Here is a 452,675-nt window from a genome sequence, read left to right as displayed (position 1 = left end):
GGTCTTTTCGATGAGCACAGGGCTCGTGATCTCGCCCTATATCGCCATCGAGGAGGAGGTCCGCGTGGTGCTGCTCGATGATGTTCCCCAAGTCGTCTACAGCAAGCAGCGTGGCTCGGATTGGCGGCACAATCTCGATGCCGGCGCAAAGCCGGTGCTGCTCGCGGACGGCGAGCTTCGCGCGGCTTGCGTGAAGCTCGCGAGCGATGCCGCGCGCGCCATCGGTATTGCTTTCGCGTCGATCGACGTGGTCCATGCCGACGGCAAATGGAAAGTGCTCGAGATCAATTCCGGCGTGATGATGGAGGCGCTGGGCAAACTGCATCCGGAGCTGGTGCAGGCGACGTATGACGCGGCGCTTGATCGGGTGTTTGGGGGAAGCCGCTGAGCGCCACGTGCACGCTGCAATCCCTTCTCCCCTCGTGGGCCGACGAGGGGGAGGGGTGAACCGAGATCACCGCGCGAGCGTTACAACAACATCCCCCTAATTATTGCCGCTGGGCGAATCGTCCATGGCCTTGAAGGCCTCTTCCAGTTGCAGCGAGATCGGCACGTTCAGGCGTTCGCCCGTGGGGAGCCTCGCGGTGAACCATTTGTTGTAGAGCGGGACGAGGTCACGGTTGGAGCCGAGCTTGCGGAAGGCGCGCTCGACCACGGCGGAAAGTTGCGGCTCGCCTTTCCTGAACATGATGCCGTAGGGGTCGTAGGACAGATAGTCCCCGACCACGCGAAAATATTCCTGTGCCTTGTGGCGGGCGATCAGGCCGTAGAGCAGGATGTCGTCGGTCGCGAACGCATCCGCCTTGCCGTCGGCTACCATCCGGAACGACTGCTCGTGATCCGGCGCGGTGACGATGTTGAGGCCGAGCGAGAGCTTCTTGTCGACGGCGTGCATCGCCTGCTCGTTGGTCGTGCCCTTGGTCACCACCACGGTCCTGCCCTTCAAATCTGCGACACCGGAAACAGCCGCTCCCTTCGGCACCATCAGCTTGGTGCCGGCGACGAACATCAGCGGCGAGAAGGCGACGCGCTTGCCGCGCTCGGCATTGGCGGTGGTCGAGCCGCATTCGAGGTCGATCTTGTTCTGGAGCACGGCGTCGATCCGGTCGTCCGAGGTGACCTTGACGTACTCGATTCTGAGATTGGGATCGTCGACCTCGACGCCGATCTCCTCGACGATGGCCTCGCAGAGCTCGAGGCTATAGCCGATCGGACGGCCGGACTGATCGAGGAAGGAGAACGGCGGCGAGCTCTCGCGATAGCCGAGCCGCACGGCGTGCGCTGTCTTGATAGCCGAAAGGGTCGGGCTGAGCCCTTCGCTGCCGCCGGTCTGTGCGGCCGCCGAGGTCGCGAGCAACGATGCTGCTGCGACCCAGAGGACGCCGCCGATCACTGACCTCGCCAGTGCCTGGCCCATGGTTCACCCCTAACCATGGCCGGCCATGGCAGGCACTTCGCCCGGCACCATGTCGTCGGGCACGGCGTCGTCCGGCCCCATCGCATGCTCGGGCCCAAGCTCGCCTTCCCACTTCGCCACGACCGAGGTCGCCAGCGTGTTGCCGATCACGTTGGTGGCGCTGCGACCCATGTCGAGGAAGGTGTCGATGCCCATGATCATCAAGAGGCCCGCCTCGGGGATGTTGAACTGCGCCAGGGTCGAGGCGATCACCACGAGGGAGGCGCGCGGCACGCCGGCGACGCCCTTCGAGGTGATCATCAGCGTCGCCAGCATCGCGAGCTGGGTGCCGAGCGGCATGTCGATGTGATAGCTCTGCGCGATGAAGACGGCCGCGAAAGTGCAGTACATCATCGTGCCGTCGAGATTGAAGGAATAGCCGAGCGGCAGCACGAAGCTCGAGATTCGCGACGAGGCGCCGAAGCGGTTGAGCGCCTCGAGCGTCTTCGGATAGGCTGCCTCGGAGCTCGCGGTCGAGAACGCGATCATCAACGGCTCACGAACCAGCTTCAAGAGATGGCTGTAGCGCGGACCGATGACGATGAAGCCGACGATGACCAGGATGGTCCACAGGATCGCCAGCGAGAGATAGAAGCCGCCCATGAACACGACGAGCTTCCAGAGCACCAGGAGGCCGTTCTTGGCCACTGTTGCGGTGATCGCGGCCCACACCGCGAGCGGGGCGAACAGCATGACGTAGGCTGTCACCTTCAGCATGATGTGGCCGATGTCGTCGATCATCGCCAAGATCGGCTTTGAACGTTCGGGCATGGAGCCCATCGCCACCGAGAAGAACACGGCGAAGATCACGATCTGCAGGATCTCGTTCTGCGCCATCGCATCCGCGATCGAGGTCGGGATCAGATGGGTCAGGAACTTCTCGATGGAGAAGGCCGAGACCGGCAGGCCGGTCGATTGACCCGCCTGCGGCAGCGTGCCGGGGAAGTTGGCGCCGGGCTGCAGCAGATTGACCATGATCAGGCCGAGCAGCAGCGAGATGAAGGAAGCGCTGATGAACCAGCCCATGGTCTTGGCGAAGATGCGGCCGAGCTTGGAGCCCGAGCCCATATGGGCGATGCCGCCGACCAGGGTCGCGAACACCAGGGGCGCGATGATCATCTTGATCAGGCGCAGGAACATCATGGCGATCAGGTTGATGGAGGACGCCCAGTCGGCGCGCGTGTCGGGCAGGAAATTGTAGATCGCCGAACCCATGATGATGCCGAGCACCATCGCCGTCAGAATGTATTGCGTGAACCTGTTGGACATCGCTTACCCCCACATACGCCGACGCTTCATGATGTCGCAGATATCCGAGCGACGCAACACGCTTTGCGTGCGACCGCGTTTTCACGATGTTCCCGTTGTGAAACGGGATGCGGCGATCTAGCCTTCATGCAGCGCACAACACATGCGGCCTGCACGTTTTGTTTGCGGCGACTGCATCAGTGATCGGCAGGACAATCAAAGAGGGAAACGCCATGAGCGGACATATCAATCGCCAGATTCTGCTGGTGGAAAAACCCAGCGGCAAGCTCGGCCCCGAGCATTTCAAGATGCTGGAGAGCACAGTGCCGGAACCGAAGGACGGCGAGGCCCTGCTGCGCGTGCGTTACATCTCGCTCGACGCCGCCAACCGCGCGTGGATGCACGGCGCGACCTATCGCTCCGCCGTCGAGGCCAACAGCGTGATGGCCGGCGGCGCCATCGCGGAGGTCGTGAGCTCGAAGGCCGAGGGGCTGGCGCCCGGCGACATCGTGTTCGGTGACACCGGCTGGCAGGAATTTGCCGCGGTGCCGGCAAAGCATCTCACCAAGATGCCGAAGCTCGAGCCGATGACCCATCTGCTCAGCGTGTTCGGCATCGCCGGCCTCACCGCCTATTTCGGTCTCCTGGAGATCGGCAAGCCCACGGAAGGCGAGACGGTCGTGGTTTCTGCGGCCGCGGGTTCGGTCGGCTCGATCGTCGGGCAGATCGCGAAGATCAAGGGATGTCGCGTGGTCGGCATCGCCGGTGGCACTGATAAGTGCAACTGGCTGACCTCCGAGCTCGGCTTCGATGCTGCCGTGGACTATAAGGACGGCGCGGTGTTCAAGGCGCTGCGCGGCGCCGCCCCCGACGGCATCGACATCTATTTCGACAATGTCGGCGGCGACATTCTGGAAGCCTGCCTGCCGCAGATGAACAATTACGGCCGCATCGCCTGCTGCGGCGCGATCTCGCAATATGACGGCACGCCCGCCGCGCACGGCCCGCGCGGCGTGCCCGGGCTGATCGTGGTGAAGCGGCTCGTCATGCAGGGCTTCATCGTGATGGATTACATGAAGGAGAGCCAGCGCGCGCTCGCCGACCTGCAAGCCTGGGTCAAGTCCGGCAAGCTGAAGGTGCAGGAGGACATCATCGACGGGCTCGAGAATGCGCCGAAAGCGCTGATCGGGCTCCTCGCGGGCGAGAACCGCGGCAAGCGCATGGTGAAACTGTAGCGTCGCCCCACAGCGCCGTCCTTCGACACAATCTGCTTGCGGTCGCGGACAAAGCGGCCAATGATGCCATGCATCGCATGGCTCCCGACGATTGCAATCGCATCACTTTTTTTTAGAGCGCCGAACGGTCATTAGAGCGCTCCAGCTATAGGGCAGGAACTCATACCGATGTTCGGGAAATTGAAGCATGGCTCCACGCGCAGCGCATTGCTGGCAGCAGCAGTGCTGTTCGCAACTGCAACGGTCGCCGTCGCGCAAGCGCCGACCGAAGCCCAGAAGAGCGCTATCCGCTCGGCATGCCGGTCGGACTTCATGGCACGTTGTTCGAGCGTGACGCCGGGCGGCGCGGAAGCGTTTCAATGCCTGCAGAAGAACATGTCCAGCCTGTCATCGGGATGCCAGACCGCCGTTCGCGCGCTCGAGCCCCCAGCGGCACCGAAGGCTGAAGCCGCTCCGGCCGCGCCGAAGACTGAAGCTGCGCCGGCGGCCCCCGCCGCACCGAAGGCCCAGGCGGCGCCTAGCACGCCGCCCGCTGAACCGGCCAGGCCGGCCGCGCCAGCGGCGGCGGCAAAGGCTGCCCCCGCCAAGCAGCCGAGCAGCGCGCAGGTCGCCGCCATCAAGAGCGCCTGCCGGTCCGACTATCCAAAAGTCTGCGCGAGCGTGACGCCGGGCGGCGCGGCTGCGCTCGAATGCCTGGAGAAGAACAAGGCAAGAGTCTCACCCTCCTGCCAAGGCGCGCTGAGCGCGGCATCCGGTCCAGCGGCTACGGCGGCACCTGCAGGTGCGGCTCCCGCGACTGGGCCCGCCGCGGCGCCGGCCACGATCGTGCTGCGGCCATTGCTGCCGCGCGAGGAGCTGTTCATCGCCAGATCGGCCTGCGGCGCCGATATCCGCACGCTCTGCGCCGGCGTGGCGCCCGGCGGCGGCCGGATCATACAATGCATTTCCAATCGGGCGGCATCGCTCTCGCCGGCCTGCAGAGAGGTACTCGCACCTTTCGCCGCGAGATAAGACGAAGCGGACTATGCACCTCCGCAGCACTGAATTGCGGCGGGTGGAGACTCAGTTTCGATCACGACAAGACCGGGAGGACAACATGCGTTCATTGCTGCTCGTTGCTTCTGCTCTGTTCGCCTTCGCCGCAACCATGACGTTCGGGACCACCGATGCCAATGCGGTGGTGTGCGCCCGCGGCGTCTATCGCGCCGGCTGCGCCGGTCCGAACGCAGCCGTCGCGGTCCGCAAGCCGGTGCCCGCGGTCCGTTGCACCAGGGTGCTGGTGAACGGGGTCTATGTGAGGCGCTGCGTCTGACGCGCCCGGGTGGCCAATCCGGCCCGGTTTGGCTATGATTCGCATCTGACGTTTTCGGGCACCCGCAAACGTGGGCCTGAAGGCGAGCTATGGCGTGCCGGCCACGCCGATAATTCCGCTGGCGCCGGGCGCTGGAGCACATTAGTCTATCCCTAGATAGTAAGTATACTGTCAATTAGGGAGGCAGACGTTGCGGATCGCCGTGATCGGCGGGGGGCCCGGTGGGCTCTACTTCGCCTATCTCTGGAAGAAGCGCCACCCCGAGGATCAGGTCGACCTGTTCGAACAGAACCCGGCCGACGCGACCTGGGGCTTTGGCGTCGTGTTCTCTGACCAGGCCCTTGAGTTCCTGCGCGCCGACGACCCCGAGACGGTCGATGCGATCGCCCCGCATATGGAGAGCTGGGAGAACATCACGCTGAACCTGCACGGCGACAGCGTCGCCATCGACGGCGTCGGCTTCTCCTCGATCGGACGGCTCGAGCTCCTCAAGTTCCTGCAACAGCGCGCGCTCGACGCCGGCATCACGCCGCGGTTTGACACGCAGATTCAGGCCATCGACCAGCTCAATGGCCACGACCTGATCGTCGCCGCCGACGGGCTGAACTCGCTGGTGCGCCGGGCCTATGAGGGCGATTTCGGCACCTCATTGTCCTACTCCTCCAACAAGTTCGTCTGGTACGGCACCTCGAAACGTTTCGACACGCTGTCGCAGACCTTCGTGAAGACCGACCGCGGCACCTTCAACGCCCATCACTACCGCTATTCGCCGACCATGAGCACCTTCCTGGTCGAATGCGATCACGCGACATGGCAGGCCTATGGCTTCGCCTACAAGGACGTCGAGCAGTCCAAGGGCATCTGCGAGGAGGTGTTTGCCGACACGCTCGGCGGTCATTGCCTCGTCTCCAACAAATCAGTCTGGCGCAACTTTCCCTGGGTCTGGAACGAGCACTGGTCGTTCAAGAACATGGTGCTGCTCGGCGACGCGCTGCATTCCGCACATTTCTCGATCGGCTCGGGCACGCGGCTCGCGATCGAGGACGCCATCGCGCTGGTCAAGGCGCTGGAGTCGGATGTGCATCTTGCGACCGCGTTGCATCGCTATCAGGCTACGCGCAAGCCGATCGTGCAGAAGCTCGTCGATGCCGCGCGCACGAGTGCGTCCTGGTACGAACACTTCGCCGAACACATGAAGCTTCCCCTCATGGACTTTGCCTATAGCTATATCACCCGCTCCGGCCGCATCGACGATTCCCGGCTGCGCGCGATGTCGCCGGCCTTCATGGCCCGCTACGAGGCGGCCAAGAACGGCGGAGATGCGCCATGAGCAACGAGATCAGAGACCAGGTGCCCGCAGACAGCCCCGGCGCGCGCGAGATCGGCTTTGCCATTCCTGAGATTTACAATGCCAGCCGCGTGCTGTTCGACAATCTCGGCAAAGGCCGCGGCGACGAGCTCGCGCTGGTGGGTCCGGCAGGCACGCGGACCTATGGCGAGCTCTGCGGCGAAGCCTGCCGCTGGGGCAACGGTTTCGCCTCGCTTGGGCTGAAGCGCGGCGACCGCGTGCTCTTGTTCCTCGACGACACGCCGGCCTATCCGGCCGCGTTCTTCGGCGCCGTGCGTGCCGGCTTCGTGCCGCTCCTGATCAACACGCTGACGCCGCCGGATCTCCTCCAATTCTATCTTGCCGATTCCGGCGCGACTGTCGCGGTCGTCGAGTCCGAATTCTGCGCGCGCTTCAATGCAGAGGCCTGCAAGGACACGGGCCTGCGGACGCTGATCGTCACCAATGGCGGGGTGGGCGATCACGCGGCGCCGCGGGCAGCCGCCGCGGCAAGCTGGCTCGCGCAGTTCCCGACTGAGCTGGCGGAAGCGCCGACTCATCGCAACGAAATGGCGTTCTGGATGTACTCGTCCGGCTCGACCGGGCGCCCCAAGGGCATCGTGCATCTGCAGCACGACATGGCCTACAGCGAAGCCGCCTTTGCGCGGAACGTGCTGAGACTGACGCCCGATGACGTCTGCTTCTCGGTGCCGAAGATCTTCTTCGCCTACGGCTTCGGCAATTCCGTCACCTTCCCGTTCTCGGCCGGCGCCGCGACGCTGCTGCTGCCGGGCCAGCCGAAGCCTGCGTCGATCTTCGCGGCGATCGAGCAATACAAGCCGACGGTCTTCTTCGGCCTGCCGACGCTCTACACGTCGCTGACAAAAGCCGAAGGCGCGGACAAAACCGACTTCTCGTCGCTGCGACTGTCGCTCTCCGCCGCCGAGGTGCTCTCGGCCGAGGTCTTCAACGGCTGGAAGACACTCACCGGCCTCGAGATCGTCGAAGGTCTCGGCTCGACCGAGGTGCTGCACATCTATCTCTCCAACCGCCCCGAGCAGAAGAAGCTCGGTGCCGCCGGCTTGCGCGTGCCCGGCTACGAGGTCGCGCTGCGCGACACGGATGGAAACGAGGTCGGCGACAACGAGGAAGGCATCTTGTGGGTCCGCGGCGATTCCAACACGCCGCTGTACTGGAATCGGCCGGACAAATCGGCCGAAACCATTCGCAAGGGCGGCTGGATTTACACCGGCGACCGCTTCGTCCGCGATGCCGACGGCTTTCACTTCTTCCGCGGCCGCGCGGACGATCTCATCAAGATCTCCGGCCAGTGGGTCTATCCGCTCGAAGTCGAGCTCTGTCTCGCCGACCACCCCGACATCCGCGAATGCGCGGTGTTCGCCGCCGAGTTACCGGATCGTCGCATGACGCTGAAGGCGGTGGTGGTGATGAACGACCGCGCTGCCGATCAGGTCGAAGCGACGCGCAGGCTGCAGGATTACGTGAAGGGCAGGCTAATGCCCTACAAATACCCGCGCGAGGTGATTTTCATCGACGAGCTGCCGAAGACGGGCACGGGGAAGATCGACCGGCAGGCGTTGCTGCGGATGTGAGGGCGAGGACAGTCAGGAGCGCACTCGCGCCGCTACACAACCGCTGTCATCGCCCGCGCAGACGGGCGATCCAGTATTCCAGAGACGGCGCGGCTAGAATGGAGAAGCCGCGGCGTACTGGATTCCCCGCCTGCGCGGGGAATGACAGCGGAGTTAGAGCATGATCCCGAAAAGTGTGCTTTTCCGAAAAGATCATGCTCAAGCAATAACCTAAAGCGCGATGGTGATTCATCCTGATCCCATCGCGCTTTAGAGGCTGCAGCAGGGCCTCACCCGCCCTTCCCCAGATGTTCCAGAGCATCCTCGGCCCGCAGCGGGACGCGCGAGGCCTCGTTGTTGAGATCCACCAGTTGCGCCAAGAGCCCCATCAGCGTCTTGCGGTCTGCGGGCTTCAGCGGCTCCAGCATCCGCGCCTGGGCCCGCTCGACGGCGGGGATGATCTCGCGCAGGATCGCCGCGCCTGACTTCGTCAGATACAGCAGCTTGATCCGCTTGTCCTCGGGTGCCGGCTTGCGCTCGATAAAATCCTTGGCCAGCAGCCGCTCGATCACGCTGCCGAGCGTGGAGCGGTCGAAGGCGATCACGGCCGAGAGCCGCGTCGCGTCGATGCCAGGATGAGTATGGATCGCGACCAACGCGGCATATTGCACCGGCGTGAGATCGAACGCCTTGCACTCCTCCATGAAGATCGAGACCGCGATCTGCTGCATGCGCCGGAACAGGTAGCCCGGCGCGGCATAGACGGCGTCCATCGTGATCGGAGCGGCAGGCTTATTCGGCATCGGGCTGCTTCTCCGGTGCGGCATCGGCAAACGCCGGCAGCGCCTTGGCGGCGGCCTCGGCCTTGAGCAGGCGCGGATAGGCCGAGACATCGACGCCGAAGCGGCGGGCATTGGCGAGCTGCGGCACCAGGCAGAGGTCGGCGAGCGTCGGCGCATCGCCGAAGCAGAACGGGACCGGCTCGTCCTTGATCAGCGTCTCGCAAGCCGCAAGGCCCTCGCGATTGACCCAGGCGGCCCAGTCCTGGACCTTCTCCTCGGGCAGGCCGAGCTCGCGCAACCGCGCCAGCACTTTCAGGTTCTGCACCGGATGGGTGTCGCAAGCGATCGCGAGCGCGAACGCGCGCACCTTGGCGCGCCGCAGCGGATCTTTCGGCAGCAGCGGCGGATTAGGGTGAGTCTCGTCGAGCCACTCGATAATCGCGACCGATTGGGTCAGCACTGCACCTGCATCGTTCTCCAGGGCCGGCACCAGGCCCTGCGGGTTGATGGCAAGATAAGCGGGCGCACATTGCTCGCCCTTGCGAAGGTGATGCGGCAAATGCTCGGCGCCAAGTCCCTTCAGGTTCAGCGCGATCCGCACGCGGTAAGCGGCGCTGGAGCGGAAATAGCCGTGCAGCTTCATTGGAACCCCTCCCGTTTGTCATTCCGGGGCGATGCGTCAGCATAGAACCCGGAATCTCGAGATTCCGGGTTCACGCTTCGCGTGCCCCGGAATGACTGTCTTGTAGTTCACTCGTCGCATTGACGCTACCTAGATCGTAAGTATACTGTCAATTTAGAAAACGAACAGGAGGCGCGCCATGGAAGCCGTGACCAAGACGCCGGAACGCGAGGCGTTTTACAAGAAGATCGACGGCGAGAATCTCACCGCGCTCTGGACGGTGATGAGCGACCTGATCACGCCGGAGCCGAAGAGCGCGTGCCGCCCTCACCTCTGGAAGTTCGACGTCATCCGCGACTACATGACGGAGGCCGGCAAGCTGATCACCGCCAAGGAGGCCGAACGGCGCGTTCTGGTGCTGGAGAATCCCGGCCTGCGCGGGCAATCCAAGATCACAACCTCGCTCTATGCCGGCGTGCAGATGGTGGTGCCCGGCGACGTCGCGCCTGCGCACCGTCACAGCCAGTCGGCGCTGCGCTTCGTGCTCGAAGGCAAGGGGGCCCACACCGCCGTCGACGGCGAACGTACCGCGATGGAGCCCGGCGACTTCATCATCACGCCGTCGATGACCTGGCACGATCATTCCAACGAGACGAATGAGCCGATGTTCTGGCTGGATGGCCTCGATATTCCTTTGGTGCAGTTCTTCGACTGCTCCTTCGCGGAAGGTTCGAAAGAGGACCAGCAGAAAATTACAAAACCGGCCGGCGACAGCTTTGCCCGCTACGGCCACAACCTCTTGCCGGTCGACGTCAAGCGGAGCTCGAAGACATCGCCCATCTTCAGCTATCCCTACGCTTATACCCGAGAGGCCCTGGAGAAGGCCCGCGCGAGCCAGGAGTGGGACGCATGTCACGGACTGAAGCTGAAGTTCAGCAACCCCGAGACCGGCGACTTCGCGATGCCGACGATCGGCACGTTCATTCAATTGCTGCCGAAGGGTTTTGGCACCGCGCGCTATCGTTCGACCGATGCGACGGTGTTCTGCCCGATCGAGGGCAAGGGACGCAGCCGCATTGGCGACACCGTTTTCGAGTGGGGCCCGCGCGACCTGTTCGTCGTCCCGAGCTGGCACTGGGTGACGCACGAGGCGGATGAGGACGCCGTGCTATTCAGCTTCTCGGATCGGCCCGTGCAGCAGAAGCTGGATTTGTTCAGGGAAGATCGCGGGAACGCGTGAGGCACTGGGGCTAACCACCCCGTCATTGCCCTGTCGATGTTCAATAATTCGCTGATTGGATCGCGGTGGTCTTGGAAGCGGCGAAAGCCTTGGGAGTTTGTCCTGCCAAGGCCTGATGGGGTCTGTGGTTGTTGTAGTAGACGAGGTACTCGAACAGTTCATTGGCGAAGTGGTCCAGGTTGTCGAAGGTCGTACCCTCGATGACGTCGTCATCGAGGGTACGCCAGAAGCGTTCGACCTTGCCGTTGGTCTGCGGCCGATAGGGCCTGGTGTAGCGGTGCTTGATGCCGAGCTCGAGCAGCATGGCCTCGAATGGATGCTCGGCCGGCTTGGTGCGGGCGGCGAACTCGGCGCCGTTGTCGGACAGGATTTCCTGGAAGACGAGCCCATAGGTGACGTTGAGGGTGTTGATCATCTTCAGGGTCTTGAACATGACCGGCAGCGCCTTCTTGGATGTCAGGACCTCGGCCCAGGCCAGACGCGAGCAGCTGTCGATCAGGCTGATGATGTAGGCCGTGACCGGGGGTGGCGCGAGGAACATATCGCGCGGCAATTGATGCAGATCGACGTGGCCCAGCTCCCCGAGCTTGTCCTTGATAATACGGCGTTTCTCCTCGCGCATCGCCGGCGTGCGGCGGTTCAGGCGGTGGCGCTTCAGCACCCGGTAGATCGTGATCGGCGAAGGTACCGTGTCGCGCGTTTCGCGCAAGGCGGCATGAATCTCATAACGGTTCATCCCCCGCTTGCGATGGGCGACGATCTCAGCCTCGATCCCTTCCGGCTCGCGCCGTTCCCGCCACTTCGGGCCGCGCCGCCGCGGCAGCAGATCCGCGTCCTCGCCGCTCTGCAGATAGCGATTGTAATACTTGCGGAACGTCTGCGAGCAGGTCCCGTGGTGCCGGTAGAAGTCGCCGACCCGCTTGAACAGCGGCGATCGGCCAGCCTTCACCGCCTCATACTCCGAAATCAGAAAACGCCACTTCTGCAGATAGTTGCGTTCAACCGTTCGGTCATAGCTGTTGTCTCGCATCGGATCGTTCCTCCGCTGGAGCGATCCAATCAGCGAATTAGTGAACATGCACAGCAATGACGGACGTGGCTACCGCCAGTGCAACAGCCGCATCTCCAGCCAGCCGATCACCTTTCCCACCGCCAGCCCGAATACCGAAAGGATCACCACGCCGGCGAGCAGCTGATCGGTCTGCATCAGATTGCCGGCCTGCAGCACGAAGGCGCCGATGCCGTATTGCGCGCCGATCATCTCGGCGCTGACGACGAGCAGCAGGGCCACCGAAGCCGTAATGCGGAAGCCGGCGAGGATGCCGGGCAGCGCGCCCGGCCAGATCACCTTGCGCACGATGGTGACGAAGGGCACGTTGAAACTCTGCGCCATCCGGATCAGGTTGCGCGGCACCGCATCGACGCCGCTATAGACCGAGATCGCGGTCGAGAAGAACACCCCGAGCGCAATGGTCGCGATCTTCGGCTCTTCGCCGATCCCGAGCCAGAGGATCAACAGCGGCAGCAGCGCGATCTTCGGGATCGGAAATAGCGCCGAGATGAAAGTGATGCCGACGCTGCGCGCGAGCCGCGACAGGCCGATGGCAAAGCCGACGGCGACGCCGGCCGCTGTCCCAAGCAGCCAGCCGATGCCGATGCGCAAGAGCGAAGCGGACACATGCTGCCAGAGCGCGCCTGAGACCGCGAGCTGGTAGATCGCGCGCGCGATCGCCGAGGGCGCCGGCAGGAACAGCGGGTTGACGAGCTTGGTGCTGCCCGCCGCCTGCCATATCGCGATGACCAGCGCGAGCGCAATCCAGCCGCCGAAACGGCTCGAGGCAGGCACGAAGCCGGCGCCGCGGAAGTGGACGCGGCGCGTCGTCTCATCCTTCGCAGGCAGGCCGGCGCGATCAAGCATGCTGAACCTCGCGCTCGGCGTCGATGGCTTCGTTGCGGATCAGCGACCAGATCTGGTTCTGCAAGTCCAGCAGCTTTTCACGCGCAGTGATCTCGCCGCGCGCCGCCCGCGTCATCGGCACAGGCACGACTTCGCGGATGCGCCCCGGTCGCCGCGACAGCACAACGATGCGGTCGGCGAGCCGCGCGGCCTCTTCGAGATTATGGGTGACGTAGACCGCTCCCATGCCGCCATCGGCGAGCAGACGGACGAAATCCTCCATCAGGAGCTCGCGCGTCTGCGAATCCAGCGCCGACAGCGGCTCGTCCATCAGCAGGATGGCGGGCTTCACCGCAAGCGCGCGCGAGATGCCGACGCGCTGGCGCATGCCGCCGGACAGCTGCTTTGGATAAGTCTGGCGGAAATCGGTCAGGCCGGTGCGGCGCAGGGCGTCCTCGACCAGCGCGCGGCGCTGGGCTGCCGAGAGCTGGGTGTGCAGCAACGGAAATTCGACGTTCTCCTCCACAGTTGCCCAGGGCAGCAGCGCAAAATCCTGGAACACGAAGGTCAGCGGATTGAGGCTGTCCGCCGGCGGCGCGCCGCGCAGCTCGGGCGCGCCGGAGGTCGGCTGCAGCAGGCCGCCGAGAATCGACAGCAGCGTGCTCTTGCCGCAGCCGGAGGGCCCCACGATTGCCACCACCTCGCCCGCGCTAACGGTGAAAGAGATGTCGTCGAGCACGGCGAGATCGCCGAAGCGATGGGTGATGTGGCTGGCGATCAGGTCCATGCGGCACCTTCGATTCGCGCCGCGTCATCCCGAGGTGCGAGCATTGCGGTGCAAATGCACGGCGATGGGAGCCTCGAAGGATGACGGGTTTGGAATGGCGCTCGCCGCATCAATCCGCCTTCACATAGTCTTTGGCGATGATCCCGTTCGCGTCAAAACCCTTGTCCGCGAATCCCTGCTCCTGCAGCCATTTGATCTGGTTGTCGACGTTCTTCACATCCAGCTTGCCCTCGGGATCGATATAGGCGCAATTGCCGACGACCTGCTCGACCGGCAGATTGGTGTACTTGGCGATGATCTCCAGCAGCGGCTTTGTCTGCTCATTGATCGGCGCAACGCCGTCTTTCATCGCGGCGAGGATGACGTCGTGGTACTCGCGGTCGGCCTTCGTCAAAGCGCCGAGCAGCTTGGCCACCAGCGCCTTGTTGGTCAGCGTCTTCGGCGAGGCGAACACCGCCCCTAACTGCCACGGCGTCTCGTCGCCGACCCAGCCCAGAAACTTCGCGCCGCCCTCGTCCATCAGCTTTCGCGCAGTGGAGACGGGTAGAAGCGCGGCATCGACGGTTTCGCCTTTCAGCGCGGCGGCCGCATTCGACAGCGATTGCAGCGGCACGATCTTCACATCCGCGAGCTTGAAGCCGTATTTGTCGGCGAGCAGGCCGAGCGAATAGTGAAAGCTCGATCCGACCTGCGTGACCGCAACGCGCTTGCCCGCGAGATCCTTCGGCGTCTTCAAGCCCGCGGCGAAGGCATTGTTGCTGGCGAAATAGCCGATCAGGGGATAGCCGGGCTTCTCGCGGCTCATGCCGCCGATCACCTTCAGCACGCCCTTGCCGGCGAGATTGTAGAGGCCCGCAGTGAAGGCGGTGACGCCGAAATCAACGTCGCCGGAGGTGGTGGCCACCGCGATCGGCTGCGCCGCGTCGAAGAATTTCAGCTCGACCTCCAAGCCGACGTCGCGGAAGTAGCCCTTGTCCTGCGCGATGAAGACCGGCGCGGAGGATGACAGGCGGAGCACGCCGATCTTGGCCTTCAGCGCGTCCTCGGCCCGCGCGGTGCCGATCGCCATGATCGCCACCAGGCCTGCCAGCGCAAGCCGCACTATCCCGATCATCCCGTTCCCTCCACCGTCGTTGTCTTGCAGTCCGTTAAAGGCCTTCGGGCACAGCCTGATCTCGCCCGACGAAAGCGCCCTGTTGTTTCAACGTTTCCTGCAATTTTTCAACGGGGATGTCACGCGGGATCCTGTTTCCGGACAACGCCAGCGCCGCCGCGGAACCGGCGGCCTCACCCATCACGAAACAGGCACCGGAGACCCGCGCCGCCGACTGACCCTCATGGGTCATCGAGGCACAGCGGCCGGCGACCAGGAGATTGTCGACGCGGTCAGGCACCAGCATCCGGTAAGGCAGCTCGTTGTAGCCGCGGGATTCCGGGATCGGCGCGAAGGTGAAGACGACGTCGCCGGGAACATGGGCTTCGATCGGCCAGCCGTTGACGCCGATGGAATCCGCGAAAGAGGCGCAGCCGAGCACGTCCTCGCCGCTGAGCTGATAGCCGCCCTTGATGCGGCGGGTCTCGCGGATGCCGAGCTGCGGCGGCAGATCGACGATGTAGGATTTTTCAAAGCCCGGCACCGTGCGCAGGAATTCGAACGCGGCGAGCGCCTGCTTGCGGCCTTCGATTTCGCCGCGGGTGAGATCGTCGGGCTCAATACCGTTGATGGCGTGGCCGTCCTCGCGTGCGACTTGCGTGAAGTTCACCCGCCACTCGATGCCGGACTTTTGCGGCCGCACGATCGCGCTCTTGCGCGGGAATGCGTGGGTGCCGGCGGCCGCGGCCTTTTCCATCAATTGCGGAATGGTGCGCCAGGCCTCGCCGGCCTTTGCGGGATCGATGCCGTTGAGGCGGAGCATCATCGAGGGATAGAGCGGATGGCCGTGCGCGTCGCCGATTTCGAATGGCGCACCGGCCCAGACCGCGAGATCGCCGTCGCCGGAGCAGTCGATGAATATCTCCGCGCGCACGGCCTGCCGACCTGCCTTGGTCTCGACCAGCAACGCGTCGATGCGGCGCTCATCAGCCATGACGACGCCGGCGCCGAGCGCGTGGAAGAGGATATTCACCTTGTGGCTGGCGAGCAGCTCGTCGGCCGCGATCTTGTAGGCCGCGGTGTCGTAAGCTTGCGCGAAGACCTTGCCGAGGATCAGATGCGGCGCATTGAGGCCGTTGAGATGATCGATCCGCGCCAGCAGCTCCGACGCCATGCCCTGCACCAGCCGCCGGTGCTCACCATGGACGTTGCCGTGCAGGCCGCAAAAGTTGGTGACACCGGCTGCGGTGCCCATGCCGCCCAGAAAGCCGTAGCGTTCGATCAGTAAGGTCCGCCGTCCGGCCCGCGCCGCGGACGCCGCCGCCATGATGCCGGCCGGACCACCGCCGAGGACGACGACTTCATATTCGCCATAGAGCGGCACTCGTCGTGCCGGTTCTTCGATCATCGTGGCCCGCATGGCGCGTCCGCTCCCGGAATCTCTTGCTTGGGGCGACTATGAATTAACGCGAGCAAGCGTACAATCCACCAAAATACGCGATCAGCTTTCGCGAATCGAGAAAGATCGACATGGATATCCTGGTGAACCTTCAGGCCTTCCTCGCCACCGCGGATGCCACCGGCTTCTCTGCCGCCGCGCGAAAGCTCAACGTCTCGACGTCGGTGGTCGCCAAGCGCGTCACGCAGCTGGAGACACGAATCGGCACGCCGCTGTTTCACCGCTCGACCCGGCAATTGCGGCTCACCGAAGCCGGGCAGCGCTATGTGCATCGCGCGCGCGGCGTCGTGGCCGATGCGACCGATCTGCTCTCGCGCATGGGCGAGAAGGGCCACGATCTCGTCGATCACTTGCGCATCAAGGCGCCGACCTCGCTGACCGTGGCACGGCTCGCCGACGCCTTCAGCGCCTTCCAGACCCAGAATCCGCGACTGAAGCTCGAGATCGTGCTGATCGATCGTCCCGTCGATCCCGTCACCGAAGGTTTTGACATCGCCATCGGCGCCTTCCCGCATTCGTTCGGCGGTGTGATCGACGAGCCGCTGTGTCCGCTGAAGCGGCTGCTCTGCGCCTCGCCGGCTTACTTGAAGAAACATGGCACACCAAGACATCCGCGCGATCTGGTCGAGCATCGCTGCCTCAGCTTCATGCCGACCGGACCGGAATGGGTCTTCGACGGACCGCGCGGCCGCATCAGCATCCAGGTCAGCCCACTGCTGTCCTCCAACGAAGGACACGTGCTGGCACGCAGCGCGATCGCCGGCAACGGCATCGCACTGATCTCGCATTATCTCGTCGCGGATGCGTTGCGCGAGGGCAGGCTGAAGCCCGTGCTGCGCGACTTTCCGATTCCGGAACTGTGGGTGAAAGCTGCAATTCCCGAGCGGCGCCGCAACGCGGCCGCGGTGCAGGCGCTGCTGACGCTGCTGAAAACGTCACTGGCGCCGTCGCTGTGAGCAGCATCGGGTGGACAAAATGGCGATTGCCCTCAGACGACGGACCTGAGAGAAGAGCCGTCGCGCCCCACTGTCATCGCGATCCAGTATTCCAGAGGCGTCAAACGTGTACGGAGAGGCGGCGGCGTACTGGGCCGCCCGGTCAAGCCGGGCGACGACCAGCACCTTGGTTCACAGATGGATTCGACGCTTTTGAAATTCGCCCTGCCCGGCCTGGTCGTTCTCGCGATCTCAACCTGCCCCGCCGTGGCCGTGGAGCAGAACTGCCGCTTCATCCAGGCCAAGCCCGAGCGCGAAGCCTGCTACAAGCGGCAGGAGGACGAGCTCGCGGCGAAGCGCAAGCGGGCGCCAGCAATCGCCGAGAGCAACACGCTCGAAACGCTGCGCCAGATGCGGCAGGACGACGACGCGGTCCACCGCAGCATCAACAACATCTGCCGCGGCTGCTGACGTTCAGGCTATTCCGCCGCCCCACTTCGCCGCCCGCTTCTCGGCAAATGACGCCAGCCCCTCCGCCGCCTCCGTGCTCTGGCGCTTGAGCGAATGCAGCTGCACCAGCCGCTTGTAGACCGCATCGTCCACCGCCATGCCGCCGAACGAGCTCTCCAGCGCGAGCTTCTTGGTCTCGGCCATCGCCTCGGGTCCGTTGGCGAGCAGCTGCTCGACCACCTTGGCGCCTGCGGTTTCGAGATCTGCGAGCGCCACCACCTCGTGCACGAGGCCGATGCGGCGGGCGTCCTCTGCGCCGAAGCGTTCGCCGGTCAGCGCGTAGCGGCGCACTTGTCGGACACCGATCGCATCGCAGAGCTGCGGGATGATGATGGCCGCCGTCAGGCCCCATCGCACCTCGGCGATCGAGAACAGCGCGTTGTCCGCGGCAATCACGACATCGCAAGCCGCGATCACGCCGGTGCCGCCGCCGAAACAGCCGCCCTGCACCAACGCGACCGTCGGGACGGCCACGGTGTTGAGCCGCTGCACGGCCTCGAAGGTCGCCCGCGAGGCCGCCTCGTTGGCCTCGGCCGATTGCGGCCGCACGCCATTGATCCATTTGAGGTCCGCGCCGGCCTGGAAATGCTTGCCGTTGCCCCTGAGAACGACCACCCGCAGGTTCGGCTTCTTAGCCAGCTCGTCCATGGCCGCGAGCACGCCCGATATCAGCGCGCCGTCATAGGCGTTGTTCACCTCCGGCCGGTTCAACGTGACGGTCGCAACCCCACGCTGATCGAGGCTCCACAGGACGGGGCTGGCAGTCATCGGCGATCCTCCGGTCGTTTATTTGCCCTGCACTATGGCCGAGGCTGCATGTCCCGATCCATATCTTTCCGGCGTAGGGCGGCCGCGTCCATCGCATGGCGGCTTGTGTCATGCTGCTGCCGGACGGCACCAAGGGATAGGTTCGGGATATCATCATGCGCATCTGCATTTTCGGCGCGGGCGCCGTCGGCAGCCACATTGCGGTACGGCTGGCGCGCGCCGGCCACGAGGTCTCGTGCGTGATGCGCGGGGCGCATCTGGAGGCGGCGCGCGCCAATGGACTCAAGCTGCGCGTCGGCGATTCAGAGGCCGGGGCCAAGGTGAACGCATCAGGCGATCCTGCCCAGCTCGGCCCGCAGGACGTCGTGATCTCCACGCTGAAGGCAACCGCGCTGCCGGGACTGGTGTCCAGCATCAAACCGTTGCTGCAAGACGATACCGCGATCGTGTTCGCCCAGAACGGCATTCCCTGGTGGTACGGCATCGGCCTGCCGCCGCGGCACCCGACGCCGCCGGACATTTCCTTCCTCGATCCCGGCGGGCGCCTGCGCGCCTGCATCCCGAAGGAGCGGATCATCGGCGGCGTAATCTTCTCCTCCAACGAGGTCATCGCGCCCGGGGTGGTGCAGAACCTGACGCCGGACCGCAATCGCCTTCTGATCGGCGAGTGCGACGACCGCAATTGCGAGCGCATCACCAGGCTGCGCGGGGTCTTCAACGACGCGCGGCTGGAATCGCCGCCGGTGGCCGAGATCCGCGAGGCGATCTGGTCAAAGCTGCTGACCAACATGTCGCTCTCGGTGCTGTGCCTGCTCACCGGCCAGACCGCGCGCGGCGTGCGCGACGACCCCGCCTTCGCGGAGGTGATCCCGCGCATGCTGAACGAAGCCAACGAGATCGCCCAGCATTTCATTCCCGAGGTCAAGCGCGTCACCCGCAGCGGCCCCGCCCCCAATCACAAGCCGTCGCTGCTGCAGGACTTCGAGCTCGGCCGCGCCATGGAGATCGACGTGCTGGTGAAGGCGCCCCAAGCCTTCGCACGCACCGCCGGCCTGTCGACACCGACGCTCGACCTGATCGCTGCGCTGGCGATCCAGAAGGCGCGCGACAAGGGACTTTATTCGGCGTGAGGCTCAGGCGAGCACATCGATCCAGGCCGCGAGCGTATCCAGCACCTCGGTGAGCGCCTCGTCACTGCTACGGCCGGACTTCTTCAGCACCGCAAACGAATGATCGCCGCCTTCGACCTGATGCAGCATCGCCTTCGGGCCGAGCTTCTCGACGACAGGCTTGAAATAGCTCAGATCGGCAAGCGCATCGCGCGTGCCCTGCAGGAACAGCATGGGGATGGCGATGTCGGAGAGGTGCTCGGCGCGCTCCGACGACGGCTTCTTCGCGGCATGCAGAGGAAAGCCGAGGAAGGCGAGGCCTTTGACGTCAGGCAAAGGTGCCTTCGCCTGCGCCTGCGAGGTCATGCGTCCGCCGAAGGATTTGCCACCCGCAATGAGCTTCACGCCGGGACACAGCCGCGCCGCCTCCCCGACCGCCGCGCGGATGGCGGCGTGCGCGACCGCCGGCTGGTCTGGACGCCCCTTCTTCTCTTCCATGTAAGGGAAATTGAAGCGGAACGTCGCGATGCCGCGCTCCGCGAGTCCCGCCGCGACCTTCTCCATGAAGGAATGCCGCATATCGGCGCCCGCGCCGTGCGCCAGCACGTAGCAGGCGCGCGCATGATCCGGCCGCGTCAGCATCGCCGAGACCGTGCCGATGCGCTCGATTTCGAGCTTGAGCTCCGTCGTCTTGCTCGTCATGACGTCATCCAGGCCTCGCTCAACGGCGCGCGCCACTCGCCGGCCATAGATAGTTCAGGACCTGATCAAGCGTCATCATGATCTCGCGGCGTCCGCCCTCGTTCCTCACAGAGCCGAATTTCTCTTCGAGTGCAAGCTTGGCAAAGCCGTGAACGGTCGACCAGGCCGCCGCAGCCGCCGTCTTCGCCTCCTTCGCGGTGCCGCCGACCAGCTCGGCCACGACGGTCTCGAAGGCGTGGCCGGCGGCCCGGCTCGCTTGCTTCAAGCGTGCATCGTCAGCAACGAGTCGCTTGTTCGCAAACATCATCTGGAAGCGGCCGGGATGTCTCAGCGCAAAATCGACATAGGCAAGTCCCTGGGCCCGGAGTTTTTCGCGCGCGCCCTGCTTGCCGGAGGCCGCCGCGCGCAAGGCTTCGGCCAGCGCGTCGTAACCGCGGATCGCGACCTCGGTCAGAAGGCCCTGCGCATTGCCGAAATGGTGCGACGGGGCAGCCGGCGAGACCCCGGCGCGGCGGGCGGCCTCGCGCAGCGTGAAACCCTCGGCACCCTGCTCGGCCAGAATGGCTTCGCTGGCGGCGATCAGCGCCTCCTGCAATTCGCCGTGATGATAGCCGGGCTCCGGCTTCGATCGGGTCAAACCGGCGCTGCGTTTGCCTGAGGAGGCCTGCTTCTTCATGTAACTTGACACTGTTTAGATCGCGGTCTACCAATCTTAACGCTGTTCAGATTGAGCGACCGGAGTTCGAAATGACCGAAATGCAGGATATCACCCAAAGCAGCCCGGTAAAGCGCCGTCATCTGGTCGGGGGCGCGGTCCTGGGTGTGCTCGCCGGGGCCGCCGGCGGCCTCGCCGGCGGCGTGGCGCTCGGCCAGGCCGCGACGCTGCCTCAGCAGAAGCCGAGCGGCAAGCGCCGATTCGAGGGCAAGGTCATCATCGTCACGGGGGGCACCTCCGGCATCGGTCGCGCCGCGACGCTGATGTTCGCGGCCGAAGGCGGCCGGGTCGCCTTCTGCGGCCGCAACGTCGAGCGCGGCAAGCAGGTAGAGAACGAGGTGCGCGAGATCGGCGGCGAGGCCGTTTTCATTCGCGCCGATCTCCGCAACGAGGCCGAGGTGAAGGCGCTGGTCGACAAGACCATCGAACGCTACGTCCGGCTCGACGTCGCCTTCAACAATGCCGGCATCTCGGTCGAGAAACCCCTGCACGAGTACAGCGCGGCCGAGTTCGACGACGTGCTGGGCACCGACCTGCGCGGCGTGTTCCTGTCGATGAAATATCAGATCCCGCACATGTTACAGAAGGGCGGATCGATCGTCGTCACCTCATCATCCAACGCCATCGCGACCACGGCCAACCGCTCCGCCTATTCGGCGGCCAAGCGCGGGCTGGTCGGCCTGGTTCAGGCCGCCGCGCTCGACTACGCAAGATACGGCATCCGCATCAACACGCTGATCCCGGGCACGACGGATACGCCCTTCATCCGCCGCCTGTCGGGCATGGAGAATCTGCCTGACGCCGCCTGGCATGTCGCCATCGCGCAATGGGCCAAGTCGCATGTTCCAGGCCTGCAACGCGTGGCAACACCGGAGGAGATCGCAGCTTTCGCCCTGGTGCTGGCCTCGGACGATCATCCCTACACGACCGGCGGTCAGTTCGTCATCGATGGCGGCAAGACGGCGCAGGCCGGATAACGCCTGGCGGCGACACTGCGCCGGCAGCCTGAAAACACAATCATCCCTACTCTTGGTTGGCCTACCAGAAGCGGGCAGGCTTGCGTCGGCCCCGACTGCTGTGGCACGCGTGATGCGCACGCGCCGTCCACGCCAAGATGAGGTAATCATGTCCTATCGCTCCTCCTGGATGACCGAAGAGCTCGACGTCTTCCGCGACCAGTTCCGGAAATATCTCGCCAAGGACCTGGCGCCGCACGCCGAAAAAATGGCGCGAGCAGAAGATGGTCGACCGCTTCGCCTGGCGCGGGCTCGGCGAGATGGGCGCGCTGCTGGCGAGCGTGCCCGAGGAATATGGCGGCTTAGGTGCGACCTTCGCTTATGATGCTGCCGTGTTGGACGATCTCGAAAGCACAGTGCCGGAGCTGACGACCGGCGTCTCCGTGCACAGCGCCATCGTCGCGCACTACATCCTCAATTACGGCTCGGAGGAGCAGAAGAAGCGCTGGCTGCCGAAGATGGCCTCCGGCGAGATGGTCGGCGCCATCGCCATGACCGAGCCCGGCACCGGGTCTGATCTTCAAGCCGTCAAGACCACGGCGAAGAAGCAGGGCAATTCCTATGTCATCAACGGCCAGAAGACGTTCATCACCAACGGCCAGGCCGCCGATCTCGTCATCGTGGTCGCGCGCACCGGCGAAGCGGGCGCCAAAGGCATCTCGCTGATCGTGGTCGAGACCGAGGGCGCGGACGGCTACAAGCGCGGGCGCAACCTCGACAAGATCGGCCTGCACGCCTCCGACACCTCGGAGCTGTTTTTCGACAACGTGACGGTGCCGCCGGAAAACCTGCTCGGCAATGAGGAAGGCCAGGGTTTTGTCCAGCTGATGCAGCAATTGCCGCAGGAGCGGCTTGCGCTCGCGGTCGGCGCCGTCGCCTCGATGGAGCGCGCCGTCAAGCTCACCACTGAGTACACCAAGGAGCGGAAGGCGTTCGGCAAGCCGCTGCTGGACTTCCAGAACACCGCGTTCACGCTCGCCGAGCGCAAGACCGAGGCGATGATCGCGCGCGTCTTCGTCGATTGGTGCATCGAGCGCTTGATCGCAAAAGACCTCGACACCGTCACGGCATCGATGGCGAAATATTGGTGCTCGGAGAAGCAGGTCGAGACCGCCGACGAATGCCTGCAGCTGTTCGGCGGCTACGGCTACATGCAGGAATACCCGATCTCGCGCATCTTCATCGACTCCCGCATCCAGAAGATCTACGGCGGCACCAACGAGATCATGAAGCTCTTGATCGCGAGGTCGCTGTAGGGGCCGCCGTCTCAATTCGGATGCCACCAGCGGCCGCCGATGACGACCCCCTCCGAGACGATCTTGCTGTTACCGATCAGGTGCTCGCCGACGACGTCTTCATAGTCGAACTGGCCTTGCCTGACCGTAACAAGCGTGGCGTCGCCGACGCTGCCCGGTTTGAGGCTGCCGAGTTCGGGGCGGCGCAGCGCCATCGCCGCGTTCACCGTCGAGGCCGCGATGACGTCGGAGAGCTCCATGCCCATGCACAGGAACTTCGACATGGTCGTGACCTGATCGTAGGCCGGGCCGTCGATGCAGAGCTGATGGATGTCGGAGGAGATGGTGTCGGGATAGAAGCCGTTGGCGAGCATGGCGCGCGCGGTCTTGAACGCGAACGAGCCCTTGCCGTGGCCGATATCGAACAGCACGCCGCGCTCGCGCGCCTCCAGCACCGCCTTCTTCACCGTGCCTTGCGCGGTCGCGGACGTGTTGGGAAAGGGGCGGAACGCATGGGTGAGAACGTCGCCGGGACGCAGACGGGCGAGCACGTCCTCGTAGCTTGGCGGCGGATGGTCGATATGCGCCATCAGGGGCATGCCGACCTCGTTCGCGACCTCGAGCGCGATGTCGAGCGGCACGGCCCCCGAGGTGCCCGAGGAGTGCAATCCGACGCGCACCTTGATGCCGACGATGAGATCGCGGTTGGCATCCGCCACCTCGGCTGCCTCGATCGGATTCATCAGCCGCAGCTCCTCGCTCTCTCCGACCATGATCCGGTGCGAGAAGCCGAAGATGCCGGCATGCGAGACGTGCAGGTAGGCGAGGATGCGAACCTGGCTCGGCTCGATCACATGCTTGCGGAAGCCGGCGAAATTGCCGGGCCCGGCGCTGCCGGTATCGACCGCGGTGGTGACGCCGGAGGTGCGGCAGAATTCCTCGGCATCGATGCCGAGCGAGGTGCCGCCCCAGTAAACGTGGGTGTGCAGATCGATCAGCCCCGGCGTGACGATGAACCGCGAGACGTCGCGTACCTCTGTCGCAGGGTTCGCCTTGAGCCCGCTGCCGATCGCGGCGACCTTGCCGCCGGCAAAGGCGACATCGGTCACGGCATCGAGCTTCTGGGACGGGTCGATCACCCGCCCCCCGCGCAGGATCAAGTCGAAAGGCATCGTTGTCTCCGGATGTGTGGCAGTGAGGCGACTGGCGGCAGTCAGCCGAGGAAGGAAGTCTCCTGCCTTTAGCAATTTTCGCGCCGGAGAGCTTGTCGAGCGGGGCCGACGAGCCATGCCGAATTGGCGATCCCGGGAAGACTCGAACTTCCGACCTACGGTTTAGGAAACCGTTTTGAGGCACATGAAATCAGTCACTCAGCCGCCTGATGTTGCACATCTGTTGCGGCCATAAAAGGGGCGTAGCGCCAGCGCCGATGGCGAACGCGGCGGGAAGCGGCGCGGGCTGCTCCCGTTTAAGGTCTGGTTCCTGGGAAGAGGTCAACACGCGCGGCTCGGCAAACGAGCGGAGGGCGGCTAGACGGGAGCCAGCAACTCGATCTGGAGGTCATCAAGCGCAAGCCTGGATCCATTTCGAGCGAGAAGCCACGATATCCTGATCTGCAAGGTGACCGCCATTCGCAAGAGCTTTGACGGACGCGGTCTCGTCTACGTCGACAGGAAATACGTCGCTACTCCTTCACCGCAAAGGACCTGCACCTTCCATCTCCTGCCGGTCTCCCGGCGCACCGTTCCCATCCATCATGGCGTACCAGCGATGAGCGACGGCTACTAGCGCGCGGCTTCGAATCCGCCGAGCACCGCGGTCAGATTGGCGCCGAGGATGTCGGAAAGATAGCCGCCTTCCTGCACCAGCACCGTCGGCAGTCCAAACCGGGCCAGCCCCTCGCCGATCCGGCGGAAGCCATCGGTGGTGACGGCGAGACCGGCGAGCGGATCCTTCTCGGAGGCGTCGAGGCCGAGCGCGACCACGAGCGCGGTCGGCGCGAAGGAGCGGATCGCCCTCTCCGCCGCCGCGAGCGCCTTCATGTAGTCGTCGTCGCCGGTACCCTTGGCCAGGGGAATGTTGAGATTGGCGCCGAGGCCGGGTCCGGCGCCGCGCTCATGCGCGTAGCCCCAGACGAACGGATAGAAGAACGACGGGTCGGCGTGGATCGAGACGGTGAACACATCCTGCCGCTCGTAGAAGATGCCCTGCGTGCCGTTGCCGTGATGCACGTCGACGTCGAGGATGACGACGCGCTCATGCTTCTGGCGCAGATGCTCGGCCGCGATCGCGCTGTTGTTGAGGAAGCAGAAACCGCCGGCCATATCGCGATAGGCATGGTGGCCGGGCGGACGGCACAGCGCATAAACCGCATCCTCACCGTCAAGCACCATCTGCGCAGCGGTGACCGCCACGTCGCTCGAGGCGCAGGCGCCGGCCCAGGTGCCCGCGCCGATCGGGGCCGCAGTGTCCGCCGTGTGCCAGCCGAGCTTGCCTACGATATGAGTCGGATAGGTGGCGGCGTTGCGCACCGGGTGGATGTTCGCGATCATCTCCGGCCCGGCATCGCCGAGCGCGGACCATGCATCCCAAGCCTCGGCGAGAAAGCTCAGATATTCCGGACTGTGCACGCGCGCCCGCGGCCCCTGCCCGAATTTGGTCGGCTCGATCAGCGTGTGCTTGCCCGCCTTCAGGCCTGCCAGCAGGCGATCGGCACGCTCGGGCTGCTCGGTGGTGCGCTGGACCACGCCGCGGACCAGAAAGAACTGCGGATCATGGCTGCGGTGTAGATCACTATAGACGGCCTTCACGGGACACTCCTGTCGGATGAATAAGTGAGATGGATCGCACGACATTGCGCCTGAGCAAGATCACGCGCGTCTATTTCGCCGCAAGCGGCAAAGGAGGAATCTCGCGCACCAGCCGTCCGACTTCGCGCCAGGCAACACCGATGTGGTAGTCGATAAGCGCGACGATACGTTCGGGATGACCGGCTTCGATCGCAGCGAGCACCGGCTCATGCGTACGCGCGACCTCGTGCGGATCGTCATAGAGGCGGCCGATCAGGCCGATCACCATGCGCAGCTCCGAGGCGAGATCGTCGAACACCCGCAGCATCCGCCGGTTACCGCCGATCTCGCAGATCAGGCGATGGAAGCGGTAGTCCTCTTCGACCTGCCGCGCCGGATCGTCGAGATCGGCGGTCTCGTGCAGCACGTCGATTTGCCGGCGCAGCTTGTCGCGCGTCTCCGGCGTCAGGTTGCGCGCGGCAAGCACCGCGGCATGACGCTCGACGCAGAGACGCAAGTCGTAGATCTCGTCGATATCATCGGCGGCAAACTGCCGGACGAAGAAGCCGCGGCGCGGATTGGCGACGAGCAAGCCCTGTTGCTCGAGCAGCCGCGCGGCCTCGCGCACCGGCGCCCGGCTCACCCCCAGTTCGCGCGCGATTCCGGCCTCGACGACCTTTGATCCCGGCGGCAGCCGCCCTTGGACGATGGCTTCAGTCAGGCGGCGGGCGACCTGGCGGACAAGGTCGGTCTCGTTGAGGGCCGGCAAGCCGACCGGAGGGGAAATCGTGCGCATTAAAGGTCCATTTTCGACCCTTGTATATTATTTAATCGCCGATTGTCGACAGTTTAGTCTTGATCGAACCTTAGATTGTCGACAGTTTAGTGACGCGGGCATTGCAACTCAACAGAACGGCCCGCGGAGAGGAACAAGCAGCAACGATGACGACGCATGTGCGGCCCGACGGTGTGAAGGACCAGAACCAGCAATTCCGCATCGACCTCGCCGCGGCCTACCGACTGATCCACCGGCTCGGGCTCGATGACAGCATCTATACCCACATCTCGGCGCGACTTCCGGGCCAGCACGACCGCTTCCTGATCAATCCCTACGGCATGCGCTTCGAGGAGGTGACGGCATCGAACCTCGTCACTGTCGATCTCGACGGCAACATCATCGACGACCCGCTTGGTCTTGGCATCAATCCGGCCGGCTTCACCATCCACAGCGCAGTGCACGCCGCGCGTCATGACGCAATATGCGTGCTGCACACCCACACCGTTGCCGGCGTCGCAGTGTCCTGCCAGAAGCAGGGCCTGCTGCCGCTCAATCAATGGTCGATGCAGTTCACCGGTTGCCTCGCCTACCACGACTATGAGGGCATCGCCCTCGACCTCGACGAGCGGCTACGCCTGGTCGCCGATCTCGGCGACAAGTATGTGATGATCCTGCGCAATCACGGCATGCTGACCTGCGGCCGCTCGATCGCAGAGGCCTTCAAGCTAATGCACAATCTGGAACGTTCCTGCCGCGCGCAGCTCGCGATCCAGGCCGCAGGCGCCGAGATCGCACCGCTCTCCGATGCCGTCGCACACAAGACCGCGGGCCAATACGCCACCTTCTACGACAGCATCGAACTGAACGGCATGCCCGACACGGAATGGGCCGCCTTCAAGCGCATGCTGGAGCGGACCGATCCTGATTTCGTGAGCTAGTCGTAAGTCCTTGTCCCGGAGCCGCGCCCGGGAACATCCAACCAGAAGAGAGATTGGACATGTTGAAGCGAGTATTGCTGAGCCTGATGGTAGCGAGTGCGCTGAGCACTGCGGCGTACGCGCAAGAGCCGAAAACCGGTGGCGTGATCAACGCGGTGATCCAGCCCGAACCGCCGGGCCTGATGATGGGCCTGGTACAGAACGGCCCGACCCAGATGGTCTCCGGCAATATCTATGAAGGCCTGCTCCGCTACAGCCCGAAACTCGAGCCGCTGCCGGGCCTCGCCGAGAGCTGGAATGTCAGCGAGGACGGCAAGACCTACACCTTCAAGCTCCGCAAGGGCGTCACCTGGCATGACGGCAAGCCCTTCACCTCTGCCGACGTCGTGTTCTCGATCGAGTTCCTCAAACAGACCCATCCCCGCGCGCGCAGCAATTTCGCGCAGGTCGACAAGATCGAGACGCCTGACGACAGCACCGTGATCTTCAACCTTAAGGAGCCGTTCGGGCCGTTCCTCGGAGTCTTCGAGGTCGGCTCGCTGCCGATGATCCCGAAGCACCTCTATGAGGGCACTGATTTCAAGACCAATCCGGCCAACAACACGCCTGTTGGCACCGGCCCCTTCATGTTCAAGGAATGGCAGAAGGGTTCGTTCATTCGCCTGGTCAAGAACCCGAACTACTACATCAAGGGCAAGCCGAACCTCGACGAGATCTACTGGCACGTGATCCCGGATGCGGCCGCGCGCGCGGTGGCGTTCGAGACCGGCAAGGTCGACGTGCTGCCGGGCGGCTCGGTCGAGAATTTCGACGTGCCGCGCCTCTCCAAGCTGAAGAATGTCTGCGTCACCGGCGCCGGCTGGGAATTCTTCAGCCCGCATTCCTGGCTGTGGCTGAACAATCGCCAGGGCCCGACCGCGAACAAGAAATTCCGCCAGGCCGTGATGTACGCGCTCGATCGCAATTTCGCGAAAGACGTGATCTGGAACGGCCTCGGCAACGTCGCAACCGGTCCGTCGGGCTCATCGATCAAGTACTACAGCAGCGACGTGCCGAAATATGACTACGACCCGGCCAAGGCCAAGGCTCTGCTGAAGGAAGCCGGCTACAACGGCGAGAAGGTCCGCCTGCTGCCGTTGCCCTATGGCGAAACCTGGCAGCGTTGGGCCGAGGCGGTGCGGCAGAACCTGCAGGATGTCGGCATCAATGTCGACATGGTCGCGACCGATGTCGCCGGGTGGAATCAGCGGACCTCGGAATGGGACTACGATATCGCCTTCACCTATGTCTATCAGTACGGCGATCCCGCGCTCGGCGTCGGCCGCACCTATGTCTCCAGCCAGATCCTCAAGGGCAATCCGTTCAACAACGTCGAAGGTTATTCGAACCCGGAAATCGACAAGTTGTTTGCCGACGGCGCGGTCGCCTTCTCCGACTCGGCACGCAAACCATTTTACGACAAGGCGCAGAAGATCCTTGTCGACGATGTGCCGGTGGCCTGGCTGCTTGAACTGCAGTTCCCGACCATCACACGCTGCAACGTCAAGAACCTCATCACCACCGCGATCGGCGTCAACGACGGCTTCCGCGACGCCTGGCTCGACAAGTAGACGATCCCACGAAGCCGCCGCGCTTTCAAGGCGCCGCGGCTTCCTCCTGTCCCCTCTCGAACGCAACCGAGATCACCGATGCTCGCATTCATTGCCCAGAGACTTGCAAAGGCCATTGTCGTTCTGTTCGCGATCGTGGTGCTCAATTTCATGCTGATCCGCATGGCACCGGGCGATCCGGCTGTCGTGATGGCGGGCGAAGCCGGCGCCAGCGACCAGATGTTCGTCAATCAGTTGCGGGAAAAATTCGGCCTGGACAAGCCGCTGCCTGAGCAGCTCTTCATCTATGTCAAGGGCATCGCGACCCTCGACCTCGGCTTCTCCTTCCGGCAGCAGGCGCCGGTGTCGCAACTGATCGTGGAGCGGCTACCGGCGACGCTGTTGCTGACACTGACGGCGTTTGCGATATCGCTTCTGCTCGGCATCCTCTTCGGCACGCTCGCCGCACGCTTCGCCGGCACCTGGCTCGATACCGCCGTCACGATATTCTCGCTGATCTTCTACGCAACGCCGCTGTTCTGGGTGGCACTGATGGCGATCCTGCTGTTCTCGGTCGCGGTGGATTGGCTGCCCAGCTTTGGCTACGAAACGGTCGGCGCAAACTACACTGGTCTTGCCCACGTGCTCGACGTCGGCGCCCATCTGATCCTGCCGGCGACGACGATCGGTCTGTTCTTCATGGCGACCTATTCCCGCATGACCCGCGCCTCGATGCTCGAGGTGCAGCGGCATGACTTCGTCAAGACCGCGCGGGCCAAGGGCCTGCGCAATGCCGTGATCCAGCGCCGCCACGTGCTGCGCAACGCGCTGTTGCCGGTGGTGACGCTTGCCGGCTTGCAAGCCGGAACGCTGGTCGGCGGCGCCGTGCTGACGGAGACGGTGTTCGCGTGGCCCGGCATCGGCAGACTGATGTACGAGGCGCTCTTGCAGCGCGACTACAATCTCCTGCTCGGCGTCTTCGTCGTCTGCTCGGCGATGGTGCTTGCCTTCAACCTGATCACCGACCTGATCTACCGCTCGGTCGATCCGCGCATCGAGTTCGCGTCATGATGAATTTCTGGCGCACGATGCTGCGCAATCCAGGCGGCGTGATTGGCCTCATGATCCTCATCCTGGCGGTCGCTGTTGCGGTCTTCGGTCCCCTGCTGTTTCCGACCTCGCCCTGGCGCATGGTGCAGCGTCCCTTCTTGCCGCCGTTCACGGCGCCGGGCCTGCCGCTCGGCACCGACGCGCTCGGCCGCGACGTGCTGGCCGGCATCGTCCATGGCGCCCGCGTCTCGCTGCTGGTCGGCCTGGTCTCGACCATGGCCGCGCTGGCGGTCGGCATTCCCGTCGGCGCCATGGCCGGCTATTTCGGCGGCCGGATCGGCGACGCCCTGATGCGCTTCACGGAGTTCTTCCAGACCGTGCCGAGCTTCGCACTCGCGATCGTGCTGGTCGCGATCCTGCAGCCCTCGATCGTCTCGATCGTGCTGGCGATCGCGATCGTGAGCTGGCCGCCGGTGGCGCGCCTCGTCCGCGGCGAGGTGCTGTCGCTCCGCACCCGCGAATATGTCCAGGCCGCCGTGGTCACCGGTCAGAGCCACAGCTGGATCATCTGGCGCGAGATCCTGCCCAACGCGCTGTCGCCGGTCATCGTGCTGGCCTCACTGATGGTCGCAACGGCGATCCTGCTGGAATCCTCGCTCTCCTTCCTCGGCCTCGGCGATCCCAATTTGATGTCCTGGGGCTACATGGTCGGCGCCGGGCGCACGGTGATCCGACAAGCCTGGTGGATCACGGTGTTTCCCGGCATCGCGATCCTGATTTCGGTGCTCGCGCTGAACCTGATCGGCGAAGGTCTCAACGACGCGCTCAATCCGCGCCTCAACAAGGAGGGACGCTGACATGTCCGCCGCAACGGCCGTCGTCTCGATCAAGAACCTGAAGCTCGCGCTGCCGCCCGGCGCGGACCGCCGCTACGCCGTCGACGACGTCTCCCTCGATCTCACACCCGGGAAAATCCTTTGCGTGGTCGGCGAGTCCGGCTCCGGCAAATCGATGTGCGCGCACGCGCTGATGGGACTGTTGCCCGACACGATCGGCCGCGAGGCCGGCGAGATCGTCTATGACGGCCACAACCTGCTCGCCCTCGACGAGACCGGCTGGCTCGCGCTGCGGGGCCGCCACATCGCGATGGTGTTCCAGGAGCCGATGACCGCGCTCAATCCGTTGATGCGGATCGGCGAGCAGATCGCCGAAATGTTCGAGGCGCACAATTTGCTGACGCCGAAGGAACGGACGCAGAAGGCGCTGCAGCTGCTGCGCGAGGTCGGCCTGCCCGACCCCGAACGTTCGATGCGCGCCTATCCGCACCAGCTTTCCGGCGGCCAGCGCCAACGCGCCATGATCGCGATGGCGCTTGCGCTGGAGCCGGCCGTGCTGGTCGCGGATGAGCCGACCACGGCGCTCGACGTCACCACGCAGGCGCAGATCCTCAAGATCATCCGCGACCTTCAGCGCAGCCGCAACATGGCGGTCATGTTCATCACCCATGATTTCGGCGTCGTCGCCGATATCGCGGACCGTGTCATCGTGCTCCAGCACGGCAAGGTGGTCGAGCAAGGCGCGGCCGACGATGTGCTGCTGCGCCCGCAGCACAGCTATACTCGCGCGCTTCTTGCGGCTGTGCCATCGATGCAGCCGCCGCAGCGCGCGCCGCTCGCGGGCCGTGCCAAGGCGGTCGAAGTCGTCGGCCTCGACAAGACCTATGTCTCCGGCGGTGGCTGGTTTCAGCCGGAGCGCCGCGTGCGCGCCGCCAACGAGGTCAATTTCGATATCCTCAAGGGCGAGACGCTCGGACTGGTCGGCGAATCCGGCTCCGGCAAATCCTCGGTGGCGCGGCTGGTAATGCGGCTGATCGAGCCGGACCAGGGCACGGTCCGTCTCGGCGATATCGACTTCACCCGGATCGGCGGCAAGGAGCTCCGCAAGGCGCGCAGCCGCATCCAGATGATCTTCCAGGATCCGTTCGCCTCGCTCAATCCGCGCCGCAAGGTCGGCAATATCATCGCCGACGGACCGATCGCGCATGGCACCGATGCCGCAACGGCCCATAAGCGCGCCGGCGAACTGCTCGGCCTCGTCGGCCTCAATGCCAGCGCGCTGGAGCGTTATCCGCATGAATTCTCCGGCGGCCAGCGCCAGCGCATCGGGATTGCGCGCGCACTCGCGCTGGAGCCCGAGATCATCGTCGCCGATGAGGCTGTCTCCGCGCTCGACGTCTCCGTTCAGGCGCAGGTGCTCAATCTCTTGGAAGACCTCAAGAAACGCCTCGGCCTGTCGATGCTGTTCATCACGCATGATCTGCGCGTCGCCGCGCAGATCTGCGACCGCATCGCAGTGATGCAGCGCGGCGCCATCGTCGAGCTGAAGCCGACGGCCGCCTTGTTCTCGGCACCGGAGCACGCCTACACGCGCGAGCTGCTCGCCGCCGTTCCCGGCCAGACTTCCTCGTCACGTGCGGCCTGATCGATGCGTTGCGTGCCGATCAGCAAGAGCCTCGATCTTCGCAGCTGCTTGAGGAACCGCGGATTGTCCAGCCCATAGTTTGCGAGCAACGGCCCCGGTGCCTGCCGGCGGACGCGCCGGTTAGGAATCGACATTAGCGATAACCGAACCCGCTCCTGTCTTGTCGAATTTCGATCGCGCCGTCTTGACATCGGCATGGGTGTTCTGCGCCCAGGTGAGGAGCGCCGCGAGCGGATCGAGCCGTGACCGTCCGAGCGGCGTTAGCCGGTCCCTATCCATCTGGCTATTGAGCTTCGCAGAACAGTCGCCATCGTAGCCCCGCGCGGGGCTGCCCTTCTTGCAACCTTTCATTGATCAAGATCAAAGAAGCGCGTGACCGGCTAGCCGAACCTGAGATCACTGCGGTCAGTGTGAGTTGATTTCAGGAAAGGAAATGCGATGAAGTTCACCCGTCGATCCGTGGCATTTGGTGGAATAGGACTGCTGGCAGGAGCAACTGCGGCACGGTCGGCCTTGGCCCAGGATGCGTTCCTTGGCGTAGGCGAAGGTTTGGAGGATCTCTGGCTCGCAAGCGACGCCTATGTATTCGGCTATCCGCTGGTCACGATGGAGATGACCCGGCGGATCATAACCAACGTCGCCGAAACCCGTGGGCACGCGTGGGCCGATGGGCCACATCATCAAGTTGCGCCACTATCCCGACGCCTCGTTCAAGGACGTCACGGCACCGAACGCGGACACCCTCTACACGACTTCATTTTTCGACGTCGGGAAAGAACCATGGGTCCTCAGCATCCCAGACATGAACGGACGCTATTTCCTGATGCCGATGCTGGACGGTTGGACGACGGTTTTCCAGGTGCCCGGCAAACGCACCACCGGCACCGGGGCCCAGGCCTACGCGATCACCGGCCCTGGATGGAAAGGCATGCTGCCGGAAGGCGTGAAGGAGTACAAGTCGCAGACAAACATCGTGTGGCTGCTTGGCCGCATCTATTGTACCGGCACGCCGGAGGACTATGCAGCCGTGCACAAGCTGCAGGACGAGTGCAAGCTCGTTCCGCTCAGTGCCTATGGCAAGCCGTACACACCGCCTCCGGGAAAGATCGATCCCTTGATCGACATGAAGACGGCCGTGCGCGAACAGGTCAACCGCATGGATGCAGGAGCGTATTTCAAGCTGCTCTGTGAGCTCATGAAAGCCAATCCGCCTTACGCCGCCGACGCGCCCCAGCTTGCCAAGTTCGCGCGCATCGGCATCGTCCCCGGACAGGAGTTTGACGAGAGCAAGCTGAAGGCGGATTTCCTGAAGCGCGTACCGGAATTGTCGTTCGACAGGATTATGCTTCAATTCAAGATCAACAAGGCCATCAGGGACGAGAATGGCTTTGCCTTCACGACGAAAACCGGCATCTACGGCACCGATTATCTGATGCGAGCCTTGGTCACCGCGATTGGCCTCGGCGCCAACCGCCCGCAGGATGCGGTTTATCCGACCTCGCAGAAGGATGCAGATGGTCAAAAATACAATGGCGCGAACAAGTACGTGATGCGTTTTCCCAAGGGCCACCTGCCTCCCGCCGAAGGATTCTGGTCGCTCACGATGTACGACAGCAGCTACTTCTTTGTGAACAATCCGCTCAACCGCTACTCGATCAGCGCGCGCCAGGACCTAAAGGAAAACCCGGACGGCTCAACCGATCTTTACATCCAGAAGGACTCGCCGGGTAAAGACAAGGAGGCAAACTGGCTTCCCGCGCCTGAAGGAGATTTCATCCTCATGCTGCGCATGTACTGGCCGCAGGAAACAGACCCGTCGATCATCAACGGCACATGGACAGTTCCTACCGCCAAGAAGATCGGCGCTTGAGGATTTGCATGATGCCGGCCCATCGTGGTGGGCCGGCATCATCGCTAATGTCGATCCTGACCTAAATCAGCTCTTACGCGGCGTCTTTTGAGGCACCCCCGGAAGGACTGGAATGTTTGACGAGCCGATGTTGACGTCCAGAACTAAAACGGGTCGAGCAGGGCAATGCCGCCATTTCGGCTTCTGGCCCGAAAGCGAAGTGCGGCCCGAGCCTGCTCCTCGTCGGGGTAAACCGGACGCGAGAGAACGGCGGTTCGAACAGGTGCTCATGACCCTGGCTTTGTAAAAACGCAAAGATCGATACGACTAGAATTGCATTCTTCAATTCGTCCCTTAACGTTGAAGGCGCTTGAGAGCTTGAGGGCTACATCGGTGTTGGACGAACAACTTCTTCTCTCGCGGTCAAGCGTCATGGTGTTTTCACACAACCAAGACCCGAAGCGGAAATCCGTTGTCCAATAGCTCTTGCCATTTTTGGCAATAGCGCCACACTTCTTCGTGGATTGGCCATAGGATTGGGTTGGCCACGGGAGGCAAAAATGCGGCGATCAATCGCGTTGTCGGCGTCGCTAATAATTGTGTTCTTAGCTGGAAGCACTGGAACGGGGAGTGCCGTAGTTTACTGCCAAGACGCTGGTTATCCTGCCAATTGCGTCGTAAGACCCGGGGTCGTAGTCACACGAAGCCATGAGCTTCGCAGAATTGAATCCGCAATTGATCCTCGCCCGAGCGGCCTTATTAGGCAGGACTTATTCGATCGAAATAACCCGAACAATCTGCGATCGGATTGGCCCAGCCCACCTGCTCAACCGGGCCAGTGAGCAGACCGCCTGTCTCCGAACCTTTTGTCTGAGTTTGGCCCGGACCGCCTGTGGGGGCCTGACGGGTCGATTCCGTTAGTTCAAATTTGACTGGTCGACCGGTCTTCTGTCGGACGATCGCGCGATCGGCCGTATACCCGCCTGGCGCAATGTCATCGACTTTCAATGCGACTACATCGCAGCCGCGCAGCTTGCTGTCGATGGCGACATTGAAAAGCGCCAGATCACGCGTTCGACCTTCGACCTGGAGCTTGGTTCGGATTGACCAGACGCGCTTGGGACGGAGCGGCGGCTTTGCGCCGACGGGCACCGCTTGGTTTCTTTCGCCGAGCACGATCGTGACGGCGGAGCACGTCGCGACAGCGATGAATCTCTCGCATCAGGACTGGACGCCGATTGACGGCGAGGACGGTGGCCAGTCCGTCCCCGCACGTATCCACCGGTTAGCGGGTAGTCAGATGGAAAGGCTGGCCGTGATCGAACTACAACGGGCCGCCTCATCGTCGCGAACCGCCATCATCCGCAAGGAGCCGCTCGCTCCGGAAGAACCGGTTTGGACGGTTGCCTTCAGCCGGGCGCCCTCAGCTCGTTGGAGGTCGGTTCGTTCGGTTCGGAGACGACGAGAAGTTGGCCGGCATGGCACTTCTGGAAATGTATGACGGAACCAATCGCCTCATCATCGATCACGGCTCCTCCGGAGCGCCCGTTGTCGATTGTGAGGGGCCGGTCGCTGCTGTCGTGAGCGATATCTTCACACATGAATTGGGCATCCCGGGTCATGCGGGTCTCGACCCCGTGGCGTTCGCCAAACGTCGTCTCGGTCCCGGTCCGGGCGCTGGGCGTCTCTCAGCTTCCGTGAATTGCGGGAATTCAGCGGCGCCGGTAGCAGCGTCACGGCGTCCTTATTTTGTGAACCTCGGCCTTGTGGACGTCGGCGGCGTTGGCGCCGCGGGCTGAAGATTGAACGTCAGCCAAACGTTCCAGCCTGCTGGCCGATTTTCGTTGGCGAATTCGCCGTAGCCCTTCAGGTTCAGATATCCCTGCATGTCTCCGACCGGGAAAATGTAGCCGACCTGCGGGCCGACGCCGGCCACGCGCGACCGGAAGCAGCCGACGCGATCGCCGGAGCCACTGTCGCAGCCGAGCTGCTGATAGAGGTAGCCGACGAGGCCGACCTGCCACTGCTTGGTCAGGAATTGCGATGCGCCCCAGTCGAGATGCATGTCGACGCCGCTTTGATATTGAGTGGAGGGGTTGACGAAGTTGTAGGTGAATCCCAGCACCGCCGAAAATTCATGCCCGGTCTTTGGATCGAAATAGGTGTAGCCGCCGCCCGCGTCGATCGCCCAGTGTCCGATCCCCAAATTCGCCAAGCGGGTCGACTGGTAGGCGCCGACCGGGAGGTCAGCGGTAACGTACGTCATGTAATTGTTGACTCCGGCATTCCAGCGCAGCGCGAACTGCGGGATCAGGTCGCCGAATGCAATGAGCGAGCTGTCGATGCTGTCGAAGCGCGAGAACGGGAGCGTGCCGCCGCCCGGTCCCGTCAATGTCCCAACGAGCGATCCGGCCAGCGACGTGGAGTTGGAGCCGTAGGACGCCAACAGGGTGGCAGAAGCCTGACCACCCAGCACGGGTGTCGCAAAGGTGTAAGTTCCGGCCACAAGGCCAAGATCCACGTTCGCGTTGACGTTCGCGTTCACGGTGGCCGTTAGATTCGCGGGAAAGCGACCAAGCGTGATTTCGCGCGACCGCGCCACGTCGCCGCCGGCGGAAACAGAGGTGTGATAATAAATCGAGGTCACCGACCAGCCCGGTGCCTGCTGCGGAACGGCCGCGAGGCTGCCAAAAAATCCGGGTACCCAAAAGCTGATGCCATTTTCATCGGCGCGAGCCGCCTGGTTGGACAGCACCAGCAGAGCGGCAATCGCCCCAACACTCGAATGCCGCCGCGAAAATCTACGTCCTAAGCCCAATCCAAGGTACCGCATCGCCGATCCCCCGACTCTCGCGATCGTGCCATTGCCGGCTCCGGCCAGCGCGAACTCGGAAACAGTATGCTGGCGCACGTCCATGCGAAATCGGCAAACTTGCATTCATCTGGAGTTTTGTTGAAAGGTTGTGTCCTAGATGCCACAGCCCCGCCGTTCTTGCATCACCATCAGGGCGCTCTCGACAAGGCATCAGCCACTGGCGTGATTGATCTAGATCAATAAAAGCAGAACGCGTTGCTGGAAGCATCTCGTGCTGCCCAGTTCGCAGACAGTTGTGACTTGGCCACCTCTTTTTCCTTTCTAACGACCATCGTTTCGGACGTCGCCCAAGATTGGTTTTCTCTTGAAAGAAGGGCCAGTCGTTATGGCGACGTTGGAGCCGAAGCCATATTCCCGCGAAGCGAGCCTTTGATCGGAGGACGCAATGGGTACTTCGTCATCCGTGAAGAGCGGCTAAGCGATTGAGCTGGAATCGCATTTGTGGTTGCGGGGTGTTTTAGGATTGCAGGGTTTTGATGCTTCGGGCATCGGAACCTTGCAATTTCATTTTCAGGATTCCGTCGAATCGCCAGACATGATTCGGTGGCCGCATCGGAGGTGGCGATGCGACCGAAGAAGCACAGGACGACGGGATCGGGCGATCTGTTCCGGGCCAGGCTGGACCAGATCATCAACATGAAGCACGAGCTGGTTCAGCTCGCTGGCAAGGTCGATTGGGACTGGATCGACGGCGAGATCGCGCCGCTCTACAGCGAGAACGGCCGGCCCGGCATCGCGACCCGCTTCGTGATCGGGCTGCTGCTGCTCAAGCACATTTACGGCCTGTCCGATGAGGGGGTCTGCGAGCGCTGGGTCCACGACCCATATTTCCAGTACTTCACCGGCGAAGAGTTCTTCCAGCACGCCTTCCCGCACGAGCGCTCGGACCTGAGCCACTGGCGCAAGCGGCTCGGCGACAAGCTGGAACTGCTGCTGGCCGAGAGCCTGCGGGTGGCGCACGAGGCCGGCGCGTTACGCGGCCAAGACCTCAAGCGGGTCACAGTCGATACCACGGTGCAGCCAAAGGCCATCACCTTCCCGACCGATGCCAAGCTGCTGCACGCGGCGATCAAGGGGCTCAACCGTCTGGCGAGGAAGCACGGGATCAGGCTGCGGCAGTCCTATCTTCGCATTGCCAAGACCGCGGCCATGATGGCTTCCCGCTACGCCCATGCCAAGCAATTCAAACGGCATCAGCGGCAGTTGCGCATCCTGCGCAGCCGGTTGGGCCGGATCATCCGCGATATCCGCCGCAAGATCGAAGCTCAGGCCGTGCTCGAGAACGCCTTCGCCCTGCCGCTCAGCCGGGCCGCGCAGATCCGCTCGCAGCAGCAGCGCCAGCGCGGCTGGAAGCTGTATTCCTTCCATGCTCCGGAGGTCGAGTGCATCGGCAAGGGCAAAGCAGCCGCGCCTTACGAGTTCGGTGTCAAAGCCTCCATCGTCACCAACAACCGCCGTGCTCCCGGCGGCCTGTTCGTGCTGCACGCCAGGGCGCTACCCGATAACCCGTACGACGGTCACACCCTGCGGGACGTCATCGACCGCACCGAGACACTCACCGGCTGTCCGATCGAGCGGGCCTATGTCGACAAGGGATACCGCGGCCATGACGCGCAGAACCCGCGCCGTGTCTTCATCTCCGGCCAGAAGCGCGGCGTCTTCGGTATCATCAAGCGCGAGCTGCGCCGCCGCTCCGCCATCGAACCCGTCATCGGACACCTGAAGGCCGATGGTCACCTCGGCCGCTGCTACCTCAAAGGCCGCGCCGGCGATGCCGCCAACGTCATCCTCTCTGCCGTCGGTCACAACTTCCGCCGCATCCTCGCCTGGCTGAGGGTTCTTTGGTGCCTCTTCCTGGCCACCCTCATCGCAGCCATCAGCGACCGCTCACCGCTGCAATCGGCTTCTTAACGGACGACTACTTCTCACAAATCGTTATGCGACTTGGCGGCATCGCTCGTGCCTGTTTGTTTTTTGTGAAGGAAAGGATATCCGATGCACCCCGCAATCATGGCCATGGCGGCGGCTACTCAATTGTTGACGCCCATTTCCGATGCTATCCCAAAATTCAACGTCGAGGCTACTTGCAGAGCATCGGTAGAAGCCGACAAGGCGATGAGTTTGAGCCTACCGCAGAGTTTCGACAAGTGTTTGAGCGATGAGAACTCAGCGCGTGAACAGCTGGGCCCGATTTGGTCTTCGTACTCCCCGGCTGTCAGGTCCCAGTGTGAGGGAGAGGCGACGATAGGCGAAGCGAGCTATGTCGATCTCTTGACCTGTCTTCAAATGACCGATGGATCAGTCACGACCTCGGCAGCAGCCTTGAAGGGCGCGAGCAAAAAGAAGAAGGGTCCAAACTAGCCCGTATTGTCGCCATGATGTCTGCTGCCAGGGCATGATCGGGAAAAGATAAGCCCACACCGTCGCTGTTGGTCCATGCGAAATCGGCATACTCGAGTTCAGCCGGAGGTCTATTGAACGGCTGAGTTCATGACGCCACAGCCTTCTGTCTTGCATAGTCGTCAGGGGGCCTCGACAAGGAAGGCGAGCTGGCTGGATTGATCTAGATCAATAAAAGAAGGTTGTGTGGCTGCGAATTTGCCACCGGTTCAGATGTTCGATTGTCATGTTGACTGACTAATGGTTGAGCCGCGCTCCTCCCCCGCAGAACCGATGCTGGAAAGCTGTCGGAAAGATTTTTGAAATGCTCGGGGCGGCGCTCGTAACTTCTCGTTCACTGCGAGTAGCCCATGCACGACGTTGGCGTTGCGGCAGGCGTACCTTTGTCGGATGAGCCCAGCCAAGGTGGCATGAACTGGATTCCGGGCGGCACGTTCCGCATGGGCTCCGACAGGCACTACGCCGAAGAGGCACCCGTCCATCGCGTCTCGGTGAGCGGCTTCTGGATGGACCGGACGCCGGTCACCAATCGCGATTTTCGCAAGTTCGTCAACGCAACAGGCTACGTGACGTCAGCGGAGACGCGGCCCGAGGCAAAGGACTATCCAGGCGCGCTGCCGCACATGCTCAAGGCAGGCTCGCTGGTGTTCACACCACCGAAGCGTCCGGTCGATTTGCGCGACTGGTCGCAATGGTGGAGTTTCAAGTTTGGCGCCAACTGGCGCCGGCCATACGGCCCCCGCAGTTCGATCAGCGGCCTCGACGATCATCCCGTGGTCCACATTGCCTATCGCGATGCCGAGGCCTACGCGATATGGGCTGGCAAGGACTTGCCGACCGAAGCCGAATGGGAGTTTGCCGCGCGCGGCGGCCTCGACGGAGCCGAGTTCGCCTGGGGCGACGAGTTCATGCCCGGCGGCAGGTCAATGGCGAACACCTGGCAAGGCGCGTTTCCGTACGAAAATCTCAACGGCGATGGTCACGCCCGCACCTCGCCGATAACGGCGTTCCCGCCGAATGGCTACGGTCTCCATGACATGATCGGTAACGTCTGGGAGTGGACCACGGATTGGTGGTCTACCAGACATGAGCCCGACGCCCCCAAAGCCTGCTGTGTTCCGCATAATCCGCGCGGCGGACAAGAGCAAGACAGCCACGATCCGTCTCTGCCCAGGATCAAAATTCCCCGCAAGGTTCTCAAAGGCGGCTCGCATCTCTGCGCGCCGAGCTACTGCCGTCGCTACCGCCCGGCTGCGCGTCATGCGGAAGCGGTGGATACGTCCACGAGCCACGTTGGTTTTCGATGCATCATAAGGAAGGGAGCAAATGATGAGCGAGGACAAGGATAACACCTCACGCGATATGAGCCGTCGCCACGTTTTGCTCGCGACGACAAGCCTGGCGGCAGCGTCCGCATTGGGCGCTGCCGCATCGGTTGAAAAGGCACTGGCCCAGGCGCAGCAGGCACCGAGCGGCCAGCGGCCCAACATCGTCGTCATCATGGGCGATGACATCGGCATCTGGAACATCGGTGCCTACCACCGCGGCATGATGGCTGGACGAACGCCGAACCTCGACAAGCTCGCGGCCGAAGGAATGCTGTTTACCGATTACTATGCCGAGGCAAGCTGCACCGCCGGCCGCGCCGCCTTCATCACCGGCGAGTTGCCGATCCGCACCGGCATGACGACGGTTGGTCAGGCCGGCGCGCCGATCGGGATTCCGGCGGAGGCCGTGACAATCGCCCATGTGCTCAAGTCAATGGGCTACGCCACCGGCCAGTTCGGCAAGAACCACCTGGGCGACAAGAACGAGTTTCTGCCGACCGTGCACGGTTTCGACGAGTTCTTCGGCTATCTGTACCATCTCGACGCCATGGAAGACCCCGCGCACCCCGGCTACCCGCAAGAGCTGCTGAACGTGGTGGGTCCGCGCAACATGGTTCACTCCTGGGCGACCGACAGCGACGATGCAACCGTCGACCCGCGTTGGGGCAAGATCGGCAAGCAGAGGATCGAGGATGCCGGCACGCTCTATCCCAAGCGCATGGAGACGGTGGACGACGAAATTCGCGATTTTTCTTTCAAGTTCATCGAGAAGGCCAAGGCCGACAACAAGCCATTCTTCCTCTGGCTCAACCCAACGCGCATGCACATCGTCACTCACCTGTCGCAGAAGTATGAGGCGATGCGCAACTCGAGGAACGGCTGGACCATTCATGAAGCAGGCATGGCGCAGCTCGACGATATCGTCGGCGAGGTGATGAAGAAGCTCAAGGACATGGGTGTCGACGACAACACCATCGTCGTCTTCACCACCGACAACGGCACTGAGGTTTTCACGTGGCCAGATGGCGGACAGACGCCGTTTGCGCAATCAAAGGGCACGGTCATGGAAGGCGGTTATCGTGCCCCGGCCATGATTCGCTGGCCAGGCCGCGTGCCGGCCGGCAAGGTCGAGAACGGCATCATGTCGGGGCTAGACTGGTTTCCGACTCTGGTGGCGGCCGCAGGAAATCCGAACATTGCCGAGGAGCTGAAGAAGGGCAAGCAGGTTGGGGACCGCACTTACAAGGTCTATCTCGACGGCTACAACCAGATGGACATGATCACCGGCAAGGCGCCGTCGAACAGGCATGAGATCTGGTATTTTGGCGAGAGCACGCTAGGTGCCATACGCATCGACGACTACAAGTACCGCTTCATCGACCAGCCCGCGGGTTGGCTGGGTGAAAAGGGCAAGGTCGATGTGCCTTACATTACCAATCTGCGCCTCGATCCGTTCGAGCGAACGGGTTGGCCGGAAAATGGCACCAAGAACGGTGCGCAGCATTACTTCGGTTGGTTCCAGTACGAATTCTGGCGCTTCGTGTTCATACAGCAGAAAGTGGAGGAGTTGGCCAAGACGGCCATCGAATTCCCGCCGATGCAGAGGGGAGCGAGCTTCAATCTCGAAGCGGTAAAAGCCCAGATCGAGGCGGCGAGGCATGCCGTGGCAAAGTGACAAGACCGCGATTGGCTGCTTGCCGATCGAGACCATGGAGTCGCATGCCGGCAAGTAGAATGCGCGATGGCGGGTGCCGGCCCCGGGCACCCGTCGGACAACATCATGTAGCGACGGGGACAAGCTCGCACCTCCGCTGTTCTTCGCGCCGCGCGGGGAAACGCGGGAACGGGCTTTGGCGCGAGCTGACGCGGGAGAAACAGTTCGTTCGATTGCCGAGGCGCTCCAGATCAGCGCCTCCTGCGTGACGAAGTGGAAGAATCTGAGACGCTCCCCTCCCGGCGATGATCTCTGTGCGGCCGCCGGACACCAGGTCGAGCGAAGCATATTCCTCGAAGACGCGGACCGGGTCTGCGGCTCCCAGGATGGTGATTGCGCTGGTGAGACGTATCTGCCGTGTACGCGCCGCGGCGGCCCGAGCAGTATCGCGGGAGCCGAATCGAGAAACTCGTCGGTGTGGTGTTCGCCGATTCCGTAGATGTGGATGCCGAGCTCGTCGGCGAGCTGGATCTCCTCCAGCACATCGTTGACGACCGTCTTCCGAATAGGGTCGCGTCATCCATGCCGGCCTCCGCCCTCCAGCATGGATGTTGAATCAGAAATCGCTCCCGGTGGGAATCCCGATTCCAGTCAAAAACAACATGCTCTAGGCTGCGCTCGGATATTCGGCGCAATACGCGTCGAGATTATACCTTCCTAGCAAATCAGAGCAGGAGGATGAGCATCGAGGCAACCATGGGGTGCCAAAAGCGGCAGGCACGCTTTGTTCGGCTAACGGTGTAGGTCTCGGACTCCGCCATCTTCAATTTTACACCCAGGCCTTCACTTCTCGCGGGGAACTCACGATGCATCGTGCTAGTTGCCGTCCCTCTCTAGTCCCATCGTCCAGCTATGGCCCGAAAATCAACCCTGCCTCGCCGCCTGCAGCCCATGCTGGCCACGCTGACCGATTCACCGTTCGACGATCCCAATTGGGTCTTCGAGGACAAGTTCGATGGTTTCCGCATGGTCGCGGAAATCCGGGGCGGTAAGGTCGCGCTCTACAGCCGAAACGGGAAAATCATCAGCCGCTCCTACGTGGAGGTCGCGAAAGCCCTTGAAGGCGTGAAGGCCGATGCCGTGATCGATGGCGAGCTCGTCGCGATTGGAACTGATGGCGTATCCCATTTCCAGTTGCTTCAAAACGCCCTGCGCCATGAGGCTAAGCTCTTGTACTGCGCGTTCGATCTCATGTTCGCAGACGGCGAGGACCTGCGTGCGCTGCCGCTCCTCGAGCGCAAGAAGCGGCTCAAGGCCATCCTGCCCTGCCATAAGCTGATCGCGTTCAGCAAGCACCGCAAAGGCAGCGGAACGAAGTTCTTCGCAGAAGCTGAGCAGAGACATCTCGAAGGGATCATGGCCAAGCGCGCCGACAGCCCATACGCGTCCGGATGCCGGACCCCCGACTGGCTGAAAGTGAAGACCGCGCAGCGTCAGGAGGTTGTAATCGCCGGTTTCACGGCACCCAGGCGAACCCGGCCCTTCTTCGGCGCTCTCGTGCTGGCGGTACGCGAAGACGGTGCATGGCGGTACATTGGCCACGTCGGCACCGGCTTCAGCCACCAAGCTCTCGAAGAGCTTCACGGCAAGCTCGTGAAGCTCAAGACCGCCAAGTCGCCCTTCCCTGCTAAGGTGAAGGATGAGCAGGTCACGACCTGGGTGCGCCCTTCATTGGTTGCGGAAGTGAAGTTCGCGGAATGGACCAGCAAGGGCGAGCTGCGCCAGCCGGTCTATCTCGGTCTGCGGTCAGACAAACAGGCCAAGGATGTCGTTCGCGAAAAGAGCCGGTCGCGAAAATAATGCCCTTCAGACGAAGCGTACGACTTGGAGTTCAGCCGACTGATCGCTCGGATGCCGAAGGCCAGGGCGGCAGGGGCGGTAGCCCGAGAGCCTTGCGGACGGGTCCGAACGACCTCCGGTGAGCTGCGCATGCACCAAGCCTGGCGAGCGCCTCATAGTGAGCCGGCACCGGGTAACCCTTGTGGTCCGCGAATCCGTAGCCGGGGTGACGCACGTCGATCGCTCGCATGACGGTGTCGCGCTCGACTTTCGCGAGGATGGAGGCGGCGGCGATGCTGGCTGACTTGGCATCGCCTTTGATGATGGCCTGCTGCGGGATGTCGATTTGCTTCAACCGCTTCGCATCGATCAGCAAGTGCTGCGGCGTCAACCCCAGCCCCTGGACGGCACGCTGCATAGCCTGGATGCCTGCCCAATAGATATTGATCGCGTCGATCTCCTCGACCTCGACGAACGCTACAGACCAACTCACTGCTTTTTCCTTGATCTCCTTCGCGAGTTCTTCGCGAGCCGCGGCGTCGAGTTTTTTCGAGTCGTCGATCCCGACTATCCGCGTGCCAGGTTTCAGGATCACGGCACCGGCGGAGACCGGCCCGGCGAGAGGGCTCATTCCGGCCTCATCCACGCCTGCCACGGCATGATGGCCGCTCTCCCAGAGAGAGGTCTCGAAGCGGAGCATCTTGCGGAGGCGTTGGCCTTCGGACCTATTTTCGAAGCGGCGTTTATCGATTGCAGCCAAGATGGCACGCGCTCCCGCGCGGCCGTCGGCCCGTAAGATCTGCTCCACGCTGGTCTCGAGCGGTCTTTTCTCGACGACATAGCGCTGACGCAACACATCGAGTGAATACTGGGACATGGCGGTCTTGTGGAGACTGACTGTAAGGCGCGTGTCGGTTAACTTTGTGGCGATCCAGCTTGGTGAGAGTCCTTGGCGATCACCACCAATTCGGCTCCCCCACGCCAGCGGGTATGCGCATCTCCTCATGACAAGGCGGATCGGGGCAATCGCCGTCGTGCAGCATTTTTCCGTTCACTTGCACAGTGATGCGGGTGGTGCCGATACCGCCCGAGATCGTGAATCGAAAATTTGTGCCTTCGACGGGCGGCTTTGCGTCCAATTCCATATCGGAAGCCAATCGTTCGATGTGAGGGCTGTCGGCACAACTTAGCAGACATTTCCCCAAAGACAGCAACTCCGCTCTGCGAAGCCGCGCCGAGTTTCGAGTAGCCGAATCGCCACCGCGCGCGCTTCGTCGGCGGCACCCTCGGCGGGGTCATGCTACAGCTCGTGCGGAAGTCTCGAAGCCGCCTCCGATCTCATTCCAACACAGGCCATTTGTCGGACTGGAATGTCCAGAAAACGAGCTTCGAATTGTCTATTGGAAAGGAAACGAATTACGAACACGACACCTCGTCCGTGTTGCATCCGTGTTGCACGGAACAGACGGTACTGGGGCGTAACCCGTTGAAATCAATGGTACTGAGCGTAATCGACGATAACATCGTTTTGGCGCGAGTTTTTCACCGGAACGGAGCGCGTACGAAGCACAAATCCCTTTGTTTATAGGGTTTCTTGCGGTCGGAGGCTGGCGATCCCGGGAAGACTCGAACTTCCGACCTACGGTTTAGGAAACCGCCGCTCTATCCGGCTGAGCTACGGGACCGCGGAACCCGATAGCTGCGGGTTCGGCCTCCTCATAGCAGAGCAGGATGCGGTTCGCCAGCCGCAAGGCGGGCCAGATCATCTGCAAGCTGAGCAAGGCGGCCGTACAATGCGCCGAGATCCCTCTTGGCGGAGCAGCCCACATGATCGAGAGTATCAGCGCCATCACGCTCGGCACCCACGACATGGCGCGTGCCGTGCATTTCTATCGCTCGCTCGGATTCGAGCTGCTGTATGGCGGTGAAGCCGCCGCATTCACGAGCTTTCGCGCCGGCACCGGCTATCTCAACCTGACTGCGCAGCCGGAAGACAAGCGCTGGTCCTGGTGGGGCCGGGTCATCTTCTACGTGGCCGATGTCGACGAGACCTACGCACAGGCGCGTGCTGCCGGGTGGCAGCCGTCCACCACGCCGCGCGATGCCGAATGGGGTGAGCGCTACTTCCATCTTACCGACCCCGACGGCCATGAGCTCAGTTTCGCTCGGCCGTTGTCCTGACCGAATAAGTCGCATCTGCTGACGTTCCAACGCGCAAGTGGCGCCGTCTCAGCCGCCGTGGCAAGCTCGGCGCGGTTTCCTCAAGTTCTAACCAGGGAGGACGACCATGGTAACCTATGTTGTGCTGGGCAACTTCACGGATCAGGGAGTCCGCAACGTCAAGGACTCGCCGAAGCGGGCCGAAGCCTTCAAGGAGATGGCCAAAACGTTCGGCGTGACTGTGAAAGAGATCGTCTGGACGCAGGGACGATATGACGTTGTGACCGTTCTCGAGGCTCCAGATGAGGCTGCAGCGATGTCGCTCAGCCTTAGTCTCAGCGCACTCGGCAATGTCCGCACCGAAACGCTGCGCGCGTTTTCGGCAGCGGATATGACGAAGATCGTTGGCAAGATGCTCTGACGCTCAGCGCGAGCGCACCGGACCTGCCACCGGACCCGGGATGGCAATCCCGGGCTGAGGCCTCTTACGCCCTGATGTTGTTGTCCTTGACCACCTTGCCCCAATAGGCGACCTGCTTGTCGAAGAAGGTCTTGAAGGCGGGGCCGTCCTGGAGTAGCAGCGTCATGTGCTGGGTCTCCTTGAGCTGGGCGGCAGTCGCGGGCTCGCTCAGGATCTCCCGGGACGCGGTCGCCATGGCCAAGACGATGTGGGGCGGCGTGCCCGCGGGCGCGAAGATGCCCCACCAGGCCAGCGTCTCGAAATCGGGAAAGCCGGCCTCGATCGCGGTCGGCGTATCCGGCAGGGCCTGCAGCCGCTCGCGGCCGAGCTGCAGGATCGGGCGCAGCATGTTGGTGCCGAGCTGGGCTGCGACCAGCGCCGCCGATCCCGCGATCAGATCGACATGGCCGCCGAGCACGTCGTTCATGGCCGGGCCGCCGCCGCGATAGGGCACGTGCATGATCTCGACGCCGGCCTTGCTGCCGAGCACGGTCATGGCGAGATGGCCGAGCGTGCCGATGCCGACGGAGGCGTATTTCACCGCGCCGGGCGTCATCTTGCAGGCGGCCACCACGTCGGCAAAACTCTTGTAGGGACGGCCGGCGCCGGCCGCGATCACGTAGGGCGCGGTGCCGATCAGCAACACCGGCATCAGCTCGCGCTCGACATCGACGGGCGGCTTGTCGAGGATCGACGGGATCACCGCATGCGAATCGAACGTCACCAGGAACGTCGCACCATCCGCCGGGCTCTTGGCGACCTGCGCTGCGCCGAGCGCGCCGGCGGCGCCCGACTTGTTCTCGACCACGACGATACGGTTGAGCTTTGTCTGCAGGTTGCTCTGCAGCAGCCGCGCCATGGCATCGGTCGAGCCGCCCGGCGGGAACGGCACGACCAGCGTGATTTTCGAGGCTTGCGCGCTTGCCGGTGCCATCGCGAGGATGGCGGGCGCGGCCAGCAGGGCCCGCCGTGTGATCGTCATGGTCCCCTCCCTTTTGTTTCGCGCTTTTTCTACTTTTGAGCGCTAAAGCGCGATGAGATTTGGATGAATCGTCATCGCGCTTTAGCTTGTTGTTTACGCATGATCTTTCCGGAAAACCGCTTCGCACTTTTCCGGATCATGCTTTAGGTCGTGCCGAAGCCCGACCCTGCTTTTTTGTATTCTGGCCGCGGCGGGCTGAAGATGTCCAGCACGCGGGCGCCGTCGGGGCCGGCCCGCATGGTGTGCGGCACGTTGCCGGGCGTGCGCCAGAAATCGCCCTTCTTCACCGGGACTTCCTCATCGCCCTGAACGCGGATCGCCGAGCCGTCGAGCAGCACGCCCCATTGCTCCTCGGGGTGATGATGCAGCGCGCCTTGCGCATGCGGCGCCAGCGTCACCACCGACAGCATCGCCTGCTCGCCGGAGAAGATGCGCGTGGTCACTCCGGCTGCAAGCTCGCGAAACAGCCCGTCGCCGGGATTGTCGATGTTGTGGAATTCGTCCTTCTGGCTCAAGTCATCCTCCCCTCGTTCTTCTGCGATCAGGCTTTGCCATAGGAGCCCTGGTAGCGGCCCTCGCGGATCGCCTTCATGGTCTCCTCCTCGCGCGCGACCTGGGCGCGCACCGCGTCCAGCAGCGCGGCAGCACCGGCGGCCGGAAACGACACCACGCCGTCCTCGTCGCCGACCACGATGTCGCCGGGCGAAATGACGCTGCCGCCGACCGTGACAGGCACGTTGATCTCGCCGGGACCGTTCTTGTAGGGGCCGCGATGGATCACCGCGCGCGCATAGCAGGGGAAGTCGTCCGCTGCGAAGGCCGCGACATCGCGGATCGCGCCGTCGATGACGTAGCCTTCGGCTTTGCGCCATTGCGCGATGTTCTTCATGATCTCGCCGACCAGCGCGCGCGTCTCGTCGCCGCCGCCATCGACCACGATGACGTCGCCGGGCCCGACCAGTTCGAGCGCACGGTGAATGGCGAGATTGTCGCCGGGACGGGTGCGCACGGTGAAGGCCGTCCCCACCAGCTTGCCGCCGCGGTGATAGGGCCTTAGCCCCACTGCGCCCGGCAGCCGGGCGAGATTGTCCGAGATCACCGAGGTCGGCGCGTGCCTGAAACCTTCGATGATATCGGCCGGCGGCTTCGGCACGCTGCTCGCTGCGATGGTGATCGTCATGTCAATCCTTCCGTGTTTGTCTCATTCGGCGTGCGCCCGCGCCTTCGCCGGTAAAATCCGGAAAGCGCGCCCTTCCTTCATCCATGCTGCGCGCTCATCGCGCAACAGCGTGCGGCGAACTTTTCCGGAATCATCGCGCGGCGGGGCGCTGACGAATTCGAAGCTTTCAGGGTGCTTGTAGCGGCTGAGCCGGTCCTTGAGGAAATCTGCCATGCCATCAGCAATGGCCTGGCCGTCGGCATCGGGCTCCGGCTCGATGATCGCATGCACGCGCTGGCCCAATTCCGGATCGGGCAAGCCGACCACCACGCAGGAGCGCACGCCGGGACAGGCGGAGACGGCAGCCTCGACCTCGGCCGGATAGATGTTGGCGCCGCCGCGCAGCACCATGTCGGCGAGGCGGTCGCCGAGATAGAGATAGCCTTCTGCATCCAGCCGGCCGATATCGCCGAGCGATTCCCAGCCATCGGCGCGGCGTTTCGGCTCGGCCCCGAGATAGTGATAAGTGGCGTCCTTGCCGTCATTGTTGAGGAAGTAGATCTCGCCGGTCTCGCCCCGCGCGACATCGTTGCCGTCCTCGCCAATGATGCGAAGCTTCGCCATATCGCCGATCTTGCCGACCGAGCCCTTGTGCGCCAGCCACTCGGTGCCTGATATGATGCAGGCGCCCTGGCGCTCGGTGCCGCCATAGAGCTCCCAGATCCGCTCCGGTCCGAGCCAGGCGATCCAGTTCTCCTTCAGCCACGGCGGCATCGGCGCCGCCATATGGAAGACCGTCTGCAGGCTCGATAGGTCGTACGAGTTGCGCACGCTCTCCGGCAGCGCCCAGATCCGGTGCATCATGGTCGGCACGAAATTGACCCATTGCACGCGCTCACGCTCCATCTGGCGCAACGTCTCCTCGGCATCGAATTTGGTGAGGCCGGTGAGCTTGCCGCCGGCGAACAGCGCATAGTGCGACACGATGAACGGCGCATTGTGGTAGAGCGGGCCGGGATTGAGCAGCGAGACGCCGAAAGGAATGTTGAGCGGCGGCGCCGCGACGGTGTCGGTCACCGCCGGATGGTGATCGAGGATCACCTTGGGACGGCCGGTCGAGCCGCCTGACGTCATCGCCTTCCAGTAGCGCGCCACCGGCGGATTGAGCGGCTCGTCCGAAACACCTTCCGGCACGAAATCCGCAGGCAGGCGGTTCGGCGCATTCCAGTCGGCCTCGCCGCCGACCACCAGCGCGGGCTTGAGGATGTCGAGCACGGCGGCGGCCTCGCCGCGCGGCAGCCGCCATGACAGCGAGGTCGGCGTCGCCCCGCACTTCCATACCGCAAAGGAGGTCTCGAAGAACGAGTTGCCGTTGGGCAAACCGATCGCGACGAAATCGCCAGGCTTGACGCCCTTGGCCGCGAACGCCCGCGCGCGCCGATTGGCGCAACGCTCGAGCTCGTCCCATGTCAGCGTGTCCTGCCCATGACGGATAGCGATCGTGCCTTGCGGTTTGCGCTCGGCGTACCAGCGCGGCACATCGGACAGGGGGAGCAGCATCAGGCGTTTCCACTTCGTGTTCTTGGCGTTGCCGCGGGGAGTGAGGCGCTCGCAACATAAGTGTAACAGCCTGCCGGCGCGACGCTGTGACTCCCACGCCACGTCAAGCACAAAATGTCAGCATCCCGGCCATGAAATTCCCGGGTTCCATGTGAGTTCCATGGGTGACAAGGCGGCGATAAAGGGGCAAAAATCCGACCCGACTCAGTTCGGGTTGAGTCTGATAGGGAATGCTCTCGTAGAATGTCGGCCGTCGTTACATCGCATCGTGCAGCGCTGCTTGTCGTTGCCGCAACAGGGTTTTACCTGCTGATGCATGCGCATGCCGAGGCGCAATGGTGGAAACGTGCGCCGGTCGATTTCGAGGAATGCGCCGACGCCGCCGAGAAGGCCGCAACCAAGACCGAGAAGACAGCCGCGCTTGCCGATTGCAACGCCAAGTTTGCCGGCCGCCGCAAGCCGGGCGGCGGCTATTCCTATTACGACTTCCTCCAGGATCGCACCTTCGACATCGCCGGCCCCAATCCGACGCCGGAGGAGCAGAAGAAGATCGACGAAGCCTACACCGCCTATCTCGCCCATCAGCGCCGCAGCAATGAAGCGGCCCAAGCCACCGCGCGCCAGCAGCGCGAGCAGCAGGAGCAACAGGTGCGGCAGCTTCAGCAGGTCGCGCTGCAGACCGAAGTCGAGCGCGTGCCGATCCCGGTCGAGCGGCCGAAGGTTCAGCAGGCCGTGGGCACGAGACCAAAGAGCGCGCCCTGCACCAAGGGCTCGTTCAGCTGCGAATGGCCGCGGCTATCGGAAAGCCTGAACGACCTGAAGAAGCTGTTCAACCCGACGCCGAGCAAACCCGCGAAAAAGGGGTAAGCTTCTCGGCTTTCGTTCCGCGGCGGCCGCAAACTCCGCTGTCCTCCCGGAGAAGCGTCAGCCCCGATCCGGGACGCCGGCGGAGGCTGAGGCTTCAGTTTGGATGCTTCTTCTTGCTGCGCTTGGACGTGGGCACCGTTGGATTCGCGGGCGCCATTACCGTCGGCGAACCACCCAACTGCGACCTGCTCTCCTGCAATCGCCTGTCATAGCCCGGAGAGTTCACGACCGTCGGCGGCCTCGCAAGGGCGAGCGTCGATGCGCCGCAGAGCGCGGCCAGCGCGACCCCGATCATCAGACAACGCTTCATGGCGTACCTCCTTCGCACTCACGCCGACCCGCGGATCTGCTGCGGCGTCAGCCGCGGCGGGCCGTTGCCGGCCGCCTCGGCTTCCTTGATCAGCGCAACAATGCGGCGCATCAGCGGCACGTTCACGCCGTTTTGCTCGGCGAGCGCGATGACCGCACCCTGGAGATAGTCGATCTCGGTTTTACGGCCCTGCTTCAGATCCTGCCACATCGAGGAGCGCGCCTCGGGATCGATCTTCATGGTCCGCCCGAGGATCGCGTCGAAGATCATGTCAGGCAGCCGCAGCAATGCCGGAGACCATTTCATCGGGATCGGCGTCGACGAGACCGGCGCGATGCCGGCGGCCTTCAGCGCAGCCAGCCCTTCCGCCATCTGGTCGGCGAACAATCTTCGCCACTCGCGATTCGCCAGTTGTGCGGCGAGCGGCATGTCGGATAGCGCGCTGAGCGCGTTGTTCAGATTGATGATCAGCTTGCCCCATTGCACGCCGGTGATGTCACCTCTCGCACGCACCTCAAGTCCAGGCACCGAAAGCGCCCCGGCGGTGTTCGCCTCGTCGTCTCCGACATGGATGTCACCGGAGCTCGAGCGGTGGAAGCGGCCCTCGCCCATCGCGACCACGTTGAACGGCACCATGCCGGCGAGCACGCGCCTAAAATGGTCGCCAAGTCGTTCGCGCAACACTGCGACGTTGCCGATGCCGTTCTGGAGTGAGACGACGACCGCATCCTGCGGCGCATGCTGCGCGATCTGATCGGCGACAGCGGCGGTGTCGGCGCTCTTCACCGTCACCAGCACGATGCCGGCGCCGTGGAAGATCGCAGGATCCTCGGACAACGCAAGCTGACCCGCGCCAAGCCTCTTCTCGGAGCCGTCGAAATCGGTCAGCCGCAGACCGAACCGCTCGATCTCGGTCTTCACCCGCGGCCGCACCAGCAGCGCGACACGCCGGCCTGACGCGGCCAGCATGCCGCCGACGAAACGGCCGATGGCGCCGGCGCCGGCCACCACGATCGGTCGATCCGTAACCATTGAACTCGCTCCCTGAAGGACCGGCCTTCGATAGCAGAGGCAACGCCGCCTGCCCATTGGTTGCGTCGCAGCCGCCTTGTAACCGTCATGAGTGCCCCATATGATTTCGCCCGGGGAGCAGTCAGCGGCGAGCGCTCGCCGAACGAGACGAAGGAGAGCATCATGGGTCTACTCGACGTCCTCAACGGCATGCAGAAAGGCCCGCGCGGCCCAAGCACACCCAGCTCCGAGCAATCATCCTCCGGCGGCATGTCGCCGATGACCATGGCGCTGCTCGGCCTGCTCGCCTGGAAGGCATTCAAGCATCTCACCGCCAATCAGTCGGGCTCGGCGCCGCAACCGTCGCCCGCGCCTCCGCCGGTGAACGCGGGTGCGGGTGGCGGTCTGAGCGATATACTGAAGGGCGGCCTCGGCGGCCTGCTTGCGGGCGGCGCGGCCGGCACAGTGCTCAGCGGCGGGCTTGGCGATCTCCTCAACCAGCTGCAGCAGAGCGGTCACGGCGACACCGCGAATTCCTGGGTCGGCAAGGGCGAGAACAAGCCGATCGCGCCGGGCGATCTCGCCAGCGCACTCGGCGCCGACCAGATCGACAGCCTGTCCGCCCAGAGCGGCCTGTCACGCGAGGAGCTGCTCTCTGGTCTCAGCCAATACCTACCGCAGGTGATCGATCATCTGACGCCGGACGGACGGCTGCCGACTGAGAACGAACTCTCGGCGCGAATCTGATGGCGGTCTCGGGAAGGGGAGCACACTCATGAGCATGGGCGGCCTGTTGTGGATCATCGTCGTCGGCTTCGTCGCCGGCCTCATCGCGCGCTGGCTTGCGCCGGGACCGAACAATCCGAGCGGCTTCATCCTCACCACCATCCTCGGCATCGCCGGCGCCTTTCTGGCAACCTTCGTCGGCCAGGCCATCGGCCATTACAGCCCTGACCAGGGTGCCGGCTTCATCACGGCGACGATCGGCGCCGTAGTGGTGCTGTTCATCTGGCATCGCCTCGTGGCGAGCGGCGTGATCAAGGGGTAGCCAGCGAGGGGCGGCACACCGCCTCCACATCGTCATGCCCGTGCCTGACCCGGGCATCCACGTCTTTTGATCTGCGTGACAACACGTGGATGGCCGGGTCAAGCCCGGCCATGACGGGGAGAGAGCGGCGAGACACCCAATCACGTAACCAAATGCATCCCCGCATCCATGCGCACGACCTCGCCGGTCATGTTGCTGGAGGCCGGCATTGCCAGGAAGCAGACGAGCTGGGCGATATCTTCGGCGGATGAGGCAACCTTGAGCGGCACCTTCGCCACGACGCTGTCGCGCACCTGCTTGGCGCCGGCCTCGCCGCGTCCCTTGGTGAACCAGGGCGTATCGATATAGCCGGGGCAGACCGTGTTGACGCGGATCAGCGGCGCGAGCGCGCGCGACAGCGACAGCGTCATCGTATTCAGCGCGCCCTTGCTCGCGGCATACGCGATCGACGAGCCGACGCCACTGATGCCGGCAACCGAGGAGACGTTCACGACCGCCGACGGACGCCCCGAAGCCTTCGCAGCGGCTTCCAGCAGACTGCGCGCCGCGCGCACCATCTGGAACGGGCCGATGGTGTTGACGCCGTAGACCCGCTGGAAATCTTCAGCCGACAACCCATCGAGATCGGCGTGAGCCACGTGCTTGGTGGTGCCGGCATTGTTGACGAGGATATCGAGCCGGCCCCAAGGCGCAGCGGCAGCGACGATCTTGCGGCAATCCTCATCCTTCGAGACGTCGCCCTGCGCAACCAGCACCTCCGCCGCGCCGGCCTTGCGGCAGAGCTCAGCCGTAGCCTCGGCCTCCTTCTGGCTCGACGAATAGTTGATGACGAGCCGCGCCCCGCTCCGCGCCAGAATTTCCGCGGTTGCTGCGCCAAGGCCGGAAGCAGACCCCGTCACGATTGCGCACAAGCTGTCCTTTGCCATCCCGATCTCCTTCCCCTGTCTTTGATCGCGGCGCCCTGTTTAGCGAGTTTGCCGCGCCCTGCAAATCGAGCAAACTCCGCTAAGCGGAATTAGCCTCCAATTGGTCCTTGCGCCCATGCCCGCACCGCAGGTTGACCTGCGATCAACGCTTGTCAGGGCCATGGCTTTTTCCGATCATCGGGCGCAAGAAGAACGTGCGCGCCGCCCCACGGAGGCGGGACGCGCCAATGGCAAGACACGGGGAACGCTGTGGCGGAGAGTGACAATATCGTCGTCGAGACCGCGGAGAAAATCTTCGCCGATCTCGCCGATCCGCAAGAAATCAACAACGACAAGAAGAATACCTGGCAGGCGCAGCTGTGGCAGGCGCTGAGCGAAGCCGGCCTGCCGCTCTCCTGGGTACCGGACGATCTCGGCGGCTCCGGCGCAAGCCTCGCCGACGGCTTTGCGCTGTTGAACGCCGCCGGCCGTTTCGCCGTCGCAGTTCCGCTGGCCGAGACCATGCTGGCCGGCTGGCTGCTGGCGCAGGCCAGGATCACCTCGCCCGACGGCGAGATGACGGTGCTGCCGGCGTCTCCGAAGGACCGCGTCGGCCTCGATGCCGACGGCTTGCTCTCCGGCCGCGCCCGCGGCGTGCCTTTCGCAAAATCGGCGAAGCATTTTGCGGTGCTGGCGCACGGCAAGGACGGCGCCGCGATTGCGCTGGTGGATGCGACCAAGGCGCGGATCGAGGCCGGCCTCAATGTCGGCTACGACCACAGCGACACCGTGACGCTCGACAAAGTGCAGCCCGTTGCGATTAAGCCCGCACCGAAGGACTTTGAGCAGACCAATCTGATGCTGATGGGCGGCGTCGCACGCAGCCTCCAGATCGCCGGCGCGCTGGAATCCATGCTCGACATCTCCGTGCGCTATTCCAACGAACGCGTCGCCTTCGAGAAGAAGATCTCGAAATTCCAGGCGGTGCAGCACAATCTCGCGCGGCTTGCCGGCGAATCCGCCGCAGCGCTCGCGGCCGCAACCTCGGCGGCCGACGCCATCGCGAATGCGAAATCGCTCAACGACGAGGTCTATCTCGAGGCCGCCTCCGCGAAAATCCGCTGCGCGGAAGCGGCCGAGAAAGGCGGCGGTATCGCGCATCAAGTCCATGGCGCGATCGGCTTCACTATGGAGCATATCCTGCACCGCTACTCACTGCGCGCGCTGGCCTGGCGCGACGATTTCGGCTCGGAGAGCTACTGGGCCGTCGAGCTCGGCAAGCTCATAGCAAACCGCGGCGCGGACGAATTGTGGCCGCTCGTGGCTTCGCGCTGATCAGGGGACGAGACAACAATGACCGCTGCCCTCCGTTTCGATCCGATCCGCCTGCCCGAGAAGTGCGAGCAGCTGCGCAAGGAAGTCCGCGCCTTCCTCGCCGAGGAAATCGCCGCCGGCACTTTTGATCCGCACAAGCCCAACCGCGAAGACACCGACGCGCCGGAGTTCTCCCGCCGGGTCGGCGCCAAGGGCTGGCTGGGCATGACTTGGCCGAAGAAATATGGCGGCCAGGAGCGCTCGTTCCTCGAACGTTACGTGGTGACCGAGGAGATGCGCGTCGCCAACGCGCCGACGCGCCGCTTCTTCGTCGCAGACCGCCAGAGCGGCCCGGTGCTCCTGAAATATGCGCCCGAGCACATCAAGATGGACATCCTGCCGCGCATCTGCCGCGGCGAGATCTGCTTTGCCATCGGCATGAGCGAGCCGAACTCCGGCTCCGACCTGTTCGCGGCGAAGACCCGCGCGACCAAGACCGACGGCGGCTATCTCATCAACGGCACCAAGATCTGGACCTCGTCGGCACACATCGCCGACTACATGATCGCAATCTTCCGGACCTCGCCGCCGACCAAGGAAAACCGCCGTCACGGCCTGACCCAGTTCCTGGTCAAGATGAAGCAGCCGGGCATCAAGGTGAACCCGATCGGCCAGATCACCGGCCAGTACGAGTTCAACGAGGTCGTCTTCACCGATCACTTCATCCCCGACGACCACGTGCTCGGCGAGGTCGACGGCGCCTGGAAGCAGGCGACGAGCGAGCTCGCCTATGAGCGCTCGGGCCCCGAGCGCTTCCTCGAAACCTATTACGTGCTGACTGAGCTGGTGCGCGCAGTCGGGCCCAATCCCGATACGCGCAGCGCCGAAGGCATCGGGCGCCTGGTCGCGCAGCTCCACACCATGCGGCGCATGTCGGTCTCGGTCGCCGGCATGCTCGAAGCCGGCAAGGAGCCCGTGGTCGAGGCGTCCATCGTCAAGGACATCGGCACGGTCTGGGAGCAGCAGCTGCCGCATCGCGTGCGCGATCTCGCCGCCTTCGTCGAGGAGACCGCGACCAACCGCGAGACCTTGGAGCGGCAGCTCGACTTCGCCATCAAGACCGCACCGAAACTCACCATCCAGGGCGGCACAACCGAGGTGCTGCGCGGCATCATCGCCCGCGGACTTGGCTTGCGGTAACGCTCGTGGCGACCTGCCAGCCTCGCGCTCCGATCACCTCTCCCGTAGGGAGAGGTGGTTCTTCGCCACGGACGTATCGAGACGTTTGGAGACAATCTATGAGCACGTATAAAGATATCGGTGTCGAGAAGGTCGGGCATGTCGGCACCATCGAGATCCGCCGGCCGCCACTCAACTTCTTCGACATCTCGCTGATCAACCAGATCGCGGATGCGCTCGACGAGTTCGACCGCGATATCGAGATCCGCGCCTCCGTTCTGTCGGCGCAGGGCAAGGCGTTCTGCGCCGGCGCCAATTTCGGCGACCCGGCGCGGCAGGCGCAGGAAGCGCGCGAGGCCGAGCAAGCCAAGAAGGGCGATCCGGCCGACAATCTCGGGCCGATCAGCCACCTCTACATCCAGGCCGTGCGCATCTTCCGCGCCAAGAAGCCAATCGTTGCCGCCGTGCAGGGCGCAGCCATCGGCGGCGGCCTTGGTCTCGCGGTGTCGGCCGACTTTCGCGTCACCTGCCCCGAAGCGCGCTTTTCCGCGAATTTCACCAAACTCGGCTTCCATCCTGGCTTCGGCCTGACCGTGACGCTGCCCGAGCTGATCGGCAAGAACAACGCTGAGCTGATGTTCTACACCAGCCGCCGGGTCACCGGCGAAGAGGCCTACAAATGGGGCCTGGCCAACGAGCTGGTGCCGCAGGACCAGGTGAAGGCGGCCGCGATGAAGCTCGCCGGCGAGATCGCCGAATGCTCCCCTCTCGGCCTGCTCTCGACCCGCGCCACGATGCGCGCCGGCCTCGCCGACCGCGTCATGGCCGCGACCAATCACGAGCTCGCCGAGCAGACAAGGCTGCGCGCGACTGAAGATTTCAAGGAAGGCGTGAAGGCGACGGAAGAGCGCCGGGTAGCGAATTTTAAGGGAAGGTGAGCGTCGCGATGAACGTTCTCTTCTTCCTTCTCCCCTTGCGGGAGAAGGTGGCGCGAAGCGCCGGATCAGGGGTTCTTTCTGTGCGCAAAACTGTTCATGGGGATAGAAACCCCTCACCCGGCTTCGCTCTCGCGAAGCCACCCTCTCCCACAAGGCCCACAAGGGGAGAGGGTGCAGCGTGATCAACTCACGCGAAACGTCACCCCGCCGAGCAGAAACTCATTCCCGGCAACGGCGAGCCCCTTCGCCTTCGCGGCATGCAGCACCTGCGCTGCGTCAGTCACCCGAAACTCCAGCGCGCTCATGATCTCGCTGGCGCCCTTCACGAAGCGAAAGGTTGCGTTCGGTAGTCTCAATTCGGCATCGCGTGGCGCAACCCCGATGATCTTGCCCCAATGCTCCGCGAGGCCCTGCGGGTCCGGGCTCTGCATCTCCACCGCCGTCAGCGCCTGCGTCACATCCTTGCGAATGAACTTCTGCCAGTCCGGTCCCGCCGGCGGATAGGCGCCCAGACTATCGTCGCTGCCTTCGGTGTGGTTGAACTCGATGAAGGCGGCGCGGCAGTCGCGGGGGTGGAGCTGCACACCATGATAAGGTGCATGGTCGATGACGTTGGCCGTGCGCACGCCGAGCGCGTTGGCGTTGCGGCCGCGCTCGTCCGGATCATCGCAGCAGAAGATCGCCATGTAGCCGCCGCGGCCGCCGGTCTTCTCGATGAAGCGGCCGGCCGTGGTGCCGTCCCTGAAGGGCGCCACGACTTCAAGCAGGATCGTGTCGACCGGGAGCAGTGCGTTCTCCAGGCCGTATTTTGCGACATTGCCGTCGCGATAGCAGATGGCCAATCCCATGATCCGGGCGATGTCCGTGATCACCGGCTCGAGCTGCGGCGCGACCAGGCAGATCTGCCGCAAGCGCATGTAGGACGACATCGTCACTCGCCCCTGAAGGCGGGCTTGCGCTTCTCGACGAAGGCTTTTGCGGCCTCCTTGTGATCGGCGGTGTCACCACAGCGGGTGTGGTGGATCGCCTCGCCGTCGAAGCAATCCTCCAGCGCCAGATGCTCGGCATTATTGATGTTGCGCTTGATGTAGCCGAGCGCGATCGAGGGCCCTTGCGCCAGCGACAGCGCGAGCTCGTGCGCGGCGGTGTCGATCTCGGCGTCGGGCACGACCTTGGTCACCAGGCCGATGGCGTGAGCTTCCCTCGCCGTGAGCACCGGCGACATCAGATAGAGCTCGCGCGCCCGCGCGCTGCCGAGCAGTTGGGTCAGGAAATAGGTCCCGCCGTAATCGCCGGAGAAGCCGACCTTGGCAAAGGCCGTCGTGATCTTGCAGGATTCGGAGGCGATGCGCAGGTCGCAGGACAGCGCCATCGAAAGCCCCGCGCCGGCCGCCGCGCCATCGAGCTGCGCCACGACAGGCTTCGGCATCTGATGCAGGATGCGCGAGACTTCCATGCCACGGCGCAAATTCGCGAGCTTCTGCTCGAACGGCAGCGGCGCGCGGCCCTCCGCCATCGACTTGACGTCGCCGCCGACGCAGAACGAACCGCCGGCGCCCTTGAACAGCACTGCACGTACCTCCGGATCGTCAGCCGCGCGCCGCGCCGCCTCGACCAGCCCGCGCACCATGTCGGGATTGAGCGCGTTCTTCCGCTCCGGGCGGTTCATGGTGATGGTGAGCAGCCCGCCTTCGAGCTTTTGCAGGACCATGTCGTTCATCGGGCGTCTCCCTTGTTTGACCGAGCTCTCACCACACCGTCATTGCGAGCGAAGCGAAGCAATCCAGAGATGTCTCCGCGGATGCGGTCTGGATTGCTTCACCGCAAGAGCTCCTCGCAATGACGTCGTGACTTACGTCACGCCGTCACTTCTTCACCAGCGGGCAGCGCGACTGCTCCAGCGACTGGAACGCCTCGTTGCCGGGCACGGTGGCGAGCAGCTTGTAATCGTCCCAGCGGCCCTTCGACTCCGAGGGCTTCTTCACCTCGAACAAGTACATGTCATGGATCATGCGGCCATCCTCGCGGATCTTGCCATTCTTGGCGAAGAAGTCGTTGATCGGCGTCTCCTTCATCACCTTGATCACCGCCGCGGCATCGGTGGTGCCGGCCGCCTTCACGGCTTTGAGGTAATGCGTGACGGAGGAATAGACGCCAGCCTGCGCCGAGGTCGGCATCCGCTTGGTGCGTTCCATGAAGCGCTTCGAGAATGCACGCGTGTCGTCGTTGAGGTCCCAATAGAATGCCTCGGCAAGCAGCAAGCCCTGCGCGGTCTCCAGCCCGATCGAGTCGATATCGGTGACGAAGGCGAGCAGCGGCGAGACCTTCTGGCCACCCTTGGTGATGCCGAACTCCGCCGCCTGCTTGATGGCGTTGATGGTGTCGCCGCCGGCATTTGCCAGTCCGATCACCTTGGCCTTGGAGGCCTGGGCCTGGAGCAGGAAGGACGAGAAATCCGACGTGTTGAGCGGATGGCGCACGCTGCCAAGCACCTTGCCGCCGGTCTTGGTCACGACGGCGCTGGTGTCCTTCTCCAGATCCTGGCCGAAGGCGTAATCCGCGGTGAGAAAGAACCAGCTGTCGAGGCCGGACTTCACGGCCGCAAGACCGGTCACATTGGCCTGGCCGTAGGTGTCGAACACATAGTGGATGGTGTAGGGACCGCAGGCTTCGTTGGTGAGACGGATCGAGCCCGGGCCGTTGAACATGATGATCTTGTTGCGTGCTTTCGCGATCTCGCCGGCGGCAAGCGCGGTTGCGGAGGCCGCGACGTCGTAGATCATTTCGACGCCTTGATTGTCGAGCATGTCGCGGGCGATGTTGGCGGAGAGATCGGCCTTGTTGAGATGATCGGCCGCCAGCACCTGGATCTTGCGCCCCAGCACCTCGCCGCCAAAATCCTCGACGGCCATCTTGGCCGCGGTCTCGCTGCCGGGGCCCGTGATATCTGCATAGAGGCTGGACATGTCGAGGATGCCGCCGATCTTCAGCGGCGGCTTGTCCTGGGCCTGCGCGGCGCTCGCATTGAGGGCAAGCGCGGCGGCAAAAATGCCGGACAAAATAGTCTTCATCGAAAACGACCTCCCTCTATCGCCCGTCTCTGATGGCGGCTTGGTTGTTGCTCTTGCCGCAATCATGCCGCATGCGCGAGAGGGCAGCAAGCGCGGGGACGAAGCGAATGCGTGATTGCCTCGCATGTTTTCCGCAAAGCGGAATGGTGAGAAGACGCAAGACGTTCCACGTCGTCATTGCGAGCGCAGCGAAGCATTCCAGAAATGCATCCGCGGGAAAGATTCTGGATTGCTTCGTCGCGAAGGCCTCCTCGCAATGACGGCGTGTGAGGAAGACCCTTCGCGTCTCACCGCGCATGAGTTAAAGTCCGGCCGCAATGCAACCTGTCCGGGTCACGTGACGCAACTGCTCCATCTCATCGTCGCATTTCTTCTCGTCGCGGCTCACGGCGCGTTCGCGACACCGTGCCAGTTCGAGTCACAAGGCGAGGGCCGCGTCGCCGCGATCGTGGATGCGCGCAGCGTACGTCTCGATGACGGGCGCGAGATCCGCCTCACCGGGATCGAGCAGACGGCGACCACGAAGCAGGCGCTGACCTCACTGCTCTCCGGCCGCGACGTGACGCTGCGCAGCGCCGACGACACGCCCGACCGCTACGGCCGCCAGGGTGCGCTGGTCTTCATCGGCGAAAACGACACCTCGGTGCAGGCCATGCTGCTCGCCCAGGGCGACGCCGTCGTCTCCGCCGAGATTGTGGACAAGGACTGCGCGACCGCGCTGATGGCGTCCGAGGCGGCGGCACGGCGGCAAAAAATGGGCAGCTGGGCTGACCCGTCGGCCATAAAAAACGCGGAAAGTCCGGACGATATTTTGGCGGAGATCGGGCGCTTTACGGTAGTCGAGGGCAAAGTCCTGTCGGTCCGGCAAGCTGGGGCAACGACCTACCTCAACTTCGGACGGAACTGGACACGTGGCTTTGCGGTGACTATTTCAAAGCGCACGCTAGCGGCGTTCGAAAGCGCTGGCATCGCCCTTAAGTCCCTGGAAAATAGGCGTATTCGAGTTCGGGGCTGGGTTGAGGGGAATACGGGGCCGCGCATCGATGTGCGCCTTGTGGGACAGGTCGAGTTGCTGGGCGCAAGCGAGCCGACAGGGGTAAGGCCTTAGATCAGGCCAGGCACGGGTTAAGCGACGTGGATGGGGTGCTAGAACGGCACGTACGGAGTGAACGCCGCCGGCTGCGGGCGGCGCCGGCTGCGCTGTGCCTTGTCCTGGGCACGGCTCTCGCCGGTTGTGGCGATATGGGCCGGTTCCAGACGGCGGCGCCCCCGCCGACCGTGGTGATGCCGAAGCCGAAGCCCGCCGTGGCGCAAACCCCCGCCACCGAGAAGGAGCACGAGCGCATCCTGGCGAGCTATGGCGGCACCTATGACGACCCCAAGCTCGAGGCGCTCGTCAGCAAGACCGTCGACCGGCTGGTCGCGGCCTCCGACCGTCCCGACCAGGGCTACAAGGTCACCATCCTCAATTCCGGCGCAGTGAACGCCTTCGCCCTGCCGAACGGCCAGCTCTACGTCACGCGTGGCCTGCTCGCGCTTGCCAGCGATACGTCGGAATTGTCCTCCGTGCTCAGCCACGAGATGGCGCATGTGCTGTCCAAGCACGCCGCGATGCGCGAGGACCAGGCTCGCCAGGCCGCGATCGTCACCCGCGTCGTCACCGACATGAGCAACGATCCCGATCTCACCGCGCTGGCGCTCGCCAAGACCAAGCTCACCATGGCGAGCTTCTCGCGCAAGCAGGAGTTCGAGGCCGACGGCATCGGTGTCGGCATCTCCGCCAAGGCCCATTTCGACCCTTATGGCGCTGCTCGCTTTCTGTCGGCGATGGAGCGTAATGCCGAGCTGAAGGCCGGCAAGAGCTCGCTCGATCCGCGCGCCCAGGATTTCACCTCGTCGCATCCGGCAACCCCGGAGCGGGTGCAGAACGCGCAGAACATCGCGCGGCAATACACTGCGCCTGAAGGCGCCGAGCGCGACCGCGAAAGCTATCTCGCCGCGATCGACAACCTCGTCTATGGCGAAGACCCCAGCGAAGGATTTGTCCGCGGCCGGCGCTTCCTGCATCCGAAGCTCGGCTTCACCTTCCAGGCGCCGGACAATTTCACGCTCGACAACACCGCGCAGGCCGTGATCGGCGTGCGCGAGGGCGGCGCACAGGCGATGCGCTTCGACGTCGTGCGCGTGCCGGCCGAACAATCGCTCGGCGACTACCTCAATTCGGGCTGGATGGAAGGCGTCGAGAAGGCCTCGACCGAGGATCTCACCATCAACGGTTTTCCGGCGGCATCCGCCACCGCCAAGGGCGATCAGTGGCAGTTCAAGGTCTATGCGCTGCGCTTCGGTAGCGACGTCTACCGCTTCATCTTCGCGACACGGCAGAAATCGACCGAGAGCGAGCGCAACGCGCGCGAGACCGTCAACTCATTCCGCCGCCTGACGCTCGACGAGATCCAGGCCGCGCGCCCGCTGCGCATCAAGGTCATCACCGTGCAGCCCGGTGATACCGTTGAGTCGCTCTCCCACCGCATGGCCGGCGTCGACCATCCCGCCGAGCGCTTCCGCGTGCTCAATGGCCTCGATCGCACCGCGCAGGTGAAGGTGCGCGATCGCGTGAAGATCGTGGCGGATTGACACTCGCCCGACTGCCTTAGGGTGGGCAAAGCGCAAGCGTCCCCACCACTTCTCTTTTGCGATCTCCGAAAGATGGTGGGCGCGGCGCAAAGCGCTTTGCCACCCGTCACGCGCTATAGCTAACGCCCCGCGTCCATATCCCCCGCCTCACGCTGGCCGCTGAGCCAGAGCGCGAGCAGGGTCCAGAACGCGCCTGACAGCAGATACGCGCCCGAAGCGATGACGCCGAGATTGGTGGCGAGCAGCAGCGCGACCAGTGGAGCAAAACCAGCGCCGAACAGCCAGGCCATGTCGGAGGTCAACGCGGACGCCGTGTAGCGGTACGCCTGCCTGAAGTTCGAGGCGATCGCGCCGGAGGACTGGCCGAAGGACAGGCCGAGCAGGATGAAGCCGATCACCATGTAGATGGTCTCGCCGAACGCGCCGGCATCGAGCAGTTGCGGCGCGAAGCCGCTGTAGATCGCGATTGCGATCGCCGATCCCATCAGCAGCGACTTGCGCCCGACACGGTCGGCGATGATGCCGGAGACAACGATCGCGGCGACGCCGAACACGGCGGCGACGATCTCGATGATCAAGAAGCGCACCGGGCTTTCGCGGGTGAACAGGAACACCCAGGACAGCGGAAACACCGTGACCATGTGGAACAGCGCGAAGCTCGCCAGCGGCGCGAATGCGCCGAGCATGATGTTGTGGCCTTCGCGCGCGACGGTCTCGGAAATGCGCGCGGGCTGGAGTTCGCGGGTCTCGAATAGCGTCGCGTATTCTTCCGTCGTCACCATGCGCAGGCGGGCGAACAGGGCCACGACGTTGATGGCGAAGGCGACGAAGAACGGATAGCGCCAGCCCCAATCGAAGAAATCATCGGCCGAGAGGTTGCCGGCGAAATAGGCGAACAGCGCGCTCGCCACGATCAGTCCGAGCGGGGCGCCGAGCTGCGGCACCATCGCGTACCAGCCGCGCTTCGAGGCCGGCGCGTTCAACGCCAGCAGCGAAGCCATGCCGTCCCAGGCGCCGCCCCAGGCCAGACCTTGTGCGATGCGCGCCAGCGCCAGCAGCCAGATCGCGGCAACGCCGATGTCGTGATAGCCGGGCAGGAACGCGAGCGCCACGGTGGCGGTGCCGAGCAGGAACAGCGCCGAGATCAGCTTGGCCGTTTTGCCGTAGGCATGATCGATCGTCATGAAAATGACGGTGCCGATCGGCCGGGCCATGAAGGCCAGCGCAAAGATCATGAAGGAATAGAGGGTGCCGGTCAGTTCGCTCGCGAACGGGAACACCAGGCGCGGGAACACGATCACCGAAGCGATCGCGAAGACGAAGAAGTCGAAGAATTCGGAGGTGCGGCCGATGATGACGCCGATGGCGATCTCGCCGGGACTGGCCTGATCGTGGCCGTGTTCGCCCGTGTGGAGGTCTGCCATTGCGGGGGTCTGTGCCGTCGCCATTCGTGCGCCCTTAACGTCCTGAAAACCAAAGCCGAACGCCCGGCCGGACGCCAGGCAATCTGCCCTTGTCTGACCCAACCTCCCGCACTGCAACATTGGACAAATTGTCCAATGTCCGGATTGTTGCGCCGCAGCTACCCGTTGGCCCCGCAAAGGAAACTCATTCTCAAAGGCTCGGCCCGTGTCTCGTCTCAAGATCCTGGCGCTACTACCTCTGGCTGCCGCACTCAGCGGCTGCGACTATGTCGTGCTGGCGCCAGCCGGCGACATCGCTGCCCAGCAGCGCGACCTCGTCATCATCTCCACCGTCCTGATGCTCCTGATCGTCCTTCCCGTGATGGCGCTGACGGTGCTGTTCGCCTGGCGCTATCGCCAATCCAACACGGCCGCTCGCTACGAGCCGGAATGGGACCACTCGACCAAGCTCGAGCTGGTGATCTGGTCGGCGCCGCTCTTGATCATCGTCTGCCTGGGCGCCCTGACCTGGATGGGTACGCATCTGCTCGACCCCTATCGCACCCTCGGCCGCATCCATGCCGACCGCGCCGTGGACCAGTCCAAAGCCCCGCTCGAGGTCGATGTCGTCGCGCTCGACTGGAAGTGGCTCTTCATCTATCCGGACTACGGCATCGCCACCGTCAACGAGCTCGCCGCGCCGGTTGATCGCCCGATCAACTTCCGCATCACCGCCTCCTCGGTGATGAACTCCTTCTACATCCCCGCGCTCGCCGGCCAGATCTATGCGATGCCGGGCATGGAGACCAAGCTCCATGCCGTCGTGAACCACGCCGGCACATATAAGGGTTTCTCGGCGAACTACAGCGGCGCCGGCTTCTCCGGTATGCACTTCAACTTCCAGGGCCTCGACGACAAGGGCTTTGATGCCTGGATCGCCAGCGCCAAGTCCGCCGGCGGATCGCTCGGCCGGGCCGAATATCTCCAGTTGGAGAAGCCCAGCCAGAACGAGCCGGTGCGGCGCTGGGGCAGCGTCGATGCCGATCTCTACCGCCTGATCCTCAACATGTGCGTCGAGACCGGCAAGATGTGCCAGAGCGAGATGATGGCCATCGACGCCAAGGGCGGCAACGGCCATGAGGGCCTGAACAACACCCTGCCGCTCACCTACGACAAGTATGCCCGGCGCGGCACGGTGCTCGGACCGGAGCCGACCTTCGTCGCCGGCACCTGCACACCGGATGCGCCGCAAGGCCAGACCACCGCGTCGATCAAGGCGCCCACCGACACAATGCCGCTCATCGGCGCCGGCCTGAAGCGGCCGTCGTTCACGCCGCTGAAGTCCTCGTCCTTCTTCCTCGGACAGCGTCCGAAGTCAGACTCCTAAAGAGAACGCGCATGTCTCCTGATCTTCTCAAGCTCATCTTCGGCCGGCTCGGTTTCGAGTCACTGCCGCTGCACGAGCCGATCGTCGTCGGCACTTTCGTGGTGGTCGCCCTCGGCGGCGCCGCGCTGCTTGGCGGCCTCACCTATTTCCGTCTCTGGGGCTATCTCTGGCGCGAATGGTTCACCACGGTGGACCACAAGCGCATCGGCATCATGTACATGATCCTCGGTATCGTGATGCTGCTGCGCGGCTTCGCCGACGCACTGATGATGCGCGGCCAGCAGATGCTCGCCTTTGGCGGCTCGGAAGGCTACCTCAATGCCCATCACTACGACCAGGTCTTCACCGCCCACGGCGTGATCATGATCTTCTTCGTGGCGATGCCACTGGTCACCGGCCTGATGAACTACGTGGTGCCGCTCCAGATCGGCGCACGCGACGTGTCGTTCCCGTTCCTGAACAATTTCAGCTTCTGGATGACGCTCGGCGGTGCGGTGCTGGTGATGGCCTCGCTGTTCATCGGCGAATTCGCCCGCACCGGCTGGCTGGCTTATCCGCCGCTCTCGAACATCGGCTACAGTCCCGATGTCGGCGTCGACTACTACATCTGGGCACTGCAGGTCGCCGGCGTCGGAACGACATTATCCGGCATCAACCTGATCTGTACCATCGTCAAGCTGCGCTGCCCCGGCATGACCATGATGAAGATGCCGGTGTTCACCTGGACCTCGCTCTGCACCAACGTGCTGATCGTCGCCTCCTTCCCGGTCCTGACCGTCGTGCTCGCGCTGCTGTCGCTCGATCGCTACGTCGGCACCAACTTCTTCACGAACGATTTCGGCGGCAGCCCGATGATGTACGTGAACCTGATCTGGATCTGGGGCCACCCCGAAGTCTACATCCTGGTTCTCCCGGCGTTCGGCATCTTCTCGGAGGTCACCTCGACCTTCTCGGGCAAGCGGCTGTTCGGCTACACCTCGATGGTCTACGCCACGGTCGTCATCACCATCCTGTCGTACCTGGTGTGGCTGCACCACTTCTTCACGATGGGCTCCGGAGCCAGCGTCAATTCGTTCTTCGGCATCACCACGATGATCATCTCGATCCCGACGGGCGCGAAGATGTTCAACTGGCTGTTCACGATGTACCGCGGCCGCATCCGCTACGAATTGCCGATGATGTGGACGATCGCCTTCATGCTGACCTTCGTGATCGGCGGCATGACCGGCGTGCTGCTCGCGGTGCCGCCGGCCGACTTCGTGCTGCACAACAGCCTGTTCCTGATCGCGCACTTCCACAACGTGATCATCGGCGGCGTGGTGTTCGGCGCCTTCGCCGGCATCAACTACTGGTTCCCGAAGGCGTTCGGCTTCAAGCTCGATCCGTTCTGGGGCAAGATGTCGTTCTGGTTCTGGGTCACCGGCTTCTACCTGGCCTTCATGCCCCTCTACGTGCTCGGCCTGATGGGCGTGACCCGCCGCCTGCGCGTGTTCGACGATCCCAGCTTGCAGATCTGGTTCGTCATCGCCGCGATCGGGGCGCTCTTCGTCTTCATCGGCATCCTCTCGATGCTGATGCAGTTCGCAGTGAGCCTGCTCAAGCGCGAGCAGCTCAAGGACGTCACCGGCGATCCCTGGGACGCGCGCACGCTGGAATGGGCGACGTCCTCGCCGCCGCCGGACTACAACTTCGCCTTCACCCCCGTCGTGCACGACAATGACGCGTGGTGGGACATGAAGAAGCGCGGCTACCAGCGTCCGCTCACCGGGTTCAAGCCGATCCGCATGCCTGCGAGCACCGGCACCGGCATCATCCTCGCCGGCTTCGCCACCGCGATGGGTTTCGGCCTGATCTGGTACATGTGGTGGCTGGCGGCCGTGAGCTTCGTTGCGATGCTCGCCGTCGGTATCGGTCACACCTTCAACTACCACCGCGACTTCGACATTCCGGCTGAAGACGTCATCCGGACCGAGGACGCGCGCACCAAACTGCTCGCCGGAGCCAAGTAAATGACTGTCTCTGTAAATCCCTCGCAAACCGGCGAGCCGCTGTTCTATCTCGCCAACGAACATCCCCATCCGGAAGGCTACAGCACCTCGCTCGGCTTCTGGATCTACCTGATGAGCGACTGCCTCATCTTCGCGATCCTGTTCGCCACCTTCGGCGTGCTCGGCGGCAACTACGCCGCCGGGCCGGCGCCGAAGGACCTGTTCGACCTGAACCTGGTCGCGGTGAACACGTCCATGCTGCTGCTGTCGTCGATCACCTACGGCTTTGCCATGCTGACGATGCAGCAAAATAAGATCGCCCAGACCCAGATGTGGCTGGCGATCACCGGCCTGTTCGGCGCCGCTTTCATCGGCATCGAGCTCACCGAGTTCGCCCACATGATCCACGAGGGCGCCACGCCGCAGCGCAGCGCCTTCCTGTCCGCCTTCTTCACCCTGGTCGGCACCCACGGCCTGCACGTCACCTGCGGCCTGATCTGGCTGGTGACGCTGATGGTACAGGTGCAAAAGTTCGGCCTGATCGAGGCCAACCGCCGCCGTCTGATGTGCCTGTCGATGTTCTGGCATTTCCTCGACGTGGTCTGGATCGGCGTCTTCACCTTCGTCTATCTCCTGGGAGTTCTGCGATGAGCACCGATACCCACGCCGCCCATGCGGACGACCATCACCATGGCGATGGCCACGCCCATGGCACGTTCTCGAGCTACATGCTCGGCTTCGTGCTCTCGGTGGTGCTCACCGCGATCCCGTTCTGGCTGGTGATGAGCGGTACGCTGCCGAGCAAGCAGATCACCGCGCTGGTGATCATGGCCTTCGCGGTCGTGCAGATCGTGGTGCACATGATCTACTTCCTGCACATGAACACGACATCGGAGAACGGCTGGAGCATGATGGCGCTGATCTTCACCATCGTCATGGTGGTGATCGCACTGTCCGGTTCGCTGTGGGTGATGGGCCACCTCAACAGCAACATGATGCCGGTCCACCAGATGACGGGAATGAATTGAGCGAGGCTCCAGATTGAGCAAGGCTCGGACCGTGACGCGCAGGACAGGAGGGACGCACAGCGAGGCTGTGCGCGCCCCCTCGCCGTGGCTCACGGTCCTCTCGCTTGCCGCCTTTGTACTTCTGATCGCGCTCGGCGTCTGGCAGATCGAGCGACGGGCCTGGAAGCTGGCTCTGATCGACCGCGTCGAGCAGCGCGTCCACGCTCCGGCCCAACCGATCCCCTCGCCCGCTTCATGGCCCGCCATCAGCGCAGCAAACGACGAATACCGGCACGTCAGCGTCAGCGGCCGCTTCCTGCATGACCGCGAGACGCTGGTTCAGGCCGTCACCGAGGAAGGCCCGGGCTATTGGGTGCTGACGCCGCTCGAGCGCGATGATGGCACGCTGGTGCTGATCAACCGCGGCTTCGTGCCGTCCGAGCGGCGCGACGTATCGACGCGCAGGGGCGGCAATCCCGATGGTCAGGTCGAGATCACCGGCCTGCTCCGCGTGACGGAGCCGAAGGGCGGTTTTCTCCGGAACAACGTGCCCCAGCACAACCGCTGGTATTCGCGGGACGTGGCCGCCATCGCGGCGGCACGCGGTCTTCATGACGTCGCGCCCTTCTTCGTGGATGCCGACGCCGGATCACAAGTTCCCGCCGGTCCAATCGGCGGATTGACCGTGATCCGCTTTCCCAATAACCACCTGATCTACGCGCTGACGTGGTTTGCCCTGGCTTTCATGCTGGCCGGCAGGTTTTTCGTCACATTCGGCGGCGGGCTGTTCCGGCGCAAGCGCTTCGTCCAGGAACCGGCTGGCGGCTTGGATGCCGCCGCCCGCAGGACGGGATCAGATGCTGGAACGATCGTCGAGCCGACCTGACGACGGGAAAACGCTTCCCCAAACGCTTGCCCATGGCGGCGGGCCCGTCACGCTGCAATCGCAGGCGGACGCGCGCAGCGAGCTGATCGGCCCGGCTCCCACCGACGACGAGACCAATCGCAAGAACATGGCGCTGCTGATCCAGCTGCGCTGGACCGCGGTGGTCGGCCAGATCGTGACCATCGGTGCCGTGCATTTCGGCCTCGGCATTCGCCTGCCGCTGGAGCGGATGGGCGCGGTGATCGGCGCGCTGGTGCTGCTCAACGTCTCCAGCCTGGTCTGGGTGCGCCATCGCGCCGCGATCACCAATAACGAGCTGCTGGTCGCCTTGATGCTGGACGTCGCTGCGCTGACCGCACAGCTCTATCTCTCCGGCGGCGCCACCAATCCCTTCACCTCGCTGTTCCTGCTCCAGGTGACGCTCGGCGCAGTGCTGCTCGATGCCCGCTCGACCTGGTCGTTGGTCGCGCTGACCTGCGCGAGCTTCATCTGGCTGACATTGGCCTACCGGCCGCTCGATCTGCCGCCGAACCCGATCAGTGAGACCTACAGTCTCACAGTTACCGGCATGCTCCTGGGCTTCGTGCTCAATGCCGTTCTGCTGGTGGTGTTCGTCACCCGCATCAACCGGAATCTGCGCGAGCGCGACGCGCATCTTGCGGCGCTGCGCCAGCATGCCGCCGAGCAGGACCACATCGTGCGCATGGGCCTGCTCGCCTCCGGCGCCGCACATGAGCTCGGCACACCGCTCGCTTCGCTCTCGGTGATCCTCAGCGACTGGCGCCGCATGCCGGATCTCGCCGCAGATCAAGAGCTGGCCGAGGATCTCGCGGAGATGGAGACTTCGCTGCAGCGCTGCAAATCGATCGTGACCGGCATCCTGGTGTCGGCGGGCGAAGCGCGCGGCGAAGGCTCCTCGCCGACGACGGTGACCGCCTTCGTCACCGCGCTGGTCGACGAATGGCGCAACGCGCGCTCGGCCCGCACGCTCTATTTCGTCAACACGTTCGGCGAGGACGTCGCGATCGTCTCCGACGTCGCGCTGAAGCAGGTGATCTTCAACGTGCTCGACAATGCCTATGAGGTCTCGCGCGACTGGGTCGAGCTCGTGGCCGAGCGCGAAGGCGACAATCTCGTGCTGTCAATCTCCGACCGCGGCCCGGGCTTTGCGCCGGAGATGCTGGCGCAGCTCGGCAAGCCCTATCAGTCGAGCAAGGGGCGCGCCGGCGGCGGGCTCGGCCTGTTCCTGGTGGTGAACGTCGTACGCAAGCTGGGAGGCAGCGTGACCGCCGAGAACCACAGGAAGCGCGGCGCCACCGTGCGCTTGACGCTGCCGCTCGCAACGCTCGCGATCGGAGGGAATTTTGACGCCTGACCGTTCACTCATCGTCGTCGAGGACGATTCCGGCTTCGCGCGCACGCTGAAGCGCTCGTTCGAGCGCCGCGGCTACGAGGTCGTGGTGGCCGACTCGATCGAGGAGATGCGGAAGGTGCTGGAGGAGCGTACTTTCGGCCATGCCGTGGTCGACCTCAAGCTCGGCGGCGCCTCGGGCCTCGCCTGCGTCGAGCTCTTGCACACGCATGATCCGGACATGCTGATCGTGGTGCTGACCGGATTTGCCAGCATCTCCACCGCCGTCGAGGCGATCAAGCTGGGCGCCTGCCACTATTTGGCAAAGCCGTCGAACACCGACGACATCGAAGCCGCCTTCCACAAGGCCGAAGGCAACGCCGAGGTCGCGCTCGATGCACGGCCGACCTCGATCAAGACGCTGGAATGGGAGCGCATCCACCAGACCCTGATCGAGACGGAGTTCAACATCTCGGAGGCGGCCCGCCGGCTGGGCATGCACCGGCGGACGCTGGCAAGGAAGCTCGAAAAGCGGCCGGTGAAGTAGCGTCGCGCGTCGTTTGATGAATGCTCTCTCCTCTCGTCGTCCCGGCGAAGGCCGGGAGCCATACCGCGGAATCTATCGTTGCGATCGGTAGGAGTGCCGAACAACCAATCTTCGCCGAACTTCTCCCTGGGATATGGGTCCCGGCCTCTGGCGGGACGACACCGAATTTGTTGAGGCGACGTTCGCGAAGACCCGTCATCACTTCACGCCCCAAATAAAAAGCCCGGCCGAGCGGCCGGGCTTTTGAACTCTTGCAATCGGCGTGGCGCTTACGCGGCCTCGTCGGCGACGGTGGTGTCGTCGCCATCGGTATCGTCGGTATCGCCCTCGGCGTCCGTATCGGCTTCGCCGTCGGCGGCTTCCGCCTTGGCGCTGGCGCGGCGCGGGCTCTTGGCGAGCTGAGCCTCGATCTCCTTGACCGCTTCGGTCTCGGTCGAGTGCTGCACCACCGCGATCTCACGGGAGAGACGGTCGAGCGCCGCTTCATAGAGCTGGCGTTCCGAATACGACTGCTCCGGCTGCGACTCCGAGCGATAGAGGTCGCGCACAACTTCCGCGATCGCGACGATGTCACCCGAATTGATCTTCGCTTCGTATTCCTGGGCGCGGCGCGACCACATCGTGCGCTTGACGCGCGCACGGCCCTTGAGTGTCTCCAGCGCCTTCTTGACCAGGGCCGGATCGGACAGCTTGCGCATGCCGACATTGGCGACCTTGGCGGTCGGCACGCGCAGCGTCATCTTGTCCTTGATGAAGTTGATGACGAACAGCTCGAGCTTGGCACCGGCGATCTCCTGCTCCTCGATGGCCAGGATCTGGCCGACGCCGTGAGCGGGATAGACGACGAATTCGTTGGCCTTGAAGCCCTGACGCTGGGTCACGACCTTCTTTTCCTCGACCTTCGGCGCAGCAGCGGGCTTGGCAGCCGGCTTGGCGGCGGCGGGAGCCTTGGCAGGCGCAGCAGCAACAGGGGCCTTCGGCGCGGGCTTGGCAGCGGGAGCCTTGGCAGTCACTGGCTTGGCAATCACAGGCTTGGCAGCAGCAGGCTTGGCAGCGGTCGCTTTCGCGGCCGGTTTGGCAGTCTTGTTAGGCATTGCGCTTCTTTTGTTCTTCGAGGACTTTGCAGCCGGCGCCTTCGTCGCGGTCCGACCCTTGGATGCGCTACGGCTGGCCGCGGCGACTTTTTTGGCCTCCTTATGGGAAGCCCTCGCTGAAGTACTCTTTTTACGCGTTTTCTGTGACACAGCCTGCGCGCGGAAACTGCCACGCCCCTGTTCGACATTTGGTTTCACGGGAACCCAGAGGGGCCAACGGGGCTGACGGGGTTCGGCTTAATGTGCCCAATATAGCACATTTCCCGCAAAAATCAATGATTTAGGGGTCTTGAGGGCTGGTTTTCGGCGGCAGCGCCGCTATTAGGGTTAAGTTTGGGCGCGAATTAGTCTCCCGAGCCGGGGTTCGGAGAAAAATATTTCTCGAACTTGCCTTCCATGCCGTCGAATTCCTTGGCGTCGGCCGGTGATTCTTTCTTCTGGGTGATGTTGGGCCAGCTCTTGGCGTATTCGGCGTTGACCTCGAGCCACTTTTCCAGGCCCGGTTCCGTGTCCGGCTTGATGGCGTCGGCGGGGCATTCCGGCTCGCACACACCGCAATCGATGCACTCGTCGGGGTGAATGACGAGCATGTTGTCACCCTCGTAGAAGCAGTCGACCGGGCAGACCTCGACGCAGTCGGTGTACTTGCACTTGATGCAGTTTTCAGTGACGACGTAAGTCATCCAACGCTCCGAAAAGCTCTTTCAAAAGTCGCGGCTTGCCTAGCGCGGATGGCCCGGCGCCGCAAGGTCGGGAAGGCCCGATCATGACGGCTTTGTGTGTTTGATCGACCAAGAAATGAATAACAAGCGCAATTAATTGCGCGTCCCGAGCTCCTCGTAGAGCACCCGAGCCGAGGCGGCATCGCCGCGGCGTTCGTTGAAGGCGATCACCTTCAGAACGCGCACGGTGCGATCGAGCGCGATGGTGAGCACGTCGCCGGCCTTGATCGCATGCCCCGGCGATGTCTCGCGCGTGCCGTTGACGCGAACATGGCCGGTGACGACCAGCTCAGCGGCGGAGGTGCGCGCCTTCACCACACGGGCGTGCCACAGCCATTTGTCGATGCGCTGGCGCTCGGTCGTGGGGCTACTCCTTCCGCCCCGACAGCTGCTCCTTCAGCGCGGCGAGCTTGGCGAAGGGCGAATTCGGATCAATGGGACGATCGCGCTCGCGCGGACTGGCGCTCGAAGCGTAGGGACGCAGCGAGGGGCCGGACTCACGATCGCGACGATCGCGCCCCTTGTCGCGGTCGCGGCCACGATGCTCGCGGCCGCCATCGCGATCGCCTGGCTTGCCCTTGCCGCGATCACGCTCCTTGCCTTCGAAGCGGCGGTTGTTGTCGCTGCGCTGCTCGCGGCGATCGCCACCTTCTTCGCGGCCCTTGCGGAAATCCTTCCGATGTCCGCCGTGGCGATGGCTCGGCTTCGCGCCTTCAGCAGCTTCACCGGGTGCAGCGCCAGCTTCGGCAGCCGCCTGCGGACGCGGCTGATGGTGGTGGCGCTGGTGGCGATGGCGCTCGTGGCGCGGCTTGCGATCCTCGTGACGGCCGGCCGGGCGCCAGACCTCGACGAGCGCGGGTTCTGTGGGCGCGGCCGCCCCCTCAGGCGCGGCAGCGTCGGGCGATGCGGCAGCTTCCGTCGCGGCCGTCTCGGCAGCAGCGGCTTCGAGGCCGGCAGCCTCGGTGAACGCCGCAGCTTCCTCGGCGGGCGGCACAATGCCGGGGGCGTCCTCGGGCGTGACGGGCGCTTCTGGTGACGCTTCGAGCGCCGGCTCCTCATGGACGGGCTCGTCGTGCGGCTCCATGCCGGGCGCGTCTTCGACCGTGACGGATTCGGCCGCGGCTTCGGTGGATGCAGCCGGCTCCACCGGCAGGCCGGCGACGGCCTCCGCCGCGGTCTCGGTCGAGGTCTCCGCGCTGCCCTCGGCGGGCGGTGTCTCGGCCGCAACCGTCTCGACGGCGACAGGCTTCTGTGGCAACGGCGGACGCTTCTCCATGCGATAGCCGAGTGCGCGCAGCACGGAGGCGAAGTCTTCGCCGGCCGAGCCCGTGAGCGAGGTCATCGCCTGCGTCACCACGAAGCTGCGGCCGTCGAACGCGCCGGCGGGCTTTTCGCCGGGCGAATTCTCGCGCCAGGCCAGCGCCGGGCGGATCAGATCGGCCAGCCGCTCCAGGATATCGACGCGCACGGCGCGCTCGCCGGCCTGCTTGTAGCCGAGCACGCGATAGGCATCGCGCGGCAGCTGCTTGTCGACCGGGAACGAGGTGCGCCCCGACGATGCCAGATGCTGCGCGCCCGACAACGCGGAGAGATCGACATTGTCCTGCTTCAGCGCCCAGAGCAGCGCGGCGAGCGCACGCGCGGCGGGCTTGAGCAGGCCGGGGAAATAGATGTGGTAGGCGCCGAAGCGGACGCCGTATTTCCGCAAGACGGCGCGCCAGGGTTGATCGAGATCCTTCAGCTCGCTCGCAATCTTCGGACGCTCGAGCACGCCGAGCGCCTCGACCAGCTGATAGGCGATGCCGCGGGCAATGCCGGTGACGTCCTCGGCCTTGGACAGCTCGAACATCGGCCCGAGCAGCTTTTCGATATGGGTCTTGAGCCAGAGCTCGAGCCGCGCCTGCACCTTGTCGCGCGGGCCGCCGGTCAGGCGCTCGTCGGAGATGATGCGGATGCGCGGATGCAGCGCGTCGTCTGCGGCGGCGAGGCGCGCCACGGCATCGCCGGTCCAGCGGATGATGCCTTCGGAGGTGAGCACGAACTGCTCGTCCGGCGCATTGCCGAGCTTCTCGGCGCGCGCATTGATCTCGCCGGCGAGCACGGCTTGCGCTGCGGCCTGCAAGGCTTTCGCATCGGAGCCGGCCTCCGCCGCATCCGGTGCAAAGGTGAAGCCGTCGAGGCGGCCGATGACATGGCCTTCGACGATGACTTCGCCGGTCTTGCCGATTTCAGTATTCAAGCTCGTGTTCTCCCGCAGGCGGCGCATCAATACACTGGTCCGACGATCAACGAAACGCTCAGTCAAGCGTTCATGGAGCGCATCCGATAATTTATTTTCGACCTCCCGCGTGATCCCCTGCCAGCGTTCGGGGTCTCTCAGCCAGTCCGGGCGGTTGGCGACGAAGGTCCAGGTGCGGATCTGGGCGATTCGGGCCGACAACGTGTCGATGTCGCCGTCGATGCGGTCGGCCTGGGTGACCTGGGCCTCGAACCAGGAATCGGGAATGCAGCCCTTCTGCATCAGGAAGCCATACAGCGTCGTCACCAGCTCGGCATGGGCGGCCGGCGACAGCTTGCGGTAATCGGGGACCTGGCAGACGTCCCAGAGGCGCTCCACCGCCGCCTTGCCATGCGCGATATCGCGCACCTCGCCGTCACGGGCGGCATGGTCGAGCACGCGCATGTCCTCGGCGATCGGCGCGCGCGTCAAGGTCTCGTGGCCGGGGGCGAGATTCAGCGACACCTGCAGGGCGCCGAGCGAAGAGAAATCCAGCCTGGAGTTGCGCCATTGCAGCACCTTCACCGCATCGAAGGTGTGGTTCTGCAGCGCGTTGACGAGCTCGGGCTCGAACGGCGCGCAGCGGCCCGTGGTGCCGAAGGTGCCGTTGCGGGTGGCGCGACCGGCGCGGCCGGCTACTTGCGCGAATTCGGCCGGCGTCAGACGGCGGAACTGGTAACCATCGAACTTGCGGTCGGAGGCGAAGGCGACGTGGTCGACGTCGAGATTGAGGCCCATGCCGACGGCATCGGTGGCGACGAGATAATCGACATCGCCGTTCTGAAACATCGCCACCTGCGCATTGCGTGTGCGCGGCGAGAGCGAGCCCAGCACCACGGCGGCGCCGCCGTGCTGGCGGCGGATCAGCTCGGCGATGGCGTAGACTTCATCCGCCGAGAACGCGACGATGGCGGTGCGGCGCGGCTGGCGCGTGATCTTGCGGTCGCCGGCGAATTCGAGGCTGGACAGGCGCGGCCGCGTGATCATGGAGACGCCCGGCAGCAGCCGCTCGATGATCGGGCGCATGGTGGCGGCCCCTAGCAGCAGCGTCTCGTCGCGGCCGCGGCGGTTGAGCAGCCGATCGGTGAAGACGTGGCCGCGTTCGAGATCGGCGGCGATCTGGACCTCGTCGACGGCGAGGAAGGAGACGTCGATATCGCGCGGCATCGCCTCGACGGTCGACACCCAATAGCGTGGGTTCTTCGGCTTGATCTTCTCCTCGCCGGTGACGAGCGCGACGCTGGCCGCGCCGGCGCGATCGGCGATCTTGTTGTAGACCTCGCGCGCGAGCAGGCGCAGCGGCAGGCCGATCATGCCGGAGGGATGCGCGAGCATCCGCTCGATGGCGAGATGGGTCTTGCCGGTGTTGGTCGGTCCGAGCACCGCAGTGACGCCCGCGCCAGGCACTCGATCGGAAAGTGCGCGCTCGGAGGCAAAGGGGGAGGAAGAAAAAGCCATGTCTGAGGGATTAGGTAGTGGCGATTTGGGCGAATGTCAGTGCTGGATGAGGCGGTGAGGGGGCTGGGCCCTGTCAGCCACGTCTCCGAACGCTACGCGGCGACCACGCACTCCGCTGTCATGCCCCGTGCAGCCTTTGCTGAAGCTTCGGCAGGCCGAGCCCCCCAGTGGGCCCCGGCGTAGCCTAGGCGGAGCCGGGACCGGGGCATCCAGTACGCCGCGGCCTCTCGGCTCGACCACAACGGCCGCGGCGTACTGGATCGCCCCGTCAAGCCGGGCGACGACACCGTGGGTGTGGGAACGCTCTCCCCAAATCCCGCGCAACTGTCTCACTTTGCGACGCTTTTCCCGTTGGCTTTAATCTTCGGAACGACTCTAGAACGAATCGCGGCCGAATCGCTGACTCCCCTGTGAGTCCTGTTCCGTTCACGCAACATGTCGCGGGACTCGTATTGGTTGCGCACTAGATGGAGTTTTGCGCGGCGGCACAAGCGATCGGGTTCGTTAAAGCTGGGGACGGCGCCGAGTCGAATCAGAATCGGGGTGGAGTCAAATGGATTCGCGGATCCGGGGCGCCAAACAAAAACTGCGAAAACAACCCCATGCACAGTAGGTAAGTGATTGAAATATCACAACTTCTTTTTACCCTCTCCTGGAGGGGGAGGGTCGGCTCACATGGTGCACTGCGGAATGTGAGACGGGGTGGGGTGATCTCTCCCCACGGGCACCGTTCGGGCGGAGAGATCACCCCACCCGCTCGCGCTGCGCGCGATCGACCCTCCCCCTCCAGGGGAGGGTAAGGTCACTGCGTCTTCGCGACCCGCGGGGGCTGGGGAGAGGTGACGAAGCTGGTGGCTTCCAGCATGGCCGGCCCGAGCGGCGTCGGCACTTTCAGCCAGAACGGGACCAGGATGCGCGTGCCCGCCACCGGCGCAAACGCGATCTCGATGTTGCGCTGGGCGGCGAGGTATTTGATCACGGGGCGATCGGGGATGTAGCCGGCCACAGGCACGAAATAGAGCGCGCAGACCACGACCGGGCCCCGGTACCCCTTCTCCGCCTTCACGGTCTCCATGCGCTTGAAATCGAGCTTGAGATCGTAGCGCATGCGGCCGTCGAACACGGGCGCGGCGTTGTGGCAGGCCTCGGGCGCCACGGGATCGCCGGTGCCGGGCACGCGCAGGAGCGAGGCCGTCATGGGGTCCCAGACGCCACGGCGATGCGCCTCGGTGACGACGATGCGGTCGGGATCGACCGGCGGCTCCGGCAGGATGGCAAAGTCCTTCACATTGCCCTTGTCGAGGGTGATGCGGATCTCTTCGGTCTTCTTCTGGGTGGTGGTGGAGGCCTGGTAGCCGGTCGCCACCAGCGCGCCATTGACGATGCGCCCCTGGCTGGCGCCGGTGCCGGACCCGCCCGTGAACGACTTCAGCAGCCCCGTGGTGCCGCCGGAGGCCGCCGCCGAGAACACGTCGTCCTGGATATCGATGTTCCAGGCGCCCTTGCCGACGGGAATGCCCGATAGCGTCGCCTCATATTGCGCCTCGAGCTTGCCTTGCGCGGCGGCCGGCGCCACGCCCCACGCCAGGACCAGGGCCAAGACCAGCGCGCAAAAGACAGCCAGCCAGCCGGCCAGGCCTGGGCGGACCGGGCGCAGGTCTCGCGCAAAATGAGGCGTTGTAGTCACGAAACAATCCAATCGGAGCGCGATGCGCTGTTACTTAAGCCAAAAACGGCGGCAAACAATGTGGGGGCGTCTCGCCCTGGGAACTCCACCTGAGTCTTCGGCGGCGAATACGCCCTTTATGTGATGGTAAGGTGCGACAATCATTGCCGTTTTGGTGATCGGAAGGTAACCGCGGGCTCCCTTGCCTCTCGCGCTTGCGCGAGAGGTCGCGCGAAGCGCGGGTGAGCGCTTTCTCCTCTGGGGGGACACCATCCGTCATGACGTCTGGCCTCGCAGAGGAGAGAGCCCTCCCCCGCGCGCGGGGGAGGGGGCGCACCACCCGGGCGGCCGAATCCGCGCCCAAAACCTTGACGTCCCGCCCCTTCCCCCCTATACGTCCGCCCGCTCCCTGCAAGGACAGAGAATTTGCCCCCGTGGCGCCCAAAAATGGCGGCCGCAGATCGTTGGGGGTTCACGGATAAGGATTTTGCCATGTCTCGCCGCTGCGAACTGACGGCCAAGGGCCCCCTCGTCGGCCACAAGGTCAGCCACTCCAACATCAAGACCAAGCGCCGCTTCCTGCCGAACCTCGTCAACGTGACGTTCATGTCGGAAGCCCTGGGCCGCAACGTGCGCCTGCGCGTCTCCACCAACGCGGTCAAGAGCGTCGACCACAATGGCGGCCTCGATGCCTTCCTGCTCAAGGCCAACCCCGACGCGCTCTCCCCGCGCGCGGTCGAGCTGAAGCGCGCCATCCAGAAGAAGGTCGGTGACGCGCAGCCGGCGAAGCAGGCGAGCTGAGATTTTCGGAAATTGGGCGGGGGCTAAGTTGCGTCGCGTGGCGTAGGCTTAGCCAGTTGAGTTTGAGTAGCGGCCGGATCGGGAGATCCGGCCGTTTTTTGTTTGTGGGGGCATGCCTCATTATTCCTCTGCCTATCTTGCCCTGACTCGATTGCCCGCTATGATCGCAGAAAGCGATTATTCAACTTGGGGGTAATCTGTTGGGGCTCAGCATCAGCCAGCTGCGGGCTATAGCGCAGCAGCGCGATAGATATCAAACGCAACTGTCTCGCCTAAAAGCAGCAGGCAAACAGACGTCGTGCATCGAGGCGGCCGTTACCAGCGCTTGCGAGACCCTTAGCAGCAAGACAACATCGTTCGTGATCTACGGTGAGCCGCAGAGCGGCAAGACCGAGATGATGATCTGCTTGACCGCGAAGCTCCTGGATGATGGGCATCGAGTTGTGGTGCACCTTCTGAACGACAGCGTACAGCTTCTCCAACAAAACCTAGATCGCTTTCAACGGTCAAAGCTTTCACCTGCAGCTCGCAACTTCTCGGAGGTTATCGACCCAGAGTATTCCCTATCGACAGGGTATACGGTCAGTGAGTTGGGCAACATTCGCACCGAAAGCGTAGGCACAGAATGCGGCGATCAAGATGCACGCGAGAATGAAGGCATTCGAAAGATTATTTCAGAATTGCGGCTAACACCTAAGCTTTCTGCTCGTCACGAAGGAGTACTGGCGCATTATATCGACGATATGATGCGAGCCGTGAGCGAGGCCGCGCGTGTTCTTTCGCCGGGCGGGAAGGCCGTCTACGTTGTCGGTGAAAATACTGTTCGGGGCACGTTCATTCCGAACGCCAAGATTGTAGCCGCGGTGGCCGAAAGGTCGGGGCTCAGCACTGACCGAAGGCGTGCACGAACCCTTCCGGCTAACCGACGCTATCTTCCTCCTCCTCCGGCTAAGCACCTCACTGCCGACTCGTTGGACACAAGGATGCGCCGAGAAGTTATCCTATCCTTCTCTAAGGGTTAGAGCGGTACGGCCTTGCGGTAAACCACCGTTACCAGCGGTGCTTGCCGAGCATCGAAAGCGTGTTCATCTGATTGGAAAGCAGCGTTCATTCGGTCGCCTTTGGCGTTCGCTTTCCGCTATACTCGCCCCGGTAGCATCATCCGGAGGCACATCATGGAGCTCGCGCACACCGAGCCCAGACCCGAGCCGACAAGTCTCATAGCTGGCTATGACGGCACCAGGAACGAGATCAGCGAGAACATCTGCAACGTCCTGAAGCTCTATCGTTGCCTGCCCACGACGCCGCGGCCCGCATGTTGACATCTGTTAACACTCACTCTATCATCTGTCACCAACATGGCTGATCGGCCGCGGCATCCGCACAAGGAGATCGAGGCTGTCGTCGCCGATGCCGAACGGAAGGGCTGGCGCTGGCGCAAGATGGGGCATTGGGGACGTCTGTTCTGCCCGCATGCCGGCCGCGACGGCTGCCAGATCGGCGTGAACGGGACACCGAAGAACCCGGAAGACCACGCCCGGCAAGTGATGCGGGCCATCGCGCGCTGCCCGCACGGAATGGAGGACGGCTCGTGAAGAAGTTCGAGTTCAGCATCGTCGCATCCGGCCTCGATCCCGAGGCCGAGGATTTCGAGCAACGCTTCTACGATGCCGGCTGCGACGATGCGGCCATTGCGTTCCAGAAGGGCCACATCATCGTCGACTTCACGCGCGAGGCGAAATCCATCAGCGAGGCCATCGTCACGGCGGTGCGCAACGTGCAGGCCGCCGGCGCTCATGTCGATCGCGTCGAGCCCGACCCGCTCGTCAGCCTCTCCGACATCGCCGCGCGAAGCGGAATGACGCGCGCGGCGATGACGCAATATTCCAAGGGGCAGCGCAGCCGGGGTTTCCCGGCGCCGGTCGCCCGCGTGACGTCCGACAGCCCGCTCTGGGATTGGGCCACGGTGGCAAAATGGCTGTTTCAGCACGACAAGCTCAGCCGCGACGATGCGATCGCGGCGGCCGCCGTGCGGGCAGCCAACGAAGCGATCAGATCGCGCGCAACGCGGCTGGAAGAGACCCTCAAGGGAAGCCTGACGGCCTACGAGAAGGAGCTCGACCGGGCGGCGTGAGCGGGGCCGGCCGGGTCGCGCATGCGATCGCCCCGGCATAAATGCTTCGGCGCGGCGTCGATCGTCACGGCTTCTTCTCGCATTTTCCGCTATACTCGCCCCGGTAGCATCACCCGCAGGCGCATCCCATGGAGCACGCAGGCAACACCGACCACAAGCCCGGCGGCAAAAACCTCGTCATCTGGTGTGACGGGACCGGCAACGAGATCAGCGAGAACATCTCCAACGTCCTGAAGCTCTATCGCCGCCTGCGCAAGTCGGACAAGACGAAGCCGCGGCAGATGGGCTCTCTCCGATCCCGGGGATCGGCACGGTGACGCTATCCGTAAACACCCCCCTCGCATGTTAACCGTCCATTAACCAACGCACCCTAGCCTGCGGTAATCGTCCAGCCATCATTAGCTCGAAATGCCTTCCCGGTTCGCTCCAGGAGAAGCGCCGATGTGCGTTGAGTTGTTGACGTATGCCGATCTCGGTGCCCGCCTCGATATCTCGCGCGAGGCCGCGCGGTCGCTGGCGAGACGTCGCCGGCTGCCACGCTTGCGCTCGGGCGACGGCAAAGCCCTGGTGAGCGTTGATCTCGCCACGCTCCGGTACACGCCCCGCCCACGAAAGGACCGCCGGGCAGATCCCGTCGATGCCTCCATGGCAAAGATCGAGGCCATCAAGATCGGGGCCTTCAAGGCGGAGATCGCGCGGCTCGAAGAAGTCGCGACCGCCTACAGGGCCGTGTTCGAGCGCGAGCGGGACCGCGCCGATCGCCTCGCCGTCGAGCTGCAGCAGGCGATCGCCGAGACCACGGCAGCCAATGCGTGGGCGGCACGACTGGACGACGAAGTGACGGCGCTGCGGACCGATCGCCGGGGCGGCTCGATCGCGGGACACGCCGCGCGTCGATTGGGACATCTTGCCGCCGCCATCGTCAAAGCAGACCGCGCGGCTTGCAGGTAGCACTCGAGACTTTCTTTAACCCCCGGCTTGCCGGAGCAATCGCGAGGGAAGAATGACTGGCAATACCGATATCCATGAAATGAAGGCCCGCATCGTCGTCTTCGGCGTCGGCGGCGCCGGCGGCAATGCCGTCAACAACATGATCACGGCCGGACTGCAAGGGGTCGAGTTCGTGGTCGCCAACACGGACGCGCAGGCGCTGGCGATGTCGAAGGCGAAGCGCCTCATCCAGCTCGGCACAAGGGTGACCGCAGGCCTCGGCGCCGGCTCGCAGCCGGAACTGGGACGCGCCGCAGCCGAAGAGGCGATCGACACGATCCGCGAGCAATTGAACGGTGCGCACATGGTGTTCGTGACGGCCGGCATGGGCGGCGGCACCGGCACCGGGGCTGCACCCATCGTCGCCAGGATCGCGCGCGAACTCGGCATCCTCACCATCGGCGTGGTCACCAAGCCGTTCTACTTCGAGGGCCAGCGCCGCATGCGCTTTGCCGAAGCCGGCATCGAGGAGCTGCTGAAGACGGTCGACACCCTCTTGATCATCCCGAACCAGAACCTGTTCCGGGTGGCCAGCGAGAAGACCACGTTCGCCGATGCCTTCGCCCTTGCCGACCAGGTGCTTTATTCGGGCGTGGCCTGCATCAGCGACCTCATCGTCAAGGAAGGCCTGATCAATCTCGATTTTGCCGACGTCCTCTCCGTCATGAAGGAGAAGGGCAAGGCCATGATGGGACGGGGCGAGGCTTCCGGCGAGAAGCGCGTGCTGGCCGCCGCCGTGGCCGCGATCTCCAATCCGCTGATCGAGAATCCCTCGATCAAGCGTGCCAGTGGCCTCATCATCTCCATCACCGGCGGCAAGGATCTGATGCTGTACGAGGTCGACGAAGCCGCGACCCGCATTCGCGACGAGGCCGACCCGGACGCCAACATCATCGTCGGTGCGTCGTTCGACGAAAGCCTCGAAGGCATCGTCCGCGTCTCGGTGGTGGCGACCGGAATCGATAATCTCGATCCGGCGCAGGCGCTACCGGTGGAAACCGCCCTCACCCAGCTCGCCGGCAGGCTGCGCAACGACGGCCGTCGCATCGCCGATCGCATCGAGCGCAGTGCCCCCCTTCCGCAAGCGGGAAGCCCGCCGCTCCGCCCGCACCACCCCGTGGGGCCACCGGCAAGGCCGGGCCTGGACTATGCGCGGCAGGCGGCGCTTCAGCCGCTCGATCCTTACGGCCGCGCCCCTGCGCGCAATGCGCCCGACGAGGCCGTTCTCGATATCCCGGCCTTCCTGCGCCGCGCCGCCAACTGAGGGGTGGCGAAGGAGGTGCGCTCCCTCTCCCGCGAGCGGGAGAGGTTCGAACGAGCCCGCGGCCAGTCGATTCGACTTGAAGCCATTCCGCTTTGGGCTAGTCCAGGGTGCGATGAGATCAGGTTCGGCCGCCCGGTTCACCCTCTCCCAGCAGGGAGAGGTGGTCTAATTCTCAACGCGCTCCGAACGTCAGATATGCAGACGAGCTTTTGAGCTGCACAGCGTGCCGATGCGTCACGCCGCCGTGCTGCGCGGGCTCTCGGCGGTGTCCTTCCTGTCCGTCTCCTTGTCGCGGGACAGCCACGCCGGAAAACGAAGCAGGCGTTCGTTGGTGTCTTTCGGCAGCTCGATGGGCGGGGCTTCAATGGCCGAACTCGGCAGGTCCAGCGCTGCGTGTCCGGTTCGCACCGCATCCGCGCGCTGATCCAGTTCGCGGAGCAGGGGATCGAGCACGCTGTCGATCTCGGTCGCCACCGATACCAGGAAACTATTGAGCTCGCGCGCCTCGGGCACAACCGCCGCAGCCTGCTCGATCGCCCTCGAGAGACCATCGACGACAGGCGCAAACGCGCCGGCGGCTTGCTTGATTCGCGTCCTGATCGCTTCGACCTCGCTCAAGACGCGCTCACGCTCACGCCTTTTCTTTTCCTCCGAAAGACGGGCTTCAATTTCGGCGATCTGGGCCGCCAGAGCCGTGGCTTCGGATGCGAGCGCATCTCGTCTTCCGCGCGCGCGATCGAGATCGCGGCTGAGATTGTCCACTAAGTCGTCCTTTCCGAACATGGCTTTGCTCCGTAGGACAGGCGCTTTGCCCTGTAGGACGGCCTTGGCGCGAACAGCCAGCCTCGCCACCGACCGGATGGCCGGATCGGCCGAAACAGGCATCAACCTCGGTCGCGTCACATGGGCCGACATGGTGATCCCCCCATCGTCAACATTAGGCAACCGCATGGTTAACAACAGGTTAATGTCAACAGACGATGTGGCCATGGGGCTGGGTGCCGGCGACGTTGCCTCCCCGCTGTCATCCATTTCCGCTATACTCGCCCCGGTAGCATCACCCGGAGGCGCATCCCATGGAGCACGCAGCCAGCACCGACCACAAGCCCACCGGCAAGAACCTCGTCATCTGCTGTGACGGGACCGGCAACGAGATTTCGGAGAACATCTCCAACGTCCTGAAGCTCTATCGCTGCCTGCGCAAGACGGACAAGACGTCGCCGCGGCAGCTGGTGTTTTACGATCCCGGGGTCGGCACGGTGACGCAGCCGACGACGTGGCACCGCTGGAAGGCCAATATCAACCTGGTGCTGGGGCTCGCCACCGGCTATGGGCTCGATGACAACGTGCTCTCGGCCTATTGCTTCCTGGTTCAGCATTACGCGCCGGGCGACAAGATCTGCCTGTTCGGGTTTTCGCGCGGGGCCTACACGGTTCGGGTGCTGGCGGGGCTGATCCACAAGATCGGGCTGATCTCGCCGGAGCAGGCGAACCTCGCTGGGAGCGGGCTCGTCGCCTACAAGCAATATTCCGGCACCGGGCGCGGCAACGATATCGAGGATCTCAAGGATATCGCGACCGACGAGAGCGGGCCGCTGCCGAAGGATACCTTCGACCTCGCCGCCCAATTCGCGCGCATCACCTCGACGCGCTGGCCGACCATCCACTTCATCGGCGTCTGGGACACGGTGGCGAGCGTGATCGTGCCGCGGCGCGACAATTTCTTCTTCCTGTTCAGCCTGGAGGAGCTCGCCTTCACGCTGCGCAACCCGAGCGTCAAGATCTTCCGGCAGGCGATCGCGATCGACGAGCGGCGCTGCATGTTCCGCCTGAAGCAGTATGAAGAGCCGCAGGAGTTCTGGAGCAACCGCTACGTACCCGACGAGAAGAAAGTGCCGCAGGACATCCTGCAGGTGTGGTTTGCCGGCGTGCATTGCGACGTCGGCGGCGGCTATCCGGAAGCGGAGAGCGGGCAATCCAAATATCCGCTGCTCTGGATGATCGCGGAGGCCGAGAAGGCCGGGCTGAAGTTCAACCCGCGCACGGTGAACCAGCTCGCCTGGGGAGTCCCTCGCAAGAACTCGCCGTTCAAATACGTGGAGCCCGCTTACACCGGGAAGACGGGCGAGTTGCACAATTCGATGACGGCCGCCTGGCGCGTGCTGGAGTACGTGCCGAAGCGTGCGACGTACAAGGAATGGCCGGAGCGGAAGGTCTATTTCGGCTTCTACATCCCCGATTGCGAGCCGCGCGTCATCCCCGAAGGCGCGCATGTGCATGAGAGCGTGTTGAAGCGAATGGCGGTGGAGCCGGGGTATCGGCCGGTGAACCTGCCGAAGGACTACGTGACGGTGCCGATGCCGGTGGAGCCGGGGGTGGACGTGGCGGCGGATGGGATGGAGGAGGGCGTGACGGGGTGAGGTGGCGGCGACCTCTCCGCCCGTCATTGCGAGGAGCCCTTGCGACGAAGATTCCATGGGGAGTGGATAGCGACCAGGTCTGAGGCCAGACTGAGGGTTGCTGAATCCATTCAACCTGGAGACGACGATGTTGCTCGATCATCCTTCCGACGGACTGGCCGCTATCCGCACGCAGTTTGGCGCAATTTTTGTGTCATTGGAACTGAGCCGTTCGACATGGCTGGTCACTTCGCTGTCGCCCTGCAAGGGCGAGAAGATGTCCAAACGCAGCATGAAGGCCGGCGACCTTTCGGAACTGTTGAAGCTGTTTGCGGAGCTGAAGCGCAAGGCGCAGGCGCGAACGGGTGAGAGCTATCCGCTCATCACGATCCAGGAGGCGGGGCTGGACGGGTTCTGGCTTCACCGCGCCCTGCAGCAGGAAGGCATCGAGAGCCACGTAGTCGATCCGGCCTCGATTGCGACGCCGCGCCGGCGCCGGCGGGCCAAGACGGACCGGCTGGATGGCGAGACGCTGTTGCGGACGCTGCTGGCCTACAAGCGCGGCGAGGTACGGGTCTGCGCCATGGTCGTTGCGCCCTCTCCGGCAGAGGAGGACCGCCGTAGGCTGTGCCGCGAGCGAGAGACCTTGATCGCGGAGCGGATCGAGCATGTGAACCGGATCAAGGGTCTTCTGTTCGCGCAAGGGATCTTCGACTACGCGCCGCTGCGGCGAGACCGGCGGAAGCGGCTGGAGGCCTTGCGGACGGGCGACGGGCGCGCCTTGCTGGCGCATCTGAAGGCGCAGATCAGCCGCGAACTCGACCGGCTCGAACTGCTGCTCGACCAGATCACGGCGGTGGAGCGCGAGCAGGATGCGTTGCTGGCCGCGAGCAAGGCGGCGGGGGAGAAGACCGTATCGAACCCGGTGGCAATGCTGCTCGAACTGAAGAGCCTGGGCCCGAACTTCACGGCCGTTCTCTGGTCGGAGGCCTTTTACCGGCAGTTCGCCAACCGCCGCCAGATTGCATCCTATGCCGGCCTTGCAGCCACGCCATGGCGCAGTGGCGGCATCGAGCGCGAGCAAGGCGTGTCGAAGGCTGGCAATCCGCGCCTGAGAACCACGATGATCCAGCTCGCCTGGCTCTGGGTACGCCACCAGCCTCAATCGGCTTTGACCCAGTGGTTCAAGGTGCACAGCCAACGCGGCCGCAAGCGCGCGATCGTGGCGCTCGCGCGCAAGCTGCTCGTGGCCCTCTGGAAGTACGTGACCGCGGGCGTGGTGATCGAGGGAGCCGAGATAAAGGCCGCCGCCTGACACCACGCTCCTCAGCCTCAAAGCCAATCCGCCGAGATTGATCAGCCTCGGCCGATCCGGGTGGACGAACCGATGGATTGCATGGCTTCAAACGCCGTAACGAAGAATGGTCTCGTCCTCTCGAGCCTGCCCGCCGCAAGCGGAATGTTGGTGCAGCCGCCGCCGCGCGGCGACCGAATGTGAGTTTGATCTGGCAAGCAAACCAGATTGCAAAAACCGGCTCGACCCTTGGATCGCCTGACGAAAAGGAGTTATCCGCCCGCTGCCCCGACTGCCAAAGCCTGATGGCGTGCTCGCTCGAGTCAAGGCCAAGTCGCTTCGCGACGGCCCTACGGGCCGACCTTGACTCGATCTGCGCTCGCCATCCTACGTGCTCCACGGTCGGGACGAAGAGCTGGCCTGCAATCGAACAAAGAGCTGAACAAACCGCCTTGACACACCAAATCCCCATGTGAGCAATCCAGGGTCCCTCCGCGGAAAGATTCTGGATTGCGTCGCGGAGCCTGTCATCGGGCCGCGCTTCGCGCGGACCCGTTGGCTCGCAATGACGGTGGTGGGCAGGGTCGCGCAACGACAGGGCGGATTGACGCGAGACGTCCCACCCCGCTACCGCCGCTTTCTGCTCTCGCCGACACTTTTCATTAAAATTCTCCCGGCAACCTTAGTCTGATCGCATCATCTCTTTTCCATCATGGGACAAACCACCCGCCGCGATACCTGCGGAATTGGAGGAGACGTGCCAATGCATCCGCGCAAGTATGTCCGTGTGAAGCCCGCCGGGCTGGTGTCGCGACAGGCCAAGATCATCACCGACCCGCGCGCGCCGGTGATCCCGTGCACGCTGATCGACTATTCGCCCGGCGGCGCCTGCGTCGATCTCGGCGGCCAGGTCAAGATTCCCGATCGTTTCGAGCTGCTCCACGTCAACACCAGGAAGCGCTGCCGCATCGCCTGGAAGCGCGGCACGCGCGTGGGCGTGGTGTTCTAGGCATCTTCCTTAGCCTCCCCTGGAGGGGTCCTGGAGGGGTAAGAGAAAGCTACTTCCGCATCCTCGCCTTGGCGCCGGCGACGATCTGCATGGCGACGCCGGCGATCCAGCCGGCGAAGACGAGCCAGGTCCAGGCCAGGTGCGGATCGAGCCGCAGCACGATCACGGCGACCGAGACGAACGCGGTCAGCGTGGCGCAGAGCGTGCCGGCCGAGCTGAGAAATTCCGCGGCGTCGATCGCGCTGTGCGCGTCGTCGAAAGGCATTTGCGGCGTGTCGATGCCTAGATAGAAGCCGACCGCGCCCAAGGCCATCATCAGCAGCAGGAATCCCTGCGTGGTCAGCGTGGGGATCGCAGATCCCACATAGGCGCCGACGAACAGGCCGCACGCGGCTCCCGCCATCGCAAGAGCCACGCGCTCGAACACATGGGCAGTTTTGCGGATACCAAAACGCATGGCCGGCCTCCGTGAGGCGTTGAGGGACGGAGGTTAGGCCAGTTTTGGGGAGCGTGGAAGGCGAAGGGGATTATAGCAGGCGGCTTAGCTCTCTCTCCCAGCAAGCGGGGCCGCGAGGAGCCTCGTTTGCGCTGAAGGTGAAGAAATCACCTCGCCCCGAACGTGGTCTTGCCGAACAGCGCCTTTTGCGCCTGTGGCTGCGAGCGCCAATATTGCGGCGGGACCTCGACCACGCCGCCGAGCTCGGCGGCGGCGTGCCAGCCCCAGCGCGGGTCGTAGAGCATGCCGCGAGCGAGCGCGACCATGTCGGCCTTGCCGGATGCGACGATCTCCTCGGCATGCTTGGCATCGCTGATCAGGCCGACGGCGATGGTGGGCAAGCCGGTCTCGCGCTTGATGCTATCGGCAAACTGCACCTGATAGCCGGGGCCGAGCGGGATCTTCTGCAGCGGCGAGACGCCGCCGGAGGAGGCATCGATCCAGTCGACGCCGCGCGCCTTCAGCGCTCTCGCAAATTCTATTGTTTGCGCCAGATCCCAGCCGCCCTCGACCCAGTCGGTCGACGACACCCGCATGCCGACCGGCTTGTCAGCGGGGAACGCGGCGCGCACCGCGTCGAACACTTCGAGCGGAAAGCGCATGCGGTTGGCGAGGCTGCCGCCATATTCGTCGGTGCGCTTGTTGGAGATCGGCGAGAGGAATTGATGCAGGAGATAGCCGTGCGCGCCATGCACCTCGATGGCGTCGATGCCAAGGCGCGCGGCGCGTTTGGTGCAGTCGACGAAGGCCTCGCGAATGCGCTTCAGGCCTGCCGCATCCAGCGCCAGCGGAGCGGCCTCGCCCTCCTTGTGCGGCACCGCCGATGGCGCCACCGTCTGCCAGCCGCCATGCTCGACCGGAATCAGCTGGCCGCCCTCCCACGGCCGCGCGCTGCTGGCTTTGCGGCCTGCATGGGCGAGCTGCATCCCGATCGCCGCGGAGGAATATTTCCGCACCGAATTGAGGATCGGCCTCAAGGCGGCCTCGCAGGCATCGCTGTAGAGCCCGAGGCAGCCCGCCGTGATGCGGCCGATCGCCTCGACATGCGTCGCCTCGATGCAGAACATCGCGGCACCCGACAGGCTGAGATTGTTGATGTGGGTGAAGTGCCAATCGGTGGCGACGCCGTCCTCGGCCGAATATTGGCACATCGGCGACACCACGATGCGGTTGTTCAAGGTGAGGCCGCGCAGCTTGATCGGGTTAAACAGGGCGCTCATGCGGGGAGTTCCGGGAGATGGAGGAACAATGCAGGGAGTGTAGTGAGCAAAGCGCGGATTGCTAGGCGCGCGGGGGGAATGGCGGGCGCGACGGAATGCATTGCCGCACGATGGGAAGCGAATGCCTCCGCAATGACGGGGGTGCGACCGCCCTACTCGACCAGCGTGAACTGCAGCAGCAGCGTCCGCTGCAGCATCGAGAAATTGTCGTCCGACACCAGGGTCAGCACGGTCTCGCCGTCGGGCGTGACATGGGCGTCGATGCCTTCCATGTTGTCGATCTCGTGGCCGAGATCGGCGGCGAACAGCGCGGGGCCGTCGACCAGCGCGCCCGGCGCGATTCCCTTCAGGGGGATCGCGCGAATGCGGATGTTGATGCCGGTGAACCAGGAGAATTTGCGTTCGAGGATCAAGAGCTCGCCGGAGGGCAGCAGCACGGCATCGCTGATGTCGTATTTCTCGGTGCGGCGGACGCTGAACTGGCCGGGCGTGGGGCCGCCGATCAGGAAGGCGACGAGATTGCCGTCGGCGTCGAGCCCGCGCTCTGAGAACGCGATCAAAGTGCCCGCGAGCGGCTGGCCCTTCGGGATGAACACAAGCGCTTCAATGCCCTTGTTGGAGGGTAGCTTGCGCAAGGCCGGCGGAACGGCGATCACCTCGCCGCGGGCACGCGTGCCGCCCTTGGCGAAATCGTAGCGCAGGATCTGGTTGACGCGCTCGAGCCCGACATAGACGAGGTTGCCGTCGCGCGCGATCGATTCCGAATCCCACCAGAGGTGCTTTTCCGTGATCGGCCGACCCTCGGCGCCGAGCAGCGGCGCGGCCTCGACGTCGGTGAGCCCGACCATCTCGCGGCCGGAATAGCGGATGGTGCCGGTGAACCAGCCGCCCTGGTCGGAGATCGCGACGAAGCGCTCGCCCTTGCCGTCGAGGAAGCGGATGCCGGACAAGCCGCCGAAGCCGCGATAGGGCGAGGTCAGCACCAGGCCGCTGCGATAATCCAGCGAGCCGAAGCGCGTGCGCGCGCGGTCGCGCGGTTCGAAATGGGGAATCGGACGCGCGTTGACCTCGATGCTGACAGGCGCGGCGACGGCGTGCTCGACCTGGAGCTCGCGTGGCTCGGTCGCCGCTTGCGCCTGCGCGAGACGCGAGAGCGCGAGAGTGGAGAATCCTGCCGCAGCAAAGCCAAGAAAGCTGCGGCGGGATGGCGGCGTGCTCACGAATGCAATTTGCGTCGCGGGCGACCGGGTGCTTGCGTGGGCGCCGCGTTGGTCTCGCTGAACAGCTCGGCGAGTTTTTCGGTGATGGCGCCGCCGAGCTCCTCGGCATCCACGATCGTCACCGCGCGGCGGTAGTAGCGCGTCACGTCATGGCCGATGCCGATCGCGATCAGCTCGACCGGCGAGCGGGTCTCGATCTCCTCGATGATGTGGCGCAGATGCCGCTCGAGGTAGTTGCCGGGGTTGACCGACAGGGTGGAATCGTCGACCGGCGCGCCGTCCGAGATCATCATCAGGATCTTGCGCTGCTCGGGCCGGCCCAAGAGCCGCTTGTGCGCCCAGTCCAACGCCTCGCCGTCGATGTTCTCCTTCAAGAGACCCTCGCGCATCATCAAACCGAGATTCTTGCGCGCACGGCGCCAGGGCGCATCCGCCGACTTGTAGATGATGTGGCGGAGATCGTTGAGGCGGCCGGGATTGGCCGGCTTGCCGGCGGCAAGCCAGGCTTCGCGCGATTGCCCGCCCTTCCAGGCGCGCGTGGTGAAGCCCAGGATCTCGACCTTGACGCCGCAACGCTCCAGCGTGCGCGCGAGGATGTCGGCGCAGGTGGCGGCGACCGTGATGGGGCGTCCGCGCATCGAGCCGGAATTGTCGAGCAGCAGCGTCACCACGGTGTCGCGGAACGTCGCCTCCTTCTCGTGCATGAAGGACAGCGGGTGATAGGGATCGGTGACGACGCGCGACAGCCGCGCGGGGTCGAGGATGCCCTCTTCGAGATCGAACTCCCAGGCGCGGTTCTGTTGCGCCATCAGGCGGCGCTGCAGGCGGTTGGCCAGGCGCGCGACGATGCCTTGCAGATGCGCGAGCTGCTTGTCGAGATAGGCGCGCAGCCGCTCCAGCTCGTCATGGTCGCAGAGGTCTTCGGCGGCGATGACCTCGTCGAACTTGGGCGCGAAGGCGTGGTATTCCGGCCCGCGCGGCTCGTTCCTGCCGTGCTGGTTCGGACGCGTCGCCTCGCCCGGGGTCTCGTCGTCGCCGAGCTCGCCGTCGTCGAAGGTGTCGGAGGTCGAGGCCTGCGCGCTTTCCATCGCGCTCTCGCTCATCTCCTCGCTCGTCGCCTGCGCCTGGTCGGCGCTCATCTCCTGCGCGGCGTCGGAATCGGGCGAGCCTTCGGCGCCGGACTGATCGTTGTCGCCGTCCTGGTTCTCGTCGTTCTCGTCATTGTCCTCGCTGTCGGCGTTGCGCTCGTCGCCGAGCTCGAGCGCCGAGAGCAGATCGTGCACGGCATCGCCGAACCTGGTCTGGTCCTCGAGCACGCCGTCGAGCCGGTCGAGCCGCTTGCCGATCTTGTCTTCGAGAATGGGACGCCAGAGGTCGACCATCTTCTTGGCCGCCGTCGGCGGCGCCAGGCCGGTGAGGCGCTCGCGCACCAGCATCGCCAGCGCGTCCGCCAGCGGCGCGTCGGCGCGGTCGGTGATCTCGTCGAACTTGCCGCGGTGGAAATGGTCGTCGAGCATCGCGGTGAGGTTCTTGGCAACGCCCGCCATGCGGCGCGCGCCGATCGCCTCGACGCGGGCCTGCTCGACCGCCTCGAACACGCCGCGCGCCTGCGGATTGCCGGGCATCAGCTTGCGATGAACCTTGGGATCGTGACAGGCGAGCTTGAGCGCGATGGAATCGGCATGGCCGCGCACGATCGCGGCGTCGCGCCTGGTCATCTTGCGCGCCGGCTCGGGCAAGCGGGCTTTGCCCGGCGCGAGCCCAGGCCGCTCGGCCGCGAAGGAGATGTCGAGCTCGGGCGTCTTGGCGATCGCCTTGAGGCAGGAGGCGACCGAGCGCTTGAACGGCTCGGTCGGCGCTTCCTTGTTGTTGCGGAATTTGGAGTTGGAGGTGGTCATCTCGCCCTGTCCGTCGTCCCGAAGGGCGGGACGACATCTCAAACCTCAGCTGAGCGCGACGTTCACCGCCGATTCCGGCAGCTCCGCGTTGAAGCAGCGCTGGTAGAACTCGGCGACCAGGGGGCGTTCGAGCTCGTCGCACTTGTTGAGGAAGGTGACGCGGAACGCAAAGCCGATATCGCCGAAGATGTCGGAGTTTTCCGCCCAGGTGATCACCGTGCGCGGGCTCATCACCGTCGACAGGTCGCCATTGGCGAAGGCGTTGCGGGTGAGGTCGGCAAGGCGCACCATCTTGTTGACGATGTCGCGGCCCTCCTGGGTGCGATAATGCTTGGCCTTGGCCAGCACGATCTCCACTTCTTCGTCATGGCTGAGATAGTTCAGCGTGGTGACGATCGACCAGCGGTCCATCTGGCCCTGGTTGATCTGCTGGGTGCCGTGATAGAGGCCCGAGGTGTCGCCGAGGCCGACCGTATTCGCCGTGGCGAACAGTCGGAATGCCGGGTGCGGCTTGATCACCTTGTTCTGGTCCAAGAGCGTCAGGCGGCCCGAGACTTCCAGCACGCGCTGGATCACGAACATCACGTCGGGACGGCCGGCGTCGTATTCGTCGAACACCAGCGCGACGTTGTTCTGCAGCGCCCAAGGCAGGATGCCGTCGCGGAATTCGGTGACCTGCTTGCCGTCGCGGACCACGATGGAGTCCTTGCCGACGAGGTCGATGCGGCTGATGTGGCTGTCGAGGTTGACGCGCACGCAGGGCCAGTTCAGGCGGGCGGCGACCTGCTCGATATGGGTGGATTTGCCGGTGCCGTGATAGCCCGTCACCATCACGCGGCGGTTCTTGGCGAATCCGGCGAGAATGGCGAGCGTGGTGGCGCGGTCGAAGCGGTAGTCGGAATCGACTTCGGGCACATGAGGATCGACTTCGGAATAGGCAGGGACTTCGAGATCACTATCGATCCCGAACACCTGGCGCACCGACACTTTCATGTCGGGCAGACCGGAAACTTCCTCAACTTTGGACAGGGCGGCGGTCGTCATCAATCCTCCGAGGTCCCGGGCGGTCCCGAAACCGGTTATTCGCACGTTGGCTGCGGCTGGGTGCTGGACAGCAACCTATCAGAGACACGGGACGGGCAGAAGCCCGCCCTCCAATCAAAGTTCCATTGTCTTTTCATTTAGATAGGCAAGGAACGCAGATTTTGGAGGGCTGCGTTGCGAATCACGCCCGCATTTCGCACCCGGGAGGACCGGCCCAACCTATGCGAATGGCAAATTTCGCCGGTTCTCCTTATGTAGGGTCCACTGCCCCGCGCGCCAGCCCGCCACAGAGACGACGTGACGTCCTTCCTCGATCCTCTCATCTCCTTCGTCTCGGCCCATGCGTGGCTGGGCTATCTGACCCTGTTCCTGGCGGCGCTGCTCGAAGCCGTTCCGGTGGTGGGATCGGTGATCCCCGGCTCGACCATCATCCTGGCGCTGAGCGCCCTCGTGCCGGGCGGCGAGCTGCAGCTGCCGTGGGTGCTGCTGGCGGCGGCGCTTGGCGCGGTGCTGGGTGACGGGTCGGCCTATTGGATCGGGCACCGGCGGCAACGCGAGATCCTCAACACCTGGCCGCTGACCAATTATCCGCGCGTGGTCGCGGAGAGCGAAAGCTTCTTCAACCGCTTCGGCACCTGGGCCGTGTTCTTCGCCCGCTTCGTGCCGCCGATCCGCGCCTTCGTGCCCGTGACCGCCGGCGCGCTGGGCATGGCCCCCACGAAATTCTACGCAGTGAACGTTCCCGCGATCCTGCTCTGGGCGCCGGCGCATGTGCTGCCGGGCGTGCTCGCGGTGTCGGCCTTCCACCAATATTTCGGGGTGCCGCACGCGGGGCATCCGTTCAAGCATGTCTGGATTCTAACCGTCGTTGGGGTTGCAATCATTGTCGGCGCTGCAATCTGGACCATCCGCCGCCGGCACGGCAGCGCAGTCGCGGAAGCCAAACCACGGGCTTGATGGCGCGACGCCCGGCGTCCGCTCGCGGCCGCGACCTTGCTCCTCTCGAGCACGACTGCCGAATAGCTGAGGACCGCGGGCCGGACAGCACGCCGCACAAGAGGCGGGCAAACAGAGCTTTCCGCTGCCCAAATTGCGATCCGCTACGGCTCCGCGATGCGCAAATGTTCGTCAGCGGAACACGTTGTCGATTAATTGCTTCACGGCGCATCGCCTTCGGATGACCCTCCTCCAATCACAGGCTGGCCGTTGCGGCCGCCGACATGACCGGAGGTGGTTGCATGCGCACGAAAACAGCTCTTCGCATGGTCTCGTTTGCGATCTCGGCCTGTGCGGGCATCTTGAATCCGGCTTGCCAGGCCGCGGCCGAGGAGGTGCTGAAGGCACGGCTTGCGCAGAACCTCGCACCGATCTCGGCCCTCGCGATCGTCGCCAAGGCGAACGGCCTCTTCGGCAAGCAGGGACTCGATATCTCGGTCTCGAATTTCACCAGCGGAAAACAGTGTCTCGACACGGTGATGGGAGGAGGCGCGGACATCGCGACGACCGCCGAAGCTCCGGTCACCGCGGCCGCGATGGCGCAGCAGCCGATCGCCTTCGTCGCCGGCATGGAGTACTCGGATCTGAAGACGATGACGGCGGCGGCCGCCGCAATCAGGACCAAAGCGGATCTGCGCGGCAAACGCATCGGCTTCACGGCCGGCACAGGGAGCGAGGTCTACACTTCGGCTCTGCTGAAGGCGGCGGGATTGACCGCCAAGGATGTCACGCTCGTCAACCTTCGCCCCCAGGAGATGCTTCCCGCTCTGGCGGCGGGGAGCATCGACGCGTTCGACACCTGGGAGCCGCACCTGGCGAATGCAAAGAAGGCGCTCGGCGAGGGCGCCGTCCTGCTCGATACCAAGGGGCTCTACTCGGAGACCTTCAACATCGTCGTGACGCGGCCCTATCTGGAGGCAAACCCGGCAATCGTCAGCAAATTCCTGGCGGCTCTCATTGAAGCGGAAGGCTGGATGAAGTCCCATCCGGACGAAGCGATCGACATTGTCGCCGCCGCAAGTGGAATGAAGCGCGACGAGCTGGCGCCGATCTGGTCGGATTACGTCTATCGCGTGCGCCTCGACGACAAGCTGCTCGAGACGCTGAAGACGCACGCGGCCTGGCGGCTCGAGACCGGCAATCACCCGCCGGGGGCGGGGATGCCTGATTTCTCGAAGGTCATTGTGGCGGCGCCGCTGAAGGCGCTTGATCCCGCACGTGTGACACTGTCGGCCAATCCATGAGCACCGGCGGGCACAACCGCGCGACGGCGGCCGGACGTCTGAGCATGCTTCTCGGCGCGCTTTCCGTGCCAGCCTTCGTCGGCGTCTGGGAATTGATCGCGCGCTCCCGGATCGTCAACGCGGTGCTGTTCCCGCCGCCGTCGACGGTCGCTGTCGCCATCCTTGACTGGATCCACAGCGGGCAGTTTGTCGGCGACCTTTCCGCGAGCCTATTCCGCGTCACCATGGGCTTCCTGATCGGGACGACGGGCGGGATCATGCTCGGCGTGCTGACGGGCCGGTTCCGGCTGGTCTCGAGCCTGCTCTCGCCGCTGTTTCATATCCTCCGCCCGATCCCCCCGATCGCCTTCGTGCCGATCGTGATCCTCTGGTTCGGCTTGTCCGAGGCCGGCAAGCTCTTTCTGGTCGTCTGGGGCGTGTTCTTCACCGTATGGCTCGCGACCCATATCGGCGTTCAGAAGGTCGATCGCGGCCTCATTCGCGCCGCGCTGATGCTCGGCACGCCACGTCGGCAGATGCTCACGGAGATCGTCCTGCTGGGGGCGCTTCCCTACATCGTTGTCGGTCTGCGCACCGCCGTCAGCATCTCCTTTTACACGCTCGTCGCCGCCGAGCTGGCGGGTGCGTTCGCCGGCATCGTCTACCGGATCGAGATTGCGCAACAGAACATGCAGACCGGACAGGTCATGGGAGGGCTGGCGGCGCTCGGACTGCTCTCCTTCGTTGCCGATCGGTCCTTCGCGGCCATTGCCGAGCGCGCCGTATGGTGGCGATGATGCACACCCCGCTTCGCCCGACATCACCGCTCCGGCTCGTGGATGCTCAGCCGGAGCCTTCATCGACGGCGCCGGAAGCAATCATCCGGGTCGAGGATTTGAGCATCGTGTTCGATGTGCCGCGCGGCGAGGTCATTGCCGTGGACCGGGTGTCCCTGGCCGTGATGCCGGGTGAATTCGTCTCGCTGGTTGGTCCGTCGGGCTGCGGCAAGTCTACGCTCTTGAACGCGATGGCGGGCCTCGAACGGCCGTTCGAAGGCGAGATCACGGTCGCCGGCAAGCCGATGCTGGCACCTCGACCGGATATCGGGATGGTCTTTCAGCAGCCGCATCTGTTCCCCTGGAAATCGGTACGCCGTAACATCGCTCACGGACCGCGCGCGCTCGGCAAGTCGAAAACGGAGGCGCTTCGGATCGCCGACGACCTGATCGACATGATCGGGCTGACAAAATTCGCCAGCGCCTATCCGCATACGCTTTCGGGCGGCATGCAGCAGCGGGTGGCGATTGCTCGCGCCCTCGCGAACCAGCCGCGTGTGCTGCTCATGGACGAACCCTTCGGTGCGTTGGACGCGCAGACCCGGGCCGTGATGCAGGACAACCTGCTCGAGCTGCGCGACCGGATCAACGCCACGATCGTTTTCGTCACGCATGACATCGACGAAGCCATTCTCCTGTCGGATCGCGTGCTGATCATGAGCGCCGGCCCGGGCCGCATCCTGCGGGATCTTTCGGTGGCCCTGCCGCGCCCGCGCTCCAGCACTATCCTGACAGAGCCCGCCTATCTCGCGCTCAAGCGGGATTGCCTTGACCTGATCCGGACCGAAGGCCGCAAGGCGTTCGAGCAAATGGAAGCAGTGACTTGAAGCGCGATGAGGTCGCTTCAATTTAGCCGCAGCGAGGGCTGGCATAGCTCTTGAATGGATCTGCTCCAGCTACGATGGAGCGGGCAGATGTCAGCGGCAACTCTCAAGGCGACGGCCGGGATCATGCTGGCGGAGTCGGATGCTCTGGTCAGATCGCTGCCAGGCTTGCTCGACCATCTGAGCGAGGCTGACCGGCGCCGTGTGCTGGCAATCGGTCGCCACCAGGTTCTGGACACCGGCAAGCATATCTGGCGCCAGGGAGAGACCCAGAACGGCATATATCTGATCGAGTCCGGTCGGATCCGCAGCTATTACGCAGCACCTTCGGGGCGTGAGGTGACGCTCGCCTACTGGTTCGGCGGCAATTTCGTCGGCGGGCCCGACCTCTTCGGCTCCGGAGCGCATATGTGGTCTTCGGTTGCGATCGAGCGCAGCCGGCTCCTCTTTCTGCCTGGCCCCGCGCTGCGCGAGCTTGCGCTTCAGTCGGCGACCATCGCGGTAGCGCTGCTGGATGCGCTGGCCTTCAAGGCAAGGTGTTACTCGGCCATGGCGCAAATGCTCGGCACACGATCGGTGACCGAGCGGTTGCAGCGTCTACTGATCTTTCTCTCGAATATCTACGGCTCGCAGCACGGCCGCGAGATCGTGCTCGGCATTCCCTTCACCCATGGCGATCTCGCCAACCTGATCGGAGCGACACGACAATGGGTGACGGTGCAGCTCTCTCGCATGCAGGCGAGAGGCATCATCCGCTACGACAGAGGTCTGATCGTCATTCTGAATTTGCGCGCGCTCGACCTCGAGATCGTCTAACCGACGCCGCGCGAATAGACGTTCAGTCCGAACGGAGCGCCGTCATTGTCCGGCTGCCATCGCGAGGCGAAGTCCAGGAGGGCGTGGTCGTGCCATGCGGGTGCCAGCAGAGTGACGCCCATCGGCATCCCGCTGGTGAGCGTCGCATTGGGAAGCGCCACCGCACACAGATCCAGAAGATTGACGGAATAGGAGTAGTGACCAAGACGCGTATTGAGCGTGACGGGGTCTTCCAGCATGTCCGCAATGGTGAAGGGCCGCGGCGCTGTCGGCACGACCAGGACGTCGATCTGCTTGAAGAGGAGCTGGACCTGTCGGCGCAACTTCAGGAGACGATGTTGCGCCGCGAATGCGTCAGCCGCTGAAAATTGCGCCGCAGAATGCAGGACTTTGCGCGTGACCTCCAGCAGATCGCCATGATGGACGTCAAAGAGCTTGCTGATCGCCGCGTAGCGTTCGGCGATCCACGGTCCCGAGAACAGCATTTCGCCGGCCTCGGCGAAAGGCGTGAAGTCGATCTCGAGGGCCTCGCCTCCCAGTCCCACCAGTCTCCCGCAAGCCTGCTCGTAAAGCGCGTCGCATTCAGGCAACCCGAATGAATTGAGCTGAGAGGCGGAAATGCGCCCGAAGCGAAATTCCTGGGGAACAGCGGATGACCGGCCGCGCGCTTCGCGGCTGTAGGGATCCGCCTCGTCGAAGCCCTCGATGAGCTCCAGCAACAATTTGCCCTCGGTGACGGAGTTGCAGAAGATCGACGGACAATCGAGCGTGGGGCAGTTCGGAACGAGCCCGCGGGATGAGACAAGCCCGACCGTCGGCTTGATCCCGATGATGCCGTTGAAACCTGCCGGCACCCGGCCTGAGCCGCCGGTGTCGGTGCCGAGTGAGAAGGCAACGTGACCGGCCGCCACGGCGACGGCCGAGCCCGAGCTCGATCCGCCCGCGACATAGCGATCATCGGCGGCGCTTGGGCAGGCGCCGTGAGGTGACCGGGCCCCGGATAGCCCGGTTGCGAACTGATCCAGATTGGTCTTGCCGAGACAGATTGCGCCCGCCGCGACGAGGCGCTCGACGCACTGAGCCGATCGCTCCGCAACATAGGCGAAGGACGGACAGGCCGCCGAGGTCGGCATGCCCGCCACGTCGATGTTGTCCTTCGCGCCGAAAGGCACACCGAGCAGAGGAAGCAGTTCGCCCTGCGCGCTGCGCCGCGCGAGAGCCTCGGCCTCCGCCAGCGCCTCTTCCTTTGGCCTCACATGGATCCAGCAATTGCGGTGTTGGTCACGATCGATGCGCTCATATGCCGTCGCGAGGACCGAACTGAGTTCGGCCGAGGTACGAAGCGGGCGACTGCGGCGAGTTAGGGCGGCGGCTTGCGACACAAATGGCTCCCGGGGAGATCGAAGGTGCCGCGAGCCTGCCCGGAGGTAGACCGGACGGAAAGCAATTAAGCGCTTCTGCTGCCGCCGTGAACCGGACCGCAAGTGGAGCGATCACGAACTCCCCGCCCGTCTCCCTGGCGCCGGCCCGACGTAGCGCGCCCTGGGCCGGATCAGCTTGCCGAACTGCAATTGCTCGCTGGCATGGGCGATCCAGCCGACACTTCGGGCCATCGCAAACAGTGCGAGCTCGCTGCCCGCCGGCAGGCGCAGGGCGTGCACGAGGACTGCGAGCGCATAGTCGATGTTGACGAACTCGCCGGTCGCTTCGGCGATCCGCTCGGGCACCTCGCGGGTGAATTTGCGCGGCGCGCCGGCGCGGGAGAGTGCGTTCAGCAGCGATTGCGCGCGGGGATCGCCGCGCTTGTAGACGCCATGGCCGAAACCCGCGAAACGCTCGCCGAGCGCGACGCGCTCGCGCACCATCGGCTCGACGTCGCGGTCGACCAGCGTCTTGACCAGCTGCGAAGCCAGCACGCCGGCCCCGCCGTGCTTCGGCCCTTTCAACGCGGCGAGCCCGGCGATGACGGAGTCGTAGAGATTGAGGCCGGTCGACGCGGCGCAGCGCGCGGTGAAGGTCGAGGCATTCAGCTCATGATCGGCGAGCAGCACCAGCGCGCGGCGGATCAGGTCGGGCGCGTGCTTGTTGTCCGCCGCCCAGGCGCGCGCGACCTGCTGATGCAGCGGCTCGGCCGACGGCTCCGCGTTGAGCATGGTCGCAACCAGCAGGCGGACGATGCGCGCGCCGACCATGGCGCGGCCGTCGGGCGCTCGGGTGAAGGCGCGCGGATCGGCGCTGGCGGCGAGCGCGAGCACCGCGATGGCGCGGTCGATCGGCGCGGCGCGGTGTGCAGCCGCTGCGATCGTGCGCATCTCCTCGGACATCTCGGGCTGATTGTCCGGATCGAACGGATCGACGCCGGAGACGTCCCAGAGCAGCGTCGCGGTGTGCTCGAGCGTGTCGCTGTCGGAAAGATCGACGCAATTGACGCCGCGATAGATCGCGCCCTCCTCCGTGATGGTCGAAATCTCGGTGTCCATCACCGGCAGGTCGGCATCGAAGCTGCGCAGGCCGCGCGGTTCCGGCGACGGCACCCGGCGCTCTTTCAACGCGCGGACGTCCTCGGCGCGGTAGCGGTTCTTGCGCGAATCCGGCGTCGGCTCGGAGCGGATCAGGCCGCGGCTGACATAGGCATAAAGGGTGGCCGGGGAGATCGCGAGCTCGGCAGCGGCTTCCCGGGCGGACAGGTACAGCTCCGGAGAATTTTTCATATTGATTCATGTAATCAAGATTGATCAATCTGTCGAGAGGCCCGACCTTTCCAGTCGTGAAAGGAGACAGGCCATGAACATCCACCTCACCAAAAGCCAGATCGGGCTGGACGGCGTTCCCGCGGCTGAGACCGTGCTGAGCCACGTCGATGGCGAGCGCGGCGAGTTGATCATCGCCGGCGAGCATGTCGGGCGCCTCGCTGCCGAATCGAGCTTCGAGGGCGTCACCGCCCGACTCTGGAATGGCGCGAGCGGGACCAGCCGCAGCGAAGCCAATGTGCGGGCGAGCCTGGGCGCGGCGCGCGAGCGCGCCTTCGCGCGGCTGGACGAGTTGCTGCCGGCGACGCGCGGCATGGGCATTATCGACGGGTTCCGCGCAGCGGTCGCCGGGCTTCGCGCGGAGCACGGCCTGGAACATGAGGCGACCATCGTCGGCGCATTTCCGGTGATCGCGGGCGCGCTGGTCCGGCGCGCCAAGGGACTATCGCCGGTCGCGCCGAATCCGAACGCGAGCCATGCCGCCGACACGCTGCGCATGCTGCACGGACGCACCCCTGCGGCGCGCGAGGTCACCGCGCTCGATGCCTATCTCGTTACCGCCAGCGATCACGGCATGAACGCCTCGACCTTCACCGCGCGCGTGGTGGCCTCGACGCAAGCCGACCTGTTTGCCGCAGTGACCGCCGGCTATTGCGCGCTCACGGGTCCGCTGCATGGCGGCGCGCCGGAACCGGTGCTGGAAATGCTCGACGCGATCGGCTCGCGCGAGCGCATCCAGCCGTGGGTGGATGCGGCGCTGGCGCGTGGCGAGCGGATGATGGGATTTGGCCACCGCGTCTACCGGGTGCGCGATCCGCGCGCCGACGTGCTGAAGGCCGCGGTCGAGGCGCTCGCATCCAACGGCACCGACCTGCCGTTCGCCGGCGAGGTCGAGGCCTATATTCGGCAAGCGCTGCGCAAGAAGAATCCGGATCGGCCGCTGGAGACGAATGTCGAGTTCTTCACCGCGATCCTGCTCGATGCGCTGGCGATTCCACGGCAGGCGTTCACGCCGATCTTCGCGGTGGCACGCAGCGCAGGCTGGACCGCGCATGCGCGCGAGCAGCAGCGGACCGGGCGATTGATCCGGCCGAGCTCGTCTTATGTCGGGGCGATGCCGGAGGCGTGACGAAGTAGCCCCGCATGGAGCGGCAAGCGTAATCCGGGAAAGTCGTGGTTGTGAGAGAAAGGTCCCGGATTACGCTTGGGGAGGAAAGGAAGCTGCGAGGCCCTACGCCTCCCGCACCACCGTCTTCAGATAGTTGTACGCCTTGATGATCTCGATCAGACGGTCTTCGGTGGAGCGGTCGCCGCCATTGACGTCCGGATGATGCTGCTTGACCAGCGCCTTGTACTTGCTCTTGACGTCGGCGAGCGTGGCGTCGGCGCCGAGGCCCATGACCTGAAGCGCCTTGCGCTCGGCGTTCATCACCTTGCGCGTCTCGGGCTTGGGCGCAGCTTCCGGGCCGCCGCGCCAGCTGGCGCGGCCGTTGATCTCTGAGAACATGCTGAACGGATCGAAGGCGCCATCGATCTCGGCTTCCGATCCCTTCTTGCCGCCATTGGCACCCATCTTCCAGGTCGGACGATGGCCGGTCAGCGCATCCTTCTGGTAGCGCGCGACGGCCTCGGCATTCATGCCGGAGAAGAAATTGTAGTTCTGGTTGTATTCGCGCACGTGGTCCAGGCAGAAGTGCCAGTACTCGCGCTGGTTCTCGCGTCCCTTCGGCGCGCGATGGCTGCCCTTGTTCTGACAGCCGGCCCATTCGCAGGCGACCACGGTCTCGCGCGGCTTCGCTTCCGGTTTCGCGCCTCTCGGCTTGACGCGGATGGAGTCGAAGAACTTTGATGAATCGATCGGCATGGCTGACTTTGACTACGCAATGCACAAACCTTCAAGTCTTGACATTGCAATTCGCTGAGCACCCGGTCGCAGTGACCTCGGACGTCCGGGTATTGACGGGGTGCGATCGCACACCTTAATGGCACAGATGGCTATGAAAGACACTATCAGCAACAAGTTGCAGGAAGCTTTCACGCCTGAAAGCCTGCAAGTCGTCGACGAGTCACATCTGCATGAAGGCCACGCCGGCCATCGGCCGGGAGGTGAGACGCACTTCCGTGTGTATATCGTGTCTGCCGCCTTCAAAGGGAAGAGCCGGGTCGACCGCCATCGCATGATAAATTCGGCGCTGGCCGCGGAACTCTCCGGCGGCGTGCACGCGCTCGCGATCCATGCGCAGGCGCCGGGGGAAGGGTGACTGCCGCAAATTCCGCTGTCATGCCCCGCGCAGGCGGGGCTCCAGTACTCCGCCGCACTAGTTAGGTCCGCCGCGGAGTACTGGATCGTCCGCCTGCGCGGACGACGACAGCGGTGGGGAGACTAAAACGACGTCCCCGCCCTTCTCGGCTTTGCCTCTTCCAGCTCGGCCTCGCGCGGCACCGGCGAAATGCGCAGCGCGGTGATGCGGTTGCGCTCGCGGCGGAGGACGCGGAAGCGGAAGCCGTGGAAGGTGAAGCTCTGGCCGCGGTCGGGGATCGAGCGCGCCTCGTGAATGACGAGGCCGGCCACCGTCGTCGCCTCTTCATCGGGCAGGTGCCAATCCATGGCGCGGTTGAGATCGCGGATCGGCACCGAGCCGTCGACCACGACGGAGCCGTCCGGCTGGGCGCGCACGCCCGCCACCACGACGTCGTGCTCGTCGGAGATGTCGCCGACGATTTCCTCCAGGATGTCTTCCAGCGTCACAAGGCCTTCGACCTCGCCATACTCGTCGACGACGAGCGCGAAATGGGTTTTCCGCCGGCGGAACGCTTTCAGCTGTTCGGAGACCGGACGCATCTCCGGTACGAACCAGGGCGGCAGCGCGATGGTGGAGACGTCGATGCGTGAGGTGTCGCCGTCGGAGGCGCGGATCGCGCGCAGCAAATCCTTGGCGTGCAGCACGCCGATGATGTTCTCCGGCTTCTCGCGCCAGAGCGGAATGCGGGTGTATTCGGTCGCCAGCACCTCGCGCACCAGCTCTTCCGGCGGCAGATCGGCGTTGATCATCATCATCTCGGTGCGATGGATCATGACGTCGGACACCTGGAGCTCACGCAGGTCCAAGAGGCCGCCGAGCATGTCGCGGTCCTGCTTCTCGAACTTGCCCTCGTGGTGCAACAGATCGACCGCGCCGCGCAAGCGTTCGGTCGGAGACAGAATGGCCTGATGCTCGCCGGCCAAGCCAAACAGCCGCATCAGCAGGCGTACGATGACCTCGACCACTCTGAGCAGCGGGCCCAGCACATACATCGTCAGCCGCATCGGCCGCGCCACCGCGAGCGCGATGCGGTCAGGCGCGTTGATCGCGATGGTTTTGGGCAGCACCTCGGCGAAGATCACCACCAGCGCGGTCATCACGCCGGTGGCATAGAGCACGCCGACATCGCCGAACCACGATGTGAAGATGCCGGTTGCGAGCGCGGATGCACCGATATTGGCGATGTTGTTGCCGAGCAACAGTGCGCCGATCAGGCGCTCGCGCATGTCGAGCAGGTCCGAGACGACGTCGGCGTCGCGATTACCCTGCTTGGAAAGCCTGAGCATGCTGGCGCGCGAGGCGCCGGTCAGCGCGGTCTCGCTCGCGGCGAAGAACGCCGAGACCAAGAGGCAGAGGACGACGATGGTGAATCCGAGCCAGTCCATGCACCACTCTAGCTACTTTTGACGCGTTTTCCTGACGCGAGCCGGTATCCACTTCGCTCGAAAACGCGTTGGCGAGATAAAGCTCCGCCGCGCATCAGGCCTTCTGCGCGAGCTTCTCCTTCAGGAAGTCGCGCACCGGCGCCGGCTCGACGTCCTTCGCGATCACGGCGCGGCCCACGGCCTCCAGCAGGATGAAAGTGAGCTTGCCGCGCTTGACCTTCTTGTCCTGCGCCATCAGCGTCATCAGCGCGTCGGCATCGGCAAGACCTTCCTGCGCGAAGCCCGCGATGTCCTGCAAGCGCGTCGGCAGGCCCGCTTCAATCAGGTGCCGTTCGACGCGTGCCGCATCGGATTCGCCGATCATGCCGAGCTTCGCCGAGAACTGGGCCGCCAGCGTCATGCCGATGGCGACGCCCTCGCCGTGGAACAGGCGGTCGGAGAAACCCGTCGCGGCTTCCAGCGCGTGACCGAAGGTATGGCCGAGATTGAGCAGCGCGCGCTCGCCGGTCTCGCGCTCGTCGCGCGAGACGACGCCGGCCTTGGCACGGCAGGAGGTCGCGATCGCATGCTCGCGCGCGGAGCCGCCCTTGAAGATGTCGGAATGGTTCTTCTCCAGCCAGGTGAAGAAGGCCTCGTCGCCGAGCACGCCATATTTGGCCACCTCGGCATAGCCGGCGCGGAACTGACGCGGCGACAGCGTGTCGAGCACGGCGGTGTCGGCGATAACAAGCACCGGCTGATGGAAGGCGCCGAGCAAATTCTTGCCCTGCGGCGAGTTGATGCCGGTCTTGCCGCCGACGGAGGAATCGACCTGCGCCAGCAGCGAGGTCGGCACCTGCACGAAATCGACGCCGCGGCGCAGGATCGCCGCGGCAAAGCCGGCGAGATCGCCGACCACGCCGCCGCCGAGCGCGATGACGAGATCGTTGCGCTCGATTCGAGCGGCGATCAGGGCTTCGCTGACCTTTTCGAGGCCGGCATAGGTCTTCGAGATTTCGCCTTCCTCGACGACGATGCGCGAGGTCGGGATGCCGGCGGCCGCGAGCGAGGCCTCGGTCGGCTCGAGCCAGTATTTCGCGACGGTGCGGTCGGTGACAACAGCGGTACGTACGCCCGGCCGCAAGGCTGCGACCCTCTCGCCGAGCGACGACAGCACGCCGCGGCCGATGACGATGTCATAGGCGCGATTTTCCAGCGCGACGCCGACTTTGACGGGATCGGAATGTTTCATCGGCGCGGTCATCGTGCGGCACTCGCAACGTCGGCAGGTGGTTGGGCGGCCTGTCCGCCGCACAGATGGGCGTGCAGCGCCGCGATGCATTCCTCGACGATTCTGTCGTGCGGCACGTCGCGCGAGGCGATCGTGAGGTCGGCATTGGCATAGACCGGCTCGCGCTCGGTGAGGAGGCGCGTCACGGTTCCTTCGGGATCCGCGGTCTGAAGCAGCGGACGGTCGGCACGACGGCGCACGCGGCGCATGATGACGTCGTGATCCGCCCTGAGCCAAATCGAGATCGCTTTCTCCGCGATGCGCGCACGCGTATCCTCGCGCATGAAGGCGCCGCCGCCGGTCGCCAGCACCGCGGGACCGCCGTCGAGCAGGCGCGCGATCACACGGGCTTCGCCATCGCGGAAATGCTGCTCGCCATGGCGCTCGAAGATTTCCGGTATGGTCATGCCGGCCGCCGCCTCGATCTCGGTGTCGGCATCGACGAAGGGCAGCTTGAGCCTGAGAGCCATGCGCCGGCCGATGGTGGATTTGCCCGCTCCCATCATGCCGACGAGCACGATCGAGCGCGCACCGAGCGCCGACAGGATGTCGGCCTCAGGCGAAGCAGGAAGCGGCAACGCGGCGTCGGACATTGTCTCGCTCGATTGGATCTGGCTCGAACCGCCGCCAGATGCGGCATGGTTTGGCCACCTATACGACCCCATGGGGGCCCTCGCCAGAGGACTCTTGCCACGAAACGGCGAACATGTTGGATGATTTCATTGGTTAATTTGGCTGCCTGGACCCCTACCCGAGACCTCAGAACGATGCCGAGCTTGTTCCGCTTCCTGACGGTCGTCGCCGTGATCGCCGGCATCGTCTATGGCGTGGTCTTCGCGCTGGCGAATTTCGTCACTCCGAAGCCGCGGGAAATGACGGTGACGATCCCGCCGGATAAGTTTCTCAAGAAATAGGAGCTAGCCTCCAGGGCATGCCTACCCAGCCCTCAGACGCCAAGCTCACCGGCCTGTTCCTCGACATGCTCGCGGCGGAACAGGGCGCCGGGCCCAATACGCTCGACGCATATCGCCGCGACCTCACCGATTTCTCGGAATTTCTGGACCGGGTCGGTCATACATTCGCGGACGCGGAGACGCAGGTCCTGCGCGACTACCTCGCCGATCTCGACACCCGCGGCTTCAAATCCACCAGCGTCGCCCGGCGGCTGTCGGCGATGCGGCATCTCTATCGTTTCCTGCTGAACGAGCGCATCCGCGCCGACGATCCCGCCGCCATCCTGTCCGGCCCGAAGCGCGGCCGCGGCCTGCCAAAAGTGCTGTCGATCGCGGACGTCGACCGCATGCTCCGCCGCGCGAAGGAATTGAGCGAGGCGGAGGATGCCTCGCCCTCGAAGCGGCTGCGCGCTTTGCGGCTCTATTGCCTGCTCGAGGTGCTCTACGCCACGGGCCTGCGCGTTTCCGAGCTGGTGGCGCTGCCGCGCTCGGCGGCCAAGCGCGATGCGCGCATGATCGTGGTGCGCGGCAAGGGCAACAAGGAACGCCTGGTGCCGCTCAACGAGGCCTCGCGGCAGGCGATGGCGGATTATCTCGCCGCGACGGACGCGGCAAAGACGGAAAAGAAAAACAGCGTGGCCACCTCGAAATGGCTGTTCCCCTCCTTCGGCGAGAGCGGACATCTGACGCGGCAGCATTTCGCCCGCGACCTCAAGGAGCTCGCAATCGCCTCCGGGCTTCAAGCCCGCCTGGTCTCCCCGCACGTGCTGCGCCACGCCTTTGCCAGCCACCTGCTGCACAACGGCGCGGATCTGCGCATCGTCCAGACCCTGCTCGGCCACACCGACATCTCCACGACCCAGATCTACACCCACGTGGTCGAGGAGCGGCTGAAGAGCCTGGTGCGCGACCTTCACCCGCTGGCGGAGAAGTGACGCACCGTTAGCCCGGATGGAGCGCCAAGCGAAATCCGGGGTACTCGCCTCGCGGACAGACCTTCCCGGATTGCGCTTTCCGCTCCAGCCGGGCTACGGGCATCCCAGGAAACCGCCTTGACTTCGACCACATCTCCGCAGAAAGAGCCGTGGCCTCACGCATGATTTGGCCGGCTGCCACGAGCACACAAGTCAAACCATTGAAGACGCTACACTTCTGTCCGTGACCCTAACCTCGCTTCGCTTCTTTAGCCCCGTCCCCTTATATTGAGTTGATGCAAGACCAGATGCGCAGCTATCTCGACTTCGAAAAGCCGGTCGCCGAGCTCGACTCCAAGGTCGACGAATTGCGCGCGCTCGCTGCCTCCGGCACCGACATCAGCGACGAGATCGGCCGGATCGAGGACAAGGCGGCGCAGGCGCTGGCCGACCTCTACACGAACCTGACGCCGTGGCAGAAGACGCTGGTTGCGCGGCATCCGCAGCGGCCGCATTTCAACGATTTCATCAAGGGCCTGATCACCGAATTCACCCCGCTCGCCGGTGACCGCAAGTTCGGCGAGGACGAGGCGCTGGTCGCCGGCTTCGGCCGCTTCCGCGGCGAGCCGATCTGCGTGATGGGCCAGGAAAAGGGCGATTCCACCGAGAGCCGGATCCGGCACAATTTCGGCATGGCGCGGCCCGAGGGCTATCGCAAATGCGTGCGGCTGATGGAGATGGCCGAGCGGTTCGGCCTGCCGGTGCTGTCGCTCGCCGATTCCGCCGGCGCTTATCCCGGCATAGGCGCGGAAGAGCGGGGACAAGCCGAGGCGATCGCGCGCTCGACCGACGCGTGCCTGGCGCTGACCGTGCCGAACGTGGCCATCATCACCGGCGAGGGCATGTCGGGCGGCGCCATTGCCATCACCACCGCCAATAGGGTGCTGATGCTGGAGCACGCGATCTACAGCGTGATCTCGCCGGAGGCGGCCTCCTCCATCCTGTGGCGCGACGGCACCAAGGCGCAGGAAGCTGCCAACAACATGAAGATCACCGCCCAGGACATGCTCCGCTTCGGGGTGATCGATCAGATCCTGAAGGAGCCCGTCGGCGGCGCCCATCGCGACCCCGCCGCCATGATCGCCACCACAGGCGAGGCCATCGCGAAGGCCTTTGACGAGCTCCGGGGCCTGGACGGGGATGCGATCCGCAAGCAGCGGCGGCAGAAATTCCTCGATATCGGCCGGAAACTGGGCTGATTCGTCTCGATTTGGTGTCCCGGACGCGGGGCGGCACGTAGTGACGCTCCGCGGAGCCGGGGCACGAGACCCCCCGGTAACCCCGCGTTAACCCTTTTTTTGCCCAAATCGGCGATCTCAGTGCCGGCTCGGCCGCAGGGCCCAAGTTCCGGCCCAGTTTAAGTCTCTGTTGACCACACCTTTGGGCCAACGTCCTCGTGATCCCCGCTTGGGTTGCGACCACATGACCCAGAGGTTAGAATTTTAATCAATGGCTTCAGGGCATAAGCGCTGGAGCGTGGTCTAAAAAGGCCCGTTGCGACGGGCCTCCGGGGTACCCGGTCGGATCATGCGCCAAACGAATTGGGGTTCGCGCTTGCTGCCCGGCACGGTGTGGGGTCCATCTTGATTTCTCGTTCGCTTGCTCGCGCGCTCTTGGCTTCGGTTGCGCTGATGACGGCCGGCGTTCTGCTCACCGGCTGCGACACCGACCAGGTCTCGCTCGCGACCAACGCCAAGGCCAACCAGCCGGTGCCGCCGAAGCTGGTCGCCGCCATGGCCGAGAAGGACATGGACCTGCAATCGCCGATCCTGGTCCGCCTGTTCAAGCAGGAGGCTGAGCTCGAGGTCTGGAAGCAGACCCGCTCCGGCCAGTTCGCGCTGCTCAAGACCTATCCGATCTGCCGCTGGTCGGGCGATCTCGGCCCCAAGGTGCGTGAGGGCGACCGCCAGGCGCCGGAAGGATTCTACTCGATCAATCCGAGCCAGATGAATCCGCAGTCGGCCTATTACCTCTCCTTCAACACGGGCTTTCCGAACGCGTTCGACAAGGCGCTGGGCCGCACCGGCTCGCAGCTGATGGTGCACGGAGACTGTTCTTCGCGCGGCTGCTACGCGATGACGGACGAGCAGATCGCGGAGATCTATTCGCTCGGACGCGAATCCTTCTTCGGCGGCCAGAAGGCGTTCCAGCTGCAGGCCTATCCGTTCAGGATGACGCCGGTGAACATGGCCAAGCACCGGAACAATCCGAACATGCCGTTCTGGAAGATGATCAAGGAAGGCTATGATCATTTCGAGGTGACGCGGCAGGAGCCGAAGGTCGATTTCTGCGAGAAGAAGTACGTCTTCGACGCGGCCAAGCCGGCCGACGCCAAGCGCGATCCGGTGTTCGACGCCTCGGCCAAGTGCCCGGCCTATGTGATCCCCGAGGACATCGCCAGCGCCGTGCGTGAGAAGCAGGCGAAGGACGAGGCTGAATACGCCAAGCTGGTTGCCAAGGGCACGCCGGTGGCGCGCATGAACACCGGCATCGACGGCGGCATGAACAAGATCTTCGCCGCAAAAATTCCGGAAGGCTCGACCGGCCTGTCCGAGAGCGCCGAAGGCACCACGCTGCAGATGCTGGCGATGGCGAAGGCGCCGGGCACGATCCCGGGCCACGTCAATCCGCCCAAGCCGAATCTCGATGCGGTCGCGTCCGCGCCCGCGCCGCAGGAAGAGCCTGTGGTCGCCGTGCCCGCGACCGGCACCCGCGTCGCCTCGGCGCAGCCTGCCGAAAAAGCCTCAAGCGGCGGCTTCTTCTCGAACCTCGGCCGCAAGATGGGCCTCGGCGCCGCCGATACCACCGCGACGGCAACGCCAGCGCCGCAGCAGGCCACCGCGTCTGTCGCTCCGGCCCAGACGTCCACGACCCCGCCTACGGCCGCGTCGCGGCTCAAGGCCGCAGTGACGAGATTCGTGCCGGGGCACGACAAGTCCAAGGACACCGCGAAGGATGCGCCGAAGCCGGCCGTAGCGGCGGCCAAGCCCGCCGAACCGGCAAAGCCGGATACACGGCTTGCTCAGACCCGTCCGGCGCTGAAGCCGTCGGTGTCGGAGGGCGCAGCCGATAGCGGACAGATGGCGGGCGCCGCGCCGATCGTGCAGTCGAACTCGTTCGACAGCCGCTTCTCCGCGATGAAGTAGGCGTTCCGCGCCATGAAGCGAACGAGCGGTGAGCCCGTTCTTCGACGCCGATATCTTGATCTACGCCTACTCGACCGACGTCCGGCGCGATCAGGCGCTGAACACGATTGCCGGCGGTGGCGTCATCAGCACACAGGTGCTGAACGAGTTCACCAACGTGCTGCGCAAGAAGCAGAGACAGGAGTGGCCGATCATCGAGGCCGCCGTGCAGTCAATTCGTGTCCGCTTCCCGGACATCGTGCCACTCACGGCTGACACGCACGCTACAGCGCTCACGCTTGCCCGTGGCCACAATTTTGCATTTTATGACGCGCTGATCGTTGCGACTGCAATCGAGGCAGGCTGCGGACTCCCTCCGCGGGGGCATTCTGGATTTGCTTCGCTGCGCTCGCAATGACGGAGAATGAGGCGGCGGTGGCCCGCCTCACTCGAACCTCACGCATACCGCCCGTGGCAGTGCTTGTACTTCTTGCCCGAGCCGCACGGGCAATCCTCGTTGCGGCCGACCTTGCCCCAGCTGGCGGGGTTCTTGGGGTCGCGCAGCGCGGCGTCAGTGTGCTGCGGGGCCAGCGTGACGCTGGCGAGCGCCATCTCGTCCTCGCCGGTGCTCGGGTCGAACTTGTGCGCTTCCATTGCAGGCAGCACCGGGGCTTCCTGCTCCGGCGGGACGATCTCGACGCGCATCAGCTGCGCCGTGACGGCCTCGCGCAAATGAGCGCTCATCTCCTGGAAGAGGTTGAAGGCTTCGGTCTTGTATTCCTGCAAGGGATCGCGCTGGCCGTAGCCGCGCAGGCCGATGACCTGGCGCAGATGATCGAGCATGATCAGGTGCTCGCGCCAGAGATGATCGAGCGTCTGCAACAGGATGGTCTTCTCGACGTAACGCATCACGTCGGGGCCCCATTGCGCGACCTTGGCCGCCATGTGCTCGTCGGCCTTGGTCTCGATGCGCGTGAGCAGCTCCTCGTCGGCGATGCCCTCTTCCCTGGCCCATTCGTCGACCGGCAGGTCGAGATCGAGCACGCGCTTCAGTTCGTCCTTGAGCCCGGCGACGTCCCACTGCTCGGCATAGGCATGCTCGGGCACGTGCTTGGCGACGAGATCGTCGATGAAGGCATGGCGCATGTCGGCGATGGTCTCGGCGACGCTCTCGTCCTTCATCAGCTCGACGCGCTGATCGAAGATCACCTTGCGCTGGTCGTTCTGGACGTTGTCGAACTTGAGGAGATTCTTGCGGATGTCGAAGTTGCGCGCCTCGACCTTCTGCTGCGCCTTCTCCAGCGCCTTGTTGATCCAGGGATGGATGATGGCCTCGCCCTCTTGCAGGCCGAGACGCTGCAGCATGCTGTCGAGGCGATCCGAGCCGAAGATGCGCATCAGGTCGTCTTCCAGCGACAGGAAGAATTTCGAGCGGCCGGGGTCGCCCTGACGGCCGGAACGGCCGCGCAGCTGGTTGTCGATGCGGCGGGATTCGTGACGCTCGGAGCCGATGATGTAGAGGCCGCCGGGCTTCTTCACGGTCTTGGCGGACTTGCTCCCCTTCGCCGGCTCGACCTCGACGGTCTCCTCGGCCTTCAGCACGATGTCGCGGAAGTGCTCGATGTCGGCCTTGATCTGCTCGATCTTCCTGGCCTTCTCGGCCTCGTCGGTAATGCCTGCGGTCTCCTGCTGGATGCGCATCTCCAGCGAGCCACCGAGCTTGATGTCGGTGCCGCGGCCGGCCATGTTGGTGGCGATCGTGATCGCGCCGGGCACGCCGGCTTCGGCGACGATATAGGCTTCCTGCTCGTGGAAGCGCGCGTTCAGCACCGCGAACAGCTTGGCCGGCTTGCCGGCGCGGGCCGCGGCATAGAGCTTGTCCAGCGCGCCCTCCTTGCCGAAATCGATCTGCTTGTAGCCGTTCTTCTTGAGGAATTCGGCAAGCACTTCCGACTTCTCGATCGAGGCCGTGCCGACCAGCACCGGCTGCAGCCGCGCATTGGCGCGCTCGATCTCGGCGAGGATGGCCTGGTATTTTTCCTTCTGCGTGCGGTAGACCTCGTCGTCTTCGTCGAGACGCGCGACCGGCAGGTTGGTCGGGATCTCCACGACCTCGAGCTTGTAGATGTCGAACAATTCGTCGGCTTCGGTCGCCGCCGTACCGGTCATGCCCGCCAGCTTCTCGTACATGCGGAAGTAGTTCTGGAAGGTGATCGAGGCGAGCGTCTGGTTTTCGGGCTGAACCGCGACGTGCTCCTTGGCCTCCAGCGCCTGGTGCAGGCCTTCCGAATAGCGCCGGCCCGGCATCATGCGTCCGGTGAACTCGTCGATGATGACGACCTCGCCGTCGCGGACGATGTAGTCCTTGTCGCGGGTGAACAGCGTGTGGGCGCGCAGCGCCTGGTTGACGTGATGCACGACCGAGACGTTCTCGACGTCGTAGAGCGATTCGCCCTTGAGCTGGCCGGCGTCGCGAAGCAGCGTCTCCAGCTTCTCCATGCCGCCTTCGGTCAAGGTCACCGTGCGCTGCTTCTCGTCGACCTCGTAGTCGGTCACCTTCTCCAGCTTCGGCATGAAGGTGTCGATGGTGTTGTAGAAGTCGGAGCGGTCGTCGAGCGGACCGGAGATGATCAGCGGCGTGCGCGCTTCGTCGATCAGGATGGAGTCGACCTCGTCGACGATCGCGTAGTAGTGCGGCCGCTGGACCATGTCCTCGAGCCGGTACTTCATGTTGTCGCGCAGATAATCGAAGCCGTATTCGTTGTTGGTGCCGTAGGTGATGTCGCAGGCGTAGGCCGCCTTGCGCTCGGCATCGTCGAGCCCGTGCACGATCACACCGGTGGTCATGCCGAGGAAGCCGTAGATCTGGCCCATCCAGCCGGAGTCGCGGCGGGCGAGGTAGTCGTTGACGGTGACGACGTGGACGCCCTTGCCGGCGAGCGCGTTGAGGTAGACTGCAAGCGTTGCCACCAGCGTCTTGCCTTCGCCGGTCTTCATCTCGGAGATGTCGCCCTCATGCAGCACCATGCCGCCGATCAGCTGGACGTCGAAATGGCGCTGGCCGAGCGTGCGCTTGGCGGCCTCGCGCACGGTGGCGAAGGCGGGGACGAGGAGGTCGTCCAGCGTCTTGCCGTTTGCGAGCTGCTGCCTGAATTCCGCGGTGCGGGCCTTGAGCGCCTCGTCGGAGAGCTTTGAAAGCTCAGGCTCCAGCGCGTTGATCGCGTTGACGCGGGACTGATATCCCTTCACCCGCCGGTCATTGGCGGAGCCGAAAAACTTGCGGGCGAGCGCGCCGATCATGCTTAGTTCCTGTGTTCGCGATTTAACCGCGTTGCAGCCAAGAAGTTGTCACCCGTCTGCCTATCAACTCACCGTGACGCTTCGCGGCGTCAGAGCCCGGACTGCGGGGGTCATCCGCCATATGGGTGGGAATTGGGCAAGTCTGGGTTCAACGGCCAAAAACGCAGCAAAATAAACGCCATCGCCATGGTCGCGACCGGGCAGAGATATGGCCCGGTCAGGGCCTTGTCAACGGCGGGCGCATTGCGGCTAATTCATCATTTTGACAGACTTTTCGCGTTGCCAAGCCCCCCTGAATTGGGCGAGTGTCCGCCCCGCTTCGAGCAGGCCCCTGCTTCAACATAAGGATTTTCCATGACCACCTCGTTCCCGGTAACCACCGGCCAGCGTTTCCGCCATGCCTCCGCCTTGGCTGGCAGCCTCGCTCTGGCGCTGTCCCTGGCGTTCGCGGGCCCGCTCCGGGCCGCCGATGATCCGGTGCTGGCGAAGGTCAATGGCACTGAAATCAAGAAGAGCGACGTCACCATGGCCGAGGAGGAACTCGGGCCGAGCCTCGCGCAGATGGACCCGGCGACCAAGGACGAGAACGTCCTGTCCTTCCTGATCGACATGAAGATCGTCAGCAAGGCTGCCGAAGACAAGAAGCTCGCCGACAGCGAGGAGTTCAAAAAGCGTCTGGCGTTCGCCCGCAACCGGCTTCTGATGGACAGCCTGCTCGCCAACGAGGGCAAGGCCGCGACCACGCCGGACGCCATGAAGAAGGTCTATGAAGAGGCCTCCAAGCAGATCACCGGCGAGCAGGAGGTGCGCGCCCGCCACATCCTGGTCGAGACCGAGGACGAGGCCAAGGCCGTGAAGGCCGAGCTCGACAAGGGCGCCGATTTCGCCGAGCTCGCCAAGAAGAAGTCCAAGGACCCGGGCTCCGCCGATGGCGGCGATCTCGGCTTCTTCACCAAGGAGCAGATGGTGCCGGAGTTCTCGGCCGTCGCTTTTGCGCTCGAGCCGGGCAAGATCTCCGATCCCGTCAAGTCGCAGTTCGGCTGGCACATCATCAAGGTCGAGGAAAAGCGCAACCGCAAGGCGCCGGACTTCGAGCAGGTCAAGTCCCAGATCGAGAACTACGTCACCCGCAAGGCTCAGGCCGATTACGTCGCCAAGCTGCGCACCGAAGCCAAGGTCGAGCGGCTGGACCAGCCGGCGGCGGATGCCTCCAAGGACGCCAAGCCTTCCGACAGCAAGATGGCTCCCCCGGCGAAGAAGTAAGAATTCGCTGTCACTTCGCTGATGTGAAGAGTATCTAAGCCTTCGTGATGCCCGGCCCCCGCGCCGGGCATCTGCTTGTCCAGATCCCACCAAGGCGCCTGCGATGTCCTCCTCCGTCTCTCCCCTCGCCCCGAAACACGTTCCCGACATGCCCGTGATCGCAGGCGTCCGCCTTGCGACGGCCGAGGCCGGCATCCGCTACAAGAACCGCACGGACGTGCTGCTGGCGGTGATGGACAAGGGCACTGCGGTGGCCGGCGTCTTCACCAAATCGAAATGCCCGTCGGCACCGGTCGAATGGTGCCGCGCCAAGCTCAAGGGCGGCAAGGCGCGCGCACTCGTGGTCAATTCCGGCAATGCCAATGCCTTCACCGGCAAGACCGGCCGCGCCTCCACCGCGCTGACCGCGAAGATCGCGGCCAAGGCGGTCGGGTGCAGCGAAAGCGAGATCTTCCTGGCCTCGACCGGCGTCATCGGCGAGCCGCTGGACGCGACCAAGTTCGACGGCGTGCTAGGCCGCCTCGCCGAGGCTGCAGAGCCCGGTAACTACCTGGCCGCGGCCAAGGCGATCATGACCACCGACACCTTCCCGAAGGTCGCGACCGCCACCGTCAAGCTCGGCAAGGCCAAGGTCACCATCAACGGCATGGCCAAAGGCGCCGGCATGATCGCCCCCGACATGGCGACGATGCTGTCCTTCATCTTCACCGACGCGCCGATCGCGCCCGCCGCGCTCCAGGCCCTGCTCAAGAGCGGCGTCGAGGACACCTTCAACGCCGTGACAATCGATGGCGACACCTCGACCTCCGACACGCTGCTGGCCTTTGCGACAGGTGCCGCTGCCGAGCAGGGGGCGCCAAAGATCAGCCGTGCCAGCGACCCGCGCCTGAAGGCGTTCGTCAAGGCGTTCAACCAGGTGCTCGCCAACCTCGCCGAGCAGGTGGCCCGCGACGGCGAAGGCGCGCGCAAGCTGGTCGAGATCACGGTCGAGGGCGCCAAGACCAAGGCTTCGGCGCGCAAGATCGCGATGTCGATCGCCAACTCGCCGCTGGTGAAGACCGCCATCGCCGGCGAAGACGCCAATTGGGGCCGCGTGGTGATGGCGGTCGGCAAGGCCGGCGAGCCGGCCGATCGCGACAAGCTCTCGATCTCGTTCAACGGCATCCGCGTCGCCAAGAACGGCGCGCGCGATCCAGGCTATGACGAAACGCAGGTCTCGGAAGCGATGAAGGCGCCGGAGATCGCGATTCTGGTCTCGCTCGGCCTCGGCAAGGGCCGCGACCGCGTCATGACCTGCGATCTCACCAAGGAATACGTCGCGATCAATGGGGACTACAGGTCGTAGGCTCCCCGGCCGTCATTCCGGGGCTCGCGAGGCGAGAACCCGGAATCCAGAAGTTTATGCCGATCGAGATTCCGGGGTCGATGCCGGCGCATCGCCCCGGAATGACGCCTCTGGCGTCATCCCGAAATCCGCGCATCCGCCACCGCCTTCTTGAAGAGTGCGTTCATGGCATCCGAAATCCCTTGCGTCGGGCTCACCTCGAAATACACAAACCGTTGCGGACGAACTTCAGCGAGCGACAGAGACGCATGGCCGATCTCAAATTGACACTGGTGGTGGCCTGCGCACTGGTCGACGCCGACAAGCGCATTCTGATCGCGCAGCGCCCCGAGGGCAAGGCGCTGGCCGGCCTCTGGGAATTTCCCGGCGGCAAGTTAGAGCCCGGCGAGCGGCCGGAGCAGAGCCTGATCCGGGAACTCCATGAGGAGCTCGGCATCACGGTCGCCGAGCCGTGCCTCGCGCCGTTGACCTTCGCCAGCTATGGCTACGAAACCTTTCATCTCCTGATGCCGCTCTACATCTGCCGGCGCTGGGAAGGCCTGGTCACGCCGCGCGAGGGCCAGAACCTCGCCTGGGTCCGCGCCAACAAGCTGCGCGACTATCCCATGCCGCCCGCGGACATGCCGCTGATCCCGCATTTGATTGATTTGCTGATGTGAGGTGGGCCGTGCCCCGGACGCGCAGCAGCGTAGGAACGCTGCGGCGGGGCCGGGACACGCGTCACTCTTTCCCCGCCTTCTTCACCGCTTCCGCCAGGCTCGCCTTGGCCGACCCCGGCTTCAGTGGCTGCTGCTGGCTCGCATGCGGGGCCCAACCGGACAGCCAGATGATGTCGAACGTCGCACGGATGCGGCCATCGGCATCGGCAAAGCGCTCGGCATAGATTTCGGCCATCCGCAGCAGCGTCGCGCGCCGGCTCGGCGTGCGCCGCCGCAGGATCAGCACATTGGCCGCGCCCATGCGGCGGAGATCCTGCATCAGGGCGAACGCATTGCCATAGCGCACCACGACACGGTCGACGTCGGTCACCGGCAATGCAAAGCCGGCCCGCTGCAGCAGCGCGCCGATGTCACGAAGGTCAGCGAACGGCGCCACGCGCGGCGACACACCGCCCTCGCATTCGGCTTCCGCCGCGGCAAAGGCCTGGCGCAGCTCGGTCAGGCTGTCACCGCCGATCATCGCGGCGAGCAGCAGCCCGTCCGGCTTCAGCGCGCGCCGGACCTGCGCAAGCACGCCCGGCAGATCGTTGACGAATTGCAGCGCCAAGGCGGAGACGACGAGGTCGAGGCTTTCGGGTGCGAAAGGCAGTTTTTCCGCGCCGGCCGCATCAATCGCGATCCGCGCCATCGCTGGAAGCCGCGCGTGTAGGACTTTGAGACCTTCGCCGGGCGTCCACAGATCAGCCGGAGCGTGAAACTCGCGCATCACTGCGGCCAGCCGGTCTGACATGTCCTCGGCGACCCGATCGAGCAGGAAGCTCACGGCACCTTGTGCCTGCGCACGCCGCTGCCGTGCGTGCAGCAAGGCACGATCGAACAAAGCGGGCGGGGTTTGTCGGTTCTGGGCCATGCCGCTGGTTACGCCGATCATGCCGGCCATGGCAATCACTCTCGTGATCCGGACGCGCCGTGCTCATTGGCGCCGCCGCGCAGAGCCGGACCCAGGGAATGCGCGCCAGATCGCGGTGAGATGGGCCCCGACTCAGCAATGCAGCGCTGAAGGAGCGCTGCGCTGCGTCCGGGGCACGAGACGACGGCTTGAGCAATCTATGGTGCAACGCTAGCCTCTCCTCATGGACGCCGACGCCACCCCTGCCCGTTCCATCCCCGCACCGCTGCGTGCCGCCTGGTCCGCCGGCGGCCGCGTGCTGTGGCGCGCAGCACGGCTCGCGCTCGACATCGCGCTGCCGACACTATGCGTGTCCTGCCGCGAGCCGGTGGAGGGCGAGGGTGTTTGCGCTTCGTGCTGGGCGCGGCTGTGGTTCATCGAACGGCCTTTTTGTCCGCGGCTCGGCATCCCCTTCGTCTATGATCCCGGTCCCGACATGCTGTCGATGGAGGCGATTGCGAGCCCGCCGGCCTACCAGCGCGCCCGCGCGGCGGTGCGCTATGACGACGTCGCGCGCACGCTGGTCCATGCGCTGAAGTATCAGGACCGCACCGATCTGGCGCCGGCCATGGGCCGCTGGATGGCGCGCGCCGGCGGCGAGCTGCTGGCGGGCGCCGACATGCTGGTGCCGGTGCCCCTGCATTGGCGGCGCGCCTGGCGCCGCCGCTACAACCAGTCCGGAGCGCTGGCGCGCATCATCGAACGGCAGAGCGGGATCAGGGTGCGGGGCGATGTGCTGCGGCGGGTGCGTGCGACCGAGCAGCAGATCGGCCTGTCGCGGGCCCAGCGCGCCACCAATGTGCAGGGCGCATTCCAGGTATCTGCCGAGCGTCAAGCCGAGATCCAGGGCCGCCGCATCGTCCTGATCGACGATGTCCTGACCTCGGGTGCGACATTGGATGCCTGCGCGCGCGCCCTGCTCCGCGCCAAGGCAGCCCAGGTCGACGTGCTGGTGTTTGCCCGGGTTGTGGAGGTCAGGTGAAGTCCCATATAATTCAATGAATTCATGACATGAGAGCGCCTGACGAGATGACTGCTGCTGTCGAGATCTATACGAGGCCGGGCTGCGGCTATTGTTCCGCCGCCAAATCGCTGCTGACCCGCAAGAAGGCGACCTTCACCGAGTTCGACGTCGCCAAGAACCCGTCCTGGCGCCAGGAAATGTACGGCCGCGCCGGCCAAGGTTCGACTTTCCCGCAGATCTGGATCGGCGGCACCCATGTCGGCGGCTGTGACGACCTCTATGCGCTCGATCGCGAAGGCAAGCTCGACGGCATGCTCGAGAGCATCAAGGCCGCCATATGAGCGAGAATCGCACCTTCACCGCCGCCATGGTGCAAATGCGCACCGGCCTGCTGCCCGGGCCGAGCCTGGAACAGGCGACCAGGCTGATCCGGCAGGCTGCGGCCAATGGCGCCGACTACGTGCAGACGCCCGAAGTCAGCAACATGATGCAGCTGAACCGCAAGGCATTGTTCGAGCACCTGCAGAGCGAAGAGGACGACACTTCGCTGAAGGCGTACCGAGCGCTCGCGGCGGAGCTGAAGATCCACCTTCATGTCGGCTCGCTGGCGCTGCGCTTCTCGCCGGAGAAGGCGGTCAACCGCTCCTTCCTGATCGGGCCCGAGGGCAATGTGCTCGCGAGCTATGACAAGATCCACATGTTCGACATCGAGCTGCCGGACGGGGAGAGCTATCGCGAATCCGCCAACTACCAGCCGGGCGAGACCGCCGTGATCTCGGATCTGCCCTGGGGCCGCATCGGGCTGACGATCTGCTACGATCTGCGCTTCCCGGCACTCTATCGCGCTCTCGCCGAGAGCGGCGCCTATTTCATCACGGTGCCGTCGGCCTTCACCCGCAAGACCGGCGAAGCGCATTGGCACGTGCTGCTGCGCGCGCGTGCGATCGAGACCGGCTGCTTCATCTTTGCCGCGGCGCAGGCCGGGCTGCACGAGAACAAGCGCGAGACTTATGGCCACTCGCTGATCATCGATCCCTGGGGCGAGATCCTCGCCGAGGGCGACGTCGAGCCCGGCATTATCATGGCCAAGGTCGACCCGGCCAAGGTCGAGACGGCGCGCCGCGCCATTCCATCGCTCCAGCACGGCCGCCGCTTCGGCGTCTCCGATCCCAAGGCTGGGCCTGACCATTTGCACCTCGTGCGGGGCTCGGCATGATCCGCTACGCGCTTCGCTGCGACCGCGGCCACGACTTCGAGAGCTGGTTTCAGAGCTCGTCGGCCTATGATTCGCAGGTGAAGCGAAAGCTCGTGACCTGCCCGATCTGCGGCTCGGCCAAGGTCGGCAAGGCGATCATGGCGCCGCGCATCGTCGGCAAGAAGGGTCGCGCGACGCCTCCGCCGGAAGCCGTGGCTGCGGCCACACCCGACACTACACCGTCCGGACCGACCTCGCTGCTGATGGCACAGGAGCGCGAGCTGCGCGCCAAGCTCAAGGAACTGCGCGATCACATCGTCAAGAACGCCGACAATGTCGGCGACGGTTTCGCCAAGGAAGCTCGAGCCATGCACTATGGCGACAAGGAGCACCGTCCGATCTACGGCGAGGCCTCGCCGGACGAGGCGAAGTCGCTGATCGACGAAGGCATCGAGGTCTCGCCGCTGCCGACGCTGCCGGAAGACCGAAATTAGCACCGTCGTTCCGGGGCGCGCAAAGCGCGAACTCAGGTGCGCAGCTGCGCACCTGAGTTCCTCGAGATTCCGGGTTCGCCCTTCGGGCGCCCCGGAATGACAGCCAGTTAAAGCATGGTCCGGAAAAGTGCGAAGCGGTTTTCCGGAAAGATCATGCGCAAACAACAAGCTAAAGCGCGATGACGATTCATCCAAATCGCATCGCGCTTTAGACGCCCACCAGCACCGCCACGCCGACCACGATCAGCGCGATGCCTGCAAGCTCGCGCGGCGCGATCGGCTGCTTGAACGAATAGTAGGCCACGCCTTGCGCGAACAGCACCTCGATCAAGGCGAGCGTGCGGACGTTGGCGGCGGCCGTCAGCGCGAACGCCAGGAACCAGAACTGCGAGGCGAAGGCGCCCGTGAAGCCCGCCAGCATCGACGGCCTCCACATGCCGAGGATTCCGCGCAACACGTCCGGCGCGCGCCAGAGCAGATAGATCGTCAGCACCAGCGTCTGCACGAACAGGCCGAGCACCAGCGTGAACGACGACGCCGTCACGAACGACACGTTCGGCACGGTGATGATAGCGCCGCGAAAACCGACCGCGGAGAGCGCGAAGGCCGCGGCCGCAACGAGGCCGGTGATGGTCGGCTTCAACTCCGCAAAGCTCTTCTCTCCGCCGGGCCGCAGCGCGGTGATGACGACACCGACGGTCGCGATCACGATCGCCAGCACCTTGAGCCAGGTCAGATGATCGCCGAGGAAGACGAAGCCGAAGATCGCGGTCTGGATCGCTTCGGTCTTGAGGTAAGCCGTGGTCACGACGAAGGAGCGGTCGTTCATCGCGAGCAGCATCAGGCCGGTCGCAACGATCTGGCTGAGCGCCCCGAGCAGCAGCCAAGGCCAGAACACGGCCGGCGGCATGCCGATATGATCGCCGGTCGCGACCAGCACCACGCCGAGGAACAGCAGCGAGAACGGGAAGCCGAACAGGAAGCGGATATTGGTCGCCCCCCAGGTCCCCAGCGGCTTCGTCAGCGACCGCTGCATCGCATTGCGCGCGACTTGGCCCAGCGCAGCAATGATCGTGAAGGGAATCCAGAGGCTGGCGATGGTGAGCATGGGGGGTGGAAAGGTTAGACAAACAGAGCGATTACCGTGACGGGAACAGACTCACTGGTCAACCGCATGGGTGTCATGGGTGCGATGCTCTCGCAACAAATTCGGTGTCGTCCCTGCGAACGCAGTGCGTTCGCAGGGACGACAGCGACTGTGGAGAAACAGATCGCGCCACAGCCTCACACCATCGCTTCCGCGACAACCATATAGTTCACGTCCATGTCGGACGAGAGGCTCCATTTATCGGCGAACGGTGAGTAGACGACGCCGGTCTGCTCGGTGATGACGAGGCGGTTGTCGAGCAGATATTTGGTCAGCTCGTCCGGCGTGACGAACTTGTTCCATTCGTGAGTGCCGCGCGGCAGCCAGCGCAGCACGTATTCGGCGCCGACGATGGCAAGGGCGAAGCTCTTCCAGTTGCGGTTCAGCGTCGAGACCACCATCAGGCCGTTCGGCTTCAGCATTGAGGCGCAGCGCTTCAGGAAGATGCCGACGTCGGTGACGTGCTCGACCACCTCCATCGCCAGCACGATGTCGAAGCGCTCGCGCGGGTCGATCTCCTCCACCGTGGTGCAGCGATAGTCGATCGCAAGATGGCTCTTGTCGGCGTGCAGCTTCGCCGCCGCGATGTTGCTCGCCGAAGGGTCGATGCCGATGACCTGAGCCCCCAGGCGCGAGAGCGGTTCGCAGAGCAGGCCGGCGCCGCAGCCGATGTCGAGCACGCGCAAGGACCCGAGGCAATTGAGGCTGCGGACGTTGCGCTCGAACTTGCGGCAGGCGGCGTCGCGGATATAGCCGAGCCGCAGCGGGTTGATCCGGTGCAGCGGCGCCATCTTGCCCTTGGGGTCCCACCACTCCGCCGAAAGTTTTGAGAATTTCGCGATCTCGGCCGCGTCGACGGTCGAGCCCGGCTGGGCGGAGAGGGAAGTATTTTGCTGCATGCTCATGGTTACGCGCGGTCCTACCGCGTGGTGATCGAACTACGGAAAGCGAGCGGCGAGGCGATCGTCTTGATCGTCTCGATCCCCTCGCCGACGCCGCGAATCGTCACGTCGCCGTAGTTGAGAATACGTCCAAGAATGGTCTGGTCGACGTCGACGCTCTCGACCTTGTCGAGCGCCATCTCGAAGGTTCGGCGCCTGATGAAGCCGGTCTTGTGCACGACCCTGAGGTTGGTGACGTCGGTCTCGGTGGTGAAGCGATGGAACCAGCCCTTGATGGTCCAGTACAGGGCCGCCAGAGCCACGAGACCGGAGGCAACGAGGCAAAGCAAAACCAGCCCCTCGGCGGTGGCCTGCCGCGACAGGATGAACAAAACCAGCGCCACGATCCAGGCCACGATGGCCGGAAAGTAGAAGATCCAGTGCGCATTGGTCGAATACAGCACCCGCTCGCCCGGTTGCAGGATCTCGTCGATATAGCGCGCCATGATCTCGGTTAACCCACTCCCCCGCACCCTGCCCCCGCAGGAACCCGCTTGCCCCGGGCCCCGCCGCTCTGTATACGCGCGGTCGGTGCCCGTGAGGCATGTCCGGTGCGGGTCACCATACTGATCCTTATGAAGGAATGCACGCGTCGTCATGAGCCGCCTCGTGATGAAATTCGGCGGCACGTCCGTCGCCAACATCGAACGTATCCGCAACGTCGCACGCCATGTGAAGCGTGAGGTCGATGCCGGCCATGAAGTGGCCGTGGTCGTCTCGGCGATGGCTGGCAAGACCAACGAGCTGGTGGCCTGGTGCACAGAGGCCTCGCCGATGCACGATGCGCGCGAATACGACGCCGTGGTCGCCTCGGGCGAACAGGTGACGTCCGGCCTTCTTGCCATCGTGCTCCAGGGCATGGGCATCCAGGCCCGCTCCTGGCAGGGCTGGCAGATCCCGATCAAGACCAGCGACGCCCATGCCTCGGCCCGGATCGAGGACATCGACGGCAGCGAGATCATCAAGCGTTTCAAGGAGCGCAAGGAGGTCGCGGTCATCGCCGGCTTCCAGGGCATCACCCCCGAGACGGGTCGCATCACCACGCTCGGCCGCGGCGGCTCCGACACCTCGGCCGTGGCGATCGCCGCCGCCGTCAAGGCGGACCGTTGCGACATCTACACCGACGTCGACGGGGTCTACACCACCGACCCGCGAATCGTGCCGAAGGCCAAGAGGCTCGACAAGATCGCGTTCGAAGACATGCTGGAACTGGCCTCGCAGGGCGCCAAAGTGCTCCAGGTCCGCTCCGTGGAACTCGGCATGGTCCACAACATGCCGATCTTCGTCCGCTCGAGCTTCGACAAGCCCGAGGATATCGACCCGCATGCCAACCAGCCGCCCGGCACGCTGATCTGCAGCGAGGAGGAGATCATGGAAAGCCACGTCGTCACCGGCATCGCCTTTTCGAAGGACGAGGCCCAGATCTCGGTGCGCCACATCGAGGACAAGCCTGGCGTTGCGGCCTCGATCTTCGGCCCCCTGGCGGAGGCCAACATCAACGTCGACATGATCGTGCAAAATGTTTCCGAGGACGGCAAGACCACCGACCTCACCTTCACGGTGCCGGCGGCCGACTACACCCGCGCCAAGGAGACGATTACCGCGGCCAAGGCCAAGATCGGCTATGCACGGCTCGATACCGCCACCGACGTCGCCAAGATCTCGGTGATCGGCAGCGGCATGCGCAGCCATGCCGGCGTCGCCGCCCAGGCGTTCTCGGCCCTTGCGGGGCGGAACATCAACATCCGGGCCATTACAACCTCCGAGATCAAATTCTCGGTCTTGATCGACACCGCCTATACCGAGCTTGCGGTGCGCACCCTGCACACGCTCTACGGCCTCGACCAGGCCTAAAGCACGACCCGTCGTCGCGCTTCAGATCGTCGTTTGAGCATGGTCTTTCCGGAAAACCGCTCCGCACTTTTCCGGACCATGCCTGGGCTAATTTTCTCTTAGCGGTCGCAGCAAACGCTGGGGTGTACACACCTTCGCGTTTGGCAGGCGTTTTGCTTGGCAAAACAAGCCTCAATTCGCTATACGGCGGACAGGGTGGGCTGCCGCAGACTGTGTCCCAGTTCAGGCGGCGCTGATTCGGTACAAGTGCCAAATCTCGAGTAGATTTTTGGGCTTGTGCCTGCGCCGGACAAACAATTTGGTTGTTTTTCTGGAATTTTGGGCCAGCCGCCGGCCGATATCGCCGGGTCCGGCAGACGGAGGAGATTGACGGTTCATGCGGAGCGCGTCGGGAGGTCCCCGCGTCTTGTTGAGACGGCTCCGCGAAACCATGGCGGAGCAGGTCTCGGCCCAGGAGCGGCTGGACAAGATCGTGGTGCTGATCGCCGCCAACATGGTGGCCGAGGTGTGTTCGGTCTACGTGCTGCGCGTCGACAACACGCTCGAGCTCTACGCCACTGAAGGCCTCAACCGCGAGGCGGTGCACCACACCGTGCTCAGCGCCCATGAGGGCCTCGTCGGCCTCGTCGCCAGCGAGGCGACGCCGCTCAACCTCAGCGATGCGCAGAGCCACCCGGCCTTCTCGTTCCGCCCCGAAACCGGCGAAGAAATTTATCACTCCTTCCTCGGCGTGCCGATCCTGCGCGCCGGCAACACGCTCGGCGTGCTGGTGGTGCAGAATCGCGCCAAGCGCAACTATGTCGAGGAGGAACTCGAGGCGCTGCAAACCACCGCCATGGTGCTGGCGGAGCTGATCGCCTCGGGCGAGCTGTCGGCGCTCGCCAAGCCCGGCCTGGAGCCGGCCGCACGCCATTCCGCGCAGAAGGTCGGCGCCATCCTCTCGGAAGGCATCGCGCTCGGCCACGTCGTGCTGCACGAGCCGCGCGTCGTCATCAAGGACTACATCGCCGAGGACCTGCCGAAGGAGATCAAGCGGCTCGACAGCGCACTGGCCAAGCTGCGCGCCGATCTCGACCGCATGCTGGAGCGCGGCGACGTCGCCGACGGCGGCGAGCATCGCGACGTGCTGGAAGCCTACCGCATGTTCGCCAACGACCAGGGCTGGTCGCACAAGCTGCACGAGGCGGTCGCCACCGGCCTCACGGCGGAGGCCGCCGTCGAGCGTGTGCAGTCCGACACCCGCGCGCGCATGCTGCGCTCGACCGATCCCTATCTGCGCGACCGCCTGCACGATCTCGAGGATCTCGGCTACCGCCTGATGCGACAGCTCGTCGGCCAGGATCATGCGCCTTCACGCGAGCAACTGCCCGACAACGCCATCGTCATCGCCCGCGCCATGGGCCCGGCGGCGCTGCTCGATTACGACCGCAAGCGCCTGCGCGGCATCGTGCTGGAGGAAGGCACCGCCAATTCCCACGTCTCGATCGTGGCACGTGCGCTCGGCATTCCCGCCGTCGGCGAAGTCCCGAACGCCCCCGGCATCGCCGATCCCGGCGACCCCATCATCGTCGACGGCACCTCCGGCACGATCTATGTGCGCCCGTCGCAGGAGATCGAGGCCGCCTTCGCCGAGCGCGTGCGCTTCCGGGCCCGCCGCCAGGCACAGTATCTGGCGCTGCGCGACCGGCCCTGCGTCACCAAGGACGGCCAGAAGGTCGAGCTGATGATCAACGCAGGGTTGGCCATCGACCTGCCGCATATCGAGGACACCGGCAGCGCCGGCATCGGCCTGTTCCGCACCGAGCTGCAATTCATGGTCGGCCAGAGCCTGCCGCGCACCAGCGACCAGCTCGCGCTCTATCGCACCGTTCTGGATGCCGCCGGCAGCAAGCCGGTCACGTTCCGCACCCTCGATATCGGCGGCGACAAGGCGCTGCCCTATATGGAAGCGGTGATCGAAGAAAATCCCGCGCTCGGCTGGCGCGCGATCCGGCTCGGGCTCGATCGCCCCGGCCTGTTGCGCGGCCAGATCCGCGCGCTGCTGCGCGCCGGCGGCGGCCGCGCGCTGCGCATCATGTTCCCGATGATCTCGGAGGTCGCCGAATTCGACGCAGCCAAGGCGCTGGTCGAGCGCGAGCTCACTTACTTGCGCCAGCACGGCCACACGCTGCCTGAAAGAATCGATATCGGCACCATGGTCGAGGTGCCGGCTCTGCTCTATCAGCTCGACGAGCTCCTGAAGAAGGTCGATTTCATCTCGGTCGGTTCCAACGACCTGTTCCAGTTCCTGTTCGCGGTCGACCGCGGCAATGCCAAGGTGTCCGAACGCTTCGACACCATGTCGGCGCCGATCCTGCGCGCGCTGCGCGACATCGCACGCAAGGCGCACGCGGCGCAGAAGTCGCTGTCGCTCTGCGGCGAGATGGCGTCCAAGCCGATCGGCGCGCTGGCGCTGATCGCGCTGGGCTACCGCTCGCTGTCGCTTTCGGCGACTGCGCTCGGCCCGGTCAAGGCGATGGTGCTCGACCTCGACGCCAAGAAGGCCGAAGCCATACTCAACCCTCTGCTGGATGCGCCGGCGGGCAGCGTCTCGATCCGGCAGAAGCTGACGGAATTTGCGGAGGCCGAGGGCCTTGCGTTGTAGCGGACCTGCCGCTGCTCCCTGCTGCCTCGCCTTCTTCCGCCCTTTGAGACCGAACCGATGTCGTCACTCCCCGAAGCAAAACTGGACGTCCTGCTCGCGCATCACGCCTCGCTCGAGGCCGAATCGCTCGGGCAGCTCACCTCCGAGCGATATGTGCAGATCACGCGCGAGCTCGCCGAGATCACGCCGCTGGTCGAGGCGGTGAAAGCCTATCGTTCCGCGGTCAAGGAGCTCGCCGACGCCGAGGCGCTGATCGCCGATCCCGCCACCGATGCCGAGATGCGGAGCATGGCGGAAGCCGAGCGCGACGAGCTGACGCCCAGAATCGAGGAACTGGTCCAGAAGATCCGCGTCGCGCTCTTGCCCAAGGACGCCATGGACGACCGCAACGTGGTGCTGGAAATCCGCGCCGGCACCGGCGGCGACGAGGCCTCGCTGTTCGCCGGCGACCTGTTCCGGATGTACGAGCGCTTCGCGGCCTTGCAGGGCTGGAAGGTGGAGGTGATCTCGGCGAGCGAAGGCACGGTCGGCGGCTACAAGGAAATCATCGCGGAGGTGCAGGGCCGCGGCGCGTTCTCGAAGCTGAAATTCGAATCCGGCGTGCACCGCGTGCAGCGCGTGCCCGACACCGAGACGCAGGGGCGCATCCACACCTCGGCAGCGACCGTGGCCGTGCTGCCGGAGGTCGAAGACGTCGACGTCGACATCAAGAACGAGGATCTGCGGATCGAGACCATGCGCGCGCAAGGCGCGGGCGGTCAGCACGTCAACAAGACCGAATCGGCGATCCGCATCACCCACATCCCGACCGGCATCGTGGTGATGATGCAGGACAGCCGCTCGCAGCACAAGAACCGCGCCTCGGCCATGAACATCCTGCGCTCACGCATCTACGACGCCGAGCGCCAGCGTGTCGACGCCGCACGCTCGGCCGAGCGCAAGGAGAAGGTCGGCTCCGGCGACCGCTCCGAGCGCATCCGCACCTATAATTTCCCGCAAGGGCGCGTCACCGACCATCGCATCAACCTGACGCTCTACAAGCTGCCGCAGGTGATCGCGGGTGAAGCGCTGGGCGAATTGATCGACGCATTGACGACAGAGCACCAGGCCGCACAGCTCGCTGCGCAGGGCGCGGCGGCCTGAAGCGTGAGCAACCCTTTCGCCGGACAATCCATCGAGCGCGCCCGGCGTACGCTGGCTGCGCAGCTGAAATCGGCACAGCTCGACGAAGCCGAGCTCGACGCCCGCACCCTGATCAGTGCGGCGCTCGGCCTCGACCTCACCGGTCTGGCCACGCAGGCGGCCCGTCCTCTCACCGCAGCCGAAGCATCGCGGCTGGCGCAGCATGCGCAGCGCCGCATCGCTGGCGAGCCTGTGGCGCGCATTCTCGGGACACGCGAATTCTGGGGCCTGCCCTTCCGCCTGTCGGAAGCAACCCTGGTTCCGCGGCCCGACACCGAAACCGTGGTCGAGCTTGCGCTCGAAATCTTTCGCGAGCGGCAGGCGTCCCATCCGCCCCGCATCGCCGACATCGGCACCGGATCGGGCGCGATCCTGCTCGCGCTGCTGCACGAAATTCCGGATGCTTTCGGCGTCGGCACCGACCTCAGCCTGAACGCGCTCAAAACGGCCAGGAACAATGCCGCGGCGCTCGGCCTCGCCGACCGCGCCGCCTTCGTCGCCTGCTCCTATGCGGCGGCGCTCCGCGGCCCGTTCGATCTCATCGTCTCGAACCCGCCCTATATTCCCTCGGGCGAGATTCCGAAATTGAGCATCGAGGTGCGCGAGCATGATCCGCATCTGGCGCTCGACGGCGGCAATGACGGATATGACGCCTACCGCGCCCTGATCCCGCAGGCGGCCGAGCGCCTCGCCCCCGGCGGGGCGCTGATCGTCGAGGCCGGACAGGGCCAGGCCCAAAATATTGAAACCTTGATGAGGGGCGCCGCGTTATCGCTGGACAGGCCACCCAAGGCCGACTTGGCAGGCATTCCACGGGCGGTTTCGGCCCGAAAAATGCCCCCATAAAAGCCGGTTTGGGCTGCAAAAACCTCTTGGAATATCGCCTGGGAACGACTACGTTCCGTTCAACACATCGGTGCCGGCCCCGTAGACCTACGGGCGAAAGCCGGGCTCTCGGGCGAGAGCTTTACTGATTTAAAGGTTCCAAGCCGCAGGTCCTGTTGAGCGCGATGGCCAGTGGAGCTGCGCTGCTCTCCGACCGCAACGTGAACGAAAGCCAGATATTGCGCTTGAAGACTGACGCAAGAAAGCTGGGCTTGTTTCGGCAAGCGAAATGAATGGGTTCGCTGGCAATGAATGCTGGCGAGTGGGGAACGCGTCTTTGTTGAACGCGACGGTCGACGAACATCGGCAGGGTTCGATCCGCTTTTGCGCGCGGTGCGCGCGAGAGGTGTGAGCCGCTGGCACCAGGTCACTCCTAGCAATCAGTATGCGTGCAATCTTTAGGGCTGGAATTAAAGGCAGGACATGAGAAACGGTCAAAACAAGCAGCGGATGCGCAACCGCAACAACAATAACAACAACCGACGCGGCCAGAACCCGATGACCCGGGTCTACGAATCCAACGGACCCGACATCAAGATTCGCGGCACCGCTTCGCACATCGCCGAAAAGTATCTCCAGCTTGCGCGTGACGCGCGCTCTTCCGGCGACCCCGTTGCAGCCGAGAACTACTACCAGCACGCCGAGCATTATTTCCGCCTGATCGCGGCGGCCCAGGAGCAGTTCCGCCAGAACCAGCAACCGCGCGGCGATGAGCCCATCAGCAGCAGCGACGACGGCGAGGACGACGGCGAGAATTTCTCGGCCTTCGGCCAGGAGCCGGGTTTCGTCCCGCAGCCCCAGCAGCAGCCCTTCATGCGCGACCGCGATGGCCAGCGCGATCACCACCAGCGTGATCACCAGCCGCGAGACAACCAGCAGCCCTACCAGCGTGACAACCAGCAGCCGCGCGAGCACCGCGAACGCGACCATCGTCCGCAGCCGCAATATCAGCCGCAGCCGCAGCCCGCGAACCAGCCGCAGCCCGTCATCGCCGATGCCGGCGGTGTCGACCGCCTGCCGTCCTTCATCACCGGCGCGCAGCCGCAGGTGAACGGCGGCCAGGGCGGCTTCGAGGGCGGCGGTGGCGGCGAGCGTTATCCGCGCCGGCGGCGCCGGCCGCATGGGCCGCGTCCCGAGCGCGAAGCGGCTCCCGCCGCGTCCAGCGACGAGGTCGCCCCGGGCGAGTAAGCTCCTTCTGATTTTCTGATCTGGATCGTCCCGGCCTCGCCGGGACGATTTGTTTGTGACGATGTGCGTTGGTTGAATCTATGGGAACGCACGGGCACGGATCACCCGTCCCGTCAGGCCCGTAAGGAGAGGTGAAGCTAACTCCGCGTCACCGTCGTCGAGGACGGCACCAGCACCGGCTTCGCGAGCGAGGGAATGAGCCGTACGCGCTCGCGCTTGGCGGGGATCGCGCGGTAGACCTGCTTGGTCGCCTCCACGATATGGACGCCGGCAAAGGGCAGCGACAACGCCGCACCGGCACGCTCCCACATCTGCGCCGATTTCAACACCCAGCCGCCGGCATAAGGCGGCATGAACAGTGCCTCGCCCCAGGCGGTCGGCGTGAACCAGGTCTGGCGCAAGAGCTCGGTGATCTGCGAGCGCGAATAGGGCCGGCCGTGGCCGAACGGCGTGCTGTCGGTGCGGGTCCAAACCCCCCGCCGGTTCGGGATCACGGCGATGACGCGCCCCGAGGGCGCCAGCACCCGCCACACTTCGCGCAGCAGCGCAGCCGGATCGTCCGACATCTCCAGCGCGTGGACCAGCAGGATGCGGTCGACGGCAGCGTCAGGAAGCGGCAGCGAGAACTCATCCACCAACGAGGCCAGCGCCGGCCGGCCCGTCGGCCATTTCAGGACGCCCTGGGCCGCCGGCATGAAGGCGATGCACCGCTCGGCGTCCTCGCGGAACAACCCCAGATAGGGCGTCGGATAGCCGATGCCGAGCACGCGCTGGCCCGCGGCGTTGGGCCAGCGTTCCCTGATGCCGCGATTGATCATTTGCCGCGCCACGATCCCGAGGCGGCGGGAGTAGAACTCGCGGAGGTCGACGACGTCGATGGTCATGACGGCAATGTAACATGCGCGAGGGCGCCGCTGCGCGCGGAATATTGCATTGCCTGCGCAACGTTAACGCCATATTTGTCTGCCGGGGCTGGGCGCGATGGAGATGACATGGCCGCCGAAATTCGTACTTTCACCTGTTTAAACGACAATTTCGGTTATCTGATCCACGATGTGGAAACCAAAGCGACGGCATCGATCGACGCGCCGGAGGCCGGTCCCATCCTCGAGGCCCTGGAGCGCGAGGGCTGGCAGCTGACCGACATCCTGATCACCCATCATCATGGCGATCATGTCGGGGGGTTGCCGAACTCAAGCAGAGATACAATTGCCGCGTCGTCGCACCGCACGACAAGACGACGAAGATTGCGAATGTCGACCTGCGCGTCGCCAATGCCGACGTGATCAAGATCGGCAATTTGCTGGCGCGTGTCGTGGAGACGCCCGGCCACACGCTCGACCATATCTCCTACGTGTTCGACAATGAGAAGGCGGTGTTCGCCGCCGATACGCTGTTCTCGATCGGATGCGGCCGCGTCTTCGAGGGCACCTATCCGATGATGTGGGATTCGCTCCTGAAGCTGCGCGCCCTGCCCGACGACTTCAAGCTCTATTGCGGCCACGAATACACGGCGTCCAACGTCAAGTTCGCTCTCACCATCGAGCCGGACAATGCGGCGCTGCAGGCGCGCGCCGCGGAGGTGACGAAGCTCCGGGCCGAGAACAAGCCGACCATTCCCTCGCTGCTGGGTGACGAGAAGCGCGCAAACGTGTTCCTGCGCGCCGATGAGCCGGCGGTCGCGGCCAAGCTGCACATGAAGGGCGCGGATCCCGCCGCAGTGTTCGGCGAACTCCGCGAGCGCAAGAACAAGTCCTGAAGAACAAATCCTGGCGGGCATCGATGCCGACCGCAGCCGAGATCATCGCGCGCCTCGAACTCCGGCCGCATCCCGAAGGCGGGCACTACCGCGAAACGTTTCGCGATCAAGCCACGGACGCCAACGGGCGTTCGCGCTCGACCCTGATCTACTTCCTGCTCGCGCGCGGCGAGCGTTCGCACTGGCATCGCGTCGATGCGGTCGAGACCTGGCACTATTACGCCGGCAGTCCCTTGATGCTGCGCATCGCCCATGACGGCTGCTCGCAGCACGAGGTACGGCTCGGCACCGACCTCGTCAGCGGCGAGCGGCCGCAGGCCATCGTGCCGGCGAATGCCTGGCAGATGGCGGAAACCACGGGCGAATGGACGCTGGTCGGCTGCACCGTGGCGCCCGCGTTCGAGTTCGCAGGCTTCGAGCTCGCGCCGGCGGGCTGGGAACCGTAGTGATTTTCACCTCTTCCGCAGCACCATGTCCTTCGCCGCGATCAGGCCGCCGCCGGCAATCAGGATCGCAGCAATCGCGATGTTGGTGCTGGCCTTGGCAAAACCGGCAGCGATGAGGAATCCGGTCGAGAGCAGCGGCGTCGCGTAGGAGGCGGCGCCGAGCACGCGGATGTCGCCGCGCTTCATGCCGATGTCCCAGGCGTAGAACGCGGCACCGACGGGGCCGATGCCGAGTGCGATGACCGAGAGCCATTGCACCGTGGTCTCCGGCCAGACCGTGGTTTCAAGCAGGCCATGCATCAGCGCGGCCAGTATGGCCGTGGCGAGACAGAAGCCCGCGACGGCATCGGTCGGCACCGCCTTCAATCGACGGGATAGCACCGAATAGCTTGCCCAGACGAAAGCGGCGATGAAGGCCGCGATCAATCCCGGCACCGCGCCCGGCGCGAAGCCGGAGGTGTTGCCGGCGAACAGCAGCACGGTGCCGACGAGGCCGAGCACGGCGCCGATGATGTGATGCGCGGCCAGCCGCTCACCGGGCAGGAATGACGAGAACAGCACGATCAATAGCGGCCACAGATAATTCAGAAGGCCGGCTTCGGCCGGCGGGGCGAAGCGCAGCGCGAGAAAATACAGCGCGTGATAGCCGAACAGGCCACCGACGCCGACGACCCAGACCACGAGCGGCTGCTTAAGGCTTTTCGCCGCCTCGCGCCGTCCGATCCAGGTGAGCAGGCCGACGACACCGCCAATCGCGAAGGTCATCGCAGCGAGCTGAAACGCCGGGATCTTTCCCGTCGCCACCGTCATCACTGAGAGCAGCGACCACATCAGGATCGCGGTCAATCCGATCAGCGTGGCAGTGCGGGGAGTCATTCGAGGGAGCCCTTGTCATTCCGGGATGGCGCATAGCGCCAGACCCGGAATCTCGAGATTCTCAGGTGCGCAATTGCGCACCATAGTTCGCCGCTGTCGCGGCGCGCCCCCGAATGACAGGGCATGATGCCCAGGACAAGCCCGGGCATGACGATGTTGCGAATATCAGCCCACGTGATGCGATCGCATCACACCATGTACTGGCCGCCGTTGACCGTCAGCGTCGAGCCGGTGATGAAGCCGGACTCGTCGGCCGCGAGGAACACGACCGCGCGCGCAATCTCCTCGGGCTCGCCGAGCCGGCTGGCCGGGATCTGCGGGATCACGCTCTTCTCCAGCACGTCCTTCGGCACCGCCTGCACCATTTCGGTGTTGATGTAGCCGGGGCAGATCGCATTGACGGTGATGCCGCCCTTGGCGTTCTCGAGCGCGAGCGCCTTGGTGAAGCCGATGTCACCGGCTTTCGCGGCGGAATAGTTGACCTGGCCGAACTGCCCCTTCTGGCCGTTGATCGACGAGATCGAGATGATGCGGCCGAACTTGCGCGCGCGCATGCCCTCGATGACTTGGCGCGTCATGTTGAACAGCGAGCCGAGATTGGTGTTGATGACCGCGTTCCACTGCTCGAGCGTCATCTTGTGGAAGGCGGTGTCGCGGGTGATGCCGGCATTGTTGACGAGCACCTCGATCGGCCCGAGATCGGCCTCGACCTTCTTCACGCCCTCGGCGCAGGCGTCGAAACTGCTGACGTCCCATTTGTAGACGGCGATGCCGGTCTCGGCCTTGAATTTCTCCGCCGCCGCATCGTTCCCGGCATAGCTTGCCGCGACCTTGTAGCCGGCCGCCTTCAGCGCCTTGCTGATCGCCGCTCCGATGCCTCGCGTACCACCCGTCACCAGTGCAACACGTGCCATGTCGTATTCCTTCCCTTGGACTCTTCAGACGTTTCTGACGTGATCGTTTTTAACAGCGGATTATGCGGGACGTTTGACGGACATCAAGAACAAAACGCCCGGCGTGAGCCGGGCGTTTCTCTTTAGTCGAGGCTTGCGTGGTTGCGAAGAATATTTGATTTGCAACCGCTGCCTTTTTAGTCGCGTGCAACGCACGCGCTGACGTGTGCGGCGCACGCGTCAGCTGCGTGTCGGGTCGTCGTCAGTCGCGCGCCACACACATGGCGATGCCCATGCCGCCGCCGATGCACAGCGTGGCCAGGCCCTTCTTCGAATCGCGCTTCTGCATTTCGTGCAGCAGCGTCACCAGCACGCGTGCGCCGGACGCGCCGACCGGATGGCCGATCGCGATCGCGCCGCCGTTGACGTTGACCTTCGAGGTATCCCAGCCGAGGTCCTTGTTGACGGCGCAGGCCTGTGCCGCAAAGGCCTCGTTGGCCTCGACCAGGTCGAGATCGCCGACATTCCAGCCGGCCTTCTTCAGCGCGGCGCGCGAGGCCGGGATCGGGCCCGAGCCCATGATCTTCGGATCGACGCCGGCCTGCGCCCAAGACACGATGCGCGCGAGCGGCTTCTTGCCTTCCTTGGCCGCCTGCTTGGCCGTCATCAGCACCACGGCGGCAGCGCCGTCATTGATGCCGGAGGCCGAGCCCGCGGTGACCGTTCCGTCCTTCTCGAAAGCCGGCTTGAGCTTCGCCATCGCCTCCAGCGTGGCGCCGTGGCGCGGATATTCGTCGGCGCTGACGACGACGTCGCCCTTGCGGGTCTTGATGGTGACGGGAACGATCTCGTCGTTGAACTTGCCGGCCTTCTGCGCGGCCTCGGCCTTCTGCTGCGAGGCGACCGCGAACTCGTCCTGCTGGGCGCGGGTGATCTGCCATTGGCGCGCGACGTTCTCGGCGGTGTTGCCCATGTGATAGCCGTTGAAGGCATCCCACAGGCCGTCCTTGATCATGGTGTCGACCAATTCGAGACCGCCCATCTTGACGCCACCGCGCAGGTGCTGGGCGTGCGGGGCCATGCTCATGGACTCCTGACCGCCGGCGACCACGATCTCGGAATCGCCGTTGAGCAGCGCCTGGTAGCCGAGCGCGACCGTGCGCAGGCCCGAGCCGCAAAGCTGGTTGACGCCCCAGGCCGGGCTCTCCACCGGAATTCCGGCGGCGATCGAAGCCTGGCGGGCGGGGTTCTGGCCCTGGGCGGCGGTCAGGATCTGACCCATGATGACTTCGGAGACCCGGCCGGGCTCGATGCCCGCGCGCTCCAGCGCGGCCTTGATGGCGACGGCGCCGAGATCGTGGGCGGGAAGGGTCGCGAAGGCTCCGTTGAAGCTTCCGACCGGGGTGCGGGCGGCGCTGACGATGACGACATCGTCTGACATGGGCATCTCCTGGGGCTTGAGGTTCTTGTAAAGGGGGCAGGCGGGCTGGAAAAGCAATCGCCAGTCTGTCAGCCATCCTGTTAACGTCGTTGAGGCATGTCAATCGGCCGGGCACCGAATTCATACCGCAGCGCATTCAAAACAGCGTTCTTGGCGCTTTCGCAAGCAAGATTTTGCCCTGCAATTAACCGTGCCGCACAAAACGGTAGCGTGAGCCCTTTGAAAATGCTTATTTTGTTGCGTTGCGTACTCTTCCCGCCCTGCGGCATTGCCCGACAGGTTCCCGTTCTCCGCGCTTGCAAGTGAGAGCCCATGGCGAAATCAGACCAACCCACCACAATCAAGAAATACGCGAACCGCCGGCTCTATAACACCGGGACGAGTACCTATGTAACGCTGGAAGACCTCGCCGCCATGGTCAAGGACGGAGAGGATTTCCTGGTCTATGACGCCAAGACCGGCGACGACATCACCCGCTCTGTGCTCGCCCAGATCATTTTCGAGCAGGAGAACAAGGCCGGCCAGAACCTGCTGCCGACCACCTTCCTCCGCCAGCTGATCCGCTTCTATGGCGACAGCATGCAGATGGTGGTGCCGAAATATCTGGAGCAGTCGATCGCGACTCTGACCCAGGAGCAAGAGAAGTTCCGCAAGCAGATTGCCAACACGCTGTCCGGCACTCCTTTTGCTCCGCTGGAGGAGCAAGTCCGCCGCAACATGGAGCTGTTCCAGCAGACCTTCTCGATGTTCAAGCCGTTCGCAGCGCCCCGTCCGGCCGCCACTCCCGAGCCGGAGCCCGATGCGAATGCCGAGGCACCGAAGGACAGCAATATCGACGAGCTGCGCCAGCAGATGAAGGAAATGCAGGATCGTCTCGAGCGGATGTCGAAGAAGGACGAGTAGTCTTTTATTCGCGCCGCCCGCGCACGGAAGCGCGAGCTATGTCTGAGCGAAGCACCCATTGGGACCACGTCTACGCCACCAAGGGCGAGGCCGAGGTCAGCTGGTTTCAGGACAGCCCGGCGATCTCGCTCGAGATGATCCGCGCTGCCGGCCCCAACCATGACGCAGCCATCATCGATGTCGGCGGCGGAGCATCACGGTTGGTCGATGCGCTGTTGCAGGACGGATATCGCGACGTCACCGTGCTGGACCTTTCTGCCAAAGCGTTTGACGCGGCGAAGAAGCGATTGGGCGGAGCCGCTTTGATGGTCGACTGGATCGTCGCCGATGCCACGACGTGGCAACCGGCGAAGACCTACGACGTCTGGCACGATCGCGCCGCGTTTCACTTCCTGACCGATCTCCGCGACAGGGCCGCTTACGTCGAGCGCCTGCGGTCGGCAATTGCGCCTGGCGGTCACGTCATCATTGCGACGTTTGCACCTGATGGTCCTGAGAAATGCAGCGGCCTGCCGGTGCAGCGCCACGACAGTGCCAGCCTTGCAGCGGAGCTTGGGCCGGAGTTCGAGCTGGTCGAGACGCGGCGCGAGACGCATCACACGCCGTGGGATTCGACGCAGGCGTTTCAGTTCAGCCGGTTTCGCAGGCGCGGCTCGTGAGCGGCGCCGCACGATCCACAAACTCGTCATTGCGAGCGCAGCGAAGCAATCCAGACTACCGCCGCGGGAAACTCCTGGATTGCCTCGCTGCGCTCGCAAATGACGGAGGGACAGCCTCCTACGCCGCCAGCTTCACCGCATGCGCAAAGTCCCAATAGAGCATTCGCGCTTTCGTGTAGAACGGGCCCGGCTTCAGCTCGCGCTCGTCGATGCGAATCACGGGCGCGACCTTGGCGAAATTGCCGGTTGAAAAGATCTCGTCGGCGGCCAGGAAATCGGCATAGCGCAACGTCTTCTCGACCACGGTGACGCCGTCGCCGCGAAGCAGGCTGATGACGCGCTGGCGCGTGATGCCGTCGAGGAAGGTGCCGTTCGGCACCGGCGTGAAGACCACGCCGTCCTTGGCCATGAACACGTTGGAATTGCCGAACTCGGCGACGTTGCCGAGCATGTCGAGCATCAGCGCGTTCTGGAAGCCGCGCGAAGCAGCTTCCGCGAGCGCACGCGAATTGTTCGGATAGAGGCAAGCCGCCTTGGCCTCGACCGGCGCGCATTCGGCGGTGGGCCTGCGGAACGGCGACAACGTGATGGCGTTGCCGACAGGCTTTGGCATCGGCGCCTCGTAGATGCACAGGCACCAATTGGTGGTCTCGGGGTCGAACAGCACGCCGCCGCCGCTCCCGTTCTGCGCCCAGTACATCGGACGGATATAGAGCTCGGCATTCGCGGCAAAGCGCGCGATGCCATCGTTGGCGAGCGCGAGCCAGGTGTCGGTATCGACCACCGGCTTCAGGCCGAAATTGATCGCGGATTGATTGACGCGAGCGACGTGACGGTCGAGATCGGGTGCAACGCCCTCGAACGCGCGCGCGCCGTCGAACACGATCGAGCCGAGCCAGGCCGCATGCGTGCGCGGGCCCATGATCGGCACATTGCCGTCGTGCCATTTGCCCTCGAAGAAGGTCCAGCTCGGCGAATAGTCGATGGGTTTTTTGATCTCGGCCATGACCGGCCTCCCTGAGAATATCCGGGCACTATTGCCGCAATTTCTAAACGATTTGCTGCGGGATTTGGGCACCCTCTCCCTCCAGGGAGGTTAGGACCGCGCAAACCGGCTATAATGTCCGGCAGTCACGGAGTGTCCCCATGCCGCTCGATCCGCTCGCAAAGCGTTTGTTGACCATGTTGGCGGCGGCTGCGCCGCAGGCGCGGAGCCGGCCCAGCGTGGAGGCGCGACGGCAATCGCTGGCAAAGCTGATGCAGTTCGCGCGCGCCGAGGCGCCGGATGTGACGACCTCGGACGGCATGCTGACCGGTACGGGCGGCGAGCTGCCCTATCGCCTCTACACGCCGGCAAGCGCTGGGGAGCTCGCACCGGGCTTCGTGTTCTTCCATGGCGGCGGCCTCGTCGCCGGCAGTATTGCCACGCATGACCGCATCGCGGCGGCGCTGGCGCATGCCACCGGCTGCCGCCTGGTCTCGGTCGACTACCGGCTCGCGCCCGAGCACAAATTTCCCGCTGCCGTGGACGATGCGATCGCCGCGACCGAATGGGTCGCGCGCGAGGCGCGCTCCCTGGGCATCGACGCCGAACGGCTGGTTGTCGGCGGCGATTCCGCCGGCGCCACATTGGCGGCGATCGTGTGCCAGCAGGCTTTGCAAAACGCCGGCCTCTCCATCGTGGCGCAATGCCTGATCTGCCCGGTGCTGGATTTCGAGGAGACCTCGCCCTCGCGCGAGGCCTTTGCGGAAGGCCACCTGATCGATCGTGCCACGATCGAAGCCGATCTTTCCGACTATCTGCCTGACGGCATCGACACCGCCCATCCGCGTGTCTCTCCGTTGCGCGCGACACGGCTCGCGGGCCTGCCGCCCGCGATCATCCACACTGCCGAGTACGACCCGATGCGCGACGAGGGCAATGCCTATGCCCGCAAGCTGCTCACCGCGGGCGTCGCCGTCGAGCATGTCTGCCACGACGGCATGGTCCACAATTTCCACGCCATGGGCGCGATCTTGCCACAGGCTCAGCTCGTGCTGTCGCAGATCGGCGAGCAGGTGCGCAGGGCGGTGAAGAGGGAAGAAAGCAGCGTCATGCCCTCGAGCCAATGACCGCGCGCGCTGCCGCGACATACTCCGGCCAGTGCGCGTCCGCATAGCGTGCGGCCTGCCGCGCGCAGATAATATCGGGGGCATGCGCGGCCGCAATCGTGCGCGCAAAGCGTTCTTCGGCTACGGTCACGTCGCCGGGTTCTGCCGATGGTGCAGCGGCGGCAGCAGCGGTGGGAGCAACGGCGAGCCCCGCCATTCCGGCGAGCAGGATGCGGCGTGACGTGTTCATGGCTGTCGTCCTCCATTGTTCGGCCTGCACTGTGGCTGGCGAGTGTGTCGGTGCGATCACGCCAGGGTAACCGCACACGTCCATGCCGTCCATCGCTTGCGAAGATCGCTTGACCGCACGAGCGATCACGTTCCATCTAGCACCGGTTTCGCCGTCAAATCGCCATGCGCCGGATCGTCACGTGCCCCTTCGCAGCCAATCTCGTTGTTCGGTTTTGCGCGTTACCGCGACGGGACTGCTTTGTCTGGCGATCTCGGCCGGCGGAGCCTTCGCGGCCGACGATGAGGACGACGAGCCCGCAAAGCCACGTGTCCCGAACATCTACCTCGATTTGCGCACAATCTATGCGAGGACCCCGGCGGGCGCGCTCGGGCTCGGCTTCGGCAACACCTCGGTATCGGCCGCGCTCGAAGCCCTGGCGGTGCGTGGAGGCGCAACGCTGCCAAACGGCTCGCCGGCGGCAAAATCCATCGCCGTCGACCTGCCGCTGACCGTCGACGTCAGCGACCGCGTCTCGCTTTATGGCGGCGTGTCGGGCTCGACCATTGACGTCGGCGGCGGCTGGTCGGCGTTCGACATCACGAGCTGGAACATCGGCGTGCAGGCCGATCTCTACCAGCAGAACGGCGGGAAGATCCCGACCATCAGGCTGCAGTCGACCCTGACGCAGTCGGTGCCGAACGAGCAGGGCATGACGAATTCTTTGAATAACATCCTGGAATTCGACTACGCGCTCGACGAAGACGAGACACGGGGCTGGCTGGCCGGCATGCAATACACCAAGACCAGCATCGCCAGCCCGTTCGCCAGCATCGGAACGAACACGATCCTCTATGCCGGCGGTTATTATCAATGGCCAAGCAATTGGAAGTTCACCGGGCGCGTCGGCATGCAGTCTTTCGGCGGCGCGCAGCTCGGGGGGCGGACGCTGGCGGCGTCCTTCACCCAGCCGACCCTGCGCCTCGACCTTGATCGCATGGACGACAACGATAACCGCCTGTTCGGCATCACCGCACAGATCGCGTGGATGCCGAAACCGGCCTACCAGCTGACGCTGCGAACGCCCCTTTACGCCGTGCGCAATTAGCCAGCTCGCTAGTCCGGCACCGGCACGTCAAAGGTGTTGAGCGTGACCGAGACCATACAGTAGACGCCGACGAGATAGGACAGCTCGGCGGCGCCGTGCTCGCCGAATTCCTTCACCGCCGCGCGCCAGGTCAGCTCCGGCAGTACGCCGCCGCCGACCAGTGCCGATGCCATATCGTAGGCGACCGCCTCCTGCTTGGTGAGGTCCACCGGTCGCTGCCCGGCGACGATGGTCGCGAGCTTCTCGTCGGAGAGGCCACGCTGCTCGGCAACGAGCACGTGGGCATAGAGCTCGTAACCGGACCGGAAATGCGAGCCGGTGACGAGGATCGCGACCTCGCGGACGGCAGCGGGCAGCAACGGGTTCGACGCGATCGCTTTGACCAGCTCCCATACCGGCTTGCCGAAGCGCGGCTCGCGGATCCAGGGATTCCAGGGCCCGAGCAGCGCGCCGTCGTCGCGCATGTTCACAAAACCCTTGAAATGATCCTTGATGCCGGCTCGCATGTCGTCATAGAGCGGCTTCTGTTCGGCACTCAGGTCTTTCGGATCGAGAATGGGAAGGCGCACGGCAGGATCTCCTCGTTGAGAGGACGCAACCGTCACCTGCAGCCGCGCGCAAGGCAAGTGAAGTTGCCGTGACGGGCCGTGCCATTTCGTAAATCGCACGAAGATGTCAGCTACGGACCTTTGGGCCCTATGCGCTCTCCGGATTGACGACGTCGTCGACATCGAGTCTCAAGGGCTCACCTGTCGCGAGGAACGACGACAATGTCGCCTCGAATGGTGCCGGATCGAGACCGCGCGCTTTCAGCCATCCCGACTCGTAATAGGTCTGTCGGTAGCGCTCGCCGGAATCGCAGATCAGCGTCACCAGCGACCCCGTGACGTTCGCCTGGCGCATCTCCGAGGCGAGCCGGCACAGCGCCAGGAAATTGGTGCCGGTGGAGCCGCCGACCGGGCGGCGCAGCCGGCGCGCCAACACGTTCATCGCGGCGATCGTCGCCGCATCCGGGATCTTCATCATGCGATCGACCACGCCCGGCACGAAGGAAGGTTCGCAGCGCGGCCGGCCGACGCCCTCGATCAGCGACGGCCGATCGCAGACATGGGATCGGTCCTGGGAGCGGAAGCAGTCGAAGAAGGCGGAGTGCTCGACATCGGCAACGCACAGCCGCGTCGGATACTGGCGATAGCGCAGATAGCGTCCGATAGTGGCCGAGGTGCCGCCGGTGCCGGCGCCCATCACGATCCAGTCCGGCAGCGGGCGCGGCTCGCCCTGCAATTGCGTGAAGATCGATTCGGCGATGTTGTTGTTGCCGCGCCAGTCGGTGGCGCGTTCGGCGAAGGTGAACTGGTCCATGTAATGGCCGTTCAGACGGGCTGCGAGCGCCGCAGCCTCCGCATAGAGCGCGCGGCCGTCGTCGATCAGGTGGCAGTTGCCGCCATAATGCTCGATCGCGGCGATCTTCTCCGCCGAGGTCGTGCGCGGCATAACGGCATAGAAGGGTACGCCGATCATCTGCGCGAAATAGGCTTCCGACACCGCGGTCGATCCCGACGAGGCCTCGACGACGGACGTACCTTCGCGGATATGGCCGTTGCACAGCGCGTAGAGGAATAGCGAGCGCGCCAGCCGATGCTTCAGGCTGCCGGTCGGATGCGTGGATTCATCCTTCAGGTAGATATCGATGCCGGACAGTGCCGGCACGATCAGCCGAATCAGATGCGTGTCGGCGGTGCGGCACTGGTCGGCCTCGATCGCGGCCACGGCCTCGTCGACCCAGCCGCGCCGATAGGCCGGCCCGGCCGGATTGTGCTGGCGGAACGGGAATGTCTGCATTGCGCGAATCTCTCATGATGCCGATCGTGCATCAAGTGTGAGGCTCAAAACTCCAGCGGCGCGTTGTCGACGACCTCCTTCATCACGAAGAAGGTGCGGGTCTGGCGCACGCCGGGCAGCGCGATGAGTTGCTCGCCGTGGATGCGGTTGAAATCCTCCATGTCACCGACCCGGATCTTGAGGAAATAGTCGAAGTCGCCGGCGACGAGGTGGCAGTCGAGCACGAATTTCAACTTCGCAATCGCCTGCTCGAAGGTGGCAAAGCTCTCCGGCGTCGAGCGGTCGAGCACGACGCCGACCATCACCAGCGTGCCCTTTGCCACCTTTTTCGGCGCGACCATGGCGCGCACCGCGGCGATGAAGCCGTCCTCGAACAGGCGCTGGGTGCGGCGGTGGCATGTGGCGGGGCTGATCGCGACTGATGCGGCCAGCTCGGAGTTGCTCAGCCGCCCGTTATTTTGCAGCAATCTCAATATCTTGAGGTCGATACGGTCGAGCCGCCCGGACATGGAAGAATCTTTCACTTGGAGATGCAACGGCGGAAGAAGTCTTAGCTGAAGTCGCATCTTCCGCAAGATCACGTGCAATATGGGCGCAAAATTCGAGAGCACCTTTTTGCGCCGCAATGCTAGCCACGTCGCAGACACCAACGCCAACGGGGATGATCCATGAACCTGGAAAAATTCGCGCGCTATCCGCTGACCTTCGGTCCGACGCCCATCGAGAAGCTGGAGCGGCTGTCAAAACATCTCGGCGGCCACGTCGAGGTCTATGCCAAGCGCGAGGACTGCAATTCCGGCCTCGCCTATGGCGGAAACAAGCTGCGCAAGCTCGAATACATCGTCCCCGACGCGATCGCCTCCAACGCCGACACGCTGGTGTCGATCGGCGGCGTGCAGTCCAACCACACCCGCATGATCGCCGCCGTCGCCGCCAAGCTCGGCATGAAGTGCCGCCTGGTGCAGGAAGCCTGGGTGCCGCACGAGGACGCAGTGTACGACCGCGTCGGCAACATCATGCTCTCGCGCATCATGGGCGCCGACGTGCGCCTGGTCGATGACGGCTTCGACATCGGCATCCGCAAGAGCTGGGAGCAGGCGATCGAGGAGGTGAAGGCCGCTGGCGGCAAGCCTTACGCCATTCCGGCCGGCGCCTCCGTGCACAAGTTCGGCGGGCTCGGCTATGTCGGCTTCGCCGAGGAGGTGCGCAAGCAGGAGAAAGAGCTCGGCTTCAAGTTCGACTATATCGTGGTCTGCACCGTCACCGGCTCGACCCATGCCGGCATGCTGGTCGGCTTCGCCGCCGACGGCCGCGCCCGCAAGGTAATCGGCATCGATGCGTCCTTCACGCCCGCGCAGACCAAGGCGCAGGTGCTCGAGATCGCGCAGAACACCGCCAAGCTGGTCGAGCTCGGCAAGGAGCTCGTCGCCGACGATGTCGTGCTGATCGAGGACTACGCCTATCCGGCCTACGGCGTGCCGTCGGAAGAGACCAAGGAGGCGATCCGTCTCACCGCGCGTCTCGAAGGCATGATCACCGACCCCGTCTATGAGGGCAAGTCGATGCAGGGCCTGATCGATCTCGCCAAGAAGGGCTATTTCGAGAAGGGCGCGAAGATTCTCTACGCCCATCTCGGCGGCGCGCCGGCGCTGAACGGATATGCGTATGCGTTCCGTAACGGGTGAGTGAAGGCTGGCTCTCGCGCCTCATTAACTGCTGTCGTCCCGGGCAAGCGTCAGCGCGGACCCGGGACCCCCGCGCGAGCGCCTGCGCTCGTCGCGACCACATGACCGCGTTTGGCGAAGACTCGTGCTTGGCAGCTTGCCCCAGCCACATCGGCCTGTGGTTATGGATCCCGGATCTGCGCGCTTTGGCGCTTGTCCGGGATGACAATTGAGTTGGCGGCTACCTCGTCCTGACGATCTGCAGCAGCTCGTCGCCGTAATGCTCGAGCTTCTTGTCGCCGATGCCCGGCACGTTGCGCAGCTCGTCCAGCGTGGTGGGCCAGGCCCGGACGATGCCGTCGATGGTGGCATCGTGGAGTACGACGTAGGCCGGCACGCCGCGCTGGCGCGCGACCTCAGAACGCCAGGCGCGCAGGCGCGCGCGCAGCTCGGGATCGACATCGCCTTGCGGCGCGCTGGCCGCGGGCGCGAGATCGCCGCGACGGGACTTGGCGCGGCTCGACCGGATGTGGGTGCCCGGCGCCTCCTCGCGCAGCCACACGTCCGTTTCGCCGCGCAGCACGCCGCGCGAGGACTCCGTCAGCTTGAGCGCGCCGTAAGCTTCGCTGTCGCTTCGCAGATGTCCCATCGCCACCAATTGCCGCAGCACCGTGCGCCATTGCTTTTCGTTGAGCTCGCGGCCGATGCCGAACACCGACAGCTTGTCGTGACCGAACTGCGTCACCTTCTCGGTCAGGCGCCCCACCAGCACGTCGATCAAATGCATCGCACCAAAGCGCTGTCCGGTGCGGTAGACGCAGGACAGCAGCTTCTGCGCCAGCACCTTGCCGTCGCGCATCTTGGGCGGCGTCAGGCAATTGTCGCAATTTCCGCAGCTCTCGCCCATCACGATCTCGCCGAAATAGGCGAGCAGCCGCCGTCGGCGGCAGTGCGGCGTTTCGGCAAGACCGACCAGTGCATCGAGCTTGCCGATCGAGACCCGCTTGAACTCGTCGGAGGCGTTGGACTCGTCGATCATGCGACGCTGCTGCACGATGTCCGACAGCCCATAGGCCATCCAGGCCGTCGACGGCTTGCCGTCACGGCCGGCGCGCCCCGTCTCCTGGTAATAGGCCTCGATGCTCTTGGGCAGATCCAGATGGGCGACGAAGCGCACGTCGGGCTTGTCGATGCCCATGCCGAACGCGACGGTCGCGACGATGACGATGCCGTCCTCGTTGAGAAAGCGGTCCTGGTTGCGCGAGCGCAACGACCCATCGAGCCCGGCGTGATAGGGCAGCGCCGCAATACCGGCGTCCTGAAGCGCGGCAGCGACCTCCTCGACCCGGTTGCGCGAGAGGCAATAGACCACGCCGGCATCGCCCATGTGGCGCTCGCGGATGAATTCCTTCAGCTGCGATACCGAATTGCGCTTGTCGACGATCTCGTAGCGGATGTTGGGCCGGTCGAAGCTCGAGACGAATTGCGGCGCGTCCGAGAGCTGAAGCCGCGCGACGATCTCCTTGCGGGTCAGCTCGTCGGCGGTCGCGGTCAACGCGATGCGCGGCACGTCGGGAAAGCGCTCGGCGATGATGGAAAGGCCGACATATTCGGGCCGGAAATCATGGCCCCATTGCGAGACGCAATGCGCCTCGTCGATCGCAAACAGCGCCACCTTCGCCTGCGCCAGCAGCGACAGGCAGCGGGGCGTCACCAGGCGTTCCGGCGCGACATAGAGCAGGTCGAGGTCGCCCGCGAGCAGGCGCCGCTCGATGTCGGACGCCTCCTGCGGCGTCAGCGACGAGTTCAGCGCGGCGGCGTTGACGCCGGCCTCGATCAGGCCGGCGACCTGGTCGCGCATCAGGGCGATCAAGGGCGACACCACGATGCCGCAGCCTTCACGCAGCAAGGACGGAAGCTGGTAGCACAGCGACTTGCCACCGCCGGTCGGCATCAAGACCAGGCAGTTGCCGCCGTCCGTGACGTGCTGGATGATCTCGCCCTGCGCGCCGCGGAAACCCGGCAGGCCGAACACCGAATGCAGCACCGACAGCGCGTCGCGCCCATTGGCCGGCGCAGGCAGCGGAGCGGTGGAGGGAGCGGACATGGCGGAGCAGATCAGGCCGTGAGATTCGTCACAAGGCCAGTCGCATGCTGGCGTCGGCGTGGCAAGACCGTTTGCGGGGCGAGTGCGCCCCTTCCCCTCTCCCCCTGCGGCCTTGCGGGGAGAGGGTGGCTCGCCGCATAGTGGCGAGACGGGGGAGGGGTCTCCATCCACGAATTCGATTTTGCGGAGGCATACCCCTCATCCGGCGCTTCGCGCCACCTTCTCCCGCAAAGGGGGAGAAGGGAAAAAGACGCTACGCCCCGATCCGTCGCAGCGCTTCTGCGACGGTCACGATCGGCATGTTGCGCTTGCCGGCGGCCTCCAGCGCATGACGCATCAAATGTGGCGTGCAGCCATAGGGGCTCGGCCTAGTGGTGACGTCGTGGCCGTAGAAGATCAGCCAGCCGCCGCTTGCGACCGCCTCGTCGAAATAGCGATCGATGCCCGCCTTGTCGATCTCGCAATCGACCAAAGGCGAGGCGCGCAGGAACTGGAGATCGATGACGCCGCTGTTGACGCCGGGAAGGATGCCACGCGCGGAGCGAAAGGCTTTTGCGAGTTGCGGCTTGCGCCAGACCGAGGCGATCCCATAGGGATAGGCGAAGTTCGCCAGCGTGATCGAAGCATCGATGCCGCGGAAATGACTGCGGTTCCGCTCGATCTCGCGAGCCATCGCGGCTTCGCCGAGAGTGGCCGAGCTCTGATGCGAGAAGGTGTGGCAGGCAATCTCGTGCCCAACGCGGTGAAGCCGCACGATCGCGTCATTCGACAGGCCATGCCAATGATCCGAGGGGCGATCGATCAGACTGCCGGCGAGGTAATAGGTGCCGCGGCCGCCATGCTGCTCCAAAAGCTCGGCGCCCTCGCCTGCGGCGCTGTCGGGGGCATCGTCGAAGGTGAAGCTCACCATCGGCACATGCACGGGCAGCCGGTGCGGCGCGGCCCGAAAATGCCGGGCCAGCCGATTGTTCACGCGTCCCTGGAGTGCCGACCACACGCTGCGTTTCCCGTGATGTCCTGTTTCTCTACTGAAACATTCGTGCGCAGGTTGAGGCAAGCCTAACGCACGGGTAATCCTAACGCGGAATCAAGACCGCTTCGGCTAGCGCGCCGCCACCGCCGCATTGGCGTCCGCGCCGAGATAGCGCAACCAGTTGCGGAAGAGCACCGCCGCGGCGTTGCCGGCGTCGATATCGGCGCGCAAGCTCAGCCCAGGCAGCTCGTTGGTGAGCGCCGGATGGCGCTCGTGTGTCGCCTTCTTCTCGAACCGAGCCAGCTTCTCTTCGGTCCCTGCGTCAAAGTAACTCACCGGCAGGCGCGGATAGTTGTCGCGCTCCCGCGCGAGATAGCGGCCGATGTCGCGCAGATATTCGCGCTGGAGCGACAGCGCGTCATACTCCGGGTGGCCCTGGAAGAACACGAAGCGGCTGGCATACTGACGAACGAAGACGTCGACGCCGGCTTCGGCCGAGCGTGTCAGCACCTGATAGCCGGCCTCAGCGAGATCGCTCTCGGCGATTTCGTTCAGACGTGAATGCGAGACCTTGAGCGGCGCAGGCGCCGCATGGGTCAGGGAATCGCTCATCACGACGTCGCAATCGAAAATGCCGTGGCATTTGGCCGGCAACCGCCGCCGCTCAATGCCGTCGAGATGCAGCACCGCGGCATGCGCGGCAAGGCACGACCAGATCGTCGATCGCGTGTTGGTCTTGGCCCAGTCGATCAGGCTCGTGAGGTCGCGCCAGTATGGCTCCTGGTCGAGCTCGGGCGCGATCGGCTCGGCGCCGGTCACGATCAGCCCATCGAGTTTTCCACGCTCGAGATCGGATAGGTCGGAATACTCGCTCTCGACATGCCACCTCGCTTCGGGCGAGCGCTTCACGCTGGGAAGCGAGAAGCAGTGGAAGCGGATACGGCGCGCACCTGCTGCGGCCTGGAGCAGCTTCATGAACTGCCGCTCGGTCGCCTTCAGTGCCGCATCCGGCATGTTGTTGACGAGACCGACGGTGAGTTCGGTGCCGGCTTCGCGCGCGAGATCGTGCGCGGCGGGCACCAGCGCCGGGCCCGCAATGACTTGATCGCTATCGATCAAGATCGTCATGGGCGGCGGCGCCTACTCCGCGGCCTCGAGGCGCGCCGATGGGCAGGCTTTTTCCAGCGCCTGGTCGACGTCCTCGATGATGTCAGAGACATGCTCGATACCGATCGACAGACGGATGGTCTCCGGCAGCACGCCGGCAACGCGCTGCTGCTCCGCCGACATCTGCCGGTGCGTGGTCGAAGCCGGATGGCAGGCGAGCGACTTGGCATCGCCGATATTGACGAGCCGCGTAATCAGCTTCAGCGCATCGTAGAAGGTCTTGCCGGCCTCCATGCCGCCTTTGATGCCGAAGGTGAACAGCGATGAGGCGTTGCCATTCAAGTACTTCTGCACCAGCGGATAATAGGGGCTGTCCGGGAAGCCGGTGTAATTGACCCAAGCCACGCGCGGGTCGTCGCGCAAAAATTCGGCGACCTTGCGGGCGTTCTCGACATGGCGCTCCATGCGCAGCGCGACAGTCTCGATACCCTGGAGCAGCAGGAAGGCGTTGAACGGCGACAACACCGAACCCATGGTGCGCTGGTAGACGCTGCGCGCGCGCTCGATATAGGCGGTGCGGCCGAACCGCTCGGCATAGACGAGGCCGTGATAGGACGCGTCGGGCTTGTTGTAGGCCGGAAAACGATTGGCGTATTTCGCCCACGGGAAGTTTCCGGAATCGACGATGGCGCCGCCGAGCGTGGTGCCGTGACCGCCCAGGAACTTGGTCAGCGAATGCACGGCGATGTCGGCGCCGTAGTCGAACGGCTTGAGCAGGATCGGGGTTGCGACGGTGTTGTCGACGATCAGCGGCACGCCATGCGCGTGGGCGATCTTCGCCAGCGCCTCGATGTCGCAGACATTGCCGGCGGGATTGCCGATGGTCTCGGCGAACACGGCCCGGGTGTTTTCGTCGATCAGCTTCTCGATCGCCTCCGGCTTGTCGCTCTCGGCGAAACGGCCGGTAATGCCCTGGCGCGGCAGGATGTGCGAGAGCAGCGTGTGCGTGGTGCCGTAGAGCTGCGGCACTGAAACAATGTTGCCGCCGTGATCGGCGACGTTGACGAAGGCAAAATGCAGCGCAGCCTGCCCGGTCGCGACCGCAAGCGCTCCGACGCCGCCTTCGAGTTGGGCGATGCGCTTCTCCAGCACCGCGCTGGTCGGATTGGCGATGCGGCTGTAGCGAAAGCCCTCAGTCTCGAGATTGAACAGGGCCGCGCCGTGATCGGCACTGTCGAAGGCGTATGCCGCGGTCTGGTAGATCGGCACGGCCACTGCGTGCGTCGTGGCTTCGGGCTCGTAGCCGGCGTGAATAGCGATCGTCTCGTTGCGCATCGTGCCACCTCCGCGTGGAGCGGGCCGCACTTATTGGCCTACAATGAGGCGTGTGCGTTGTCCGCCGTCCCTCTGTTAGAGGCGGGTGGTAAAGCGGACAATAATTCGCCTAGAGATCGAGGAAGTAACCCTAATGCTTGCGCGCGAATTGGCCGGAAATCCGGTTAAATTCGATTAACTGACCTTGCCGTGTCTCGCGCGGTGTCGTCTCGCCCCTGAGCGGCCGAGCTCCCCTCCCCCATGGGCAGGGTTATCGCATTTGCACATTTGGCGGAGGTCGTCATGCCCTGGCTTGTCCCGGGCATCCATGTTCTTTGTGCTGCATGGAAAGGCGTGGTTGGCCGGGACAAGCCCGGCCATGACGCTGGACAGACAGTCGGTGCTCAACAGCGCACACCGCGGGAAAGGGGAATGCATCTCCAACGCGGCGGCGCCTGCTTAGGCTTACGCCATCGTCTCCCACAGCCGATGTGCCAGCACGCCGACGCGCTTCTCGATCGCGGCCGCGGCATCGAGTGCGAGATCCTCGCGATAGCGCCCTGCAATCAGCTGCACACCGATCGGCTTGCCCTCGTGGAGCGCCACCGGCACCACTGCGCCGGGCAGACCCAGCACGTTGATGGCGGAGATGAAGCGGATCTCGCCCCAGAAGATCTCGCGCACGCGCTCGGCGCTGACGGCATCCTCGCGCGGGCCCGGCGTCGGCTTCACCGTGGTCGGCGCCAGCACCACCGGATAGTCCTCGAAGAACAATTGCCAGGCGCGGATGTGGCCGTTGCGCGCGGCAGTGGCGCGCATCCAGGCCGGCAGATCGAGCACGTTGGCCTTGGCTTTCATGCCGCCCCAGGCCTTGTGAAAATCTTCGGACGCGACCTTCAGCATGGAGGCTTCCTGCATCACCACGGTCTCGTTGGTGATGATGTCGCACCAGGTCTGCCAGACACCGTTGATGTCTGGCACCTCGACCTCGCTGACGCGATAGCCGGACCGTTCAAGATGGTCCGCGGCCTGGCGCAGCGCCGCGGCGACAGACGGATCGACGTCCATGTCCTCTGGGATCTTTGCCAGCGCGACCTTGATCGGTCCCTTCGGCTTCTCGCCGACCAGTGGTGCCGGCACCCACCAGGGATCGCGCGGATCGCGCTGGCTCATCACCTCCAGCGCAAGGCGAACGTCGGCGACGTGGCGTGCGAGCGGCCCCTGCGCCGACATCAGATGCGCCAGCATCGGCCGCTCCGCCGTTGCGCTGGCGTTGAAGGCGGGGATGCGGCCCTGCGTCGGCTTGATGGTGGCAACGCCATTGCAATGCGCCGGCCAGCGCAGCGAGCCACCGATATCGTTGCCATGGGCGATGGTGCCGATGCCCGCCGCGACTGCCGAACCCGCGCCGCCCGAGGAGCCGCCGCAGGTGATATCGGGATCCCAGGGGTTGAGCGTCAGCCCGTGCAGGGGATTGTCGGTAAAGCCGCGAAAGGAGAATTCGGGCGTATTGGTCAGCCCGATGACGATCGCGCCGGCCTTCTTCAGGTTGCGCACGACAGGCGCATCGGAGGGCGCAACCAGGTTCTTGTTGGCGGGCACGCCGTTGAAGTTCGGCCGGCCCTGGTAGTCGACGTTTTCCTTGATGGTGACAGGCACGCCGTGCAGGAGGCCGAGCTCGCCGCCTCTGGCGCGCTGCTTGTCGGCCGCATGGGCCGCGGCAAGTGCTTCCTTGGAGAGATCGACGACGACGGCGTTCAGCCGCGGATTGACGGAGCGCATCCGTTCGAGATGGGATTCGACCGCCTCGACCGCGGAGATGGCGCCGGAGCGGATCGCGGCGGCGGTCTCGACTGCCGACCATTGCCAGGGCGCCCCCTTGGGGCGGCGTGGTGCGGCGGCCTTCGCCCGAGGCGCCTTCCTGGCCGGCTTCGCGACCACGCTCTTGCGGCTGGAGCTCGCCTTGCTCGGGGTCTTCACTTCTTTCTCCAAGACACTTTTCTTCTTGGTCTTCTTGGTCACCGTCTTCTTCGCCACGCCAGCATCTCCTTCAATTGCGCGGCGGAGGTTACGGACGACATGCGGCGCTGTACAGCGCGTTTCTGCATGGCGCGTTGGCGTGAGGGCCGATGCGACCAATCGTCAGCGCACCGCACGCCTTCGCCCTACTCTGCCGGAGACGCTGCGACGCCGGCCGGCGCACGGTCGAGCCGGAGGCTCCACAGCGCCAGCACGAGACCAATGGCCGTGATCCCGGCTGCGACCAAAGGCAGCGTGGAGAGACCGAGCCCGCGGTCAATGGTGACGCCACCGGCCCAGGCGCCGAGCGCGTTGCCGAGATTGAACGCGGCGATGTTGAGGCTGGAGGCCAGCGTGCGACCGCTGGGGCCGGCAGCCTCCAGCACCCGAAGCTGGAGCGGGGCGACGGTCGCGAAGGCGGCGATGCCGAGCAGCAAGATCAGCGCGATGGAAAGGATCTTGACCGATAGTACGGCGGCCAGGCCAAGCAGCACGATCGCAAGCCCGGCGAGCGTGCCGGTCAAGGCCCGTGCGAGGCCGCGATCCGCAAGCCTGCCGCCGGCGACGTTGCCGATCGCAAGCCCGACGCCGAACACCAAGAGAATCGGCGAGACCGCGGCCTCCGAGAAGCCGGTGAAACGTGTCAGGATCGGCTGGATATAGGTGAAGACGACGAACAGGCCGGCGAAGCCGAACACGGTCATCGCAAGACCGAGCAGCACCTGCGGACGACCGAGCACCGCCACTTCTTCGGCGAGCGAGATCGGCTTGTTGCCATTGCCGACATGGCCGGGGACGAGCAGCGCGACCACCGCAAACGCAATCACGCCGATGACACCACCGCCCAGAACGCCGCGCGCCAGCCGAGCATCAGGCCGAACCAGGCGCCAAAGGGCACGCCGAGCAACGTTGCCACCGTGAGACCGATGAACATGGTCGCTATCGCAGACGCACGCTTGTCCTCGGCAACGAGGCTGGTGGCCACGACCGAGCCGACGCCGAAAAAGGTGCCGTGGGCGAGCGAGGTCAGCACACGTGCGGCCATCAGCAATTCGTAGTTCGGCGCCAGCGCGCAAGCCGCATTGCCCAGCGTGAAAATCGCCATCAGCGCCAGCAGCACCGTCTTGCGCGGCATTTTGCGCGTCGCGAGGGTGAGGACTGGCGCCCCCACGAACACGCCGAGCGCATAGCCGGAGATGAGCAGGCCCGCGACCGGCACGGAGACATGCATGTCAGCGGCGACCTGGAGCAACAGGCCCATGATGATGAATTCGGTGGTGCCGATGCCGAAGGCACCGGCGGTGAGAGCGAGAACGGCGGGAGGCATGCGTGGCTCCAATGGGTGAGACGAGCCACGCAAATAGCGGCACGGCCGCAGAACCATTAGAATGTCCGCAATCCAATCATTTGTGACGTGAATTCAACATGGCCCGCTTCGACACCAACCGCGCCGCCGAGATGGAGGTCTTCGTCCGCGTCGTCGACCTCGGCGGATTCACCCAGGCCGCGCGAAAGCTGCGCCTGACCCCGTCCGGCGTCAGCAAGCTGATCTCGCGTCTGGAGGCGCGCCTCGGCGCGCGGCTGGTCAACCGAACCACGCGCAAGCTGACGCTGACGGAGGAAGGCCAGGCCTTTTACGAGCGCTCGTTGCGCATCCTCGCCGAGATGGAGGAGGCCGAGCGCGAGGCGGCCTCAGGCGCGGCGCCGCGCGGCCGCCTCACGGTCAATTGCAACATTCCCTTCGGCATGCTGCATGTGATGCCGTTGATCCCGCGCTTCCTGAAGCAGCATCCGAACGTCACGCTCGATCTCGTGCTGACCGATACGCTGATCGACCTGATGCAGGAGCGCGCCGACGTCGCCATTCGCGTCGGCCCGCTGCGCGCCTCACGCCTCGTCGCGCGAAAGCTCGGCACCAGCCGCATGGTCGTGGTCGGCGCGCCGGACTATCTCGCACGCTGCGGCATGCCGAAGACGCCGGCCGATCTCGTCGATCACCGTGGCATCGGCTGGACCTTTCCGCGCAGCATCCGCGGCTGGCCGTTCAGGCGTGGCGACCACACCGAGCAGGCCCTGCCCGCTCCGGTCGCGCGCGCCAGCGACGGCGAAGCCGCCCGCCGTCTCTGCCTCGGCGGCATCGGCCTCGCCCGCCTCGCGCTCTTCCACATCGGCCCCGACATCGAATCCGGCCGCCTCGTGCCGGTGCTGCAAAGCTACAATCCCGGCGACCGCGAAGACATCCACGCCGTCTATGTCGGCCACGCCGCCCCGCTACCCGCGCGCGTCCGTGCCTTCATCGATTTCCTCGCCGAGCACGTGCGGGTGAGCGATCCCGCGCTGAAGCGGGCCGGAGATGGGAGGTGGAAATTGGTGGGATGAGATAGCGGTGGAGGGCTCAGAGGAAGTTTGACCCGCGCCGGCTTGCCGAGCCGAAGCAAGCGGCAACGAGTTCGCCTTCGTCCCTGCGGGCTTCGGCGCGAAAGCCTTGCGTGACGTTCGGAAAAAAGGGGTTGTTCACGCCATGCCTACTTGTCTGGGCTTCTCCTCGCGGGAGAGCCACACACCAAATCCGTTTGATGAACGAAGGGGGTAATCCGGACGGCACCAACTACCGTCCGGCTAAGCTCCTGCTTGGAGCCGTCCGGCGTGCAAGCAACGCCGCGCAACGCGCGGATCGATGTCGACGACACAAGTCATAGCAGACTGAATATAGTGGCCATTCAGCGGGAAACATTGCGACGAAACCGCACAGTGGCGGGCAATCCGGACGATCAAGGTGAAGACCATCGAGGATGGCCGCGATCCTCGCTCGCTGCAAACGATATCTGTCGGTTGAATAGTAGACCTTGACGTGAATGTGAGTCGCAATCCGACTGGACGTGGTTATGTTGCTCGATCGCTTGCACCTGCGGCGGAACAAACGAAGGGCCACGATGACGCGGGGCCACGCCGAGTTCAGCCAAGCTGAGGACCCGAGCCAAACGATAAGCCAATCGATACAAGTGGCTGGCGGACAATCGTGCTCTGCGGCCTTTACGCTTTGCTCGGCGCTATCGCGGCCCCAGTTGCCGCTCTGGTCGGCACCCTTCCTCACTGGATCTGACCGCTCAATTTAGAGCGAGTCTTGTCAGCGGTTCTGGCAGAGTAGGGCTTCAAGGTCGATCACTTGCAACCGCGCCAAATCTAGCAGTGGAGATATCTATTCGCGTCGGCTAAGCAGTCGGGGTCAGCGAATACACACATCTTGCAGCTGGGCAACGAACGCGATGTTCCTCCTTGCCGTCCTTGCGCTTCCTTTCGCCGGAAGCTGTACTGCGGCTCTTTTGCGAGTCAATGCGCGCAACGCTGAGGCGTGGCTCGCCGGCGGCGTCGCACTTGCTGCCTTTAGCCTCGTCGGTATGGCTTACCCGAGCGTGACGAACGGTGGCGTTGTCTGCTGGCGGACGGAATGGATCGCTGAACTTGGACTGGAATTTGCGTTGAGGCTCGACGGCTTCGCATGGGCATTCGCCATGCTGATCACCGGAATTGGCTTTCTGGTGGTGCTGTATACCCGCTATTACATGTCGCCCAGCGATCCCGTGCCCCGGTTCTTTTCCCTGCTGCTGGCGTTCATGGGCGCGATGCTGGGGATCGTGCTCTCCGGCAACCTGCTCCAGCTCGTGTTCTTCTGGGAGCTGACTAGCCTGTTTTCGTTCCTGCTGATCAGCTACTGGCATCACAATTCGGCTGCGCGTGACGGCGCGCGTATGGCGCTGGTGGTCACCTCGAGCGGTGGGCTCTGCCTCTTCGCCGGCGTCTTGCTGATTGGCCACATCGTCGGCAGCTATGACCTGGACAAGGTGTTGACGTCAGGAGAGGCGATCCGTTCGCATCCGCTCTATGTCCCCGCGCTCGTGCTGATCCTGCTCGGCGCCCTGACCAAGAGCGCCCAATTTCCCTTCCATTTTTGGCTGCCGCACGCGATGGCGGCTCCGACTCCCGTATCGGCCTATCTGCACTCGGCAACGATGGTGAAGGCCGGTGTGTTTCTTTTGGTCAGGCTCTGGCCCGCCCTCGGCGGATCGAACGAATGGCTGTGGCTGGTGGGATCGGCCGGTCTGATCACCTTCCTGGTGGGCGCGTTTCTCGCGGTATTCCAGCAGGATCTAAAGGGCCTGCTGGCTTACTCGACCATCAGCCATCTCGGCTTGATCACGCTCTTGACTGGACTGGACACGCCGTTCGGGCAGATCGCAGCGGTCTTTCACATCATGAATCATGCCACCTTCAAGGCATCGCTGTTCATGGCGGCGGGCATCATCGACCACGAAACCGGCACGCGCGACATTCGGCGCTTGAGCGGTCTCTACGCGTTCATGCCGATCACCGCGACGCTGGCCATGGTCGCGGCCGGGTCCATGGCCGGCGTGCCGCTGCTGAATGGCTTCCTCTCGAAAGAGATGTTCTTCGCCGAAACAATCGAAGTCCATGACAATTCACTCGTCGATCGAGCGCTTCCCTACATCGTCACCGCGGCAAGCACCTTCACCGTTGCCTATTCTCTCCGGTTCATTCGTGACGTCTTCTTCGGTCCCGCCCCCGTCGGTCTTCCGCGCACCCCCCACGAGCCGCCCCTCCTGATGCGGCTTCCGGCCGAGCTTCTCGTGCTTGCATGCGTCGTGGTGGGCATAGCGCCGGCGTTGACCGTTGCACCGGTCCTCGATACCGCCGCTGGCGCTGTGCTCGGTTCCAACATGCCGGAGTACAGTCTGAAGATATGGCACGGCTTCACGCCCGAATTGCTGATGAGCGTTCTGGCGATGGTTGGCGGCGTCGGCGTCTATGTGATGCTGAGCTCCTACCTTCTCGCCAACGAGGGGCCGCCCTTGCTCGGCCGGTTCAGCGGGAAGCAGATCTTCGACTGGATGATGGTGACGTTATCCTGGCGTCTTGCACGCTGGCTCGAGAGCAAGCTTGGGACGCGACGTCTCCAGCCACAACTGAGAGTCTTGGCCGCTACGGCGTTCCTCGCCGCCTTGCTGCCGCTCTATTCGCGCGGCCTCCCGCTGGCGGATCCCCTGCGGACTACATTTGACCTTGCGTTCGCTTTGCTTTGGACGGTCGGCGCCGCCTGCGCGGTCGGCGCCGCGATCGAAGCCAAGTTTCATCGCGTCGTCGCGCTGATCCTGCTCGGGTCTGCCGGTCTCGTGACCTGCGTCACCTTCGTATGGCTATCGGCTCCCGACGTGGCCCTGACGCAGATCGTCGTCGAGACGGTCACGACAGTGCTCCTGCTACTCGGCTTGCGATGGTTGCCAAAACGTATCGCACCGGCCGGGGCGGAAGCGCCAGCCGGCAGGATTCGATGGCACCGCGTGCGTGACTTCGCGATCGCGCTCTCCGTCGGCGTCGGGCTGGCGACACTCGCGTTTGCAGCCATGCAGCATCCCGATACGAACAGCATCTCGCGCTACTTCGTCGAGAACGCCTATACCAAAGGTGGCGGAACCAACGTGGTCAACGTCATCCTGGTGGACTTCCGCGGATTCGACACAATGGGTGAGATCACAGTCCTCGCTGTCGTTGCGCTCACCGTCTACGCGCTGTTGCGCCGCTTCCGTCCGGCGCCGGAGAGCATTCCCGTTCCCGAACAGCAGCACGCCCAGGACAGCCACGACGAGGCGCATCCCGACCGACAGAAGGGTGACACCGCCAAGGACACCACGGAGACCGCGTCGCTGATGATGAGGCTGATGTTTCCCGTGATCGGCGTGGTCGCGGTCTTCCTGCTGTTGCGCGGGCACGATCTTCCGGGCGGAGGCTTCGTGGCCGGCGTCGCCATGGCGACCGCGTTCATCCTGCAGTACATGGCTCGCGGCACGACATGGGTGGAAGCTCGTCTGCACGTCATGCCGGTACGCTGGATGGGGATTGGGCTTCTGCTCGCTGGGTGCACGGGGGCAGCTGCCTGCGTTTTCGGATATCCGTTTCTGACCTCGTACTTTGCGTATGCCGAACTGCCGCTGGTCGGCCGCGTCCCCACAGCGAGCGCATTCCTTTTCGACGTCGGCGTGTTCTCACTCGTGATCGGCGCCACGGTGCTGATGCTCATCGCGATCGCGCATCAATCGCTGCGTCGCTACGCAGTTCCGCCTCAGAGCGGCCGAGGCTTGGCCAGTGAGCCATCGAGGGAGGAACTGGTCTGATGGAGTTCGTGCTGGCGATCGGTATCGGTACGCTTGCCGCGTCCGGCGTTTGGCTGATCCTCAGGCCGCGCACCTTTCAGGTTATCATCGGGCTCTCGTTGCTTTCCTACTCGGTTAATCTGTTCATCGTGGCCATGGGGCGAGTGCGGACGGGGGCTCCGGTGCTCATCACAAAGGAGGCCGGAGATTCTGCGCGGTTTGCCGATCCGCTCCCGCAGGCGCTTGTACTGACTGCAATCGTCATCAGTTTCGCGACCACCGCGCTCTTCCTCGTGGTGCTGCTGGCATCCCGCGGCCTCGCCCGGACCGATCATGTCGACGGCCAGGAGCCGGAAGCGTGAGCGGCGCCTCTGGTCTGGTCATTGCGCCGATCCTCCTGCCCCTGCTGGCAGGTGCCGGCATGCTGCTGCTCAACGGAGAGAAGCACCGCTCGATCGTCGCCGGCCTCAACGTCGGCGCAACCGTTGCCCTCGTTTGCATTGCCACGATCCTGCTCGGACTCTCGGATGCCGGTACAAGGGACGTCTATCGTCTGGGCAATTGGCCTGCGCCATTCGGAATTGTCCTCGTTCTTGATCGGCTGTCGGCTCTAATGCTGCTGCTGACCAATGTCCTCGCGCTGGCCTCGGTGGTGTACTCCCTTGCACGCTGGCACCGGGCAGGCGCGCATTTCCATCCGCTGTTTCAATTCCTGCTGATGGGCCTCAACGGCGCCTTCCTCACGGGCGATCTCTTCAACCTGTTCGTGTTCTTCGAGTTGTTGCTGGCGGCGTCGTACGGTCTTCTGCTGCACGGATCCGGCCTTGCACGGGTGAAGGCAGGGCTGCATTACATCGTCGTCAACCTCGCCGCCTCGCTGTTGTTTCTGATCGGGGTCAGCCTGATCTACGGCGTGACCGGAACGCTCAACATGGCGGATCTCGCGGCACGCGTGCCGGCGGTCGCCGCCGAGAGCCGCGGCTTGCTCGAAGCAGGTGCGGGCGTGCTTGCGGTTGCCTTCCTGCTCAAGGCCGGAATGTGGCCCTTGAACTTCTGGCTGCCGACCGCCTACGCCGCCGCAAGTCCGCCGGTGGCGTCGATCTTTGCGATCATGACGAAGGTCGGCGTCTATATCGTGCTGCGCCTGTCGCTCTTGCTTTTCGGCGAGGACGCCGGCGCATCGGCCGGCTTCGGCAGGGAGTTCTTGTTGTTGGCCGGCTTGGCGACGATCCTGTTCGGAGCGATCGGCACATTGGCCTCGCAAGACACCGCCCGACTCGGCGGTTTCTCCGTGCTCATATCCTCCGGAACGGTGCTCGCCGCCACGGGGATGGGACAGGTCGGCGTCACCAGTGGAGCGCTCTTCTACCTGGTCAGCTCGACGCTCGGCATCGGAGCATTCTTTCTCCTCGTCGAGCTCATCGAGCGCGGCCGTGAACCTGGAGCGGACATGATCGCCGTCACGCGGGAAGCTTATGGAGAGGAGGTCGAGACAGACGAAGCCGAAGGGGACGTGGGCATCGCGATCGTGGCCACCATGGGATTGCTCGGCGTCGCTTTCATCGGCTGCGCGCTGGTCATCGCCGGCTTGCCGCCGCTGTCCGGATTTATCGCCAAATTCGCGCTGCTCGCGGCGGCTCTGCATCCGGCCGATCAGCCAGGGGGGGCCATTCCCGGCAGCGGATGGGCTCTGCTAGCAGTGCTGATCCTCTCGGGTTTCGCGACCTTGGTCGCGATGGCACGCGCTGGAATCCGTATCTTCTGGGCCTCGCCCGATCGCACTGTGCCGCGCGTGCGCGTGATCGAGATGGCGCCGATCATGTTCCTGCTGTTCATCTGTGCAGCGCAAACCGTCTGGGCCGGTCCCGTGATCCGCTTCATGCAGGCCACTGCGCAATCCCTCCACGCGCCGGCGGACTACATCGGCGACGTCCTGAACACCGGCTCTAGCAGCCGACAAGCGGAGGGCAAATGACACGCTTGCTGCCTTTTCCGATCGTGAGCTCCTGCCTGCTCGCATTGTGGCTGCTGCTCAATCAAGCGGTCACGTTTGGGCACATCCTGCTTGGCTGCTTGGTCGCCCTCGTCGGTGGTCGGATCCTGACCGTACTGGAAATACAGAGCGTGCGGGTCAGGCGACCCGGCGTCATTATGCGACTGTTGGCACGGGTCACCGTCGACATCGTGCGCTCGAATCTAGCGGTGGGGCGGATCGTTCTCGGCTTTGGACGGCGACAGCGAGCGCCGGGCTTCGTGGAGATTCCGCTCGACATGCGCGCCCCCTACGGGCTGGCCTCGCTCGCCTGCATCATTACATCGACCCCGGGGACGCTGTGGGTGAATTTCGACGCCCAAAGAGGGGCGCTGACCATCCACGTTCTGGACCTCGTCGATGAAGAGGAGTGGATCCGCACCATCAAGGACCGTTACGAACGTCATCTGCTGGAGATATTCGAATGAGCCAGCTCATGCTGACCTACTCGCTCCTGGTCGCGCAGGTGTTGCTGGGATTGGCGATCGGCTGCGGCGCTTTGCGCATCTTCCTTGGACCGCGCGCTCAGGATCGCGTTCTCGGTTTCGACACGTTGTCCGTCAACGCGATGTTGTTGCTTCTGACGGTCGGGATTCGAACCGGCGAGGCGCTTTATTTCGAGGCTGCCCTGGCCATGGCCCTGTTCGGATTCGTCGGGACGGTTGCGCTCGCCAAGTTCCTCCTTCGCGGCGAGGTGATCGAATGAACGGCATCGAGCACTTGCCGCCTTGGGCTGCCGTCCTCACAGCGGTCTTCCTTTTGACCGGCGCTGCCGTCACGCTGATCGGCTCGCTGGGCCTTTTGCGGCTCGGCACATTCTACGAGCGCGTCCATGCGCCGACGCTCGGAACAACACTCGGCACCGTCTTCATCGCGGCCGCTTCGATGGTCTGCTTCTCGGTTCTGGAGAGCAGAGCGGTGCTGCACGAAATCCTGATCGTCGTACTCGGCGCCGTGACCACCCCGATCGCGTTGACCGTTCTCGTCGGCGCAGCCCGCTTTCGCGACACCGCGGAACGGGCCCAGCTGGGTGAACCCGTAGGCCGGGCGCTGCCTCACGCGGCGCCAGGCGACGCTTCGGCGGGCAAGGCCGACTAAATGTCGCAATTGATCGCCTGCGGCGCACGCTTAAGTCCATTGTAGGCGTGATGCTGAACTGTGCGCGTTCTCCGCGACTTCAGCCGGCCGATCGTTGGGCCGTCGCCGGCCTGATTATGCGGATGCCATTCAGAGATCTGCGGCATCCCAAACAGAGGACGTGATGACCAAAGTGCGACCAGACATTCAGGAGAACCGGCTGCAAATCGGCATGTGACCCGGGCGATTTTGTATCGCCCGGGCGCGGCAACTCAACGATTCTGACCAAGCCGGGAGTTCTTCATGTCTGTCTTTTTGGCACTGCTGGTTCTGACCTCGTGGATCCTGTTCATCTGGATTTACGACCCCGACGGGTTTCGGGCGGCATTCGCTCGCCGTCCGCCGCCGATGCCGCATGACCCGGAAAGGTGACGCTGGAAGGTGCTTTGTCACCTGACGGTTTTGACCGCGACCCGCTACCGCGCTCTTCATCTCAGGGCGCCCGCGCGTTGCCGCGTCATGAGCCGGCCTTGAAGCAATCGAATCGCCGGCCTTGCCGAAAAGACGCGGCGCGGTCGGCCAGTACAAGGGTTCTGACATGATCATCGTCGCTGCGACGGATTTCTCTACGCGTTCCCATCGCGCCCTGCGGCAAGCCGGCCTTCTGGCCCGCGCTCGCCGCGCCGAGCTGCACCTTGTTCACGTCGTTGATGAAGACCAGCCGGACGATCTGGTTCGCATGGAAGAACGGGAGGCCCAGCGGGTGCTGGTGGAGCAGATCGGGTCCATGCCCGAGCTGCATGACGCGCGCTGTCATCCGATCGTGATCACGGGTCACCCCTTCGACGGAATCTTGCGCGCGAGCGCCGCGGTCGGCGCCGATCTCATCGTGATGGGGGCCCATCGCAAGCAGTTTCTGCGCGACATCTTTACAGGGACCACTATCGAGCGTGTCGTTCGCGGAGGAAAGTATCCCGTGCTGATGGTGAACAACGAGGCGCAGCGGCACTACGAACGGGTTCTGGTGCCAGTCGACATGTCGGAGACATCTGCCGACGCGATCCGCTTCGGTCTGTCCGCCGGGTTTTTGGAAGACGGCTCGACGCTCCTTCACGCCTTCTCGCCGGTGGCTAAGAGACGATTGCTCAGCTCTGGTGCGAGCTCCGACGTCATCAGTGGATATGTCGATAGCGAGCGTCACGGAGCGATGGAGGAAATGAGCAGTTTTCTCGTCGCCAATGAGTTCGGCGCCCGCCGATGGTCGCTTAGGGTCGACGAGGGCGCTCCCATGCAGGTGATCGCGCGTGCGGTTGCAGAGAAGCGACCCGACATGCTCGTGATGGGTACGCACAGCCGATCCGGGCTGCTTCGCGCGTTGATCGGGAGTGTGACGGAAGAAGTTCTTCGCTCCCTGAACGTGGACGTTCTGGTGGTTCCTCCCACCGGTCCTGACCTCAGACCTTCAAAGACGGCCACCGCTGCCTGTTCTGACGGCTGACGGGAAAAGACTTTCGGATCGCCTGGAGAGACCGGGGCCGCATCCAGCACTAAAGCATGATCCGGAAAAGTGCGAAGCGGTTTTCCGGAAAGATCATGCGTAAACAACAAGCTAAAGCGCGATGACGATTCATCCAAATCTCATCGCGCTTTAGGGCGCGGCATCCTCCCACACAGCAAGCATGACATCCGCAGGCATTCGCACGTCCGCGGATCGCCATGTAGCACCACGGCTCGCGCCCTCCCGAGATGACTTACCGGCATCTTCGCCCGGGGTCGCGGACAGACGATTTCAAACACTTAGTAACGGGGCCGCCTGTCGCCAGAGAACCTCGGCGCCAAGTGCCGAATAACGCAAAAAGCGAGCGGAATTGAGGTTTGTGCCTCGGAGCCACCACCTGCCGGCTCTCGGGCGACGAGCCACGTGATTGGGCTCATTACAATCCCCTGCAGCGATTATACTCGCGGCGAATCCCAACACGTAAACTGAGCGCGAGGCCCGCTTTGGGTAAGCGGCGGTCGAAGTGAGCACAGCGTGCGTCCGGTCTAGCCGCGATAGCCGACACCACAATGGCCGCGCCTTGTTCGGCCAAGGGCCATAAGCGGCAGCCGATGCTCATTGGGAGGCGATCAATTCTCTCTACCCGCCGGGATCAGTTGCGGCCTCAGAGCGGGACCATAATTTCGCAGACAAGTCCCTCTTTGTGCCAATCAAAGCGGACCGTCCCCTTCAAGTGGCTGATCATTCCTTCAATCATACCGACACCAACGCCGTTCTGGGTCGGTTGCTGCACGTCTGGACCACCTGTCTCAGTCCAGAACAGGTATAGTTTGCCGTCAGCCTCCTGCGACCATTGCAGGCTTAATTGGCCCTTGGGCTGGGACAAAGCACCGTATTTTGCAGCGTTGGTGGCCAGCTCGTGCAACGTCATGGCAATTGCCTGAGCGATGCCGGGCTCTAGTAGAATTTGCGCTCCGTCTATGAGCACCCGCTTCCCACTTTGGGAATATGGAGCCAGTTCCTGTGTCGCGATCGCGGATAGCTCGGCACCGATCCAGCGTGTCGCGACAAAAAGTGAGCACACTTTCTCAAGCGCTTCGATGCGTCCAATGATTATTTCTTTGAGATCTTCCGGCGAGTCTGATTGAGAACGACTAACCACCGCCCGAATGGTCGCAAGCAGGTTCTTGCTGCGGTGCTCGGCCTCCCGCGCCAATGTCGTGATCAGCTCCTGATTCCTCTTCTGCTCCGTAATATCTCTCGCGATCTTTGATGCACCGACAATCTTGCCATGGTCATCTTTGACAGGAGAAACGGTCAACGAAATTACGATCAAGCTGCCATTCTTGCGTTGCCGAACCGTCTCAAAATGGTCGATGCGCTCACCTCGTCTGATGCGCGTGAGAATCTCGCGCTCTTCGCTCTGCCGGTCCTGAGGGATTACAATTGTAATGGGTTGGCCGATCGCCTCGCCGGCCGAGAAGCCAAATATACGCTCGGCACCTTTGTTCCAGCTTGTAATAATGCCATCGAGATTCTTGCTTACAATCGCGTCGTCACTGGACTCGACTATCGCGGCCAGGAAGCGCAACCGCTGCTCACTTTCGCGAAGCGCAGTTTCGACTTCTCTCGTCTCCTTGCTGGGAGACTTGCGTTCAATTTGTCCGCCCACAGTGCACCTCCAGGTACGCTTCGCTGCGACAGCCTAGCCCCTTTTTGCGAATTGAAAGGATCGCAATGGTGTGTTCGAAGGCAGCGTTCTGGGACCAGGAGCAAAGTAGATGCCGAAGTTTTACGTTCAGACATACGCCAAGGTCCATATCGGCGAAATCGAGGTAGAAGCAAATAGCTACCACGAAGCGGCTGCAAAGGCCGACCTGATCGTACAGAAAGATTACCTGCAGGATAAGGGTGACGAAGGCAAGCTGATCACCGGTCAGTACCTCGAGATCGAAGAGGCGGAGCTTCACCTAGGTGACCCGGACAGCGCCTACGACAACACGCGATTTCTCGAGCTGTCGACCTCCAGTGGTCCGGACGAAAATTCGCGAAGCTCCGTAGTCATATTCCAAGCTTGAGATCGCCGGAGGAATCTTCCCAGGTCCTCTGGCGTCAGCGACCCCTGATTATCCAAGACATCCAGGGACTGGTTACGTCAGGCGCACCCTGGCTTAAGTTTCTGAAAGCGAAACGATAGTGATCGGTCCCGGTCAGCTCTTTCATGCTGCCGGCTGCGGAGGCCGCTTGTTCAAATCGACCGAAGCGAAAAGCAAGAAAACGGCCGAATTTTTGGCCTGTCTGCAGCTCTAAGTACGAGATCATTTTTGAGCGGCCCGAGACATAGGTGACAGAACGTACCGGGCACATGGGTTACACTTTCCGCTTTTGTTCTGCGGGAGGTGTGGATGCCGTGGAAAGCGAGTTCGGTAATGGAGGAGCGCCTTCGCTTTGTCGCCCGCCTGTTGGACGGGGAAGCCATGACGGATGTCTGCCGGGAGTTCGGCATCTCCCGTAAGACCGGCTACAAGATTTTCGATCGCTACAAGGAACATGGCCTGGAGGCGCTGAGCGACCGCTCCAGGCGGCCGGTTCGCTACGCCAATCAACTGCCGGCCCAGATCGAGACGCTGATTGTCCAGCTCAAGGCCGAGAAGCCGCATTGGGGGGCCCGCAAGATCCGCGAACTCCTGGTGCGACGGCTCGACGGCGATGTCCGGGTGCCGGCCAAAAGCACCATTCATGCGGTGCTCGATCGCCACGGCCTGGTCAGGCGGGGCGGCGGGCCGCGCCATCGCGCGCGCGGCACGTCGCTATCGCAAGGGACTGCCCCGAACGATGTCTGGTGCGCCGACTTCAAAGGCGAGTTCAAGCTTGGCAACAGCCATTACTGCTTCCCGCTGACCGTCAGCGATCATGCCGCGCGCTTCCTGCTGCTGTGCGAGGCGCTCGACTCCACGCGCGAGGAGCCTGCCATGACCGCCTTCGAGCGCCTGTTCCGCGAGCGCGGCCTGCCGCTTGCCATTCGGTCCGACAATGGCGTGCCGTTTGCCAGTCCCAATGCCTTGTTCAATCTTTCCAAGCTCTCGGTATGGTGGCTCCGCCTCGGTATCGCCATCGAGCGCATCAAGCCAGGTCATCCGCAACAAAATGGCCGGCACGAGCGCATGCACCTCACCCTCAAGAAGGAGGCCACCAGGCCGCCTGGCTTCAACAGCCTGCAACAGCAGGAGCGCTTCGATGCCTTCGTGCACGAGTTCAATACCGAGCGCCCCCACGAGGCGCTCGGCATGAAGTGCCCTGCCGAGGTCTACACGGCCTCAGCGCGGGCCTATGCCGGCCTGCCGGAGTTGAGCTATCCCTTCCACGACCGCGACGTCGTCGTCACTGCCTGCGGCCGCCTCTGCCTGCATCGCAAGAGGATCAACATCTCAACCGTCCTGGCTGGCCAGAAGCTCGGCATCAAGGAGGTCGACGAGGGCATCTGGCTCGTCAGCTTCATGCATTACGATCTCGGCTATTTCGATCTCGAACAGAAGACCTTGCAACCTCTCGACAACCCGTTCGGTCCGAGGCCCATCACCGATGTCCCCGCCACGACCACGGCGCCCTGACGGAGACGCGCTCTTGTGCATTCTTGGCATGGAAGGCCACTTGCTTGGCTCCGCTGTCGCGGTCAACCCCCGAAGCCCGAAGGGGCGCGGCACGCGCGGGGTTGACGGCGATAGCGCGAGCCGAGCAAAAATAGCCGTGCCATGAATGCGTCACGCTGAAATGCAGCAGATTGCAGGCCATCTCAATTTGAAGCGAACTTGGAGCAGATGACTTTGAAACCCCGCGACAACCCGATCGGCACGAGGTTGTCACCCATCTCTTAGGTACGTTTCGTTACCCATGTCTCCGGGCCGGACATTTTGCCGGCTGGCGGAGAGAGTGGGATTCGAACCCACGGTACGGTTTCCCGCACACACGCTTTCCAAGCGTGCGCCTTAAGCCACTCGGCCATCTCTCCAGAGCGCCCTCTCTTGAAGGGGCGCCGATGATTTTGCAAGGGATCGCGGGGAAATCGAGCGATTTTTCCGCAACTTATTGTATTTACAGGATAATATCTGGTCTCCACACGTGCCTTGGCACGCCTGCCGGCTGAACCGCAGGCGGGTTTGGCGCGACGATTCACGGGAAGCCGCCAAACACCACCGGGCACGCCATGACCATCTGCAAGACCATCGCCGCCCTGAGCCTGATTTCGGCCCTCGGCTCCGCCCTCGCCGCCCCGGCCCTGGGGCAGATCTGCACCCGGCAAGGCGTCGACGTCAGCTGCGACGACGGGCGGCGCGGGGTGCTGTCGGGGAATGCCATCATCTGGGCGGACGGCACCCGCTCGAGCTCGACGCCGCATCAGAGCGTGATCATCGGCAACAAGAGCTCGGTGCATGTCGGGCCCGGCGTGTTCGTCGGCCAGGGCAAGGGCGTGGTGCCGCTGGACGATCCCAACGCGCCGAACAAGCGGCAATGCGCGATCCTGGATGGCGTGTCGTATTGCTATTGAGGAGGCGCCGCGAATCCGACTGTCACCGTCCTTGCGGAAACAGGCCCCTCACCCCGACCCTCTCCCCGTAAGAACGGGGCGAGGGCGAAGAAAGTCAAATCAAACGCACCCCTGATATCGCCGACCTCAGCCAGCGCAGCGCCTGCGGCGGCTGGGCTGCGAGTGGGGCGACGGCGGCCTTTTCGGTGCGGCACTTCTCGAGCCCGGCAACGAAATCGGCGGACCATTGCTGGATGGTGTGGCCGCGCAGCTTCTTCATCATCGCGTCCCAGCGCATCTTGCGCTCGGTGAGCGGCATGGCGGCGGCGATCGCGATCGCGCGGGCCATGCCGTCGATGTCGTGCGGATTGACCAGCAGTGCGGCGTCGAGCTCGTTGGCCGCGCCGGCGAATTTCGACAGCACCAGCACGCCGGGATCGGCCGGGTTTTGCGCGGCGACATATTCCTTGGCGACGAGGTTCATGCCGTCGTGCAGCGGCGTCACGACGCCGATCTGCGCGGCGCGGTAGAGTCCCGCGAGCACGGCCTGGCTGAAGCCTTTGTTCAAATAGCGGATCGGCGTCCAGTCGACCTCGCCGTGGCGGCCGTTGACGTCGGAGACGAGGCGCGCGACCTCGTTCTGGAGATTGCCATAGGCCTCGATGCCGCCGCGCGAGGGGTTGGCGATCTGGAGCAGCGAGATGCTGCGCGCAAACTGCGGGTGCTCGGTCCAGAGCCTGTCGAACGCGCTGATGCGATTGACGAGACCCTTCGAATAGTCGAGCCGGTCGACGCCGATCGCGAGCCGCTCGCCGTTGAGGCTGCGGCGCAGGCGCGACACGTCAGGATGCGAGGCCGATTTTGCGGCATAGGCAGCGAACTTCTCCGCATCGATGCCGATCGGAAACACTTCGCAGCGCGTGCGCCCGTGCTGCGAGATCGCAATGCCGTCCTCGATGGCGAGACCGAGTTCGCCACCGACATAGCCGAGAAAATTCTGGCGATCTTCCTCGGTCTGGAAGCCGAGCAGATCGTAGGCCAGCATCGCCGTGATCAGCTCACGATGGTTGGGCACGCCCTGGATCACCGCGGCGACGGGCCACGGCGTATGCAGGAAGAAGCCGATCGGATCATCGACGCCGAGCTCGCGCAGCTCGGCACCAAGCGCGAGGAAATGATAGTCCTGCACCCAGAACGCGGTCTTGGGTTTTCGGAAGCGCAGCAGGGCCCGCGCCATGAAGGCATTGACCTCGCGATAGCTGACATAGTCCTCGCGCGAGACGCGGATCAGATCGCTGCGCGAATGCAGTGCCGGCCACAGCGCGGAATTGGCGAAGCCTTCGTAATAACCGCCGTAATGCGCCGCCGGCAGATCCAGCGTCGCAATCGCGCCCGTCCCGAGCGCCTCGATCTCGGCGAAGGGTTCCTTCTGATGGCCATCACGCACCCGGCCGGAGGAACCGACCCAGATCGCACCAGAATGTTCCACCACGGGAAGCAGTGCCGCCGCAAGGCCGCCCGTCATGGGCTCGTTGGGTTTGCCGCGGGCGACGCGATTTGAAACGACGATCAAGTTCACAGGTCGTCCCCTCCTGTTCATTCCACCGCGTTTAACTGCCGTTCATCAATATGGTTCCGGATCATCGTTTCAACCAATTGAAACCAAAATCGGGCGCGTGCGTTGGAACTGGCTTCGCTTGCGGAACCCGGCAAATTTCGCCGCCAAAACAGCTTTTCCGTTTCTGTTCCGCAGCATTCATTGCGCCGCGCAATGCGCTGCGCTGAATGCATTCGTGTCTGTAAGGTGGCGCTGCCTTGGTTTCACCTCGGATCGAGCAGGCGCGCAAGGAACGCACGCACATCGCTCGGCGCGTCGAAGTGGCCGTTCACGCCCATGGCGCGGCGGCCGACCGAGAAGGCGAGCCCGTCCATGTCGGGCATGATCGCAAACACCGTTTCATCGGTGACGTCGTCGCCGATGAAGAGCGGGCGTCGTCCGCTGAACGGCTCGTGCTTCATCAATTCGCGCACACCGCTCGCCTTGGTGAAGCCGGAATGCTTGATCTCGCAAACGAATTTGCCCGGCAGCACCTCGATCGGCGCGTTGGGCAGATCGGCGCGGATCAGCGAGACGGATTCGTAGATCGCCTTCTCCGCATGCGGCGCAAGGCGGTAATGCAGCGCGAGCGAATAGCCCTTGTCCTCGAGCAGGATGCCAGGGCTCAGCTTGGCGATGGCGGCCAGGCGCCGCTTCAGCTCCTTGTCGAGCGGCGGCGCGTGGACATCATCCGCTTCACTGTCCACCGACAGCCGCATCTCCGCGCCATGGCCGGCGACGGCGCGGAATACATCGGGCGCGAAGATCAGGTCGATGTCGTTGAGCGAGCGGCCGCTGACCAGCGCCAGCGCTCCGGAGGTGCGCTCGGTCAGATGCTTCAGCGTTTCCGACAGGCCCGGCGGCACCCACACCTCGCGCGGCGTCGGCATCAGGTCGAGCAGCGTGCCGTCGATGTCGAGCAGGATGGCGATTTCATCGAGATGCGGCACCAGCGCATGCGGCACCGGCACCGTTTCCGGCGTATCGTCATCCCGCATGGTGCGCTTCTGCTCCAACGTCATTTCCGCAAGTTCCGATTTCATCAGTCTACTCCATAAAGGCGAGCGGGCGCGCGACGTGTTCGAGCGATTTGCGTTCCGCGGAGACGGCATAGCGCCACGCCACGATCGCAGCCGCGATCATCAGGACTGCCCCCAGCAGATAGCCGGCGAACACGCTGTTGCGTGATCCCGTGTCGATCAGCGCGCCGAACAGCGCCGGCCCGATCACGCCGCCGATGCCGGTGCCGACCGCATAGAACACCGCGATCGCCAGCGCGCGAACTTCGAGGGGAAAGGTCTCGCTGACGGTGAGATAGGCCGCGCTCGCGGCGGGCGATGCAAAGAAGAAGATCACCATCCAGGCGATGGTCTGCCCCTGCGCACTGAGCACGCCGATCGTGAACAGATAACCCGAGAGCGCCAGCAGCAGCCCGGAGACACCGTAGGTGAACATGATCATAACGCGGCGGCCGAGCGTGTCGAACAGGCGACCGAGCAGCAGCGGTCCGAGGAAGTTGCCGGCGGCGAAGGGCAGCAGGTACCAGCCGACATGATCGGCGCTGATCCCGTAGAAATCGGTCAGCACCAGCGCGAAGGTGAAGAAGATCGCGTTGTAGAAGAACGCCTGCGCGCTCATCAGCACGAGACCGACCAGCGCGCGCTGACGATAGGCGGAAAACAGCGTATGCACGACTTCGCGGATCGGCGTGTGATCGCGCATCTTCAGCCGGACCGTTGTAAAGCGCTCCTCACTCGCATCCTGGTCGCGTCCGATCACCGAACGCTCGATGTCGTCGACGATCGCGTGGGCCTGGTCTGGCCGCCCGTGGATCATCAACCAGCGCGGACTTTCCGGGATCCACATCCGCATCAACAGCACGACGAGACCGATGGAGGCACCGATGAGATAAGCCAGGCGCCAGCCGAGATCGGGGCCGGTTACGGCGGGATCGAGCAGCACGATAGCCGCCACCGCGCCCATCGCAGCACCGATCCAGAAGCTGCCGTTGATGACGAGATCGGTCCAGCCGCGATAGCGCGCCGGCACCAGCTCCTGGATGGTCGAATTGATCGCGGTGTACTCGCCGCCGATGCCGGCGCCGGTGAGGAAGCGGAATAGCGCGTAGCTCGCGACATCCCATGACAGCGCGGTCGCGGCCGTAGCCGAGAGATAGAGCGCAAGCGTGATGAAGAACAGCTTCTTGCGGCCGATGCGGTCGGTGAGCCAGCCGAAGCCGAGTGCACCGAGCACGGCGCCGGCGAGATAGGCGGAGTTGGCGATGCCGAGATCGAGATTGGAGAAATGCAGCGACGGGCTCTGCTTCAGCGCGCCGGAGAGCGCACCCGCCAAGGTCACTTCGAGCCCGTCGAGAATCCAGGTGATGCCGAGCGCCAGCACGACGCGGGTATGAAAGCCGCTCCACGGCAGCGCGTCGAGCCGCGAGGGAATGCTGGTCTCGACGATACGGTCGGTGGCGGTCGCCGCCGGGACTACGGGTGCATAGTTCAGCGCTGGGTTCTGCTGCAATTCCATCGGGTTGTTGCGTCTGATCAATGGAAGCGGCCCCGCTTCACAGGCCGTGGACGGGTCGGTCCGATCATGGGGGTGCGGCATTCTGCCTGCCACCTGCGACAACGTTTGCGATGAGGCCCGGTTCCCTCGGGAACAGTCTCGAAGCACACCCGTTTCCGATTGAGCTCCAAGGAGTTGACGCATGGCTCAGGTCAGAAAGACGACACATTCACGCAAGACAGGCGCACGCAAGACAGGCGCACGAAAGACAGGCGCACGCAAGACAGGCGCGCGCAGCAGCGCGCGTCGCAAGGTGAGCACGACGCGCAAGAGGTCAAGTCGTCGTGCAGCACCGAAGCGCTGGTCGCAACGGGTGACGCAGGAGAGCGACGCGCTCGATCTCAAGCGCGGCGTGTTCAAGTTCAAGGATCCCAAGAAGATCGCGGCCTCGCTGAAGCGCTCGGCCGAGCACAGTCGGCGCCGCAAGGCCGGCGCCTATCGCTCCGCGCTGTCGATGCTGACGTTCTACATCAACCGCGCCGGCAAGACGCTGCCGAAAACGCAGCGGACGCGGCTGGAACGGGCCAAGGGAGAGCTGAAGCGGGCATTCGGGAAAGAGTGAGACGCGCGCTTTTTCTCCCCTGTCGTCCCCGCAGTGCGCCCTACGCCGCCCGGATATTCGCCATGAAGCGGTCGAGCTCGGCGCGCAGACGGGTGCTTTCGCTCGACAGCGTCTTGGCCGAGTTCAGCACCTCTTCCGAAGCCGAGCCGGTCTCGGCGGCGCCGCGGTTGACCTCGCCGATGTCGGTGGCTGCGGCCTGGGTGCCCTGCGCGACGGTCTGGACGCTGCGGGCGATCTCCTGCGTCGCGGCGCCCTGCTGCTCGACCGCGCTCGCGATCGAGGTCGAGATCGACGAGATCTGGCCGATGGTCGCGCCGATCTCCTTGATCGCGGCGACCGATTCGGCCGTGGCGCCCTGCATGCCCGTGATGTGCGAGGAGATCTCGTCGGTCGCCTTCGCGGTCTGGCTCGCCAGTGACTTCACCTCGCTCGCGACGACCGCAAAGCCACGGCCGGCTTCACCGGCGCGGGCCGCCTCGATGGTGGCGTTGAGCGCGAGCAGGTTGGTCTGCTCGGCGATCGCGGTGATCAGCTTGACCACCTCGCCGATCTGCTGGGCGGCATGCGACAGCTTGCCGATGCGGCCGTCGGTCTCCTTGGCCTGCATCACGGCGGCTTCGGCGATGCGGCTGGAGTCACGGACCTGGCGGCCGATCTCCTCGACCGAGGCCGAGAGCTCTTCCGTCGCGGTCGCCACCGACTGCATGTTGGAGGAGGCCTGCTCGGAAACGCCGGCGACCTGGCTCGACAGGCTCTGCGTGGTCTCGGCGGTGCGCGTCAGCGTGGAGGCCGCCGATTCCAGCTGCACGGCCGAGGCCGAGACGTTGGAGACGATGGCGCCGACCGCGCTCTCGAAATCCTCGGCAAAGCGGATCAGCTCGGCGCGACGCGCGGCGGCCTGCTCCCGGTTCTGGACTTCGCTGGCGGCGGCATCGCGCTCGGCCTTGGCCACCGCCTGAACCTTGAACTCCTCGACCGCGCCGGCCATCTCGCCGATCTCGTCCTTGCGCCCCAAACCCGGCAGCACGACGTCGAAATTGCCCGAGGCAAGCTCGCGCATCGCCCTGCACATAGCGATCATCGGACGCGAGATGCCATTGCCGAGCCACAAGGCCAGCACGGTGCCCACGGCCAGCCCGCCGAGCGCCAGCATCAGCATCAGCTGCTCGGTCTCCCCGATCGTCGCATTGGCGCTCGCCTCGATGCGTTGCTGATCGGCGGTCAAATCCGAACGCAGCTCGGCCGAGTGCTTGAGGATGGTCGCCGCCGTCTTGGTCATCTCGCCGTTCAGCTTGACGATGACCTTCACGTTCTCGGTCAGCTTTGCGAACGAGGTGCGGTACTGCTTCAAGAGATCGCCGATCTCCTTGACGCGATCCGTGATCTTCTGGTCGTTCGCGTAGATGGAGACCAGCAGCGTCTCGAGGAACTTGACGCGGGCGATCACGCCGTCGGCGGTCTTCGGCTCCGGCTTGGCCACGAAGGCGCTGACCGAGGTGGAGACCGCGAGATATTGCGAGGTGACGTCCTTGGCCGTGGTCTGAACCGAGGCGAGGCCCGCCAGCGCAGCGGTATCGGCGAGATCGTCGAATTTGAAACGGATCTTGTTGCCGACACTGTTGAGCTCGTCGGCCGCGATCTTGTTGTTCTCGCGCGTCAGCGCGATGATCTCGCCGAAGACTTTCGTAAAGCTCTGGAACTCGACCTCGAGCTTGCCGACCTGCTCACGGCGAGCCGCGCCGGTCGTCGCCGCCATCGACTTGGCGATCGCGCTCTTCAGATTCCCTTCGGCGGCCTTGGCTGCGGTCTCGTCATCCGCCGCTCCGGTCAGGGTATAGGCCCGTGCCAGCCCCTGATAGGCGATCAGCTCGCGATCGACCGTCCGCGCCAGATCGGCTTCCGATACGCTGGTGCGGTAGGATGCCACGGCGCCTGCGATCCGCTCGAAGCCGAAATAGGCAAATGCCATGCTGATGGCGAAGATGGCGAGCACCGCGACGAAGCCGAGGATGATTTTTGCGCGAAAACGCAGCGTTGGCAGCTTCGATTGGCTCGACTTGGACGTAACCGACATTCCCCACCCCATTCCATTCGCGGAAAACCAGGCGCAGCCCGGAAGCAGCCCGCTTCTCGACTCCTCTGCACGTTACGGGGCAAAGGATAAAGCTGCAGTAAATTTGTGGCGCCGCAACTGCCGGTTAGGTGACGCAGGGAATTGTTAGGGCGCGCTTTCCCGCGCCGTTACAAATCGAGTGCCACGCCAATCTCCGCTGTCGTCCCCGACCAGTGCGCCCTACGCCGCCCGGATATTCGCCATGAAGCGGTCGAGCTCGGCGCGCAGACGGGTGCTTTCGCTCGACAGCGTCTTGGCCGAGTTCAGCACCTCTTCCGAAGCCGAGCCGGTCTCGGCGGCGCCGCGGTTGACCTCGCCGATGTCGGTGGCTGCGGCCTGGGTGCCCTGCGCGACGGTCTGGACGCTGCGGGCGATCTCCTGCGTCGCGGCGCCCTGCTGCTCGACCGCGCTCGCGATCGAGGTCGAGATCGACGAGATCTGGCCGATGGTCGCGCCGATCTCCTTGATCGCGGCGACCGATTCGGCCGTGGCGCCCTGCATGCCCGTGATGTGCGAGGAGATCTCGTCGGTCGCCTTCGCGGTCTGGCTCGCCAGTGACTTCACCTCGCTCGCGACGACCGCAAAGCCACGGCCGGCTTCACCGGCGCGGGCCGCCTCGATGGTGGCGTTGAGCGCGAGCAGGTTGGTCTGCTCGGCGATCGCGGTGATCAGCTTGACCACCTCGCCGATCTGCTGGGCGGCATGCGACAGCTTGCCGATGCGGCCGTCGGTCTCCTTGGCCTGCATCACGGCGGCTTCGGCGATGCGGCTGGAGTCACGGACCTGGCGGCCGATCTCCTCGACCGAGGCCGAGAGCTCTTCCGTCGCGGTCGCCACCGACTGCATGTTGGAGGAGGCCTGCTCGGAAACGCCGGCGACCTGGCTCGACAGGCTCTGCGTGGTCTCGGCGGTGCGCGTCAGCGTGGAGGCCGCCGATTCCAGCTGCACGGCCGAGGCCGAGACGTTGGAGACGATGGCGCCGACCGCGCTCTCGAAATCGTCGGCAAAGCGGATCAGCTCGGCGCGACGCGCGGCGGCCTGCTCCCGGTTCTGGACTTCGCTGGCGGCGGCATCGCGCTCGGCCTTGGCCACCGCCTGAACCTTGAACTCCTCGACCGCGCCGGCCATCTCGCCGATCTCGTCCTTGCGCCCCAAACCCGGCAGCACGACGTCGAAATTGCCCGAGGCAAGCTCGCGCATCGCCCTGCACATAGCGATCATCGGACGCGAGATGCCGGTGCCGAGCAGGAAAGCGAAGACCGCGCCAAGCAGCGTGCCGCCGACGGCCAGCATCAGCACCAGCTGCTCGGTCTTTCCGATGGTCGCCTCCGACTCCGAATCCAGCCGCTGCTGTTCGGCGACGAGGTCCGCCTTCATGGCGGTCGCGCCTTGCAGGATCGCACCGGCCGAGCCGTTCATTTCGGTGACGAGATCATCGACCAGCTTGGCATTGGCGATCAGCTTCTCCAGCGCTTCGCGATATGCACCGAGCAGTCCCCTGGCATCCTTCAGGCCGGCGACGATCTTGTCGTCCATGGAGTAGACCGCGCTGAGCGAGTTCTCGACGAATTTCAGCCGTGCCAGCGCGCTGGTGGCGATCGCCTGGTCGGACGTCAGCACGAAATTGGTCGCGGCCGCACTCGCGGTCTGAAACTGGGCATTGACCTGCTTGGTGCCGAACTCGATCGCCTGTGCTTCGGCGTCGGACGCGTTGTTGCCGATGTCGTCGAGCTTGTATTTCAGGAGGTTGGCGTTGCGGCTGAGCTGGTTCTGCACAAGCATCGCACTGTCGCGCTTGGCCTGGAGCACCTTTGCGAAAGTCGCGGAGAAGTTGGAGAACTCTTTGGTGAGCTTGTCGAGACTCTCCTGCCGCGCCGGCTTCTTGGCACCCTTGACGGCCTGGTCGATGGCGTCCTTCAGGCTGGCTTCAGCAACGAGGGCCGCCTTGGCGTCGTCTTCCTTGCCGGTGACGACGAAATATTTGACGGCCGAACGATAGGCAAGCAGCTCACGGTCGATGTTGCGGGCAAGATCGGCCTCGGACACGCTGCTGCGGTACGACCCGACCCCGGTGGCGACGCGCTCGAAGCCGAAATAGGAGAAGGCCATGCTGCCGGCGGAGATCACCAGCACGGCGGCGAAGCCGAGGATGATTTTTGCGCGGAACCTGAGGGTCGGAAATAGTGTGCGCTTAGACGGCGACGCGATACGCCCGGACATTCCCAACCCCCAGCTCATGTTCTTGCAGGATTCTGCGGCCCGGAAGCAGCCCTTTCCGAACCGTGCGCAAAATTAAGGCATAATCGTCAAGGGGTGGTAAATCCGTGCAGCCCGCATTCTGGATGGAGAGCTCCTCCACCCGGCCTTGTGGGGGGTCGGGCGCCGTGTTGCAGCCAACCGGAAAACGCCTTACTCTCGAATACTTATCAGGCACTTGGCGTTAGACCGAGCTGGTCCTCGAGGGGAGAAACGGAGTGGGGCAAACCGATTTTCGGTTTGACGGTGCGCCTGGCATTGCCGTGGCCAAGTCGAAGGCTGCGAGCGTCGATGAAGCCGTGGCCGAACTGGCGGCCCAGCTCCCGTCCGACGAGCTGGCGCTGATCCTGGTGTTCCTCTCCCCCAGCTACGACCCCCATCACTTCATCGCCGAGATCACCCGGCAATTCGACGAGACCCAGGTCTGCGGTTGTACCACCGCGGGCGAGCTTGCCCCTGATGGCTGGGACGAGAACAGCGTCGTGGCGCTGGCGTTCAGCCGCGCCGAGTTCTCCGCGGCGGTGCGGCCGATTCTCAACCTCGACAGCTTCCGCGTCGAGGACGGCCGTCGGATCGGCGGCGAGCTCCGGCACGAGCTGTTGCGGGCTACCCCGCAGGTCGACCGCGGCAGTCCCTTCGGCCTGGTCCTGATCGACGGCCTGTGCCGGCGCGAAGAAGCGGTGATGTCCGCGATCTATGCATCGCTGGACGACATTCCGGTCGTCGGCGGATCCGCGGGCGATGGGATGCGCTTCGAGAGGACGTTCGTGTTCTTCGACCGCAAGGCGCACACCAACGCCGCGCTGCTGATCCTGCTGAACACATCGCTGCCGTTCCGCGTCTTCAAGTGCGACAATTTCGAGCCGCAGGCGCAGAAGATGGTCGTGACCGAGGCCGACATCGAAAATCGGACGGTGAGGGAGCTGAACGCAGAGCCTGCCGCACTGGAATATTCGCGTGTGGTCGGGATCATGGACGCCAAGCTCGATCCGTTCTCCTTTGCGTCGCACCCGGTGCTGGTGCGCGTCGGCGGCTCCTATTACGCGCGCTCGATCCAGCGCGTCGAACCGGACGGCTCGCTGCATTTCTTCTGCGCTATCGATGAGGGCATGGTGCTGACGGCGGCATCGTCGAAAAGCCTGGTCGGCTCGACCCGAGAGACGTTTGCCGAAATCCGTGACCAGATCGGAGACGTCTCGCTCTATATCGGCTTCGAGTGCCTGCTCCGCCGGCTCGACGCCGAGCAGCACCAGCTCGCCCGCGACATGTCCGAACTGTACCGGCAGAACCGCGTGGTCGGCTTTCACACCTATGGCGAGCAGTTCGGCTCGATGCATGTGAACCAGACCTTCACCGGGGTTGCGATCGGAAGGCGCACCGCGTGACGGAGACGTGGCAGGATCCGCAAACCGTCGAGCAGCTCCAGCGGGAAGCTGCGAAGCTGAGGAAGATCAATGCCGCGCTGATGTCGCGCGTCGAGCGCTCGATGGACCAGCAGCTCAACGCATTCTCCCTGTTCGAAACCGCCATCGCGCTCGACCACAAGGTCCGCGACCGGACGCACCAGTTGCGCGAGGCGCTGCATTCGGTCGAGCGCGCCAATGAGGGTCTCTATCGCGCCAAGCAGCAGGCGGAAGCGGCAAGCTCGCTGAAATCCTCAGTGCTGATCTCGGTCACCCACGACCTGTTGCAGCCGCTCAACGCGGCGCGCCTGACCCTGTCCGCGCTGACCGAGATGATGGAATCACAGGAGGCGGGCCTGCTCATCGACCAGGCCGACCGTTCGCTGGTGATGCTGGAGGACCTGCTGCGGTCGCTGCTGGAGATCGCGAAGCTCGACGCCGGGGCGCTCAAGCCTGAGGTGCGCGCGATCGCGCTGGCGCCCTTGTTCGAGCAGCTCCGCAACGAGTTCGCACCGATCGCCGCGCGGCAAGGCCTGTCCTTGCGCATCCGCAGCTCACAGCTCGCGGTGAGGTCGGATGCGATGATGCTGCGGCGGATCCTGCAGAACCTGCTTGCCAATGCCATTCGCTATACCCGCAGCGGCGGCGTCGTCATGGGATGCCGGCCGCGGGGCGACCAGATCTGCGTCCAGGTCTCCGACACCGGACCTGGAATTGCGCAGGCGCAGCAGGACGCGATCTTCCGCGAATTCCAGCGCGGCGAGGCAAATGCGACCGACCAAGCCGGCTTCGGGCTCGGCCTCTCCATCGTCCGCCGCTTCGCGACCGTGCTCGGGCACGAGGTGCGGCTGTCGTCGCAACTCGGCAGGGGATCGACCTTCACCCTGCAGCTGGAGCCAGCCGACCTCGCCGAGGTCGGCGACGAGGTGCAGGAGGTCAAGCTCGCCGAGCGGCACTACAATTATAGCGGGCTCGAAGGCGCCAAGATCCTGCTGATCGAGAACGATCCGAACGGCTCGGAAGCGATGGCCGCGCTGCTGGAGGGGTGGGGCTGCGACGTCGCGACCACGCGATCGGCCGCGGACGCGCTCGTGCGCCTCGGCGAGCTCGGCGGCGCCCCCGATGCCGTGATCGCCGATCTCCATCTCGATCACGGCGAGAGCGGCCTGTCCGCCATTGCAGACGTCCGGGAGCATTTGAAGCTCGACACGCCCGCCATGATCATCACGGCCGACTATTCCGAAACGGCGGCGAAGGAAGCGAGCCTCCACGGTCTCGAAGTGCTGAAGAAGCCGATCAAGCCTGCCGAGATGCGGGCGCTGCTGTCGTTCCTGCTGAGCTAGCCCGCGGGCTCACATCAAATATCGCAAAACAACCCCATGCACAGTACCGGTAATATCTTACATTTCATCAAGCCAATGATTCGAACTTAAAATCATCGCTCGCGTGCGCTCAACCTGCGAGGCCAGAGACGAGATAATCGCGTCACTGCTGATCCGGCTGTGCCCGCTCGCGCCTGGTCGTGGCACCCTCGGCTGCCAGCGTCGCGAAATCGATCCGGGACATTTCCACGATGGCCTTGGTGCGGCTCAGCACGTTCAGCTTGCGCAGGATGTCGGAGACGTGGACCTTCACGGTGGTCTCGGAAATCTTCAGCTCATAGGCGATCTGCTTGTTCTGCAGGCCGCGCTTGAGCATTTCGAGCACGCGCAATTGCTGCGGCGTCAGTTCGTGCAGGCGCTTCAGCAAATCCTGCGCGGGGCCGGACGGGCGTTGCGGGCGGACAAATCCGCGATAGGCGGCGGGAACACAGACCGAACCGCGCAGTACCTCGCCGATCGACTCCGCCAGATCCTGCTTGGACGATGATTTGAGGATGTAGCCGGACACGCCGAGCGACAAGGCACCGGACATGATCTGCGGATCCTGATGCCCGGATACGATGACGACGGGAATTTTGGGAAACGCCTTGCGGATGCGGATGATGCCCGAAAGTCCTGTGGTGCCCGGCATCGACAGGTCGAGCAGGATGAGGTCGAGCTCGGTGGTCGCCGCGACCTGCTCGAGCGCACCGTCGATCGACGTCGCCTGCAGGATCTCGGCCGCCGGCGCCACCATCTGGAGCGCGCCCTCGAGGGCCTCGCGAAACAGCGGATGGTCTTCGACAATCAGAAATCGCATCACGTATTGAACCATTCCCAAATCGTTGCCGGGTTTGAAGCAAGAACGAGAACGAGAATGTGCCAGCCGGGTCAGGCCGGCTTGATCCAGGTTAAGCCCGACGTCAAGCACGACATCACGCGTCATTGCGGCCGCCCGCGGTCGGCCCGCGCATAGGGCCGGCCCTTTGGATCCGGCAGATCCACCTTGCCGACCTCGATGATCGCCTTGTTGCGGCTGAACAGGCCGAGCTTGCGCAGAATCTCGGTGATGTGCGCCTTCACCGTGGATTCGGCGAGCTGAAGCTCCTGGGCGATCTGCCGGTTCGGATAGCCGCGCCGCAGCAGATCGAGCACGCGAAGCTGCTGCGGCGTGAGCTCGCGCAGCTTGACCTCGAGCGCCTTGCTGGCCTCGGCCCGCCGCCGCTGCGGCGCCGCCACGAAATCCTTCGGCACCGACACCGATCCCTTCAACACGCCCTCGATCGATTGCGCCAGCTCACGCTTCGACATCGACTTCGGCAGATAGCCGGCAGCCCCCAGCTCCAGCGCCTCGCGGACGACGCGCTGGTCCTCGTCGCTCGACACGATGGCGACAGGCAGGCGCGGATAAGCTTCGCGCAAACGCAGAAAGCCGGAGAAGCCCGTCGCATCCGGCAGCAGGAGGTCGAGCAGCGCGAGGTCGATGCCCTCGCCCTGCTCTGCCATCAGGACACGAAGGGCATCCTCGATCGACATCGCCTCGAAGATCCGCGCCTCCGGCAGGGCCAGCCGCACCGCATTGCCGAGCGCCTCGCGAAACAGCGGATGATCGTCGATGATCAGGAAGCTGGTCATGGCGCCTTCACAGGACTGCACCGCCGAATAGTCCACCGTACAGGCATCCACCACGACAGCGGAAGAGGCAGAACCATGCGGACCCCGTCCGGCGCCGGGATGGTGCCGGACGGACGCTACCACATCCTCCCGATCGGGTTCGGTCAAGGTCGTTCAGTCATTCGATTCGGACTGGACCGTCAGCAGGAAGGAAAAGATGCTGTCGAACTGGTCGTCGGTGAAGACCTCCTTCCAGGACGGCATGCCCTTGGTCGGCCGTCCCTCGTGCACGGTCGTCCAGAACTTCTCGCGCATGTCATCGCCGTAGCGGTGACGCAGCAGCCGCAGATCGATCTTACGCTCGCTCTGGACCGCATCGGGACCGTGGCAATGGGCACAGGTTCCGTTGAAGATCTCCTTGCCCGCACCGACGGCATCGTCGTGTGGCGCGGCTGCATCGCCCTTGGTTTCGGTCGCCACCACATTGGCGACCTGCGCAACGTCGGCTCCGGTTCCCGTCCCCGTCGTGACTGCCGCCGGCGCCCCGCCGAAGCGAACCGGCGCGCCGGACGGCAGGCCATATTTCACCGCGAGCTCACCGATCGTCTTCTGAAGCTGCGGCAAGACGGCATCGATGCGATCGCGCAGCTCGGCCGAGGTCTTCGCAAAGCCGATGGCGGCGTCCCACGACAGACCTTCACCTTCGGTGAGCTCGATCTGATAGCGGCCGTTGTAGGTGGTCTTGTTCAGCCAGCCGGCGACCGGCGCCCAGATGAAGGCGACGTCGGCCCTGCCCTGGTCGAGCGCCTGCATGCCTTCCTCGGGCGACAGCACCGTCACCTTCTGGATGTCGTCACGGCTCGCCAGCAGGTTTTGCGGCGTGCTGGCGAACTGCACGGCGACGCGCTTGCCCCTGAGGCCGTCGATGCCGCCGAGCACCTGCCCCTTGGCGGCGACGAGGGCATAGCCCTCCTTGGCGAAGCTGTTGGAGAAGATCACGGCCGGTCCCATGAAATCCTCCGAGCGCGGCAGCCCGATCATGGCGTCACATTGCTTGCCGAGCAGCGTGACGCGCACGGTGCGCTTGCCGAAATAGGATTTGTACCAGTCATAGGCGATCGGCCGGCCGAGCGCCTGCGCCAGGGCCTGTCCGATCTCGACATAGAACCCCGGCTGCGACGGACTATCGCTCGAGAATGGAAGGTTGGTCGGATCGGCGCAGAGGCGGAGCGGCTGCGCCTCTTCGGCATGCAGCGTCAAGGCCGGAGCGACCAGCGCGGCGGCACATGCGAGCAGGCCTGCGATGGCGCGATATCGGCTCGCACCGATGGCAGAATGATTCGGACGCATCCTCGTCTCCCTTTGCGTTTTCCTTGGCGTCATTGGGCCGGAGCTCGTTGGGCCAGGCGCGGCGGCACAGGCCTCGTCGATGGCGCAGCTCATGTCTTAAAAAAACGCGCGCGTATCCCGTCACCTCGGGGATACGCGCGCGAGTGGTCACTGGACGGAGAACACGAAGAGTGAACCGCCCTCGGGGGCTGCGTCCGTCATCTTCTTACCTACCTCGCCCAGGAACGCAGGCAGCGCAGCCGTGCGGCCGACGACGATGGCGACATATTGCTTGCCGTCGACCTGGTAGGTCATCGGGCCGGCGCCGATGCCGGAGCCGAGATTCTTGCTCCACAGCACCTTGCCGGATCTCGCATCGATGGCGCGGAAGTCGCCATGGATGTTGCCGGCAAACACGAGACCACCGCCAGTGGTCAGCGTTCCGCCGTTGAACGGCAGGTCTTCCTTGATCGACCAGACCTTCTTCTGCGCGACCGGATCCCAGGCCACGAGCTCGCCGAGGAAGCCGCCGGGGCCTTCCTTGGTCGGAAATTCGGCGCCGAGATAGAACACGCCACGTTTGTAGGCGACATCACTGACCGACCAGTCCATGCAGACATTGTTGGACGGGATGTAGACGAGGCCGGTCTGCGGGTTGAACGACATCGGCTGCCAGTTCTTGCCGCCGATCAGGTTCGGGCAGATGTCCTTGGCGGGATGATTCGGCCCGGGACGCTTGTCGGGATCCTCGACCGCGCGCATCGTGGCGACGTCCCACTTCTTGGCCCAGTTCGAGAACACGTATTTCTCCGCCGACAACACCTTGCCGGTCTCGCGATTGGCGACGAAGAAATAGCCGTTGCGATCCGCCTTCATGAGCGCCGGAACGGTGCTGCCGCCGATCTTCAGATCCGCGAGCACGGCTTCGTTGACGCCGTCATAGTCCCAGGCGTCGGCCGGCGTGGTCTGGATGTGCCACTTGATCTTGCCGGTGTTGGGATCGAGCGCCAGCGTCGAGGCGGTATAGAGGTTGGTCAGCTTGCCGAAATTGCCGTCGCCGGTCGAACGCACCGCCGTGTTCCACGGGCCGGGATTGCTGGTGCCCCAATAGACCGTGTCGCTCTTCGGATCGTAGGAGCCGACCAGCCAGGCCGCGCCGCCGCCATGCTGGGCGGAATCGCCCTTCCAGGTGTCGCCACCGGGCTCGTCCGGGGACGGAACGGTGTAGGTCTGCCACACCTGCTTGCCGGTGTTGATGTCGAAGGCCTGGAGCGCACCGCGCACGCCGTATTCGCCGCCACCGAAACCGGTGATGACCTTGTCGCGCACGACGAGCGGCGGTGAGGTGATGACCGAACCCTGCTTGTAATCGACCACCTTCGCCGTCCACAGCGCCTTGCCGGTCGCGGCATCGAGCGCCGTCAGCTTGCCGTCGAGGCGGCCGACGAAGATCTTGCCGTCGGCATAGGAGACGCCGCGATTGTTCACGTCGCAGCAGGCGTATTGCAGCACGTCCTCGGGAATGTCGGGCTCCCAGGTCCATTTGCGCGCGCCGGTGGCGGCATCGAGCGCATAGACGTATTTCGGCCCCCACGAGCTCGAAACGTAGAGCGTGTTGCCGACGACGATCGGCGAGGATTCGTTCGAACGCAGCGACGCCAGCGAGAAGGAATAAGCCAGCGTCAGCTTGCCGGCGTTTTCGGTGTTGATCTGCTTCAGCGGGCTGAAGCGCGTGTTGCCATAGTCGTGGCCGGCGACAGCCCACTGATTCGAATCGGATTGCGCCTTGAGCAGGGAGTCGTTGGCGCGAACGCCCGGTGTAACGGCGGCAAGCATCGCAATCATGGAGATGCCAGCCAAGAAGCCCTTCGTTCCAAAGGTCATGTATTCCCTCCGCGATGTTGTTGTGCACGCCTCGTTGGGCGCCTGAGCGCGTTGCGCTCGTGACGCGCAGTTTGCCCGCGAGCCATGGTTCGAAATTACAGCATCGCCTTTTCGCGCTTAGTATAGGCGGAAGGTAGTAGTGCAGATCATTGCCGGCTCTCGCCGCTCATCTCGTTGTCCCGGCTTGCGTCTTGCCCGTATTTTGCAGCCCGAAATGCGTCATCGGATTTGGGCAACATCGCGCGCAATCCGATTGTCCTTGCGTGCATCGGTCAAGATGATGGCGCTACCACGCCTGCAAAGCTTTGGAAGAAGTTCGCGGCAAGTTTTCGCGACGTCGATTCGATCAGTCGCGAGCCGAGCTGTGCGAGCTTGCCGCCGATCTGCGCGTCGGCTTCGTAGTGCAGGATGGTGAGGTCAGGCGATTCTTCTTCCAGCCTGACCTTCGCACCGCCCTTGGCAAAGCCCGCGACGCCGCCGGCGCCTTCGCCGACGATACGGTAGCCGTTGGGCGCATCGATGTCGGTCAGCGTCACCTTGCCGCTGAACGTTGCCTTCACTGGACCGACCTTCAGCACAACGGTCGCTGTCATCTGCGTCGACGATGTCATCTCGAGCGATTGGCAGCCGGGAATGCAGCGCCTGAGAATATCGGGATCGTTGAGCGCAGCCCACACCGTGGCCTTCGACGCCGGGATCCGCTGACTGTCATTCATCTGCATCGCTTCCACCCTTTTGGTCGTTGACTTGTACGGTCCGACTAGGGGGAGGCCCGGCTGCGATCAATCGCCAGGAAGTACTAGAAGATCGTGGCTGACGCGGCTTGCCGGCGAGCCGCGCGGCGGGCGCGGCTTCGCTGCATCGCCATAAGCAAAATCAATGACTTAAGTGGTCTCCGCCTACTACCAAGATCGCGATTACAAAGACGGGAGCGCGTGCTCCTATTTGCGCAACGAACAAGGCATTCAAGGGAGAAACGACGCACGACGGCGCCGAGTCCAGGGGCAAGCGGCAAGCATGACCAAGGCAGGCGCCACCAGGACAAAGCGCTTCGCATGACGGCGGTCGAACGTGCCATCGCAGATGGCGGAGCGACCTTTTCCGCAAGCTTCCTGCAAGGTCACGCCACGCACCGGCGGCGGTGCGGATTGTCGTGGCCGGAGCGTACGACTGCGACGGCCGCACGATGTCTTTTACATGACGCGCGGTCGCCAAAATCCCAGTTGCAAAGTTTCGCTCGCGCTGTCTCTAATTAGAACCAATCAAAATCACTCTGGGAGGACTCCAAGTGTCTACAGTCAAACTGACGGTCAACGGCAAGGCCGTTGCTGTCGACGTCGAGGACCGCACGCTGCTGGTCCAGCTCCTGCGCGACCATCTCAATCTCACGGGAACCCATGTCGGCTGCGACACCAGTCAGTGCGGCGCCTGCGTCGTGCACATGGACGGCCGCGCCGTGAAATCCTGCACCATGCTGGCAGGACAGGCCGACGGTGCCAACGTCACCACCATCGAAGGCATCGCCAAGGGCGAGGAACTGCATCCGATGCAGGCCGCTTTCCGCGACAATCACGGCCTGCAGTGCGGCTATTGCACGCCGGGCATGATCATGTCGGCGATCGACATCGTGCAACGCCATGGTGGACAGCTCGACGAGGCCACCGTCCGCCACGAGCTCGAAGGCAATATCTGCCGCTGCACCGGCTATCACAACATCGTCAAAGCCGTGCTGGATGCGGCCGGCCGCATGAAGGTTGCGCAGGCGGCCGAGTAAAGCGGCCGCCGCAAACAAGAAAACCACCGCCGCTTTCGAGGGAAAGCGCGGGTCAACAAATTTCCGGTCGGGAGGACCAGACATGGGTGTTGAAGGCATCGGCGCACGCGTCGTGCGCAAGGAAGACAAGCGCTTCATTACCGGCAAGGGCCGTTACGTCGACGACATCAAGCTGACGGGCATGACCCATGCCTATTTCATCCGCAGCCCGCACGCGCACGCCAAGGTGAAGGGGATCGACTCGTCCGCCGCGCTGAAGATGCCGGGCGTGGTCGCGGTGCTCACCGGCAAGCAGCTCGTCGACGACAAGGTCGGCAACCTGATCTGCGGCTGGGCCATCACCTCCAAGGACGGCAGCCCGATGAAGATGGGCGCATGGCCGGCGATGGCGCCCGAGACGGTGCGCTTCGTCGGCCAGGCCGTCGCCGTCGTGATCGCCGAGAGCAAGAATCTGGCACGCGACGCGGCGGAGGCCGTCGTCGTCGATTACGAGGAGCTTCCCGCGGTCGCCGACATGCACGCGGCGATCAAGACCGGCGCGCCGCAGCTTCATCCCGAAGCCCCCGGCAACCAGGTCTATGACTGGGTGATCGGCGACGAGGGCGCGGTGAATGCCGCCTTCTCGAAGGCCGCCAATGTGGTGAAGCTCGACGTCACCAACAACCGCCTCGCGCCGAATGCGATGGAGCCGCGCGCGGCGATCGCCGACTACGACGCGGCGGAAGAGCACTTCACGCTCTACACGACGTCGCAGAACCCGCACGTCGCCCGCCTCGTGCTGTCGGCGTTCTACAACATCGCGCCCGAGCACAAGCTGCGCGTGATCGCCCCCGACGTCGGCGGCGGCTTCGGCTCGAAGATCTTCATCTACCCCGAAGAAATGGTGGCGTTGTGGGCCTCGAAGAAAGTCGGCCGTCCCGTCAAATGGACCGGCGACCGCACCGAGGCCTTCCTCACCGACGCACATGGCCGCGACCACATCACCCATGCCGAGATGGCGTTCGACGCCAACAACAAGATCATTGGCCTGAGGGTGAAGACCTACGCCAATTTCGGCGCCTACATGTCGCTGTTCTCGTCCTCGGTGCCGACCTATCTCTACGCGACGCTGCTGTCGGGCCAGTACAACATCCCGGCGATCCATGCCGAGGTCATCGGGGTCTACACCAACACCACGCCGGTCGATGCCTATCGCGGCGCGGGCCGGCCGGAGGCGAGCTATCTGATCGAGCGGCTGATGGAAACGGCGGCGCGGCAGCTGAATGTCGATCCGGCCCAATTGCGCCGGACCAACTTCATCACCCAGTTCCCGCACCAGACGCCGGTCATCATGGCCTACGACACCGGCGACTTCAACGCCTCGCTCGATGCCGCGATGAAGGCGATCGACTATGCCGGCTTCCCTGCCCGCAAGGCGCAAGCAAAGTCACAAGGCAAGCTGCGCGGCATCGGGGTGTCCTGCTACATCGAAGCCTGCGGCATCGCACCGTCCAAGGCGGTCGGCAGCCTGGGCGCCGGCGTCGGCCTGTGGGAATCGGCTGAGGTCCGCGTCAATCCGGTCGGCACCATCGAGATCCTCACGGGATCGCACAGCCATGGCCAGGGTCACGAGACCACCTTCTGCCAGCTCGTGGCAGACCGTCTCGGCGTTCCCATCAGCCAGGTCTCGATCGTCCATGGCGACACCGACAAGGTGCAGTTCGGCATGGGCACCTACGGCTCGCGCTCGGCGGCCGTCGGCCTCACCGCGATCCTGAAGGCGATGGAGAAGGTCGAGTCCAAGGCCAAGAAGATCGCAGCGCATGCGCTCGAGGCCTCGGAAGCCGACGTCGTCATCGAGAACGGCGAGTTCAAGGTGACCGGCACCGACAAGGCGATCGCGTTCCCGATGGTCGCGCTTGCGGCCTACACCGCGCACAATCTGCCTGAGGGGATGGAGCCGGGCCTGAAGGAGAGCGCCTTCTACGACCCGACCAATTTCACCTTCCCCGCCGGCGCTTATATTTGCGAGCTCGAAGTCGATCCCGGCACCGGCAAGACCTCGTTCATCAACTTCGTCGCGGCCGACGATTTCGGCCGGCTGATCAACCCGATGATCGTCGAGGGCCAGGTCCATGGCGGCCTCGCGCAAGGCATTGGCCAGGCACTGCTCGAGCACGCGATCTATGATGCCAACGGCCAGCCGGTCACGGCCTCGTTCATGGACTATGCCATGCCGCGCGCCGACGACCTGCCCTCGTTCAACCTCTCCCACACCACGACGCTGTGCCCGGGCAATCCCCTGGGCATCAAGGGTTGCGGTGAGGCCGGCGCGATCGGGGCGTCTGCGGCCGTGATCAACGCGATCACGGATGCGATCGGCAAGAACAACCTGGAAATGCCCGCAACCCCTGACCGGGTGTGGCGCACGATCCACGCGGCTTAACCGCCTCATCGTCGTCATTCCGGGGCGAGGCCAAGCGTCGAACCCGGAATCTGGAGCTTAAGAATTCAACCTCGAGATTCCGGGTCTGCGCCTTTCGGCGCATCCCGGAATGACAGAGAAAAGATTTCAGGAGCAACCAAGATGTACCAGACCATCTATCATCGTGCCTCCTCGGTCGACGAGGCTGCCAGCCTGTTCGCCAAGAGCAGCGAGGCGAAATTCCTCGCCGGCGGGCAGACGTTGCTGCCGGTGATGAAGCAGCGCCTCGCAGGTCCCTCCGATGTGATCGATGTCTCCAAGATCAAGGACATGATCGGCGTCGAAGCCTCCGGGGATACGCTGACCATCAAGGCCGCCACGCCGCATTACGACGTCGCGACCAGCGACGCCGCGAAGAAGGCGATCCCTGCGCTCGCCTACCTGGCCTCGCTGATCGGCGATCCCGCCGTGCGCTACCGCGGCACGATCGGCGGCTCGATCGCCAACAACGATCCCGCTGCCGACTATCCGGCCGCGCTGCTTGCGCTCGACGCGACCGTGAAGACCAACAAACGGTCGATTGCGGCGGCCGATTTCTTCAAGGGCCTGTTCACGACCGCGCTCGAGGACGGCGAGATCATTACCGCCGTGTCGTTCCCGGTTCCGGCGAAAGCCGGCTATTCCAAGATGCCGCATCCGGCCTCGCGTTTCGCGCTGACCGGCGTGTTCGTCGCGCAGACCAAGTCGGGCGAGGTTCGCGTGGCGGCCACCGGCGCCTCGCAGAACGGCGTGATGCGGGTGCCTGCGATCGAAGCCGCGCTGAAGACGAACTGGTCGCCGGCGGCGATCGACAGCGTCAGCATTCCCGCGAGCGGATTGCTCGCTGACATCCATGGCTCGGCGGAGTACCGCGCCAACCTCGTCAAGGTGATGGCGCAGCGCGCGGTGGCGGCAGCGGGCTGACCATCCCGCTCCAGCGTCTCAGCACAAATTTTCCGCGGCGCGCACTTCGGTGCGCGCCGCTTTTATTATGCGCCGATGCATGAAAACCGCTTGCCTCGCTGGCGTGAAGGCGGGAAAAGTTAATCAGCCAATTAACTCGCCCACAGAGGAACGTCGGAGGCGGTTGCCGGATCCCGGCAACCGCCCGCGACCCGAGGAAACAAAAACGTGCTCGATCAATCAGCCCAGAAATCAGCCCAGAAATCAGCCCAAGACAAATCCGAAGGCTCGTCCGGCCGCGCTTCCGGCCCGCTCGCGGGCTTCCGCATCGTCGAATTCGCCGGCATCGGGCCCGGTCCGTTCGCCTGCATGATGCTGGCCGACATGGGCGCCGACGTCGTCACGCTCGATCGCGTCGGCGCCAAGAAGAGCATGAAATCGGTGGCGGGCCGCGGCCGCAAGCTGATCGAGCTCGACCTCAAGGACAGGGGCGCGATCGCAGAGGTGCTCGACCTCCTGGCCAGCGCCGATGCGCTGATCGAAGGATTCCGTCCCGGCGTCATGGAGCGGCTCGGGCTTGGGCCCGACGTCGTGCTCGCGCGCAACCCGAAGCTCGTCTATGGCCGCATGACCGGTTGGGGCCAGGAAGGCCCGCTCGCCAACGCCGCCGGCCACGACATCAACTACATCTCCATCACCGGCGCGCTCGCCGCGATCGGCACGAAGGAAGCGCCGGTGCCGCCGCTCAACCTGGTCGGCGATTTCGGTGGCGGCGCGCTCTATCTGGTCGTCGGCGTGCTCGCAGCGCTGTTGGAAGCGCAAAAATCCGGCAAGGGTCAGGTGGTCGACGCCGCGATGTGCGACGGCGCGGCGTCGCTGATGTCGTTCTTCTTCGACATGACCACGATCGGCCGCTGGACCGAGGAGCGCAACCAGAACTTCCTCGACGGCGGCGCGCATTTCTATGGCGTCTATGAATGCGCTTGCGGGCACTTCATTTCGATCGGCTCGATCGAGCCGCAATTCTACGCGCTGCTGCGCGAGCGCGCCGGCCTGACGGATGCGGATTTCGACGCGCAGATGGACCGCAAGGCCTGGCCCGCGCTGAAGGAGAAGCTGAAGACGGTGTTCAAAAGCAAGACGCGCGAGGACTGGTGCAGGATCATGGAAGGCACCGACATCTGCTTCGCGCCGGTGCTGACCATGTCGGAGGCGACACAACATCCGCACATGGTTGCCCGTAACGTCTTCATCGAGCGCCACGGCGTGAAGCAGCCGGCACCCGCGCCGCGATTCTCACGCACGCCATCGGCCGTGCGTGAGCCGGAAGCGGCGGAGATCACCTCGGTGATGAAGGCATGGAAGAGGTAGAGCCGACGAGCACGCTCTCGTAGATTCCATGGGCAAAGCGAAGCGTGCCCACCACTTTGAGCGAGATCACAGAGAGATGGTGGGCACGGCGCTACGCGCCTTTGCCCACCCTTGTTTTAGCGCACCGGACTAGAATGGCCTCGTTCCGTGAGGAATGGCCCAGCTCGGGTGGCCGCCCGAGCTGGGCTGCCGATCGATCGGATCGATGCCCACCGAAGCCTTGAGGGCTGCCTTTCGTAGCAGGATCGCGATCGGTACTTCATCGGGACCCGGATGGTTGAACGAACTTTAGGTTCGCACACACAAGGGAGGGTCGACGAAGATGGCCAAGCGTATCACGATCTGTGCCGGGATCGATACCGGTAAACGTAAGCTCGATGTGGCACTTGATGGCAGTTTGGAGCGGCTTCAGGCCGATAACACGCCGGATGGCTATAAAGTGCTGGTGGAATGGTTGCAGCGCCACAAGGTCAAACGGGTCGGGATCGAGGCGAGCGGCGGCTATGAGCAGGCTGTCGTCGCCGAGTTGCGGCGCCAGCGGTTTGTGGTCGTCGTATTTCAGCCGGCCCAGGTGCGCGCTTATGCCGTGTTCCAGCTGCAGCGCGCCAAGAACGACAAGATCGATGCCGCGCTGATTGCGGCCTGCACCGCCGCGGTCAAGAAGATCCACGCAGCTCCGGATCCCCGCTTGCTGCCATTTGCCGAGCACCTGACGATGATCGACCAGATCACCGAGGACATTGCTCGGCTGAAGAACCGGATCGAGAGCTGCCGCAATATGCGGCTCCAGAAGCTGTGGAAGGAGGATATCGCTCGCCTGGCCAAGCGCGAGAAGGTCGAACTGAAGGCACTGGCCGCCGCAATCCGTGAGCATCGCGATCTTGCCGAGCGGCTCGACTTGATCAACAGCATCGATGGTATCGGGCTAAAGACCGCCATGGTCATTCTGGTGCGGATGCCCGAGATCGGTCAGATCACGCGCGAGCAAGCGGCCGCGCTGGCTGGCATTGCCCCTTACGATGACGACAGCGGCGATCGCACCGGCGTTCGTCACATCGCCGGCGGGCGTGAACGGCTGCGACGTGCGCTCTTTACTGCGGCGCTGCCGGCGTCATTTCGCTGGAATCCGCAGCTCATCACGCTCTATGGAAGGCTGATGGGAGCAGGCAAGGAACACAAGCGCGCATTGATCGCTTGCGCCAGAAAGCTATTAATCTTCGCCAACACAGTGGTCGCCCGCGGCACGCCTTGGCAGACAAAACCGCCCGAGATCGCGAGGGCTCCGGCTACCTGATGGCGTTTCTTTGTTCGGCCGAAGCACCGTTTCTTCGTCCCGACCTGCCGTCACAAAGACGCCGCGCGCCGCGGCCGTCAAAGGCTGGCCGTCGCCCTGGCCTCAACTCCATCTCCGCTGCCGCCAGGCCACGCCTTGACGGCCGCAAGCACGGCGTCATGCTACCCTCAGCGATCGGGCGAATCTAATGGTTGCTACGGCAGCGCGGCTGCCGCCCTACGCCGCGTTCTCCACCTTCAGCACCCCGCGGCGGATCTGGTCCTCCTCGATCGATTCGAACAGGGCCTTGAAATTGCCCTCGCCAAAGCCGTCGTCGCCCTTGCGCTGGATGAACTCGAAGAAGATCGGGCCGATGGCGTTGGCCGAGAAGATCTGCAGCAGCACCTTGGTCTGGCCACCCTTGACCACGCCCTCGCCGTCGATGAGGATGCCGTTCTTGCGGAGCCGTGCGACGTCTTCGCCGTGCTTGGGCAGGCGCGTATCGATCCGCTCGAAATAGGTGTCGGGCGGGGACGGCATGAACGGCAGGCCGGCTTCGCGCAGGCCTTCGATGGTGCGGTAGATGTCACGGCAGCCGCAGGCGATGTGCTGGATGCCTTCGCCGCGATAGGTCTTGAGATATTCCTCGATCTGTCCGGAATCGCCGGCGTCCTCGTTGATCGGAATCCGGATCTTGCCGTCGGGGCTGGTCAGCGCTCGCGAAAACAAGCCGGAGGCGCGGCCTTCGATGTCGAAGAAGCGAATCTGGCGGAAGTTGAACAGCTTCTCATAAAAGCCGGCCCAGACGTCCATGCGGCCGCGATGAACGTTGTGGGTAAGATGGTCGAGATAGAACAGGCCGGCACCGACCGGTCGCGGGTCGCGTGCGCCCAGCCATTCGAACTCGGCATCATAGGCCGAGCCCTTGTCACCGTAACGATCGACCAGATAAAGCAGGCTGCCGCCGATGCCCTTGATCGCGGGCACGTCGAGCGTCTTCTGTGCGGATGACACATCGGCCGGCTCGGCACCGAGCGCAATCGCCCGGTCATAGGCCGGCTTGGCATCGACCACGCGGAATGCCATCGAGGGCGCACAGGGGCCATGCGCTGCGACGAACTCATAGCCGTGAGTACCCGGCTCCTCGTTGACGAGATAGTTGATGTCGCCCTGGCGGTAGACCGTGATCTTCTTAGTTCTATGACGCGCGACGGGTGCATAGCCCATCAGCTTGAACAGCGCATGCAGCTCTTCCGGGTGGGGATGCGCATATTCGACGAATTCGAAGCCGTCGGTGCCCATCGGATTGTCGGCGCTAACAGTGGCCGGCGGTGCATCATGCGGAAACGGACCCATTGACGGTTCTCCCAAATTGCTGGCTGGGAGGAATTGTCCTTCATGAAGCGCGCAAGGGGCGTGCAAACGGCACACGATTCCGCTAGCTTATGCACGACTCGTGCATGAATTGGACGATTGACGCATGATTTCCGTGGACGCGTTCGACCTCAAGATCCTGGGTGCACTCCAGGACGATGGCCGCCTCACCAACCAGGAGCTTGCCGACCTCGCGGGTCTCTCCGCCTCGCAATGCTCGCGGCGGCGGATGCGGCTGGAAGAGGCGAAGGTGATATCAGGCTATCACGCCGATCTTTCCAGCGAGGCGCTCGGCTTCGGCGTGATCGCCTTCATCCAGGTGGGGCTTGCGACCCACTCACCGGACAACTCCAAGCGCTTCCGCGCGCTGGTGAACCGGATCGACGAGATCCAGGAGGCGTATTCCCTGACGGGCGATGCCGACTACGTGCTCAAAGCCGTGCTGCGCGACCTCAAGGGCCTGTCCAACCTCGTCAACGACGTTCTGATGCCGCACCAGAGCGTGGCGCATGTTCGCTCCTCGATCGTCCTCGACCGGCTGAAGGAGAGCTCACGGCTCCCGCTCAAGGAGATCAAGCCCGGCTGAAATCGAGGGAACTATGGCATTCGCGCTGGCTACACGATCTGCGATGATCGCAGCTCCATGTCCGGAGATTCAACATGGCCCTGCAGCTGCGACCGAACTGCGAATATTGCGACCGCGACCTGCCGCCGAACGCAACCGATGCGCGGATCTGCTCCTATGAATGCACGTTCTGTGCGGATTGCGTCGAAACGAAGCTGTTCAACGTCTGCCCGAACTGCGGCGGCGGATTTGTGCCGCGCCCGATCAGGCCGGCGCGGGAATGGCGGCCGGGCGTGTGCGTGGCCAAGCACGTGCCGTCAGACAAGCGCGTGCATCTGAAGTACAGCGTGGAGGATGTCGCAGTGCATTGCGCACGAATCCGCGACGTGCCGCCGGAGAAACGATAGGCTCTCTCTCCACGTCATTGCGAGGAGCTCGCGACAAAATTGCGTAGCAATTTTGCGCTGATGCGACGGAGCAATCCAGACTGCCGCCGCGGAGAGATTCTGGATTGCTTCGCTGCGCTCGCAACGACGGAGGTTGTGACAGGGACGGCGGCTCACTCCGCCGCCACAATCGTCCCCTCGACCTCGCCGAACCCGACGCGATAGCCGTTGCCCTGGCACCAGCCGCGCATCACGAGGCTGTCGCCGTCCTCCAGGAACGAGCGCTTGGTGCCGCCGGGCAGCTCGACCGGCTCGGTGCCGTTCCAAGAAATCTCCAACAAGCTGCCGCGCTGGTTCTTCTCCGGGCCGGAGATGGTGCCGCTGCCGAGGAGATCGCCGACATTCATGGCGCAGCCGGAAGAAGCATGGTGCATCAGCTGCTGCACCGAGGACCAGTACATGTATTTGAAGTTGGTGCGGCTGATGCTGACGGGCGCATTGGCCCCCGCAGCGCGCAAGGAGACGTCGAGCTCGACATCGTAGTTCTGTGGCTTGGTCTGCTTGAGATAGTCGAGCGGCACCGGCTGCTGCTCCGGTCCCTTCAGGCGGAACGGCTCCAGCGCCTCGCGCGTCACCACCCAGGGGCTGATCGAGGTCGCGAAGGCTTTTGCGAGGAATGGGCCGAGCGGCACGTATTCCCATTGCTGGATGTCGCGCGCGCTCCAGTCGTTGAGCAGCACGAATCCGAAGATCATCTCCTCGGCCTGTTGCTCGCTGAGCATGCCGCCCATCGGCGAAGCCTGGCCGATGACGGCGCCCATCTCCAGCTCGAAATCGAGCCGCTTGCACGGCGCAAAGCTAGGCAGCTCCACATTCGGCGGCTTCAGCTGCCCGCGCGGCCGCTTCACCTTGGTGCCGGAGACCACGACGGTGGAGGCGCGGCCGTTATAGGCGATCGGCATGTGCAGCCAGTTCGGCTGCAGCGCATTGTCCTTGCCGCGGAACATCACGCCGACATTGGTGGCGTGCTCCTTGGAAGAATAGAAATCGGTGTAGCCGGAGACCGCGAACGGCATGTGGAGCTTCGCATCGCGCATCGGCACCAGCGCGCGGCTGCGCAGCTCCTCGTTGTCGCGCAGCTCATGATGATCGTGACGGAGCAGTTCGCTGATCCGCGCCCGCGTCTTCGCCCACACCTCCGGCCCCAACGCCATGAAGGGATTGAGCGAGGCCCCGGAGAACACGCCGAACGGGCCGACGTCGAGCCGGGAATCCTGCTCGAGCTCCCAGAGATCGAGCACGTAACCTCCGATCGCCACACCAACCCGCGGCGTCGGATTGGCCGCGGTCGAGAACACGCCATAGGGCAGGTTCTGAATCGGAAAGTCCGAGGCGGGGTCGACCTCGATGAAGGAGCGGAGGCTGGGGTCGTTGGGGTGGGGCATTGGTTTCCCATGGCGCAGCGGTGGCGGTGTCACCCTCCCCTGGAGGGTAAGAAAGACTACGGCTTGCTCGGATCGAAGCGCTTCTCCAGGCCCTTCCAGCAATCGGCATAATCATCCTGGAGCGTGGAGGAGCTCGCCGCGTGTGCGGTGACGCGCTGCGGATAGCGGGTCTCGAACATGAAGGCCATGGTGCCCGTGAGCTTCACCGGCTTCAGCTCGCCATTGCTGGCGTGCTCGAAGGCGTCGCGATCAGGTCCGTGCGGCAGCATGCAATTGTGCAAGGAGATGCCGCCGGGAACGAAGCCCTGCGGTTTGGCGTCGTAGACGCCGTAGATCAGGCCCATGAACTCGCTCATGATGTTCATGTGGTACCAGGGCGGACGGAAGGTGTTTTCCGCGACCATCCAGCGCTCGGGGAAGATGACGAAGTCGATATTCGCCGTGCCCGCGGTCTCCGAGGGCGAGGTCAGCACCGTGAAGATCGAGGGATCGGGATGATCGAAGCTGATCGCGCCGACCGGGGAGAACGCGCGCAGGTCGTATTTGTAGGGCGCGTAATTGCCGTGCCAGGCGACGACGTCGATCGGCGAATGCGGCAGCGTCGTCTTGAACAGCGAGCCGCCCCATTTCACGAACAACTCGGTCGGCTTGTCCTTGTCCTCGTAGTTCGCGACCGGCGTCAGGAAGTCGCGCGCATTGGCAAGACAATTGGCGCCGATCGGGCCACGCTCCGGCAGCGTGAAGGCGCCGCCATAGTTCTCGCAGAGATAGCCGCGCGCCGGCCCGTTCGGAATCTCGACACGGAACTTGACGCCGCGCGGAATCACTACGACCTCGCCGGGCTCGGCATCGATGCGGCCGAACTCGGTGACGAGACGAAGATTGCCCTGCTGCAGCACGAACAGCAATTCGCCGTCGGCGTTGTAGAAATGCTGATCCACCATCGATTTGGTGATGAGATAGACATGCGCGGCCATGCCTGCTTGCGTGTTCACATCGCCCGCCGTCGTCATGGTCTGCACGCCCTGGACGAAGGTGAGCTCCTCCTTCGGGATCGGCGTCGGATCCCAGCGCAGCTGCGCGATCGGGAGATCGTATTCGTGGCATGGCGCCGAGCGCCACAGCCCAGCATCGATCTTCTCGAAGCGGCCGGAATGCTTCACCGACGGACGGATACGATACAGCCAGGAGCGTTCATTGGTGCCACGCGGCGCGGTGAAGGGCGAGCCGGAAAGCTGCTCGGCATAGAGCCCGTAGGCGCAACGCTGCGGCGAGTTGCGTCCGATCGGCAGCGCGCCAGGCAGCGCCTCGGTCTCAAAACTATTGCCGAAGCCGGACATGTAGCCCGGCGTGACCTGGGCCGAGCTGCGAACGATCTGGTCAGGCGAGGTATTGATGTTCATGACTATCCTCCTCCTTGCAAGGCGGCCCACATTTCCTGGTCGCGCTTGTCGGTCCAGATCACGGGATCATCGATCCCGGATGCTTCGTCGTAGGCGCGCGACACGTTGAACGGCAGGCAGTGCTCGTAGATGGCGAAACTCGAAAATTTCGGATCCATCACCTCGCGGGTCGCCGCCATCGACTCCTTCAGCGTGCGGCCCTTGACAACCGAGATTTCGGCCGCGCCATAGAGCGAGGTGACGAAATCCCGCGTCATCGCGATGGCCTCGCGTACCGTAGCGGTGCCCTTCAGCGCATCGCCTCGGCCGGGCGCGATCGCCTTGGGATTGAAGTTGCGGATCTCATTCAGCGTCATCGGCCATTCGCGCAAATGCGCATCGCCGCAATAGCAGGCCGAGTGATATTCGATGAGATCCCCGGAGAACATCACCTCCGCATCCGGCACCCAGGCGACGATGTCGCCGGAGGTGTGGCCGGCACCCAGCTGCATCAGCCGCACCTCGCGCTTGCCGAGATAGATCGACATCTCGCCTTCGAAGGTCAGCGTCGGCCAGGTCAGGCCGGGAATGCTCTGCGCGTCCTGGAACAGGCGCGGGAAGCGGCCGTATTCGGAATCCCAATCCTGCTTGCCGCGCTCCTCGATCAGCCGATAGGTTTCCTGCGAGGCGACGATGCCTTGGGCCTTGTAGGCGGAGGCTCCGAGCACGCGCACGGCGTGATAATGCGACAGCACGACATATTTGATCGGCTTGTCGGTGACGGCGCGCACGCGCTCGATCACTTTGTTCGCCATCGCCGGCGTCGCCTGCGCATCGAACACGAGGCAGCCGTCGTCGCCGACGATCACGGCCGTATTCGGATCGCCCTCGGCGGTGAAGGCATAGAGATCGGGGCCGATCTCGGCGAAGGTGATTGTCTTCTCGGAGAGGTCGCCAGTGGATGCGAAGTTCTTCGCCATCAGTTCGTCCTTACAGGTCTATTGTTGTTGCTGTTGCTGCTGCTGGTCATCGATCATGCGGCGCTTGGCGAGCCCGATCGCCTCGCGCAGCACGTCGATGTCGCCGATATGATTGGCGAGGATCAGCACCAGCGCCGCGTCGAAATCCGCGCTCTGCTCCTCGGTGAGGCCGCGATGCGCCTCGACGATGGCGCGGAAGGCATCGTCCGGGCGTGCGAAGTTCGAGCTGGTTGAAAGCGGCATGCGAAACCTCAATACAAACCTTCGGCCCGCGCCAACGCCGCCGCGATCGCCGAACGCGTCGGATGGCGGAAGCGCGCCGCGACATAGCCGTCGGGCCTCAGCAGATAGGCGGAGCCCGGCTCGGCGGCGTAGCGCTTTGCGGCCAGACCCGAGGGATCGGCAAGTCCGCCCTCGCCACCAATGCGGATGCCCTTGATGCCATCGGGCGCATCGATCGGCGCGCCATTGCTGAACGACAGCAAGGTGAAGTCCGTTCCACCGTTGCGGAAGGCATCCGTCAGATAGATCTGCTCGCCGGCGCGCGTTGCGACGGGTGCATCGAGCATCGAACAGCCGGGCGAGGGTCCACCGCGCCACGCATCCGCATCGAGCGAAGACAGCGGCGAGTCATAGCTGCACGGCACCGAGAGTCGTCCGCCATTGACCATGCGCTTGCCGAACTCGGTCTCCTTGGCCAGCGACAGCACCGCCTTGCGCAGCCGCGCTTCCTGATGCGAGTTCGGTGCCATGAAATCGGTCGAGCGGGTGGATTCGCGGATGTTCTCGTCGGCGGCTGCGCTGCGCTCGGTATGATAACTCTCGAGCAGGCTCGCGGGCGATTTGCCCCGCAGCACGCGATCGAGCTTCCAGGACAGGTTCTCCGCGTCTTCAAGTCCGGAGTTGGCGCCGCGCGCACCGAAGGGCGAGACCTGATGCGCGGAATCGCCGGCGAAGATCACGCGGCCATGGATGAAGCGGTCCATCCGCCGGCACTGGAATTTGTACAGCGAGATCCACTCGAACTCGAACTTGTCGTGGCCGAGCATGCGCGCAATCCGCGGCCGCACGTTTTCCGGCTTCTTCTCGACGACAGAATCGGCGTAACGGTTGAGCTGGAGATCGATGCGCCAGACATCGTTGGGCTGCCGGTGCAAGAGCGCCGAACGCCCGGCATGGAACGGCGGATCGAACCAGAACCAACGCTCGGTGGGAAATTCCGCCGTCATCTTGACGTCGGCGATCAGGAACTGATCCTCGAACACCTGGCCCGCAGATTCCGCACCGACCATCTGGCGCAGCGACGACCGCGCACCGTCGCAGGCGATGACATATTGCGCATTCAGGCGATAGGCGCCTTCAGGCGTTTCGATCGTCAGCAGCGCGGAGTCGTTGCGCTGCTCCAGCGCCGTCACCTTGTTGCGCCAGCGCAGGTCGATCTCGGGCAGTTCGTTGATGCGATCGACCAGATAGGCCTCGGCGTAATATTGCTGGAGATTGATGAAGGCCGGACGCTTGTGACCGTCTTCCGGCAGCAGATTGAACTGGTAGAGCTGCTGCTCGCCGTGAAAGATCCGGCCGACGCTCCACACCACGCCCTTGTCGACCATGCGGTCGCCGACGCCGAGTCGGTCCCAATATTCCAGCGAGCGCTTCGAGAAGCAGATCGCGCGCGAGCCTTCGCCGATGCGGTCGGCATCGTCCAGCAGCACGACGCGCTGGCCGCGCTGGGCGAGATCGATCGCCAGCGACAGGCCGACCGGCCCGGCACCGACAATCACGACCGCATGCGCCGCGGGGCGTGGCCCCGGGCGGTCCTGATCGGGATGGCGGCGATAGCCGAACTGGGTCTTGGCCTGATGCGTATTGGCCGGCGCCATACACTAACCTCGGCTCTGGTCAGAAGAGGACTGATCTGCTAGATAGTCTCACGTGCAACTATTTTGGACCGGAGCCGGCCGGCCGTCAACTGGAATTCGGAGCGCTCTCCGTGGCGAGGACATCCAGCGACATCGCGCTGAAGACACCCCAGGCCGACGAGGCTTCATCGCGGCCGAAGCCGCGTCTCGACCTGTTCAAGTTCGTGCCGTTCCGCCTCAACCGGCTGGCAGCGGAGGTGAGTTCCGCGCTCGCGGTCGAATATCAGGAACGTCACGGCCTCGACATTCCGGCCTGGCGCGTGCTCGCCACGCTCGGCTTTCGCGTTGATGCCTGCAGCGCGCAGTACATCGCGCAGTGCACCCGCACGCACAAATCCACCATCAGCCGCGCGGTGACCACGCTGCTGCATGCAGAGCTGATCGAGCGGGTCGAGAACGAAGCCGACCGCCGCGAATTCCGCCTGCAACTGACCAGGAAGGGCCGCACGCTTTACGAAGAGCTGTTCCCGCAATTGCTGCGGCGTGAGGACGAGATCCTCGCCTGCCTGTCCGCGCAGGAGCGCAAGCAATTGTCGGCCCTGCTCGGCAAGATCGAGCAGAGCCTCGATCTGATCCAGACCAGCGAAGAGGCTGACGCGAAGCAGGCGTATTAGGACGGGCATGCATAGAGGCGGAGACGCCTAGACCGGTTGAGAAAGCTTGGTAGGCTCGTGACGGCACCAGCTTATATAGTGGCGCTACTTGTGGCATTTGCTGCAACTTGCGCATACGCCGTTGATATAGGTTATCTGGCTCCCCCCGGAGTCGCTGCAAACGAGTTTCCCTCACCGCAGCGCCCCGTTGCACGGATCGTCAGCCCACGCCGCGCCGCCGAAGAGCGCCGCGACGCCCTCGATGAGGCCGGTCAAATCGCACGTATTCTTGAGCTGAAACCAGGCATGACAGTCGGCGACATTGGAGCAGGCGATGGCTACCACACGGTCAGGCTCTCGCGCCTCGTCGGACCCGCCGGCTCTGTCATTGCCCAGGACGTCACGCGGGATTACCTGATCGAACTCGCAAAGCGAACAGAGCTTCTGAAGTTGACGAACGTGCAATTCGCGCTCGGCGAACCACACGACCCGCGCCTGCCCGCTTCCTCACTGGATGCCGCAATCCTCGTGCATATGTATCACGAGATCGCCCAGCCCTATGCCTTCCTCTACAATCTCGCGCCCGCCTTGAAGCAGGGTGCGCGGGTCGGAATTGTCGATCTCGAGCTTCCGACGTCGAAGCATGGCACGCCAATTGCGCTCTTGCGCTGCGAATTGACCGCCGTCGGCTATCGCGAGATCGCCACATATCAGCTCGCAGGTGACGGAGGATATTTGGCGGTATTCTCTCCGCCAGAGATCGCGGCTCGAAAATCTCCCCGCGATATCGCTGCTTGTGGGAATCCCGCCGGCGTTCGTTGACACCACGTCAGCCGCCCGTCTCAGAGGCTGACCGTATCCGCAGAAGAGGTCAGACCGGAAGTGGCCGGCTGAGACTCAAATCGGCGCTTTTGACCCGAAGCGCACATGAGCAGCTGGGGCCATTGCAACGCTAACCCATGAGTTTTCGCCACTCAGTTGCACTGCTTGGCCGTTAACCGTAAGCTACCGAGCGGGCTAGGCTTGAGGGAAGCCATGGTTGTCGAGACGCGCTATGTGACCAGCGGCGACGTCTTCGTCGCTTATCAAATATCCGGACAGGGCGGTCCGGACTTGCTCATGACACCGGGCTTTGTATCGCATCTCGAGCAGGCGTGGGAGAATCCCAACGTCGCGCGCTTCCTTAACGACCTCGGCTCGTTCTCGCGATTGATCCGATTCGACAAACGCGGCACGGGTCTCAGTGATCGTGGTGTCGGTGTCCCGCATCTCGATGAAAGGATCGACGATATCCGCGCCGTGCTCGACGCTGCGGGTTCTAAGAGGGCCTATTTGTTCGGTGTTTCGGAGGGTGGGCCGATGTCGATCCTGTTCGCGGCGACCTATCCTGAACGTGTCGCGGGGCTCATCCTGTTCGGCACGTATGCGCGCACGGTGGGTGCTTCCGTTCCGTTTGACGACTTTGCGACCCTGGAGCGCGATATCCGGTCCAACTGGGGAACCGGCAAAAGTCTGCCCAGTTTCTCTCCGTCGGCCGCCGCAATTCCCGGGGCCATGGAGCGCTTCGCCAAGTTCGAGCGCTCGGCGGCCAGCCCGTCTGATGTGATCAACCTGATGCGCATGAACCGCGAGATCGACGTAACGGCCATCCTGCCGTCGATCCATGTCCCTACGCTGGTCATGCATCGGCGCGACGACGTGCGCATTCGTGCATTCGCCGGCCGCGAGCTTGGAGAGAGAATTCCTCACGCGCGCTACATCGAACTTCCGGGTAGTGATCACCTCGCATGGTCAGGAGATCAGGATCGGCTTGTCGAGGAAATCAGACAATTCATGGGTGTGTCCGGTACCACCATCGAGGGCGATCGCGTCCTCTCGACCGTGCTGTTCACCGACATCGTCGATTCGACAAAGAAAGCCTCGTTGGTGGGCGACAGGCAGTGGCGTTCAACTCTGGAAGCGCACCATGCGGCGGTGCGTTCGGAACTGGAGCGGCATCGCGGACGCGAAGTTAAAACTACAGGCGACGGATTTCTGGCCCTTTTCGACGGCCCGGCGCGCGCCGTTCGCTGCGCCCAGAGGATCGTCAGCGCGGTGCGGCCGCTCGATCTCGAAGTACGGGCCGGCGTCCATACCGGCGAGGTTGAAATGATGGGCGACGATGTGGGCGGCATTGCTGTGCACATCGCAGCACGGGTAGCTCAGCATGCGCATGCGAGCGAAGTGCTGGCCTCGAGCACGGTAAAGGATTTAGTAGCAGGTGCCGGCCTCAAGTTCGTCGATCAGGGATCGGCCGAGCTTAAGGGACTTGCCGAGCCCATGCGCCTATTTGCGGCCGTCTGAATGAGCTTCGGTGTCGCCGATGCCGCCTTAGAAAGCTCAGACGTTATCGCCGATGTCCCTTTGTGGCCCACAACGCGCCTCCGGCGAGGCTTGTTTGCGCACTGCTTTCAGGTGCACAGCGGATATCAGACCTGGCTGATCTGAACCGCGCACAAGTAGACGCCCCGGATTCCGTCACTTCGCAAACGACCGCGTCGGCGGCAGATGCAGTGCCCAGGCGTCGACCTTGTCGCTGGCGGGCGGATAAATCTCCGTCACGATCGGATCGTGACCGGGGATGAACCTGTCAGGGTGGCCGGCGAGGCGCTCGATCGTCTCCCAGCCTGCGGCCATGTCGCCGACATTGTAGACGATCGGGAACGGGCTCCGGCGCTGGAGGTTGGCGTAGTAATGCGCGGCATCGGACGCCAGCACCACCGGCCCGCGCGCGGTCTCGACCTTCACCACCTGCAAGCCATCGGAATGGCCACCGACGCGATGCACGGTGACGCCGGGCGCGACCTCGCCGTCGCCGGAATGGAAGGTGACGCGCTCGCCATAGACATGGCGCACCATCAGCGTGACGTGCTCGACCGAGAACGGATGTCGCAGCAGTCCGTTGCACATGCAGCGGCCCGTCGCGTAAGCCATCTCGCGCTCCTGGAGATGGAAGCGCGCATTCGGGAAGCGGTCGAGATTGCCGGCATGGTCGTAGTGCAGATGCGTCACAATGATGTCGCGGATGCCGGATGCCGCGACGCCGAAACGCTCCAGCGCATCGACCGGATTGAGCGTCAGCTTGCGCGCCCGCGCGCTCGCCTCCTCGGCATTGAAGCCCGTGTCGACCAGGATGTCGCGACCGTGCCCCCGGATCAACCAGACGAAATAGTCGAGATCCTGCGCCGCACTGTCATGCGGGTCGGGCACGAGGAAGTTCATGTGGGGGGTGCGCGGCGACATCGTCGCATAGCGCAGGGCGTAGATTTCGTAGACGTTTCCCATGGTCTGCTTTTCTGAGTTGGATGTTGTGGGACCATCGAGCACACCAAGCCATCGCCGGCAGGAAAGGTCAAACGTGGGGCGTTGCGGCGGAGGCAGGGCTGCAATGTGAGACCAATCACAGCTCCATCACCATGATGACCCCAGCATGCTGCCGATAGGATCGAACCAGGTCACCGAGTACTGTCATGACAACGGTCTATTCCGCCCGCGGCACGCCCCTGCGTTGCCGTCCATCGTCACGATAATGCCGAATCTCCAAGCGGTTGACGCCCCCCGTCCCCGGTTTGATAATGCAGGAAGCGTAAGTTAAGGTCGCCGCGGCGCAAGCTGGAACGGCGCCTTTTTGGCTGGACCGCGCTGATTATGAAAATTCGCTTCTTTCTTCTTCTCTCCTTGCTCATCTCGCTCGTCCCGACTGCTCCATCGCTTGCGGCCGGTGACCGCTTTGCGCTGGTCATCGGCAACGCCAAATATCCGGACGCGGATGCTCCGTTGAAGGAACCGATCAACGATGCGCGCGACGTCGCCGATGAGCTCAAGCGGGACGGCTTTTCGGTCGAGATCGGCGAGAACCTGACCGGCGACGGCATGCGCCGCGCCTTCGACAAGCTCTACAGCAAGATCAAGCCGGGATCTGTGGCGCTGGTGTTCTTCAGCGGCTTCGGCATCCAGTCTGCGCGCCAGAGCTACATGCTGCCGGTCGATGCGCAGATCTGGACGGAGTCCGACGTGCGCCGCGATGGTTTCAGCCTCGAGACCGTCCTCGGCGAGCTCCACACCCGCGGCGCCGGCGTCAAGATCGCGCTGATCGACGCCTCCAGGCGCAACCCCTTCGAGCGCCGGTTCCGCAGCTTCTCGGCGGGCCTTACACCTGTCATCGCGCCGAACGGTACGCTCGTGATGTATTCAGCGGCGCTGGCCTCGGTGGTCTCGGATGCCGGCGGCGACCACAGCCTGTTCGTCCAGGAGCTGCTGAAGGAAATCCGCGTCCCCGACCTGATGGCCGAGGAGACGCTGAACCGCACCAAGATGGGCGTCACCCGCGCCTCGCGCGGCGAGCAGGTGCCGTGGATTTCCTCGTCATTGGCCGAGGATTTCTCGTTCACTCCGGGAGCCGGCGGATCGCGTCCCGCAACGCCACCGCCCGCACCTCCTGCTGCGCCGGCCGTCGTCGCCAACAACCCGCCGCCCGTTCCACCCGCGCCGCCGACACCACCTCCGGCGCCGAAGCCAGCCGATGCTGCTGCGGCACCCGCCCCTGCTGCTCCACCTGCCCCCGCGCCTGCGCCGGCCCCACCGCCGAAACCGCAGATCGAGGCCGCCCTGCCCCCGCCGCCGCCGCCGGTGAAACCGATTGATCCCGCTCCCGCACCGAGCACGGACAGCGGGCCCAGTGCCGCCGTCCTGGCTGACGATCCCACGATCAAGAGCCTCACCGCCAAGATCGCCGCCAATCCCGATGACGTGAATGCGCTGTATCGGCGCGGCCAGGTCTATGCCAGCAAGGGCGCCTACACGCTCGCCATCAAGGATTTTGACGATACCCTTCGGATCAATTCGAAGGATGTCGAGGCGCTGAACAACCGCTGCTGGACCCGCACCGTGGTCGGCGATCTCCAGGGCGCGCTGAAGGATTGCAACGAGGCGCTGCGGCTGCGGCCGAACTTCGTCGATGCGCTCGACAGCCGCGGGCTGGTCAACCTCAAGTCGGGCGCGGTGAAGAATGCCATCGCCGATTTCGACGCGGCCCTGAAGATCAATCCGCGCCTGACCTCCTCGCTCTATGGACGCGGCCTTGCCAAGCAGCGCAACGGCTCGGCCCAGGAAGGGGCGCTGGACATTGCCAATGCCAAGGCGATGGATCCGAACATCGTTCAGGAGTTCGCAAGCTACGGAGTGCGTTGATATTTTTTTGAGTGAGGCAGTCCAAGCCTCGAACCTTGAACAGCCCAGGGAAGACCAATGGGCGGATGCCGGAACAGGCCTTTTCGGCCTGTTGCTGGAATTTGAAATACGCGAGCTGGCTGCGCAGGAGGGACTGGCTATGAGATCGGCTGCAAAAGGGCTTACCGCGATTCTGTCCATCATCACCGTCGGCGCCGCGCTGTCACTGCCAAGCTCAGCTGCATTTGCGGGCGATGACGGCAACAGCAAGAATGTCACCGAGGACGAGATCGTCCGCGCGCTCGCGCCGGCGCCGAAGAAGCCCCTGACCCGCGGCCTCTCGATCGGCCCGCAGACGGAACCCGCGCCGAACGCAGCGGAGACCAAGCTGCTTCAGTCCGTGCGCGGCCGCTCGACGCGCTCATTGTCGTCGACCGAGCGCGAGGACATCGCGGCGGTCGCCAAGGACAAGCCGAACATCGATCTCGAAATCACGTTCGACTACAACTCAGCCAATATCAGCGCCAAATCGCTTCCATCAGTGCAGGCGCTCGGCCGTGCCTTGACCAGTCCCGACCTGAAGGGCTCGACCTTCGTGGTCGCAGGCCACACCGACGCCGCCGGCGGCGAAGCTTACAACCAGGACCTCTCAGAGCGTCGCGCGGATTCGATCAAGCGCTACCTCGTCGAGAAGTACAACATCTCCGCGACCGATCTCGTCACCGTCGGCTATGGCAAGAGCAAGCTCAAGAATCCGAGCCAGCCGCTGGCGGAGGTCAATCGCCGCGTGCAGGTCGTCAACATGGAAAACAAGACCACCGCATCGAAGTGAGCACGGCATAATCCTTTGCAGTGACAAGTCGTGATGTGGTGTAAGGTCTCGCTGTCGAAGCGCGTCCCGCGGCCTTGCGGGACGCCGCTTTATTTCCGGGAAACGCTCTGTTTGGGCCTCGCGCGGATGGCCGTGAGCCAGGTCAGGATGATTCCGCGATGAATTTGACTGAATATCTCAAGCCGGCCGGAACCGTCGTGTTCGTCCTCGCGCTCGGCGTCGGCTATTATCTGTTCGAGCATCGGCGCCGCCCCGAGGTGAAGGAGACGCCAAGCACGGCGCTCGTCATCGTGACGAAGTCGACCAATGCCTGCTTCTCCGACCTGGTGCGGGTGACCGGCTTCTTCGTGCCGCGCCGCGAGGCGGTCGTCCTTGCCGACCAGGAGGGGTCCAGGGTCACCGACCTCCTGGTTACCGAGGGCACCGTCGTCGCCGACAACCAGGAGCTGGCGCGGCTGACTGCGCCGCCGCAGATTCCGGGCCAGCCGCAGCGGCCCGGCCCACAAGGCCCGGTCTCGCTGAAAGCACCCGCGCCGGGTCTCATCACCGAGGTCCGCACCGTCGTCGGCGCGCCGGCCTCGCCGCAGGCAGGTCCGATGTTCCGCATCGCCGTCAACAATGAGATCGAGCTCGACGCCCAGGTTCCGGCGGTGCACATGTCCAAGCTCAGCTCCGGCGCGACCGTGCGCATCAGCCGCGACGATGCGCCCGATTTGATCGGACGGGTCCGGCTGGTTGCGCCCGAAATCGACCGCGCCACCCAGCTCGGGCGCGTCCGCATCAGCGTCACCAACAATCCCTCACTGAAGGTCGGCGTGTTCGCCCGCGCCTCGATCGACGCCAAGCGGAGCTGCGGCGTGGCAGTGCCCAAGACCGCGATCGATCATCTGACGGTGCAGGTCGTCAAAGGCAACATTGTCGAGACACGCAAGGTGCGGGTCGGACTGTCGTCCGACAGCGCTACGGAAATCCTGGAGGGGCTCGAGGTCGGCGAAATCGTCGTGGCCGACGCCGGCTCTTCGCTCCATGACGGCGACCAGATCAAGACCATGTTCGCCGATGAACTCGATCGCACGCGGGTACGCTGATGGCTCTCAATATCTCGGCATGGTCTATACGTCATCCGCTGCCGTCCGCCGTTTTTTCGATCATCCTGCTGGTTCTGGGCTGGACCTCCTTCACCAAGCTCGCGATCACACGGCTGCCCTCGGCCGACATCCCCGTGATCTCGGTCGCGGTCTCGCAATTCGGCGCGGCACCGGCCGAGCTGGAATCCCAGGTCACCAAGACGGTTGAAGACGCGGTCTCCGGCGTCGAGGGCGTCAGGCACATCACCTCCTCGATCACCGACGGCCTCTCGGTCACCACGATCCAGTTCGCGCTCGAGACCAACACGGACCGCGCGCTCAACGACGTCAAGGACGCGGTGACGCGCGTGCGCTCCAACCTGCCGCAGAACGTCACCGAGCCGCTGATCCAGCGCGTCGACGTCATCGGCCTGCCGATCGTGACCTATGCCGCGATCTCGCCCGGCAAGACGCCGGAGCAGCTCTCCTATTTCGTCGACGACGTGGTCAAGCGCTCGCTGCAGGGCGTGCGCGGCGTCGCGCAGGTCGAGCGCATCGGCGGCGTCGAGCGCGAGATCCTGGTCTCGCTCGATCCCGACCGCCTGCAGGCGATGGGGCTTACTGCGGTCAATGTCAGCCAGAGCCTGCGCGGCACCAATGTCGACGTCGCCGGCGGCCGCGCCGAGATCGGCAAGAACGACCAGGCGATCCGCACGCTCGCCGGCGCCAAGACGCTGGGCGATCTCGCCGGCACCATGATCCCGCTGTTCGGCGGCGGCGAGGTCCGGCTCGACGATCTCGGCACCGTCACCGACACCATCGCCGATCGCCGCACCTTCGCCCGCTTCAACGGCGAGCCGGTGGTCGCGCTCGGCATCAAGCGTTCCAAGGGTGCCAGCGACGTGAAGGTGGCCGAGGCCGTGCAGAAGCGCATCGACGCGCTGAAAACCGCCTATCCCGACGTCGACCTGAAGCTGATCGACACCTCGGTCGAATACACCAAAGGCAATTACCATGCGGCGATCTCGACCTTGTTCGAAGGCGCCATCCTCGCCGTCGTCATCGTGCTGCTGTTCCTGCGCGACCTGCGCGCGACCATCATCGCCGCGATCTCGCTGCCGCTGTCGATCTTCCCGGCGTTCTGGGCGATGGACCTGCTCGGCTTCTCGCTCAACCTCGTCAGCTTCCTCGCCATCACGCTGTCGACGGGCATTCTCGTCGACGACGCCATCGTCGAGATCGAGAACATCGTCCGGCACATGAACATGGGCAAGTCGCCCTACCGGGCCGCGCTCGAGGCCGCCGACGAGATCGGCCTCGCGGTGATCGCGATCTCGCTGACCATCATCGCGATCTTCGCACCGGCGAGCTTCATGTCGGGCATCGCCGGACAGTTCTTCAAACAGTTCGGCATCACCGTCTCTGTGCAGGTGTTCTTCTCGCTGCTAGCCGCGCGCTTCGTCACGCCGGTGCTGGCCGCCTATTTCCTCAAGCACAGTTCGCATGCGGAGCCGCCGCCCGGCCGCATCCTGCGGTCCTATCATGGGATCGTGGCCTGGTCGGTGAAGCACTATTTCATCACGGTGCTGATCGGCCTCGGGATCTTCGCCGCCTCGATCTGGAGCATCACGCTGCTGCCGCAGGGCTTCCTGCCGGCCCAGGACAGCGCCCGCTCGCTGCTTGCGCTCGAGCTGCCGCCGGGCACCCAGCTCGCCTACACCGAAAAGGTCACCGAGGACATCGTCGCGCGCCTGCGCAAACGGCCCGAGGTCAAGAGCATCTTCGTCGACGGCGGACGCGTCCCGCCGGGAACCCAGGAAGTCCGGCGCGCAGCCCTGATCATCAACTACACACCCAAGGACAGCCGCGACATCACCCAGCGCGAGCTCGAATTCTCGATCAGCCAGGAGCTGGAGAACGTTCCCGACATCCGCTTCTGGTTCCTGGACGAGAACGGCCTGCGCGCGATCTCGCTGGTGGTGACCGGTGTCGACCCCAACATCGTCAACAACGTCGCGAGCGAGCTTGCGACGCAGATGAAGCGCATTCCCACCATCTCCAACGTGATCTCCGAGACCTCGCTGGAGCGCCCCGAGCTGCGCATCGAGCCGCGCGCCGATCTCGCCGCACGGCTTGGCGTCTCCACCGAAAGCCTGTCGCAGACCATCCGTGTCGCCACCATCGGCGACGTCGGGCCCGCGCTCGCCAAGTTCGACGTCGGCGATCGCCTGGTGCCGATCCGCGTGCAACTCGAGGATGCAGCCCGCGGCAATCTGAAGACGCTGGAGCAGTTGCGCGTGCCGCTCGGCGAGCACGGCGAGAAGGGCGGCGTGCCGCTCTCGGTCATCGCCGACGTCAAGCTCGACCAGGGTCCGACCAGCATCAACCGCTACGATCGTGAACGGCAGGCGACCGTTGCCGCCGACCTCGTCGGCTCCGCCGCGCTCGGCGATGCCACCAAGAAGATTTACGACCTGCCGGTGATGAAGACGCTGCCGAAGGGTGTGAAGGTCTCGCCCTCGGGCGATGCCGAAAGCCTGAACGAATTGTCGGACGGCTTCGCGACCGCCATCACGGCCGGACTGATGATGGTCTACGCCGTGCTGGTGCTGCTGTTCGGCACCTTCCTGCAGCCTATCACCATCCTGTTCTCGCTGCCGCTCTCGATCGGCGGCGCCATCGCGGCCCTGCTCGTCACCGGCAAGCAGCTCACCACGCCGGTGTGGATCGGCATCCTGATGCTGATGGGCATCGTCACCAAGAACGCGATCATGCTGGTGGAATTCGCCATCGAATCCATCCGTGCGGGCAAGCCGCGCGAGGAGGCCATGATCGACGCCGGCATGAAACGCGCCCGCCCGATCGTGATGACCACGATCGCGATGGCCGCGGGCATGATGCCGAGCGCGCTCGCCGTCGGCGCCGGCGGCGAGTTCCGCTCGCCGATGGCGCTCGCGGTGATCGGCGGCCTGATTTTCTCGACCATCCTGTCGCTGGTGTTCGTGCCCGCGATGTTCATGGTGATGGACGATTTCGGCGCCCTGATCTGGCGCTTCGCCAAGCGGCTGATCGTGCACAGCGAGGATGCGGAGGTTGCCTCTCATCACGACTCCGCACCGGCGCAGGCGACTTCGGCACCGAAGAGCGTCGCGCGGCCAGCTGCGGAGTAGGCTTACGAGGCGTGCTCGTAAGCCTACTCGTTCCGCGCGATCGCGGTCAGCTTGGTCATGTTCCGCAGCAAGATCCGGCCGCGCTGCAGGTCGAGGATGGCCTCCTTGCGCCAGGCCTGAAGCTGGCGGTTGACGCTTTCGCGGGCGGCACCGACGAAGACGCCGAGCTGCTCCTGCGAGATATGGACCTCGGAGCCGAAATCGGCGGCGAGCGCGCAGAGCCGCCGCGCCAGCCGCACCGGCAGCGGCTGCAGCATGGATTCTTCCATGCGCTCGCTCTGCCAGCGGATGCGCTGGCACAGCAGGGCGATGATCTTGATCGCGACCTTTGGCTCGCGCTCGAGGAAGCCGAGGAAATCGTCGCGCCGCAGCACGAACAATTCGCTGGCCTCGCCCGCGGTGGCGTCTGCCGTGCGGTTCTGGCCGTCCAGCACCGCGACCTCGCCGAACAGGTCGCCCGGCCCCATGAAATTCAGCGTCAGCCGGCTGCCGTCGGAGGCGCCGGTCTCGATGCGGACCTGGCCGCGACGCACGCCGAACAGCGCATCGCCGGGATCGCCCTTCTGGAACAGCAGCTCGCCGCTCCCCAAATGCTGCGTGTGACAGAGATTGGACAACCGCTGGAGCTCGTCTGCGCCGAGATCGGCGAACATCGGGTTCATCTTCAGGATGACCGCAAATTCGGCCTGCTTGCTCATTTCAATGTCCTTGTGAACGCCCTGGTCATTGTTCTCAGCAAATCGCTTGAAACCATCAACTTCAGGATCGCGTAAAACCGCGTCGGAGAAGTGTGTCATAAGTCACATAACTTTGCAGTACCCCCTGACTATTTTTACGCGCTTGGAGCCGCTTGCCGTCCGGGGATAAACTTAAGGCGCAAAGGACGGGCCATCTGGCGGGTTCGACGCCGATTGTCCGTCGTTGGAAAGTCGACATGAGAGCATTGAAATTCGTCGGCGGGGCTTTGGCCGCCGTCATCATCGTGATCGCACTCCTGCTCGTGGTCGGGATCCCCTCGGGCTTCCTGACCTCGACCATCGCCTCGCGGGTCGAGAGCGCCACCGGCTATCGCCTGTCGATCGACGGCACCACCAGGATCAGTCTGTGGCCGACGCTGAACATCACCTTGAATGACCTCACGCTTGCCGACCCCAAGGACCGCAGCGGCATCAGGCGCCTGACGATCGATAGCGTGGAGGCCGACATGTCGCTCGCCAGCGTCTGGTCGGGCCGCCCTGAGATCAGCGAGCTCGTCGTCGCCCATCCCGTATTCTACCAGCCGCTGCTGCGTGAGCGCCTGCCGAATGCCGGCAGCCCGTCGAAGCCGATCGCGCTGGGCACCAATGCTGCCACGATCGACCGCATCAAGGTCACCGAAGGCGAAGTGGCGTTCTCGCGCCTGCGCGATCGTGTCGAGGGCCGCATCAGCGCCATCAACGCCGAGGCGATCGTTGACCGCGACCGCAAGGTCAACATCACCGGCACCGCGCGCGTCGGCGAGCATCCGACCAAGTTCGACATCAAGGCAACCTCGCCGGCACTGCCGGCCGAACGGCCGACGGTTCCGGTGGATTTCGCCATCGACATGCCCAGCGTGCTGAAGTCCCAGCTCACCGGTCACGCCGAGATGCGGCTCAATGGCGATGTCGTGATGATCAACGGCGTGAATGGCAGGCTCGGCGACGGCGCATTCAACGGCTGGGCCTCGGTCGACATCGCGAGCAAGCCGCTGGTCAAGATCGATCTCGATTTCCAGCGGCTCGCGATGCCCCTGGCGAAATCGCCGGACGGCGTGTCCGGGCAGCCCTGGAGCAATGCGCCGATCGACGTCTCCGGGCTCAACTATGTCGATGCGCAGGCGAGGATCTCCGCGAACGAAGCCGTGATCGGCGATGCGCGCATCGCGCCGCTGGCGCTCGACGCCAAGCTCGCCGGCGGCGTCCTGAAGGCCGGCACCGCCAATCTCGGCGTCTATGGCGGCCAGGTCTCGGGCGAGGTGGTCCTCGATGCGACCACCGGCGCGCCGAGCTTTGCGATGCATTCCGACCTCGTCGGCGTGCGCGCGCTGCCGCTGCTGCAGGGCCTCGCCGAATTCGACCGTATCGACGGCAAGCTGCAGGCCAAGCTCGCTTTGCGCAGCGCCGGCAACAGCCAGCGGGCGCTGATGGCGAACATGCAGGGCACGGCCTTCGTCAATTTCCAGGATGGCGCTATCCGCGGCATCAATGTCGCGCAGATGATCCGCTCGCTGACGACGAGCACGCTGTCCGGCTGGCAAGGAAACCAGGACCGAAACCAGGACCCCAGCCAGGAGCAGAGCACGGATCTGTCGCAGCTTTCGGCCTCCTTCCGCATCGACAAGGGTCAGGCGGTGACGACCGATCTCAATCTGATCGGGCCGCTGGTGCGCGTCACCGGCGCCGGCACGATCGCCCTCGACACCAAGATGATGGGCTTTCGCGTCGAGCCGAAGCTCGTGATGACGATCGAAGGCCAAGGCCGCACCTCCGAGCCCGTCGGCTTCGGCATCCCCGTGATGATCCAGGGCAGTTGGTCGCAGCCGCGGATCTACCCTGACATCGCCGGCGTGCTGGACAATCCGGACGCCGCCTATGCCAAGCTGCGCGAGATGGGCAAAGGCCTGTTCGGCCCCGACGGCGCCGGGCTCGGCAACATCCTGGGCAACCTCGGCAGCAACCTTGGGCTCGGCGGCACCACCGCGCCGGGCGGAGGCAATGCCAATCCGCAAGCCCAGCAGCCCGGGCAGAACAACCTGCTCGGCGGGCCCTTGGGGGAGGCGATCGGCAATCTGATTCAGCAGGGACTTTCCAATGGCACAGCAACCGGCACTGGCACCGGCCGCAGTCGCAGCCTGCCGGTAACGCCCTCCACACCGGCGCCGCAGGCCTCGCCTGCCCCAGCTCCGGAGGACCCGCCGCCTGCGCAGCAGGACAGTCAGCCAATGAACGACGTGCTGCGACAGCTCTTCAATCGTTGATTGGCGGGCTGGACCGGCTTGCTCGCCTGCGGCGTCCCCCGAACGGATGAGGCTGCGACAATTCACCACTCTGCTTCCTGCCCGGGAGTCCACAGGGAGTAACCACACCGGCCGCGCGACGGCCGCGCGACGCCCCTTGGCCCAAATTGTGGTAGAACGGCCCGGAAGGGGCTTTATGGCCCGCAGCGCGCAGCGTCAGTGGCGGCGCGAGAGGATCGGGATGGCAGGAGCGAACGACAAGACACGATCTCTGCGCGAGGGTCTGTTCGCCAAATACGTCGTCTCCCTCGTCGGCCTCGTCGTGTTCGTCCTCGCCGTCAACGGCGCGATGGAGACCTGGATCTCCTACCGCGCCACCCGGACACAGCTGACCAACGGGCTGGAGGACAAGGCGCAAGGAGCCGCCCGGCGCATCGAGCAGTCGATCTCCGAGCTCGAGCGCCAGATCAGCTGGGTGACGCGGGCGAGCCAGGACACGCTGGAGAAGCGCCGCGCCGATTACGCCTCGCTGCTGCACCAGGTCTCGGTCGTCAACCAGCTGTTCCAGCTCAACGGCGACGGCCGCGAGGTGCTGCGCGTCTCCAGGCAGTCGACCACGACCGGCGCCAATGCCGACCTCTCCCGCGACGTGCGCTTCACCGACGCCGTCACCCGCGGCGTCAGCTATGCCTCGGCCTGGTTCGCCGACGGGACGCCGCTGATGTCGATCTCGGTGGCGCATTCCGGCTTCAATGCCGGCGTCACCGTGGCCGAGATCGATCTCAGCTTCCTCTCCGACTTCCTGTCCGACGCCCAGGTCGGCAAGGCAGCCTTCGCCTATGTCGTCGATCCGCGCGGCCGGGTGCTGGCGACATCGTCGAAAGGTCCCGAAATCGGCAAGGACCTTTCCAAGCTGCCGCAGGTTGCGGCCGCGATCGCGCCCGGCCACGAGCCCGACACATCGGGCACCGACTTCAACGGCCAAGCCGTGATGAGCGCCGCGAGCATGGTGCCGAAGCTCGGCTGGAGCGTGCTGTTCGAGCAGCCGAGCACGCAGGCCTTGATGCCGATCCGCGACCAGCTGGTGCGCATCGCGCTTCTGATCGGCATGGGGCTGTTGGTCGCGATCCTCGCCGGTACGCTGCTCGCCCGCCGCATGATCATCCCGATCACGGCGCTGCGAGATGGCGCGCACAAGCTCGGCGAAGGCGATTTCAGCCACCGCATCGACGTGCACACCTCCGACGAGCTCGAAGACCTCGCCGGGCAGTTCAACCGCATGGCCGACCAGATCCAGGAGACCTATTCGAACCTGGAGACCAAGGTCGAGGAGCGCACCCGCGATCTCGCGCAGTCGATCCATGAGCTCAAGGTGCTGGAGGAGGTCGGCCGTGCGGTGGCCTCCTCGCTCGATCTCAACGCCGTGCTTGCGACCATCGCCGCCCGCGCGATCGAGATCACCCATGCCGACGCGGTGCTGATCTACGGGTTCGACGCCGAGGCGCGATGCTTCGACCTGGTCGAAGCCAACGGCATCGACAAATCCGCCGAGGGCGCGCATGTCACCGTCGCGCAGGGCGAGAACATCCTGAGCGATGCCGCCAGAAGCGGCGAGCCGATCGCGCTTGCCGAGCTCGGCGAGGCCGCCGAGCAGCCGCTGCGCGAGGTCGCACTCGCGGCCGGCTTCCAATCGGTGCTGGTGGTGCCGCTGATCGACCAGCAGGGCACGCTGGGCTCGCTGGTGGTGCTGCGCCGCGCCGGCGGCGAGTTCGCCGGCAGCATCATCGGCCTGATGCGCACCTTCGCCAACCAGGCCGTGCTGGCGATGCGCAATGCGCACCTGTTCACCGAGGTCGATCACAAGAGCCACGCGCTGGAGGCCGCGAACGAGACCGTGCGCGCCCAGGCCGACAAGCTCAAGCAGCAGACCGAGCAGCTCAAGGACTGGAACAAGTCGCTGGAGGCGCGCGTCAAGACGCAGCTCGGCGAGATCGAGCGCATCCGCAAGCTCGAGCGTTTCCTGGCGCCGCAGGTGGCGCAGCTGATCGCCTCCTCCGACAGCCCGGAAGGACTGCTCACCAGCCAGCGCCGCGAGGTCACGGTGGTGTTCTGCGATTTGCGCGGCTTCACCGCGTTCACGGAAACGACGGAGCCGGAGGAGGCGATGAACGTGCTGCGCGAATATCACGCCGCGCTCGGCCAGCTGATCTTCAAATACGAGGGCACGCTCGACAAATATGCCGGCGACGGCGTGATGGTGCTGTTCAACGCGCCGATCCAGTTCGAGGACCACACCAAGCGCGCGGTGAAGATGGCGGTGGAGATGCGCGACACCATCGGCCCCTTGACCGAGCGCTGGCGCAACCGCGGGCATAGCCTGGGGTTCGGCATCGGCATCGCGCTCGGCTACGCCACGCTCGGTCAGGTCGGCTTCGAGCAGCGGCTGGAATATGCCGCGATCGGCAGCGTCACCAACCTCGCCTCCCGTCTCTGCGGCGAAGCCAAGGCGGGCCAGATCGTGGTGAGCCGCCGCGTCTACGGCATGGTCGAACCGTGGGTGCAGGCACGGGCGCTGGATGATCTCCAGCTCAAGGGCTTCAATCACCCCGTGCTGGCGATGGAGATTTTGAGCTGGCGCGAGGAGGTGGAGAACGTGGTGGACGCCGCGGTGGTGCGGCGGAGAGGGTAGCCAAAGCAAAAATTGCGAAAACAACCCCATGCACAGTAGGCGGGAGCTGGAAGATCAATGGGTTACCCGAGCATCAAAGTCGGACGGTGACGACGGTCTGGGCTGGCCGGTGCTTTGACACGTCGGGCAAAACACTGGCATGATGGCATCATCGAGAGTTCAGGCCAGTGCAAACGCATCGAACGGGCGCGACCGCTGACATCGGCAGCGTGACGCGCACCCAAGGCGCAGCTTTACGGCCGCCGCGGTGATCGGGTGGCGACAACGCGCAGCTCGACTTCAGGGAGATGAAGTTCGACTGGGCGTGCGGATCCTCACACCTCCCGCTTCGGCCCGATCGCCTCGAACGCCGCCTTCTGCTCGTCGCTTAGATCCGCCTCGAAATCGTCGAGCGCATCAGTGACGCCGTTCACCGCTTCCAGCATCGTCGCCAGCCGCGCCTTCACGGCGGCGAGGCGGGCTTGCGCGGTTGCGGCGGGCTCGGTCGGGCAGGCGCTGAGCGTCTGCATGGTGCGCAGCGTGGTGTCCTGCAGCACTTCGAGGCGGGCGCGGGCGATCTCGTCGAGGTGGAGCGTGGAGGCAATCTCGGCGGCGGGCCATTGCTGCTGGACGAGTTGCTCGTATTGGCGCTGCGCGTTTTCGTCATAGCGGGGATCGTAGTCGGGCTGGCAGACCTTGGCCGCCTGCGCGTCCTTGGTCGCGTTCTTGCTCGCGTCCTTGCTCGCGTCCTTGGGCCGGTGGGACGCCAGCGCGGCGCGACGCTCATTGGCGAGGGCGTTGAGCCTGGTTTTCTTGTCGTCATCGAGCAGGCCGACGAATTTCGTCAGCGGCGCTTCAATTGCGTCCGTCGCCTTGATCATGGCCTCGAGTCGCTCGCGCATCAGGCCGAGGCGCTCGGAGGCATTCGCAGGAGCCTGCGCCGGGCAGGCCGCGCGGATGGTGTCGCGCGCCGCATTCCAGGCGGATGCGAGCTCGTCGAGCGCGGTGCGCTGCAGCTCGTTCGGCTGAACGGCGCTCGCGATCCGGTCGACCGGCAGGCCACCGGTGTCGCTGGCCTCGCAGAGGGTTTCCGCGGACGGGATTCTTCGCGCGCGCCGGCCTTGCGGCACGGTGTAGGCGGCAAGCTCGGGAGCGGCATAGGGCGTGAAGAGTGCGGCATAGATGTCGCCGTAGCCGTAGAGCGAGAGGCTGGTCGCATCGCCGAAGATGATTGCGGTGGTGAGATCGTCATGCGCGAACGGCCAGAACACCGGGCCGACCCAGCCGTAGCTGCCGTCGGGATGGCGCCACCAGCCCTGCGGCCGCCGGCCGCCTTGCCAGCCCGCCAGCGCAGCCTGCGCCGTGAGGGCCGCACGCAGGACGTAAGAATTGGATAGCTGGCCGCGCTCGGCTCCGCGCGGGTCTTGCGACCTCAGCGCGGCGGAGCGGTAGCGGCCACCGCGCACGGCCATGCGGGAATGGCGCAGCCGCGACAGGCCCATCATGTGGCCGACGGCGAAACGCGCAACCCCGAGCGGACCGCCACGCAACCCGAACTGCGCCTCGGCCCTGTCAGGCAGCAACACTGCCGCAATCACGAGAGCTGCGCCGGCCAGCGCCAAGCCCATGCGCCTCGAAATGATCGCTGACCTGACCGCCGACTTGACCAATTTGGCCACGTCTTGGCACTCCCTCCCACACCAAGCGCGCAATGCGTCACATCACAATGACGCGCGAGGGAACCGATTGTTCCGCGGCGATGCAGGGCAAAGCGTCGCAACGCTCACCGGCCATGCCGGCGCGGGGTCACTGCGGCTTTTGCGGCAGCACGAACGTCTGCCCGGGATAGATCAAATCGGGGTTGTGGATCTTGTCGCGGTTGGCCTTGAAGATCACCCCGTAGCGGGCGCCGTCGCCGTAAGCGAGCCGGCTGAGCGCCCACAGGCTGTCGCCGCGGGCGATAACGCGGCTGCCGCCTGCTTCCGCCGGTGCGGTGGTGAGCACCTCCGCCGGCGAGGCCGATGCGACCGCCGTCGCCGCCGGCGCATGCGCGAAGGCCTTGGGCTTCGGCGCGCCGATCAACCTCGGCCGGGCCGCTTGCCTGTCAGGCACTGAAGCCAGGTGCGGCGAGGCCGATGGCAGCGCGGCCACGACATCCGGCTTGTCGTCGGTCTTCTCGGCCTGCTTGGTCTCCTGCCGCGCATCCTGCTTCGCGGCCGGCGCGGGCGGCGGCGCCGCCTCGGCGATGGTCACCGGCATGGTCCGGCCGGATTCCGTCACCGTGCCGTCAAGCGCCTTGGCCCGGAGCGTCAGTTCATAGGAACCGGCAGGAAGCTGCGGCGGAGTCATCACGAACTGGCCCGAAGCGTCGGCGACCACGGCATCGAGCGGCTTGCCGTCGCGCAGCAGCTCGACCCTTGCACCCGGCGTGGCGCGGCCCGCAATCACTGCCGCCTCGCCATGACTGTCGATGCGGGCGACGTCGAACCGGGGCCCGGCATCCGCCGGCGCCGGCTTGACCGGCGCGAAATCGCCGAGCGCGGCCGTGACCTGCTTCTGGGTTTCGCCCAGCGCGCCCGCCTTCGGCTCCGCGGCCGGTGCAGGCGGCGCGCTGGCGGCAAGCTTTGGCTGGACCGGCTTCTGCTCTGGCTTGGACTCGTCCGCTCCGGGCTCCACCTTGAGCTCGACCTTGGCCTCGACTTTGGTCTCGGGCTTGGCTTCGGGCTTGGCTTCGGGCTTGGCGTCGGGCTTGGCGGCGACGATGGTCGTCGTCCCGTCCGGCAGCAGGCGGCGCAGCTCGGTCGGGCCGATCACCAGCGCGGTGCCGACCAGCGCCAGCAGACAAAAGGCAATGAAGGCCTTGGATGCGGTGATCATCTGAAAAGGACCTTGAGTGGCAAATCAGCCGAGGTCGGCAAAGTGCGCCGATTTGGCTGCGGCAGCAAGACGGTCGATGGGATTATGCCTCCATCCCGGCGCGTCCGGAATGACCCGGCGAGGTCCCCTCGGCGTCAAATGCGCGAGGCCGCACCGCGGCTATATTTTTTAAGGAATTTCCTGTGACCGATTTTTTTCGCACCGCGCCACGGCTGGCGCTTGCTCTGACACTCGCCGCTCCTGCCGCACTGGCCGCCTCCGGCCCGCCGCCTGGTTACATACCTATCGCCATCTGCACGGCGAACGCGGTGAAGCGGAGACTGATTGCTGTCGGACTGTTCGACGCGAGATGGATGATCGACTGCACGATCCTTGCGCCAAGAGATCAAAACGCCAGAGGGTCCGTAACATCTGTTCTTGATATCATGATCGCGATCGCCAACAAGCCGCCGAAGATCGGTAGACATGCAATTCGCGTGAGCCCGTGCGAGACGCTGCATGAAGGGCGATAGTCCGGAATTGTCCGGCGCCTTTCCCCGCGCCACCGTTCACCGTCACCGCGAGAATAGGATCGAACCTCCGAGTTCGTGGTTATCGACTCGCTGAGACGGCCGGGAACTCCGGCCGGCGGGCACCTGTCAACATTGCATCACGCGCAACGCAGGCGGCTTTTCGCCGGCGTCGTGGCGCGCGCGTGCGAGAAGCGAGCGAGGTGACATGGCGGTTTTGTCTTTCAGAACGATCCCTCTCGTGGTGGTTGCAGCCGTCATCGGGCTCTCCGCGGAGGCCCGCGACGACGGGCGCTACGCCAACTCGCCCCTCAAGGGCTGGTTCGAGAGCCTGCACAGCAAGGGCGGCGGCCCCTGTTGTGCCGACGCCGACGGCACTGCGCTGGCCGATGTCGACTGGGAGACGCGGGACGGACATTACCGGGTACGGCTTCTCGGCAATTGGGTCAATGTGCCCGACGACACTGTCATCACCGAGCCCAACCGCGCCGGGCGCACCATGGTCTGGCCTTATTACGTCAACGGCCGTCCCATGATCCGCTGCTTCATGCCCGGCAGCATGATCTGAACCGCGACGAGCTCCGCGGGATCGGGAAGCTCACATCGAACGTCGGGCCGCACGCACTTCGGCGAATTCGGCGTCGGGGTGGCTGACGATGGTGGCGACCATGATGCCGCTGATGATCAGCGACCAGGCGGTGTCCCAATAGATCCAAAACACGAGCCAGCCTCCCTTTTCTCGCTTTCACTCTCTTTCGCGCCCGCCGCACCGGGCTAACCGCATCGCGATGCCGGCGTTTCCAGCGCGAGCCCGGCCCGACGACGCGCGGACGGGACGGGCGCTATTTCTGTTTGGTCGGTGGCGGTGTCCGATCGGTTTGGCCGGTGTGGCGCTTTGCCACGACGTCCTCGTCGTGCTCGCCCTGGTGCGGCCGCGGCGCAAGCTTGGGCTGACCGGCTTGACCGCCATGCTTGCCGCCCATGTCGGGCTTTCCTTCGAGATCGTTTTCGCGGGGCATGCGGTTCAATGCGTTCGCACGGCATTGGTTCGCAACAGGATCGGCCGTTTTCGCACTGTGAACGAACTCATAGAACCGCCCATCTTTGCAGTGCACGATGGAGCTGGCGCCCTGGTGCATCGCGATTTCTACCGACGGATTGGCCTGATGCGAAAACGACTGATCGTCTGGACCATCATGACCGCCACCCTGGTTGCAGTCACCGTGTGGACCATGCTCGGGCCGCCGGACCGCCCGTCCAGCCCGCATCTGCCCTCCCGCACGGCGGCGGTGCGTTAACTCGTCATCCTGCGACCGATACCATTTCGGCATCGATCGATCCCAATTGGAATTTGGTGCGGCGGCGCGCCTCCCGCTATCCTCGCGGCAAAAGGAGGATGCCGCGAGCCGGCTTTCAGGAGGAGCCCATGTTGAGACCGATCCGACGCATCGCATCGCGCGCACCACGCGCTGCGATCGCCATCTCCCTGTTCGCTTCTCTCATTGTCATTTCTGGAGTCCGTGCCGGCATGGCCGAAACCTTCGCCTATGTCGGCAACGCCGACAGCAACGACATCAGCGTGTTCAAGATGAGCGAGAGCGGCGAGATGACACCGGTGCAGACGGCCGCCTTCAAAGGCGTCGAAAAGCCCGGCTCCTCGACGCCGCTCGCGATCACACCCGATCACCGCGTGATGATTGCCGGCGTCCGCTCGCAGCCATACCTCGCGGTGAGCTTTGCGATCGACCCGAAGACTGGCCAGCTCAGCCATCTCGGCAACGGACCGCTCGCGGACAGCATGGCCCATATCGCCGTCGACCGCAGCGGCAAGTTCCTGTTCAGCGCCTCCTATGGCGGCAACAAGGTGGCGCTGAATCCGCTTCTTGCCAGCGGCGTCGTCGGCGAGCCCAAGCAAGTGATCCCGACCGGGCTGAACGCCCACGCCTTCCTGCCCTCGCCCGACAACCGCTTCGCGTTCGCGACCAATCTCGGCTCCGACCAGGTGTTGAGCTTCGCCTTCGATGCCGCGGCCGGTACGCTCACGCCGAGCGATCCGCCGGCCCACAAGGTGGCGGAAAAGTCGGGGCCGCGGCACTTCGTGTTTCACCCGGGCGGCAAGTTCGTCTATCTCCTCCACGAGCTGAACGGCGATGTCGCGGCATTCGCCTATGAAGCGCGGAGCGGCGCATGGGACGAAATCCAGCGCACCACCGCGCTGCCGGAAGGGTTCTCCGGAAAAGAGTCTGATAAGAAGGCTTGGGCCGCCGACATCCACATCACGCCGGACGGCCGCTTCCTCTACGCCTCCGAGCGCACCACCAGCACGCTCACCGCCTACAAGGTCGATGCATCAAGCGGCAAGCTGACCACGATCGGCAGCGTGCCGACCGAGAAGCAGCCGCGTGGCTTCCAGATCGATCCAAGCGGGCGCTACCTCGCCGCGGTCGGCGAGCTCTCGGACGGCATGACGGTCTATGCCATCGACCAGAGCAGCGGCGCACTGGCCAGGCTGAAATCCTACCCCACCGGCAAGAAGCCGAACTGGGTCGAATTCCTGAGCCTGCCGTGAGGGGCCGCGGCGACGGACTTACGTAAACATCCGCAATTTCGCAGCGTCCGCCTTCGGGCCATATCAGTGGGCGTGGACCGACAGATCGTCTTCAAATGCCCTCAGACCGACCTGAACGTGCAGCATCGGCTTACTGATGAGCCGGACGATCGCACCCACGTGTCCGTATCCTGTCCGGCCTGCACGCGGCTGCATCTGATCGATCGGACCACCGGCAAGCTGCTGGGCGATCGGCGCGGCTGACGGTCAACGCCGGCCTGCGGCGTGACGTCTTCGGGGCGAACCTCTTCTCCAATCCTGCGACTAATCAAGGACTTGTAATCAAGGACTTGTAGTCAAGGACTTGCCGCGACTGCCCGCGGCGGCGCGGCGTCCTCTCTCGGGACCACGCGGCCGTAGTGCGGGCGGCGGCCATCTGCTATCGATTGGAGGCATAGCCCCTGTGGAATTTCCGATGCGTCATTTGTCCCGTGCCGTCGTTCGAAACCTGTGTCCCGCAGCCGTCGCCGGCGTGCTCGTCTTCAGTCCCTATCCGGCCGGCGCGGCCGATGACGATGCGCCCAAGGGACCCGCGGTCACGGTGCTGAAAGTCGCGAAATCCTGCTTCTCCGACATCGTCGAAGCCACCGGCACGATCATCGCGCGGGAGGAAACCTCGGTGCGGCCCGAGCGTCCCGGCCTCAAGGTCACGGACGTGCTGGCGGAAGCGGGCGACACCACCACCGCCGGCCAGGTGCTGGCGCGGCTGGCGCTCCCCGAAGGCGGCACGCTTCAGGTCACCGCGCCCGTGGCGGGCGTGATCGCGACCTCGACTGCGCAGATCGGCAACTTCGCCTCGGCCAAGGGCGAGGCGCTGTTCACGATCGTGGCGCGCAGCGAATACGATCTCGTCGGCCTCGTGGCCACCACCGATGTGCGCAAGCTCGCCGTCAATCAGCAGGCCACCGTGAGGATCGCGGGCGCCGGCGACATCAGCGGCAAGGTGCGCCGGATCGGCCCGACCGTCGAGCCGAACATCCAGCAGGGCATGGTCTATATCGGCATCTCCTCGCAGAAGCGGCTGCTCCTGAACGCGAGCGGGCGGGCGCTGATCAAGACCGGGCAAAGCTGCAACGTCGCGGTGCCGCTCACCGCCGTGCAATATTCATCCGCCGGCACCGTGGTGCAGGTGATCCGCCGCAACCGCGTCGAGACCAAGCGTGTCGAGATCGGCTTGATGTCGGGCGGCAATATCGAGGTTCGCGACGGCCTGAACGAAGGCGATGTCGTCGTCGCCCGCGCCGGCGCATTGCTGCGCGAAGGCGATCCGGTGCGGCCAGCGATGGCGAGCGCGGAAGCAGCGAAGTAGCAGCCGCGATCCTTCACCCTCCCCTGGAGAGGGAGGGTCGCTTCGCATGAAGCGTAGCGAAATGCGAAGCGGGGTGGGGTGACAGTCTATCCGTTGAAGCGGTGCCCGAGTGGAGAGATCACCCCACCCCGCTCGCGCTTCGCGCGATCGACCCTCCCCCTCCAGGGTAGGGCTATCGCATATGGGCGAGGGCGGAGAGAAGGAAGTCATTATTCCATCTGGCTTGGAGCATTTTGTGGCTGATGCGGGCAGGACCGGGCGTTGCCTGCAGGGTATTGATGGCCAGCTTGCGGATGAGGGCGAGATTTTCGGCGGCGTGATCTTTGCGGCTGCGGCAGGCATCTTCGTCGAACAGAACGTCGAGAACCCAGTGCAGGTTGTTCTCGATGCTCCAGTGAGCACGCACGACCTCGAGCAGCTTTTTGGCCGACAGCAGGCGCGAGGCGAGGAAGTATCGGACCGTGTGTTTGACAGCCTTGCCAGAGTTGGCGCGCCAGCTGTCGATGCGACCGACGGCGGCGATAGCGGGGAAGTCGTATTGCTTCGCCAACTGAGGAGCCGGCGCGACGATGGCCTGCCGGCGCTCGGCGCGACCGTGGGCAGTGGCTCTTCGTTGACTCGCTCGCGCGGGCTTTCGGGCTGTATCGACCAACGTCTTGGCGGCCTTGAAGAGCCGGCCACGGTTACTCTTGATGGCTAACACGTAGTGCCCCTTCCGATCGAGGATGGCCTGCGCGGTATCGGGCCGGCAATGCAAGGCGTCGGCGGTGACAAGAGCCCCGTCCAGATCGAGCAGGGCGAGGACTTCGAGAGCCCCGGCAACCTCGTTGCGGTTGGGAGCCTTTCTCTGAGCCAGCGCCATGCGAGTGCCTGCGGCCCAGACATTGACCATATGCAGCGGCGTGGCCTGCCGGCCCCGCGTGTAGGCCCCGCGCAGCGCCTTGCCGTCGATGCTGACCACCCCCTTGATGCCGAAGCTCTTGCTGAATTTGCGCAAAACCGCTTCCAGCCCCTTCGGATCCAGCGCACGGAAGACGTTGCTGAACGTATCGTGGCTCGGAATGCCGTGCCTGAGCTCCAGGAAGCGCCGCAACAGCTCCTCGCGGCCTTGGCCAAAGAACTCGAACTCGGTGCAGGTCTTGGCGCCAGCCAGCGTCGCCGCCAAGGCGATGACGAGGATCTCCACAAGATCATGTCGGGTGTTGCTGGCGCGCGGGTCCTTGAGCGGTCGAAACAGGCGCTTGAGCTTGCGCATTCAGGTCTCCCTCTGGAATCGAGAGACACCCAAAGAATCCAGTTCCAACCGCTTGGCAACACCCTGCCAGCACCATATGCGATTCCCCTACCCTCCAGGGGAGGGTAAGAAACTAACCGCCGGCTTCGCCGAAATGGACGTCTTCGAGCAACGATGACGACACGGTCGGGACCTGGTCGCCTTCTGAGGCGCGGGAGATGGCGAGGCGGGTCTTGTTGAAGATGCTCTCGGCGCTGCCCGGCTTGCTGAGGTTGTTGAGGAACTCGCTGACCAGCACGCTGTGCTCGCCCTTGCCGTCATCGACGACCTTGCCGGGCGAGGCGGAGGTGAGGATCAGCGCATTGTCGGACGCGCTGATCGGCGCGAGGCCGTGGCTGTAGGAGCGGAAGCGGCGCTCGTAAGGGTTACGCCGGGAGGCGTCGACCACGACGAGCTTGGCCTTGGCGCCCTGCTCCTTCATCATCTCGAGCACGCCGTCGATGGAGACGCCATGGCGGCGGACGTCGCTTTCCTTCCAGATCACGGCATCGACCGGCAGCATGTAGCTCTCGCGTCCCGCTTGCACGCCGTAGCCGCCGAAGAACAGCATGACGACGCTGTCGTGCGTGATCCGGGACTTCAGGCGGCCCACGGCGCGGACCATGTCGTCCTTGGTCGCGTCTTCCACCATGTCGACGTCAAAGCCGTTCTTGCGCAGGGACGAGGATAGCGCCCGGGCGTCGTTGATGGACTGCGTCAGCGGCGCGTTGGCGTCGGGATAATGTCCATTGCCGATGACGAGCGCGAGGCGCGAGCTCTGGCCGATCGAACCGGTGATCTGTTCGGTGGTCACAGCCTTGGCGGCATCGATCGCACGCATGTTGAGAGCAGCATGGGCGCCGATCGCGAGCGACACCGTGCCGACGAGGGCTGCGGCGAGGGCGATCGTACGTCGGGAAAGGTCGAGCTGCTTTACATTCATCTCGGTTCGTTTCCTGTGCCAAAGTCCAGCCAAGCGCGCGCACACCGTTTGAGTAGCGCGATAGCGGCTTTGGGTTTGAGGGATTGGCCGGGGAAGTGCCCCCGAATTGCGCGCAATTTGCGGCGCCGCACCAAACAAACCCTTAACCGCATATAGGCCCTGGGGCAATAGATTGCTCAAAATTTGAGCTAAGTGTCTGAATATATTGGTTAATCCTCCAGACCAAGTTCATGCATTCTTGGCTCCCCCGTAGCCTTCCGGACGCTCCTCATGCAGCCTTCGTGCCGGCCCTTTCTGTGACGCCTATCACATTTGTATTTTCCGCGAATCCGGGTAGCCTTTTCAACGACTTGCAGGGGGTGGTGTGCGAACGGCTGCGCGCTCGCCGGCCCCGGCCGGGCCCCCCGCGACCAGGTATTTCATGAGCTTTCATTATTTTGCCGGCGCCGCCTGCCGGGCGCTGACGGCGCGGAAGGACGGCCCCTCACTTTACGACGTCTGCGATCCCGTATTGTCCGATGCGGCCGGTGGCGATCCGCATCTGGCCAAATTCTACCAGACCGCACTTGGCAATCCCGCGCTGCGGATACTGCTCCGCCGCGCCGGCCTGCCCGAGCTGCGCGACGAAGCCAAGCTGAGCCGGCTGCGCGAGGCGCTCACCCGCGCCCGCGACGAGGTCGAGCCAGACTGGGCGGCGGTCGGACGGCCGATCGCCGATCTCGTCGACAGCATCGCGCTCGACCATCCCAAGCCGCCGCCGGTGCCGTTCAACGCCGTCCTGCCGCAGGGCACGCAGATCGACGGCGCGATCCGCGACTGCGCGCAGCATCTGCTCGGCTCGTACCGCCGCAATGGTTTCCTGCCGACCTATGCCGCCTTCAACCTGATCGGCGACCCCGATTTTCGCGGACGTGAGCTGATCATGGCGCTCACGGGGCTGAACGCACGCGGGTACAAGAATTCCTCGCTGCTGTTCAACCTCGCCCGCGTCTTCATCGCGCGCTCGCCCGCGCGCGCCGTGGTCAATCCGCCCTGGAAAGGCATTGCCGAGCCGATGTGGGAGCCGGTGCAGATCCGCCACCGCTCCGCCTATTACGACGCGTTCTTCATCGAGGCGCTGCTGAGTTATGTCGAGACCGGGCTCGCCTCGCCGGCCGACAAGATCGCGGCAGAGCGCGCCATCGCAGACATGGTCGATTTCTGCGTCAACATCAGCCGCGAGGAGGTCGAGGGCATCGATGGCGCGCGCTTCAACGTCATCACCGCGCTGGCGCCGGCGCCGCATCCACGGTTCTCCCGCTACTTCGCGCAAATCAAGCAGGATCTCGGCTTCGGAATCTACGTGCCGGATTGCGACACCACGGCCTGCTCGATCTCCGCGGCGACGCAGGCCGGCTGCACCGATCCCATCATCGACCAGCCGCTCCTGGATTTCTACTCGGGCTATCAGGTGCGCGCCGGCGTCAACACGCCGCGCGTGACCGTGCCGCTCAACGACAATATCGACTATGAGGGCGGGGTTGCGACCTGGATCGACAATCTCGCGGGCGAGCGCCCTTACGGCAACGACCTCGATCCGACGCTCAATCTCGACATTCTCGAGGTCAGCTTTCGCAACCTCGCACGCTGGAAGATCCTGGAGACGCCGGCGCGGCTCGCAACCGTGCATCGGATCATCGGCTTCCAGAAGCGCCTGGCGGCGAGCGGCGCCTTCGCCAATCCGCGCTCGCATATCTATTATTTGCCGGAACTCTACAGCGCCTATTTCGGCCGCTGCTATGCCGCCTTCCTGGCACTGCCGCTGTCGGCACAGGCGGCGATCGATCCCGACGGCGATTTCGATTTCATCCGCCACCGCGTGCTGTCCTACGTCAAGGGCGAGCTGATGGCCGCCGAGATGAACGTGTTCGACGCCGCGCTGGCGCTGATCGCGCTCGGCCATCTCGGCGCCGACCCGCGCTCCTTCGCGCCCGCCTTGAACGTCATCATCGCGAGCCTCGGCGAAGGCGGCCGCCGCGGCCCGTTCCGCGCCTATGAATGGAATAAGATGAAGACGCCGACGCGGATTCTGGTGGGCGGACCGGAGGTGACCTCGGCGTTCGTGCTGATGGCACTGGCAGCGGCGAAAAGGGCGATGGCGCGGGGGTGATGTGTCCTTACCCTCCCCTGGAGGGTAAGAAGCCGACAATGACGGGAAGTTGAAAGTCCTCCTGTCAGGCAAACGCTGGCCGAGCGGCCAAAAGCCGACCACAATTGCGCCGTCTATCGAGATTTTCATCACACCCGGACAGGCATGTTACGAAGATTCCTGATTGCGCTTGCTTTCCTCGCCCCCTCGCTCGCGCACGCTGCCGATATCACCGGCACGGCAAAGGTCCGCGCCGGCGATGCCGTGGTGATCGGCAACACGCGCATCCGGCTCGGCGGCATCGACGCGCCCTCAGTCGATCAGCTCTGTCTCAACACCAAGAGCGAGCGCTGGACCTGCGGCGTCGCGGCCCGCGACGAGCTCGCCAAATACGCCGAGGGCAAGACCTGGGTCTGCCACACCCGCGCGATCGACCGGCGCGGGCGCACCGTGGCTCGCTGCGAGGTCGGCGGCGAGGACATCCAGAAATGGCTGGTGCGTAGCGGCTGGGCACTGGCTTACACCCACATGTCGCGGGATTATGAGGCGGATGAAAAGGCCGCGCGCGAGGCCAAGGCCGGGATGTGGCAGGGCGCCTTCATCGCGCCCTGGGACTGGCGCGTCCGCAACAAGAAGACCGCCATCCTGGGGGCCACCGAGCCGCCGGAGGGAGCGCATGCGGTGCTGCTCGCGTCGGCCTCGGGGCCGGTCGCGCCCTCGCCGGACTGCACCATCAAGGGCAATGTGAACAGCGCCGGCGAATGCATCTATCACCAGCCGACCAGCCGCTGGTACGCCCAGATCAGGATGAAGATCAGCAAGGGCACCCGCTGGTTCTGCTCGGTCGAGGAGGCGGAGGCCGCCGGCTGCCGCGAGACGAAGCGATAGAGCATGGTCCGGACCCGAAGGGCCGCGTTGGCGCAAAGTGTGAAGCGGCTTTCCGACGAGACCATGCTCAAAGCAAAAAACCACGCCAGACCTGCGTTTTACGCGCTTTTCCCACACGCCGCCGCCGCGTAAAAGTATGATTCAGCGACCCACCATCCTGTTCTCAAGCAACAAGGACCGACAGCAATGACCGTTCGCGCGGGCCGGGAGTTTCTGGCCATCCCCGGGCCCACCACGATGCCCGACGAGGTGCTGCGGGCGATGCACCGTCCGGCGATCGACATCTACTCCAAGCAGATGCTCGACCTGACAGAGAGCCTGCTCAGCGACATCTCGAAACTGTTTGCGACCAAGGGCAAATCCTACATCTACATCGCCAACGGTCACGGCGCCTGGGAAGCGGCGCTGAGCAACGTACTGTCGCGCGGCGACAAGGTGCTGGTGCTGGAAAGCGGGCGCTTTGCGATCGGCTGGGGCAATGCGGCGGCGCTGATGGGTGCCGAGGTCGAGGTGCTCAAGGGCGACTGGCGCCGCGCGGTGCGGCCGCACGAGGTCGAGGAACGCCTGCGCCGCGACAAGGAGCACAAGATCAAGGCCGTCGTCGTCGTCCAGGTCGACACGGCCAGCGGCGTGCAGAACGATATCGAGGCGATCGGCAAGGCGATCAAGGCGAGCGGCCATCCCGCGCTCTACATGGTCGACACCGTCGCCTCGCTCGGCTGCATGCCGTTCGAGATGGACAAATGGGGCGTCGACGTCGCGATGTCCGGCTCGCAGAAGGGCCTGATGACGCCGCCAGGTCTCGGCTTCGTCGCCGCCAATGCGCGCGCGCTCGAGGTGCACAAGAAGGCCAACATGTCGACGCCCTATTGGAGCTGGAGCGAGCGCGAGGGCACCGAGAACTATCGCAAATATGCCGGCACCGCGCCGGTGCATCTGTTGTTCGCGCTGCGCCAGGCGATCGACCTGCTATACGAGGAAGGGCTTGAAAGCGCCTTCCGCCGCCACAGCCTGCTCGGCGAAGCTGCGCGCCGCGCGGTCTCCGTCTGGTCGGAAGGCCAGGTGCTCGGCTTCAACGTGGCCGAGGCCAGCGAGCGCTCCAACACCGTGACCACGGTCACCATGAGCAACGGCCATGACCCGGCCGTGCTGCAACGCTATTGCAAGGACAAATGCGGTGTCGTGCTCGGCACCGGCATCGGCGATCTCTCGGGACAAGCCTTCCGCATCGCCCATATGGGCCACGTCAACGCGCCGATGCTGCTCGGCACGCTCGGTGTGATCGAGGTCGGGCTGAACGCGCTGAGTATCCCGCACGGCAAGGGCGGGCTCGAGGCGGCGGTGTCGTATCTCGGCGAAGAGGTGGCGGCGTAGCTTCATCCCTGCCCGCTTGCGGCAGCGCGACCGGATCTATCAAAAGTCGCGGATAGCTCGCCCACAGCGCATGTTTCGAGGCGCCTGCCAATGGCGGGCCCTCGGGTCGGAGCGGGAGCGCGAGGCAGCAGCCTTCTTTAAATTCCCCACATTCGATCTGATATAGAGGCAAGACACATCCCAGCTCCGAGGATCGACTTGCCCAACACCGCCAGCAAGACCCCGCCCGTCGCCCCGCGCCGGCCGCATTCATTCACCCGGCACGGCATCACCGTGACCGACGACTATGCCTGGCTGAAGGACGAGAAATGGCAGGAGGTGCTGCGCGATCCCAAGGTGCTCGATCCCGACATCCGCAAATATCTGGATGAGGAGAACGGCTACACCGAGAGCCTGCTCGGCCATACCGCGGCGCTGCAGAAGACGCTGGTGGGCGAGATGCGGGGGCGGATCAAGGAGGACGATTCCAGCGTGCCGTCGCCGGACGGGCCCTTTGCCTATTTTCGCCGGTTTCGCGAGGGCGGGCAGCACGAGCTGTTCGGCCGCATGCCACGCGACGGCGGCGAGGGCGAGATCGTGCTCGATGGCGATGCGCTCGCCAAGGACCACAAATATTTCAAGTTCGGCGGCAGCCGCCACTCGTACGATCACAAGCTGCAGGCCTGGAGCGCGGACACAAAAGGTTCGGAGTATTTTTCGATCCGCGTGCGTGACTGGGCGACGGGAAAAGATCTCGACGATCTCGTCGAAGAGACCGACGGCGGCGTGGTCTGGGCCGCGGACTGCAAGAGCTTCTTCTATGTGAAGCTCGATGACAATCATCGGCCGATGCAGGTGTGGCGGCACAGGCTCGGCACCAAGCAGGCGGACGATACGCTGGTCTATGAGGAGCAGGATGCCGGCTGGTTCACCCATCTGCACGAGAGCACCAGCGGCCGCTTCTGCGTCATCGCCGGCGGCGATCACGAGACGAGCGAGCAGCGGCTGATCGATCTCGCCAAGCCCGAAGCGCCGCCGCGCCTCGTCGCAGCGCGCGAGGAAGGCGTGCAATATTCGATCGCCGACCGCGGCGACGAACTGTTCATCCTCACCAATGCCGACGATGCCATCGACTTCAAGATCGTCACCGCGCCGCTCAGCTCACCCGAGCGCAAGAACTGGCGCGATCTGATCCCATATCGCCCCGGCATCTACATCATCGACCTCGATCTCTATGCCGGCCATCTGGTGCGGCTCGAGCGCGCGCATGCGCTGCCGGCGATCGTGATCCGCGAGCTCGCTGGCGGGGAAGAGCACGCCATCGCTTTCGACGAGGCCGCCTATTCGCTCGACACGATGGGTTCTTACGAATTCGAGACGACGAATTTGCGATTTACCTATTCGTCGATGACGACGCCATCGGAGGTCTACGACTACGACATGGCGAGACGAACGCGCGTGCTGCGCAAGCGGCAGGAGATTCCGTCAGGCCACAACGTTGCCGACTACGTCACCACGCGCATCATGGCGAAGGCGCACGACGGCGCCGAGGTGCCGGTCTCGATCCTCCATCGCCGCGGGATCGAGCTCGACGGCTCGGCACCGCTGCTGCTCTACGGCTACGGCTCCTACGGCATGGCGATGCCGGCCTCTTTCAGCGCCAACCGCCTGTCGCTGGTCGACCGCGGCTTCGTCTACGCCATCGCCCATATCCGCGGCGGCGCCGACAAGGGCTGGAGCTGGTATCTCGACGGCAAGCGCGAGAAGAAGACGAACAGCTTCGACGATTTTGCCGCGAGCGCGCGAGCTCTGATCGAGGCGAAATATACCAGTGCAAGGCGGATCGTCGGCCATGGCGGATCGGCCGGCGGCATGCTGATGGGTGCGGTCGCCAACCGCGCCGGCGAATTGTTCGCCGGCATCGTTGCCGAGGTCCCGTTCGTCGACGTGCTCAACACCATGCTCGACGACACGCTGCCGCTGACGCCGCCGGAATGGCCGGAATGGGGCAACCCGATCGAAAGCGAGAAGGATTTTCGCACCATCCTGTCCTACTCGCCCTATGACAATGTCGCGGCAAAGGACTATCCCGCGATCCTGGCGATGGGCGGGCTGACCGATCCGCGCGTCACCTACTGGGAGCCAGCGAAATGGATCGCGCGCCTGCGCGCCACCATGACCGGCGGCGGCCCGGTTCTCCTGCGCACCAATATGGGCGCCGGCCACGGCGGCGCCTCGGGACGGTTCGAGCGGCTCGACGAGGTCGCGATCGTGTACGCGTTCGCGCTGTGGGCCGTGGGGATGGCGGCGGCTGGGATGTAGCCACACCCACCGCCGTCGCCCGGCCAGTGCGCAATTGCGCGCGGGGGCCGGGACTAAACACCTAGAGCAGTGCGGGCCTTAGCGACCGTTCTTCTTCCGCCATTCCGCGAAATCGGTGAGCGTTTGCGGATCAGTGGCGGGATAGAGACCAAAAATGCCGCGGCCCTTGCCGACCTCCTCGGTGACGAAATCCTCGAACGCAGTCATCTCAAAAGTTTCGTTCGCGATCTCATCGGCGAGGTGCGCGGGGATCACGATCACGCCGTCGGCATCGCCGAGGATGACGTCGCCGGGGAACACCGGCGCATCGCCGCAGCCGATCGGGACGTTGATCTCGATCGCCTGGTGCAGCGTCAGATTGGTCGGCGCGCTGGGACGATGGTGATAGGCGGGGATGCCGAGCTTGGCGATCTCGGCGGAGTCGCGAAAGCCGCCATCGGTGACGACGCCGGCGACGCCGCGCTTCATCAGCCGTGTGACCAGGATCGCACCGGCCGAGGCCGCGCGCGCGTCCTTGCGGCTGTCCATCACCAGCACGGCACCCGGCGGGCAATCCTCGACCGCCTTGCGCTGCGGATGGGAACGATCCCTGAAGACGTCGATGGTGTTGAGGTCCTCGCGCGCCGGCATGTAGCGCAACGTGAAGGCCTCGCCGACCATGGTCGGCTGGCCCGCGCCGACGGGACGCACATCCTGGATCATCTGGATGCGCAGGCCGCGCTTGAACAAGGCGGTGGCGACCGTGGCGGTGGAAACGGATTTGAGCTTGTTGCGGGTGGCTTCGCTGAGTTTTGTCATTTGTATATCCTCATCTGTCATTCCGGGGCACTCGCGTTAGCGAGTGAACCCGGAATCTCGAGGTTCCGGGTTCGCTTCACGCCCCGGAACGACGCATCAATAAATCGACGGTTCGCCGATCGGCGCGCCGAAACCGGTCTCGAGGAAATCGAAGTCGCAGCCGTCGTTGGCCTGCTTGATGTGTTTTGTGAACATCCAGCCATAGCCGCGCTCGAAGCGGCGCTCGGGCTGCTTCCAGGCGGCGCGGCGTTTTGCCAGCTCGGCTTCGGGGACATCGAGATTGATGGTGCGTGCGGCAACGTCCAGCGTGATGCGGTCGCCGTTCTGCACCAGCGCCAGCGGGCCGCCGATATAGGATTCGGGCGAGACGTGCAGGATGCAAGCGCCATAGCTGGTGCCGCTCATGCGCGCATCCGAGATGCGCACCATGTCGCGCACGCCCTGCTTCACGAGCTTGGTCGGGATCGGCAGCATCCCCCATTCCGGCATGCCCGGCCCGCCCTGCGGCCCCGCATTGCGCAGGATGAGGATGTGATCCTCGGTGACATCGAGATTGGGATCGTCGACTGCCTTCTTCATCGAGGGATAGTCGTCGAACACCAGCGCGGGGCCGGTATGCTTGAGGAAGCGCGGCGCGCAGGCGGAGGGCTTGATGACGCAGCCGTCGGGCGCGAGATTGCCCTTGAGCACGGCGAGCGCGCCTTCCTTGTAGATGGGATTGTCGACGGAGCGGATCACGTCGGCATTATGCACCTCGGCGCCCTCGATGTTCTCGCCCAGCGTCTTTCCGGTGACGGTGATGCAGTCGAGATGCAGATGCGGCTTGATCTGGCCCATCAGCGCCGTCAGGCCGCCGGCATAGAAGAAATCTTCCATCAAATACGTAGCGCCGCTGGGACGGACGTTGGCGATCATGGGCACCTTGCGGCTGGCCTTCTCGAAATCGTCGAGGCCGATGTCCTGGCCGGCGCGGCGGGCCTGCGCGATCAGATGGATGATCGCATTGGTGGAGCATCCCATCGCCATCGCCACCGCAATCGCGTTCTCGAACGCCTTGCGGGTCTGGATCACCTTCGGCGTCAGATCCTCCCAGACCATCTCGACGATGCGGCGACCGCATTCACTGGCCATGCGGATGTGGTTGGCGTCGGCAGCCGGAATCGAGGAAGCGCCGGGCAGCGTCATGCCGATCGCCTCGGCAATCGCGGTCATGGTGGAAGCCGTGCCCATGGTCATGCAGGTGCCATAGCTGCGGGCGATGCCGGCCTCGATATCGAGCCAGTCCTTCTCAGAAATCTTTCCGGCACGGCGCTCGTCCCAGTATTTCCAGCCATCGGAGCCGGAGCCGAGCGTCTTGCCCTTCCAATTGCCGCGCAGCATCGGGCCGGCCGGCAGATAGATCGCCGGGACGTTCATCGAGGTCGCGCCGAGCAGCAGTGCCGGCGTGGTCTTGTCGCAGCCGCCCATCAGCACAACGCCGTCGACGGGATGGCTGCGCAAGAGTTCCTCCGCGTCCATCGCCAGCAGATTGCGATAGAGCATTGTGGTCGGCTTCAGCAGCGATTCCGACAGCGACAGCGCAGGCAATTCCAGCGGCAGGCCGCCGGCCATCAGAATGCCGCGCTTGACGTCGTCGACACGCGACTTGAAGTGCATGTGGCAGGGCTGTGCGTCCGACCAGGTGTTGAGGATCGCGATGATCGGGCGGTCCTTCCACTCCTCGGGCGCGTAGCCCATCTGCATCGCGCGGGAGCGGTGGCCGAACGAGCGGAGATCGTCGGGCGCGAACCAGCGCGCGCTGCGGAGCTGGTCGGGTGTCTTTTTCTTGTTTGTCATTTTGTTTCTTGTCTGTCCGGAGGATTCGCCCTGCTCTTCTCACAGGCTGTCCATCGCCGGCAAGGCGCTGAGCAGGACAAAGGCGAGCCTCTGATATGCACTCAGGCGTGCATACCCGCCGCTGCACCGCAATAAATCGGCGCCTCCGGCCGGAGCGGCTCCGAAGTGCTTGCCGGCAGACGAGAATCCGCGCAACAGTTTCATACCTTATGGCTTGATTTGCGGTCGCTGGGGCATTCCCATCCGATATCGGAGGATTTCAGAAGTGGCCAACATCCTGATCGTGGATGACGATCCGGCCGTACAGATCACCATCCGGCTGCTGCTGGAACGGGCTGGTCATCACGTGACGGTCGCCGGCGATGGCCGCGAGAGGCTGGCGTTGTTCGAAGCCCTCCAGTTCGACCTGCTGTTTCTCGACATCTTCATGCCCGGCATGGATGGACTGGAGACGATGCGTCACATCCGGGCGCTGGCCCCGGCCATTCCGATCGTCGTCATCTCCGGCCGTTCGGCTACGCCGGATGCCTATGCCGAGCCGGACCTCCTGAAGATGGCGACCAAGCTCGGCGCGGTGGCAAGCCTGCGAAAGCCGTTCCGACCCGGCGCACTGCTTGCCGTGGTCGATGATTGCCTGACCGCGGGCGAGCCGGAGGGGGCCCATGTCCGCTCCGGCCGCCGATGACAAGAACACCTCCTCTTCAAGGCAGAAACGGCGCCGCGCCACGGCCATTCCTGCGAATATCCCCATGAGACTTGCGACGACGCTGGCAACGCGACTGGCCATCGCGATGATCCTGCTGGTGGCGGTCACCGTGGCTGCAGTCGGATGGCTCGGCTATCGCAACACCACACAGGCCGTCATTCCGCGGGTGCTGGAGCGGGTCGAGGCCCAGTCGCGCCTGCTCGCAGCCAATCTCGAATCCTACGTCGCCGGTGCTCGCGGCGATTTGACCGGCTATCGCTCCGCCGCGGCAATCAATGGCCTGATCCGCGCTCACCTCGGTGGAGGAATCGACGCTTCCGACGGCGTCTCCGAGAAAACCTGGCGCGAGCGCATCGCGGCGCGGCTTGTCGCCGAGATCGATGCCAAGCCCAGCTATGGGCAGTTTCGCATCATCGGTCTCGACGATAACCAGCGCGAGCTGGTCCGCGTTGACCGCTCCGGCCCGAATGGAACGGCCCGGATCGTCCCCGACGACGAACTGGAGAGCAAGGGCGAGCGAACCTATTTCCAGGAAACGATACGGCTGGCGCCGGGCGATATCTATGTTTCGCCCGTCGATCTCGCCACGCGGCAGGGCGGGACCACGGAGCCGCACGTTCCGACTCTTCGCATCGCGACACCCCTGTTCACGCCGGACAACAAGCCGTTCGGGATCGTCATCGCCAATATCGACATGCGCCCGGCGCTCGACCGCATCCGCGCGACCAGGAATTCGGGAGGAGAGCTGTACGTCGTGAATTCGCGCGGCGACTATCTCGTCCACCCCGACCGCACGCGGGAATTCGGCTCATTGCACGGCCATCCCACCGATTGGCGCAATGACTTTCCGTTCTTCTCGGCCCTCGCCGGCACGTCGGACGTAGCCACGCGGCTCACAACGGATGAGTCGGGCCGGCCGAGCGGTGCGGCCATCGCGCCGGCACTGCTTGCGAGCAAGGAATGGGTCGCCATCATCGTGACCATTCCCCCGTCCGTCTTCGGCCACGTGCCGGCCGCCATTCAAAAAACGTCCCTGCTCGTCGGCGTGCTTGCCGTTCTCGCCGCGGCCGCGCTCGCAGTTCTGCTGGCGCGCTCATTGACCCGCCCGATCGGGCGTCTGACCAAGGCGGTGGAGGCCATCGGCAGCGGCCGACCGGCGGACATACCCGTCGATGCCAGCGGCGAGACCGGCGTGCTGGCGCGGGCCTTTGCCCAGATGGTCGAGGAAACCCGGGCGAAAACGGCCGCGCTCGAACGAGAGGTCGAGGAGCATCGACGCACCGAGGCCGCGCGAAGCCATCACGCGGCGCGCGAGAACCTGTTCAGTGCCGCGGTGGAATCGTCCGACGATGCGATCGTGATGCAGACGCTCGATGCCATCATCACGGGCTGGAATCCGGCCGCCGAGCGTCTTTATGGCTATTCGGCGGATGAGGCGATCGGCAAGCCCACGTCGATCATTGTGCCGCCCGATCGCCGCGAGCATGGCAAGGACTATTTGCGGCGGATCGCGCGGGGCGAGCCGATCGAACGCTTCGAGACGGTGCGCCTGCGCAAGGACGGAACGCCGGTCGAGATTTCGCTCGGCCTGTCGCCGATCAGGGGACCGTCGGGCGAGATCATCGGCGCCTCCGGGAGCGCGCGCAGCCTGACCGAGGCGCGGCGCGCCGAGCGGGCGCTGCAGCAGCAGCTCGAAGAGCGGCGCCAGATTTTCGAGACGTCGCAGGACCTGATCATGATCATGGATGCGCGGGGCCATATCGCGCAGATCAGTCCGAGCAGCGAGACCATTCTCGGCTATCGGCCGGACGAGATGATCGGCCGCAGCGGCGCCGACTTCATTCATCCCGACCATCTGGAGCAGTGCCGCGCCGAGATGCGCGCGATGCGTCGCGGCGAGCGCATCAAGCTCGCCGACACCCGCTGCTTCCACAAGAGCGGCCGCGAGGTCTGGCTGTCCTGGCTCGGCAGCTGGTCCGAGCCGGCGCATCGCTTCTTCTTTGCGGGACGCGACATGACAGAAGCGCGGCTCGCGCAAGAATCGCTGCGCGAGAGCGAGCGGCTGGCCCGCAACATCGTCGAGACCTCGCTCGACGCCTTCGTGCAGACCGACGAGACCAGCAGCATCCTGAACTGGAACTCGCGGGCCGAACAGCTGTTCGGCTGGCGCCGCGACGAGGTGCTCGGCAAGAACACGATCGATCTCATCGTCGCCGAGAGTGAACGCGAGAGGGTCAGGGCGGGGCTGAAGCAATTCCTGGAGAACATGGACAGCAGGATGCTGAACCGCCGCCGCGAGCTGATGTGCCGCCGCCGGGACGGCAAGGAATTCAAGGCCGAGCTGAGCGTCACCGCCCTGAAGCGCCGCGAGGGCCTGCTGTTCAACGTCTTCTACCGCGACCTCACCGACAAGATCGCCGCCGAGGAGCGCATGCGCCATGCCGAGAAGATGGAGGCCGTCGGCCAGCTGACCGGCGGCGTGGCGCATGACTTCAACAACATTCTCACCGTCATCACCGGGACGATCGAGATTCTCGCGGAGGCGGTCGCGAAGGAGCCGCAGCTCGCGGCCATCACGAAGATGATCGACGAGGCCGCCGCGCGCGGCGCCGATCTGACCCAGCACCTGCTCGCCTTCGCACGCAAGCAGCCGCTCCAGCCGCGCGAGATCGACATCAACTCGCTGATCGTCGACACCGCGAAACTATTGCGGCCGACGCTGGGCGAGCAGATCCAGATCGAATCGGTGTTCGAGGACGAGAATTGCGTCGCGATCGTCGATCCCAACCAGCTCACCACCGCGATCCTGAACCTCGCGCTCAATGCTCGCGACGCGATGCCCGGCGGCGGCAAGCTGATCCTGGAGACCGGCGCCGCCTATCTCGACGAGGCGTATGCCAGCGCGAACGACGTGCCGCCGGGGAACTATATGCTGATCGCCGTGAGCGACACCGGCACCGGGATTCCTGCGAACATGTTGACCAGGGTGTTCGAGCCCTTCTTCACCTCGAAGGGACCGGGCAAGGGCACCGGGCTCGGGCTTTCGATGGTCTACGGCTTCATCAAACAGTCCGCAGGTCACATCAAGATCTACAGCGAGGAGGGCCACGGCACCACGATCAAGATGTATCTGCCGCCCGGCAAGACGCCGACAGCGGTCGGCGAGGGCGTGACGCCAGCGACGATCGAGGGTGGACACGAGACGATTCTGGTCGTCGAGGACGACCGGTTGGTGCGGGACTACGTGCTGGCCCAACTGCATTCGCTGGGTTACGTCACCTTGCAGGCCGCAAACGCCGCCGAGGCGCTCGCGATCGTCGCCGCCGGAAAGCCGTTCGACCTGCTGTTCACCGACGTCATCATGCCCGGCAAGATGAACGGACGGCAGCTCGCCGACGAGCTTCAGAAGACGCGCCCCGATCTGAAGGTGGTCTACACGTCAGGCTATACCGAGAACGCGATCATCCACCACGGCCGGCTGGATTCGGGTGTTCTGCTGCTCGCAAAGCCCTATCGCAAATCGGATCTGGCGCGGATCATCCGCAAGGCGCTGCAAGCATAGGGCGCCATCGCGTGTCCCGGCTCTGCGGTGCATCACTACGTGACGCGCCGCGCCCGGGGCACGAGAGAAAAAGACCTTGCGAGCTACGAGGCGCGCTGGGCCGCGGTCATCACGATGCGGATCAGGTCGGCGGCGTTGCGCGCGCCGAGCTTCTTCATGATGTTGGCGCGGTGGTCCTCGATCGTGCGCGGGCTGATGCCGAGCGTGCGGCCGGCTTCCTTGTTGGAGGCGCCGGAGGCGAATTGCTCCAGCACCTCGCGTTCCCTCCGAGTCAACGGCTCGCGTCCGGGGAAATGCAGCGAGCCGAATTTCGGAGACGCGTTCTCCGCCTGCCTGCGCGCATAGGCGCCGATCGCCTCGTCGAGCCGGCCGACGATCTCGCTGCCGCGGAACGGCTTCTCGATGAAGTCGAGCGCGCCGCTCTTGATCGCGCCCACCGCCATCGCGATGTCGCCCTGCCCGGAGATCATAAAGATCGGCGCCGGATAATCCTCGCCCTGCAACTCCTTCAGGATGTCGAGACCCGACTTTCCGGGAATATGCACGTCGAGCAGGATCGCAGCCGGTGTGCGGTTTCGCGCGACGGAGAGCAGCGCTGCGCCGTCCGCAAAACAGATGACCTCATAGCCCGCCGCCTTCAACACCATCGACAGGGTGTCGCGGACGGCAGGGTCGTCGTCGACCACGAAGATTTCACCGCGAGAGCTTTGTTCGGCCATTTGCCACATCCGGTTGGCATGAAGGACTAGCGTCCGCGCCAACACTTGTGGCGTTCGGCGCGGATTCGGCCCACCCGTATTTGTACGGGACATGGACTTAACGCACAAGTAGCGGCATGGCGCCTAATTGCATCAGACGGAGAATATCCATGCTGAATTTGGCCGATACGCCGCCTCCTGTCGCAATGCCCGAAAGCGAGAGCCGTGAGTTGATTGCGGCAGACCTTCGCTTGCTGATCGCACAGATCGAGACCAGCATGCGCCGGATCGCCGCGGCCATGGACCAAGAACACGGCAGCGATCCGGAAGGTTCCGCGGGCGTTTTCTTGCTCGACGACGTCACGCCCCGTTATGCCATCGCGAACGCGGCCCTCAACGCCTGCCTGGCGGGCCTCGGCCACGCCCTGCAATGCCTGTCGGAATCCGGAAGCGCGGCGGGCGACCGCGCCCGATCGCATGGCAGCTCCGCGCTTTAGGCGCGGTGCCGTTCCACGATCGCGTCGTTGGCGACACCACCCCAGGTGTGGATCGCCGGCAGCCCCATCGCGGTCTTGCCCAGATTGGCGAGGCTGATGCGCAGCGCCGCGAGATCCAGCGGCTTCGGCAAACTTTGAAGCTCGATCCCGACGGAACGGGCGAAGCTGCGGGCGGCACTGCGGCGCTTGCCGTCCATGCCGCTGATGACGATCACGGAGCCGGTGAATTTCGCGCTCGCCATCTCGCGCAGCACGTCGATGCCGTCGCCATCCTCCAGCACCAGATCGAGCGTCACGCAATCAAAGCGCCCAGCGCGCAGCTTCTCGATCGCATCCGCCACGGATGGCGCCACGGTGACTTCGTGGCCGGCCTGCTTGGCCGCGACCGTGATCAGGCGGCGCTGCGTGGCGTCGTCGTCGACCACCAGGAGCTGAAGCGCACGCCGCTCGGCGACGTCGGGCAGGTTTGAAGGGATGGGGGAAAGAGGACTTCTGGGCATTGCCGTATCCTGAGATTGAGACCTTCGATGGATACACGGGTCGCGCTTAGGCCGCGTAAAGCTGCTGCGGCCAATTGATTCGGATATTTTCAGCAATTGTGAAGCAAGGTGTCGAAAAAAGCGGCGACGGCTGCGGCCAGATCACGCCGCGGCGTCGTGGCCGCCGGCGCTACCGCGCTTCTTCCTGTTCTTGCCGCGCAGGAACTGGATGTCCATTTCGGCGCCGTTGACGCGGACCAGCTCGCAGCGACGGTAGGCGAGGCCCGTCGACGACAGCAGCAGGAAAAACTCTTTCAGGTTCAACCCCTGGATCGAGCCCTCCACCGTGAGAACGGCGTCCGTGTCGGAGATCGCGTTGAGCTTGCAGTCACGCCGCCAGGTGCCGTCGATAGCCATGATGCAGACATCATAACCTCGGCTGAACGTCACGCGCTCCGCGCCCTTGCCATCTTCAGCCATGCTTAGCGTCCCGCCATCGCCGCCATGCGCGGCGCCACTGCGGCGAGAACCGGCTTGGCCGCTGCCGCACGCGGGTCGTTCGGCCTGTAGAGGCCGCGCCGCTCCGCAATTGGCCTGAACGTATCGGTCAGTCCGACCACGGTTTCGGCGGCGCCCAGCACCAGGAAACCATCCGGCTCGATCTGGCGCGCCAGACGGTTGAAGATGTTGATCTTGGTGCCCTGGTCGAAATAGATCAGCACGTTGCGGCAGAATATGACGTCGAAGGTACCGAGCTGGGTGAAATCGTGCAGCAGGTTGAGCTGCCGGTGCTGGACCATCGCCCGCAATTCGGGATTGATCTGCCAGGTCTCGCCGATCTGCTTGAAATGCTTCACCAGCATCTGGATCGGCAGTCCGCGCTGCACCTCGAACTGGCTGTAGACGCCGGCCTTGGCCTTCTCGAGCACCTCCTGCGACAGGTCGGTGGCGATGATCTCGACGCGCCAGCCGGTGAGGGCCGCGCTCATCTCCTTCAGGCACATCGCCAGCGAATAGGGTTCCTGGCCGGTCGAGCCGGCGGCACACCAGATCCGCACGCTGCGTTTGCCGGCGCGCGCCTTGATGATCTCCGGCATGATGTGGTCGCGGAAATGATCGAAGGGGACCTTGTCACGGAAGAAGAAGGTCTCGTTGGTGGTCATGGCTTCGACCACGTCGGTGATCAGCGCGCGCGAGCCGGCTTGCAGCTTCTGCACCAGTTCGGCGATGCCGGAGAGCCCGGCCTTGCGGGCGAGCGGCAGCAGGCGGCTTTCGATCAGGTATTGCTTGTCTGCGGACAGGTCGAGACCGGAATTATCTTTCAGAAATTTACGCAGATACTCGTACTCGGTCGGGGTCACGGATGGCCTCTTCGAAGCTGTACTGGAAACACTCTGGCCCAAACACTTTGGGCCAGACACACTCAGACCATGGCTTGTCCGACCGGGATCAAACCAACTTCAGCGAACTTGTCGGCGATGATGTCTTTGTCGAAGGGCTTCATGATGTACTCGTTGGCGCCGCCAGAGAGTGCCTGAGCGATATGCGCCACGTTGTTTTCGGTGGTGCAGAACACGACCTTGGGCTGATCCCCGCCGGGCAGGCGGCGCATGTGGCCCATGAACTCGAAACCGTCCATGACCGGCATGTTCCAGTCGAGCAGCACGGCATCGGGCAGCTTGCGCTGACAGATCTCGAGCGCCTTCGAGCCGTCCTCGGCCTCGGTGACCTCGAATTCCAGGCCTTCCAGGATCCGGCGTGCGATCTTGCGTACGACGCTGGAATCATCGACGACCAAACACGTTTTCATTTTGGTTCTCCGGCTTCGATGTTTTCGTTGGCTTACGCCGCCATCTGCACTTTGGTTTCGAGCTCGAGGACGCGATCGACGTCGAGGACGACCATGAGCTGGCCGTCGAGGCGGTGGACGCCGCCGGCGAGCTTGGCCATGCGGGGGTCGAGGTTGACGGGGTTCTCCTCCTTGCCGTCCTCGGGCAGGCGCAGCACCTCGCCGATCTGGTCGATCAGGAGGCCGTAGGATTCGCCGCGCAGGTCGACGCCGACCGCCATCGCCGTCTTGCCGTCCTCAGGTCTGGGCAGGCCGAGACGGGCGCGCATGTCGACCACGGTGACGATGCGGCCGCGCAGGTTCAAGACGCCGGCGATCTCGCGCGAGGACAAGGGCACGCGGGTGACGCGCTCGGGCATGAACACGTCCTGGACGCGGGAGATCGGCAGCCCGAACAGCTGGCCGCCGATCATCGCGGTGACGTATTCGACCATGGTGCCTTCGCTGGCGTGGGTCTTGCTGCTCATAAGCGCGTCTCCTGATCCCGTTGGTTACGCCGCCGCCCGGCTCAGCTCGGAGGCGCCGGCGGCGCCCGCGGTCTGCTCCTTCAGCGCCGCGATCAGACCGGGACGGTCGAACTTGGCGACATAATCGTGGAAGCCGGCCTGGCGGCCGCGCTCGATCGCCGCCGGCGACACCAGCGCCGAGAGGCCGATGATCGGCGTCGCGGCGAGATTGTTGTCGGCGCGGATCACTTCGGCGAACTCGAACCCGTTCATGTCCGGCATCTCGATGTCGGTCAGGATCACGTCGAAGTTTTGCGCGCGCAGCGCGGCGAGGCCCTCCTGCGCGCCTCCCGCGGTGCGGACGCGGTAGCCGGCGGCCTTCAGCACCGGCGCCAGCATGTTGCGGAAGAACGCAGAGTCGTCGACCAGCAGCACCGACTGCGAGTGCATCGACGGCCGCATCTCCTTGCGGGTGAACCAGTCGGCGAACGCCATCGGCAGGAAGTGGCCGACGTCGATCACCTCGGTGGCCTGGCCCTTGATCACCGCCGAGCCGAGAATGCCCGAACCCGAACCGCCGACCTCGATGTTGAGCCGTTCCTCGACGATGTCGATGATCTCGTCGACGACGAGGCCCATGGAGCGGCCGTCATCGGCGAACACCAGGATCGGCTGGGCGCCCTGGCCGGCAATGGTGACGCCTTCCATGGCGACCAGCGGCATCAGCTGCTCGCGGTACTGCACCATGTAGCGGCCGTTACTGAACTCGATCTTGTCGGCCGGCAGCTCTTCCAGGCGCGTGACGAGGCCGAGCGGGACCGCCTTGGGCTGCGACGAGCCGGCGCGGAACACCAGCAGCGAGGTGGTCTGCTCGCCCGAGCCGATGTGATGGCCGGCCGCGTCATCCGCCATGTCGTGGGCCGAGGAGCCGGCGGCGCCGAGCGCCTTGGCAATGCCGTTGGGGTCGATGATCATGATCACCGCGCCATCGCCCAAGATGGTGTTGCCGGAGAACATGTCGATGTGACGCAGCTTGGTCGACATCGGCTTGACCACGATCTCTTCGGTGTGGAACACGCCGTCGACGACGATGCCGAAGGTCTGGCTGCCGACCTGCGTCACCACGATGAAGCCGTTCTCGGGATCGCTGGCGGCGCCGTCGTCGATCTTCAGGAGCTTCTTCAGGTGGATCAGCGGCAGCAGCTTGTTGCGCAGCCGCAGCACCGCGGTGTCCTTGATGCGCTCGATGCGGTGCTCGCTGTTGGCGCGGGCGCGGACCAGCTCGACCACCGAGAGCTGCGGAATGGCAAAGCGGTCGCCGGCGGCTTCCACGATCAGGGCCGAGACGATGGCGAGCGTCAGCGGGATCTTGATGGTGACCGAGCTGCCCTCGCCGGCCACGCTCTTGATGTCGATGGTGCCGCCGATCTGGTCGATGTTGGTGCGCACCACGTCCATGCCGACGCCGCGGCCCGAGACCGAGGTGATGGCGGCGGCGGTGGAGAAGCCCGGCGCGAAGATGAACTTGTGGATCTGGGCTTCGCTCATCTTCTCCAGCTCGGCCTCGGTGACGAGACCGCTCGAGAGCGCCTTGGCCTTGATCTTCTCGGTGTTGAGGCCGCGGCCGTTGTCGGCGATGCAGATGATGATGTGGCCGCCCTCGTGATAGGCGGAGAGGCGAATGGTGCCCTGCTCGCCCTTGCCGCTGGCGAGGCGCTCGGCGGGGGTCTCCAGGCCATGATCGGCGGAGTTGCGCACCATGTGGGTGAGCGGGTCCTTGATCAGGTCGAGCACCTGGCGGTCGAGCTCGGTGTCGGCGCCGTGCATCTCCAATTCGATCTGCTTGCCGAGTTCGCTCGAGAGGTCGCGGACGATGCGCGGCAGCTTCTGCCAGGCATTGCCGATCGGCTGCATGCGCGTCTTCATGACGCCCTCCTGCAGCTCGGCGGTGACGTTGGAGAGGCGCTGCAAGGGCACCTTGAACTCGGTGTCCTCGTTGCGCCGCGAGATCTCCAGCAGCTGGTTGCGGGTCAAGACCAGCTCGGAGACCATGGTCATCAGATGCTCCAGCGTATCCACGTTGACGCGGATCGACTGGTTGGCGACGCGGTCGCCCTCGCTCGCCGTCTCGTCGGCCATCGACTTCTTCGGCGCCGGCTTGGCGGGTTTTGCCGCCTCCTTCGCGACCGGTGCTTCGGCGGCCGGCGCAGGCGCGGCCACAGCTTTGACAACAGGCACCGGCGCTTCGATCGCGGTCTCGCGGAAGGCGCGCTCGAGCTCGTCGAGCGAGACTTCGCCCGGACGCAACGGGCGCTCCAGGGTCTGCTCGACCAGCGAGCCCGTGGTCATCTGCTTGGCCGGCGCAGCAGCCGGGGCATCCGGCGCCAGCGGCGGAGCGTCAGCAACCGGAATGGTGCCGCTCGGCATCGGCTGCGCCGAGCCGGACGCGATCGGCGAGGCCGACGCCGACATCGCCGCCATGCCCTGCTCGACCATCGCTTCCAGCTTGTCGATGAGGTCGCGGTCGTTGCCCTCAGGCTCGGCTTCGGTCGCCTCGAGACCTGCCAAAATCTCCTTGATGCGGTCGATCGAGGACAGGATCACCGTCACCGCCTGCCCGGTCACCGGCATGCCGTCACGGAATTTGCCCATCAGGGTCTCGCCGGCATGCGCCAGCGCTTCCAGCCGCGGCAGGCCGAGGAAGCCGCAGGTGCCCTTGATGGTGTGGACCAGGCGGAAGATGTTATCCAGGATCTTGGCGTTGTTCGGCTCCTGCTCGAACTTCACCAGCTGGTTGTCCACGGTATCCAGGCTCTCGCTGGTCTCCGTCAGAAACTCCCGTAACAGATCATCCATGAGCTACGCCTTACTGACTGGACCCGAACGCGACGCCTGAGCCACCGTGGGCATGGACGCCCCTAGCCTGGATCGTTAGACATCCCATTTCACAGTCCCGTTAATTTCATCCTCCGTGCTACTACGGATATTGAAGAGAAGTTTGCGGGTCGACTGCATGCTGCAGCGCTTTTCGGCAAAAGCGGCTCCGCGCCCCAGCGAAGGGACATGCGAGGTACGACCGATAACGGCGAGGCGCGCGGGAAAGTCCTGCTCATGAAGAACGATAGAGACGGCATGCAGGGCATTGGCCCGAGCCACACAAGCTGCGGCACACTCGTGACCCGCCTTTTGCGGTGTTGCCGCGACCTGCGCGGTCCGCGCGCTTGAGGTAAACGAACGGTTACCCTACGGCCGAAGCGGCTCGTGCCGCGCTAACCGAGCCGTGCGGCCGAGGCACTGTCTGCCTTCCAACGGGTATATAGACGACACTACAACCCTTAGGTTAGTATTGTTTATGCGCCGCGCAACTGAATGACGGACGGAGGCCACGCCGATCGTCTATCGAACCCGCTGGATTGAACCTGCATGACCGCGAGCGGCCACCCGCCCAATCAGTTGCTGCAACTGCTCGCCACCGCCTGTGCCCGATGGGAGCCGTGCCGTGACGGGAGCATCGCGCAATCGCTGTATGCCGACGTCTGGGCAGCGTCGCAGACCGATCACGAAGGACGGACAACTTGTCCCCAATCGCCAACATATCCCGGCGTGAACATGATACAACTTACCCGGGTAGGGCGTGATTTCACGCCGCGCTTCGAGGAGTGCAGGGAACCGGGGAGGCAGCTTTGGGAACGATGGTGCGTTCACCCAACGGTTTCCTGTCTGCACTGTCGGCAGACGACTATGAATTGATCCGCCCGCATCTGCGAACGGTCGATTTGCCCCACGACGCCGTGCTGGTCGAGACCGGTGAGGCGCTCGAGCGCGCCTATTTTCCCCACCGCGGCGTCATCTCGCTGGTGGTGGAGCTGGCCAAGGGCGAGCATGTGCAAGTCGCCATGATCGGCCGCGACAGCTTGCTCGGGACGCTTTCGACCATGGGCGATGCGTGTGCGTTGAACACCGCCATCGTGCTGGTTCCCGGCGTCGCCTCGGTGGTGGATCTGGAGCGGCTGCGGATCGCCGCCGACCAGAGCAGCACCCTGCGCACGTTGCTCGCGCGCCACGGGCTGGCGGTCTACGCCCAGGTGCAGCAGACCGCGGGCTGCAACGCCGCCCATCCGGTGGAATCGCGGCTGTCGCGGTGCCTGTTGCACACCCACGATCTGTCGGGCGACTCCCGACTGCTGCTGACCCAGGAGACCCTGGCACAGATGATCGGGGCGCGGCGCAACAGCGTGTCGCTGGTCGCCAACTCCTTGCAGCAGGCCAATTTCATCCACTACAGCCGCGGACACATCCAGATCACCAATCTGGACGGCCTGCGCCAGACGGCCTGCGAGTGCTACGCCATCGTGAAGGCCCAGTACGACCGCCTGCTCGGCACGCGCTGATCGCCGCGCTCGATTGGTAAACGGCCGGCTAATGCCGACCTGCAAACACGGGCCATCCTGCTACCGGAACTGAAATTCGAATGCGGTAGACACGGGGCATGCCTCGCGCCGGCACGTGCCGCGCGCCAACGAAACGTGATTGATCAAGGCAGGCCATGTTTGACGTAACCGTCGCGCCTGCACAGAAGGCGCTCGATGCCGAACCTGCGCGCGAGCCGCGCGCATACGAAGCGCTGGTGCGCGAGATCGGCGAGGACGGCGCCTCTGAAGTGCGCGATGTATTCTGGAGCGAGACCTGCGTGCGCCTGCAACTGTTCCGCACGCTCTCGCCTTTGCAGCACCACGCCAGGATCGCGCGGGAAGCGCATTCGCTGAAGAGCGCGGCCGGGACGTTCGGCTATGTCAGGCTCGCAGCGCTGGCGTTGCGGCTGGAAAAAACCACGGAGGGTCTCGGCGAGACGGAATTCCGCGTTCTCCTTGACCGGATGGATGCCGCCTATGCCGCCGCCCGCGCGCAGGAGCCGCCGCGCAAAATCCGCCGTACTTCTACGGTTTGGGATTTTTAGAGATGGCTAATCATGGGTCGCGATAGTCCTGGAAAACCAGGAGGGTTTTCCATGTTCACCTACGAGACCGCAGACCAGAAGGAGGTTCGTCGCTTCCGCATTGCACAGTTCAATGGCCGGATGGCGACGGTGAAGGCCGGCGGGTCGACCGTGACCGGCTTCGTGCGTTCGGTGCTGGAGCAGGAATCGAGCATGCCTCCACGCTGGACCATCACGATCATTCCGAACGCGCCGAAGGAAGAGATCAAGCCGCTGCGTCCCGCCGCGCGCGCACGTCCGTTCGCCGAAGATTATTTCTGAGCGTTTCCAAAGTTCTCGAGAACGTCTCGAGCTTCGTCCGCACCGCCTGCGGCGGCGCAACAGACCCGCTCAAACCTAGTCGATCGCATGCAGCAGCGCCGCGCGGACGAGGTCCGCGGTGTTGCGCGCACCGAGCTTGCGCATCGCCTCGGCGCGGTGGCTCTCGAAGGTGCGCGGACTGATCTGCATGCGAAGCGCGCCCTGCTTGTTCGAGTAGCCCTCGCTGATCAGCCTCAGCACCTCGCGTTCGCGTTTGGTCAGCCGCTTCTGGCCGGACGGGCCGAGGAGTTCGGCGTTCGGCAGGCGCTGCGGCTGCAGCACGCGGGCGGCCTTCGATTCTGCCTCCTCCGTGCCGGACGGGATCGGCAGGCCGCCCTTGTGAGGGCCGGCCAGCCGTTTGACCAGACCGCAAACGCGTTCGGTCTGTGCCAGCGCGTTCTCCACCACCCGCTGCAAATAGGCGCGATCGCCGGTAGCGGGCGCGAGCTGGTCGCTGTGATGCTTGATCTCGCCCATGTAGAGCAGGAGCGCCGTCAGGGGGCCGTTGAGCTCGCGGGCGATGGCAGCGGCCATTTCGTCGGCTGCCTTGGCACGGACGGCGCTCAGGCGGACGAAATCGGGCTCTTCAGCGGAAGCAGCGCTGCCTTCGTGCCATTCCGACGGCCGCGAATCGCCGGCCGTATCATTCTGTGACCCCATGTCACTGATTTAGCGGAACCTGGGCCTGTCTGTGGTTAACTTTTTGCTCCGTAAGACTACGGTGATTTAGGCCATTTTGCGCAAAAATAGCGGCTTCGGCACAATTTATGCTTGCGCGGTGCTGCACCCGACCATGCAAGGGTTGAGCTTTCCCCAAGATCTGGGCTGAGCGGATAGGACTCCTTGGCCGCGGCCTTCCCCTGACCTCCGCCCCGGGTTTACGGAATAATTAACGGCGGCTTGCTTCTCTAGGGAGGTTGAGAGCGCGCAAATGCCTCCACGCATTGGGCCCGCAAGCCCGCGGGACACGCTGCGAAAGATTGCGTGCCATGAACGAGATCGATCGGCTGTCGGAATTCCTGCAGAGGCTGACGCCGCTGTCGCGCAGCTGTCTGCTCAGCGAGCTCGAACGGCTCGAGCTGTGCGGCATCGACATGCCGGGTTCGGCCGACATCCAGTCCCGCCTGCGCGCCGAGTTCCGCAAGGACGGATCGACCCAGGCGCGCGCCACCAATCCTTCGCGTTATTTCTTCGCGCCGCTGGAGCTGCTGCTGATCGACGGCGCGCCCGAGCATGCCAATATGGGGCGGATCTCGCGCAACACTCTCACTCCGATCTGGGAATGGATCTGCCGCGACCTGCTGCCGACCATGGCGCGCGACTACATCAAGGCGATCAACGACCAGGTCGCGGCCAACAACCCGAAGGAAGTGCAGAAGATCGCCTCGACCTTCCAGACCAAGGTCGTCAAGGTCCTCGAGAGCACGCTCACCTCGCCAGAGAGCGCCGACTCTGCGCGTGCCAAACTCGCGCAATACACGGCCTCGCGCACCGCCTTCGATGACGTCGTGAAGATGCTGCATGTGTTGCGCGCCGGCGATGCGCTGCCGAAGTTCGACGAGGAGCTGCCCGAGAAGATCGCGAAGTTCGACGACGGCCGGGTCGCGCAGATCACCGCGCAACTCGACGCCTTCAAGAAGGCGCATCCCCATGCGGTGCCCTTCGCGCTGGCGCTGGTGGCGCGGCGCCTGAAGACGTCCTGGCAATTGGTGCGGCTCGCCACCAAGGCCGCTGCGAGCAAGGCCGCCGCAGACGTTGCCGCCACGCCCTATGCCTGCGTCGTTCCCATGGTCCTCGACCGGCTCGACGACAAGCGTCTCGCGCTTCGCTTCGCGCTCCGGCACAACCGGGTGCTGATCGCCCGCGACCTGCTCGCCGAAATCTATGACACCGAATATGCGCTCAAGGTCCGCATCGACGGCATCGAAAGTTGCGAGTGGGGCATTCGTCTCCGGCAATTGATGGACGCGATCGCAGCGCTGGTGTCCGCCGAGGTGAGCCGCTTCCCGTCCAATGTCGGACACATCCTCGGCTCGCGCCGCCTGCGCAGCCACGACACGATCGGCGGCAAGCTGACTTATCTCGCCTGGAAGGGCCGCGACGCGATGCAGGACGGTGCGGCGGCGTTCCGCAAATTGATCGGGCAAAACTAGATCGGGGTTCGGTCGCGAAGCAACACGTTGCGCGCGGCTACCGCGGCAGGCACAGGAAGCGATCCATAAATCGCCCTGACAGCACGAATCTGAACCACCAAGATATCATTCGCCGCATCGACATAGCTGTAATCCTCGACAGCCCTCCACCGGCTACGCGGACCAATAGCGCAGCTGCGGCAATGCACATGTGATGTGTTTCACACGCGCGCCGTCTCATCCGGCGCGCCTTGTCGCAGAACCGTCACGAGCGAAATCGAGACATGCGCGCATCGCGCGAAAATGAATTCTTCGGCCGTGCCATCACTCCTATGCTCCGATCCATCGCTCGAGCATTGGGAAGGAAATCCGCGATGAGGTCGAACCGACGGATATTGACGATGTCTGCCCTGCTCACGGTCGCGCTGGCGCTGACTTCCACGACGATGGCGCAGACGGTGCCGCAGCAAGGCAATGCGGCGCCGACCGCCGACAATGCGGTGCTGCTCACCGTCTTCTTCAAGCATGACCAGTCCCGCCCGTTGAACGAGCTGAATGCGCAGCTCGACAAGCAGGGCTTCTACAAGGCGTTTCCGCCGCCCGGCGTCGAGGTCGTGAGCTGGTACGTGATGATGGGCATCGGACAGGTGATCACGCTGCGCCTGCCGGCCGGACGGCTGCGCGAGGTCAACCGCGTCATCGAGGATACCGCGTGGGGCGCTTACCGCACCGAATTCTATCCGACGTATGACTACAAGGCGATCGGCACGGCGCAACACGAAAAAGCCGCCGGCAATTAATCCTGCGGAAGCGTCATCGTTGAACCGGATGGCGATGCAACCGCGTCGCTCGTCTCAGTTCATCGGCAAGCAACGACAGTCGGACGCGCGAGGAAGATTTCGCCTGCGCTGACTTGTCGTTGCCTGTGTGGTGCTCGGGTATGCGAATTCTTCTCGAAGATTCTGTCGACAAATTAGCTCGAATTGCAGGGCTTAACGTTACTCAAATTATTCAAGAACGATGTGAAGCTCTCCTTATTTGAACCCACGCTCAGCGTTTAAGAAAACGTCACGGAACGGGAGTGGTGTAATGAACGATGGGATGACTGAACTCGTCGGCCGGAGGCCTGTGACCTTCGGACGGCGAAAGGTGACGCCGCGCGCTTGCGTGGCCGACAGCAAGCGTCACTTGCGCGCCTTTCTCAGCGAGGTGCTCGAGGATCTCGGCTTCGTCACCTGCGAATGTGCCAGCGCCGATGAGCTGAAGACCGTGCTCGCCACCGAACTGCCGGACCTGATCCTGCTCGGCGTCGCCGCCGATGGCATCGAGCCGGGACGATTCCTCGAGATATTGGTGCGCGAGGCATTTGCCGGCAGGGTTCTCGCCGTCGGCGCCCGCGAGTCGATCATCGTCAAAGCCGTGCGGCAGGTCGGTGAGGAATATGGCCTTGCGATGCTGCCGCCGCTCACGACGCCCTTTGCCGCGGAGACGCTGCGCGAGCGCGTTGCGATGCTGCTGCCGGAGGAGCCGGCGCCGAGCCCGGCCGTGCATGTCGGAGAAGCCTTGCACGCCGGCTGGCTCGAGCTGTGGTACCAGCCCAAGATCGACGCGCGCACGCTGGTGCGCAGCGGCGCCGAGGCCTTGGTGCGGATGCGGCATCCGACCTGGGGCGTGGTGCCGCCGGCCTACTTCATCCCGGAGCCGCACGATCCGCATTTTCGGGAGCTCTCGGAGTTCGTGATCGATCGTGCCTTGCAAGACTGGCATTATCTGCTGGAGCAACAAAGCCCGGTCGATCTGTCGATCAATCTGCCCGCCTGCTATCTCAGGGAACCGCAGGCCGTGCGCGATCTCTGCCGCCGCGTGCCGACGCATCCGGCCTTCGGCGGACTGACCGTCGAGATCGACAGCCAGGAAGCGACCCGCGATCTCGACCACCTGACCGAGGTGGCGCGCGAGGTCGGTCTGCACAACATCGGCTTGGCCGTCGACAATCTCGGCGCCGATTGGCCGGAGCTGATGGGCCTCGACAGGATTCCCTTCGTCAGGCTGAAGGCCGACCGGCAGTTCGTCACCGGCAGCGGCAATGACCGGCTCAAGCGCACGGTGTGCCGTCACATCGTCGAGCTGGCCCAGAGCTTCGGCGCACGCGCGGTGGCGCAAGGAGTCGAGAGCCGCGCCGACCTCGTCGCGGCGAACGAGCTCGGATTCGACCTCGTGCAGGGCTTCCTGTTCGGCAAGCCGATGCCGCTGAAGAAGTTTGCGAGGAGCGCGCTGACCCGGACCGTGATGGGGCAGGCGTGAGGCCGATAGGCTTCAGGCAAACCGCCGCGCGAAGACGACGCAGACGACCACGAGCGCGGTCGCGGCGATCATGCTCCAGGCCACGGGCTCGTGCAGCAGAAGACCTGCGAGCGCGAGGCCGAAGAATGGCTGCAGCTGCTGAAGCTGGCCGACGCGCGCAATGCCCCCGATTGCGAGCCCGCGGTACCAGAAGATGAAGCCGACGAACATGCTGAAGACCGAGACATAGGCGAGCCCGATCCAGGCGGGCACGTCGACGCCGCTCCAGGCGGGCGGCCACGTCAGGATGGCGAGCGCCAGCATCAACGGCAGCGCGAGCAGCAGCGCCCAGGAGATCACCTGCCAGCCACCGAGGCGGCGCGACAGCGCGGCGCCTTCGGCATAGCCGAGGCCGCACAGCACGATCGCGGCCACCATCAGGAGATCGCCGGTGAGCGACGCCGCGCCGTCGCCGGAGAGGGCAAAGCCGGCCACCGTGGCGCTGCCGAGCACGGCGAACAGCCAGAACAGCGGCTGCGGCCGCTCGCCGCCGCGCAGCACGCCGAAGATCGCGGTCGACAGCGGCAACAGGCCGATGAAGACGATGGAACGCGCCGAGGTGATGTGCTGGAGCGCGAGCGCGGTCAGCAGGGGGAAGCCGACCACGACGCCGATGGCGACGATGGCGAGCGAGGCGAGATCGTGCCGCTGCGGTCGGGTCTGACGGAGCACGACTAGCACCGCCGCCCCGATCAACGCCGCGATGACGGCGCGCGCGGACGTCAGGAACAGCGCGGAGAAGCCGCCGACGGCCACGCGCGTTGCCGGCAGCGAGCCGCTGAAGATGATGACGCCGAGAAGCCCGTGGCCCCAGCCGGTGGCGGTAGAGTGCATGGCCCCCCCTTTTGGACGGCGATCTTCGGACTTCCGCGATGGCAAGGACAGCGACAATTCAGTACAATTCTGCCAAACTGTATTGATATGGAAGGTCGCACAGTTTGGACGGCGAGGCGCAGACAAAGGGGCGCAACGGAACGCGGACGATCGACGTGATGAGTGCGATCCGCGCGAGGGTCGCTGCCCGCGCGCTCGGTGCCGGCGACCGGCTGCCATCGATCCGCCGTCTTGCCGCGGCCATGGGCGTTTCGCCGTCCACTGTGGTGGAAGCCTATGATCGCCTGGCGGCCGAAGGCCTGATCCGCGCCCGCCGCGGCTCGGGTTTCTATGTTTCGCCGAGCGTCATGCCGCCGCTGGCCTTGACCGAAGCCGAGCCGCGCCGCGACCGCGCGGTCGACCCGTTCTGGGTATCCAGGCAATCGCTCGATGCCGACGCGAGCGTGGTCAAGCCCGGCTGCGGCTGGCTGCCGCCCGACTGGATGCCGGAGGACGCCTTGCGCCGCGCCGCGCGCGCACTTGCCCGCACGGATGCGAGCGTCTCGACCAATTACGGCACGACGTCCGGCTCGCCCGCTCTGCGCCGGCTGCTGCTGAAGCGACTCGCCGAAGACGAGATCGAGGCCTCGGTCAACCAGCTGATGCTGACGGGTTCCGGCACGCAGGCAACCGACCTGATCTGCCGCTTCCTGCTCCGCCCCGGCGACACGGTGCTGGTCGACGATCCCTGCTACTTCAATTTTCGGGCGCTGCTGCGCGCGCATCAGGCGAAGATCATCAGCGTGCCCACCACGCCGTCGGGCGCCGACGTCGCGCGCTTCGAACAGATCCTCGCCAGCGAACGGCCGCGGCTCTACATCACCAACTCAGCCCTGCACAACCCGACCGGCGCGACGACGTCGCTGCAGACCGCGCACCGGCTTCTGACAGCGGCGGCCGCGCACGATCTCACCATCATCGAGGACGACATCTTCGGCGATTTCGAGCCGGAGCGCTCGCCGCGCCTTGCCGCACTCGACGGGCTCAATCGCGTGATCCGCATCGGCAGTTTCTCCAAGACGCTGTCGGCCTCGGTGCGCTGCGGCTATATCGCGGGACGCGCCGACTGGATCGAGCAATTGGTCGACCTCCAGGTCGCGACAAGCTTTGGCGGACCGAGCCCGGTTGCGACCGACATCATCGCCAATGTGCTGGCCGGCGGCAGCTATCGCAAGCACATGGATGAACTGAGACGGAAGCTCACCCGCACCCGCAGCGACATCGCGCGCAAACTTCAGGCGCTGGGAATCGAGCCTTGGCTGATGCCGCGCGGCGGCTTCTTCCTCTGGTGCCGCTTTTCCGATGGGCTGGACGCCACGGCCGTTGCGCGCGCCGCACTCGAGGAGAACGTCGTGCTCGCGCCGGGCAACGTGTTCAGCATGGCGCAGACGGCCACGAGCTTCATGCGATTCAACGTCGCGCACATGAACGAGCCGCGGATGTGGGACGTGCTGCGGCGGGTGCTGGCCGGTCGCAAGACGTAACTTGCGCCGGACCAGCCGCCTCAGTTCGAATCGAGCTTCCCGGTCCAACGATTCCTGCGCTTCCAATATGGACAGTGCGGACAGGACTCTCCGATCGGGTAATCAATGCCTCTTCATGCGGATAGCACCGCTGCTCGGAGCAACCCATCCGTTGCCTCAAGAATTGAACGCTAGCCAATCAGCAGCCCAAGTTTGGCGGCCGTTTGCAGGAATTGACGGAGGTCTCCCGCCACGGCCGCCGGATCTACCCGCTCTACCGAGGACTGATGTCGGTCAGCGGCATTTGCCATGCCGCCACAAATCACTTCGACCAGCTCATCGAAACTTCTCGAGCCGTCGAGAAGCTGAAGAGCCTGGCATCCACGCTCATCTTCCAGACGAACGGTCTGATGCAACATGTTCGTAACCATGGTGTCGCTCTGCGATTGCATGCGTGCGACCGGGCTGGCGAGAGGCCGGTCGCTGACATGCCGTGTCAGCTTGGGGCGCGACAGGAAGAAGCCGACCTCTCCGCTGCAGGCAAGAACGAACATTGCCTCCACCAGTAACTGAACATCCTCTGCCGAGGGCAGTTGCGGGTCCAGCTGGCGGGTCGCTTCATCGACCAATTCATCGAACGTCAGCGTCGATGGCCATGCCCTCCCGAGCGTGAGATACGCTGACTTCAACAGAGGATGCGAAACGCGTAGCGAACTTCCCTCCTGGGTCTTGAACTCCAGCTCGGATGTATCCGCCAGGCAGAAGTCCGGCGCGACCGGTTCTGTCGAGGACAGCAGATGGAAGCGGCGCACGAAGTCCATGTCGATCTTGCGCTGGAGCGGAACATCGCCGTGACAGAGCAGGGTTCGGCGGAATCCGAATCCATCGATGAAGTCCTGATACTGGTCGCGCGCCATGAATTCGGCGTCGGGAAGGCAATAGGCTCGCAGACAATGACGTTCGGATTTAGCATTGCCTCTCTTGGCAAGCCATGCAGGGGCTACACCAGACACCTCTGGCGTGCGGTAAGGCCGGATTTTGCGGGGCTTTCCTGAAGCCGTTGAGCGGCCCGAGACATAGGTGACAGAACGTACCGGGCACATGGGTTACACTTTCCGCTTTTGTTCTGCGGGAGGTGTGGATGCCGTGGAAAGCGAGTTCGGTAATGGAGGAGCGCCTTCGCTTTGTCGCCCGCCTGTTGGACGGGGAAGCCATGACGGATGTCTGCCGGGAGTTCGGCATCTCCCGTAAGACCGGCTACAAGATTTTCGATCGCTACAAGGAACATGGCCTGGAGGCGCTGAGCGACCGCTCCAGGCGGCCGGTTCGCTACGCCAATCAACTGCCGGCCCAGATCGAGACGCTGATTGTCCAGCTCAAGGCCGAGAAGCCGCATTGGGGGGCCCGCAAGATCCGCGAACTCCTGGTGCGACGGCTCGACGGCGATGTCCGGGTGCCGGCCAAAAGCACCATTCATGCGGTGCTCGATCGCCACGGCCTGGTCAGGCGGGGCGGCGGGCCGCGCCATCGCGCGCGCGGCACGTCGCTATCGCAAGGGACTGCCCCGAACGATGTCTGGTGCGCCGACTTCAAAGGCGAGTTCAAGCTTGGCAACAGCCATTACTGCTTCCCGCTGACCGTCAGCGATCATGCCGCGCGCTTCCTGCTGCTGTGCGAGGCGCTCGACTCCACGCGCGAGGAGCCTGCCATGACCGCCTTCGAGCGCCTGTTCCGCGAGCGCGGCCTGCCGCTTGCCATTCGGTCCGACAATGGCGTGCCGTTTGCCAGTCCCAATGCCTTGTTCAATCTTTCCAAGCTCTCGGTATGGTGGCTCCGCCTCGGTATCGCCATCGAGCGCATCAAGCCAGGTCATCCGCAACAAAATGGCCGGCACGAGCGCATGCACCTCACCCTCAAGAAGGAGGCCACCAGGCCGCCTGGCTTCAACAGCCTGCAACAGCAGGAGCGCTTCGATGCCTTCGTGCACGAGTTCAATACCGAGCGCCCCCACGAGGCGCTCGGCATGAAGTGCCCTGCCGAGGTCTACACGGCCTCAGCGCGGGCCTATGCCGGCCTGCCGGAGTTGAGCTATCCCTTCCACGACCGCGACGTCGTCGTCACTGCCTGCGGCCGCCTCTGCCTGCATCGCAAGAGGATCAACATCTCAACCGTCCTGGCTGGCCAGAAGCTCGGCATCAAGGAGGTCGACGAGGGCATCTGGCTCGTCAGCTTCATGCATTACGATCTCGGCTATTTCGATCTCGAACAGAAGACCTTGCAACCTCTCGACAACCCGTTCGGTCCGAGGCCCATCACCGATGTCCCCGCCACGACCACGGCGCCCTGACGGAGACGCGCTCTTGTGCATTCTTGGCATGGAAGGCCACTTGCTTGGCTCCGCTGTCGCGGTCAACCCCCGAAGCCCGAAGGGGCGCGGCACGCGCGGGGTTGACGGCGATAGCGCGAGCCGAGCAAAAATAGCCGTGCCATGAATGCGTCACGCTGAAATGCAGCAGATTGCAGGCCATCTCAATTTGAAGCGAACTTGGAGCAGATGACTTTGAAACCCCGCGACAACCCGATCGGCACGAGGTTGTCACCCATCTCTTAGGTACGTTTCGTTACCCATGTCTCCGGGCCGGACACGTTTTATTATGGCGGAGAGGGAGGGATTCGAACCCCCGATAGGCTTGCACCTATGCCGCATTTCGAGTGCGGTGCATTCAACCACTCTGCCACCTCTCCTGAAGGCGCCATATAGGAGCTGCGGCCCCTGTGGTTGGGGGCGTTAATAGGCGAGGATGGCGGGCCAGACAAGGCGCCAAAGGGGAAAATCCGCTGCCTCGTTCAGCCCTTGTCGTCCCTCTTGGCCTGGAGCTCCGCTCCGATGAACCGGAACGGAGCCCTGGATTTTTGTTTTGACGCGTTTTCTTGACGCGAACCGGTGGCCACTTCGCTGGAAAACGCTTTTGCCCCGAAAGGAACCGCCATGGAGCATCTGACGATCTCGGCCAATGGCGCCGATTTCCACCTGGTCCGCGCTGGAAAGGGCAAACCGCTGCTTTTGCTGCATGGCTGGCCGGAATTCTGGCTGACCTGGGAGCCGGTCATGGCGCGTCTTTCGGATCGCTTCATGCTCGTAGCGCCGGACCTTCGCGGCTTCGGCGACAGCGACAAGCCCGATGGCCCTTACGGGCCGGAAGGCCACGCGGCGGACATGCTGGCGCTGATGGACGGGCTCGGCATCGACCGATTCGGCGTGGTCGGCCATGACGTCGGCGGCGCCATGATGCAGCCGCTGGCCCGCCAGGCGCCCGGGCGGCTCGCCGGGCTTTTCTTCTTCGACTTCGTCTATCCCGGGATCGGGCCGCGCATGGCCGCGCCTGATAGGCTCAACCACATCTGGTACCAGTCCTTCCACCAGATGGAGATTGCGCCTGCGCTGATCGGCGCGAGCCGCGAGAGCTGCCGGCTCTATATCGGCCATTTCCTCAAGTGCTGGGCGCACCGGAAGGGCGCCTTCGACGACGTCCTCGACGCCTTCGCCGACAATTTCTTCAAAGACGGCAATCTCGCCGGCGGCTTTGCGCATTATCGCGCCTCGCATGCCGGCCGGATCGCGATGATGAAAGGCGAAGCGCTACCGCTTCCAACGATTGAGGTGCCGACCTGCGTGCGCTGGGCCGAGCACGATCCGCTGTTTCCCTATGCGTGGACCGATCGGCTGGGCGAGACGTTCAGCACGCTCGATCTTGCGATGTTTCCCGGCGTCGGCCACTTCCCGCATCGGGAAGATCCCGATCGCGCGGCAGCCGAGATCGCGGCGTTCTTTCAGCGCGCCGGCTGGAGCTGAGGGGATGAGAACGGGGTGGGACCGCCAGACGCGGTAAACACTGGCGGTCCCGTGCCGCTCATTGAAATACTGGCCGGGAAGGGCGGCTTCGCCGGCCGAGTGGAAGCGACGATTCGACCCTAGCGTGTAGTCCGCATGGCGCAACGCAATCCGGTCCTTAACCTAACCGGTCAAGGTTACTCTGGAGCCCGGACGGGCTTCAGGTCCTCGTCTGACGCGTTTTCTTGACGCGAACCGGTCTCCACTTCGCTCGAAAACGCTAGCTAGTCCGCTTTACCCTTTTTCTTCCCGTTCTCCGTGGAATCCCGGTCTTTTCCGTTGCCGTTCTCCTTGCGGCGGTTGGTGAAGCGCGCATTGCCGAGCCCGGTGCCGATGGTGAGCACGCCCCAACGATCGACGTGCTGCATGAACGGCACTTCCGACAGCCCCTGAACGACACCGTCATTGTGCATCACGATCGCAGCATCGTGCTCGCCGATCTGCGGGATGGCTTCGATGAGGCTCGCCGGCAGGTTGAACTTGCTGCTCTCCCAATTGCCGGGGAGATTCTGCGCGCCCTTCTCGATCGAGCCGTCCGCGTTGATCACTCCGGGACAGGCGATGCCTATGAACGGCGCGAGCTTGAAGCCTTCGGCCTCGGCGTCTTCGATCAGGCCTTCGAGCATCTTGACCAGCCGCTTCACCGCGACTTCGCGGCTCGGCTCGTCATCGGCGTGACGCCACAGATCGGATTTGAAGACCACCGCCTTGGACAGGTCGGGCGCCTTCTTCCACCGTGTCTCGACGATGCCGCAGCGGATGTTGGTTCCGCCGATGTCGACGGCGAGAATGCTGTCATAGGCCTCGAAAATCCAGGAGGGCGCGAGGTGCAGGGCTCCGATCAGGCCGGCATCGTCAGGATCGAATCGAATCGGCACCAGGTCGACCTTGAAGCCTTCCGATTTCAGGATGATCTCGGCCCGGGCAATGGCAATTTCGCCGAGCCGGCTGGCGCGAAAGCCGCCGCCGACCACGATGCATTCGGTCTTGGCCCAGGCCTTGGTCTTGAGGAATCGCCGCGTGACGTAAGCGAGCTCCTGCGCGAAGTCCTCGATCGCGCTGTGCACGACGGCCGTTGCCTCGGTGTCGTCGCCGACCAGGACGGCATCAAGGGACTTCTTGCTGAGCTTGTCGGACGGCTCGTCGCCGAACGGATCCTCGCCGCTCTTGCGCAGCGGCTTGCGCCATTCCTCGAGGATCTCGCGAAACGCCCCCTTGCTGGCGCGATCGCCGAGAAAGCCGTCATCGTCCTTGATCTCGATGTTGAAGCTGTCGACATCGACCGACGGCAGGCGGCTCGCCCCGTGCTGGGCGATACCCGTTGTCTTGACCAGCTCGTCCGTAGCCATGGTAGCCCTTGCCCGCGTGTCCAATTTGCGAGGACACAACGGGATGGGAACCGGTTGGTTGCAGAGCGGGCCGGAGATTCTCCGAACGTTCGGAAATGGCTCAAATCCTTCAAATTCGGGCCCTTTTCGGCGGTTTGCCTTGACTCTCCGCCCCGGCGGCTATAAGTCCCACAGCCGGCGCGGGGCGTTTCTCGCGCCGCTTGTTTTTGCCTGGGTTTTCAAAGGGATAACTCCCGCCCGCGCAGACTCGCATAACCCGTAGCGACTGACAAAAAGCCGGCCCGGACGATACCCGTCGCGAGGCCGGGATTGAACACGAAGGAAAAAAACGATGTTCGCAGTCATCAAAACCGGCGGCAAGCAATACCGCGTCGTGCCGGATGATGTCTTGGAAGTAGGCAAGATCGAAGGCGAAGTCGGCTCGATCGTGCAGTTGAATGAAGTTCTGGTGGTCGGCGGCGACACGCCGGTGCTGGGCGTTCCGACGGTCGCGGGTGCGTCCGTCGCGGTCGAGGTGCTCGACCACAAGCGCGGCCCGAAGGTCATCGCGTTCAAGAAGCGCCGCCGCAAGAACTCGCGCCGCAAGCGTGGCTACCGCGACGAGATTACCGTGCTGCGCGTCAGCGAGATCCTGACGGATGGCGCCAAGCCCACCAAGGGCCCGCGTCCGAAGAAGGAGAAGGTGGCCAAGGAGCCGGCAACGGAAGCCGCCGAATAAAACGGAATTGATCACGCCAATTCACGAATTGAGGCGTGAGAAATTTTGAAATGATTCCGTCAAGGAATTGATCTAGAGATACGCAGGATTTCGGAGACGAGCCATGGCTCACAAAAAAGCAGGCGGTTCATCGCGCAACGGACGCGATTCCAAGGGCAAGCGCCTCGGTATCAAGGCGTTCGGCGGGGAGATCGTCACTCCCGGCAACATCATTGCGCGTCAGCGCGGCACCACCTGGCACCCCGGCCTTAATGTCGGCATGGGTACGGACCACACTTTGTTCGCCAAGATCGAGGGCCGCGTTGCGTTCCAGGCCAAAGCCAACGGCCGCACCTTTGTATCGGTACTCCCGATCGCAGAGGCTGCTGAATAGACGGTGGATCAAATTGGAGTCCGCCGGTCCCGACTGAACCGGCGGAGTCCCAGAGATCACAGAGATCGAAGGCTCCAGGGGAGGCGGGAAACCGGCCTCCCCTTTTCTTTGCTCACTTTGACTTAGTGACTTTCACGGAGCCGGACATGTTGCAGGATTTCTCGAGCGTGACCTTGCGGGAGGCGAGACCCAGCGTCGTCGCCACCGAGCGGCTGACCTTGCGGCGGCCGACCCTCGCCGACGTCAGGACCATCGCCCGGCTCGCCAACGACCGCCGTGTCGCCGAGAACACGCGCCGCCTGCCGCATCCCTATTCGCAGGACGACGCCGCCGAATTCATCCGCGCCACCGCCGAGCTCGGCAGCGAGACCGTGTTCCTGATCGAGCACGATAGCGGACCGGTCGGCATGGTCGGCATCGATTGCTCCAAGCCCGGCAATGCCGAGCTCGGCTACTGGCTCGGCGTCGAGCATTGGGGCCAGGGCTTTGCCACCGAGGCCGCACGCGGCGCGATCGACTTCTTCTTCGAGGAGTTCGAGGACGATCATCTCCATGCCGGCGCCCGCGTCACCAATCCGGCCTCGCGCAAGGTGCTGGAAAAGTGCGGCTTCCAGTGGAGCGGCGTGCAGCTGCACCGCTTCCTGGCGCTGGGCTCCTCCACGCCCGTCGACTGCTTCCGCCTGTCACGCGGCGTGTGGGCCTCACTGAAGAGCTGGAGCAGTGCGCGACGGGTGAGATAGCTTACCCTCCCCTGGAGGCCCTGGAGGGGGAGGGTCGGCTCACATTGAGCGCAGCGAAATGTGAGACGGGGTGGGGTGACAGTCTCTCAGCGGAAGCAGTCCCCGAGCGGAGAGATCACCCCACCCCGCTCGCGCTTCGCGCGATCGACCCTCCCCCTCCAGGGTCCCTCCAGGGGAGGGTAAGAGCTACGCTGGCGGATTCACTTCGCTGCTCGGACGTCCCAAATCCCGTTCGCGCAAGTAAATGTAGAACCCGGCGCCGATGATGATCGTGGCGCCGACGAGTGTTGCGATGGATGGGACGTCGCCGAACACGACGAAGCCGAAGATCACGGCCCAGACGATCATCGAATATTGATAGGGCACGACAACGCTGGCCGGCGCGAGCTTGAGCGAGCGGTTGACGCAGAACAGCGCGGTCACCGAGACGCATCCGGCGAGCGCGAAGATCACGAGACTGCCGGGGCTCGGCGGCACCCAGTGGAACGCCGACAGCACGGCGCCCAGCGAGAACGTGCCGACGAATTGCGACGATGCCATCACGATGTCGGGCGTCTTGCGCAGGCTGCGTGTGATCAGCATCAGCGTTGCGAAGGAGAGACTGCCGCCGAGTGCGATCAGTGCCGGCAGGCTGACCGTCTGCGCCGAGGGGCGCAGCGCGATCAACACGCCGCAGAAGCCGATCAGGATCGCGGTCCAGCGCCGCCAGCCGACCCTCTCCCCTAAGAAGATCGCCGACATTGCGGTGACGAAGATGGGACCGGCGAGATAATAGGTAATGACGTCGGCGAGCGGCAGATAGACCGTCGCGAGGAAGAAGGCCGCGACCTCCAGCGTCGAGAGCACGACGCGAAACAGCTGCAGGCCCGGCCGCTCCAGATGCAGGAACTGGTGGCGCTGCTTCCAGATCAGCGGCGACAGCAAGAGCAGCGCCGCGCAGGCGCGCAGGAACAAGAGCTGCCCCACCGAATAAGTCCCGACCAGGAACTTGCCCATGGCGTCGCCGAACGAGAACATGAAGATCGACAGCACCATGAGTCCGATGCCGGCGAGGCGCGCGGAGCGATCGTCATAGGCGGAGGGATTCTTGAAGAGGGGCATTGATCGGACTGTCAGAGATCGTCATTGCGAGCGCAGCGAAGCAATCCAGAATCTTTCCGCAGCGACCGTCTGGATTTGCTTCGCTGCGCTCGCAATGACGGGAAAGAGCGTCGCCAGTAATCTTGCTTGCGGCCGTTTTAATGACGAGAGCGACACGGACAAGCCCACATCCACCAAATTGAACCGATTGTCGCACTCTTCGCATCGCGGTAGCGATACAGGCGACATCGACGAAAGAGCCCTGACATGACCGATTTCGATCCGGCCCAGCATCGCATGATCCCGACGCAACGCTGGTTTGAGGATTTCGTCGTCGGCGAACGTTTCGTGCTGCCGAGCCGAACCCAGACCTCGGCAGTGTTCGCCGCATTCCAGACCGCGAGCGGCGATACTCATCCGGTACACTACGACGTGGAATATTGCCGCGCCCGCGGCATGCCACATCTGCTCGCCCACGGCTTCCAGACCCTGATCCACACCGCGCCCGGCGCGGGCCTGTTTCCATTCATGGTCGAGGAGTCCCTGGTCGGCTTCCTCGAGCAATCGAGCCGGTTTCTCAAGCCGGTGTTCGCCGACGACACCATCTATCCGGCGCTCGAGGTCACGGAGCTGGTGCCGGGGCGCACCACCGGCGTGGTGACGCTCAAAAGCACCGTGTTCAACCAGCGCAAGGAGCTGGTGCTGGAGGGCACGCAGAAATTCCTGCTCAGACGGCGACCGGCTGGTTAAGCAAGGGCCGAAATTCGCGGAATTTCGGCCGATTTGCGCATCGATCCGGGTTGCCGCACGGGACCGGCTGGCCTACCTATGGCCCATGAAATTCCTCGACGAAGCAAAGGTCTATATCCGCTCCGGTGACGGCGGAAACGGCTGCGTGGCGTTCCGCCGCGAGAAGTTCATCGAATTCGGCGGTCCCTCCGGCGGCAATGGCGGCCGCGGCGGCAATGTCATCATCGAGGTCGCCGACGGGCTCAACACGCTGATCGACTACCGCTACCAGCAGCACTTCAAGGCCCAGAAGGGCGAGAACGGCATGGGCTCCGACCGCCACGGCGCCAATGGCAAGAACATCGTGCTGAAGGTCCCCGTGGGCACGCAGATCTTCGACGAGGATCGCGAGACGCTGATCCACGACTTCACCAAGGTCGGCGAGAAATTCGTGCTGGCCGAGGGCGGCAATGGCGGGTTCGGCAATGCGCATTTCAAATCGTCGACCAACCGCGCGCCGCGCAACGCCAATCCCGGCCAGCCCGGCGAAGAGCGCTGGATCTGGCTGCGGCTGAAGCTGATCGCGGACGCCGGCCTGGTCGGCCTGCCCAATGCCGGCAAGTCGACCTTCCTCTCCAAGGTCAGCGCGGCGAAGCCGAAGATCGCCGACTATCCCTTCACCACGCTGCATCCGCAGCTCGGCGTCGTGAATGCCGACGGCCGCGAATTCGTGCTGGCGGATATTCCCGGCTTGATCGAGGGCGCGCATGAAGGCGCGGGCCTCGGCGACCGCTTCCTCGGCCATGTCGAACGCTGCCGCGTGCTGCTGCATCTCGTCGACGCAACCAGCGAGCACGCCGGCAAGGCCTACAAGACGGTGCGCAAGGAGCTCGATGCCTATGGCGGGCAGCTCACCGACAAGGTCGAGATCGTCGCGCTGAACAAGATCGACGCGGTCGAGCCGGACGAACTGAAGAAGCAGAAAGATCGCCTCAAGCGCGCCGCCAAGAAGACGCCGCTGCTGCTGTCCGGCGTCACCGGCCAGGGCGTCAAGGAAGCACTGCGGGCGCTTGCGGATGTGATCGGCGAAAGCCCGGTCTCGGCCAAAGCCAAGAGCGCCGCCGAAGCGGAGCCGTGGTCGGCTTAAGGCGGGCGGCGCTCTCTCCATACCTCTCGCCAACGGGGAGAGGTCGATTTGCGCAGCAAATCGGGTGAGGGGGCTCAGGTCCCACGAGAGAGCGCAACCCCTCACCCGGCGCCGTAGCCGAAGCTTGCTTCGCCGTTCTGCCAAGTACGGGCGCCAAAGGCGGCCTATGCCGACCTCTCCCTCCGGGCCCTCCGGGAGAGGTTGTCTTCGCGCCATCGATAGAGCAGCATTCAGAAAATCAAGAAGGGGCGGAGACAAAGCATGGCGCGCGCGAAGAACGTACTCTGGATCATGTGCGACCAGCTTCGCTATGACTATCTCGGCTGCACCGGCCATCCCACGCTGAAGACACCCAACATCGACGCCATGGCGAGGCGCGGCGTGCTCTTCACCAAGGCCTATGTGCAATCGCCGATCTGCGGCCCGTCACGGATGTCGTTCTACACAGGGCGCTACATGCGCTCGCACGGCTCGCACTGGAACGGCTGGCCGCTGCGTGTCGGCGAGCCCACGCTCGGCGATCACCTGGGCAAGATCGGCGTGCGCAACGTGCTGGTCGGCAAGACCCACATGGCGCCCGATCTCGAAGGCATGAAGGCGCTCGGCATCCCGCCGGAATCCGTCATCGGCGTGCACGTCGCCGAGTGCGGCTTCGAGCCTTACGAGCGCGACGACGGCCTGCATCCGACCGGTCGGCCGCGGCCGAAATACGACGAGTATTTGCGCAGCCAAGGTTTTGACGCCGCCAATCCGTGGGAGCATTGGGCCAATTCGGGTGCGGCTGACGACGGCTCGCTGCAGAACGGCTGGCTGCTGGTGCACGCCGACAAGGCCGCGCGTGTGCCCGACGAGCATTCCGAAACGCCTTACATGACGCGGCGCGCGATGGATTTCATCAGCGAGGCCGAGACCGACGGTCGGCCGTGGTGCCTGCATCTGTCGTATATCAAGCCGCACTGGCCCTACATCGCGCCGGAGCCCTACGCCAGCATGTATTCGAGCGAAGACATGATTCCGGCGATTCGCTCCGAGCGCGAGCGGCAGAATCCGCATCCGGTGTTCGGTGCCTATATGGACATGCGCTACTCTCGCAACATGGCGCGCGACGAGGCGCGGGAGAAGGTGATCCCGACCTATATGGGCCTGATCACCCAGATCGACGACCAGATGGGCGTGCTGATGAAATTCCTGGAGGCGCGCGGACTGCTGGAGACCACCATGATCGTGTTCACCTCCGATCATGGCGATTATCTCGGCGATCACTGGATGGGCGAAAAGGATCTGTTCCACGAGCAGTCGGCCAAGATCCCGCTGATCATCATCGATCCCTCCAGGGACGCCGACGCCACGCGTGGCACGCGCAGCGATGCGTTGGTCGAGGCCATCGATCTCGCGCCGACCTTCGTCGATTATTTCGGCGGCAAGGTGCCGGGCCACATCCTCGAAGGACGTTCGCTGCTGCCGCTGCTGCGCGGGCCCACGCCATCAGACTGGCGCAAGGTGGCGTTCTCCGAATACGACTACGCCATGCAGGACGTGCGGCTGAAGCTGAACCAGCCGATCGAGCGCTGCCGCCTGTTCATGGTGTTCGACGGCCGCTGGAAATACATCCACGCCTCCGGCTTCCGCCCGATGCTGTACGACCTCGAAACCGATCCGGAGGAATACGTCGACCGCGGCGATGACCCGGAATGCGCAAGCATCATTGCGCGGCTGCAGGCCGAGCTGTTCGACTGGGCGCTGCACCCGAACGACCACATCACGACACCGCGCGAGAAAATCGCCTCCTATGCCGACAACCAGCTCCAGGTGAAGGGCGGCATCCTGATCGGCATCTGGGACGAGAAAGAGCTCGCCGCAATCAAGGACGGCCTCGCCCAGCGCGCGAAGATGTAGCGAACAGGGCACAGCTTTCTTGGAGTGTGAGCGAGGCCTAATTCTCGATCTTGTATCCAGTCGCCTTCACGATCGGCTGCCAGAACGCCGTATTCGCGGCGAGCTCCTTCGACAGCCCGTCCGCATTGCTGCCGACCGGAATGAGCCCGATCGCCGTCAGCTTCTCCTTCACCTCGGGCTTGGCGAGCGCCGCGCTTGCCGCAGCGCCGAGCTTGGCGGCGAAATCCGGCGGGCTGCCGGCCGGAAGCCACATGCCGTACCAGGCATCGGCAACGAGATCGATGCCGCTCTCCTTCAGAGTGGGCACCTCAGGCGCAAAGGGCGAGCGGGCCGCGCTCGCGACCACGATGATCTTCACGCCCTTGGCGCGATGTTGCGGCAGCGCGTCGGCCAACGTGGTGATGCCGAAAGCAATGTGGCCGCCGACGAGGTCGTTGAGGATCGGGGCGCTGCCGCGATAGGGCACGCGGGTCAGGGGAATGCCGAGATCCTTCTCCAGCTTGGAACCCATGAAATGCGGAATGGTGCCGTTGCTCGGCACCCCGAACGAGGTCCTGTCCGGATGCGCCTTGAGCCAAGTCACAAAGCTCTTGAGATCGGTGGCATCGACCGCCGGGTTGATCACCAGCGCAAATTCGAACCGCGCCAGCAGCGACACCGGCATGAAATCCTTCGACGTGTCGAAGCTCGGTGTCGTCTCCACCATCGGCAGCAGGTACATGGTCGGCCCCGTCGTCACCAGCACCATGCTGCCGTCCGGGCTTGCGCCCTTCACCGCCTTGATGCCGATCAGGCCGTCACCACCGGTGCGGTTCTCGACCACGATGGTCCGTTGCAGCACCGGGGCCATCTCCTGTGCGATGAGCCGGCACAGCGTGTCGCCGCCGGCTCCGGCCGCGAAGGGGAAGATGATCTTGCTCAGCCCGGCCTGCGCTTGCGCCCCGCCCGCCTGCGCTAGGAGCGGCAGCCCCAAGCATCCGGTGATGAATTTGCGGCGGTTCATAGGTTTGCTCTCCGGCCCCGTTTTTTTGGTTGCCCGCATTAGAACCGGAACGGCGTCCAAGACAAGGCCGCCTTCGGCCGTTTACCATCTCGGCGCCTTGCGCCGGCCATCGTCATGCTGCAAAAGCAGGCCTCACCGGCGCCGCTCTCTCCGCTCCGCCGTTTCCAATGCAGAGCAGATCTCCAAGCGCGCCATGGCCAGCCCCGAACTCAGTCAATTCCGCCGCATCGTCGTCAAGGTCGGCTCGGCGCTGCTGGTCGATTCCGACAAGGGCGAGGTGCGGGCGTCCTGGCTCGCCGCGCTCGCCGATGACATGGCCAAGCTGCACAAGGAAGGGCGCGACGTCCTCGTCGTCTCCTCCGGCTCGATCGCGCTCGGCCGCAGCCGGCTGAAATTGCCGCGCGGCCCGCTGAAGCTCGAGGAGAGCCAGGCCGCTGCCGCAGTCGGCCAGATCACGCTGGCGCGGATCTGGTCGGAGGTGCTCGGGGCCCACGGCATCGACGCCGGCCAGATCCTGGTCACGCTGCAGGATACCGAGGAGCGCCGCCGCTATCTCAATGCCCGCTCCACCATCGGCAAGCTGCTGGAGTGGCGTGCGATCCCCGTGATCAACGAGAACGACACGGTCGCCACTACCGAGATCCGCTATGGCGACAATGACCGCCTCGCCGCGCGCGTTGCCACCATGGCGAGCGCCGACCTGCTCGTGCTGCTGTCCGACATCGACGGGCTCTACGACGCCCCGCCGAAGAACAACCCGAACGCCAAACTGATTCCCGTCGTCGACAGCATATCCTCGGAGATCGAGGCTGTGGCGGGGGATGCCGAGTCCGAGCTGTCGCGCGGCGGCATGCGCACCAAGGTCGAGGCGGCCAAGATCGCGACGACAGGCGGCACCCACATGCTGATCGCCTCCGGCAAGATCGAGCATCCCTTGCAGGCGATCGCCGATGGCGGCCGCTGCACCTGGTTCCTCACGCCCGCCAATCCCATCACCTCGCGAAAACGCTGGATCGCGGGCACGCTGGAGCCGAAGGGCACGCTGACCATCGACGCCGGCGCGGTGACCGCGCTGCGCGCCGGCGCCAGCCTGCTGCCGGCTGGCGTGATCAAGGTCGAGGGCCAATTCGCCCGGGGCGATGCCGTGATCGTGCGCGGCCCCGACAGCAGCGAGGTCGGCCGCGGCCTGATCGCCTATGACGCTGACGATGCCGAGCGGATCAAAGGGCGCTCCTCCCCTGACGTGATGACCATCCTCGGCATCAGCGGCCGCGCGGAGATGATCCACCGGGATGATCTGGTGGTGGGCGGGTAAGGACCTTTGCTTCGTCATTCCGGGATGGTCCGAGGGACCAGACCTCAGGTGCGCAATTGCGCACCGGGGAGTCTCAAGATTCCGGGTTCGGTGCTGACGCACCGCCCCGGAATGACGTCGGGCTGGGTCATTGACCTGGTCGGAACGCCGCCGCCCGAAGCCCTGCCATACCCTCCCCGCCCTTCGCAAAAGCGGGATTTCCGTGCTAGGACACTGCCTTAGCAGAAGGTTTGACCCCATGGCCGCCCCCCTCAAAGCCGTTGACGGCAATGCCGATCGGACTGGCGATCTCTTGGCGCTGATGTCCGATCTCGCCACCAAAGCCCGCGCTGCCGCGCGCGTGCTGGCGCTGGCGCCGCCGGAGCAGAAGAACCGGGCGCTCGAAGCCATGGAACGGGCGATCCGGGCGAACTCCGCGGCGATCCTTGCTGCCAATGCCGAGGACGTCGCGGAGGCCCGCGCCTCCGCCAATGCGACCTCCGCCTTCATCGACCGCCTGACGCTGACGCCGGCGCGGGTCGAAGGGATGGCCGAGGGCATCGGCATCGTGCGCGGCATTGCCGATCCGATCGGCGTCGTCACGGAGAGCTGGCAGCGGCCGAACGGCATGACCATCGAGCGCGTACGGGTGCCGCTCGGCGTCGTCGGCGTGATCTTCGAGAGCCGTCCGAACGTGGCGGCGGATGCCGGCGTGCTGTGCCTGAAGTCGGGCAATGCCGTGATCCTGCGCGGCGGCTCGGACAGTTTCCGCTCCTGCCGCGCGATCCATGATTGCCTGGTGCAGGGCCTGCGCGAAGCCGGCCTGCCTGAAGCTGCGATCACGCTGGTGCCGACGCGCGACCGCGCGGCGGTCGGCATGATGCTGTCAGGGTTGAACGGGGCCATCGACGTGATCGTGCCGCGCGGCGGCAAGAGCCTCGTCGCGCGCGTCGAACAGGAAGCGCGCGTGCCTGTGTTCGCGCATCTCGAAGGCGTCAACCACGTCTATGTCGATGCCAGCGCCGACCTCGCCATGGCGAAGTCGATCGTGCTCAATGCCAAGATGCGGCGCACCGGCGTCTGCGGCGCGGCCGAGACGCTGCTGGTGGATCGCGCCGCTGCTGCATCGAGCCTGAAGCCGCTGGTCGAGATGCTGCTCGATGCCGGCTGCGAAGTGCGCGGCGACGACGCCGTGCAGAAAGCGGATGCGCGCGTCAAGCCTGCAAACGACGAGGATTGGGACACCGAATATCTCGACGCGATCATCGCGGCGAAGGTGGTGGACGGCGTCGACGGTGCGATCGCGCATATCCAGAACCACGGCTCGCATCACACCGATGCCATCGTGAGCGCCGACGAGCGTGCGGCGAAGAAATTCCTCAGCGAGGTCGATTCCGCGATCGTGCTGCACAACGCCTCGACGCAGTTCGCCGATGGCGGCGAGTTCGGTTTCGGCGCCGAGATCGGCATCGCCACCGGCCGCTTCCATGCCCGCGGCCCGGTCGGCGCCGAGCAGTTGACGAGCTTCAAATATCGCGTTCACGGCACAGGGCAAACGCGGCCGTAAGCAAGGTTGCAGGGCGGGCATTGAGCAACAATTTCGTCGTGCCGCGTTTTGTGGCGCAAGCAGTCCCTCCCCATGCGGAGGGTATGCGCATTGGCCTGCTCGGCGGCTCGTTCAATCCGCCGCATCAGGCGCATCGCGCGATCAGCCGGTTCGCGCTCAAGCGATTGCAGCTCGATCGCATTTGGTGGCTGGTCACGCCTGGCAATCCGCTCAAGGAGAACGGCAATCTGCACGAGCTCGGCGCGCGCATGCAGGCGGCGCGCGACGTCGCCAACGATCCGCGCATCGAGGTGAGCTGTCTCGAATCCGTCATTCGCACCCGCTATACTATCGACACGATCAACACCTTGCGCCGCCGTTTCCCTGGCTTGCGCTTCGTCTGGATCATGGGCGCCGACAATCTCGCTCAATTCCATCGTTGGCAGGACTGGCGGCGCATCGCCGCCCAGGTGCCGATGGCAGTGATCGATCGTCCGCCACAGAGCTTTCGCGCCCTCAGCTCGCCCGCCGCCCAGGCGCTATCGCGCTACCGTCTGCCCGAGCACAAGGCGGCCCTGCTTGCAGATCGGCCGGCGCCGGCCTGGGTATTCCTGACCGGATTGAAGCTGAATCTCTCCTCGACGGGCTTACGGAACCCGGACGGGAGCTGGAAAGGTACGAAGTGAGACGAAAAGTGTGCGGGCTGGGAGCTCTCTGGCATATTGAAACCCTTAACCCCACATGATGTAGTGTAGCCAGTGAGCGCCGGATTCGGCGTTCGCGATACAGTGAAAGGAATGGTCCCTGACCGCATCTGTATTGTCCAAGCCTGTTTTACCCAAGGTTGCCAAGCCTGCGCGTAAAACATCGACCAAAGCTGCGGCCTTGAAGGCGCAACCCGACGCCGACAAGACGCTGAGCCTGATCCTCTCCCGCCTCGAGGACATGAAGGCGGAAGAGACGGTCACCATCGACCTTCGCGGCAAATCGGCGTATTCCGACTACATGATCGTCACCACCGGCCGGGTGAACCGGCACGTCGGCGCGATCGCGGAGAACGTGACGAAGAGCCTCAAGGAAACCGGCATCAAGAACATCCATGTCGAGGGCTTGCCCAATTGCGACTGGGTGCTGATCGATTCCGGCGACGTGATCGTGCACGTGTTCAGACCCGAGGTCCGCGAGTTCTACAATCTCGAGCGATTGTACACGCAGGGCCCAGGGGCGGCGAAGGCGATCTAGGCTCATTGAGCCGATTTCGAATCGGCTGACGCGCATGCTAGCGTCGTGCGCGCGCTCGTTGCGCGCGGTCTTGTCAACGCGACTCTGAAATCATGCGTGTTGCTGTCATTGCGGTGGGCCGACTGAAGCAGGGCCCCGAACGGGAGCTTGCCGACCGCTATTTCGAGCGGTTCGAGGAGGCCGGCCGCAAGCTTGGATTCCGCGAGCTCAGCATCCACGAAATTGCCGAAAGCCGCGCACGCGATGCGGCGACACGGATGGCCGAAGAGGCCACGGCGATCTCGGCGCATATTCCGGACAAGTCGATCCTGGTGGCACTGGACGAACGCGGCCAGAATCTCGACTCCACCGTATTCGCACGGCATCTGGCGCGCTGGCGTGACGAAGGCGCCGGACATACCATCTTCTTGATCGGAGGGGCGGACGGACTTTCGCCCGAATTGCGCCGTAAGGCCAAGCTTGCGATCGCGTTCGGCTCTGCGACTTGGCCGCACCAAATGGTCCGCGTCATGCTTCTGGAACAGCTTTATCGGGCCGCCACCATCCTGGCCGGCCATCCCTATCACCGCGCGTGATGTGCGCCACAACGAGCACCTTTGCCGACACGATGCGAGCGCCGCTCCTCAACCTGCTGCTGATCACTGGCGTTGCCGGTGCAAGCTTCGCGCAAGCTCAAACGGCGACGCCCCCACAAACCGCGGCGGTCTCGCCCGATGCGATCAAGCAGCGCGAGCAGGAGCTGGAAGCCGCGCGCGCGAGACAGAAGAGCGCGGAGGAAGCGCAAGCCAAGCTCAAGGCCGAGATCACCGCGCTCGGCCAGGATCGCACCCAGCTCAATCAGCAGCTGATCGAGACGGCCGCCAATGTGCGCACGCTGGAAAGCAGGATCGACGAGGCCGAGGCGCGGCTGCGCGCGCTGAACGGCCGCGAGCAGCAGATGCGCGCTTCGCTCGATTCGCGCCGTGCCGACATCGTCGAGGTGCTGGCGGCCTTGCAGCGCGCCGGCCGGCGCACGCCGCCCGCGCTGCTGGTGCGGCCCGAAGATGCGCTGCAGTCATTGCGCACGGCGATGCTGCTCGGCGCCGTTGTCCCGGAATTGCGCAGCCGCGCCGAGAAAATCGCGGGCGAGCTCGGCGAGCTCGTGACCTTGCGCAAGACCATCGCCACCGAGCGCGACCAGCTCGCCTCCGACCGCGACAAGGTCCGCAACGACCAGACCCGGCTCACCGCTTTGGTCGACGAGCGGCAGCGCCAGCAGGCGGCGCGTGAGAAGGACTTGGACGCCGAGAATTCGCGCGCCCTCGCGCTGTCAAAGCAGGTCGGCGATCTCCAGGGGCTGATCGCCAAGATGGAGCAGGACCTGCAAAGCGCCGCCAAGGCGGCCGAGAAGGCGGCCGAGGCTGCAAAGCAGGCCGAAGCCAAGGCGGCTGCCAGCGCCAATACCAGTGCCAAGTCCGGTCCGGGCGCTTTCAAGGATAAATCCCGCACCACCCCAGCGATCGCCTTCGCGTCGGCCAAGGGCCTCCTGCCGCTTCCGGTTAACGGTAACAAGATCAGGGATTTTGGCGGTTCCGACGGCGTCGGCGGGGTCCAGAAGGGCATTTCGTTGGCGACCAAGCCCGGCTCCCAGGTCACGACGCCGTGCGATGGCTGGGTTGTGTACGCCGGCCCGTTCCGCAGCTATGGACAACTCTTGATCCTCAATGCCGGGGGCGGGTATCATGTCCTGATCGCCGGGATGGAGCGCATTTCGGTCAACATCGGACAGTTTGTGCTCACGGGGGAGCCGGTCGCGACCATGGGGTCGACCTCTCAAGTCGCCTCCATTCTCGCCACGAACGCGAGTCAACCTGTGCTGTATGTCGAGTTCCGTAAAGACGGTACTCCAATCGATCCAGGCCCATGGTGGGCCGCAAATGAAGGCGAGAAGGTTCGCGGATGATGCGCAAGACTTCAGTAATCCTCCTCAGCGCGGCTACCGGCGCGGCGCTGACGCTGTTCGTGACCCAGCCGCGCGCGGTCTTCATGGGCTCCAGCGCAAGGGCCGCGACCGCGGACACCTATCGCCAGCTCAATCTGTTCGGTGACGTCTTCGAGCGCGTGCGCTCCGATTATGTCGAGAAGCCCGACGACACCAAGCTGATCGAATCCGCCATCAGCGGCATGCTCACCGGCCTCGATCCGCATTCGAGCTACATGGACGCCAAGAGTTTCCGCGACATGCAGGTGCAGACCCGCGGCGAGTTCGGCGGCCTCGGTATCGAGGTCACGATGGAAGACGGCCTGATCAAGGTGGTCTCGCCGATCGACGACACGCCCGCTTCGCGCGCCGGCATCATGGCCAACGACATCATCACCAATCTCGACGACGAGGCGGTGCAGGGCCTGACCCTGAACCAGGCGGTCGAGAAGATGCGCGGTCCGGTCAACACCAAGATCAAGCTCAAGATCATCCGCAAGGGCCAGGACAATCCCATCGACGTCACCCTGGTGCGCGACAACATCCGCGTCCGCTCGGTGCGCGCGCGCGTCGAGCAGGATGACATCGCCTACATCCGCATCACCACCTTCAACGAGCAGACCACCGAAGGCCTGAAGCGCGAGATCGGCAATCTCTCGAATCAGATCGGCGACAAGCTGAAGGGCTACATCATCGACCTCCGCAACAATCCGGGCGGCCTGCTCGAGGAAGCGGTCACCGTCTCCGACTCGTTCCTGGAGAAGGGCGAGATCGTCTCGACCCGCGGCCGCAATGCCGAGGAGACCCAGCGCCGCACCGCGCATGCGGGCGACCTGACCAAGGGCAAGCCCGTCATCGTGCTGATCAATGGCGGCTCGGCCTCGGCGTCGGAAATCGTCGCCGGCGCGCTGCAGGACCACAAGCGCGCGACCATCGTCGGCACGCGCTCGTTCGGCAAGGGCTCGGTGCAGACCATCATCCCGCTCGGCTCGGGCAACGGTGCGCTGCGGCTGACCACCGCGCGCTACTACACGCCGTCGGGCAAGTCGATCCAGGCCAAGGGCATCGTCCCGGACATCGAGGTGCTGCAGGACGTGCCGGACGAGCTGAAGTCGCGCACCGACACCAAGGGCGAGGCTTCGCTGCGCGGCCATCTGAAGAACGATGGCGACGAGAAGACCGGCTCGCAGTCCTACGTCCCGCCGGATGCCAAGGACGACAAGGCGCTCAAGCTTGCCGGCGACCTGCTCCACGGCATCAAGAACAGCGCCTCTGCCGCACCGACGCCGGGCGGCGACAACAAGGCCGCGACCGACAAGCCCAAAGCGGCGAACTAAGTCGGCGCCACGCGCGATCTCACGACAAGGGCGGCTTCTTGAAGCCGCCCTTTTTGCTGGGAACTCCCGTCGTCCCCGGCCTCTCCCGGCCTGCCGCCGCTTGACCCCGCCGTGGTATCGTCGGGATGAGTGATTCGGGATCGTGCATGACTGAAACGGCCGATGATCTGAGCGCGCCGCTCGGACAGGACAAGCCGCGCCGGAAACGCCGGCTGCGGCTGCCGTTCACCGCCATGCAGCTGCTGGCCGTCCTGCTCGGCCTGTTCCTCGTCACCTTTGCCGGCTTCGCCATCTTCAACAAGGATCCGCTCGGCGGCGAGCCGGTGACGCGAATCGCGATCAGCGAGCCCAGGACGATCGACAAGGCCACGGACGAGAGACCGGCCAGCCAGGAGAGCAAGCGGGACACCAAGGAAACGCCGAAGCAGGCCGCCTCCGGTGAGCAGAAGACCATCACCATGATCGACGGCTCCACCGGCGCCCGCCACGACGTGGTGATCGGCGCTGGCGATGCTGCGGAGAAGGACGAGGCAGCCTCCGCCCCGCCGTCCGTGATGGCCGGGATCAATCCGAAGCTGCTGGAGAAATCACGTTACGGCATGATCCCGGTGATCGCCGACGGGCTGAAGCCGTTCAACGTCTATGCGGCAGACGCCGACCGCGCCAGGGCCGCCAAAATGCCGGTGGTCGCGATCGTGATCGGCGGCCTCGGAGTCGGCGCCGCCAAGACCCTGGATGCCATCATGAAGCTACCGCCGGCGGTGACGCTGGCCTTCACGCCTTACGGCGCCGACCCCGGCAAGCTCGCCGAACGGGCTCGCGCGCAGCGCCACGAGATCTTCCTGCAGATCCCGATGGAGCCCTACGACTTCCCCGACAACGATCCGGGGCCGCAGACGCTGCTGACCTCGCTCAGCGCCGACCAGAACATGGATCGCCTGTACTGGCACCTCAGCCGGATGCAGGGCTATGCGGGCCTCACCAATTTCATGGGCGCCCGCTTCATCGCGACTGAGCCCGCGATGCAGCCGATCATCCGCGAGGCGGCCAAGCGCGGCCTCGGCTTCTTCGACGACGGCTCCTCGCCCCGCAGCATCGCACCCCAGGCCGCGGCGAACCAAGCAATACCGTTCGGCAAGGGCGACATCGCGATCGACGCGGTGCCGACCCCGGCCGAGATCGACCGCGCCCTGAACAAGCTCGAATCGACGGCGCGCGAGCGCGGCATCGCCGTCGGCACGGCCTCCGCCCTGCCCGTCTCGATCGAGCGCATCGGCGCCTGGACCAGGACATTGGGCGACCGAGGTATCCTTTTGGTGCCATTGACAACCGCGATGCTGAAATCAAAATCCAGCTAAATCAACGAATTGGCGGCACGGGTCCCGCGGGACCGGCATGCCCACCAAGTGCAGGCAAGAGGTCTGGCGGAATGGCGCGTTACGAGGATCTGCCCTACCGGACCTGTGTCGGTGTGATGCTGATCAATCCAAAGGGACTGGTGTTCATCGGCCGCCGCGCCGGCGGCATCGAGCATGACGACACCCATGTCTGGCAGATGCCGCAAGGCGGTGTCGACCCCGGCGAGGACACCTGGGAGGCCGCCAAGCGCGAGCTCTATGAGGAGACCAGTGTACGCTCGGTGGAGCGGCTCGGCGAAATCCCGGACTGGCTCACTTACGACATTCCACGCACGGTCGCCGGGCGCGCCTGGAAAGGCCGCTACCGCGGTCAGCGCCAGAAATGGTATGCGGTTCGCTTCACCGGCAAGGACAGCGAGATCGACGTCGAGAATCCCGGCGGCGGCGGCCACAAGGCGGAGTTCGTGAGCTGGCGCTGGGAGCCGATGAAGAATCTGACCGGGCTGATCATCCCGTTCAAGCGCCCGGTCTATGAGCGCGTGGTGCAGGAATTTTCCGCGCTGGCGGAGCAATAGTCTCTATTGTCGTCCCGGGGCGATGCGAAGCATCGAACCCGGGACCTCGAGATGCCGGATTCGATGCTTCGCATCGCCCTGGAATGACGAAGAGAGACACTTTGCAAGTGACCAACGACAAACCTTACCGCCCCAACGTCGGGATCGCCCTGTTCAATACCGATGGCCGCGTCCTGATCGGCCACCGCTTCAAGGGCGACGGGCCCGAGATCATCCTGCCCGGCCTCGACTGGCAGATGCCCCAGGGCGGCGTCGACGAGGGCGAGAACCTGCGCGATGCAGCGATGCGCGAACTCTGGGAGGAGACCAACGTCGCGAGCGCCGACTATCTCGGCGAGACCGACTGGTTCACCTACGAATTCCCGCCTTACGACGGACCGCAGACGCATCGCCTCGCAAAGTTTCGCGGCCAGCGCCAAAAATGGTTCGCGCTGCGCTTCACCGGCCGCGACGACGAGATCGACCCGCTGACACCGCGCAACGGCCAGCCCGCGGAGTTCGACGCCTGGCGCTGGGAGCGCCTCGACCGCGTCGCCGACATCGTGGTGCCGTTCCGCCGTGAGGTCTACCGCGCGGTGGCGCGAGAGTTTGCGGCGTTCGCAAACTGAAACTGCGAAAACAACCCCATGCACAGTAGAGATGGGGTTGAAATCATGAGAGAAATTTCGGCGGAGATTTGCGTGTGAGGGCACCGCTCGCTCCGTTCCCTTCCCGACCCCACAAGGGAGGGGAACACACCTTCATCGGAGCGTTAATCGAGCCCAATCGGAGCAAGTACTAAATTTAATTGATTGGTCCCACCGTGAACGGGCCGATGGCGATGACGTGGCAATCGCTGTCGCGCTTGGCGCAATCGGCGAGGGCTGTGTTGACGGCGGTCTGCTCGTCGGCGGCCTTCAGGCCGAGACCGGGGCGGCCTGCGGTGCCGACGGCGACGGCGTTCCAGCCCATGACGTCGGTGAGCTTGCGTACGACTTCGCCGCGCGCCTCTGCCACGATCGAGGCGCTGGAGGCGGCATGGAAGAAGCCGGTGATCCTGAACAAGGTCGGGATCGGCACGACGAAATTGTCGTCGATCGCGACGACCAGGCAGGCAACGCCGGCAATCGCGCCACACGATTCCAGGGAGCGCCGCGCCGCGTCCTCGTCGGATGATGCGCCCAGCACCATGAAATATTGCCCGCCCGGGCCGAGTGCGACCGAGCGGGATTTCGCCGCCGGCACGAACATGTTCTCGAGCCGGACTTTCCCGGCGTCGCGCACCATCGGAAAATCCTTCGACACGAACGGCCGCTCGACCATCGCATCGTGCCGCACCCAAGGCTGCGGCGGCATTGGCGGCTTGCCGTGCGTGTAGACGACGTTATTGCCGACCGCATAGAGCTCGCAGCGCCGCGGCGATTGCGCCGCATCGGCGCGCTTCTGGCACTGCTCGAGCGCCATGCTGCGTGCGGCCTCCTCGTTCGGCTGGTTCAACGCCGAGCCGGTGAAGCCGCCGACATTGAGCGCGAAGGCCTTGTAGTCGCCGGCCGCGGAATAATCCCCCGCCAGGAAGTTGCGGACGCGCTCGTTGATGAAGGGCACGTTGTCGGCTGCAAACTTGCCGACCACGGGCGAGGCGGATGGTGATGGCATCGGAGCCATCGCGGCGGCGGCGTTCGGTGACGCCACCGGCGCCTTTGCGACCTCGGTCGGCGCCGGGCTCGTCGCCGCTGCATTGGCGGACGGCACGGCGCTTGTCGGGGCCGGCGGCGCTGCCACACGCGCGGTCTGCTTGAGCTTGGCGTTGTAGAGGAAGCCGGTGACGACGATCCCGACGATCGAGACCACGGCGACGACCAGCGGCCACATCCAAACCGGCGCGGCGGCCACCTTGGAGGCCGCCTTCTTCATTTGCGGCTTGGCATAGCTCCCGTCCTCGCGCCGCATTGCCACCATGTAGGCGTGCACCGGCGTCGGGATGTTCTTGACCTCCTGCGCGCCGATATCGGCGAACTGCACCGACAGCTTGTTGGCAACCTGCTCATGCACCGCGCGGGAGACGCAGATGCCGCCAACCTCGGCGAGTCCCTCCAGCCGCGCCGCGATGTTGACGCCGTCGCCGAGGAGGTCGCCATCGCGCTCGACCACGTCTCCGATGGTGATGCCGATGCGAAACGACATCTGCCGGCTCGGCGGATAGGCCATGTTGCGGGTCCGCAAGCTTTCCTGGATGTCGATCGCACAGCGCACGGCATCGACCGCGCTCGGAAATTCCGCGAGCACGGCATCGCCCGCCGTGTTGAAGATGCGCCCGCCGACCTTGGCGATGAAATCGTCGACGACCTCGCGATAGGAGGCGAGACGCCGCAGCGTCTCCTCTTCGTCTTCCGCGACCAGCCTCGAATAGCCGGCAATATCGGCCGCGAAAATCGCTGCGATCTTGCGTTTCATCTGCCACCGGCCCCCGGAACAATCCGCGAGGCAGAATGCCGCCATCAGCGACGCGGTGCAACAAAGTTTCAGCGCCCGCCACGGTGGTGACGAGCGCTGAGCCTGTTGAAGGGTGCCTTTGCAGGAATGTCTGTTCGAGCCCCGGAGCGGTGCCCCGGGGCTTAGTGCATAGCCGTGGAGCTGAGCTGCTGCTGGATGCTCTTGAAGTGGTCGAGCCGCGCAATGGCCTGATCGAGCTCGCTGCCTTCGTGCTCTTTCAGATTCTCTTCCATCTCCGCGATCGTCTCGGCGAACTGGGCACGGTCGAGCTCGGCCAGTGACGTCGCGACGTCGGCGAGCACGGTCAGGCCCCTGTCGGAGACTTCGGCGAGACCGCCGAGCACGATGATCTTTTCGTGGCGGCCAGCCGTGGTCACGGTGAGAATGCCCGGCCGGATCGCAGCCACGACCGGCGCATGTCCCGCCAGCACGCCGAAATCACCCTCGATGCCGGGGATGTCGACCTGGTCGACCTCACCCGAGAAGGCGAGCTTTTCCGGAGAGACGAGATCGAAGTGGAAGGTGGCCATGGGTTATCCGTTTTTCCGCTTGCCACCCGCGGGCTCGACCCGCGGGTCCATCCATCAAAAATCTCTTTGATGGATCGCCGGGTCAAGCCCGGCGATGACGAGATGAGAAGGCTTAGGCCGCTTCCGCCGCCAGCTTCTTGCCCTTCTCGACGGCTTCTTCGATGGTGCCGACCATGTAGAAGGCAGCTTCCGGCAGGTGATCGTACTTGCCTTCGACCAGGCCCTTGAAGCCCTTGATGGTGTCGGCGAGCTCGACGAACTTGCCCGGCGAGCCCGTGAAGATTTCGGCGACGTGGAACGGCTGCGACAGGAAGCGCTCGATCTTGCGGGCGCGGGCCACCGTCAGCTTGTCCTCTTCCGAAAGCTCGTCCATGCCGAGAATGGCGATGATGTCCTGGAGCGACTTGTAGCGCTGCAGCACCTGCTGGACCTGACGGGCGACGGCGTAGTGCTCCTCGCCGACGACCAGCGGCGAGAGCATGCGCGAGGTCGAGTCGAGCGGGTCCACCGCCGGATAGATGCCCTTTTCCGAGATCGCGCGCGACAGCACCGTGGTGGCGTCCAAGTGCGCGAACGAGGTGGCGGGCGCCGGGTCGGTCAAGTCGTCGGCCGGCACGTAGATGGCCTGCACCGAGGTGATCGAACCCTTCTGCGTGGTGGTGATGCGCTCCTGCAGCGCGCCCATGTCGGTCGCGAGCGTCGGCTGATAACCCACCGCCGAAGGAATACGGCCGAGCAGCGCCGACACTTCCGAACCGGCTTGCGTGAAGCGGAAGATGTTGTCGACGAAGAACAGCACGTCCTGGCCCTGGTCGCGGAAGTGCTCGGCGACGGTCAGACCGGTCAGGCCGACGCGGGCGCGGGCGCCCGGCGGCTCGTTCATCTGGCCGAACACCAGCGCACACTTCGACTTCACGCTGGGATCCGGATTCTTCGGATCGGCGTTGACCTTGGACTCGATGAACTCGTGATAGAGGTCATTGCCCTCGCGGGTACGCTCGCCGACGCCGGCGAACACGGAATAACCGCCGTGCGCCTTCGCGACGTTGTTGATCAGCTCCTGAATCAGCACGGTCTTGCCGACGCCGGCGCCGCCGAACAGGCCGATCTTGCCGCCCTTGGCGTAAGGCGCGAGCAGGTCGACGACCTTGATGCCGGTGACGAGAATTTCGGCTTCGGTCGACTGGTCGGTGTAGGTCGGCGCTTCCTGGTGAATCGCGCGGGTGCCTTCCGACTTGATCGGACCGGCCTCGTCGATCGGCTCGCCGATGACGTTCATGATGCGGCCCAGCGTACCATCACCCACGGGAACCGAGATCGGCTGACCCGTGTCGGTCACTTCCTGACCGCGCACCAGACCTTCGGTGGCGTCCATCGCGATCGTACGGACGGTCGACTCGCCGAGATGCTGCGCGACTTCCAGCACCAGGCGGTTGTTGCCGTTCTTGGTCTCCAGCGAGTTGAGAATGGCCGGCAGGTGGCCTTCGAACTGCACGTCGACGACGGCGCCCATGACCTGGGTAACGCGACCGATCTGTGTGGCTGCTGTAGCCATTTACTGTCTCCTTCGATCCGAATTTCGTGTCCGGTCAGACTGCTTCTGCGCCGGAGATGATTTCGATGAGTTCCTTAGTGATCTGGGCCTGACGCGTGCGGTTGTAGACCAGCGTCTGCTTGCGGATCATCTCGCCGGCGTTGCGGGTGGCGTTGTCCATCGCCGACATCTGCGCACCGTAGAACGAAGCGTTGTTCTCGAGCAGGGCGCGGAAGATCTGCACCGCGAGATTGCGCGGCAACAGGCGCGTGAGGATCTCGTCCTCCTCCGGCTCGTATTCGTAAGAGGTCGCGCTGCCGTTCGCACCGCCTTCCTCGACAACCAGCGGAATGATCTGCTGGGCGGTCGGGACCTGTGCGATCACCGACTTGAATTGCGCGTAGAACAGCGTGCAGACGTCGAACTCGCCGGCGTCGAAACGGGCCAGCACCTTCTTGGCGATGTCCTCGGCGTTGACGAAGCCGAGCTGGCGCACGCTGCGCAGATCGAGATGCTCGACGATCTGCTTGTCGAACTGGCGGCGGAGCTGCTCGTAGCCCTTGCGGCCGACGCAGAAGAACTTCACTTCCTTGCCCTGCGCGGCCAGCGCCAAAGCGCGCTCGCGGGCCAGACGCACGATGGAGGAGTTGAAGGCGCCGGACAGGCCCCGCTCGCCGGTGCAGACCAGCAGCAGGTGCACCTGGTCCCTGCCGGTGCCGGCCAGCAGCTTGGGCGCGCCGGGCGAGCCCGCCGCGGCGCTGGCGATGTTGGAGATCACCGCGCTCATCTTGTTGGCATAGGGACGCGCCGCTTCCGCCGCGGTCTGCGCACGGCGCAGCTTCGAGGCCGCGACCATCTGCATGGCCTTGGTGATCTTTTGCGTCGCCTTCGTGGAGGCGATGCGGACGCGCATGTCTTTAAGTGACGCCATTCTTCGTTCACCCCGGCGGTTCGATCTCTCGGATCAAGCCGCTAGCCTACCCCAATCGTCATGCCCGGGCTCGCCCCGGGCATCCACGTACCGCCTCACACGTCGATAGCCGGTACATCAAATGCGAAGACGCGCTTCGCGCTTTTGCCCGGCCATGATGCCGCTTAAGCGAAGCTCTTCGCAAAGCCGTCGACCGCCGACTTCAGCTTGGCAGCGGTGTCGTCGGAGAGATCGCGGCTGTCGCGAATCGCGGTGAGGATGTCGGCGTGCTTGCCGCGCAGCAGCGAGAGCAGGCCGTCCTCGAACGCGCGCACCTTATTGAGCGGGAGCGGATCGAGATAGCCGTTGGTGCCGGCCCAGATCACGCAAACCTGCTCTTCCATCTTCAGCGGCGAGAACTGCGGCTGCTTCAGGAGCTCGGTCAGGCGCGAACCGCGGTTGAGCAGGCGCTGGGTCGAGGCGTCCAAGTCGGAGCCGAACTGCGCGAAGGCCGCCATTTCGCGGTACTGCGCGAGCTCGCCCTTGATCTTGCCGGCGACCTTCTTGGTGGCCTTGGTCTGCGCCGAGGAGCCGACGCGCGACACCGACAGACCGACGTTCACGGCGGGACGGATGCCTTGGAAGAACAGGTCGGTTTCCAGGAAGATCTGGCCGTCGGTGATCGAGATGACGTTGGTCGGGATGTAGGCCGACACGTCGTTGGCCTGGGTTTCGATGACCGGCAGCGCCGTCAGCGAGCCCGAGCCCATGTCCTTGTTCAGCTTCGCCGCGCGCTCGAGCAGGCGGGAGTGCAGATAGAACACGTCGCCCGGATAGGCTTCGCGCCCGGGCGGACGGCGCAGCAGCAGCGACATCTGGCGATAGGCGACGGCCTGCTTGGACAGGTCGTCATAGATGATGACCGCGTGCATGCCGTTGTCGCGGAAGTACTCGCCCATGGTGCAGCCGGTGAACGGCGCGATGTACTGCATCGGCGCGGGATCGGACGCGGTGGCAGCGACGACGATCGAGTATTCGAGCGCACCCTGCTCCTCCAGCACCTTCACGAACTGAGCGACGGTGGAGCGCTTCTGGCCGACTGCGACGTAGACGCAGTAGAGCTTGATGTTCTCGTCCGGCTGCGCGTTCAGCGGCTTCTGGTTCAGGATGGTGTCGAGCGCGATCGCGGTCTTGCCGGTCTGGCGGTCGCCGATGATCAGCTCGCGCTGGCCGCGGCCGATCGGGATCAGGGCGTCGATCGCCTTGAGGCCGGTCGCCATCGGCTCGTTCACCGACTTGCGCGGAATGATGCCGGGCGCCTTGACGTCGACGCGCATGCGCTTCTCGGCCTGGATCGGGCCCTTGCCGTCGATCGGGTTGCCGAGCGCGTCGACGACGCGGCCGAGCAGGCCCTTGCCGACCGGCGCGTCCACGATGGCGCGGGTGCGCTTGACGGTCTGACCTTCCTTGATCTCGCGGTCGGCACCGAAAATAACGACACCGACGTTGTCGGTTTCGAGGTTCAGCGCCATGCCGCGGGTGCCGTTCTCGAACTCGACCATTTCACCGGCCTGGACGTTGTCCAGACCGTAGACGCGGGCGATACCGTCGCCGACGGACAGCACCTGTCCGACTTCGGAGACTTCAGCTTCCTGGCCGAAATTCTTGATCTGGTCCTTGAGGATCGCGGAAATTTCCGCGGCGCGGATGTCCATCAGCCTGCCTCTTTCATCGCGTGCTTGATCGAATTGAGTTTGGTGCGAAGCGAACCATCCACCATGCGGCTGCCGAGCTTGACGACGAGGCCACCGATGATCGAGGGATCGACTTTCACGTTCAGCGCGACATCCTTGCCGGTCACCGACTTCAGGGCAACCTTGAGGGCATCGAGATTCTTGTCCGAGAGCGCTTCGGCGACGGTGATGTCGGCCGTCGTCTCGCCCTTGAACTTGGCGACGAGAGCGCGATAGGCGCGAATGACGTCGGCCACCGCGAACAGGCGGCGGTTGGCGGTCAGCACCTTCAGGAAGTTGGCGGTGATGCCGGCGATACCGGCCTTGTCCAGCACGGCCGAGAGGGCCCGGGACTGGGCGTCCGCCGCGAACACCGGGCTGCGGACGAGACGCTTGAGATCGGCGCTCTCATTCAGCAGGGCATCGAATTTGTCGAGATCGGCTTTGACCTCGTCGACCACTTTCTGGTCGCGGGCCAGTTCAAACAAGGCCGTTGCATAACGGCCGGACACACCTGAAACGGACGTATCTTCTGCAGCCACAGACGCGCTCTTTATGCTGTCAAACTCGCAAGGGAAAAACCGTCGCCACAAAGCGGCGCCTAGCGATCCAAGCCCTTGGAATTCAAGCGGGACTTCGATTTTCGACCAGCACGGGAGGTGCCGGGCTCGTTAAAATCGCGGCTTTGCTAACATAGCAGGCGCGCAGGTGCAACATGACGCCAAATTAAAGGCATGAGGTTCTGTCGCCAGTTCGTCGCAGCCGGGGAGGCCTCGCGAGCGACGGCGACGAGTTGGCGCCGATGTCCTCCCACGTCGCGGAAAATGGGCGTGAGCCCGGTCGCGACCTCTCCATTGGTTCCTGCCGCCAGCGCATAGCGGCCATGAACACGGATCAGTGAGGCGTGAATCCGGCCTCGCCAGTTCCACCCGCCGAATACTTACCGAATTCTAAATGGTCGCGCCGATGACTTGGCTTTACAGTAATCCCAAGTAATCAATAGGTTAATAAATCGTTAAAGCCGAAGAATATGGCACGTCGACCGAATATCGCGCGGCGGTAACAAGATATTTCATGACCAAACATCGCGGATTTACTGCCTAATTCACGCCGCATTAGGAATCGAAATGCCAACCCGCTCACAAACTGATGGGGGCTCCACTAGCCACATATGTGGCAATACTAGCTTAGGGACCGATAAATGCTGTCTTTGAAGACGCTGGGCTCTGTGACCCGGCCGCGCACGGCGATCGCTTTCGTTGCCGCAACTCTCCTCGTCGGTGGAACTGCCACCGAGGCTTCCGCCAAATCCAGGCATCACCGGCATCATCACCGCCACCACGCCCAAGCTGACACCAACGCGAGCTCCGATTGGCGGAATGCCAATGCGTCGATGACGCCGACCTCCGGCACCGGCCACAGCTTCTCCGGCATGGCCTCCTATTACGGCAACGAGTCCGGCAGCCGGACCGCCTCGGGTCAGCGCTTCAACCAGAACGCCTTGACCGCGGCGCACCGTTCACTGCCATTCGGCACCAAGCTGCGCGTCACCCATCGCGGCCAGAGCGTGATCGTCACCATCAACGACCGCGGTCCGTTCATTCGCGGCCGTGTCCTCGACCTCTCCACCGGCGCTGCCCGCGCCATCGGCCTCACCGGCGCCGGCGTCGGCCGCGTCACCGCGGAAGTCGTCTCCTAAGGCGTTCGCCTTACACGCGCAGTTTTCATCAGTTTGATGCGCGCCTGAAACAAGCCCGTGGTCTTGGGGGACCGCGGGCTTTTTGTTTGGCCACCGCCCCTCTCCCACGTCATTGCGAGCGAAGCGAAGCAATCCAGCATCTTTCCGCGGAAGGACTCCGGATTGCTTCGTCGCAAGGGCTCCTCGCAATGACGTGGAGAGAGTGTGCCTAAAGCATGATCCGGAAAAGTGCGAAGCGGTTTTCCGGAAAGATCATGCGTAAACAACAAGCTGAAGCGCGATGACGATTCATCCAAATCTCATCGCGCTTTAGCCCCTACAAAAAGCTCTGCGGATCGACGTCGACTTCGAGCTTTTGATTGCCTGTCGGCTTCGGGCAGACGGCGAGCCAGTTGCGCAAGTAGTCCGAGAGATCGAAACCGCGCGCCGATTTCACCAGGATGCGGAAGCGGTAGCGGCCCTTGATGACGGCGAGCGGGGCTTCGGCCGGGCCGAGCACCACGACGCGCTCGTCGCGGGGCGCGAGCGCGACGAGCTTGCGGCCGAGACCTTCGGCACTCGGGCGGTCGCCTGCGGAAATGATCAGGCTCGCGAGCCGGCCGAACGGCGGATAGAGCGTCTTCTCGCGCAGATCGATCTCGCTGTCGTAGAAGGCCTCGCGGTCGCAGGCGACGAGCGCCCGCATCACGGGATGATCGGGCTGATGAGTCTGCAGATAGCCGACGCCGCGGCCCTGCTCGCGACCGGCACGGCCGATCACCTGGTTGAGCAATTGCCAGGTCCGTTCCGCCGCGCGCGGATCGCCATTGGACAGACCGAGATCCGCATCGACCACGCCGACCAGATTGAGCCGCGGGAAGTTGTGACCCTTTGCCACGAGCTGCGTGCCGATGATGATATCGACGCGGCCCTCCGCGATTTCGGCAAGCTCGGAGCGCATCGTCTCGATCGAGGTGATGAGATCGCTCGACAGCACCATGGTGCGCGCTTCCGGGAACAACGCCGCCGCCTCCTCCTGCAGGCGCTCGACGCCGGGACCAATGGCGACCAGCGATTCCTCGGCCGAACAGTTCGGACAGAGATGCGGGCGCGGCATCGAGAAACCGCAATGGTGACAGACCAGGCGCTGGCGGAAGCGGTGATCGACCAGCCAGGCGTCGCAGATCGTGCAGGCGAAGCGATGGCCGCAGGCACGGCAGAGCGTCAGCGGCGCATAGCCGCGGCGGTTGAGGAACAAGAGCGCCTGCTCGCGCTTTTCGATCGCGGTCCTGATCTCGCCGGCAAGCCGCGGCGAGATGAAGCGGCCGCGCGCGGGCGGCTCGCGGCGCAGATCGATCGCCTCGATATGCGGCATGTGCTGGCCGCCGAAGCGCGAGGGCAGCGCGATGCGCTGATAGCGGTTCTTGCGCGCATTGACCTCGGACTCGACCGAGGGCGTCGCCGACGCCAGCACGACCGGGATTTTTGCGATGTGCCCGCGCACCACCGCCATGTCGCGGGCGTGATAGTGCACGCCATCGTCCTGCTTGTAGGCCTGGTCGTGCTCCTCGTCGACGACGATCAGGCCGAGATTGGCATAGGGGAGAAACAGCGCCGAGCGCGCGCCGACCACGACCGGCGCAGTCCCTGCGGAGATCGCCGCCCAATTGCGCGCGCGGGTGCGCGGCGTCAGTTCGGAGTGCCATTCGATCGGCCGCACGCCAAAACGCTGCGCAAAGCGATCGAGAAACTGTCCGGTCAGCGCGATCTCCGGCATCAGGATCAGCGATTGCCTGCCACGACGGATCGTCTCGGCCACCGCCTCGAAATAGACCTCCGTCTTGCCGGAGCCGGTGACGCCGTCGAGCAGCGCGACGTGGAAGGTGCCGTTGGCCGCCAGCGCGCGCATCGTGTCGACCGCGGCGCGCTGCAGCGGCGTGAAATCCGGCCGGCCGAATTCCGGATCGGGCGCCGGCGGCGGCGGAGGCGGCGGCATCGGCTCCACCGTGAGCGTGCCTTCGTCGACGAGGCCGTCGATCACGCCCGAGGAGACGCCGGCTTCCTTGGCCGCCTCGGACTTGCCGTGCAGCAGGCGGTCCGACAGCAGCGCGATCACCCGCTGCCGCGCCGGCGTCAGCCGCTTCGGGGGATCGCCGACCAAGCGTACACCGGCGCGCGCCCGCTCAGGACCGAGATTCTCGCCCATGCGCAGGCACATGCGCAGCACCATGCCGCGCGGGCTCAGCGTGTAATTGGCGACCCAGTCGACCATCTGGCGCAGCTCGGGCTTGAGCGGCGGGATATCGAGCTTTTCGCCGACCTCCTTGAGGCGATTGTGCAGGCGTGGATCCGGGTTGGCGTTTTCGCCCCAGACCACGGCCAGGACCTCGCGAGGCCCAAGCGGCACACTGAGGAGATCGCCCGCCTTCAGCTCCATGCCGCGCGGCACTTTGTAGGAATAGGTCTGGTCGAGCGCGACCGGCACCAGCACGTCGACCATGCGGGTCGCGTTGGCGGGGGCGGTGCTGCTGCGCGAGGTGTGATCCATCAACAGTCTTTGGAGGGAGAATCGGAACCCGGAGTGCGAGGCTAGCGCCGCGGGGCGACCTTAGCGAACAGTAAACTGGTGTGATGCGATATACTGCGCGGAATCACCACGTCCAGAGCGCATGAGCAAAGCGGCCGCCCCAAACATCGAGCTCGCCAGCGCCGATCCCTCGATCACGCAGGAGATGGCGCGCTGGCTGTCGCATCTCGGCGCCGAGCGGCGACTGTCGCCGAAGACGCTGGAGGCCTATGGCCGCGACTTGCGGCAGTGCCTGGATTTCCTCTGTGCCCATTGGGGCGAGCGGGTCACGCTCGAACGGTTCGCGGCGCTCGAAGCCACCGATATCCGCGCCTTCATGGCGATGCGCCGGGCGGACGACATTGCCGGCCGGAGCCTGATGCGCGCGCTCGCGGGGCTGCGTTCGTTTGGACGTTTTCTGGAGCGCGAGGGCAAAGGCAAGGTCGGCGCATTGTCGGCCATCCGCGCGCCAAAAGTCGCAAAAAGCCTGCCGAAGCCACTGCCGATGGCATCGGCAAAGCGTCTTGCCGACGCCGACGAGCGCGCCGGCGAGGAACGCGAGAGCTGGATTCTCGCGCGCGATGCCGCCGTGATGGCGCTGCTCTATGGCTCGGGCCTGCGCATCTCCGAAGCGCTCGGCCTGAAGCGCCGCGAGGTGCCGCGGCCCGGCGAAGGCGACGTGCTGGTCGTGACAGGCAAGGGCAACAAGACCCGCATGGTGCCGGTGCTGCAGAACGTGCTCGAGCTGGTGCAGGAGTACGTCGCGATGTGCCCGTATTCGCTGCCCGCGGAAGGGCCGATCTTCGTCGGCGCGCGCGGCGGGCCGCTCAGCCCGCGCATCATCCAGCTCGCGATGGAGCGGCTGCGCGGCGCGCTGGGACTTCCCGACAGCGCCACACCGCACGCACTGCGCCACTCCTTCGCCACGCATCTGCTGTCGCGCGGCGGCGACCTCCGCGCCATCCAGGAATTGCTCGGCCACTCCTCGCTCTCGACCACGCAGGTCTACACCGGCATCGATTCCGAGCGGCTGCTGGAAGTCTATGCCAGCGCGCATCCGCGGCGGTGAATCCTGACATCAAGCTGTCATCCCGCGCATGCCTCTTGCGCGGCACCCGCGGTTGGGTCAATCGTGCGGAACCAGACAGGAGGACATATGAGCGCACATGAAAGCATGGAGCATGCCGAGCACGCCGAGCACGCGTCCGGCTCGAACAAGAAGATCGCCCTTCTGATCGCCGTGCTGGCGCTGTTCCTTGCGATCTCGGAGACGCTCGGCAAGGGCGCCCAGACCGAATCGATCAGCAAGAACGTCGAGGCCGCCAATCTCTGGGCATTCTTCCAGGCCAAGAGCATCCGCCGCACCGTCGTGCAGACCGCGGCCGAGCAGGGCAAGCTGACGCTCGCCGGCACCGGCGATGACGCGCTGAAGGCGTCGGTACAGAAACAGGTCGAGGACTGGACCAAGACCGCGCAGCGCTACCGCTCCGAGCCCGAGACCGGCGAAGGCACCGAGCAGCTCGCCGAGAAGGCCAAGCATGCCGAGCACGAGCGCGACGAGGCGACCGCGAAGTACCATCACTTCGAGCTGGCGTCGGCGGCCTTCCAGATCGGCATCGTGCTGGCGTCGGCGACCATCATCACCGGCATGTTCGCGCTCGCCTATGTCAGCGGCGTGCTGACGCTCGCCGGCCTGATCATGACCGCGCTCGGCCTGTGGTGGCCGCATCTGTTGCATTTGCATTAAGGGGTGTGTGGCGTGCGGTTTGACGCCACACAGACAGTGTCATGCCCCGGCTTGACCGGGGCATCCAGTACGCTGCGGCTTCTCGGTTCTCATCTCTCTCTCTGTCTCTGGAATACTGGATCGCGCCGGGCGATGACAGCGAGTATGTGGCGAACAGCGAATATGTGACAGAGAGCTAGCGCGCCTGGTGCACGCTCTTGCGAAAACGCTGGATCAGGCGCAGCGTGCGGGAAGACCAGCCCTCGCCATCGCCGGCGATCAGCTGACGGATGCGGCGCTTGATCGGGTCGACCAGCTCAGCGGCCCTGGCGCGCACCTTCAGAACCAGATCATAGATCCGCTCGAACCAGTGCATCTCCAAAAGCTTGTCGCGCGTCACGTCGAACACGAAGGCGGTGACGCCGACGCCAACCATCTTCGCGAAAACGATCGTGAACACTGCGCTGGTCCAGTATTCGTGCGCCAGCAGCCACAGGCCGACCAGCTTGAGCGGAAACAGCGGGATGATGGGGACCGCGAACACGATCAGCGTCATGGCCGGCGACAGCGCATCGACGCGCTCCGTCAGCCATTGCTTGAACCGCGCGAGCGGGATGGCTGCGACGACCCGCGCGACGATCGGCTCGAGATGGTCCCACAGCCAAGCTTCGATCAGGAAGACGATCGCAAGCAGGACCCAGACCGGTTGAAGGAGGCGGCGCAGCATATGTTCCCGCCCGTTTCGGTGCTGGGCGCGTCGCTACATATGGATGGCCCGCTTGCCGACTGCAAGCGCGGCTTCCTTGACCGCCTCCGAGCGGGTCGGATGGGCATGGCAGGTGCGCGCGAGATCTTCTGCGCTGCCACCAAACTCCATGAGAACGCAGGCTTCATGGATCATTTCGCCGGCCTCAATGCCGATAATGTGCACGCCGAGCACGCGATCGGTCTTCGCATCTGCGAGAATCTTCACGAAGCCGTCGGTGGTCTGGTTGACCTTGGAGCGGCCGTTGGCGGTAAAGGGAAACTTCCCGACGGTATAGGCTGTGCCTGCCTGCTTCAATTCCTCCTCGGTCTTGCCGACGGAGGACACTTCCGGCGTGGTATACACGACGCCCGGGATCACATCGTAGTTCACGTGGCCCGCTTGCCCCGCGATGATCTCGGCGACCGCAACGCCTTCGTCCTCGGCCTTGTGCGCGAGCATCGGGCCTGCGACGACGTCGCCGATGGCATAGACGCCCTTGAGGCTGGTGGCGAAATGCGGATCGATCTGGACGCGGCCGCGCGCATCGAGCGCGACGCCGGCTTCCTTCAGGCCGAGCCCATCGGTGTAGGGCGCGCGGCCGATGCAGACCAGAACGACGTCGGCCTCGATGGTCTCGGCGGCACCGCCGGCAGCCGGCTCGATTTTCGCGAGCAGTGCCTTGCTGTTCGCTTCGACGCCGGTGACCTTCGAGCCCAGCTTGAATGCAAATCCCTGCTTCTCAAGGATTCGCTGGAATTGCCGTGCGACCTCGCCATCCATGCCGGGCAGGATGCGATCGAGGAATTCGACCACCATGACCTCGGATCCGAGCCGGCGCCACACGGAGCCGAGTTCGAGCCCGATCACGCCGGCGCCAATGACCAGCAATCTGCCTGGCACCTTCTCCAGCGACAGCGCGCCGGTCGAGGAGACGATGCGCTTCTCGTCGATCTCGATGCCCTTGAGGCGCGCGATGTCGGAGCCGGTGGCGATCACGATGTTCTTGGTCTCGACCACCTGCGACCTGCCGTCGGCGGAGACCTCGACCTTGCCGGTGCCCAAGATCTTGCCGGTGCCCTTGAGCACGTCGACCTTGTTCTTCTTCATCAGGAACTCGACGCCCTTGACGTTGCCGTCGATGCCCTGCTGCTTGAAGTTCATCATCGCGGGAAGATCGAGCTTCGGCGCGGGAACGCTGACGCCCATCTTGGCGAAGGAATGCCCGGCTTCCTCGAACATCTCGGAGGCGTGCAGCAGCGCCTTCGAGGGCATGCAGCCGACATTGAGGCAGGTGCCGCCGAGCGTGGCGTTCTTTTCGACCACCGCGACTTTCATGCCGAGCTGGCTCGCGCGCACCGCGCAGACATAACCGCCCGGTCCGGTGCCGATGACGACGAGATCGTAGGTAGCCATGAGAAAGTCCCGTAAGGTTAGGCGTGATGAGGATGTGTCAGCGTCCGCGCGGCGCGTCAGCGTCCGCCGGACACATCGAGAATCGCTGAGGTGACGTAAGACGCCTCGTCCGACAGCAGCCAGACGATCGCGTTGGCGATTTCATCGGCGGTGCCGACGCGCTTCATCGGCACAAGATGGGCCAGACGATGGGCGCGGTCGGGCTCGCCGCCGGCGGCGTGGATTTCGGTGTCGATCAGGCCCGGGCGAATGCCCGCGACGCGAATGCCCTCGTTCGCAACCTCATAGCCGAGGCCAATGGTGAAGGAATCGATCGCGCCCTTGGAGGCGGCATAGTCGACATAAGTATTCGGCGAGCCGAGCTTGGCGGCGACCGACGACAGATTGACGATGACGCCGCCCTTGCCGCCATGCTTGGTCGACATCCGTTTCACCGCCTCGCGCGCACAGAGGATGGAGCCGGTGACGTTGACCGCCATGACGCGCTGGATGCGCTCGGCCGACATCTCGTCGACCCGCACGCCGCTCTTGCCGACGATGCCGCCATTGTTGACCAGCGCGCCGAGCGTGCCGAACTTGTCGGCTTCCCTGAACAGGTTGAGGATGTCGCCTTCCTCGGCGACGTCGCATTTCACCGCGATGGCCTTGCCGTTCTTGGCCTCGATCTGCGCGACCACCTCGTCGGCGGCATTTTTGTTGCTGGCATAAGCGACCACGACGCGATAGCCGCGCGCGGCCGCCGCAAGCGCGGTCGCCCGCCCGATGCCGCGGCTGCCGCCGGTGATGACAACGACTTTATCCGTCACGCGCGCCTCCATGGTTCGACATGCGCCGTCGCGTCGGTCGCGACGGCGCTCGCAGAGCATTGGGGATCAGAGATCGAGCACCAGGCGCGCCGGATCTTCCAGGCTCTCCTTGACCCGGACCAGGAAGGTGACGGCTTCCTTGCCGTCGATGACGCGGTGATCGTAGGACAACGCCAGATACATCATCGGGCGGACCTCGATCTTGCCGCCGACGACCATCGGCCGCTCCTGGATCTTGTGCATGCCGAGGATACCGGACTGCGGCGCGTTCAGGATCGGCGTCGACATCAGCGAGCCGTAGATGCCGCCATTGGTGATCGTGAAGGTGCCGCCCTGCATCTCGTCGATCTTGAGCTGGCCGTCACGGGCGCGGCGGCCGAAATCGGCGATGCTCTTCTCGATGTCGGAGATCGACTTGTGGTCGCAGTCGCGCACCACGGGCACGACCAGGCCCTTGTCGGTGCCGACGGCGACGCCGATGTGGTAATAGTTCTTGTAGATCAAATCGCTGCCGTCGATCTCGGCGTTGACGGCCGGGATGTCCTTCAGCGCCTGCACGACGGCCTTGGTGAAGAAGCCCATGAAGCCGAGCTTGGCGCCATGCTTCTTCTCGAACGCGTCCTTGTAGTGGGCGCGCAGCGCCATGACGTTGGTCATGTCGACCTCGTTGAAGGTCGTGAGCATGGCCGCGGTGTTCTGCACGTCCTTGAGGCGGCGCGCGATGGTCTGGCGCAGGCGGGTCATCTTGACGCGCTCTTCGCGGGCGGCGTCATCGGCCGGCGACGGCGCGCGGACCTGCACGGCGGCGGCGGGCTGGTTGACCGGGGTCGGCGCCGACGCGGCGCGCTCGATCGCAGCCAGCATGTCGCCCTTGGTGACGCGACCGTCCTTGCCGGAGCCCGGAACGGTGGAGGCGTCGATGCCGGTCTCGGCCGACAGTTTTCGCACCGAAGGCGCGAGCGGGGCATCGGCCGGCGGCGCCTTGGCGGCGGCAGCGGGAGCCGGCGCGGGAGCAGCGGCAGCAGCAGGAGCAGCAGCCTTGGCCGGCGCGGCGGCGGGCTTGGCGGCGCCGGCACCATCGGTGATCTGACCAAGTAGCGCGCCCACAGCAACGGTCGCGCCATCGGCGGCGATGATCTCGCTCAGCGTGCCCGCGGAGGGCGCCGGGACTTCGATGGTGACCTTGTCGGTCTCGAGCTCCACCAAGGGCTCGTCGACGGCGACGGGGTCGCCGGCCTTCTTGAACCAGCGGCCGATGGTGGCCTCGGTGACGGATTCGCCGAGCGTCGGCACACGAATTTCAGTCATGGTCTCTTCCTTAAGGGATCGCCAGTAGCGGTCATGAATTTCATACGTCATTGCCCGCGAAGGCGGGCAATCCAGTACGCCGTGACCTTCGTGATCAGAACGAAAGCCGCGTCGTACTGGATGCCCCGCCCCCGTGCGCAATTGCGCACTGGGCGGGGCATGACAGAGTCCTAAAGAACTTCTCAGCTCAGTGCTTCGTCCAGGAACGCCTTCAGCTGCGCCTGATGCTTGGACATCAGACCCGTGGCAGTCGCGGCGGAAGCGGCGCGGCCGACATAACGCGGACGCCGGCTCGCACCGTTCACCTGGTTCAGCACCCATTCCAGATAGGGCTCGATGAAGTGCCAGGCGCCCATGTTGCGCGGCTCTTCCTGGCACCACACCACTTCGGCCTTCTTGAAGCGCGACAGCTCGGCCACCAGCGCCTTCAGCGGCACCGGATAGAGCTGCTCGACGCGCATCAGATAGATGTCATCGATGCCGCGCCTCTCGCGCTCCTCGTAGAGGTCGTAATAGACCTTGCCGGAGCACAGCACGATGCGGCGGATCTTCTCGTCCTGAACGAGCTTGATCGCTTCGTTCGGCAGCATCTGGGCGTCATCGTAGAGGATGCGGTGGAAGGTCGTGCCCTTCGCGAGCTCCTCGAGACGCGACACCGCCCGCTTGTGGCGCAGCAGCGACTTCGGCGTCATCATGATCAGCGGCTTGCGGATCTCGCGATGCAGCTGCCGGCGCAGCACGTGGAAGTAGTTCGCCGGCGTGGTCGGGTAGACCACCTGCATGTTGTCTTCCGCGCACATCTGCAGGTAACGCTCGAGACGCGCCGAGGAATGCTCCGGCCCCTGGCCTTCATAGCCGTGCGGCAGCAGGCAGACGAGACCGGACATGCGCAGCCATTTGCGTTCGCCCGAGGAGATGAACTGGTCGAACACGACCTGCGCGCCGTTGGCGAAATCGCCGAACTGGGCCTCCCACAGCGTCAGCGTGTTCGGCTCGGCGAGCGAGTAGCCGTATTCGAAGCCGAGCACGGCCTCTTCCGACAGCAGCGAGTTGATGACCTCGTAATGGCCCTGCTCGCCGCCGAGATGGTTGAACGGCGTGTAGCGGCTTTCGTCCTCCTGGTCGATCAGGACCGAGTGGCGCTGCGAGAAGGTGCCGCGCTCCGAATCCTGTCCGGACAGGCGGACGTGGTGTTTTTCGTTCAGCAGCGAGCAGAACGCCAACGCCTCGCCGGTCGCCCAGTCGATACCGGTACCAGTGTCGATCGCCTTCGAGCGGTTATCGAGGAAACGCTGGATGGTGCGGTGAACGCGGAAGCCGTCCGGCACCTTGGTGATCTTGCGGCCGATGTCCTTCAGCGTGGCAATGTCGACGCCGGTGACGCCGCGCCGCGCATCCTCTTCCTGGTCGGCAATCTTGAAGCCGGCCCACTTGCCGTCGAGCCAGTCGGCCTTGTTCGGCTTGTAGGAGGTGCCGGCCTCGAACTCGGCATCGAGCCGCGCGCGCCAGTCGGCCTTCAGCTTGTCGACCTCGCCCTCGGTGACCACGCCCTCGGCGATCAGGCGCTTGGCATAGAGCGACAGCGTCGACGGATGGGCCGCGATCCGCTTGTACATGACCGGCTGCGTGAACGCCGGCTCATCGCCCTCGTTGTGGCCGTAGCGCCGATAGCACCACATGTCGATGACGACGGGCTTGTGGAATTTCTGCCGGAACTCGGTCGCGACCTTGGCGGCGAACACGACGGCTTCCGGATCGTCGCCGTTCACGTGGAAGATCGGCGCGTCGATCATCTTCGCCACATCGGACGGATAGGGCGAGGAGCGCGAGTAACGCGGATAGGTGGTGAAGCCGATCTGGTTGTTGACGATGAAGTGCACGGAGCCGCCGGTGCGGTAGCCCTTCAGGTCCGACAGGCCGAAGCACTCGGCGACCACGCCCTGGCCGGCGAACGCGGCGTCGCCATGCATCAGGAGCGGCATCACGGAGATGCGCATGTCCGGCGGATCGCCGTGCTGGTCCTGCTTGGCGCGGACCTTGCCGAGCACGACGGGATCGACGATCTCGAGATGCGAGGGGTTGGCGGTCAGCGACAGGTGGATGCGGTTGCCGTCGAACTCGCGGTCCGAGGAAGCGCCGAGGTGATACTTGACGTCGCCGGAGCCTTCGACGTCCTCCGGGTTGGCGGAGCCGCCCTTGAACTCGTGGAACAGCGCGCGGTGCGACTTGCCCATCACCTGCGTCAGGACGTTGAGGCGGCCGCGATGCGGCATGCCGAGCACGATCTCCTTCACGCCGAGATTGCCGCCGCGCTTGATGATCTGCTCCAGCGCGGGGATCAGGGATTCGCCGCCGTCGAGGCCGAAACGCTTGGTGCCGGTGAACTTGGTGTCGCAGAACTTCTCGAAGCCTTCGGCTTCGACCAGCTTCATCAGGATGGCTCTGCGGCCTTCGCGCGTGAACGAGATCTCCTTATCGGGTCCCTCGATGCGCTCCTGGATCCAGGCCTTCTGCGCGGCATTGCTGATATGCATGAACTCGACGCCGAGCGTCTGGCAGTAGGTGCGCTCGCAGATCGCGACGATATCGCGCAGCGTGCCGTATTCGAGGCCGAGCACGTGATCGAGGAAGATCTTGCGGTCGTAATCGGCTTCGCTGAAGCCGTAGGTGCGCGGGTCGAGCTCTTCGCGGTTGCGCTGGGCTTCGATGCCGAGCGGGTCGAGCTTGGCGTGGAAGTGGCCGCGCATGCGGTAGGAGCGGATCAGCATCAGGGCGCGAACGGAGTCGCGCGTGGCCTGGAGGACATCGGCGGAAGAGATATCGGCGCCCTTGGCCTGGGCCTTGGCGGCGATCTTGGCGCCGACCGCCTTCTCGACCTCGGCCCAATTGCCGTCGAGCGCGGAGGTCAGATCGTCCCGCGGGGTCAGCGGCCAGTTGTCGCGCTCCCAGGACGGTCCTTCCGCGTTCTTGCTGATGTCAGCGGGCTGGTCGTTGAGGCTCTTGAAGAACTCCTGCCACTCGGCGTCGACCGAGGTCGGGTCCTTCTCGTAGCGGGCGTAGATTTCGTCGATGTAGGTGGCGTTGGTGCCCTGCAAAAAGGATGACAAGGCAAAGGCTGCGTTCGCGTCCTGGCGAGACATACTTGAGTTCCTGGCGATTTCGGTTCGCGCATAACAAACGGCGCTGGCGCCGAGCTTCCCCGACAGGGCTCGACGCGACAGGCACCCTTTACCCTATTTGCTGCGAAACTTCGCCCGGAAAAGCACGAAGAAGTGAATTAGCCCTTCAACTTTTCGGCAAGCGTATGGCCGAGGCGCGCGGGCGACGGGGACACTGTAATCCCTGCCGATTTCATCGCCTCGGTCTTGGAACCGGCGTCGCCCTTGCCGCCCGAGATGATCGCGCCGGCATGGCCCATGCGGCGGCCGGGAGGGGCCGTGACGCCCGCGATGAAGCCGACCATCGGCTTCTTACGGCCGCGCTTGGCCTCGTCCTTGAGGAACTGGGCGGCGTCCTCCTCGGCGGAACCGCCGATCTCGCCGATCATGATGATCGATTCGGTCTTGGGGTCGGCGAGCAGCATCTCCAGCACGTCGATGAACTCGGTGCCCTTGACCGGGTCGCCGCCGATGCCGACCGCGGTGGTCTGGCCGAGGCCTTCCTGGGAGGTCTGGAACACGGCCTCATAGGTCAGCGTGCCCGAGCGGGAGACGATGCCGACCGAGCCGGTCTTGAAGATATTGGCGGGCATGATGCCGATCTTGCACTCACCGGCGGTCATGACGCCCGGGCAGTTCGGCCCGATCAGGCGCGACTTGGAGCCGATCAGCGAGCGCTTCACGCGCACCATGTCGATAACAGGAATGCCCTCGGTGATGCAGACGATCAGCGGGATCTCGGCGTCGATGGCTTCGCAGATCGCGTCCGCCGCGCCCGGCGGCGGGACGTAGATCACCGACGCGTCGGCGCCGGTCTTCTCACGCGCCTCGCGCACGGTGTCGAACACCGGCAGGCCCAGATGCGTCGAGCCGCCTTTGCCCGGCGAGGTGCCACCGACCATCTTGGTGCCGTAGGCGATCGCGGCCTCGGAATGGAAGGTGCCGTTCTTGCCGGTGAAGCCCTGGCAGATGACCTTGGTGTTCTTGTCGATCAGGATGGACATGAGGTCTGCTTTCGCGAACTAACGAGTGAGAGGGTCAGTGGATGCGGCGGTAGACGCCGGTGAGGACGTCGGACCAGCCTTCCGCGTCCGGCGAGAACTGGATCTTCAACGAATAGGAATTGTCGTCGATGATCTCGTAGACGTGGCGCGCATTGCCACGGAGCGAGCCGCGCACCAGCGTCAGGGTCTTGCCGACCCACCCGCCGGAGGCGGGCGAGGGCGGCGTGTAGCCGAGCGAATCGTACCAGAACAGTTTGTAGGTCCGGTCGTCGCGATCGTAGGTGAAGATGCCGTGGGTGGCGAAGACCTGCTTGCCCTCGCGCATCTGGACACCGTCCTGGATCAGATAGAATCCGTTGAGGTCCATGCGCGCGACGACGTGAGAGGTCGCCGGTCCGCCCTCCGTCCAGCGCGACGGAAAGACCACCTCTTCGCCAGTCCATTCGCCGGCGAACGCGGCGAGACGCGCATGCTCGGGGAGCGGAGATGATGCGGCGAGATGGTCCTGGGCCATGGCCTTAGCCTCCCTTGACGGCCTTCACGATCTTCTGCGCGGCGTCGTCGAGATTGTCGGCCGGCACCACGTTGAGGCCGGATTCGCGGATGATCTTCTTGCCGAGCTCGACATTGGTGCCTTCGAGACGGACCACCAGCGGCACGCTGAGACCGACCTCGCGCACCGCGGCCGTGACGCCCTCGGCGATCACGTCGCACTTCATGATGCCGCCGAAGATGTTGACCAGGATGCCCTTCACGTTGGGATCGGCGGTGATGATCTTGAATGCGGCCGCGACCTTCTCCTTGCTGGCGCTGCCGCCGACGTCGAGGAAGTTCGCCGGCGCCATGCCGTAGAGCTTGATGATGTCCATCGTCGCCATGGCAAGACCGGCGCCGTTGACCATGCAGCCGATGTTGCCGTCGAGCGCGACGTAGTTGAGGTCGTACTTGGACGCCTCGATTTCCTTGGCGTCTTCCTCGGTCTCGTCGCGCAGCGCGAGCACCTCGGGATGACGGAACAGCGCGTTGTCGTCGAACGACACCTTGGCGTCGAGCACGCGGAGCTGGCCCTGCTTGGTCACGACCAGCGGGTTGATCTCCAGCATCGACATGTCCTTGGCGACGAAGGCGGCATAGAGCTGCGCCGTGAGCTTCTCGGCCTGCTTGGCGAGATCACCGGAGAGCTTGAGCGCCTTCGCAACCGTGCGGCCGTGATGGCCCATGATTCCGGTGGCGGGATCGACTGAGAAGGTCACGATCTTCTCGGGCGTGTTGTGCGCGACGTCCTCGATGTTGACGCCACCCTCGGTCGAGACGACGAAGGAGACGCGCGAGGTCTCGCGGTCGACCAGGATCGAGAGATAGAACTCCTTGTCGATGTCGGAGCCGTCCTCGATGTAGAGGCGGTTGACCTGCTTGCCGGCCGGGCCGGTCTGCACCGTCACCAGGGTTGCGCCCAGCATCTGCTTGGCGAATTCGGCGACCTCGGCGGCCGATTTGGCGATGCGGACACCGCCCTTGTCGCCGGCCGAGGCTTCCTTGAACTTGCCCTTGCCGCGCCCGCCGGCGTGGATCTGGCTCTTCACCACCCAGACCGGCCCGGGCAGCGCCTTGGCCGCAGCTTCTGCGTCGGCGGCTTTGAGGACCGGCACGCCCTTGGAGATCGGCACGCCGAACTCGTTCAGCAGCGCTTTGGCCTGATATTCATGGATATTCATATGGTGCTCCCTGAACCCGCGGGCGGGGACCCCATGGGCCCACCTCAGTCTTGTGGCTGGCATACCATATACCACAGGAACTGCAACCCGGATTCTTTGCCTTCAAGATCTCTGGACTGCGAACCGGAGCCCCGCCCAGCCTTCAACAAGGGTTGCAGCCGGGGTCCGGAAGTGAAACCGCCGAAGACCGGATTTCGATCTTCGGCGGGGTATCTGCTTGCGCCTTAGCGGCCGAGAAGGTCGGGGGCGATCTTCTTGCAGGCGTCGACCAGGCCCTGCACGGCGCCGACCGACTTGTCGAAGGCCTCGCGGTCCTTGCCGGCGAGGTCGATCTCGACCACGCGCTCGACGCCCTTGGAGCCGATCACGACGGGCACGCCGACATACATGTCCTTCACGCTGTATTCGCCATTGAGATAGGCGGCGCAGGGCAGCACGCGCTTCTTGTCCTTCAGATAGCTCTCGGCCATCGCGATCGCCGACGCGGCCGGGGCGTAGAAGGCCGAGCCGGTCTTGAGCAAATTGACGATCTCGGCGCCGCCGTTGCGGGTGCGGTCGACGATCTCCTCGAGGCGCGCCTGCGAGGTCCAGCCCATCTTGACGAGGTCGGGCAGCGGAATGCCGGCGACGGTGGAGTACTTCACCAGCGGCACCATGGTGTCGCCATGGCCGCCGAGCACGAAGGCGGTGACGTCCTCGACCGAGACGTTGAACTCGTCGGCCAGGAAATAGCGGAAGCGCGCCGAGTCCAGCACGCCGGCCATGCCGACGACCTTCTTGTGCGGCAGGCCCGAGGCCTTCTGCAGCGCCCAGACCATCGCGTCGAGCGGGTTGGTGATGCAGATGACGAACGCGTCCGGAGCGTACTTCTTGATGCCGGCGCCGACCTGCTCCATGACCTTGAGGTTGATGGAGAGGAGGTCGTCGCGGCTCATGCCGGGCTTGCGCGGCACGCCGGCGGTGACGATGCAGACCTTGGCGTTGTCGAGCGCCTCGTAGGAGTTCGCGCCGGTGTAGTGCGCGTCGAAGCCGTCGACCGGCGAGGACTGCGCGATGTCGAGCGCCTTGCCCTGCGGCACGCCCTCGGCGATGTCGAACATCACGACGTCGCCCAGTTCTTTCAGGCCGATGAGGTGAGCCAGCGTTCCGCCGATCTGACCGGAGCCAATCAAAGCAATCTTGTCGCGCGCCATGTGAACCTGTCCTTTAGACACGTAAGGAGGTGAAAACTGAGACGGGTGGTTATCCCTTTCGCCTTCCCCGTTCAAGTCGCCCAATGCCCAATTGTCGGGCTTGCCGACGTCTCGGGCACGCAGCCCCTCATCCGGGATGCGCCGATAGGCGCAGCCCCGGAATGCATCGGGCGACAGAGCTTGTGGCCCGATGGATTCCGGGTTCGCGCTTCGCGCGTCCCGGAATGACAGCGCTAGCGAAATAGGACTTAAGTCTCCACCAGGCCTTTGGTCGAGCCGCTGGCGGTGGAATCCTTGCGGCCGTGAGGCAGCGCCAGATAGGATTCCGAGCTCATCTCGATCAGGCGCGAGGCGGTCCGCTTGAACTCCATGGCCTCATTGCCCTCGGTGGCGAGGTAGAGCGAGATCGGATTGGCGTCGGCCGAAGCCATCAGCTTCACGGCGTTGTCATAGAGCGTATCGATCAGCGTGATGAACCGCTTGGCGGCGTTGCGCTGGGAGAAGTCCATGACTGGAATATGGTCGACCAGGATGGTGTGATACTCGTGCGCCAGCCTGAGGTAATCGGATGCACCCAGCGGCTTCTCGCAGAGATCGGCGAAGGAGAACCGCGCCACGCCGTGGGCCGAGCACGGCACGTGCAGGATGCGGCCCTTGATCGAAATGTCGCGCGGCCTGCATTGTGCCCCACCTGACATCCGCTTCCAGGCACGGTCGAGCGCGGCGTCCGCATCGCCATCCGCCGGTGTCAGCCACATCGGCACGCCCTGCAGTTTCTCCAACCGGAAGTCGGTGCGGGCATCGAGCCGCGCGACGTCCATGTGATCGGTGATCTGCTTGATGAAGGGCAGGAACAGCGAGCGGTTCAAGCCACCCTTGTAGAGATCGTCGGGCGCGACGTTGGAGGTCGCAACCACGACGGTGCCGAGATCGAACAATTTCGCGAACAGGCGGCCCAGGATCATCGCGTCGGCGATGTCGGTGACGTGGAATTCGTCGAAGCAGAGCAGCCAGCTCTCCTCAAAGATCGCATTTGCGGTCAGCGCGATGACGTCGCCATCGGCGATCTCGCCGCGCGCGATGCTCTGGCGATAGTCGTAGATGCGCTCGTGCACGTCCGCCATGAATTCGTGGAAATGCGCGCGGCGCTTGTGCTCGACCGAGCAGTGCTGGAAGAACAGATCCATCAGCATGGTCTTGCCGCGGCCGACCTCGCCATGGATGTAGAGCCCACGCGGGGCATCATCCTTGTCGCCGCTGCCGAACAGGCGGCTGAGCAGGCCCTGCTTGCGCAGCGGCTTGTAAGTGGCGAGCCGCTGGTCGAGCGCCGCATAGGCCTCGGCGACCTCGGCCTGCGCGGCATCGGGCTCGATCGCGCCAGAGGCGATCTCGGCCTGGTATGCCTCGCGGAATGGGGAACTGGGGGTGGAGAGCATGGCCCTTTACCGCCAGAGACGGACGGAAATTGCAAGCCGTCAATTGGTGCGGGGCGCTATGCGTTCCGAGTCCCGGACGCGCTGCTGCGCATAGACGGGACCCCCTATTTCGTCCATAGCCAAAATTCATTCATCGCGGAGCGCTGGGCCCCGGCTCTGCGGCCGGGGCACGGAAGCTGCGCTACTCACACAGTTCGTAGGCGTCCTCGACCACATACGGGCCGCCGCCCGTAGAGGCGCGCGAGGAGAACAGCACGAAGCGTTCGGCCATGAACGCCTTGCTTGGGAAGTAGCCGCGCAGCGAGAGATAGTCGGCGACGTCGCGGTCGGAGGCGTCGTGCAGCCGGGCCAGCGTGACGTGCGGAATGAACTTGCGTCCCTCCGGGTCGAGGCCGATCCGCTGCATCATGCGTTCGAGCTCGGCCTGCAATTCCATCAGCGGCTTGCTCGGCACGATGGTCGCGACCACCGCGCGCGGCTTGCGGCCGCCGAAGCTGGTGAGGCCCTGCACCTTCACCTCGAATGGCTTGCGGTCGACGCGAAACAGCATCGAGGCGATCTCGTTGGCGGAGGCGCCATCGATGTCGCCGATGAAGCGCAAGGTGACGTGATAATTTTCGGGATCGATCCAGCGGGCGCCGGGGAGGCCACCCCTCAAGTTGGAAAGCGACTGGCCGATCTCGGCCGGAATTTCCAGACCCGTGAACAAACGCGGCATCGTTTCGCACTCCCGATGCTTGGGTACAGCCCTCGAGCTAAGGACCATATCCAAATTAGAGCCGGCGACGAATCACCGGTACCCTGATTCCTATCGCAGTTGTGTGACTCTGCGAAGCTTCGCCCGCCTCACCCCCGTAAATCCCTGGGAGTTCGGGTTGGGACTGCCCGCTTTCAACGCCGCTGCTCAGCGATCGTGCCAATGAATGCCTCCACCATGGGCATGATCCTGCCGACGATGATGTCGACGCCGGCCGCAGTCGGATGAATGCCGTCGGCCTGATTGAGCTTGGCGTCGGCCGCAACGCCATCGAGGAAGAACGGATAGAGCGGCACATCGAATCGTTTCGCCAGATCCGGATAAATCGAATTGAAGCGCGCCGCATAGTCCGCGCCGTAATTCGGCGGCGCCAGCATGCCGCACAGCATCACCGCGATCTTGCGCGCCTTCAGGCGCTGGATGATCTCGGTCAACGCGGCGCGCGTCACATCGGGATCAATGCCGCGCAGCGCGTCGTTGGCGCCGAGCTCGACGATGACGCCATCGGTTCCGTCGGGCACCGACCAGTCCAGCCGGTCGCGGCCGCCGGAGGTGGTGTCGCCGGACACCCCGGCGTTGGTCATGTTGACCTCTATGCCCTTGATCTGCAATGATTTTTGAAGCTTTTGCGGGAATGCCTCCTGGGCCGGGAGGCCAAGACCGGCGCTCAAGGAATCGCCGAGAACGACAAGCTTGACCGGTTTCGTCGCGCCCGCCCAAGCGGGGGACGCAATCGTCATCACGGCGAGCATCAACACGGCTATGTGCATGAACAATCCGTAACGCCTCTCGACCCCGCGTGCGGAGTTGCCATATGACCGGACCATGGACACGCGCATCAATTCCTCTTCGCTCGCCACGGCCGCGATGGACACCATCGCCATCTCCAACGTCAATCTCTCATTGGGCACGGGCGCGGCACGCGTTCATATCCTGAAGGATATCAGCCTGCGCGTCGCCTCGGGCGAGACGATCGGCCTGATCGGCCCGTCAGGCTCGGGCAAATCCACGCTGCTGATGGTGATGGCGGGGCTGGAGCGTCCTGATAGCGGAGAGGTGGTGGTCAATGGCACGGCTTTCAATGCCCTCGACGAGGACGCGCTGGCGCGCTTCCGCGGCCGCCAGGTCGGCATCGTCTTCCAGTCCTTCCACCTGATCCCGACCATGACGGCGCTGGAGAACGTCGCGGTGCCGCTCGAGCTTGCCGGCGATCCCGATGCTGCGAGGCGCGCGGCGCAGGAGCTGCAATCGGTCGGGCTCGGCGATCGCCTGCATCACTACCCGACGCAGCTCTCCGGCGGCGAGCAGCAGCGCGTGGCGCTGGCGCGCGCGCTGGCGCCCGATCCCGCCATCCTCGTCGCCGACGAGCCCACCGGCAATCTCGACGAGGCAACCGGAAAGCAGATCGTCGATCTCCTGTTCAGCAAGCACGCCGAGCGCGGCATGACCTTGGTGCTGGTGACGCACGATTCCTCGCTCGCGCAACGCTGCGATCGCGTCATCCGCCTGCGCTCCGGGCGCATCGACACGCAGTCGGCGCCGGCATGAGCGCAGCTGTCGAATCGTTCGCGAAGCCGGGCGGCGTCGCGCTCTCGTTGCGTTACGCCCTGCGCGAATTGCGCGGGGGCTTGCGCGGATTCTATGTCTTCATCGCCTGCATCGCGCTCGGCGTGATGGCGATCGCCGGCGTCGGCTCGGTGTCGGCGAGCCTCTCCGACGGTCTCGCCCGCGAGGGCCGCACGCTGCTCGGCGGCGACGTCTCCTTCGTGCTGTTCCAGCGCGAGGCCAAGCCGGAGGAGGTCGCCTTCCTGCGCTCGCGCGGCACCGTCTCGACCGCCGCGACCCTGCGCGGCATGGCGCGCTCGGCTGATGGCAAGCTCGCGCTGGTCGAGATGAAGGCCGTCGACGACACCTATCCGATGCTGGGCCAGCTGACACTGGCACCGCCGCTACCGATGGCCGATCTGCTCGCGATGCGTGACGGCGCGTTCGGCGCCGCGGCCGATCCGACGCTGCTGGCGCGGCTGTCGCTTAGGAATGGTGACCGCCTCACGATCGGGTCCGCAACGTTCCAGATCCGCGCCACCGTCGAAGCCGAACCCGACAAGCTCGCCGGCGGCATCGGCTTCGGCCCGCGCTTCCTGATCAGCGAGGAGGCCTTGCGCGCCACCGGCCTGATCCAGCCCGGCAGCCTGGTGCGCTGGGTCTACCGGGTCAAGCTGCCCGATACCGCGAATAACGAGCGCGCCACCGAAGCCTTCATCGCGGACGCGCGCAGCGCCGCGCCGCAGGCCGGCTGGGAGATCCGCAGCCGCTCCAACGCCTCGCCGCAACTCGAGCGCAACATCAGCCGTTTTACCCAGTTCCTGACGCTGGTCGGCCTCGCCGCGCTGCTGGTCGGCGGCGTCGGCGTTGCCAATGCCGTGAAGAGCCATATCGATCGTCGGCTCGAGGTGATCGCGGCCCTCAAGGCCGTCGGCGCGACCGGAGGCGACGTGTTCGGCATCTATCTGGCGCAAGTGATCCTGCTTGCGGGCATCGGTTCGGTGATCGGCCTTGCGCTCGGCGCGGCGATGCCCTTCGCCATCGTCGGGCTGTTCGGCAAGCTCTTGCCGCTGCCGGTGGTGCCGGCGGTGCATGCCGACGAGCTCGCACTGTCCTTCGTCTATGGCCTGCTCACAGCGCTCGCCTTCGGCCTGTGGCCGCTCGGGCGCGTGCATGACGTGCCGGTGGCGGCGCTGTTCCGCGACACCATCAGCTCCGAATGGCACCGGCCGCGCGCGAGTTATCTGGGCCTCATGGGCGTGGTGATCGCGCTGCTGATCGCGGTCGTGATCGGCCTGTCGTTCGACAAGCGCATCGCCGCAGTGTTCGTGGCCTCCTCCGTCGTCGTGTTCGCCCTGCTGCGCGGCATCGCCGCCCTGCTGATGACGATGGCGCGGCGGCTGCCGCGGACGCGACTGCCGATGCTGCGGCTCGCGATCGCCAACATCCACCGGCCGGGCGCTCTGACGCCGTCGGTCGTGCTGTCGCTCGGGCTCGGGCTCGCCGTGCTCGTCACCATCACCCAGATCGACGGCAATCTGCGGCGGCAGTTCCTCGCGGCGCTGCCCGATCGCGCACCCTCGTTCTTCTTCATCGACATTCCGAGCGCGCAGGCCGAGCAGTTCGACGGCTACCTGCGCCAGATCGCGCCAGGCGCGACGGTCGAGGACGTGCCGATGCTGCGCGGGCGCATCGTCGCCGCGCGCGGCGTGCGCGCCGAGGAGCTCAAGCCCACCACCGATTCCGAATGGGTGCTGCAGAGCGACCGCGGCCTGACCTATACGGCCGAGCTGCCGAAGGGTTCGAAGGTGGTCGAGGGCGAGTGGTGGAGCGCGGACTATTCCGGCCCGCCGCTGGTCTCGATGGAGAAGAAGATCGCCGACGGTTTAGGCCTCAAGCTCGGGGACGAGGTGGTGGTCAACGTGCTCGGCCGCGACATCCCGGCGAAGATCAGCAATCTGCGCAATATCGACTGGCAGGGGATGGGCATCAATTTCGTCCTCGTGTTCTCGCCCAACGCCTTCAAGGGCGCGCCGCACACCCATATCGCGACGCTGACGGAGACGGGCGGAAATGCGGCAGGCGACGGCAAGATCATCAAAGAGGTCGCCGACGCCTACCCTATGGTGACGAGCGTGCGCGTGCGCGAGGTGATGGAGACGGTCGGCTCGGTCGTGACCAATCTGGCGCTGGCGATCCGCGGCGCCAGCGCCGTGACCCTGATCTCGGCGATCCTGGTGCTCGGCGGCGCGCTCGCCGCCGGCCACCGTCACCGGGTCTATGATGCGGTGATCCTGAAGACGCTGGGCGCGACGCGGCTGCGGCTGCTCGGCGCCTATGCGCTCGAATACCTCCTGATCGGGCTCGCCACCGCGGTGTTCGGCGTGATCGCCGGCAGCATCGCCGCCTGGATGATCGTGACGCGGCTGATGACGCTGAGCTTCGTCTGGCAGGCCGGCAGCGCGGCCGGCGTGGTCGCGGCCGCCCTGGTCGTCACCGTCGGGCTCGGGCTCGCCGGCACGCTGCTGGCGTTGAACAAAAAGCCGGCCACGGTGTTGCGGAATTTGTGACAAATGGTAGCGGCTAACCGCAAGGGAGCGAAATCGCACGATTCCTTGCGATTAACCACGGTCCGCTCGTCGGGATTGCGGGCGAGGGCGACATTCGGCCGCGCGTGGACGGTTGCAGCGAATGTGTTAGTTTCCCACATATCGAATGGGTTCGGAGCCCCGATTGTTAGCCAAAATTTAGTCGGCTGGCATCGGTATCCGAGATAGAGTTTGACGAACCGGCGGCATGGCGACCCTCGTGCCGGGCCGGACCAACCAACGGGAATTCGACCATGTCGGACCTAGACCGTAACTACGCTTCTCCTTTCGGCAGGGCCGCCGGGCGTGTTGACGCCGCGACGGTCGACGCCGGCCTGCGCGCTTACATGCTGCGCATCTACAACTACATGAGCATCGGCCTCGCCATCACCGGCCTTGCCGCGCTCGGCGTCTACATGGCCGCCGTGACCGACGTTCCGACCCCGGAAGCGGTCCGCGTCGGCAAGCTGTTCCTGACGCCGTTCGGCTACGCGATGTTCGTCAGCCCGCTGAAGTGGCTGTTCATGCTCGCGCCGCTGGCGATGGTGTTCGTCATCTCGGCGGGCATCAACCGCCTCGCCCCCTCGACCGCCCAGATCCTGTTCTGGGTGTTCTCGGCGCTGATGGGAATCTCGCTGTCGTCGATCTTCCTGGTGTTCACCCACACCTCGATCGTGCGGGTGTTCTTCATCACGGCGGCGACCTTCGGTGCGCTCAGCCTCTACGGCTACACCACCAAGCGTGACCTGACCGGGATGGGCTCGTTCCTGTTCATGGGCCTGATCGGCATCATCATCGCGAGCCTGGTGAACCTGTTCCTGGCCAGCTCGATGCTGCAGTTCATCGTCTCGGTGGTCGGCGTGCTGGTGTTCGCGGGCCTCACCGCCTGGGATACCCAGCGGCTGAAGAACGACTACATCTACGGCTACGCCTCGGCTGGCGGTGACATCGCAGAGCGTGCGGCCATCACCGGCGCGCTGTCGCTGTACTTGAACTTCATCAACCTGTTCACGCTGCTGCTGCAGCTCCTCGGCCAGCGCGATTAAGCTCTGGGACGGGAGAAGGACACAAAACCCCGGCCGCGAGGCCGGGGTTTTTGTTTGGGCGTGGCTGCCGCCACATACTCCGTCATTGCGAGGAGCTCGCGACAAAATTGCGTAGCGATTTTGCGCTGATGCGACGAAGCAATTCAGAGTGCCTCCGCGGATGCATTTCTGGATTGCTTTCGCTGCGTTCGCAATGACGGCGGGGAAGCAGCGTTGCCCCCTTCCAGCAGTCGCGGGAAGGCTCTAATCTCAGCCCCCATGTCCGCACCTGAAATCAGGCCCACCACCGAGGCCGACCTTCCTGCCATTACCGCCATCTACCAACAGGCCGTCCGCGAGGGCACCGCGACGTTCGAGCTGGAGCCGCCCGATCTTGCCGAGATGACGCGCCGCTATCGTGCGCTGATCGAGGGCGGCTATCCCTATTTCGTCGCCATGCTGGACGGGCGCGTGGCCGGCTACGCCTATGCCGGCGCCTACCGCCCGCGGCCGGCCTATCGTTTTACGGTGGAGAACTCGATCTATCTCGATCCCTCCTTCCACCGCCGCGGTGTCGGCACTCTGCTGCTGGAACGGCTGATCGCCGAATGCGAGGCGCGCGGCTTCCGCCAGATGATCGCGGTGATCGGCGATTCCGCCAATGCCGGATCGATCGGCGTGCACACCAGGGCCGGCTTCAAGATGATCGGCACGCATCCCAATGTCGGGCTGAAATTCGGCCGCTGGCTGGACACGGTGATGATGCAGCGCGACCTCGGCGAGGGGGCGACGAGCGTGCCGGGGAAGTAGTTCTGCACTGCACAGTCATTCCGGGGTGCGCGTCAGCGCGAACCCGGAAATCCAGAGGTTATGGACAAGCTCGAGATTCTCAGGGCGCGCAACGGCGCGCCGGAGTTCGCGACTTCGTCGCGCCCGGGAATGACGACCAACGGTCGTCACACCACGGCCAGCTTGCGATCGATCACCAGCAGCACGCGCTCGAGTTCGTGGCCGCGGCGCAGGATCAGGCCCGTCGCCGAGATCACGCTGTACATGCCCTGCTTGCGCGCGAGCCGCGGATCCTTCTCGATGCGATAGATCGGGACTTCCGAGGCGCGGCGATAGACCGAGAACACCGCGCGGTCCTTCAGGAAGTCGATGGCGTAGTCGCGCCACTCGCCGTCGGCGACCATGCGGCCATAGAGATTGAGAATACGATGCAGCTCGAGCCGGTTGAACGTCACCCGGTTCGGCTGCGCATTCGCGGCGGAGCGCGCCGCCGCGCGCTGCTCGCTCGGATCGGCATCCTCCGAGATCAGGCTCATGGGAAGCGCCTCCTCATCGCACTGCAATGAACCGCATCACACCGGAACCGAGTTCATGACAATCGCATGATCGCGCCAACCGTTCCGCACCGCAAGGGGTTCAACCGATCGAATTGGACGGGGATCGGGACGCACGCACTGGTGGAACTCTGTCGCGGCAAACCGTCACGGGATCGTGCTCAAGAATCTTAGTCTCGCCGCTTTTCCGCCAAGCGCCTGCCGCCCTGCATTGCGAAAAGAATCGCGTGCGTTGACCCGGTCCTTTCGGTTCCGGATTCCTCAGCCCCCAGCCCCCCGGGGTCGAACAGGATCGGGTCTGTACGCACGGCAAGGAGGGCCAACGCAAGTTGGTCCTTTTTGGTTTGTGTCGGGATGTTTCCGGCGCCCACTCTCTCCGAACATCCGCGCGAAGATTCCCTCCCCTCATCCCAAAGGCCGCGATCCCAAGGGCCGCGCTCTTCGCGCGGCGTCTCGAAGGATGCAAGGCCGAGCTGCATCAGCGGGGGCTTTGCATGGTTCGAGACGCGCAAGGGTGCGCTCCTCACCATGAGGAGTGGGAGCGAACGTAGCGATAGAAACGAATCAATGCAGCGACGTGTACGCCGCGCCCAGCATCGGGCCCGGCTTCTCACGACTGCCGTCCTGGACGTACACCACCGCGCCGTCGACGCCGTCGCGCGTGAGGTTCTCGATCGGCACCGTCCAGCTTTCCGGACGCCCGGTCCAGTCGCCGACCTTGAGCAGGTTGCGCACCACGTTGTGATAGGTGACCTGCTGTCCGCGATTCTCGCCGCGGGTGATCGCGATCGGCACCGACTTGGCGATCGAGCAGATCCAGACTTCACCGCGCGAGACCGTCGGCTCCTTGCTTGCGTCCACCGAGACGTTGATCTGCTTGCCCGAGAGTGACATCGTCACCGGCACGCTCATCACGCCGGCGCCCTTGTCGGTCTTGCCGATCGCACTCTCGATGCCCGCGCGGTCGCTGCCGATCACATGCGTGGAGCCGTTGACGACGACCTGCGGTGTGTAGACTTCGCGGTCGCCGCGCATGCGCGAATAGGCACGTTGCCGCGCAGAGAAGCGCGAATCCGCCAGCGTGTCCTTCCAGCCGAGATAGTCCCAATAATCGATCGGCATGCTCAGCGCGATGACCGAGGGATCCTTGGAGAGATCGCCGATGATCTGGTCGGCGGGCGGACAGGACGAACAGCCCTGCGAGGTAAATAATTCGACAACGGCGCGGGGATCAGCCTCGGCGGGGCGTATGACGGCGATGATCGCACAGATGCCGAGAGCTCCCGACCAGAGGGCACCAGACCAGCGGGAAATCGGATGAGTAGCCGTCATTGTCGTCATGTCGAACGCCGCACACCATTGCTCGTGAGAGGGAAATCTTATCGCCTGATGGTCACCGTAGTCTTACGGGGCGCGGCACATTCGTCCAGGCAACCGTCCAAGGGAGGTTTTCCGCCGGGCGGGCCCATCTGAAGCGTACCGCAAACGCGTGAAGGCGGCCTTTTGATAGGCCGCCTTCGTCAGGGCTTCTACTCACTTCGCAGTGAGCCATCGTTCACAAATCCGCGCTTACGCCGCGAGCTTGCGCAGCACGTAGTGCAGGATGCCGCCGTTGCGGTAGTAGTCGAGCTCGTCCAGCGTATCGATGCGGCAGAGCAGCGAAACGCGCTGCAACGAACCGTCGCCGGAGACGATCTCCGCGGTCAGCTTCTGACGCGGCCTGAGGTCGCCTTGCAGGCCGCGGATGGTCACCTTCTCGTCGCCCTTGAGGCCGAGCGACTGCCAGGAGGTGCCTTCCTCGAAGGTCAGCGGCAGCACGCCCATGCCGACCAGGTTGGAGCGATGGATACGCTCGAAGCTCTGGCAGATCACGGCGCGAACGCCGAGCAGGCGCGTACCCTTGGCGGCCCAGTCGCGCGAGGAGCCGTTGCCGTATTCGGCGCCGGCGAACACCACCAGCGGCACCTTCTCTTCCTGGTACTTCATCGCGGCGTCGTAGATCGACATCTGCTCGCCGTCGGGCCAGTGCTTGGTCAGACCGCCCTCAGGGATGTTTCCATCCGCGCCCTTGAGCATGAAGTTCTTGATGCGGATGTTGGCGAAGGTGCCGCGCATCATCACTTCGTGGTTGCCGCGACGCGTGCCGTACTGATTGAAATCGGCGGGGCGCACCTGATGCTCGCTGAGATATTTGCCGGCGGGCGAGGTGAGCTTGATCGAACCGGCCGGCGAGATGTGGTCGGTGGTGATCTTGTCGCCGAACATGGCGAGGATGCGCGCCTCGACGATGTCGGTGACCGGCTCCGGCTCCTTCTTCATGCCTTCGAAGTAAGGCGGGTTCTGCACATAGGTCGAAGACATGTTCCAGCGATAGGTCTCGCTCTCGACCGTCTTGATCTTGCGCCAGTTGGTATCGCCCTTGAACACGTCGGCATACTTCTTCTTGAAGATCGACGCGGTCACGAACTTCTTCATGAAGGCGTTGATCTCCTTGGCCGTCGGCCAGATGTCCTTCAGGTACACCGGCTTGCCGTCCTTGCCCTCGCCGAGCGGCTCGGTGGCGAGGTTCTTGGTGACGCTGCCGGCGAGCGCGTGCGCAACGACCAGCGGCGGCGAGGCCAGATAGTTCGCCTGCACGTCCGGCGAGACGCGGCCTTCGAAGTTGCGGTTACCGGAGAGCACGGCAGCGGCGACGATGCCGTTGTCGTTGATCGACTTCGAGATCTCCTCCGGCAGCGGACCGGAATTGCCGATGCAGGTGGTGCAGCCGAAGCCGACCAGGTTGAAGCCGACCTTATCGAGATCCTTCTGGAGGCCGGAATTGGCGAGATACTCGGCCACGACCTGGCTGCCCGGGGCGAGCGAGGTCTTCACCCACGGCTTCGCTTTCAGGCCCTTGGCCGCCGCGTTACGCGCGAGCAGGCCCGCACCGATCAACACGCTGGGATTCGAGGTGTTGGTGCAGGAGGTGATCGCCGCGATCACGACGTCGCCATGGCCGAGATCGAAGTCCTTGCCTTCGACCGGGAAACGCTTCGCCGGCTCCTCGGCCTTCTTGTACTCGCTGGCGAGCGCGAGCGAGAAGCCTTCGGCGACCGAAGGCAGCGCGATGCGGCCTTCGGGACGCTTCGGGCCGGCCATCGACGGCACGACGTCGCCGAGGTCCAGTGTCAGCAACTCCGTGAACACCGGATCGGGCGACTTGGCGGTGCGGAACAGGCCCTGCGCCTTGGCATAGGCCTGCACCAGCGCGACGCGGGCCGAGGCACGGCCGGAGGTCTTGAGGTAGTCGAGCGCGGCGGCGTCGACCGGGAAGAAGCCGCAGGTCGCGCCGTATTCGGGCGCCATGTTGGCGATGGTCGCCTTGTCGGCGACCGAGAGGTGGTCGAGGCCGGGGCCGAAGAACTCGACGAACTTGCCGACCACGCCGAGCTTGCGCAGCATCTGCGTCACGGTCAGCACCAGATCGGTCGCAGTGACGCCTTCCTTCAGCGCGCCCTTCAGCTTGAAGCCGACGACGTTGGGCAGCAGCATCGACAGCGGCTGGCCGAGCATGCAGGCTTCCGCCTCGATGCCGCCGACGCCCCAGCCGAGCACGGCGAGACCGTTGACCATGGTGGTGTGGGAGTCGGTGCCGACCAGCGAATCGGGATAGGCGACCTCGAAGGTGCCGGTCTTCTTGCCGACCGTCATCTTCTCCTTCTTGGTCCAGACCGTCTGGGCCAGATATTCGAGGTTGACCTGGTGGCAGATGCCGGTGCCGGGCGGCACCACGGAGAAGTTCGAGAACGCCTTCTGACCCCACTTCAGGAACTCGTAGCGCTCCTGGTTCTGCTTGTATTCCTCGACGACGTTCTTGCCGAAGGCCTTGTTGTCACCGAAGAAGTTCACGATCACGGAGTGGTCGATGACGAGGTCGACCGGCACCAGCGGATTGATCTTCTCAGGCTCGCCGCCGAGCTTCTGCATCGCGTTGCGCATCGCGGCGAGGTCGACCACCGCGGGCACGCCGGTGAAGTCCTGCATCAGGACGCGCGCCGGGCGGAAGGCGATCTCATGCTCCAGCGACTTCTTGCGCAGCCATTTCGACACCGCGACGATGTCTTCCTTCTTGACCGAGCGGCCGTCCTCGTTGCGCAGCAGATTCTCGAGCAGGACCTTCATCGAATAGGGAAGCTTCGAAATTCCCTTCAGACCATTCTTCTCGGCTGTGGGCAGGCTGTAATAGACATAGGTCTTGGCGCCGACCTTGAGGGTCTTTTTGCATTTGAAGCTGTCGAGCGAGGTCATGTAGGAGATCCCAATTGTTAGTTATACCCGGCAGGGTATTTTAACACCGTCAGCGTATCAGGCTGGGCCGCTTGCAGGGGCAGGTTGAGTTGCCGCATCAACTAGTTCCGGGCTTATAGAAGCTTTCTAACCGCACCGCCACAGCCACAATCGTGCCGCAGCAACCGCTGAGCCAAAAATTCCCATGCGCTACCCCAAGATTTCCTGAGGCCTGGCTGTGAGCTGGTTGAAGCGAGGCGAGATGCGGCTGGCAGGTCATGGGCTCAGATGCGTGCGGGGCGGGCGCGAGGTGTTCGCCGGCCTCGATTTCGCGGCCGTCTCGGGCGAAGCCCTGGCGGTGATGGGTCGCAACGGATCGGGCAAGACCTCGCTGCTGCGGCTGATCGCGGGCCTGCTGGTTCCCGCCGGCGGGACGATCGCGCTGGACGGAGGCGACGGCGAGCTGACCTTGGCGGAGCAGTGCCACTATCTCGGCCATCGCGATGCCCTGAAGCCGGCGCTGAGCGTTGAGGAAAATCTGGCATTTTGGGCTGATTTTCTCGGCGGCGAGCGTTTTGAGGCGGCCGAGAGCCTCGCCAAAGTCGGCCTCGACCATGCCACCCATTTGCCCGCAGCCTTCCTCTCAGCCGGCCAGCGCCGCAGGCTCTCGCTGGCCCGGCTGCTGACCGTGCGCCGCCCGGTCTGGCTCCTGGACGAGCCGACCACGGCGCTGGATGTGGCCGGCCAGGACATGTTCGGCGGCCTGATGCGTGAGCACCTGTCGCGCGGCGGCATGATCGTCGCCGCCACCCACGCGCCGCTCGGGATCGAATCGCGCGAGCTGCGGATCGGGGATACGGCGTGATTCCGATGCACCCTCAGCTTTCCAAGCGGCCTGGCGCCGCCCTCTCCGCTCCCTCGCCGCTCCCGCTTGCGGGAGAGGCCGGCATAGGCGGCCCTTGGCCGCCGTCCCTCAAAAACGCCGATGCTTTGCATCGGCTATGGCCCCGGATGAGGGCTCTCTCCTCTGGGGGAATCTTCGTTGTCGAGAAACCCTCTCCCCGGCCCTCCCCCGCACGCGGGGGAGGGAGCGCACCGCCCCTGGGGCACAATGGGAGCACCCCATGACCGCCCTGTCCGCCCTGATCCTCCGGGACATCAGGATCGCGCTTCGCGTCGGCGGCGGGGCGCTGATCGGGGTGCTGTTCTTCCTGACCGTGGTGGTGCTGATGCCGTTCGCGGTGGGGCCGGATCTGGCGCTGCTGTCGCGGCTGGGACCGGCGATCCTGTGGCTCGGCGCGCTCCTGGCGAGCCTGCTGACCCTGGACCGGCTGTTCATGGCCGACCACGAGGACGGCTCGCTCGACCTGATCACGATGGGCCGGATGCCGTTGGAGCTCGCCTGCGCCGCCAAGGCGCTGGCGCATTGGCTGGCCACCGGCCTGCCGCTGATCGTCGCAACCCCGCTGCTCGGCCTTTTGCTCAACCTCGACATGGTCGCGACCGGTGCGGTGGCGCTGACGCTGCTTGCGGGAACCCCGGCCCTGACCTTCACTGGCATGATCGGTGCGGCGCTGGCGGTGACGCTGCACCGTGGCGGATTGCTGATGGCCGTTCTCGTGCTGCCGTTGTCGATTCCCGTGCTGATCTTCGGGGTCGCGGCCTCGCAGGCGGTGATCGTCGGCCCGATGACCTTCGGCGCGCCGTTCTCGATTCTATGCGCCCTCTCGCTGGTCAGCTTCGTGATCGGCCCGTTCGCGGCGGCGGCGAGCCTGCGGCATGGACTGGACTGACCTTGACCCCGATCAACTTTCGCGACGGACTTTCGTGCTGATTGCCTGAGCGGCCCCCGGTGACTATCACGATACCATGACGCTGATCGACCTCGCCAACCCCACCCGGTTCCTCGCGCTGACGGCGCGGGTGTTGCCGTGGCTCGCGGCTGCGACCGTCATCCTGCTCGCCATCGGCCTCTATCAATCCGCATACGCGCCGGACGACTATCAGCAGGGCGCGACCGTCAAGATCATGTTCATCCACGTGCCCAATGCCTGGCTGTCGATGTTCGTCTGGGGCGTGATGAGCATTGCCTCGCTAGGCACGCTGGTGTGGCGGCATCCGCTCGCCGACGTCGCCGCGAAAGCGGCTGCTCCGATCGGCGCCAGCTTCACTTTCCTCGCTCTGCTCACCGGCTCGCTGTGGGGCCGGCCGATGTGGGGCACCTATTGGGAATGGGATGCGCGGCTGACCTCCGTTCTGATCCTGTTCCTGATGTATCTCGGCCTGATGGCGCTGTGGCGTGCGGTCGACGATCCCTCGCGTGCGGCGCGCGCCGCCGCGGTGCTGACGCTGGTCGGCGCGATCAACCTGCCCATCATCAAGTTCTCGGTCGACTGGTGGAACACGCTGCACCAGCCGGCCTCGGTGATGCGCATGGGCGGCTCGACGCTCGACAAATCCTTCCTGATCCCGCTGCTCGTGATGGCGATCGCCTTCACGCTGCTGTTCGTCACGCTGCATTTGGCGGCAATGCGCAACGAGATCCTGCGCCGCCGCGTCCGCTCGCTGCAGATGATGCAGGCGAGCCGCGTCGCGTTCTCGAGCGAGTTGGGCACCGGCTCACATCAAGAAAACGCGTCAAAAGGGGCGGCGTGATCATGTCGCTCGGTCCTTACGCGTCCTTCATTGTGGCGTCTTACGCGGCTGCCGCACTCGTGATCGTGATCCTCATCGGGTGGGTCATGCTCGATTATCGCAGCCAGACGCAGCGCTTGCGCGAGCTGGAGGAGCGCGGCATCACCCGCCGCTCAGGCCGCAGCGCGACGGAGCGGCGATGAGCGACCGGTCGAGCTCCGCGTCGCCGCAGCGGCGCACCTTTCTGATGGCACTGCCGCTGATTGCCTTCCTCGGCCTCGCGCTGCTGTTCTGGTTCCGGCTCGGCAGCGGCGATCCTTCGCGAATTCCTTCGGCGCTGATCGGCCGGCCGGCGCCGCAGACGATGCTGCCGCCGCTCGAGGGCTTGCAGGCCGACAATGCGCCGGTGCCGGGGCTCGATCCCGCCGCCTTCAAGGGCAGGGTCACCCTGGTCAATGTCTGGGCGTCCTGGTGCGTGCCGTGCCATGACGAGGCGCCGCTCCTGACCGAGCTCGCCAAGGACAAGCGCTTCCAACTGGTCGGCATCAACTACAAGGACGCCTCCGACAACGCGCGGCGCTTCCTCGGCCGCTACGGCAACCCGTTCGGCCGCGTCGGCGTCGATGCCAACGGCCGCGCCTCGATCGAATGGGGCGTCTATGGCGTGCCAGAAACGTTCGTCGTCAGCCGCGAGGGCACCATCGCCTACAAGCTGGTCGGCCCGATCACGCCGGACAATTTGCGGACGGTGTTGATGCCGCAGCTGGAGAAGGCGTTGAAGGCGGGGAGCTGATCGCCGCGCTCGCGCCGCATACTCAACTGTCATCGCCGACTTGATCGGACGCCAGTCGGATACGAAGAGGCCGCAGCGTACTGGATGCCCCGCTCAAGCCCGGGCATGACAGCGATATGTGGAGCGACGCTTCGCCCTACCCCTTCCTGACATCCCCCGCTTCCGCCTCGCTTGCTTCCAGCGATGCCGGCGCGATCCCGTAGCGCTTGGTCAGCGGCATCTGGGCGATGGCGAAGATCATGGTCAGCGTGGTCACGCCAAACACCTTGAAGTTCACCCAGAAATCCGTGCTCTGGGTGCGCCAGATGATCTCGTTCAGCACGGCCAGGCCGGCGAAGAACAGCGCCCAGCGCAGCGTGAGGATACGCCAGCCCTGCGGCGTCAGGTTGAACATCTGGTCGAACATCACGGCGATGAAGGAGCGGCCGAACAGCAGGCCGCCGCCGAGGATCACGGCGAACAGGCCGTAGATGATGGTCGGCTTGACCTTGATGAAGGTCTCGTCGTGCAGCACCAGCGTCAGCGTGCCGAACACCAGCACGATCACGCCGGTCACGATCGCCATGATCGGGATGTGGCGCGTCACCACGTAGGAGGCGGCCATCGCCGCCACGATCGCAACCATGAAAGCGCCGGTCGCGGCGAACAGATTGAACTTCGCATTGACGAAGAAGAACACGAGCAGCGGACCGAGCTCGGTCGCAAGCTTGAACAGCGGATGCGGCTGGGTCTTGTCCATTCTCTCTTCCGTCTCTCCCATCCTTCGAGACGACCGCTTCGCGGTCTCCTCAGGATGAGGACCTCTTATGTGGCACGATCTCATCCTGAGGAGCCGCGCAAGCGGCGTCTCGAAGGATGAGGCTATTCGATTCCGGCGATGGCGCGGGCGAAGTCGCGCGCGGTGAACGGCGCGAGATCGTCGACGCCCTCGCCGACGCCGATGAAGTGCACCGGCAGCTTGAACTTCTCGGCGAGCGCCACCAGGATGCCGCCGCGCGCCGTGCCGTCGAGCTTGGTCATCACGAGGCCGGTGACCCCGGCGGTGCGATGGAAGGCCTCGACCTGCGACAGCGCGTTCTGGCCGACGGTCGCATCTAACACCAGCAGCACCGCATGCGGCGCGGTATCATCGACCTTGCGGATGACACGCACGACCTTCTCAAGCTCGTTCATCAGCTCGGCCTTGTTCTGCAGGCGGCCGGCGGTGTCGATCAGGAGCACGTCGATGTTCTGCTCCTTCGCCGCAGTCAGCGCGTTGAAGGCAAGGCTTGCCGAATCCGAGCCTTGTGCGGCAGCGATGACCGGCGTCTTCGTCCGCTCGCCCCAGACCTTGAGCTGCTCGATCGCGGCGGCGCGAAACGTATCGCCGGCGGCCAGCATCACCTTGCGGCCTTCGGATGCGAATTTCTGCGAGAGCTTTCCGATCGTGGTGGTCTTGCCGGAGCCGTTGACACCGACGACGAGGATAACGAACGGCTTCTTGGCCGTGTCGATCTCGAGCGGTTTTGCGACCGGCGCGAGCACCTTCTCGACCTCGGTCGCAACGACGTCCTTGACCTCGTCCGCCGAGATTGCCTTGTCGTAGCGCCCCGCGCCGACGGCGTCGGCAATGCGCACCGCGACCTGTGTGCCGAGGTCGGCGCGCAGCAGCACGTCCTCGATGTCGTCGAGCATGGCGCGGTCGAGCTTGCGCTTGGTGACGAGGTCGGCGACCGCGGTCCCGAGCGAGGACGAGGTGCGCTTGAGCCCGTTGGACAGGCGGCGCCACCAGCTCAGTTTTGGGGTGTCGGAGGTGGTATCGTTCATGATGGCGTGTTAGCCGTTCCGGCCTGCAAACGAAAGTCTTGACCGAAAGTCGTTGTCCTTGCTCGATGTTCCCGAATTGACATCAGACGAAATCCTGGCGCGCGTGCTTCATCGCGACGGCTTGATGCTGGTGATCGACAAGCCGGCCGGCCTGCCGGTGCATCGCGGCCCCAAGGGCGGGCCGAACCTGGAAGCCTGCTTCGACGCGCTCCGTTTCGGTCTGCCGCGGCCGCCGGTGCTGGCCCACCGGCTGGACAAGGACACCTCGGGGTGCCTCGTGCTCGGCCGCCATCGCAAGGCAACCGCCTCGCTCGGCCTGCTGTTCAAGCACGGCAAGATCGGCAAGACCTACTGGACGGTGGTCGAGGGCGGCCCTGCCGAAGATGAGGGCACGATCGACATGCCGCTCGGCCGGCTCAATGCCGAACGCGGCTGGTGGCAGAAGCCGGATCCGGAAGGGCAGAAGGCGATCACCAATTGGAGGGTGATGGGTCGCGGCGACGGTTTCACCTGGCTCGCCATGGAACCCGTCACCGGCCGGACCCATCAATTGCGGGTGCATTCGGCCGCGACGGGCTGGCCGATCTTCGGCGATAACATTTACGGCAACGGCCCGCGCTTCGGCGAGCCGCGCCTGCATCTGCATTCCCGCGAGATCGTGGTGCCGATCTCCCGGAACAAGGAACCGATCCGCGTGGTGGCGCCGGCCCCGCCGCATATGCATGAGAAGCTCAGGGCCTGCGGGTGGAATGGGGAGTAACCCAACTGCCTGACCCTCATGGTGAGGAGGCCCGCGCAGCGGCCGTCTCGAACCATGAAGCCCCGCTGCCAGACCTCGGCCTCCATCCTTCGAGACGCCCGCTTTCGCGGGCTCCTCAGGATGAGGATCACCATGGTTTACGAAACGTTCAGTGCTCGCCTCTAATGATCACGGTTGCTTAGAAAAAGCTTCCGTAACCGCTCAGGACGAGCCGCGCGTGATGACCAAGGCCGGGCTATCGATCATCGACGAGGTCGAATCCGCGATTCGGATGGGCTCGCCGGAAAAGGGGCTGGAGACGGCCCGGCGCGTCACCGAGCTGTTCCTGTGCTCCGCCGGCAATTTCGACGACGAGCAGATCGCGCTGTTCGACGACGTGCTCGCGCGCCTGATCGGCACCATCGAGCTGCGCGCCATCGCCGACATGGGCGCGCGCGTGGCGCTGGCCGAGATCAGCGCGCAGCTCGCGCCGATCGCGCAGGCGCCGCCGTCCGTGATCCGCCGGCTCGCCAACAATGACGAGATCCGCATCGCCGGCCCGGTGCTGCAGGAATCCGCGCGCCTCGACGATGGCGAGCTGGTGAAGATCGCATCAAGCAAGGGCGAGCCGCATCTGCTCGCGGTCGCCGGCCGCTGGTGGCTGAAGGAGATCGTTACCGACGCGCTGCTGGCGCGCCGCTATCCCAGCGTCAGCCGGCGGCTCGCGGCCAATCCCGGCGCACGCGTCTCCGGAGGCGGATTTGCCATCATCGTCGGCCAGGCCGAGAGCGATCCGGAGCTCGCGGTCAGCGTCGGCATCCGCGTCGATCTGCCATCGGAGCTGCGGCGCCAATTGCTGCGCTCGGCGACGGATGCCGTGCGCACCCGCCTGTTGTCGCGCGCGCCGCCGCATCTGTTCGAGGAAATCCAGAGCGCGATCGCAGCCGTCACCATCGGCGTCGAGCGCGAGATGTCCGGCGTTCGCGATTTCGAGGGCGCCAAGCGCGCGATTGCGAATCTCAAGGCGACCGGCCAGCTCGATGAGGCGACGCTGTTCGGCTTCGCCGGGCAGCGGCGCTATGAGGAGACGGTGGCGGCCCTGGCGGCGTTGTCCGGATCGACGATCGAGGTGATTCGCCCGCTGATGCAGAGTCTGCGCGAAGACGGTCTGCTGGTGCCGTGCAAGGCCGCGCAGCTCAGCTGGGAGACCACCGTGGCCGTGCTCGAAAGCCGCTTCGCGACAGGTGCGATGAAGCCCGCGGACATCGCCAGGGCGCAGGGACACTATGCGAGAATGACGGCGGAGAACGCCAAGCGCACGCTGCGGTTCTGGCAGGTAAGAGCGCTGTAGGGGGCGCGCTGCTCATCACACACTCGGCCGTCATTGCCCGCGAAGGCGGGCAATCCAGTATTCCAGAGACGGTGGAGATCAAACTGAGAAGCCGCGGCGTACTGGGTCGCCCGGTCGAGCCGGGCGACGACACCGACTATGTGGTGAGCCGCTCGCCATCAACGCCGGCAATCACTCGTGGCACGATGCCCCCCACCCGCTCGCCCGCAATCGCCACCGGCAGATAATGCTCCGTGCGGCCCTGCTCCCCGCTCTCGATCAGCACATCGCGCGTCGCGCCGATCTCGGCTTGCAGCCGCCGCCGCAGCGCCGCTTCGCCTGCGGCCCGCAGCCGTTTCGCACGCGCCTTGATCTTGGGACCCGCCACCTGCGGCATCCGCGCAGCCGGCGTGCCGGGGCGCGGGGAGTAGGGGAAGACGTGCAGGAAGGTGAGGCCGCATTCCTCGACGAGCTCGAGCGAGCGCGAAAACATCTCCTCGGTCTCGGTCGGGAAGCCCGCGATGATGTCGGCGCCGAAGGCAACGTCGGGTCGCAGCCGGCGGACCTGGTCGCAGAACACGATGGCGTCCCGGCGCGAATGCCGTCGCTTCATGCGCTTCAAAATCATATCGTCGCCGGACTGCAGCGACAGGTGCAGATGCGGCATCAGCCGCGAATCGTCGGCGATGGCGTCGAGCAGATCGGCATCCGCCTCGATCGAATCGATCGAGGAGATGCGCAGGCGCTTCAGCTCCGGCACGTGCCTCAGGATCTGCTTGGTCAACATGCCGAGCTTCGGCGCGCCGGGCAGGTCGGTGCCATAGCTGGTGAGATCGACCCCGGTCAGCACGATCTCGGCATGACCGCGCTCGACCAGCGCTCGCACCTGCTCGACCACGGCGCCCATCGGCACCGAGCGCGAATTGCCGCGGCCGAACGGGATGATGCAGAAGGTGCAGCGATGATCGCAGCCGTTCTGCACCTGCACGAACACGCGCGGCAGACCGCTCGCATAGCCGTCGATAAGATGCGGCGCCATCTCCCTCACGGCCATGATGTCGCTGACAGCGATCTTTTCGCTGGCACCAAAGTCGAAGGCGCTGCGCGTCTCCTGCCATGCAGACGATCGCATCTTGTCGTCATTGCCGACGACACGATCGACCTCGGCCATCTCAGCGAACATCTGGCTCTGCGTCTGCGCCGCGCAGCCGGTGACGACGATGCGCGCCTCGGGGCGCTCGCGCTTCAGCTTGCGGATCGACTGGCGCGCCTGCGCCACCGCCTCGTTGGTGACGGCGCAGCTGTTGATGACGATGGTGTCGGAAAGGCCCGCGCCCTCCGCTTTGCTGCGGATCACCTCGGCCTCGAAGGCATTGAGGCGGCAGCCGAAGGTGACGATGTCGACGGCCATCAGGCGACCGGCGCGAACAGCGCCGGATCGAAATGGCCCTCATATTCGAAGGTCGCGGTGCCCGTCATCAGCACGTGGTCGTCGCGCTCCCGCCATTCGATGCCGAGCCTGCCGCCCGGCAATGCGATCTCGACCTTGCGCGCGGCGCGCTTCAGCCGCGCTGCCGCGACGGCGGTGGCGCAAGCCGCCGAACCGCAGGCCCTGGTCAGGCCTGCGCCGCGCTCCCAGGTGCGGATCGTGATGTGCTGGGGATCGACGATCTGGGCGAGCGTGATGTTGGCGCGCTCCGGGAAGATCGGATGGTTTTCCAGGAGCGGACCGAAGCGGCCGAGATCGTAGGCGTTGACGTCGTCGACCCAGAACACCGCATGCGGATTGCCCATGCTCACGACGGAGGGCGAATGCAGGATCGGATTGTCGATCGGCCCGATCTGCAATTCGATGTAGCGGGTGTCGCGAAACTCTTCCGCCAGCGGAATGTCCTGCCAGCCGAATTTTGGCGCGCCCATGTCGACGGTGTAGAGATCGGGCGCCGGCCCCTGCCAGGCATTGAGCAGGCCGGCGGCGGTCTCGAAGGTCGCCGTGGTCTGGCCGGTCTTCTCGAAGATGCGGCGCACGACGCAGCGCATGCCGTTGCCGCAGGCGCCGGCTTCGGAGCCGTCATTGTTGTAGATGCTGATGAAGGCCTCGGTGCCGTCGAGCCGCGGCTTCTGCAGCACCATGAGCTGGTCGTAAGCCACGCCGCCGTTCGCGGACGCCACCGCGCGCGCATCGTCCGGCGTCACCCGGCCTGCGGAATCGCGCATGTCGACAACGACGATCTCGTTGCCGATGCCGTTCATCTTGGCAAATGCGTGGTTGGCCAGCGCGCTCATGAAAGTTCCCGAATTTCGCCTGTCTTATATGGCGATCCTCGGCCGCTTGGCCAGCGATTTGCGGCCGGTGCCGAGACGTCTGCTATGACGCATCTGTCATGGGACGAATTCAGCGCTCGCGTGTTAGAACGGCGCGGTTCGCGCGAACGGGGACGCTAAAGCCGGATTTGGGCCTTGGTGGGCAAGGTCTTGGGGAGAATCTTGGGGAGAATAAAATGATCAGGTTTCGTCGTTTCGCTCTGACCGCACTGGTCCCGGCAGCGGTCCTGTCGCTTGGCCTGTCATTTGGACTGCGCGAGGTTCTGGCGCAAACCCCGAGCCCGGCGCCCGCCGCGTCGGTCAGCCCCTCGCCGGCCCCGTCGGCCTCGCCCTCCCCCGCACCTTTGGCAACACCCGCCCCAGCGGCCAGCGCCTCACCCGCTCCTTCAGCATCGCCAGCACCCGCGGCCAGTGCCGCGCCCAGCCCGACCGCCCCACCGCCCGCCGCGGCCGCTACTCCTGCCCCGGTGCAGACCGCCGATCCCTTTGGCCTCGAAACCACGCTCGAGGCCAAGAAGGTCGTGATGGTCAAGGGCACGGCCAATTGGGACTCGGCCTTCGACACCCTGATCGATGCCTTCAAGGCGCTGAACACGCTGTTGGACAAGCAGGGCATCAAGCCATCAGGCAATTCGATGATCGTCTACACCTCGACCGACGACACCGGCTTCACCTTCCTCGCCGAGATCCCGGTCGACCAGGAGCCCAAGAACCTGCCCAAGGACATGAGCATCGGCAAATCGCCTGAAGGCAAGGCGCTGAAATTCGTCCATCGCGGCTCCTACGACAACATGGACAACACCTATGAGGCGATCACCAATCACCTCGACGACAAGAAGCTGGAAGCCAAGGACACCTTCATCGAGGAGTACCTCACCGATCCCCTGAAGACGGCGGAGGACAAGCTCGTGATCAATGTTTTCGTGCCGCTGAAGTGAGACTGATGCAAAAGCCTGCCCTGCTCGCCGCCGTTTTCGCCACCGCCGTGCTGACCGCCTCCGCACGCGCCGACGATTTTCCGTCCGCCATCACGGTGAGCGGCGAGGCCACGATTTCCGCGGCGCCCGATCTCGCGCACATCGATGCCGGCGTCGCCAACGACGCCAAGACGGCGAAAGAAGCCTCCGATGCCAACAACGCCGCGATGGGCAAGGTGCTGCTGGCGCTGAAGGGCGCAGGGATCGCCGAGACGGATTACCAGACCTCGCGCCTGTCGCTGCAGCCGCAATACGGCCAGAACAAATCCACCGGTGCTTCGCCCGTGGTCGGCTTTCGCGCCTCCAACCGCGTCACCGTCAAGATCCGCGACGTGACCAAGGTGGCCGGCATCATCGACACGCTGGTCAGCGCCGGCGCCAACGACATCGGCAACATCTCCTTCGAGGTGACGCAGGCGTCAAAACTGCTCGACGACGCGCGCGAGCAGGCGGTGGCGGACGCCCGCCGCAAGGCGGAGATTTATGCCAAGGCCACCGGCGTCACGCTAGGCGCGCCGCTCAACGTGTCGGAGGGCGGCGGCCCAGTACCGCTGTTCAAGGCGCGGATGGCGACGGCCCCGATGGCTGCGCCGGCCGCCGTTGCGCCGGGCGAGGAAACGCTGTCGGTGACGGTGAATGTGAGCTGGGCGATCAAGCAGGGACAGTAGGCCGTAAGAGGCACACTGCGCGATCCAATTTCGCTGTCGTCCCCGCGAACGCGATGGCGAGCGCGGGGACCCATAACCAGAGAACAATGTGGGCAGAACTCCCACTCCGAGTCGTCGCCAAACATCTCCCTTGGATATGGGTCTCGGATCTGCGCGCGCTCGAGGCGCGCCTGTCCGGGACGACGGGCTGTATGTGTGGTGACAGCGGAGTAAATCGCGCGCGCTAAATCTCCACGACCTGCCCGGGCTGCATCGCCACGAACCGCTCCTGAGGAATGTTCGCGGCATCGAGGGCCTCGACCAGCGCCTTGGCCGGCGCGTCGATTGCTTCGTCGGTGAGCTGGAACGTGCCGTGGTGATGCCCGAGCGCGGCCTCGGCGCCGCAATCGGCCAGCGCCTTCACGGCGTCTTCGGGATTCATGTGCTGGTCCCGCATGAACCAGCGCGGCTCGTAGGCACCGATCGGAAGAATCGCCAGGCGCAGCTTCCCGTGCTTCTCGGCGACGCGGCGAAAGTGCCTGCCGTCGCCATAGCCGGAATCGCAGACGACGTAGATCTTGCCGGCCGGCGTCTCCAACACGAAACTCGCCCACAGCGCCTTGTTGCGGTCGAACAGGCCGCGCGCGGTCCAATGCCGGGTCGGCACCAGATGCACGGCGACGCCTTCGCCGAGCTCGACGCGATCGTGCCAGTCGAATGCTTCGGCCTTGATGGTGGGATCGGCGCTGCGCATCGTGACGTCGTTGCCGAGCGGGGTGACCACGCGCGGAGCGAAATTCTTGGTGAGCCGCGACAGCGTCGCGATGTCCAGATGATCGTAGTGCCCGTGCGAGACCAGCACGACGTCGATCTTCGGCAGCTTCTCGAAGGCGATGCCGGGATCGTTGTGCCGCTTCGGTCCGGCCCAGGCGACCGGAGAGACCCGCATTGACCAGACAGGATCGATGAGGATGTTGAGACCGCCCGCCTGGATCAGCCAGCTGGCGTGGCCGACGAAGGAGAGCCGCACCTTGTCACCGTCGACACGCTCCGGCGGGGTGTCGGCATGGGCGCTGGGAGCCCAGTCCGGCCATTTCGCGCGCTGCCGGCCGCCGTCGAACTGCCAGCGCAAAACCTCTCGAAGCGATTTCGGCGGCGCCCCGTCCGGATCGAAGAAGTGCAGGCCGTTGAAATGGTCGGAGGCGGGGCGGTCATAGGTTTTCATGCTGGACATCCAGAAGGAGGGGATGCCGACCAGAGCACCGGCTCCGGCGAGCAGTCCGAATAGGCGGCGGCGGGTGACCGGCACGGCGGGCTACCAGGGATGGTCGGGACGGTAAGGCATCACCGGCTATATGGGCCAGCCTGGCGGAAAAGGAACCCGTCACCAAAAGGGGCACATTTTCAGTATCTTGCCCTACCAAAGGCACGGCGGCATCCTAACTTTCCTTGACTTTTGGGCGTGAGCGGCGTTTAACCCCGCCACTTTCTCGGAAAGGCTTTCTTTTCGACCCGCCGACCGGCCCTCGAGGCCGGAGGTCAACGCCCGACAGCGCTGTGCGCCCTCGGGCGCAAAGGTGTTTGGAAGATCGTTTGCCAGGAAGGTGGTCATCCCCCGCGAAGGCGGGGGATCCAGTACCCCCGAGGCGGCTCGGCTGGACCCGAGAAGTCGCGGCGTACTGGATGCCCCGCCTCCGCGGGGCATGACAGCGGTGAATAACGGAGCGCTCTTCCCGTCGGGAAGGCAGCAACAGGACAACGGCATTGTTCGACAATCTGTCGGAACGGCTTGGTGGCATTCTCGATCGTCTGACGGGGCGCGGTGCGCTGACCGAAAAGGACGTCGACGCCGCAATGCGCGAAGTGCGCCGCGCGCTGCTCGAGGCCGACGTCGCGCTCGAGGTGGTGCGCAGCTTCACCGAGCGCGTCCGCGAGCAGGCGATCGGCGCCACCGTCGTGAAGTCGGTCACCCCCGGTCAGATGGTGGTCAAGATCGTCCATGACGAGCTGATCAACACGCTCGGCGCCGAAGGCCAGACCATCGACGTCAATGCCGTGCCGCCGGTGCCGATCATGATGGTCGGTCTGCAGGGCTCCGGTAAGACCACCACCACCGCAAAGCTCGCCCGCCGCCTGGTCCAGCGCGACAAGCGCAAGGTGCTGATGGCCTCGCTCGACGTCTACCGCCCCGCGGCGATGGAACAGCTGGCCGTGCTCGGCCGCGACCTCGACATTCCGACCCTGCCGATCGTGGCGGGTCAGCAGCCGCCGCAGATCGCCAAGCGCGCGCTGGAAGCCGGCAAGCTCGGCGGCTACGACATCGTGCTGCTCGACACCGCCGGCCGCACCACGCTCGACGAAGAGATGATGGCGGAAGCGGCTGCAATCAAAGCCGCCGCCAATCCGCACGAAGTGCTGCTGGTTGCGGACTCGCTCACCGGCCAGGACGCCGTGAATCTCGCGCGCTCGTTCGATCAGCGCGTCGGCCTCACCGGCATCGTGCTGACCCGCGTCGACGGCGACGGCCGCGGCGGCGCCGCGCTGTCGATGCGCGCCGTCACCGGCAAGCCGATCAAGCTGATCGGCACCGGCGAAAAAACCGATGCGCTGGAAGATTTCCATCCTGATCGTATCGCCGGACGCATCCTCGGCATGGGCGACGTGGTCTCGCTGGTCGAGCGTGCCGCCGCCAATATCGACGCCGAAAAGGCCGCGCGCACCGCCGAGCGCATGCGCAAGGGTCAGTTCGACCTCAACGACATGCGCGAGCAGCTGTTGCAGATGTCCAACATGGGCGGCATCAGCGGCCTGATGGGCATGATGCCCGGCATCTCCAAGATGAAGAACCAGATCGCGGCGGCCGGCATCGACGACAAGATCCTGAAGCGCCAGGTCGCGATCATCGATTCCATGACGCGCGAGGAGCGCCGTCATCCGGACCTGCTCAAGGCCAGCCGCAAGAAGCGCATCGCGGCCGGCAGCGGCCAGAGCGTCGAGCACGTCAACAAGCTGCTCAAGATGCACCGGAACATGGCCGACATGATGAAGGCCATGGGCTCGGGCAAGCGCGGCCCGCTCGCCGGCATCGCGCAGGCGATGGGTTTTGGTGGCGGCATGAAGATGCCCTCGCCGGAAGAGATGAAAGCGCTGCAGGAGAAGATGCAGGGTGGCGGCGGACAAGGCCTGCCCAACCTGCCGAAGGATCTGCCGCCTGGTCTTCGCACTGGCCTGCCGAACCTTCCTGGTCTCACCGGGCTGAGCGGCAAGCCAACGCTGCCGGGCCTCGGCGGTTTCCCGGGCAAGAAGAAATGAGGAATTCGTCGCGGGGGACCGCAACAGGCCTCACGCAACGCGGAATACCAATCAACCGAACAAAACGTACTTTGAAGGAGAACTGAATGTCCGTCGTTATCCGCCTCGCTCGCGCAGGCACCAAGAAGCGTCCCGTCTATCACGTCGTCGTCGCCGACTCGCGCTTTCCGCGTGATGGCCGCTTCATCGAGCGTCTCGGCCATTTCAACCCGCTGCTGCCGAAGGACAACGAGACCCGCCTCAAGCTCGACATGGAGAAGGTGAAGGCCTGGCTCGCCAAGGGCGCGCAGCCGTCGGATCGCGTGGCGCGTTTCCTCGACGCCGCCGGCGTCAAGAAGCGCGAAGCGCGCAACAACCCTGAGAAGGCCGTGCCGCGCAAGGAGCGCAAGGCGCAGGCCGAAGCCGCCGCCAAGGGCTGAGGCTAGGACATGTCGGCGCTGGTCTGCGTCGCGCGGATCGGCGCCGCGCATGGTGTGCGCGGTGCGGTCAAGCTGTGGACCTTCACCGAAGATCCGTTTGCCGTCAGGCGCTACGGGCCGCTTCTCGCCAAGGACGGCAAGCGCCAGTTCGAGGTCGCGACGGCGCGCGAGGCGAAAGATCATCTGGTGGCGACGTTCAAGGGCGTCACGACCCGCGATGAGGCCGAGCGCCTCAACGGCGTCGAGCTCTACGTTCCGCGCGAAAAGCTGCCCGCGACCGACGAGGACGAATATTACCACACCGATCTGATCGGGCTCGCCGCCGTCACCACGGACGGCGAGACGCTCGGCCGCGTGCTCGCGATCCATAATTTCGGCGCCGGCGACATCATCGAGATTGCCCCGCCCAAGGGCGCGACGATGCTGCTGCCGTTCTCCAACGCCGTGGTGCCGGAGGTCGACATCGAGGGCGGCCGCGTCGTGATCGCGCCGCCGCTCGAGATCGAGGGCGAGGAGCGGGGCGAAACTCTCGCTCCGAGTCGTCGCCGCGAAAGCGGGGACCCATAACCACAAGCCGTGGTTTTTGGCTAAGCTGGAGCCTCCAACCATCGCAAAACTGGCTGCGCTGGTTATGGGTCCCTGATCTGCGCGCGCTTGAGGCGCGCTTGTCGGGGACGGCGAGAACTGAGATCGAATGACCAACCCCTCACCCTGGCGCGCAACCGTGCTGACGCTGTTTCCGGAGATGTTTCCGGGACCGCTCGGCGTGAGTCTGGCCGGCCGGGCGCTGGCCGCCGGGCTGTGGCAGCTCGAGGCGCGCGATATCCGGGCCTCGGCCACCGATCGCCACCGCAGCGTCGATGACACCCCGGCCGGCGGCGGGCCGGGCATGGTGCTGCGGGCGGATGTGCTGGCGGCGGCCATCGATGCCGCTGGGATTGGTGCTGAGCGGCCGCGCTTGCTGATGAGCCCCCGCGGTCGGCCATTGACCCAGGTCCGGGTGGTCGAGCTCGCCCAAGGCCCCGGGCCCCTGATCGTCTGCGGACGGTTCGAGGGGGTAGACCAGCGGGTGATCGACCGGCGCGGCCTGGAGGAGGTCTCGATCGGCGATTACGTCCTGTCGGGGGGTGAAATCGCGGCCTTCGCCCTGATCGACGCCTGTGTTCGGCTCCTGCCGGGCGTGATGGGCAAGGAGGCCTCGGGAACCGAGGAAAGTTTTTCGGACGGCCTTCTGGAATACCCCCAATACACCCGCCCGCAGCTGTTCGAGGGGGTTCCGATCCCGGGGGTCCTCACCTCGGGCGACCACGCCAAGGTGGCGGCCTGGCGGCGGGCCGAATCCGAGGCCCTGACGGCGGCCCGACGGCCGGATCTATGGGCTCAAATCCCGGTCAAGGCCCCGAATCGGGCCGGCCGCCAAAAAACGCCAAAAAACAAGACAGACGGGTGACAAACGCTCCGGCTTGCCTTATAGGAGCGGCCAAATCCGCAATGGCTGGATAGACGAATTTCACGCAGCCCCCGTTTCTTCAAGGCTGGGCGCGCCGATGGAGATTTACCCATGAACCTGATCAAGCAGCTCGAACAAGAGCAATTCGACAAGCTGTCCGCTGGCAAGGACATTCCGGAATTCGGCCCCGGCGACACCGTGATCGTCAACGTGAAGGTCGTCGAGGGCGACCGCACCCGCGTGCAGGCCTATGAGGGCGTCTGCATCGGCCGTTCCGGCGGCGGTCTCAACGAGAGCTTCACCGTCCGCAAGATCTCCTATGGCGAGGGCGTGGAGCGCGTGTTCCCCGTGATGTCGCCGATGATCGACTCGATCAAGGTGGTGCGTCGCGGCAAGGTGCGTCGCGCCAAGCTCTATTACCTCCGCAATCTCCGCGGCAAGTCGGCCCGCATCGTCGAGAAGCAGGACCGCGCTGCTGCCGTCGGCGAGTAAACCTCGCCACCTGGCAAGTTTTTCGAAAGCGCGGGGCTCGGCTCCGCGCTTTTTTGTTGCGTCAGTGCGGCGCGCAAGGTGCCCGTCCCTCACCCTGAGGAGCGCGGAACGCGCGTCTCGAAGGGCGAGGCCACCGGCCGGGCCTTCATCCTTCGAGACGCGCGCCAAGAGCGCGCTCCTCATGCATGGTGTGCGTGGCGGTCATTTGAAACCACTCGCGATTCCAGTTCGGCCTGCTATATATTCTTGGAATGTTTCCAGATCTGACCAGCTTCGCCCCCGTCCAGCGCATCGTCATCGACGATCGCTCGCGGCTGCCTGGCCGGTTCTTCGGACGCTTCGCGACCTCGGCAACGTCAGAGCTTACGCGCGCAGCCTAAAAGCTGCGCTGACGATTTTGTTGCCCGCGCGCCAGGCGCGCTATCCGCTTACCAACATTCCCGGAGCTCAAGCTCATGTCCAAGCCGACCACCCTGTACGACAAGATCTGGAACGACCACCTGGTGCACGAAGCCGAGGACGGCACCTGCCTGCTCTATATCGATCGTCACCTGGTGCATGAGGTGACCTCGCCGCAGGCGTTCGAAGGCCTGCGCGCGACGGGGCGCAAGGTCCACGCGCCCGAGAAGACGCTCGCGGTCGTCGACCACAACGTGCCGACCACCGATCGCACCAAGCCGAATCCGGATCCTGAGAGCATCGAGCAGATCAAGGCGCTGGCCGAGAACGCCAGGGAATTCGGCATCGAATATTACAACGAGTTCGACAAGCGCCAGGGCATCGTCCACGTCATCGGCCCCGAGCAGGGCTTTACCCTGCCCGGCACCACCATCGTCTGCGGTGACAGCCACACCTCGACGCATGGTGCGTTCGGCGCGCTCGCCCACGGCATCGGCACGAGCGAGGTCGAGCACGTGCTGGCGACGCAGACGCTGATCCAGAAGAAGGCCAAGAACATGCGCGTCACCGTCGACGGCAAATTGCCCGACGGCGTGACCGGCAAGGACATCATCCTCGCCATCATCGGCGAGATCGGCACCGCGGGCGGCACCGGCTACGTGCTGGAATATGCGGGCGATGCGATCCGCGCGCTCTCGATGGAAGGCCGCATGACGGTCTGCAACATGTCGATCGAGGGCGGCGCCCGCGCCGGCCTCGTTGCGCCCGACCAGAAGGCCTTCGACTTCCTGCGCGACCGGCCGAAGTCGCCGAAGGGCGCGGCCTGGGATGCGGCAATGCGCTATTGGGAGACGCTGCGCTCCGACGAAGGCGCGCATTTCGATCACGAGCTGCGCCTCGATGCTGCAAAACTGCCGCCGATCGTGACCTGGGGCACCTCGCCCGAAGACGTGATCTCGGTGACCGGCATCGTGCCCGATCCCGACAAGATCGAGGACGAGGCCAAGCGCATCTCCAAGCATCGCGCGCTGAAGTACATGGGCCTGACCGCGGGGACGAAGATCACCGACATCAAGCTCGACCGCGTCTTCATCGGCTCCTGCACCAACGGCCGCATCGAAGACTTACGCGCAGCGGCGAAGATTGCTGAAGGCAAGACCGTTTCGGCGAACGTCAACGCCATGGTCGTGCCGGGCTCCGGCATCGTGAAGGAGCAGGCCGAGGCTGAAGGTCTGGACAAGATCTTCATCAAGGCCGGCTTCGAATGGCGCGAGCCGGGCTGCTCGATGTGCCTTGCGATGAACCCGGACAAGCTGAAGCCGGAAGAGCGCTGCGCCTCGACCTCGAACCGCAACTTCGAGGGCCGCCAAGGCTTCAAGGGCCGCACGCATCTGGTGTCGCCGGCGATGGCGGCGGCCGCGGCGATCGCGGGTCACTTCGTCGACGTCCGGGAGTGGCGCTAAGCCGGTTCCTACAATTGTAGCGATCGCGGCAAAGCGCCGTTAAGCGCCCACAACGACACTGCGTCCTCGCGACGATCTCGCGAGGACGCAAGCCATGGCCAACAAGCCTGAATATGTCGACCTGATCAGCGAAGCGACGCGCCAGCACCGCCGGCGTGCGGCGCCGCTGCGCGTCGTTGCCAAGCCGGAGGTGGAGGAGACGTCAAAGCTCAGCCGCTGGCCGCCGGCGATGTTTCGGCAGTGGAAGCTCGAGAATCTGATGCGGTGGAAGGCTTCGTCTTGGAAGCTGAAGGATTGGCTCTGAGTTAAAGCGCCGCCATTATCCACGGTCATTCCGGGCGATGCGAAGCATCGAACCAGGGTGCGCTATTGCGCACCCGAGAATCTCGAGATTCCAGGTCTGGCGCTTGCGCCGCCATCCCGGAATGACGGTGCTAAATCACCTCACCAATAATACCGGTACGGATAGTGCCAGCGGGGCCAGCGGCAGACGCGGCGCGGGCCGTAATAGGTCCAGATGATCCGGCAGCGACGCGGATAGTGATAGTAGGGATAGTAGCCCCCGACATAATAGCGCCGGTGGAAGTGACGATAGCCGTAATGGGGACGATAGATCCCGTAACGATGATAGCCGCCATAGTGGCGAAATCCGCCGTAACGAATGCCGCCGCCGTGAAAGGCCGGCGCAGCGCGGAAGCCGCCGCCATGGAAGCCGCCACCGCGGAAGCCGCCGAAATGTCCGCCACCGCCGCGGAAGCCACCACCGCCGTGGAAATGACCGCCACCGCCATGTCCGCCGCCGCCGTGACGTATCTGCGTGACGAGATCGTCGGTCGCGGCCTTCGTCGCGGGTGACGTCGCCGGATTGATCAAGGTGAGTGCTTCAGCGCGACGCGCGGTGCCGGCCGACAGCATCAGCGTCGCGGCGGCCGCGATCCCGAGCACGCGCATCGGGCGAGCCCGACGACCCAACATCCTCAGCATGGAACCCTCCCTGAATCTGGACAGCAGAGCTGCGACGCGACGTCTCGGCCGTGCCATCGCTGTTCAATTACGGTCGCTCCCAAGATTAAATTGCGGACGGCGATGTGAACGCGCCATGAATGAACGACACTGGGCCTCGGCGATGCGACGCAGTGCCGCGACGGAAGGAATTTTGCAAATGACTGTCTACGCCATTGCGCAATTGAAGATGACGGACCGCGCAGCTTATGACCGCTATCAGGCGCGGTTCTTCGACGTGTTCAGAAAGTACAACGGGCGCCTGCTCGCCGCCGACGAACATCCGCGCGTACTCGAGGGCGCGTGGCCGCATGACAAGCTTGTCATGATGTCGTTTGCCGACGAGGCCGCATTCCTCGCCTTCTCGAACTCGCCCGAGTACGAAGAGATCTCGCGTGATCGCAAAGCCGGCGCACAGGCGACCGTGCTGCTGGTCAGGGGATTCGACCCCGCGGGCTAAAGTGCGATGAGATTTGGATGAATCGTCATCGCGCTTCAGCTTGTTGTTTACGCATGATCTTTCCGGACAACCGCTTCGCACTTTTCCGGATCATGCTTTAGCGCGTCCAGAACGGCCCGTAGCCGAACACGAAAGGTACCGGCACGCGGTAAGGATAAGGACGATAGTAGACGGGCCGCGCGTAGTAGCGTGGATCGTGGCGCGCAGCAGGCCGCGCAATGTCACGGGCTCGCGCGTGTCGCCGGACATCGAAAACCGCGATCCCCGCCGACGCCTCCGGTATCGTCGCCCTTTGCGCCGCGGAAGCGCGAGGCACGCCGGCAGCGAGCGCCACGGCAATAGCCAATCCAATCCATCGCGCCATCACGACCCTCACGAGGCCACGGCGCTGTTGGCTGGCGCGGGCATTGAACTGGTCAGCCCCGGCGCCAGTAGCAGCTCACGCGCGGCACGATCACCGTGCCGCTCGGCCGGTACTCCTGCACATAGGTCGCGTTGCAGACGCGGACCGCGTCGGGGCCGGGATTGTAGCGCGGATAGACGCCATCCGGGCTGTAATGTAATAGGGCGTGACGCGCAAGCGCGCCGGGGGCCGCTTGCGCAGCGGGGGTATGTCGTCAGGCGGAACCGCCTGGGCGAAGCGAATCTCGGGGTCGGCGGTCTGCGCTTCCGCGCCAACGCAAAACTGCGAAAACAACCCCATGCACAGTAGAGTCAGCGCTGTTTTCGCTCGCATTTTTCCGCCCACCTGAAACGTCCCATTCAAGGCCCACGCTCCCCGTTTTGGTCGCGCCCGTCAACCTCGCCGCGCTTATAAAGCCAGATGCATCGCCGCGGAACCCGCGGTAAGAAGGGGTCCATGTGGACGGAATTGAAAGCGCCGTCGCTGGCCGAGATGGAAGCGATGGCTCACGATGTGTTCGAGCGCCTGCCGGTGGAATTTCGCAAGCTCTGCGAGGGCGTGATTGTCCGCGTCGACGACTTCCCGACCGAGGAGGTCCTGGACGAAATGGACTGCGAGAGCGAGTTCGACCTGCTCGGCCTGTTCCAGGGCGTCGGCCTGCCGCATCAGAGCTTTGGCGACGTGGCGCGGCTGCCCAACATGGTGTGGCTCTACCGCCGGCCGATCCTGGATTATTGGGCCGAGCACGACGAAAGCCTCGGCCATATCGTCCGCCACGTCCTGATCCATGAGATCGGCCACCATTTCGGCCTTTCGGACGACGATATGGCCGCGATTGAGGCCAAGGCGGAGTAGAGCGGAGCTTCTTCACCTCTCCCCGGCGGGGAGAGGTGAAATCCCAAGGGAGAGGTGAAATCCCGACGCCGCACCAGTCCAGCCTCATACCCCGCAAGCAGGAGAGGTAAGGCAGACCTGCCCAATTCGGCCTAGGATTCGGCCCCCGATCGCGATAAATACCGGCTCCCTGAACCACGTGCGGGAAAGCGCAACCATGGACAAGTTCACCACGCTGGAAGGCGTCGCGGCGCCGCTGAAGATCGTCAATGTCGATACCGACATGATCATTCCGAAGCAGTACCTCAAGACCATCAAGCGCACCGGCCTTGGCAAGGGGCTCTTCTCCGAGCAGCGCTACAAGGACGACGGCAGCGAGAACCCGGATTTCGTTCTCAACCAGCCCGCCTATCGCAACGCGAAGGTGCTGGTCGCCGGCGACAATTTCGGCTGCGGCTCGAGCCGCGAGCACGCGCCCTGGGCGCTGCTCGACTTCGGCATCCGCTGCGTGATCTCGACCTCGTTCGGCGACATCTTCTACAACAACTGCTTCAAGAACGGCATTCTGCCGATCCGCGTCTCGCAGGAAGATCTCGACAAGCTGTTCGACGACGCCGAGCGCGGCGCCAACGCGACGCTGACGATCGACCTGCCGAACCAGGAGATCCGCGGCCCCGACGGCGGCAAGGTCAAGTTCGAGATCGATCCGTTCCGCAAGCACTGTCTCATCAACGGTCTCGACGACATCGGCCTCACCATGGAGAAGAAGGCCTCGATCGATTCCTATGAAGAGAAACTCAAGCGCGAGCGCGCCTGGGCCTGATCTCGGATTTTCGTTCGAGCCCCGGTGCTGTCAGCGCCGGGGCTTTTTCTTTGCCCTGCTTATCCGTATGGCTCGCGCATGCTCCCCGAGATCGTCACCTTCTGGCATGGCCCGATGGATGCGCTGCGCCAGACCTGTCTGCGCTCGCAGCTCGCTGCCGGCCACAAGGTCACGGTCTACAGCTTCGACACCATTCCCGGCCTGCCCGCCGGCATTGCCAACGCCGAGGCCGAGGCGATCCTGCCGCACGCATTCTCCGAGCGGTTGCGGCCGCCGCAGCCCGACGGCAGCTGGCGTGACTGGACCACGCTGCAGTTCAGCGACTTCTTCCGCATGAAGCTGATGGCGAAGGGCCTCGGCCTCTGGCTCGACGCCGACGTGCTGCTCTTGAAGCCCGTCGAGATCGATCCGGCAAAACCCTATTTCGCCTGGGAGCGGCCGCGCCAGCTCGGCAATTCCGTGCTCTATCTTCCGCCCGAGCACGGCATCGTCGCCGCCTTCGAAGAGCTGATGGAGCAGGAGGAGCTGACGCCGAACTGGCTCTCGGTGCGCCACCGCATCACCTTCATGATGCGCCGCCTGCGCGGCGGCTCGAACCGGCTCTCGGACATTCGCGTCGCGATCTACGGGCCTGCGGCGCTCACCGCGCTCGCGCGCCGCACCGGTGAATTGCAGAACGCGTTGCCAAAACAGTCGTTCTACGCCGTGCATGCCGAGCCAAAATTGTTCTTCGACCCCTCGAGCTATCTCGGCCTCGTCACCAATCCCGAGATCATCGGCCTGCACATCTCCCCCAAGGGCCGCGGCGGCGAGAAGCCGATTCCCGGCAGCCTGTATGCGTGGGCGGCGGAGCGGTTTAGCTAACTGTCGCGCAAGAGATGCGCTGCAGCTCGCAGGCTTATGGAGCCTTCCGAGCAAACGCCTCGTCCTTCGAGACGACCGCTTCCAGCGGTCTCCTCAGGATGAGGCTAACGGGCATAGGAGCCTGTAGAAACCGTTGCCGCACACTCCGTCCTCATCCTGACGGTTATTGCGCGAATGCCGCGACGCTGGAGTCGCTCGGCCGTGCCGATCTCGTGCCGCGCCGAGATCGTGCGTGCTCAGGACTTCCCCATCGCCGCAATCGCATCCGCGATCTCGATCGTGCGGCGGGCCATGTCGGCGTGCAGGCGCTCCACCATGGCGCCGTCGAGACGGATCGCGCCGCGCGAAGCATTCTCCGGCAATTCGAACGCCGCAATGATCTTTCGGGCGCGCGCGACTTCTTCTTCAGGCGGGGTGAAGATCGCGTTGCAGGCGTCGATCTGTGAGGGATGGATCAGCGTCTTGCCGTCGAAGCCGAGGTCGCGGCCTTGCGCGCATTCGGTGGCGAAACCGTCGGAATTGGCGATGTCGCTGTAGGGGCCGTCGAGGATTTCGAGGCCATGGGCGCGCGCCGCCAGGATGCAGTGGGTGATCATCGGGATCATCGCGGCGCGGCCCGGCAGCATCCGGATCCGCGTCTCGCGCGAGATGTCGTTCGGGCCGAACACGAAACCGGAGAGGCGGGTCGATGGATCGCGGCCGGCGGCGGACAGCTCCTCGGCATGGAGCACCGCGCGCGCGGTCTCGATCATGGCCCAGACTTTCACGGTCGGCGCGGCGCCAAGCTCGGCCAGCTTACGGCCGATCGCATTGAGATCTTCGATGCTTGAAACTTTTGGAACCAGGATGCCGTCGGGCGATGCCTTGGCGGCCATCGCGACGTCATCGGCCCACCAGGCCGTGTCCAGACCGTTGGTCCGGATCAGGATCTCGCGCTTGCCGAACCCCTTGGCCGAAATCGCAGCGGCGATCCCGTCGCGGGCCATCGCCTTGGCTTCGGGGGCGACCGAGTCTTCCAGATCGAGGATCAGGCCGTCGGCGGCCAGATTCCGTGCCTTTTCCAGCGCGCGGGGGTTGGATCCGGGCATGAACAAATGGCTGCGGCGCGGGCGGGTCATGCGATCGTTCCTTCCGGTTTCCTCGTCTGTCTTCTGACCTGAGCCGTAGCACTTGGCATGCCTATTCGAAAGGCTTGTTCGGTCCCGGGCTCTATGGTTAGGCATAGGCCATGACGACATTCCCGAAGCATTTGCTGGAAGGCTACAAGGCCTTCGCCACCCAGCGGCTGCCTGCCGAGCAGAGCCGCTACCGCGAGCTGTCGGTGAAAGGACAGTCGCCGGAAGTGATGGTGATCGGCTGCTGCGACAGCCGCGTCTCGCCCGAGGTGATCTTCGACGTCGGCCCCGGCGAATTGTTCGTCGTCCGCAACATCGCCAATCTGGTGCCGACCTATCAGCCCGACGAGAGCGCGCATGGTGTCTCGGCGGCGCTGGAATATGCGGTGACGGTGCTGAAGGTGAAGCACATCGTGGTGCTCGGCCACGCGCAATGCGGCGGCATCCGCGCCTTCGTCGACAAGATCGAGCCGCTGACGCCCGGTGACTTCATCGGCAAATGGATGCAGATGTTCATCAAGCCCGGCGAAGTGGTCGAGCAGCGCGAGCACGAGACCATGGCGCAGTTCGTCGAGCGCATCGAGAAGGCCGCGGTGTTCCGCAGCCTGGAGAACCTGATGACCTTCCCGTTCGTGCGCAAGGCCGTCGAGAGCGGCCAGATGCAGACCCACGGCGCCTATTTCGGCGTCGCGGAGGGGACTTTGTTCGTGCTGGACAAGGCAAGCAAGGAATTCAAGAGCGCGCGCGGCGAGGCTTGAGCGGCTTCGTATACTGCCGCATCAAACGAGATCGTCGTCCCGGACAAGCGCAGCGAAGCGGAGCGCAAATCCGGGGACCAATACTCCCGGGACCAATCGAGGCGCGAAGGCGTAACTCCGGGTCCCCGTAACCACGTCTCCCTTACGCCGCCTTCTTCTTCGCGCTGATCAGCTTGCGGTTGATCAGGACTTCCGCGATCTGGATCGCATTGAGCGCGGCGCCCTTGCGCAGATTGTCGGACACGCACCAGAACGCGAGACCGTTCTCCACCGTCGCATCCTCGCGGATGCGGCTGATATAGGTGGCGTCCTCGCCGGCGGCTTCGTATGGGGTCGCGTAGCCGCCGGGCTCCTGCTTGTCGATGACGAGGCAGCCGGGCGCCTTGCGCAGGATCTCGCGGGCTTCGTCCGCGCTGATCGGATTCTCGAACTCGATGTTGACGGCCTCGGAGTGGCCGACGAAGACAGGCACGCGCACGCAGGTCGCCGAGAGCTTGATCTTGGGATCAAGGATCTTCTTGGTCTCCGCCATCATCTTCCACTCTTCCTTGGTGTAGCCGTCTTCCATGAAGACGTCGATGTGGGGGATGACGTTGAAGGCGATGCGCTTGGGGAATTTCTTCGCGACCAGCTCGTCATTGGTGTAGACGGCCTTGGTCTGCGAGAACAGTTCGTCCATCGCGTCCTTGCCGGCGCCCGACACCGATTGATAGGTCGAGACCACGACGCGCTTGATCGTCGCCTTGTCGTGCAGCGGCTTCAGCGCGACCACGAGCTGCGCGGTCGAGCAGTTCGGGTTGGCGATGATGTTCTTCTTCTTGAAACCTTCGGTCGCGCCTGCGTTCACTTCCGGCACGATCAGCGGCACGTCCGGGTCCATGCGCCAGGCCGAGGAATTGTCGATCACGACGGCGCCGGCGGCGCCGATCTGCGGCGACCATTCCTTCGACACCGCGCCGCCCGCCGACATCAGGCAGATGTCGACGTCGGAGAAGTCGTAATGCTCGAGCGCTTTGACCTTGAGGGTGCGGTCGCCATAGGAGACCTCGACGCCGACGCTGCGGCGCGACGCCAGGGCCACGACCTCGTCCGCGGGGAATTTGCGCTCATCGAGGATGTTGAGCATTTCCCGACCGACATTGCCGGTCGCGCCGACGACTGCGACTTTGTAACCCATCGTTCACTCTCCGATGAAAAAGCCCGTTCCTGAAGCTGACGCTTAAACAGGAAGAGCAGCGCTTCTATGCGAGAACCGGCCTCAAGACAACGTGGGACCATGCCTGAAGGCCGTGGATGCAGTCGCCTGAGGCCAGCACGGCCGTTAGCCCTACCCAGATCCAGCTGGCGCTCCTGGCCGTTGCCGACGAGGTCGTCGGCACGCTGGCGCGCCTGATCGCCTATGTAGGGGCGCTCGCCCTGCTTGCCATCCTCGCCGTCGCAGCGCTCGGCCAGCTGCCTGACTTGCGCGACGATGAGCCGGCGGACAAGCCAGGCTGGAGCGTGGCCGACCGCTCGCATCCGGCCTTCGCCGTCAGCCGATTCGATTCATCAGATAAAACAGCATCTTACACCATCCTCAGGCATCCCGAAGGCGGCCGCAGGGACGTGCTGCGCTGGACCGACGCGGCGGACAAGCCTGTAGCCGAGCTCGAAATCTACCGCCAAGGCGCCGAATTCGACGTGACACGGCCGGCGGCCGCGGGTCTGGCCGCCCAGATGGGGTTGGGGACGGTCACCCCGCTCGAGCAGGCCGGCCTGATCGACACCAAATTCGGCCCCGTCGCGCTGTTCCGGCCAACCGGCACGATCGAGGGTGCGCAGGGCTGCCTCGGCTACCTCAAGCGCAGCGAGGAGCCGGGCTTGCAGATCTCCGGCTTCTCCTGCCAGGGCGACAGCCTTCCCGCGACGCGCGCGGCGATCGCCTGCACGCTGAACCGGCTGACGCTGCTGACCTCGGGCAACGAGCCAAAGCTGGCGGAAATGTTCGCCCATGCCGAGCTCAAGCGCCGCTCGTGCGATTCGCGGGGCTCACCGGACTGGCTGCTCGGCGCCGCCAATGCGCAATTGCGCGGGACGCTTTGACCGGCATCAAGCTCAAGTGGCTGGTTTGCATGCAACTTTTGCCGGCGCGCACGATTATTCCGCGTTGGTGTGACCCAATAGACCTAGTTGCGGTCACCCCGGGCGCGCTAGTATGGGGTGAAATCGACTGGCGGCTTGCCGCCTGAAGGGGACGTGATGAGCTCGAAATTTTCTGCGGCGAACAAATTGGCGACCTGGCTTGCGGCAGGCGCCGTGATTGCCATGTCCGTCGCGACGCCAGCCTCCGCCGACACCAGGACCAAGCGCTATGACGAGCGCGGCCGCCCCTACTATGGCCCGAGCGGCCCCAACGCGGTCTATCAGCAAGGCCGCACTCGCATCTATGTGAGCAAGCGCTCCTGGCTCGACGGCGGCACCGAGGTCAATCCGGGCGACCGCAAGTTCACCGACTACGCCTTCCCGCCGGCAGTGGGCTATCCGTCCTTCGCGCGCGAGAACCTCAACCGCCCGATCGACCGTCAGCCGCTCTCGCCCCCGCAGGATGTCGGCGGCTATCCGCAGAATTTCCCGCTGTACTGAGCGGGCTGATCTTTCCGAATCAAAATGGCCGGGCTCGCGCCCGGCCGATTTTGTTTTTGCGCGATGCCGTAGGGCACTCCTGCCTCTCCATCGTCATTGCGAGCGCAGCGAAGCAAATCCAGAATCTTTCCGCGGAACGATTCTGGATTGCTTCGTCGCTTCGCTCCGCGCAATGACGGCTGAGACTATGCGTTCGCTGCCGGATCATAGCGCCGGCAAAATTCTTCGATCGCCTCGGAGCGAAAATCGGCGAGACGCTCGAAGATGAGCGCATCCGGCCAATCCCACCAGGCGATGCGGCGCAGGCTTGCCGCAACGGCATCCGGAAAGCGTTTGCGGATGGGCCGTGCGGGAACGCCGCCGACGATGGTGTAGGGCTCGACATCACGGCTGACGACCGCGCCTGCGGCAATCACCGCGCCGTCACCGACGCTCACACCCGGCAGCAAGATGGCGGCGTGGCCGATCCAGACGTCATTGCCGACGATGACGCGATCGCCGCGGCGGCCTGCGAAGAAGTCGCGGTCGCGCGTCGCCGACGCCTCGTAATATTCAGGGCAATAGGTGAAGCGATGCTGGGACGGCCGGCCCATCGGATGGTTCGGCGCGCCGATCCGCACCGCATTGGCGATGGCCGTGAACTTGCCGATTGTCGCATCGGCGACGTCGCAGTTCTCGCCGAGATAGGAGTAGTCGCCAAGCGAGGCATATTCGATCCGGGTATGGCTGAGGATCTCGCAGCGCCGCCCGATCTGCGCCTCGCGCTGGCGCACCGTTTCATGGATGGTGGTTTCCGCGATCTTGGGGCGGGGTGAGGCATCCATGAGGGAGCTCCGATAGCAGGTGCGTAGGGTGGGTTAGCCCTGCGACTGCGCGAAGCGCATTTCGCACGGCTAACCCACCCTACGAAAGCCGTGCTTTTGGCTACGCGTGCAGCTTCTGCAATTCCTTCAAAATCGCTTCGCCCATCTGCGTGGTCGAGGCCGCCGTGGTGCCTTCCGACTTGATGTCGGCGGTACGCAGGCCGCTGGCCAGCACCGCGGCGATCGCGGCGTCGACCTTGTCAGCGAGATCGCCCATGTCGAAGGAATAGCGCAGCGCCATGCCGAAGGACGAGATCATCGCAATGGGATTGGCGAGGCCCTTGCCGGCGATATCGGGCGCCGAGCCGTGCACGGGCTCGTACAGCGCCTTGCGCTTCTTGCTCTTGACGTCGACCTCGCCGAGCGAGGCCGAGGGCAGCATGCCGAGCGATCCCGTCAGCATCGCTGCGATGTCGGACAGCATGTCGCCGAACAGGTTGTCAGTGACGATGACGTCGAACTGCTTCGGCCACTTCACCAGCATCATGCCGCCGGAGTCAGCAAGCTGGTGCTCGAGCGTGACGTCGGGGTATTCGCGCTTGTGGACCTGAGTCATGACCTCGTTCCAGAGCACGCCCGATTTCATGACGTTGCGCTTCTCCATGGACGTCACCTTGTTCTTGCGCTTCCTGGCAAGCTCGAAGGCGACGCGGCCGATGCGCTCGATCTCATAGGTGTCGTAGACCTGGGTATCGATCGCGCGCTTCTGGCCGTTGCCGAGATCGGTGATGGTCTTGGGCTCGCCGAAATAGACGCCTCCGGTGAGCTCGCGCACGATGACGATGTCGAGGCCCTCGACCGCCTCGCGCTTCAGGCTGGAGGCATCGGCCAGCGCCGGGTAGCACACGGCCGGGCGGAGGTTCGCGAACAGGGCAAGATCCTTGCGCAGGCGCAAGAGACCAGCTTCGGGGCGCACCTCGTAAGGCACCGCATCCCATTTCGGGCCGCCGACTGCGCCGAAGATCACGGCGTCGGCGTCCTTGGCCTTGGCCATGTCGCCCTCGGAGATCGAGACCTTGTGGGCATCATAGGCCGAGCCGCCGACGAGGCCGGTGTCGGTCTCGAACTTGGCGATCCCGGCCGAATTGAGCCAATCGATCAGCCGCTTCACCTCGCCCATCACCTCGGGGCCGATACCGTCGCCGGGGAGCAGCAGCAATTTGTGGGTCGCCATGGTCGTTCTACCTCCGTTGCGTCATGGCCGGGCATAGCCGGCCAAAGGACGGCGTCGCTTCCGCTCGCCTATGTTCCGGCCATCCACGTCCTTGGCTTGCGGGGCGAAGAACGTGGATGCCCGGCACAAGGCCGGGCATGACGGCATCTCGTGAATTTCGGCCGGAGTGCTAGAGCGGCGTTGCGCGCTTGGCAAGACACCATTGCCGCGCCGCGGCTGTGCAAGACCGGCAGGGCCTGCCACAGTGCGGGTTGCCGGAGTACCCCTTGCACGCCCCTGACCGTCCCCCGAACCCGCATCCTGCGCGGCTGATCCTGACCCTGTCGCTGGCGGCAACGGTCGGGCTCGGCATCGGCCGCTTCGCCTATGCGCTGGTGCTGCCCGACATGCGGGAGGACCTTGGCTGGTCCTACTCGGCGGCCGGTTTCATGAACACCATCAACGCCGTCGGCTACCTCGTGGGCGCGCTTGTCGCGTCCCGGCTGATCCAGCGCGTCGGCTGGTCAGCCGCAATCCGCGGCGGAACCCTGGCCTGTGTCGCCGCGCTCGCGACCTGCGCGCTATCAGGCAATTTCGTCGCGTTGAGCCTGGCGCGCCTCGTGCTGGGCCTGGGCGCAGCGGCGGGCTTCGTCGCCGGCGGCGCGCTGGCCGCGACCATTGCGCAGTCGCAGCCCGCGCGCGCCAATTTCCTGCTCAGCCTGTTCTACGCCGGGCCGGGCATCGGCATTCTATCATCCGGGTTGATCGCCCCGTTCACGCTGCAATATTTCGGACCCGGCTCGTGGTGGATCGTCTGGTGGGCGCTGACGCTGCTGTCCGTCGCGATGACGATCCCGCTGTTCCTGATCCGCATCGAAAGCGGCGCGCGTTTCTCGGAAGGCAGTCACGCATCGTTCGCGATCCTGCCGGTGCTGATCTATCTCGCCGGCTACTTCCTGTTCGGCGCGGGTTATATCGCCTACATGACCTTCATGATCGCTTATGTGCGCGACGGCGGCGGCGGCGCCGCGGCGCAGGCGGCGTTCTGGAGCCTGATTGGTCTGTCCGCCTTCGTCACCCCCTGGGCCTGGCGCGGTGTGCTGGCGCTCGACCGCGGCGGGCTCGCCACCGCGATCATCCTCGGCACCAACGCGTTGGGGGCCGCCCTGCCGATGCTCGGGCATTCGCCGGCCTGGCTCGCGATCTCGGCGGTCGTGTTCGGCGTCGCCTTCTTCGCCGTGGTCGGCTCAACCACCGCCTTCGTCCGCTTCAACTATCCGCCCGAGGTGTGGCCGACCGCGATCGCAGCGATGACGATCTCGTTCGGCGTCGGCCAGACGCTCGGCCCGATCGTGGTGGGTGCGGTCACGGATGCGCTGGGGAGCTTGAGCTACGCGCTGAACGTCTCGGCCGCACTGCTGGCGCTCGGGGCGGTGGCGGCGCTGTGCCAGCGGAAGGTGGGGCCGGCCAGGCAATCGGTGCCGTAGGGCGAGCAAAGGCGCGAAGCGCCGTGCCCACCATCTCCTTCATCATGGATGGAATGGTGGGCACGCTTGCGCTTTGCCCACCCTGCAGCGGAGCTAGCTCCCGCTGAACGAATTGTACCCCTGGTCTTCCCAGTAACCGCCTTTGTAGTCGTTGGTGACTTCCATCGAGACCACGTATTTCGGGTTCTTGAAGCCGAGCTTTGTCGGCACGCGGATCTTCATCGGGAAGCCGTAGGCGCGGGGCAAAATCTCGTTCGCGTATTTGAACGTCATCTGCGTCTGCGGATGCAGCGCGCTGCGCATGTCGAGCGGCGAGTTGTAGCCGTCCTTGTCGGCACACTGGAACCAGACATATTTCGCGCGCGTGTCCGCGCCGATCAGCTTGAGGAAATCGCGCAAGGGCGTGCCGGTCCAGCTGCCGATCGCGCTCCAGCCCTCGACGCAGATGTGGCGGGTGATCTGGGTGACCTGCGGCAATTGATAGAGCTCGTCCAGCGTCCAGGACTTCTTGTTGTCGACGAGACCGCGCACTTCGAGCTTCCAGTCCTTGCCGTCGACATCCGGGGCATCGTCGAGATCGTAATAGGCGTTGAACGGGAACGGCTTCGTGATCGCGCTCTCCGGGAAGGTCGGCGCCAACGCATCGGGATTGAAAATGAAGGACTGCACGGCGTCGTTGAACTTCGACACCTGCTTCAGCATCTCCTCGGCCGAGGAGGAGTCGACGACGTCGCAGCCGGTGAGCAGCGTCAGCGCGCCGAGGCTGGCGCCGCCCGCGATGAAGCGGCGGCGGGTGAGATCCGGCATCGTCTTGAGGGAGTCCTTGATCAGGAGCCGCTTGTCGACGCCGGGGATCAGGAATGAACGTTTGGCCATCACAACTCTCCTAATCAGCGCCCGATGATCATCGCGCGCAGGCTCTTCGGCACCAGCAGCGCGAGCAGGACGTGGATGACGAGGAACGCGCAGATCGCGGCCATGCAGAAGAAATGCACATAGCGCGCGGTCGGATAGTCGCCGAACAGCATCACGAGGTAATACAGCTGCACCGGCTTCCACATGCCGAGGCCGGAGAGCACGATCAGCACGCCGACCACGATGATGCCGGCATAGAGCAGGCGCTGCACGTAATTGTAGACGGTGAGATCGTCATGACCGAGCTTGAAGATCAGGGCCGCCCTGACGTCGTGAAGCACGCCGGATGGCGTGATCGGCAGCAGTTTTTTCCGGAAGCGCCCGGTGGCGAAACCGGTGATGAGATAAGCAAGGCCGTTGATCATCAACAGCCACATCGCCGCAAAATGCCAGAGCAGGCCGCCGCCGAGCCAGCCACCGAGCGTGTACTCGCGCGGGAAGCTGAAGCCGAACAGCGGCGAGGCATTGTAGATCTGCCAGCCCGACAGGATCATCAGGATCATGGCGAGGGCATTGATCCAGTGCATGACCCGGACCCAGGCCGGCTGGATCACTTTGGCCGGGGTGGCGCTGACCTGCTCGTCAGTGACTGTGAGGCTCGACATGATGGTTCCGTCCTGGCGATCGTCTAACGATAATTATACGCCGCTGCGTCCGCTTTCGTTACGCCTCTCGCGTCATGGAATCGATGCCGCGAGGCTATGGCGGTCACAAAAAAGCGAGCCGGGCACCCCCGGCTCGCCGTCTCAAAGCGTCCTGTTCGGGGGATGAAACAGGGACGCGCGGTGTTACGTTGCCGGCATCAGCACGGTGTCGATCACATGGATGACGCCGTTCGACTGGTTGACGTTGGAGATCGTCACCATGGAGGTGCCGCCCTTGGCATCGACGATCCAGGTCTTGCCGTCCATCTTCTTGACCGTCAGTTCCTCGCCCTCCGCGGTCTTCAGCTTCTTGCCGTCGGTGAGGTCGGAGGCCTCGAGCTTGCCGGGCACGACGTGGTAGGTGAGGATCTTGGTCAGCGTCGCCTTGTTCTCGGGCTTGACCAGATTGTCGACGGTGCCGGCCGGCAGCTTGCCGAAGGCGGCGTTGGTCGGCGCGAACACCGTGAATGGTCCCTTGCTTTCCAGCGTCGGCACCAGGCCCGCCGCCTTCACCGCCGCCACCAGCGTGGTGTGGTCCTTGGAGTTGACTGCGTTCTGCACGATGTTCTTGGACGGGAACATCGCGGCGCCACCGATCATGACGGTCTTCTCCTCGGCGCGCACCGGCGCGACGACGGTCGCGGTGACGGCGATGGCGCTGATGGCTGCGGCAGCGAGATAGGCAATGCGCTTCGACATGGAAAGTCTCCCGATTGAATAGAGGCCGGCGATGGCCGGTGTTTGAGTTGGGCAACAACGGCGGCTGCGGCCGTGTGAAGTGATGCAGCAGTGCCGTCGTTGGACCGAACTACGGGAGGGTCTGCGATACGGTTTCGAGGAAAAATTCTTTGTGATGCGTGAAACTATGTGGGGAGATGTTCGTGTGGTGGCTCAGCCGTCATTGCGAGGAGCGAAGCGGCGAAGCAATCCAGACTGTCTCCGCGGATCTATGCCTGGATTTGCTTCGCTTCGCTCGCAGGTCGCGCGACCTTGGCTAATCCCTGTTGTTCGGCGTCTGGATGAAGCCGCGATTGTGCGTGGGGCTGATCAGGAGCTCGTTGATGCAGACGCGCGGCGGCATCGAGGCGATGAAGGCGATGGTGCGGCCGAGGTCTTCCGGTTGCAGCATCCTGGCCTGCTCTTCCTCGCTTGGCACCACCGGGCGCAGCTTCAGGATCGGCGTCGCCACCTCACCCGGCATCAGGCAGCAGGCGCGAAGCCCATTGACGCATTCGTCCATGTTGAAGGAATGGGTCAGCGCCAGCACCGCGTGCTTGGTCGTGGTGTAGGCCGGGCCCGGCATCTTGGAGACGTTGCGGCCGGCCCAGGACGAGACGTTGATGATCGAGCCGTCCTGCTGCTTGCGCATCGTCGGCAGCACCGCGCGCATGCAATAGAGCACGCCGTTGAGATTGACCTGGACCAGCTTGTCCCAGCCCTCCAGTTCCATGTCCTTCCAGCTGCGCTTGGGAACATTGATGCCGGCATTGTTGACGAGCAGGTCGATGCGGCCGTGCCTGGCGACGATCTGATCGGCTGCCTTCTGGGCCTCCACGGCGTCGGACACGTCGAGTGCAATGGCCTCAGCCGCTCCGCCCGAGTTACTGATCTTGGCAACTACGGTACCCAGGGCGTCCTTGCGTCGCCCGGACACCACCACCGTCCAGCCGTCAGCCGCGAGCGCCTCGGCGCCGGCCTCCCCGATCCCGCTGCCGCCTCCGGTGACCCAGGCCACGCGTTTCCCGTTTTTTGACATGCAAACCGTCTCCGTTGCTTCATCGGGGCGGTTTTTGCTAATCCAGCTCTCGATTTTTGACCGGCCTCCGCCGGCGAGGAATGTTGCATGAACCAAGCTGCCAACGCCAACCTGTTTTCCCGCCTGTTCGACGGCCTGGACGATCCGAAACGCCTTGCGATCGAGACGCATGACGGCGCCCATATCAGCTATGGCGACCTGATCGCGCGCGCCGGGCAAATGGCGAACGTGCTGGTCGCCCGCGGCGTGAAGCCCGGCGATCGCGTCGCGGTGCAGGTGGAGAAATCCGTGGCCAACATCGTGCTGTATCTCGGCACGGTGCGCGCCGGTGCAGTCTATCTGCCGCTCAACACGGCCTACACGCTGAACGAGCTCGACTACTTCATCGGCGATGCCGAACCGTCGCTGGTGGTCTGCGATCCCTCCAGGGCGGAAGGGCTCGGCCCGATCGCCGCCAAGGTGAAGGCCAAGGTCGAGACGCTCGGGCCTGACGGCAAGGGCTCGCTGACGGAGGCCGCCGACAAGGCAGGCAGCGAATTCACGACGGTGCCGCGCGCGAGCGACGATCTCGCCGCGATTCTCTACACGTCAGGCACAACCGGCCGCTCCAAGGGCGCGATGCTGACCCACGATAATCTGGCGTCGAACTCGCTCTCGCTCGTCGACTACTGGCGCTTCACCGACAAGGACGTCTTGATCCACGCGCTGCCGATCTACCATACGCACGGCCTGTTCGTGGCGACCAATGTGACGCTGTTCGCCCGCGCCTCGATGATCTTCCTGCCGAAGCTCGACCCTGATTTGATCATCAAGCTGATGGCGCGCGCGACGGTGCTGATGGGCGTGCCGACCTTCTATACGCGCCTGCTGCAAAATCCCGCGCTGTCGCGCGAGACCACGAAACACATGCGGCTGTTCATCTCGGGCTCGGCGCCGCTGCTGGCCGAGACCCATCGCGAATGGTCGGCGCGCACGGGCCATGCCGTGCTCGAGCGCTACGGCATGACCGAGACCAACATGAACACGTCGAACCCCTATGACGGTGAGCGCGTGCCCGGCGCGGTCGGGTTCCCGCTGCCCGGTGTCTCCCTGCGTGTGACCGATCCCGAGACGGGCAAAGAGCTGCCGCGCGAAGAGATCGGCATGATCGAGGTGAAGGGCCCGAACGTATTCAAGGGCTACTGGCGGATGCCGGAGAAGACCAAGGCCGAATTCCGGCCCGACGGGTTCTTCATCACCGGCGACCTCGGCAAGGTCGATGCGAAGGGTTACGTGCACATCCTCGGCCGCGGCAAGGATCTCGTGATCTCCGGCGGCTTCAACGTGTACCCCAAGGAGATCGAGAGCGAGATCGACGCCATGCCCGGCGTGGTCGAATCGGCCGTGATCGGCGTGCCGCATGCCGATTTCGGCGAGGGCGTCACGGCGGTGCTGGTCTGCAACAAGGGCGCCGATGTCAGCGAAGCCTCGGTGCTCAAGGCGCTCGACGGCCGCCTCGCCAAGTTCAAGATGCCCAAGCGCGTCTTCGTGGTCGACGAGCTGCCGCGCAACACCATGGGCAAGGTGCAAAAGAACATTTTGCGCGAGACGTACAAGGATATTTACGCGAAGAAATAAGGAGCGCCCTCTCGTCTCGTCATTGCGAGGAGCTCTTGCGACGAAGCAATCCAGGCTGCCTCTGCGGAAGGATTCTGGATTGCTTCGCTGCGCTCGCAACGACGGTGGGTACGGCGGCTACTGCCCGCCCAGCAAGCTCAGCACGAACCTGCTACCCACAATGAACAGATAGCAGCCGAACGCGACTTCCAGCATGCGCTTCGACATCGCGTGCGCGGCCTTCACACCCAGCGGCGCGGTGACGAGGCTCATCGGCATCACCAGCACGGCGCCGATCAGCGAGACGTAGCCGAGCGCGAACGGCACCTGCAGCGCGGCGACGGTCGGATAGCTCGCCGCGGCGGGCCAGCCAGCGTAGGCATAGCCGAGCGCGCCGGGAATCGAAATCAGCACCGCGAGCGCCGACGAGGTCGCCACCGCCTGATGAATGGGACGGCTGTAGAAGGTCATCAGGAGGTTCGAGAACAGACCGCCGCCGATGCCCATCAGCGTCGAGAGAATGCCGACGCAGAAGCCGTAGACGCGCATCAATGGCCCCTTCGGCAGGTCGTCGCCGAACTTCCAGCCTTCGCGCGCGAAGACGAGACGGGCCGCCGCCGACCAGGCGACGCCGACGAACACGATCTTGAACAGCCGCTCCGGCGCGACGCGCGCGACCACGCTGCCGGCGATGACGCCGATCAGGATCGGCACCCACCAGACGCGCAGGATCGCCATGTCGACCGCACCGCGCTTGTAGTGCGCCTGGAACGATCGGATCGAGGTCGGGATGATCACCGCGAGCGAGGTGCCGACGCACAGCGGCATCCGCACCTCCAGCGGCACACCGGCGATGCGGAAGCATTCGTAGAACACCGGCACGAGGATCGCGCCGCCGCCGATGCCGAACACGCCGGCCAGAAATCCCGAGAGCGCGCCGGTTGCGATCAGCAGCAGCGCGAGCTCGACGATCTCCTTGATATCAAGACCTGCAACCACCCCTGACTTGCCCCCGGCGACTTGGTCGCAACTTCTCCGCCACGCACGTTCGGAGAGCCATCTGCGGTGGTTTAGGCGATCTGATTCCCACGGTCGACACGCAACGTCGGCCGGCTGGGGTGGAATGCAGGGTGCGCATATCCGGACCAGACCCGAATGCGATCAAAGCTCAGCAGATTGGCGCCCGGCCGAGGCGCGCTGCCGGCGTTTTGGCTGGAGCTCCGGCTGGGTTAGACGGCATGGTCCGTTTGGAGGTGTTCCAATAGCAATTTCAACGCGCCTCGGCGCTTTGGAAAGACATGAATGAATGTTCGGTTCTTTGTTGGCGGACAGAGGCTCTGGTATACCAAGCCCCTGATTGGTCTTGTTTCATCAAGGCTGTAGAGCTGAACCCTCGTTCGATTTATGGCGATTTGGTGATTGCGCAGGCGGAATCGACTCCGTAAATAGAGCCGACCTCTCGCGATCCCCGCGCGCGCCCTCAAGGGCCGCCATACAACATCAAAGCCCATGACCGCACGGATCGAACGACCGCTTTCACCACACATGCAAGTCTACCGCTGGACGCTGACGATGGCCCTATCCATCGTCCACCGCGCCACCGGTATCGCCCTTTACGTCGGAACCCTGCTGCTCGCCTGGTGGCTGATCGCGGCGGCCTCCGGCCCCGCCGCCTATGCCCATGTCCAGGCCTTCACCGGCAGCATCATCGGCCGACTGATCGTGTTCGGCTACACCTGGGCGCTGATGCACCATATGTTGAGCGGCATTCGGCACTTCGTCTGGGACCTCGGCTACGGCTTCAAGGCCAATGAGCGCGAGGCCCTGACCTGGGGCGCAGCGATCGGCGGCATCGCCCTGACGGTGCTGATCTGGATCATCGCCTATGCAATCGGAGGCGGACGATGAGCGCGACCGATACGCCCAAGCGCAGCATGCGCACCCCGCTCGGCCGCGTCCGCAATCTCGGCGCGGCGCATTCCGGCACATCCGATTTCTGGCGGCAGCGCCTCACGGGGGTGGCGATGACGCTGCTGATGATCCCGGTGCTGGTGATCATCATGATGCTGCTCGGCCGCAACCAGGCCGGCGCCAAGCAGATCCTCGGCTCGCTGCCGGTCGCCATCATCATGGTGCTCTTCATCATCGCCAGCGCCTGGCACATGAAGATCGGCATGCAGGTCGTGATCGAGGACTACGTCCACAACGAGAAGCTGAAGCTCACCGCGATCATACTCAACAACTTCTTCTCGATCGCGGTCGCGCTCGCCTCGATCTACGCGATTCTCCAACTGTCATCCGGAGTGTAACCCATGGCCAACGAGACGAATGGCAAGGGCAACGGCGCTCCCGCCACCAACGGCAAAGCCTACCCGATCGAAGATCACACCTATGACGTCGTCGTAGTCGGCGCCGGCGGCGCGGGCCTGCGCGCGGTGGTCGGCTGCAGCGAGGCGGGCCTCCGCACCGCCTGCATCACCAAGGTGTTTCCGACCCGCTCGCACACGGTCGCGGCGCAGGGCGGCATCTCTGCTTCGCTCGGCAACATGCACAAGGACGACTGGCGCTGGCATATGTACGATACCGTGAAAGGGTCGGACTGGCTGGGCGACCAGGACGCGATCGAATACATGGTGCGCAACGCGCCCGACGCGGTCTACGAGCTCGAGCATTGGGGCGTGCCGTTCTCGCGCACCGAGGACGGCAAGATCTATCAGCGTCCGTTCGGCGGCATGACCATGGACTACGGCAAGGGTCAGGCGCAGCGCACCTGCGCCGCCGCCGACCGCACCGGCCACGCCATGCTGCACACGATGTATGGCCAGTCGCTGCGTCACGCGGCCGAGTTCTTCATTGAGTTCTTCGCCATCGACCTGATCATGGACGACCAGGGCACCTGCCGCGGCGTCATCGCGCTCAAGCTCGATGACGGAACGCTGCATCGCTTCCGTGCCCAGACCGTGATTCTCGCCACCGGCGGCTACGGCCGCGCCTACGCCTCCTGCACCTCGGCCCACACCTGCACCGGCGACGGCGGCGGCATGGTGCTGCGCGCCGGCCTGCCGCTCCAGGACATGGAGTTCGTCCAGTTCCACCCGACCGGCATCTACGGCTCGGGCTGTCTCGTCACCGAGGGCGCCCGCGGCGAAGGCGGTTATCTCGTCAATTCCGAGGGCGAGCGCTTCATGGAGCGTTACGCGCCGTCGGCCAAGGACCTCGCCTCGCGCGACGTCGTTTCGCGCGCGATGACCATCGAGATCCGCGAAGGCCGCGGCGTCGGCAAGAAGAAGGACCACATCTTCCTTCACCTCGACCATCTCGATCCCGCGGTGCTCTCCGAGCGCCTGCCGGGCATCTCCGAATCCGCAAAAATCTTCGCCAATGTCGACGTGACGCGCGAGCCGATCCCGATCGTGCCGACCGTGCACTACAATATGGGCGGCATCCCCACCAACTATCACGGCGAAGTGCTGACCAAGAAGGACGGCGACGACAACGCGGTGATCCCCGGCCTGATGGCGATCGGCGAGGCCGCCTGCGTCTCCGTGCACGGCGCCAACCGCCTCGGCTCCAACTCGCTGATCGACCTCGTCGTGTTCGGCCGTGCCGCAGCGCTCCGCCTGGCCGAGAAGCTCACGCCCAATGCCAAGCAGCCCGAATTGCCGGCGAACTCGGCCGAGATGGCGGTCAGCCGTCTCGACCATTACCGCTACGCTTCCGGCGGCACCCCGACCGCGAAGCTGCGCGAGGGCATGCAGCACGTGATGCAGAACAATTGCGCGGTGTTCCGCACCGGCGAAGTGCTGAACGAAGGCCAGAACCTCATCGCGAAGGTCCACAGCGGCATCACCGACATCGCCGTGTCCGATCGCTCGCTGGTGTGGAATTCGGACCTCGTCGAGACGCTGGAGTTCGATAATCTGATCTCGCAGGCCGTGGTGACGATGAACTCGGCCGCCAACCGCACCGAGAGCCGCGGCGCCCATGCCCGCGAGGACTTCTCCGAACGCGACGACAAGAACTGGATGAAGCACACGCTGGCCTGGCTGGACGATGCCGGCAAGGTCAAGATCGAGTACCGCCCGGTTCACGACTACACCATGACCAACGACGTACAGTACATCCCGCCGAAGGCGCGCGTGTATTGAGCGAACAGTAGCCGTCATTCCGGAGCGATGCGCAGCATCGAATCCGGAATCTCGAGATTCCGGGTCTGGTCCTTCGGACCATCCCGGAATGACGAAAGGTTAGAGCAATGGTTGAATTCGCACTTCCGAAGAACTCCAAGATCACTGGCGGCAAGACCTGGCCGAAACCCGCGGGCGCGACCGAGCTCCGCGAGTTCAAGGTCTATCGCTGGAATCCTGATGACGGCAAAAATCCGAGCGTCGACACCTATTACGTCGACACCAATGATTGCGGTCCGATGGTGCTCGATGGCCTGATCTGGATCAAGAACCACATCGACCCGTCGCTCACCTTCCGCCGCTCCTGCCGTGAAGGCGTCTGCGGCTCCTGCGCCATGAACATCGACGGCCAGAACACGCTGGCCTGCACCCGCTCGATGCACGACGTCAAGGAAGGCGCGGTCAAGATCAACCCGCTGCCGCACCAGCCCGTGGTGAAGGACCTCGTCCCCGACCTCACCAATTTCTACGCGCAGTACGCCTCGGTCGAGCCCTGGCTGAAGACGACCTCGCCGACGCCGCAGAAGGAATGGCGCCAGAGCCACGAGGATCGCGAAAAGCTCGACGGCCTCTATGAGTGCATCCTCTGCGCCTGCTGCTCGACCTCCTGCCCGAGCTATTGGTGGAACAGCGAGCGCTATCTCGGGCCCGCCGCGCTGCTCCAGGCCAACCGCTGGGTCTCCGATTCGCGCGATGAAGCCACCGGCGAGCGGCTCGACAATCTCGAGGATCCGTTCCGGCTCTACCGCTGCCATACCATCATGAACTGCGCCAAGGCCTGCCCGAAGGGCCTCAACCCGGCCGAAGCCATCGCCGAGCTCAAGCTCAAGATGGTCGAGCGGCAAATCTGAGACGAAGGTCATCCTTCCACCCCGGCCCAGACCGGCCGGGGTGTTCTGCAATTGGCTTAAATTCGAGCAGAATTTTCTCAATCCCGCTGCACGTGCAAATTTTTAGATTGCAACCAGCCGCTCCAGCATAAGCTACTTCCTCACCTGCACAAGATTCGGTTAAGCTCCCACTCGGGACGGAGCGACTGTGCAGAGGGCGCAACGCAACTCGCTGAGGCTGTTGCAGTGGATGATGGCGGCATCCCTGGCGCTGCCGATTGCGCTGTTCGCCGTTGCCGCCACGATCTCCTACACATCGACCAAGGATATCGCCGACCGGGAGATCGAGCGCACGGTCGATGTCGCGCATGAGCACGCGCTCAAGGTGTTCGAGACCATCGACCGCAGCCTTGCCGAGCTCAACGAGGTCGTGCGCGGCCTTTCAGACGATACCATCCGCGCCCGAGAGCCGACGCTGCATCGCCGGCTGAAGCGGCTGACCGATTCGCTGCCGCAGCTCAAATCGGCCTGGATCTTCGATGCGCACGGAAAAGCTCTGGTCAACAGCCTTGTCTCGCCACCGCCGGACCTCGGCTTTGCCGACCGCGATTACTTCTATGCCCATGTCGACCAGACCATCGGCACCTTCATCGGCATGCCGCTGACGCCGCGTCCGCCCTATCAAGGTGCCCGCTTCTTCGGCGTGAGCCGCCGCCGTGACTCCGACGACGGCCGCTTCATCGGCGTGATCCAGGCCTCGGTCCTGCCGGAATATTTCGAGAGTTTTTACGCCAGAATTGGATCGGATCCCGGCAGCTTCTTCGCGATGGCACGCACCGACGGTGCGGTGCTCACGCATTTTCCCCGGCTTGACCACGACCTCCGGCTCGATCCGGCCGGCCCTGTAGGCCGGAAGATCGTGGCTCAACCCGAGCACGGCCTCATCACCGTGGCATGGCCCTCGGACGGCATCGAGCGGCGCATCGCCTACCGTCGCGTCGCCGAATATCCGATCTATGTCAGCGCCGGGCTCGAGACCTCGGCGATCCGCGCGCGCTGGTTCGCCACCATGGGCCAGCATCTGGTGTTCGGCATTCCCGCCACCGCACTGCTGTTTCTGCTGCTGGCGCTCGCCTTGCGGCGCACCCAGCACCTTCAGGCCGAAGCTGCAAAGCGGCGCGAGGCCGAGGAGGCGCTCAAGCACAGCCAGCGCCTGGAAGCGCTCGGACAGCTCACCGGAGGCGTCGCCCACGACTTCAACAATCTCCTGACGGTGATCCGCGCTTCGGTCGACCTTTTGAACCGGCCGCAGCTGACCGAGGAGCGGCGGCAGCGCTACATCACGGCCATCGCCGATTCAGTGGCGCGCGCAGCCAAGCTGACCTCGCAGCTGCTCGCCTTTGCACGGCGCGAGCCCCTCAAGCCGGAGGTGTTCGACGTCGGTGCGCGGGTGCAGTCGCTGCACGACATGCTCGCCACGCTGCTGGGTCCCGCGATCGAGATCGTCATGCAGCTGCCGGCGGAGCCGTGCCTTGTCAATGCCGATGCCAGCCAGTTCGAGACCGCGCTGATCAACATGGCGACCAATGCGCGCGATGCCATGCAGGGCAAAGGCAGGATCGTTTTCAGCGTCGAGGCAACAACGACCGTTGCGGACGCAACGGTGCAGCTTTCGGCCAGCCCGGCCATGACAGAGCATGGCTTCGTCCGCGTGACCGTCAGCGACACCGGCATCGGCATTCCCGCCGCGCGAATAGGGCGCATCTTCGAGCCGTTCTTCACTACGAAGCAGGTCGGCCACGGCACCGGTCTCGGCCTGTCCCAGGTGTTCGGCTTCACCCGGCAATCGGGCGGCGAGGTGACTGTCACGAGCGAGGTGGGGCAGGGCAGCACCTTCTCGCTCTATCTGCCGCGCGTCCCGCCGGACCTGTTGCCGCAGCGCCAGGCGCCCAACACTGCGCCGGCGGTGGCCGGCAGCGGCATGTCGGTGCTGGTGGTCGAGGACAATATCGAGCTCGCCAATTTCGCCGCCGATGGGCTCACCGAACTCGGCTACACCATCACGCTGGTCGACAATGCGGCCGATGCACTCGCCGAGCTCGCCGTGGACGCGGATCGTTTCGATGTCGTGTTCTCGGACGTGGTGATGCCCGGGATGACCGGGCTCGATCTGGCGCAGGCGATCCGCGACCGCGGCATCGGCGTGCCGGTCGTGCTGACCACCGGCTACAGCCAGGCCCTGTCACAGGACGGCGCTGCCGGATTCGATCTCGTGCAAAAGCCCTATTCGATCGAGGAATTGTCGCGCGTTCTGCACCATGCGGCACGGCCGCGACGCGTGCGCGACGGCGCCGCCGAGTGATTCGCCGGCCGGAACCCAAGGGAACCGTTTGATTTCCTTTGCGTTGTCCGCTCATGCACAAGCCGGCCGCAACGCGCGAACAGGGCAAACAGCCGCCCATTGTCGAGATCAAAGGCGAGAACGGCGATGAAGTGACACCGCCGCCGCCCGACCTGGTCGAACCTGACCCCGAGCTCTCAACCGAGGAAGCCGAGCAGGCGCGCAAGGATTATCTGCTGACGCGGTTCTGGATCAGCGCGCGCGGCTTCTGGGGCCGCAACGGCAACCGCTTGGCCTGGCCGTTCTCGATCGGTCTCGGCGCGCTGATCGTCCTGACCGTCGGCTTCCAATACGGCATCAATGTCTGGAATCGCGCGATCTTCGACGCCATCGAGAAGCGCGATGCGACGAGCGTCTTCCATCTCACGGCGGTGTTCTTCCCGCTCGCGATCGGCAGCATCGTGCTCGCCGTCGCGCAGGTGTTCGCGCGCATGGGCATCCAGCGGCGCTGGCGGGCCTGGCTGACTGCGAGCGTGCTGACCAGGTGGCTCAAGAACGGGCGCTACTACCAGCTCAATCTCGTCGGCGGCGACCACCAAAATCCCGAATACCGAATCGCGGAGGATCTGCGGATTGCCACCGACTCTCCGGTCGATTTCCTCGCCGGCGTCACGTCCGCGCTGCTGTCGGCTGCGACCTTCATCGTCGTGCTCTGGACCATCGGCGGTGCGCTCACCGTCGTGCTCGGCGGCTCGTCCATCACGATTCCCGGCTTTCTGGTGATCGCCGCGATCCTGTACGCCGCGATCGCATCCGGCTCGATCGTGGCGATCGGCCGGCGCTTCGTGCAGGTCTCCGAGGAGAAGAACCAGGCCGAAGCTGATTTCCGCTACACGCTGACGCGCGTGCGCGAGAACGGCGAAAGTATCGCGCTGCTCGGCGGCGAGGAGGAGGAGCGCGACGGCATCGACCGCAATTTCAACCGCGTGCTGCGGCAGTGGGCGCGCCTCGCCGGCCAGCACATGCGCACTACGCTGGTGTCGCAGGGATCCAGCCTCGTTGCTCCCGTTGTCCCGCTTCTCCTCTGCGCGCCAAAATTCCTCGACGGCAGCATGACGCTGGGACAGGTGATGCAGGCGGCCTCCGCCTTCACCATCGTGCAGAGTGCGTTCGGCTGGCTGGTCGACAATTATCCGCGGCTGGCCGACTGGAATGCCTGCGCGCGCCGCATCGCCTCGCTGATGATGTCGCTCGACGGCCTCGAACGCGCCGAGCAGGGCGACGGCCTTGGCCGCATCAAGCGCGGGGAGACGCGCAACGACGCCATGCTTGAGATGAAGGATCTCTCGGTCACGCTCGATGACGGCACCGCCGTGGTCGGCGAGACCGAAGTCGTGATAGACCCGGGCGAACGGCTGCTCGTCGCCGGCGAATCCGGCACCGGCAAGAGCACGCTGGTGCGCGCCATCGCAGGCCTGTGGCCATGGGGCGGCGGAAGCGTGAATTTGCATGCCGACCGGCGTCTGTTCATGCTGCCGCAGCGGCCTTACGTGCCCTCCGGCTCCTTGCGGCGCGCGGTCGCCTATCCCGGCGCCGCCGACCACTGGACCGTCGAGGAGATCGGCGAAGCCCTGCACAAGGTCGGCCTCGATCATCTCAAGGGGAAGATCGAAGAGGAAGGACCGTGGGACCAGACGCTGTCCGGCGGTGAGAAACAGCGCCTCGCCTTCGCACGGCTGCTGCTGCACAATCCTGATATCGTCGTGCTCGATGAGGCAACCTCGGCGCTCGACGAGCGGAGCCAGGACAAGATGATGAAGATGATCACCGGCGAGCTGCCGAAGGCGACCATCGTCAGCGTCGCGCATCGCGCCGAGCTGGAGGCTTTCCACAGCCGCAAGATCGTGCTGGAGCGGCGCAAGGGCGGCGCAAAACTCGTCAGCGACGTCGAGCTGATTCCGCGCAAGGGCAAGCGCAAGCTGCTCGGGCGATTGCTGCACCAGCGGAAGAAGGCAGCGTGATCCGAAGCCCGGATGAGCGAAGCGCAATCCGGGACCGGTCCGTCCACGCGCGAGAACACGCTGTAACGCTCCATCCAGGCTACAACCCGCCCGTTGGAGTTGTCGCCAAAACCGGCTATGCATGCGCCGCCTGCAACGAGGACCTGCTGCTTGACGTCCGACAACGCCCCTTCGTCCGCGCCGTTCGGCGCGTTTGCCCCCAATGCGGCACAGGCTGCGATCATCCGCCTCGCGACGCGCTCGGGGCTGATGCGCGGCGCGTTCCGACCCTGGCTGTCGCGGCTGGTCAATCTGCTGCGCAGCGGCCCGCTCGACGTGCAGTATCAGGGCGCCTCGTTCCGCTTCTATCACCAGGGCAGCGCGACCGAGCGCGGCGCGCTGTTCAATCCCGACTACAATCTCGACGAGCTCGACTTCCTGCGCCAGCACACCCCTGCGGGCGGCGTGTTCGTCGATGTCGGCGCCAATGTCGGCACCTTTGCGCTGGTGATGGCGCGGCAGGTCGGGCCATCAGGCAAGGTGGTCGCGATCGAGCCGCATCCGCTGACCTTCGGACGGCTCTCCTTCAATCACGCCGCGTCGAAGACGCCGCAGGTGCGCCTGGTGCAGGCGGCCGCGGGGGACAGCGACGGCGAGCTGATGATCGAGAGCGGCGGCGGCAATCTCGGCGCCACTCACGTCGTCACCGGCTCGGCCGGTGCCGAGGCCATCAAGGTGCCGTCGCTACGCTTGATGCGCATTCTCGAGGAGGCCGGCGTCACAAAGGTCGATTCGCTCAAGATCGACGTCGAGGGCTTCGAGGACCGCGTGCTGATCGGCTTCTTCCGCGACGCGCCGCAATCGCTCTGGCCGCGCGCGGTCGTGATCGAACACCTGTCACGAAACGAATGGCAGCAGGATTGTATTGCCGACATGGTCGCGCGCGGCTTTACGATCGCACGCAAGACACGGAGCAATACGTTCCTGTCACGCTGACAAGGACGAACAGGAGAGGTTGCGATGATCGACCATCTGGGTTTCTCGGTCTCCGACTATGAGCGCGCAAAAACGTTCTATGCGAAGGCGCTGGCGCCGCTCGGCTATGGCCTGATCATGGAAGTGACGGCCGAGCAGACCGGTCACGCTGCGGCCGCAGGTTTCGGCGCCGACGGTAAGCCGGACTTCTGGTTCGGCGCGGAAGGCGCCATGAACAAGCCGGTGCACATTGCGATCGCAGCGAAGGACCGCGCCACGGTGGATGCCTTCTACAAGGCGGCGATCGCGGCCGGCGGCCGCGATAACGGCCCGCCCGGCATCCGCCCGCATTATCATGCCAATTATTACGGCGCCTTCGTGCTCGATCCTGATGGCCACAATATCGAGGCCGTCTGTCACGCGCCCGAATAACGCAGACTTCGAATCGATGTGGTGCGGAACATCAGCGCGACATGGTCGTTGTCGTTCTCTGGACAACGATCTCGATGATGCCGATGCCGATCGAACCGCCCGAGATTCCGCCATCGACGCCCGGCACTCCGACCGAGCCGCCGCCCGGAATTCCGCCGGGCAATCCACAGCCCGACATCACGCCGCCGACGCGCGAGCCCGGCGAAACACCGCGGCCGGATGAATTGCCCGGCCATATGCCGGAAGAGATTCCACGACGCGGACCGAACGGTCCGCTGACGCCCAATCCTGCGACGGACGCAGCTCCACCGCAGGATCACGTATGAGGCGAAGCATCACAGGTGAGGCGATTGCAAGAAGCGTCTGAATGCGCAATGAACGTCACCATAGTGAGGTGATTTGCGTGCAGAAATAAATCGGACTGCGGTCGCATCGCCCGCCACAATGCGGCCTAACGCGTAGCTGTTCATCCCAACACTTTCGTCAAAGAACCTTCCGGGGAAGTTCACCACCATGACCAACCTTCGTATCGTGCTGCTTGCGACGACGGCTCTGACCGCGATGCAATTGGCAAACACCGCATCGCATGCGCAAAGCGCTTCGCCGCTCGTGGTCGCACAGGCCCAGCCGCAAGAGACGGGTCCTGACGGAAAACCGAAGCAGCCGCCGAAGGGACCGCCAGGGGCCGCCCCACCGCCAGCACCCGCACGCCCAGCGGCACCGCCGCCCGCGGCTGCACCGCCCCACCCGCCCGCAGCGCCCCCGCCGGCAGCCGCACCGCCGCGCCCGGCAGCGCCGCCACCGCCTTCGCCTCCGCCTGCGGCCCGTCCGGCGCCCCCGCCGCCGCCGGCCGCTCCGAAGCAACCTGCGCCGCCTCCATCGCCGCCGGCCGCCCCGAAGCAACCTGCGCCGCCTCCACCGCCGCCGGCCGCCCCGAAGCAACCTGCGCCGCCTCCGGCCGCTGCCCCGCAGCAGCACGCCCCGACACCGCCTCCTCCGGCGCCCCCCGCGGCACGTCCTGCGCCCACGCCTCCGGCACCGCCTCCGGCCGCGGCTCCGCAGCAGCACGCACCCACCACGCCGCCGCCTGCGGCTCGCCCGACGCCACCCCCTCCTCCTCCGCCTCCGCCCGCCGCGGCTCCGTCGGCCCGGCCGACGCCTGCGCCCACGGCAACCCCGCCTGCTCCGACAGCTGCGCCCACGGCCCGCCCCGGCGCAGCTGCGCCGGCAGCCACGCCCGCTCCGACGGCGACACCAACGCCGACGCCGACCCCTGCGCCGACCGCAACGCCGGCTCCGGGCAGCACGCCTGGTGCACCGCCAGCCGGCCGCCCCGGCGCGCCTCCACCCGGCGCACGTCCCGGGGCGCCTCCGGCGGCGGGATCGCCAGCCCCCGGAGCCATGCCTGCTCCAACGGCAACGCCGGCCCCGAGCGGCACCGCGACGCCGCCGGCCGGACGTCCGGGATCGGCGACGCCGGCCCCCGGCCCAACCCCAGCTCCGACCGCGACGCCAACCCCTGGCCAACAGGGTGGAACGCCTCCTGCCGGCGCGCCCGCTGCCGGAACTCCGGCTGCGCCGCCGCAGGCCGGCAATCTCCCGCCTCGCCCCGCAGCTCCCGCCGGCGCCCCAGCGCCAACGGTCGTCCCCGGCACGCCGGCCGCAGCACCACCGCCGAACCGGGCGCAATACGCGCCGCCGACGGTCGCACCGGCCTTCCGCGCCGCGCCGACGGTCGCAGCACCGTTGCCGCCGCCGCCCCGCCCGCCACAGCGTGACCTGACGCCGCTCGCGATCGGTGCGGGCGTGGTGGCCGGCGCCGTGATCGGCGCGACCATCGCCGACTACCGCAATCAGCGGCAGGAGGTCGTCGAAGGCGGACGCACCGTCTACACCGAGCCGGATCGCATCATCATCCGCGACCCCGGCGGCCAGGAGTATGTCCGCGGCAACGATCTCTACCGCTTCCGTTACGGCGCCCGCGACATCCGCACCTTCAGCGAGGGCGGCGAAACCCGCACCGTCGTGATTCGCCCTGATGGCAGCGAGGTCATCACGGTGGTCGGTCCGGACGGTTCGCTGCTGCGGCGAATCCGCAGGGACCCCGGCGGACGTGAGATCGTCATCATCGACAACAGCTACCGCGATCCGCGCTCGGTCGGCGGCTTCTATGTCGACGTGCCGCCGCCGGTCGTGAACATTCCCTATGATCGCTACATCGTCGACGCTGAGGAGGCGTCGCCGGACGTGATCTACGCGACCATGGAGGCACCGCCGGTACAGCGGATCGAGCGGCGCTATACGCTCGACGAAATCCGCTACAGCCCCAATGTTCGCATGCAGATGCCGAGCATCGACGTCAACACGATCAACTTCGAGACGGGATCGTGGACCATCCCGCCGGACCAGGTGGCCCGGCTCCAGGTGATCGCCGACGGCCTCAACCGGGCGATCCAGCGCAACCCGCGCGAGGTGTTCCTGATCGAGGGACACACCGACGCGGTCGGCAACGACGTCGACAATCTGTCGCTGTCGGATCGCCGTGCGCAGGCCGCGGCCGAGTTGTTGACGCAGCAGTTCGGCGTGCCCGCCGAGAACCTGACCTCGCAGGGCTACGGCAAGCAGTACCTGAAGGAGCAGACCGACGGACCGAGCCGGATCAACCGGCGCGTCACCGTCCGCCGCATCACGCCGCTGCTCAACGGCGGCACGGCCTCGCTGCCGCCGCCCCCGCCCGGCACCGCGCCGCCGCGGTAAGGCGAAGCACAAACGCAAATGGCCGGGAGCGATCCCGGCCATTTTTGTTTTGGGCTCTCGTCATTGCGAGGAGATCCAGACTGTCACCGCCGAGAGATTCTGGATTGCTTCGCTTCGCTCAGCAATGACGAATGAAGCTACACCAGCTTCACCCCTTGTCGCTCTCGAGCCGGAAGATCTGCGAGCCCTCGCTGCCCGAGAGCAGGCCGGTGTCGCTGTAGAGCTTCAGCTTGGTGCGGGTGTCGGCGATGTCGAGGTTGCGCATGGTGAGCTGGCCGATGCGGTCGGCCGGCGTGAAGGCGGCGTCCTCGACCTTCTCCATGCTGAGCCGCTCCGGCGCATAAGTGAGGTTGGGGCTTTCGGTGTTGAGGATCGAATAGTCGTTGCCGCGGCGCAGCTCCAGGGTGACCTCGCCGGTGACGGCGCGCGCGACCCAGCGCTGCGCGGTTTCGCGCAACATCAAGGCCTGCGAGTCGAACCAGCGGCCCTGATAGAGCAGACGTCCCAGGCGCATGCCGCTGATGCGGTACTGCTCGATGGTGTCCTCGTTGTGGATGCCGGTGACAAGGCGCTCATAGGCGATGTGCAGCAGCGCCATGCCGGGGGCCTCGTAGATGCCGCGGCTCTTGGCCTCGATGATGCGGTTCTCGATCTGGTCGCTCATGCCGAGGCCGTGGCGGCCGCCGATCGCATTGGCTTCGAGGAACAGCGCGACGGGATCGGAGAAGGTCTGGCCGTTCAGCGCGGTCGGCTGGCCTTCCTCAAAGCGCACCACGACCGTCTCGGCCTTCACCGCGCAGTCATCGCGCCAGAACGGCACGCCCATGATCGGATTGACGATCTTGATGCCGCTGTCGAGGCTTTCGAGATCCTTCGCCTCATGGGTGGCGCCAAGCAAATTGCTGTCGGTCGAGTACGCCTTCTCCGCACTCATCTTGTAGGCGAAGCCCTGAGCGGTCATGAACGCCGACATCTCGGCGCGGCCGCCGAGCTCGTCGATGAACTGCTGGTCGAGCCAGGGCTTGTAGATCTTCAGGCCGGGATTGGTGAGCAGGCCGTAGCGGTAGAAGCGCTCGATGTCGTTGCCCTTGAAGGTCGAGCCGTCGCCCCAGATGTTGACGCCGTCCTCTTTCATCGCCGCGACCAGCATCGTGCCGGTGACGGCGCGCCCGAGCGGCGTGGTGTTGAAATAGGTGATGCCGCCGGTCGAGATGTGGAAGGCGCCCGACTGGATCGCGGCGATGCCTTCGTGGACCAGCTGCGTGCGGCAATCGACGAGGCGCGCCTTCTCGGCACCGAACTCCATCGCCTTGCGCGGAATCTCGTTGTAGTCGGCCTCGTCGGGCTGGCCGAGATTGGCGGTGTAGGCGTAGCAGCGCGCCCCCTTCTGCTTCATCCAGAGCAGCGCCGCAGAGGTGTCGAGGCCGCCCGAAAAAGCGATGCCGACTTTCTCACCCTTGGGCAGGCTTTTCAGGATCGTGGTCATGGCGCGTCCAATCGGTCTCAAATAGCTGATGTTGTGGCTCGAGGGCGGCGAATATCAAATTTCGCGAGGCTCGGCACGCTTTTAATGGCTCAAACCGAGGGCTCGGGACCGGTCTTGCGGCCGAACAGGCGCTGGCGGAGCCGGTAGGCGGGCATGTTCAGCCGGGTCAAGACGGCATCGACCGCCTCGTCCGAAAACCGCGTCCGCGGCCAGCGGTAAATCAGCGCGTAGGCGAACCAGATCACGACGAAGGTCACGAGGCCCGCGATGGAAACGTCGGTGAAGAAGTGGCCACCGAAGGCCATGCGCAGCCCGCTGGTCACCGCGCCGAACACCACGACGGCGGTATAGGCAAGTGGCCGCCACGCCGGCGGCGCCAGTGCAGCGGGCGCGAGCGTCCAGAATGCGGTTGCCCCTTCACCGGAGAAGAACGAGCAGTTGCGTCCGCAGCCGCCGCGCGGATCCCACCAAGGCACGAATTGCTGATCGCCGGCAAACTCGGTCACCACCACCGGACGGGGACGGCCCCAGTAATTCTTGAACGTCAGGTTGGTCAAAATACCGGCCGACATGGTCAACGTCACCAGCAGGAAAATGATCGTGCGCCCTGGCACCATCAGCGGCCGGTCGGGCCGGATCATCTTGACCACGAGCGCGACGAGCGACGGCAGCGCAAAGGCCCAGGCGATCCACATCGCCGCATCGCGCGCAAAGCCGGCCCATTCGTTCAGCTTGAGCGGAAACGTCCTGGTCGCGGGGTCGAAGAACAGCGCAGCGAGCTTGAGATCGAGCTCGGGATAGAGGCCGAAAACAAGGCCAATCACGAGCCAGAGCGCCAGGGCGATGAAGAGTCCAGTCCGGTTCATGGCGCGCGGTTTAGCGGAGTGGAAGGAGGATGGAAACCCTTTGCCACCGTCATTCCGGGATGGTCCGAAGGACCAGACCTCAGGTGCGCAATTGCGCACCATAGTTCGATGCTTCGCATCACCCCGGAATGACGCACATAAATTACCGCCCGTCCGGCCGCGACTGTGACGGCAGCGGCGGAGGCGGCTTGTGCGGAGGCGGCGGCTCGCGCCAGGCGCCAGCGTTGCGGCCGGCGATCAGCCAATAGACCACACCGGCGACGATGCCGGCGCCGGTCATGATCTCCAGGTGACGCCGCACGATGCCTTCGAACTGCAAGGTGTCGGCGTGAAACGGAACAAGGCCGAGATAACAGGCGAGCCCGACGAGGCCGCCGCCGACGGCGTAAGCCAGCGCGCTGCGGATGTAGAGCGCTTCGGTGACGGCGACGATCACCGCCGCCGGCACCAGCGCGAAGCCCGAGACGAAGATGAAGCCAAAGCCGAGCAGGATATCGATCGCACCTTGATCGACGGGACCGGCGCCGAGATCTGCGAATTCCGGGAACAGCAGCGCGACGACGACGATCATGCCGCCGACGAAGCAGGCGGCGAGGAAGCCGATGAAGATGATGATGAGGCGGCCGATCAGGGACATGGCAAAAAATGTCAACTCAGTCGCCATTGCGAGGAGCGCAGCGAAGATTCCATGGGGAGTGGATAGCGACCAGGTCTGAGGCCAGACTGAGGGTTGCTGAATCCATTCAACCTGGAGACGACGATGTTGCTCGATCATCCTTCCGACGGACTGGCCGCTATCCGCACGCAGTTTGGCGCAATTTTTGTGTCATTGGAACTGAGCCGTTCGACATGGCTGGTCACTTCGCTGTCGCCCTGCAAGGGCGAGAAGATGTCCAAACGCAGCATGAAGGCCGGCGACCTTTCGGAACTGTTGAAGCTGTTTGCGGAGCTGAAGCGCAAGGCGCAGGCGCGAACGGGTGAGAGCTATCCGCTCATCGCGATCCAGGAGGCGGGGCTGGACGGGTTCTGGCTTCACCGCGCCCTGCAGCAGGAAGGCATCGAGAGCCACGTAGTCGATCCGGCCTCGATTGCGACGCCGCGCCGGCGCCGGCGGGCCAAGACGGACCGGCTGGATGGCGAGACGCTGTTGCGGACGCTGCTGGCCTACAAGCGCGGCGAGGTACGGGTCTGCGCCATGGTCGTTGCGCCCTCTCCGGCAGAGGAGGACCGCCGTAGGCTGTGCCGCGAGCGAGAGACCTTGATCGCGGAGCGGATCGAGCATGTGAACCGGATCAAGGGTCTTCTGTTCGCGCAAGGGATCTTCGACTACGCGCCGCTGCGGCGAGACCGGCGGAAGCGGCTGGAGGCCTTGCGGACGGGCGACGGGCGCGCCTTGCTGGCGCATCTGAAGGCGCAGATCAGCCGCGAACTCGACCGGCTCGAACTGCTGCTCGACCAGATCACGGCGGTGGAGCGCGAGCAGGATGCGTTGCTGGCCGCGAGCAAGGCGGCGGGGGAGAAGACCGTATCGAACCCGGTGGCAATGCTGCTCGAACTGAAGAGCCTGGGCCCGAACTTCACGGCCGTTCTCTGGTCGGAGGCCTTTTACCGGCAGTTCGCCAACCGCCGCCAGATTGCATCCTATGCCGGCCTTGCAGCCACGCCATGGCGCAGTGGCGGCATCGAGCGCGAGCAAGGCGTGTCGAAGGCTGGCAATCCGCGCCTGAGAACCACGATGATCCAGCTCGCCTGGCTCTGGGTACGCCACCAGCCTCAATCGGCTTTGACCCAGTGGTTCAAGGTGCACAGCCAACGCGGCCGCAAGCGCGCGATCGTGGCGCTCGCGCGCAAGCTGCTCGTGGCCCTCTGGAAGTACGTGACCGCGGGCGTGGTGATCGAGGGAGCCGAGATAAAGGCCGCCGCCTGACACCACGCTCCTCAGCCTCAAAGCCAATCCGCCGAGATTGATCAGCCTCGGCCGATCCGGGTGGACGAACCGATGGATTGCATGGCTTCAAACGCCGTAACGAAGAATGGTCTCGTCCTCTCGAGCCTGCCCGCCGCAAGCGGAATGTTGGTGCAGCCGCCGCCGCGCGGCGACCGAATGTGAGTTTGATCTGGCAAGCAAACCAGATTGCAAAAACCGGCTCGACCCTTGGATCGCCTGACGAAAAGGAGTTATCCGCCCGCTGCCCCGACTGCCAAAGCCTGATGGCGTGCTCGCTCGAGTCAAGGCCAAGTCGCTTCGCGACGGCCCTACGGGCCGACCTTGACTCGATCTGCGCTCGCCATCCTACGTGCTCCACGGTCGGGACGAAGAGCTGGCCTGCAATCGAACAAAGAGCTGAACAAACCGCCTTGACACACCAAATCCCCATGTGAGCAATCCAGACTGCCGCCGCGGAGATATTCTGGATGCTTCGCTGTGCTCGCAATGACGGGGATGCGAGAGCGCGGACATAGAAAGCTAATCCGTCATCGCCATGGCGCGCAGCGCCTGGCGCTCCCTGGCGCTGAGCTTCTCGGTCTCCGACTTGAGCTGGCCGCAGGCGGCGAGGATGTCGCGGCCGCGCGGGGTGCGCACGGGTGAGGAATAGCCGGCGTTGAAGATGTATTCGGAGAATTTTTCGATCTGATCCCAGTCCGAACACTCATAGGCCGTGCCAGGCCAGGGATTGAACGGGATCAGATTGATCTTGGCCGGAATGCCCTTGAGCAGCTTCACCAGCAGCTTTGCATCGTCGAGCGAATCGTTGACGCCCTTGAGCATCACATATTCAAAGGTGATGCGGCGCGCATTCGAGGCGCCGGGATAGTCGCGGCAGGCCTGCAAGAGCTCCTTGATCGGATATTTGCGGTTGAGCGGTACCAGCTCGTTGCGCAATTCATCGCGCACAGCATGCAGCGAGATCGCGAGCATGACGCCGATCTCCTCGCCGGCGCGCACGATGTTGGGCACCACGCCCGAGGTCGAGAGCGTGATGCGGCGGCGCGAGATGCCGATGCCTTCGTTGTCGCCGACGATGAGCAGCGCATCGCGCACCGCGTCGAAATTGTAGAGCGGCTCGCCCATGCCCATCATCACGATGTTGGTGACGCGGCGCGTGCCGTCCTCGCGATCGGCCCAGTCGTTCAGGCGATCGCGCGCGACCATCACCTGTCCGACGATCTCGCCGGCGGTGAGGTTGCGCACCAGGCGCTGCGTGCCGGTGTGGCAGAACGCGCAGTTGAGCGTGCAGCCGACCTGCGAGGAGACGCAGAGCGTGCCGCGATCGGTTTCGGGGATGTAGACGCACTCGACTTCATGCGCCTTCTGGACGGCGTCGCCGCTCGGCAGCCGCAGCAGCCATTTGCGGGTGCCGTCATTGGAAATCTGCTCGGCCACGACTTCCGGCCGGTCGACGGTGAAATGCTGGGCGAGATCGGCGCGAATGCCCTTCGAGATCGAGGTCATCTCGTCAAAGCTCTGGGCGCCGCGGAAATAGATCCAGTGCCACAGCTGCTGCACGCGCATCTTGCGCTGGGCCGGTGCAACGCCGATCTCGCCGAGGCGATCTGCAAGCTCGGCGCGCGACAGGCCGATCAGCGACGGCTTTGCCGGCGGCACATAGGTTTCGAGCGGAGTCTTCTCCACCAATGTTGCGTTGTGCGGCTCGGTCATCGCTTGCCTGAGATTGCTGCTGTCTCGTCATGGCCGGGCTTGTCCCGGGCATCCACGTTCTTCCCGCCCGGAGCCAGCGCGTGGATGGCCGGGACAAGCCCGGCCATGACGGCAGCACCTTTGGGATAACCCCTATATAGCAATCGGAACCGCCGATTGCGACCTTATCGCCCTCAGCCTTAACGACGAGGCGTTACCGCCTGCAGTCCTGTGCGATCTTGTCGAGCGCCTGGGCGAGACCCTTCAGCGAGAAGGTATCGGTCGTCTCGGTCCCCTTGGCCGAGACGCCCTTGACCACGAGATCGGCAGATTTGCGCATGGTTTCGACCATCCGCTCCTCCTCGGCCGCGTTCTTGATCCAGAGCCCGTCACCCTGCGTGTACATGGCGAAGGAGGCGCCGCCGACCTCGACGGTCGATTCCGAGCCCGGCTTCAGCGCGTAGCCGATCATCACCGAGACCTCGTTGCTCACCTTCTCCGCCGGCCGGGTCGACACGAAGGCATAGGCGGGATCACGCGGCCGGTTCGGCGGGTTGGTCTTCGACGACGACGGCTTTGCCAGCGCGAAGCAGACCTTCTTGCCGTTCGGCGCCGCCGAGTATGCTCCCCAGGTGCCGAACTGCCCGATCAGGGTCGGCTCGGCGCCGCCCGCAACTGCGGCGGGCGAGGCCGCCGATTTGCTCTCGGGCTTCGAGGCCGCCTTTGCAGTCGTGCTGGCCGGCGAGGCCGGCTTCGGTGTCGCCTCTTTTGGAGCAGACTCTTTTGGAACAGACTCTTTTGGAACAGACTTGGGCGCCGGTTGCGCCGTCTGCGCCCACGCGGAATCGACAATCCGCCCGGCCATGACGCCAGTCATCAAAGCTAAAATCAGCACCCGCCACATGCTGGAGTGGTTCCCTCAATATTGTGACTGGAAGATGGCCCGAGCGCGCTTTGTCCCCGGGCAGGGATAGCCGGGAAAGTCCAATTTGGGAAGGCAGTTAGCGGTATCGGTGGCGGTTAGGCCTTGGATCGCGCGGCGCGTTGCTCGGCCCATTGTGCCTCGGTCCAGGCAAGCAAATCCTCGGCGCCGGAACTGCGCAAATGCGCGCCACCGTCGATCACCACCATCTCGCCATTGATGTAGGCGGCACGGTCCGAGACCAGGAAGCTGGCGAGATCGGCAAGCTCGTCGTGCTCGCCGGTGCGCCCAAGCGGGTTGCGCGAGGTCCAGCCTTCGTCGCGGCCCTCGGGACGGAGTTGCCCGGCGGCCCCTGCGGTCGGGAACGGGCCCGGCGCGATCGCAACGTTGCGGATGGCCTTCGGGCCCCATTCCACGGCGAGACTCTTGGTCATCGCGAGCAGCGCCGACTTCGCCATCGCCGACGGAACCGTGAAGGCGCGGCCGGTGATGGTGGAGGTCGAGAGGATCGACAGCACGACGCCGCCGTGCTTGCCCTCGATCCAACGCCTGCCGGCGGCGAGCGTGCAATACATCGCGCCATGCAGCGTCGGCGCCAGGATCGCATCCGCGGCGCGGAAGGAGAGATGCTCGCTCTGCGCGATGAAGGTGGCAGCGGCATTGTTGACGAGGATGTCGAGCGGCGCCTCGCGCCAGATCGCATCCATCATGCTGTCGACGGCCGCGCCGTCGCGGATATCGCAGGCGATGGTCGTGACTTTGCCGCCGGTCTCTTCGCGCATCTCCGCTGCCGTCGCTTCCAACCGATCGAGCTTGCGGCCGCAGATCACGAGCTCAGCGCCGAGCGCGAGGAAGCGGCGTCCCATCGCGGCGCCAAGGCCCGACCCGCCGCCGGTGACGAGGATGCGCTTGCCCTTGAGCAGACCTGTTTCAAACATCGTTTGAATCCTTTCTCCGCGGATTTCATCATTGCGAACGCAGCGAAGCAAATCCAGGCTATTTCCGCAGGACGGATTCTGGATTTGCTTCGCTGCGCTCGCAATGACGGGAGGATAGGCCGTCGTATCACCCGAGACAAAGAATCCGGATTGTCGACCCGCATCAAATCCGGCAAAACCGGGCCAACCATAATTCCACTCGAAACGCCTCAAGGTGCCGCGATGAAAGCCATCCTCTGCTCGCAATATTGCCAGCCCGACGATCTCGTGCTCGCCGATGTGCCGGATCCGGTGGCTGGCCCCGGCGAAGCCGTGATCGCGATCAAGGCGGCGGCGCTGAATTTCTTCGACATCCTGATGATCCAGGGCAAGTACCAGATCAAGCCGCCATTCCCGTTCTCGCCGGCTGCGGAAGTCGCGGGCGTGATCGAGAGCATCGGCGCCGGTGTCACCGACCTCAAGGTCGGTGACCGCGTGGTGGCATCCTGCGGCCACAACGGCGCACGCGAGAAGATCGCGCTGCCGGCGGCCTCGATCGTGAAGATCCCCGACAATCTCGACTACGACCGCGCGGCCGGCATCATCATCATCTACGGCACCGCACTGCATGCGCTGGAAGATCGCGCCAGTCCGAAGCCCGGCGAGACGCTCGCGGTGCTCGGGGCCGCCGGCGGCACCGGCCTTGCCGCCTGCGAGCTCGGCAAGCTGATGGGCCTGAAGGTGATCGCCTGCGCCTCGTCCGACGAGAAGCTTGAATTCGCCAAGGCGCACGGCGCCGAGCTGACGCTGAACTACGCGAAGGAAGATTTGAAGGAAGGTCTGCGCAAGCTCACCGGCGGCAAGGGCGTCGACATCATCTTCGATCCCGTGGGTGGTGCCTATGCCGAGCAGGCGCTGCGCTCGATTGCCTGGGAAGGCCGCTTCCTCGTCATCGGCTTTGCCGCCGGCGACATTCCGAAGATGCCGCTGAACCTCGCGCTGTTGAAGGGCTGCGATATCCGCGGCGTGTTCTGGGGCGCCTGGACCCGGCAGAATCCGGAGAAGAACCGGGCCAATCTCGAGAAGCTCGTGAAGTGGACCGCGGAAGGAAAGATCTCATCGCATGTCGACCGCACCTTCCCGCTGGCGCAGACGGCGGATGCGCTGAAGGTGCTGGCGGGGCGCCAAGCGATGGGCAAGGTGATCCTGCATCCGTGATCGCGATGTCATCGCGACGCCGCTTCATACACAGCTGTCATCGCCCGGCTTGATGACCGGACGATCCAGTACTCCGAGACAGTTGTGGTTGAATCGATGGCCGCGGCGTACTGGATTCCCCGTCTACGCGGGGAATGACAGCGAGCGCGGAGCTGGCAGTGTGCCTGCCGCTGCATCATAAATCCCCCTCAACCACAGTTAGTAAAATAGAGGTGCATTCCGCAACCTCGCCCCAATCAAACCCAAATATTTCCCGATTCGCCCCAATCGTCGTCGTTTTTTGGACTGATTCAAACGGCGATTTACCGGTTCCAGTTTGCGGGGCGCTCCTGGACAAGAACAAGAAGACTGAAGCCGGGACTGCCCCTGCGTTGCGTCAGTAGGGAGCATCACACCATGGAGACGACGGCCTATCGACCGTCGAAGGAGTCGCTCGCGCTCGACTCCGATCGATCTGCATCACATCCGCCCATCGCATCCTATATCCGCGCACGTGCCAGGCGCGCCGAGCTTGCGCAGGACGATCCCATCCCACTGTTTCTGTCCGACCCGCTCGGCGCACCGGACCCGCGGGAATATGCGCCGCTGCGCCCCAGAGCCAGGATCGCGCCTCTTCTTGTCGCTGCCGGCCTTGCGATATCCGCCGCCGCGATCGCGGCGGTGGTGTTTCAGTCCGACCTGCGTGGCCTTCTCGCCGACTATGCCGGCGCAGTTCCCGGGCAGGCAATGGCTACCGCCAGCCCGCCGGTCGTAAACCAAGTCTCGAGCAAGGATCCCGGCCGCGTGACCGACACGATGCTGGCGAGCGCCGACAAGCAGGACCTCCCGGCACCGCCAGTGCCGAGCCGCGAAGCGATTGCGACCGCCTATCAGACTGCGCTGCAGGCCCAATCCCAAAGCCAGGTCCAGAACCAAGTCCAAATGCAGACCGATGCGCCGGCACCTGTCGCGGCGCAGCCTGCGCCGCCCGAGCCCGCCAGGACCCTCGACGCCGACACGCTTGCGGCACTGACGACGCGCGCCAAACGTCTGATCGGCGTCGGCGACATCGCCGCGGCGCGCCTGCTGCTCGAACGGGCGGCCAATGCGCAAGACGCGACGGCCGCGCTGCTGCTGGCACAGACCTACGATCCGGCAGTGCTCGGCACCAAGGACGCACGAAGCGTCATTGCCGACGCGGCAGCCGCCCGTGACTGGTATCAGCGCGCCGCCAGCCTCGGATCGGCGGAGGCGCGCCAGCGCCTCGCCCAGCTCTCGAACTAGATCACTTCAGGGGACATCATGCGTAATGCTTTGAAAATGGCGCTTGCCGCCATCACGACCATCTGTGCCTTCGCGGCGCACGCCGAGCAGACCGAGTACGATCCGGCCAAGGTCTCCGACGGCCTGAAGGCCATCTTCCAGTTCGGCTCGACCTCGACCAAGCAGGCGCTGAACGCCAACACGGTCACGCTGATCACCGGCACGATCGGCGGCACCTATGTGCAGTTCGGCGCCGACCTCGCCTCGGTGCTCGACGACGGCAACAAGATCCGCGTGCTGCCGATCGTCGGCCGCGGCTCGGTGCAGAGCGTTGCCGACATCCTGTTCCTGCAGGGCGTCGATCTCGGAATCGTGCGCGCCGACACCCTCGACTATCTCGAGCGCAAGGGCTTTGCCAAGGACATCAAGCGGCAGTTCACCTATGTGACGAAGCTCTACAACGAAGAAATGCAGGTGATCGCGCCGAAATCCGTGGCAACGCTCAAAGACCTCGAAGGCAAGACCGTCAGCGTCGACCTGCCGAACGGCGGCACCTTCGTCAGCGCGCTCACCGTTTTCGAGCGGCTCGGGATCAAGGCGAAATTCGTCTATGTCGAGCAGCGCATCGCGATGGAGAAGCTGAAGGCCGGCGAGATCGACGCCGTCATCGTGGTCGGCGGCAAGCCGTACAAATCGGTCTCGACCTTCGGCAATGATGGCCGCTTCCATCTCGCGAAGGTGGACTATGCGACCCCGCTGCAGAGCGACTATCTGCCGGCAACGCTGACCGCGAAGGATTATCCGAACCTGATCAAGGAGGGCGAGAGCGTCGACACGATCGCCGTGCCTGCAGTGCTCGCGGCTTATAATTGGGCACCCAACACCGAGCGCTATCGCAAGCTCGCGCTGTTCGTGGACGCGTTCTTCACGAAATTCCCCGCGCTGCAGAACCCGCCCTTCCATCCCAAGTGGAAGGAGGTCTCGCTCGCGGCGCCGCTATCCGGCTGGAACAGATTGCCGGTGGCGCAGCACTGGCTCGACAAGCACGGCGTCGAGCCGGTGACGCGGCAGCGCTTCGAGGCGTTCCTGAAGCAGAGCCCGACCGCTGCAAACGTGTCCGACGCGGACAAGGAGACGCTGTTCAGGCAATTCCAGGCGTGGGACGCGGAGAAGGCGCGGGTGGAGAAGAAGTAGCTGTTGCCGTTGCGACCAACGATGTCGCGAGCGCCATCCACACATTCGCTGCCGGTCTGAAGCGGGCGATCCAGTATTCCGTCACGGCAATGACTAGAGGCCGCGGCGTACTGCATTCCCCGCCTTAGCGGGGAATGACAGCAGCAGGTGTCGCCACGACTTGCCGTCAACAACGGCTAGTCCGTCGCCTCCTCCTCCACCCCGCGCTTCAGCGCGGCGCGGGCGGCCTCGCGGTGCTCGGTCGTGATGTGGCCGGCAACCATGCGGATGGCGGTGGCGAGCACGGCGGCGTCATCGGCGAAGCCGAGGACCGGCATCACGTCCGCGACGAAGTCGAACGGCAGGATGAAATAGGCGATCGCACCCAGCAGCGAGGCTTGAACGTGGCGCGGCGTCTGCCGGTCGAACGCGCAGTAATAGGCGGCAAGCAAATCTTCCGCGAACGGCAGCTGCGCGGCGACACGCTTCAGATTGCGCCAGAAGCGGCGGCGCACGCTCTCGCGATCTTCCGCGAGCCGATCGGCCGGCTCGAAGCCGACGCTGTGCTCGGCAGCCATGCTCAAATGCTCCCCGTTCTGCCGGAGGTGGCGGATCGCCCGATCCCGGCGATCACAAGATGGGGATGCGGCCGGTCGCTGCAAGACGTAAGCTTGGTGTCAGCCGGCGATGGCGTTCATCGCCTTGGCCAGGGCGATGTCGAGCGCGGTGACGCCGCCGGCGTCGTGGGTCGACAGCACCACCTCCACCGTCTTGTAGACGTTGCGCCATTCGGGGTGGTGATCCAGCTTCTCGGCTGCCAGCGCGGCCCGGGTCATGAAGCCGAACGCCTCGTTGAAATCCTTGAAGACAAAGGTTTTCCCGATGGCGTCGCGGCCTTGGACTTCAGTCCAGCCCGGTAATCCGCCCAGCGCCTGCTTGCGCGTCTCCGCCGAGAGCCGTTCTGCCATGGTCGTCTCCGTCCTTTAGGGGAACTTTACTCTAACACCGCGCCGGCGCACGGGTTCATAGCGGATTTCCTGCATCCGCTAACCATGACGGAGATGTAACCCCGCCGGACAAGAAATTTGCTACACTTGCGGGCGTAAACCGCCGGCCAAGATGAAACTGAGCCTGAAGAGCCTGTTTGGGAGATCGATGACCGGGGGATTGGACCTGGCCGAAACGCCCCCTCCGCCTTCGCCGCGATCCGCGGCGCGGAAGACGGTACTCGTGTCTCTGGCATTCGTGCTGGCGATCATCGGCGCACTCGTCGGCGGATATTACTTCGCGATGCGCCCCGTGACGCTCAAGATCGCGGTCGGGCCCGCGAACAGCGACGACGTCAAGGTCGTGCAGACGCTGACGCAGGCCTTCACGCAGAGCAGGGGCCAGGTGCGGCTACGCCCGATCCAGACCGACGGCGCCACGGCCAGCGCCAATGCGCTCGCGGAAGGAAAGGTCGATCTCGCCATCCTGCGCGGCGACCTCGACGTGCCGAAGAACGCACAGGCGGTCGCGACCCTGCGCAAGAACGTCGTGGTGCTTTGGTCCGTTCCGGGCAAAGGCAAGAAGCGAGGCCCGAAAATCACCAAGATCGCGCAGCTCGCTGGCCATCGCGTCGGCGTGGTCGGCCGCACCCAGGCCAATGTCAACCTGCTCAAGGTGATCCTCCAGCAATACGGTGTCGATCCCGCCAAGGTCGAGATCGTGCAATTTCCTGCGAACGAGGTTGCCGAGGCGATCAAGGCGCAGAAGGCCGACGTCTATCTCGCGGCCGGCCCCGTCAACAGCAAGATCACGGCGGATGCGATCTCCGCCTCCATCAAGGATTTCGGTGCGCCCACCTTCCTCGCGATCGATTCGGCGGACGCGATAGCACAAAACCATCCGGTCTACGAAGCGTCCGAGATTCCCGCCGGCACCTATGGCGGCTCGCCCGCCCGCCCGGAGGACGAGGTCAAGACCATCAGCTTTTCGCACCACATCGTGGCGCGCAAGGCTGTGTCCGAAACCACCATTGCGGCGTTCACGCGCCAGCTCTTCGCCGTGCGTCAGCAACTGGTGACGGAATTCCCGCTCGCGGCGAAGATCGAAACGCCCGATACCGACAAGGATGCCGTGATCCCGGTGCATCCGGGTGCGGCTGCCTTCGTCGACGGCGAGGAAAAGACCTTCCTCGACAAATACAGCGATTACATCTGGTGGGGCCTGATGGCGCTTTCCGCCATGGGCTCGATCGGCGCCTGGTTTGCCGGCTATCTGAAGAAGGACGAGCGCAACAGCAACAATCATCAGCGCGAACGACTTCTCGACATGATCTCGGCGGCGCGCAAGTGCGAGACGACCGAAGAGCTCGACCAGATGCAGACCGAGGCTGACGACATCCTGCGCGACACGCTGCGCTGCTACGATCACGGCGCGATCGAGGAAGGGGCGCTCACCGCCTTCAACATCGCGCTCGACCAGTTCCACGCCGCGGTCGCCGACCGCAAGGCAGTGCTGATGAGCCTGCCGCAGAACCTGCAACGCGCGAGCGCGCAATTCCGCGCCGCCGGCAACGCGTAAAGGCTTGCGCGCGTTATCGCTGCGTCACATTGTCTCAATATAGCGTCTGACTTCACCGGCTGCCGCCTGGCGGCCGTCGCACGCGATATCGGGGCCGTCCCATGAACATCAAATTCTCCCGCCGCCGTTTCCTCGCCACCAGCGCCGGTGCACTCGGCACGATCGCGATGCCGTATCTCTCGCGCGCAGCCGACCGGCCGGCCGTCACGCACGGCGTGCAATCGGGCGACGTCACCGTCGACAGCGGCGTGGTGTGGGCGCGTACCGACCGGCCCGCACAGATGCTGGTCGAGGTGGCAACGACCGAGTCCTTCAAGGATGCCCGTGCGCTGCCGCCGATCGCGGCGCTGCCCGAGAGCGACTTCACCGCGAAGATGCTGGTTGAACGTCTTCCGGCCGGCCAGGACATTTTCTACCGCATCCGCTTCCGCGATCTCTCGCACAGCGCGGTCGAGGGCGAGCCGGTGGTCGGCCGCTTCCGCACCGCGCCGGCCGACCGCCGCGACGTCAGCTTCGTCTGGGGCGGCGACGTCGCAGGCCAGGGCTGGGGCATCAACCCCGACGACGGCGGCATGTTCACCTTCTCGGCGATGCGCAAGCACCGGCCGGATTTCTTCCTGCATTCCGGCGACACCATCTATGCCGATGGTCCTATCCAATCCGAGGTGAAGCTCGCCGATGGCAAGATCTGGAAGAACGTCACGATTCCGGAGAAGACCAAGGTCGCCGAGACGCTGGACGAGTTTCGCGCCGCGCACAAATACAATCTCACCGACGACAATCTCCGTGCCTTCAATGCCGAGGTGCCGATCTTCGTGCAGTGGGACGACCACGAAGTCACCAACAACTGGTCGCTGTCGAAAGACTTGCCGGCCGCCTACAAGGTGCGCGACATCTCGCTGCTCGCGGCCCGCGCGGGTCGCGCCTTCCACGAGATGTACCCGATGCGCGAGAGCATCATCGAGCCCGGCCGCGTCTATCGCCAGATCTCCTATGGCCCGCATCTCGACGTGTTCGTGCTCGACGAGCGCAGCTATCGCGGCCCGAACGGCGCCAATCTCGAAACCGATTATGGCCCGGCGAGCTACTTCCTCGGCCCCGACCAGATCGCCTGGCTCAAGCGCGGTCTTCTGAGTTCGCGCGCGACATGGAAGGTGATCGCGTCAGACATGCCGATCAGCCTTGTCGTCTCGGACACGCCTAAGGGCGGCTCCGAAGCCGTTGCGCAGGGCGACGGCCCGGTGCGTGGCCGCGAGTTCGAGATCGCCGACATCCTGCGCTTCATCAAGATGGCGCCGGTCAACAACACGGTGTGGCTGACGGCGGACGTGCATTACGCTGCAGCGCATTATTACGATCCGAACAAGGCGCAATTCCAGGAGTTCGAGCCGTTCTGGGAATTCGTCTCGGGCCCACTACATGCCGGCACTTTCGGTCCGAACGCGCTCGACAACACCTTTGGACCCGAGGTCCGCTTCGTCAAGGCGCCGGGCAAGGACAGTCAGAACCTGCCGCCGTCAGCCGGCATGCAGTTTTTCGGCCACGTCAAGATCGACGGCGCCTCCGGCCAGATGACGGTGACCTTGCGCGACCGCGCCGACGTCGCACTGTGGTCGACCACGCTGGATCCGAAGCAGAGCTGATCGCTAATTGGCGGCGCGCGCCTGGAGGGCCGCTTCCAGCGCGTCGCTCGAACACGGCTTCTGCAGCCGCGGCCGGCCTGCCAATTCCGGTGGAATGCGCGCCTCGGCCCCGTAGCCGGTGACGAAAACGAACGGAACCTTCAGCGCGATCAGCCGCTCGGCGATCACAAAGCTCGTCTCGCGGATCAGCTCGACGTCGAGCAGCGCGAAATCGGGCGTACGCTTCGCGATGGCGTCCAGTGCCTGTGTCACCGAACCGACGGTCCGCACACCGGTCACACCGAATCCGAGCAGACGGTCCTCGAAGTCGAGCGCGATGATCGGGTCGTCCTCGACGATCAGAACATCGGCCGGCCAGCCTGAGCCATTGGACGGTGCGGGTGCCATGATCACATCTTGGTTGGAGTTATCGGATCAGGACTGCCGCGACACGATGCCTGCGCCCAGCGCATCAGGGGTTCCCGGAACGAAACTCACCACATCATCGTTCTTTAGTCTGTCCACTTGTACACACAGGAGTGGATGGGACTCGGTAAGTGGGAGGAAGGAGGGGAGTTCAAAATGGATACGCGTGTCGGCAAGGTCACCGAGGTCGAGAGCCGGCCGGCCAACAATCTGCTGCGGCGTTTGAACCAGGCAGACTACGCACTCCTTGCACCGCACGTGACCGTCGAAGACTCCGCAGCAGGCCAATTGCTTTACAATCCCGGCGATGACGTACAGGTCGTCCACTTCCCCTGCGGACCGTCACTCGCGACTTTCCTTGTCCCCAACGAGGATGGCCGCGACGTCGAAACCATTCTGGTCGGCCGCGAAGGCGCGGTGGGCGGCATCGTCAGCGAGGGATTTCTACCGGCCTATACCCGGATCTGCGTGAAATTCGGCGGGCCGTTTGCGCGCATTCACGTGGCCAAGCTCGAAGCAGCCAAGCTGCGCTCGTCGTCCCTGCGCAACATTTTTGTTCGCTACGCCGACTGCATGCTGGCCCAGATCTTCCAGTCCACCGCCTGCAACGCGATCCACTCGATCGAGCAGCGCACCGCCAAATGGATTCTGGCCGCGATGGAGCGGACCGGCAACGACACCAGCGTGCCGCTCACGCATGAACAGCTCGCGACCCTGCTCGGTGTTGGCCGCAGCTATGCCAGCCGCGTGCTCCAGTCGTTCAGAGCCGAAGGCGTGCTCGACACGCGGCGCGGTTCGATCCTGGTTCGCAACCGCGACGGCCTGCGCCAGCGCGCCTGCCTGTGCAATGACGCCGTGAAGGCGCATTTCGAGGAGGTGTTGAGCGGGGTGTATCCGACCGAGGTACGGAAGGCGGTGTAGAGGCGGCTCGGCTGCTATTTCGCGGGCCTCGACGACTTTCACCTGCGGCACGCCCCGCCCATCCCGGAACCCAGCCCTAAGCTCCGGAAATTCCCGGACAAAATTCAGTCAACCAACGGCCAAAGAACACATTGTTTTTTGGCCGTTTTTGCATATATTGCGCCGCAACGCGTAGGGCGCCCGGTCTGATATGGCCGGGCTTCCTTTTTGGGCGCAAAGCGCCCTGTTTCCAGTCTTCCAGCGTTGTTTCGAGAAGAGGTCCCGGTCCGACCGGCGAGATCGCGCTTAACCCATTGTTCGACCGCAAAGAAGCTCACTCATGAACCTTCGTAACGTCGCCATCATCGCTCACGTCGACCACGGCAAGACCACCCTGGTCGACCGCCTCCTGCAGCAATCCGGCACGTTCCGTGAGAACCAGAAAGTGACCGAGCGCGCCATGGACTCCAACGACCTGGAGCGTGAGCGCGGCATCACCATCCTGGCCAAGGCAGCCTCGGTGCAGTGGAAGGACACCCGCGTCAACATCGTCGACACCCCCGGCCACGCCGATTTCGGCGGCGAGGTCGAGCGCATCCTCAACATGGTGGACGGCGCCCTGGTGCTGGTGGACGCCGCCGAGGGCCCGCTGCCGCAAACCAAATTCGTGGTCTCCAAGGCGCTGAAGGTCGGCCTCAAGCCGATCGTCGTCATCAACAAGGTCGATCGCCCCGACGCGCGGCCGACCGAAGTGATCAACGAGGTGTTCGATCTGTTCGCCGCGCTCGATGCCAGCGAGGAGCAGCTCGATTTCCCGATCCTCTACGGGTCGGCCAAGCAAGGCTGGATGGCCGAGAGTCCCGCGGGTCCGAAGGACAGAGGCATGGAGCCGCTGTTCGACCTGATCCTGCGCCACGTCGCGCCGCCGAAGGTCGAAGAGGGTCCGTTCCGGATGATCGGCACCATCCTCGAAGCCAACCCCTATCTCGGCCGCATCATCACCGGCCGCATCTCCTCCGGCACGCTGAAACCGAACCAGCAGGTCAAGGTGCTCAACGCCGAGGGCAAGCTGGTCGAGTCCGGCCGCATCACCAAGATCCTGGCGTTCCGCGGCCTCGAGCGCACACCGCTCGATGAGGCAGAAGCCGGCGACATCGTCGCCATCGCGGGCCTCACCAAGGGCACCGTTGCCGACACCTTCTGTGATCCGACTGTCGAGGTGCCGCTGCCGGCGCAGCCGATCGATCCGCCGACCGTGTCGATGTCGTTCATCGTCAACAACTCCCCGCTCGCCGGCACCGAAGGCGACAAGGTGACGAGCCGCATGATCCGCGACCGTCTGTTGCGTGAAGCCGAGGGCAATGTCGCGCTGCGCGTCGTCGAATCCGCCGACAAGGACGCGATGGAAGTGTCGGGCCGCGGCGAACTCCAGCTCGCGATCCTGATCGAGACCATGCGCCGCGAAGGCTTCGAGCTCTCGGTGTCGCGCCCGCGCGTCGTGTTCCAGAAGGACGAGGCGACCGGCGCCACCATGGAGCCGATCGAGGAGGTCGTGATCGACGTTGACGAGGAGCATTCCGGCGTCGTCGTGCAGAAGATGAGCGAGCGCAAGGCCGAGCTGATCGAGATGAAGCCGTCTGGCGGCAACCGCCAGCGCCTGGTGTTCTACGCCCCGACCCGCGGCCTGATCGGCTACCAGGGCGAGTTGCTGACCGACACCCGTGGCACCGCGATCATGAACCGCCTGTTCCACGGCTATGCGCCGTACAAGGGCGAGATCCAGGGTCGCCGCAACGGCGTGCTGATCTCCAACGACCAGGGCGAGGCCGTGGCCTATGCCATGTTCAAGCTGGAAGACCGCGGCCCGATGATGATCGAGCCGGGCTGGAAGGTCTATCGCGGCATGATCGTCGGCGAGCACACCCGCGACAACGATCTCGAGATCAACGTGCTCAAGGGCAAGCAGCTCACCAACATCCGCACGACCTCGAAGGACGAAGCCGTGCGCCTGACCCCGCCGATCCGCATGACCCTGGAAAAGGCGCTCGCCTATATCGAGGACGACGAGCTCGTCGAGGTCACCCCGAAGTCGATCCGCCTGCGCAAGAAGCACCTCGACCCGAACGAGCGCAAGCGCGCGGAAAAGGCCAAGGAAGCGGTGGCGTAAGGCTCCCACTCTCGTTCACTGTCATTCCCCGCGAAGGCGGGGAATCCAGTACGCCGCGGCATCTCGGCTCTATAACGATCGTCTCTGGAATACTGGATCACCCGCCTGCGCGGGTGATGACAGCTGTGCGCGTTGCGGCTTCAGCGCGTATCAGAGACGTGCTAAAGCATGATCCGGAAAAGTGCGAAGCGGTTTTCCGGAAAGATCATGCGTAAACAACAAGCTAAAGCGCGATGACGATTCATCCAAATCTCATCGCGCTTTAGAGCCCGGCCATGACCTCCCTCCCCTCCTCCGTCGACGTCGCGATCATCGGCGCCGGTGCCGCCGGCCTCGGCGCGGCGCATGCGCTGGCGAGCTCCGGCCTCTCAGTCATCGTGCTGGAGGCGCGTAACAGGCTCGGCGGCCGGGCCTGGACCGTGCAGGCCTCGCCTGAGGTGACGTTCGACGTCGGCTGCGGCTGGCTGCATTCGGCGGACAAGAACTCCTTCGTGCCGATCGCACGGCAACTCGGTTTCGAGGTCAACAAGGATCTGCCGCCCTGGCGCGAGCGCGCCTATGGCAATGCCTTTCCGCAAAGCGAGCGCGACGATTTCATGCGTGCGATGGACGCGTTTTATGAGCGTCTGTGGGAAGCGGCGCAGAAGGGCCAGGACGAGCCTGCGAGCGTGAGCCTGGAGCCAGGCAATCGCTGGAATCCGATGATCGACGCGATCTCGACCTATATCAACGGCTGCGAGCTGAAGGACATGTCCACGCTGGACTGGGACGCTTATGAGGACACGAACGTCAATTGGCGCGTCCGCCGCGGCTATGGCGCGCTGGTTGCAGCCTATGGCGCATCCTGCCCAGTGGAGCTGAACTGTAACGTCACATTGATCGACCATTCCGACAAGCGCATCCGCGTCGAGACATCGCGGGGCACGCTGACAGCGGACAAGGTGATCGTCACCGTGCCAACGGATCTGATCGCCCTTGAGGTGATCCGCTTCTCGCCGCCGCTCCCCGCCAAGGTCGACGCCGCCTCCGGCCTGCCGCTCGGCGTCGACGACAAGGTGACGCTGGCGCTCGAGGACGCCGAGGCCTTTCCGAAGGAGGGCAACTTACGCGGCGCCACCATGCGCACCGAGATGGGCACCTACCACATCCGCCCGTTTGGCCAGCCCTGCATCGAAGGCTTCTTCGGCGGCAGCTTTGCCCGCGAGCTGGAAGCCGCCGGCGACGGCGCCATTGCCGCGCACAGCATCGATGAGATCGCGGGTTTTCTCGGCAATGATGTCAGGAACAAGCTGAAGCCGCTCTGCGAGTCGCGCTGGGCGCGCGATCCTTTTGCGCGGGGGTCCTACTCGCATGCGCTTCCCGGGCATGCCGGCGACCGTGCCGTGCTGGCCGCGCCGGTAGCTGGCCGCCTGTTCTTCGCGGGCGAGGCAACGTCGCCGACCTTTTTCACGACGGCGCATGGGGCGCGGGATAGTGGGGAGCGAGCGGCGAAGGAAGTGCTGGCGGCTTTGGGCAAGCCGTAGCTACGCACTCCGCCATTGCGAGCGCAGCGAAGCAACCCAGACTGCCGCCGCGGAGAGATTCTGGATTGCTTCGCTACGCTCGCAATGACGGGCTACTCAATCACCCGCGCTCGCAAATCGGCATCGGGCACGAAGCAGGCGTCGTACTTGCCGAAGATGCGATAGCGGTTGCGCGCGACGAGGTTGTAGATCGGGTCCCGCAACGGCTTCGGCACGACGAATAATGCGCGTACCCAGCCCCAGCCGGGGAGCTGCGACAGCACCGTCAGCGCAGCATCCGACTTCATGAACGCCTCGCCGCCATGGATCACCGCATTGGTGTCGGGATCGTCCGGATCGATGCCGAACGTTCGCGCCAACCGCGTTCCATAATCCGACTGGATTGGCGTAAAGCGAAACCGCTTCGCCGTGTCGCGGGTCCCAACGAACCGCACCCAGCGCGAGCAGAAGATGCAGATGCCGTCGAACAGGATCACGTCATCGTCGGGCCATTTCTGCATCAGCGATTGCCCCATGGCTTCTGGATGGCCGTTGGCCCGCTCTGGTTCAGTGCGCGCGCGAGCTCGCCGCTTGCGGCTTTGACGCCGGCTTCGGTTTCGATCATCCAGTGACCCTCGCTGCCGGCGGCCGGCAGTGAGCGAAACTCGACCTTTCCGCCACTGCCGCGAAACGCATCGACGAGTTTCTGCGAAAATGCCGGGGCGAAATAGCTGTCATTGCTCGCAACGAGCCAAGTGATGGGAATGCGCGCCGCCCTGCCGAACTCCGCGGCCGCGGCAAGCAGCGTATGCGGCGCGCAGATTCGGTTCGGCTCATCATTGGCATGGCCACCGCGCCCCGGCGCAAAGGCGATGATCGCGGAGATCACCTTGGGATCGGCGTTGGCCAGCGCCAATGCACCCCATCCCCCGGCGGAATGGCCGATCACGATGGCGGCCTCTTTGCCGATGAAATCCTGCTTTTGCAGATAGGCCAGTGCACGCGAAATTGCGTTGGCCGTTGCGCGGCCCGAGCGTGCGTAGTCGGCCTCGTCGCAGCCGCCCTGATCCTCGATATAGCGGCCGCCGGTCGCACCATGCCCGGGCCGCTCCGGCGCCAGCACGGCAAAACCGCGCGCGACGAGGTAGGCGGCGAGCGGACGGTATTCCGGCTGCGGCATTTGCGCACGACGCAACGCGTTCTGCGTCGAGGCGTGCGCGATCACCGCGAGTCGGAACGGACCTGGGCCAGCGGGGCGAAACAGCAGGGCATGCGCAGCAAGGTGGGTATCCGGCGAGGGCACAAGCCACTCTTGCCGACGAAACGGTTCGCCCTCCTCCCCCGATGGGCCGAGCGTGGCCTGAGCACACAGAGGCGGCGCAGTCAGCAAAGCCAACAGAGGCAGGAGCGCGATGGTGTTGAGGAGCCGCATGAATTGCCGAGGGCGAATGCGAATAGTGACAGCCAGACTAGTAGGAACGAATCATTATTGGCCGACTTTCTGCGTTGCCACTGCCCTTCCCTGGTTGCCGTAACGTAGTTTCGTACCGACGCTTGGTCCTGCGATTGCCGTCTGAAATGTCGGCTTGTCCTCTTTCGGCACAGCATGGCCAAAATACTGATGCAGAAAGTCCACAGGTTAACCGATAATTAACGATAGGTCTTGCCGCCGGCGCGGCGACTTGGTTTGATCGCGTCCATGAGCACAACCCTGATCGAGGTCCGGCCGGCCAAAGCTGCAGATGCAACTGCGGTGGCATCGACCCATGACGAAGCCTGGCGTTCGGCCTATCAGGGCATCATTCCCGGCGCCGAGCTGGAGAAGCTGATCAATCGCCGCGGTCCGCAGTGGTGGGACAGTGCAATCCGCAAGGGCAGCCGCGTCAGCGTGCTGGTGTTCGGCGACAAGATCGCCGGCTATGCCAATTACGGCCGCAACCGCGCCCGCAGCCTGCATTTCGACGGAGAAATCTACGAGCTTTATCTGCGGCCCGAATTTCAGGGACTCGGCTTCGGCCGCCGGCTGTTCGCTGCCGCCCGCCGCGACCTGATGCAGAGCGGGCTGAAGAGCATGGTGGTGTGGGCGCTCTCGGACAATGACCCCGCGACCGAGTTCTACCGGGCGTTGGGTGGACGCATGGTGGCACGTTCGTCCGAGCGGTTCGGGCCGAAATCGCTCGACAAGGTTGCCTTCGCCTGGACCAATTGAGCTGCTGAAACCCTCCCGGCAGGGTTTCCCGTCCGTCGATACCCGTTGCCTCGAGAGCCGGTGATCGCCGGATTCATTATTTCACAAAAACGCGATGGATCAGCGGGCCAAGCCCGCGTATGACAGCGCCAAAATCGCTGCCGGGCGCGATTTCACCTCGGCAATAACGGAGCCTTGAATGCGTATCGATGCGGTCTCGATCGGGAAAAACGTACCACACGACGTCAACGTCATCATCGAGGTCCCCGTGGGCGGCGAACCGATCAAGTACGAGATGGACAAGGAGGCCGGTACGCTGGTGGTCGACCGCTTCCTCTACACGCCGATGCGTTACCCCGGTAACTACGGCTTCATCCCGCATACGCTGTCGGACGACGGCGATCCTTGCGACGTCCTGATCATCAACACCCGCGGGATCATTCCCGGCGCCGTCATGAGCGTGCGCCCGGTCGGCGTGCTGTTCATGGAAGACGAAGCCGGCGGCGACGAGAAGATTTTGGCAGTGCCGTCATCGAAGCTGACTCAGCGCTACGACAAGGTGAAGAGCTATTCCGACTTGCCGGACATCACGCTGCAGCAGATCCAGCACTTCTTCGAGCACTACAAGGATCTCGAAAAGGGCAAGTGGGTGAAGATTTTGCGCTGGGGCGGCCCTGAGGAAGCGCACAAGCTGATCCTCGAAGGCATCGAGCGCGAGAAGAAGAAGAAGAAGGGTTAATGCTTCCGTGTCCCGGCTCGGCAGCGCATCGTTTCACGCTGCGTCCGGGGCATGAGAGTTCAACTACACCGCCGGCTTCGGCAGGCCGGCAATCGCACACGCTGCCCGCAGCGTATTCACCAGCAGACACGCCACCGTCATCTGGCCGACGCCGCCCGGCACCGGCGTGATGGCACCGGCGACGCCGAGCGCTTCCTGATAGGCGACGTCGCCGACGAGGCGCGTCTTGCCATCCTCCTTCGGAATCCGGGTAATGCCGATATCGATCACGGTGGCGCCCGGCTTCAGCCAGTCGCCGCGCACCATCTCCGCCTTGCCGACCGCGGCATAGACGAGGTCGGCGCGCTTCACGAGATCAGGCAGATCGCGCGAGCGCGAATGCGCGATCGTCACCGTGGCGTTCTCGTTCAGCAGCAATTGCACCAGCGGGCGGCCGACCAGGTTGGAGCGGCCGAGGACGATGGCGTTCATGCCTTCGAGCGAGGCGTGCACGCTCTTGGTCAGGATGATGCAGCCGAGTGGCGTGCAGGGCGACAGCGCCTCAAAGCCGCCGGCGAGCCGGCCGGCATTGTTCGGATGTAGCCCGTCAACGTCCTTGGCGGGGTCGATCGCGTTGATGACGGCTTCGGTGTTCAGCCCCTTCGGCAGGGGCAGCTGCACCAGAATGCCGTGCACGGCGGGATCGCGGTTGAGCTTTGCGACCAGCGCCAGCAGATCTGCTTGCGAGACGTCGGCCGGCAGCTTGTGCTCGAACGAGGTCATCCCGGCCGCCTGGGTCTGGGTGCGCTTGGAGCGGACATAGACCTCGCTGGCGGGGTCGTTGCCGACCAGGACGACCGCAAGGCCCGGCACCAGATTGTGCTCGCGCTTGACCCGGGCGACCTCGTCGGCGACGCGGGCGCGGAGGTCCGCGGCGATGACTTTTCCATCGATGATCTCAGCGGTCATGTCAGTTCCTCAGTCTATCGAATGGGCCGACGTGAGCCGGCGCAAGGCTTCGCCGAGCCGTGTCGGATCGCCGTTGACCGCGATCTGCTTCAGCCGCGAGGTCGCCCCGGACAAAAGCTTGACGCTGGCCTTCGGTACGCCAAGCGATTTCGCCAGCAGCACCAGAACGGCCTTGTTGGCCTCGCCGCCATCGGCGATGGCGCGCACCCGCACCTTGAGCACGCTGCGGCCATCCGAGAGTTGCTCGATGCCGTCGATGTCGTCGCGGCCGCCGCGTGGCGTCACCCGCAGCGCGATGCTGATTCCTGCGGTCGAGTAACGCCAGGGTTCCCTTGAAGCTTCGTTCGCAACCAAGGCGCCCCAGCCCGCTCAGATCACGTTCGGGTAGATGTAGTACAGGATCACCCGCTCGATGAACATGATGATCAGGATCAGGATGATCGGCGAGATGTCGAGGCCGCCGAGGCTCGGCAGGAAATTGCGAATCGGCGCCAGCAGAGGCTCGGTGATCCGATACAGGAACTCCGCTACCGCCGACACGAATTGGTTGCGGGTGTTGACCACGTTGAAGGCAATCAGCCAGGACAGGATTGCGGAGGCGATCAGCAGCCAGACGTAGAGGTCGAGCACGATGATGACGATGTCGAGAACGGCACGCATGGCTTTTGAGGCCTCTGGCTTTTGAAAACTCTGGCTACGGTCGGGATTGACGCCTGCTGCTAGATATCGGTTCCCTCCGGCCCAAACAAGGGAAGTTCAGGCGCGGAAATGGCTAAAACCGGGTTACACCCGTCCTTGACTTGACCTTGGCAGGGACTTAAATGGCGCCCGGTTGTCGGCCGCGTTCACCAGAGCGGCCAGCAAAGGGGCCATAGCTCAGCTGGGAGAGCGCGTCGTTCGCAATGACGAGGTCGGCGGTTCGATCCCGCCTGGCTCCACCAGCCTTCGCTGGCTTCGCCAGCTTCGGCTCGGCAAGCCCTTTCGTAGCGAAGGCTGCCGCGGCGCAGCCCGAAGGGCGAAGCCGGGCTTCATCCGCAAATCAGTCCCTACCTGCCCGTAAACCTCGGCGGCCGCTTCTCCATGAAGCTGGCTACACCCTCCCTGAAATCACTCCCGTTCAGCGCCACCATCATCTCGCGGTTGGCCTCGATCGTCGCCTCGGCAAGCGTCTGGAACGGCACCTCGTAGAGCTGGCGCTTGATCACGGCCATCGCGCTCGGCGAGACGAAATCGGCGAGGTCGCGCGCATAGGCGTAGGTCTCCTCGCGCAGCTTCTCGGGCGAGCAGAGCCGGTTGACCAGCCCGATCCGCAACGCTTCCTCGCTCGACACACGCCGAGCTGAAAGCAACAGATCCAGCGCATTGGCGTGACCGACGATGCGCGGCAGCATCCAGCTGATGCCGTGCTCCGCAATCAGGCCGCGCCGCGCGAAGGCGGTGGTGAACACGGTATTGTCGGCAGCAAAGCGAAGGTCGCAATAGAGCGCGTGGACGAGGCCGATGCCGGCCGTGGCGCCATTCAGCATGGCAATGACGGGCTTCTTGATCGAGGGGTAATAGCCGTAGCGCGTCTGCCAATCCGGCCGGCGGTTCATGTCGAACGGCGGCAGGTTCGAAGCACGCCTGACGTCGTCGGGATCGAGCCCCTTCAGCGCATCCATGTCGGCGCCGGCGCAGAAGGCGCGGCCCGCGCCGGTGAGGATGATGACTCGGACATTGTCGTCGGCGTTTGACGCTTCCATCGCGTGGCGCACGTCGCGCTCCATGATCGGCGTCCACGCGTTCATGCGATCGGGGCGGTTGAGCGTGATGGTGGCGATCTTGTCGCTCACCTCATAGAGAATGTGTTCATAGGCCATGACGCTCTCCCTGGTTTGCCGGCGCGATCTCGCGCGCGCTCGTTGGCGGCGAACCTAGCATATCCAGGGAAGCGGCAGGGACTTGCGCCAAGGACTTGCGCCAAGGACCTGCGCCAAGGACCTGCGCCAAGGACCTGCGCCAAGGACCTGCGCCAAGGACCTGCGCCAAGGACCTGCGCCAAGTCGCGATCACTCGGCGGCTTGCGCCAGCACCGGCCGGCGCGCCAGCCAGCCGTTGATGAAGTGATCGAGCCAGGCGCGCTCCGCGAGATCGTAGACGGCCCGATCCGCGAAGTGATGATGCCGCTGCCGCGCACCGGGCGCGCTGAAGCCGTCATAGCCGCGCGTGGTCCAGCGATGCATCATCGCGTAGGTCACATCGGGATGAAACTGCACGCCGAAGGCATTCCCGGCACGGAACGCCTGCACCGGAAAATCATCGCCTTCGGCGAGCAGCTCGGTGCCGGCCGGCAGCTCAAAGCCCTCGCGATGCCAGTGATAGACCTGTGCCGGCCAATGAGGGCAGAGCGCATGGCCAGCAGCGGTCGGCCTGATCGGGTAATAGCCGATCTGGGTCAGCGCCTGCGCATGCGGCGCGACACGGGCCCCCAGCTGCATCGCCAACATCTGCGCACCCAAGCAGATGCCGAGGAACGGCCGCTGCTCGCGAAGCGGAATTTCGATCCAATCGATCTCGCGGCGGATGTAATCGTCGGGATCGTTGGCACTCATCGGGCCGCCGAAGATCACGGCACCGGCATGCTGATCGAGCGTCTCGGGCAAGGGATCGCCGAAGCGTGGACGGCGGATGTCGAGGCGATGGCCGAGCGCGCGCAGCGCATTGCCGACGCGGCCCGGTGTCGAGCATTCCTGATGCAGGACGATCAGAACCGGCAGCCGGGTTTCAGCGGCGGCGGCGCTCGGCGCCCTCCGTGGGAAGGGCACCACATCTGCGCCACCAAACCTGTCCGTCCGGAACGACATGGCCTCTGCAAGTGCTATCGGTTCAGACCGCCAGCTTAGCTAAGCGATGGTTAACATCGTGTGAGTTTGCGCACACACGCCCCGATCTTGAAGCAAGCTCCGGGCCACTACGGATGCACCGGGCGTTCTTCAGCGCCGCTGCCTCTGGAACCGGCTGGTGGCTGCCAGGATGAAGCCGCGCGGGAAGAAGCGCAGCGCGAACGGCACAATCTTGATGCCGAGACCCGGCAGCACTGCCCGTTTGTTGGCCATCAGGCCACGATACGCCTCCCGTGCAACTTCGGCGGCAGAGACGTTGAGAACGGCCGTATCATGTTGCGATCCGACGCCGGCGCGGGCCTGGAATTCGGTGGGCACCGGACCCGGGCAAAGCACGGTGACGCGGACGCCGCGCGGTGCAAGCTCCGCCCGCATCGCTTCGGTGAAGGAAATCACATAGGCCTTGGACGCGTAGTAGACGGCCATGCCGGGCCCGGGCAGGAAGCCGGCGACGGATCCGACGTTGAGAAGACCGCCCTTGTTCCTGATGAGCTGATCGGCAAAGCGCAGCGACAGATCCGTCAGGGCCCGGACGTTGACGTCGACGATGCCGAGCTGCTCGCTGCGATCGCGTTCGGTCGCATCGCCGAACACGCCGAAGCCCGCATTGTTGACGAGATGATCGAGCTCGACACCTTCGGCCGCAAGCGCTGCCGCGATCGTCGCGCCGGCGTCCGCGTCCTCGAGATCACAGGCGATCACGATCGGCTTCTTGCCGCACTTGGCGGCCAGCTCAGTGGCGAGCGCCTCCAGACGGTCTGCCCGTCTCGCGGTCAATGCGAGGCGATGTCCATTGGACGCAAACACACGCGCCAGCTCCATCCCGATGCCCGCCGAGGCACCAGTAATCAGCGTCACCCGCTCAACCACGATCGAAGTCTCTTGAAAGCAACTTTTTTGGCCCCGCAACGGGGGAACGAGAGCATAGGCCGAACGCAACAGGCAAGCGGCGCTGGCAGCATGGCCGCTTGAGCAGAACGACAGGCAGTGCTGAAAGACCGTGGATTTACAGGCGAATTCGGCGCAGGCGGCGAATAAATTAAAGTTTCGTCATGTATGCGCGCATGCCGCGCTTCGTCGAGTCCAGCGCCGTCAGCCGCCGACGGCACCGTGCTTGATTTGGCCGCCGATACGCTCTGCGACTGCGTGCTTCAGCTCGATCCGGTCGCGCTGGGAAATCCCGAGCAGGTCGGAAGCACGCCAGACGACATTGTCCTCGAATTCGCTGACCTGGCCGTCGGCATAGACCAGCTCCCACATCATCTGCACGATGCGCTTGCGGCCCTCTTCGTCCAGCGAGCGCATGATGACGCTGGTGAAGTGATAGAGGTCCACCGCCTCGCCCTCGACCTCCGTCGCATCGGCGATCAGGCGATCCGCGGTGCCGCGATCGAGGCCGAAATGGCTTTCGATCAGGCTGTGCAGCTTGCGCTTCTCGGCTGCACTCGGCTGACCGTCCAGCGAGACCACATGGACCAGCAGGGCGGTCGCCGCCAGCCGATAATCGCTGTCGCCGAATGCGCGGTCCTGAGCTTGGGGACCGACAATGTCGGCGATGAATTGGCGCAAGCCGTCGAGCATGAGGTCCTACCGAGATCGATGACGCCGCGAAGGGGTGCGGCCGATACCAGCATTATATGAGCGGGAAACTCAACCGGCGCAACGTGCGTCAGTTCCGCGCGCTGCATTACGTTTCAGCAATCCGGAGCGCGGCTCGCGGTCATGTCCAGGCTTGTCCGGACATGACGACGGTGGCTGGGATACGCACCTGCCTCGACACCGTCATTACTTGTGCATGAATGACGGCGCTGCGGCCGCCGCACTCCCTCACGGTATCTCGTACACCACCATCTTGTCGGCGATGCCGCGGAGCGCGGCCTGCTTCTGGATCGGCTTGATCGCGCGCCGCTCCAGCAGCTCGGCGACCGCCGGCGCATCCGCCACCGGCCCGGTGATGTGGATCTCCTGCGCGGTCGACAGGCTCTGCACGCGAGCCGCGATGTTGACCGTCTGGCCGAAATAATCCTGGCGCTCGTTGAGCGTCACCGCGAGGCAGGGACCTTCATGGATGCCGATCTTGAGAATGAGATCGTTGGCGCCGCGCTGCCTGTTCAATTCGTCCATGGCTGCGCGCATGCGCAGTCCGGCGGTGATGGCGTGCTCAGGTCTGACGAAGGTCGCCATGACGGCATCACCGATCGTCTTCACAACTGCACCCTTCTCGGCAGCGATGATCTCCAGGAGCGCACGAAAATGCGCGCGCACAAGATCGAAAGCACTGAGGTCGCCGACGCGCTCGTACAGGGCCGTCGATCCCTTCAGGTCGGTGAACAGGAAGGTCAACGATGTGATCTTCAATCGCTGGTCGACATTGAGATTGTCGGCCTTGAAAACATCGCGGAACGTCTGATTGGACAGCATCCGCTTGGCGGTCAGAATTGGCTTGCGCTTGCCGATCATCTCATGCAGCGCGTCGGCAGCAATCCAGACCGAGGGCAACACGCGACCGCCCGATTGATTCTCGAGCGTAAGGCGCAACGGCCCGGGGCGCATCACCGTGGTCCCCGTAGGCGCCTCCAGCCTGTTGAACATGATCGAAAGCTGCTGGCGTTCGCTCGTCGGCTCACCCTGGACGTCGAGGAAATGGGCAGAATGAGTGACCGGCTCGAACACGATGATGAACTGGCTGGGCAGGGTCAGCGAGAGGATTGCCTTCTCGCCGGCAGGCAATTCGAGTGCCTCGAGCGTCACCTCGTTGATCAGGCGCGCAAAGGTTTCATCGTTGATGTCGACGCCTGAACTCCAGAACATCTGCCGGACATATTCCCAGATCGGCAGCGTGTCGGGATCATGAGCACCGATGCGGCGAACCCGCGGACTGACGGTGAAGGCCACCTCGACCATCTCATCGACAGATGCCTCGTATCCGGCTGCACAGAGCGCGCAGTTGTAGTCTTCGTGCTTCAACGATTTCAGCGTTGCGTGTGCGCCCAGGACCCCTCCGCAGCCAGGACACAGCACGTTCCAGCTCATGTCGAACAGGCCAAGCCGCGAGGCATGCAGGAATCCGGAAATGACCTTCTCCTGGTCGAGCCCGGTGCGATCGGCAAAATCCAGCACATTGATGCGGTTAAGGTCGCGATCTTGACCCTGGGCGATCAGCTGCGCGATCGCATCGACAACCTTCGGATCGGCGGTCTGCTTCAGAACGGAAAACTGGGCCTGGATGTCGCTCATGGCAGGGGCTCTATCTAGGATGAATCACGCCGTCGGCCGGACGAGCGCCTGTCACCGACGCGTGATGCGGAACATGGGCGAATGGTCCGGCTGGGTGGTGACGACGCCTTGCGGAATCACGGGAACAGCCTGATCGGCGAGCTCGACGCGGAAGGCGCCGATCAACCGGGCCAGGGCCAGCACGGATTCGGCTTGCGCGAACGGCGCGCCGATGCAGACGCGTGGACCTGCGCCGAACGGCAGATAGGCGAAGCGGTCCGGCGCCTCTTTCGACATGAAGCGCTTTGGAATGAACGCGTTCGGCTGATCCCACAGCTTCTCGTGCCGATGCAGCAACCAGGGCGCGATCATGATGATGTCGCCCTTGCCGATCTCGACGCCCGCGGCATTGTCCCTCTCGCGCGCGGCTCGCGCGACCAGGAAGGCGGGCGGATAGAGCCGCATGGTCTCGTCGATCACGGCGCGGGTGAATTTCTGGCGATCGATGTCGGCAATACTGTCGAGATGCTCGCCGCTTGTCTCGGACGCGAGCTCTTCCTGCGTCTCCGGATCGAGCGCGAGCAGATAGAGCGCCCAGAACAGCGCCGTCGCCGTGGTCTCGTGACCCGCCAAGATCATGGTCGCGACCTCGTCGACGAGCTGCTCGTCCGAGAAGCCCTTGCCCGTTTCGGGATCGCGCGCCTCGTCCATGAGATCGAACAGGTCGCGCGGCGGCGCGCCATCCTTCTTGCCGGACGCGCGACGTTCGGCGATCAGCATGGCAACGAACTCGGTCCAGCGCTTGCGGAAACGGGCGCGCGCAAGATCCATCGGGCTCGGCCAGGAAACCGGCAGTACCATGTCGAGGAGATAGGGACGTCCCAACCGCGCGGCATATTCCATGATGAAGTTGCGCAGGGTCGCGCCGTGCCGGTCCATGCCGAACGAGAACATCGTGCGCCCGGCGATCTCGAGGGTCATGCGCTGCATGACCTCGCGCAGGTCGACGTCTTCGCCCGCGCGCGCATCGAGCTTTGCGATGGTCTCGTCGAGTACCGCCGTCATGTGCGGGACGAGATTTGCGGTGGCGCGCGGGGTGAAGGCTGGCGCGAGGGTGCGGCGCTGAAATGTCCAGGAATGACCTTCCGCGATCAGGAGGCCGTCGCCTAGCACGGGGCGCAGCATGCGGATGCCGGCCGGCGTGCGCGTGTAATTCTCGTAATTGCTGAGCAGGACGTGCCGGATCGCATCCGGCTGGTTCAGGATAAAACTGTTGCGGAAGAAGAAGCGGCCAGGGATGACGTCTTCCTCATATGCGCGCTGCCCCCAGGTCGCGATCATGTTCTGCCGGATCACCGCGAGACGGCCGAAGAACGACATGTCGTCGGGCGCACGCGGGGGAGCGGGAGGGATGATGGGCCGACGCACGCTGGCGATATTCATGGCTCTCTCCCGCGGATGTGACGCAGGCTAATAGCTAGTAAGTCAGCTCGGCAATCGCAATCCGGTTCTCGGCGGCAGGCCAGGCGCGGGCCACGATCCGCTCTTCGCCGAATTGAGCCACGATGTTACGTCCGACCTCGCTGGCCGGAAGCCGCAGTGTTGCTGTCGCATCCGTGGGCACGCCCGGCTTGACGTCGGCCGGCTCCCTGCCGTCGAACAGCACCACGTCCCGCGGCAGTCCGAAATAGCCGCGCGGACGCGACATGATCACGACCGCGCCGGCATCCTTGTCGGCCGGTCCGATCGGGCGCGCGGGCCGGAGGTGCACGACGTCGGACGAGCGCGGGAAGGGCGAGCGGTAGATGTGCGTGATCGGCGCATCCGGCGCCGCCAGCACGAATTCGAGCGACCAGGACGGCTCGACCTGCGCCGGCCCCCAGCGGCCGTCAGCGCCGGTCTTCGTGCTGTGCACGGCACTGCCCATGCGCTCGCCGGTTTCGGGATCGACACGGAAGATATCGACCGTTGCACCCGCCACCGGGCGATTGGTCGATGCGCCGCCGGGCGTGCCCGTGACCAGGCCGCTCAGCCTCACATTCGTCTCCGGCACAATCGCGATGCGCGCGGGCTCACGCCCGGCGATGAACTTGTAGATCTCCCGGAACGCGCGCGGGTGAAACGCGACCTCGCGATGGTCGAGCGCGCCGAGCACGAGGTTGGTGGCGCCCCTCAGCTCCGGCCCCTCTGCGTTGACATTGGTCGGTGTGCCAGGCTTGCCGATGAAGCGGCCGTCGGGTTGCGCATATTTGTCCAGACCGTCGCTGCGCAACGTGAGGAAGGCACCCCCCGGCGTCACCTCGCTCTCGCCTTCGTTCAGGCTGCGCAGGAACGTGCCGCGGCCGTTGAACTCGTTGTTCGGCTGGTCGTCGGTCGCGAACACGCCGTGATTGGGCGTGCCGCACAGCACGGCGTGGCTGACATCGCCGGCACCGCCATTCTTGATGACGTTGCGAATGGCATAGCCGCCGCGCGAGCTGCCGACCAGCGCCACGCGCGCCGCACCGGTCCGGCGCTTCAGCTCGGCGATGGCAGCGGCCAGCTCGCGGCGCTGGTCCTCGGTCGAGGAACGCCCCGCCTGCTCAAGCTTGTCGTCGCTGCGCGCCAGGGGATCGGTGAAATTGATCGCCATCATGCGCTCGCGCGCGACGCCATTGGATTCCATCCGCCAGAGCGTCGTCATCCAGAGCGCGTCATAGTCCCCATTGCCGTGAACGAACAGGATCGGCGGCACCTCCGTGCTCGGCGCGGCCGCCGGCGCGGTCTGCGCGATCGCAGCCGTCCGCAAGCTCGCAACTGCGAAAGGCAAGCTGCCAACGCCCTGCAAAATCGTCCGTCGTGACAGCTTCATCTGTTCCTCCCCGGCAAACCGCCTCTTTGCACCGCTTATACCGGCCTAAACACTGGACAGCGAAGGACTTTCGCGGGCATCACTGAATTTGCCGGAATCGCGTGGGACCATTTCTGCAAGACCGTTTGGAAGGGGATATGACCGAGCAGACGAACCGCCAGAAAAGTGGCGCCGACGGCATTGCCGCTCCCCTGCGGTACACCGTGTTTCGGCGGATCTGGCTCGCCAGCCTGCTCTCCAATCTTGGCCTTCTGATCCAGGGCGTGGGCGCGGCCTGGGCGATGACGCAGATGGCGGCCTCGGCAGACAAGGTGGCCCTGGTGCAGACCGCCCTGATGCTGCCGATCATGCTGATCTCGATGCCGGCTGGCGCCATCGCCGACATGTATGACCGCCGCATCGTCAGCGTGATTTCACTGTCGATCGCGCTGATCGGCGCAACGGCCCTGACGATCTTGGCCGGCCTCAAGCTCATCACCCCGGAAACGCTGCTCGCCTTCTGCTTCGTCGTCGGCAGCGGCAACGCGCTGTTCGGCCCGGCCTGGCAATCCTCGGTCAGCGAGCAGGTGCCGCCCGATGCACTGCCTTCGGCCGTCGCGCTGAACGGTATCAGCTACAACATCGCGCGCAGCTTCGGTCCGGCGGTCGGCGGCGTCATCGTCGCTGCGCTCGGCGCGGTCGCCGCGTTCGCCTGCAATGCGATCCTCTATCTGCCGCTTCTGGTGGTGCTGCTGCTCTGGCGCCGCAGCACCGAGCCCTCGCGCCTGCCGCGGGAAAAGCTCAACCGCGCCATGGTCTCGGGCGTGCGCTACATCACCAATTCGCCGCCGATCAAGATCGTGCTGTTGCGCACGCTGGTGATGGGCCTGATCGGCGGCGCGGTGATGGCGCTGATGCCGCTGGTCGCGCGTGACCTGCTGCGTGGCGGCGCGCAGACCTACGGCATCATGCTGGGTGCCTTCGGCATGGGCGCGGTGATCGGCGCGCTCAACATCCACGAATTGCGCAAGCGCATGAGCGGCGAGGCCGCGATCCGCGCCTGCACCATCTCGATGGCTTTCGCGATGGCCGCCCTGGCCCTGAGCACGGAGCCGGTGCTGACGGCGACCGCGCTGGTCTTGGCCGGCGCGGTCTGGATGGCTGCGATCGCGCTGTTCAACATCGGCGTGCAGCTCTCGGCGCCGCGCTGGGTCGCGGGCCGCTCGCTGGCGGCGTTCCAGGCGTCGATTTCCGGTGGCATCGCCATCGGCGCCTGGGGCTGGGGCCATCTCACCGACTATGCCGGCGTCGAGATCGCATTGCTGACGGCGGCAGGCCTGATGCTGATCTCGCCGCTGCTCGGCATTCGGCTGGCGATGCCGCGCGTCGGCGCGCGCAACGAGGATGCAGAGGTGCTGGCCGATCCCGAGGTGAAGCTGTCGCTGACCGGGCGTAGCGGGCCGCTGGTGGTCGAGATCGAATACCGCGTCGCGCAAGAGAACGCGCGCGCGTTCCACAACGTGATGCAGGACGTGCAGCTCTCACGCCAGCGCAACGGCGCCTATGGCTGGTCGATCGCCCGCGACATCGCCGATCCCGAACTGTGGACCGAGCGCTATCATTGCCCGACCTGGTTCGATTACCTGCGCCAGCGCAACCGCTCGACCCAGTCCGAACGCGCGCTGCATCAGCAGGCGATCGATTTCCACATCGGTCCCGAGCCGGTTCGGATCCGCCGCATGCTGGAGCGCCCATTCGGTTCGGTGCGCTGGAAGGACGAGACGCCGGACCGGGCGAATAGCGAGGTGCTGCCGGTGGTCGCGACCGCGACAGGGAGCGGCACGTAGCTTCTTTCGGCCCGTAGCCCGCATGAGCGAAGCGACATGCGGGGCCAAGCGTTCCCGGATTTCGCTGCGCTCATCCGTGCTACAGAAATCGTTACTGCCCGTGTTCCGTCAGCACCTTGTCACAGGCCTTGCTCAGGCGCGTGCGGTTCTGCTTCAGGCAGGCGAGCACGGCGCCATCACCATTGTTCATCACGGCGCGGCAGAAGCGCGAGACGTCGCGCGCGCAGGCATCGTGGCCGGGCTGCTGTTGTGCGGATGCAGCCGATGCGCACAGCAGAAAAGGGATGATGAAAAGAAATCTGGCCATCGCGTAATGCCTCACAGCGCAAAAGAATGTGCGGGCGAAGCTAGTGCGACGATACCAGGGCTGCAACGGCTTTGTTGACTGACTGCAAGGCGCCGCCGCATGGCCCCGGCTTCATGCCGGGACACATCGCAAGGGGAGCTGACCAGCGCAATGATCGCCGCGTTGCTTACTGCTTGTCCTGGGCGTCAGCGATCTTGCGCGAGGCGCCCTTGGCGAGATCCTTGTCCATCACCGCGCGGCAGCCGGCGCTTAAGTCAGAGCGGTGCTTGACCATGCAGGCCGTGATCTTCGGGATGTTGGGGATCTCCGCCGAGCAGAGGCGGAAGGCATCGCCAGTGCACATCTGCTGCGCCTCGGCCGAGAACGCGAAGCTCGAGCTCGTCGATATGATCGAGACGATGGCGGCAAAGCCCAAGGCCAGGCTGGCGTCACGGATCTTGCTGGTAAACGACTTGGTCATTTGAAGCTCCCATTGGCACCGCCACAAGCGGCCGCGTTATCGATGGGAGCTACGATGATCCGGGAAATCCGTTTCCACTGTGATGACGCTCACGGGAGGCCGATCCTCTGTGATCCCGGTCACTTTGGCGCACCCCGCTGAAATTCCTCCACGACCGCCGTCGCGTTGGTGTCACGTTAACTCTTACTTCGCATTAATGGCTTGTCGCGCGGGAAATTCCGCCGGTTTGGTTGCGTAATTGGAAAGAGTAGCGATGCGTAATGCGTTGGGCCTGATGCTGGCCAGTGTAGTTGCGGCGGTCGTGATCGCCGCCGGCGGTTGGTTTTATTATTCCGCGCGCGCCGACCAGGGCGCTCCCAAGACAATTGCCGCCCGTACCGCCGACCCGTTGCCGGCACAGGCGAAGCTCGCCGCCAAGGACGACGTCGAGACCACCGCGGCGATCGCGGCCAAGCCGGCCGCAGCGGCTCCGGCACCCGCGCCCGCGCCTGTCATGCCGATGCAGCCGAAACAGGCCTGCGCCAATCCGAACGCGTTGGGCGTGTCCCGCGTGGTCGAGATCGACACGACAGGCGGTCCGGGCTTCGGCTTCGAGCATTTCAAGCAGTTCGACTTCCTCACCGATAAGGAGGTCGTGCTGACCTTCGACGACGGCCCGTGGCCGGTCAACACGCCCGCGGTGCTGAAGGCGCTCGCGGACGAATGCACCAAGGGCCTGTTCTTCTCGGTCGGCAAGCACGCGACCTACCATCCGGAAATCCTGCGCCAGGTGCTGGCCCAGGGCCACACGGTCGGCACGCACACCTGGTCGCATGTCAACCTGAACAGCAAGAAGATGACCGAGCAACAAGTCAAGGACGAGGTCGAGAAGGGTTTTAGCGCGGTGCGCTTCGCGCTCGGCACCAACCCGGCGCCGTTCTTCCGCTTCCCGCAGCTCCAGCACAATCCGGCGATGGTGACCTATTTCGGCACCCGCAACGTCGCGATGTTCTCGACCGACATCGACTCCTTCGATTTCAGGAAGGGTGCCACGCCCGAGAAGATCGTCGAGACCGTGATGACCAGGCTCGACAAGCTCGGCAAGGGCATCATCCTGATGCATGACTTCCAGAAGCACACCGGCGAAGCCATGCCGGCGCTGCTCGCGCGGCTCAAGGCCGGCGGCTACAAGGTCGTGCAGATGAAAGCGAAGACGACGCTTCAGACGCTGCCGGAATATGACGAGGCGCTGATGAAGGACATGAAGGTGCCGACCGCCGGCACGAACACGCGCCCGATCTCGAGCGTGGTGCAGACGGTCTCGCAATAAAGGCGATCGCCACTTCAAGATGCACATGGCCGGGCCTTCGCCCGGCCATTTGCTTTGGCGAGCGGCTTACCGGTAGATGCCGTGGTCCTGGTCGGCGGGCTTGGTTGTGACCGGCGCTGAGACGGTTCTTCCCGCAGCGGGAGCGATCAGCGTAATGAGCGCAGGAGCCGAAATTGCCGGCGGGGTGAGCAATTTGAAGCGAACTTGGAGCAGATGACTTTGAAACCCCGCGACAACCCGATCGGCACGAGGTTGTCACCCATCTCTTAGGTACGTTTCGTTACCCATGTCTCCGGGCCGGACAAGCAGGCGCTGGTGCCGCAAGAGGGATTCGAACCCCCGACCCCGTCATTACGAATGACGTGCTCTACCGACTGAGCTATTGCGGCGAACCGGCCGGGACCTGCGCGATGCCGGCCCCGATACGCGCTCCTGATATCGGGCATGGCCGGAATTGGCAAGGACAAGCCGGGCTCGAAATACGCCTCACGCGCCCCAGCGGGACCAGAATCCGCGCCAGCCGCCCACCTGGGCCTTTGCGTCAGCCTTGGGCGTGCCGATTTGTTCCGTAAATTCATCGCTCGGGCCGTCGTCGTCGATTCCGGGATCATCCGGTGCGCGGACGATCGGGATGACGGCCTGGATCGGCGCCGATGCCTGCTTGCCGAGGTCGGCTCGGGTTCGGAACACCGGCGTTGCCGCCGGCGGCGATGATTCGGCGGGCGCCGGAGCCGGATTCGCCGGCTCGGAGGGTGTGACGGCCGGCTCGTCGTCCTTGACTGCTTCGTTGGCAGCTTCCTGTGGAACTTCCTTGGCCGGAGGGGGCGAATTGTCCTGGGCGGCCGGTACCGGCACCGGGGCCATCACCGGCGGTTCCACCGGAGCTGCGCCAGGAGCGGCGGTGACCCGCTTCGGCGGCGGGGCCGCCAGCATGGCTTCCTCGAAGGGCGAGGATTCGATCGTGGCGCCCTTGTCCGAGGGCAGGCTCGCGACCGGTGTCTGCCACTGGAACGCATCGAGGCGGCCGGTGACCGGCGAGACCGGCCGCCAGCGGTCGCTGACATAGCCGTCCGCGGTCCAGGCGGGGTCGAGGCGAGCGCGTACTGCGCGCAGGGTCCAGGCGCGGACACGGCCGCCATCGCCATGCTCGGCGCGCTCGATCTCCGCCATCAGCAGGGCGACGCGCTGGGTCGGATCGCTGACGTAAGGCGCGAGCACCTCGCGGGCGCGGCCGAACTCGGAGGCATCGATCGCGGCGCGCGCGATCGCGAGCTGGCCCTCGATATGGCCGGGCTTGTCCGCTGGCGTCTTGGCCGCGAGCGTCTCGACCCGCTGCAGGCGCTGCCGCGCGGAATCGCCGAGCTTCACATGCGCGTAGGCATCGGCGAGATCGGGATGCGGATTGGCGAGCCAGGCCGCTTCCACCAGCTTCATGGCGCGGCGCACCTGATGCGCCTCGCTCTCGAATCTTGCCGCGAGCACCGCGGCCGGGACCAGCGTCGGCGCGAGCTTGACCGCCTCCATCACGCTCTCGCGCGCCACGTCGCGATCCATCGTCTCCAATTCCAGCGCGCGCGCGGTAAGCAGCACGCCGCGCTGCCGCCGATACGTCGGCTTGTCGATCTGGCCCGCGGACAGATTCGAATCGAGGATCGCAAGCGCGCCGCTCCAGTCGCCGCGCGCGCAGCGGAAGCCGAGCACAGCGTGCGAGGCCCAGGTCGCGGACGGCGACAGCTTGATCGCTTCTTCCGCGATCATCACCGCGCCGACCGCATCGTCGGCGCGCTGCGCCTCGATGAACAGGCCGCGCAGGCCGAGCAGCCGCGTGTCCTCGCGCTCGGCCATCGCGCGGAAAACGCGCTGCGCCTCGTCGCGATTGCCTTCGAGCTGAGCCGACTGCGCGTGCAGCAGCAGCGCGAGCGGATCGTTCGGCGCATGCCGCCGCGCCGCCTCGGCATGACGGCGGGCGAGCGCGGGATCGCCATGGCCGATCGCGAGCAGGCCGTGGGTGATGGCGTGGCGTCCCCGCGCCTGGCGCTTTTCGTGGCGACGGCGGCGCAGACGCCCCGGCGTGCGCCAGATCATCGTCAGGATGCTCCAGAGCAGCACCACGGCGACGGCAAAGAGCCCAAGCAGGAACACGAACCTGGGAAGCGTCGTCGAGATGCGAAAACCACCCGCGGTCAGGACGAGGTCGCCGGGCTGGTCGGCAACCCAGGCCGCACCGGCCGCCGCCAGTGCGATCAGGACGAGAAACAGGACGATGCGAAGCATGGCGATCCCTATACGCGCCGATTGTTGCGCGAACCTTTACTGAAGAGGCTTGACTGGATCAGACTTGACCGGATCGGATTTCACGAGATCCGCCATGGCATCGTCGGCGAATTTGCGGGACGCGGCGAGCGCGGTGTCGCGGGCATCGATCTTGTCGAGCCAGGCCTGCGCCGGGGCGCGATCAGCCTCGGGCAGCATCTTCAGCTCGCGCCGCGCTTCGACGAAATCGTTGCGGAGCGCAGCCGCGGTCACGCGCGCAGCGATGGCACCGCGATCGTTGCCGACCCCGTCGGTGCGCTCGATGCGAACGAGCTTTGATGCGCCGGCCTGGAGACGCTCGACAATGCCGGCGTCGCTCGACGGAGCTTCCGGCGGCGGCGACAGCTTCGGCACGATGTTGAGGAGATCGCGGCTCAGCGCGGCCGCTGTCGGAATACCGGACGATGCAAACGCGTCGAGCGGCTTCAGCATGTCGGGCTTGGCCGCCAGCGAACGCGCCACGGCCAGTTGCGATTGATAGGGATCGCCATGGCGAACGGCGACGTCGAGCAGCGCCGCTGCCACCACATGGCGGAGCGGCTTGTCGTCCACCGTCCTGGCGTCCGCGATCTTCTCGCCCTGCTGCGCAAGCTCGGCGCGCTCCGTCTTGCTGGCGCGCTCGAGCTGAGCGATGCGGTCGAGGACAGCTGCAAGATCAGGCGCAGCGGCAGGCGACGCTACTTTCGCGTCATTCAGGGCATTCGCAGTCTTGTCGAACTGCGCACGCAGATTGGCAATGTCGCTGCGCAGGATGCTTGCGGATTTCTCCAGCGCGTCGATCCGCGCCGCCATGGCCGGATCGGCTGAGGGCTTGCCGGCCTTGGCCTCGACCGCAGCAACGCGTCCGCTTAGCGCATCGATCGTCGCACTGGTGACCTGCGGCGCGGCCGGCGGCGCCTGCACCGCAGGCCAGCCCAGCATCCAGCCGACCGCGATCACGACCGCCGCTGCGACGGCACCGGAGAACGGCGCAATGACCCACGGCGAAACCGGCGCTGACACAGGCGCGGACGCCTGCTCCTCTGCAGAGCCGGACTGAGGCTCGGTCTTGATCTCTTCCGATCCGCCTTCTTCGAACCTGGCCTGCGCCTGCGCGGCATGCCCGGGACCCTCGGGCTCGCCCGCGACCTGCTGCGGCTGGGTGGAGACTTCTGTCGCCTCGAGGTCGATGGTGGGCGGGGTGCGCTTGGCACGGCCCGCGTCGGGTGCCAATCCAGCGTCTTCAGGCTTGTCATCGGCCATCGTGACGGTTCCTCACACTTCGATACCAGGGTGGACTAGATTGCGTCGGATTCGGCCCGACCTTTACGCCAAACGGGTCCGCAACGCACGCTCCAAGGTGTCGAATAAGGCAGTTTCGTCCGGCGTGGCGGCCACCAGAACCTGTGACGCGCCAGCATCGCGCAGCACGCCCGCAACCGTGTCGGACAGGCAGCAATGCGGAATCGCCAGCGCCGAGATTTCGACGCCTTCGTCCCGCGCTGCGTCCAGGAAGGCGCGGGCGCTGCGCCGGGAGTAGTGCAGCACCGCCTCGATCCCGTGGGCGGCAAAGCCCTCGCAGACTTCGCGCGGCAGATGCTTGACCGGGACCATGCGATAGGTTGTCTGCGTGACCACGCGGAAACCCTCGGCAACGAGTTCGCCGCCGAGATCGCGCGACAGATCCGCGCCCGCGAGATACAGCAGCGCGCTCTTTTTCTTCAGCACCTTGTCGCGCGCGCTCTGCATCACCTTCTCGCGCAAGGAAGCAGCATCGCCACCGGAGACGATTACCTCGACAAAACCGGCCTCGCGCGCCGCAGCGGCCGTATGCTCGCCGACCGCAAACAAAGGGAGCTCTAGAAGACCGAGGTCCCGCAACTGCGCCGCGACGGCGCGGATCGCGTTGGCCGAGGTGACGAGAACGGCACCGTAGGGCGCTTCACTCTCGCCAAGGAAGGCGACCGGCTCGAACTTGAGCGCCGGCGCGAGCAGCACCAGATGCCCACGCGCGCGCAGATTTACCGCCGTCGTCTCATTGTCGGGATGCGGCCGTGTGACAAGAATGGACATCGCTGGTGTTCCCGAAACCACGTGGCGGTGACGCATTGACCTGGACGGCGGCGCGTGACGATTGCGCAATCTGGCCCCGGGATGCTACCGGACGTACCAGAACTCTGCTTTACAGATGAGCGCAAGGGCGCAAATTGGATAACAATTCGCCAATGCTGGTATTGGGCATCGAAACCACCTGCGACGAGACCGCTGCGGCCGTGATCGAGCGGACACCTGACGGCAGCGGCAAGATTCTGTCCAATATCGTGCGGTCGCAGGTCGAAGAGCACGCCCGCTTCGGCGGCGTGGTGCCGGAGATCGCCGCGCGCGCGCATGTCGACCTGCTCGACGGCATCATCGATCGCGCCATGCGGGAGGCCGGCATCGACTATGCCCAGCTCGACGGCGTCGCCGCGGCCGCAGGACCCGGGCTGATCGGCGGCGTCATCGTAGGGCTCACCACAGCGAAGGCGATCGCGATGGTGCACGACACGCCGCTGGTTGCGGTGAATCATCTCGAAGCGCATGCATTGACGCCGCGCCTCACCGACGGCATCGAATTTCCCTATTGCCTCTTCCTCGCCTCCGGCGGCCATACCCAGATCGTCGCGATCACCGGCGTCGGCCAGTATGTGCGGCTCGGCACCACCGTTGACGATGCCATCGGCGAAGCCTTCGACAAAGTCGCGAAGATGCTGGGACTGCCATATCCCGGCGGACCGCAGGTCGAGCGCGCGGCGGCAGGCGGTGACGCCACGCGCTTTGCGTTTCCGCGGCCGATGCAAGGGCGTCCCGATGCGAATTTCTCGCTGTCGGGATTGAAGACGGCAGTGCGCACCGAAGCGAGCCGGCTGGCTGAGCTCACGCCGCAGGACATCAGCGATCTCTGCGCGAGCTTCCAGGCCGCGGTGCTGGATTCGACGGCCGACCGCCTCAGCGTTGGCCTGAAGCTTTTTCGTGAGCAGTTCGGCGCGCCGCGCGCGCTCGTGGCCGCCGGCGGCGTCGCCGCCAATCAGGCGATCCGCGGCGCTCTCGATGACGTCGCGAGGCAGGCGCAGACGCAACTGATCATGCCGCCGCCCGCGCTCTGCACTGACAACGGCGCCATGATTGCCTGGGCCGGAGCCGAACGCCTCGCGCTCGGCCTGACCGACACGATGGACGCGCAGCCGCGCGCACGGTGGTTGCTCGACGCCAATGCGGCGGCGCCTCGGGGCTACGGCAACACACGGGCGGGATTCTGACGATGACCGCGTTCCAATCCATCGCGGTGATCGGCGCGGGCGCCTGGGGTACCGCACTGGCAATGGTGGCGGCGCGGGCAGGGCGGAGCGTGACGCTCTGGGCGCGCAACGCGGAGCATGCGACGCGGATTGCATCGACGCGCGACAATCCGCGGCTGCCCGGCGTGCGGCTTGCTCCGGACATTGTCGTCACGAGCGATCCGGCGATCGCCGCGCGCGCCGACATGCTGCTGATCGCAACGCCTGCGCAGCACTTGCGCGGCGCGGTCAACATGTTGGCCTCGCATCTCGCAAAACACATTCCGGTCGTCGCCTGCGCCAAGGGCATCGAGCACGGCACCCATAAGTTCATGACAGACGTGATCGCCGAGGCCGCGCCGCACGCGCAGCCGGCGATCCTGTCAGGCCCAAGCTTTGCCGACGACGTCGCCCGCGGCCTGCCGACGGCTGTGACCCTGGCGGCAAGCGATGAGGCGTTGGCCAGCAGCCTGGTGCAGGCGCTGGGCTCGCCGACATTCCGCCCCTATCATTCCACGGACATCCGGGGTGTCGAGATCGGCGGCGCCGCCAAGAACGTGCTGGCGATCGCAGTCGGCATTTCCGTCGGGCGCAAGCTCGGCGCCTCGGCCCAGGCGGCGCTGACGACCCGCGGCTTTGCCGAGCTGACGCGTCTTGGCCGCGCGCTCGGCGCGCGCAGCGAGACGCTCACTGGTCTGTCCGGCCTCGGTGATCTGATTCTCTCCTGCTCGAGCCCGCAATCGCGCAACTTCGCGCTCGGACTCGCACTCGGGCGCGGCGAGCAGCCGCCTGCCGGCAAGCTCGCCGAGGGCGAGTTCACGGCCCCTGTGCTGATCGAACTCGGCGCTTCGCAAAACATCGAGTTGCCGGTATCAGAAGCGGTCGCATCGATCCTGAGCGGCCGAAGCACGATCGATGCTGCGATCTCGGGGCTGATGACGCGTCCCTTCAAGGCAGAGGAATGACGTCTTTCTCGTCATGGCAGCGCTTGTCGCGGGCATCCACGTCTTGATATTGACGGATAGCAAAGACGTGGATGACCGGGGCAAGCCCGGCCATGACGAATGGACAGGGCGCATTATGAACTACTGGCTGGTGAAATCCGAACCGTCGGTGTGGTCCTGGGAGCAGCAGGTTGCGAAGGGCGCCAAGGGCGAGGCCTGGACCGGCGTGCGCAATTTCACTGCGCGCCAGAACCTCGTGAACATGAAGAAGGGCGACAAGGCGTTCTTCTATCATTCCAACGAGGGCAAGGAGATCGTCGGGATCGCGGAGATCATCAAGGAGGCCTATCCCGACCCGACCGACAAGACCGGCAAATTCGTCTGCGTCGACATCAAGGCCGACAAGCCCTTGAAGACGCCAGTAACGATGGCTGCGATCAAGGCCGAGAAGAAGCTCGCCGACATGGCGCTGGTGAAATATTCGCGCCTCTCGGTGCAACCGGTGACGGCAGAGGAATGGAAACTCGTCTGCAAGATGGGCGGAATCTAGCCGAAGCTGCCGGAGCCTGGATTGCGCTTCGCTCCATTCGGGCTACGATACCCGGGCTTGCGGGTCCGGCAACGCAAACACCTCACAAGGCGCCGCAATCCCGCGCAGCGAATGCGATCCGAGTGCGATCAACGGCATGTCCGTCTCGGCCGCAAGCGCCCCCGACACGAGCACGGTCCGCCCGAGCGGCTTGCACAATCCCTCGAGACGACTGGCGAGATTGACGGCGGGACCGATCGCGGTGAAATCGAGCCGGTTGGCGGCGCCGATATTGCCCCAGAGCATCTCGCCGAGATGGAGCGCCGCACCGAACGCGAGCGGCGGCAGCCCTTGCGCGCGGCGCTCGGCGTTGAGATAGGCCATCCCGGCTTCGGCCGCACTCGCCGCACGGAGAGCGGCATCGCAGGCGCGGCGCGGCGATGCCTCGAGCACCGGGAAGATCGCGAGCACGCCGTCGCCGATGAATTTCAGCACCTCGCCGCCGAAGGCATGAACCGCGCCGGCGATGCGGTCGAACCAGGCGTCGAGCGCCGCGATGACCTGGGCCGGCGGCGCGGTTTCCGACAAGCTCGTGAAATTGCGCAGGTCCGCATAGAGCAGCGCGGCCTGAATGGTCTCGCCGAGGTCGCGCCGCAAGGGTGCCGCCAGCACCCGCTCTGCGCTGCGCTTGCCGAGATAGGCATCCAGTGTCGCGCGCAAAGTGGCACGCGCCGCGAGCACGGCAAGGGGCGTCGCGGCAAAGCGCGCGGCCTGGCGCAATTGCTCGATCTCGTCTGCAGTGAACGGACGCGGACCGATCCAGCCCAGTTGCGGCCCATCGAGCCGGCCGACGATGTCGTCGTGCACCTCGCCGTGCGCGATGTCGCGCAGCCAGCGGCGGCCGGCATCGTTCGGCGGGTCCGGCGCCAGCCCGCCAGGCACGAAGCCAAGCGCTTCGATCACCTGACCGCGATCAGCCCGCCACAGCCACGTGCGCTTCGCGATCAGCGGGTGCGGCACCTCCAGCGTCAGGCTGCCTGCCGCAAGCGGCACGCCGTCGGCCACCAGATGAGCGCCGAGCTCCGCGAGCAGGCGGTCGGCTCCGGGACAATCCGAGGCGGCATCGACGAGCCAGGCGAGGGTCGGAGATAGATCCATGGTCCGATGATGGCGAAGCCGGGCCGTCTTTGTCACGGGCAATCCTTGACGGAGCCCCGCAGCGCCGCCATGTCCCAAGGTCAGCCTAAGGCAAGACGAGGGATGATCGCCAATGACCGAGCCGTTCATGGTGCGGCGCGAGACCCAGATCGCGGCCCCACGTGCCACGGTCTTCGCCTATCTCACCGACCCCGAGAAGATCCTCAGCTGGATGGGCTCCGACGCGACCACGGAACCACATCCGGGCGGGCTCTACCTGCTCAAGGGTATCGGTCCGCGCGATGGCGTTGCCCGCGGCGCCTTTCGCGAGGTCGTGCCGGTGCATCGCCTGGCCTACACATTCGGCTGGGAGGGCGGTCAGGAAGTGCCGCCCGGATCGAGCCTGATCGAGATCGACCTGATCGAGCGCGACGGCGGCACGCTGCTGCGCATGACCCATAGCGGCCTGCCGAGCGAGGCGCAGGCCGCCGCGCATGCGAAGGGATGGGCGCATTATCTGGGACGTCTCGCGCGCGCAGCCGCCGGCAGCGACCCCGGCCCGGACAATGGTGTTTCAGACAAGGCGTAGGGACGTCGGGCGGCTTACACGGCCGCGGTCGCCACCACCTGCGCCAGCAGCTGCTCACGTCTTGCCTGCGAACGCTGGCCCTTCATGGTCGCGGCGAAGCGCTCGAGGATGCCCTCCTCGAACGCAGTGACGATGGTGTCATGGACGTAGCTCTTGCGGCAGATTGCCGGCGTGTTGGAGAGCTTGTCCGCCGCGGCGCGGATCGCATCCAGCACCTGCTTCTTGCGGCCGCGCTGGCTGGTCGCCGGCGTGATCCGCGACAGCGATTCCACCACGACGGCGGACGCCATCAGCGTGCGAAAATCCTTCAGCGAGATCTTGATGCCCGCGATCTCGCGCAAGAACGCATTCACCTGCGTGGTGTTGACCGCGCGCACGATGCCGTAGGCATCGCGATACTGGAACATGCGCTTGCCCGGGACGCCCTGCAAAATGCCGATGGCGCGCACCAGCTTGGCCGCGTCGCACTCCTTGCGCACCGCCTTGCCGCCCTTGGCCTTGAAGGTCAGCACGAAGCTGTCGCCTTCCAAGATAACGTTGGACTTCAGCAGCGTGGTGGCGCCGCGGGTGCCGTTGAGGCGGGCATAGGATTCGTTACCCGGACGGATCGCGGTGCGCGCGATCAGCTCGATCACGGCCGAGAGCGCGAACTCGCGCGTCGGCTCGTCCCCCGACAGGAACGCCGAAACCTTGCGTCGGATTTTTGGCAGCGCGCCGACGAGCTTCTCCAGCCGATGCGCCTTGCGCTGCTCGCGCACCTTCTCCCAGTCGGCGTGATAGCGATATTGCAGCCGGCCCGCGGCATCGCGGCCCACGGCCTGAAGGTGCGAGTTCGGATCGGCGGAGTAGCGTACCTCGCGATAGGCCGGCGGCACCGCCATCGCGTGCAGCCGGCGGATGGTGCGGGCATCACGGATGTGCGCGCCATTGGGACGGACGAATAGGTAGCCCTTGCCGCGCTTGATACGGCGGATGGTCAGCTCGTTCTGGTCGCCGAGCCGCAGGCCGAGTTCCTTGGCAAGCGCCTCGACCGTCGCTGCGGGCGCCGTATCGAAGACCTTCTTCGGGCTCGGGCGCCTGAAGGGCGCCGGTTTCGGCCATTGTCCAAGGGCTTTGGCGAGGGCAATGGCCGCAGGATCGGCTGAAGCGGGCCGCATCGTCCCGAGATTCTGCTGATCCATCATAGTCTTATGCCTTTAGCCCTGTCTGTTATCGATCAATGCTGCTGTTCTGATTTTTGTTCCGGGGGTCTCTTTGGACCCGGGTTGGCCATTTAGGGTGTTCCGAACCGTATTGCGAGTCCCGAATCAGTGAGAGGAGGTTGCTAAATACCTCCAATGATGCATGAGGCTCCGCGCCGGGCTGTTCCGCGCAAACGGGGTAAACACCCCAAAAGGCGCCCGCGGGCCTGGTTCAGATCCGCGACGGTCGCGGCAGATGGCCCTGATCCTCCGCATGGCCGGCAGCCCACCGAAGGTCCAGCTTGTGCTCCTTGTCGGGTCCGGCTAGCCCGACGCATAATCAGTCAATGATCAAGTCGGCTCGCCGATCGCTGGCGTTCGGCCCGCCGTATGTGGAGGGAAGCATGTCCGAGAAGATCTACGACGTCCCCGCGGAGTGGGCGAAACGCGCCTGGATCGACCAGGCCAAGTACAAGGAGATGTACGCCCGCTCGATCTCGGACCCGAACGGTTTCTGGGCGGAGCAGGCCAAGCGCATCGACTGGATGAAGGCGCCGACGAAAATCGAGAACGTCTCGTTCGCCCCCGGCAACATCTCGATCAAATGGTTCGAGGACGGTGTCCTCAACGTCGCCCACAACTGCATCGATCGGCATTTGCCTGCGCGCGCCAACCAGACCGCGATCATCTGGGAAGGCGACGATCCCTCGCAGTCAAAGCACATCACCTACAAGGAGCTGCACGACGAGGTCTGCCGGATGGCCAACATCTTGCGCACCCGCAACGTCAAGAAGGGCGACCGCGTCACCATCTACCTGCCGATGATTCCCGAAGCCGCCTATGCGATGCTGGCCTGTGCACGCATCGGCGCGATCCACTCCGTGGTGTTCGCGGGCTTCTCGCCGGACAGTCTCGCCCAGCGCATCAATGACTGCCAATCCAAGGTCATCATCACCGCGGACGAAGGCCTGCGCGGCGGCAAGAAGGTGCCGCTGAAAGCCAATGTCGACGCTGCGCTCGCCAAGACGGACGGCGTCGACTGGGTCGTCGTTGTCAAACGCACCGGCGGCAAGGTCGACATGAACCCGACCCGCGACCTCTGGTACCACGAGGCGGCGGCGATGGTGACGACGGAATGCCCGCTCGAGCACATGCACGCCGAGGATCCGCTGTTCATCCTCTACACCTCGGGCTCGACCGGCCAGCCCAAGGGCGTGCTGCACACGACGGGCGGCTATCTCGTCTATGCCGCGATGACGCATCAATACGTCTTCGACTATCACGACGGCGACATCTACTGGTGCACCGCGGACGTCGGCTGGGTCACCGGCCACAGCTACATCCTGTACGGACCGCTGGCGAACGGGGCGACCACGCTGATGTTCGAGGGCGTACCGAACTATCCTGACAATTCGCGGTTCTGGAACGTCATCGACAAGCACAAGGTCAACATCTTCTACACCGCGCCGACTGCGATCCGTGCACTCATGCAGGGCGGCGACGAGCCGGTGAAAAGGACCTCGCGCGCCTCGCTTCGCCTGCTCGGCTCGGTCGGCGAGCCCATCAATCCGGAAGCCTGGGAGTGGTATCACCGCGTCGTCGGCGACGACCGCTGCCCGATCGTCGACACCTGGTGGCAGACCGAAACCGGCGGCATCCTGATCACGCCGCTGCCGGGCGCGACCAAGCTGAAGCCGGGCTCGGCGACGCAGCCGTTCTTCGGCGTGGTGCCGGAGATCGTCGACGCCGACGGCAAGGTGCTGGAAGGCGAGACCACCGGCAATCTCTGTCTCACGCGCTCATGGCCGGGCCAGATGCGCACGGTCTACGGCGACCACGCCCGTTTCGAGCAGACCTATTTCTCGACCTACAAGGGCAAGTATTTTACGGGCGACGGCTGCCGACGCGACGCCGACGGCTATTACTGGATCACCGGCCGCGTCGACGACGTGATCAACGTCTCCGGCCATCGCATGGGCACCGCGGAAGTCGAGAGCGCGCTGGTCGCGCATGAGAAGGTGTCGGAGGCCGCCGTGGTCGGCTTTCCGCACGACATCAAGGGTCAGGGCATCTACGCCTATGTCACTCTGATGGCCGGCGTGCAGCCGACCGACGATCTGCGGAAAGAACTCGTCACCTGGGTGCGCAAGGAGATCGGCCCGATCGCTTCGCCCGACCAGATCCAGTTCGCGCCGGGTCTGCCCAAAACCCGCTCGGGCAAGATCATGCGGCGCATCCTGCGCAAGATCGCCGAGGACGAGCCCGGTAGCTTAGGGGACACTTCGACCCTGGCCGATCCCGCCGTGGTCGACGATCTCGTCAAGAACCGGCAGAACCGGAAATCGGCGTAAGTCATCGGGATCGTTCCGGGTGATGCGTGAGCATCGAACCGGGACCCCGCAACTCTGAACTTCATGCCGGGGCCACGCTTGCGTGGCCCCGTCATTTTTGGCCCACATCGTCGCCAATCCTGCAATGTTGCTCGCGAAGGATTCCAGGACTAACCTGAAGTTGTTATTCCAGGGCGATTATGCGAGGGCTGGTGCTTGGCCGATATTTTTTTCAGCTATGCCAAGGTTGATCGCGCGCAGATCGAGCCCATCATTCATGCACTCGAAACCGAGTGGACGGTGTGGTGGGATGACGATCTTCAGATCGCACGATCCTTCAGCGAGGAGATCGAGGAAGAGCTGAATAGAGCGTCGTGCACGATCGTCGCGTGGTCGAAAGCCTCGACGAAATCCAAATACGTTCTTGATGAAGCCGGGCTCGCCAATGAGGCGGGCAAGCTCGTTCCGATCTCGCTGGACGGTGCCAAGCCTCCGCTGGGCTTCCGCGGTATTCAGACAGGCGATTTTTCGAAATGGCAAGGCGATCGCAACGCCCCGGAGTTCATGAAGCTTCGTCAAGCAGTTCAATTGAGAGTGGGAGTTCAACCAGCTCCAACCAAGTCGACGTCATCGCCCGCCAACGAACTTCCTGGTTCGACCAGCCCCGGACCTGTCAAAGAGCGACCTGCTGGAGATGAGCCTGGGCCCTCAAAACCAGAACCGGCCGGAGGAAAGCCACGATCATTGCAGGGTTGGTTGATCGCATTGGCAATCGCAATGGCAGCAGGCGTCGCGGTCGCCGTCGTCATGCTGAATTGGCCGCCGGCAAGCCGCCCCTCCATACCTGACGTAACTGCGACGCCGAGCCCTACGGCCACAACGACGGCGACTGCTTTCAATGGAGTGACGATCTACCTGCACACCAAACGTCCTCAGCAGCAGGTCGATGCGCTTCTTGCGAAGCTGCACGACGCCGGCTTTGAGCAGTTCCACTCGGATGATAACGTCGACAACGACAACAAGCCGGACAGCGTATCGCCACGCTCGGGGGTTGATTACCGCGCGGGGGATGCGAAGAGTCTTGCGGCCGCCACCAAGGCCGCTCAGATCACCAACGAGTTGCTCGGTACCGGCATCAAGCCGCGGCCACAGACCATGGAGGCCAACAAGCTCGGCATCTGGCTGCCATATCGGGGCGACTACACAGCCTCTCTCGTCTTTGCCGGCGACTTCAACCGCGACCGCGACATCAGGCCGTTCGCGCGCGAGGTGGGGGCGCTGGGCTGGAAATGGCAGGAGCCCACGGCCGGGGGCGGCACCAGGAACGAGGCAGCGGCGCGGACGTGCGAGGTGCGGTATGGATCTCCGTCCGACCGCCCGTTCGCTGAGCTGCTGGCCAAGGACATCACAGGGATCGCCGCTCCTGCTGGAGCCACACGCGTTGCGCCCGGTGGGGTGAGCGTGAAGGTCGATTCCAGTGTCGCCGCGAGCAGTCTCCAAATCTGGATCAGCTCCGGAATCTGCAAATAGCCGCGGGCTCCTCGGACCAGACCGGCTCTTCCCGGCACCTCCTCGCGTAATTGTCAGAGCGGGCGGTGCCTCCCCCGCGTCTTTCCCGCCCAGTGTTGTTTTCAGGTCATTTACTTTGTTTCGAACATTTCCTTTGTTCCCCCTGCCGGCTGGCCCTCGGTGGCCGTGCGTGGAAACCATCCGGTTAACGGGCGCGGTTAACAATGAGCGTGACGAGGGCTCGGCGCGGCGGCAATTGCCGGGTTTTGCGTCATTTTGGACGATTTGTTTTGGGCAAAGGGAAGCATTGATGTCGATGAGGATTGCAGTGGCGCTGGCCGCCACCATCGGGGTTGGGGTCTCGATGTCGACGGGGGCAGAGGCACGGCCGGAACTGGTGGGGGCGCATCTGGCCGACTATTCGCCGGGCACCATCGTGGTCAAGACCAGCGAGCGGCGGCTCTATCTCATCCTCGATAACGGCCATGCCGTGCGCTATCCGGTCGGCGTCGGCAAGGCCGGCAAGCAATGGGCCGGCACGACGAAGATCGACGGCAAGTATCTCAATCCGGCCTGGGCGCCGCCCGCCGAGGTAAAGCGCGACAAGCCGAACATCCCCGACGTCATTCCGGGCGGCTCGCCGCGCAATCCGATGGGCGTTGCGGCGATGACGCTCGCCGGCGGCGAATACGCCATCCACGGCACCAACGTGCCGGGCTCGGTCGGCGGCTTCGTCTCCTATGGCTGCATCCGCATGCTGAACGACGATATCACCGATCTCTATGGCCGCGTCTCCGTCGGCACGACGGTGGTCGTGACGCGCTGATCGCCTGAATCGGTCGAGATGAGAAAGCCGCGTCTTTCGACGCGGCTTTTTTATTGCCAGAAGCGCCAGCCGCGCGCGCACCAGCCGTCGCGATGGCCGCCATTGTAGCTGCGAACAAAGCCGCCGGCGAGCAACGCGGCCGAGACGTTGGCGGTGCGCTTGGTGGCGACGTCGGCGAGAAGGCGGCCGTATTTATCCTGACCGAGGTTGTAAATCATCACGCCGCCCTGACCGAGCAGATTGCGTAGCGCATCGCTGGCGGCCTCGGCCTTGTCCAATTCATCTCGACAAGATGCTTTCATCTCGGGCGCATCGATGCCGCGGAGACGGACGCGCGCGACGAGATCGCGCCCGTCGCGCCGATGCAGGCGCGCGAGGAACGTATCGCCGTCGATGGTGCGGACAACCTCGACCGGTTGCTTCACATCGGACCTGTCGGACTGCTGCAGGATGATCCCGGCATCGCGCGAGTGTTCGTCATCGACACGCGGAATGGGCCAGATCGTTCCCTGGCGAAGGCCGAGCACGACGGCCGTCACAACGCCAACCACGAACATCAACGGCAACAGGCCGGACAAGCGGCGGCCGAATGGCGAGCCGCTGTATGAAGGCCGGTATGGATGGCCGGGGTCGAAGCGCGACATTCCTGCACGCTACGGCTGAGTCGAGTGAACCGGCAAGTTCACTTAAGACGAGCGCGCGTCACGCGGCGCGTCAAAAGTCCGAAGCGATGCCATTTCGCTCCCAATCGCCGTAGCGGGTCGGCTCCGGCCCCTTTGGTCCCTGCAGCTCCCTGGGCGCGGCTCCAGCATGCGCGGCGATGGCAGCCTGCCGGCGCGCCTCGGCTTCGGCCAGCGCGCGCTGTGCCGCTGGCGGCAGCGGCTTGCGATCGGGAACGGAGGGCTGGTCACTCATCTCTTCGGGTTTCTAGCGCAGGATCAGGGGAAGTGCGAGGTCCAATTACGCATTGCTGAATTGGTCATTGCAGACTGCTGTCGCGAGAGGACATTCTTACATTTGGCATATTCGCGTGTCAGAGATCGCCTTCTCAAGGCATGCGCCCTTTGCGGCGGAACTGCCGCTCGCTCAGAACCTTGCTTCCGCATGCCATCTCAACGTTTCGTCCCTCCATCCGAAGTGCCAGGTCTTGCGGCACGCCGGATTGCCGCCGACATCGTCGACGGCGTGCTGCACAAGCACCGCACGCTTGACGACCAGCTCGACGGCGGCAGCGCCCATCCCGGACTGAAGACGCTGGCCGACCGCGACCGCGCGCTGATGCGGCGCCTCGTCGCCACGGTGCTGCGCCGGCTCGGCACGCTCGGCCATGTGCTGTCCCGCCTGCTCGACAAGGGCATTCCTTCCGACGCGCCGCGCGCCCAGAGCGCGCTGTTGATCGGCGCCGCCCAGATTCTCTGGATGGACGTGCCGGATCATGCCGCGGTCGATCTTTCCGTTCGCCTCGTGCAATCCGACCGCCGCGCCGCGCGCTATGCCGGCCTCGTCAACGCCGTGCTGCGCCGCTGTGCGCGCGAGGGCAAGGCGCTGGTCGAGGAAGTCGCGACGCAATCGCTGGATCTGCCGCCGTGGCTCCTCGCGCGCTGGAGCGCGCATTATGGCGAAGCGACCGCGCGAGAGATGGCACTGGCGCTTGGGCACGAGCCGTCGCTCGATCTGACGGTGAAGTCGGATCCTGCACAATGGGCGAGCCGTCTGCATGGCGAGACACTGCCGACGGGAACGGTGCGGATGTTGCTGCACGGTTCGGTGACCATGCTGCCCGGCTTCGCCGAGGGACAATGGTGGGTGCAGGATGCTGCCGCCGCGCTGCCCGCCCGGCTGTTCGGCGACGTCAAAGGCAAGTCCATTGCCGATCTCTGCGCCGCCCCCGGCGGCAAGACCGCGCAGCTGGCGCTATCGGGCGCGCATGTCACGGCCGTCGACCGCTCGCCCGCGCGGGTGGCGCGTTTGCGCGAAAACCTGGCGCGACTGTCGCTCCAGGCCGAGACTATCGTCGCTGACGCCGTGGAATGGGCCGGCCCGGCCGAGGCCTTCGACGGCGTCCTGATTGATGCGCCCTGTACCTCGACCGGCACGATCCGCCGTCATCCCGACGTGGCATGGCTGCGGCAGGAATCCGACATCGCCGCCCTGGCCGTGCTGCAGCAGCGGTTGCTACGAAAATCGGTGTCGCTGCTCAAGCCAGGCGGGACGCTGGTCTATTGCACCTGTTCGCTGGAGCCCGAGGAGGGTGAGCAGGCCGTGGCGGCGCTGCTCGCCGCCGAGCCTGCGCTTCGCCGCGTTCCGATCAAGGCGTCGGAGGTCGCGGGACTGGACGAAATCCTCAACCGAGACGGCGATCTTCGCACCCTGCCCTGCCATCTGCCGAACGCCGATCCCAAGCTCGGCGGCCTCGACGGATTTTTCGCGGCCCGGCTCGTTAAATCCTGATTTTGCACTGGATTTTGCGACCACGACGCTGATTCGCGCCGTTCAAGGTGGTGTCAGACGTCCGATTTTGGGATTAATAAGGATTCGTCACTGATCCTCTCCCCCTTCAAGGCAAGGCGTGTCGGTCGCTCAACGCAGACGTATCTCGACGCTGGTCATGAACCGCTTCGCGCGGAACATGCTCGCGCGCGCGAGCGGCGGTTCCGTTGCGTTGTCGCGGGTCTGGCCCGGCCGCACCGACCGGCTGATCATCGCACCGCACGACCTGCGCACCGCGGACGCGACCCGCGCCGCCGAGATCTATGCCGGACGCTTCGTCTTCGCCGGCAAGATCGTCAATTGCCACGGCCGCTCGATCTTCGATCTCGAGCCGCCGTCGGAGGATTGGGAGGTTGCGCTGCTCGGCTTCGGCTGGCTGCGTCATTTGCGCGCCGCCGACACCGCGCTGACGCGGGCGAATGCGCGGGCACTCATCGAGGACTGGATCGCCAACCCCGCCAACAAGCGCCGCCCCGTCGCGCGCCGCGCCGACGTGCTGGCCCGGCGCGTGATCTCGCTGCTGTCGCAGGCGCCGCTGGTGCTGGGCGAGACCGACAACAAGTTCTATAGGCGCTATCTGCGCGCCCTGGCGCGAGAGATCCGCTTCCTGCGCTACACCATGGTCGACATTCCGGACGGGGTGCCGAAGCTCCAGGTGCTGATCGCGCTGTGCTATGCGGCCCTGTGCCTCGCCAACCAGACACGTCACATCCGCAGCGCCTCGAAGAAGCTGTCCGATGAATTGCAGCGGCAGATCCTGCCCGACGGTGGCCACATCTCCCGCAACCCGGGCGCGCTGATCGAACTTTTGATCGATCTCTTGCCGCTGCGGCAGACCTTTGCCGCGCGCAACATCGCGCCGCCGCCGGCGTTGCTCAATGCGATCGACCGCATGATGCCGATGCTGCGCTTCTTCCGGCACGGCGACGGCAATTTCGCCCTGTTCAACGGCATGAGCGCGACCTCTTCGGACCTGCTCGCCACGCTGCTCGCCTATGACGACACCCACGGCGTGCCGATGGCGAACATGCCGCATACCGGCTTCCAGCGCCTCGATGCCGGCCAGACCACGCTGATCATCGATACCGGCCCGCCGCCGCCGGCCGGCGTCAGCCATGATGCCCATGCCGGCTGCCTGGCGTTCGAACTGTCTTCCGGCATCAGCCGCATCGTCATCAATTGCGGCATGCCGACCACGGGTCGCGACAATTGGCGGCCGTTCGCACGCAGCACGGCGGCGCATTCGACGCTGACCTATCACGACACCTCGTCATGCCAGTTCGTCGAGATGTCGGCGATGAAACGGCTCCTGCACGGCGCACCCGTCACCAGCGGTCCGGTCGAGGTCGAGAGCTATCGCGAGGTGGTGCCGAACGGCATGCTGCTGACGACGTCGCATGACGGCTATCTCGGCAAGTTCGGGGCGATCCACCGCCGCGTGCTGATGATCACCAATGACGGCGCGCGTATCGACGGCGAGGACACGCTGTCGCCGCCGCAGGGCGGACGCTTCAAGGGTGCCGATGCGGATTTCGCGCTGCGCTTCCATCTGCATCCGGCGGTGAAGGCGAGCCGGTTGTCGGACGCCCGCGGCGTCATGCTGGTGCTGCCGAATCGCGACGTCTGGACCTTTGAAGCATTGGACGACAAGGTCGACCTCGAGGACAGCGTGTTCCTGGCCGGCAATGACGGCCCGCGCCGCACCGCGCAGATCGTGATCCGGCAGAACGCCCGCCAGGCGCCGTCGGTGCGCTGGAGCTTCGTCCGCTCCACCGCCTCGCCCGCAGTCACCAACGCCCGCCGCAACGCCAGGCGTGAGCCGGAACTTCCGTTGTAACCGCGCGCGATTCGGCCCATCCCGGCGTTGTGAAAACGGTCGAAAGCTGCTAACGAACACGCGCTCGCGCGACTGGCGACCTTGGATGGAGCACCATCGGGAAGCGCGGGATATGGCTGCCGCGCGCCTGGGCATAGGTACTCCTTACAACAGAGGATCTTGTCCATGACCAACACGACCCGCCGCGTCACCCGCGCGCTGCTTTCCGTTTCCGATAAGACCGGGTTGATCGAGTTTGCCCGCGCGCTCGCCGCACGCGGCGTGGAGCTGGTTTCGACCGGCGGCACCGCAAAAGCGATCGCCGCGACGGGCCTCAAGGTGAAGGACGTCTCCGACCTCACCGGCTTCCCCGAGATGATGGACGGTCGCGTCAAGACGCTGCACCCGAAAGTGCATGGCGGCCTGCTCGCGATCCGCGACAATGCCGAACATGCGGACGCGATGAAGAAGCACGGGATCGCGCCGATCGATCTCCTGGTCGTCAATCTCTACCCGTTCGAAGCAACCGTCGACAAAGGCGCCGGCTTCGAGGATTGCATCGAAAACATCGACATCGGTGGACCCGCGATGATCCGCGCTGCTGCGAAGAACCATGACGATGTCGCCGTCGTGGTCGAGGCGCAGGACTACAAGGCGGTGCTCGACGAGCTTGCCCACAATGACGGCGCGACCACGCTTGCGCTGCGCCGCCGGCTTGCCGCGAAAGCCTACGCGCGCACCGCGGCCTATGACGCCGCGATCTCGAACTGGTTCAACCGACAGCTCGAAATCGATGCGCCGGATTTCCGCGCCTTCGGCGGCCGGCTGATCCAGTCGCTGCGCTATGGCGAGAACCCGCACCAGACCGCGGCGTTCTATGCGACGCCGGACAGGCGCCCGGGCGTCTCCACCGCACGGCAGCTCCAGGGCAAGGAGCTCTCCTACAACAACATCAACGACACCGATGCCGCCTATGAATGCATCGGCGAGTTCGACGCCAAGCGCACGGCGGCTTGCGTCATCGTCAAGCACGCCAATCCTTGCGGCGTCGCGGAAGGCCCCGACCTCGTCACCGCCTATCGCAAGGCGCTTGCGTGCGACTCGACGTCAGCCTTTGGCGGCATCATCGCGATGAACCGCGCGCTCGACGCTGACACCGCGCGCGAGATCACGAAGATCTTTACCGAGGTCATCATCGCGCCCGATGCCAGCGAGGAGGCGATCGCCATCATCGGCGGCAAGAAGAACCTCCGCCTGTTGCTCGCCGGCAGCCTGCCCGATCCGCGTGCGCCGGGCCTCACCGCCAAGACGGTCGCGGGCGGCCTGCTGGTGCAGAGCCGCGACAACGCGGTGGTCGACGACATGACGTTCAAGGTCGTGACCAAGCGCGCACCGACCGACGCGGAGATGCGTGACCTGAAATTCGCGTTCCGGGTGGCAAAACACGTCAAGTCCAACACCATCATCTACGCCAAGGATCTCGCCACCGTCGGGATCGGCGCAGGCCAGATGAGCCGGGTGGATTCAGCACGGATCGCGGCACGCAAGGCGCAGGATGCCGCAGCCGAGCTGAAGCTGGCTGAGCCGCTCACCAAGGGTTCGGTGGTGGCGTCGGATGCCTTCTTCCCGTTCGCCGACGGCATGCTCGCCTGCATCGAGGCCGGCGCAACCGCCGTGGTGCAGCCCGGCGGCTCCATGCGCGACGACGAGGTGATCAAGGCCGCCGACGAGCACGGCATCGCCATGGTGTTCACGGGCACGCGGCACTTCAGGCACTGAGCCTCACTGTCGTCCCGGACAAGCTCGCCCTAGGCGCGCATCGGTCCTGACTTCGTCATTGCGAGCGTAGCGAAGCAATCCAGATTCATTCGCGCGGGGGCAGTCTGGATTGCCTCGTCGCTTCGCTCCTCGCAATGACTGAGGTGAGATCGCATGCTGCGGGCTACTCCCGCACGCGCATCAACAGGCCAAGTCCCGCAACGAAGAACACCACCAGCACGGCCATGCCGGCCTTCTGGCTCGCGGTCACCGCGGTGATCATGCCGATCAAGAGTGGTCCGACGAAGGACGTCACCTTCCCGGTCAGCGCGAACAGGCCGAAATACTGAGCGATGCGATCGTGCGGTGCGAGGTGGATCAGCAGCGTGCGGGAGGCGGCCTGCAGCGGGCCGCCGGCCGCACCGATCAAACAGCCCAGCACGAGATAGGCGCGCTCCGCCGCGCTCGAGAACAGGGGAGCGCCTGCTTGCGGCGGCGCGACCTTGATGAAGAAGATCGCATCCTTGTCGACCAGCAGGATCGCCGCAAGCGACAGCAGCAGGATCAGCATGCTGCCGGCGATCACGCGCTTCGGTCCGAGACGATCGTCGAGCTTGCCGCCGAGCCATGCGCCGAACGCGCCGGCAATCGCGAGCATGATGCCGAACGTACCGATCTGGATCGTGTGCCAGCCGAACGTGCCTGCGGCATAGATGCCCCCAAACGCGAACAGCGACACGAGACCATCGGTGTAGATCATGTTGGCGAGCAGGAACGCCGCGAGCGACTTCTGCTTGGGCAACCCTTTGATCGACTGCTTGAGCTCCCACAGGCCCTCGCGCAGCGCCTCGTGCAACGGGCGCCTCGCCGGATAATCCGGCGTGAACAGGAACATCGGCGTCACGAAGATGATGAACCACAGCCCCGTCAGCGGCCCGGCGGCACGGTCGCCCTGATGCGTGACGGGATCGAGCCCGAACAACGGCGTGACGCCGAGCAGCGTGCGGCCAGTCTCGGGATTGGCGGCGAGCAGGCCGAGCACGATGACCAGGCTGACGATGCCGCCGATGTAGCCCGTAGCCCAGCCTGTGCCGGAGAGCCGGCCAATCCGTTCCGGCGGCACCAGGGTCGGCATCATCGCATTGTTGAAGACGGTGGCGAATTCCGCACCGACGCTGGCGAGCGCGACCGCGGTGAGCAAGGTCGGAATGATGGCGTAATCGCCGGGCTTGCCGATCCAGAGCGTGCAGGACGCCAGCACCAGCACCGCGCCGAAGCCTGCGATCCATGGCTTCCTGCGGCCCGCCGCGTCGGCGATGGCCCCCAGCACGGGTGACAGCAGCGCGATCGCAAGGCCCGCCGCGGCCATCGCGAAGCCCCACAGCGACTGGCCGGCGGCGGGATTTGGCGCAACGCTGCTCGCGAAATAGGGCGCGAACACAAAGGTCGTGATCAGCGTGAAATAGGGCTGCGCAGCCCAGTCGAAGAAGATCCAGCTGACGATGGCGGCACGGGGCGGATAGGTGCGCGGGGTGCTGGTCATGCGCACGTCGGGGGCGATCGTCGTCATCACGCAGTCCTCATCACGAACAGTTTTGCCTCTACCGGCGCAAACCGTATAGCATTGCACCGAGACGTGTGAACTGGCCCGAGCACGCGGCGGAAGTTTGATGATGTCGTCATATTCGACACGGCGGACATTTTTTGCCTTCATAGCCACGCTGGCGTTTGGCTTCGCTCCGGCGGCCGCTCAGGATGCGCGGACGGGCTATGTCCCGCCTGCACGCGACAGTGTGCGCGCCGTCGCCGCCGAGCACGGCATGGTGGTGGCGCAGGAGAAGATTTCCGCACAGGTCGGCGCCGACATCCTGCGGCGCGGCGGCAATGCGATCGATGCTGCGGTCGCGACCGGCTTTGCGATGGCGGTGACCTACCCGCGCGCCGGCAATATCGGCGGCGGCGGCTTCATGGTGATTCATTCCGCCGATCGCAATGAAGACGTCACGATCGACTATCGCGAGACGGCGCCGGCTGCAACCACGCCGCAGATATTTCTCGGCGCCGATGGCAAGCCTGACGCGACGAAGTCGCGCGATTCCGCGCTCGGCATCGGTGTGCCCGGCACAGTCGCCGGCCTCGCGCTGGCATTGGACAAATACGGCTCGGGACAGTTCACGCTGGCGCAACTACTCGCGCCGGCCATCGCGCTCGCCCGCGATGGCTTCACCGTCAGCGACGACATTGCCGATACGCTGCCGAGCTGGCACCGGCGGCTGGCACGCTGGCCTTCCTCGGCCAAGATCTTCTCGCGGCCCGATGGCACGCCGCTGGGCGAAGGTGACCGGCTGGTGCAGGGCGATCTCGCCGAAACGTTGTCGGCCGTAGCCGCAGTGGGGCCGCGCGGCTTCTATCAGGGGCCGGTCGCGGAGAAGCTCGCCAAGGCCGTGACCGACGCCGGCGGCATCATGACGCCGGCCGACCTCAGAGCCTATCAGCCGGTCATCCGCGCGCCGGTGCGCGGCACCTATCGCGGCTATGATATTGTCTCGATGCCGCTGCCCTCGTCCGGCGGCGTGGTGCTGGTCGAGACACTCAACATCCTCGAGGGGTTTCAGCTCGCTGATCTGAGGCAGGGATCGCCGGCATCGCTGCATCTCTTGATCGAGGCCATGAAGCGCGCCTATGCCGACCGTGCGCGCTATCTCGGCGACCCCGCCTTCGTCGACGCGCCGATCGAGACGCTCATCGCAAAGGACTACGCCGCCAAGCTGCGCGCGGGCATTTCCGCCGAACGCGCCACGCCCTCGAATGACCTCGTGTCCGCGTCTGCCGCGCCGCGCGAGGGCAGCAACACCACGCATTTTTCCGTCGTCGACAGTCGCGGCAACGCCGTCAGCAACACGTACACGCTGAACTTCAGCTATGGCGTCGGCCTCGTCGCCGAAGGCACCGGCGTGCTGCTCAACAACGAGCTCGACGATTTCACGGCGGCGGTCGGCGCTTCCAATGCCTATGGCCTCGTCGGCTTCGAGGCAAATCTGCCTGGACCCGGCAAACGGCCGCTCTCGTCGATGTCCCCGACCATCGTGCTGAAGGACGGCAAGCCGGTGCTGGTGACGGGCTCGCCTGGCGGCAGCCGCATCATCTCGACCGTGCTTCAGGTGATCGTGAACGTCCTCGACTACAGGATGGATGTTGCGGCCGCGGTCGCAGCGCCGCGGCTGCATCACCAATGGTTGCCGGATGAAGTGCGCGTCGAACGCGGCTTTCCCGACGACGTGCTGCTCGGGCTTAAGGTGATGGGCCATCTCATCGTCGAGCCGATGGGACAGACATCGGCGAATTCGATTCTCGTGACGCCGAACGGACCGCTCGGCGCGGCCGATCCGCGCACGCGCGGCGCGGAGGCGGCGGGGCAGTAAACCCGCTCTCTCTGCATGGCACGACCGCGCGCGCCGGCTTGCTCGGCCGTCGCGCATGCTACTACCGTCCGCCAAAGCAATTGCCGGGGAAACGCAACATGACCATCGCCGATCCGAACCAGCGCATCGAACGCGCCGAGATCGAGGACACCAGCCTGCTCGCCTTCTATCGCGACATGAATACGTCCGAACGGCGGACGTTCTGGGCCTGCGCGGCGGGCTGGGCGCTCGACGGCATGGACTTCATGATCTACCCGCTGGTGATCGGCACCATCATCGCGCTGTGGAAGGTCGATGCAGCCTCGGCCGGCCTTGCCGGCACGGTGACGCTGCTCGCCTCCGCCATCGGCGGCTGGCTCGGCGGTTATCTCTCCGACCATATCGGGCGTGTCAGGACGCTCCAGATCACTATCGTCTGGTTCTCTTTCTTCTCCCTGGTCTGCGCCGTCGTGCAGAATTTCGATCAGCTCTTGATCGCGCGCGCCGTTCTCGGTCTCGGCTTCGGCGGCGAATGGGCCGCCGGCGCCGTGCTGATGGGCGAGGCGATCCGGCCGCAATTTCGCGGGCGCGCGGTCGGCTCGGTGCAGTCGGGCTGGGCGGTCGGCTGGGCTCTCGCCGTGCTGTCGCAGGCGATCCTGTTCTCGCTTCTGCCGGCGGAGACGGCCTGGCGTTGGATGTTCGTGATCGGTGCGCTACCGGCACTGCTGGTGTTCTACATCCGCCGCTCCGTCACCGAGCCGGAGATCGCAGCCGAGGCCCGAGCAAAGCAGGCGGAAACGGGCGGTCATCCGAAACTCTGGGAGATCTTCACCTTCCCGATCGTGAAGACCACGGTGCTTGCGTCTCTGATGGCAACGGGCTGCCAAGGTGGCTACTACGCCATCACCTTCTGGGTGCCGCAATTCCTGACCAAGGAGCGGCACCTGTCCGTCGTCGGCTCGACCGGCTATCTGTCGACGCTGATCATCGGCTCCTTCATCGGCTATCTCACCGGTGCCTGGCTTGCCGATCGGATCGGGCGGCGCAATCTGTTCCTGATCTTCTCGCTAGGCGCCATGGCAGTAGTGCTGCTCTACACGCAGCTGCCGCTAACCAACGAGATCCTCTGGATACTGGGTTTCCCGCTCGGCTTTTTCGCCTCGGGCTATTTCTCCGGGATCGGCGCGTTCCTCACAGAACTCTATCCGACGCGACTGCGCGGCTCCGGCCAGGGCTTTTGCTACAATTTCGGCCGCGGCATCGGCGCGCTGTTTCCATTCCTCGTCGGCGCGCTGTCGGCGACGACGTCGCTGGCGAACGCGATCGCGATTTTTGCGGTAGTCGCCTATGCGGTGTTCTTCATCGCCGCGTTCGCGCTGCCGGAGACGCGCGGGCGCGTGCTGCACGCGGATTGACGGCTCGGCGTCATCCCCGGGCGATGCGAAGCATCAAACCCGGGATCTCGAGATTCCGGGTTCGGTGCTGCGCACCGCCCCGGAATGACGAGATAGTGGCTTACCTTCCCACCTGGTACGGCCCGCCCTTCTCGAGGGCACGCGCATAAGCCGGCCGCGCGTGGATGCGCTCCAGGAACGCCATGGCCTTCGGATGGCCCTGCTCGAGCCCGCCTCGCGCTTGGGCCGCTTCCAGCGGAAAGCTCATCTGGATGTCGGCCGCGGTGAACTCGCTGCCGGCGAACCATTCGCTCTTGCCAAGCTCACCTTCCCAATAGTCCATGTGCTGCTTGAGCTGCGGATTGACCAGCGCGGTCAGCGCCTGGTTGCAGACCTTGCGCACCAGCGGCCGAAGCAGCGCCGGCGCGCGCTTCGGCATCAGCGTGAACAGCAGCTTCAGGAGCAGCGGCTGCATCGCCGATCCTTCCGCATAGTGCAGCCAATAGGTGTAGCGCAGCCGCTCCGGCGTGTTCGGCGGCGGAATCAGCCGGCTGCCATAGGTGGCGATGAGGTATTCGATGATCGCGCCTGACTCGGCGATGGTGTTGCCGTTGTCGGTGATGACGGGCGACTTGCCGAGCGGATGGATGGCGCGCAGCTCCTTCGGCGCGCGCATGTCCGGCTGGCGCTGATAGCGCACGATCTCGTAAGGCACACCCAACTCCTCGAGTAGCCACAGCACGCGCTGCGAGCGGGAATTGTTGAGGTGGTGAACGGTCAGCATCGCGGAGTCCTCAAGCATTGGGCGTGGTCGGTCGGCCGCGCCGTTCGTGCCAGCCCGGAAACGCATTGTCGAGCCGCAGGTACAGATATTTTCACCCGGGTATATTGACGGCGGGAATTTACCCGGGTATTAAGCTCGCGGCACGAACAAAATGGCAATGATTCCAATGCAAGGGACCTACACAGCCTTCGTCGGCCAGCGTCGGCTGGCCTCCGGCACGGCCGGCGATGTCGCGCTCGCGGTCAAGCGAGCCACGCAATCGCTGGACCAGCCGATCATCATCTTTGATGACGGCACCGGGCGCTCGATCGATTTCGACCTGCGCGGCGATGACCGCGAGGTGCTGGCGCGGCTGGCGAAGCTGGCCCCGCCGCCGAGTGAGGAGGCTGAAGCACCCGCAGAGCCGCGCGGCCGCGGCCGGCCGAAACTCGGCGTGGTCGCGCGCGAGGTGACGTTGCTACCGCGACACTGGGAGTGGCTCAACGCGCAGGCGGGCGGTGCCTCGGTCGCGCTGCGCAAGCTGGTCGACGAGGCCAGGCGCGCGAGCGGCGACAAGGACCGCGAGCGCCAGGCGCGCGATGCCGCCTATCATTTCATGTCGACCATCGCCGGCAATCTGCCGCAGTTCGAGGAAGCCTCGCGCGCGCTGTTCGCGGATGACCGGCGGCGCTTCACCGGGCTGATCGCGGACTGGCCGACCGACATCCGCGACCACATCGTCAAGCTCGCCTACAGCGACCGCGCTTAAACCGCGCGCCGCTTCTTCACAACCCCATCGACAGCCGAGCCGCGCATTGCGCGGCAACGGCTTCGCACACCCTGATGAAAGGCCAATCCATGTCCGCCGCAACACCTCTCTGGACCACATTCCTCCGCTTCCTTGCTCCCCTAATGCTCAGCAACGCGCTGCAATCGCTGTTCGGCACTGTCAGCAACGTCTATCTCGGCCAGATGATCGGCGTCGACGCGCTCGCCGCCGTTTCGGCGTTCTTCCCCGTGATGTTCTTCCTGTTCGCCTTGGTCATGGGCCTGAGCACCGGCGCGACCGTGCTGATCGGCCAAGCGTTTGGCGCGGGCGAGCACAACGGGATCAAGCTCGTCGTGGGGACGACGCTCGCAGTCGGCTTGCTGCTGTCGATTTCGATTGCACTGGTTGGCGGGCTCTTCAGCCGGCAATTGATGATCGCGCTCGCCACGCCCGCTGACATTCTCGATGAGGCCAGCGCCTATGCGCGAATCATGCTGCTGACCATGCCGCTCGGCTTCATCTTCCTGCTGATGACGGCGATGATCCGCGGAGTCGGTGACACATTGACGCCGCTGCTGGCGCTGGCGTCGTCGACTGCGATCGGCCTGATTCTGACGCCACTGCTGATCCGCGGCGCGTCCGGATTGCCGGCGGCGGGTATCACCAGTCCGGCGTGGGCGGCTGCGATCTCCAACATGCTCACGCTGACCTCGCTGGCCGTCTATCTCCTGAGGAGGAAGCACGCGCTCGCGCCGGACGCGGCACTGCTGCGTCAGGTGCGGTTCAACGGCGCCGTGCTCAGTAAGATTCTCGGCATCGGGCTGCCGAGCGCGATCGGCATGATGGTGATGGCGATCGCGGAGCTGGTGCTGCTCGGCCTCGTCAACGGCTTCGGCTCAAACGCCACGGCCGCCTATGGCGCCGTCAATCAGGTGATGGGCTACACGCAGTTCACGGCGATGTCGATTTCGATCGCGGTCTCGATCCTCGGTGCGCAGGCGATCGGTGCCGGCGACCGGGCGCGGCTCGACCGCATCGTGCGCACCGGCCTTGCGTTCAACCTCGCTCTGACCGGCGGGCTGGTGGCGCTGATTTACCTGGTGCCGCGCACGGTGCTTGGCATCTTCATCACCGAAGGCGCCGTGCTCGATCTGGCGAGGGAGCTGCTGTACATCGCCTTGTGGAGCTCGGTGCCTTTCGGCCTCGCCACGGTGTTTTCCGGCGCGATGCGCGCGGCCGGCGTCGCCTTCACGCCGATGCTGCTGTCGATCTTCGCGATCGTCGCGATCGAGCTGCCGGCTGCGGTAATCCTGAGCGGCACGATCGGCCTTGGGGGCGTATGGGCCGCCTATCCGATTGTGTTCTGCGCCATGCTCGCCCTGCAGATGGGCTATTACCTCCTGGTGTGGCGCAAGCAGGCAGTCCAGCGTCTGATCTGATCCCCAAAGTATTATGACCATCATTAAACGGTGGACCTGTGGCGCGGCCTGCGCCACAATGAGCAAAAAGCGACGTCAGGGAGAATGATATTGACCCGCACCGCCCCGCAATTCCTGTTCGACTTCGGCAGCCCCAACGCCTATCTCAGCCATCTGGCGATACCGGCGATCGAGCAGCGGATCGGCGTCAAGTTCGAATATGTGCCGATCCTGCTCGGCGGCATCTTCAAGGCGACCAACAACAAATCGCCGGCCGAGACGCTGGCCGGCATCAAGAACAAGCGGGAGTTCCAGCAGGTTGAGACCGAGCGCTTCATCAGGCGCTTCCATGTCCAGCCCCATGTCTGGAATCCGCATTTTCCCGTCAACACGCTGAATTTGATGCGCGCGGCAATCGCGGCGCAGCTCGAGGGAGTCTTCGAAAAATACGTCGAGGCCGCCTTCCACCACATGTGGCGCGAGCCGAAGAAGATGGACGATCCTGAGATCGCGGCGAAGGCGCTGGAATCCTCCGGCCTCGATGCGCAGAAGCTGTTCGCCCGGACCCAGGAACCCGAGGTGAAGGGCAGACTGATCAAGAACACGGAGGAGGCAGTCGCCCGCGGCGCATTCGGCTCGCCGACTTTCTTCGTCGGCAACGAGATGTTCTTTGGCAAGGAGCAGCTCCGCGACGTCGAGGAGATGGTCCTCGGCAAATAGCATCATACTCCAGCGACAGAATGTGATCGCGGCAACATTCTGGGTTGCTTCGCTTCGCTCGCAAGGGCGTCTATAGATAGACCGCCAACAGCAAGAACAAGGAAGATCCCATGCGTATCCTCGTGGTCGGCGCCGGCGCCATCGGCGGCTATTTTGGTGGCAGGTTGTTGCAGGCCGGCCGCGACGTCACATTCCTGGTCCGGCCGCGGCGCGCCACCGAGCTTGCGAGCGCCGGCCTCGTCATCAAGAGCCCGAATGGCGACGTGACCTTGAACGATCCGCCGACCGTGCAGGCGGACGCGCTCAAGGACAAGTTCGACGTCGTGCTCTTGAGCTGTAAGGCGTTCGACCTCGACGACGCCATCAAGTCGTTCGCACCGGCGGTCGGGCCGAACACCACCATCATCCCGATGCTCAACGGCATGAAGCACCTCGACACGCTGGATGCCAAGTTCGGCAAGGAGCGCGTGCTGGGCGGCCTCTGCGCCATCGCCGCGACGCTGAACGATAAGCGCGAGGTGGTGCAGCTCCAGCCGATGCAGTCGATCAATTACGGCGAGCGCGGCGGCAGGATGTCGGAACGGGTGAAGGCGATCGACGAGGCCTTCAGGAGCGGCATCGCTGGCGCCACCGCCAGCGAGAACATCATGCAGGACATGTGGGAGAAGTGGGTGTTCCTCTCCTCGCTCGCGGCATCCACCAGCCTCATGCGCGCCTCGGTCGGCAACATCCTTGCGGCTCCCGGCGGTCGGGATTTCCTGCTCGGCATGCTCGATGAGACCAGCGCGATCGCGACCGCGTCGGGCTATCCGCCGGGCGGGCCGTTCTTCGAGCGGGTGAAGGGCAATATCACCACCGAGGGCTCGCCGATGACCGCGTCGATGTTCCGCGACATCAAGGCGGGCCTGCCGGTCGAAGCCGATCACGTCATCGGCGATCTCATCGCGCGCGCCGATGCCGCCAAGGTGCCGGTGCCGAAGCTGCGTATCGCCTACACGCATCTGAAGGCGTACGAAAAACAGCGGGTGGGATAGCGGCCGGCCACACACTCGGTGTCGTCCCGGATCTGCGCGCGCTTGAGGCGCGCTTGTCCGGGACGACGAACAGCTATTTCAAATGCGCCAGATAATGCGAGACCGCGGTGATTTCCTCGTCGCTCATGTGATAGGCGACATCGGCCATCGCGGCGACGCCGCCGCCGACGCGCTGGCCGGCCTTGTAATCGTGCAGCGCCTTGACGAGATATTCTTCGCGCTGGCCGGCGAGCCGCGCAACCGCCTTGGTGCCGGCATAGCTATCCGTGTGGCATGAGGCGCAGCGGCGGCCCGCGGCAACCTGCGCGCCTTTCTTCGACAGGTCCGGATCTTTGTCATCCGGGCCCTTCGGCGGCGTCAGCTGGGAGAAATAGGCGCCGAGATTGCGGATGTCTTCGTTGTTGATCTCCTCGACGATCGGCTGCATCTGGTCGTTCTTGCGCGAGCCAGCGCGGAAGAACACGAGCTGCCATTGCAGGAATTGATCAGGCTGGCCGGCGAGCGAGGGAATGTTCTCGGTCTGCGAGATGCCGTTCTCACCGTGACAGCCGGCGCAGACCTGCGCCTTGGCCTGGCCGGCGGAGACGTCGGCGGCGCGAGTGGCCGGCGCAATCAGAAAGCTGGCTGCCAGAGCTCCAAACCAAACGGCTCGCATGGATGATTTCTCCGACTGTCATTGCCGGGCTTTGACCCGCCTGCGAGGCCGAGGCCTGTTCGGTGAGCGTAGGCCCGGCAATCCATCCCATTGGTGAAACGTTTCTCGTTTGGTGGATACCCGGGTCAAGTCCGGACATGACGAACCTGTTCCGCTGCGAGCCTGCTGCGTCAGACAAAAGAGGCTGCAGCCGTCACCCGGTCGCAGCCTCGTTCTCGTGTCGCGCTACTTCTTGCTGTAGCTGATGCGGTAGATCGCGCCGGCCCAGTCGTCGGCAACGAGGATCGATCCGTCCTTGGCGAGGATGATGTCGTCGGGTCGGCCGAGATAGCCCTGGTCGCCCTCGAGCCAGCCGGAGGCGAACACCTCCTGCTTCGGGTTCTTGCCGTCAGGCCCGACGATCACGCGTACGATGCGCGCGCCCTGGTACTTGTGACGATTCCAGGAGCCGTGCTCGGCGATCAGGATGTTGTTCTTGTAGTCGGCGGGGAACTGGTCGCCGGTGTAGAACTTCATGCCGAGCGGCGCGACATGGGCGCCGAGATTCAGCACGGGCGGTGTGAACTCGGAGCATTTGTGGCCCATCGCGAACTTGTCGTCAGGCAGATTGCCCTGGTGGCAATAGGGATAGCCGAAATGCTCGCCGATCCTGTTGATCATGTTCAGTTTGTCTGAGGGCAGATCATCGCTGATCCAGTCGCGGGCATTCTCGGTGAACCAGTATTTGCCGGTGCGCGGATCGACGTCGCCGCCAACCGAGTTGCGGACGCCGAGCGCCCAGATCTCGGCGTTGCCGGTCTTGGGATCGACGCGCCGGATCTGCGACACGCTGGTCGGCGGAATGCCGATGTTGAAGGGCGGGCCGAACGGAATGTAGAACCAGCCTTCCTTGTCGACCGCGATGTACTTCCAGCCGTGCGCGGCATAGGACGGCATGTCATCATAGACGACCTTGCCCTCGCCGAGATTGTCGAGATTGGCTTCGGCGTTGTCGTAGCGGATCAGCTTGTCGACGGCGATGACGTAGAGCGCGCCGTCCTTGAAGGCGAGACCGGTGGGCATGTTCAGGCCCTTGAGGATGGTCTTGACCTCCTTCTTTCCGTTGTTGTCCTTGATGGCATAGACGTTGCCGAGACCGAACGAGCCGACGAACAGCGTGCCCTTGTCACCCCAGGCCATCTGCCGCGCGGCAAGCACGCCCGAGGCGTAGACCTCGATCTTGAAGCCCGGCGGCAGCTTGATTTTCTTGACGATGTTGGCGAGCTCGGCGTCGGAGGCGCCGGTCGGCGGGCCCGAGGGCGGCGCGAGACCCTTTTGCGCCTCGGTCTCGTCGCCGAGGAACCAGTCGTCCGGCGGATGGGTCCAGAACTCCTTGGTACCGGATTCGTATTTCTTCAGCGCCCGGTTCTTGTCCTGTTGCTGCGCATTGACAACGCTGGTCCCGGCAAAAAGGGCCACGGCCGCAAGCGCCAACACGGATCGATGGAACATCGATGTCATCGCGTCACTCCCCTAAGGCAGCCGTGAGGGCTGCGCGTTATTTTGTTTTGCTAGTCGAGAGGCGAAGTTTTGAGTCCGTCGGGACGACAGACGTAAAAAGGTTAGCACATCTGCGAGCCCTGAGAAGCGCATCGCGTGTGCTGCGGTTGCGCTCCGAAAAAATTGAGACGCAATGTCAATGAGCGGGCGGACGCCGCCGCGACAATGCTCTCGCTGCAGCGCGAAATCAATTTGGGCACGCGGATCGCTTGCAGGCGGCACGAGGGATCATACAAAAACGCGAAAACAACCCCATGCACAGTAGAACGGCTCAGACCGGCGCGCTCCCGGTGACGTCGAACAGGCATTTGAAACGTCGAGCAAAACAGCAATCGCGGCGCTTACGAAGCGACGGGGTAGGGCCCATCCTCGAACATCGTGTCATGATAGCCTTTCGACCCGATCTCGCGCGCCAGGGTGCTGCGAAAATCGCGGTCATCTCGCAGGCTGCGCAGCACATGCGCGAAGTCGTATTCGGGCCGCCAGCCGAGCTCCCGCCGCGCCCGTTCGTTGACATAGACGCGGTCGATCGCGGGGAAGAGCCGCCAGCCGCGCACCGCATAGAGCTGCGCACATTCCGGATAGAGCTCGCGCACGACACCGGCGGCATCGCGCGCAAGCGCTTCGAGATGACGTTGCTCGAACGGGCTCGTGGCCGAGACGATGTAGCGGGCGAACCCGATTCTGGGCGCGCGCTCGACGGCCAGCAGATGGGCGCTGACCGCGTCCGCGATATCCAGCCGGCGATAGAGCAGCTCGTTGGCCTGCGCGTTGTCGAGCGCGTAAGCCGACCGCATCGCCGGATCATCGTCGTCCTCGGGAAAGAAGCGCGAGGTCCGCAGGATGAGGACCGGCAGGGCGCGTTCGCGAAAGAACAGTTCGCACAGGTTCTCGGCCATCAGCTTGGTCGTGCCGTAGATGTTCTTCGGCACCGGCGGCAGGTCCTCGGTGACCCACACGGCGGTCTGCCCGGCCTCGGGGCGCAGCTGCGAGCCGAACGCGCTGGTGGTGCTGGTGAAGACGAAGCTCTTCACACCGGCCGCCGCGGCCGCCTCGAGCAGGTTGAGCGTGCCGGTGATATTGGTGTCGACGAAGTCTCGCTTGCCGTGGGTCGCCACATGCGGCTTGTGCAGCGTCGCGGTGTGGATCACTGCAGTGATGCCGTCCATCTGCGCTCGCACAAGCGCCGGATCGACGATCGAGCCGACGGCGTCGGTGAAAGGGGAGGGCTTCAGATCGAGCCCGCGGGCAGGCGACCCGCGCCCATGGAGCGTCCGCAGAATGGCCTCGCCGAGGTGGCCCGCGCTGCCGGTGACCAGAATTGTCATTTGAGATCCAATACAGCCGTCAGCTGCGTGGAAAACCACGGCCCTATCCGGTTTGGCTGGATGCTCTGGGAAAATTTGGAGCGGGCGAAGGGGCTCGAACCCTCGACCCCGACCTTGGCAAGGTCGTGCTCTACCACTGAGCTACACCCGCATCCTGTGTCGGTCGCGTGACGCGCCGGCAACGGCTGTCGTATGCCAAAAGCGGGAGGGGAATGCAACAGCTACCCGCGGCATAGATTTGCAATTGAGGACCCCATATGGACCCCGAACGTGGCCAAATGGACCGAAAAAGCTCCGGAACCGGCGAATCGGGGCGCCTGGATTGAAATTCGGCCCATCCGGCCCACTTTAGGAGCCGACCACAAGCATATGATGCGGCGGCATGCTAAAGAGCCGCCATTCCAGCATGACGAGGGGATCCCGTGACGATCATCGACCAGGGTAACGGAGCGGCGGGCCCGGCTGCGGCCGACCTGATCAAGGACACCACCACCCAGACTTTCGTGAAGGATGTCATCGAGGAATCGAAGCGCCAGCCGGTGCTGATCGATTTCTGGGCGGAGTGGTGCGGCCCCTGCAAGCAGCTCACCCCCGTGCTGGAGAAGGCGGTGAAGGCGGCCAAGGGCAAGGTCAAGCTGGTCAAGATGAACATCGACCACCATCCGGCGATCCCGGGCCAAATGGGCATCCAGTCGATCCCGGCCGTGATCGCCTTCGTCAACGGCCAGCCGGCCGACGGTTTTATGGGCGCGGTGCCGGAGAGCCAGGTCAATGCCTTCATCGAGCGGCTGACCAAGGGCGTCACCGCGCCGGGCGAGGTCAACGTCTCCGAGATCGTGCAGGAGGCCGAAGCTGTGCTCGCCGAGGGCGACACGGCGGCGGCGGCGCAGATCTATGCCGAGGCGCTCCAGCATGATTCGACCAATATCGCGGCGCTTGCGGGCCTTGCGAAGTGTTACGCCGTCTCCGGCGCATTGGAGCAGGCCAAGCAGACGCTGGCCATGGTGCCGGACTCCAAGCGCAACGATCCGGCCGTGAAGGCCGTGCAGACCGCGATCGATCTCGCCGAGCAAGCGAAATCGCTTGGCCCTGTCGCCGAGCTGGAACAGAAAGTCGCCGCAAACCCGCTCGATCATCAGGCCCGATTCGACCTCGCCACCGCGCTCAACGCGCAAGGCAATCGCGCGGCGGCGACCGAGCAGCTCCTCGAGATCGTCAAGCGCGACCGCAAGTGGAACGACGACGGCGCCCGCAAGCAGCTGGTGCAGTTCTTCGAGGCCTGGGGCGGCACGGATGATGCAACCGTCGAGGGACGCAAGCGTTTGTCGACGATCCTGTTTTCGTAGGGACGTACTGGCAACGCCAGGGGGACCGGGCAGATGCCGATCAACATCGAATATCGCGGGCCCGCCGACCTCCCGGAGATCATTCCGGTGTTTCCGTTGCCGGGCGCGCTGCTGCTGCCCCGCGGCCAGATCCCGCTCAACATCTTCGAGCCGCGCTACCTCGCGATGGTCGACGATTCCTTCCGCGACGGCCATCGCCTGATCGGCATGATCCAGCCGGACGTGGCGCATTCGCCGAAGGATTCCGACAAGCCGGCACTGTTCCGCGTCGGCTGCGTCGGCCGCATCACCCAGCTCGCCGAATCCGGCGACGGCCGCTACATCCTCGAGCTCACCGGCGTTTCGCGCTTCAAGGTGGTCGAGGAGCTCGAGGTGCTCACCCCCTATCGGCAGTGCAAGGTGGACTTCTTCGCTTTCGTCGACGACTTCACCGCGCGAAGGGGCGAGGAGGAGGTCGATCGCGAGGCGCTGCTGGCCGTGCTGGCGGATTTCCTGAAGGCCAACAATCTCAAGGTCGACTGGGAGGGCGTCGAGAGCGCACCCAACGAGGCGCTCGTCAACGCGCTGGCGATGATGTCGCCCTATGGTCCCGCGGAGAAGCAGGCGATGCTCGAGGCACCCGACCTGAAGACCCGCGCCGAGATCCTGATCGCCGTCACGGAGATGGATCTCGCCAAGAAACGCACCAGCGGCGATCCGCCGCTGCAGTGAGGGTCTGAAAGCTCACGCAGCGCGGACGGCCGCTTCGTCCCGCCGCAGCATTCTGGCGATGTCGGATGCAGGCATCGGCCGGCTGAAATAATAGCCCTGCGTTTCGATGCACCCTTCCTCGCGGAGGATGTCGAGCTGTTCCTTCGTTTCGACGCCTTCGGCGGTCGTCGTCTTGCCGAGGCTGACTGCGAAACGACCCACTGCGCGCGCGAGATGGCGCGCCTCGGCCCGCACGCCGGAGAGTTCGTCGACGAAACTGCGGTCGATCTTGACTTTGTCGAACGGGAATCTCTGCAGAAAGCTCAGCGATGAATAACCGGTGCCGAAATCGTCCAGGGCGATTTGCACGCCGAGTTCGCGCAACTGAGCGAGCACCGCAAAGACGGCTTCGCAGTCATGCATGATCACCGTCTCGGTGACCTCGAGCTCGAGCCTGTGCGGCGCGAGTCCTGAACTCGCCAGCGCGCCGACGATGACCGGAACGAGCTCCTTGCTCCTGAATTGGGCGGGAGACAGGTTGACCGCGATCCTGACAGATGTCGGCCATGTGGCAGCTTCCGCGCAGGCGGTCCTCAAGACCCACTCGCCCAGTGGCACGATCAAGCCGGTCTCTTCCGCAAGCGGGATGAATTCGCCGGGCAGGACCAGGCCTCGCTGCGGGTGATGCCAGCGCAGCAAGGCCTCGAAGCCACAGGTCTCGCCGGTCGCGGCGCTGACGAACGGCTGGTAGTGAAGCTCGAATTGACGGCCAACAAGCGCATCCCGCATGTCGCGCTCGAGGTTGCGTCGCGCATGCATCAGCTCGTCGAACTCCGGCTCGAAGAAGCGGTATGCACCACGTCCACCGCTCTTGGCCGAGTAGAGCGCGAGATCCGCGCTCTTCAGGATCACGTCGGAATCGTTGCCGTCCCGCGGCGCGATCGCAATGCCGATGCTGGTGCCCACCGTAACCCGGTGATCGCCGAGATCGAAGGGTTCGCAAAGCGCCTTTCTGATGTTCTCGGCAAGGGCGGCGGCCTCCACGGCCGGGTTGGTCACGTAGTCGATGACCGCGAACTCGTCGCCGCCGAGTCGCGCGATCAACGCGGTTTCCGTGACGCATTCGCGCAGACGCGCGGAGACGGCGCGCAGCAGCGCATCGCCCGCCGGATGTCCAAGCGTGTCGTTGACTTCCTTGAAGCGATCGAGATCGAGCATGAGCACGGCCAGATCGAGGCCGCCGTTGCGCGTCACCGCAATCGCATGCTCCATCCGCTCCCTGAGCAGCACGCGATTTGGCAGATCGGTCAGCGCGTCGTGTTGCGCCATATGGGTGATCTTGGCCTCGGACCGGCGTTGCTCGGTTACGTCGAGATGCGTGGCCACCCATCCGCCGCCGGCCATTGGCTGTCGCGTCACGCGGATCAGCCGGCCATCCGCAAACTCGTCGATCCTGCTCGAAACTGCATCGAACGGCAGGGCCGCCAGTTTCGAGATGAATTGCTCGGCAGCGCATTCGCTGGAATCGCCCTTGAGAATGCCCTTCGCGATACGATGCCTGATGATGTCGGTATGCGATGTCCCGGTCCTCAGCAGCTCCGGCGGCAGCTGATAGAGTCGGGCATAACGCTCGTTGCAGACCACAAGCCGCTTTTCGGCGTCGAACATGCAAAGACCCTCGACCATATGATTGATCGCCGTATCCAGCCTGAGCGTCTGTTCCTGTAGTTCCAGCTGCGAATCTTCGAGCTGCTGCCGGGCGAGCGAAAGCTGGCTGATGATCTCCTCGAACCTGGCGGTTCGGCTTGCCAGGCGGCGATCGGCCAGCACGCCGATCAGGCTCATCCCCAGCACGGAAAGTGCGACACCGGCGATGGCAAGTGCGAGGAAACCCGGAGAAAGCGAGAGCTTGTCCGTCGCGAGGGTGGGGTCCGGCGTGATCTGCACGGCGCCCATGGCTGTGAAGTGATGCGACACGATGGCGAGTGTGAGCAGGACGGCCGCTCCCAGCGTGCCCCGATAGTCCTGGTAGGTGAGGGCAACTGCCAGCGCTGCGTAGCCGAGGCACATGCCGAGAATGATCGAGACGATTACCAGGTCCACCGACCAGGCGACCCGGCCGGGCACTTCAAGGGCCCACATCCCCAGATAGTGCATGCTGGCAATGCCGCCGCCGATGATGACTCCGCCCGCCATCGCGCCCCAGCGACCGGACGTGCCGACCGCCACACCGAAGCCGACCGAGGTCAGAACCATGGCCGCGGCGAGCGAGAACGCCGTCAGCACGAGGCCGTAGCCGGTCGTGACACCCGGCTCATAAGCGAGCATCGCGACGAAATGCGTGGCCCAGATTCCGTAGCCGATGGCGGCGCCGGCAATCGCGATCCAGATCCACCGCGTTCGCGCGCGCGTCGCGATCGCACGATGAAAGATGTTGGCTGCGACGATGCTCGCGACGAAGCAGACCAGGCCTGCGAGTACGACGAGCCGCAAATCGTGCTCGGCCGTAAGACATGAAAAAACGCGGAACATGCAAATCGCTCCCTCGTCAATACTATCGAGGATTGAGCCGATCAGGCTTTGTCCGCGTTAATTTTCTGCAATGCCCGGTTGCATGCCTATCGCGAGGTAAATGTTTCCCCGCAAATGACGCCAGTTGGGGGTGGTTGTGCGGGTTAAGACGGCTCCGCCCCGTGAAACTACGTAGCCCTGTGGCTGCTCGGGAACTCGACCGGTTCGCTTAGAGATGATGCCGGATCCGCTTGCGGCCGGTGATCATCGCCCGGATCAGGTTCTCGCGCTGAAGAAGTCCCATCAGCAGCACGCCGAGCACGTGCAGCACCACCAGCACGATGACCGCATCCGATGAATAATGGTGGGTGTCCTCGACCCACCAGAGGCCGAAGAAGGTCACGGTCACCGACATCGCGCCCGTGATCGCCGAGACGGCGACCGCGAGCAGCAGCGCCACCAGCATCATCGTGCCGGCGGGATTGAGTCCGATATAGCGGCCGGTGATGCCGCGGCGCAGATTCCAGAGATAGCGGGGCGCGACAAGGAGCCGGACGCCGACCATGCGGAAACGAGAGTAGCGACCGCCCCAGAAACCCCAGACGAGACGGAAGACGAGAAGCCCAAGGACCGTATAGCCGACGATGCGATGCAGCCGGTCATAGACGGTGGGCGTGAACCACGCGGCCAGGATGCTGGCCGCGAAAGCCCAGTGCCAGAGTCGCAGCGGCAGATCCCAGACTGCGACCGTCCGCGGAGCGGTTCGATCCGCAGGGGGCCGGTCGGCCGGCCCGCGCGCTTCTGGCACCGCTTTTTCGATCAAGCCGGGATGATCCTTACTTGGCGATCGTGTGCTTCAGGCTGAGATCTTCGGGGCTGTAGAACAGCTCGTAGAGCTTGCCTTCCTTGACGCCGTAGACCTCGTAGCACGAGCCTTCGATCTTGGAGCGCCGCACCTCATAGCCCAGCGCCTTGGCCTTGGCTTCGGCTTCGCTGGCCGGCTTCCACGACGCCTTGTCGAGCTTGGTGCAATCCTTGAAACCGTCGGCCAAGGCCGTCGATCCCGCGCCGATTCCGATCGTCAGTGCAATGGCAACAACACGAATGACCTTCACGAACTCTCCTCCTCTCGTGGACGCGCCGCGAAGCCGCGGAGCGCACCGAAGGAAGCAAAGAAGGCGGTGAAGTCAATCGCGTACGGCCCTGGTTCGCTTTAGATAACCTCTAACATGCGCGAAAACATGAGAGCTCTCTGCGCACAATGCGGATTTGGCCCCGCCGCTGCAGCCTTACGCCTCACGGACCGGATGCGCGGCGCTAGTAGCCTGCGACCGCGAGCGCGACGACTGCCCCCATGCCGACCCAACCGAAATGGCGGCCACGCGTGGCGAAAGCATTGGCGAGGGCTGCAAAGCCGAACACGATGGCGAGCGTGGCGACGATCCAGTGCCGGGCGAGGCTCGATTCCAGCCGCGGCGCAACCAGCAGCAGCACGCCGCCGCCGATCCACGCCACGGTGCCGGCCTGCCATACCAGTCGGATCAGCGTGCGCAGGCGCGGCGGCTCGATGCTGGCGCGGGCGAATACCTTGCTCTCGCCGAGTACGCCGTGGATCAGCGCGATGAGGATCGCGACGGCTCCGGAACATTGCAGGAGAAGGTCTCGCATCGGGCATGCTCCATCCGTACAGCACTGTATGGATATGCACCCACTTGCCCGCGGCTGTCAATACACTAATGTATGGCCTCCATCCGGAGCCAGGCATGACCGAGCAGCTTTCCGCCGACGACTGGATCAAGGAGGGTTTGAAGGCGCTCGGCAAGAACGGCTTCACGGCGCTGAAGGCCGATCCGCTCGCCAAGTCAATGGGTGTTTCGCGCGGCAGCTTCTATTGGCATTTCGCCGATCTGGCCGGGTTTCACGCTGCCGTGCTGAAGCGCTGGCGCGAGATCGCGGCCGAGCAGATCATCGCAGATGTCGAAGCCGCCAGCGACGAGCCGCTCAAGATGCTGCTGTGGAGATCCTTTGGCGCGCGGCTCGACCTCGAGCGCGCGGTGCGCAACTGGGCCGCGTTCGATGCGACGGCGCAAGCGGCGGTGCGCGCAATCGATCGCCGCAGGCTCGACTATATCGAGGCGCTGCTGGAAAAGCGTGGGCTGGCTCCGGCGACGGCGCAGGCCCGCGCGCAGATCCTCTATTGGACATTCCTCGGTTCCGCCCTGTCAGGCCCGCCGCTGCCGGCGGCGCGGCTTCAGGCCGTGCTCGACGAGCTCCTAGGGATGCTCGTCGCTTAGACCCGTGATGCCGGACGCGAATTTCTGTGCTAAAGGCAGCCGACTGCCGGAGACCCCCATGAACGTGCCCACCGAACGTCCCGAAGCCAGCGTCGACCCCAAATTGCTGGAGATCCTGGTCTGCCCGCTGACCAAGGGCCCGCTGGAGTTCGATTCGGCCAAGCAGGAGCTGATCTCGCGCAGCGCCAAGCTCGCCTATCCAATCCGCGACGGCATCCCGATCATGCTGCCGGAAGAGGCGCGCAAGATCGATTGAAGCTTGCGTAGCCGGTCGCTCGTTTGGAGCAATGCCGGCGCCACATCCTCGGTGTCGGCCCTGCGAAGGCCGGGACCCGTTACCACCGAATTGCGCTGTTGCGCGAGCTGGTCACCTCGAGTCTTCGCAACACTCTTGCTGCGGAGTATGGGTCCCGGATTGCGCGCTTGGGGCGCGCTTGTCCGGGACGACGCGAAGAGAGTGAGGCGCGAGCGCTCTCTAAACTTGCGCCTTACAACGCCTCGCCCTTCAGCAGCCGCGGCACTTCGCCGGTGAGGCCGGCGGCCTGGCGGATGAAGAGGTTCTTCAGCGGCGGGGCGCGGTCGACGAGGCCGAGGCCGATGTCGCGCACCGTGCGCAACAGCGTCGACTGATTGGAGAACAGGAAGTTCAGCGAGTTGGTGGCGACGCCCATCGCCATGGTGTCGAAGCGGCGCCAGCGCTGGTAGCGTTCGAGCACGTCCGCCGCGCCGAGATCCATGCCGAGCCGCGCGGCATCGACCACGACCTCGGCCAGCGCCGCGACGTCCTTCAGCCCCATGTTGAGGCCCTGGCCGGCAATGGGGTGGATGACGTGGGCGGCATCGCCGACCAGCGCGAGGCGCTCGGCGACGAATGAACGCGCGACGAAATAGGACAGCGGAAACGCGCGCGGCTTGTCGAGCACCTTCACCTCGCCGAGATGCAGGCCGAAACGCTGCTCGAGTTCGCTGTGAAATTCCTCGTCACTGAGCCCGATGATGCGCGCGGCCTCGGCTCGGCGCTCGGTCCATACCAGCGAGGAGCGCTTGCCCGAGAGCGGCAGGATCGCGAAGGGACCTGCCGGCAGGAAGTGTTCTTCGGCGCGGCCTTCGTGATCGCGTTCATGGCCGACGGTGACGACGATACCGGACTGATCGTACTCCCAGCCATGGGTGACGATACCGGCGCGCTCGCGCAGTCTTGACCGCGCGCCATCGGCGGCGACCAAGAGGCTGGCTGCGATCACGCTGCCGTCGCCAAGCGTCACGTCGATGCCATCGGAGCGCCCGTCGTAAGACACGACCGTGGTGGCGCGAAGATCGATGCCCTCGGCCTCGGCGCGCACCACCAGCGCATCGATCAGGCGGCGGTTCTCGACCATATGCGCAAACGGCTCGCCCGGCGCGACATCGCCGGCGAAGTTGAGGAACACCGGACGGGTGGCGTCCTCGAGCTTGGAATCCGTGACGACCATGTCGAGGATCGGCTGCGCCTCGCCCCTGACGTCGTCCCAGGCACCAATCGCCTCGAACAGGCGGCGGCACGCGGCGACGATCGCGGTGGCGCGCGGGTCCCGGCTCGGCCGCGTGCTGAACGCGGGATCGGCGACGATGACGGGAATCTCGGGGCCGAGCCCCTGGCGTAGCGCCAGGGCCAGCGCGAGCCCCGCAAACGCGCCGCCACCTATGACAATGCTACCCTGTACCGACATACCAAGCTTCCCGGTCAATTCTCGGTCTTGCTAGCAGACTTGAGCTGGGCGAAACAGTGCGGTGAAACAAGGGCGGAACGGCCTCGTTCCGTCATTCCGGGGCGCCTCGAAGAGGCGAACCCGGAATCTCGCTCAACAACTTCTGGATTCCGGGTTCGCGCTCACGCGCGTCGCGGAACGACGACGAAAGCGAAAGCGCGCCGATGTCCAAAAGCCTGATCGACCTGATCTCGATCCTCGACCTCGAACAACTCGAGGTGAATTTGTTCCGTGGCAACAGCCCGAAGACGAGCTGGCAGCGGGTGTTCGGCGGCCAGGTGATCGGGCAGGCGATGGTTGCCGCCTGCCGCACCGTCGAGGGCCGGCTGCCACATTCGCTGCATTGCTATTTCATCCTCCCGGGCGATCCGCAGATCCCGATCATCTACCAGGTCGAACGCCTGCGCGACGGCAAGAGCTACTCGACCCGCCGCGTCACCGCGATCCAGCATGGCAACGCGATCTTCTCGATCATGGTGTCGTTCCACGCCGACGAGGAGACTTCATTCGATCATCAGGACAAGATGCCTGATGTGCCGCCGCCGGAGAAGCTCACGGCGGAGGAGGTGGCGAAGCAGCCGATGTTCAAGGAGATGCCGGAGTTCATCCGCCGCTACTATGAATCGGATCGGCCGATCGAGCTGCGTCCGGTCGAGCTCGGCCGCTATTTCGGCCAGAAGATCGAGGACGGCCGCATTCACGTCTGGATCAAGACCGCCGCGAAGCTGCCAGACGATCCGGCGCTGCATATGTGCGCGCTCGCCTACGCCTCCGACTTCTCGCTGCTTGATGCGATCATGGCGCGCTACGGCCGCACGCTGTTCGACAAGCGAATGATGCCGGCGAGCCTCGATCACGCGATGTGGTTTCACCGCCCGTTCCGCGCCGACGAATGGCTGCTCTACGCGCAGGATTCGCCGAGCGCGCAATCGGGCCGCGGCCTGACCCGCGGCTCGATCTTCAAGCCCGACGGCACGCTGGTGGCGTCCGTTGCGCAGGAAGGCTCGGTCCGCGAGCGGAGATAGCGCTCAATAGGCGCGAGCGGCCGCCCCGCGGTCGACCAGCGCGAATTGCGACACGAACCAGCAGCCGTACCAGCGCAGCATCCACGGAATCGGGATGATCAAGCTGCAAGCCAGCGTGAACACCACCGATCGCCACAGGATCTGCCAGCCACTGCCATTGAAGACGACCTCGCGCCGCGTGCCCTCGATGTTCCGGCAATTCCAGCGCATCCAGAACGCGATCACCCAGGCCCAGCCGATGATGGTGATGGTCGAGATCATCATCAGCAGATACCAGCCGACATAGCCGATCGCGCTGCCCTGGAACGAAAGCGGCAGGCGCTCGCCGTTCGAGGTGAGATTGGCGACGATCCAGCGCAGGATCACCCAGGCGAGGAACGCATTGGCGATCGCTGCAAGGAGCGGCGCGAACGAGATGCCGGTGGCGCCGGCGTAAGTCAGGAGCGCGTTCAGCATCAGCGCCCACCAAATGTCCATCGGTTGGCCGGCGAAACCAAAATTCGGCCGGCCGGGCACCTGGATGTGCGAGGTGATGTACTGGTAGAACCAGACGGTGGCCCAGGGCGCGGGGATCACCAGCAGGATGCCGATCACGAACACGATGCTGCGGCCGAGAAGACCGAACGCGCTGAAATCAGCCGTCAACGATCCGTCGGCGGCACCGCCATAGCCACCGCCACCCATCATCGGCGGACCGCCGGCCGGAACCATCGGAGGAGCGCCGCCGAGCAGGCCCGGAATCTCGGCGGCCTTCTGCCAGCCGGCCATGCCCTCGGTCCAGACCAGCGTGTCTGGACGGACGATGCCCTGGGCGATGAGATCGCGGAACTGCCCTTCCGCAAAGGGCCCCTGCTGCTTGCCCTCGGATGCGTAGAACCAGCTCGCCATGAAACGTCCCCCTCGAACATAATTATGTACCGGCCGGGACGCTTCGGTTCACCGCATCCATGCCAAAAATGCATTGTGAAGGATCAACGGATGCCCTGTACAGAGGCGGCCGTTCGCATGGCGAGACGTTTTTCCGCTTCAACCTGCAACTTTTTTGTGCCATTTGCCCGGAAAGATGCCAGATTGACGCGGCGCCGGGGACATACGGCGCGGCGCATCCCGGGGAATAGGCCTGACCATGAAACTCGTCGTCGCGATCATCAAACCCTTCAAGCTCGATGAGGTCCGCCAGGCCCTGACGGCGATCGGCGTCCACGGCATGACCGTGACCGAGGTGAAGGGCTATGGCCGCCAGAAGGGTCACACCGAGATCTATCGCGGCGCGGAATATGTCGTGAACTTCCTGCCGAAGCTGCGGATCGAGATCGCCGTCGCCTCCGATGTCGCCGACAAGGCCGTGAGCGTGATCAGCGCCACCGCGCGCACCGGGCAGATCGGCGACGGCAAGATCTTCGTGACACCGATCGACCACGCGCTACGCATCCGCACCGGCGAGACCGACAGCGACGCGCTCTAAACACACCTCTTCGATCGCACGCGTCGATGCCGTTGCGTGCCAATCAATTTCGATGCCGGGGGAAATGACATGGCGGGACTGTTGCGCCGCGTAGCCATCATGGCTGCGCCGATCGGATGCGTGTCGATGATGGCTTCGCCGGCGCGCGCGGCCTCCGAGATCAACACCGCCGATACCGCCTGGATGATCGTCGCTACCGCGCTGGTGCTGATGATGACGATCCCGGGGCTCGCGTTGTTCTATTCCGGCATGGTGCGCAAGAAGAACGTGCTCGCCACCATGGCGCAGAGCCTCGCCGCGGTGACGCTGATTTCCATTCTCTGGGTCGCGTTCGGCTATTCGCTCTGCTTCGTCGGCGACGGACCGTGGATCGGCACGCTCGACCGTTGGTTTCTCGCCGGCATGACCATGGACAGCGTCAACCCTGCTGCGAAGACCATCCCGGAATCGCTTTTCATGCTGTACCAGATGACGTTTGCGATCATCACGGTGGCGCTGGTCGCAGGCTCGGTTGCCGACCGCATGCGATTCTCGGCGTATCTGTTGTTCTCGGTCGCCTGGTTCATCTTTGTTTACATTCCGCTGGCGCATTGGGTGTGGGGCGGCGGCTTCCTCGCCAGCACGGGCGTTTTGGATTTCGCCGGCGGCCTCGTCGTGCACCTGTCGGCCGGCACCGGCGGCCTCGTCGCGGCCAAGGTGATGGGGCGCCGTCACGGCTACGGCACCGAGAATCTCTCGCCGTTCGATTTGTCGCTCGCCGTGATGGGCACCGGCCTGTTGTGGGTCGGCTGGTTCGGCTTCAACGGCGGCTCGGCGCTCGGCGCGAACTCGCGCGCGGTGATGGCGATCACCGCCACTCATCTTGCGGCCTGCGCGGGCGCGCTGACCTGGGGCGCGATCGAATGGTCGACGCGGCGCAAGCCCTCCGTGCTCGGCATGATCTCCGGCGCGGTGGCCGGGCTCGGCACCATCACGCCAGCCTCCGGCTTCGTCGCGCCCTGGCACGGCATCGTCATCGGCGTCATCGCCGGTGCGGTCTGCTACTGGGCCTGTACCTGGCTGAAGCACCGCTTCAACTATGACGATTCGCTCGACGTCTTCGGTGTCCACGGCATCGGCGGCCTGACCGGTACCCTGCTCGGCGGCGTATTCGCGACCAGCGCCATCGGCGGCACCGCCGGCCTGCTGGAGGGCCATCCCCAGCAGATCCTGATCCAGTTCTACGGGGTCGCCGTTACCTTCGTCTGGTCGGCGGGCGTCAGTTTCGTTCTGCTCAAGCTGGTCGGCCTGTTCGTGCCCTTGCGCGTAACCCGTGAGCATGAGCTCGAGGGACTCGATATCTCGCAGCACGGCGAAGCGCTTCAGTAAGCTATCGGCTGCCCGACCTTCATTCCGGGCTTGCACGACACATAAGCATGTGCTTATGTGTCGTCATGACCGAAGCCGACATCTTCAAGGCGCTGGCAGACCCGACACGCCGCAAGGTCTTTGAGAGGCTCGCTGGCGGAAGCCTGAATGCCAGCGCGTTGCGCGATGGATTGGAGATCAGCCAGCCAGCGATGTCGCAGCATCTGTCGGTGCTGCGCGCGGCAGGTCTCGTGCGCGAGCAGCGGCAGGGCCGCTTTGTCAATTACGAAGTCGACCCGGACGGAATTGTCGCCATCGGGGCATGGCTCGCGCGCTATCGCGCCTATTGGCCGAAGCGTATGGAAGCACTTGCCGATCTCCTGAAGGATATGGACCAATAAGGACTGGCTCAATGAGCGACGCCGCAAAGCCTGATCGTCCGAACGAAGCGCTCGTGCTCGAATTCGATTTCGATGCACCGCCAACAAAGGTCTGGCGCGCCGTGACCATTCCCGAATTGCGCGAGCGCTGGTTGCCGGATTGCGATCTTGCGGGCGCCGAGCCGGAATCGTCGATCGCGGGCGAGGAGGTGCGCTACCGGCTTCGCGATTCCGAACCGCCGTTTCGCGAAAGCCACGTCATCTTCCGGATCGAACCGAACGAGGACGGCGGCACCCACTTTCGCATCATCCAGCAGGCCTGCGACATCGGCGCAAAGCTGCCGCAAGCCGCCAACAGCAATTGCTGCGTGATGCGCGCGGCGGCTTAACACCAAACGGACTTCATCCCCTGCAGACATGGAGGTCGCCGATGCGCGACATGCTTCAGCTCGTCCCTATGGTCGTCGAACAATCCGCCCGCGGCGAACGATCCTTCGACATCTACTCGCGGCTTTTGCGCGAGCGGATCATCTTCCTCAACGGCGAGGTCAATGATGCGATGTCGGGCCTCGTCTGCGCGCAGCTCTTGTTTCTGGAAGCGGAGAACCCGAACAGGCCGATCAATCTCTACATCAATTCCTATGGCGGCGTGGTCACCAGCGGCCTCGCGATGTACGACACGATGCAATTCATCAAGGCGCCGGTTCATACGCTGTGCATGGGCACCGCGCGTTCGATGGGCTCGTTCCTGCTGATGGCCGGCGAGCCCGGGCACCGCGCGGCCCTGCCGAACGCCAGCCTTCACGTCCATCAGCCACTCGGCGGCTTTCAGGGCCAGGCATCCGACATTCTGATCCATGCCAACGAGATGCAGGAAACCAAGCGACGCATCATCCGGCTCTATGCGCGGCATTGCGGGCGGTCCGAGGAGGAGGTGGAACGGACGCTGGACCGCGACCACTTCATGACTGCGCAGCAAGGCGTCGAATGGGGATTGATCGATCGGGTTTTTGCGGCGCGCGACGCCGCCTGATCGACCCAATCGCGGCTTTCGGCCCCAGGCTTGGATCAGGAAGTCCGGCCTGCAGCGCGTATCGCGTGAGCAGGAACCTGAGAGGTGGATGGTTTGCAGCAGGGCGAAGCCCTGCGATAGGCACGTGCGCTACGTAATTACCTTCCCGCTGCCCGGCACGTGAGCAACATTGTGTCGACGGCCTGTCGTGCCCGAGATTTGAGCAGACGTGACCACGTTTTGAGCGCGACGTAATAGCGCACCGCAGCGCAATAGC

At 64.6% G+C, this 452,675-nt stretch carries 412 protein-coding genes, 7 tRNA genes, 10 pseudogenes and 1 riboswitch (1 of these 430 running past the window's edge); of the genes and pseudogenes, 234 read left to right on the top strand and 195 right to left on the bottom strand.

The features are described from left to right. Window positions 1–388: the 3' portion of an ATP-grasp domain-containing protein gene (locus BRAD3257_RS03235; RefSeq protein WP_122400632.1), read on the top strand. The gene continues 416 nt to the left of window position 1, outside the view; only the last 388 of its 804 coding nucleotides appear in the window; its start codon lies beyond the left edge, outside the window; its stop codon occupies window positions 386–388. Between the two features lie 96 nt (window positions 389–484). On the opposite strand, the gene BRAD3257_RS03230 is transcribed toward BRAD3257_RS03235, so the two are convergent. Both BRAD3257_RS03230 and BRAD3257_RS03225 read right to left on the bottom strand, forming a co-directional pair. Then, window positions 485–1,417, bottom strand: coding sequence for an amino acid ABC transporter substrate-binding protein (locus BRAD3257_RS03230; protein ID WP_122400631.1), 933 nt, complete (start codon window positions 1,415–1,417; stop codon window positions 485–487). 9 nt (window positions 1,418–1,426) lie between these two features. Next, a complete protein-coding gene (locus BRAD3257_RS03225; RefSeq protein ID WP_122400630.1) occupies window positions 1,427–2,725 on the bottom strand; it encodes a dicarboxylate/amino acid:cation symporter in 1,299 nt (432 codons plus the stop codon). 212 nt (window positions 2,726–2,937) lie between these two features. On the opposite strand from BRAD3257_RS03225, the gene BRAD3257_RS03220 reads away from it, so the two are divergent. The 5 genes from BRAD3257_RS03220 to BRAD3257_RS03200 all read left to right on the top strand — a co-directional run bounded on the left by BRAD3257_RS03220 (window position 2,938) and on the right by BRAD3257_RS03200 (window position 8,191). Further along, window positions 2,938–3,939: an NADP-dependent oxidoreductase gene (locus tag BRAD3257_RS03220; RefSeq protein WP_122400629.1), complete on the top strand. Its 1,002-nt coding sequence runs from the start codon at window positions 2,938–2,940 to the stop codon at window positions 3,937–3,939. A gap of 168 nt (window positions 3,940–4,107) precedes the next feature. Then, a complete protein-coding gene (locus BRAD3257_RS03215; RefSeq protein WP_122400628.1) occupies window positions 4,108–4,950 on the top strand; it encodes a cysteine rich repeat-containing protein in 843 nt (280 codons plus the stop codon). Window positions 4,951–5,035: 85 nt separating this feature from the next. Continuing rightward, on the top strand, window positions 5,036–5,251 hold the full coding sequence (locus BRAD3257_RS03210) for a hypothetical protein (RefSeq protein ID WP_122400627.1): 216 nt from the start codon (window positions 5,036–5,038) through the stop codon (window positions 5,249–5,251). Window positions 5,252–5,441: 190 nt separating this feature from the next. Then, entirely contained in the window at window positions 5,442–6,581 is a 1,140-nt protein-coding gene (locus BRAD3257_RS03205; RefSeq protein ID WP_162500088.1) for an FAD-dependent monooxygenase, read from the top strand. Next, window positions 6,578–8,191 carry a benzoate-CoA ligase family protein gene (locus BRAD3257_RS03200; protein WP_122400626.1) on the top strand — a complete coding sequence of 538 codons (1,614 nt, stop codon included), beginning with the start codon at window positions 6,578–6,580 and terminating at the stop codon, window positions 8,189–8,191. Before BRAD3257_RS03205 ends, BRAD3257_RS03200 begins: the two co-directional genes overlap by 4 nt. Window positions 8,192–8,460: 269 nt before the next feature. On the opposite strand, the gene BRAD3257_RS03195 is transcribed toward BRAD3257_RS03200, so the two are convergent. Both BRAD3257_RS03195 and maiA read right to left on the bottom strand, forming a co-directional pair. Beyond that, window positions 8,461–8,973 (bottom strand): MarR family winged helix-turn-helix transcriptional regulator, encoded by a 513-nt coding sequence (locus tag BRAD3257_RS03195; RefSeq protein WP_162500087.1) that lies wholly within the window; start codon window positions 8,971–8,973, stop codon window positions 8,461–8,463. Further along, complete coding sequence (gene maiA, locus BRAD3257_RS03190) at window positions 8,963–9,595, bottom strand: maleylacetoacetate isomerase (RefSeq protein WP_122400624.1); 633 nt, start codon at window positions 9,593–9,595, stop codon at window positions 8,963–8,965. Before maiA ends, BRAD3257_RS03195 begins: the two co-directional genes overlap by 11 nt. Window positions 9,596–9,773: 178 nt before the next feature. On the opposite strand from maiA, the gene gtdA reads away from it, so the two are divergent. Continuing rightward, entirely contained in the window at window positions 9,774–10,814 is a 1,041-nt protein-coding gene (gtdA, locus tag BRAD3257_RS03185; protein ID WP_122400623.1) for a gentisate 1,2-dioxygenase, read from the top strand. Between the two features lie 40 nt (window positions 10,815–10,854). On the opposite strand, the gene BRAD3257_RS03180 is transcribed toward gtdA, so the two are convergent. From BRAD3257_RS03180 to BRAD3257_RS03160, 5 genes are all read right to left on the bottom strand, one after another. Further along, entirely contained in the window at window positions 10,855–11,844 is a 990-nt protein-coding gene (locus tag BRAD3257_RS03180) for an integrase core domain-containing protein (protein WP_160118747.1), read from the bottom strand. Window positions 11,845–11,913: 69 nt separating this feature from the next. Further along, complete coding sequence (locus BRAD3257_RS03175; RefSeq protein WP_122400621.1) at window positions 11,914–12,732, bottom strand: ABC transporter permease; 819 nt, start codon at window positions 12,730–12,732, stop codon at window positions 11,914–11,916. After that, entirely contained in the window at window positions 12,725–13,498 is a 774-nt protein-coding gene (locus BRAD3257_RS03170) for an ABC transporter ATP-binding protein (protein ID WP_122400620.1), read from the bottom strand. The genes BRAD3257_RS03175 and BRAD3257_RS03170 overlap by 8 nt, the downstream gene beginning before the upstream one ends. A gap of 109 nt (window positions 13,499–13,607) precedes the next feature. Further along, window positions 13,608–14,612: an ABC transporter substrate-binding protein gene (locus tag BRAD3257_RS03165; RefSeq protein ID WP_122400619.1), complete on the bottom strand. Its 1,005-nt coding sequence runs from the start codon at window positions 14,610–14,612 to the stop codon at window positions 13,608–13,610. A gap of 34 nt (window positions 14,613–14,646) precedes the next feature. Further along, window positions 14,647–16,011 carry an FAD-dependent oxidoreductase gene (locus tag BRAD3257_RS03160; protein ID WP_122400618.1) on the bottom strand — a complete coding sequence of 455 codons (1,365 nt, stop codon included), beginning with the start codon at window positions 16,009–16,011 and terminating at the stop codon, window positions 14,647–14,649. Window positions 16,012–16,121: 110 nt separating this feature from the next. Here BRAD3257_RS03160 and BRAD3257_RS03155 point away from each other — a divergent pair, with 110 nt between their 5' ends. Continuing rightward, entirely contained in the window at window positions 16,122–17,006 is an 885-nt protein-coding gene (locus BRAD3257_RS03155) for a LysR family transcriptional regulator (protein WP_122400617.1), read from the top strand. Window positions 17,007–17,183: 177 nt separating this feature from the next. Beyond that, a complete protein-coding gene (locus BRAD3257_RS03150) occupies window positions 17,184–17,456 on the top strand; it encodes a hypothetical protein (protein ID WP_122400616.1) in 273 nt (90 codons plus the stop codon). 3 nt (window positions 17,457–17,459) lie between these two features. Here the strand turns inward: BRAD3257_RS03150 and BRAD3257_RS03145 are convergent, their stop codons facing one another. After that, the gene (locus BRAD3257_RS03145; RefSeq protein WP_122400615.1) at window positions 17,460–18,263 is read right to left on the bottom strand and encodes an enoyl-CoA hydratase-related protein; all 804 of its coding nucleotides are present in this window, start codon (window positions 18,261–18,263) and stop codon (window positions 17,460–17,462) included. A 155-nt stretch (window positions 18,264–18,418) separates the two neighbouring features. Between BRAD3257_RS03145 and BRAD3257_RS03140 the strand changes: the two genes are divergently transcribed. After that, entirely contained in the window at window positions 18,419–19,393 is a 975-nt protein-coding gene (locus BRAD3257_RS03140; RefSeq protein WP_122400614.1) for a ketopantoate reductase family protein, read from the top strand. Window positions 19,394–19,396: 3 nt separating this feature from the next. Here the strand turns inward: BRAD3257_RS03140 and BRAD3257_RS03135 are convergent, their stop codons facing one another. Both BRAD3257_RS03135 and BRAD3257_RS03130 read right to left on the bottom strand, forming a co-directional pair. Next, window positions 19,397–20,074 carry an alpha/beta hydrolase family protein gene (locus BRAD3257_RS03135; RefSeq protein WP_122406348.1) on the bottom strand — a complete coding sequence of 226 codons (678 nt, stop codon included), beginning with the start codon at window positions 20,072–20,074 and terminating at the stop codon, window positions 19,397–19,399. Window positions 20,075–20,093: 19 nt separating this feature from the next. Then, window positions 20,094–20,762: a TetR/AcrR family transcriptional regulator gene (locus BRAD3257_RS03130; protein WP_145986947.1), complete on the bottom strand. Its 669-nt coding sequence runs from the start codon at window positions 20,760–20,762 to the stop codon at window positions 20,094–20,096. Between the two features lie 59 nt (window positions 20,763–20,821). On the opposite strand from BRAD3257_RS03130, the gene BRAD3257_RS03125 reads away from it, so the two are divergent. Beyond that, window positions 20,822–21,766 carry an SDR family NAD(P)-dependent oxidoreductase gene (locus BRAD3257_RS03125; RefSeq protein WP_244607852.1) on the top strand — a complete coding sequence of 315 codons (945 nt, stop codon included), beginning with the start codon at window positions 20,822–20,824 and terminating at the stop codon, window positions 21,764–21,766. A 148-nt stretch (window positions 21,767–21,914) separates the two neighbouring features. Beyond that, a pseudogene (locus BRAD3257_RS03120) lies at window positions 21,915–23,061 on the top strand (acyl-CoA dehydrogenase family protein). Between the two features lie 11 nt (window positions 23,062–23,072). Here the strand turns inward: BRAD3257_RS03120 and BRAD3257_RS03115 are convergent. Both BRAD3257_RS03115 and BRAD3257_RS39585 read right to left on the bottom strand, forming a co-directional pair. Beyond that, complete coding sequence (locus BRAD3257_RS03115; RefSeq protein WP_122400612.1) at window positions 23,073–24,212, bottom strand: amidohydrolase/deacetylase family metallohydrolase; 1,140 nt, start codon at window positions 24,210–24,212, stop codon at window positions 23,073–23,075. A 124-nt stretch (window positions 24,213–24,336) separates the two neighbouring features. Next, window positions 24,337–24,404 (bottom strand) — tRNA-Ser (locus BRAD3257_RS39585). A 256-nt stretch (window positions 24,405–24,660) separates the two neighbouring features. Between BRAD3257_RS39585 and BRAD3257_RS39580 the strand changes: the two genes are divergently transcribed. Further along, complete coding sequence (locus tag BRAD3257_RS39580; RefSeq protein WP_160118746.1) at window positions 24,661–24,828, top strand: hypothetical protein; 168 nt, start codon at window positions 24,661–24,663, stop codon at window positions 24,826–24,828. On the opposite strand, the gene BRAD3257_RS03110 is transcribed toward BRAD3257_RS39580, so the two are convergent. Both BRAD3257_RS03110 and BRAD3257_RS03105 read right to left on the bottom strand, forming a co-directional pair. Further along, a complete protein-coding gene (locus tag BRAD3257_RS03110) occupies window positions 24,825–25,850 on the bottom strand; it encodes a histone deacetylase family protein (protein ID WP_122400611.1) in 1,026 nt (341 codons plus the stop codon). The genes BRAD3257_RS39580 and BRAD3257_RS03110 overlap by 4 nt on opposite strands. Before the next feature lie 70 nt (window positions 25,851–25,920). Beyond that, on the bottom strand, window positions 25,921–26,625 hold the full coding sequence (locus BRAD3257_RS03105; protein ID WP_122400610.1) for a GntR family transcriptional regulator: 705 nt from the start codon (window positions 26,623–26,625) through the stop codon (window positions 25,921–25,923). Between the two features lie 146 nt (window positions 26,626–26,771). Here BRAD3257_RS03105 and BRAD3257_RS03100 point away from each other — a divergent pair, with 146 nt between their 5' ends. The 6 genes and pseudogenes from BRAD3257_RS03100 to BRAD3257_RS03070 all read left to right on the top strand — a co-directional run bounded on the left by BRAD3257_RS03100 (window position 26,772) and on the right by BRAD3257_RS03070 (window position 34,535). Further along, window positions 26,772–27,545 (top strand): class II aldolase/adducin family protein, encoded by a 774-nt coding sequence (locus BRAD3257_RS03100; RefSeq protein WP_122400609.1) that lies wholly within the window; start codon window positions 26,772–26,774, stop codon window positions 27,543–27,545. A gap of 59 nt (window positions 27,546–27,604) precedes the next feature. Further along, on the top strand, window positions 27,605–29,155 hold the full coding sequence (locus BRAD3257_RS03095; RefSeq protein ID WP_122400608.1) for an ABC transporter substrate-binding protein: 1,551 nt from the start codon (window positions 27,605–27,607) through the stop codon (window positions 29,153–29,155). A 78-nt stretch (window positions 29,156–29,233) separates the two neighbouring features. Beyond that, entirely contained in the window at window positions 29,234–30,205 is a 972-nt protein-coding gene (locus BRAD3257_RS03090; RefSeq protein WP_122400607.1) for an ABC transporter permease, read from the top strand. Continuing rightward, window positions 30,202–31,041, top strand: a complete 840-nt coding sequence (locus BRAD3257_RS03085; protein ID WP_162500086.1) for an ABC transporter permease — start codon at window positions 30,202–30,204, stop codon at window positions 31,039–31,041. Before BRAD3257_RS03090 ends, BRAD3257_RS03085 begins: the two co-directional genes overlap by 4 nt. A 1-nt stretch (window position 31,042) precedes the next feature. Continuing rightward, window positions 31,043–32,665 carry an ABC transporter ATP-binding protein gene (locus BRAD3257_RS03080; protein ID WP_122400606.1) on the top strand — a complete coding sequence of 541 codons (1,623 nt, stop codon included), beginning with the start codon at window positions 31,043–31,045 and terminating at the stop codon, window positions 32,663–32,665. Window positions 32,666–33,103: 438 nt separating this feature from the next. Continuing rightward, window positions 33,104–34,535 (top strand): annotated as a pseudogene (locus tag BRAD3257_RS03070) (DUF1254 domain-containing protein). 876 nt (window positions 34,536–35,411) lie between these two features. On the opposite strand, the pseudogene BRAD3257_RS03065 reads toward BRAD3257_RS03070, so the two are convergent. The 3 genes and pseudogenes from BRAD3257_RS03065 to BRAD3257_RS03055 all read right to left on the bottom strand — a co-directional run. Continuing rightward, a pseudogene (locus BRAD3257_RS03065) lies at window positions 35,412–35,693 on the bottom strand (site-specific integrase); the annotation flags it as partial. Between the two features lie 230 nt (window positions 35,694–35,923). Then, window positions 35,924–36,136 (bottom strand): hypothetical protein, encoded by a 213-nt coding sequence (locus tag BRAD3257_RS03060; RefSeq protein ID WP_122400604.1) that lies wholly within the window; start codon window positions 36,134–36,136, stop codon window positions 35,924–35,926. 122 nt (window positions 36,137–36,258) lie between these two features. Continuing rightward, a complete protein-coding gene (locus tag BRAD3257_RS03055) occupies window positions 36,259–37,347 on the bottom strand; it encodes a SphA family protein (RefSeq protein ID WP_244608065.1) in 1,089 nt (362 codons plus the stop codon). Between the two features lie 606 nt (window positions 37,348–37,953). Here BRAD3257_RS03055 and BRAD3257_RS03050 point away from each other — a divergent pair. From BRAD3257_RS03050 to BRAD3257_RS40685, 5 genes and pseudogenes are all read left to right on the top strand, one after another. After that, on the top strand, window positions 37,954–39,300 hold the full coding sequence (locus BRAD3257_RS03050; protein ID WP_122406345.1) for an IS5 family transposase: 1,347 nt from the start codon (window positions 37,954–37,956) through the stop codon (window positions 39,298–39,300). An 84-nt stretch (window positions 39,301–39,384) separates the two neighbouring features. Further along, window positions 39,385–39,750 carry a hypothetical protein gene (locus tag BRAD3257_RS03045; RefSeq protein WP_122400602.1) on the top strand — a complete coding sequence of 122 codons (366 nt, stop codon included), beginning with the start codon at window positions 39,385–39,387 and terminating at the stop codon, window positions 39,748–39,750. A 389-nt stretch (window positions 39,751–40,139) separates the two neighbouring features. Beyond that, entirely contained in the window at window positions 40,140–41,138 is a 999-nt protein-coding gene (locus BRAD3257_RS03040) for a formylglycine-generating enzyme family protein (protein ID WP_122400601.1), read from the top strand. Further along, complete coding sequence (locus BRAD3257_RS03035) at window positions 41,119–42,792, top strand: arylsulfatase (protein WP_174221626.1); 1,674 nt, start codon at window positions 41,119–41,121, stop codon at window positions 42,790–42,792. Before BRAD3257_RS03040 ends, BRAD3257_RS03035 begins: the two co-directional genes overlap by 20 nt. 73 nt (window positions 42,793–42,865) lie before the next feature. Next, window positions 42,866–43,042, top strand: a pseudogene (locus BRAD3257_RS40685) (hypothetical protein); the annotation flags it as partial. Between the two features lie 18 nt (window positions 43,043–43,060). Here BRAD3257_RS40685 and BRAD3257_RS40680 read toward each other — a convergent pair. Next, window positions 43,061–43,314, bottom strand: a pseudogene (locus tag BRAD3257_RS40680) (LLM class flavin-dependent oxidoreductase); the annotation flags it as partial. A 369-nt stretch (window positions 43,315–43,683) separates the two neighbouring features. Between BRAD3257_RS40680 and ligD the strand changes: the two are divergent. Then, window positions 43,684–44,631 (top strand): non-homologous end-joining DNA ligase, encoded by a 948-nt coding sequence (gene ligD / locus BRAD3257_RS03025; RefSeq protein WP_122400600.1) that lies wholly within the window; start codon window positions 43,684–43,686, stop codon window positions 44,629–44,631. Between the two features lie 31 nt (window positions 44,632–44,662). Here ligD and rnhB read toward each other — a convergent pair whose 3' ends face one another. The 3 genes from rnhB to BRAD3257_RS03010 form a co-directional block, all read right to left on the bottom strand. After that, window positions 44,663–45,487 (bottom strand): ribonuclease HII, encoded by an 825-nt coding sequence (gene rnhB, locus BRAD3257_RS03020; RefSeq protein WP_122400599.1) that lies wholly within the window; start codon window positions 45,485–45,487, stop codon window positions 44,663–44,665. A gap of 79 nt (window positions 45,488–45,566) precedes the next feature. After that, the gene (locus BRAD3257_RS39985) at window positions 45,567–45,755 is read right to left on the bottom strand and encodes a hypothetical protein (protein WP_122400598.1); all 189 of its coding nucleotides are present in this window, start codon (window positions 45,753–45,755) and stop codon (window positions 45,567–45,569) included. A gap of 463 nt (window positions 45,756–46,218) precedes the next feature. Continuing rightward, window positions 46,219–46,295: transfer RNA gene (locus BRAD3257_RS03010), tRNA-Arg, on the bottom strand. A gap of 142 nt (window positions 46,296–46,437) precedes the next feature. On the opposite strand from BRAD3257_RS03010, the gene BRAD3257_RS03005 reads away from it, so the two are divergent. Together BRAD3257_RS03005 and BRAD3257_RS03000 are read left to right on the top strand one after the other, a co-directional pair. Next, window positions 46,438–46,791 (top strand): VOC family protein, encoded by a 354-nt coding sequence (locus tag BRAD3257_RS03005; protein ID WP_122406343.1) that lies wholly within the window; start codon window positions 46,438–46,440, stop codon window positions 46,789–46,791. A gap of 106 nt (window positions 46,792–46,897) precedes the next feature. Next, complete coding sequence (locus BRAD3257_RS03000) at window positions 46,898–47,191, top strand: GYD domain-containing protein (protein ID WP_014490344.1); 294 nt, start codon at window positions 46,898–46,900, stop codon at window positions 47,189–47,191. 64 nt (window positions 47,192–47,255) lie between these two features. Here BRAD3257_RS03000 and BRAD3257_RS02995 read toward each other — a convergent pair whose 3' ends face one another. From BRAD3257_RS02995 to BRAD3257_RS02980, 4 genes are all read right to left on the bottom strand, one after another. Continuing rightward, window positions 47,256–48,212 carry a tripartite tricarboxylate transporter substrate-binding protein gene (locus BRAD3257_RS02995; protein WP_122400597.1) on the bottom strand — a complete coding sequence of 319 codons (957 nt, stop codon included), beginning with the start codon at window positions 48,210–48,212 and terminating at the stop codon, window positions 47,256–47,258. A gap of 143 nt (window positions 48,213–48,355) precedes the next feature. Continuing rightward, on the bottom strand, window positions 48,356–48,727 hold the full coding sequence (locus BRAD3257_RS02990) for a cupin domain-containing protein (RefSeq protein WP_122400596.1): 372 nt from the start codon (window positions 48,725–48,727) through the stop codon (window positions 48,356–48,358). A 26-nt stretch (window positions 48,728–48,753) separates the two neighbouring features. Further along, entirely contained in the window at window positions 48,754–49,392 is a 639-nt protein-coding gene (locus BRAD3257_RS02985) for an RraA family protein (protein ID WP_122400595.1), read from the bottom strand. Between the two features lie 21 nt (window positions 49,393–49,413). Beyond that, window positions 49,414–50,931 carry an AMP-binding protein gene (locus BRAD3257_RS02980; RefSeq protein WP_122400594.1) on the bottom strand — a complete coding sequence of 506 codons (1,518 nt, stop codon included), beginning with the start codon at window positions 50,929–50,931 and terminating at the stop codon, window positions 49,414–49,416. Between the two features lie 243 nt (window positions 50,932–51,174). Here BRAD3257_RS02980 and BRAD3257_RS39980 point away from each other — a divergent pair, with 243 nt between their 5' ends. Further along, window positions 51,175–51,798 (top strand): hypothetical protein, encoded by a 624-nt coding sequence (locus BRAD3257_RS39980; protein ID WP_162500085.1) that lies wholly within the window; start codon window positions 51,175–51,177, stop codon window positions 51,796–51,798. 94 nt (window positions 51,799–51,892) lie between these two features. Here the strand turns inward: BRAD3257_RS39980 and BRAD3257_RS02970 are convergent, their stop codons facing one another. Beyond that, window positions 51,893–52,108 carry a hypothetical protein gene (locus BRAD3257_RS02970; protein WP_122400593.1) on the bottom strand — a complete coding sequence of 72 codons (216 nt, stop codon included), beginning with the start codon at window positions 52,106–52,108 and terminating at the stop codon, window positions 51,893–51,895. 18 nt (window positions 52,109–52,126) lie between these two features. Then, the gene (locus BRAD3257_RS02965) at window positions 52,127–53,140 is read right to left on the bottom strand and encodes a 2-dehydropantoate 2-reductase (protein WP_122400592.1); all 1,014 of its coding nucleotides are present in this window, start codon (window positions 53,138–53,140) and stop codon (window positions 52,127–52,129) included. A gap of 162 nt (window positions 53,141–53,302) precedes the next feature. On the opposite strand from BRAD3257_RS02965, the gene BRAD3257_RS02960 reads away from it, so the two are divergent. Continuing rightward, a complete protein-coding gene (locus tag BRAD3257_RS02960; RefSeq protein ID WP_122406342.1) occupies window positions 53,303–53,866 on the top strand; it encodes a YidB family protein in 564 nt (187 codons plus the stop codon). A gap of 28 nt (window positions 53,867–53,894) precedes the next feature. Continuing rightward, complete coding sequence (locus tag BRAD3257_RS02955; protein ID WP_174221543.1) at window positions 53,895–54,167, top strand: GlsB/YeaQ/YmgE family stress response membrane protein; 273 nt, start codon at window positions 53,895–53,897, stop codon at window positions 54,165–54,167. 140 nt (window positions 54,168–54,307) lie between these two features. Here BRAD3257_RS02955 and BRAD3257_RS02950 read toward each other — a convergent pair whose 3' ends face one another. Beyond that, the gene (locus BRAD3257_RS02950; RefSeq protein WP_122400591.1) at window positions 54,308–55,093 is read right to left on the bottom strand and encodes an SDR family NAD(P)-dependent oxidoreductase; all 786 of its coding nucleotides are present in this window, start codon (window positions 55,091–55,093) and stop codon (window positions 54,308–54,310) included. Between the two features lie 249 nt (window positions 55,094–55,342). Here BRAD3257_RS02950 and BRAD3257_RS02945 point away from each other — a divergent pair, with 249 nt between their 5' ends. From BRAD3257_RS02945 to BRAD3257_RS02935, 3 genes are all read left to right on the top strand, one after another. Continuing rightward, window positions 55,343–56,407 (top strand): acyl-CoA dehydrogenase family protein, encoded by a 1,065-nt coding sequence (locus BRAD3257_RS02945; protein ID WP_122400590.1) that lies wholly within the window; start codon window positions 55,343–55,345, stop codon window positions 56,405–56,407. Between the two features lie 18 nt (window positions 56,408–56,425). After that, window positions 56,426–57,586, top strand: coding sequence for an acyl-CoA dehydrogenase family protein (locus BRAD3257_RS02940; protein WP_122400589.1), 1,161 nt, complete (start codon window positions 56,426–56,428; stop codon window positions 57,584–57,586). 98 nt (window positions 57,587–57,684) lie between these two features. After that, the gene (locus tag BRAD3257_RS02935; RefSeq protein ID WP_122400588.1) at window positions 57,685–58,503 is read left to right on the top strand and encodes an enoyl-CoA hydratase/isomerase family protein; all 819 of its coding nucleotides are present in this window, start codon (window positions 57,685–57,687) and stop codon (window positions 58,501–58,503) included. A 182-nt stretch (window positions 58,504–58,685) separates the two neighbouring features. Here BRAD3257_RS02935 and BRAD3257_RS02930 read toward each other — a convergent pair whose 3' ends face one another. The 3 genes from BRAD3257_RS02930 to BRAD3257_RS02920 all read right to left on the bottom strand — a co-directional run bounded on the left by BRAD3257_RS02930 (window position 58,686) and on the right by BRAD3257_RS02920 (window position 61,574). Then, on the bottom strand, window positions 58,686–59,432 hold the full coding sequence (locus BRAD3257_RS02930) for a VOC family protein (protein WP_162500084.1): 747 nt from the start codon (window positions 59,430–59,432) through the stop codon (window positions 58,686–58,688). Between the two features lie 2 nt (window positions 59,433–59,434). Continuing rightward, window positions 59,435–60,223 (bottom strand): enoyl-CoA hydratase, encoded by a 789-nt coding sequence (locus BRAD3257_RS02925; RefSeq protein WP_122400586.1) that lies wholly within the window; start codon window positions 60,221–60,223, stop codon window positions 59,435–59,437. Between the two features lie 145 nt (window positions 60,224–60,368). Next, entirely contained in the window at window positions 60,369–61,574 is a 1,206-nt protein-coding gene (locus BRAD3257_RS02920; protein WP_122400585.1) for an ABC transporter substrate-binding protein, read from the bottom strand. A 256-nt stretch (window positions 61,575–61,830) separates the two neighbouring features. On the opposite strand from BRAD3257_RS02920, the gene BRAD3257_RS02915 reads away from it, so the two are divergent. Together BRAD3257_RS02915 and BRAD3257_RS02910 are read left to right on the top strand one after the other, a co-directional pair. Beyond that, window positions 61,831–62,682, top strand: coding sequence for a thermonuclease family protein (locus BRAD3257_RS02915; RefSeq protein ID WP_122400584.1), 852 nt, complete (start codon window positions 61,831–61,833; stop codon window positions 62,680–62,682). Window positions 62,683–62,816: 134 nt separating this feature from the next. After that, window positions 62,817–64,208, top strand: coding sequence for a M48 family metalloprotease (locus tag BRAD3257_RS02910; protein WP_244607851.1), 1,392 nt, complete (start codon window positions 62,817–62,819; stop codon window positions 64,206–64,208). Between the two features lie 119 nt (window positions 64,209–64,327). Here the strand turns inward: BRAD3257_RS02910 and BRAD3257_RS02905 are convergent, their stop codons facing one another. Continuing rightward, window positions 64,328–65,656 carry an MFS transporter gene (locus BRAD3257_RS02905; RefSeq protein ID WP_122400582.1) on the bottom strand — a complete coding sequence of 443 codons (1,329 nt, stop codon included), beginning with the start codon at window positions 65,654–65,656 and terminating at the stop codon, window positions 64,328–64,330. A gap of 181 nt (window positions 65,657–65,837) precedes the next feature. Between BRAD3257_RS02905 and cyoA the strand changes: the two genes are divergently transcribed. The 7 genes from cyoA to BRAD3257_RS02870 are packed head-to-tail and all read left to right on the top strand — an operon-like array spanning window position 65,838 to window position 72,777. Beyond that, window positions 65,838–66,998, top strand: coding sequence for a ubiquinol oxidase subunit II (cyoA, locus tag BRAD3257_RS02900; RefSeq protein ID WP_122400581.1), 1,161 nt, complete (start codon window positions 65,838–65,840; stop codon window positions 66,996–66,998). A gap of 11 nt (window positions 66,999–67,009) precedes the next feature. Beyond that, window positions 67,010–69,007 carry a cytochrome o ubiquinol oxidase subunit I gene (cyoB, locus tag BRAD3257_RS02895; protein WP_122400580.1) on the top strand — a complete coding sequence of 666 codons (1,998 nt, stop codon included), beginning with the start codon at window positions 67,010–67,012 and terminating at the stop codon, window positions 69,005–69,007. Then, complete coding sequence (cyoC, locus tag BRAD3257_RS02890) at window positions 69,008–69,637, top strand: cytochrome o ubiquinol oxidase subunit III (protein WP_122400579.1); 630 nt, start codon at window positions 69,008–69,010, stop codon at window positions 69,635–69,637. It begins immediately after the preceding gene. Continuing rightward, window positions 69,634–70,014 (top strand): cytochrome o ubiquinol oxidase subunit IV, encoded by a 381-nt coding sequence (gene cyoD / locus BRAD3257_RS02885; protein WP_122400578.1) that lies wholly within the window; start codon window positions 69,634–69,636, stop codon window positions 70,012–70,014. The genes cyoC and cyoD overlap by 4 nt, the downstream gene beginning before the upstream one ends. 13 nt (window positions 70,015–70,027) lie before the next feature. After that, window positions 70,028–70,879, top strand: a complete 852-nt coding sequence (locus tag BRAD3257_RS02880; RefSeq protein WP_122400577.1) for an SURF1 family protein — start codon at window positions 70,028–70,030, stop codon at window positions 70,877–70,879. After that, the gene (locus BRAD3257_RS02875; protein ID WP_162500083.1) at window positions 70,851–72,254 is read left to right on the top strand and encodes an ATP-binding protein; all 1,404 of its coding nucleotides are present in this window, start codon (window positions 70,851–70,853) and stop codon (window positions 72,252–72,254) included. Before BRAD3257_RS02880 ends, BRAD3257_RS02875 begins: the two co-directional genes overlap by 29 nt. Next, the gene (locus BRAD3257_RS02870; RefSeq protein WP_122400575.1) at window positions 72,244–72,777 is read left to right on the top strand and encodes a response regulator transcription factor; all 534 of its coding nucleotides are present in this window, start codon (window positions 72,244–72,246) and stop codon (window positions 72,775–72,777) included. The genes BRAD3257_RS02875 and BRAD3257_RS02870 overlap by 11 nt, the downstream gene beginning before the upstream one ends. Window positions 72,778–73,046: 269 nt before the next feature. Here BRAD3257_RS02870 and BRAD3257_RS02865 read toward each other — a convergent pair whose 3' ends face one another. The 5 genes from BRAD3257_RS02865 to BRAD3257_RS02840 form a co-directional block, all read right to left on the bottom strand. Then, window positions 73,047–73,871: a CarD family transcriptional regulator gene (locus tag BRAD3257_RS02865; RefSeq protein ID WP_162500082.1), complete on the bottom strand. Its 825-nt coding sequence runs from the start codon at window positions 73,869–73,871 to the stop codon at window positions 73,047–73,049. A gap of 344 nt (window positions 73,872–74,215) precedes the next feature. After that, a complete protein-coding gene (gene fdxA, locus BRAD3257_RS02860) occupies window positions 74,216–74,554 on the bottom strand; it encodes a ferredoxin FdxA (RefSeq protein WP_063698041.1) in 339 nt (112 codons plus the stop codon). A 132-nt stretch (window positions 74,555–74,686) separates the two neighbouring features. Then, the gene (locus BRAD3257_RS02855; protein ID WP_122400573.1) at window positions 74,687–74,938 is read right to left on the bottom strand and encodes an RNA-binding S4 domain-containing protein; all 252 of its coding nucleotides are present in this window, start codon (window positions 74,936–74,938) and stop codon (window positions 74,687–74,689) included. A 22-nt stretch (window positions 74,939–74,960) separates the two neighbouring features. Then, entirely contained in the window at window positions 74,961–78,329 is a 3,369-nt protein-coding gene (locus BRAD3257_RS02850; RefSeq protein ID WP_122400572.1) for a helicase-related protein, read from the bottom strand. Window positions 78,330–79,131: 802 nt separating this feature from the next. Further along, window positions 79,132–79,965, bottom strand: coding sequence for a DUF3108 domain-containing protein (locus BRAD3257_RS02840; protein ID WP_174221625.1), 834 nt, complete (start codon window positions 79,963–79,965; stop codon window positions 79,132–79,134). A gap of 522 nt (window positions 79,966–80,487) precedes the next feature. Between BRAD3257_RS02840 and rpmB the strand changes: the two genes are divergently transcribed. The 8 genes and pseudogenes from rpmB to ftsZ all read left to right on the top strand — a co-directional run bounded on the left by rpmB (window position 80,488) and on the right by ftsZ (window position 85,184). Then, complete coding sequence (gene rpmB / locus BRAD3257_RS02835) at window positions 80,488–80,796, top strand: 50S ribosomal protein L28 (protein WP_122406340.1); 309 nt, start codon at window positions 80,488–80,490, stop codon at window positions 80,794–80,796. A 200-nt stretch (window positions 80,797–80,996) separates the two neighbouring features. Continuing rightward, complete coding sequence (locus BRAD3257_RS02830; RefSeq protein WP_122400571.1) at window positions 80,997–81,818, top strand: hypothetical protein; 822 nt, start codon at window positions 80,997–80,999, stop codon at window positions 81,816–81,818. Between the two features lie 153 nt (window positions 81,819–81,971). Beyond that, window positions 81,972–82,112: pseudogene (locus BRAD3257_RS39575) on the top strand (DUF2235 domain-containing protein); the annotation flags it as partial. A 42-nt stretch (window positions 82,113–82,154) separates the two neighbouring features. Then, a complete protein-coding gene (locus tag BRAD3257_RS02825; protein ID WP_122400570.1) occupies window positions 82,155–82,391 on the top strand; it encodes a hypothetical protein in 237 nt (78 codons plus the stop codon). Beyond that, entirely contained in the window at window positions 82,388–82,930 is a 543-nt protein-coding gene (locus BRAD3257_RS02820; RefSeq protein ID WP_122400569.1) for a hypothetical protein, read from the top strand. Before BRAD3257_RS02825 ends, BRAD3257_RS02820 begins: the two co-directional genes overlap by 4 nt. A 128-nt stretch (window positions 82,931–83,058) precedes the next feature. Continuing rightward, a pseudogene (locus tag BRAD3257_RS02815) lies at window positions 83,059–83,249 on the top strand (phospholipase effector Tle1 domain-containing protein); the annotation flags it as partial. A gap of 122 nt (window positions 83,250–83,371) precedes the next feature. Further along, a complete protein-coding gene (locus BRAD3257_RS02810; RefSeq protein WP_162500081.1) occupies window positions 83,372–83,881 on the top strand; it encodes a hypothetical protein in 510 nt (169 codons plus the stop codon). A 52-nt stretch (window positions 83,882–83,933) separates the two neighbouring features. Continuing rightward, window positions 83,934–85,184 (top strand): cell division protein FtsZ, encoded by a 1,251-nt coding sequence (ftsZ, locus tag BRAD3257_RS02805; RefSeq protein WP_122400567.1) that lies wholly within the window; start codon window positions 83,934–83,936, stop codon window positions 85,182–85,184. A gap of 234 nt (window positions 85,185–85,418) precedes the next feature. On the opposite strand, the gene BRAD3257_RS02800 is transcribed toward ftsZ, so the two are convergent. Beyond that, window positions 85,419–86,174, bottom strand: a complete 756-nt coding sequence (locus BRAD3257_RS02800; protein ID WP_244607849.1) for a hypothetical protein — start codon at window positions 86,172–86,174, stop codon at window positions 85,419–85,421. A gap of 86 nt (window positions 86,175–86,260) precedes the next feature. Between BRAD3257_RS02800 and BRAD3257_RS02795 the strand changes: the two genes are divergently transcribed. From BRAD3257_RS02795 to BRAD3257_RS02785, 3 genes are all read left to right on the top strand, one after another. Beyond that, window positions 86,261–87,604, top strand: coding sequence for a T6SS phospholipase effector Tle1-like catalytic domain-containing protein (locus tag BRAD3257_RS02795; RefSeq protein ID WP_122400565.1), 1,344 nt, complete (start codon window positions 86,261–86,263; stop codon window positions 87,602–87,604). A gap of 127 nt (window positions 87,605–87,731) precedes the next feature. Next, window positions 87,732–88,898, top strand: a complete 1,167-nt coding sequence (locus tag BRAD3257_RS02790) for an IS110 family RNA-guided transposase (RefSeq protein WP_122406339.1) — start codon at window positions 87,732–87,734, stop codon at window positions 88,896–88,898. A gap of 742 nt (window positions 88,899–89,640) precedes the next feature. Then, window positions 89,641–89,886, top strand: coding sequence for a PilZ domain-containing protein (locus BRAD3257_RS02785; RefSeq protein ID WP_027573877.1), 246 nt, complete (start codon window positions 89,641–89,643; stop codon window positions 89,884–89,886). 49 nt (window positions 89,887–89,935) lie between these two features. On the opposite strand, the gene BRAD3257_RS02780 is transcribed toward BRAD3257_RS02785, so the two are convergent. From BRAD3257_RS02780 to cobS, 5 genes are all read right to left on the bottom strand, one after another. After that, the gene (locus BRAD3257_RS02780; RefSeq protein WP_122400563.1) at window positions 89,936–90,343 is read right to left on the bottom strand and encodes a hypothetical protein; all 408 of its coding nucleotides are present in this window, start codon (window positions 90,341–90,343) and stop codon (window positions 89,936–89,938) included. Between the two features lie 146 nt (window positions 90,344–90,489). Next, entirely contained in the window at window positions 90,490–91,602 is a 1,113-nt protein-coding gene (locus BRAD3257_RS02775) for an NADH:flavin oxidoreductase/NADH oxidase (RefSeq protein WP_122400562.1), read from the bottom strand. Window positions 91,603–91,754: 152 nt separating this feature from the next. Continuing rightward, the gene (locus BRAD3257_RS02770) at window positions 91,755–92,822 is read right to left on the bottom strand and encodes an esterase-like activity of phytase family protein (RefSeq protein WP_122400561.1); all 1,068 of its coding nucleotides are present in this window, start codon (window positions 92,820–92,822) and stop codon (window positions 91,755–91,757) included. Continuing rightward, a complete protein-coding gene (cobT, locus tag BRAD3257_RS02765; protein ID WP_122400560.1) occupies window positions 92,819–94,720 on the bottom strand; it encodes a cobaltochelatase subunit CobT in 1,902 nt (633 codons plus the stop codon). Before cobT ends, BRAD3257_RS02770 begins: the two co-directional genes overlap by 4 nt. Before the next feature lie 45 nt (window positions 94,721–94,765). After that, window positions 94,766–95,764, bottom strand: coding sequence for a cobaltochelatase subunit CobS (cobS, locus tag BRAD3257_RS02760; protein ID WP_122400559.1), 999 nt, complete (start codon window positions 95,762–95,764; stop codon window positions 94,766–94,768). A 297-nt stretch (window positions 95,765–96,061) separates the two neighbouring features. On the opposite strand from cobS, the gene BRAD3257_RS02755 reads away from it, so the two are divergent. The 5 genes from BRAD3257_RS02755 to BRAD3257_RS02735 all read left to right on the top strand — a co-directional run bounded on the left by BRAD3257_RS02755 (window position 96,062) and on the right by BRAD3257_RS02735 (window position 100,459). Beyond that, window positions 96,062–96,721, top strand: coding sequence for a DedA family protein (locus BRAD3257_RS02755; RefSeq protein ID WP_122400558.1), 660 nt, complete (start codon window positions 96,062–96,064; stop codon window positions 96,719–96,721). Between the two features lie 281 nt (window positions 96,722–97,002). Then, window positions 97,003–98,004 carry an ABC transporter substrate-binding protein gene (locus BRAD3257_RS02750; protein ID WP_122400557.1) on the top strand — a complete coding sequence of 334 codons (1,002 nt, stop codon included), beginning with the start codon at window positions 97,003–97,005 and terminating at the stop codon, window positions 98,002–98,004. Beyond that, window positions 98,001–98,780, top strand: a complete 780-nt coding sequence (locus BRAD3257_RS02745) for an ABC transporter permease (RefSeq protein ID WP_122400556.1) — start codon at window positions 98,001–98,003, stop codon at window positions 98,778–98,780. Before BRAD3257_RS02750 ends, BRAD3257_RS02745 begins: the two co-directional genes overlap by 4 nt. Then, window positions 98,768–99,646, top strand: a complete 879-nt coding sequence (locus BRAD3257_RS02740; protein WP_162500080.1) for an ABC transporter ATP-binding protein — start codon at window positions 98,768–98,770, stop codon at window positions 99,644–99,646. The genes BRAD3257_RS02745 and BRAD3257_RS02740 overlap by 13 nt, the downstream gene beginning before the upstream one ends. An 87-nt stretch (window positions 99,647–99,733) precedes the next feature. Further along, the gene (locus tag BRAD3257_RS02735; RefSeq protein WP_122406337.1) at window positions 99,734–100,459 is read left to right on the top strand and encodes a Crp/Fnr family transcriptional regulator; all 726 of its coding nucleotides are present in this window, start codon (window positions 99,734–99,736) and stop codon (window positions 100,457–100,459) included. Here BRAD3257_RS02735 and atzF read toward each other — a convergent pair. Further along, window positions 100,456–101,841 (bottom strand): allophanate hydrolase, encoded by a 1,386-nt coding sequence (gene atzF / locus BRAD3257_RS02730; RefSeq protein ID WP_122400555.1) that lies wholly within the window; start codon window positions 101,839–101,841, stop codon window positions 100,456–100,458. The genes BRAD3257_RS02735 and atzF overlap by 4 nt on opposite strands. A 111-nt stretch (window positions 101,842–101,952) precedes the next feature. Next, the gene (locus BRAD3257_RS02725; RefSeq protein WP_122400554.1) at window positions 101,953–103,170 is read right to left on the bottom strand and encodes a citrate synthase family protein; all 1,218 of its coding nucleotides are present in this window, start codon (window positions 103,168–103,170) and stop codon (window positions 101,953–101,955) included. Window positions 103,171–103,243: 73 nt separating this feature from the next. On the opposite strand from BRAD3257_RS02725, the gene BRAD3257_RS02720 reads away from it, so the two are divergent. Beyond that, window positions 103,244–104,338: a citrate synthase/methylcitrate synthase gene (locus tag BRAD3257_RS02720; protein WP_122400553.1), complete on the top strand. Its 1,095-nt coding sequence runs from the start codon at window positions 103,244–103,246 to the stop codon at window positions 104,336–104,338. 102 nt (window positions 104,339–104,440) lie between these two features. On the opposite strand, the gene BRAD3257_RS02715 is transcribed toward BRAD3257_RS02720, so the two are convergent. Next, window positions 104,441–105,073 (bottom strand): J domain-containing protein, encoded by a 633-nt coding sequence (locus BRAD3257_RS02715; protein WP_122400552.1) that lies wholly within the window; start codon window positions 105,071–105,073, stop codon window positions 104,441–104,443. Window positions 105,074–105,200: 127 nt separating this feature from the next. Between BRAD3257_RS02715 and BRAD3257_RS02710 the strand changes: the two genes are divergently transcribed. After that, the gene (locus BRAD3257_RS02710; protein ID WP_122406336.1) at window positions 105,201–105,470 is read left to right on the top strand and encodes a BolA family protein; all 270 of its coding nucleotides are present in this window, start codon (window positions 105,201–105,203) and stop codon (window positions 105,468–105,470) included. A gap of 122 nt (window positions 105,471–105,592) precedes the next feature. On the opposite strand, the gene BRAD3257_RS02705 is transcribed toward BRAD3257_RS02710, so the two are convergent. The 3 genes from BRAD3257_RS02705 to BRAD3257_RS02695 form a co-directional block, all read right to left on the bottom strand. Then, window positions 105,593–106,897 (bottom strand): HlyC/CorC family transporter, encoded by a 1,305-nt coding sequence (locus BRAD3257_RS02705; protein WP_122400551.1) that lies wholly within the window; start codon window positions 106,895–106,897, stop codon window positions 105,593–105,595. A 94-nt stretch (window positions 106,898–106,991) separates the two neighbouring features. Further along, entirely contained in the window at window positions 106,992–108,140 is a 1,149-nt protein-coding gene (aroB, locus tag BRAD3257_RS02700; protein ID WP_122400550.1) for a 3-dehydroquinate synthase, read from the bottom strand. Then, window positions 108,137–108,760 carry a shikimate kinase gene (locus BRAD3257_RS02695; protein WP_122400549.1) on the bottom strand — a complete coding sequence of 208 codons (624 nt, stop codon included), beginning with the start codon at window positions 108,758–108,760 and terminating at the stop codon, window positions 108,137–108,139. The genes aroB and BRAD3257_RS02695 overlap by 4 nt, the downstream gene beginning before the upstream one ends. Before the next feature lie 174 nt (window positions 108,761–108,934). Between BRAD3257_RS02695 and BRAD3257_RS02690 the strand changes: the two genes are divergently transcribed. The 5 genes from BRAD3257_RS02690 (at window position 108,935) to BRAD3257_RS02670 (ending at window position 113,637) form a co-directional block, all read left to right on the top strand. After that, entirely contained in the window at window positions 108,935–109,081 is a 147-nt protein-coding gene (locus BRAD3257_RS02690) for a hypothetical protein (protein ID WP_035710058.1), read from the top strand. Window positions 109,082–109,098: 17 nt separating this feature from the next. After that, window positions 109,099–110,055, top strand: coding sequence for a site-specific tyrosine recombinase XerD (gene xerD, locus BRAD3257_RS02685; protein ID WP_122400548.1), 957 nt, complete (start codon window positions 109,099–109,101; stop codon window positions 110,053–110,055). Window positions 110,056–110,330: 275 nt separating this feature from the next. Beyond that, complete coding sequence (locus BRAD3257_RS02680; RefSeq protein WP_122400547.1) at window positions 110,331–111,293, top strand: acetyl-CoA carboxylase carboxyltransferase subunit alpha; 963 nt, start codon at window positions 110,331–110,333, stop codon at window positions 111,291–111,293. 432 nt (window positions 111,294–111,725) lie between these two features. Then, complete coding sequence (locus tag BRAD3257_RS02675) at window positions 111,726–113,240, top strand: L,D-transpeptidase family protein (protein WP_244607848.1); 1,515 nt, start codon at window positions 111,726–111,728, stop codon at window positions 113,238–113,240. Window positions 113,241–113,268: 28 nt separating this feature from the next. Further along, a complete protein-coding gene (locus BRAD3257_RS02670; protein WP_122400545.1) occupies window positions 113,269–113,637 on the top strand; it encodes a PIN domain-containing protein in 369 nt (122 codons plus the stop codon). Between the two features lie 38 nt (window positions 113,638–113,675). Here the strand turns inward: BRAD3257_RS02670 and secA are convergent, their stop codons facing one another. Next, the gene (secA, locus tag BRAD3257_RS02665) at window positions 113,676–116,519 is read right to left on the bottom strand and encodes a preprotein translocase subunit SecA (protein ID WP_122400544.1); all 2,844 of its coding nucleotides are present in this window, start codon (window positions 116,517–116,519) and stop codon (window positions 113,676–113,678) included. Window positions 116,520–116,873: 354 nt separating this feature from the next. On the opposite strand from secA, the gene BRAD3257_RS02660 reads away from it, so the two are divergent. The 3 genes from BRAD3257_RS02660 to BRAD3257_RS02650 all read left to right on the top strand — a co-directional run bounded on the left by BRAD3257_RS02660 (window position 116,874) and on the right by BRAD3257_RS02650 (window position 119,786). After that, on the top strand, window positions 116,874–117,782 hold the full coding sequence (locus tag BRAD3257_RS02660) for a peptidylprolyl isomerase (protein WP_122400543.1): 909 nt from the start codon (window positions 116,874–116,876) through the stop codon (window positions 117,780–117,782). A 103-nt stretch (window positions 117,783–117,885) separates the two neighbouring features. After that, window positions 117,886–119,127, top strand: a complete 1,242-nt coding sequence (argJ, locus tag BRAD3257_RS02655; RefSeq protein WP_122400542.1) for a bifunctional glutamate N-acetyltransferase/amino-acid acetyltransferase ArgJ — start codon at window positions 117,886–117,888, stop codon at window positions 119,125–119,127. Between the two features lie 248 nt (window positions 119,128–119,375). Beyond that, entirely contained in the window at window positions 119,376–119,786 is a 411-nt protein-coding gene (locus BRAD3257_RS02650) for a (deoxy)nucleoside triphosphate pyrophosphohydrolase (protein WP_122400541.1), read from the top strand. Between the two features lie 61 nt (window positions 119,787–119,847). Here BRAD3257_RS02650 and BRAD3257_RS02645 read toward each other — a convergent pair whose 3' ends face one another. After that, window positions 119,848–120,717: a methyltransferase domain-containing protein gene (locus BRAD3257_RS02645; protein ID WP_162500536.1), complete on the bottom strand. Its 870-nt coding sequence runs from the start codon at window positions 120,715–120,717 to the stop codon at window positions 119,848–119,850. Window positions 120,718–120,919: 202 nt separating this feature from the next. Here BRAD3257_RS02645 and BRAD3257_RS02640 point away from each other — a divergent pair, with 202 nt between their 5' ends. From BRAD3257_RS02640 to BRAD3257_RS02625, 4 genes are read left to right on the top strand one after another with little or no spacing between them, the layout of a single operon-like run. Beyond that, window positions 120,920–121,717, top strand: coding sequence for a ComF family protein (locus BRAD3257_RS02640; protein ID WP_122400539.1), 798 nt, complete (start codon window positions 120,920–120,922; stop codon window positions 121,715–121,717). 47 nt (window positions 121,718–121,764) lie between these two features. Next, the gene (gene grxC / locus BRAD3257_RS02635) at window positions 121,765–122,040 is read left to right on the top strand and encodes a glutaredoxin 3 (protein ID WP_122400538.1); all 276 of its coding nucleotides are present in this window, start codon (window positions 121,765–121,767) and stop codon (window positions 122,038–122,040) included. Further along, a complete protein-coding gene (locus tag BRAD3257_RS02630; RefSeq protein ID WP_122400537.1) occupies window positions 122,037–122,915 on the top strand; it encodes a carbon-nitrogen hydrolase family protein in 879 nt (292 codons plus the stop codon). Before grxC ends, BRAD3257_RS02630 begins: the two co-directional genes overlap by 4 nt. Continuing rightward, complete coding sequence (locus BRAD3257_RS02625) at window positions 122,912–123,388, top strand: DUF1178 family protein (protein ID WP_122400536.1); 477 nt, start codon at window positions 122,912–122,914, stop codon at window positions 123,386–123,388. The genes BRAD3257_RS02630 and BRAD3257_RS02625 overlap by 4 nt, the downstream gene beginning before the upstream one ends. A 208-nt stretch (window positions 123,389–123,596) precedes the next feature. On the opposite strand, the gene BRAD3257_RS02620 is transcribed toward BRAD3257_RS02625, so the two are convergent. The 3 genes from BRAD3257_RS02620 to BRAD3257_RS02610 form a co-directional block, all read right to left on the bottom strand. Next, complete coding sequence (locus BRAD3257_RS02620; RefSeq protein WP_122400535.1) at window positions 123,597–124,496, bottom strand: EamA family transporter; 900 nt, start codon at window positions 124,494–124,496, stop codon at window positions 123,597–123,599. Window positions 124,497–124,672: 176 nt separating this feature from the next. Next, window positions 124,673–125,440, bottom strand: a complete 768-nt coding sequence (ubiG, locus tag BRAD3257_RS02615; RefSeq protein WP_162500077.1) for a bifunctional 2-polyprenyl-6-hydroxyphenol methylase/3-demethylubiquinol 3-O-methyltransferase UbiG — start codon at window positions 125,438–125,440, stop codon at window positions 124,673–124,675. Window positions 125,441–125,454: 14 nt separating this feature from the next. Beyond that, a complete protein-coding gene (locus tag BRAD3257_RS02610; protein WP_122400534.1) occupies window positions 125,455–125,922 on the bottom strand; it encodes a PH domain-containing protein in 468 nt (155 codons plus the stop codon). 151 nt (window positions 125,923–126,073) lie between these two features. Between BRAD3257_RS02610 and BRAD3257_RS02605 the strand changes: the two genes are divergently transcribed. From BRAD3257_RS02605 to BRAD3257_RS02585, 5 genes are all read left to right on the top strand, one after another. Beyond that, on the top strand, window positions 126,074–127,330 hold the full coding sequence (locus BRAD3257_RS02605) for an aspartate kinase (protein ID WP_122400533.1): 1,257 nt from the start codon (window positions 126,074–126,076) through the stop codon (window positions 127,328–127,330). 376 nt (window positions 127,331–127,706) lie between these two features. Further along, the gene (gene ptsP, locus BRAD3257_RS02600; protein WP_122400532.1) at window positions 127,707–129,974 is read left to right on the top strand and encodes a phosphoenolpyruvate--protein phosphotransferase; all 2,268 of its coding nucleotides are present in this window, start codon (window positions 127,707–127,709) and stop codon (window positions 129,972–129,974) included. 57 nt (window positions 129,975–130,031) lie between these two features. Next, on the top strand, window positions 130,032–131,117 hold the full coding sequence (gene prfA / locus BRAD3257_RS02595) for a peptide chain release factor 1 (RefSeq protein ID WP_122400531.1): 1,086 nt from the start codon (window positions 130,032–130,034) through the stop codon (window positions 131,115–131,117). A gap of 3 nt (window positions 131,118–131,120) precedes the next feature. Beyond that, the gene (gene prmC, locus BRAD3257_RS02590; protein WP_122400530.1) at window positions 131,121–132,002 is read left to right on the top strand and encodes a peptide chain release factor N(5)-glutamine methyltransferase; all 882 of its coding nucleotides are present in this window, start codon (window positions 131,121–131,123) and stop codon (window positions 132,000–132,002) included. A 462-nt stretch (window positions 132,003–132,464) separates the two neighbouring features. Further along, on the top strand, window positions 132,465–133,229 hold the full coding sequence (locus BRAD3257_RS02585) for a DUF4167 domain-containing protein (protein WP_122400529.1): 765 nt from the start codon (window positions 132,465–132,467) through the stop codon (window positions 133,227–133,229). Between the two features lie 137 nt (window positions 133,230–133,366). Here BRAD3257_RS02585 and BRAD3257_RS02580 read toward each other — a convergent pair whose 3' ends face one another. After that, a complete protein-coding gene (locus BRAD3257_RS02580) occupies window positions 133,367–134,113 on the bottom strand; it encodes a class I SAM-dependent methyltransferase (RefSeq protein WP_122400528.1) in 747 nt (248 codons plus the stop codon). Window positions 134,114–134,221: 108 nt separating this feature from the next. On the opposite strand from BRAD3257_RS02580, the pseudogene gloB reads away from it, so the two are divergent. Both gloB and BRAD3257_RS02570 read left to right on the top strand, forming a co-directional pair. Further along, window positions 134,222–134,988, top strand: a pseudogene (gene gloB / locus BRAD3257_RS02575) (hydroxyacylglutathione hydrolase). A 23-nt stretch (window positions 134,989–135,011) separates the two neighbouring features. Then, window positions 135,012–135,434, top strand: coding sequence for a cupin domain-containing protein (locus BRAD3257_RS02570; RefSeq protein WP_027577422.1), 423 nt, complete (start codon window positions 135,012–135,014; stop codon window positions 135,432–135,434). 6 nt (window positions 135,435–135,440) lie between these two features. Here BRAD3257_RS02570 and yddG read toward each other — a convergent pair whose 3' ends face one another. From yddG to BRAD3257_RS02555, 3 genes are all read right to left on the bottom strand, one after another. Then, entirely contained in the window at window positions 135,441–136,310 is an 870-nt protein-coding gene (gene yddG, locus BRAD3257_RS02565) for an aromatic amino acid exporter YddG (RefSeq protein WP_122400527.1), read from the bottom strand. Between the two features lie 188 nt (window positions 136,311–136,498). Next, on the bottom strand, window positions 136,499–137,224 hold the full coding sequence (gene phbB / locus BRAD3257_RS02560) for an acetoacetyl-CoA reductase (RefSeq protein ID WP_122400526.1): 726 nt from the start codon (window positions 137,222–137,224) through the stop codon (window positions 136,499–136,501). Between the two features lie 241 nt (window positions 137,225–137,465). Continuing rightward, complete coding sequence (locus tag BRAD3257_RS02555) at window positions 137,466–138,644, bottom strand: acetyl-CoA C-acetyltransferase (protein WP_122400525.1); 1,179 nt, start codon at window positions 138,642–138,644, stop codon at window positions 137,466–137,468. Between the two features lie 312 nt (window positions 138,645–138,956). Here BRAD3257_RS02555 and phaR point away from each other — a divergent pair, with 312 nt between their 5' ends. Together phaR and BRAD3257_RS02545 are read left to right on the top strand one after the other, a co-directional pair. Continuing rightward, on the top strand, window positions 138,957–139,547 hold the full coding sequence (gene phaR, locus BRAD3257_RS02550; RefSeq protein WP_122400524.1) for a polyhydroxyalkanoate synthesis repressor PhaR: 591 nt from the start codon (window positions 138,957–138,959) through the stop codon (window positions 139,545–139,547). Window positions 139,548–139,585: 38 nt separating this feature from the next. Then, window positions 139,586–140,206, top strand: a complete 621-nt coding sequence (locus BRAD3257_RS02545) for a class I SAM-dependent methyltransferase (RefSeq protein WP_122400523.1) — start codon at window positions 139,586–139,588, stop codon at window positions 140,204–140,206. A 118-nt stretch (window positions 140,207–140,324) separates the two neighbouring features. On the opposite strand, the gene BRAD3257_RS02540 is transcribed toward BRAD3257_RS02545, so the two are convergent. Next, the gene (locus BRAD3257_RS02540) at window positions 140,325–141,212 is read right to left on the bottom strand and encodes a branched-chain amino acid aminotransferase (protein ID WP_122400522.1); all 888 of its coding nucleotides are present in this window, start codon (window positions 141,210–141,212) and stop codon (window positions 140,325–140,327) included. A gap of 140 nt (window positions 141,213–141,352) precedes the next feature. Here BRAD3257_RS02540 and BRAD3257_RS02535 point away from each other — a divergent pair, with 140 nt between their 5' ends. Continuing rightward, entirely contained in the window at window positions 141,353–142,318 is a 966-nt protein-coding gene (locus tag BRAD3257_RS02535) for an alpha/beta hydrolase (protein ID WP_122400521.1), read from the top strand. Here the strand turns inward: BRAD3257_RS02535 and BRAD3257_RS02530 are convergent. Further along, window positions 142,299–142,547, bottom strand: coding sequence for a hypothetical protein (locus BRAD3257_RS02530; protein ID WP_122400520.1), 249 nt, complete (start codon window positions 142,545–142,547; stop codon window positions 142,299–142,301). The two genes, BRAD3257_RS02535 and BRAD3257_RS02530, sit on opposite strands and share 20 nt — an antisense overlap. 214 nt (window positions 142,548–142,761) lie before the next feature. Here BRAD3257_RS02530 and BRAD3257_RS02525 point away from each other — a divergent pair, with 214 nt between their 5' ends. Beyond that, entirely contained in the window at window positions 142,762–143,634 is an 873-nt protein-coding gene (locus BRAD3257_RS02525; protein ID WP_122400519.1) for a hypothetical protein, read from the top strand. Between the two features lie 8 nt (window positions 143,635–143,642). Here BRAD3257_RS02525 and BRAD3257_RS02520 read toward each other — a convergent pair whose 3' ends face one another. The 3 genes from BRAD3257_RS02520 to BRAD3257_RS02510 form a co-directional block, all read right to left on the bottom strand. Further along, window positions 143,643–144,203 (bottom strand): carboxymuconolactone decarboxylase family protein, encoded by a 561-nt coding sequence (locus BRAD3257_RS02520; protein ID WP_162500076.1) that lies wholly within the window; start codon window positions 144,201–144,203, stop codon window positions 143,643–143,645. 127 nt (window positions 144,204–144,330) lie between these two features. Then, window positions 144,331–145,476, bottom strand: coding sequence for a PLP-dependent cysteine synthase family protein (locus BRAD3257_RS02515; RefSeq protein ID WP_122400518.1), 1,146 nt, complete (start codon window positions 145,474–145,476; stop codon window positions 144,331–144,333). Window positions 145,477–145,520: 44 nt separating this feature from the next. Then, window positions 145,521–145,985: an Lrp/AsnC family transcriptional regulator gene (locus tag BRAD3257_RS02510; protein WP_122400517.1), complete on the bottom strand. Its 465-nt coding sequence runs from the start codon at window positions 145,983–145,985 to the stop codon at window positions 145,521–145,523. A 159-nt stretch (window positions 145,986–146,144) separates the two neighbouring features. Between BRAD3257_RS02510 and BRAD3257_RS02505 the strand changes: the two genes are divergently transcribed. Further along, on the top strand, window positions 146,145–147,161 hold the full coding sequence (locus BRAD3257_RS02505) for a 1-aminocyclopropane-1-carboxylate deaminase (RefSeq protein ID WP_122400516.1): 1,017 nt from the start codon (window positions 146,145–146,147) through the stop codon (window positions 147,159–147,161). Window positions 147,162–147,381: 220 nt separating this feature from the next. Here the strand turns inward: BRAD3257_RS02505 and recQ are convergent, their stop codons facing one another. The 6 genes and pseudogenes from recQ to BRAD3257_RS02470 all read right to left on the bottom strand — a co-directional run bounded on the left by recQ (window position 147,382) and on the right by BRAD3257_RS02470 (window position 155,987). Next, entirely contained in the window at window positions 147,382–149,247 is a 1,866-nt protein-coding gene (recQ, locus tag BRAD3257_RS02500; RefSeq protein WP_122400515.1) for a DNA helicase RecQ, read from the bottom strand. A gap of 253 nt (window positions 149,248–149,500) precedes the next feature. Continuing rightward, window positions 149,501–150,244 carry a polysaccharide deacetylase family protein gene (locus BRAD3257_RS02495; RefSeq protein ID WP_122400514.1) on the bottom strand — a complete coding sequence of 248 codons (744 nt, stop codon included), beginning with the start codon at window positions 150,242–150,244 and terminating at the stop codon, window positions 149,501–149,503. 105 nt (window positions 150,245–150,349) lie between these two features. Continuing rightward, the gene (metA, locus tag BRAD3257_RS02490) at window positions 150,350–151,348 is read right to left on the bottom strand and encodes a homoserine O-succinyltransferase MetA (protein ID WP_122400513.1); all 999 of its coding nucleotides are present in this window, start codon (window positions 151,346–151,348) and stop codon (window positions 150,350–150,352) included. Between the two features lie 12 nt (window positions 151,349–151,360). Beyond that, entirely contained in the window at window positions 151,361–152,662 is a 1,302-nt protein-coding gene (locus tag BRAD3257_RS02485) for an O-acetylhomoserine aminocarboxypropyltransferase/cysteine synthase family protein (protein ID WP_122400512.1), read from the bottom strand. 444 nt (window positions 152,663–153,106) lie between these two features. Continuing rightward, window positions 153,107–154,678, bottom strand: coding sequence for an amidase family protein (locus BRAD3257_RS02475; protein ID WP_122400510.1), 1,572 nt, complete (start codon window positions 154,676–154,678; stop codon window positions 153,107–153,109). A 128-nt stretch (window positions 154,679–154,806) separates the two neighbouring features. After that, window positions 154,807–155,987, bottom strand: a pseudogene (locus BRAD3257_RS02470) (MFS transporter). A gap of 98 nt (window positions 155,988–156,085) precedes the next feature. On the opposite strand from BRAD3257_RS02470, the gene BRAD3257_RS02465 reads away from it, so the two are divergent. The 9 genes from BRAD3257_RS02465 (at window position 156,086) to BRAD3257_RS02430 (ending at window position 165,434) form a co-directional block, all read left to right on the top strand. After that, the gene (locus BRAD3257_RS02465; RefSeq protein WP_122400509.1) at window positions 156,086–157,039 is read left to right on the top strand and encodes a LysR family transcriptional regulator; all 954 of its coding nucleotides are present in this window, start codon (window positions 156,086–156,088) and stop codon (window positions 157,037–157,039) included. Between the two features lie 887 nt (window positions 157,040–157,926). Continuing rightward, window positions 157,927–160,848 (top strand): monovalent cation/H+ antiporter subunit A, encoded by a 2,922-nt coding sequence (locus BRAD3257_RS02460; protein WP_122400508.1) that lies wholly within the window; start codon window positions 157,927–157,929, stop codon window positions 160,846–160,848. Next, window positions 160,848–161,189 carry a Na+/H+ antiporter subunit C gene (locus BRAD3257_RS02455; protein WP_122400507.1) on the top strand — a complete coding sequence of 114 codons (342 nt, stop codon included), beginning with the start codon at window positions 160,848–160,850 and terminating at the stop codon, window positions 161,187–161,189. The genes BRAD3257_RS02460 and BRAD3257_RS02455 overlap by 1 nt, the downstream gene beginning before the upstream one ends. Continuing rightward, window positions 161,186–162,802, top strand: a complete 1,617-nt coding sequence (locus BRAD3257_RS02450) for a monovalent cation/H+ antiporter subunit D (RefSeq protein ID WP_122400506.1) — start codon at window positions 161,186–161,188, stop codon at window positions 162,800–162,802. The genes BRAD3257_RS02455 and BRAD3257_RS02450 overlap by 4 nt, the downstream gene beginning before the upstream one ends. After that, on the top strand, window positions 162,799–163,287 hold the full coding sequence (locus BRAD3257_RS02445; protein WP_122400505.1) for a Na+/H+ antiporter subunit E: 489 nt from the start codon (window positions 162,799–162,801) through the stop codon (window positions 163,285–163,287). The genes BRAD3257_RS02450 and BRAD3257_RS02445 overlap by 4 nt, the downstream gene beginning before the upstream one ends. After that, complete coding sequence (locus BRAD3257_RS02440; RefSeq protein WP_122400504.1) at window positions 163,284–163,565, top strand: K+/H+ antiporter subunit F; 282 nt, start codon at window positions 163,284–163,286, stop codon at window positions 163,563–163,565. The genes BRAD3257_RS02445 and BRAD3257_RS02440 overlap by 4 nt, the downstream gene beginning before the upstream one ends. After that, window positions 163,562–163,957 (top strand): monovalent cation/H(+) antiporter subunit G, encoded by a 396-nt coding sequence (mnhG, locus tag BRAD3257_RS02435; RefSeq protein WP_122400503.1) that lies wholly within the window; start codon window positions 163,562–163,564, stop codon window positions 163,955–163,957. Before BRAD3257_RS02440 ends, mnhG begins: the two co-directional genes overlap by 4 nt. A gap of 282 nt (window positions 163,958–164,239) precedes the next feature. Next, window positions 164,240–164,368 (top strand): hypothetical protein, encoded by a 129-nt coding sequence (locus BRAD3257_RS41650; RefSeq protein WP_283809926.1) that lies wholly within the window; start codon window positions 164,240–164,242, stop codon window positions 164,366–164,368. Between the two features lie 166 nt (window positions 164,369–164,534). Continuing rightward, window positions 164,535–165,434 (top strand): universal stress protein, encoded by a 900-nt coding sequence (locus BRAD3257_RS02430; RefSeq protein ID WP_122406333.1) that lies wholly within the window; start codon window positions 164,535–164,537, stop codon window positions 165,432–165,434. A gap of 664 nt (window positions 165,435–166,098) precedes the next feature. Here the strand turns inward: BRAD3257_RS02430 and BRAD3257_RS02425 are convergent. Then, a complete protein-coding gene (locus BRAD3257_RS02425) occupies window positions 166,099–167,106 on the bottom strand; it encodes a PAS domain S-box protein (RefSeq protein ID WP_122400502.1) in 1,008 nt (335 codons plus the stop codon). Window positions 167,107–167,215: 109 nt separating this feature from the next. On the opposite strand from BRAD3257_RS02425, the gene BRAD3257_RS02420 reads away from it, so the two are divergent. Further along, window positions 167,216–167,512: a hypothetical protein gene (locus BRAD3257_RS02420; RefSeq protein ID WP_122400501.1), complete on the top strand. Its 297-nt coding sequence runs from the start codon at window positions 167,216–167,218 to the stop codon at window positions 167,510–167,512. Between the two features lie 327 nt (window positions 167,513–167,839). After that, a complete protein-coding gene (locus BRAD3257_RS02415; protein WP_122400437.1) occupies window positions 167,840–169,045 on the top strand; it encodes an integrase core domain-containing protein in 1,206 nt (401 codons plus the stop codon). 308 nt (window positions 169,046–169,353) lie between these two features. On the opposite strand, the gene BRAD3257_RS02410 is transcribed toward BRAD3257_RS02415, so the two are convergent. After that, window positions 169,354–169,443 (bottom strand) — tRNA-Ser (locus BRAD3257_RS02410). 195 nt (window positions 169,444–169,638) lie between these two features. Between BRAD3257_RS02410 and BRAD3257_RS02405 the strand changes: the two genes are divergently transcribed. Then, a complete protein-coding gene (locus BRAD3257_RS02405) occupies window positions 169,639–169,980 on the top strand; it encodes a hypothetical protein (protein WP_122400500.1) in 342 nt (113 codons plus the stop codon). Window positions 169,981–170,074: 94 nt separating this feature from the next. Here the strand turns inward: BRAD3257_RS02405 and BRAD3257_RS02400 are convergent, their stop codons facing one another. From BRAD3257_RS02400 to BRAD3257_RS02390, 4 genes are read right to left on the bottom strand one after another with little or no spacing between them, the layout of a single operon-like run. Then, window positions 170,075–171,538 (bottom strand): trehalose-6-phosphate synthase, encoded by a 1,464-nt coding sequence (locus BRAD3257_RS02400; RefSeq protein ID WP_162500075.1) that lies wholly within the window; start codon window positions 171,536–171,538, stop codon window positions 170,075–170,077. 17 nt (window positions 171,539–171,555) lie between these two features. Further along, a complete protein-coding gene (locus BRAD3257_RS39185) occupies window positions 171,556–171,750 on the bottom strand; it encodes a hypothetical protein (RefSeq protein WP_145986945.1) in 195 nt (64 codons plus the stop codon). A 30-nt stretch (window positions 171,751–171,780) separates the two neighbouring features. Beyond that, a complete protein-coding gene (otsB, locus tag BRAD3257_RS02395) occupies window positions 171,781–172,599 on the bottom strand; it encodes a trehalose-phosphatase (RefSeq protein WP_122400498.1) in 819 nt (272 codons plus the stop codon). A gap of 4 nt (window positions 172,600–172,603) precedes the next feature. Then, window positions 172,604–174,091, bottom strand: a complete 1,488-nt coding sequence (locus tag BRAD3257_RS02390; RefSeq protein ID WP_162500535.1) for an MFS transporter — start codon at window positions 174,089–174,091, stop codon at window positions 172,604–172,606. 181 nt (window positions 174,092–174,272) lie between these two features. On the opposite strand from BRAD3257_RS02390, the gene BRAD3257_RS02385 reads away from it, so the two are divergent. After that, window positions 174,273–174,692 carry a DUF3175 domain-containing protein gene (locus tag BRAD3257_RS02385; RefSeq protein ID WP_122400496.1) on the top strand — a complete coding sequence of 140 codons (420 nt, stop codon included), beginning with the start codon at window positions 174,273–174,275 and terminating at the stop codon, window positions 174,690–174,692. 40 nt (window positions 174,693–174,732) lie between these two features. On the opposite strand, the gene BRAD3257_RS02380 is transcribed toward BRAD3257_RS02385, so the two are convergent. Together BRAD3257_RS02380 and BRAD3257_RS02375 are read right to left on the bottom strand one after the other, a co-directional pair. Then, entirely contained in the window at window positions 174,733–176,766 is a 2,034-nt protein-coding gene (locus tag BRAD3257_RS02380) for a methyl-accepting chemotaxis protein (protein ID WP_122400495.1), read from the bottom strand. Window positions 176,767–176,985: 219 nt separating this feature from the next. After that, a complete protein-coding gene (locus BRAD3257_RS02375) occupies window positions 176,986–179,025 on the bottom strand; it encodes a methyl-accepting chemotaxis protein (protein ID WP_122400494.1) in 2,040 nt (679 codons plus the stop codon). A gap of 254 nt (window positions 179,026–179,279) precedes the next feature. Between BRAD3257_RS02375 and BRAD3257_RS02370 the strand changes: the two genes are divergently transcribed. After that, entirely contained in the window at window positions 179,280–180,446 is a 1,167-nt protein-coding gene (locus BRAD3257_RS02370) for an FIST N-terminal domain-containing protein (protein ID WP_122400493.1), read from the top strand. Next, entirely contained in the window at window positions 180,443–181,807 is a 1,365-nt protein-coding gene (locus BRAD3257_RS02365) for a hybrid sensor histidine kinase/response regulator (RefSeq protein WP_122400492.1), read from the top strand. The genes BRAD3257_RS02370 and BRAD3257_RS02365 overlap by 4 nt, the downstream gene beginning before the upstream one ends. A gap of 142 nt (window positions 181,808–181,949) precedes the next feature. On the opposite strand, the gene BRAD3257_RS02360 is transcribed toward BRAD3257_RS02365, so the two are convergent. The 5 genes from BRAD3257_RS02360 to BRAD3257_RS02340 all read right to left on the bottom strand — a co-directional run bounded on the left by BRAD3257_RS02360 (window position 181,950) and on the right by BRAD3257_RS02340 (window position 187,374). Beyond that, on the bottom strand, window positions 181,950–182,645 hold the full coding sequence (locus BRAD3257_RS02360) for a response regulator (RefSeq protein ID WP_162500074.1): 696 nt from the start codon (window positions 182,643–182,645) through the stop codon (window positions 181,950–181,952). 122 nt (window positions 182,646–182,767) lie between these two features. Then, on the bottom strand, window positions 182,768–183,460 hold the full coding sequence (locus BRAD3257_RS02355) for a response regulator (protein WP_122400491.1): 693 nt from the start codon (window positions 183,458–183,460) through the stop codon (window positions 182,768–182,770). Window positions 183,461–183,613: 153 nt separating this feature from the next. Continuing rightward, window positions 183,614–184,789 (bottom strand): c-type cytochrome, encoded by a 1,176-nt coding sequence (locus BRAD3257_RS02350; protein ID WP_162500073.1) that lies wholly within the window; start codon window positions 184,787–184,789, stop codon window positions 183,614–183,616. Window positions 184,790–184,936: 147 nt separating this feature from the next. Beyond that, on the bottom strand, window positions 184,937–186,652 hold the full coding sequence (locus BRAD3257_RS02345; protein ID WP_122400490.1) for a PQQ-dependent methanol/ethanol family dehydrogenase: 1,716 nt from the start codon (window positions 186,650–186,652) through the stop codon (window positions 184,937–184,939). A gap of 272 nt (window positions 186,653–186,924) precedes the next feature. After that, complete coding sequence (locus tag BRAD3257_RS02340; protein ID WP_122400489.1) at window positions 186,925–187,374, bottom strand: SRPBCC family protein; 450 nt, start codon at window positions 187,372–187,374, stop codon at window positions 186,925–186,927. A gap of 566 nt (window positions 187,375–187,940) precedes the next feature. Between BRAD3257_RS02340 and BRAD3257_RS02335 the strand changes: the two genes are divergently transcribed. The 5 genes from BRAD3257_RS02335 to BRAD3257_RS02315 all read left to right on the top strand — a co-directional run bounded on the left by BRAD3257_RS02335 (window position 187,941) and on the right by BRAD3257_RS02315 (window position 194,437). After that, window positions 187,941–188,426: a (2Fe-2S)-binding protein gene (locus BRAD3257_RS02335; RefSeq protein ID WP_122400488.1), complete on the top strand. Its 486-nt coding sequence runs from the start codon at window positions 187,941–187,943 to the stop codon at window positions 188,424–188,426. An 82-nt stretch (window positions 188,427–188,508) separates the two neighbouring features. Continuing rightward, window positions 188,509–190,851, top strand: coding sequence for a xanthine dehydrogenase family protein molybdopterin-binding subunit (locus BRAD3257_RS02330; RefSeq protein ID WP_122400487.1), 2,343 nt, complete (start codon window positions 188,509–188,511; stop codon window positions 190,849–190,851). A gap of 141 nt (window positions 190,852–190,992) precedes the next feature. Further along, on the top strand, window positions 190,993–191,793 hold the full coding sequence (locus BRAD3257_RS02325; protein WP_122400486.1) for an FAD binding domain-containing protein: 801 nt from the start codon (window positions 190,993–190,995) through the stop codon (window positions 191,791–191,793). A gap of 207 nt (window positions 191,794–192,000) precedes the next feature. Continuing rightward, window positions 192,001–193,143: a CaiB/BaiF CoA transferase family protein gene (locus BRAD3257_RS02320; protein WP_122400485.1), complete on the top strand. Its 1,143-nt coding sequence runs from the start codon at window positions 192,001–192,003 to the stop codon at window positions 193,141–193,143. Window positions 193,144–193,465: 322 nt separating this feature from the next. Then, window positions 193,466–194,437 carry an IS110 family RNA-guided transposase gene (locus BRAD3257_RS02315; RefSeq protein WP_122400484.1) on the top strand — a complete coding sequence of 324 codons (972 nt, stop codon included), beginning with the start codon at window positions 193,466–193,468 and terminating at the stop codon, window positions 194,435–194,437. Window positions 194,438–194,653: 216 nt separating this feature from the next. Here BRAD3257_RS02315 and hppD read toward each other — a convergent pair whose 3' ends face one another. Then, window positions 194,654–195,772, bottom strand: coding sequence for a 4-hydroxyphenylpyruvate dioxygenase (hppD, locus tag BRAD3257_RS02310; RefSeq protein ID WP_122400483.1), 1,119 nt, complete (start codon window positions 195,770–195,772; stop codon window positions 194,654–194,656). A gap of 124 nt (window positions 195,773–195,896) precedes the next feature. Between hppD and BRAD3257_RS02305 the strand changes: the two genes are divergently transcribed. Both BRAD3257_RS02305 and BRAD3257_RS02300 read left to right on the top strand, forming a co-directional pair. After that, window positions 195,897–196,376: an Lrp/AsnC family transcriptional regulator gene (locus BRAD3257_RS02305; RefSeq protein WP_122400482.1), complete on the top strand. Its 480-nt coding sequence runs from the start codon at window positions 195,897–195,899 to the stop codon at window positions 196,374–196,376. Window positions 196,377–196,450: 74 nt separating this feature from the next. Further along, on the top strand, window positions 196,451–196,762 hold the full coding sequence (locus BRAD3257_RS02300; protein ID WP_122400481.1) for a DUF1272 domain-containing protein: 312 nt from the start codon (window positions 196,451–196,453) through the stop codon (window positions 196,760–196,762). Between the two features lie 152 nt (window positions 196,763–196,914). On the opposite strand, the gene fahA is transcribed toward BRAD3257_RS02300, so the two are convergent. Genes fahA through BRAD3257_RS02275 form a run of 5 tightly spaced genes read right to left on the bottom strand, consistent with a single transcriptional unit; the run spans window position 196,915 to window position 202,428 of the window. Beyond that, a complete protein-coding gene (gene fahA / locus BRAD3257_RS02295) occupies window positions 196,915–198,186 on the bottom strand; it encodes a fumarylacetoacetase (protein WP_122400480.1) in 1,272 nt (423 codons plus the stop codon). Between the two features lie 56 nt (window positions 198,187–198,242). Then, window positions 198,243–199,589 carry a homogentisate 1,2-dioxygenase gene (hmgA, locus tag BRAD3257_RS02290; protein ID WP_162500072.1) on the bottom strand — a complete coding sequence of 449 codons (1,347 nt, stop codon included), beginning with the start codon at window positions 199,587–199,589 and terminating at the stop codon, window positions 198,243–198,245. A gap of 2 nt (window positions 199,590–199,591) precedes the next feature. Next, the gene (locus BRAD3257_RS02285; RefSeq protein WP_122400478.1) at window positions 199,592–200,548 is read right to left on the bottom strand and encodes an MBL fold metallo-hydrolase; all 957 of its coding nucleotides are present in this window, start codon (window positions 200,546–200,548) and stop codon (window positions 199,592–199,594) included. A gap of 18 nt (window positions 200,549–200,566) precedes the next feature. Next, window positions 200,567–200,791, bottom strand: coding sequence for a DUF2783 domain-containing protein (locus BRAD3257_RS02280; RefSeq protein WP_122400477.1), 225 nt, complete (start codon window positions 200,789–200,791; stop codon window positions 200,567–200,569). Window positions 200,792–200,799: 8 nt separating this feature from the next. Beyond that, window positions 200,800–202,428, bottom strand: a complete 1,629-nt coding sequence (locus BRAD3257_RS02275; RefSeq protein ID WP_122400476.1) for an FAD-dependent oxidoreductase — start codon at window positions 202,426–202,428, stop codon at window positions 200,800–200,802. Window positions 202,429–202,538: 110 nt separating this feature from the next. Here BRAD3257_RS02275 and BRAD3257_RS02270 point away from each other — a divergent pair, with 110 nt between their 5' ends. From BRAD3257_RS02270 to BRAD3257_RS02260, 3 genes are all read left to right on the top strand, one after another. After that, complete coding sequence (locus BRAD3257_RS02270) at window positions 202,539–203,081, top strand: MarR family winged helix-turn-helix transcriptional regulator (protein WP_122400475.1); 543 nt, start codon at window positions 202,539–202,541, stop codon at window positions 203,079–203,081. A gap of 90 nt (window positions 203,082–203,171) precedes the next feature. Further along, window positions 203,172–203,882 carry a class I SAM-dependent methyltransferase gene (locus tag BRAD3257_RS02265; RefSeq protein WP_244607847.1) on the top strand — a complete coding sequence of 237 codons (711 nt, stop codon included), beginning with the start codon at window positions 203,172–203,174 and terminating at the stop codon, window positions 203,880–203,882. A gap of 213 nt (window positions 203,883–204,095) precedes the next feature. Beyond that, entirely contained in the window at window positions 204,096–205,403 is a 1,308-nt protein-coding gene (locus BRAD3257_RS02260) for an adenylate/guanylate cyclase domain-containing protein (RefSeq protein WP_122400474.1), read from the top strand. Window positions 205,404–205,577: 174 nt separating this feature from the next. On the opposite strand, the gene BRAD3257_RS02255 is transcribed toward BRAD3257_RS02260, so the two are convergent. Continuing rightward, complete coding sequence (locus BRAD3257_RS02255; protein ID WP_122400473.1) at window positions 205,578–206,384, bottom strand: N-acyl homoserine lactonase family protein; 807 nt, start codon at window positions 206,382–206,384, stop codon at window positions 205,578–205,580. A 363-nt stretch (window positions 206,385–206,747) separates the two neighbouring features. Here BRAD3257_RS02255 and BRAD3257_RS02250 point away from each other — a divergent pair, with 363 nt between their 5' ends. The 4 genes from BRAD3257_RS02250 (at window position 206,748) to BRAD3257_RS02235 (ending at window position 213,337) form a co-directional block, all read left to right on the top strand. Beyond that, on the top strand, window positions 206,748–208,289 hold the full coding sequence (locus BRAD3257_RS02250; RefSeq protein ID WP_122400472.1) for a caspase family protein: 1,542 nt from the start codon (window positions 206,748–206,750) through the stop codon (window positions 208,287–208,289). Between the two features lie 139 nt (window positions 208,290–208,428). Further along, window positions 208,429–209,100, top strand: coding sequence for an OmpA family protein (locus tag BRAD3257_RS02245; RefSeq protein ID WP_162500071.1), 672 nt, complete (start codon window positions 208,429–208,431; stop codon window positions 209,098–209,100). 158 nt (window positions 209,101–209,258) lie between these two features. Further along, the gene (locus BRAD3257_RS02240; protein ID WP_122400471.1) at window positions 209,259–210,188 is read left to right on the top strand and encodes an efflux RND transporter periplasmic adaptor subunit; all 930 of its coding nucleotides are present in this window, start codon (window positions 209,259–209,261) and stop codon (window positions 210,186–210,188) included. After that, window positions 210,188–213,337, top strand: coding sequence for an efflux RND transporter permease subunit (locus BRAD3257_RS02235; RefSeq protein ID WP_122400470.1), 3,150 nt, complete (start codon window positions 210,188–210,190; stop codon window positions 213,335–213,337). The genes BRAD3257_RS02240 and BRAD3257_RS02235 overlap by 1 nt, the downstream gene beginning before the upstream one ends. A 23-nt stretch (window positions 213,338–213,360) precedes the next feature. Here BRAD3257_RS02235 and BRAD3257_RS02230 read toward each other — a convergent pair whose 3' ends face one another. After that, window positions 213,361–214,035, bottom strand: coding sequence for a Crp/Fnr family transcriptional regulator (locus BRAD3257_RS02230; protein WP_122406329.1), 675 nt, complete (start codon window positions 214,033–214,035; stop codon window positions 213,361–213,363). A gap of 236 nt (window positions 214,036–214,271) precedes the next feature. Between BRAD3257_RS02230 and BRAD3257_RS02225 the strand changes: the two genes are divergently transcribed. Both BRAD3257_RS02225 and BRAD3257_RS02220 read left to right on the top strand, forming a co-directional pair. Next, a complete protein-coding gene (locus BRAD3257_RS02225; protein ID WP_122400469.1) occupies window positions 214,272–216,335 on the top strand; it encodes an AsmA family protein in 2,064 nt (687 codons plus the stop codon). A 220-nt stretch (window positions 216,336–216,555) separates the two neighbouring features. Continuing rightward, a complete protein-coding gene (locus BRAD3257_RS02220) occupies window positions 216,556–219,003 on the top strand; it encodes an adenylate/guanylate cyclase domain-containing protein (RefSeq protein ID WP_122406328.1) in 2,448 nt (815 codons plus the stop codon). Window positions 219,004–219,317: 314 nt separating this feature from the next. Here the strand turns inward: BRAD3257_RS02220 and BRAD3257_RS02215 are convergent, their stop codons facing one another. Both BRAD3257_RS02215 and BRAD3257_RS02210 read right to left on the bottom strand, forming a co-directional pair. Next, on the bottom strand, window positions 219,318–220,610 hold the full coding sequence (locus tag BRAD3257_RS02215) for a Spy/CpxP family protein refolding chaperone (protein ID WP_122400468.1): 1,293 nt from the start codon (window positions 220,608–220,610) through the stop codon (window positions 219,318–219,320). A gap of 178 nt (window positions 220,611–220,788) precedes the next feature. After that, the gene (locus tag BRAD3257_RS02210; protein ID WP_122400467.1) at window positions 220,789–221,859 is read right to left on the bottom strand and encodes a LysM peptidoglycan-binding domain-containing protein; all 1,071 of its coding nucleotides are present in this window, start codon (window positions 221,857–221,859) and stop codon (window positions 220,789–220,791) included. A 717-nt stretch (window positions 221,860–222,576) separates the two neighbouring features. On the opposite strand from BRAD3257_RS02210, the gene BRAD3257_RS02200 reads away from it, so the two are divergent. Next, window positions 222,577–222,936 carry a hypothetical protein gene (locus BRAD3257_RS02200; RefSeq protein WP_122400466.1) on the top strand — a complete coding sequence of 120 codons (360 nt, stop codon included), beginning with the start codon at window positions 222,577–222,579 and terminating at the stop codon, window positions 222,934–222,936. A gap of 30 nt (window positions 222,937–222,966) precedes the next feature. Here BRAD3257_RS02200 and BRAD3257_RS41645 read toward each other — a convergent pair whose 3' ends face one another. After that, entirely contained in the window at window positions 222,967–223,089 is a 123-nt protein-coding gene (locus BRAD3257_RS41645; protein ID WP_256375944.1) for a hypothetical protein, read from the bottom strand. A 157-nt stretch (window positions 223,090–223,246) separates the two neighbouring features. Here BRAD3257_RS41645 and BRAD3257_RS39975 point away from each other — a divergent pair, with 157 nt between their 5' ends. From BRAD3257_RS39975 to BRAD3257_RS02180, 4 genes are all read left to right on the top strand, one after another. Beyond that, complete coding sequence (locus tag BRAD3257_RS39975; protein WP_162500029.1) at window positions 223,247–223,666, top strand: hypothetical protein; 420 nt, start codon at window positions 223,247–223,249, stop codon at window positions 223,664–223,666. Between the two features lie 128 nt (window positions 223,667–223,794). Beyond that, on the top strand, window positions 223,795–224,937 hold the full coding sequence (locus BRAD3257_RS02185; protein ID WP_122406327.1) for a lactonase family protein: 1,143 nt from the start codon (window positions 223,795–223,797) through the stop codon (window positions 224,935–224,937). Between the two features lie 66 nt (window positions 224,938–225,003). Beyond that, window positions 225,004–225,180, top strand: a complete 177-nt coding sequence (locus tag BRAD3257_RS39565; protein WP_160118743.1) for a hypothetical protein — start codon at window positions 225,004–225,006, stop codon at window positions 225,178–225,180. A gap of 211 nt (window positions 225,181–225,391) precedes the next feature. Then, complete coding sequence (locus tag BRAD3257_RS02180; protein WP_162500070.1) at window positions 225,392–226,285, top strand: efflux RND transporter periplasmic adaptor subunit; 894 nt, start codon at window positions 225,392–225,394, stop codon at window positions 226,283–226,285. Window positions 226,286–226,457: 172 nt separating this feature from the next. Here the strand turns inward: BRAD3257_RS02180 and BRAD3257_RS02175 are convergent, their stop codons facing one another. Both BRAD3257_RS02175 and BRAD3257_RS02170 read right to left on the bottom strand, forming a co-directional pair. Continuing rightward, window positions 226,458–227,540 (bottom strand): ISAs1 family transposase, encoded by a 1,083-nt coding sequence (locus tag BRAD3257_RS02175; protein ID WP_122400463.1) that lies wholly within the window; start codon window positions 227,538–227,540, stop codon window positions 226,458–226,460. Window positions 227,541–227,652: 112 nt separating this feature from the next. After that, window positions 227,653–228,501: a caspase family protein gene (locus tag BRAD3257_RS02170; protein WP_122400462.1), complete on the bottom strand. Its 849-nt coding sequence runs from the start codon at window positions 228,499–228,501 to the stop codon at window positions 227,653–227,655. Window positions 228,502–228,922: 421 nt separating this feature from the next. Here BRAD3257_RS02170 and BRAD3257_RS02165 point away from each other — a divergent pair, with 421 nt between their 5' ends. The 4 genes from BRAD3257_RS02165 to BRAD3257_RS02150 all read left to right on the top strand — a co-directional run bounded on the left by BRAD3257_RS02165 (window position 228,923) and on the right by BRAD3257_RS02150 (window position 235,192). Beyond that, a complete protein-coding gene (locus BRAD3257_RS02165; protein WP_122400461.1) occupies window positions 228,923–230,650 on the top strand; it encodes a hypothetical protein in 1,728 nt (575 codons plus the stop codon). A gap of 144 nt (window positions 230,651–230,794) precedes the next feature. Then, the gene (locus BRAD3257_RS02160; RefSeq protein WP_122400460.1) at window positions 230,795–231,517 is read left to right on the top strand and encodes a thermonuclease family protein; all 723 of its coding nucleotides are present in this window, start codon (window positions 230,795–230,797) and stop codon (window positions 231,515–231,517) included. Between the two features lie 186 nt (window positions 231,518–231,703). After that, window positions 231,704–232,891 carry a pyridoxal-phosphate-dependent aminotransferase family protein gene (locus BRAD3257_RS02155; protein WP_122400459.1) on the top strand — a complete coding sequence of 396 codons (1,188 nt, stop codon included), beginning with the start codon at window positions 231,704–231,706 and terminating at the stop codon, window positions 232,889–232,891. A gap of 198 nt (window positions 232,892–233,089) precedes the next feature. Next, window positions 233,090–235,192, top strand: coding sequence for a S9 family peptidase (locus BRAD3257_RS02150; RefSeq protein WP_122400458.1), 2,103 nt, complete (start codon window positions 233,090–233,092; stop codon window positions 235,190–235,192). A gap of 78 nt (window positions 235,193–235,270) precedes the next feature. Here BRAD3257_RS02150 and BRAD3257_RS02145 read toward each other — a convergent pair whose 3' ends face one another. Both BRAD3257_RS02145 and araD read right to left on the bottom strand, forming a co-directional pair. Further along, window positions 235,271–235,990, bottom strand: a complete 720-nt coding sequence (locus BRAD3257_RS02145; RefSeq protein ID WP_122400457.1) for a ribonuclease activity regulator RraA — start codon at window positions 235,988–235,990, stop codon at window positions 235,271–235,273. 96 nt (window positions 235,991–236,086) lie between these two features. Continuing rightward, the gene (gene araD, locus BRAD3257_RS02140) at window positions 236,087–237,826 is read right to left on the bottom strand and encodes an L-arabinonate dehydratase (protein ID WP_122400456.1); all 1,740 of its coding nucleotides are present in this window, start codon (window positions 237,824–237,826) and stop codon (window positions 236,087–236,089) included. 265 nt (window positions 237,827–238,091) lie between these two features. Here araD and BRAD3257_RS02135 point away from each other — a divergent pair, with 265 nt between their 5' ends. Beyond that, window positions 238,092–238,511 carry a response regulator gene (locus tag BRAD3257_RS02135; protein WP_122400455.1) on the top strand — a complete coding sequence of 140 codons (420 nt, stop codon included), beginning with the start codon at window positions 238,092–238,094 and terminating at the stop codon, window positions 238,509–238,511. After that, window positions 238,489–242,094: a PAS domain S-box protein gene (locus BRAD3257_RS02130; protein WP_122400454.1), complete on the top strand. Its 3,606-nt coding sequence runs from the start codon at window positions 238,489–238,491 to the stop codon at window positions 242,092–242,094. The genes BRAD3257_RS02135 and BRAD3257_RS02130 overlap by 23 nt, the downstream gene beginning before the upstream one ends. 83 nt (window positions 242,095–242,177) lie before the next feature. Here the strand turns inward: BRAD3257_RS02130 and BRAD3257_RS02125 are convergent, their stop codons facing one another. Beyond that, complete coding sequence (locus BRAD3257_RS02125) at window positions 242,178–242,813, bottom strand: response regulator transcription factor (protein WP_027577504.1); 636 nt, start codon at window positions 242,811–242,813, stop codon at window positions 242,178–242,180. A 149-nt stretch (window positions 242,814–242,962) separates the two neighbouring features. On the opposite strand from BRAD3257_RS02125, the gene BRAD3257_RS02120 reads away from it, so the two are divergent. Further along, complete coding sequence (locus BRAD3257_RS02120; protein WP_122400453.1) at window positions 242,963–243,289, top strand: hypothetical protein; 327 nt, start codon at window positions 242,963–242,965, stop codon at window positions 243,287–243,289. Here the strand turns inward: BRAD3257_RS02120 and BRAD3257_RS02115 are convergent. The 6 genes from BRAD3257_RS02115 to BRAD3257_RS02090 all read right to left on the bottom strand — a co-directional run bounded on the left by BRAD3257_RS02115 (window position 243,286) and on the right by BRAD3257_RS02090 (window position 248,919). Next, entirely contained in the window at window positions 243,286–243,789 is a 504-nt protein-coding gene (locus BRAD3257_RS02115) for a response regulator (protein WP_122400452.1), read from the bottom strand. The genes BRAD3257_RS02120 and BRAD3257_RS02115 overlap by 4 nt on opposite strands. 141 nt (window positions 243,790–243,930) lie before the next feature. Then, window positions 243,931–244,248 carry a PilZ domain-containing protein gene (locus tag BRAD3257_RS02110; RefSeq protein WP_122400451.1) on the bottom strand — a complete coding sequence of 106 codons (318 nt, stop codon included), beginning with the start codon at window positions 244,246–244,248 and terminating at the stop codon, window positions 243,931–243,933. A 2-nt stretch (window positions 244,249–244,250) separates the two neighbouring features. After that, complete coding sequence (locus tag BRAD3257_RS02105; RefSeq protein WP_122400450.1) at window positions 244,251–245,129, bottom strand: CheR family methyltransferase; 879 nt, start codon at window positions 245,127–245,129, stop codon at window positions 244,251–244,253. A gap of 62 nt (window positions 245,130–245,191) precedes the next feature. Further along, window positions 245,192–245,578: a response regulator gene (locus BRAD3257_RS02100; protein WP_027577509.1), complete on the bottom strand. Its 387-nt coding sequence runs from the start codon at window positions 245,576–245,578 to the stop codon at window positions 245,192–245,194. 32 nt (window positions 245,579–245,610) lie between these two features. Beyond that, a complete protein-coding gene (locus BRAD3257_RS02095) occupies window positions 245,611–246,084 on the bottom strand; it encodes a chemotaxis protein CheW (RefSeq protein ID WP_122400449.1) in 474 nt (157 codons plus the stop codon). Window positions 246,085–246,108: 24 nt separating this feature from the next. Beyond that, window positions 246,109–248,919 carry a hybrid sensor histidine kinase/response regulator gene (locus tag BRAD3257_RS02090; protein ID WP_122400448.1) on the bottom strand — a complete coding sequence of 937 codons (2,811 nt, stop codon included), beginning with the start codon at window positions 248,917–248,919 and terminating at the stop codon, window positions 246,109–246,111. 836 nt (window positions 248,920–249,755) lie between these two features. Here BRAD3257_RS02090 and BRAD3257_RS02085 point away from each other — a divergent pair. The 3 genes from BRAD3257_RS02085 to BRAD3257_RS02075 all read left to right on the top strand — a co-directional run bounded on the left by BRAD3257_RS02085 (window position 249,756) and on the right by BRAD3257_RS02075 (window position 251,320). Continuing rightward, complete coding sequence (locus BRAD3257_RS02085; protein ID WP_174221622.1) at window positions 249,756–250,454, top strand: Crp/Fnr family transcriptional regulator; 699 nt, start codon at window positions 249,756–249,758, stop codon at window positions 250,452–250,454. A 155-nt stretch (window positions 250,455–250,609) separates the two neighbouring features. Continuing rightward, window positions 250,610–251,020: an Hpt domain-containing protein gene (locus tag BRAD3257_RS02080; RefSeq protein WP_122400446.1), complete on the top strand. Its 411-nt coding sequence runs from the start codon at window positions 250,610–250,612 to the stop codon at window positions 251,018–251,020. A 51-nt stretch (window positions 251,021–251,071) separates the two neighbouring features. Next, window positions 251,072–251,320 (top strand): hypothetical protein, encoded by a 249-nt coding sequence (locus BRAD3257_RS02075; protein ID WP_122400445.1) that lies wholly within the window; start codon window positions 251,072–251,074, stop codon window positions 251,318–251,320. Between the two features lie 75 nt (window positions 251,321–251,395). Here BRAD3257_RS02075 and BRAD3257_RS02070 read toward each other — a convergent pair whose 3' ends face one another. Beyond that, window positions 251,396–252,019, bottom strand: coding sequence for a helix-turn-helix domain-containing protein (locus BRAD3257_RS02070; RefSeq protein WP_122400444.1), 624 nt, complete (start codon window positions 252,017–252,019; stop codon window positions 251,396–251,398). 329 nt (window positions 252,020–252,348) lie between these two features. Between BRAD3257_RS02070 and BRAD3257_RS02065 the strand changes: the two genes are divergently transcribed. From BRAD3257_RS02065 to BRAD3257_RS02055, 3 genes are all read left to right on the top strand, one after another. Further along, the gene (locus BRAD3257_RS02065; RefSeq protein WP_122400443.1) at window positions 252,349–253,512 is read left to right on the top strand and encodes a hypothetical protein; all 1,164 of its coding nucleotides are present in this window, start codon (window positions 252,349–252,351) and stop codon (window positions 253,510–253,512) included. A gap of 353 nt (window positions 253,513–253,865) precedes the next feature. Continuing rightward, window positions 253,866–254,291, top strand: coding sequence for a hypothetical protein (locus tag BRAD3257_RS02060; protein WP_162500069.1), 426 nt, complete (start codon window positions 253,866–253,868; stop codon window positions 254,289–254,291). A 289-nt stretch (window positions 254,292–254,580) separates the two neighbouring features. Further along, entirely contained in the window at window positions 254,581–255,795 is a 1,215-nt protein-coding gene (locus tag BRAD3257_RS02055) for an EAL domain-containing response regulator (protein ID WP_122400441.1), read from the top strand. A gap of 12 nt (window positions 255,796–255,807) precedes the next feature. Here BRAD3257_RS02055 and BRAD3257_RS02050 read toward each other — a convergent pair whose 3' ends face one another. Then, window positions 255,808–256,668 carry a DMT family transporter gene (locus BRAD3257_RS02050; RefSeq protein ID WP_122400440.1) on the bottom strand — a complete coding sequence of 287 codons (861 nt, stop codon included), beginning with the start codon at window positions 256,666–256,668 and terminating at the stop codon, window positions 255,808–255,810. A 158-nt stretch (window positions 256,669–256,826) separates the two neighbouring features. Here BRAD3257_RS02050 and BRAD3257_RS02045 point away from each other — a divergent pair, with 158 nt between their 5' ends. Beyond that, window positions 256,827–258,191, top strand: a complete 1,365-nt coding sequence (locus tag BRAD3257_RS02045) for an aminotransferase-like domain-containing protein (protein ID WP_430648810.1) — start codon at window positions 256,827–256,829, stop codon at window positions 258,189–258,191. 170 nt (window positions 258,192–258,361) lie between these two features. Here the strand turns inward: BRAD3257_RS02045 and BRAD3257_RS02040 are convergent, their stop codons facing one another. After that, window positions 258,362–259,087, bottom strand: coding sequence for a hypothetical protein (locus BRAD3257_RS02040; protein WP_122400438.1), 726 nt, complete (start codon window positions 259,085–259,087; stop codon window positions 258,362–258,364). Between the two features lie 224 nt (window positions 259,088–259,311). Here BRAD3257_RS02040 and BRAD3257_RS02035 point away from each other — a divergent pair, with 224 nt between their 5' ends. Beyond that, window positions 259,312–260,517, top strand: coding sequence for an integrase core domain-containing protein (locus BRAD3257_RS02035; protein ID WP_122400437.1), 1,206 nt, complete (start codon window positions 259,312–259,314; stop codon window positions 260,515–260,517). A gap of 308 nt (window positions 260,518–260,825) precedes the next feature. Here BRAD3257_RS02035 and BRAD3257_RS02030 read toward each other — a convergent pair. Then, window positions 260,826–260,915 (bottom strand) — tRNA-Ser (locus BRAD3257_RS02030). Between the two features lie 244 nt (window positions 260,916–261,159). Here BRAD3257_RS02030 and BRAD3257_RS02025 point away from each other — a divergent pair. Further along, window positions 261,160–262,023, top strand: a complete 864-nt coding sequence (locus BRAD3257_RS02025) for an alpha/beta fold hydrolase (RefSeq protein WP_122400436.1) — start codon at window positions 261,160–261,162, stop codon at window positions 262,021–262,023. Between the two features lie 263 nt (window positions 262,024–262,286). Here BRAD3257_RS02025 and BRAD3257_RS02020 read toward each other — a convergent pair whose 3' ends face one another. Beyond that, complete coding sequence (locus BRAD3257_RS02020; protein WP_122400435.1) at window positions 262,287–263,411, bottom strand: ROK family protein; 1,125 nt, start codon at window positions 263,409–263,411, stop codon at window positions 262,287–262,289. 331 nt (window positions 263,412–263,742) lie between these two features. On the opposite strand from BRAD3257_RS02020, the gene rplU reads away from it, so the two are divergent. From rplU to BRAD3257_RS02005, 3 genes are all read left to right on the top strand, one after another. Then, entirely contained in the window at window positions 263,743–264,129 is a 387-nt protein-coding gene (gene rplU / locus BRAD3257_RS02015; protein ID WP_027572946.1) for a 50S ribosomal protein L21, read from the top strand. A gap of 103 nt (window positions 264,130–264,232) precedes the next feature. Continuing rightward, window positions 264,233–264,502, top strand: a complete 270-nt coding sequence (gene rpmA / locus BRAD3257_RS02010; RefSeq protein ID WP_008538809.1) for a 50S ribosomal protein L27 — start codon at window positions 264,233–264,235, stop codon at window positions 264,500–264,502. Between the two features lie 146 nt (window positions 264,503–264,648). Then, a complete protein-coding gene (locus tag BRAD3257_RS02005) occupies window positions 264,649–265,242 on the top strand; it encodes a GNAT family N-acetyltransferase (protein WP_162500068.1) in 594 nt (197 codons plus the stop codon). 186 nt (window positions 265,243–265,428) lie between these two features. Here the strand turns inward: BRAD3257_RS02005 and BRAD3257_RS02000 are convergent, their stop codons facing one another. Next, window positions 265,429–266,343, bottom strand: coding sequence for a DMT family transporter (locus tag BRAD3257_RS02000; protein ID WP_122400433.1), 915 nt, complete (start codon window positions 266,341–266,343; stop codon window positions 265,429–265,431). Between the two features lie 246 nt (window positions 266,344–266,589). Here BRAD3257_RS02000 and BRAD3257_RS01995 point away from each other — a divergent pair, with 246 nt between their 5' ends. From BRAD3257_RS01995 to BRAD3257_RS01985, 3 genes are all read left to right on the top strand, one after another. Beyond that, window positions 266,590–267,072 (top strand): MaoC family dehydratase, encoded by a 483-nt coding sequence (locus BRAD3257_RS01995; RefSeq protein WP_122400432.1) that lies wholly within the window; start codon window positions 266,590–266,592, stop codon window positions 267,070–267,072. A gap of 85 nt (window positions 267,073–267,157) precedes the next feature. Beyond that, window positions 267,158–268,198 carry a GTPase ObgE gene (obgE, locus tag BRAD3257_RS01990; protein ID WP_122400431.1) on the top strand — a complete coding sequence of 347 codons (1,041 nt, stop codon included), beginning with the start codon at window positions 267,158–267,160 and terminating at the stop codon, window positions 268,196–268,198. 261 nt (window positions 268,199–268,459) lie between these two features. Beyond that, window positions 268,460–270,094 (top strand): alkaline phosphatase family protein, encoded by a 1,635-nt coding sequence (locus tag BRAD3257_RS01985; RefSeq protein ID WP_122400430.1) that lies wholly within the window; start codon window positions 268,460–268,462, stop codon window positions 270,092–270,094. A gap of 37 nt (window positions 270,095–270,131) precedes the next feature. Here the strand turns inward: BRAD3257_RS01985 and BRAD3257_RS01980 are convergent, their stop codons facing one another. Beyond that, window positions 270,132–271,097 (bottom strand): Bug family tripartite tricarboxylate transporter substrate binding protein, encoded by a 966-nt coding sequence (locus tag BRAD3257_RS01980; protein WP_162500067.1) that lies wholly within the window; start codon window positions 271,095–271,097, stop codon window positions 270,132–270,134. A 193-nt stretch (window positions 271,098–271,290) separates the two neighbouring features. Here BRAD3257_RS01980 and proB point away from each other — a divergent pair, with 193 nt between their 5' ends. The 10 genes from proB (at window position 271,291) to BRAD3257_RS01930 (ending at window position 281,017) form a co-directional block, all read left to right on the top strand. Further along, a complete protein-coding gene (gene proB / locus BRAD3257_RS01975) occupies window positions 271,291–272,412 on the top strand; it encodes a glutamate 5-kinase (protein WP_122400428.1) in 1,122 nt (373 codons plus the stop codon). Between the two features lie 238 nt (window positions 272,413–272,650). Beyond that, a complete protein-coding gene (locus BRAD3257_RS01970) occupies window positions 272,651–273,958 on the top strand; it encodes a glutamate-5-semialdehyde dehydrogenase (RefSeq protein ID WP_122400427.1) in 1,308 nt (435 codons plus the stop codon). Window positions 273,959–273,978: 20 nt separating this feature from the next. Then, a complete protein-coding gene (locus BRAD3257_RS01965) occupies window positions 273,979–274,623 on the top strand; it encodes a nicotinate-nucleotide adenylyltransferase (protein WP_162500066.1) in 645 nt (214 codons plus the stop codon). A 199-nt stretch (window positions 274,624–274,822) separates the two neighbouring features. Beyond that, window positions 274,823–275,179 (top strand): ribosome silencing factor, encoded by a 357-nt coding sequence (gene rsfS / locus BRAD3257_RS01960; protein WP_092289999.1) that lies wholly within the window; start codon window positions 274,823–274,825, stop codon window positions 275,177–275,179. 92 nt (window positions 275,180–275,271) lie between these two features. Then, a complete protein-coding gene (gene rlmH / locus BRAD3257_RS01955) occupies window positions 275,272–275,754 on the top strand; it encodes a 23S rRNA (pseudouridine(1915)-N(3))-methyltransferase RlmH (protein ID WP_122400426.1) in 483 nt (160 codons plus the stop codon). A 32-nt stretch (window positions 275,755–275,786) separates the two neighbouring features. After that, window positions 275,787–277,121 (top strand): murein hydrolase activator EnvC family protein, encoded by a 1,335-nt coding sequence (locus BRAD3257_RS01950; protein WP_122406325.1) that lies wholly within the window; start codon window positions 275,787–275,789, stop codon window positions 277,119–277,121. Then, window positions 277,118–278,476 (top strand): S41 family peptidase, encoded by a 1,359-nt coding sequence (locus tag BRAD3257_RS01945; RefSeq protein WP_122400425.1) that lies wholly within the window; start codon window positions 277,118–277,120, stop codon window positions 278,474–278,476. The genes BRAD3257_RS01950 and BRAD3257_RS01945 overlap by 4 nt, the downstream gene beginning before the upstream one ends. 146 nt (window positions 278,477–278,622) lie before the next feature. Beyond that, a complete protein-coding gene (locus tag BRAD3257_RS01940) occupies window positions 278,623–279,834 on the top strand; it encodes a divergent polysaccharide deacetylase family protein (RefSeq protein WP_122400424.1) in 1,212 nt (403 codons plus the stop codon). A gap of 71 nt (window positions 279,835–279,905) precedes the next feature. After that, complete coding sequence (locus BRAD3257_RS01935; protein WP_122400423.1) at window positions 279,906–280,409, top strand: RNA pyrophosphohydrolase; 504 nt, start codon at window positions 279,906–279,908, stop codon at window positions 280,407–280,409. Window positions 280,410–280,516: 107 nt separating this feature from the next. Continuing rightward, window positions 280,517–281,017, top strand: coding sequence for an RNA pyrophosphohydrolase (locus BRAD3257_RS01930; protein WP_122406324.1), 501 nt, complete (start codon window positions 280,517–280,519; stop codon window positions 281,015–281,017). A 175-nt stretch (window positions 281,018–281,192) separates the two neighbouring features. On the opposite strand, the gene BRAD3257_RS01925 is transcribed toward BRAD3257_RS01930, so the two are convergent. The 6 genes from BRAD3257_RS01925 to BRAD3257_RS01900 form a co-directional block, all read right to left on the bottom strand. Next, window positions 281,193–282,842, bottom strand: coding sequence for an adenylate/guanylate cyclase domain-containing protein (locus BRAD3257_RS01925; protein WP_122400422.1), 1,650 nt, complete (start codon window positions 282,840–282,842; stop codon window positions 281,193–281,195). 161 nt (window positions 282,843–283,003) lie between these two features. Further along, a complete protein-coding gene (locus BRAD3257_RS01920; protein WP_122400421.1) occupies window positions 283,004–283,411 on the bottom strand; it encodes a F0F1 ATP synthase subunit epsilon in 408 nt (135 codons plus the stop codon). 112 nt (window positions 283,412–283,523) lie between these two features. Beyond that, window positions 283,524–284,966 carry a F0F1 ATP synthase subunit beta gene (atpD, locus tag BRAD3257_RS01915; protein ID WP_122400420.1) on the bottom strand — a complete coding sequence of 481 codons (1,443 nt, stop codon included), beginning with the start codon at window positions 284,964–284,966 and terminating at the stop codon, window positions 283,524–283,526. A gap of 34 nt (window positions 284,967–285,000) precedes the next feature. Continuing rightward, window positions 285,001–285,876 carry a F0F1 ATP synthase subunit gamma gene (locus BRAD3257_RS01910; RefSeq protein WP_122400419.1) on the bottom strand — a complete coding sequence of 292 codons (876 nt, stop codon included), beginning with the start codon at window positions 285,874–285,876 and terminating at the stop codon, window positions 285,001–285,003. A gap of 164 nt (window positions 285,877–286,040) precedes the next feature. Further along, window positions 286,041–287,570 (bottom strand): F0F1 ATP synthase subunit alpha, encoded by a 1,530-nt coding sequence (atpA, locus tag BRAD3257_RS01905; RefSeq protein ID WP_122400418.1) that lies wholly within the window; start codon window positions 287,568–287,570, stop codon window positions 286,041–286,043. After that, window positions 287,570–288,130 carry a F0F1 ATP synthase subunit delta gene (locus tag BRAD3257_RS01900; RefSeq protein WP_122400417.1) on the bottom strand — a complete coding sequence of 187 codons (561 nt, stop codon included), beginning with the start codon at window positions 288,128–288,130 and terminating at the stop codon, window positions 287,570–287,572. The genes atpA and BRAD3257_RS01900 overlap by 1 nt, the downstream gene beginning before the upstream one ends. 659 nt (window positions 288,131–288,789) lie before the next feature. Here BRAD3257_RS01900 and BRAD3257_RS01895 point away from each other — a divergent pair. Continuing rightward, window positions 288,790–289,287, top strand: a complete 498-nt coding sequence (locus tag BRAD3257_RS01895; protein ID WP_122400416.1) for a septal ring lytic transglycosylase RlpA family protein — start codon at window positions 288,790–288,792, stop codon at window positions 289,285–289,287. A 316-nt stretch (window positions 289,288–289,603) separates the two neighbouring features. On the opposite strand, the gene BRAD3257_RS01885 is transcribed toward BRAD3257_RS01895, so the two are convergent. Next, entirely contained in the window at window positions 289,604–291,814 is a 2,211-nt protein-coding gene (locus BRAD3257_RS01885; protein WP_122400414.1) for a primosomal protein N', read from the bottom strand. A 121-nt stretch (window positions 291,815–291,935) separates the two neighbouring features. On the opposite strand from BRAD3257_RS01885, the gene BRAD3257_RS01880 reads away from it, so the two are divergent. Continuing rightward, window positions 291,936–292,901, top strand: a complete 966-nt coding sequence (locus BRAD3257_RS01880) for a tyrosine recombinase XerC (RefSeq protein WP_122400413.1) — start codon at window positions 291,936–291,938, stop codon at window positions 292,899–292,901. 87 nt (window positions 292,902–292,988) lie between these two features. Then, on the top strand, window positions 292,989–293,579 hold the full coding sequence (locus tag BRAD3257_RS01875) for a DUF4337 domain-containing protein (RefSeq protein WP_122400412.1): 591 nt from the start codon (window positions 292,989–292,991) through the stop codon (window positions 293,577–293,579). A gap of 175 nt (window positions 293,580–293,754) precedes the next feature. Here BRAD3257_RS01875 and BRAD3257_RS01870 read toward each other — a convergent pair whose 3' ends face one another. The 12 genes from BRAD3257_RS01870 to BRAD3257_RS01815 form a co-directional block, all read right to left on the bottom strand. Further along, window positions 293,755–294,285, bottom strand: a complete 531-nt coding sequence (locus BRAD3257_RS01870; RefSeq protein WP_122400411.1) for a hypothetical protein — start codon at window positions 294,283–294,285, stop codon at window positions 293,755–293,757. A gap of 33 nt (window positions 294,286–294,318) precedes the next feature. Next, a complete protein-coding gene (lpdA, locus tag BRAD3257_RS01865; RefSeq protein ID WP_122400410.1) occupies window positions 294,319–295,719 on the bottom strand; it encodes a dihydrolipoyl dehydrogenase in 1,401 nt (466 codons plus the stop codon). A gap of 56 nt (window positions 295,720–295,775) precedes the next feature. Then, on the bottom strand, window positions 295,776–296,537 hold the full coding sequence (locus tag BRAD3257_RS01860) for an SDR family oxidoreductase (RefSeq protein WP_122406323.1): 762 nt from the start codon (window positions 296,535–296,537) through the stop codon (window positions 295,776–295,778). A 54-nt stretch (window positions 296,538–296,591) separates the two neighbouring features. Continuing rightward, window positions 296,592–297,833 (bottom strand): 2-oxoglutarate dehydrogenase complex dihydrolipoyllysine-residue succinyltransferase, encoded by a 1,242-nt coding sequence (gene odhB, locus BRAD3257_RS01855; protein WP_122400409.1) that lies wholly within the window; start codon window positions 297,831–297,833, stop codon window positions 296,592–296,594. Between the two features lie 182 nt (window positions 297,834–298,015). Further along, window positions 298,016–300,973: a 2-oxoglutarate dehydrogenase E1 component gene (locus tag BRAD3257_RS01850; protein WP_122400408.1), complete on the bottom strand. Its 2,958-nt coding sequence runs from the start codon at window positions 300,971–300,973 to the stop codon at window positions 298,016–298,018. A gap of 137 nt (window positions 300,974–301,110) precedes the next feature. Continuing rightward, the gene (sucD, locus tag BRAD3257_RS01845; RefSeq protein ID WP_122400407.1) at window positions 301,111–301,995 is read right to left on the bottom strand and encodes a succinate--CoA ligase subunit alpha; all 885 of its coding nucleotides are present in this window, start codon (window positions 301,993–301,995) and stop codon (window positions 301,111–301,113) included. 34 nt (window positions 301,996–302,029) lie between these two features. Beyond that, window positions 302,030–302,509 carry a DUF1579 domain-containing protein gene (locus tag BRAD3257_RS01840; protein ID WP_122400406.1) on the bottom strand — a complete coding sequence of 160 codons (480 nt, stop codon included), beginning with the start codon at window positions 302,507–302,509 and terminating at the stop codon, window positions 302,030–302,032. Between the two features lie 4 nt (window positions 302,510–302,513). After that, a complete protein-coding gene (gene sucC / locus BRAD3257_RS01835; RefSeq protein ID WP_122400405.1) occupies window positions 302,514–303,710 on the bottom strand; it encodes an ADP-forming succinate--CoA ligase subunit beta in 1,197 nt (398 codons plus the stop codon). A 224-nt stretch (window positions 303,711–303,934) separates the two neighbouring features. Beyond that, the gene (mdh, locus tag BRAD3257_RS01830) at window positions 303,935–304,903 is read right to left on the bottom strand and encodes a malate dehydrogenase (protein WP_122400404.1); all 969 of its coding nucleotides are present in this window, start codon (window positions 304,901–304,903) and stop codon (window positions 303,935–303,937) included. 248 nt (window positions 304,904–305,151) lie between these two features. Further along, a complete protein-coding gene (gene zapE, locus BRAD3257_RS01825; protein ID WP_122400403.1) occupies window positions 305,152–306,339 on the bottom strand; it encodes a cell division protein ZapE in 1,188 nt (395 codons plus the stop codon). A gap of 181 nt (window positions 306,340–306,520) precedes the next feature. Further along, entirely contained in the window at window positions 306,521–307,057 is a 537-nt protein-coding gene (thpR, locus tag BRAD3257_RS01820) for an RNA 2',3'-cyclic phosphodiesterase (protein WP_122400402.1), read from the bottom strand. Between the two features lie 173 nt (window positions 307,058–307,230). After that, window positions 307,231–307,866, bottom strand: coding sequence for an arylesterase (locus tag BRAD3257_RS01815; protein ID WP_162500064.1), 636 nt, complete (start codon window positions 307,864–307,866; stop codon window positions 307,231–307,233). A 55-nt stretch (window positions 307,867–307,921) separates the two neighbouring features. On the opposite strand from BRAD3257_RS01815, the gene BRAD3257_RS01810 reads away from it, so the two are divergent. The 4 genes from BRAD3257_RS01810 (at window position 307,922) to BRAD3257_RS01795 (ending at window position 313,064) form a co-directional block, all read left to right on the top strand. Then, a complete protein-coding gene (locus BRAD3257_RS01810) occupies window positions 307,922–308,644 on the top strand; it encodes an ABC transporter ATP-binding protein (RefSeq protein WP_122400400.1) in 723 nt (240 codons plus the stop codon). Continuing rightward, the gene (locus BRAD3257_RS01805) at window positions 308,641–311,211 is read left to right on the top strand and encodes an ABC transporter permease (protein WP_122400399.1); all 2,571 of its coding nucleotides are present in this window, start codon (window positions 308,641–308,643) and stop codon (window positions 311,209–311,211) included. The genes BRAD3257_RS01810 and BRAD3257_RS01805 overlap by 4 nt, the downstream gene beginning before the upstream one ends. A gap of 272 nt (window positions 311,212–311,483) precedes the next feature. Continuing rightward, the gene (locus BRAD3257_RS01800) at window positions 311,484–312,275 is read left to right on the top strand and encodes a Bax inhibitor-1/YccA family protein (protein ID WP_025575992.1); all 792 of its coding nucleotides are present in this window, start codon (window positions 311,484–311,486) and stop codon (window positions 312,273–312,275) included. A 258-nt stretch (window positions 312,276–312,533) separates the two neighbouring features. Continuing rightward, window positions 312,534–313,064, top strand: coding sequence for a GNAT family N-acetyltransferase (locus BRAD3257_RS01795; protein WP_122400398.1), 531 nt, complete (start codon window positions 312,534–312,536; stop codon window positions 313,062–313,064). Window positions 313,065–313,210: 146 nt separating this feature from the next. Here the strand turns inward: BRAD3257_RS01795 and BRAD3257_RS01790 are convergent, their stop codons facing one another. From BRAD3257_RS01790 to acnA, 3 genes are all read right to left on the bottom strand, one after another. After that, window positions 313,211–313,579, bottom strand: a complete 369-nt coding sequence (locus BRAD3257_RS01790) for a DUF2794 domain-containing protein (RefSeq protein ID WP_122400397.1) — start codon at window positions 313,577–313,579, stop codon at window positions 313,211–313,213. A gap of 582 nt (window positions 313,580–314,161) precedes the next feature. Then, the gene (locus BRAD3257_RS01780) at window positions 314,162–314,938 is read right to left on the bottom strand and encodes a DUF1223 domain-containing protein (protein ID WP_122400395.1); all 777 of its coding nucleotides are present in this window, start codon (window positions 314,936–314,938) and stop codon (window positions 314,162–314,164) included. Window positions 314,939–315,166: 228 nt separating this feature from the next. Then, window positions 315,167–317,887 carry an aconitate hydratase AcnA gene (gene acnA, locus BRAD3257_RS01775; RefSeq protein WP_122400394.1) on the bottom strand — a complete coding sequence of 907 codons (2,721 nt, stop codon included), beginning with the start codon at window positions 317,885–317,887 and terminating at the stop codon, window positions 315,167–315,169. A gap of 241 nt (window positions 317,888–318,128) precedes the next feature. On the opposite strand from acnA, the gene ccmA reads away from it, so the two are divergent. The 5 genes from ccmA (at window position 318,129) to BRAD3257_RS01750 (ending at window position 321,293) form a co-directional block, all read left to right on the top strand. Then, entirely contained in the window at window positions 318,129–318,731 is a 603-nt protein-coding gene (ccmA, locus tag BRAD3257_RS01770) for a heme ABC exporter ATP-binding protein CcmA (protein WP_122406322.1), read from the top strand. 259 nt (window positions 318,732–318,990) lie between these two features. Then, window positions 318,991–319,659, top strand: a complete 669-nt coding sequence (ccmB, locus tag BRAD3257_RS01765) for a heme exporter protein CcmB (protein ID WP_122400393.1) — start codon at window positions 318,991–318,993, stop codon at window positions 319,657–319,659. A gap of 76 nt (window positions 319,660–319,735) precedes the next feature. Beyond that, a complete protein-coding gene (locus tag BRAD3257_RS01760; RefSeq protein ID WP_122400392.1) occupies window positions 319,736–320,521 on the top strand; it encodes a heme ABC transporter permease in 786 nt (261 codons plus the stop codon). Next, window positions 320,518–320,703 (top strand): heme exporter protein CcmD, encoded by a 186-nt coding sequence (gene ccmD / locus BRAD3257_RS01755; protein WP_122400391.1) that lies wholly within the window; start codon window positions 320,518–320,520, stop codon window positions 320,701–320,703. The genes BRAD3257_RS01760 and ccmD overlap by 4 nt, the downstream gene beginning before the upstream one ends. Further along, the gene (locus BRAD3257_RS01750) at window positions 320,700–321,293 is read left to right on the top strand and encodes a DsbE family thiol:disulfide interchange protein (RefSeq protein ID WP_122400390.1); all 594 of its coding nucleotides are present in this window, start codon (window positions 320,700–320,702) and stop codon (window positions 321,291–321,293) included. Before ccmD ends, BRAD3257_RS01750 begins: the two co-directional genes overlap by 4 nt. 136 nt (window positions 321,294–321,429) lie before the next feature. Here the strand turns inward: BRAD3257_RS01750 and BRAD3257_RS01745 are convergent, their stop codons facing one another. Together BRAD3257_RS01745 and ftsY are read right to left on the bottom strand one after the other, a co-directional pair. Next, on the bottom strand, window positions 321,430–322,032 hold the full coding sequence (locus BRAD3257_RS01745) for a septation protein A (RefSeq protein WP_122400389.1): 603 nt from the start codon (window positions 322,030–322,032) through the stop codon (window positions 321,430–321,432). 122 nt (window positions 322,033–322,154) lie between these two features. Continuing rightward, a complete protein-coding gene (gene ftsY / locus BRAD3257_RS01740; RefSeq protein ID WP_122400388.1) occupies window positions 322,155–323,099 on the bottom strand; it encodes a signal recognition particle-docking protein FtsY in 945 nt (314 codons plus the stop codon). 58 nt (window positions 323,100–323,157) lie between these two features. On the opposite strand from ftsY, the gene BRAD3257_RS01735 reads away from it, so the two are divergent. Together BRAD3257_RS01735 and BRAD3257_RS01730 are read left to right on the top strand one after the other, a co-directional pair. Beyond that, window positions 323,158–323,859 (top strand): RluA family pseudouridine synthase, encoded by a 702-nt coding sequence (locus BRAD3257_RS01735; RefSeq protein ID WP_162500533.1) that lies wholly within the window; start codon window positions 323,158–323,160, stop codon window positions 323,857–323,859. A gap of 220 nt (window positions 323,860–324,079) precedes the next feature. Beyond that, on the top strand, window positions 324,080–325,189 hold the full coding sequence (locus BRAD3257_RS01730; RefSeq protein ID WP_122400387.1) for a DUF2336 domain-containing protein: 1,110 nt from the start codon (window positions 324,080–324,082) through the stop codon (window positions 325,187–325,189). 136 nt (window positions 325,190–325,325) lie between these two features. Here the strand turns inward: BRAD3257_RS01730 and mtaB are convergent, their stop codons facing one another. Then, window positions 325,326–326,579 (bottom strand): tRNA (N(6)-L-threonylcarbamoyladenosine(37)-C(2))-methylthiotransferase MtaB, encoded by a 1,254-nt coding sequence (gene mtaB, locus BRAD3257_RS01725; RefSeq protein ID WP_122400386.1) that lies wholly within the window; start codon window positions 326,577–326,579, stop codon window positions 325,326–325,328. Then, entirely contained in the window at window positions 326,579–327,454 is an 876-nt protein-coding gene (gene dapF, locus BRAD3257_RS01720; protein WP_122400385.1) for a diaminopimelate epimerase, read from the bottom strand. The genes mtaB and dapF overlap by 1 nt, the downstream gene beginning before the upstream one ends. Window positions 327,455–327,669: 215 nt before the next feature. On the opposite strand from dapF, the gene BRAD3257_RS01715 reads away from it, so the two are divergent. Continuing rightward, window positions 327,670–328,431, top strand: a complete 762-nt coding sequence (locus tag BRAD3257_RS01715) for a GyrI-like domain-containing protein (protein WP_122400384.1) — start codon at window positions 327,670–327,672, stop codon at window positions 328,429–328,431. A 5-nt stretch (window positions 328,432–328,436) separates the two neighbouring features. After that, entirely contained in the window at window positions 328,437–329,138 is a 702-nt protein-coding gene (locus BRAD3257_RS01710; RefSeq protein WP_162500063.1) for an SIMPL domain-containing protein, read from the top strand. 223 nt (window positions 329,139–329,361) lie between these two features. Here BRAD3257_RS01710 and BRAD3257_RS01705 read toward each other — a convergent pair whose 3' ends face one another. Continuing rightward, the gene (locus tag BRAD3257_RS01705) at window positions 329,362–330,426 is read right to left on the bottom strand and encodes an MBL fold metallo-hydrolase (RefSeq protein WP_162500062.1); all 1,065 of its coding nucleotides are present in this window, start codon (window positions 330,424–330,426) and stop codon (window positions 329,362–329,364) included. Between the two features lie 455 nt (window positions 330,427–330,881). On the opposite strand from BRAD3257_RS01705, the gene ffh reads away from it, so the two are divergent. The 7 genes from ffh to BRAD3257_RS01665 all read left to right on the top strand — a co-directional run bounded on the left by ffh (window position 330,882) and on the right by BRAD3257_RS01665 (window position 336,956). Continuing rightward, window positions 330,882–332,429 (top strand): signal recognition particle protein, encoded by a 1,548-nt coding sequence (gene ffh / locus BRAD3257_RS01695; RefSeq protein ID WP_122400382.1) that lies wholly within the window; start codon window positions 330,882–330,884, stop codon window positions 332,427–332,429. An 86-nt stretch (window positions 332,430–332,515) separates the two neighbouring features. Beyond that, a complete protein-coding gene (rpsP, locus tag BRAD3257_RS01690) occupies window positions 332,516–332,848 on the top strand; it encodes a 30S ribosomal protein S16 (RefSeq protein WP_122400381.1) in 333 nt (110 codons plus the stop codon). 9 nt (window positions 332,849–332,857) lie between these two features. Then, window positions 332,858–333,415, top strand: coding sequence for a ribosome maturation factor RimM (gene rimM, locus BRAD3257_RS01685; protein WP_122400380.1), 558 nt, complete (start codon window positions 332,858–332,860; stop codon window positions 333,413–333,415). Between the two features lie 127 nt (window positions 333,416–333,542). Further along, complete coding sequence (gene trmD, locus BRAD3257_RS01680) at window positions 333,543–334,298, top strand: tRNA (guanosine(37)-N1)-methyltransferase TrmD (protein ID WP_122400379.1); 756 nt, start codon at window positions 333,543–333,545, stop codon at window positions 334,296–334,298. Between the two features lie 111 nt (window positions 334,299–334,409). Further along, window positions 334,410–334,790, top strand: coding sequence for a 50S ribosomal protein L19 (rplS, locus tag BRAD3257_RS01675; protein WP_027573014.1), 381 nt, complete (start codon window positions 334,410–334,412; stop codon window positions 334,788–334,790). 455 nt (window positions 334,791–335,245) lie between these two features. Then, a complete protein-coding gene (leuC, locus tag BRAD3257_RS01670; RefSeq protein ID WP_122400378.1) occupies window positions 335,246–336,652 on the top strand; it encodes a 3-isopropylmalate dehydratase large subunit in 1,407 nt (468 codons plus the stop codon). A 94-nt stretch (window positions 336,653–336,746) separates the two neighbouring features. Then, window positions 336,747–336,956: a hypothetical protein gene (locus BRAD3257_RS01665; protein ID WP_122400377.1), complete on the top strand. Its 210-nt coding sequence runs from the start codon at window positions 336,747–336,749 to the stop codon at window positions 336,954–336,956. A 140-nt stretch (window positions 336,957–337,096) separates the two neighbouring features. Here the strand turns inward: BRAD3257_RS01665 and BRAD3257_RS01660 are convergent, their stop codons facing one another. Next, window positions 337,097–337,636: a hypothetical protein gene (locus BRAD3257_RS01660; protein ID WP_122400376.1), complete on the bottom strand. Its 540-nt coding sequence runs from the start codon at window positions 337,634–337,636 to the stop codon at window positions 337,097–337,099. 178 nt (window positions 337,637–337,814) lie between these two features. On the opposite strand from BRAD3257_RS01660, the gene BRAD3257_RS01655 reads away from it, so the two are divergent. After that, window positions 337,815–338,114, top strand: a complete 300-nt coding sequence (locus tag BRAD3257_RS01655) for a DUF1330 domain-containing protein (protein ID WP_162500061.1) — start codon at window positions 337,815–337,817, stop codon at window positions 338,112–338,114. 97 nt (window positions 338,115–338,211) lie between these two features. Here the strand turns inward: BRAD3257_RS01655 and BRAD3257_RS01650 are convergent, their stop codons facing one another. Continuing rightward, window positions 338,212–338,478, bottom strand: coding sequence for a hypothetical protein (locus tag BRAD3257_RS01650; RefSeq protein ID WP_122400374.1), 267 nt, complete (start codon window positions 338,476–338,478; stop codon window positions 338,212–338,214). A gap of 52 nt (window positions 338,479–338,530) precedes the next feature. Then, window positions 338,531–338,817 (bottom strand): annotated as a pseudogene (locus BRAD3257_RS40675) (hypothetical protein). Between the two features lie 156 nt (window positions 338,818–338,973). On the opposite strand from BRAD3257_RS40675, the gene BRAD3257_RS01640 reads away from it, so the two are divergent. From BRAD3257_RS01640 to BRAD3257_RS01630, 3 genes are all read left to right on the top strand, one after another. Further along, the gene (locus BRAD3257_RS01640; protein WP_122400373.1) at window positions 338,974–339,372 is read left to right on the top strand and encodes a metallopeptidase family protein; all 399 of its coding nucleotides are present in this window, start codon (window positions 338,974–338,976) and stop codon (window positions 339,370–339,372) included. Window positions 339,373–339,568: 196 nt separating this feature from the next. After that, window positions 339,569–340,174: a 3-isopropylmalate dehydratase small subunit gene (leuD, locus tag BRAD3257_RS01635; protein ID WP_122400372.1), complete on the top strand. Its 606-nt coding sequence runs from the start codon at window positions 339,569–339,571 to the stop codon at window positions 340,172–340,174. Between the two features lie 78 nt (window positions 340,175–340,252). Further along, window positions 340,253–341,038 (top strand): glycosyltransferase family 32 protein, encoded by a 786-nt coding sequence (locus BRAD3257_RS01630; RefSeq protein ID WP_122400371.1) that lies wholly within the window; start codon window positions 340,253–340,255, stop codon window positions 341,036–341,038. A 236-nt stretch (window positions 341,039–341,274) separates the two neighbouring features. Here BRAD3257_RS01630 and BRAD3257_RS01625 read toward each other — a convergent pair whose 3' ends face one another. Next, entirely contained in the window at window positions 341,275–342,156 is an 882-nt protein-coding gene (locus BRAD3257_RS01625; RefSeq protein WP_122400370.1) for an HpcH/HpaI aldolase/citrate lyase family protein, read from the bottom strand. A gap of 110 nt (window positions 342,157–342,266) precedes the next feature. Here BRAD3257_RS01625 and BRAD3257_RS01620 point away from each other — a divergent pair, with 110 nt between their 5' ends. Then, the gene (locus BRAD3257_RS01620; RefSeq protein WP_122400369.1) at window positions 342,267–342,911 is read left to right on the top strand and encodes a carbonic anhydrase; all 645 of its coding nucleotides are present in this window, start codon (window positions 342,267–342,269) and stop codon (window positions 342,909–342,911) included. 142 nt (window positions 342,912–343,053) lie between these two features. Here BRAD3257_RS01620 and BRAD3257_RS01615 read toward each other — a convergent pair whose 3' ends face one another. Beyond that, window positions 343,054–344,088: an aspartate-semialdehyde dehydrogenase gene (locus BRAD3257_RS01615; RefSeq protein ID WP_122400368.1), complete on the bottom strand. Its 1,035-nt coding sequence runs from the start codon at window positions 344,086–344,088 to the stop codon at window positions 343,054–343,056. Between the two features lie 116 nt (window positions 344,089–344,204). On the opposite strand from BRAD3257_RS01615, the gene BRAD3257_RS01610 reads away from it, so the two are divergent. After that, window positions 344,205–344,993 (top strand): hypothetical protein, encoded by a 789-nt coding sequence (locus tag BRAD3257_RS01610; RefSeq protein ID WP_122400367.1) that lies wholly within the window; start codon window positions 344,205–344,207, stop codon window positions 344,991–344,993. Between the two features lie 156 nt (window positions 344,994–345,149). Continuing rightward, window positions 345,150–345,533: a hypothetical protein gene (locus tag BRAD3257_RS01605; RefSeq protein ID WP_122400366.1), complete on the top strand. Its 384-nt coding sequence runs from the start codon at window positions 345,150–345,152 to the stop codon at window positions 345,531–345,533. 185 nt (window positions 345,534–345,718) lie between these two features. Here BRAD3257_RS01605 and BRAD3257_RS01600 read toward each other — a convergent pair whose 3' ends face one another. Both BRAD3257_RS01600 and leuB read right to left on the bottom strand, forming a co-directional pair. Then, window positions 345,719–346,357 (bottom strand): DapH/DapD/GlmU-related protein, encoded by a 639-nt coding sequence (locus BRAD3257_RS01600; protein WP_122400365.1) that lies wholly within the window; start codon window positions 346,355–346,357, stop codon window positions 345,719–345,721. 100 nt (window positions 346,358–346,457) lie between these two features. Next, window positions 346,458–347,570, bottom strand: a complete 1,113-nt coding sequence (gene leuB / locus BRAD3257_RS01595; RefSeq protein ID WP_122400364.1) for a 3-isopropylmalate dehydrogenase — start codon at window positions 347,568–347,570, stop codon at window positions 346,458–346,460. A 266-nt stretch (window positions 347,571–347,836) separates the two neighbouring features. Here leuB and BRAD3257_RS01590 point away from each other — a divergent pair, with 266 nt between their 5' ends. Further along, window positions 347,837–349,036 (top strand): YbfB/YjiJ family MFS transporter, encoded by a 1,200-nt coding sequence (locus tag BRAD3257_RS01590; RefSeq protein WP_122400363.1) that lies wholly within the window; start codon window positions 347,837–347,839, stop codon window positions 349,034–349,036. A gap of 93 nt (window positions 349,037–349,129) precedes the next feature. Here BRAD3257_RS01590 and BRAD3257_RS01585 read toward each other — a convergent pair whose 3' ends face one another. The 4 genes from BRAD3257_RS01585 to BRAD3257_RS01570 all read right to left on the bottom strand — a co-directional run bounded on the left by BRAD3257_RS01585 (window position 349,130) and on the right by BRAD3257_RS01570 (window position 352,351). Then, window positions 349,130–349,912 (bottom strand): molybdopterin-binding protein, encoded by a 783-nt coding sequence (locus BRAD3257_RS01585; protein WP_122400362.1) that lies wholly within the window; start codon window positions 349,910–349,912, stop codon window positions 349,130–349,132. 14 nt (window positions 349,913–349,926) lie between these two features. Next, window positions 349,927–350,556, bottom strand: a complete 630-nt coding sequence (locus BRAD3257_RS01580; protein WP_122400361.1) for a cytochrome b/b6 domain-containing protein — start codon at window positions 350,554–350,556, stop codon at window positions 349,927–349,929. A 183-nt stretch (window positions 350,557–350,739) separates the two neighbouring features. Beyond that, window positions 350,740–351,294: a fasciclin domain-containing protein gene (locus tag BRAD3257_RS01575; protein ID WP_122400360.1), complete on the bottom strand. Its 555-nt coding sequence runs from the start codon at window positions 351,292–351,294 to the stop codon at window positions 350,740–350,742. A gap of 295 nt (window positions 351,295–351,589) precedes the next feature. Continuing rightward, on the bottom strand, window positions 351,590–352,351 hold the full coding sequence (locus BRAD3257_RS01570; protein WP_122400359.1) for an SDR family oxidoreductase: 762 nt from the start codon (window positions 352,349–352,351) through the stop codon (window positions 351,590–351,592). A gap of 87 nt (window positions 352,352–352,438) precedes the next feature. Here BRAD3257_RS01570 and BRAD3257_RS01565 point away from each other — a divergent pair, with 87 nt between their 5' ends. Then, window positions 352,439–353,968: a malonate--CoA ligase gene (locus BRAD3257_RS01565; RefSeq protein ID WP_122400358.1), complete on the top strand. Its 1,530-nt coding sequence runs from the start codon at window positions 352,439–352,441 to the stop codon at window positions 353,966–353,968. 117 nt (window positions 353,969–354,085) lie between these two features. Here the strand turns inward: BRAD3257_RS01565 and BRAD3257_RS01560 are convergent, their stop codons facing one another. Further along, window positions 354,086–354,946 (bottom strand): sulfite exporter TauE/SafE family protein, encoded by an 861-nt coding sequence (locus BRAD3257_RS01560; RefSeq protein WP_122400357.1) that lies wholly within the window; start codon window positions 354,944–354,946, stop codon window positions 354,086–354,088. A 510-nt stretch (window positions 354,947–355,456) separates the two neighbouring features. Between BRAD3257_RS01560 and sdhC the strand changes: the two genes are divergently transcribed. The 10 genes from sdhC to BRAD3257_RS01510 all read left to right on the top strand — a co-directional run bounded on the left by sdhC (window position 355,457) and on the right by BRAD3257_RS01510 (window position 367,469). Beyond that, complete coding sequence (sdhC, locus tag BRAD3257_RS01555) at window positions 355,457–355,855, top strand: succinate dehydrogenase, cytochrome b556 subunit (RefSeq protein WP_027561807.1); 399 nt, start codon at window positions 355,457–355,459, stop codon at window positions 355,853–355,855. After that, entirely contained in the window at window positions 355,852–356,256 is a 405-nt protein-coding gene (gene sdhD, locus BRAD3257_RS01550) for a succinate dehydrogenase, hydrophobic membrane anchor protein (RefSeq protein WP_122400356.1), read from the top strand. The genes sdhC and sdhD overlap by 4 nt, the downstream gene beginning before the upstream one ends. A 3-nt stretch (window positions 356,257–356,259) precedes the next feature. Next, window positions 356,260–358,095 (top strand): succinate dehydrogenase flavoprotein subunit, encoded by a 1,836-nt coding sequence (sdhA, locus tag BRAD3257_RS01545; RefSeq protein ID WP_122400355.1) that lies wholly within the window; start codon window positions 356,260–356,262, stop codon window positions 358,093–358,095. Between the two features lie 107 nt (window positions 358,096–358,202). After that, window positions 358,203–358,985: a succinate dehydrogenase iron-sulfur subunit gene (locus BRAD3257_RS01540; RefSeq protein ID WP_122400354.1), complete on the top strand. Its 783-nt coding sequence runs from the start codon at window positions 358,203–358,205 to the stop codon at window positions 358,983–358,985. A gap of 187 nt (window positions 358,986–359,172) precedes the next feature. Continuing rightward, window positions 359,173–361,326 carry a hybrid sensor histidine kinase/response regulator gene (locus BRAD3257_RS01535; protein ID WP_122400353.1) on the top strand — a complete coding sequence of 718 codons (2,154 nt, stop codon included), beginning with the start codon at window positions 359,173–359,175 and terminating at the stop codon, window positions 361,324–361,326. A 53-nt stretch (window positions 361,327–361,379) separates the two neighbouring features. Next, window positions 361,380–363,326 carry an ABC transporter ATP-binding protein/permease gene (locus tag BRAD3257_RS01530; protein ID WP_122400352.1) on the top strand — a complete coding sequence of 649 codons (1,947 nt, stop codon included), beginning with the start codon at window positions 361,380–361,382 and terminating at the stop codon, window positions 363,324–363,326. Window positions 363,327–363,476: 150 nt separating this feature from the next. Continuing rightward, entirely contained in the window at window positions 363,477–364,301 is an 825-nt protein-coding gene (locus BRAD3257_RS01525) for an FkbM family methyltransferase (protein ID WP_162500060.1), read from the top strand. A gap of 24 nt (window positions 364,302–364,325) precedes the next feature. Beyond that, window positions 364,326–364,712: a VOC family protein gene (locus tag BRAD3257_RS01520; RefSeq protein ID WP_122400350.1), complete on the top strand. Its 387-nt coding sequence runs from the start codon at window positions 364,326–364,328 to the stop codon at window positions 364,710–364,712. Window positions 364,713–364,795: 83 nt separating this feature from the next. Further along, the gene (locus BRAD3257_RS01515; RefSeq protein ID WP_162500532.1) at window positions 364,796–365,038 is read left to right on the top strand and encodes a hypothetical protein; all 243 of its coding nucleotides are present in this window, start codon (window positions 364,796–364,798) and stop codon (window positions 365,036–365,038) included. A 187-nt stretch (window positions 365,039–365,225) separates the two neighbouring features. Further along, on the top strand, window positions 365,226–367,469 hold the full coding sequence (locus BRAD3257_RS01510) for an OmpA family protein (protein ID WP_122400349.1): 2,244 nt from the start codon (window positions 365,226–365,228) through the stop codon (window positions 367,467–367,469). A gap of 148 nt (window positions 367,470–367,617) precedes the next feature. Here the strand turns inward: BRAD3257_RS01510 and argG are convergent, their stop codons facing one another. The 3 genes from argG to BRAD3257_RS01495 form a co-directional block, all read right to left on the bottom strand. Then, window positions 367,618–368,955, bottom strand: coding sequence for an argininosuccinate synthase (gene argG / locus BRAD3257_RS01505; protein ID WP_122400348.1), 1,338 nt, complete (start codon window positions 368,953–368,955; stop codon window positions 367,618–367,620). A gap of 89 nt (window positions 368,956–369,044) precedes the next feature. Then, window positions 369,045–369,821, bottom strand: a complete 777-nt coding sequence (locus BRAD3257_RS01500; RefSeq protein WP_122400347.1) for a phosphatase PAP2 family protein — start codon at window positions 369,819–369,821, stop codon at window positions 369,045–369,047. Between the two features lie 142 nt (window positions 369,822–369,963). Beyond that, window positions 369,964–370,458, bottom strand: a complete 495-nt coding sequence (locus BRAD3257_RS01495; RefSeq protein WP_122406318.1) for a hypothetical protein — start codon at window positions 370,456–370,458, stop codon at window positions 369,964–369,966. Between the two features lie 123 nt (window positions 370,459–370,581). Here BRAD3257_RS01495 and BRAD3257_RS01490 point away from each other — a divergent pair, with 123 nt between their 5' ends. Continuing rightward, a complete protein-coding gene (locus BRAD3257_RS01490; protein ID WP_122406309.1) occupies window positions 370,582–371,748 on the top strand; it encodes an IS110 family RNA-guided transposase in 1,167 nt (388 codons plus the stop codon). A 540-nt stretch (window positions 371,749–372,288) separates the two neighbouring features. Here BRAD3257_RS01490 and rlmN read toward each other — a convergent pair. The 3 genes from rlmN to BRAD3257_RS01475 all read right to left on the bottom strand — a co-directional run bounded on the left by rlmN (window position 372,289) and on the right by BRAD3257_RS01475 (window position 375,321). Next, on the bottom strand, window positions 372,289–373,482 hold the full coding sequence (gene rlmN, locus BRAD3257_RS01485; protein ID WP_122400346.1) for a dual-specificity RNA methyltransferase RlmN: 1,194 nt from the start codon (window positions 373,480–373,482) through the stop codon (window positions 372,289–372,291). A 193-nt stretch (window positions 373,483–373,675) separates the two neighbouring features. After that, the gene (locus tag BRAD3257_RS01480; protein WP_122400345.1) at window positions 373,676–374,365 is read right to left on the bottom strand and encodes an invasion associated locus B family protein; all 690 of its coding nucleotides are present in this window, start codon (window positions 374,363–374,365) and stop codon (window positions 373,676–373,678) included. Window positions 374,366–374,481: 116 nt separating this feature from the next. Continuing rightward, window positions 374,482–375,321 carry an SDR family oxidoreductase gene (locus tag BRAD3257_RS01475; protein WP_122400344.1) on the bottom strand — a complete coding sequence of 280 codons (840 nt, stop codon included), beginning with the start codon at window positions 375,319–375,321 and terminating at the stop codon, window positions 374,482–374,484. A 222-nt stretch (window positions 375,322–375,543) separates the two neighbouring features. On the opposite strand from BRAD3257_RS01475, the gene BRAD3257_RS01470 reads away from it, so the two are divergent. The 3 genes from BRAD3257_RS01470 (at window position 375,544) to BRAD3257_RS01460 (ending at window position 378,954) form a co-directional block, all read left to right on the top strand. Beyond that, window positions 375,544–376,518: an NADPH:quinone oxidoreductase family protein gene (locus BRAD3257_RS01470; RefSeq protein WP_122400343.1), complete on the top strand. Its 975-nt coding sequence runs from the start codon at window positions 375,544–375,546 to the stop codon at window positions 376,516–376,518. A 396-nt stretch (window positions 376,519–376,914) separates the two neighbouring features. Beyond that, on the top strand, window positions 376,915–377,781 hold the full coding sequence (locus BRAD3257_RS01465) for a hypothetical protein (protein ID WP_122400342.1): 867 nt from the start codon (window positions 376,915–376,917) through the stop codon (window positions 377,779–377,781). A gap of 18 nt (window positions 377,782–377,799) precedes the next feature. Then, a complete protein-coding gene (locus BRAD3257_RS01460) occupies window positions 377,800–378,954 on the top strand; it encodes a TAXI family TRAP transporter solute-binding subunit (RefSeq protein ID WP_122400341.1) in 1,155 nt (384 codons plus the stop codon). A gap of 176 nt (window positions 378,955–379,130) precedes the next feature. On the opposite strand, the gene BRAD3257_RS01455 is transcribed toward BRAD3257_RS01460, so the two are convergent. Further along, a complete protein-coding gene (locus BRAD3257_RS01455) occupies window positions 379,131–379,511 on the bottom strand; it encodes a YkvA family protein (protein WP_122400340.1) in 381 nt (126 codons plus the stop codon). A gap of 99 nt (window positions 379,512–379,610) precedes the next feature. After that, on the bottom strand, window positions 379,611–379,901 hold the full coding sequence (locus tag BRAD3257_RS01450) for a 4a-hydroxytetrahydrobiopterin dehydratase (protein ID WP_122400339.1): 291 nt from the start codon (window positions 379,899–379,901) through the stop codon (window positions 379,611–379,613). 151 nt (window positions 379,902–380,052) lie between these two features. Here BRAD3257_RS01450 and BRAD3257_RS01445 point away from each other — a divergent pair, with 151 nt between their 5' ends. Continuing rightward, complete coding sequence (locus BRAD3257_RS01445) at window positions 380,053–381,498, top strand: TAXI family TRAP transporter solute-binding subunit (protein ID WP_122400338.1); 1,446 nt, start codon at window positions 380,053–380,055, stop codon at window positions 381,496–381,498. A gap of 101 nt (window positions 381,499–381,599) precedes the next feature. Further along, window positions 381,600–383,141, top strand: a complete 1,542-nt coding sequence (locus tag BRAD3257_RS01440) for an alkaline phosphatase D family protein (RefSeq protein ID WP_122400337.1) — start codon at window positions 381,600–381,602, stop codon at window positions 383,139–383,141. Window positions 383,142–383,144: 3 nt separating this feature from the next. Here BRAD3257_RS01440 and BRAD3257_RS01435 read toward each other — a convergent pair whose 3' ends face one another. Then, window positions 383,145–383,528: a response regulator gene (locus tag BRAD3257_RS01435; RefSeq protein ID WP_122400336.1), complete on the bottom strand. Its 384-nt coding sequence runs from the start codon at window positions 383,526–383,528 to the stop codon at window positions 383,145–383,147. Window positions 383,529–383,702: 174 nt separating this feature from the next. On the opposite strand from BRAD3257_RS01435, the gene BRAD3257_RS01430 reads away from it, so the two are divergent. The 3 genes from BRAD3257_RS01430 (at window position 383,703) to BRAD3257_RS01420 (ending at window position 388,136) form a co-directional block, all read left to right on the top strand. Beyond that, window positions 383,703–384,467: a Crp/Fnr family transcriptional regulator gene (locus BRAD3257_RS01430; RefSeq protein ID WP_122400335.1), complete on the top strand. Its 765-nt coding sequence runs from the start codon at window positions 383,703–383,705 to the stop codon at window positions 384,465–384,467. 319 nt (window positions 384,468–384,786) lie between these two features. Further along, on the top strand, window positions 384,787–386,613 hold the full coding sequence (gene typA / locus BRAD3257_RS01425; RefSeq protein ID WP_122400334.1) for a translational GTPase TypA: 1,827 nt from the start codon (window positions 384,787–384,789) through the stop codon (window positions 386,611–386,613). Between the two features lie 275 nt (window positions 386,614–386,888). After that, complete coding sequence (locus BRAD3257_RS01420; protein ID WP_122400333.1) at window positions 386,889–388,136, top strand: flavin monoamine oxidase family protein; 1,248 nt, start codon at window positions 386,889–386,891, stop codon at window positions 388,134–388,136. A gap of 92 nt (window positions 388,137–388,228) precedes the next feature. Here the strand turns inward: BRAD3257_RS01420 and BRAD3257_RS01415 are convergent, their stop codons facing one another. After that, a complete protein-coding gene (locus BRAD3257_RS01415) occupies window positions 388,229–388,636 on the bottom strand; it encodes a thiol-disulfide oxidoreductase DCC family protein (RefSeq protein WP_122406317.1) in 408 nt (135 codons plus the stop codon). Next, the gene (locus BRAD3257_RS01410) at window positions 388,636–389,547 is read right to left on the bottom strand and encodes an alpha/beta hydrolase family protein (RefSeq protein WP_122400332.1); all 912 of its coding nucleotides are present in this window, start codon (window positions 389,545–389,547) and stop codon (window positions 388,636–388,638) included. Before BRAD3257_RS01410 ends, BRAD3257_RS01415 begins: the two co-directional genes overlap by 1 nt. Before the next feature lie 267 nt (window positions 389,548–389,814). Here BRAD3257_RS01410 and BRAD3257_RS01405 point away from each other — a divergent pair, with 267 nt between their 5' ends. Both BRAD3257_RS01405 and ppa read left to right on the top strand, forming a co-directional pair. Further along, window positions 389,815–390,324 carry a GNAT family N-acetyltransferase gene (locus tag BRAD3257_RS01405; RefSeq protein WP_008136728.1) on the top strand — a complete coding sequence of 170 codons (510 nt, stop codon included), beginning with the start codon at window positions 389,815–389,817 and terminating at the stop codon, window positions 390,322–390,324. A gap of 178 nt (window positions 390,325–390,502) precedes the next feature. After that, entirely contained in the window at window positions 390,503–391,042 is a 540-nt protein-coding gene (ppa, locus tag BRAD3257_RS01400) for an inorganic diphosphatase (protein WP_122400331.1), read from the top strand. Window positions 391,043–391,105: 63 nt separating this feature from the next. Here the strand turns inward: ppa and BRAD3257_RS01395 are convergent, their stop codons facing one another. From BRAD3257_RS01395 to BRAD3257_RS01385, 3 genes are read right to left on the bottom strand one after another with little or no spacing between them, the layout of a single operon-like run. Continuing rightward, window positions 391,106–391,990 (bottom strand): bifunctional methylenetetrahydrofolate dehydrogenase/methenyltetrahydrofolate cyclohydrolase, encoded by an 885-nt coding sequence (locus BRAD3257_RS01395; protein ID WP_122400330.1) that lies wholly within the window; start codon window positions 391,988–391,990, stop codon window positions 391,106–391,108. A 9-nt stretch (window positions 391,991–391,999) separates the two neighbouring features. Next, window positions 392,000–392,344 carry a DUF167 domain-containing protein gene (locus BRAD3257_RS01390; RefSeq protein WP_122400329.1) on the bottom strand — a complete coding sequence of 115 codons (345 nt, stop codon included), beginning with the start codon at window positions 392,342–392,344 and terminating at the stop codon, window positions 392,000–392,002. A gap of 15 nt (window positions 392,345–392,359) precedes the next feature. Next, window positions 392,360–392,650 carry a YggT family protein gene (locus BRAD3257_RS01385; RefSeq protein WP_018645113.1) on the bottom strand — a complete coding sequence of 97 codons (291 nt, stop codon included), beginning with the start codon at window positions 392,648–392,650 and terminating at the stop codon, window positions 392,360–392,362. Between the two features lie 205 nt (window positions 392,651–392,855). On the opposite strand from BRAD3257_RS01385, the gene BRAD3257_RS01380 reads away from it, so the two are divergent. Then, window positions 392,856–392,931: transfer RNA gene (locus tag BRAD3257_RS01380), tRNA-Ala, on the top strand. Between the two features lie 105 nt (window positions 392,932–393,036). Here BRAD3257_RS01380 and BRAD3257_RS01375 read toward each other — a convergent pair. The 7 genes from BRAD3257_RS01375 to BRAD3257_RS01345 all read right to left on the bottom strand — a co-directional run bounded on the left by BRAD3257_RS01375 (window position 393,037) and on the right by BRAD3257_RS01345 (window position 400,939). Beyond that, complete coding sequence (locus BRAD3257_RS01375; protein WP_122400328.1) at window positions 393,037–393,849, bottom strand: enoyl-CoA hydratase; 813 nt, start codon at window positions 393,847–393,849, stop codon at window positions 393,037–393,039. 189 nt (window positions 393,850–394,038) lie between these two features. Beyond that, the gene (locus BRAD3257_RS01370) at window positions 394,039–394,833 is read right to left on the bottom strand and encodes a glutamine amidotransferase (protein ID WP_122400327.1); all 795 of its coding nucleotides are present in this window, start codon (window positions 394,831–394,833) and stop codon (window positions 394,039–394,041) included. A gap of 129 nt (window positions 394,834–394,962) precedes the next feature. Continuing rightward, window positions 394,963–395,742 (bottom strand): SDR family NAD(P)-dependent oxidoreductase, encoded by a 780-nt coding sequence (locus tag BRAD3257_RS01365; RefSeq protein WP_122400326.1) that lies wholly within the window; start codon window positions 395,740–395,742, stop codon window positions 394,963–394,965. A 222-nt stretch (window positions 395,743–395,964) separates the two neighbouring features. Then, window positions 395,965–396,453 carry a tellurite resistance TerB family protein gene (locus tag BRAD3257_RS01360; RefSeq protein ID WP_122400325.1) on the bottom strand — a complete coding sequence of 163 codons (489 nt, stop codon included), beginning with the start codon at window positions 396,451–396,453 and terminating at the stop codon, window positions 395,965–395,967. A 246-nt stretch (window positions 396,454–396,699) separates the two neighbouring features. Continuing rightward, window positions 396,700–398,109, bottom strand: a complete 1,410-nt coding sequence (locus tag BRAD3257_RS01355; RefSeq protein ID WP_122400324.1) for an adenylate/guanylate cyclase domain-containing protein — start codon at window positions 398,107–398,109, stop codon at window positions 396,700–396,702. 51 nt (window positions 398,110–398,160) lie between these two features. Next, window positions 398,161–399,531, bottom strand: a complete 1,371-nt coding sequence (locus BRAD3257_RS01350; RefSeq protein ID WP_122400323.1) for a cytochrome P450 — start codon at window positions 399,529–399,531, stop codon at window positions 398,161–398,163. A 34-nt stretch (window positions 399,532–399,565) separates the two neighbouring features. Beyond that, window positions 399,566–400,939 (bottom strand): hydrolase, encoded by a 1,374-nt coding sequence (locus tag BRAD3257_RS01345; protein WP_122400322.1) that lies wholly within the window; start codon window positions 400,937–400,939, stop codon window positions 399,566–399,568. A gap of 137 nt (window positions 400,940–401,076) precedes the next feature. Here BRAD3257_RS01345 and BRAD3257_RS01340 point away from each other — a divergent pair, with 137 nt between their 5' ends. Next, a complete protein-coding gene (locus tag BRAD3257_RS01340; RefSeq protein ID WP_122400321.1) occupies window positions 401,077–402,765 on the top strand; it encodes an MFS transporter in 1,689 nt (562 codons plus the stop codon). Window positions 402,766–402,856: 91 nt separating this feature from the next. Here BRAD3257_RS01340 and BRAD3257_RS01335 read toward each other — a convergent pair whose 3' ends face one another. Continuing rightward, complete coding sequence (locus BRAD3257_RS01335; RefSeq protein WP_122400320.1) at window positions 402,857–403,072, bottom strand: cysteine rich repeat-containing protein; 216 nt, start codon at window positions 403,070–403,072, stop codon at window positions 402,857–402,859. Between the two features lie 166 nt (window positions 403,073–403,238). Then, window positions 403,239–403,532, bottom strand: a complete 294-nt coding sequence (locus BRAD3257_RS01330) for a hypothetical protein (protein WP_122400319.1) — start codon at window positions 403,530–403,532, stop codon at window positions 403,239–403,241. 253 nt (window positions 403,533–403,785) lie between these two features. Between BRAD3257_RS01330 and BRAD3257_RS01325 the strand changes: the two genes are divergently transcribed. Then, window positions 403,786–404,841: a polysaccharide deacetylase family protein gene (locus BRAD3257_RS01325; protein WP_122400318.1), complete on the top strand. Its 1,056-nt coding sequence runs from the start codon at window positions 403,786–403,788 to the stop codon at window positions 404,839–404,841. Between the two features lie 313 nt (window positions 404,842–405,154). Here BRAD3257_RS01325 and BRAD3257_RS01320 read toward each other — a convergent pair. The 4 genes from BRAD3257_RS01320 to BRAD3257_RS01305 form a co-directional block, all read right to left on the bottom strand. Next, a tRNA-Thr gene (locus tag BRAD3257_RS01320) sits at window positions 405,155–405,230 on the bottom strand. Between the two features lie 97 nt (window positions 405,231–405,327). After that, on the bottom strand, window positions 405,328–407,115 hold the full coding sequence (locus tag BRAD3257_RS01315) for a heme biosynthesis protein HemY (protein WP_122400317.1): 1,788 nt from the start codon (window positions 407,113–407,115) through the stop codon (window positions 405,328–405,330). A gap of 36 nt (window positions 407,116–407,151) precedes the next feature. Continuing rightward, entirely contained in the window at window positions 407,152–408,396 is a 1,245-nt protein-coding gene (locus tag BRAD3257_RS01310; RefSeq protein ID WP_122400316.1) for a COG4223 family protein, read from the bottom strand. A 63-nt stretch (window positions 408,397–408,459) separates the two neighbouring features. Next, window positions 408,460–409,206 carry a uroporphyrinogen-III synthase gene (locus BRAD3257_RS01305; RefSeq protein ID WP_122400315.1) on the bottom strand — a complete coding sequence of 249 codons (747 nt, stop codon included), beginning with the start codon at window positions 409,204–409,206 and terminating at the stop codon, window positions 408,460–408,462. A gap of 152 nt (window positions 409,207–409,358) precedes the next feature. On the opposite strand from BRAD3257_RS01305, the gene tsaD reads away from it, so the two are divergent. The 3 genes from tsaD (at window position 409,359) to BRAD3257_RS01290 (ending at window position 411,944) form a co-directional block, all read left to right on the top strand. Then, window positions 409,359–410,432 (top strand): tRNA (adenosine(37)-N6)-threonylcarbamoyltransferase complex transferase subunit TsaD, encoded by a 1,074-nt coding sequence (gene tsaD / locus BRAD3257_RS01300; RefSeq protein ID WP_122400314.1) that lies wholly within the window; start codon window positions 409,359–409,361, stop codon window positions 410,430–410,432. A gap of 2 nt (window positions 410,433–410,434) precedes the next feature. Next, a complete protein-coding gene (locus tag BRAD3257_RS01295; protein ID WP_122400313.1) occupies window positions 410,435–411,415 on the top strand; it encodes an NAD(P)H-dependent glycerol-3-phosphate dehydrogenase in 981 nt (326 codons plus the stop codon). 115 nt (window positions 411,416–411,530) lie between these two features. Next, a complete protein-coding gene (locus BRAD3257_RS01290; protein WP_122400312.1) occupies window positions 411,531–411,944 on the top strand; it encodes an EVE domain-containing protein in 414 nt (137 codons plus the stop codon). Window positions 411,945–411,986: 42 nt separating this feature from the next. Here the strand turns inward: BRAD3257_RS01290 and BRAD3257_RS01285 are convergent, their stop codons facing one another. Then, window positions 411,987–413,081 (bottom strand): adenylate/guanylate cyclase domain-containing protein, encoded by a 1,095-nt coding sequence (locus BRAD3257_RS01285; RefSeq protein WP_162500531.1) that lies wholly within the window; start codon window positions 413,079–413,081, stop codon window positions 411,987–411,989. A gap of 112 nt (window positions 413,082–413,193) precedes the next feature. Between BRAD3257_RS01285 and BRAD3257_RS01280 the strand changes: the two genes are divergently transcribed. Beyond that, window positions 413,194–413,649: an SRPBCC family protein gene (locus tag BRAD3257_RS01280; RefSeq protein WP_122400310.1), complete on the top strand. Its 456-nt coding sequence runs from the start codon at window positions 413,194–413,196 to the stop codon at window positions 413,647–413,649. Window positions 413,650–413,663: 14 nt separating this feature from the next. On the opposite strand, the gene BRAD3257_RS01275 is transcribed toward BRAD3257_RS01280, so the two are convergent. Continuing rightward, on the bottom strand, window positions 413,664–414,833 hold the full coding sequence (locus BRAD3257_RS01275; RefSeq protein WP_122400309.1) for a DNA topoisomerase IB: 1,170 nt from the start codon (window positions 414,831–414,833) through the stop codon (window positions 413,664–413,666). A gap of 401 nt (window positions 414,834–415,234) precedes the next feature. Between BRAD3257_RS01275 and acs the strand changes: the two genes are divergently transcribed. From acs to BRAD3257_RS01260, 3 genes are all read left to right on the top strand, one after another. Then, entirely contained in the window at window positions 415,235–417,181 is a 1,947-nt protein-coding gene (gene acs, locus BRAD3257_RS01270; protein WP_162500059.1) for an acetate--CoA ligase, read from the top strand. Between the two features lie 195 nt (window positions 417,182–417,376). Further along, window positions 417,377–418,690 (top strand): toll/interleukin-1 receptor domain-containing protein, encoded by a 1,314-nt coding sequence (locus tag BRAD3257_RS01265; protein ID WP_160118742.1) that lies wholly within the window; start codon window positions 417,377–417,379, stop codon window positions 418,688–418,690. Between the two features lie 289 nt (window positions 418,691–418,979). Then, window positions 418,980–419,495: a L,D-transpeptidase gene (locus BRAD3257_RS01260; protein WP_122400307.1), complete on the top strand. Its 516-nt coding sequence runs from the start codon at window positions 418,980–418,982 to the stop codon at window positions 419,493–419,495. A gap of 50 nt (window positions 419,496–419,545) precedes the next feature. Here the strand turns inward: BRAD3257_RS01260 and BRAD3257_RS01255 are convergent, their stop codons facing one another. Continuing rightward, window positions 419,546–420,139, bottom strand: coding sequence for a thermonuclease family protein (locus BRAD3257_RS01255; RefSeq protein ID WP_122400306.1), 594 nt, complete (start codon window positions 420,137–420,139; stop codon window positions 419,546–419,548). Window positions 420,140–420,209: 70 nt separating this feature from the next. Continuing rightward, window positions 420,210–420,410, bottom strand: coding sequence for a DUF1674 domain-containing protein (locus BRAD3257_RS01250; protein ID WP_122400305.1), 201 nt, complete (start codon window positions 420,408–420,410; stop codon window positions 420,210–420,212). A gap of 189 nt (window positions 420,411–420,599) precedes the next feature. On the opposite strand from BRAD3257_RS01250, the gene BRAD3257_RS01245 reads away from it, so the two are divergent. The 3 genes from BRAD3257_RS01245 (at window position 420,600) to purH (ending at window position 425,580) form a co-directional block, all read left to right on the top strand. Continuing rightward, complete coding sequence (locus tag BRAD3257_RS01245; protein WP_122400304.1) at window positions 420,600–421,946, top strand: RsmB/NOP family class I SAM-dependent RNA methyltransferase; 1,347 nt, start codon at window positions 420,600–420,602, stop codon at window positions 421,944–421,946. A gap of 157 nt (window positions 421,947–422,103) precedes the next feature. Further along, on the top strand, window positions 422,104–423,822 hold the full coding sequence (locus BRAD3257_RS01240; RefSeq protein ID WP_162500058.1) for a heparinase II/III family protein: 1,719 nt from the start codon (window positions 422,104–422,106) through the stop codon (window positions 423,820–423,822). Window positions 423,823–423,880: 58 nt separating this feature from the next. Next, window positions 423,881–423,962: riboswitch (ZMP/ZTP riboswitch) on the top strand. 25 nt (window positions 423,963–423,987) lie between these two features. Further along, entirely contained in the window at window positions 423,988–425,580 is a 1,593-nt protein-coding gene (gene purH, locus BRAD3257_RS01235) for a bifunctional phosphoribosylaminoimidazolecarboxamide formyltransferase/IMP cyclohydrolase (protein ID WP_122400302.1), read from the top strand. Between the two features lie 163 nt (window positions 425,581–425,743). On the opposite strand, the gene BRAD3257_RS01230 is transcribed toward purH, so the two are convergent. Further along, entirely contained in the window at window positions 425,744–427,129 is a 1,386-nt protein-coding gene (locus tag BRAD3257_RS01230) for an MFS transporter (RefSeq protein WP_122400301.1), read from the bottom strand. 100 nt (window positions 427,130–427,229) lie between these two features. Here BRAD3257_RS01230 and ggt point away from each other — a divergent pair, with 100 nt between their 5' ends. Both ggt and BRAD3257_RS01220 read left to right on the top strand, forming a co-directional pair. Next, complete coding sequence (ggt, locus tag BRAD3257_RS01225) at window positions 427,230–428,981, top strand: gamma-glutamyltransferase (protein WP_122400300.1); 1,752 nt, start codon at window positions 427,230–427,232, stop codon at window positions 428,979–428,981. Window positions 428,982–429,079: 98 nt separating this feature from the next. Further along, entirely contained in the window at window positions 429,080–430,375 is a 1,296-nt protein-coding gene (locus BRAD3257_RS01220; RefSeq protein WP_122400299.1) for an MFS transporter, read from the top strand. 100 nt (window positions 430,376–430,475) lie between these two features. Here the strand turns inward: BRAD3257_RS01220 and BRAD3257_RS01215 are convergent, their stop codons facing one another. Continuing rightward, window positions 430,476–431,138, bottom strand: coding sequence for a glutathione S-transferase family protein (locus BRAD3257_RS01215; protein WP_122406315.1), 663 nt, complete (start codon window positions 431,136–431,138; stop codon window positions 430,476–430,478). A 166-nt stretch (window positions 431,139–431,304) separates the two neighbouring features. On the opposite strand from BRAD3257_RS01215, the gene BRAD3257_RS01210 reads away from it, so the two are divergent. The 4 genes from BRAD3257_RS01210 to panE all read left to right on the top strand — a co-directional run bounded on the left by BRAD3257_RS01210 (window position 431,305) and on the right by panE (window position 435,058). Then, the gene (locus BRAD3257_RS01210; RefSeq protein ID WP_162500057.1) at window positions 431,305–431,886 is read left to right on the top strand and encodes a DUF2239 family protein; all 582 of its coding nucleotides are present in this window, start codon (window positions 431,305–431,307) and stop codon (window positions 431,884–431,886) included. Between the two features lie 89 nt (window positions 431,887–431,975). Continuing rightward, window positions 431,976–433,325: an MATE family efflux transporter gene (locus BRAD3257_RS01205; RefSeq protein WP_174221542.1), complete on the top strand. Its 1,350-nt coding sequence runs from the start codon at window positions 431,976–431,978 to the stop codon at window positions 433,323–433,325. Window positions 433,326–433,415: 90 nt separating this feature from the next. Next, a complete protein-coding gene (locus BRAD3257_RS01200) occupies window positions 433,416–434,024 on the top strand; it encodes a 2-hydroxychromene-2-carboxylate isomerase (RefSeq protein WP_174221541.1) in 609 nt (202 codons plus the stop codon). Window positions 434,025–434,134: 110 nt separating this feature from the next. After that, window positions 434,135–435,058: a 2-dehydropantoate 2-reductase gene (gene panE, locus BRAD3257_RS01195; RefSeq protein WP_122400295.1), complete on the top strand. Its 924-nt coding sequence runs from the start codon at window positions 434,135–434,137 to the stop codon at window positions 435,056–435,058. A 73-nt stretch (window positions 435,059–435,131) separates the two neighbouring features. Here the strand turns inward: panE and BRAD3257_RS01190 are convergent, their stop codons facing one another. From BRAD3257_RS01190 to BRAD3257_RS01170, 4 genes are all read right to left on the bottom strand, one after another. After that, window positions 435,132–435,713 (bottom strand): c-type cytochrome, encoded by a 582-nt coding sequence (locus tag BRAD3257_RS01190; protein ID WP_122400294.1) that lies wholly within the window; start codon window positions 435,711–435,713, stop codon window positions 435,132–435,134. A 225-nt stretch (window positions 435,714–435,938) separates the two neighbouring features. Continuing rightward, a complete protein-coding gene (locus BRAD3257_RS01185) occupies window positions 435,939–437,213 on the bottom strand; it encodes a PQQ-dependent sugar dehydrogenase (RefSeq protein WP_122400293.1) in 1,275 nt (424 codons plus the stop codon). A 380-nt stretch (window positions 437,214–437,593) separates the two neighbouring features. Continuing rightward, on the bottom strand, window positions 437,594–438,580 hold the full coding sequence (locus BRAD3257_RS01175; protein WP_162500055.1) for an NAD-dependent epimerase/dehydratase family protein: 987 nt from the start codon (window positions 438,578–438,580) through the stop codon (window positions 437,594–437,596). Between the two features lie 76 nt (window positions 438,581–438,656). After that, window positions 438,657–438,731 (bottom strand) — tRNA-Gly (locus BRAD3257_RS01170). A 271-nt stretch (window positions 438,732–439,002) separates the two neighbouring features. Between BRAD3257_RS01170 and trxA the strand changes: the two genes are divergently transcribed. Together trxA and BRAD3257_RS01160 are read left to right on the top strand one after the other, a co-directional pair. After that, window positions 439,003–439,926, top strand: a complete 924-nt coding sequence (trxA, locus tag BRAD3257_RS01165; protein WP_122400291.1) for a thioredoxin — start codon at window positions 439,003–439,005, stop codon at window positions 439,924–439,926. A gap of 33 nt (window positions 439,927–439,959) precedes the next feature. Continuing rightward, window positions 439,960–440,637 (top strand): LON peptidase substrate-binding domain-containing protein, encoded by a 678-nt coding sequence (locus BRAD3257_RS01160; RefSeq protein ID WP_122400290.1) that lies wholly within the window; start codon window positions 439,960–439,962, stop codon window positions 440,635–440,637. A gap of 12 nt (window positions 440,638–440,649) precedes the next feature. On the opposite strand, the gene BRAD3257_RS01155 is transcribed toward BRAD3257_RS01160, so the two are convergent. From BRAD3257_RS01155 to BRAD3257_RS01140, 4 genes are all read right to left on the bottom strand, one after another. Beyond that, window positions 440,650–443,148 carry an EAL domain-containing protein gene (locus BRAD3257_RS01155; RefSeq protein ID WP_122400289.1) on the bottom strand — a complete coding sequence of 833 codons (2,499 nt, stop codon included), beginning with the start codon at window positions 443,146–443,148 and terminating at the stop codon, window positions 440,650–440,652. 208 nt (window positions 443,149–443,356) lie between these two features. After that, the gene (locus tag BRAD3257_RS01150; RefSeq protein WP_162500054.1) at window positions 443,357–443,950 is read right to left on the bottom strand and encodes a cytochrome b/b6 domain-containing protein; all 594 of its coding nucleotides are present in this window, start codon (window positions 443,948–443,950) and stop codon (window positions 443,357–443,359) included. A 13-nt stretch (window positions 443,951–443,963) separates the two neighbouring features. Beyond that, window positions 443,964–444,242 carry a PepSY domain-containing protein gene (locus tag BRAD3257_RS01145; protein WP_122400288.1) on the bottom strand — a complete coding sequence of 93 codons (279 nt, stop codon included), beginning with the start codon at window positions 444,240–444,242 and terminating at the stop codon, window positions 443,964–443,966. A 202-nt stretch (window positions 444,243–444,444) separates the two neighbouring features. Then, on the bottom strand, window positions 444,445–444,795 hold the full coding sequence (locus BRAD3257_RS01140) for a hypothetical protein (protein ID WP_122400287.1): 351 nt from the start codon (window positions 444,793–444,795) through the stop codon (window positions 444,445–444,447). A 95-nt stretch (window positions 444,796–444,890) separates the two neighbouring features. Here BRAD3257_RS01140 and BRAD3257_RS01135 point away from each other — a divergent pair, with 95 nt between their 5' ends. Beyond that, window positions 444,891–445,421, top strand: coding sequence for a TetR/AcrR family transcriptional regulator (locus BRAD3257_RS01135; RefSeq protein ID WP_122406313.1), 531 nt, complete (start codon window positions 444,891–444,893; stop codon window positions 445,419–445,421). Window positions 445,422–445,479: 58 nt separating this feature from the next. Continuing rightward, window positions 445,480–445,677 carry a Trm112 family protein gene (locus tag BRAD3257_RS01130; RefSeq protein WP_122400286.1) on the top strand — a complete coding sequence of 66 codons (198 nt, stop codon included), beginning with the start codon at window positions 445,480–445,482 and terminating at the stop codon, window positions 445,675–445,677. Between the two features lie 232 nt (window positions 445,678–445,909). Here BRAD3257_RS01130 and BRAD3257_RS01125 read toward each other — a convergent pair whose 3' ends face one another. Then, window positions 445,910–447,130, bottom strand: a complete 1,221-nt coding sequence (locus BRAD3257_RS01125; protein WP_122400285.1) for a ubiquinone biosynthesis hydroxylase — start codon at window positions 447,128–447,130, stop codon at window positions 445,910–445,912. A gap of 203 nt (window positions 447,131–447,333) precedes the next feature. Between BRAD3257_RS01125 and tesB the strand changes: the two genes are divergently transcribed. Beyond that, complete coding sequence (gene tesB, locus BRAD3257_RS01120) at window positions 447,334–448,194, top strand: acyl-CoA thioesterase II (RefSeq protein WP_122400284.1); 861 nt, start codon at window positions 447,334–447,336, stop codon at window positions 448,192–448,194. A gap of 3 nt (window positions 448,195–448,197) precedes the next feature. On the opposite strand, the gene BRAD3257_RS01115 is transcribed toward tesB, so the two are convergent. Then, window positions 448,198–449,082 (bottom strand): DUF4339 domain-containing protein, encoded by an 885-nt coding sequence (locus BRAD3257_RS01115; protein WP_122400283.1) that lies wholly within the window; start codon window positions 449,080–449,082, stop codon window positions 448,198–448,200. Window positions 449,083–449,320: 238 nt separating this feature from the next. On the opposite strand from BRAD3257_RS01115, the gene BRAD3257_RS01110 reads away from it, so the two are divergent. The 5 genes from BRAD3257_RS01110 (at window position 449,321) to BRAD3257_RS01090 (ending at window position 452,419) form a co-directional block, all read left to right on the top strand. After that, window positions 449,321–449,659 (top strand): P-II family nitrogen regulator, encoded by a 339-nt coding sequence (locus BRAD3257_RS01110; RefSeq protein ID WP_122400282.1) that lies wholly within the window; start codon window positions 449,321–449,323, stop codon window positions 449,657–449,659. A gap of 69 nt (window positions 449,660–449,728) precedes the next feature. Next, window positions 449,729–451,027 carry an ammonium transporter gene (locus BRAD3257_RS01105; protein WP_122400281.1) on the top strand — a complete coding sequence of 433 codons (1,299 nt, stop codon included), beginning with the start codon at window positions 449,729–449,731 and terminating at the stop codon, window positions 451,025–451,027. Between the two features lie 65 nt (window positions 451,028–451,092). Continuing rightward, window positions 451,093–451,407, top strand: a complete 315-nt coding sequence (locus BRAD3257_RS01100) for an ArsR/SmtB family transcription factor (RefSeq protein WP_122400280.1) — start codon at window positions 451,093–451,095, stop codon at window positions 451,405–451,407. Window positions 451,408–451,418: 11 nt separating this feature from the next. Then, window positions 451,419–451,775 carry an SRPBCC family protein gene (locus tag BRAD3257_RS01095; RefSeq protein WP_122400279.1) on the top strand — a complete coding sequence of 119 codons (357 nt, stop codon included), beginning with the start codon at window positions 451,419–451,421 and terminating at the stop codon, window positions 451,773–451,775. A 41-nt stretch (window positions 451,776–451,816) separates the two neighbouring features. Continuing rightward, on the top strand, window positions 451,817–452,419 hold the full coding sequence (locus tag BRAD3257_RS01090; RefSeq protein ID WP_122400278.1) for an ATP-dependent Clp protease proteolytic subunit: 603 nt from the start codon (window positions 451,817–451,819) through the stop codon (window positions 452,417–452,419). The last annotated feature ends 256 nt before the right edge of the window (window positions 452,420–452,675 follow it).

The sequence above is a fragment of the Bradyrhizobium vignae genome, assembly GCF_900324035.1.
GTDB classification, from domain to species: Bacteria; Pseudomonadota; Alphaproteobacteria; order Rhizobiales; family Xanthobacteraceae; genus Bradyrhizobium; species Bradyrhizobium vignae.
Note: the sequence above shows the minus strand (reverse complement) of the source record. Positions and strands in the feature narration are given on the sequence as shown.

Coding starts and splice junctions, on each gene's coding strand:
- BRAD3257_RS02515 (WP_122400518.1), bottom strand. CDS start 145,476: ATGCAGACATTCCCGTTCCGCCAGCACAATCCGGCCGGGCCGGCCTAT.
- BRAD3257_RS01585 (WP_122400362.1), bottom strand. CDS start 349,912: ATGGCCAAACGTTCATTCCTGATCCCCGGCGTCGACAAGCGGCTCCTG.
- BRAD3257_RS02430 (WP_122406333.1), top strand. CDS start 164,535: ATGATCATCGTCGCTGCGACGGATTTCTCTACGCGTTCCCATCGCGCC.
- BRAD3257_RS01230 (WP_122400301.1), bottom strand. CDS start 427,129: ATGACGACGATCGCCCCCGACGTGCGCATGACCAGCACCCCGCGCACC.
- BRAD3257_RS01340 (WP_122400321.1), top strand. CDS start 401,077: ATGACCGAGCAGACGAACCGCCAGAAAAGTGGCGCCGACGGCATTGCC.
- BRAD3257_RS01500 (WP_122400347.1), bottom strand. CDS start 369,821: ATGAACCGGACTGGACTCTTCATCGCCCTGGCGCTCTGGCTCGTGATT.
- BRAD3257_RS01105 (WP_122400281.1), top strand. CDS start 449,729: ATGGCGGGACTGTTGCGCCGCGTAGCCATCATGGCTGCGCCGATCGGA.
- BRAD3257_RS01455 (WP_122400340.1), bottom strand. CDS start 379,511: ATGGCTGCCGAGCACAGCGTCGGCTTCGAGCCGGCCGATCGGCTCGCG.
- BRAD3257_RS02085 (WP_174221622.1), top strand. CDS start 249,756: ATGGTGCGTTCACCCAACGGTTTCCTGTCTGCACTGTCGGCAGACGAC.
- BRAD3257_RS01985 (WP_122400430.1), top strand. CDS start 268,460: ATGGCGCGCGCGAAGAACGTACTCTGGATCATGTGCGACCAGCTTCGC.
- BRAD3257_RS02020 (WP_122400435.1), bottom strand. CDS start 263,411: ATGGCTACGGACGAGCTGGTCAAGACAACGGGTATCGCCCAGCACGGG.
- BRAD3257_RS02530 (WP_122400520.1), bottom strand. CDS start 142,547: ATGAACACGTCACGCCGCATCCTGCTCGCCGGAATGGCGGGGCTCGCC.
- BRAD3257_RS02440 (WP_122400504.1), top strand. CDS start 163,284: ATGAGCCAGCTCATGCTGACCTACTCGCTCCTGGTCGCGCAGGTGTTG.
- BRAD3257_RS02415 (WP_122400437.1), top strand. CDS start 167,840: ATGCCGTGGAAAGCGAGTTCGGTAATGGAGGAGCGCCTTCGCTTTGTC.
- BRAD3257_RS02460 (WP_122400508.1), top strand. CDS start 157,927: ATGTTCCTCCTTGCCGTCCTTGCGCTTCCTTTCGCCGGAAGCTGTACT.
- BRAD3257_RS01205 (WP_174221542.1), top strand. CDS start 431,976: ATGTCCGCCGCAACACCTCTCTGGACCACATTCCTCCGCTTCCTTGCT.
- BRAD3257_RS02505 (WP_122400516.1), top strand. CDS start 146,145: ATGAACCTGGAAAAATTCGCGCGCTATCCGCTGACCTTCGGTCCGACG.
- BRAD3257_RS01575 (WP_122400360.1), bottom strand. CDS start 351,294: ATGTCGAAGCGCATTGCCTATCTCGCTGCCGCAGCCATCAGCGCCATC.
- BRAD3257_RS01450 (WP_122400339.1), bottom strand. CDS start 379,901: ATGGCAGAACGGCTCTCGGCGGAGACGCGCAAGCAGGCGCTGGGCGGA.
- BRAD3257_RS02510 (WP_122400517.1), bottom strand. CDS start 145,985: ATGTCCGGGCGGCTCGACCGTATCGACCTCAAGATATTGAGATTGCTG.
- BRAD3257_RS02810 (WP_162500081.1), top strand. CDS start 83,372: ATGTGCGTTGAGTTGTTGACGTATGCCGATCTCGGTGCCCGCCTCGAT.
- BRAD3257_RS02035 (WP_122400437.1), top strand. CDS start 259,312: ATGCCGTGGAAAGCGAGTTCGGTAATGGAGGAGCGCCTTCGCTTTGTC.
- rplU (WP_027572946.1), top strand. CDS start 263,743: ATGTTCGCAGTCATCAAAACCGGCGGCAAGCAATACCGCGTCGTGCCG.
- BRAD3257_RS03090 (WP_122400607.1), top strand. CDS start 29,234: ATGCTCGCATTCATTGCCCAGAGACTTGCAAAGGCCATTGTCGTTCTG.
- BRAD3257_RS01640 (WP_122400373.1), top strand. CDS start 338,974: ATGTGGACGGAATTGAAAGCGCCGTCGCTGGCCGAGATGGAAGCGATG.
- BRAD3257_RS02795 (WP_122400565.1), top strand. CDS start 86,261: ATGGAGCACGCAGCCAGCACCGACCACAAGCCCACCGGCAAGAACCTC.
- BRAD3257_RS01800 (WP_025575992.1), top strand. CDS start 311,484: ATGTCGGACCTAGACCGTAACTACGCTTCTCCTTTCGGCAGGGCCGCC.
- BRAD3257_RS01840 (WP_122400406.1), bottom strand. CDS start 302,509: ATGGCCCAGGACCATCTCGCCGCATCATCTCCGCTCCCCGAGCATGCG.
- BRAD3257_RS01790 (WP_122400397.1), bottom strand. CDS start 313,579: ATGAGCCTGATCTCGGAGGATGCCGATCCGAGCGAGCAGCGCGCGGCG.
- BRAD3257_RS01315 (WP_122400317.1), bottom strand. CDS start 407,115: ATGCTTCGCATCGTCCTGTTTCTCGTCCTGATCGCACTGGCGGCGGCC.
- BRAD3257_RS03140 (WP_122400614.1), top strand. CDS start 18,419: ATGCGCATCTGCATTTTCGGCGCGGGCGCCGTCGGCAGCCACATTGCG.
- rplS (WP_027573014.1), top strand. CDS start 334,410: ATGAACCTGATCAAGCAGCTCGAACAAGAGCAATTCGACAAGCTGTCC.
- rlmN (WP_122400346.1), bottom strand. CDS start 373,482: ATGACCGAGCCGCACAACGCAACATTGGTGGAGAAGACTCCGCTCGAA.
- phaR (WP_122400524.1), top strand. CDS start 138,957: ATGGCGAAATCAGACCAACCCACCACAATCAAGAAATACGCGAACCGC.
- BRAD3257_RS01870 (WP_122400411.1), bottom strand. CDS start 294,285: ATGCTGCGCCGCCTCCTTCAACCGGTCTGGGTCCTGCTTGCGATCGTC.
- BRAD3257_RS01815 (WP_162500064.1), bottom strand. CDS start 307,866: ATGCACATAGCCGTGTTGATGCTCGCCGTGATGACGATTGCGTCCCCC.
- BRAD3257_RS02155 (WP_122400459.1), top strand. CDS start 231,704: ATGACCGTTCGCGCGGGCCGGGAGTTTCTGGCCATCCCCGGGCCCACC.
- BRAD3257_RS02985 (WP_122400595.1), bottom strand. CDS start 49,392: ATGACGATCACCATCGCAGCGAGCAGCGTGCCGAAGCCGCCGGCCGAT.
- BRAD3257_RS02580 (WP_122400528.1), bottom strand. CDS start 134,113: ATGACCATCGACGTCGTCGACCTCCGCGAGTTCTACTCCCGCCGCCTC.
- ftsY (WP_122400388.1), bottom strand. CDS start 323,099: ATGAACGATACCACCTCCGACACCCCAAAACTGAGCTGGTGGCGCCGC.
- BRAD3257_RS02800 (WP_244607849.1), bottom strand. CDS start 86,174: ATGGCCACATCGTCTGTTGACATTAACCTGTTGTTAACCATGCGGTTG.
- acnA (WP_122400394.1), bottom strand. CDS start 317,887: ATGACCTCGCTCGACAGCTTCAAATGCAAAAAGACCCTCAAGGTCGGC.
- BRAD3257_RS01630 (WP_122400371.1), top strand. CDS start 340,253: ATGCTCCCCGAGATCGTCACCTTCTGGCATGGCCCGATGGATGCGCTG.
- BRAD3257_RS01410 (WP_122400332.1), bottom strand. CDS start 389,547: ATGCGGCTCCTCAACACCATCGCGCTCCTGCCTCTGTTGGCTTTGCTG.
- BRAD3257_RS03145 (WP_122400615.1), bottom strand. CDS start 18,263: ATGACTGCCAGCCCCGTCCTGTGGAGCCTCGATCAGCGTGGGGTTGCG.
- BRAD3257_RS01530 (WP_122400352.1), top strand. CDS start 361,380: ATGCACAAGCCGGCCGCAACGCGCGAACAGGGCAAACAGCCGCCCATT.
- BRAD3257_RS02025 (WP_122400436.1), top strand. CDS start 261,160: ATGGAGCATCTGACGATCTCGGCCAATGGCGCCGATTTCCACCTGGTC.
- BRAD3257_RS02305 (WP_122400482.1), top strand. CDS start 195,897: ATGATTTCCGTGGACGCGTTCGACCTCAAGATCCTGGGTGCACTCCAG.
- BRAD3257_RS01895 (WP_122400416.1), top strand. CDS start 288,790: ATGCTGTCTTTGAAGACGCTGGGCTCTGTGACCCGGCCGCGCACGGCG.
- ftsZ (WP_122400567.1), top strand. CDS start 83,934: ATGACTGGCAATACCGATATCCATGAAATGAAGGCCCGCATCGTCGTC.
- BRAD3257_RS03200 (WP_122400626.1), top strand. CDS start 6,578: ATGAGCAACGAGATCAGAGACCAGGTGCCCGCAGACAGCCCCGGCGCG.
- BRAD3257_RS02610 (WP_122400534.1), bottom strand. CDS start 125,922: ATGGCGCGCTATATCGACGAGATCCTGCAACCGGGCGAGCGGGTGCTG.
- ccmA (WP_122406322.1), top strand. CDS start 318,129: ATGCGGCTGGCAGGTCATGGGCTCAGATGCGTGCGGGGCGGGCGCGAG.
- acs (WP_162500059.1), top strand. CDS start 415,235: ATGTCCGAGAAGATCTACGACGTCCCCGCGGAGTGGGCGAAACGCGCC.
- BRAD3257_RS02715 (WP_122400552.1), bottom strand. CDS start 105,073: ATGCCGATCGATTCATCAAAGTTCTTCGACTCCATCCGCGTCAAGCCG.
- BRAD3257_RS02240 (WP_122400471.1), top strand. CDS start 209,259: ATGAATTTGACTGAATATCTCAAGCCGGCCGGAACCGTCGTGTTCGTC.
- BRAD3257_RS02930 (WP_162500084.1), bottom strand. CDS start 59,432: ATGTCGTCCTACATGCGCTTGCGGCAGATCTGCCTGGTCGCGCCGCAG.
- BRAD3257_RS03195 (WP_162500087.1), bottom strand. CDS start 8,973: ATGCCGAATAAGCCTGCCGCTCCGATCACGATGGACGCCGTCTATGCC.
- BRAD3257_RS02220 (WP_122406328.1), top strand. CDS start 216,556: ATGGCAGGAGCGAACGACAAGACACGATCTCTGCGCGAGGGTCTGTTC.
- xerD (WP_122400548.1), top strand. CDS start 109,099: ATGCCTACCCAGCCCTCAGACGCCAAGCTCACCGGCCTGTTCCTCGAC.
- BRAD3257_RS02245 (WP_162500071.1), top strand. CDS start 208,429: ATGAGATCGGCTGCAAAAGGGCTTACCGCGATTCTGTCCATCATCACC.
- phbB (WP_122400526.1), bottom strand. CDS start 137,224: ATGGCACGTGTTGCACTGGTGACGGGTGGTACGCGAGGCATCGGAGCG.
- BRAD3257_RS02705 (WP_122400551.1), bottom strand. CDS start 106,897: ATGGACTGGCTCGGATTCACCATCGTCGTCCTCTGCCTCTTGGTCTCG.
- purH (WP_122400302.1), top strand. CDS start 423,988: ATGACCAACACGACCCGCCGCGTCACCCGCGCGCTGCTTTCCGTTTCC.
- yddG (WP_122400527.1), bottom strand. CDS start 136,310: ATGACTCCCCGCACTGCCACGCTGATCGGATTGACCGCGATCCTGATG.
- BRAD3257_RS03100 (WP_122400609.1), top strand. CDS start 26,772: ATGACGACGCATGTGCGGCCCGACGGTGTGAAGGACCAGAACCAGCAA.
- BRAD3257_RS01540 (WP_122400354.1), top strand. CDS start 358,203: ATGGTTGAATTCGCACTTCCGAAGAACTCCAAGATCACTGGCGGCAAG.
- BRAD3257_RS02605 (WP_122400533.1), top strand. CDS start 126,074: ATGAGCCGCCTCGTGATGAAATTCGGCGGCACGTCCGTCGCCAACATC.
- BRAD3257_RS01605 (WP_122400366.1), top strand. CDS start 345,150: ATGAGCTCGAAATTTTCTGCGGCGAACAAATTGGCGACCTGGCTTGCG.
- BRAD3257_RS02175 (WP_122400463.1), bottom strand. CDS start 227,540: ATGCGCAAGCTCAAGCGCCTGTTTCGACCGCTCAAGGACCCGCGCGCC.
- sucC (WP_122400405.1), bottom strand. CDS start 303,710: ATGAATATCCATGAATATCAGGCCAAAGCGCTGCTGAACGAGTTCGGC.
- BRAD3257_RS01810 (WP_122400400.1), top strand. CDS start 307,922: ATGGACACGCGCATCAATTCCTCTTCGCTCGCCACGGCCGCGATGGAC.
- BRAD3257_RS01110 (WP_122400282.1), top strand. CDS start 449,321: ATGAAACTCGTCGTCGCGATCATCAAACCCTTCAAGCTCGATGAGGTC.
- BRAD3257_RS03040 (WP_122400601.1), top strand. CDS start 40,140: ATGCACGACGTTGGCGTTGCGGCAGGCGTACCTTTGTCGGATGAGCCC.
- BRAD3257_RS01285 (WP_162500531.1), bottom strand. CDS start 413,081: ATGGATCTATCTCCGACCCTCGCCTGGCTCGTCGATGCCGCCTCGGAT.
- ppa (WP_122400331.1), top strand. CDS start 390,503: ATGCGTATCGATGCGGTCTCGATCGGGAAAAACGTACCACACGACGTC.
- BRAD3257_RS01995 (WP_122400432.1), top strand. CDS start 266,590: ATGACCGATTTCGATCCGGCCCAGCATCGCATGATCCCGACGCAACGC.
- gtdA (WP_122400623.1), top strand. CDS start 9,774: ATGGAAGCCGTGACCAAGACGCCGGAACGCGAGGCGTTTTACAAGAAG.
- BRAD3257_RS01375 (WP_122400328.1), bottom strand. CDS start 393,849: ATGGCCTATGAACACATTCTCTATGAGGTGAGCGACAAGATCGCCACC.
- BRAD3257_RS01745 (WP_122400389.1), bottom strand. CDS start 322,032: ATGGACAAGACCCAGCCGCATCCGCTGTTCAAGCTTGCGACCGAGCTC.
- BRAD3257_RS02690 (WP_035710058.1), top strand. CDS start 108,935: ATGCCGAGCTTGTTCCGCTTCCTGACGGTCGTCGCCGTGATCGCCGGC.
- BRAD3257_RS01655 (WP_162500061.1), top strand. CDS start 337,815: ATGACTGTCTACGCCATTGCGCAATTGAAGATGACGGACCGCGCAGCT.
- BRAD3257_RS01910 (WP_122400419.1), bottom strand. CDS start 285,876: ATGGCGTCACTTAAAGACATGCGCGTCCGCATCGCCTCCACGAAGGCG.
- BRAD3257_RS01515 (WP_162500532.1), top strand. CDS start 364,796: ATGCCGATCGAACCGCCCGAGATTCCGCCATCGACGCCCGGCACTCCG.
- BRAD3257_RS01925 (WP_122400422.1), bottom strand. CDS start 282,842: ATGAAACGCAAGATCGCAGCGATTTTCGCGGCCGATATTGCCGGCTAT.
- sucD (WP_122400407.1), bottom strand. CDS start 301,995: ATGTCCATCCTGATCGACAAGAACACCAAGGTCATCTGCCAGGGCTTC.
- BRAD3257_RS02925 (WP_122400586.1), bottom strand. CDS start 60,223: ATGAACGACATGGTCCTGCAAAAGCTCGAAGGCGGGCTGCTCACCATC.
- BRAD3257_RS01310 (WP_122400316.1), bottom strand. CDS start 408,396: ATGGCCGATGACAAGCCTGAAGACGCTGGATTGGCACCCGACGCGGGC.
- ptsP (WP_122400532.1), top strand. CDS start 127,707: ATGCGGAGCGCGTCGGGAGGTCCCCGCGTCTTGTTGAGACGGCTCCGC.
- BRAD3257_RS01245 (WP_122400304.1), top strand. CDS start 420,600: ATGCCATCTCAACGTTTCGTCCCTCCATCCGAAGTGCCAGGTCTTGCG.
- BRAD3257_RS01290 (WP_122400312.1), top strand. CDS start 411,531: ATGAACTACTGGCTGGTGAAATCCGAACCGTCGGTGTGGTCCTGGGAG.
- BRAD3257_RS03230 (WP_122400631.1), bottom strand. CDS start 1,417: ATGGGCCAGGCACTGGCGAGGTCAGTGATCGGCGGCGTCCTCTGGGTC.
- BRAD3257_RS02275 (WP_122400476.1), bottom strand. CDS start 202,428: ATGGCGCCGGCCAATACGCATCAGGCCAAGACCCAGTTCGGCTATCGC.
- BRAD3257_RS01495 (WP_122406318.1), bottom strand. CDS start 370,458: ATGTCCCTGATCGGCCGCCTCATCATCATCTTCATCGGCTTCCTCGCC.
- thpR (WP_122400402.1), bottom strand. CDS start 307,057: ATGCCGCGTTTGTTCACGGGTCTGGAAATTCCGGCCGAGATCGGCCAG.
- BRAD3257_RS02570 (WP_027577422.1), top strand. CDS start 135,012: ATGCCGACCGCAGCCGAGATCATCGCGCGCCTCGAACTCCGGCCGCAT.
- BRAD3257_RS01730 (WP_122400387.1), top strand. CDS start 324,080: ATGACCAAGGCCGGGCTATCGATCATCGACGAGGTCGAATCCGCGATT.
- BRAD3257_RS01420 (WP_122400333.1), top strand. CDS start 386,889: ATGACCTCCCTCCCCTCCTCCGTCGACGTCGCGATCATCGGCGCCGGT.
- secA (WP_122400544.1), bottom strand. CDS start 116,519: ATGATCGGCGCGCTCGCCCGCAAGTTTTTCGGCTCCGCCAATGACCGG.
- BRAD3257_RS03160 (WP_122400618.1), bottom strand. CDS start 16,011: ATGCGGGCCACGATGATCGAAGAACCGGCACGACGAGTGCCGCTCTAT.
- BRAD3257_RS03210 (WP_122400627.1), top strand. CDS start 5,036: ATGCGTTCATTGCTGCTCGTTGCTTCTGCTCTGTTCGCCTTCGCCGCA.
- BRAD3257_RS03180 (WP_160118747.1), bottom strand. CDS start 11,844: ATGCGAGACAACAGCTATGACCGAACGGTTGAACGCAACTATCTGCAG.
- cyoD (WP_122400578.1), top strand. CDS start 69,634: ATGAGCACCGATACCCACGCCGCCCATGCGGACGACCATCACCATGGC.
- BRAD3257_RS02710 (WP_122406336.1), top strand. CDS start 105,201: ATGGCTATGAAAGACACTATCAGCAACAAGTTGCAGGAAGCTTTCACG.
- metA (WP_122400513.1), bottom strand. CDS start 151,348: ATGACGATCTTGATCGATAGCGATCAAGTCATTGCGGGCCCGGCGCTG.
- BRAD3257_RS02350 (WP_162500073.1), bottom strand. CDS start 184,789: ATGCGTCCGAATCATTCTGCCATCGGTGCGAGCCGATATCGCGCCATC.
- BRAD3257_RS01215 (WP_122406315.1), bottom strand. CDS start 431,138: ATGCTGACCGTTCACCACCTCAACAATTCCCGCTCGCAGCGCGTGCTG.
- BRAD3257_RS03095 (WP_122400608.1), top strand. CDS start 27,605: ATGTTGAAGCGAGTATTGCTGAGCCTGATGGTAGCGAGTGCGCTGAGC.
- BRAD3257_RS01570 (WP_122400359.1), bottom strand. CDS start 352,351: ATGTCAAAAAACGGGAAACGCGTGGCCTGGGTCACCGGAGGCGGCAGC.
- BRAD3257_RS02915 (WP_122400584.1), top strand. CDS start 61,831: ATGACGGCGTGTGAGGAAGACCCTTCGCGTCTCACCGCGCATGAGTTA.
- BRAD3257_RS01280 (WP_122400310.1), top strand. CDS start 413,194: ATGACCGAGCCGTTCATGGTGCGGCGCGAGACCCAGATCGCGGCCCCA.
- BRAD3257_RS02145 (WP_122400457.1), bottom strand. CDS start 235,990: ATGACAAAACTCAGCGAAGCCACCCGCAACAAGCTCAAATCCGTTTCC.
- BRAD3257_RS02180 (WP_162500070.1), top strand. CDS start 225,392: ATGCGTCATTTGTCCCGTGCCGTCGTTCGAAACCTGTGTCCCGCAGCC.
- BRAD3257_RS03220 (WP_122400629.1), top strand. CDS start 2,938: ATGAGCGGACATATCAATCGCCAGATTCTGCTGGTGGAAAAACCCAGC.
- BRAD3257_RS02780 (WP_122400563.1), bottom strand. CDS start 90,343: ATGCGTTTTGGTATCCGCAAAACTGCCCATGTGTTCGAGCGCGTGGCT.
- BRAD3257_RS01650 (WP_122400374.1), bottom strand. CDS start 338,478: ATGGCGCGATGGATTGGATTGGCTATTGCCGTGGCGCTCGCTGCCGGC.
- BRAD3257_RS02000 (WP_122400433.1), bottom strand. CDS start 266,343: ATGCCCCTCTTCAAGAATCCCTCCGCCTATGACGATCGCTCCGCGCGC.
- BRAD3257_RS01980 (WP_162500067.1), bottom strand. CDS start 271,097: ATGAACCGCCGCAAATTCATCACCGGATGCTTGGGGCTGCCGCTCCTA.
- fdxA (WP_063698041.1), bottom strand. CDS start 74,554: ATGACTTACGTCGTCACTGAAAACTGCATCAAGTGCAAGTACACCGAC.
- BRAD3257_RS02625 (WP_122400536.1), top strand. CDS start 122,912: ATGATCCGCTACGCGCTTCGCTGCGACCGCGGCCACGACTTCGAGAGC.
- hppD (WP_122400483.1), bottom strand. CDS start 195,772: ATGGGTCCGTTTCCGCATGATGCACCGCCGGCCACTGTTAGCGCCGAC.
- cobS (WP_122400559.1), bottom strand. CDS start 95,764: ATGACGACCGCCGCCCTGTCCAAAGTTGAGGAAGTTTCCGGTCTGCCC.
- BRAD3257_RS02680 (WP_122400547.1), top strand. CDS start 110,331: ATGCAAGACCAGATGCGCAGCTATCTCGACTTCGAAAAGCCGGTCGCC.
- mnhG (WP_122400503.1), top strand. CDS start 163,562: ATGAACGGCATCGAGCACTTGCCGCCTTGGGCTGCCGTCCTCACAGCG.
- BRAD3257_RS02455 (WP_122400507.1), top strand. CDS start 160,848: ATGGAGTTCGTGCTGGCGATCGGTATCGGTACGCTTGCCGCGTCCGGC.
- BRAD3257_RS01330 (WP_122400319.1), bottom strand. CDS start 403,532: ATGACCAAGTCGTTTACCAGCAAGATCCGTGACGCCAGCCTGGCCTTG.
- BRAD3257_RS02165 (WP_122400461.1), top strand. CDS start 228,923: ATGAGCTTTCATTATTTTGCCGGCGCCGCCTGCCGGGCGCTGACGGCG.
- BRAD3257_RS01335 (WP_122400320.1), bottom strand. CDS start 403,072: ATGGCCAGATTTCTTTTCATCATCCCTTTTCTGCTGTGCGCATCGGCT.
- BRAD3257_RS02005 (WP_162500068.1), top strand. CDS start 264,649: ATGTTGCAGGATTTCTCGAGCGTGACCTTGCGGGAGGCGAGACCCAGC.
- BRAD3257_RS01435 (WP_122400336.1), bottom strand. CDS start 383,528: ATGGCACCCGCACCGTCCAATGGCTCAGGCTGGCCGGCCGATGTTCTG.
- BRAD3257_RS02125 (WP_027577504.1), bottom strand. CDS start 242,813: ATGGCCGAACAAAGCTCTCGCGGTGAAATCTTCGTGGTCGACGACGAC.
- BRAD3257_RS02905 (WP_122400582.1), bottom strand. CDS start 65,656: ATGGCGACGGCACAGACCCCCGCAATGGCAGACCTCCACACGGGCGAA.
- ligD (WP_122400600.1), top strand. CDS start 43,684: ATGGCCCGAAAATCAACCCTGCCTCGCCGCCTGCAGCCCATGCTGGCC.
- BRAD3257_RS02950 (WP_122400591.1), bottom strand. CDS start 55,093: ATGGCAAAGGACAGCTTGTGCGCAATCGTGACGGGGTCTGCTTCCGGC.
- BRAD3257_RS02280 (WP_122400477.1), bottom strand. CDS start 200,791: ATGCCGCTTTCAACCAGCTCGAACTTCGCACGCCCGGACGATGCCTTC.
- BRAD3257_RS03035 (WP_174221626.1), top strand. CDS start 41,119: ATGAGCGAGGACAAGGATAACACCTCACGCGATATGAGCCGTCGCCAC.
- BRAD3257_RS01860 (WP_122406323.1), bottom strand. CDS start 296,537: ATGGAGGCGCGCGTGACGGATAAAGTCGTTGTCATCACCGGCGGCAGC.
- rpmA (WP_008538809.1), top strand. CDS start 264,233: ATGGCTCACAAAAAAGCAGGCGGTTCATCGCGCAACGGACGCGATTCC.
- BRAD3257_RS02825 (WP_122400570.1), top strand. CDS start 82,155: ATGGCTGATCGGCCGCGGCATCCGCACAAGGAGATCGAGGCTGTCGTC.
- BRAD3257_RS02345 (WP_122400490.1), bottom strand. CDS start 186,652: ATGACCTTTGGAACGAAGGGCTTCTTGGCTGGCATCTCCATGATTGCG.
- BRAD3257_RS03175 (WP_122400621.1), bottom strand. CDS start 12,732: ATGCTTGATCGCGCCGGCCTGCCTGCGAAGGATGAGACGACGCGCCGC.
- BRAD3257_RS01135 (WP_122406313.1), top strand. CDS start 444,891: ATGACCGAGCAGCTTTCCGCCGACGACTGGATCAAGGAGGGTTTGAAG.
- panE (WP_122400295.1), top strand. CDS start 434,135: ATGCGTATCCTCGTGGTCGGCGCCGGCGCCATCGGCGGCTATTTTGGT.
- BRAD3257_RS01715 (WP_122400384.1), top strand. CDS start 327,670: ATGATCAGGTTTCGTCGTTTCGCTCTGACCGCACTGGTCCCGGCAGCG.
- BRAD3257_RS01805 (WP_122400399.1), top strand. CDS start 308,641: ATGAGCGCAGCTGTCGAATCGTTCGCGAAGCCGGGCGGCGTCGCGCTC.
- grxC (WP_122400538.1), top strand. CDS start 121,765: ATGACTGCTGCTGTCGAGATCTATACGAGGCCGGGCTGCGGCTATTGT.
- BRAD3257_RS02775 (WP_122400562.1), bottom strand. CDS start 91,602: ATGAGCGCCCTGTTTAACCCGATCAAGCTGCGCGGCCTCACCTTGAAC.
- BRAD3257_RS03225 (WP_122400630.1), bottom strand. CDS start 2,725: ATGTCCAACAGGTTCACGCAATACATTCTGACGGCGATGGTGCTCGGC.
- BRAD3257_RS02185 (WP_122406327.1), top strand. CDS start 223,795: ATGTTGAGACCGATCCGACGCATCGCATCGCGCGCACCACGCGCTGCG.
- BRAD3257_RS02380 (WP_122400495.1), bottom strand. CDS start 176,766: ATGTCGGTTACGTCCAAGTCGAGCCAATCGAAGCTGCCAACGCTGCGT.
- maiA (WP_122400624.1), bottom strand. CDS start 9,595: ATGAAGCTGCACGGCTATTTCCGCTCCAGCGCCGCTTACCGCGTGCGG.
- BRAD3257_RS01760 (WP_122400392.1), top strand. CDS start 319,736: ATGACGCTGATCGACCTCGCCAACCCCACCCGGTTCCTCGCGCTGACG.
- rpsP (WP_122400381.1), top strand. CDS start 332,516: ATGTCCGTCGTTATCCGCCTCGCTCGCGCAGGCACCAAGAAGCGTCCC.
- BRAD3257_RS03045 (WP_122400602.1), top strand. CDS start 39,385: ATGCACCCCGCAATCATGGCCATGGCGGCGGCTACTCAATTGTTGACG.
- BRAD3257_RS02790 (WP_122406339.1), top strand. CDS start 87,732: ATGTTGCTCGATCATCCTTCCGACGGACTGGCCGCTATCCGCACGCAG.
- leuC (WP_122400378.1), top strand. CDS start 335,246: ATGTCCAAGCCGACCACCCTGTACGACAAGATCTGGAACGACCACCTG.
- ubiG (WP_162500077.1), bottom strand. CDS start 125,440: ATGAGCATGCAGCAAAATACTTCCCTCTCCGCCCAGCCGGGCTCGACC.
- dapF (WP_122400385.1), bottom strand. CDS start 327,454: ATGAGCGCGCTGGCCAACCACGCATTTGCCAAGATGAACGGCATCGGC.
- tesB (WP_122400284.1), top strand. CDS start 447,334: ATGTCCAAAAGCCTGATCGACCTGATCTCGATCCTCGACCTCGAACAA.
- BRAD3257_RS01665 (WP_122400377.1), top strand. CDS start 336,747: ATGGCCAACAAGCCTGAATATGTCGACCTGATCAGCGAAGCGACGCGC.
- odhB (WP_122400409.1), bottom strand. CDS start 297,833: ATGACTGAAATTCGTGTGCCGACGCTCGGCGAATCCGTCACCGAGGCC.
- BRAD3257_RS02740 (WP_162500080.1), top strand. CDS start 98,768: ATGGTGGCGATGATGCACACCCCGCTTCGCCCGACATCACCGCTCCGG.
- leuB (WP_122400364.1), bottom strand. CDS start 347,570: ATGGCGACCCACAAATTGCTGCTGCTCCCCGGCGACGGTATCGGCCCC.
- BRAD3257_RS02630 (WP_122400537.1), top strand. CDS start 122,037: ATGAGCGAGAATCGCACCTTCACCGCCGCCATGGTGCAAATGCGCACC.
- prfA (WP_122400531.1), top strand. CDS start 130,032: ATGTCGTCACTCCCCGAAGCAAAACTGGACGTCCTGCTCGCGCATCAC.
- BRAD3257_RS01795 (WP_122400398.1), top strand. CDS start 312,534: ATGTCCGCACCTGAAATCAGGCCCACCACCGAGGCCGACCTTCCTGCC.
- BRAD3257_RS01095 (WP_122400279.1), top strand. CDS start 451,419: ATGAGCGACGCCGCAAAGCCTGATCGTCCGAACGAAGCGCTCGTGCTC.
- BRAD3257_RS01480 (WP_122400345.1), bottom strand. CDS start 374,365: ATGTGGCGGGTGCTGATTTTAGCTTTGATGACTGGCGTCATGGCCGGG.
- BRAD3257_RS01750 (WP_122400390.1), top strand. CDS start 320,700: ATGAGCGACCGGTCGAGCTCCGCGTCGCCGCAGCGGCGCACCTTTCTG.
- lpdA (WP_122400410.1), bottom strand. CDS start 295,719: ATGGCTACCTACGATCTCGTCGTCATCGGCACCGGACCGGGCGGTTAT.
- BRAD3257_RS02935 (WP_122400588.1), top strand. CDS start 57,685: ATGAGCACGTATAAAGATATCGGTGTCGAGAAGGTCGGGCATGTCGGC.
- BRAD3257_RS01160 (WP_122400290.1), top strand. CDS start 439,960: ATGCCGATCAACATCGAATATCGCGGGCCCGCCGACCTCCCGGAGATC.
- BRAD3257_RS02260 (WP_122400474.1), top strand. CDS start 204,096: ATGGTTGTCGAGACGCGCTATGTGACCAGCGGCGACGTCTTCGTCGCT.
- BRAD3257_RS01240 (WP_162500058.1), top strand. CDS start 422,104: ATGAACCGCTTCGCGCGGAACATGCTCGCGCGCGCGAGCGGCGGTTCC.
- BRAD3257_RS02535 (WP_122400521.1), top strand. CDS start 141,353: ATGCCGCTCGATCCGCTCGCAAAGCGTTTGTTGACCATGTTGGCGGCG.
- recQ (WP_122400515.1), bottom strand. CDS start 149,247: ATGTCCGCTCCCTCCACCGCTCCGCTGCCTGCGCCGGCCAATGGGCGC.
- BRAD3257_RS03005 (WP_122406343.1), top strand. CDS start 46,438: ATGATCGAGAGTATCAGCGCCATCACGCTCGGCACCCACGACATGGCG.
- BRAD3257_RS02375 (WP_122400494.1), bottom strand. CDS start 179,025: ATGTCCGGGCGTATCGCGTCGCCGTCTAAGCGCACACTATTTCCGACC.
- BRAD3257_RS02255 (WP_122400473.1), bottom strand. CDS start 206,384: ATGGGAAACGTCTACGAAATCTACGCCCTGCGCTATGCGACGATGTCG.
- BRAD3257_RS39185 (WP_145986945.1), bottom strand. CDS start 171,750: ATGCATTCAGCGCAGCGCATTGCGCGGCGCAATGAATGCTGCGGAACA.
- BRAD3257_RS41650 (WP_283809926.1), top strand. CDS start 164,240: ATGTCTGTCTTTTTGGCACTGCTGGTTCTGACCTCGTGGATCCTGTTC.
- BRAD3257_RS01260 (WP_122400307.1), top strand. CDS start 418,980: ATGTCGATGAGGATTGCAGTGGCGCTGGCCGCCACCATCGGGGTTGGG.
- BRAD3257_RS01875 (WP_122400412.1), top strand. CDS start 292,989: ATGAGCGCACATGAAAGCATGGAGCATGCCGAGCACGCCGAGCACGCG.
- BRAD3257_RS01415 (WP_122406317.1), bottom strand. CDS start 388,636: ATGCAGAAATGGCCCGACGATGACGTGATCCTGTTCGACGGCATCTGC.
- trmD (WP_122400379.1), top strand. CDS start 333,543: ATGACCAACCCCTCACCCTGGCGCGCAACCGTGCTGACGCTGTTTCCG.
- ggt (WP_122400300.1), top strand. CDS start 427,230: ATGATGTCGTCATATTCGACACGGCGGACATTTTTTGCCTTCATAGCC.
- cobT (WP_122400560.1), bottom strand. CDS start 94,720: ATGACCACCTCCAACTCCAAATTCCGCAACAACAAGGAAGCGCCGACC.
- sdhD (WP_122400356.1), top strand. CDS start 355,852: ATGAGCGCGACCGATACGCCCAAGCGCAGCATGCGCACCCCGCTCGGC.
- leuD (WP_122400372.1), top strand. CDS start 339,569: ATGGACAAGTTCACCACGCTGGAAGGCGTCGCGGCGCCGCTGAAGATC.
- BRAD3257_RS02285 (WP_122400478.1), bottom strand. CDS start 200,548: ATGGCGAAGAACTTCGCATCCACTGGCGACCTCTCCGAGAAGACAATC.
- BRAD3257_RS01325 (WP_122400318.1), top strand. CDS start 403,786: ATGCGTAATGCGTTGGGCCTGATGCTGGCCAGTGTAGTTGCGGCGGTC.
- BRAD3257_RS01580 (WP_122400361.1), bottom strand. CDS start 350,556: ATGTCGAGCCTCACAGTCACTGACGAGCAGGTCAGCGCCACCCCGGCC.
- BRAD3257_RS01440 (WP_122400337.1), top strand. CDS start 381,600: ATGAACATCAAATTCTCCCGCCGCCGTTTCCTCGCCACCAGCGCCGGT.
- BRAD3257_RS01175 (WP_162500055.1), bottom strand. CDS start 438,580: ATGACAATTCTGGTCACCGGCAGCGCGGGCCACCTCGGCGAGGCCATT.
- BRAD3257_RS01355 (WP_122400324.1), bottom strand. CDS start 398,109: ATGAGCGACATCCAGGCCCAGTTTTCCGTTCTGAAGCAGACCGCCGAT.
- BRAD3257_RS01600 (WP_122400365.1), bottom strand. CDS start 346,357: ATGGATGCCTCACCCCGCCCCAAGATCGCGGAAACCACCATCCATGAA.
- BRAD3257_RS01090 (WP_122400278.1), top strand. CDS start 451,817: ATGCGCGACATGCTTCAGCTCGTCCCTATGGTCGTCGAACAATCCGCC.
- BRAD3257_RS02065 (WP_122400443.1), top strand. CDS start 252,349: ATGAACGAGATCGATCGGCTGTCGGAATTCCTGCAGAGGCTGACGCCG.
- BRAD3257_RS02075 (WP_122400445.1), top strand. CDS start 251,072: ATGTTCACCTACGAGACCGCAGACCAGAAGGAGGTTCGTCGCTTCCGC.
- BRAD3257_RS01780 (WP_122400395.1), bottom strand. CDS start 314,938: ATGACGACAATGACGGCTACTCATCCGATTTCCCGCTGGTCTGGTGCC.
- argJ (WP_122400542.1), top strand. CDS start 117,886: ATGTCCTCCTCCGTCTCTCCCCTCGCCCCGAAACACGTTCCCGACATG.
- BRAD3257_RS03125 (WP_244607852.1), top strand. CDS start 20,822: ATGACCGAAATGCAGGATATCACCCAAAGCAGCCCGGTAAAGCGCCGT.
- BRAD3257_RS01510 (WP_122400349.1), top strand. CDS start 365,226: ATGACCAACCTTCGTATCGTGCTGCTTGCGACGACGGCTCTGACCGCG.
- hmgA (WP_162500072.1), bottom strand. CDS start 199,589: ATGAACATCAATACCTCGCCTGACCAGATCGTTCGCAGCTCGGCCCAG.
- BRAD3257_RS02545 (WP_122400523.1), top strand. CDS start 139,586: ATGTCTGAGCGAAGCACCCATTGGGACCACGTCTACGCCACCAAGGGC.
- BRAD3257_RS01920 (WP_122400421.1), bottom strand. CDS start 283,411: ATGGCCACCTTCCACTTCGATCTCGTCTCTCCGGAAAAGCTCGCCTTC.
- BRAD3257_RS02390 (WP_162500535.1), bottom strand. CDS start 174,091: ATGGAATTGCAGCAGAACCCAGCGCTGAACTATGCACCCGTAGTCCCG.
- BRAD3257_RS02405 (WP_122400500.1), top strand. CDS start 169,639: ATGACCATCTGCAAGACCATCGCCGCCCTGAGCCTGATTTCGGCCCTC.
- sdhA (WP_122400355.1), top strand. CDS start 356,260: ATGGCCAACGAGACGAATGGCAAGGGCAACGGCGCTCCCGCCACCAAC.
- BRAD3257_RS01970 (WP_122400427.1), top strand. CDS start 272,651: ATGGCCGCCCCCCTCAAAGCCGTTGACGGCAATGCCGATCGGACTGGC.
- BRAD3257_RS01850 (WP_122400408.1), bottom strand. CDS start 300,973: ATGTCTCGCCAGGACGCGAACGCAGCCTTTGCCTTGTCATCCTTTTTG.
- ccmB (WP_122400393.1), top strand. CDS start 318,991: ATGACCGCCCTGTCCGCCCTGATCCTCCGGGACATCAGGATCGCGCTT.
- BRAD3257_RS03050 (WP_122406345.1), top strand. CDS start 37,954: ATGCGACCGAAGAAGCACAGGACGACGGGATCGGGCGATCTGTTCCGG.
- BRAD3257_RS02120 (WP_122400453.1), top strand. CDS start 242,963: ATGCTGAATTTGGCCGATACGCCGCCTCCTGTCGCAATGCCCGAAAGC.
- BRAD3257_RS02250 (WP_122400472.1), top strand. CDS start 206,748: ATGAAAATTCGCTTCTTTCTTCTTCTCTCCTTGCTCATCTCGCTCGTC.
- BRAD3257_RS01360 (WP_122400325.1), bottom strand. CDS start 396,453: ATGCTCGACGGCTTGCGCCAATTCATCGCCGACATTGTCGGTCCCCAA.
- BRAD3257_RS02225 (WP_122400469.1), top strand. CDS start 214,272: ATGAGAGCATTGAAATTCGTCGGCGGGGCTTTGGCCGCCGTCATCATC.
- BRAD3257_RS02070 (WP_122400444.1), bottom strand. CDS start 252,019: ATGGGGTCACAGAATGATACGGCCGGCGATTCGCGGCCGTCGGAATGG.
- BRAD3257_RS01155 (WP_122400289.1), bottom strand. CDS start 443,148: ATGTTCCGCGTTTTTTCATGTCTTACGGCCGAGCACGATTTGCGGCTC.
- BRAD3257_RS01305 (WP_122400315.1), bottom strand. CDS start 409,206: ATGTCCATTCTTGTCACACGGCCGCATCCCGACAATGAGACGACGGCG.
- BRAD3257_RS03215 (WP_122400628.1), top strand. CDS start 4,108: ATGTTCGGGAAATTGAAGCATGGCTCCACGCGCAGCGCATTGCTGGCA.
- cyoC (WP_122400579.1), top strand. CDS start 69,008: ATGACTGTCTCTGTAAATCCCTCGCAAACCGGCGAGCCGCTGTTCTAT.
- BRAD3257_RS01950 (WP_122406325.1), top strand. CDS start 275,787: ATGCGAGCGCCGCTCCTCAACCTGCTGCTGATCACTGGCGTTGCCGGT.
- BRAD3257_RS02675 (WP_244607848.1), top strand. CDS start 111,726: ATGACGGCCGGCGTTCTGCTCACCGGCTGCGACACCGACCAGGTCTCG.
- BRAD3257_RS02325 (WP_122400486.1), top strand. CDS start 190,993: ATGTACCAGACCATCTATCATCGTGCCTCCTCGGTCGACGAGGCTGCC.
- rlmH (WP_122400426.1), top strand. CDS start 275,272: ATGCGTGTTGCTGTCATTGCGGTGGGCCGACTGAAGCAGGGCCCCGAA.
- proB (WP_122400428.1), top strand. CDS start 271,291: ATGGCCAGCCCCGAACTCAGTCAATTCCGCCGCATCGTCGTCAAGGTC.
- BRAD3257_RS03135 (WP_122406348.1), bottom strand. CDS start 20,074: ATGACGAGCAAGACGACGGAGCTCAAGCTCGAAATCGAGCGCATCGGC.
- BRAD3257_RS02465 (WP_122400509.1), top strand. CDS start 156,086: ATGGCCCGCTTCGACACCAACCGCGCCGCCGAGATGGAGGTCTTCGTC.
- BRAD3257_RS02200 (WP_122400466.1), top strand. CDS start 222,577: ATGGCGGTTTTGTCTTTCAGAACGATCCCTCTCGTGGTGGTTGCAGCC.
- BRAD3257_RS01395 (WP_122400330.1), bottom strand. CDS start 391,990: ATGACCGCTGAGATCATCGATGGAAAAGTCATCGCCGCGGACCTCCGC.
- BRAD3257_RS02785 (WP_027573877.1), top strand. CDS start 89,641: ATGCATCCGCGCAAGTATGTCCGTGTGAAGCCCGCCGGGCTGGTGTCG.
- BRAD3257_RS02970 (WP_122400593.1), bottom strand. CDS start 52,108: ATGAAGCGTTGTCTGATGATCGGGGTCGCGCTGGCCGCGCTCTGCGGC.
- BRAD3257_RS02940 (WP_122400589.1), top strand. CDS start 56,426: ATGACCGCTGCCCTCCGTTTCGATCCGATCCGCCTGCCCGAGAAGTGC.
- BRAD3257_RS01945 (WP_122400425.1), top strand. CDS start 277,118: ATGATGCGCAAGACTTCAGTAATCCTCCTCAGCGCGGCTACCGGCGCG.
- BRAD3257_RS02080 (WP_122400446.1), top strand. CDS start 250,610: ATGTTTGACGTAACCGTCGCGCCTGCACAGAAGGCGCTCGATGCCGAA.
- BRAD3257_RS02100 (WP_027577509.1), bottom strand. CDS start 245,578: ATGAAAACGTGTTTGGTCGTCGATGATTCCAGCGTCGTACGCAAGATC.
- BRAD3257_RS39980 (WP_162500085.1), top strand. CDS start 51,175: ATGTCGGCCGTCGTTACATCGCATCGTGCAGCGCTGCTTGTCGTTGCC.
- BRAD3257_RS01935 (WP_122400423.1), top strand. CDS start 279,906: ATGGCGCGTTACGAGGATCTGCCCTACCGGACCTGTGTCGGTGTGATG.
- BRAD3257_RS02300 (WP_122400481.1), top strand. CDS start 196,451: ATGGCCCTGCAGCTGCGACCGAACTGCGAATATTGCGACCGCGACCTG.
- aroB (WP_122400550.1), bottom strand. CDS start 108,140: ATGACCGCGCCGATGAAACATTCCGATCCCGTCAAAGTCGGCGTCGCG.
- BRAD3257_RS01490 (WP_122406309.1), top strand. CDS start 370,582: ATGTTGCTCGATCATCCTTCCGACGGACTGGCCGCTATCCGCACGCAG.
- BRAD3257_RS02160 (WP_122400460.1), top strand. CDS start 230,795: ATGTTACGAAGATTCCTGATTGCGCTTGCTTTCCTCGCCCCCTCGCTC.
- BRAD3257_RS02055 (WP_122400441.1), top strand. CDS start 254,581: ATGAACGATGGGATGACTGAACTCGTCGGCCGGAGGCCTGTGACCTTC.
- BRAD3257_RS01520 (WP_122400350.1), top strand. CDS start 364,326: ATGATCGACCATCTGGGTTTCTCGGTCTCCGACTATGAGCGCGCAAAA.
- BRAD3257_RS02865 (WP_162500082.1), bottom strand. CDS start 73,871: ATGCCTAACAAGACTGCCAAACCGGCCGCGAAAGCGACCGCTGCCAAG.
- BRAD3257_RS01350 (WP_122400323.1), bottom strand. CDS start 399,531: ATGAATATCGCCAGCGTGCGTCGGCCCATCATCCCTCCCGCTCCCCCG.
- araD (WP_122400456.1), bottom strand. CDS start 237,826: ATGACAAACAAGAAAAAGACACCCGACCAGCTCCGCAGCGCGCGCTGG.
- BRAD3257_RS01620 (WP_122400369.1), top strand. CDS start 342,267: ATGACGACATTCCCGAAGCATTTGCTGGAAGGCTACAAGGCCTTCGCC.
- atpA (WP_122400418.1), bottom strand. CDS start 287,570: ATGGACATCCGCGCCGCGGAAATTTCCGCGATCCTCAAGGACCAGATC.
- BRAD3257_RS02585 (WP_122400529.1), top strand. CDS start 132,465: ATGAGAAACGGTCAAAACAAGCAGCGGATGCGCAACCGCAACAACAAT.
- BRAD3257_RS02385 (WP_122400496.1), top strand. CDS start 174,273: ATGGCTCAGGTCAGAAAGACGACACATTCACGCAAGACAGGCGCACGC.
- rimM (WP_122400380.1), top strand. CDS start 332,858: ATGTCGGCGCTGGTCTGCGTCGCGCGGATCGGCGCCGCGCATGGTGTG.
- BRAD3257_RS02050 (WP_122400440.1), bottom strand. CDS start 256,668: ATGCACTCTACCGCCACCGGCTGGGGCCACGGGCTTCTCGGCGTCATC.
- BRAD3257_RS01140 (WP_122400287.1), bottom strand. CDS start 444,795: ATGCGAGACCTTCTCCTGCAATGTTCCGGAGCCGTCGCGATCCTCATC.
- BRAD3257_RS02355 (WP_122400491.1), bottom strand. CDS start 183,460: ATGACCAGCTTCCTGATCATCGACGATCATCCGCTGTTTCGCGAGGCG.
- mdh (WP_122400404.1), bottom strand. CDS start 304,903: ATGGCGCGCGACAAGATTGCTTTGATTGGCTCCGGTCAGATCGGCGGA.
- BRAD3257_RS01625 (WP_122400370.1), bottom strand. CDS start 342,156: ATGACCCGCCCGCGCCGCAGCCATTTGTTCATGCCCGGATCCAACCCC.
- BRAD3257_RS02330 (WP_122400487.1), top strand. CDS start 188,509: ATGGGTGTTGAAGGCATCGGCGCACGCGTCGTGCGCAAGGAAGACAAG.
- BRAD3257_RS03155 (WP_122400617.1), top strand. CDS start 16,122: ATGGATATCCTGGTGAACCTTCAGGCCTTCCTCGCCACCGCGGATGCC.
- BRAD3257_RS01710 (WP_162500063.1), top strand. CDS start 328,437: ATGCAAAAGCCTGCCCTGCTCGCCGCCGTTTTCGCCACCGCCGTGCTG.
- BRAD3257_RS02115 (WP_122400452.1), bottom strand. CDS start 243,789: ATGCCCAGAAGTCCTCTTTCCCCCATCCCTTCAAACCTGCCCGACGTC.
- BRAD3257_RS02130 (WP_122400454.1), top strand. CDS start 238,489: ATGTCCGCTCCGGCCGCCGATGACAAGAACACCTCCTCTTCAAGGCAG.
- BRAD3257_RS03080 (WP_122400606.1), top strand. CDS start 31,043: ATGTCCGCCGCAACGGCCGTCGTCTCGATCAAGAACCTGAAGCTCGCG.
- BRAD3257_RS01405 (WP_008136728.1), top strand. CDS start 389,815: ATGAGCACAACCCTGATCGAGGTCCGGCCGGCCAAAGCTGCAGATGCA.
- BRAD3257_RS02235 (WP_122400470.1), top strand. CDS start 210,188: ATGGCTCTCAATATCTCGGCATGGTCTATACGTCATCCGCTGCCGTCC.
- BRAD3257_RS02420 (WP_122400501.1), top strand. CDS start 167,216: ATGCCGAAGTTTTACGTTCAGACATACGCCAAGGTCCATATCGGCGAA.
- BRAD3257_RS01885 (WP_122400414.1), bottom strand. CDS start 291,814: ATGGATCACACCTCGCGCAGCAGCACCGCCCCCGCCAACGCGACCCGC.
- BRAD3257_RS02620 (WP_122400535.1), bottom strand. CDS start 124,496: ATGCTCACCATCGCCAGCCTCTGGATTCCCTTCACGATCATTGCTGCG.
- otsB (WP_122400498.1), bottom strand. CDS start 172,599: ATGAAATCGGAACTTGCGGAAATGACGTTGGAGCAGAAGCGCACCATG.
- BRAD3257_RS01130 (WP_122400286.1), top strand. CDS start 445,480: ATGAACGTGCCCACCGAACGTCCCGAAGCCAGCGTCGACCCCAAATTG.
- BRAD3257_RS02745 (WP_122400556.1), top strand. CDS start 98,001: ATGAGCACCGGCGGGCACAACCGCGCGACGGCGGCCGGACGTCTGAGC.
- BRAD3257_RS02170 (WP_122400462.1), bottom strand. CDS start 228,501: ATGAATGTAAAGCAGCTCGACCTTTCCCGACGTACGATCGCCCTCGCC.
- BRAD3257_RS03170 (WP_122400620.1), bottom strand. CDS start 13,498: ATGGACCTGATCGCCAGCCACATCACCCATCGCTTCGGCGATCTCGCC.
- BRAD3257_RS02995 (WP_122400597.1), bottom strand. CDS start 48,212: ATGACGATCACACGGCGGGCCCTGCTGGCCGCGCCCGCCATCCTCGCG.
- BRAD3257_RS02540 (WP_122400522.1), bottom strand. CDS start 141,212: ATGGCCGAGATCAAAAAACCCATCGACTATTCGCCGAGCTGGACCTTC.
- rpmB (WP_122406340.1), top strand. CDS start 80,488: ATGTCTCGCCGCTGCGAACTGACGGCCAAGGGCCCCCTCGTCGGCCAC.
- BRAD3257_RS01210 (WP_162500057.1), top strand. CDS start 431,305: ATGCAAGGGACCTACACAGCCTTCGTCGGCCAGCGTCGGCTGGCCTCC.
- BRAD3257_RS02640 (WP_122400539.1), top strand. CDS start 120,920: ATGGACGCCGACGCCACCCCTGCCCGTTCCATCCCCGCACCGCTGCGT.
- BRAD3257_RS02210 (WP_122400467.1), bottom strand. CDS start 221,859: ATGATCACCGCATCCAAGGCCTTCATTGCCTTTTGTCTGCTGGCGCTG.
- BRAD3257_RS01345 (WP_122400322.1), bottom strand. CDS start 400,939: ATGAAGCTGTCACGACGGACGATTTTGCAGGGCGTTGGCAGCTTGCCT.
- BRAD3257_RS03055 (WP_244608065.1), bottom strand. CDS start 37,347: ATGCGGTACCTTGGATTGGGCTTAGGACGTAGATTTTCGCGGCGGCAT.
- BRAD3257_RS02315 (WP_122400484.1), top strand. CDS start 193,466: ATGGCCAAGCGTATCACGATCTGTGCCGGGATCGATACCGGTAAACGT.
- BRAD3257_RS02090 (WP_122400448.1), bottom strand. CDS start 248,919: ATGGATGATCTGTTACGGGAGTTTCTGACGGAGACCAGCGAGAGCCTG.
- BRAD3257_RS02045 (WP_430648810.1), top strand. CDS start 256,827: ATGAGTGCGATCCGCGCGAGGGTCGCTGCCCGCGCGCTCGGTGCCGGC.
- BRAD3257_RS01255 (WP_122400306.1), bottom strand. CDS start 420,139: ATGTCGCGCTTCGACCCCGGCCATCCATACCGGCCTTCATACAGCGGC.
- sdhC (WP_027561807.1), top strand. CDS start 355,457: ATGACCGCACGGATCGAACGACCGCTTTCACCACACATGCAAGTCTAC.
- BRAD3257_RS02960 (WP_122406342.1), top strand. CDS start 53,303: ATGGGTCTACTCGACGTCCTCAACGGCATGCAGAAAGGCCCGCGCGGC.
- typA (WP_122400334.1), top strand. CDS start 384,787: ATGAACCTTCGTAACGTCGCCATCATCGCTCACGTCGACCACGGCAAG.
- BRAD3257_RS02750 (WP_122400557.1), top strand. CDS start 97,003: ATGCGCACGAAAACAGCTCTTCGCATGGTCTCGTTTGCGATCTCGGCC.
- argG (WP_122400348.1), bottom strand. CDS start 368,955: ATGACCACGATCCTGAAAAGCCTGCCCAAGGGTGAGAAAGTCGGCATC.
- BRAD3257_RS02660 (WP_122400543.1), top strand. CDS start 116,874: ATGACCACCTCGTTCCCGGTAACCACCGGCCAGCGTTTCCGCCATGCC.
- BRAD3257_RS03105 (WP_122400610.1), bottom strand. CDS start 26,625: ATGCGCACGATTTCCCCTCCGGTCGGCTTGCCGGCCCTCAACGAGACC.
- cyoB (WP_122400580.1), top strand. CDS start 67,010: ATGTCTCCTGATCTTCTCAAGCTCATCTTCGGCCGGCTCGGTTTCGAG.
- BRAD3257_RS02340 (WP_122400489.1), bottom strand. CDS start 187,374: ATGCAGATGAATGACAGTCAGCGGATCCCGGCGTCGAAGGCCACGGTG.
- BRAD3257_RS02060 (WP_162500069.1), top strand. CDS start 253,866: ATGAGGTCGAACCGACGGATATTGACGATGTCTGCCCTGCTCACGGTC.
- BRAD3257_RS02725 (WP_122400554.1), bottom strand. CDS start 103,170: ATGAAAAATTCTCCGGAGCTGTACCTGTCCGCCCGGGAAGCCGCTGCC.
- BRAD3257_RS01470 (WP_122400343.1), top strand. CDS start 375,544: ATGAAAGCCATCCTCTGCTCGCAATATTGCCAGCCCGACGATCTCGTG.
- BRAD3257_RS01385 (WP_018645113.1), bottom strand. CDS start 392,650: ATGCGTGCCGTTCTCGACATCGTCATCATCGTGCTCGACCTCTACGTC.
- atpD (WP_122400420.1), bottom strand. CDS start 284,966: ATGGCTACAGCAGCCACACAGATCGGTCGCGTTACCCAGGTCATGGGC.
- BRAD3257_RS02215 (WP_122400468.1), bottom strand. CDS start 220,610: ATGGGCTTGGCGCTGGCCGGCGCAGCTCTCGTGATTGCGGCAGTGTTG.
- mtaB (WP_122400386.1), bottom strand. CDS start 326,579: ATGGCCGTCGACATCGTCACCTTCGGCTGCCGCCTCAATGCCTTCGAG.
- BRAD3257_RS03150 (WP_122400616.1), top strand. CDS start 17,184: ATGGATTCGACGCTTTTGAAATTCGCCCTGCCCGGCCTGGTCGTTCTC.
- BRAD3257_RS01475 (WP_122400344.1), bottom strand. CDS start 375,321: ATGTTTGAAACAGGTCTGCTCAAGGGCAAGCGCATCCTCGTCACCGGC.
- BRAD3257_RS02555 (WP_122400525.1), bottom strand. CDS start 138,644: ATGTCAGACGATGTCGTCATCGTCAGCGCCGCCCGCACCCCGGTCGGA.
- BRAD3257_RS01125 (WP_122400285.1), bottom strand. CDS start 447,130: ATGTCGGTACAGGGTAGCATTGTCATAGGTGGCGGCGCGTTTGCGGGG.
- BRAD3257_RS01940 (WP_122400424.1), top strand. CDS start 278,623: ATGACTGAAACGGCCGATGATCTGAGCGCGCCGCTCGGACAGGACAAG.
- BRAD3257_RS02230 (WP_122406329.1), bottom strand. CDS start 214,035: ATGAGCAAGCAGGCCGAATTTGCGGTCATCCTGAAGATGAACCCGATG.
- rnhB (WP_122400599.1), bottom strand. CDS start 45,487: ATGTCCCAGTATTCACTCGATGTGTTGCGTCAGCGCTATGTCGTCGAG.
- BRAD3257_RS03060 (WP_122400604.1), bottom strand. CDS start 36,136: ATGACCCGGGATGCCCAATTCATGTGTGAAGATATCGCTCACGACAGC.
- fahA (WP_122400480.1), bottom strand. CDS start 198,186: ATGCCCCACCCCAACGACCCCAGCCTCCGCTCCTTCATCGAGGTCGAC.
- BRAD3257_RS02650 (WP_122400541.1), top strand. CDS start 119,376: ATGGCCGATCTCAAATTGACACTGGTGGTGGCCTGCGCACTGGTCGAC.
- BRAD3257_RS02955 (WP_174221543.1), top strand. CDS start 53,895: ATGAGCATGGGCGGCCTGTTGTGGATCATCGTCGTCGGCTTCGTCGCC.
- BRAD3257_RS01190 (WP_122400294.1), bottom strand. CDS start 435,713: ATGCGAGCCGTTTGGTTTGGAGCTCTGGCAGCCAGCTTTCTGATTGCG.
- BRAD3257_RS39985 (WP_122400598.1), bottom strand. CDS start 45,755: ATGGAATTGGACGCAAAGCCGCCCGTCGAAGGCACAAATTTTCGATTC.
- BRAD3257_RS01465 (WP_122400342.1), top strand. CDS start 376,915: ATGGAGACGACGGCCTATCGACCGTCGAAGGAGTCGCTCGCGCTCGAC.
- BRAD3257_RS02965 (WP_122400592.1), bottom strand. CDS start 53,140: ATGGTTACGGATCGACCGATCGTGGTGGCCGGCGCCGGCGCCATCGGC.
- BRAD3257_RS02645 (WP_162500536.1), bottom strand. CDS start 120,717: ATGATCGGCGTAACCAGCGGCATGGCCCAGAACCGACAAACCCCGCCC.
- BRAD3257_RS02850 (WP_122400572.1), bottom strand. CDS start 78,329: ATGGCTTTTTCTTCCTCCCCCTTTGCCTCCGAGCGCGCACTTTCCGAT.
- BRAD3257_RS02485 (WP_122400512.1), bottom strand. CDS start 152,662: ATGCGCAACGAGACGATCGCTATTCACGCCGGCTACGAGCCCGAAGCC.
- BRAD3257_RS03165 (WP_122400619.1), bottom strand. CDS start 14,612: ATGATCGGGATAGTGCGGCTTGCGCTGGCAGGCCTGGTGGCGATCATG.
- BRAD3257_RS01370 (WP_122400327.1), bottom strand. CDS start 394,833: ATGTCGTTCCGGACGGACAGGTTTGGTGGCGCAGATGTGGTGCCCTTC.
- obgE (WP_122400431.1), top strand. CDS start 267,158: ATGAAATTCCTCGACGAAGCAAAGGTCTATATCCGCTCCGGTGACGGC.
- BRAD3257_RS02910 (WP_244607851.1), top strand. CDS start 62,817: ATGGGCCGGTTCCAGACGGCGGCGCCCCCGCCGACCGTGGTGATGCCG.
- tsaD (WP_122400314.1), top strand. CDS start 409,359: ATGCTGGTATTGGGCATCGAAACCACCTGCGACGAGACCGCTGCGGCC.
- BRAD3257_RS01100 (WP_122400280.1), top strand. CDS start 451,093: ATGACCGAAGCCGACATCTTCAAGGCGCTGGCAGACCCGACACGCCGC.
- BRAD3257_RS01185 (WP_122400293.1), bottom strand. CDS start 437,213: ATGACATCGATGTTCCATCGATCCGTGTTGGCGCTTGCGGCCGTGGCC.
- BRAD3257_RS01660 (WP_122400376.1), bottom strand. CDS start 337,636: ATGCTGAGGATGTTGGGTCGTCGGGCTCGCCCGATGCGCGTGCTCGGG.
- zapE (WP_122400403.1), bottom strand. CDS start 306,339: ATGCTCTCCACCCCCAGTTCCCCATTCCGCGAGGCATACCAGGCCGAG.
- BRAD3257_RS02920 (WP_122400585.1), bottom strand. CDS start 61,574: ATGAAGACTATTTTGTCCGGCATTTTTGCCGCCGCGCTTGCCCTCAAT.
- BRAD3257_RS01430 (WP_122400335.1), top strand. CDS start 383,703: ATGGATACGCGTGTCGGCAAGGTCACCGAGGTCGAGAGCCGGCCGGCC.
- BRAD3257_RS02095 (WP_122400449.1), bottom strand. CDS start 246,084: ATGAGCAGCAAGACCCACGCCAGCGAAGGCACCATGGTCGAATACGTC.
- BRAD3257_RS02360 (WP_162500074.1), bottom strand. CDS start 182,645: ATGCGATTTCTGATTGTCGAAGACCATCCGCTGTTTCGCGAGGCCCTC.
- BRAD3257_RS01880 (WP_122400413.1), top strand. CDS start 291,936: ATGAGCAAAGCGGCCGCCCCAAACATCGAGCTCGCCAGCGCCGATCCC.
- BRAD3257_RS02875 (WP_162500083.1), top strand. CDS start 70,851: ATGCTGGAACGATCGTCGAGCCGACCTGACGACGGGAAAACGCTTCCC.
- BRAD3257_RS02040 (WP_122400438.1), bottom strand. CDS start 259,087: ATGGCGCGCGACCAGTATCAGGACTTCATCGATGGATTCGGATTCCGC.
- BRAD3257_RS01445 (WP_122400338.1), top strand. CDS start 380,053: ATGAAACTGAGCCTGAAGAGCCTGTTTGGGAGATCGATGACCGGGGGA.
- BRAD3257_RS02720 (WP_122400553.1), top strand. CDS start 103,244: ATGAACATCCACCTCACCAAAAGCCAGATCGGGCTGGACGGCGTTCCC.
- BRAD3257_RS02980 (WP_122400594.1), bottom strand. CDS start 50,931: ATGCTGCTCCCCCTGTCCGATGTGCCGCGCTGGTACGCCGAGCGCAAA.
- BRAD3257_RS02695 (WP_122400549.1), bottom strand. CDS start 108,760: ATGTCCGACGCCGCGTTGCCGCTTCCTGCTTCGCCTGAGGCCGACATC.
- BRAD3257_RS03000 (WP_014490344.1), top strand. CDS start 46,898: ATGGTAACCTATGTTGTGCTGGGCAACTTCACGGATCAGGGAGTCCGC.
- BRAD3257_RS01295 (WP_122400313.1), top strand. CDS start 410,435: ATGACCGCGTTCCAATCCATCGCGGTGATCGGCGCGGGCGCCTGGGGT.
- BRAD3257_RS03085 (WP_162500086.1), top strand. CDS start 30,202: ATGATGAATTTCTGGCGCACGATGCTGCGCAATCCAGGCGGCGTGATT.
- BRAD3257_RS01115 (WP_122400283.1), bottom strand. CDS start 449,082: ATGGCGAGCTGGTTCTACGCATCCGAGGGCAAGCAGCAGGGGCCCTTT.
- BRAD3257_RS01565 (WP_122400358.1), top strand. CDS start 352,439: ATGAACCAAGCTGCCAACGCCAACCTGTTTTCCCGCCTGTTCGACGGC.
- BRAD3257_RS01610 (WP_122400367.1), top strand. CDS start 344,205: ATGCAGTCGCCTGAGGCCAGCACGGCCGTTAGCCCTACCCAGATCCAG.
- BRAD3257_RS02735 (WP_122406337.1), top strand. CDS start 99,734: ATGTCAGCGGCAACTCTCAAGGCGACGGCCGGGATCATGCTGGCGGAG.
- BRAD3257_RS01275 (WP_122400309.1), bottom strand. CDS start 414,833: ATGATGGATCAGCAGAATCTCGGGACGATGCGGCCCGCTTCAGCCGAT.
- BRAD3257_RS01615 (WP_122400368.1), bottom strand. CDS start 344,088: ATGGGTTACAAAGTCGCAGTCGTCGGCGCGACCGGCAATGTCGGTCGG.
- BRAD3257_RS02445 (WP_122400505.1), top strand. CDS start 162,799: ATGACACGCTTGCTGCCTTTTCCGATCGTGAGCTCCTGCCTGCTCGCA.
- BRAD3257_RS01460 (WP_122400341.1), top strand. CDS start 377,800: ATGCGTAATGCTTTGAAAATGGCGCTTGCCGCCATCACGACCATCTGT.
- BRAD3257_RS01250 (WP_122400305.1), bottom strand. CDS start 420,410: ATGAGTGACCAGCCCTCCGTTCCCGATCGCAAGCCGCTGCCGCCAGCG.
- BRAD3257_RS01220 (WP_122400299.1), top strand. CDS start 429,080: ATGACCATCGCCGATCCGAACCAGCGCATCGAACGCGCCGAGATCGAG.
- BRAD3257_RS03115 (WP_122400612.1), bottom strand. CDS start 24,212: ATGCCTTTCGACTTGATCCTGCGCGGGGGGCGGGTGATCGACCCGTCC.
- BRAD3257_RS02110 (WP_122400451.1), bottom strand. CDS start 244,248: ATGGCTGAAGATGGCAAGGGCGCGGAGCGCGTGACGTTCAGCCGAGGT.